Origin of the sequence: Bradyrhizobium sp. HKCCYLR20261, assembly GCF_051168435.1 — a bacterium.
In the GTDB taxonomy this organism is placed as follows: domain Bacteria; phylum Pseudomonadota; class Alphaproteobacteria; order Rhizobiales; family Xanthobacteraceae; genus Bradyrhizobium.
In genome coordinates this window covers 338776-791676 of record NZ_JBNPUZ010000001.1, presented here as the reverse complement: position 1 = coordinate 791676, position 452901 = coordinate 338776, and the positions used below count along the sequence as shown (strand labels likewise).

Genomic DNA, 452901 nt, shown 5'->3' with positions numbered 1-452901 from the left:
CGCAACCTGGCGCGGCTATCGGCGGCCGGCCTGCCGGTCGTCACCGTCACGCACGGCTCGTCGACCGCTGGCGGCGCCTATCAGACCGGACTGTCCGACTACATCGTCATGGTGCGCGGCCGCACCCGCGCCTTCCTCGCCGGGCCGCCGCTGCTGAAGGCCGCGACCGGCGAGATCGCGACCGAGGAGGAGCTCGGCGGCGCCGAGATGCATACGGCGATCTCCGGGCTCGGCGACTATCTTGCCGAGGACGACCGCGATGCTTTGCGTATTGCGAGGGAGATCATGGGCAAGCTGAATTGGGATCGGCCGTCGCACGACGCGCCGGCAGCGAAGCCGCCGCGCTACGACCAGGAAGAGCTGCTCGGCATCATGCCGCTCGATCACAAGCGGCCCGTCGACATGCGCCAGGTGATCGCGCGGATCGTCGACGACAGCGACTTCGTCGAGATGTCGCCGAACTACGGCCCCGCGACGGTGTGCGGCCATGCCCGCATCGAGGGCCAGGCGATCGGCATCGTCACCAACAACGGCCCGCTCGATCCGGCCGGCGCCAACAAGGCGACGCATTTCATCCAGGCCTGCTGCCAGAGCCGCACGCCGATCCTCTATCTCAACAACACCACCGGCTACATGGTCGGCCGCGCCTATGAGGAGGCCGGCATGATCAAGCACGGCTCCAAGATGATCCAGGCGGTGACCTCGGCGACCGTCCCGCAGATCACGATCTATTGCGGCGCCTCGTTCGGTGCCGGCAATTACGGCATGTGCGGCCGCGGCTTCCACCCGCGCTTCTGCTTCTCCTGGCCGAACGCCAAGACCGCCGTGATGGGCGGCGAGCAGGCGGCCGAGACGATGGCGATCGTCACCGAGGCCGCAGCGGCGCGCCGCGGCAAGCCGGTGGAGCGCGAGAAGCTCGATGCCATGAAGGCGCAGATCATCGGCGTGTTCGACAGCCAGATGGACGTGTTCGCGACCTCGGCGCGGGTGCTCGACGACGGCGTCATCGATCCGCGCGACACCCGCGCGGTGCTGTCGGAGGTGCTGTCGATCTGCCGCGAGTCCGAGGCGCGCGAACCGCAGCGCATGCAGTTCTCGGTGGCCAGGCCATGAGCGGAGAGAAGACGATGTCGCGCCGGCCTTTCCACAAGGTGCTGATCGCCAACCGCGGCGAGATCGCGCTGCGCGTGATGCGCACGGCGCGCCGGCTTGGTCATGGCGTGGTCGCCGTCTATTCCGACGCCGACGCCGGCGCGCCGCATGTTCGGCTCGCCGATCAGGCCGTCCGTCTCGGTGCGCCGCCGCCGGCGCAGTCCTATCTGAACATCCCGGCGATCATTGCCGCGGCGAAGGCGACCGGCGCTGATGCGGTCCATCCGGGCTACGGCTTCCTCGCCGAGAACGAGGATTTCGCGCGGGCCTGCAAGGAGGCCGGTCTCGTGTTCATCGGACCATCGCCCGAGGCGATCGAGGCGATGGGCAACAAGGCCGGCGCCAAGACGATCATGCAGTGCGCCGGCGTGCCCTGCGTCCCGGGCTATCAGGGCGAGGACCAGGGCGACGAGGCGATGCTGCGCGAGGCGAAGCGCATCGGCTTCCCCGTCATGATCAAGGCCGTCGCAGGCGGTGGCGGCCGCGGCATGCGACTGGTCAGCGAAGCCGGCGCCTTTGCTGACGCGCTGCGCAGCGCGCGCTCGGAAGCTGCAGCGGCGTTCGGCGACGGTACGGTCATTCTCGAGAAGGCCATCGCCAATCCGCGCCACATCGAGATCCAGGTGTTCGGTGACAGCCATGGCAACGCCGTGCATCTCGGCGAGCGCGACTGCTCGGTGCAGCGGCGCCATCAGAAGCTGATCGAGGAGGCGCCGTCGCCGGCGGTCGGCCCGGAGCTACGTGCACGCATGGGTGCGGTCGCGGTGCAGGCCGTGAAGGCGCTCACTTACGAAGGCGCCGGAACGCTGGAATTCCTGCTCGACGGCGACGGCCAGTTCTACTTCATGGAGATGAACACGCGGCTGCAGGTCGAGCATCCCGTGACCGAGGCGCTGACCGGGCTCGATCTCGTCGAGTGGCAGCTCCGCATCGCCGCCGGTGAGCCGCTGCCGCTGCGTCAGGAGCAGATCAGCTTCACGGGCCACGCCATCGAAGTGCGGCTGTGCTCGGAGGATGCCGCTCAGGACTTCATGCCGCAATCAGGACGGATGGCGCTCTGGGAGGTGCCGGAACAGATCCGCGTCGAGCATGCGCTGGAGACAGGCGCGGAGATTCCACCCTACTACGATTCGATGATCGCCAAGCTGATCAGCCATGGCGCGTCGCGCGAGGAGGCGCGGGCGCGGCTCATCACCGGGCTGGAACAGGCGGTCGCGCTGGGCGTGACGACGAACCAATCCTTCCTGTCGTCTTGTCTGCGGCACCCGGCGTTCGCCGCCGGCAAGGCAACCACGGCATTCATCGCGGCGCATCGTGACGAGCTGCGTGCGCCCGGCGTCGCGGCCGAAGATATGGCGCTGGCCGCCCTGCTGCTCTCCGTCAGCCATCCGCTGGCGCATCCCTTTCGCCAGGGGCGATCGCTGGCCCCTGCCTTCGCGACGCCGCTTCGCTTTGCGCTCGGGGACGATGTCAGCGAATGCGAACTGCTGCGCGACCGTGACGGCAGCTACAGCGTCGTGCACGGCGGCGTCGCGCAGCGCTACGAGATTGTGGCTCTGGACGGCGAGACGATCTGGATTCGCCGCGACGGCATCGTCGACAGCGCCCGCTTCGTGCGCGACGGCGATCGCCTGTTCGTGCAGCATCGCGGCCGGGTGCTGGCACTGCGCGACCTCACGCTGGCCGCGCCGCTGTCGGCGGCCGCGTCCGGCGGCGACGGCAAGGTTCGCGCGGCGCTGAATGGCCGCGTGGTCGCGGTGTTGGTGAAGCCCGGTGATCAGATCGCGGCCGGCCAGCCGGTGCTGACGCTCGAAGCCATGAAGATGGAGCATGTCCATACGGCCGGCATCGCCGGCACGGTGAGCGCGATCGAGGTCGCCGAGGGCGATCAGGTCACGACGGGCCGGATCGTGGTGGAGATCGCGGGGTGATTGCCGGGGGCGAGACGCGCGCTGCCGGGCGCGGTCATTGGGCCCTGGCATAGAGACTTCCCGTGCGGTTGCCCCTCACCCCAACCCTCTCCCCGTGAAGAACGGGGAGCGGTGCTCGCGGCGATGCCTCGTCTCAAACTGACGATCCGGAACTGATCATTGAGGCAATCTCCGTCGGCACGAACGGTGCAACCTCTCCCCGCCCTTTTGCGGGGAGAGGTCGGATTGCGCAGCAATCCGGGTGAGGGGCATGGCACTGAGGTTGCCGGCGGGAGGTCTGTCGGAGTCGCATGTCGGCGCCACACACGCACGAGCCGCCCGCCGCTGTCGCCAAGCCTCAGGACTGCAGCTGCGCTTCACCCCGGCAATTGCCGCCGCAACGTCGCGACCAGCCGCGACGTCTGGAACGGCTTCGACAGCAGCGGCGCGCTGGCGAATTCCTCGGGGCATTGGTCGACCGAATAGCCGGTGACCGCAACGAACGGAACGCCCTGCGCCTGCAGGGCGCGGGCGATCGGGGCCGAGGTCTCGTGTCCGAGATTGACGTCGAGAACGGCGAGGTCGCAGCGGTGCCGCTGCAGCAGGTGCAGCGCCTTTCCCACCGTCGGCGCGACGCCGACCACGGCAAACCCGGCCTCTTCCAGCTCGACCGACAGGTCGAAGCCGATCATGGGATCGTCCTCGACGATCAGGACATTGACCTTGTCAGCAACGGGCATGGAGGCTGCCGCGGCTGATGCGTTGCAAGGGGCAGTTGAGGTGCCAGCGGAGGCCGGACGCCGCGTAATCGATCTCGACCGATGCATCCAGCCCGGCCCGGACCATGTCGGTGATGACGCGGCTGCCGAAGCCGCGTTGTTCCGGCGACGCGACCGCGGGGCCACCGCTCTCGCGCCAGCTCATGTCGAAGTCGTCGCCATCGCATCGCCAGTCGATCGCAACACGTCCGTCGTTGCCCGAGAGCGCGCCATGTCTCGCGGCATTGGTGATCAGCTCGTGGACGGCCAGGCCGATCGCCTGTGCCGCTTCCGGCGTCAATTCGATCTGCGGCCCGTCGATCGCGATGCGATTGCCGATGAGGTCGCGGAAGGCGCTGAGCTGGGCGTGAACGAGATCGCGCAGCGGAATGAAGCGCCAGTCGTTCTGGATCAGCAGATCCTGATTGCTCGCAATCGCCTGCAGGCGCTGCAGGAAGCGATCGAGATCGAGCGGCCGGCCATGGCGCGTCATCTGCCGCGCAATCGCCTGCACCAGCGACAACAGGTTCTTGCTGCGATGGTTGACCTCGGCGAGCAGGGTGTGCAACTGCTCGCGGGTCTGGCGCTTGTCGGTGATGTCGCGCACGATCTTGGAGGCGCCGATGATGCGGCCGGCGGGATCGCGGACTGGTGAGACGGTCACCGAGACGTCGATCAGCGCGCCGTCCTTGCGCAGCCGCACGGTTTCGAAATTGTCGATCATCTCGCCGGAGACGACGGTGGCGAGGATGCGATCCTCCTCGGCCTGGCGCTCCCCGGGGATGATCGTGCGGATCGAGCGGTTGATCATCTCGCCTTCCGAGAACCCGAAGATGCGCTCGGCGCTCTTGTTCCAGCTGGTGACGGTGCCGTCCAGCGTCTTGCTGACGACGCCATCCGATGAGGAGGTGACGATGGCGGCCAGCATCGCGGCGCTGCGCTGCGCCGTCTTGATCGTGGTGACGTCGCGCAGGATGCCCGAGACACCGATGATCTGACCGAGTCCGTCGCGGATCGGCGAATAGGTGATGGCGACCTCGATCGGGCGGCCGTCTTTCGCCAGCCGGACCGTCTCGAAGCTCTCGATCGAAGCGCCGACGCTGACACGGGCGCGGATCGACAGGGCCTCCTGCTTCAGCTCGGGAGGAACGATATTCAGAATCGACTGTCCGATCATCTCGGCGGCGCGATAGCCCAGCATCCGTTCACATGCCGCATTCCAACTGCGGATGATCCCGTCCACGGTGGTGCCGAAGATGGCGTCAGCGGACGCATTCACGATCGCGGCGAGATAGGCTGCGTCGTCGTCGGTCGCGCGGGGGGCGTTGGAGGCGCCGGGCATTCCGTGCACGTCGCGGGCTCCTTGCTAGCAGGCCGGCCAAGAAGGCGCTGCGCACCCGATTACCAACTTGTTTGTGTACGAATGCAAGAGCTATCTCATTCGCTGCTTGGTGTTGGCTTTTCCGGCAACGAGGACAAGGAGAGTCGCGGTCGGCATACCGACTCGGGGACGTGCGACGTGCTCCAGCTCACGGCGGCGAATACACGAAACGCTGACTTGACAGTTTTGTTCCAGCGGATCGGTCCGAAAAAGAAGAAACAGCCCGCGCGTCGAAACAGGCAGCGGGCGCAGCGCATCCCCGTACCGGGTGCAGCGCAATCTGCGTCTGAGCGCAACACACGCCGGCCAGGCCGGTTGCCCATTACTTCCTGAGGCTGAGGATATAGCCGGCGAGATCGTCCGCGTCGGCTGCACCGAGCGGGCTGTTGGCCATCGTGGCGTGCGGAAGCAGCAGGAACCTCACCAGCATCTCCCTGGTCAGGCCCTCCTTGGCGGCGATGGCGACGAACGGCCGGGCGCGCCGGAACCGGGGCGCCTCGGCGCCGACCACATGGCACTCGGCGCACCAGCGTTCCGCAACTTGGCGGCCATGGTCGAGATCCTCTGCCGCCGCCGGCGTCAGGAGCAGCAACAGCAGCATCGGCAGCGCGATGGTGCGGCGCATGGAGCTTTGCTCCTCAGAGCGGCTGGTCGTCATCGGTCGACGGCTGCTCCTGCAGCGAGACGATGTCGCCGCCGCCGAATTCGTCCTCTGGGGGCGGGTAGACCCACATGTGATCGCGCACCTCCCGGACGCCGTCCACGCTCTTGGCCGCCACGATCGCGGTGGCGCGTTCACTCTCGTGACGCACCGCGCCGCTCAGATGCGCGATCCCGTTGCGAACCACGACATTGAAGCGGCAGTGCTTGCAGGCGGCCTGGTCGAGCGCGTCCAGGATCGCAGCGCGGATGGCGTCGTCGTCGGACGTGGGCCCGGGAACCGTGGTGGCGAGATCGGCCAGGGTCTGGACGAAGTCGGTGTGCGTGATCATCCCGACCAGCCGGTCGCCACTGACGACGGGCAGGCGCTTGACGCTGCGCTTCTCCATGATCGCGGCGATCTCGCCGAGAGCGGCGTCCTGGCTGACCGTGACCGGAGGGCGGCTCATGATGTCGCCCACCGTGCGGCCATGGGCGTGGACGAAATCGGCGCTGACGCGGCCGCGGCCGACGAGGAGGTCGAGCCAGCGGCCGTGCCGCCGTTCCGTGCCGAGTTCGGCCCGACGCAGGAAGTCGCCGTCGGTGACCATGCCGACGAGCTGGCCGGAGGCGTCCACCACCGGCAGGCCGCCGATGTGGTTGCGCAGCATGATCCGCGCCGCCTCGGCCACCGGCGTTCCGGGGGTGACCGTGATCACCGATCTCGTCATGATTTGATGAGCGCGCATGTCGTCGTCTCGTGCAATGGCTGCGGCTGCAATCGGTGGAGGATAGGCTCGGCGATGCTGCCTGCGCTTGACAAGGATCAACCCGAGGTCGCGACGGTCTAGACGATCCGCGAGGTCTTGTTGCCCCAATAGCGGTCGCGCAACAGGCGCTTGTAGAGCTTGCCGGTCGGCAGCCGCGGCAGCTCCTTCTCGAAGTCGATCGAGCGCGGCACCTTCTGCCGTGCCAGCGATTGCCGGCAAAAGGCGATCAGCTCCTCCTCCAGCTCAGGACCGGGCGTGATGCCCGACATCGGCTGGATCACCGCCTTCACCTCCTCGCCGAGATCGGCATTGGGCACGCCGAACACGGCGGCATCGGCGACCTTGGGATGGGTGATCAACAGGTTCTCGCATTCCTGCGGATAGATGTTCACGCCGCCGGAGATGATCATGAAGGTGGCGCGGTCGGTGAGATAGAGATAGCCGTCGGCATCGACATAGCCGACGTCGCCGACGGTGCTCATGGTGCCGTCGGCCGAGCGCGCCTCCTTGGTGCGCTCGGGGTCGTTGAAGTACTCGAACGGCGATCCCGTCTTGAACCATACCGTGCCGGCGGTGCCGACAGGGCAGGGCTGCATGTTTTCGTCGAGGATATGCAGGTCACCGAACAGCACCTTGCCGACGGTGCCGCGATGCGCCAGCCACTGCTCGCTGTCGCAGGCGGTGAAGCCGAGGCCCTCTGTGGCGCCGTAATATTCGTGGATGATCGGCCCCCACCATTTGATCATGTCCTCCTTGACCTGTGCGGGGCAGGGTGCGGCGGCGTGAATGGCCACTTCCAGCGAGGACAGGTCGTAGCGGGTGCGGACATCCTCCGGCAGTTTCAGCATGCGCGAGAACATCGTCGGCACCAGCTGAGTATGGGTGATGCCCCACTGCTGGACGAGCTGGAGATAGCGCTCGGGCTCGAAATTCTCCATGATGATGGCGGTGCCGCCTGAGCGGATGGTGAGATTGACGGCGGCCTGCGGCGCGGAATGATAGAGCGGCGCAGGGGAGAGGTAGATCATGCCCTCGCGATAGCGCCACAGCTTCTCCAGGAAGTCGAAGATCGGGAGCTGCTGCACGGGCGGCTGCTCCGGCAGCGGCCGCAGGATGCCCTTCGGCCGGCCCGTCGTACCGGACGAGTACAGCATCGCGGTGCCGACGCCCTCGTCGGCAATCGGCGTCGACGGCAGGCCGGATGTCGCCTCCGCGAGGCCGACGATACGCTCGCTTTCACCGGGGCCATCGGCGACGATGCACAGCTCGATGCCTGGCGCGTCCTTCATCGCCTCGCGCGCGACGTCGAGCTTGGCGACCGACGTGATCAGCAGCCGCGACTGGCTGTTGTTGAGGATGTAGGCGAGCTCGCCAGGCGTCAGGTAGGAGTTCACGCAGGTGAAGTACAGGCCGGAGCGCTCGCCGGCGCCGCACGACTCGAGATAGCGATTGTTGTTCTCCATGAAGATCGAATAATGATCCAGCCGCTTCAGGCCATGACGGCGGAACAGATGCGCAAGGCGATTGCTGCGCGCCTCCAGCTCGCGATAGGTCACGGCTTCGCCGGTGGAGGCCATGATGAAGGCGGGCTGCAAGGGGCGCAGCTTCGCGTGCTTGCCGGTGTACATGTCTGCTCCTCCCATGACCGTCCGGCGGAGGCTTCGGGTGCACGCGGCGTAAGGCAGGGCGGAGCGATGCGGACGACGTCCGCGTCACGCGCTGGGCTGTTTCCGTCCGGGCACACCATCCTCACGGGGACGGCAGCTTGTTGATTGCCCGCCAGTCTAGCGGACGGGTTCCACGTGGATCAACCGCCGTCTCAGCCCTTTGGCTGAGGCGGGAAGGGATGGGCGCGGCCGGGGTTCTGGCCTAACGTGAGGGCGCATTCCGAACGAATGACTTCTCAGAAGCAAGAAACTCCGGGAGAGACGATATGAATTCGCGTTGGTTGGCCTTTGCGGCCATCGGTGCGCTGCTGATCGCGGCGCCAGCCTCGGCCCAGGTCAAGATCGGCATCCTCAACGACCAGTCCGGCGTCTATGCCGATTACGGCGGCAAATATTCCGTCGAGGCCGCCAGGATGGCGATCGAGGATTTCGGCGGCGAAGTGCTCGGGCAGAAGGTCGAGATGGTGACGGCCGACCACCAGAACAAACCTGATCTCGCCTCGTCCATCGCCCGGCGCTGGTACGACACCGAAGGTGTCGACATGATCACCGAGCTGACGACCTCCTCGGTCGCGCTGGCGATCCAGGATCTGTCGAAGGAGAAGAAGAAGATCGACATCGTCGTCGGCGCCGCGACCTCGCGCATCACTGGCGATGCCTGCACGCCCTACGGCTTCCACTGGGCCTATGACACCCGCGCGCTCGCGGTCGGCACCGGCGGCGCGCTGGTCGAATCCGGGGGCGACACCTGGTTCTTCATGACCGCCGACTACGCCTTCGGCTATGCGCTGGAAAAGGACACCAGCGACATCGTGACGTCCAAGGGCGGCAAGGTGCTGGGCTCGGTGCGCATCCCGCTGAACTCCTCGGACTTCTCGTCCTTCCTGCTGCAGGCGCAGAGCTCGAAGGCCAAGATCATCGGGCTCGCCAATGCCGGCCTCGACACCACCAACTCGATCAAGCAGGCGGCCGAGTTCGGCATCGTCAAGGGGGGCCAGAAGCTCGCCGGCCTGCTGATGACCTTGTCCGAGGTGCATGGCCTCGGGCTGGAGGCGGCGCAGGGGCTGGTGCTCACCGAGGGCTTCTACTGGGATCATGACGACAAGGCCCGCGCGTTCAGCGAGCGCTTCATGAAGCGGACGGGGCGCATGCCGAGCATGATCCATGCCGGCACCTATTCGGCGACGCTGTCCTATCTGAAGGCGGTGAAGGCCGCGGGCACCAAGGACTCCGACGCCGTGGCGGCGAAGCTCAAGGAACTGCCGGTCGACGATGCCTTCGCGCAGGGCAAGGTGCTCGCCAACGGCCGCATGGTCCACGACATGTATCTGTTCGAGGTCAAGAAGCCGTCGGAATCGAAGAAGCCCTGGGACTACTACAAGCTGCTCGCCACGGTGCCCGGCGACAAGGCGTTCTTCACGCCCAAGGAGAGCGGCTGCCCGCTGACGAAGTAATCTCAAAAAAAACAGGTGTCGTCCCGGCCTTGAGCCGGGACGACGGCGGAGGGTTGAGCGGTCAGCCGTGCAGCATCCGCCACAGGATGGCGACGAGCGCGCCGACGAGCAGGGTGGAGGCTGCCAGCGCCTGGATGCCGAAGCCGGGGCCGCGCTTCTCGGCGGCCTTGGCGTAGGACACCATGTACATCGCGCGGCCGGCGATCCAGACGATGCCGATCAACGCCGCAATCGCATCGCTGACATAGATTGCGAACAGCCACAGCGCCGGCAGGAAGATCGGCAGCCATTCCAGCGTATTGACCTGCACCCGATAGGTGCGCTCGAAATCGAGATTTCCCGTCACCGCCGGCGCCTTCACACCGAAGCGGGCCCGCGCCTGCGCGACGCGGACCGCCATGTAGAAATACAGCATGAGCGCGAGCACGGTGACGAGTGCGGTGAAGTGATACATGCGTGGTCCCCCCTCTTGTAAGCGCCTTTAATATCCGGTCAGCTCAAGATAGCCCACCCCGCTATGGCTGCCCTTGAAGCTGATCGGCCCCTCCCAATAGGGCACGCGCGTGCCCATCCAGGCGTTCGGATTGAGCGGCGTGCTGTCGATGGCGATGCCAAGCGCTGATATTTCGACGCGCCAGCCGACCGGGAGCTTGCGCTCGCCGATGCCGACGATGTCCATAGGTCGCATCGCGATGTCGCCGGGGCCGAGCGGTCGCGACGCGCCGTCGGCGGTGATCCAGGTGCCGGACGTGTAGTCGCCGTTGCCCTGGCGCATCCGGTACAGCATCAGCTTTTCGCCGCCGGAAAAATGCAGCGCGAACCAGTCCCAGCCGCTCTGGTCGGAGGCCAGCGGCTGGCTGCTCCATTCGCGGTCGAGCCAGGCCATCCCGGTGACCTCGACAGGCTTGTCGTCGAAGCTGAGGCGGCCGCGCGCGCGATAGAATGGCTGGCTGTAGTAGTAGGAGGCCTGGCCGCGCTCCGACTTGCGGCTGTAGCCGCCGATGCCCTGCAGAACGACGGGACGGTCCGCCTCCAGATGCAGCGCGTAGGAGAAATCGGCCGCGCTCGCGCTCATGTCGAGCGGCGCCAGCGACGGGTCGTCGGTCGCCGCCGTGCCGCGCAATTGCCAGTCGTCGATCCAGGCCTGGAACGGTTTTGCTTCCACGCCGGCCTGCCCGACGCCGCCGCGTGCAAACTTCTCGGTCGAGCGATGGCTGTCGGCGCGCGTCACCGCGGCATGCGCCATCCAGAGCTGCTGGTTGTCGAATCCTTGCGCTTGCGCTCCGGGCAGCGAGGCCGAGCGGAACAGCGTCCACTGCAGGCCATAGGCCTTGCCGTTGGCGTCGCTGAGATTGGCCGTGATGTACCACCACTCGATGCGGAAATCGTCGTGCGGCCCGTGGTCGGCCGGGAAGCTGAATGTCTTGCCCGGCGTCACCGGCGCAAAGCCCTCGGCGCTGTCGGCGAGGCCGGCAAAGCCCTGCGCGCGGGCGAGGCGCGGCAGCGCCAGCAGGCCGAGCCCGCCGATCAGGCCGCGCCGCGTGATCATGGCTCTAGCGCTCAATGGTGAAGGTCCTCACGAGATGGGCCGGCTGCATCCGCGCCAGCCGCAGCACCGGCAGCAGCGAGGCGATCAGGGCCGCGACGAGGGTGACGATCAGCAACCGCACCAGCTGCAGCGGAAACACGTCGAACGGCAGCCGCCAGCCGAAGGCTTTGACGTTGACGATCGCGATCAGGCACCACGCCACCACCAGCCCGAGCGGCAGCGCCAGCAGTGCGGTGAGGCCGGCGAGTGACAATGTCTTCAGCAACTCGACCTCGGCGAGCCGGCGCCGCGTCAGCCCGATCGCCCAGAGCGGCGCGAGCTGCGGCAGGCGCGAATTGGCGAGCGTCAGCAGGCTCGTCAGCAGCGCGATGGCGGCGACGCCGAGCGTGAAGGTGTTGAGCGCGCCGGTCACCGCAAAGGTGCGGTTGAAGATCTGCTTGGACTCCTGCTTCACGGTGGCCTGGTCGACGACGTTGCGGCCGTCGAGTCCGAACTTGTCGGTCAGCGCGCTGATCAGCCCCGGCACGTCGGCGGGCGCCGCGCGCACCGCCATGCGCGTGATCGGCGTCGCCGGGAAACGGCGCGTCAGCGCGGCGACGTTGACGGTGACCTGGCCCTTCGGGTTGCCGTAGTCGGCATAGATGCCGGCCACAATGATGCGCCAGTCGCCGGTCGGGGCGGGGATGTCGATGCTGTCGCCGAGCGAGAGATTGAGCCGTCGCGACAGCTGCTCGCTGACGAAGCCGGCATCGCCGCGCACCAGCTGCTTCCAGCCCTCGGGGCCGGCCTGCAGCAACGGCCAATGTGCGCGATAAGTGTCGTGATCGGGCAGGCCGAGCACATCGATCGGCGCGCCTGCGAGCTGCGTCTCGGCGCGGCCGCCCGGCAGCACCGCCCGCACCTCGGGCCGCGTGCGCAGCCAGCCTTGAATCTCGCGCGCCTGCGCTTCGTCGGTCGCGCTGATGTAGACATCGGCGGCGAGCCGGCCGTCGAGCCAGACCAGGAAGGTGCGGCTGAAGGTCTCGACCATCGTCGCCACGCCGACGTTGACGGCGAGCGCCATCAGCAGCGCCATCAGCGCCAGCGACAGCCCTGAGATCTGTTGCCGACTGTCGGCCCAGAACCATTGCGCCAGCGCCGCGCGTGCGCCGCGTTCGCCCAGCCGCAGCACCAGCTCCAGGATCGCCGGCAGCAGCAGCGCGGCGCCGAGCATCATTGCGGCGAGCACGCCGAAGCCGGCGAGCAGCGATTGGCCGAGCCACAGCAGCAGGCCGGCCGTGACGAAGAAGGCGAGCGCGACGGCGCTCTGCAAGCGCAGCCAGCGCCGCTGCGCCTCCTGCCACGCGTAAGGCTGCGCCGCCGACAGGATCGGCAGCCGCATCGACTTGATCAGGCTCGTGGTCGCCGCCGCCAGCGCGCCGGCGACGCTGATGACGAGGCCGGCGAGCCACCATGCCGGCTGCAGGCTCAGCTCGCCCGGCACCTGCGCGCCATAGAGCCCGCGCAGCGACGCCGCCACATTCGGCAACAGCGACGCTGCGATGATGTAGCCGCAGACGAGTCCGACGAGACCTGCAACGAGTGCGAAGGCGATGAGCTCGCCGATCAGCACCGCGTTGAGCTGGCGAGCGGACACGCCGCAGGCGCGCAACGTGCGCAATACCGGCAATCGTTGCTCGAAGGCAAGGCCGATCGCGGAGTTGACGATGAACAGCCCGACGACGAAGGACAGCAGGCCGAAGGCGGTGAGATTGAGATGGAAGCTGTCGGTCAGCCGCTCCAGGTCGGTCTCGGCCTCGGGCTGGACCAGTTGCAGCCGGCCGCCGGCGAAGCTCTGCAACGGCGGGCGTTGGCCGATCGTCTTGCCGACCAGTAGCCGCGAGATCTGGCCGGGCTTGTCGAGCAGCCGCTGCGCGTCGCTGATGTCGACAACGAGCACGCCGGGTGCGAGCTGCTGTTGCGCCATCAGCGGCGGCATCACGGCGTCATTGCTGAGCCGCGGCGCCGCGCCGTCCTTCAGTCCGAGTTCGGCCAGCGTTTCCGGCGAGATCAGCGTGCGGTGCGGCGGCGTCAGGAACGCCTCGAGCTCGCTGCGTCCGACCATCGGCGCATCGCCGACCTCGCGGGGAATGCTGAACGGCTCGATGCCGAGCAGCCGGATCGAACGGCCGTCGATCTGCACCCGCCCTTCGACCACCGGCGACACCGCCCAGCCGGCGCGGCGCAGCTCGGCGAATACGCTTTGCGGCAGCATCTTGCCGTCGGTCGCGACCAGCATCGGTGTGCGTGCGCCGCCGAAGATCGCGGCCGCGCGGTCATAGGAGTTGCGCGCCTGCTGGTTCAGCGCCTGCACGCCGCTCCACAGCGCGGTCGCCGAGATCAGCCCGATCAGCAGGGTCGCGAGCTGCATCGGATGCCGCCGCCAATGGCTGAGCAGCACGGCGAGAATCCACAGCGCGCGCCTCATGCGACGCGGCCTGCATGCAGATGCACGTGGCGGTCGAGCATCGCGGCGAGCCGCGCGCTGTGGGTCACCATCAGGAAGCCGCAGCCGGTGCGCGCGACGAGATCGCGCGTCAGCGCCATCACCTCGTCGGCGGTGTCCTCGTCGAGATTGCCGGTCGGCTCGTCCGCGAGCAGAAGCGCCGGCTTGATCGCCAGCGCGCGGCCGATCGCGACGCGCTGCTGTTGTCCGCCGGACAATTGTTCGGGATAGCGCTTCAGCAGCGGCTTCAATCCGAGCCGCTCCACGAGTTCGGTGTGCCACGCCGCATCGTGCCGCCCCGCGAGCCGTGCCTGAAAGGCGAGATTGTCGGCCACCGAGAGGCTCGGCACCAGGTTGAACTGCTGGAACACAAGCCCCAGACGCTCGCGCCTCAGCGCAGCGCGGCCGGCATCGTCGAGCCCGCTGACCGGCGTGTTCTCCAGCAGGATGTCGCCGCGATCGGCGGCATCGAGGCCCGCGATCAGGTGCAGCAACGTGCTCTTGCCGGAGCCGGATTCACCGGTGAGCGCGACACGCTCGCCGCTGAAGACGTCGAGATCGACGCCGCGGAGAACATTCACGGTCTCGCCGGCGGAGGGATAGGTCTTGAACAGGTTTCTGACGCTCAACACGGGATCAACTGCCTTGCTGCACGACGGCATATAGCAAGGCCGCAGCGCGATATCACGGGTGTCTTGGTCGCGCCGCGTCCTTCGCCGGTATTGCTGTCATGCAGCCGCAGACGTCGGTTGCGTACGATGCGCGGGCGTGGCTAGCATGAGGAAAACCCGCATTGACGGGGATCAAGAGAAACGACGGGGAACGACCATGGCCGCGCCGGCGACGACTGCGTCGACATCGATCAAAACGCCGAAGGGCGCCTGGAGGATCACGCTTCTCCTGTTTCTCTTCATGCTCGTGAACTTCGCCGACAAGATCGTGGTCGGGCTCGCGGGCGTCCCGATCATGACCGATCTCAAGCTCTCGCCGGAACAATTCGGCCTGCTCGGCTCCTCCTTCTTCTTCCTGTTCTCGATCTCGGCCATCGCCGTGGGCTTCGTGGTCAACCGCATCGAGACGCGTTGGGTCCTGCTCGCGCTGGCCGTGATCTGGTCGATTGCCCAGTTTCCGATGGTCGGCGACGTCGGCTTCACGACGCTTCTGATCTGCCGCGTCATTCTCGGCGCCGGCGAGGGCCCGGCCGCGTCGGTGGCCCTTCACGCGATGTACAAATGGTTCCCCGACGAAAGGCGCGGCCTGCCGACCGCGCTGCTGTCGCAGGGCGCGGCCTTCGGCGTCATCGTGGCGGTGCCGGCGCTGAACGCCATCATCGTCAGCTTCGGCTGGCATTATGCCTTCGGCGCCCTCGGCCTGGTCGGATTGCTGTGGGGCGCCGCCTGGATCGCGCTCGGCCGCGAGGGGCCCCTGGCCGATACCGAGACGACGGCGACCAAGGAGACGCCGGTGCCCTATACGCAGCTGTTGCTGTCGCGCACCTTCATCGGCTGCGTCGCCGCCAGCTTCAGCGCCTATTGGGCGCTGTCGCTCGGCCTCACCTGGTTCACGCCGTTTCTGATCAAGGGGCTCGGCCTCAGTCAGCAGCAGGCCGGCCTCGTCTCGGTGCTGCCCTGGATCTTCGGCGCGGTGGTGGTGCTGGCGACCGGGCTGCTGTCACAGGTGCTGATGGCGCGCGGACTCTCGACTCGTCTGGCCCGCGGAGTGCTCGGCTCGGTGCCGCTGGTGGCCGGAGGTCTCGTCATGGCCATGCTGCCGTATGGCGGCAGTCCCGCGATGCAGATCGCGTTGATCGTGATCGGCTCGGGCCTGTCCGGTGCGATCTACGTCGTCTGCCCGCTGATGATCGGCGAGTTCACGCCCGTCCGCCAGCGCGGCGCTGTCATGGCGATTTATGGCGCCGGCTACACGCTCGCCGGCATCGTCGCGCCGATCGTCATGGGCAAGGTGGTGCAGAACGCCGCAACGGCGCTCGACGGCTATGTGCAGGGCTTCGTCATCAACGCTGTCGTGCTGGTGGTCTCAGGCCTGGTCGGCCTGGCGCTGCTGTGGCCGGAGAGCGAACGCGCGCGCCTGGCGGCGTACCGGGCGGCGATGCCGAAATTCGCGTGAGCTATTATAGTGAGCGCTCGCGCCCGCCATCTGCAAGTCTGAGCCGCACGTGACGCTGCAGCCATGACCATCCGCTGTCGTCCCGGACAAGCGCGCGGCACGCGCGCGCAGATCCGGGACCCATAACCCCAGGGAGATGTTTGAGGCAGGCTGGTCGATCAATCTCGCCTGGCCACGTAAGCCACGGAGTATGGGTCCCGGGTCGGCGTCCGCCAACGCTTGCGCGTTGCCGGACTTGCCCGGGACGACACGTCAGGTGGGGCGCAGTCCCTGGTACGCCTCAGCTATGCGTGTCGGCTACGAGTGTCGACGGCCCGGTCGGGAGCACCGTCCGTCATTGCCGATTGGAACGCGCTCCCCTGACCAGCCGTCCCGGACGCGCGCCGGTGGCCTGGCCCTGGCGGCGTGTCACCACGCCTGAGACGATCGTCGCGTCGTAGCCGTCCACGTCCTGCATCAGCCGGCGGCCGCCGACCGGCAGGTCGTAGTGCACCTTGGGCGGATGCAGATGCAACCGGTCGTAGTCGATGACGTTGACGTCGGCCTTGTAGCCCGGTGCGATCAGGCCGCGGTCCTCGAGGCCGACCGACAACGCGGTCTTGCGCGCCTGCGCGGCGACCACGAACGGGATCGACAGCTTCTCGCCACGCTTGCGGTCGCGCGTCCAGTGCGTCAGCAGGTAGGTCGGAAAATTGGCGTCGCAGATGATGCCGCAATGCGCTCCGCCGTCGCTCAAGCCTGGCACGCTTCTGGGATCGCGCAGCATCTCATAGGTCGCATCGAGATTGCCGTCGGAATAATTCAGGAAAGGCACGTAGAGCATGCCGCGCCCGCCATCCGTCAGCATCGCGTCGTAGGCCAGTTCCTCCGGCCGGCAGCCCTTCGCGCGCGCTTGCGCACCGAGCGACCGCTCCGGCGGCTGTTCGTAGTCCGGCGGATCGCCGAGCAGGTACATCTTGTCGTAGTTGGGCTTGAAGAACAGCGGATCGTCGGTGGCGGTGGCCTGCTCGCTCAGGATCGCCGCGCGGAGCTGCGGATCGCGCATCCGCGCGACGCGCTCGTCGAGCGGCAGGTGCGCGATCGCCTGGTAGGTCGGATGCGTCTGCAGCGGGTTGCGCGACAGTTCGAGCCCCAGCAGCAGTCCCACGGGGCGCGCCGCGATCTGCGCCGTCACCGACAGGCCGCGCGCGGCGGCGGCATTGATTTCGGCCAGGGTCTGCCGCCAGCGCTGCGGCGCGCGGTCGTTCTGGGTGACCGAGAACGAGATCGGGCACTTCGTGGCGTCGGCGATGCGCAGCATCATCGGCAGGTCTTCGTGGATGGTCGAGATGTCCAGCACGAATTGCAGCACGCTGCGGCCGGCGCCGTGCATCGCCTGCGCAATCGTGGTCAGCTCGTCCTCGCCGGCCTTCAGGGTCGGCGTGTAGTCGCCGGTCGACGTCCGATGGTTGAGCGTGCGCGAAGTCGAGAAGCCGAGCGCGCCGGCCTTCACCGCGTCGCGCGCCAGCGCCGCCATGGCGCGGTTGTCGTCGGCCGTGGCGGGATCACGCCGCGCGCCGCGCTCGCCCATCACATAGACGCGCAGCGCCGCATGCGGCAGCTGCGCGCCGATGTCGAGGTCGAATGAGCGCCTGGACAACCAGTCCATGTAGTCCGGAAAACTTTCCCACTCCCAGGGAATGCCGGCCTCGAGCACCGGCTCGGGAATGTCCTCGACGCCCTCCATCAACTGGATCAGGCGCTGATGATCGGCCGGCCGGCACGGCGCGAAACCGACGCCGCAATTGCCCATGATCGCGGTCGTGACGCCGTTCTGCGAGGACGGCGAGATGTCGTGGCTCCAGGTGACCTGGCCGTCGTAATGGGTGTGGACGTCGACGAAGCCGGGCGTGACCAGCTTGCCGCGCGCATCGATCTCCTCGCGGCCGGATGCCGCGATCTTGCCGACCGCGGCGATGCGGCCATCCGCGATCGCGACATCGGCTTCGTACAGGTCGCCGCCCGAGCCATCGGCAATGGTTCCGCCGCGGATCACGAGATCAGGCTGCGTCATGGCGTGTCTTCCCCGGATGTTTGTTGTTGTGGTCATCATCGGCGGACGAGGGATGATGTCAACCTGCGAGGAAGCGGGTGTGTCTCGATGCCTATGCGCTGCGGATATGAGTCAGTGGCTCAGCACGAGCGATAGCTTCAGGACTTCTGAGTGGAAGTCGAGCTGCCTCCACGACGGAGGTACGCCCCCCTCCCCCTTGCGGGCAGGGGAATCGCATGTGAAATTACGCTGTAAGGCATTGTGATCCGGTCAAAAATCGATTCTGAAGGCGGCTCCTGAGCTGGAAGGAGCTGCCGATGGACCGATTCTCGGAATGCTTCGAAGACCTGCCCGACCCGCGCGCGGACAATGCGCTGCACGATCTGACGGAGATTTTGTTCATTGCGCTGATGGCGACGTTGTGCGGGGCGACCAGTTGTACCGACATGGCGCTGTTTGCGCGGTCGAAGGCCTATCTCTGGAAAGATGTGCTGGTGCTCAAGCATGGATTTCCGAGCCACGACACGTTCAGCCGTGTGTTCCGCATGCTCGACCCGAAGGCGTTCGAGACGGCATTCCGGCGTTTCATGGAAGCCTTCGCCGAAGGCGCGAAGATCGCACAGCCGCAGGGCGTGATCGCCCTGGATGGAAAGGCGCTCCGGCGAGGTTATGAACGCGGCAAGAGCCACATGCCGCCGGTCATGGTGACGGCGTGGGCGGCGCAGACGCGCATGGCGCTGGCCAATGTTCTGGCGCCAGACAACAACGAAGTGGCCGGCGCTTTGCAATTGCTGCAGCTTCTGCAGCTCAAGGGGTGCGTTGTGACAGCCGACGCGCTGCACTGCCATCGCGAGATGGCCAAGCAGATCGTGGCGCGAGGTGGCGACTACGTCCTGGCGGTGAAGGAGAACCAGCCCGCTCTGCTGGCCGACGCACGAGCGGCGATCGCCGCAGCGGCGCGCAAGGGCAGCAAAGCGGTCGCCATGACCGATGCAGACCATGGCCGCAAGGAAAAGCGCAGTGCGCTCGTGGTGCCCGTCAAGGACATGGCGACGAAACACAACTTTCCAGGTCTCAAAGCCGTCGCGCGGATCAAGAGCAAGCGCGGCAAGGACAAAACCGTCGAGCGCTACTTTCTGATGAGCCAGAATTTCAGCCGCACGGAGGTTCTGCGCATCGTTCGCACCCATTGGAGCATCGAAAACGGCCTGCACTGGCCGCTCGATGTCGTTCTCGATGAGGATCTCGCTCGCAACCGCAAGGACAACGGCCCCGCCAATCTTGCCGTGCTCAGGCGACTGGCCCTCAACGTCGCCAGAGCCCACCCCGACACATCCATCTCGTTGCGTCTCAAGCTTAAGCGCGCCGGTTGGAACGATGAATTCTTTTTCGAACTCCTCGGTCACATGCGATAGCCCTGCCCTTGCGGGGAGGGGTCGGGGGTGGGGGGCTCCGGGCGACGCTCGAAGTGATGAGAGGCGGGAAAAGACTTAGAACCAATCGGCTTGCAGCGATTAGGTGCGCATCACGGACTTCAGCACCCGTGGACCCCCACCCCCGACCCCTCCCCGCAAGGGGGAGGGGAGTGGACCCTTTGCGGGGTGAGAGCTTCGTGCATCGCGAAGATGCGCGACATCAGCAGCGTCACGCCGCCTTCTTCTTCGGTTCGGTGAAGAACGCCAGCACGATGGTCAGCAGCATGAATACGACTGATGCGCCGAACACCCAGCGCGGGGCGTTCATGTCCATGATCCAGCCGAACAGCAGCGGGCTGACGACGCCGGCGAAGTTGAAGCCGGTGGAGACGATGCCGAAGGCACGGCCGGCAGCACCGGGAGGCGCGGCGCTGCGCACCATCATGTCGCGCGACGGCGCGATCACGCCCGCCATGAAGCCGGCGGTCAGCATGATCGCGACCAGCAGCACCGCCGGCAGATTGACGAAGGTGATGATCAGCACCAGCACGGCATTGATCGCATAGGCGACCGCCGCGACCAGGTTGTGGTGGCGGATGCGGTCGGCGAGCTGGCCGCCGGCGAGCACGCCCACGGCGCTGGCGCCGAGGAACGCGGTCAGCGCGATGTTGGCGGTCGAAAACGAGATGCCATAGCCGTTCATGAAGGCGACCACGCCGAAGCTGGAGATGCCGGCGTTGGACAGGCTGAGCAGCATGAAGAACACGGTGAGCAGCATCAGCATCGGCGTCAGCAGGTTCGGCTGCTTGGCCTTGGTCCCGTCGGCCTTGGTGGCATGCGGATGCGGCGGCACCTCCGGGACATTGCCGACGAGCAGCAACAGCGCGGCGAGCGGGCCCACGAGGCCGGCCGCCATCAGCGCGCCGGAGCCGCCGACGGTGGTGACCAGCGCTGCCATGACGGCGGGCGCGACCGCGCCGCCGAGATAGCCGGCAAAGGTATGCACGCCGAACGCGCGGCCCATCCGGCTCTCTTCCATATGGGCGGAGAGCAGCGCGTAATCCGAGGGGTGATAGACCGCGTTGGCGAGGCCGAGCAGCACGGCCGCGACGACGAGGCTCGTATAGGTGAGGTAGACGCCGAGCATCGCCAGCGACAGGCCGCCGAGCGTGAGGCCCAGCAGCAGAATGCGGCGGGCGCCGGCGCGGTCGACGAGATAGCCGACGGGGGCCTGGGTGAGCGCCGACACCACCGCGAACACCGTGAGCGGAAAGCCGAGTTCGACATAGCCGACGCCGAGCTTCTCCTTGAGGTACGGGAACAGCATCGGCAGCACCAGCATGTGCAAATGGCTGACCCAATGCGCCAGCGAGATCAGTGCCAGCGCGCGCAGCGAGGAGGCGGCGCGGATCGGAGCAGAGGTATGTTGCGATGCGGCGAGAACGTCAGCCATGGCGGATCCGTGCGACTCCGGGCGAAAACGATGGGCTGGAGGGGCGCGTTGCCGGTCAAAGCCATGGGCTCCCGCGGAGGGCGCGCGACACAACGCCACACTATCGGATTGCGGTTCATTGTCCATGAACGGCCGCGCATGGCACCTGCGCGCGCCGGCGGCGCCGCGTTGGCCCACGGAGGCCGGCCGGAGTACGCCTGCTACGGGACCACCGGCCCGCCGGCCTTCTTCCACGCATCCAGCCCGCCCTCGATATGCGCGGAATTGGCCAGCCCCGACGCTTGCGCCGTCTGCACCGCCATCGCCGAGCGTTCGCCATAGGCGCAGAAGAACACGATGCGGCGGCCGGTGGCGGCGGCGACCTCGCGCAGCATGCCGCCGGGCTTGAGATTGTCGGCGATCCCGGGATAGGGCGCGTGCAGCGCGCCGGACAGCGTGCCGTGCTTGGCGCGCTCCGAGGCCTCGCGCAGGTCGACCAGCAGCACGTCCGGCCGCCCCAGGCATTCGATCGCCTCGCGCGCCGACAGCGACAGTCCCTGCTTGGCGAGCTCCTCCTGGTGCAGGCCGACGCGCATGTTGGCGGGCACCGCGACGTCCATCATCTTCGGATTCGGCAGCTTCAGATTGGCCATCAGCGTGACGTAGTCGTCGATCGACGTCACCTGCAGGCGCGGATTGTAGCGGCGCTCCTCGCCGATGGTAGAGACGGTGTCGCCTTTGTAGTCGTGGGCGGGATAGACCAGCGTGTCGTCGGGCAGCCGCAGCAGCTTGTTGAAGATCGAGTCGTATTGCTGCCGCGCGTCGCCGTTCTGGAAGTCGGTGCGGCCGGTGCCGCGGATCAAGAGCGTGTCGCCGGTGAAGACGCGGTCGCCCATCAGGAAGCTGTAGGAATCGTCGGTGTGCCCCGGCGTGTACATCACGTCGAGGCTGATGCCTTCGATGGCGATCCGGTCGCCCTCGCTGACGCGCATCGCCACCACGTCGGCCTTGGTCTGCTCGCCCATGATCGTGACGCAATGGGTGCGGTCGCGCAGCGCACCGAGCCCGGTGACGTGATCGGCATGCAGATGGGTGTCGACGGCCTTGACGAGGCGCAGGTCCAGCTCGCGCAGCAACTGGCAATAGCGGTCGACCTTCTCGATCACGGGATCGATGATGACAGCCTCGCCGCCGCTGCGGCTGGCGAGAATGTAGCTGTAGGTGCCGGAGACGCTGTCGAACAATTGGCGGAAGATCATCGGCGTGTCCTCCCGATTCGGATCGCCGCCGGTTTAGACCACGATGGGCTCGCGGTCATCCATGCGCCGCAGAACGCCGCGCTGCATCGCGCCATGCCGTTCAGGATTGCGATGCGTATCCGGGATTGCCGTCGACGCCTGACAGCGTGACCTTGTTGGTTCCCACCAGCACCAGCTGGCCGTCGCGCAGATGGTTGGCGACGAGATCCCACACCGGCTCGCCGTCCTGCGCGTTCATCGAGGCCCAGCCGGCGACCTTGTAGCTCTTGTGCGCCTCCAGGCGGTGGCCATTGGCGAGCGTGAGATCGGAGATACGGCGGCCGATCGCCTCCGACGGCGAGCAGCGGTACGACAGGCCCCCGACGCGCACCATGTCGCCGCCCTGCTGCAGATAGGGATCGGCGTTGAAGAGATTGTCGCAGACGTCCTCGAGCACGTCCTTGATCTGCGCACCTGTCATCCGCTGCACATAGGTCTCGGGATAGGTGATCGCGGTCTGGGCCAGCACGTCCTCCATCACGACGGATTGGCCGGCCAGCACCGTCGGCCCCCATCGGAACCCCGGCGACAGCGCGATCTCGGCATCGAGGCCGCGACGCAGCGCCGCGCAGATCAGGTCGTCGGTCGGGCCTTCGAAATTGCCGCGGCGGTACAAGAGCCGGTCGGACGTCGCGAGCTTTTCGCTCCAGGCGGCGACCTGCGGCTGCTGCATCTGGTCGATCAGCGCCTGCATCGCCGGGTCGGGCTTCAGCAGTTCCGAATATACCGGCAGCAGCCGATAGCGGGCATCGGCCACGTGTCCCTTGCCGATGTCCAGATCCAGCACCGCGAGGAATTTGCCGTTGGAGCCGGCATTGGTGACGAGCGTCGCGCCCTTGGCGTTGCGGACCGCGACCGGTTGCGGAATCGCATCGTGGGTGTGGCCGCCCAGGATGACGTCGATGCCGGTCACGCGGCTCGCGAGCTTGAGATCGACATCCATGCCGTTGTGCGACAGCAGGATCACGGCGTCGACCTTGTCGGCGCCGCGCAAGGCATCGACCAGCTTCTGCAGCTCTTCCTCGCGGATCCCGAAGGTCCAGTCCGCGGTGAAGCGGCGCGGATGCGCGATCGGCACATAAGGGAAGGCCTGGCCGATGATTGCGACACGCGCGCCGCCGACCTCCTTGATGACGGCCGGCTTGAACACGCGACCGGAGCCCGGATCGAACGCCTTGGCGTCGTTGAAGGCGGCCTCCTCGGTGAGGAACACGTTCTGCGCCAGGAACTCGCCCTTGAAGCGCGCGAGATTGGCGCGCAGCGCCGCCTCGCCATAGGTGAATTCCCAATGTCCGGTCATCGCATCGATGCCGAGCAGATTGGCCGCGCTGACCATGTCGGCGCCGCGCATCGCATGGGCGAGCCCGCTGCCCTGCCAGAGATCGCCGCCGTCGAGCAGCAGCGAGCGATGATCGCCGGCGTCGCTGCGCAGCTTGTCGATCAGCGTCTTCAGATGCGCGAAGCCGCCCATCTTGCCGAACCGGCCGGCATATTTCTCGAACTCGAACGAGGTGAAGGCGTAGGATTCGGCGCTGTCGGGACGGATGCCGTAGCGATCGAGAAAGGCGCGCTCGACCAGATGCGGCGGCTTTCCCCACATCTCGCCGATGCCGAGATTGACGCTCGGCTCGCGGAAGAACACCGGCCGCAGCTGCGCATGCGTGTCCGTGATGTGCAGGATGCGCGCGTTGCCGAACTTCTCGATGTCGTAGAGACTGACGGTCTCGGCAGCGCGGGCGTTGCGCAGCAGCGCTGGCGCGGCGAGCGCAGCGGCACCTGACCATCTCAGAAAATCCCGGCGCCGAATCATGGCTCGCGTCCTAGCTCATGATGCGATTCCACGGAATCGCGTCATGATCCATCGTTTTTGTTCGAGCGTGAGGCTTCGGAAAACCGCTGGCCCAATTTTCCGGATCATGCTCTAGCGGATCTCCAAGTCTCTCCAGCGCTGCTTCTCGCTGGTGGCCTGGACGATCGAGGCCTTGGCGAGCGCCTCGGCCTCCTGCGCGGATTTCAGCGCCTGGTCGAAATTGCCGGACTCCGCCGCCTTCTTTGCAGCATTCAGTGCGGCCTGGGTCACGGTCCATTGGTTGCGCAGACGTCCGGCTTCCTTGTTGGCGCTCTCGGCCGCCGCGAATGCCGTGAGGTAATCGGCTTCCGACGCGGCCCGCGCGGAGCCGGCGCAGACCGCGGACACCATCATGGCGAACACGATCTTTTTCATGACGTTTGCCGCCGAGATATTTCTCATGGCCGCGCTCCCGGACCTGAAACCGGCAGGCCGTTCGATACGTAGGACAGATAGTATTCGAGGTTGCGATACTCGTCCGACTGCGGCTCCAGCGGCACGGCGCGGGTCTGGCTGTTGCACGTCACGATGCGGCGGCTGATCGTGCCCATGCCGCTCCATTCGGAGCGGTAGATCGGCATCGCGTTGAGAATGCCGAGCGCCGGCGCCAGGATCTCGGCGCGGATGCGCTCGCCCGGGCTCTGCACATGGCAGCTCGCGCAGGAGAAGTTCAACTGGCCGCGGCGGGTGTAGAAGTACTCCTTGCCCTTCTCGAAGGCCTCCAGCGCGCGGGGATCGTCGGGGATCCTGATGTCGAAGCGTTTGCCGCGCGAGGTGTAGGCCATGTAGGCGGTGAGCGAGGCCATCTCGTCCTTGACGTAGGAATAGGGCGGTTCGCCATTGGCCTCGCGGCAGCGGTTCAGCGCCAGCTCGAGCGTGACGACCTTGCCTTCCTTGTCGTCGAAATACGGATAGGTCTGGCGGATGCCGATGCCGCCGTTGGGGAAGCAGTCGGCGTAGGTCTTGCCGTTCTTGAACGGCTTGGCGAACATCTCCTTGCCGGCCTCGAGCGCGAACTCGTAAGGAGGAAACTGCTCCTTCTCCTCCCACTGCTTCCGCATGTCCTCGTTCATCGAATACGGCCCGTTGACGAAATCGTCGAACGCCACCTTCGGGAACTTCTTGATGAAGAACTGCTGGAACGCCTTGGCGTCCGCCGCCGGGTCGGGCTTGTCGGCGGCAACGGCCGGTGCGCCGAGGCCGATCAGCGCGGCGAGGGCGAGAAGCGGGCGCAGGCGCATCATTGGATCGTCGCTGACAGGCTGTCGGTCGCGCCCTTGTTGTCGACCCAGCTCACCTTGAGCTCGTCACCCTTGGCCGCGCCCTTGAAGGCGAATTTGACGTAAGGGTCCTTGGAGACCGCAGTGCCCCAGTCGGCCAGGAACACGGTCTTGTCCTTGTGCGTGAAGGTCAGCTGCTGGATGTAGTGCGCCGGAATCACTTCACCCTTGGAATCCTTCACCAGGCCCGTATCCATCGGGTGCTGGATCAGGGTCTGAACCTCGGTGATCTCACCATTCAGGATCGCGCGGACGCGAATGCTCGCTGCCATGATCGTTCTCCCCCTTAGCCGCCGCAGCCGCCGACGGTGACCTTCACTTCCTTGGTGGCGCTGTAGAGCTTGCCGCCGGATTCGACGAGCGCGATGACGCTGGAGGTCTTGGCCATCTTCAGCCGGTTCGCCACCGCGGGCACGGTGCCCTCGGGGATCTTGTAGGTCGCGGCCAGCGCGTTCGGGTTCTCGGCGACGATGAACGCGATCGAGGTGACGTTCGGCAATGTCGTCGATACCGCGATCGGCACCACGCCGCCGTTCTCGGCAATCTCCGGCGCATCCAGCTTGATCTTGTCGGAGGCCTCGTGATCCCGGCCGTACAGCGCCTTGATCGCGTCGCCCGCGTTCTTCTGCTTGAAGGCGTCCTCCGGATATTTGTTGTCGTTGGTGGCGGCGAAAGCCGGCGTCGCGTGCAGCACGGCGTTGCCGAGGCCGATCAGCGCGACGAGGCCGGCGCCCTTCAGGAACAGGCGGCGATGGGCCAGCGGGCCGGACGAGGCGGACATGTGTATCTCCAGGCGGAAAGTCAGAGGGTCTGCAGGAAATCGACGATGGCGCTGATTTCCTGCTCGGTCAGGATGCGGTTGCGGCCGAACGGCGGCATCACGGTCAGCGGATTGCGAACGGTCTCGTCGTTGAGGATCGCGATCAGCTCGGTACGGTCGTACTTCGCTTTGAGGTTCTCGAGCTTCGGCCCGATCGAGCCCGGCAGGTCGCCGCCCTTGATCTCATGGCAGGTCAGGCAGTTGCCCTTGCTGCGGTCGAAGGCCAGCTTCTGGCCCTCGGTGGCGCCGGACTGGGCGTAGGCGGCCGCGGCAAACGAAGACATGGCGAGCGAAAGCCCCAGCGCCAGGGCGGTACGCATGACGGATGTGATCAAGATGGAGTTCCGACGGCTCGGTGATGTCAGCAATATAGCGGCTGCAAAGCATAAAGACCATCGGCTGACAATGCGGGTATGCTGGCCGCCGCAACGCGGTTAACGAGAGCCGTTCATCTGGACGGCCGGGGAGTTCGGAATGGCGGAGTATGTCGTGGAGTTCGGCCGGGACGGCCGGCGGGTGGAACCGGATGGACGGCTGGATGCAGCCGCGTTTCACCGCAACCACCAGCCGATCTGGGCCGTGCTGGCACGGCTGCTCGACGGCCGCTCCGGCGACGTGCTGGAGGCCGGCAGCGGCACTGGCCAGCATGTCGTGCATTTTGCCTCAGAGCGGCCGGACCTGACATGGTGGCCGAGCGACCTGAACGACAATCATCTCGCCAGCATCGCGGCGTGGCGCAGGCACGCGGGGCTGTCCAACATCCGCGACGCGCAGCGCATCGATCTGTCCGATACCGGCTGGGTCGGCGCATTCCGCGCCGCCGGCGGCCCTGCGCAGCTGACCGCGATGTTCTGCGCCAACGTCATCCATATCGCGCCGTGGGCGGTGGCGGAGGGCCTGTTCGCGGGTGCGGGGCAGGTGTTGTCGCCGAACGGACTGCTGGTGCTCTACGGCCCGTTCAAGCGCGACAGCAAGCACACGGCCGTCAGCAACGCCGTGTTCGATACGTCGTTGCGCGAGGGCAATCCGGACTGGGGCGTCCGCGACATCACCGATCTCGAAGCGCTCGCCGCGCGCAACGGCTTGGTCTTGCGCGAGACGGTCGAGATGCCGGCCAACAACATGATCCTGGTGTTCGGGCGGGCTGCGTGAGTTGTCGACGGCGCATCGTCGACCCCCGTCATTGCGAGCGCAGCGAAGCAATCCAGGGGCCGGGTCGGGACTCTGGATTGCTTCGTCGCTTCGCTCCTCGCAATGACGCTGAGAGGTCGGCTCACCCCATCTCCAATCCCACATGCCGCGCCAGGAACCGCGTGCCCAGCGTGATGAAGCTGGCGCGTTCGCGGTTGTCGGTGCCGTAGCCATGGCCGCCTGCGGCGGGCTCGTAGAACCAGGTGTCGTAGCCCATGGCCTGCAGCTTGGCGGTCATCTTGCGCGCGTGGCCCGGATGGACGCGGTCGTCGCGGCGCGTGGTGGCGATCAGGATCGGCGGATAGGGCTGGCCGGGCTTGGCGGTGTGATAGGCCGAGTAGGTTTGCAGCCAGCCCCACTCCTCGTCCTTGTCCGGATCGCCATATTCGGCGATCCAGCTCGCGCCGGCGAGCAGCTTGGTGTAGCGGCGCATGTCGATCAGAGGGATGGTGCAGAACAGCGCGCCGAAGCGCTCGGGGTAGCGCACCAGCATGTTGGTGATCAGGATGCCGCCATTCGAGCCGCCTTGCGCGGCGATGCGCTTCGGCACGGTGACGCCGCGCCGGACGAGGTCGGCGGCGACGGCCGCGAAATCATCATGCGCGAGCCGCTTGCCGGCATAGCGGCCGGCATCGTGCCAGGCGGTGCCGAACTCGCCGCCGCCGCGGATGTTGGCCTCGACGAGCGTCCCGCCGCGCTCCAGCCACAGCTTGCCAAGCGCGGCATTATAGGCGGGCAGCAGCGTATGGCCGAAGCCGCCATAGGCATTCATATGCACCGGCGCATCGCCGGTCGGCTCGGCGGGGCCGGTCTGCGTGTAGGGAATCTTCACGCCGTCCACCGAGACCGCCTCGTGCCGCGTGACGACGTGTCCGTCGGCGGTGAACGTCCGTGGCGCCTGCTTCAGGACCACCGGCGCGCCGAGGTTTTCGATCAGTTGCAGCGACGGGGGAGTCAGCGGATCCTGGATGCTGGCCAACAGATCGCCATTTCCGGTCAATTCGTCGGAATCGAGCGGCCAGACATTGACGGTGGCGAGCGTGGGCAGTCCCGGCAGCGGTTGAGAACTCCAGCCCTCCGCCGACGGCGTCCACACCTCGAATTGCGGCCGCAGTTCGTCCAGGATCGATAGCACCAGGCGGCCGCCGGCCCAGGACAGGCCCTGCAGCGCGCGCCGCGCGCTTGGCTCGAACAGGCGGATGAATTCGCGCGAGCCGGCGAGAAACGCCGACAGCCTGATGCCCAGCACGACGTCGGCCGGATGCGTGACCGCATCGATGGTCCAGGGCTGGCGCAGCTTGATTGCGATCCAGTCGCCATCCGGTGTGACCCAGCTGTCGCTCGGCACGTCCAGCCGCGTGACCGCGCCGCTGGCATCGCCGAGCCAGAGCTGATGGTTGAAGAAATCGAGCCCTTCCGAAAACCACACCCGCGCCGGCGTCACGCTGCGGTCGACACCGGCGCGGACCCAGACCGACTGGCCGTTCTCGGCCGCGAAGATCTGCTTCGCCGCGGCGACGGGCTCCCCGCGCCGCCACAATCGCACCGTGCGCGCATAGCCGGACGGCGTCGCCATGCCCTCGCCGAACGCGCTCGACAGCAGCAGCGTATCGCAGTCGAGCCAGTCGACGCTGCCCTTGGCCTCGGCCAAGGCGAAGCCGCCGTCGACGAAGCGCTTGGCCGTCAGATCGAACTCGCGCAGCACCACGGCATCGCTGCCGCCGCGCGACAGCGACAGCATCGCGCGCTCATGCTTGGGCGGCAGGCTGGAGACCCAGTTCAGCGCCCAGTCCTCGCCCTCGTCAGTCGCGAGGCGGTCGATGTCGAGCAGCACCTCCCATCGCGGTTGCGCTGTCCGGAACTCGTCCAAGGTCGTGCGCCGCCACAGGCCGCGCGGATGCACCGCGTCCTTCCATTGATTGTACAGCAGCCCGCCGCGCCTGGAGACGAACGGGATGTTGTCGGGCCGGTCGAAGATCGCGGCCAGCGCGTCGCGGTCGCGTTCGAAACCGGCATCCCCGAACGCGGCCAGCGTGCGCTGGTTTTGCGCCGCGACGAAGGCCAGCGCGCGGTCGCCCTCGATGTCCTCGAGCCACAGATACGGATCGTCATCGGGGGCCGCGAGCGTCGGACGATCGTCGATTGAATCATCGATTGACATGGCTCAAGCTCCGCAGTCGCTGTGACCCGATAATACCGCTTGGCTTGATTAGCCGCGCCCACCGAGGCTGTCGAATCACGCCTCGCGATGCTGCAGGTCTTGTGGCTGCAAGTCTTGTGGCTGAAGGTCCTGTGGCTGCATGGCTTGCCTCCGCTGCGGCCGGTTGCCTCGGGCGCAGGCTTCCCGCAATAGTGCGGCGAGAACAGAGAGCAATCAGGGAGCGCGGGCCCGCGCGCCTCCGGACACCCCATGATCGACGTAACCGTGACTGAAGACACTTCCGATGATGCCCGCGCGCGCCGCAACGTCACCCGCCTCGCCGCCGCCCAGGCGCTGACCGGCGCCAACTCGGCCGTGATCTTCGCCACCGGCGCGATCGTCGGCGTGACCATCGCACCGGACATCGGGCTCGCGACGGTGCCGATCTCGATGTACGTGGTCGGGCTTGCCGCCGGCACCTTGCCGACCGGCGCGATCTCGCGCCGCTACGGCCGCCGTGTCGCGTTCCTGATCGGCACCGGCTGTGGCGCGGTGACCGGCGTGCTCGGCTGCCTTGCCATTCTCCGCGGTTCGTTCGCGCTGTTCTGCCTCGCGACCTTCCTGGGCGGTCTCTACGGCGCCGTCGCACAATCCTATCGCTTCGCCGCCGCCGATGGCGCCAGCGCCGCGTTCAGGCCCAAGGCGGTGTCGTGGGTGATGGCGGGCGGCATCTTCGCCGGCCTGCTCGGTCCGCAGCTCGTGCAATGGACCATGGATGTCTGGCAGCCTTATCTGTTCGCCTTCAGCTATCTGATCCAGGCCGCGGTGGCGCTGATCGCGATGGGCATCGTCTTTGGCGTCGATCTGCCGAAGCCTGCGGCCGCCGATCTGCACGGCGGCCGGCCGCTGTTGGAGATCGTGCGCCAGCCGCGCTTCATCGCCGCCGCGCTGTGCGGCACCATCGCCTATCCGGTGATGAACCTGGTGATGACCTCGGCGCCGCTCGCGATGCAGATGTGCGGTCTCACGGTGTCGGATTCCAATTTCGGCCTGCAATGGCACATCGTGGCGATGTACGGCCCGAGCTTCTTCACGGGCTCGCTGATCGCCCGCTTCGGCGCGCCGGTCATCGTCGCGCTCGGGCTGGCGCTGGAAGCGGTCGCCGCGATCATCGGGCTGTCCGGCCTGACCGCGATGCACTTCTGGGCCACGCTGGTGGCGCTCGGCGTGGGCTGGAATTTCGGCTTCGTCGGCGCCTCCGCGCTGGTGCTGGAGACGCATACGTCCGCCGAACGCAACAAGGTGCAGGCGTTCAACGATTTCCTGATCTTCGGCCTGATGGCGCTGGGCTCGTTCTCATCGGGGCAATTGCTGGCGCATTTCGGCTGGTCGGCGGTGAACCTGGTGGTCTTCCCGCCGGTGCTGCTGGGCCTGTGCGTGCTGGCGCTGGTGTGGTCGTCGAAGCGGCGGTTGGCGGCTCGTATCGTGGAGCGGTGAGGGTCGCCGCGAACTCGGTGCGCTCCCCTCCCCCTTGCGGGGAGGGGTCGGGGGTGGGGGTCCACGAACCGTGCTCTCCCGATAGACAAAGAGTGAAATCTGCCGATCGGTGGCGGTGTCTCCAGACCGAGCGCTCGTCTGTATCGTTGCGGGGCGCGCCTCACTGAGTTCAGCGCCCGGAGACCCCCACCCCCGACCCCTCCCCGCAAGGGGGAGGGGAGTGCACCGTCTTCGCGGTGACAGCGACGGATCGCAGCTCACAGCTGATCACTTCAACTCGGACACCTCGCCCTCGGGCAGATCGAACTCGAACGTATTCAGCGTCATCGACACCATCGTGTAGTAGCCGCACAGGCCGATGATTTCGACCAGGCCGCGTTCGCCGAGCAGGGCGATCGCTTCGGCGTACAGCGCGTCCGTCAGGCCATGTCCCTCATGCAGCGACTTGGCGACGTCGTAGATCATCTGCGCCTTGGGATCAGAAAAGTCAGGGGTGCGGCGGTCGCGGATGTCCTCGATGATCTTGATGTCCAATCCGCCGGCCAGCGCCAGGCGCTTATGCGCGTACCATTCGTAATGCGCGGTCCAGTGCCGCGCCGTGACCAGGATGGCGATCTCCGAGAGCGCTGCCGGAAACACCGTATCGTAGCGCAGGAAGGCGCCGAGCCGGGTCGCGTGCCGCGCCATTTCCGGGCTGTTGAGCCAGGCCATCATCGGCGGCGGCGGCGAGCCGCGCTTGCTGGCGATCGACTCGTCATAGGTCTGGCGCTGGTCAGCGCTCATTTCGCCAGGCGAAAGAAGTTTCAGGCGCATGGTCGTTTCCTCGTATTTTCACGCGGCGGCATCATGATCATAGATCGCCGGACAAGGCGAGGGCGCCCGCGGCGACATCGATGTTGAATTCCCGGACGCGCTGAGGTTAGGTCGTTCCAACGACAGCAAACATGGAAACGCGCGAGGATCAGATATGGCCGATCTCGACACATTCCGCCGCGAAACGCGCTCCTGGCTCGAGGCCAATTGCCCGCCGGAGATGCGCCGGCCGATGACCTCCGACGAGGACACGTTCTGGGGCGGCCGCAACGCGAAATTCTCCTCCGAGCCGCAGCGCATCTGGTTCGAGCGCATGCGCGACAAGGGCTGGACGGTGCCGCATTGGCCAAAAGAATACGGCGGCGGCGGCCTCGACGGCGAGGAGGCCAAGATCGTGCGCCAGGAGATGGCCGCGATCGGGGCGCGCGCCCCGATCACCTCGTTCGGCATCTCGATGCTCGGACCGGCGCTGCTGAAATACGGCACCGAGGCGCAGAAGCGCGAGCACCTGCCGAAGATCACCGCCGGTCTCATTCGCTGGTGCCAGGGCTATTCCGAGCCGAACGCCGGCTCCGATCTCGCCTCGCTGCAGACGCGTGCCGAGAGCGACGGCGACGACTACATCATCAACGGCCAGAAGATCTGGACCTCCTACGCCAACTACGCCGACTGGATCTTCTGCCTGGTGCGCACCGATCCCACGGCGAAGAAGCATGACGGCATCAGCTTCATCCTGTTCGACATGACCTCGAAGGGCGTGTCGACCAAGCCGATCCTGCTGATCTCCGGCCGCTCGCCGTTCTGCGAGACCTTCTTCGACAATGTCCGCGTGCCCAAGGCGAATGTGCTCGGCACCGTCAATCGCGGCTGGGACGTCGCGAAGTATCTCTTGCAGCACGAGCGCGCGATGATCTCCGGCATGGGCGAGCGCGGCGGCAGCCGGCCGCTGGGTCAGGTCGCGGCCGACTCGGTCGGCAGCGATGCGCAAGGCAGGCTCGACGATGCGCTGCTGCGCGCTGACATCGCCACATTCGATGTCGACGAGGCCGCGCTTGCGGCCGCCGCGGAGCGCATGGTCGATCTCGCCAAGGCGGGGCAGGGCCATCCGGCATTCTCGTCGGCGATGAAGTATTACGGCACCGAGCTCAACAAGCGCCGCCACGAGATACTGATGTCATCAGGCGGCATCGATGCGCTGGAATGGGAGAGCGAGCGCTCGCACGAAGGCGCCCGTCCGCGCGCCTGGCTGCGTACGAAAGCGAACTCCATCGAAGGCGGCACCTCCGAGGTCATGCTCGGCATTGTCGCCAAGCGCATCCTCGATCTGCCGGGGGCGTAGTTCGCCCCCACACTCCGTCATGCCCGGGCTTGACCCGGGCATCCACGTCCATCCGTGCATGAAGGACGACGTGGATGGCCGGGACAAGCCCGGCCATGACGAGCTGAAAGAGCTTCGCTTCCAAACGAACACCGACACTGGACAGCCGCCATGCCCCTCCTCCTCACCGAAGAACAATCCATGCTGCGCGACAGCGCGCGCGGCCTGATCTCCGATCACGCGCCGGTCGCTCACTTGCGCAAGCTGCGCGATACGCGCGACGAGACCGGCTTCTCGCGCGAGCTCTGGGCGACCTTCGCCGAGATGGGTTTTGCGGGCCTCCTGGTTCCCGAGGAGCACGGCGGCTCCGGACTCGGCGCGGTCGAGGCCGGCGTTGTCATGGAGGAGATCGGACGCACCTTGATGCCCTCGCCGTTCCTGGCGACGTCGGTGCTGTCGGCATCGGCGCTGACCCGCGCCGGCTCGGCCGCTCAGAAATCCGAGTATTTGCCGAAGATCGCAAGCGGCAAGCTGCTCGCCGCGCTCGCGCTCGATGAAGGCGCCAAGCATCGGCCGCTGCACACGGTGCTGCAAGCGGTGCGCTCCGGCAACGGCTTCAGGCTCAATGGCGCCAAGGCGATGGTGGTCGATGGCCATGTCGCCGATCTCCTGCTCGTCGTCGCGCGCAGCGCCGGCGCGCCGGGCGAGCGGGACGGCCTCACGCTGTTCCTGGTCGATCCCAGGGCCAAGGGCGTCGCGATCGAGCGCACCATCATGGTCGACGCGCACAACGCCGCGCGCATCACTTTCGACAATGTCGAGGTCAACGCGGATTACGTGCTGGGCGAGGTCGACGGCGGCGCCGCCGTGCTCGGCGGCGTGCTCGATCTCGGCCGTGGCGCGGTCGCCTCCGAGATGGTGGGCCTGAGCGAGGAGGTGTTCGGCCGCACGGTGGCGTACCTCAAGGAGCGCAAGCAGTTCGGCAAGGCGATCGGCGAATTCCAGGCGCTGCAGCACCGCGCCGCCCATCTCTACATCGAGATCGAGATCACCCGCGCCGCCGTGCTCAAGGCGCTGCAGGCGCTCGATGCGGATACCAGTACTGCAACGGCCGCCGTCGCCGTGGCCAAGGCCCGCGCCGGCGCCACCGCGACGCGCGCGGTGCAGGAGGGCGTGCAGATGCATGGCGGCATGGGGATGACCGACCAGTTCGACATCGGCCTCTTCATGAAACGCGCCCGGGTCTGCGAGGAGCTGCTGGGGGATGCGAACTACCACGCGGCGCAGTTGGCGCAACTCAGAGGGTATTGAGTGGGGCAGCTCCTGCGAATCGTTATGCTCTTCGCAGGATGTCGAGGTTGCGCCACAGCCACCGCTGTCGTCCCGGCGAACGCCGGGACCCATAACCACAGGGCGATGTGGCGACGCGCGCTGGTAGCTCCAGCGGTCGCCAAATTCCAGGCGGTGGTTATGGGTCCCGGCTCAAAGGCCGGGACGACACCGTTGTTGTTGCGACCGTATCGGCCCTCATAGGACAGTTGCGTCCCCGCGATCTTGAACGTCGCGACGTCGGAGCTCACGAACAAAGAGCGCGACGTCATCGACGGCGCGCTCTCGTTTCAATCAATGTTCTCGCCGGATCAGTGATGCATCGCGGTCTTGGCCGGCGGCAGCAGCACCTTGTCGATGACATGGATGACGCCGTTCGAGGCGACGATATCGGCCTGGACGACATGGGCGTCGTTGACCTGCACGCCGAAGAAGGTGCCGTCGACGGCCACCGGCTGGCCCTGCGCGGTCTTGACGCTGAGCTTCTTGCCGGCGACGTCGCCCGCCTTCACCGCACCCGGAATGACGTGATACTTGAGGATCGCGGCGAGCTTGCCCTTGTTCTTCGGCTTGAGCAGGTCCTCGACGGTGCCCGGCGGGAGTGCCGCGAACGCCGCATCGGTCGGCGCGAACACGGTGAACGGGCCCTTGCTCTTCAGCACCGGCACGACGCCCGCGGCCTTGGCGGCGGCGACCAGCGTCTTGAACTGGCCTGCGCCGACGGCGGTGTCGACGATGTCAGCAGCGCGAGCAGCCGTGGCGGAGATGGAGAGCGCGCCGAGCATCAACGCGCCGGCCACGAACGAACGGAATCCCAGCGTCATTCGAGTGTTTCCCTGTCAACTGAACTGATGAGTTGGCTGATGCGCAAAAGGGATTTGCAGCCCCTGTTCGCCCTGTCCTCCAGGTCGCACCAGCCTGACCGGATTGGTCGAGTTCGTTACGACCGATGCGATCGGATGGATTTGAGAGCGCGTTCACGAACTCGTGAGCGCGTTGCAGAGCCTCGGTAGCGGAGTGCGCGAGACTCATGATTCTGCGGGAAGACTTACGCCATATCAGCAGGCGCTTCGCCCGTCGTGCCAATTTGTCGCAATCCGACGGGCGTTGTGTCGTCGGGCAAATCAGCTGCACAGTCTGCCGGTCTTGGCCCACAAGAGGGACGCTTCGCGATCGTCACGAGTGTCGGGCTGATGATGCGATGGCCGCATCGGGTCGCAGTGCGCGTGAGCGCGCCGACGAACGATTCCGATGCGGACGTGAAAGTGCGTGGTCCTGGCGCCCCGAGGCTGGCGTCAAGCTCGCGACGATGCTGGCGCATCGCGCGGGCGACGGTGGCTAACAAGCCGGACACCGGGGAGAGCGCGCCATAAGCGTTAACACCATCGCGCAGGGAAGGCCGGGTTGTCCCGGCTGAGCCTGTGGTTCCTGCCGCCTGCAATTTTTTTCGCAGGCGGGCCGCAGGTGCCAGTCGGCACCTGGCCTTCCCTGCGCCCTCGATTTGGAAGAGGGCGGAGAAATGAGCAAAGCTCGGACGCGGAGAAGCGTCGCGAGGATGAGTTTGCTTATGCGATGTCGTTTGTCGGATTTAGCTCTCGTTGCGCGGGCGGTACGCTCCCTCTCCCCGTTCTTACGGGGAGAGGGTTGGGGTGAGGGGCAGACGCACGGGTGGTGTGAGCGGAGAGACCTGTACCCCCTCACCCGGATGTCATCTTGCGATGCCATCCGACCTCTCCCCGCAAGCGGGGCGAGGTACACCGAGCGAGCCGCTCATGATGTGGACTCACGTCCGCGACTTCGGCAAATGCCGGCGTCCGTCGGCCCTACCTGATCGGCGGCGCGTATTGCACGCCGCCCGCGTTCCACAGCTGGTTCATGCCGCGCGGGATCTTCAGCTTCGACTCGCTGCCGACGTTGCGCTCATAGACCTCGCCGTAATTGCCGACGTGGCGGATGATGCGGGCGGCCCAGTCCTTGGTGAGGCCGAGGTCCTGGCCGTAGGTGCCTTCATTGCCGACCAGCCGCATCACGTCCGGCTTCTTCGACTTCAGCGCCTCGTCGATGTTCTTGGAGGTGACGCCGAGTTCCTCGGCGTTGATCATCGCATACAGCGTCCACTTTACGATCATCATCCAGTCGTCGTCGCGCTGGCGGACCACCGGCGCGAGCGGCTCCTTGGAGATGACGTCGGGCAGGATGTCATGATCGTTCGGCTTCGACAGCGTCAGCCGCAGCGCATAGAGCTGCGAGACGTCGGCGGTGAAGGTGTCGCACTTGCCGCTGTCATAGGCCTTGAGGACGTCCTCGAGCTTGGGCAGCTTGACCTCCTCGTACTTCATGTTGTTGGCGCGGAAGTAGTCGGAGACATTGAGCGCGTTCGTCGTCGAGTCCTGCACGCAGACCTTGCTGCCGCTCAGGTCCAGCGCGGTCTCGAGCTTGCGCGAGCGCGGCACCATGAAGCCCTGGCCGTCGTAATAGGCGACCGCCGGGAAATACAGGTCGAAATTCTGCTCGCGCGCCATCGACCAGGTGGTGTTGCGCGAGAGGATGTCGACCTTGCGGCTCTGCAGCTCCTTGAAGCGCTCGTTGGCGTCGAGCGGCACGAACTTCGCCTTCTTCGGATCGTCAAAGATGGCGGCCGCGACCGCGCGGCAGAAATCGACGTCGAACCCGGTCCAGTTGCCCTTGTCATCGGGGATCGAGAAGCCGGGCAGGCCGGCATTGACTCCGCACAGCACCTCGCCGCGGCGGATCGTCCGCTTCAGGGTGCGGGTGTCGTACATTTCGTAGGTGACGGCGAAGGCCGCGACGAGGACAGCGACGGCGAGCCCGATCAGCAGGCCGCCTCGGAAAGTGCGCATGATGAATCTCTTTCGAAAAATGTCAGGACAAAGCGATGGCTGAATGTCCGGCGGCAGGCGCCGCCGTCACAGTTCCGGCTTCTGCCGCACCACGACCTTGGTGCCGACGGGCACGCGGTCGTAGAGATCGGCGACATCGGCATTCACCAGGCGGAAGCAGCCGGAGGAAATCTTGCTGCCGATGGTCCAGGGCTGGTTGGTGCCGTGGATGCGATACACGGTGGTGCCCAGATACATCGCGCGGGCGCCCAGCGGATTGCCGGGACCGCCGGCCATGAAGCGCGGCAGATAGGGCTGGCGCTGGATCATCTCCGGCGGCGGCGTCCAGTCCGGCCACTCGGCCTTCTTGGTGATGCTCAGCAGGCCCTGCCACTGGAAGCCGTCACGGCCGACGCCGATTCCGTAGCGGATGGCGCGGCCGCCCGGCTGCACCAGATAGAGGTGACGCTCGGCGGTGGAGACGATGATCGTGCCCGGCGGCTCGTTGGTGCGGAAGTAGACGACCTGCTTGCGCCACTCGGGATCGAGCTCGTAGCCGTCATCGGCGACCAGGCCGGGCTGATCCCCGGGATCGTCGGACTGGGCAAAGCTGTGCGATGTGGACAGCGCCAGCGCGATGATGGCGCTGGTGGCACACAGCAGGCGACGGAAACTCGGCATTCAAAGCTCTCCTCAACGGACCCCTGCGAAGCTTGCCCGATCAAATCCACCCGCCAAATTTCAGGGGCAAATTTGCAGCAAAGTCAAGGTGAGCGAGCGTGGCCGACCGTCATCCAAGCTTCATCCAGAGTCGCAGTAGAAATGCGACCGCGCCGACGGTGGCCACGCCGGCGAGCCACAGCGCGACGAACCAGGCGAGGCGCTTGGCGAGCGGGGCGGGAGGTGGTGACGGCGGCATCAATGGTAGCCGGCGTCATGGCCGACCTTGCCGCGAAACACCCAATAGGCCCAGCCGGTGTAGCCCAGGATCAGCGGCACCAGCACCAGCACGCCGGGCAGCATCATCAACTGGCTGCGCTCGGGCGCGGCGGCCTGCCAGATCGTGACGCTCTGCGGCACGATGTAGGGATACATGCTGATGCCGAGGCCGGCATAGGACAGGAAGAACAAAGCGAGAGCCAGAAAGAACGGCCAGCCGTCGTGCTTCTGGGCGAGGTTCTTCATCAGCAGCACGGTGACGCCGATGACGGCGAGCGGCACCGGCGCGGTCAGCACGATCGCCGGCCAGCTGAACCAGCGCTGGGCATATTGGATGGTCAGCAGCGGCGTCGCCAGGCTCACGGCGGCGATGGCGAGCAGCATCATGAACAGGAGCACCCAGCTGATGCGATAGGCCTTGTCGCGCAGGTCGCCCTCGGTCTTCAGGATCAGCCAGGTGGCGCCGAGCAGCGCGTAGCCTGCGACCAGCGACACGCCGGTGAGGATGGAAAACGGCGTCAGCCAGTCCCACCAGCCGCCGGCATAGTGCCGGCCGTCGACATGCACGCCCTGCAGGATCGCGCCGAGCGCGATGCCCTGCGCCAGCGCCGCGACCCAGGAGCCGCCGGCGAAGGCGATGTCCCAGAGATTGCGTGTGCTGCGCGTGCGCCAGCGGAATTCGAAGGCGACGCCGCGGAAGATCAGCCCGACCAGCATCGCGATCAGCGGCGCATAGAGCGCCGGCAGCAGGATGGAGTAGGCGAGTGGAAACGCCGCCATCAGCCCGCCGCCGCCGAGCACCAGCCAGGTCTCGTTGCCGTCCCATACCGGCGCGACGGTGTTGGTGATGATGTCGCGGTCATGCTTGCCCGGAAACAGCGGGAAGAGGATGCCGAGGCCGAGGTCGAAGCCGTCCATCACGACATAGATGAAGACCGCGAGCGCGATGATGAAGGCCCAGAGCGTGGCGAGATCGACGGCGACGCTCATGATCCCGCTCCCTGCACGACGCCGGCGGCCGGTGTGATGCCGGCTGATCGCACCGGCTCCGTGCCGCTCGGGCCGGGCTCGCCGGGATGCGGCGGGTCAGCCATCAGGCGCAGGATGTACGCAACGCCAGCGGCGAAGATGATGAAATACACGACGATGAAGGCGATGAGCGAGGCGCCCACGGCCGGTGCGGCCAGAGGCGAAACGGAGTCCGCCGTGCGCAGCAGCCCGTACACGGTGAACGGCTGGCGGCCGGTCTCGGTGGTGACCCAGCCGGCGATCACGGCGATGAAGCCGGCGGGACCCATCGCAATCGCGAAGCGATGCAGGCCGCGATTGATGTACAGGCGGCCGCGCCAGCGCTCCCACAGGCTGAATAGGCCGAGCGCCAGCATCAGCATCCCCAGCCCGACCATGATGCGGAACGACCAGAAGGTGATCGGCACCGGCGGCCAGTCCTTGCGGGGCACGGTGTCGAGCCCGGCCATCGGCGCGTCGATCTGGTGCTTGAGGATCAGCGAGCCGAATTTGGGAATGCCGAGCGCATATTTCAGCTCGCCCTTTTCCTGGTCGGGCCAGCCGAACAGATACAGCGGCGCGCCGTCCTTGTGGCTCTCGAAATGGCCCTCCATGGCCATGATCTTCACCGGCTGGTGCTCGAGCGTGTTCAGGCCATGCTGATCACCGACGAAGATCTGGAGCGGCGCCACCAGCGCCGCCATCCACATCGCCATCGAGAACATCACGCGCGGGCCCGGCAGATGCGGATTGCGCAGCAGATGCCAGGCGCCGACCGCGCCGACCACCAGCGAGGTCGTGAGATAGGCCGCCAGCACCATGTGGACGAGCCGATACGGGAAGGACGGATTGAAGATCACCTTGAGCCAGTCGACCGAGACGAACTGGCCCTCGGCGTTCACGGCGTAGCCGGCCGGCGTCTGCATCCAGGAATTGGCCGAGAGGATCCAGAACGCCGAGATCAACGTGCCCACGGCGACCATCAGGGTGGCGAGGAAATGCAGCTTCGGCCCGACGCGCTTGAGCCCGAACAGCATGACGCCGAGGAACCCGGCCTCGAGGAAGAACGCGGTCAGCACCTCATAGGCCATCAGCGGGCCGATCACCGGTCCGACCTTGTCGGAATAGACCGACCAGTTGGTGCCGAACTGGTAGGACATCACGATGCCGGAGACAACGCCCATCGCGAACGCGATGGCGAAGATCTTGAGCCAGTAGTTGAAGACGTTGAGGAAGACGTCCCGCCCCGTCCACAGCCACAGCGCTTCCAGCACCGCAAGGTAGGAGGCGAGCCCGATCGAGAAGGCAGGGAAGATGATGTGGAAGGTGACCGTGAAGGCGAACTGCGCGCGCGCGAGCTCCACCGCATCCAAACCGAACATCCGCGACCGTCCGTCATTGCAGGGCGCGCCCGGCCCTTCTCGCGCGGACCATTGCATCGGGACAAGGCGATATCAAATGGTCAAATCGCCCTATACCGACCCCACAAAAGACGAAGACCCGGCGGGGGCATCCGCCGGGTCTTCGGAGCAACCTTGGAGGTGGAATTTGCTCGCTCAAAACCGGGATCAGCTGGGGGACTGACGTCCGGTTGATGGGTCACGTTCTAGCGGTCGAACTTTTCCGAGTGATTGCGCCGAATGTTTCAATTGTTTCGTTCGGCGATTTTCTTGGTGTCGCCACGGGAACCCGCCGGGACACCGGTCCCGACGAGAAGGAAGCGCGATCAGGCCGCTAGGCTATGAACGCCGGCGCCGCGCAGGAGTTCCGCGAGGTGCTTGCGGGCGTAGAACATGCGGGTCTTCACCGTCGACTGCGGGATGCCGATGATCTGGCCGACCTCCTCCACGGACTTCTCATGGTAGTAGATCAGGGTGATGATCTCGCGATGCGCCGGCGACAGCTTGGCGACGCAGGCGCGCAGGATGGCGCTGGTGGTGGAGCGCTCGAGCGAGGTCTCCGGCGTGTCGCTGTCGTCGGCGATCTCGCGCACCTCGTCCTGGTCGATGTCCTCGAAGCGGCGCTGGCGCAGCGCGGTCAGCGCCTTGAAGCGGGCGATCGAGAGCAGCCAGGTCGAGACCTGCGAGCGGCCTTCGAACTGCTTGGCGGTGCGCCAGACGTCCAGGAACACCTGGCTGACGAGGTCCTCGGCAATCGTGGTGTCGCGGACGATGCGCAGGATGAAACGATAGACCCGCACATTATGGCGCGCATAAAGCGTGTGCATCGCGGTGCGGTCACCATCGGCAATGCTCTCCAGGAGCATGTCGTCCGTGGTCGCCTGGGCCGCGATGATGCCCCGGCTGGCGGCGGAATTGATGGCAACGACGTTCTGCATGTCACTCTCCCGTTCCGCCGCCCCCTTGCGGCGTTTCGACGGGTGGGATTGTTACGGGGGCCCCGTTTCGGGACGTCTGCACCAAAGCAGGAAAATGGTTTCGTCGACCGGCAGAAATGTTTCGTCGCGCCGCACATCGCGAAACAGTCGTGGCGGAATTGTGCCTTATTCCAAAATGCGGAACGGAATCAGCGCCCAAGCCGGCTGCTGATGTCGCGCAAGCCCCCGCGCAGGGCCGATTCAGGCCTTGTCGCCGGCCGGAGAAAACAGATAGCCGCCGCCACGGATGGTGCGGATCACCGCCGGCTTCGCGGGATCCGGCTCGATCTTGCGGCGAATCCGCATGATGCGCAGGTCCACGGCACGGTCGAATGCCTCGGCGTCGCGGGCATTGGCGAGCTCCAGCAGCCGTTCGCGGGACAGTACCCGCTTCGGATTGGCCGCGAATACCTTGAGCAGGCCGAATTCAGAGGCGGTCAGCGGATGCTCGTTGCCCTCATCGTCGCGCAACGCCTGGGCATCGAGATCGAGCCATTTGGTCCCGAACCGCACCAGCTGCGGGTCCGGGGCCTTGGCCGGGGCGGGCTCCGCGACAGCCGCCACGGCGGCGGCTTTGGCCGGGACACTGCGACGCAGCACGGAGCGGATGCGGGCCATCAATTCGCGCAGCTCGCAGGGCTTGGCGACATAATCGTCGGCGCCGAGTTCGAGGCCGACCACGCGGTCGATCGGACTGGCTGTCGCGGTCAGCATGATGACCGGGATGTTGGTGCGGCCCTTGAGATCGCGGATGATGGAGAGGCCATCCTCCTCGGGCATGTTGAGGTCGAGCACGACGAGATCGGCTGGCCCGGTCTCGATGGCGCTGCGCAGACTCTTGCCACCGTCGCACAAGGTCACGGTGAAACCGTGCATCTTGAGGTAATCACCCACCATCTCGCGGGCGGGCGCCTCGTCGTCGACGATGATGATGTGCTGGCTCTGACTCATGACAACTCGGCCGCCGGCAGTGTGATGGTGAAGGTTGACCCCGCTCCCGGCCCATCGCTCTTGGCCGTCACCTCGCCACCATGCATGTCGACGATGCGTTTGACAATCGACAGGCCGAGCCCGGTCGAGCTCTCGCCCGCGGTCGGCTTGGCCGACAGCCGCTGGAATCGCCCGAACAGCCGTCCGAGGTCCTCCGGCGACAGGCCGGCGCCCTGGTCGGTGATGCCGATGCTCGTGTTGTCCCCATCGCCGCTGACGTCGACGCTGATTCGGCCGCCGATCGGGCTGTATTTGATGGCGTTGCTCAGGAGATTGTCGATCGCCTCGCGAACGCGGTCGATGTCGCACATCGTCGACAGCTGCGGCGGCGCGGAGACCGCGATGACCTGCTGCTTGTTCAGCGCCAGGGGCTGGTTGGCCTCGACCACCTCATGGACCAGCGCGGCGATATCGACCGGCTCACGGCGGATGGTGATGTCGAACGCATCGGCCATCGCGTCCGAGATCAGATGGTCGACCATCGAGGTCAGCCGCTTGGCCGCGTCCCGAATGTGGCCGATCTGGCTGGTGATGCCCTCGGCCGAGGCGCCGGTCGCGATCAGCTCGGTCAGCATCTCGGTGCGGCCGAGGATCACGCCGAGCGGATTCTTCAGATCGTGCGCGACAGTGCCCAGGATCTCGTTCTTGAAGCCGTTGGCACGCTGCAGCCGCAGCCATTGCGCCGACAGCCGCCGGTTGGCCTGCATCAGCGCGCGGGTGCGCTGGGCGACGCGGTCTTCGAGCTGGGTGTTGGCCTCATGCAGCTGCTGATAGAGGATCACGTTGTCGAAGGCGATCGACAGGCGGCTGGAGAAGATCTCCACCAGCGAGCGATCCGTCTCCGACAGCGGCCGCTCCGCCTGCAGCAGCACCACCACCTCGCGCCCCGAGCCGGTGCGGACATAGAGCACGGTGCGGTGATCGGCGAATTCGTTGCTGCGCTGCCGGAACGCGGCCTCGACCATGTCGCGGAGATCGGGGTCGAGCGAGCGCGAGGTGACGGCGCCGGAGAACCGACTGTAGCAGCCGGAGCCGGCCAGCACCGAGAAATCCTCGGTCTGGCTGCCGTCGTCGCGCAGCACGAGGATTCCGGCGCAGTCGACGTTGAGCAGGGAGGCTATCTGCGTGAGCACGCCCTCGGCCAGCCGCTGCATCGACTTGAAGTCGTACAGGGTCGAGGCGGCGTCGATGATGATCTCGAGGCCGCGCCTTGTCTGTACCATGCGCTCGAGCTGCTGGTAGCTGCGCAGCGCCGCGGTCAGCGAGGTGAACAGCTTGTCGGCCGTCAGCTCGGTCTTGGCCTTGTAGTCGTTGATGTCGTATTGGACGATGACGCGCCGCTCAGGCGCCTGGCCGGGCTGTCCCGTGCGCAGGATGATGCGGACGGTCTCGTTCTTGATTTCGTTGCGGATGTATTCGACGAGCTCGAGGCCGGCGACGTCGGTCTCCATGATGACGTCGAGCAGCACCGCGGCGATGTCGCTGTGCTCCCGCATCAGGGCGCGCCCCTCGGCGGCCGAATAGGCGGAGAGGATCTCGAGGCCCTGGCCGTTCAGGCTGTAGTCCGACAGCGCAAACCGCGTGCCCTCGTGCACGGCATGGTCGTCGTCGATGACGGCAATTTTCCACTTCCGGGCCGAACGGTCGTCCTCGTCGAAACCGGCATCCTCGATCAGCTGGAGGACATCGTCCTGTTCGGCCATTGCGTCGTTCCGTCACCCATTGCCGTCTCGGCGCCGCCCTTGGCGACCCGCGGCATGATAATCCGAAAGGTGGTGCCTTGTCCCTCGCGGGATTCCAGCATCATGCGGCCGCCGAGCTGCTGCGTCACGAGGTTGTAGACGATATGCAGCCCGAGGCCGGTGCCCCCTTCGTTGCGGCGGGTCGTGAAGAACGGGTCGAACGCCTGCCGCTGCACGTCGGGGGTCATGCCGGCGCCGTTATCGGCGAAAATGATCTCGATGTCATCCGTCCCGCGCGGCCGCGCCGTGATCGAGATCGTTCCCGAGCGGCCGTCGGCGAAGGCATGGTTGACGGCATTGAGGAAGAGGTTGGTCAGGATCTGGCCATAGAAGCCGGGATAGCCGTCGATGAAGAGGCCCTCGGGGACATCGACCTCGAGCGTGATCGGGGCGCGCTTGAGCACCGGCTTGAGGCTGGTGATGATCTGATCGGTGGCCTCGCCGAGCAGGAACGTCCGCCGCTCCGCATGGGAACGGTCGACCGCGACCTGCTTGAACGACTGGATCAGTTCGCCGGCGCGCTGCAGATTGGCGACCAGTTGCACCGAAGCGTCGCGCGAGGAGCGCACGAATTCCTCCAGCTGCGACCGGCGCAGGCCGCCTTCCGGCGAGCGCAGCGCCGCCTCGAACATCTCGACCCGGCGCGCAAAGCTCGAGGCCACAGTCAGGCTGATGCCGATCGGGTTGTTGACCTCATGGGCCACGCCAGCGACCAGGCCGCCGAGCGCGGCGAGCCGTTCGGCATCGATCAGATTCCGCTGCGCGGCATTCAGCTCCAGCAGGGCGCTTTCGGCCTTCTCCTTGGCGGTGCGCAACTCGTCCTCGGTCTTGCGCTTGGCGATCGCGTTCTCGCGGAAGGTTTCCACCGCGCGGGCCATCGCGCCGACCTCGTCGCGCGCTTCGGTGCCCTGGACCTTGCGGTCGTAATCGCCGAGCATGATCGCGCGCATCGAGGCCATGATCTGCTGCAGCGGCAGGCGGATCGACAGGGCGATCAGCACGCCCGCTGACAGGATGATGCCGAGGAAGATCACCGCGATCGACAGCACGCGGCGCGAGATGTCCTTCAGCGTCTTGTCGAAGGTCGCCTGCGCCTTCTGCTCGTGCTGGCGCATCTTCACCGAGAGGTCATCGATCGCGCCGATGGTCTCGGCCTGGCTCGCATCGATGGTGTTGCGCAGGAGCTCGGTGCGGTTCGTCAGTTGGTCGGTGAGCTTGGAAAAGCCGGCGCGCAACGCCGCGGTCCGAGCCGACAGCCGCTGCAGCGCGAGCCGCTGCAGATCGTTGTCGGCCAGGCTGGACATCACCGGAATGGTCTTCTCGATGGTTTCCGTGTTGCGGCGGGCATCGTCGGCGGAGGCGGGCGCGAGCGACAGATAATAGGAGTTTGCGGCCACCAGCATGGCCGTGAAGGCCTCGCGAGACTTGCCGAGCGACGGCCAGATCTCGGCGTCGCGATGGCCGGTCGCGCCCTCGATCACCGAATAGAGGCCGGCAATGTCGCGGGCGGGGCCGAGCACTTCCTCCTCATAGGTCTTGGAGATCGTCGCCTGCAGTGCGCGCAGTTCGCCGAAGCCATCGAGAAAGCGCACCGTGACCCGCTCCAACTCCTCCACCGAGCCCGACAGCATCGGATCGGTCGAGGCGCGCGTGGTGAGCGTGCCGAGCACGGCCTCGCGCAGCAGCAGGATCTCGGCAAACAGCTCCGGGCTCGGCTGATTGATGTAGCGGTGGATCAGGTTCTGCAGCCGGCTGGTTTCGCTTTCCAGCAGAGCCAGCACCTTGTCGGATTCGCGGACCTGGCGGACATCGTCCCAGGCGGTGCCCAGCACTGTGGCACCGTTCCAGATCAGCGCCGCCAGCACGATCACGACCGCCGAGTTGAGGGCGGCGATCGACAGGATACGCCAGCGGATCGGAACGGCCCGCAGCACGCGAACGATCCGCGCCCGGCCCAGCACCGCCAGGCTCAACGGCCGCTTGACGGATCCCGGTTGCTCGGACCGCGCCACGATCGCTACCTCAGGCCGCGCGAGCGGAACCCGGCCGCACGCCAGCTTCCGCGCGTCGACCGGCTCGAATGCTGCGCCGCAGCCAATTGCGGCGACGGGCGGCGGCGCGCGCCTGCCAAAGGCCGCGCGAACACCGGCGCGGCGTCCACTCTCGAGATCGACGAAAGACGGGCGCAGTACACAGGCAACACTTTCCCCTTGATGATGAGGTCGGCCTGGAAACGAAAAGGTTCAACGGGGGTCCCGAGCAGGTGCTATAAGGCCATTCTGACGCCAAAGCGATACCCGTTCAATGGGTTACTCAAAAGTTGTTGCAGCCAAGGGTTGTTGGTTGGCCATATTGGTTCCGATTGCGATTTCAGTCACGCGCGCATTCATCAAACGAGTTGGAGATCAATCCGGTGAGGTTTCTGTCCCGTTGTCTTTCGATCGGATTGCTTCTCTGCGCCGTCGGCTCTGCCGCCGAGGTTCACGCCGCGACCGAGATTGCGTGGTGGCATGCGATGTCGGGCGAGCTCGGCAGGCAGGTCGACCGGCTGGCCGCCGAGTTCAACGCGTCGCAGGCCGACTATCGCATCGTGCCGACCTACAAGGGGAGCTACACCGAAACCGTCACGGCCGCGATCTTCGCGTTTCGCTCGCGCAGCCAGCCGGCGATCGTGCAGGTCAATGAGATCGCGACCGCGACGATGACCGCGGCCAAGGGCGCGATCTATCCCGTGTACGAGTTGATGCGCGACGAGCAGGAGGGCTTTTCGCCGGCCGCCTATCTGCCTGCCGTCGCCGGCTATTATGCGGATGCCGACGGCAACATGCTGTCATTTCCGTTCAACGCGTCGACGCCGATCCTGTACTACAACAAGGACCAGTTTCGGGCCGCCGGGCTCGATCCGTCTGCGCCTCCGAAGACATGGCCGGAGCTCGGCCAGGCGGCCAAGCGGCTGCGCGACCATGGCATGGCCTGCGGCTTCACGACCTCCTGGCCGTCCTGGATCAACATCGAGAACTTTTCCGCCTTCCACAACCTGCCGGTCGCCAGCCGCGCCAACGGCTTCGGCGGACTGGATGCCGTGCTGAGCTTCAACAATCCGCAGGTCGCGCGGCACGTCGGCCAACTGGCGGAATGGCAGAAGAGCAAGGTCTTCGACTACGGAGGCCGCGGGCAGGCGGCAGAGCCGCGCTTCCAGAAGGGCGAGTGCGGCATTTTCATCGGCTCGTCGGCGACGCGCGCCGATATCAAGGCGAATTCGAAATTCGAGGTCGGCTATGGCATGCTGCCGTATTGGCCCGACATTGCCGGGGCGCCGCAGAACTCGATCATCGGCGGCGCGACGCTGTGGGTGCTGCGCGACCGTCCCAGGGCCGAATACAAGGGCGTCGCCAAATTCTTTGCCTATCTGTCGCGGCCGGACATCCAGGCGGCCTGGCACCAGAACACCGGCTATCTGCCGATCACCCGGGCCGCCTTCGATCTCACCCGTGCGCAAGGGTTCTACGACCGCAATCCGGGGGCGGCGATCTCGATCGAGCAGGTGACGCTGCATCCGCCGACGGAGAATTCGCGCGGCCTGCGGCTCGGCTCCTTCGTGCTGATCCGCGATGCGATCGAGGACGAAATGGAGCAGGCGTTCAGCGGCCGCAAGCCGGCGCAGGCGGCGCTGGATTCCGCCGTCGAGCGCGGCAACAAGCTGCTGCGCCAGTTCGAGCGTGCGAGCCCGGACCGTTGACGCCGACGCTGCCGCCGGTTGCGGATAGCGCCGAGCTCCGGCGGCTGCGGGCCGACACAGCGCGCTGGCTGCCCGTTGCACGCGACATCGTCCGCGGCCATGGCTATGGCGAAGCGCCCCTGGCGCCCTTCGCGGCGGGTACCAATCTGGTCGCAGCGATTGGCGACGGTGCGATCCTGAAGATCTTCCCCGCCATCCTGCACGGACGGTTTCGGTCGGAGCAGGCCACGCTGCGTCTGCTCGGCGGGCGCGTCGGGGCCGTCGACACGCCGGAGCTCCAGCACGCGGGCGAGCGTGACGGCTGGTCCTACCTGATCATGACACGGCTCCACGGCATCCCCGCCGCGCAGGTGTGGCCGCAACTGCCGGAAGACGGCAAGCAGCATCTGCTGCGGCAGCTCGGCCGGTTGATCGCCGCCATGCACCGCGTCCCGCCCGGCGATCTGCTCGCGCTCGAGCCGCGCTGGCCGGATTTCCTGCAGGCGCAGATCGCCGGATGCCATGCGCGTCACACGCGGCTCGGCTTGCCCGAGCGGCTTCTTGCCGAACTCGACGATCTCCTGCGCGACGCGGCGGCATGGCTTCGGACTGATACGCCGCCGGTCATTCTCACCGGCGAATACATTCCGGAGAACTTCCTCGTCGCGCGCGATGGCGATGGCTGGCGCGTCAGCGGCCTGTTCGACTTCGGCGACGTCATGACCGGTCGCGGGGAGTACGATCTGCTCGGGCCCAGCGCGTTCATGGCTGCGGGTCATGCGGGCCGCGTGCGGGCGCTGTTCGAGGGCTATGGTCTCGCGCCGTCCGCGATTGACTGGCGGCTCAAGCGACGGCTGCTCGTGCTCATGATGCTGCACCGGGCCAGCGATCCCGTTCGGCACATCGCCATTCCGGATTGGCCTGCCAAGGTCAGCAGCTTCGATCAGCTGCAGGCGTTGATCTGGCCGGACGGATCCTGAGGGGAGCGCTGCGTAAATCGGTCGCATGCTGGTTGCGTAGGCTACAATTTGTGCAATTTCGCCCTTCTGTATGCAATGAGGTTCTGCCCAAGCTGCCGTTCATGTGCTCGCCTGTAGCGAATTCAACGGCTTAGCTGGTTCCTGGGCTTGGCACGAAGCTTGCGATCAATGTTCCCGCCGGTCGTTGTTCTCGGGAGCATTTGATGAAGCGTCGTGATTTTCTGAAGTCCGTGTCCGGTCTGGCCGCAGGTGCCGCGCTGCCGATGGCGCCGGCGGTGATCTCCTCCGCCAGGGCCGATGCGCGGTCCGAGACGCTGCTCATCGTGTCCGAGGGCGGCCCCAACAATCTCGACATCCACGGCGTCGGCACCAACGTGCCGGGCTACGAAGTGTCGTGGAATTGCTACGACCGCCTCATCAGCCACGAGATGAAGAGCGGCCCGGGCGGCGTGCCCTATTACGACCGCGACAAGTTCAAGCCCGAGCTCGCCGAGGACATGACCATCGGTGACATGTCCGCCACCTTCAAACTGCGCAAGAACGCGAAATTTCACGACGGGACCCCGGTCACGGCCAAGGACGTGAAATGGTCGCTCGACCGTGCCGTCAGCGTCGGCGGCTTTCCGACCTTTCAGATGAGCGCGGGCTCGCTCACCAAGCCGGAGCAGTTCGTCATCGTCGACGACCATACCGTGCGCGTCGACTTCCTGAAGAAGGACCGGCTGACGATCCCCGATCTCGCGGTCATCGTGCCCTGCGTGGTCAATTCCGAGCTGGTGAAGAAGAACGCCACGGAAAAGGACCCCTGGGGCCTCGAATACACCAAGCAGCAGACCGCGGGCTCCGGCGCCTACAAGGTGACGAAGTGGACCGCCGGCACCGAAGTCATCATGGAGCGCAACGACGACTGGGTGTGTGGCCCGCTGCCCAAGATCAAGCGCGTGATCTGGCGGATGGTGCCGCAGGCCGGCAACCGCCGGGCGCTGCTCGAGCGTGGCGACGCTGACATTTCCTACGAGCTGCCGTTCAAGGACTTCCAGGAGATGAAGACGAACGGCAAGCTCAGCGTCGTGTCGCTGCCGTTCTCCAACGGCATCCAGTATATCGGCATGAACGTCACCAAGCCGCCGTTCGACAATCCGAAGGTGCGGCAGGCGATGGCCTATGCCATGCCTTACCAGAAGATCATGGACGCGGTGCTGTTCGGCCTCGCCAATCCGATGTTCGGTGCGCCGGCCGACAAGGCGACCGACGTCGCCTGGCCGCAGCCGACCAAGTACTTCACCGACATGGACAAGGCGAAGGCCTTGCTCGCGGAAGCCGGTTATCCCAATGGCTTCGAGACCACGATCTCGTTCGACCTCAACTTCGCGCAAGTGAACGAGCCCCTGTGCGTGCTGGTGCAGGAGAGCCTCGCCCAGCTCGGCATCAAGACCACGATCAACAAGGTGCCTGGCGCCAACTGGCGCACCGAGCTGAACAAGAAGGAAATGCCGCTCTACACCAACGTGTTCTCGGGCTGGCTCGATTATCCCGAGTATTTCTTCTACTGGTGCTATCACGGCAACAATTCCGTGTTCAACACGATGAGCTACAAGTCGCCGGTGATGGACAAGTTCATCGACGGCGCCCGCGACGCCGCCGCGATCGGCGACAAGGCCAAGTACGACGCCGACGTGAAGGGCTTCGTCGATCTCGCCTTCGCCGAGGTGCCGCGCATTCCGCTGTACCAGCCATTCGTCAACGTCGCGATGCAGAAGAACATCTCCGGCTATCAGTACTGGTTCCACCGCCGCCTTGACTATCGCGCGCTGGTGAAGGGATGAGCGTCGTGATCAGGGCAAGTGAGGTGAGCCGCGCTCTTTCCCTCCCTCCCCCCTTGTGGGGGAGGGGCGGGGAGGGGGGTAGCCACAGCCACCGCCGTTGCGGCTTACCCCCCTCCCCAGCCCTCCCCCACAAGGGGGGAGGGAGCGCACCGGGCCGTGCTGCCAAATCGTGCCTCGTTCCGGCGAGGCAGTGCCCATGCTGAGCCTGATCGCCAAGCGCCTCGCCTTCGCCATCCCCTCGCTGATCGGCGTCGTGATCGTCACCTTCCTGCTGACCCGAGCACTGCCGGGCGATCCCGCCGCCTACTTCGCCGGTCCCGCCGCGACCAAGGAAGCGGTCGAGCAGATCCGCAAGAAGCTCGGCTTCGACAAGCCGCTGGTCGAGCAATTCTTCCGCTACACCGTCGATCTCGCCCATGGCGATCTCGGCAGCTCGCTGACGACGGGCCAGCCGGTCGCCACCGAGATCCGTAATCGCCTGCCGGCCTCGGCGGAGCTGACGCTGCTCGGTCTGCTGGTATCGGTCGCGATCGCGCTGCCGCTCGGCGTGCTCGCTGCGACCCGGCCGGGATCGTGGATCGATCACACCTGCCGCGTCGTCACCACGGCCGGCGTGTCGCTGCCGGTGTTCTTCACCGGCCTCGTGCTGGTCTACGTGTTCTATTTCCGGCTCGGCTGGTCGCCGGCGCCGCTCGGCCGGCTCGACGTGTTCTACAGCGCGCCGAACAATGTGACCGGTTTCTATCTGATCGACACGCTGATCGCCCGCGACGGCGAGGCGTTCCGTTCGGCCTTGAGCCAGCTGATCCTGCCCGCCGCGACGCTCGCGATCTTTTCGCTGGCGCCGATCGCGCGCATGACGCGCGCCTCGATGCTGGCGATCCTGTCGTCGGAGTTCGTGCGCACCGCGCGCGCCTCGGGCCTGTCGCCCTCGACGGTCACCGTCACCTATGCGTTCCGCAACGCCATGCTGCCGGTCATCACCACGCTGTCGATGGTGTTCTCGTTCCTGCTCGGCGCCAACGTGCTGGTCGAGAAGGTGTTCGCCTGGCCGGGCATCGGCTCCTACGCGGTCGAGGCGCTGATCGCCTCCGACTTCGCGCCGGTGCAGGGCTTCGTGCTGACGATGGCGGTCATGTACGTGATCCTCAACCTCGTCATCGACATTCTCTATGGCGTCATCGATCCCCGTGTGAGGCTGGAAGGATGAGCACTGTCGCGCCGACCCTCGAACCTGCCGCCGCCAACAGCACGTCCGGCCTCATGGCCCTGATCGGGCATGCGCGCTATGTGCTCGCCGAGAACAAGGTGACGGGCTTTGCCTTCGGGCTGCTGGTCATCATCCTGTTCGCGGCGATCTTCGGGCCGTGGATCGTGCCGTATGATCCGCTCGCCAGCGACACCGCGTCCGCGCTGAAGCCGCCATCGGCGGCGCATTGGTTCGGCACCGATCAGCTCGGCCGCGACATCTTCAGCCGCGTCGTGGTCGCGACCCGGCTCGATACGTTCATCGCGGTCGCTTCCGTCGCGCTGGTGTTCTTCATGGGCGGCCTCGCCGGCGTCGCCGCCGGCTTCTTCGGCGGCTGGACCGACCGCATCGTCGGCCGCATCGCCGATACCATCATGGCGTTCCCGCTGTTCGTGCTGGCCATGGGCATCGTCGCAGCGCTCGGCAACACCGTGCAGAACATCATCATCGCGACCGCGATCGTGAACTTCCCGCTCTATGCCCGCGTCGCGCGCGCGGAAGCCAATGTCCGCCGCAACGCCGGCTTCGTGCAGGCCGCGCGCCTCTCCGGCAACAGCGAGCTGCGAATCCTGCTCGGCCATATCCTGCCCAACATCATGCCGATCATGATCGTGCAGATGTCGCTGACCATGGGCTACGCCATCCTCAATGCCGCAGGCCTGTCCTTCATCGGCCTCGGCGTCCGGCCGCCGACGGCGGAGTGGGGGATCATGGTCGCCGAGGGCGCGTCCTTCATGGTCTCGGGCGAATGGTGGATCGCGCTGTTCCCCGGCCTCGCGCTGATGATCGCCGTGTTCTGCTTCAACCTGCTCGGCGACGGCCTGCGCGACATCGTCGATCCCCAGCGCAGGACGTGAGGCGATGGGCGCGCCACACCAAAACTCCGTCATTGCCGGGCTTGACCCGGCAATCCATCAACTGACCACGAATCTGTTGGCTTGGATGGATGCGCGGATCAAGTCCGCGCATGACGGTCTGAGAGTCTGGAGAGCAACATGACCGCCCAGCCGCTGCTCGACGTTCGCGATCTCACGGTCGAATTCTCCACCCGTCGCGGCATCGTCAAGGCGGTGCAGCATGTCGACATCTCCGTCGCCAAGGGCGAGACGCTGGCCATTGTCGGCGAGTCCGGCTCCGGCAAGTCCGTGACCTCCTATGCCGTCATGCGCATCCTCGACCGCGCCGGCCGTATCGCCGAGGGCTCGGTGATGTTCTCCGGCGTCGACGTCAAGGCGGCCGCCGAGACCGAGATGCGCGACCTGCGCGGACGCGAGATCTCGATGATCTTCCAGAACCCGCGCGCGGCGCTCAACCCGATCCGCAAAGTGGGCCAGCAGATCGAGGACGTGCTGAAGCAGCACGCCCAGGCCGCGGCCAGCGACCGCGCCGAGAAGGCGATCGCCGCACTCGAGCAGGTTAAGATCGCCCGCCCGCGCGAGCGCTACCACGCCTATCCGTTCGAACTGTCCGGCGGCATGTGCCAGCGCGTGGTCATCGCATTGGCGCTGGCCTGCAATCCGCAGCTCCTGATCGCCGACGAGCCGACGACGGGCCTCGACGTCACCACGCAGAAGGCGGTGATGGACCTCGTCGTCGAGCTGACCAAGAGCCGCGGCATGTCGACGATCCTGATCACGCATGATCTCGGCCTCGCCGCGGCCTATTGCGACCGCGTCGTCGTGATGGAGAAGGGCCGCGTGGTCGAGACCGCAAAGGCCTCCGACATCTTCGCCAATCCGCAGCATCCCTACACCCGCAAGCTGATGCGCGCCACGCCGCGGCTCGGCGTGTCCTTGCGCGATCTCCTTCCGGAGGAGGAGGCGTCGGCCGCGCCGCACACACCCTCCGTCATGGCCGGGCTTGACCCGGCCATACATCCTTCTGCGCAAGAGTCGCGCAGGACGATGGACCCCCGGGTCAAGCCCGGGGGTGACGAGCGGAGGGCGGGTGACGAGCGGAGCAGGGAAGGTGAGCAGGGCACGGGTAGCAGCAAGCCGCTCCTCCTGGTCGACAAGCTGGTCAAAGAATATCCCCGCCAGGGTGCGTCCGCGACGTTATCAAAACTGTTCGGCCGCAAGCCGGCGATCGAACCGGAGGTGTTCCGCGCCGTCGACGGCATCAGCTTCACGGTCGGCCACGGCGAGAGCGTTGGGCTGGTCGGCGAGTCCGGCTGCGGCAAGTCGACGACGTCGATGATGGTGATGCGGCTGCTCGACCAGACCTCGGGCCGCATCAGCTTCGACGGCGAGGAGATCGGCAACATCCTGCCGCAGGCCTTCGCGCGGCTGCCGCAGCGCAGCCATATCCAGATGGTGTTCCAGGATCCGACCGACAGCCTCAATCCGCGCTTCACCGCGGCGCGCGCCATCGCCGATCCGATTTTGCAGCTCGGTGACATCAAGGGGCGCAACGCGCTGCGTGCGCGCTGTGAGGAGCTCGCGACCATGGTCGGGCTGCCGCTGAACCTGCTCGACCGTTTTCCGCACCAATTGTCGGGCGGCCAGAAGGCTCGCGTCGGCATCGCGCGCGCGATCGCACTGCACCCGAAGCTCGTCATCCTCGATGAGCCGACGGCGGCGCTCGACGTCTCCGTGCAGGCCGTCGTGCTCAATCTGCTGCAGGATCTCAAGCAGAAGCTGGGCATGAGCTATCTGTTCGTCTCGCATGATTTGAACGTGGTGCGACTGTTGTGTGATCGTGTGATCGTGATGCGGTCGGGCCGAATCGTCGAGGAAGGCACGTCCGAACGTGTGCTAGGTGATCCGCAGGATGCCTATACGCGCGAATTGCTGACCGCGATTCCGCATCCGCCGTTGCCGGCGCATTGAGGGGGAGAGCTGCATGGCCGAGCCATCGGATCGGGACTGGGATGACTACATCGACGCCGTCGGGCGCGCGCTCGGCCTGCCGATCGAGGATGCCTGGCGCCCGGCCATCCGCGCCAATCTCGCGGTCTCGCTGAAGATGGCCAAGCTGGTCGACGAATTCTCCCTCACTGACGAAGCCGAGCCCGCCAGTGTCTTCACCGCTTGATTCCGCCGACATGACCGCGGGCGCCATCGCCGCCGCGGTCGCCACCCGCAAGCTGACCGCCGTCGAGGCCACCGACGCCGCCTTGGCGCGGATCGCGGCTCGCGACGGCGTGCTCAATTCCTTCACCGACGTGACCGCCGAGCGGGCGCGTGCGAAGGCGCGCGCGGTCGATGCCGACATTGCTGCCGGCAAGCCGGTCGGCCCGCTCGCCGGCGTGCCCTTCGCGGTGAAGAACTTGTTCGACGTCGCGGGCCTGCCGACGCGGGCCGGCTCCAAGATCAATCGCGATCGTGCGCCGGCGACCGGCGACGCGACGCTGATCGCGCGCATGGAAGCCGCCGGCGCCGTCCTCGTCGGCGCGCTCAACATGGGCGAATACGCCTACGACTTCACCGGCGAGAATGTGCACGACGGTCCGTCGCGCAATCCGCATGATCCCTCGCGGATGAGCGGCGGCTCGTCGGGCGGTTCGGGCAGCGCCGTCGGCGGCGGCCTGGTGCCGATCGCGCTCGGCTCCGATACCAACGGCTCGATCCGCGTGCCCTCGTCGTTCTGCGGCATCTTCGGCCTGAAGCCGACCTATGGCCGGCTGTCGCGTGCGCGCTCGTTCCCGTTCGTGATGAGCCTCGATCATCTCGGCCCGTTCGCGCGCTCGGTCGAGGATCTCGCGCTTGCCTATGACGTGATGCAGGGGCCTGACGCCGAGGATGCGGCATGTACCACGCGCGCGCCGGAGCCCGTCTCAGCTCTGCTTGCGCACGGGCTCGATGGTCTGCGCATCGCGCTTGCGGGCGGTCACTTCCAGAAGAACCTGTTTCCCGAAGCCGCCGAGGCTGTCAGTCGCGTCGCCGCCGCACTGAAAGTAACCCAGGTTATCGATGTGCCCGAAGCCGCGCGCGCGCGCGCCGCGGCCTATGTCATCAGCACGACCGAAGGCGCCTCGCTGCATCTCGACCGCCTGCGTAAGCAGCCGCAGGATTTCGATCCGGCGGTGCGCGATCGCCTGATTGCGGGCGCGATGATTCCGGCGCCGATGGTCGACCGCGCGCAGAAATTCCGCCGCTGGTATCGCGCCAAGGTGCTGGAGCTGTTCAAGTCGGTCGACGTGCTGATCGCGCCGGCGACGCCGTGCATTGCGCCGAAGCTCGGGCAGGCGACCTTCGTGCTGGATGGCGTCGAGCTGCCCGTGCGCGCCAATATCGGCATCCACACCCAGCCGATCTCGTTCATCGGACTTCCCGTCGTCGCCATTCCCATTCCGCTGGCGCCGATGCCCATCGGCGTGCAGATCATCGCCGCCCCCTGGTGCGAGCACGTCGCATTGCGTGTGGCCCACGCCTTGCAACAGCTGGGCGTCGCCGCTGCGCCGGCCCCGAGAGGAGTTCTGGAGAATGGAAGTCGATCTGCCTGATGTCGTTGCGGAGGTCACAGCGCAGTTCCAGCGTTACGAACAGGCGCTGGTCAGCAACGACGTTGCCGTGCTCGACGAACTGTTCAAGAACGACACCCGCACCTTGCGCTATGGCATCGGCGAGAACCTCTACGGCTATGGCGAGATCGCGGCCTTTCGCTCCGCGCGCTCGCCTGTCGGATTGATGCGTCGCACCGCGCGCACCGTGATCACTGCCTATGGCCGCGACACCGCGGTCGCCTCGACGTTGTTCTATCGCGACAGTGTGCCCGGCAAGGTCGGGCGCCAGATGCAGACCTGGATCCGGTTTCCCGAGGGCTGGAGAATCGTGGCCGCCCATGTCAGCATCATCGACGAAGCAAAAGGCGCCTGAGGCATGAGCCTGGACGATCTTCCGCCGCGGACGCGTGCGCGGGTCATCCGTGAAGCCGACGTGCAGCGCAGCGAGCGGGCGCCGCCGGCGGTCGCGAAGATCACGCGCGCCGAGGAGCTGCGTCTGCAACTCGCCGATGACATCGTTCGCGGCATGCTGGCGCCGGGCGCGCCGCTCGACGAGACCGAGATCGCCAAGCGTTTCAACGTCTCGCGCACGCCGGTGCGCGAGGCGCTGCGCCAGCTCGCGGCGTCCGGCCTGATCGAGGCGCGTGCGCATCGCGGCGCCGTGGTGGCCCGCCCGTCGGTCGACCGCCTCACCGGCATGTTCGAGGCGATGGCCGAGCTGGAAGGCATGTGTGCGGGCCTCGCCGCGCAGCGCATGACGCCGGTCGAGCGGCAGCGGCTGGAAGCGATTCACGACGAGCTGCGCAATCTCAGCCATGCCGGCAATCCCGAGCGCTTTCACGAGGTCAATGAGCGTTTCCACAACGCGATCTATGCCGGCGCGCACAACGCCTATATCGCCGAGATCACGCTGGCGACGCGCGTGCGCGTGCAGCCGTTCCGCCGCGCCCAATTCCGCAATCTCGGCCGTCTCGCCAAGTCGCATGCCGAGCACGACCGCGTCGTCGTCGCCATCCTGCGCGGCGACAAGGCGGGCGCCGCGAGCGCCATGAAAGCCCATATCGAGCTGGTGCGCGGCGAGTACGAGATCTACGCGGTGTCGGTGTAGGCCGCCGATCGTCTTCGCTAGGAACCGCGGAGAGTAGGACTCCTGGACAAGCAGGATGCTCTCCCCCCGGCGGTGGTGCGCCCCCTCTCCCGCGTGCGGGGGAGGGATGGGGTGGGGGCGCCACAGCGGCAGTCTTTCCGGAGCGGCCCCCACCCGCATCGCATCTGACGATGCGATGCGACCTCCCCCGCACGCGGGGGAGGCGCAGATCGAGCTTGCCGCGTGCGTAGGACTCTTGGACGAGCAGGATGCTCTCACCCCGGCGGCAGTGTGCCGCTTATGCCATGTGGCGAGAGGGCGCATTCATGAGCACCGCGCTGATCTTCCGGCGATCGAACGGGTGTGATGAGCCGATTGGCTGCAACGGCCGCGCCGTGCTCGTCACGACGGAAGTCCTCAATCCTTCTGCGCCATGTAGGCGCGCCAGCTGCCGAATTCCGAGATGTCGCGCGCGCCGTCCAGCGCAACCGGCTCGACGAGGAATCCCTTGGCGGTGCGGCCGTCCTGCAGCCGGATCGTGCCGATCGACAGCGGCGGCGGAATGAGGTTGATGAACTTTCCGAAGCTTGCGGCCGACAGCGCCCAGAGCTCGACCGCCATCGCGGTGCCCTTGCCTTCCTCGATGCGCAGCATTCCAGGCTTGGGCGGCGTGGTCGACAGCGCATAGAGCTTGTAATCCGGTGCGGTCGCTGTCGCTTCCAGCAGCCGACCTCCCAGACCTGTCAGTTCGTGATTGAGCGCCATTCCGGAGAGATGCGCACCGACGACGACGATCGCGATCTCGTCGCCATGCAGCGACGGTGACGGCGGGGCCAGCGGCGGCTGCGGCACAGCCTTGGCGCCGACCGGCAGCGCCGTGTCGGCATGAAAGGCGCGGCCCAGGCTCGCCAGCGCCGCGTCCTGCCCGGCCGGTGCAAGCAGCGTGACGCCGAATGGAATCCCGTCGCCGCGCATCGCGGCCGGCACGGCGAGGCCGCAGAGATCGAGCAAATTGACGAAATTGGTGTAGGTGCCGAGGCGGCTGTTGAGCAGGATCGGATCCGCGAGGACCTCCGCGGTCGTGTAGGCGGTGGGTGCCGTCGGCAGCACCATCGCATCGATCGCGCCGAAGGTGCGCTCGGCGACCTTGCGCAGCACCTGCAGGCGATACAGCGCCGCAAACGTGTCGGCCGCGCTGCCGCGCGCGCCGCCGATGGTGATCTCGCGCGTCACGGGATGGATGGCGTCGGGATCGGAGGCGAGCAGGTCACGGATCACGAGATAGCGCTCGGCCACCCACGGGCCTTCATAGAGCAGCCGCGCCGTCTCGTAGAACGGCTCGAGGTCGAACTCGACGAGCTCGGCGCCGAGCTTGACGAAACGCGCGACGGCCGCGCTGTAGGCCGCTTCCGCGGCCTTGTCGCCGAAGAAGATCAGTTGTCCGGGGCGGGGAATGCCGAGCTTCACGCCTTGCGGAAACGCGGTCACGGCCGCGAGCGGCCGGTCGCGCGAGAACGGATCGAGCGGATCCGGCGCCGCCATCACGGACAATGCCGCCACGGCATCGTCGACGGTGAGCGAGAACACCGAGATGCAGTCGAGCGTCCGGCACGCCGGCACGAGACCCGCCGTCGAAATCATGCCGAGGCTCGGCTTCAGCCCGACGATGTTGTTGAGCATGGCCGGCACGCGGCCCGAGCCTGCGGTATCCGTTCCGAGCGACAGCGGCACCAGGCCCGCTGACACCGCGACCGCCGAGCCGGAGCTCGAACCGCCCGGCACGAGGTCACCGTGAACTGGATTCTTCGGGATGCCATAGGGCGAGCGCACGCCGACGAGGCCGGTGGCGAACTGGTCGAGATTGGTCTTGCCGATGATGATCGCGCCGGCGGCGCGCAGCCGCGCGACTGCGGTGGAATCCCGGGCCGGCGTATAGGCGAAGGCCGGGCAGGCGGCCGTTGTCGGCAATCCCGCGACGTCGATGTTGTCCTTCACCGCAACCGGCACGCCATACAGCGGCAGCGCCGCAGGGTCCTTCCCCGAAAGCGCCCCGGCTTCTGCGAGCGCATCCGCCTCGTCGCGCAGGCTGATGAAAATGGCGGGGTCGTTGTGCGCGCGGATCCGGTCGAACGTCCGGGCGACCGTCTGCTGCGGCGTCGTCAGGCCGGCGCGATGCGCGGCCACGATCTCGGCGACGGTCTCGGTCACGCGGCGCCCCGGATCTGTCCGGAATCTGATGTCTGGGTTGCCATTTGCTTGCGCTCCGCTTCGCCGATGCTGCTGCTGATGTAGCAAGCCACATGCCATTGTGTACATGGCCGGGGATGCGGCGTTGGAAGCGAAAAATATTGCAATTCAGAGGGTTGATGTGATGGCTCCGGCCGACGTTGGGCCGGTCGAGCGGCGATCCCCTCGCATTCTGCTTAGAAAATGAGCAATGTGGGTTGGCTGTCCTAGTAGCTGCGCCGGCCGGCGTCGCCGCCGGTGATGCGTGCGAGCCGGGCATCCGTGGCCGAACCGGAGCTGCGGGCGCTTCGGAACGTCGCCGCCGGCGCGGTGCTCACGGACCTGCCGCCGGAAGACGATGCATCGTCGGCGCCGCTGGGGAAGAACAGCAGCGCGGCGCTGAGGCCGAGATTGACCAGGCTGCCGACCCACGTCCCATGCTGGGCGGACGTCGCGGCATATTCGGGAAATCGGCCGGCGATGACGTAGTCCAGCGCCATGACGGCGATCCAGGCCGGGATCACGCACACCGGGTCCCAGCCGATGTCGCGGAAGCGCATCGACTGCAGCATGGCGTTCGCGATTAGGAACAGGCCGATCCAGACCATGAGAGGTCCGGTCAGCGCGAGACCCGCCTTTTGCGAGGTCCCTGCCGCGAGGCCCATGGCGAGAACGATGCCGAGGACGATGAAGGCGACCACGAGCGCCAGCGAGGCCAGGAAGTACTGCAGCCGCCCGAGGCGCATATTGAATCCGAAGATGAATCCCAGCATCCGTCTCTCCCGCAGGCTGCGCCGCGACTGCGGGTTCGCCGATACAATCTGGATAGCAGGGCGAAATTGCCGTGCCGCTGCATGGATCATTAAAATTGTAAGCATCGGGACCCGCGCCGCCCGCGCCGGGCGAGGAGCAAATTTATCGTTGCCAAAGCAACTAATCCGTGGAACGATTGTGCTCGTAGATTGAGTGAGGCGCAGCGCAAAGCCGCGCCGCCAACGAGGGATGGAAACGCCATGCGCAGCCTGCTCGCAGCAGGCGCGGCCGCTTGCGCGCGCGCGAATGCAAGGTCTGGGCAGGGCGCTCAGGACTGGAGCGATCGATCTCGGCCGGGGTCAGCTCGCGCCGGTGACGGCGTCGAGATTGTCGTGGATGCGGCGGAGCAGGGCGATCAACGTTTCCTGCTCGCTCTCGTCGAGGCACGCCAGCAGCCGCCGCTCGCGCTCCAGCGCGGCGATGATGACCTTGTCGTGCGTGGCGCGGCCCTTGGCCGTCAGCGAGATCGAGTGGCTGCGGCCGTCCTGCGGATCGTCGCGGATCGCGATCAGGCCGCGGCCCTTCATCAGCGCCAGGGTGCGGCTGACCGGGCCCTTGTCGAAGCCGATCACGCTGCAGATGCGCGAGGCCGGGATGCCCGGCTCGATCGCCAGCAGCGACATGATCCGCCATTCCGTGACGTTGACGCCGAAATTGCGCTGGTAGAACGCGGTCGCGCTGTTCGACAGCTTGTTGGCGATGAAGGTGATGAAGGCCGGCACATAGCGGTCGAGATCGAGCGTGAGGCCGTGGGTCCGATCTTGACCCTCAGTCTCGCGTGGCGGCGCTTCGGGCGGCTTTCTCTGTTTCCCGCTCATGATCTCCAGCGTCCATGCATTCCCACTCATAGGGATACGAAAAGCCGCATGACAAGGCCAAACTTCGGGAGAGCAGCATGAACCCAACAGGTCTTTCCTCGGACACCGGCGTGGCGCCTGATATCCCGCATCTTGCGATCGATCCGTTCTCCTACGACTTCTTCGACGATCCCTATCCCGCGCATGAGGAGATGCGCGAGGCCGGTCCCGTCGTCTATCTCGATCAGTGGAACGTCTACGGCGTCGCCCGCTATGCTGAAGTCTACGCGGTGTTCAACGATCCGCAGACCTTCTGTTCCAGCCGCGGCGTGGGATTGAGCGATTTCGCCAAGGAGAAGCCGTGGCGGCCGCCCAGCCTGATCCTGGAGGCGGATCCGCCGGCGCATACGCGGACCCGCGCGGTGCTGAGCAAGGTGCTGTCGCCTTCGGTGATGAAGCGGCTGCGCGACGGCTTCCTGGCCGCGGCCGAGGCCAAGGTTGACGAACTCCTGGCGCGCGGCACGTTCGATGCGATCCCCGATCTCGCCGAAGCCTATCCGCTCTCGGTGTTCCCCGACGCACTTGGTCTGAAGGCCGAAGGGCGCGACCATCTCATCCCCTATGCAAGTCTTGTGTTCAACGCGTTCGGTCCGCCGAACGAATTGCGCCAGCAGGCGATCGAGCGCTCGGCGCCACATCAGGCCTATGTCACCGAGCAATGTCAGCGCGACAATCTCGCGCCCGGCGGTTTCGGCGCCTGCATCCATGCCTTCAGCGACAGCGGCGAGATCACGCCGGCCGAGGCGCCCTTGCTGGTGCGCTCGCTGCTGTCGGCCGGGCTCGACACCACCGTCTATGGCATCGGCGCGGCGGTGTCCTGCCTGGCGCGCTTTCCGGATCAGTTTGCACGGCTGCGCGCCGATCCGTCGCTGGCGCGCAACGCGTTCGAGGAGGCGGTGCGGTTCGAGAGCCCGGTGCAGACCTTCTTCCGCACCACGACGCGTGATGTCGAGCTCGGCGGCGTCGTCATTCCCGAAGGCGAGAAGGTGCTGATGTTCTTGGGCGCAGCCAATCGCGATCCGCGCCGCTGGGAGCACCCGGATGCTTACGACATCACGCGCAAAGTCTCCGGCCACGTCGGCTTCGGCTCGGGCATCCACATGTGCGTCGGCCAGCTCGTCGCGAGGCTCGAAGGCGAGGCGGTGCTGACTGCGCTCGCGCGCAAGGTCGGCAGCATCACGATGAGCGGCGCGCCGAAGCGCCGCTACAACAACACGCTGCGCGGGCTGGAGAGCCTGCCGGTCACCTTCACTCCAGCCTGAGCGACGTCATGACCACCATCACCTTCATCCATCCCGACAACCGCAGCCAGACCGTGGACGCCGCCGACGGCGACAGCCTCATGCTCGCCGCACTCACCCATGGCGTCGACGGCATCACCGCCGAATGCGGCGGCAACGCCGTCTGCGCCACCTGCCATGTCTATGTCGACGACGCCTGGACGGCGAAGCTCGACCCGGTGTCCGACGACGAGGACGCCCTGCTCGACGGCACCGCCGCCGAGCGGCTGCCGAACAGCCGGCTGTCGTGCCAGATCAAGGTGCAGCCGGCGCTCGCGGGCCTCGTGGTGCGCATTCCGGACCGGCAGAGCTGACGGTTTCGACAACAATCAAAACAAGCAATCCAAGGGGAGGACCATCATGAAGCAACTCAGGACCTGCGCGCTTGCGCTGGCGGCGTCGTTCGGCGTCTCGGCCACGGCAACCGCGGGCGAGATCTCCGACAATGTCGTGCGCGTCGGCGTGCTCAACGACATCTCCGGCATCTTCCAGGACACCAACGGCATGGGCTCGGTCGAGGCCGCACGCATGGCGGCGGAGGATTTCAACGGCGGCGGCAAAGGCATCAAGGTCGAGATCGTCTATGCCGACCACCAGAACAAGGCCGATGTCGGCTCGGCGATCGCGCGCAAATGGCTCGATGTCGACAAGGTCGACGCCATCGTCGACGTGCCCAACTCCGCCGTCGGCCTCACGATCAACGAGCTCTTGCGCAACAGCCGCATGACGTTCTTGGCCTCGTCGACGGCGAGCTCCGATCTCACCGGCAAGGCTTGCTCGCCGAACACCATTCAATGGGTCAACGACGCCTGGGCGACCGGCAACACCACGGCGGCCGCGATGATGGGCCGCGGCGGCAAGGACTGGTACTTCATCACGGTCAACTACGCGCTGGGACAGGGCATCGAGGCAGAGGCCACCAATTACATTGAAAAGAACGGCGGCAAGGTGCTCGGCTCGGCCAAGCATCCGCTCGGCACCACGGACTTCGCCTCGTTCCTTCTTCAGGCGCAGGGCTCCAAGGCCAAGGTGATCGGGCTGGCCAATGCCGGCGGCGACACCATCAACGCCGTCAAGCAGGCCGCGGAGTTCGGCATCCAGCAGGGCGGGCAGTCGCTGGTCGCGTTCCTGCTGTTCATCAATGACATCCACGGCATGGGCCTGAAGGCCGCGCAGGGCCTGCGGCTGCTCGAAGCCTTCTATTGGGACATGGACGACGACACCCGCGCCTTCGCCAAGCGCTTTGCGGCGCGCCCCGGCATGAACGGCAAGATGCCGAGCGGCAACCAGGCCGGCGTCTATGCCTCGACGCTCGCTTATCTCAACGCGGTCGCAGCGACCGCCAGCGACGACGCCAAGGATGTCGTGCCGCAGATGAAGACGGTGAAGGGCAAGGACAAATTGTTCGGCGATGTCACCATCCGCGCCGACGGCCGCGTGGTGCATCCGATGTATCTGTTCGAGGTGAAGAAGCCCGAGGAGTCGAAGTACCCCTACGACTACTATCGCCTGGTCTCCACGATTCCGGCCGAGCAGGCGTTTCGCCCGCTGGCCGAGGGTGGTTGCGCCCTGATGAAGTGACGCTCGTTGCGAGTGACACGAGGAGAACCGCAGCGGGCCGTGTCACATTGACCCGGCCCGTTTCTGCTGTGCTGCAGTATCCTTAACAGGCACTATAGTTCTTGCCTTTGCCCGTTTGCGGGAATTATGGTGCATGGACCGACGGTGCGCAGAATAAAATCCGCGCGGCGGCCTGCTGCGGCGAAACGCCGCCACTCGCCGTGCTGCTGCGTGCCGGTGAAACAACGATAAGAACTGACCGTGATCAGGGGAGGGACGACCATGAAGACGAGCTTCTGGCTGGCTGGCGCGGCGGCGCTGCTGTTTTCGAGCACGGCCTTTGCCGGCGACACCATCAAGATCGGCTTCGTCTCGACGTTCAGCGGCCCCACCGCCGTGATCGGCAACGACATGCGCAACTCGTTCGAGCTGGCGCTCGACCATCTCGGCCGCAAGATGGACGGCAAGCCGGTCGAGGTGATCTACGAGGACGACCAGCAGAAGCCGGATGTCGGCAAGCAGAAGACCGAGAAGCTGGTGCAGTCCGACAAGGTCGACTTCATCGTCGGCTACATCTGGTCGAACGTGCTCCTGGCCTCGCTCAAGACCGCTGTGGATTCCCAGACCTTCCTGATATCAGCCAATGCCGGCCCGTCGCAGCTCGCCGGCGAATTGTGCTCGCCCTACGTGTTCTCGACCTCCTGGCAGAACGATCAGACGCCCGCCGCGATGGGCCTCTACATGAACCAGAAGGGCGTGAAGTCGGTGTTCCTGATCGGACCGAATTATGCGGCCGGCAAGGACATGCTCGCGGGCGTGAAGAGCACCTTCAAGGGCCAGGTGGTCGGTGAGGAATATACGGTGTGGCCGAGCCAGCTCGACTTCTCCGCCGAGCTCTCCAAGGCGCGCGCCTCGGGCGCCGAGTCGATCTTCGTGTTCTATCCCGGCGCTGCCGGCGTGCAGTTCCTCAATCAATACGCGCAGGCCGGCCTCAAGGAGAAGATGCCGCTCTACACGGCCTTCACCGTGGACGAATTGTCGCTGCCGCTGCAGAAGGACAACGCGATCGGCGTACCCGGCGCCCAGGAGTGGGTCAACGACCTGCCGAACGAGCAGAACAAGAAATTCGTCGAGGATTACCGCAAGAAGTACACCGGTCTGCGCCCGACCTATTACGGCGCCCAGGCCTATGACGCCGCGCAGCTGATCAACAGCGCTGTCGTCGCGGTCAAGGGCGACACCTCCAAGAAGGCCGAGATGAAGGCGGAAATGGAGAAGGCCAACTTCAAGTCGCTGCGCGGCAACTTCAAGTTCGGCAAAAACCATATTCCGATCCAGAACTTCTACCTGCAGGACGTGGTCAAGGACGCCGACGGCCAGCTCTCCTTGAAGACTGTGGCGACCATCGTCGAGAACGACCAGGACCGCTTCCACGAGAAGTGCCCGATGAAATGAGCCAAAAGAATTTCGGGCCGGGGTCGAGACCGGCCTGGAATTTGCTTGAAGCTTAAAACATCTCCGGCCTAAGATCGGGACGGACATGGCGGCAGCGCCTGCAATGGTTCTGCCGCCGTCTTTTTGAGCGTGAAGTGAGGGGCATGCTTCTCGTCGTCGAACAATTCCTGAACGGGCTGCAGTTCGGACTGCTGCTCTTCCTGCTGGCTGCCGGCCTGACGCTGGTGTTCGGCATCATGGACCTCGTCAATCTCGCGCACGGGTCGCTGTACATGATGGGCGCCTATTTCGCGGCGACCTTCGTGGCCTGGACCGGCAGCTTCGTGCTCGGCGGCGTCATGGCGCTCGGTGCCACGCTTCTGCTCGGCATCGTGCTCGAATTCACGGCACTGCGCCATCTCTATGGGCGCGACCATCTCGACCACGTGCTCGCGACCTTTGGCCTGATCCTGTTCTTCAACGAGGCCGTCCGGCTGATCTGGGGTCCCGCGGGCCTTGCGCTGTCGCTGCCATCCTGGCTCGCCTTCCCGGTCACGATCCTGCCCGGCATTCAATATCCGGCCTATCGCCTCGCAATCATCGTCGTGGCGCTGCTGGTGGCGCTGCTGCTCTATCTTGGCGTGATGCGCACCCGGATCGGCATGCTGATCCGCGCCGGCGCCTCCAACCGCGAGATGATCGGCGCGCTCGGCATCAACATCAAGCTGCTCTACACCTTGGTGTTCGGCCTCGGCGCCGCGCTCGCCGGTCTCGCCGGCCTGATGCAGGCGCCGATCCTCACCGTGCAGATCGGCATGGGCGAGAACATCCTCATCCTCGCCTTCGTCGTGATCGTGATCGGCGGCATCGGCTCGATCCGCGGCGCCTTCATCGCCGCGATCATGATCGGCCTGATCGACACGATGGGCCGCGCCTTCCTGCCCAATCTGCTGCGCCAGGTGCTGAACTCGGCGGCAGCCTCCACGGCGGCGCCGGCGATGTCGTCGATGCTGATCTATCTCCTGATGGCGATCGTGCTGGTGGCGCGGCCTGAAGGTCTGTTTCCGGCCAACCGCAGATGACATCCAAGCTCAACGTCTCGACAATCGTGGCCGCGCTCGTCGTGGCCGGCCTCGTGCTGCTGCCGGTCTATTCGAACCTGACCGGCAACATCTTCATCCTCACGCTGTTCACCCGCATCGTGATCCTGGCGCTCGCGGCCGTCAGCTTGAACCTGCTGATGGGCTATGGCGGCATGATGAGTTTTGGCCATGCCGCCTATCTCGGCATCGGCGGCTACGCTGTCGGCATCCTGGCACAGGAGGGCGTCGGCTCCGGCTGGGCGCAGTTCGCGGTGGCGATCGCCGTGTCCGCGCTCTATGCGCTGGTCATCGGCGCGCTCTCCTTACGCACCCGCGGCGTCTACTTCATCATGATCACGCTCGCCTTCGCGCAGATGGCCTATTATGTCGCCTCGGGCCTCGCGCGCTACGGCGGCGATGACGGGCTCACCGTGTACAAGCGCAGCGATTTCGGCGGCCTGCTCAATCTCGGCAACCGCGTCCAGTTCTATTATCTCTGCCTGGCCTGCCTGCTGGCCGTCGTCGCGCTGGTCTGGCGCATCGTCAATTCGCGCTTCGGCCTGGTGTTGCAGGGCCTGCGCTCCAACGAGCAGCGCATGCAGGCGATCGGTTTCCCCTCCAAGCGCTACAAGCTCGCCTGCTTCGTCATCGCGGGCATGCTGTGCGGGCTGTCGGGCGCGCTGCTCGCCAACAACACCGATTTCGTCAGCCCGGCCGTGATGTATTGGACCCGCTCCGGCGATCTCATGGTGATGGTCATCCTCGGCGGCATGGGTACCTTGATGGGGCCGGTCGTCGGCTCCGTGGTGTTCCTGGTGCTGGAGGAGGTGCTGTCGCAGCTCACCGAATATTGGGCGCTGATCATGGGGCCGCTGCTGCTCCTGATCGTGCTGTTCGGCCGCGGCGGCATCATGGGCATGCTCGGGAGGTTGAACCGTGGCTGAACCGCTGCTCCGCGTCGACAATCTGGTGCGCCGCTTCGGCGGCATCATCGCCACCGATCACGTCTGTCTCGACGTGTCCAAGGGCGAGATCCACGCCATCATCGGACCCAACGGCGCCGGCAAGACCACCTTGATCAGTCAGCTCACGGGTCATCTCGCGCCGCATGCCGGCCGCATCTTTTTGGGCGGCCGCGACATCTCGCATTTCCCGGCCTACAAGCGCAGCGCGCTCGGACTGGCGCGCTCGTTCCAGATCACGTCTCTGCTGACCGACTTCACCGCCGCCGACAACGTCGCGCTCGCGGCGCAGGCGCATGACGGCAGGCATTCGTTCCGCTTCTTCGCCAATGCGCGCAAGGAGAAGCCGCTGCGCGACGCCGCGCGCGCCGCGCTGGAGCGCGTCGGCCTCGGTCATCGCGCCGACGTGCTGGTGTCGAAGCTCAGCCATGGCGAGCAGCGCGAGCTCGAGCTCGCCGTCGCGCTCGCGACCAAGCCGCAGATCATGCTGTTGGACGAACCAATGGCCGGCCTCGGCGTCACGGAATCGCAGCGCATGGTGAAGCTGCTGGCCGAGCTGCGCAAGGAAGTGTCGATCGTGCTGGTCGAGCACGATATGGAGGCGGTGTTCGCGCTCGCCGACCGCATCTCCGTGCTGGTCTATGGCCGCATCATCGCCTCGGGCAAGCCGGACGAGATCCGGCAGAACGAGGAGGTCAAGCGCGCCTATCTCGGCGATCAGCATGTGGTGGTCGGCCATGGTTGATCAGAAAATGGGTGATCAGAAAGACAACGGCATGCTGCTCGACGTCGACGGCATCGAGACCTGCTACGGCCTCAGTCAGGTCCTGTTCGGACTGTCGTTGGCAATCCGTCCCGGCGAGATGGTCTCGCTGATGGGCCGCAACGGCATGGGCAAGACGACCACGATCCGCTCGATCATGGGCCTGACCCAGGCGCGCGCCGGCCAGATCCGCTTCAGCGGCCATGAGACGCGCAAGCTGCCGTCCTACCGGATCGCGCAGCTCGGCATCGGCCTGGTGCCGGAGGGGCGGCAGATCTTCCCGAACCTGACCGTGACAGAGAATCTCGTGGCGGCCTCGACCAACCGGCTCGGCGCGTCCGATCCGTGGACGCTCGACAAGATCCACGCGCTGTTTCCGCGGCTCGCCGAGCGCGGCAGCAACATGGGCAACCAGCTCTCCGGCGGCGAGCAGCAGATGCTCGCGATCGGCCGCGCGCTGATGACCAATCCGAAGCTGCTCATCCTTGACGAGGCGACCGAAGGCCTGGCGCCGCTGATCCGCGAGGAGATCTGGAACTGCCTGTCGCTGTTGAAGTCGCGCGGGCAGTCGATCCTGGTGATCGACAAGAACGTCGAGCACCTCACCCGCATCTGCGACCGCCACTACATCATCGAGCGCGGCCGCACGGTGTGGAGCGGCACGTCGGAGCAGCTGATGGCGGAGCCGGAGCTGCAGCATCGCTATCTCGGGATCTGACCAGCCTCGCTCTCCCGGCAATCTCGGTCAGCACCTCCCCCGCGTGCGGGGGAGGTCGTAGCGCATCGCCAGATGCGCTGCGGGTGGGGGCCGCTCCGGAACGACTGCCGCCGTGGCGCCCCCACCCCAGCCCTCCCCCGCAAGCGGGAGAGGGGGCGCGCTGCCGCCGGGGTGAGAGCATCCTGCTCGTCTAAGAGTTCTGCTCTCCCAGCAAGCTCGGTCAGCGCCTCCCCCGCGAGCGGGGGAGGTCGTAGCGCATCGCCAGATGCGCTGCGGGTGGGGGCCGCTCCGGAAACACTGCCGCCGTGGCGCCCCCACCCCAGCCCTCCCCCGCAAGCGGGAGAGGGGGCGCGCTGCCGCCGGGGTGAGGTGGTCGGCCAACGAACTGGCCTTGGTCGCCGTATCAGTCAGTCCTGCTGACGTGAGCCGAATTTCCGCATTGAGGGGCGGCGTGGAGAGGACTATTCTTTCAAGTGGTAGTTTGTCTTGCCTTTTATCGAAGGTTGAGCAAATGCGTACGCCCCACCGAAAAGTCCAAGCAACGCAAAAAGCAGCATCGGCACTGCGCGGCTTCTGGTCCGATCATTCCGATCTCGAGACGGCGCTGTGTCTCGCGTTCATGCTGATCGTCGGCGTCATCGTGAAGCTGACGCCGCCGGCCTAGGTGCCGTCGATCACCGCACCCGCGCTCAGCGTTCGAACGGGATGTACTTCTGGTATTCCTTGGGCACTCGGCTGCGGTAGCGCGACGGCACCGTGCCGCTGCGCAAGGAGTCTTCGACTTCCTGCCGGGTGGTCTTCGTCCGCTTCTTCTTTTTCGGAGCGGCGGCGTCGGCGGCGGGCTTCGTTTCACCCGGCTTCGTCTCAGCAGGCTTGGTCTCAGCCGGCTTGTCGCTCGCGGGTGCCGCTGCCGCAGGCGACGGATTCGGGGTGGGGGAGGGAGTTGCGGCTGGCGCGTCCGCGGTCGGCGCACTTTGCGCGATGGCCGCTCCGGACATCAGACCCGCAGCCAGCAGGCCTGCCACTGCGATCCCGGATAATCTGATCATGACAACGAGACTCCCAACCACGGCACCGGATGTGCCGACTTGATGAGGTCGTTCGCGCGCGATGACCGGTTCATGCCGCGGGTGCATGGCCATCGTCGCCAACGATCCTCACCGCCCAAGATGAATTCGTGATGCCGTCTTTTTGAGCACATGCTGCGGTCCGTTCCGTTGAATCGCAAGCATTTTCCTCTGGCATGCGGATTGCTGATCTCAGTGCTTAGAGTTGGCTGCTAGGGTTCCGGTTCTCCACGCGAGAACGCTGGTCCGAGAGCAGCCGCCAGGGGAGAGCCCTGGTGCACGGCGGGATAAAAACCCGGGAGACCTCAGTGGCCGCGCTTGGCAGGCTCGAGGTTGTGTTTGCCAGTCCGCAGGTCAAAAAACCGATGAGGGACTGGATATGTTCAACGCGCGAAATCTGTTTGTTGCACTGCTCGCGGCATCGACGCTGGCGACCGCATCGCTGTCGCCCGCTTACGCCGAGAAGAAGAAGGAATTCAACATCGCCTGGACCATCTATGTCGGCTGGATGCCGTGGCCCTATGCGGCGGAGTCCGGGATCGTCAAGAAATGGGCCGACAAATACGGCATCTCGATCAAGGTCGCCCAGATCAACGATTACGTCGAGTCGATCAACCAGTACACGGCCGGCAAGTTCGACGGCGTGACCGTCACCAACATGGATGCGCTGACGATCCCGGCCGCCGGCGGCGTCGACACCTCTGCCATCATCCTGGGCGACTACTCCAACGGCAATGACGGTGTCGTCCTGAAGAAGGGCAAGACCTTGGCCGACATCAAGGGCCAGAAGGTCAATCTGGTCGAGCTGTCAGTGTCGCATTATCTGCTGGCGCGCGGCCTCGAGACCGTCAAGCTCTCCGAGAAGAACATCAAGACGGTCAACACCTCGGACGCCGACATCGTCGCCGCGGCGAAGTCGCCGGATACGACCGCGATCGTCACCTGGAATCCGCAACTGCTCGAAGTGAAGGCCGAGCCCGGCGCGACCTTGGTGTTCGACTCCAGCAAGATCCCGGGCGAGATCGAGGACCTCCTCGTCGTCAATACGCAGACGCTGAAGGATAACCCCGACCTCGGCAAGGCGCTGACCGGCATCTGGTACGAGACCATCGCGCTGATGAAGGACCAGAGCGAGAAGGGCAAGGCCGCGCGCGAGGCGATGGCGAAGCTCTCGGGCACCGATCTCGCGGGCTTCGAGACTCAGCTCAAGACCACGTTCATGTACTACGAGCCGAAAGACGCGCTCGCCTTCATGACCGGTCCGGAGCTGCCGAAGATCATGGATCACGTCCGCACCTTCTGCTTCGACCACAACCTGCTCGGCGAGAACGTCAAGTCGAAGGACGCGGTCGGCATCTCCACGCCGTCGAAGGCGCTGGGCTCGACCACGAACGTCAAGCTGCGATTCGATCCGACCTACATGAAGATGGCGGCGGACGGGAAGCTCTGATCATCTTTCGTCGGCCTACCAGCCTCTCCCCTCACCCTGAGGAGCCCGCCTTAGGCGGGCGTCTCGAAGGGCGAGGCCCGTGACGTGGCCTCATGGTTCGAGACGGCGCTACGCGCGAGGCTTACTTTAGATCGGTGCTGCAAGTTGATCGTGGCCAGAGTGCTGATGGAGAGAGACGAATATCGGCGCGGCGCTGTCGGTGCGCTCCCTCTCCCCGTCCTTCACGGGGAGAGGGTTGGGGTGAGGGGCAGCCACGCGCACCGGCCGTGCGGAGAGCCCCCCTCACCCGGATTGCATCTCGCGATGCAATCCAGCCTCTCCCCGCACGCGGGGAGAGGCTGGCAGCCCGCTTCGGGCTCGACTGTACGGACAATTGACCACGAACAGCGCGCTCGTGGAGAGGATTGAGGGAGCTTGGCGATGCCGCGTGCCATGAACGTCGTTCCGAACCGCGGCAGCCGGCTGCTGCTGGCGTTGCTGCCGTTCCTGCTGATCGCGCTGATCTATGTGATCGGCTCGGCGCAGCGGCGCGCCGACAATCCAGACGACAAGCTGCTGCCGCCGGTGTCGGAAATGGTCGCGACCTCGAAGCGGCTCGCGACCGAGCCGGACCGGCGCTCCGGCGACTACGTGCTGTGGGCGGATACGGCGGCAAGCCTGCAGCGCCTCGCGCTCGGGCTCGGCATCTCGGCCGCCATCGGTCTCACGCTCGGCCTCGCCATCGGCCTGCTCCCCATCGCGGGCGCCGGCTTCGGCACCCTCGTCGCTGTGCTGTCGATGATCCCGCCGATGGCGGTGCTGCCGGTGCTGTTCATCGTGTTCGGCCTCGGCGAGCTCTCCAAGGTGGTGCTGATCATCATTGGCGTCACGCCGACCCTGGTCCGCGATCTCTCGCTGGAAGTGCAGAACATGCCGCGCGAGCAGCTGATCAAGGCGCAGACGTTGGGTGCCTCGACTTGGCAGGTCGCGATCCGCGTGGTGCTGCCGCAGATCATGCCGCGGCTGATCCAGGGTCTCAGGCTGATGATCGGCCCGGCCTTCCTGTTCCTGATTTCGGCGGAAGCCATCGCCTCCGACGTCGGCCTCGGCTATCGTATCTTCCTCGTTCGCCGCTATCTGTCGATGGACGTGATCCTGCCCTACGTCGTCTGGATCACACTGCTTGCCTACGTGTTCGACTACGCCCTGGTGTGGTTCGGCCGGCGCGCCTTTCCCTGGGCCTATGCGCAAGGGAGCCGCTGATGAGCACGCTGTCCTTCCGCAACGTCTGGGTCGAATACGGCAACCAGGTCGTGCTCGAGCGCATCAATCTCGAGATCACCTCCGGCACGTTCCTCTCGATCGTTGGTCCCTCCGGTGCCGGCAAGAGCACGTTCCTGCGTCTGATCCTTGGCCAGGAACGGCCGAGCCAGGGCGCGGTGCTGCTCGATGGCCAGCCGTTCCCGGCCGAGCCTGGCCCCGACCGCGGCATCGTGTTCCAGCGCTACTCCGTGTTTCCGCATCTCACCGTGCTCGGCAACGTGCTGCTCGGTTATGAGCTCGCGGCGAGCCCGTTCACGGCGCGGCTGTTCGGCTCGGCACGCAAGGAGGCGGCGGAGAAGAGCCGCGCGCTGATCGAGGCGGTCGGCCTCGGACCTCACGCCGACAAATATCCGAGCGCGCTGTCCGGCGGCATGCAGCAGCGGCTCGCGATCGCGCAGGCGCTCGCCAAGCAGCCACGCGTGCTGCTGCTCGACGAGCCCTTCGGCGCGCTCGATCCCGGCACCCGCGCGCAGATGCATGCGCTGATCAAGCCGCTGTGGCGCGAGCACAACATGACCATCGTAATGGTCACCCACGACATCAAGGAGGCGTTCGGCCTCGCGACGCGGCTGATCGCGCTCGACCGCCCGCGCAAGGATCCGCAGGCGCCCGAACGCTTCGGCGCGCGTATCACCTACGACCTCGATCTCACCCGCGACAGCGCGGTGCCCGTGCTCGGCTTCATCCGCGCCAGCGTCCAGGCGGCGCAATAACACCCAGAAGAAACGAAGGAGAACTCCATGTCATTCCCAGCCATGCGGCGCACGCGCCGTGCCGGCCTGCAGCCACAGCGCCAGGGCCTGCGCCGTCACCATCCGGACTTCGACAAGATGGCCACGCAGGGCTGGCAGGCGCTGGAGGCCGAGGGCAAGCTGCCGACGAACGGCTGGCGCAAGGAGCGGCAATGGGCGCTCGACATGGGCCTGCCCGGCGCCGACACGCTGACGGATCGCGACATCCCGACCTTCGCGCGCGGCGAACTGCCGCATTTCGCGGGCATCAACACCTTCATGAAGGCGCCCTATGTCGAGAACGTCCGCGACGTCGGCAAATACGACGCGGCCGTGATCGGCATCCCCTTCGATTCCGGCACCACCTATCGCCCCGGCACCCGCTTCGGGCCGCAGGGCATCCGCCGCATCTCGGCGCTGTATACGCCTTATAACTACGAGCTCGGCGTTGACCTCCGCGAGCAGATGACCCTGTGCGATGCCGGCGACGTTTTCACCATCCCCGCCAATCTGGAAAAGAGCTTTGACCAGATCAGCCGCGGCGTCGCGCATGTCGCCTCGTCCGGCGCGCTGCCGATCATGCTCGGCGGCGACCACTCGATCGGCTTTCCCTGCGTCCGCGGCATCGCGCAATGCACGGACAAGCGCATCGGCATCATCCATTTCGATCGCCACATCGATATCCAGGAGAAGGATCTCGACGAGCGCATGCACACCACGCCCTGGTACTGGGCGACCAACCTGCCGAACGTGTCGCCGACCAATCTGGTGCAGCTCGGCATCGGCGGCTGGCAGGTGCCGCGCGAGGGCGTCGAGGTCGCGCGCAAGCGCAACACCAACGTGCTGACCATCGCCGACATCGAGAAGATCGGCCTGGAGAAGACCGCCGAGATCGCGCTGGAGCTGGCCTGGAAGGATGCCGACGCCGTCTACATCTCGTTCGACGTCGACTCCATCGATTGCGGCTTCGTGCCCGGCACCGGCTGGCCGGAGCCCGGCGGCTTCCTGCCGCGCGAGGCGCTGAAGCTGCTCGGCCTCGTCGCTGCCGAGGGTCTGTGCGGGCTCGAAGTCGTGGAGGTCTCGCCGCCTTACGACACCTCGGACATCACAGCACTGATCGGCGTCCGCGTCGTCGTCGAGGCGCTGGGCTCGATGGTTGCCCACGGCAAGCTCGGCAGCCACAAGCATATCATCAACAAGCCGGTCAGCTATTGAGGTCCGCGATGCGCCATCATCATCACCATCACGGTCATTCTCATGATCATGGTCATTCCCACGATCATGATCATCACCATGACCACGACCATCCGCCGCATGGCCCCGGCCATAACCATCCGCATGGCGGGCGCTCGCCGGTGCAATGGCAGACGCCGCATCAGCCCGAGGGCGCCAAGCCCGCGCCCGTGGTCGAGCCGGATCTCGACAAGGTCGAGGCCGCCTTCGTCGACGGCTTCATCGCCGCCCCCGATCCGACCAGCTTCCTGCGGCTCGCCCGTGTCCCGTTCGAGATCCTGCGCGACGGCGAGAGCCTGAAGCTCTTGCGCGTCGAGATCGACGCGCTGACCGACGTCGGCAGCCTGACCCCGCATCTCGGCGGCAGCAGCTTCCGCTACGATCCCTTGCCGTCGAACTTCATCTCCCGCCGCCGCCGCCTGCGCTTCATCTATTTCGATGGCGCCGGCCTGACGCCGCTGACCTACGCGGAGCTGCGGGAGATCGAAACGCGGTAGTCTCGGCCGGACTCGTCCGCGCGTCTGCCCGTCCAACCGGGCAGGCGCGCCTCACCCCCGCGCGAACATCCGCGCCTCGTTGGCGATGACCGGCTTCACAGCCTCGCCGAGCCGTGCGGCGGCTGCGTCCACCGTCAGCCCTGCCGTATCCACCACCGCATTGGCCCGCGCATACAGCGGCTCGCGGCTGGCGAGGATGTTGCGCAGCTCGGCCATCGCCGAGCGGTCGTCGGCCATTGGCCGCAAATCGCCCTGCTTGCGCACGCGGGCCATGTGCTCCTCCGGCTCGGCCTTGAGCCAGATTGTGTAGAACGAGGTCAGGATCAGGTCGAACGTGACAGGCTCGGAGACGATGCCGCCGCCGGTTGCCAGCACCATCGGCTCCTTGCGGGCCAGCAGTTGCACCAGCGCCGTCTGCTCCATGCGGCGGAAGCCTTCCTGGCCGTAGAGCGCGATGATCTCGGCAGCCGACAGGCCGTTCTGCCGCTCGATTTCCTTGTTGAGCTCGACAAAACTCCAGCCGATCCGCTCCGCCAGCATCCGCCCGAGCGTCGACTTGCCCGCGCCGCGCAGGCCAATGAGCGCAATGCCGGAGAACGTCCGCCGCAGCGGCGCCGAGGCGCCGCCGGCGAGCAGCTCCTTGACCTGCGCGATCTGGCTCGGGCTCGCCTTCTTCAGGAGATCACGGATGACCGGCCAGTCGGGCGAGGGCTCGCCGCCGGGAATGATGTCGTCGAGCGGCGCGTTGATGGCGTTGGCGATGCGGCGCAGCAGTACGATCGAGACGTTGCCTTTGCCGCTTTCGAGCTGGGCGATGTAGCGCTCGGAAATGCCGGACACCTCAGCGAGCACCTTGCGCGACATGCCGGCGACGCCGCGCATCCGCCGCACCCGCTGGCCCAGCTGGTCGAGGAAGTCGGTCTCGGCCGCGGACTGGCCGTCGTCGCGCGGGGCGTCGCTGTGTGGCGTCATATCCCTGAGGTACTCTTGTGATCAGGAAACATAGTGCCGGAGAGGATTGACAGCAAGCGATGTTGGTGGCCTTCTATGAATTATAATTCAAAAATCGGGGGAGGAACGCCGTGAAGTCGTACAATGCGGTGTCGTGGCTGCTTGACCGCAATGTCGAGGCCGGCCGCGGCGACAAGCTCGCCTACACCGACACGGTCTCCGAGCTGACCTATCGCGGCCTGCAGCAGCAGTCTTGCCGCGTCGCCAATTTGCTGCGCCGCCTCGGCGTCCGCCGCGAGGAGCGCGTGGCGATGATCATGCTCGACACGGTGGATTTCCCCGCGGTGTTCCTGGGCAGCATGCGCGCCGGCGTCGTCCCGGTGCCGCTCAACACGCTGCTGACCTCGGAGCAATACGCCTATGTGCTGGCGGACTGCCGCGCCCGCGTGCTGTTCGTCTCGGAGGCGCTGTATCCGGTCGTGAAGGACATCGTCGGGCGCATGCCGGACCTCAACTGCGTGGTCGTCTCCGGCAGCAACGCGTTCGGCCACAAGCTGCTGTCCGAAGAACTCGCGCGCGAGAGCGATCAGTTCGACACCGTCGCCACCCACGAGGATGAACCGGCGTTCTGGCTGTATTCCTCCGGCTCGACCGGCATGCCCAAGGGCGTCCGCCATCTCCACGGCAATCTCGCCGCGACCGCCGAGACCTACGCCAAGCAGGTGCTCGGCATTCGCGAGAGCGACGTCTGCCTGTCCGCCGCGAAACTGTTCTTCGCCTACGGCCTCGGCAACGCGCTGACCTTCCCGCTCTCGGTCGGCGCCACCACGATCCTGAATTCCGAGCGCCCGACGCCGGGTTTGATGTTCAAGCTGATGAACCGCTACAACCCGACCATCTTCTACGGCGTGCCGACCTTGTTCGCGGCGATGCTGCATGACGAGTCGTTGCGTCACGAGAAGGCGGGCAGCGCCTTGCGCATCTGCACCTCGGCCGGCGAAGCGTTGCCGGAATCCGTCGGCAATGCGTGGCGCGCGCGCTTCGGCGTCGACATTCTCGACGGTGTCGGCTCGACCGAGCTGTTGCACATCTTTCTGTCGAATGCGCCCGGCGACATCAAATACGGCTCCTCCGGCCGCCCGGTGCCGGGCTATCAGGTCCGCCTCGTCAACGAGGCGGGACAAGACGTCCCCGACGGCGAGGTCGGCGAAATGCTGGTGCATGCGCCCTCGGCCGGCGAGGGCTATTGGAATCAGCGCCACAAGACGCGCTCGACCTTCGAGGGCTATTGGACGCGCACCGGCGACAAATATGTCCGCGACGCCGACGGCCGCTACACCTTCTGCGGCCGCTCCGACGACATGTTCAAGGTCTCCGGCATCTGGGTGTCGCCGTTCGAGGTCGAGAGCGCGCTGATCACGCATCCCTCCGTGCTGGAGGCGGCCGTCGTGCCGGAGGCCGATCCGGAAGGTCTGTTGAAGCCGAAAGCCTATGTCGTGCTGCGCCCGAGCGTCGACCGCGAGACGCTGCACGAGGCATTGAAAGAGCACGTCAAGCAGAAGATCGGCCCGTGGAAGTATCCACGCTGGATCGAGGTGGTGGACGCGTTGCCAAAGACCGCCACCGGCAAGATCCAGCGCTTCAAGCTGCGCGAGGGGGCGAGTCAGTAGTTGGTCTTCCTGCCCGTGAGTTGGCCCTGCTGTTAGTTGTCGTCATGGCCGGGCTTGACCCGGCCATCCATCTCTCTGCGAGAAGGAAAGACGTGGATGCCCGGGCCTTCGCCGCGCCGAAGCGGCTTCGGCCGCGCAGGCGGGTCAAGCCCGGGCATGACGAAGGAGAGAATAGCGTGCACATGGTGACGCAACTCATCGCCGCTAACTCCGCTCGGCTCTCTCCCCCCTTGTGGGGGCTAATTTCAGCACAGATCTTTTGGCGCTTTTTCAAGTATTTAGACTTGAAGCGAGGGAATCGACTGTGATTCTTTTTCTGCCGTCGCGATTCGCGCAAGCAAGCGGTGGCAGAAAATGAGTCTCGGATATTTTGGCGACGCGCGCCTTAAAAAAACGGCGCGCGCCTGTTGCAGCGCGTCTCCGATCGGCAGACGATCTGTCTGCGTCAGCTCGGCGACACGCGAGCGGAGCAGGTCGCGTTTCGACGCTTTGTGAGCAACGATCGGGTCACGGTCTCGAAGATGGTGGTGCACCAGAGGACACGGGTGGCCAAGGCATGCGCCGGCCGCCACGTGCTGGTGATCCAGGACACCAGCGAGATCAACTACGAGAGCCAACGAGGCCGCAAGCGTGGCCTCGGCACCGTCGGCAACGGCCGCGATGTCGGGCTGTTCGTGCATCCGATGCTGGCCCTTGATGCCGAACGCGGATATTGCCTGGGCCTGCTCGACGTCCAGGTCTGGCGACGCACGAAGGCCAAAAGCAAGAACTATCGTTGCCAGCCGATCGAGGAGAAGGAGTCCATACGCTGGCTCAAGGGTCCCCAGCGTGCCAAGGCGGCGCTGGGGCAAGCCGCGATGGTCACGGTGATCGATGACCGCGAAGGCGACATCTATGAGAAGTGGGACCGTCTGCCGGACCGACGGACACACCTTCTGACCCGTGCGTCGCGTGACCGCGCCGTGGTGGGCGGTGGGACGCTGTTCGCGGCCATGGAGCAGCTTCCCCACATGCACAGCTACCAACTCGATCTGCCGGCCCGGCCAGGCAAGCGCCAAGCGCGGCAGGCCAACCTGATCGTGCGGTTCGGGCGGATCCGGATCCGCCGTCCCGGATCCTGTTCCGACCGAGACGCCCAGGCGGAGATCGAGCTGTCCGCCATCGAGGTGATCGAACAGAACCCGCCGGACGGCGAGGCGCCGGTTCATTGGCGCCTGCTGACGACCCATGCGGTCGACACGGTCGCCCAGGCCATGACGGTGATCGGCTGGTATCGGCAACGCTGGCACATCGAGCAATTGTTCCGGACCGTGAAGACCCAGGGCCTGGGAATCGAAGAGAGCGTCGTCGAGGATGGCGACGTGCTGGAAAAGCTCGTCGTCATCGCCTTGATCGGCGCAACGATCAGCATGCAATTGGTGCTCGCGAGGGCTTCCCCCCATCACGACCAGCCAGCCAGTCACGTCTTCGACGACAGACAGATCGAGGTCCTCACCGCGCTACAGGCCAAGCTTCAGGGCAAGACCGTCAAACAGCAGAACCCCTTTGCGCCCCAAAGCCTCGCCTGGGCGGCCTGGTCGATTGCGCGCCTCGGCGGATGGACCGGCTATGAAAGCGAGCGATCCACCGGGCCAATCACCATGTCCCGCGGACTGACCCGCTTCAACGCAATCGCCGAAGGTTACTTCCTCGCAGATGTGTGCTCAGACTAGCCTTGTGGGGGAGAGGTGGAGAGGGGGGTACCACGAGCGCCGGTGCTTGTGGCTCACCCCCCTCCCTAGCCCTCCCCCACAAGGGGGGAGGGAACGTCGGAGTTCACCGGGCGAGCATTTTTCGTCCGTGGTATGATTGGAGAACGCGATGAGTTTGGCTGCATCCGGCTTCCTCACCATCGACTCCGCGCAGCTCGAATATCGCCTGATCGGCCCGCAGCCCTCCGCGGCGCCGTGCATCGTGCTGCTGCATGAAGGCCTCGGCTCGGTCGGCCTGTGGGGCGATTTTCCCGACAAACTGCAGGCCGCCACCGGCGCCTCCGTGTTCGCCTATTCCCGTGCCGGCTACGGCGCCTCCACCCCGGTGAACCTGCCGCGCCCGCTCGACTACATGCAGCGCGAGGCGCGCGAGGTGCTGCCGAAACTGCTCGACCTCATTGGCTTCCAGCGCGGTCTGCTCGTCGGCCATTCCGACGGCGCCTCGATCGCTGCGATCTACGCCGGCAGTCATGCCGACCACCGCCTCGACGGTATCGTGCTGATCGCGCCGCATGTCATTGTCGAGGATGTTTCGGTGTCGTCGATCGCCGCGATCAAGACCGCCTATGAGACCACCGAGCTGCGCGCCAAGCTCGCGCGCTGGCACAAGGACGTCGACAACGCGTTCCATGGCTGGAACGGCGCCTGGCTCGATCCTGCCTTCCGCGCCTGGGACATCACCGCCGACCTCGCCTACATCCGCGTCCCCGTGGCGGTGATCCAGGGCGCCGACGACCAGTACGGCACGGTCCGCCAAGTCGAGATCATCCATGACGAATGCTACTGCCCGGTCGAGGTGACCATGCTGCCCCAGACCGGCCATTCCCCGCACCGCGAGGCGCCGGACGCCACCCTGCGGGTCATTGCCGAGTTCGCCGCGGCCACCCTGCCGCTCGCCCAATCACAAACATGAAATAAAATGCATGTTTCGGCATTTCCTCGTAGACGGCAGCAAGAACATGCATTATTTTACATCTCAACGATAAGCACTCCAACGAAGGGTGACTCATGGCCGGGGAAGACCGCGTACTCGCGGGAGGCAAGACGTTCATCGATTTTCAGACCGATCCCTCCCGCTACAAGCATTGGAAGCTCTCGATCGACGGAGAGGTGGCGACGCTCGCCATGGACGTCGACGAGAATGGCGGCCTGTTCGAGGGCTACCAGCTCAAGCTCAATTCCTATGACCTCGGCGTCGACATCGAGCTCGCCGATGCCGTGCAGCGGCTGCGCTTCGAGCATCCCGAGGTGAAGGTCGTCGTGTTGCGCTCGGCCAAGCCGCGCGTGTTCTGCGCCGGCGCCAACATCCGCATGCTCGCGGGCGCCACCCACGCCCACAAGGTGAACTTCTGCAAGTTCACCAACGAGACCCGCAACGGCTTCGAGGACTCGTCCGAGAATTCCGGCCAGCGCTTCATCACCGTCGTGAACGGCACCGCGGCCGGCGGCGGCTATGAGCTCGCGCTCGCCACCGACCACATCATCCTCGCCGATGACGGCTCGTCCTCGGTGTCGCTGCCGGAGGTGCCGCTGCTGGCGGTGCTGCCGGGCACCGGCGGTCTCACCCGCGTCGTCGACAAGCGCAAGGTGCGCCGCGACCGCGCGGACGCGTTCTGCACCACGGAAGAGGGCGTCAAGGGCAAGCGCGCCGTACAATGGCGGCTGGTCGATGAGATCGCGCCGAACTCCAAGGTCGACGCCAAGGTCGCCGAGCGCGCCAAGGAGTTCGCCGCCGCGTCGAAGCGGAACGGCAGCGGCAAGGGTGTCGAGTTGACGCCGTTGAAGCGGGTCATCGACGCATCGAGCGTGCGCTACGGCTTCGTAAATGTCGACATCGACCGCACGGCTCGCATCGCCACGATCACCATCTCGGCGCCGGAAGCGGCGCCGCCGGCCGATATCGACGGCATGATCGGGCAGGGCGCGTCCTTCTGGCCGCTGCAGGTCGCGCGCGAGCTCGATGACGCCATCCTGCATCTGCGCATCAACGAACTCGGCATCGCCATGCTGGTGTTCAAGTCGCATGGCGACCGCGCCCATGTCCTGGCCCATGACGCGTTCCTCGAAGCCAACAAGGCGCATTGGCTGGTCAACGAAATCAGGCACTATTGGAAGCGCGTGCTGAAGCGCATCGACGTCACGTCGCGCACGCTGGTCACGCTGGTCGAGCCCGGCTCCTGCTTCGCCGGCACCCTGGCCGAGCTCGTGTTCGCTTCCGACCGCTCCTACATGCTGATCGGCACCATCCAGGGCGACAACCGCCCGGCGCCGGCGATCGAATTGTCGGCGATGAATTTCGGCCCCTATCCGATGAGCCACGGCCTGACCCGGCTGCAGTCGCGCTTCCTCGATGATCCCAACGGGCTCGAGCGCGTGCACGAGCATATCGGCAAGCCGCTCGAAGCCGATGACGCCGAGGAGCTTGGCCTCGTCACCTTCGCGCTCGATGACATCGACTGGGAGGACGAGATCCGCGTCTTCCTCGAGGAGCGCGCCAGCTTCTCGCCGGACAGCCTCACCGGCCTCGAGGCCAATCTGCGCTTCGCCGGTCCGGAGACGATGGAGTCGAAGATCTTCGCCCGCCTCACCGCCTGGCAGAACTGGATCTTCCAGCGCCCCAACGCGGTCGGCGAGGACGGCGCACTCCGGCGCTACGGCACCGGCGAGCGGCCGCAATACGACATGACGCGCGTATAGTTCTCATCCGTCATGGCCGGGCTTGACCCGGCCATCCACGAGCCAAGCAGCTCGAACGAATTCAGGGAGGCACGCCATGAACATGAACATCATGAACGTCGACTACTCGACCAAGATTCCGAACAACGTGAATCTCGCCGAGGACCGCCAGGTCCTGAAGGCGCTCGAAGGCTGGCATCCCGGTTATGTCGACTGGTGGAATGACATGGGCCCGGAGGGCTTCCAGCAGTCGCTGGTCTACCTGCGCACGGCCTATTCGGTCGACCCGCGCGGCTGGGCCAAGTTCGACTACGTCAAGATGCCCGACTATCGCTGGGGCATCCTGCTGGCTCCGCAGGAAGAGAACCGCAAGATCCCGTTCGGCGAGCATTATGGCGAGCCGGCGTGGCAGGAGGTCCCCGGCGAATACCGCGCGCTGATGCGCCGCCTGATCGTGATCCAGGGCGACACCGAGCCGGCCTCGGTCGAGCAGCAGCGCCATCTCGGCAAGACCGCGCCCTCGCTCTACGACATGCGCAACCTGTTCCAGGTCAATGTCGAGGAGGGCCGTCACCTCTGGGCGATGGTCTACCTGCTGCAGAAATATTTCGGCCGCGACGGCCGCGAAGAGGCGGATGATCTGCTGCGCCGCCGCTCGGGCGATGCGGATTCTCCGCGCATGCTCGGCGCCTTCAACGAGAAGACGCCGGACTGGCTGTCCTTCTTCATGTTCACCTATTTCACCGACCGCGACGGCAAGATGCAGTTGCACTCGCTCGCGCAGTCCGGCTTCGATCCGCTGTCGCGCACCTGCCGCTTCATGCTGACCGAAGAGGCGCACCACATGTTCGTCGGCGAGACCGGCGTCGGCCGCGTCATCCAGCGCACCGTCGATGCGATGCGCGCCGCCGGCATCGACGATCCCACCGATATCGCCAAGGTGCGCGCGCTCGGCGTCATCGATCTGCCGACCATCCAGAAGAAGCTGAACCTGCACTACACGCTGTCGCTCGACCTGTTCGGCTCGGAGGTCTCGACCAACGCGGCGAACGCCTTCAATGCCGGCATCAAGGGCCGCTACCACGAGACCCAGATCCAGGACGATCACCAGCTCAAGAACTCGACCTATCCGGTGCTGAAGCTGGTCGACGGCGAGATCAAGCGCGTCGACGAGCCGGCCTTGACTGCACTCAACATGCGCCTGCGCGACGACTACTCGCAGGACTGCATCAAGGGCCTGCTGCGCTGGAACAAGATCATCACCACGGCCGGCTACGACTTCGAGCTGAAGCTGCCGCACACCGCCTTCCACCGCGCCATCGGCGAGTTCAAGGACGTCCATGCGACACCTGACGGCATCCTGATCGACGAGGGCACCTGGCAGAAGCGCAAGGGCGACTGGCTGCCGTCTTCCGACGACGGCGCCTACATCTCCTCGCTGATGAAGCCGGTGACCGAGATCGGCGAATACGCCTCCTGGATCGCCCCGCCGAAGGTCGGCATCGACAACAAGCCGGGCGACTTCGAGTACGTGAAGATCGAGACCTGATGAGAGGCGAATAGGGAGCGGCGAGTAGGAAGCTGCCCGCCATCCCATCTCGCGAAGCCACTGTCAGCGCCTGATCTCGAACCGCTGAAGTCGAGATCGATGACCGGAACTCGCTCTATTCCCTCCCCCCTTGTGGGGGAGGGCTAGGGAGGGGGGTAGCCACGGAGACGGTCGTTCGTGGCTACCCCGCTCTCCACCTCTCCCCCACAAGGGGGGAGAGAGCCGACCTCCCGCGGAGTGAGAGCGTTGCCTCAGCTATCCCAGCCCGCGCCCGGAATGCCGGGGTTGGCGTACACGATCCCGCCATCCACCGCGATCGTATTCCCCACCACATAGTCGCCCGCGCGTGACGCCAGGAAGATCGCGGTGCCTGCCATGTCCTCGTCGGTGCCGATGCGCCCCGCGGGCACGCGGGTGGCGACCTCGTCGGCATGGTCGCGGGCGGCCTTGTTCATGTCGGACTTGAACGGGCCCGGCGCGATCGCGGTGACCACGATATGGTCCTTGATCAGCTTCGCCGCCATGCGCCGCGTCAGGTGGATCAGGCCGGACTTGCTCGCCGCATAGGAATACGTCTCCAGCGGGTTGACGAAGATGCCGTCGATCGAGGCGATGTTGATCACCTTGGCCGGCCGCTCGGCGCTCGCAGCCGCGCGCAAGGGCGCGGCCAGCGCCTTGGTCAGGAAGAACGGCGTCTTGACGTTGAGGTTCATCACCTTGTCCCAGCCGCTCTCCGGGAATTCGTCGAAGTCGGCGCCCCAGGCCGCGCCGGCATTGTTGACGAGGATGTCGAGCCTGGGCTCGCGTGTCTTGATCTCGCCGGCGAGCATGTCGATCCCTGCCATGGTCGAGATGTCGATCGGCAGCGCGATGCATTCACCGCCATACTCGGCCGACAGCTGCTTCGCCGTCTCCTCGCACGGGCCCGCCTTGCGGGCCGTGATGTAGACACGCGCCGCGCCCTGCGCGAGCAGGCCGGCCGCGATCATCTTACCGATGCCGCGCGAGCCGCCGGTGACTAGCGCGATGCGGCCGTCGAGCGAGAACAGATTTTTCAGCATGTGGTTTCCTCCTGTCGTTGTTACCCGTTCTGGGTGGCCCGATCGTTCGAGTCAAGCGATGGAACGAAGCTGCGGGCGGCATATGAAGCGTGAGCTTGCGCGACCCGCTTTGTCACCACAACCGCCGCCGTGATATCGTCGGTGCCGTTGCGTGATGAGTCGGTGACTTGATGTTCGAGTGGATCAAGAAGCGTTTTGTTCGGGAGCAGGCGGAAGATCTCACGACCGAGTTCGTGCGGACGTTGATTGCAGAGTGCCGTCGGCAAGGTCTCGTTGTGCAAAGCTTCGATCCGTCCGCCCGCAGCTTCGTCGCCGCTCTGCAGGATGGCTCGCAGGTCACCGCCTTCATCGACAACACCTTCACCGAATGGCAGGCGCGGCTGCCATCCCGCCGGGAGGAATTGGTCGCCCGTTTCGTGCGCTCGCTGGTCGAAGCGCGCAGTCACGGCACGCTCTCGCTGGAGAGTCTTGCGGATGAGCTGATGCCGGGAATTCGCTCCCGCGTGCTGGTCAGCGAGCTGATGCTCCGCGATTGGATCGGCGGCGGTCCGGCCGATGACAGCCGTGTGACGGCGTCACTGCCATTCGCAGCGGACCTTGTCGTCTGCGCCATTCGTGATCGGCCCGACAGCATGTCGCTCCTGAAGGTGGATGAGCTTGCGGCGGCCGAAATGCCGCTGGACCGTGCGCTTCGCCAGGCCATGGTGAACTTTCGCGCAAGAATGCCGCAGCCGGTGTTCGAGCCGCTGGGGCAGGGGCTGTTCGGCTGTGCCAACCTCGGGGACTATCAATCGTCACTGCTGCTGCTGGCGCCGGGCGAGGACTACGCGCTGCCGCCGCTCGACGGCGCACCGGTGGCCGCCGTTCCCGGGCGCAACGTCTTCTACGTTGCCGGATCCAACGACCCCGCGGGGCTGGTGCGGCTGCTCGAGATTTCCGCCAGCGCCGCTGAGACGCCGCATTTCTGCACGGCGTCGCTGCTGCAGTGGAACGGAGAGCGGTGGGGCGGGGCCACGCTGGCCAATGCTGCGCTCGAGGCCCGCCACCGCGACATCCGCCAGCAGCGGCTTGTGGCCGACTATGACCGGCAGAAGCAGCTGCTCGATCACTACCACCAGCTCCATGGACAGGACGTGTTCGTGGCCAGCCTGCAACTGTATCGTGCCAAGGACGAGCCGGTGTCGTTCAGCGTGACCACGCTGGCCTCCGGCACTCATGGAACGTTGTTGCCGCGGGCCGATCGGCTGGCCCTCGTCTGGCAGGTGATCGATCCCGGCACCGGACTGGCAGCGTCGAAGCCCGGCGATGTGCTGCACGTGACCTGGCCGGATGCAATGACCATTGTCGGCGGTTTGTTCGCGCCCGTGCCGCATCTGTACCCGCCGCGGTTTCGCGCTCTCGGTTTCCCCGATCGCGACGCCTGGGCCCGGCTGGAAGCGATGGCGCGCTGATCAGTTGTTCACGCCGCGTCGATGCGGCGGAAACCGTTCCACATCGCGGTGGCCGCGCCGGAGGTCAGCACGGGCAGCACGCGCGCCTCCTGATAGTGGCCGTTCAGCGAGACGCGCGACAGCGCGGTGAGATGGTCGGCGCTCTCGGCGAAGATCATGCCGGGGCGGGTGGTGACAGCCGTCTTGTACCCGCTCGCGGCCGCCAGCACGAACTCCCGCTGCGCGGCGGCGGCGCGGTCGCCATAGGGGTAGGCCATGTGCAGGACCTCCCGCTGCAACTCGGCCTCGATCCGGGCCCGGCTTTCGGTGATCTCGATCCGCGCCGTGTCCTCGGTCTGCTTGGCGAGATTGCAATGGCTGATCGAATGCGCGCCGATCGAGATCAGCGGCTCGGCCGCGAGCGCGCGGAGCTCGTCCCAGGACATGCAGAGCTCGCGGCTGATGACGGTCTCATCGATGCCGTGGCGCGTGCACAGCGCGCTGATCTCGCGCCGGACGTCGTGGTCGCCGGGCAGGGCGCGCAGCCAGTCGTGCAGGCGCTGGAAGGTCACGCATTTGGCCGACGGCGTCGATGCATCGAGCCGCACGGGCAGGCCGCCGATCTCGACCTCGATCGCCTGCGCCTTTGCGACCAGCCGTTCCAGCGCTACCCACCACAGCCGGCCCTGCCCCGAGGCGAAGTCGCTGGTGACGTAGATCGTGAACGGCGCATCGAACTCGCGCATCACAGGCAGGGCGAAGTCGCGGTTGTCGCGGTAGCCGTCGTCGAAGGTGAAGCAGGCGAAGCGGCGGCTGAAATTCCGTGCCACCAGCCGCTGATGCATGTCGTCGAGGGTGATGATGTCGATGTCATGCGCGCGCAGGTGCGACAACATTTCGCGCAGGAAATCCGGCGTGACTTCGAGATGACAATTGGGCTGAAAAGCGGCGTCGCGCGCCGGCCGGACGTGGTGCAGCGTATAGATCGCGCCGACCCCGGAGAAGATCGGGCGCAGCCAGACATGCGCGCCGCTCAGATACAGCGCTTCCAGGCCGGCGCGGATAAAGGTTTTGCGAAATCGCCTCATCTGAAATAAGCGGCCCGGTGAGTGTCGGGACGAGATTACCGACAAACCGCTGAAGAAAACCTTAGTCCTGACGTTGCAAGATACCGGAAAGCTCGCCTCATTTCCGGTTTGACAGGCATGCAAGGGTTTGTTTTCTCTCTGCTTCCTCGATGCGACGGATGACGAATGCGCGGACTTTTCAGGTGGAGCGGCAAATGGTGGCCCGGCGTCATCCCGCTGATCGTGCTCTGGGGCTTTGCGGCCTGGACGAGCACCGTTCCCCTGGAAAATGACCTCGCCAGCCGCAGTTCGGCCGCACTTCGTGGCGCCGTGCTCGACCGCACCAGCATCACCGTCGACGGCCGCGATGTCGAGCTGCGCGCCAATGCATTTTCGGAGGCGGGACGCCGCGACGCCGTTGCCGCCGTCGACAATGTCGCCGGCGTGCGGCTGGTCAACGACGAGACGCGGCTGGTCCCCGAGGCCAGGCCGTTCGTGTGGTCGGCCGAGCGCGACGTCGTTCGCGTGACGCTCGGCGGCAGCGCGCCGCTGCCGGCCTTGAAGGGCAAGCTCGTGGAAGCGACACGGGCGGCGCTGCCCGGCGTCGAGGTCGCGGACCAGATGGGCCTGGCGCGCGGCGCGCCGGCGCGCTTCGAGGACGCGGCGCTGCTTCTGATCGGCCAGATCGGCAAGCTCAAGGACGGCAAGTTCACGATCTCCGACGGCGACGTCACGCTGACCGGCATGGCCCGCGAGCTCGGTGGTCGCGAAGCGATCGCAACTGCGCTCGGCAAGCTGCCGGATGGCTTCAAGGTCGCGAGCAACGAGGTCAAGGCGCCGCCCTATATCTTCCAGGCCTACAAGGATCCGGTCGCCGTCACCGTGACGCTCGCGGGCAACGTGCCCGATGAGAACATTCATGCCGTGGTCGTCGGCTCGTCGTCGCGCAAATTCTTCAGCGAGAAGGTCGTCGACAATCTCAAGAACAGCGTCGGCGCGCCCGCCAATTTCGTCAATGCGGTGGTGCCGGCCCTGGGCGCGCTGTCGCGGCTGTCGACGGGGACGCTGGTCGTCTCCGACCGCGACATCAAGATCTCCGGTGACGCGCTCTATGACGCCGCGGCGGCCCAGATCCGCACCGGGCTCGCCAAGGAGGTGCCGCAGGGCTGGCAGGTCAAGGCCGAGATCACCGTCAAGCCGCCCGCCGCCCCGGTCGATCCGACGGTCTGCCAGCAGCTGTTCTCGGACGTGCTGGGCAAGGCGAAGATCCGCTTCGAGACCGGCCGCAGCGACCTCGATCGCGACTCCACCGGGCTGCTCGACCGCCTCGTCGAGATCGCGTTCCGCTGCCCCGCGGCCAATGTCGAGATCATCGGCCACACCGATGCCGACGGCGACTCCGCGGCCAACCAGGTGCTGTCGCAGAAGCGCGCCCAGGCGGTGGCCGACTATCTGGTCAAGGCCGGACTGCCGGCCGACCGCTTCAGCCCGATCGGCTATGGCAGCACCCAGCCGGTCGCGGCCAACGACACCGCCGACGGCCGCGCGCAGAACCGGCGCATCGAATTCGTGGTGAGGTGAGCATGGCCTATCTCGTTGCCTTCCACTGGGGCTGGCTGGCCGGCGCCTTCGCCATCGGGCTGGCCATGGGCTGGGTCGCCGTGGTGCATCGCGCCCCGCGCGTCTCGGGCTGGCTGACCTGGCTGCTGGCGGCGCTGGCGGCCGGCCTGGTCGCGGCTGCCGTGACCAGCCTCGTCCCCGGCCGGGCCGGCTATTGGCTCGAACTGCTGCTGGTGATGTTCGTGCCCTATCTGGCCGGCTGTGCGATCGGCACCTGGCTGCGGGCCCTGGTGGTCACCCGCAGCATGCGGCAGCGCTCGGCAGCCTGAGGCCCTGCGGCCGCGTTCGGTGGCCGGCCCGGGTCCTGTCGCAGATGCGAGACACGAAGGTTTGACGGCCTCGGCGCCTTTCAACCGCGCATCCGGTGCTTATCGTCATGGGCGGTGATCGACCGCCATCGAGGACCCCCTGGAAAGCCCGGGGGCGGGTGTCCCTCACCGAAGTTTAACCCGGAAATCGCAGGCTGAACGGCGGCGAGGCAGTTGCCTGCTCGTCTTGCCTCAAGTGCGGCAAAACGGTGCATCGCATTTCCGTAAAGCCTGCTAAGTATATCCATGTGTACGCTTTTGTTCGCACGCTCCGTGTTCCCCAATGCGCCGAAACGCGCTACCACGGCGTTGTATGCGCACATGACGAGGCGCCTTCAGGACGCCCCGTCGACGGCCGTCGTGATGGGATCGCGGTGAGAGGTGTCGATGCTTGAAGCCATACGCAGAGCGGCCGCGTTCCTGCGCGAGAAGCAAGTCCTGCACAAGCTCGGCGTGCTGATCAGCATCGCGGTCATCGCGGTCGCCTGCTACGTCCTCTACCACATGCTGCGCGGCATCGACACCTACGAGGTGCTGGAAGCGATCAAGAGTACCGAGCCGCACCAGATCGCGCTCGCCGCTCTGTTCGTCGCCGCCGGCTATTTCACGCTGACCTTCTACGATCTGTTCGCGGTGCGCGCGATCGGCCACGACCATGTGCCGTACCGCATCAATGCGCTGGCCGCCTTCACCAGCTATTCGATCGGCCACAATGTCGGCGCCAGCGTCTTCACCGGCGGCGCGGTGCGCTACCGCGTCTATTCCGCCTATGGGCTGAACGCGATCGACGTCGCGAAGATCTGCTTTCTCGCCGGCCTGACCTTCTGGCTCGGCAACGCCGCCGTGCTCGGGATGGGCATCTGCTATCATCCGGAAGCCGCGGCCTCGATCGACCAGCTGCCGCCCTGGGTCAACCGCCTGGCCGCGATCGCCATCCTGGCCGGCCTCACGGGCTATGTCGCCTGGGTCTGGACCAAGCCGCGCGTGGTCGGCCGCGGCCCCTGGAGCGTCACGCTGCCGGGCGGGCCGCTGACCCTGCTGCAGATCGCGATCGGCATCATCGACCTCGGTTTCTGCGCGCTGGCGATGTACGTGCTGGTGCCGGACGAGCCCAACCTCGGCTTCGTCGTCGTCGCCGTCATCTTCGTCTCGGCCACCTTGCTCGGCTTCGCCAGCCACTCCCCCGGCGGGCTCGGCGTGTTCGATGCCGCCATGCTGGTCGGCCTCTGGCAGATGGACCGCGAGGAGCTGCTGGCGGGAATGCTGCTGTTCCGGATGCTGTATTATTTGGCGCCGTTCCTCATTTCTGTAATCTTGCTGACGTTTCGCGAGGTCATTATCAGCGCGAGGTCGAAACGGCTGCGCCAGGCCGCGCTCAGCCTCGACCCCTCTCCCCCGCCTGAGGCCGCCTTTGCAAGGAAGCGCAGCGATTCCGGTGCCTGACGCGACCTCCAGGGAACAGTAGGACGCAATGGCCCTCGACGCTCCCTCCGATCCGGTGCTCTCGATCTTCTCCCCCTGGCCTGACCGGCTGCGCCATTCCGCGATCATCCTGCTGGCCGCCGCGATCGCGCTGACCGGTCTGGTGCTGCTCGACGAATTGCTGCCGCTGCGGGCGCTGGCGGTATTCCTGTGCATCTCGGCGGCCGCCCTGGTGCCGTGGCGGCTGCACAGCGCGGTGGCCAAGCGCGAGGAGGAGCAGCGCCACGCCAACCCGGTCGAGGCGCCCGCCGTCAGTGCCCTGGTGGACGGCATTCCCGATCCCGCCGTGCTGCTCGACCGCGCCGGCCGCGTCATCCACCTCAATGCCGCCGCCGCCCAGCTCGCGCCCGCTCTGCGCAAGGGCGAGCTCGCGCAATTTGCGCTGCGTACGCCGGAGATCATCACCGCGTTGCGCGAGGCCATCGCCACCACCGAGATCCGCCGCGCCACCTATCACGACCACGTGCCCGTGGATCGCTGGATGGAGCTGATCATCACGCCGGTGCCGGTGCCGACCGCGTTCGGCGGCACCGACAAATGCATGCTGATGACCTTCCACGATCTGACGCCGCTGCGCCGGGTCGAGGAGATGCGCGCCGATTTCGTCGCCAATGCCAGCCACGAGCTGCGCACGCCGCTCGCCGCGCTCTCCGGCTTCATCGACACGCTGCAGGGCCCTGCCAAGGACGATCCGAAGGCGCGCGAGCGCTTCCTCGGCATCATGCACACCCAGGCCACGCGCATGGCGCGGCTGATCGACGACCTCTTGTCGCTGTCGCGCGTGGAGCTGTCGGCGCATGTCCGCCCCGACACGCTGGTCGACGTCGTGCCGATCATTCGCCAGGTCACCGACGGGCTCGAGCCGCTGGCCAGGGAGCGTCAGGTGGTGATCGAGACCTCGGTGCCGGAGACGCCGGTGACCATCGCGGGCGACCGCGAGGAGTTGCTGCGCGTGTTCGAGAACCTGATCGAGAACGCGCTGAAATACGGCGCCTCCGGCGGCCGCGTGATCGTGTCGCTGGAGCAGGCGGTGTCCGCCGAGAATGCGCCGGAGATCCGCGTCAAGGTGCGCGATTTCGGCCCCGGCATCGCGCCGGAGCATCTGCCGCGGCTCACCGAGCGGTTCTATCGCGTCGATGTCGGCGACAGCCGCGCGCAGGGCGGCACCGGCCTCGGCCTGTCATTGGTGAAGCACATCCTCAATCGCCATCGCGGCCGGCTGCTGATCGAAAGCGTGCCGCGCAACGGCGCCGCGTTCACGGCGTGCTTCCCGCAGTCCCGCTCCGCGCGCGCATCCTGATCTGCCAGAAAGCAAAAGGCCCGGCGCAGGCCGGGCCATCATCCTCGGTCATCAGTTGCGGCTGCTCAGCGCGACGTCGACTTCGCCGGCTGGCGGCGCCGGTCGGCCGCGGGCTGATAGGCGACGCGCGAATGCTGCGCGCAATAGGGCAGGCCGGCGAGCGCCTTGCCGCCGCAGAAGAAGAAGTCCGGGCTCGAGGGATCGCCGACCGGCCAGTGGCAGGTCGCCTCGTTCAGTTCCAGCAGCGACAGCCGCTGGTTCATCGGCACGACGTTGTCGAATGCAACCGGATCGGGCTCCGCCTCGACCTCGAAAACCTGTGCGAGCGCGGTGTTGCCGCGCGCCACCGGGCGCGCCACCCGCATCATCGGTTGAGCAGGACGGGCCGCCTTGCGCTGGCGTGGCGCCGCGGTGGCCGGGCTCTTGGCGCGGCCGGACAAGCCCAGCCGGTGCACCTTGCCGATCACGGCGTTGCGCGTCACGTTTCCGAGTTCCGCGGCGATCTGGCTGGCCGACAGTCCGGCTTCCCAGAGTTTCTTTAGCTGCTCGACGCGATCGTCGGACCAGGTCAATACCGTCATCGAACCTTTCCCTTCGCGTATGCCGGCCAATTCTGGGACGGCGCTGCGATATCTGTCTCAAAAACCCCTGCCGGCAGAATCCCTTATCCCTCGCCGGGAGCGCGTGAAGCACCCGGACGTTACGCGAACTCAAGAACTCCTAGAGGGATCGGTTACTGCCGCACGAGATGTCGTACTCGACGCTGAAAACGCTACAATATGGCGTGACTCTCGCGCAAGAGTCGGTGGTCACCGTCCACACATTCCGCGGTTCCGTGTTGCATGTTTTGAGCTATGTCATGCGCCCGCAATGTCACGGGCCTGCGCCCATCGATCAGACGACGCGTAGTTGACTCCCACCGCCGCGCGCATACAATAGGTGCACGTGCCGCCTTGAAAAGGCGGCACATTTTGTTTTCCAGGGTGGGGTCCCTGATGCGCGATGGCATCGCATGGCGCGTGTCTCGGCCACCCGTCAGCTCATGTGATCGCCATGACAAGTGTTGCTGCTACGCATCTGCTCCCCGTATTCGCCCGGGTCGATCTGTCGTTCGAGCGCGGCGAAGGCGCGTGGCTGATCGCGACCAATGGTGATCGCTATCTCGACTTCACCTCCGGCGTCGCCGTCAATTCGCTCGGCCATGCGCATCCGCATCTGGTGAAGGCGCTGCAGGAGCAGGCGACGAAACTCTGGCACATGTCGAACCTGTTCAAGAGCCCGGACGGCGAACGTCTCGCCGCACGGCTGTGCGAGCAGAGCTTTGCCGACTACGTGTTCTTTGCCAATTCCGGCGCCGAGGCGATGGAAGGCGCGATCAAGATCACGCGCAAATATCACGCGGCGAAAGGCCATCCTGAACGTTACCGTATCATTACGTTCGAAGGCGCGTTCCACGGCCGCACCTTGGCGACGCTCGCCGCCACTGGTTCCGCGAAATATCTCGACGGCTTCGGCCCGCCGATGGATGGCTTCGACCAGGTTCCATTCGGCGACATCGAGGCGGTGAAGAAGGCGATCGGCCCGCACACGGCCGGCATCCTGGTCGAGCCGGTGCAGGGTGAAGGCGGCGTGCGCACCGCGCCGCTGTCCTTCTACAAGGCGCTGCGCCAGCTCTGCGACGACAACGGCTTGCTGCTCGTCATCGACGAGGTGCAAACCGGCATGGGCCGGACCGGCGACCTGTTCGCGCATCGCTGGCTCGGCGTCACGCCGGACGTGATGTCGCTCGCCAAGGCGTTGGGTGGTGGCTTCCCGATTGGCGCGGTGCTCGCGACCGCCGAGGCGGCTTCGGGCATGACGCCGGGCTCGCACGGCTCGACCTTCGGCGGCAATCCGCTGGCGGTGTCGGCGGCCAATGCGGTGCTCGACGTGATGCTCGCGCCCGGCTTCTTCGATCACGTCCGCAAGATGTCGCTGCTGTTGAAGCAGAAGCTCGCGGCGGTGAAAGACCGTCATCCCGACATCATCGCCGAAATCCGCGGCGAGGGTCTTTTGATCGGCGTCAAGGCGGTGGTGCCGTCGGGTGATCTTGTTGCCGCGTTGCGCGATCAGAAGCTCTTGACGGTCGGCGCCGGCGACAACGTCGTGCGCTTCCTGCCGCCGCTGATCGTCAATGAATCCGAAATCGAACAATCGGTCGACATGCTCGATCGCGCCTGCACGGCGCTGTCGGGCGGTCCTGCCAGGCAGGCGGCCGCATCATGAGCAAGGCCATGGGCAACACGCCGCGTCACTTCCTCGATCTCACCGAGATGCCGGTCGAGGAGCTGCGCAACATGCTGGCGCTGTCCAGCCGGATGAAGCAGACGCTGAAGTCCAACGAGCCGGCGAAGAAGCCGCTCGAGGGCAAGGTGCTGGCGATGATCTTCGACAAGCCGTCGACCCGCACCCGCGTGTCGTTCGACGTCGGCATGCGCCAGCTCGGCGGCGAGGCGATCATGCTGACCGGCGCCGAGATGCAGCTCGGCCGCGGCGAGACCATCGCCGACACCGCGCGCGTGCTGTCGCGCTATGTCGACGCGATCATGATCCGCATCCTCAGCCACGAGGCGCTGCTCGAGCTCGCGGCGCATGCCACCGTGCCGGTCATCAACGGCCTGACGCGGCGCTCGCATCCCTGCCAGGTGATGGCCGACGTCATGACCTTCGAGGAGCATCGCGGTTCGATCGAGGGCCGCACCGTGGCCTGGACCGGCGACGACAACAACGTGCTGGCCTCCTGGGCGCATGCCGCCGAGCGCTTCAAGTTCCGCCTCAACGTGGCGACGCCGCCGCAGCTGTCGCCCGGCAAGCCGATGAAGGATTTCATCCGCGCCACCAAGGCCGACATCCATCTCGGGCATGATCCGGATGTCGCGGTGAAGAACGCCGATTGCGTCATCACCGACACCTGGGTGTCGATGGGCGACAAGGACGGCGAGCACCGCCACAATTTGCTCAAGCCGTATCAGGTCAACTCCAAGCTGATGTCCTTGGCCAAGCCCGAGGCCCTGTTCATGCACTGCCTGCCCGCCCACCGCGGCGAGGAAGTCACCGACGAGGTCATCGACGGCCCGCAGTCGGTCGTGTTCGACGAAGCCGAAAACCGCCTGCACGCGCAGAAGGGCATCCTGGCCTGGTGTTTTGGCGAGCGGGCGTAGAGTATTGAGGATGCGTCGGCGTCTGCGCGTAGCCTCTGGCGCGGATATCTAATCAGTTCACGTTTGGCTCGGTGAGCCCAGCTCTCGCAGCGCCGACGGTGCGCTCCCTCTCCCCGTTCTTACGGGGAGAGGGGTGGGGTGAGGGGCAGCCGCGCGGGAAGTGGACGTGGTGAGACCTGTACCCCCTCACCCGGATTGCATCTGACGATGCAATCCGACCTCTCCCCGCAAGCGGGGAGAGGTCAGCAAGCCGCGGCATTGTCGCCTGTCACCGTCTTCCTTTTCGGTCAACCATCCCCAAATACGCCCCATGACAGCCAATCCCCCCGACACCAACATCAACCTCGACACCAGCCGCGCCCCGTCGGCCGTGCCGGTCGATGACGCCGTGCTGCCGTTCGAGGTCGCCGCGCTCGATCTGCGCGGGCGGCTGACCCGGATGGGGCCGGCGCTCGACGACATTCTCACCAAGCACGCTTATCCTGCGCCGGTCGGCAAGCTGCTCGGCGAGGCCATCGTGCTGACGACCCTGCTCGGCTCCGCGCTGAAGTTCGACGGCCGCTTCATCCTGCAGACCCAGACCGACGGCCCGGTGTCGTTCCTGGTGGTCGACTTCCAGGCCCCCGATCGTCTCCGCGCCTATGCGCGCTATGACGAGGCGCGGCTGCAGGAGCTGAAGGAGCAGGCCAAGGACTCCGGCACTCTGCTCGGCAAGGGCCATCTGGCGATGACCATCGACCAGGGTCCCGACATGAGCCGCTACCAGGGCCTCGTCGCGCTCACCGGCGGCAGCCTCGAGGAGGCCGCCCACGAATACTTCCTGCGCTCCGAGCAGATCCCGACGCGCGTGCGCCTCGCCGTCGGCGAGGAGTGGAGCGGCGGCAAGCACCGCTGGCGCGCCGGCGGCCTGCTGACTCAATTCCTGCCGCAAGCGCCCGAGCGCCTGCGCCAAGCCGACCTGCCTCCCGGCGACGCGCCCGAGGGCACCGAGCTGCACGCGGTCGAAGAGGACGAGGCCTGGGTCGAGGGCCAGTCGCTGGTTGCCACCGTCGAGGACGTCGAGCTGATCGATCCCGCACTGTCCGGCGAGCGGCTGCTGTACCGTCTCTTCCACGAGCGCGGCGTCCGCGTGTTCGACCTCGTGCCGCTGCAGGCGCGCTGCTCCTGCTCGCGCGACGCGGTCGCCAACATGCTGAAGAGCTTCTCCCCCGAGGACCGCGCCGACATGGTCAAGGACGACAAGGTCGTCGTCACCTGCGAGTTCTGCTCCTCGGTCTATCAGTTCACGCCGCACGAAGCGGGCGTGACGGAGAACTGAGAGCGCAAGCCTGGCTCTGCAAGTCAGGGCGAAGTGGCGGAGCGAGCTATCTCCCCACGTCATCGCGAGCGCAGCGAAGCGATCCAGAGTGGTTTCCGCAGCTCTGGATCGCGTCGTCGCTTCGCTCCTCGCGATGACAGCAGTGTGAAACTCCTGCGTGGGCGCGCGCATGAATTCTGGCGGAGGAGCCGGACATCGCAAGCCTGCAACACGCCTGATCGTTCTCCCTTGCGCATCTCGACGTCTGCAATTCGCGCAGCTAAGGTTCCGGCGGGTTCAGGTGCTGGGGGCACTCGCATGCGTGCGCTGTTTGTTGTCGTCTCGCTTCTTCTGTCCGTCGTGGCGGCGCGCGCCGAGCGGGTGATCCCGTCCGGCAAGCCGCTGATCCTGTTCAACGCGACATCGGTCAATCCCGATTGCAGCGCGCTCGGCAATGTCGAGGTGCGGGTCGTGCAAGGCCCGGAGCACGGCAGGGTCTCGGTCAGCAGAACGCGCGTGTTTCCGAACTATGCGGCGGGCAATCTGCGCAGCACTTGCAACGCGCGCCGCGTGCCCGGCGTGCTGGTGACCTATGTCTCGCAGCGCGGCTATGTCGGCGACGATCTCGTCGTCATCGAGGTGTTCTTCCCGAACGGCCGCGCCCAGCGCGCCACCGTTGCCATCCGCGTGGTCTGATCGATCGGCTGCTCCGAGAAAGGCGCGACATCGCGCGGATCGTTCGTCTGTCGAACTGGATGTTTGGGCATCCGAACGCTCTCGACGTTCGCAACCTCCGCGGCTAAGTTCCACTCGAAAGTCGTTGCCGGGGGCGTTGCATGCGTATGCTGTTGGTCGTGATCGGTCTGCTCGTGTCGATGGGGGCGGCGCAGGCCGCCACGAAATTCGTCCTGTCGGGCAGGCCGGTGATCCTCTATCAGGCCGGCGCCACCAATCCGGATTGCACCGCCGCCGGCGAGGTCGTGCTGCGCGTCATTCAGGAGCCCGAGCATGGCAAGGTCACCATCCGCCGCGCCGGTTTCTATCCCACCTTTCCTGACGGCAATGTACGCAGCGCCTGCAATCGCCGTCGGGTGCCCGGCGTGCAAGCCGTCTATACGTCTCAGCGCGGCTATATCGGGATGGACACCGTCGTGATCGAAGCGTTCTGGCCGGCCGGCCGCGCCGTCCGCTTCACTGCGCCGATCCGGGTCATGTGAAACGTATCCGCTGCGACAGGCGGACGTTGTGAGTTCGTTGTCTTCGGAGGCCGGTCCTGCGCCGGCGCGCCAACGAGCTGCCCGTCGCGCTATTCTGCCGCAGCAACAAACAACTTGTTCCGTCGGGCAAATCAGGCGCACATTTCCGCGCGTCCCTGCTGCCGCATGAGGGGCGTGTCGCGACCGTCACGAGACGTTGGCAGTGGGATGCGATGGGCGTGTGTCGGCGCAGCGTGGCTTGGTTCGCGCGGACGAACGGCGAGGCACGCACGGTCAAGTCGCGCGGTCCTGATATCCCGATGCTGATATCAACTCGCGTTGGAGCGTTGCTTCACGTGGGGATGGTGGCCAACAAGCCCGGCGCACCAGGGAGAACGCGAAGCAGCCGTTAAAACCGATCGCGCAGGGAGGGCCGGGTCGTTCCGGCTGAACCTGTGGTACCTGCCGCCTGCATTTTTTCTCGCAGGCGGGCCGCAGGCCTCAGCCGAGGCCTGGCTCTCCCTGCGCCCTCTGTTGGAGGGCGGACGAAGAGGACAAAGCTCGGGCGCGATAGCGTCGCGATGACGATGATGCTCGGCTTGATCGTGGATTCTCAATTTATGCGCCTGCCAGGGGGGACGCACTCTGTTTCGACACCCACGGTGTCGTCCCGGGCTTGAGCCGGGACCCATAACCACCGGCGGTCATGGTGAGACAGGATCGCCGTTCCAGCCGTCGCTAAACCGGATCCTGTGGTTATGGATCCCGGGTCGGCGCTTACGCCAACGCTGGCGCGTTGCCGGACGCTTGCCCGGGATGACAGCGGTGAATGTGGCGGCAGGCCCGGCAGGTCGATCGAGGGCGAACGATTGTACTTCGAGAACTGCATCCACCGAACTGAACGAACGCCTGGCCGTCAACCGAACCCGAGGCCCATCAGACTAATTCAGCACCCGCTTGCCGCCATCGGGGCCGTCGAGCGAAAACGCCGGCACCGCGATGTCGAACTGCTCGCCGCTCTCGCTCTCCATCTGGTAGGAGCCGGACATGAAGCCGGAGGCGGTCGTCAGCGGCACGCCGGAGGTGTATTCGAACCGCTCGCCCGGCGCGAGCACCGGCTGCTCGCCGACCACGCCCTCGCCGCGGACCTCCTGCTGCCGGCCGACGCCGTCGGTGATGATCCAGTGACGGCTGCGCAGCCGCACCGTCTCCTCACCGGTATTGGTGATGACGACTGTATAGGACCAGAACCAGCGGCCATCCGTGACCGAGGATTTCTCGGGCAGGAAGTTGGGCTCGACGGTCACTTCGATGTGGCGAGTCACGGCGCGATACATGACGGCATTGTAGCGGAAACCGATGTCGGAACCAATCGTAACGCCATCGTGCTTTCAACACAGTTCCGCCTTATGGCACCAGAATCTCGGACTCTGCCGCCGGGTATCCTCCGATCCGTCAGTCGGGATCGGAGCCCCGGCGGAGCCGGCCGTCGTCGCCCCTGTGATGCGTTGCGATCGCTGCCGTTGGTCCGCGCGGCCGAAAAACTGGGCACGGCCCAGCCGACAAGTCCTTCATCGCTTGCGCAAAAATTGCGCAGCCCTACATTCGCCCTGCCGGGCCTTCCAGGCTGGCAGCCTTGACGTGGTGCCTGATGACGTCGATTGCCGATCGCCTTTCCGGACCATCCGCGCCCGCCGCTGCCGCGCCGACGTCGCTCGCGGAAACGGCTGCAGCTGCGAGCGTGGCCGCGCCCGCCATCACGGCTGCCCCGGCAGCGGCGCCGCCGGCGAAGGCTGCTTCACCCGCAATCACATTCCCGGCAGTCGGTGAGCGCGAGCTGCGGCTCGATCTGTTCCGCGGGCTGGCACTGTGGCTGATCTTCATCGATCATTTGCCGCCGAACCTGCTGACCTGGTTCACGATCCGCAACTACGGCTTCTCCGACGCCACCGAGATCTTCATCTTCATCTCCGGCTACACCGCCGCGTTCGTCTACGGCCGCGCGATGCAGGACGCCGGCTTCATCGTCGCCACCGCGCGCATCCTGCGCCGGGTCTGGCAGATCTACGTCGCCCACGTCTTCCTGTTCACGATCTTCCTCGCCGAGATCTCCTACGTCGCGACCAGCTTCGAGAACCCGCTCTACACCGAAGAGATGGGGATCATGGACTTCCTGAAGCAGCCGGACGTGACGATCGTGCAGGCGCTGATCCTGCGCTTCCGGCCTGTCAACATGGACGTGCTGCCGCTCTACATCGTGCTGATGCTGTTCCTGCCGTTGATCCTGTGGCTGATGCGCTGGCGTCCCGATGTCACCCTCGGTCTGTCGGTCGTTCTCTACGCGGTCACCTGGGAGCTCGATCTCTATCTCACCGCCTATCCGAACGGCTTCTGGGCCTTCAATCCGTTCGCCTGGCAATTGCTGTTCGTGTTCGGCGCATGGTGCGCGCTCGGCGGCGCACAGCGCATGTCACGCATCATCAATTCCCCGATCACGCTCGGGCTCTGCGTCGCCTATCTGGTCGCGGCCTTCTGCGTCACCCTGACCTGGTACATCCCGCAGCTCGGTCATCTGATGCCGCGCCGAATCGAGCAATGGATGTATCCGATCGACAAGACCGATCTTGACGTGTTGCGTTTCGCGCATTTCCTCGCACTCGCAGCACTCACCGTGCACTATCTGCGCAAGGATTGGCCGCTGCTGAAGTCACGCTGGCTGCGGCCGCTGATTGTTTGCGGGCAACACTCGCTGGAGATCTTCTGCCTCGGCGTGTTTCTGGCGTTCGCGGGTCATTTCGTGCTTGCCGAAGTGTCGGGCGGCGCCATGATGCATGCGGTGATCAGCCTGTGCGGCATCCTCATCATGTGGGGGGTGGCGTCGCTGATTTCGTGGTACAAGCGTGAGGCCGATAAGGGCGCGGCGCGAAAAGGTGCGCGCAGCAACGCCGATCTGGCGGGAGGGGGCTGATGAAGTCCGTCTCGTGGTTAAGGTTTGGTATCGCAGCGCTGGCGGTGACGCTGGCAGCGTCTGCGCGCGCGGAAGACGCGCCGCAGAATTGCGAGGTGCCGGCCTACCTGCTGACGACCGAGAGCCCGCTCCCGAAAGTTGCAGACGCCGTCAAGACCGCCCGCACGCTGGATATTCTCGTCGTCGGAAGCCGCTCATCCTCCATTGTCAGCACGGCGGATGCCGCCGCGTATCCTCACCGGCTGCAGGCGGCCCTGAAGGACAAGCTTCCGGCCGTCACCATCAACCTGACCGTCGAGCTGCAGCCGAAAAAGACGGCGGAGGAAATCGCCGGAAATCTTGTTAAACTGGTGGAAGGAAAAAGGCCTAATTTGGTCATCTGGCAGACCGGAACGGTCGACGCCATGCGGTCGATCGATCCTGATGAGTTCCGGCAGGCGGTCGACGACGGTGTGGCGACGCTGCAGAAAGCGGGAGCTGATGTCGTTTTGATGAACCTGCAATACAGCCCGCGGACGGAAACGCTGATTTCCGTGCCGCCCTATGTCGACAACATGCGGGTGGTGGCGCAGCAGCGCGACATCCCGCTGTTCGATCGCTTCGCGATCATGCGGCAATGGAACGAGCAGGGCGATTTCGACCTGTTCAATCCGACGCACGGGGTCGAGCTGGCCAAGCAGGTTCATGATTGCCTCGGACGGGCGCTGTCGAAGTTCATCATCGACGCGGCGCATGTCGGTCCGGCGCAGCAGAACTAGGGTCATGTTGTCTATGTGTTCGAATAAATTGTGCCGCGTATCTGGGACATGGGAGACGCTTTCGGCTGCCGTGGTCCTGGTGACGGCTCTCTCGATCAGCCCGCAGCTCGCACGCGCGCAGGGCGCCGAGGTGGCTGCCGAGTTTGCGGTCAGCGAATTGCGTCCGACCATCGGCCACGTCATGGTGGCTCAGGCCGGCAATCCGGCGCCCGGTCCGATCGCCGCCGTCAATCCTGCGGCCAAGACGTCGCCGCCGGCAAATGCGCCAGCCATGACGGACGCGCAGTCGCCCGCGAGTGCGGCGGTCATGGCCGCCACCCCGCCGCAGTCGCGCAGCATCACCGAGCGCGCGATCGACAAGGTCAAGCAGGTCGCGAAGTCCGCGAGCGACATCTTCAACCGCGTGCCCTGCCTGCCGCCGAAGGGCGTGGCGAAGAAGAATTTCATCTCCCTGCCGCATGTCGCGAACAAATTGGCCTCCGGCCTGCCGGTCGTCATCGTCGCCTTCGGCTCGTCATCGACGCAGGGCTATGGCGCGAGCACGCCCGACTACAACTATCCGAACCGGCTCGCAGCGCAGCTGCGCCGGCAATATCCGATGGCCGACATCACCGTGATCAATGCCGGCGTCGGCGGCGAGGATGCGCCGGAGATGATGAAGCGGCTGGAGACGTCGGTGATCGACCGCCATCCGGATCTCGTGATCTGGCAGGTCGGCACCAATGCGGTGCTGCGCGACCTCGATCCGACCGAGACCGCCAAGCTGGTCGAGGACGGCGTCGCCAAGATCCAGGCGGCGGCATCCGACGTCGTGCTGGTCGATCTGCAATATTCGCCGAGGGTCAACGAGCGTTCGGAGAACGCCAGCCGCATGAACAAGCTGCTCGGCCGCATCGCCGAGCTGCATCACGCCGGCATCTTCCCGCGCTTCGAGGTGATGCGCGACTGGCATGAGCGCCAGGCGATCCCGATGAATGAGTTCGTGATCTCGGACGGCCTGCACATGAGCGACTGGGGCTACGCCTGCTTCGCCCAGCTGCTCGGCGACGACATCATCCGCTCGGTCGGCCAGGTCAAGCTCGGCATCAACCAGCCTGCGGAAGTGCTGACCTATCGGCCGATGTGACGAGGGCGGGTAGCAAAGCTATCGCATATGAAAATTCGGGGCTGTCGCGACCGACCGCTCCCCGCAGTTAGTTACTCCGTCATGCCCGGGCTTGTCCCGGGCATCCACGTCGTTCTCAGCGTGCCGAACGGCGTGGATGACGCTGTTGAGACGGACGAGCGCACCACTGCGATCGTCAAATGAGATTCGCTACGCGGACTTCAGGGCCGCGTCGAGATCCTCGATCAGATCTTCGGCATGCTCGAGGCCGGCGGAGAAGCGGATGAAGCCCTCGCTGATCCCAAGCTCGGCGCGCGCCTCCGGCGTCAGCCGCTGATGCGTGGTCGTTGCGGGATGCGTGACCAGCGTCTTGGAGTCGCCGAGATTGTTGGAGATGCGCGCGAGCTTGAGCCCGTTGAGCGTGCGGAACGCCGCGGGCTTGCCGCCCTTGACCTCGAAGCCGACCAAGGTCGAGCCGGCGCGCATCTGCTTCCTGACCGTCGCCGCCTGCGGATGGTCCTCGCGGCCCGGATAGATCAGCCGCGAGATCTTCGGATGCGCGGCGAGGAAGTCCGCCACCTTCGCCGCCGTGTCGGTCTGCGCGCGCACGCGCACGGCCAGCGTCTCGAGGCCCTTCAGCAGCACCCAGGCATTGAACGGCGAGATCGACGGGCCGGTCTGGCGCATGAAATTGTGGATGTGCTCGGCGATGAACGCCTCCGACGACAGGATCACGCCGCCGAGGCAGCGGCCCTGGCCGTCGATATGCTTGGTCGCGGAGTACACGACGACATCGGCGCCCAGCGCCAGCGGGCTCTGCCAGATCGGGGTGGCGAAGACGTTGTCGACGATCAGCCGCGCGCCATGGGCATGCGCGATCTCGGCGATCGCCGGAATGTCCATCACGTCGAGCGTCGGATTGGTCGGGCTCTCCAGGAAGAACGATTTGGTGTTCGGCCGGACCGCCTTCTGCCACTGGTCGAGGTCAAGCCCGTCGACCAGGGTCGACTCGATGCCGTAGCGCGGCAGCAGGTCCTCGACGACGTAGCGGCAGGAGCCGAACAGCGCCTTGGCCGCGACGACATGGTCGCCGGCGCGCAGGGGCGCCAGGATCGCGGTGGTGACGGCGGCCATGCCGGTGGCGGCCGAGCGGCAGGCCTCGGCGCCTTCGAGCTCGATCATGCGGCGCTCGAACATCGCCGTGGTCGGGTTGGAGAAGCGCGAATAGATGAAGCCGGGATCCTCGCCCTTGAAGCGCGCCTCGCACTCCTCGGCGGTGGCGTAGACGAAACCCTGCGTGAGATAGAGCGCCTCGGCGGTCTCGCCGAATTCGGAGCGCAGGCCGCCGGAATGCACCAGCCGGGTTTCGGGACGGTAGTGGGCGAACGACGCCGGCGCCTTCGCGGGGGACTTCGACATGTGACCTCCATCGTGACCACCGCGCCTGGCGATGGGCACAAAAAAACCGGCCTGGGAAAACTCCTCACGGCCGGGATCACAATCGTCCCCGGCCTGTTTAGCGACTTATTTAACGTGGCTGCAAGCCGGCCGGCTCAAATCACCACGGGATAAGTCGTGCTCATAGTCCCACCTGGCCTTTCCGTCAAGCCAGCCATCGGATAACCGGTCAAAAGACCCTATATAGGCTCGCATAGCCGCCATTCCGGCAAAGGATCAGGTCTTGCCGTTTTCGCTTCCCGCCGACGCCCATGGCATCCTGCCCGACCGCATGATCGTGGCGATGGCCGAGGCTGGCCTGATCATCCCGGAATACGATTTCGTCGAGAGCCAGATCCAGCCGGCGAGCCTCGACCTGCGGCTGGGCGACGTGGCGTATCGGGTGCGGGCGAGCTTCCTGCCGGGGCCGGGCTCCACGGTGGCCGAGCGCATCGACGAGCTGAAGCTGCACGAGATCGCGCTGGCCGATGGCGCGGTGCTGGAGACCAACTGCGTCTACATCGTGCCGCTGCTGGAGAGCCTGGCGCTGCCGAAGGACATCGTCGCCGCCGCCAATCCGAAGAGCTCGACAGGGCGGCTCGACGTGTTCACCCGCGTGATCGCCGACGGCACCCGCCGCTTCGACATGATCGGCGCCGGCTATCACGGTCCGCTCTATGCCGAGATCAGCCCGAAGACGTTTCCCGTCTTGTTGCGCGAGGGCTCCCGCCTCTCCCAGGTCCGCTTCCGCTACCGCGATGCCGTCTTGTCCGAGGATGAGCTCATCGCGCTGCACGAGGCCGAGCGGCTGGTCGATCGCGACGATGCCGATCTCACCGGCGGCGTGGCGCTGTCCGTCGACCTCTCCGGCAGCAATGCCAACGGCTATGTCGGCTACCGCGCCAAGCGCCATACGGGGGTCGTCGATGTCGACCGCCGCGGCGGCTATCCGGTGGAGGAATTCTGGGAGCCGATCAAGGCGCGGCCCGACGGCAGCCTGATCCTCGATCCCGGCGAGTTCTACATTTTGGCCTCCAAGGAAGCCGTGCAGGTGCCGCCGGACTACGCCGCCGAGATGGTGCCGTTCGATCCGCTGGTCGGTGAATTCCGCGTGCACTATGCCGGCTTCTTCGATCCCGGCTTTGGCTATGCCGGCGCCGGCGGGCAGGGCTCCCGCGCCGTGCTCGAGGTGCGCTCGCGCGAGGTGCCGTTCATCCTCGAGCACGGCCAGATCGTTGGCCGGCTCGTCTACGAGAAGATGCTGGCGCGGCCGAACGCGATGTATGGCAGCCGCATCGGCTCCAACTACCAGGCGCAGGGCTTGAAGCTCTCCAAGCACTTCCGCCTGTAGCGCGCTGCGCGCGCACCCCCAATGCATCCGGCGCACGCCGCGATGTGCTAGAGACGACCGATAATTGCGCTGCGACACCAACCGCAGCCACGCGGGGAGCGAACATGTCCGAGATCGGCCTAGCCGACACTCCGGTCGGCGAGGGGCGGCCCGTGCCGCCCGTCAAGCCGTCGCGGAACGCGGTGGCCGACGGGCCGATCCTCAAGACGCTGCTGTCGCTGGCCTGGCCCAACATCATCGCCAACACTGCCGGCACCTGTGTGGTCATCGCCGAGACCTCCTATATCGGCCGCCTCGGCATCGAGGCGCTGGCCGCGATGGCCCTGGTGTTCCCCCTGGTGATCCTGACCATGACGATGTCTGGCGGCGCGATGGGCGGCGGCGTCGCCTCTGCGATCGCGCGCGCGCTCGGCGCCGGCGACACCGACCGCGCCTCCACGCTCGCCTCGCATGCGCTGCTGATCGCACTGTCGTTCGGCGCGACCTTCATGGTCGGCATGCTCGTGTTCGGCCCCGGCCTGCTGGAGACGCTCGGCGGCCGCGGCACGGTGCTGAGCCACGCCGTGGCCTATCTGCAGATCTTCTTCGGCGGCGCCATGCTGCCCTGGCTGATGAACTCGATGGCCGGCATTCTGCGCGGCACCGGCAACATGAAGCTGCCGTCGTTCATGATTTTGAGCTCGGCGCTGCTGCAGATCGTGCTCGGGGGAACGCTGAGCCTGGGCCTCGGCTTGGGCATGCGCGGCGTCGCCGCCGGCGCGCTGCTCGCCTTCAGCGTCAGCATCTCGGTGATGGGCTGGTATCTGTTCTCCGGCCGCGCCCGCGTGAGACCGAAGCTGCGCGGCCTGAAGATCAGCGGCGCGATGTTCGCCGACATCCTCAAGGTCGGTGCGGTCGCTTGCTTCTCGCCGCTGCAATCGGTGCTGTCGATCGCGATCTTCACCCACATGCTGGCAGGCTTCGGCACCGCCGTGCTTGCCGGCTACGGCATCGGTGCCCGGCTCGAATTCATGATGACGACGGTGGCGTTCTCGGTGGGCATGGCGTCGGTGCCGATGGTCGGCATGGCGATCGGCGCCGAGCGTGTCGCGCGTGCTCGTCGCATCGCCTGGACGGCCGGCTTCGTCTCGTTCACGTCAGTCGGCGCGCTCGCCACCTTGATTGCGTTCGTCCCGCAAGTGTGGGTCGATATCTTCACGCAGGATCCGAGCGCGCGCGCCGCCGGCGCGCACTACCTGCACATCGCCGCGCCGATGTATGCGTTCATCGGTCTTGCGATCTCGATGTATTTCTCATCGCAGGGCGCGGCCAAGGTGCTCGGACCGGTGCTCGCGCAGACGGTTCGGCTCGTCTTCATTGCCGTTGGCGGCAGCTATCTGCTGCAGCATGCCGCGACAGAAGGCGAGTTCTTCATGCTGGCGGCGACCTCGATGGTGCTGCTCGGCGTGCTCACACTCGCCAGTGTCATGCTGACCCGTTGGGGACCGAAGCCGGCCACGGTCGAGCTCAGCCCGGCCGTGGTCACGGCCGAGCTTGCTTCCGTTGCGGAGGCTCCGCCGGTGCGGCGCGCGGGCTAGGCGGCGAGCCTCCCCAGCGTGTCCTGCATCGTGCGCGCGCCGATCTCCATCTGCTGCGCGATGTAAGGCCCGATGGCGTGCGGCAGCACGTCGGTAATCCAGATCATTCGGCAGCGAGTTTCGCCGTCCGGGATGATCTGCATCGAGGCGCTGTGCCGGGTCATGCGTGGATCGTCGATCGCATAGACGATGCGCCGCCGCGCATCGTCGCAATCGATGAGTTGCTCGCGCACGACGTTGCCGTTGGCGAAGCTGACGATGCGGACATCGTCCTCGAGCCTGGTATCGACCACGAAGCCGGGCGCCAGCCTGGTATGGACCGCGCCGAAATCGCGCACCACGGCCCACACCGCGTCTGCAGGCAGTGCAATGGAAACATCCTTGTAGATCGATGCCATGACGTTGCTCTCACGGACACACGGCTTCGATGTTGTTGCCGTCGGGATCGAGCAGGAACGCCGCGTAGTAGGTCGGGCTGTAATCCAACCGCGGCCCGGCGCCGCCATTGTCGCTGCCGCCCGCCCTCAGCCCCTCGCTGTGGAATTTTGCGACCGCCGCATGGTCCTTGGCGCGGAAGGCGACATGCGCCGCGCCGCTATGTCCGGTCCTGTCGAGATAGAGCCACAGCGCCGGCTCGCCCTTCGGGCCGATGCCGGCGGAGGTCTCATCCTTCGAGCAGAGAATGTGGCCGAGCGGCGCGAGCGCAGACGTGTAGAACCGCACGCTCGCGTCGAGATCGCTGACCTTCAGGCCGATATGATCGTACATCGATGATCTCCCAAGTGCCGCACGCGGGGCCGCGTGCATTGGGATCATCCAATCAGTGCCGGCTCATCCGTTCTTGGAAAATCTTGCGCTCGCCGCGCGAAGCCTTGCGGAACTTGGCGGGCGAGATGCCGGCGGCGCGCGTGAAGGTGCGGGTGAAGTTGGAGAGATCGGCGAAGCCCGTGTCGTAGGCGATGGTGGTGACCGGGGTGTCCTCCTCGCTCAGACGCCGCGCCGCGCGCCGCAGTCGCGCCCGGATCAGATATTGATGCGGCGTGACGCCGAGCGTCGCCGCGAACAGCCGCAGGAAATGAAACGGACTGACGCCGGCTTCGCGTGCGGCGCCGGCAAGATCGATGGTTTCATGCGCATTGTCGTCGAGCCATAGCGCAGTCTCGACCGCGCGCCGGCGATCGCGCAAGCTCGGCTTGATCGAACGCTTGTGACGGCCGGTGACCGCCGCAACGAAGCGGCCGACAAGGAGATGTCCGACCTCGTCGAGGCCCAGCGTCTGCTCGCGCGCAGCGACAGCCTGTGCGAGTTCGCCGAGCACCATGAGCTCCGGCAGCGGCGGCATCGCGCCCGTCTGCCACGCCTGTCTGTTGCCGCCGATCTCGTCGACGAGCTCGTCAGCAAAAAAGAACGACAGGCACTCGTCGCCGCAGACGTGGTCGTGCGTGCACATGAACTCGTCGCGGGGGTGGCCGACCAGCAGAGCGCCGGTGACGAGTTCGTGGAAGCGGCCGCGGTGATGGCAGCCGAAGCTGCCCTTGCGCACATAGGACAGCGAGTAGCCGCCGAATTGCTCGACATAGGGACGCTCGCCCGGGACCGCTGCGCAGCGGAACTCGGACACGGTGACGTCTCGGCTTTCGAACAGGATCGTCGCGGTCATTCCGCAAATCTAATTCATGGTCCGCAAAAGGCGAGTGGCTTGCTGAAAAGAAGGGGCGCGCGAGCGTTGCGCGCCCCGATCTCAGCGTGCGCGCGACGCAGTGCGCGGCCGTTCCGCGGCCAGCAAGGCGTCGAACAGCGTGAAGCCCGCAGGCGTCTTGGCGCCTTCGAGCGCCAGCAGCCGCCTTTTGGAGATGAGGCCGCTGTTGGGCGACGGCTTGTCCAGGCCATTGCCGATTTCTCGTACGCGATGACAGGGAACGATCAGCACGAACGCATTTTTCGACAGCGCCTGCACGATCGAATGCAGCGCGCCGGGAACGTGCAACTCATTCGCGAGCTCTTCGGCGCTACGCGTCTCTCCACGCGGAATCGCGCGAATGGCGTCATAGACGCGCTGATTGAACGGCGTCACGCCGCCGAGGTCGAGGACGACGTCGGAGAAGTCGACATCCTGCCCGCGCAGCATGGCGCTGATGGTCTTGATCGCAAGTTCAGTATTTGAACACGGGCGCTCCTCCCGTGCTTCGGGAAACTGCCGGAACATGCGCCGGCGCGTCTCGATTTCGCGTGCTTCCGGCAGTTGCACGCCGGTGATTCCCGCATCGCTCCACGCAATGCCGCAACGGCCGAGGGCCGTATCAAAGATCGTATACCCACGCCCCATGACGCCACCCCAACCCCACACCACAAGCATAACATCGTCGCGGTCGCCCGCATCAATTTTGTTAACAGCGTGTTAACAGCGCGGCGCGACCGGGGCGGGGTTTGCCCTGATTTGGGTCATGCTTGTCAAGCGCCGCGTCGTGACGGCCGCAACGGTATCGCGATGGCGGGATGCAACGCAGCGGACCGGCCCTCGAGGTGGAGACGCCATGTCGTTAGATGCGCTCCGTCACCGTGATCGGTCGCCTGCAAAATCAGGATCATGCGCGAGCCACAGTTCGAGCAGGCTCAGGAACGTGACGGCGACGCCGATGATGATGCTGACATGCATCGCCGAGGTGTGCGCAAAGCCGAGCATCCAAGGCGCCGCAATCAGCCAAACGCCCAATGCGACTTTGAGCCACTCCTCCCAATCCGCAAATGCCAGCAGACCGCCGACCGACAGCGCGACGACCGCCGTGCCGACCACTGCGGCATCGATCCGGCCAGCGGCGCGAGCAAAGCCGAACAGCCAGGGCGCGACCGTGAGGAACAGGCCGCATGCGAGTGTGTAGATATCGAGCGCCGAGGGACGCGAGAGAATCGCGAGCGCTGCCGAAGCCGAGGAGGCGCGGTGATGGCTGTTCATGTGGTCAGCTTCCATGGGCCTGACGGCGAGGCGAGGAGGTGCCGCCTGATCAGCACAAGCACCGGCTTTTCGGCCCGTTCCCAGGCCGGCTGCCCCGGGCCGATCACGATTGGGCGAGCCCGCCGCGGCGCCCGCAGATCGCCTCGGTGTCCGGCTCGCGGCAACAAGCCGCTTGGCGAAACGCCTCCTCTCGGCTAAGCATGGACCAGCGCGGGCGTAGTTCAATGGTAGAACGGCAGCTTCCCAAGCTGCATACGAGGGTTCGATTCCCTTCGCCCGCTCCAATCTCGCCCTGGCTTTTTCAGCGTCAACGGCTCATTGCGCTGCCGCCGGCCGCTTCGCGTAGATGGCGTCGATCTCCTTCGCAAACGCTCGCTCGATCGCCGGACGCTTGTTCTTCAACGTCGGTGTGATCAGGCCCTGCTGCACCGTCCACGGCTCCAAGGTCCAGTGCACCGCCTTTGGCGTCGCGTAGGACGGATAGGCCTTTACGGTGCGAGCGATGTGGCGCAGCAGCGAAGCGGCTTCAGCCTCGGGGCCGCGCTGCCCGTGCGCGGCTAATCTGGCCTGCTGCTCGGCCCAGCCCTTGGCGTTGAGCACGACGATCGCCGTCAGGAACGGCCGGTTCTCGCCGATCACGATGGCCTGCTCGAACAGCGGATCGGTCAGGATCGCGGTTTCGAGATCGGCCGGTGCGATCTTCTCGCCGGTGGAGGTCACCAGGATGTCCTTGATCCGCCCGGTGATGGTGATGCGGCCGTCGTCGATGCGGGCCTGGTCGCCGGTGTGCAGCCAGCCGTCGGCCTCCTTGACGCGCGCGGTCTCTTCCGGCTTGTGCCAGTAGCCGAGCATCACGCTCGGTCCGCGCACCATCAACTCGTCATTGGCGCCGATGCGGACCTCGACGCCGGGCAGGGCACGGCCGACCGTGCGCGGGTCATTGTCATCAGGCGTGTTGACGCTGACGACCGGCGAGGTCTCGGTCATGCCGTAGCCCTGCAGCACCTCGAGCCCGAGTGACAGGAACAGACGGACCACCGGCTCGGCGATCGGCGCGCCGCCGCTGACCGCGACCTTCAGCCGCCCGCCGAACCGCGCCAGCACCTTTTGCGCGACGAGGCGCTGCAGCAGCGGCCAGGCGGGGCGGTCGAACGTGGAGAGAGGCGTGCCGCGCCCGTGCTGCGCATCGAAGCGGCGGCCGCCGATCGCGATCGTCAGGTCGACCAGTGCGCGTTCGAGCGGATTGGCCATGGCGCGGTGATGCATCACCAGCGAATAGATCCGCTCATAGATGCGGGGAACGGAGACGAGGATCGTCGGGCGCACCTGGACGAGATCGTCCGACAGCTGCTTCACCGAGCGCGCATAGGCGACGCAGGCGCCGATCGCGATCGGGTAGTAATAGCCGGCTGTCCGTTCGAACGTATGCGACAGCGGCAGGAATGACAGGAATAAATCGTCGATGCCGGCCGTGAGCCGCTGGTGGATGGCCTTCACGTTGGCGACGACGTTGCCGTGCGACAGCATCACGCCTTTCGGCCGGCCGGTGGTGCCGGAGGTGTAGACGATGGCGGCGAGGTCGTGCGGCGCGACCGTGACCGGGGCCTCGGGTGGTGCCGCGTCGGCTGCGCCCAGCCACGCCTCCAGCGATACGAGGCGATCGTCGGCGGAGCGGGCGGGACCATGATGGTTCGGTCCGGCGGAGATGATGCGCTTGAGCTCGGGAAGGGCCTGGCCGACCGCGGCAATCTCATCCCAGCGCTCGTCCGAATCGACCAGCAGCAGCCGCGCGGCGGAATCCGCGAGGATGTAGGCGATGCTGTCGGCATTGTCGACGGCGTGCATCGGGACCGGCACCAGCCCCCGCGCAAGCGTCGCCTGATCCATCGCGAGATGCGCGAGGCCGTTCGGCATCAGGATCGCGATGCGTTCGCCCGGGGCCAGGTCTTCCGCCGCGAGGGCGCGTCGCCAGCGCGCAACGACGGCATCGATCTCGCGCCAGGAGAAGCGCGTCCATCGGCCGGTATCCGGGTCGCAGTGACGATAGGCGTCGTGGTCGGGACTCTGCGCGACGCGCCAGCGCCACAACTCGGGCAAGGTCGCAATGGCAGCCAGCGGGCCGGCCGCCATTGCGGGATCATCGATGGGACTTGATTGCTGCACGCCTGTCTCCGGCGATCCTGAATGCGTCGCGCCGGCAGCGTCTTGCCGGCACGGTTCAGGGTCGACGTTGACGTAGCGCAATCACACGGCGCTTGCTCTGCCACGGCGACATGGGAGCCCCGGTGCAGGCGGCAGGCTGCGTGGAGGCGTCAGGCGGCTGGCGGCACCTTGTCGAGAAATCCGGTCACGCGCCGGATGCGGCCGCCGGCCAGTTCGACGTAATCGGTCCCTTCGATCGGAGCTTCGGCATCGTCGGGGCCGAGCGACCAGGAGAAGCGGACGTGGTCGCCGTGGCCATCGGGGGTGCCGCGCAGGCGAAAGCGAAAGTCGGGAAAGCGCTGCTGGACGCCGGTCACGAGGGCGTCGATTCCGTCATGGCCGTCACCGCGCATCAGCGGGTCGGCATAGCTGGCCTCGGTGCTCCAGTGCCGTGCGAGCAGGGCTTGGCGTTGCGCGGCATCGCGCGCGTTCCACAGTGCAATGTAACCGTCGGCGACGATCTGAGTGTCGGTCATCGGTGCTCTCCATGTTGTGAACGATGGCATGCCGATGATCGCGCCGTTCGCGCGACGAATCGATTACGTCCAACGTCAACTCAACCCTCATGACCAAACTGTAAGTTGCCGCCCGTCGGCGCGAGACCTAGGTCTTTGCGCGGAGGCGGTGCGGGGAATGCGTCTCATGTTGTCCGACACTTGGAAGCTGATTGCCGTTGCGATCTGCCTGGTGCTGTTCACGGCGGATACCGTGCTCAAGCCGCAGGACAAGCCCAATCGCATGGTGTTCTTCGAGCTGCATCGGGGCGAAAGCCCGTCGATGATCGGCATGATGCGCGACGATCTGCTCAAGCTGCCCGGCCGCGGCGCCAGTCGCATCCGCAACGCGCTCGCGCGCGGCGAGACGTTAACGGTCTGGCAATATGAATTAAGAAAAACTGAAGACGGCCGCTATCAGGAAGTGCCGTCGCGCCAGATCGAGCTCGGCGCGGCCGATGCGCCGCTCGTCACGTTCGGTGCAAGCGTTCGCCTGCCCGACGGTTAGTTCGACCCCACGCTCCGACGAGAGCCGCCTACGCCGACGTCCTTCGTTTGAACGCGCGATCCGAGCAGGACGGTCGGCTCCGGCGGCCGATCCGCGTGCGCGCGGCCTGCGGTGGTCCGTGGCGCGAATGTGGCGAAATCGCCATAAAACCTCTGATTGCATCAGCGCAGTGCAACCCTGACCCGAGGCTGTCGCGCGCCGCAGATCATCTGCAAGCATCGTCCGTCATCCATGTGCAACGCCGTGTGCGCAAGGTGACCGAACACCGCCGCCTTGCGTATCGTCGTGCCGTGCTTGCGCGGCTTCCGCGCGGCCCGTGATTCTGCGGGGATTTTGCGCCGCCGTGGCGCGAATGCCGTCGTGCCCGGCGAATCACGCCGAGCCTTCGCCAAGCTCGTGGCGCGGCTGCCATGTCCGGAACCAGGGTTGGACCGGTTTCGCGTGATCGCGACTCATTGGTGCAGCGGGCCTGCAACACTCGCGCTGAATTTGGCGTCGGTCGCTGCGCTCTCCTGGACAAAAACACGATCTCGAAACACGCTGCATTTGCGATTTGGATTTGGCCTTCGCGTTCCGGTTCTGCGGATGGGCTCGTGATTGCAAAGGTCCGCCGCAGTCCAAGTATCGCAAGGCGTGCATCACAAGACGTGCATCACACGAAGTGTACCAAAGTCGGTCAGATCGGTTTCGCCGGGTTGAACTGGGGCTCGACATGAAATTCTGGACGGGGTTGCTCGCGGTCGTTCTCTTGCTGTCGGGGGTCAGTGCGAGCCAGGCCGTGGTCCGCATTGCCGATGACCGCGGCGGTCGGATCGGGACCTATGTCGACAAATACCAGGGCCTGCGGTCGTCCGGTGAGTATGTGATCATCGACGGGCTGTGCGCGTCCGCCTGCACGATCGTTCTCGGCGCCATTCCCCACGACAAGATCTGCGTCACCTCGCACGCCAATCTCGGCTTCCACGCCGCCTGGGATTTCGGCACCAACGGCCGGGCCGTCACCAATCCGGAGGCGACCCAGATGCTGTACTCGATGTACCCGTCGCAGATCCGCCGCTGGATCACCCAGCGCGGCGGCCTGACCCCCCGGATGATCTTCCTGAAGGGTAAGGAGCTGCAGGCGATGTACAAGCCCTGCTACATGGACGCCCAGGCCGCTTCACCGCCCAATCCTCAGGTCGCGCCCAACGCTCCGGCGATGTCGCCGGGAGCCGCCAAGGCGTCTGCTTCGCATTAGGACGTCTGCTTCGCATTGACGTGTACCGCGCTCCGCCCGGAGCGCATGATCCGCGGTCGGGCAAGCCGCGCTTGCCTCAGCCGTCCGCGGGGCTTATCTCAGGCGTTACGGGGTGGGATGGGCCGTTCGGCCGGCGCCCGCCGGGTGAGTACGCCATCATGCAGCCTCTTTCCGCGCCGCAAGAGATACCGGCCGCAACGGTCGCGCGCCGTCCTGTCGCGGCCATCGCGGCTGTCGTCGCGGCACTGGGGCTCGCTGCCGGCGCGGCGATCCTCTGGCTGCAGTACGGGACCGCGGTCTTCTTCGACATGATCGCCGCCGGCTGGCAGGCCTGCTTCTGAGAGAAGGAACCTTGGCATGAAGTCCAATGTCACCCGTCCGCTGGTGATCATCGGCGCCTTCGCCGCCAGCCTGGTGGTTGGGCTGTCGCTGATGTTCCTGCTCATGGGCGGCGGCCGCAACATCGCAGCCCCTGCCGCGATCGGCGGACCGTTCCAACTGACCGACCAGAGCGGGGCCACGGTCACCGAGAAGAGCCTGCAAGGCCGGCCGACACTGATCTTCTTCGGCTTTACCCATTGCCCGGACGTCTGTCCGACGTCGCTGTTCGAGATCTCCGAGGTGCTGCGCGCGATGGGCAAGGATGCCGATGCCGTGAACGCCTACTTCATCTCCGTCGATCCAGAGCGCGACAATCCGGCGACGATGAAGGAATACCTCTCGAGCTTCGACCCCCACCTCAAGGGGCTGACCGGAGATCCAGAGGTTCTGGCCAAGGTGCTGACCGAGTACCGCGTCTATGCCAAGAAGGTCCCGCTGAAGGATGGCGACTACACCATGGACCATACCGCGCTGGTCTATCTGATGGACCGCAACGGCCGGTTCGTTGCGCCGTTCAACCTGAAACGGACCCCCGAGGAAGCGGCGGCGGATCTGAAGAAATACCTCTGAGCGGCGTTAACGCTCCGGTCGCGCGGCCGCGCCTGACCGGAATCCAGCCTCGAATTCGCGCCTGGATGGTCTATAAGGCGCGTTGACCCTCGGGACCGCTGATGCCGACCGTCTTGTCACGACCCTCGACCTCCGTTTCGCGCACCGGCGCCGTCGTCGCCGCGGCGTTGCTCTGCCTTGGCCTGGGCGCCGCCGGCTCGGACGCCCATGCGCAGGCACCGGTCCGGCCCGCCGTCGAAGCGGCGCCGCAGGCCGTGCCGGGATTCTGGGATCCGCGCCGCCGGCCGGAGCGGCCGGAGCTGTCACGCCTCACCGTGATCCGCTTCCTCACCGAGACCGACTATCCGCCGTTCAACTTCACCGGCCCGGACGGCAACCCAGCCGGCTTCAACGTCGATCTCGCTCGCGCGATCTGCGACGAGATCAAGGTCACCTGCACCATCCAGATGCGCCGCTTCGAGACCCTGCTCGACGCGCTGTCCTCCAATCGCGGCGATGCGATCATCGCCTCGATCGCGGTGACGCCGCAGATGCGGGCGCGGGCCGATTTCTCCGATCCGTATTACCGGGCGCCGGCGCGCTTCGTGTCCCGTCGCGACGCCGTGATGACCGAGATCCGCCCCGAGTTCCTTGAGGGCAAGAAGATCGGGGCCGTCGCCGGCTCCGCGCATGAGGCCTACCTCAAGGCGATGTTCACCGACGCCGAGATCAAGACCTATCCGAACGACGAGGCGCTGCGGCAGGCGCTGCGCCGCTCCGAGGTCGACCTGATCTTCGGCGACGGCATCTCGCTGGCGTTCTGGGTCAACGGCACTGATTCCGGCGATTGCTGCGCCTTTTCCGGTGGACCTTTCGTCGAAAGCCGCTATTTCGGCGAGGGCGTCGGCATTGCCGTGCGCAAGGGCAACGACCTCCTGCGCCAGGCCTTGAACTGGGCGCTGTTCCGGGTCTGGGAAAAAGGCCGCTACACCGACCTGTGGCTGCGCTATTTCTCGATCAGCCCGTTCTAGAGTTAAACCTGCCGGTGGATACGGCGCATCGCGCCGAACCCACCATCGCTGCGCATCCACCGTCATTGCGAGGAGCGGAGCGACGAAGCAATCCAGAGCCGCGTGTGAGACACTGGATCGCTTCGCTTCGCTCGCGATGACGCCTAGTGTTAATTCTGCTGCTTTGAACCGGTACTGTCAGATGTCCACGATCGATCTCGCCCTTCCCAGCCCGAGCGACCTGCGTGCGCTCGCCGAGAACTCCAACGCCTGGCCGTTCGAGCAGGCGAAGGCGATCGTGAACCGGCTGAAAAAGACTCCGAAGGACGAGGTGCTGTTCGAGACCGGCTATGGCCCCTCCGGCCTGCCGCATATCGGCACCTTCGGCGAGGTCGCGCGCACCACCATGGTGCGCCACGCCTTCCGCGTGCTCACCGAGGACAAGATCAAGACCCGGCTCATCGCGTTCTCCGACGACATGGACGGCCTGCGCAAGGTGCCGGACAACGTGCCGAACAAGGAGATGCTTGCCTCGCATCTCGGCAAGCCGCTGTCGCGCATCCCCGATCCGTTCTCGAACGAATATCCGTCCTTCGCCGCGCACAACAACGCCCGGCTGCGCGCCTTCCTCGACAAGTTTGGCTTCGAATACGAGTTCGCCTCCTCGACCGACTACTACACCTCGGGCAAGTTCGATGCGGCGCTGCTGCGCATGCTGGAGCGGCTGGAGAAGGTGATGGCGATCATGCTGCCGTCGTTGCGCGAGGAGCGCGCGGCAAGCTATTCGCCGTTCCTGCCCATCTGCCCGCGCACCGGCCTCGTGCTGTATGTGCCGATCGTCGAGCACGACGCCAAGGCCGGAACGATCTCCTATGACGATCCGGAGACCAAGGAGCGCATGACCGTTCCGGTCACCGGCGGCCATTGCAAGCTGCAATGGAAGCCGGACTGGGCGATGCGCTGGCATGCGCTCGGCGTCGACTATGAAATGGCCGGCAAGGACCTGATCGATTCGGTGAAGCTGTCGGGCAAGATCTGCGCGGCGCTCGGCGGCACGCCGCCGGAGGGCTTCAACTACGAGCTGTTCCTCGACGAGAAGGGCCAGAAGATCTCGAAGTCGAAGGGCAACGGCCTGACCATCGACGAGTGGCTGCGCTACGCCTCGCCGGAATCGCTGTCGCTGTTCATGTATCGCGAGCCCAAGGCGGCGAAGCGGCTGTATTTCGACGTCATCCCGCGCAATGTCGACGACTACCAGCAGTTCCTCGAGGGCTTCCCGAAGCAGGACGCCAAGCAGCAGCTCGGCAATCCCGTCTGGCACATCCATTCCGGGACGCCGCCGAAGGCCGACATGCCGGTGACGTTCCAGCTGCTGCTGACCTTGGTGTCGTCGTCGAATGCCGAAAACGCCGAAACGCTGTGGGGCTTCATCGGCCGCTACCGTCCGGGAGTGACGCCGCAGACCCATCCCAAGCTCGACGCGATGGTCGGCTACGCCATCAACTACTATCGCGACTTCGTGGCACCGACCAAGACGTTCCGCGAGCCGACCGAGGGCGAGCGTGTGGCGCTGCAGGATTTGCGCGACGCGTTGTCGAACCTGCCCGCTGAGGCGACGGCGGAGGAGATCCAGAACGTGGTCTACGAGATCGGCCGCCGCGAGCCGTTCCTCGATCACGCCAAGAAGGGCAAGGATGGCCGGCCCGGCGTCTCGCTGGACTGGTTCAACATGCTCTACCAGGTGCTGCTCGGCCAGGAGAAGGGCCCGCGCTTCGGTTCCTTCGTCGCGGTCTACGGCATCAACAACGCGGTGGCGATGATCGACGGCGCGCTGGCGCGCTCGGCGTGAGAGCCACGCTGCTCGCCACACAAACGGTGTCGTCCCGGCCTTGAGCCGGGACCCATAACCACCGGCTTGAGTTTGGCGGAGAATCTCCGCCTCCTTCTAATCCAATCAGCATCCCGCGGTATGGGTCCCGGCTCGGAGGCCGGGACGACAGCGGAATGCGGGGGCTGCCTCACCTCGAAGCAGCCGTAGCAGATCGACCTACACCCCCTGCAGCACGAAGCGGCGGTCGAGCTTCTGCACCGGGCGGGCGTTCATCGGATACAGCTTCGCGAACTTCGCCACATCGGCTTCGGCGACCTGGATCGGTTCGGCCAGCAGCAGCCATTCGACGACCTCCGAGCAGGGCGGCGTCGTCAGCGAGCCGGCGTAGCGATAGTGGATGCGGCGGTTGGGCAGCATCATGTTGGGATTGATGCGCGGATCGGCCTTGACCGCGGGGCCTTCCTTCTCCGGCATCGTCGCCACGATGTGAGAGAATGCAGGATTCGGGCGGCCGGTGGTCATCAGCACGCCGAGCACGGCGAGTCCGCCGGAGGCGGCGCGGTGCACGAAATGTGCCTCCATCGGAAAATTCTTGCCGCCGATATGATGCTCGCTCGGCCGGTGGAAGTGCACCTGCAGGAGCTTGTAGGTGGTGCCGCCGAGCTTCAGCGTGCCGCTGCCGTCGGCGAAGTTGAGCTGGATGGTATGGCCGTTGTTGACGATGGTGTCGGCGGTGTTGGCCCAGGACAGCTTGAAGTCCGGCAGCCGCGCCCTGGTCGGGTTCTCGATGTCGATCGGCGATTGCTGCGTGCCGACGCTGCAGACCTTGTTGGCGGCGTCGAGATCGCCCCATTTGGCGGGGCCGGTCGCGCCCTCATAGCTCCAATGCGGCGCGCCTTCGGCGGCGAAGCCAGGCTGGGCGCAGACCGGGCATAGAGCGAGCCCGGCGAGAGCCTTCAAAGCGTTGCGGCGGTTCATGGAAATCTCCAAAGCTAAGCTGTGATGCAGGCAATCGGTGCGGCCCGTCAGGGCCTCGGCGCGACGGCGAATCGCACCGGCTGAAGAGAGCCGAATCGGGTTAATCCTTACTGAGGAACCGTCCTACATCCAGGCTTATCCGTGTTGCCACGGGGACAACTTATGCGGGCCGTGGCCGGCGACCGCGGGACAATCGATGCTTGAGTTCGAAGGTGCCTGCCGATACGGTCGGCCGCATCCCGAAAACCGCAGCAAACTCAAGATCAAGCCAGGACGCGTCAACGTGCCCAAAATCTACAAAATCTGCTCAGCTTCGGCCTGGCGCGAGGCAGAGCGGCAGGGTGTCTATCGCGGCAGTGCCGACGATCTGCGCGACGGTTTCATCCATTTTTCGACCGCGTCGCAGGTCCCGGAGACCGCCCGCAAGCACTTTTTCGGGCAGAGCGCGCTGTTCCTGGTCGAGGTCGAAGCGGATGTGCTCGGCCCCGGCTTGCGCTGGGAGCGCTCGCGCAATGACGAATTGTTCCCGCATCTTTATGGCGAGCTCGACGTCGGCGCCGTGACCGCCGTTCACCAGATGCACAGCCGTGCCGACGGCGGCCACGACATCCCGGAACTTCAGCCGTGATCCGCGCCTTCGACCAGCTCTCGCTGCCGCTGCTCCGCTGGCTCGACGCCGAGGATGCGCACCGGCTCGCCATCCAGGGCCTGAAGCTGCTGCCGGCGATCAAGCCGCGGCCGGATGATGCCAAGCTGGCGGTGCGCGCCTTCGGGCTCAACTTCCCGAATCCAGTCGGCATGGCCGCGGGCTTCGACAAGAATGCCGAGGTGCCCGACGCGCTGCTGCGGCTCGGCTTCGGCTTCGTCGAGATCGGCTCGGTCACCCCGCGGCCGCAAAGCGGCAATCCGCGGCCGCGGCTGTTCCGGCTGGAGCGCGACGAGGCGGTGATCAACCGCATGGGCTTCAACAATGACGGTGCCGAAGCCGTGCTGCGCCGGCTGGCCGGCCGCGCCAGCCAGGGCGGCATCGTCGGCGTCAATGTCGGGGCGAACAAGGATTCCACCGACCGCGTCGCCGACTATGTCCGGCTGATCGAGACCTTCGCGCCGGTGGCGAGCTATTTCACCGTCAACATCTCCTCGCCGAACACGCCGGGCCTGCGCAACCTGCAGCAGGCCTCGCAGCTCGACGAGCTGCTGTCCAAGGTGCTGGAGGCCCGCGACCGCGTCCGCCGCAAGGCCGGCGACACCCCGGTGCTGCTCAAGATCGCGCCCGATCTCAGCCTCGCCGAGCTCGACGATGTCGTTCACGTCGCGCGCTCGCGCGGCGTCGACGGCATGATCGTGTCGAACACGACGCTCGCCCGGCCGAACTCCTTGCGCGAGCAGCTGCGCGCCAAGGAGCAGGGCGGTCTCTCCGGCCGGCCGCTGTTCCGGCTGTCGACCCGCATGGTCGCGGAAACCTTCGTCCGCGTCGAGGGTGCCTTCCCGCTGATCGGCGTCGGCGGCATCGACACCGGCGGCGCCGCGCTGACCAAGATCCGCGCCGGCGCCAGCCTGATCCAGCTCTACTCCTCACTGGTCTACAAGGGTCTCGGCCTGGTCGAGAGCATCAAGGCGGATTTGACATCGACGTTGCTGCGGACGGGGCGAGATTCGCTGTCGGAGATCGTCGGCGCCGATGCCGCGACGATCACGGCGGAGGACTGGCCGGTTTAGTGCAGCCGAGCTGTCGCCTCACCGACCGCTGTCATCCCCGCGCAGGCGGGGATCCAGTACGCCGCGGCGGCTGTCGTTGAATCGAGACGGCACGGCGTACTGGATCATCCGCCTTCGCGGATGATGACAGCTCATATTGTCGGACGAGCTGGGCTCTTCCCGAACGACATCCTCAACAGCGCCGGATAGCGTGCCGCCTGGAAGCCGCCGCGCGCCGCGTAGAAGCTCAGCATCGCGATCCACAATCCCGTGTTGCCGAAGCCGCGCAGCGCGAGCCAGGTGCCGAAGAACACGATCAGCGCCGCGATCATGAGGTTGCGCATGTCGCGTGCCCAGGTCGCGCCGATATAGACGCCGTCGAACGCGAAGGCGAACACCGACAGCAGCGGCGACGCCACGACATAGGGCAGATAGTCGCGCGCGGCGCTGCGCACGGCGTCGCTCGACGTCATCACGTCGATCAGCACGGGTCCGAACAGCACGAAGATGACGGCCACCGCGAGCGCGAAGCCGAAGCCCCAGGCCAGCACCAGCCGCGTGGCGCCGGCGAAGGCGCCGCGGTTGCGCGCACCATAGGCATGGCCGCAAAGCTGCTCGGCGGCGTTGGCGAGGCCGTCGAGGAAGAACGCCGCCACCAGCAGGAAATTGTTCAGCACCGCGTTGGCGGCGAGCGTGGTGTCGCCGGCGCGCGCGCCCTGCGAGGTGAAGAACAGGAAGGCCACGATCATCGCCGCGGTGCGGATCATGATGTCGCGATTGACCGCCATCATGTGCATCAGCTTGGCGCGGTCGAGCAGCGACGGCAGCGACAGTCCGCTCGCCGTCGAAGCCAATCGCCGCGCCAGCACGAGGCCGATCACGACGCCGACGGCCTCGGCGATGACGGCGGCGATCGCGGCACCGGCGATGCCGGCCTCCCACACCTGCACCAGCAGGATGGTGGCGGCCATGTTGATCAGGTTGATCGCGACCTGGACACCGAGCGCCAGACGCGCGCGCGCCAGTCCGACCAGCCAGCCGAGCAGCACGTAGTTGGCGAGCGCGAGCGGCGCCGACCAGATCCGGACCACGAAATAGATTCGGGCGGCGCCGAGAACGGCGTCGCTACCGCCCATGATGTCGAAGATGATTGCGGCGAGCGGCACCTGCAGCATGATCAGTCCGAGGCCAATCACCGCGGCCAGTGCCAGGCCGCGAATCAGCACCATCAGGATCTCGTCCCGTTCGCCGGCGCCGAGCGACTGCGCGGTGAAGGCCAGCGTGCTGGCGCGCAGAAAGGCGAACAGCCAGAACAGGCAATCGAAGATCACCGAGGCCATCGCGACGCCGCCGAGCATCGCGGCCTCGCCGAGCCGGCCGATCGCCGTGGTCGAGACGATGCCGATCAGCGGCGTCGTCAAATTGGCGATCATCGCGGGGCCTGCGATGTCGAACACCTGCGCGCTGGTGACGGTCGATCGGTGGGGCGCGGGAGAATGCAACGGAATGCTCGCTCACCATGCCGGCCCATCCGCCGCGCTGCTGCGGCGGATTTCAGCCCTGGTCTGTGCTGAGCATAGTCGCTGCGCCCGGTATGAAGCTATAGATCAATCGTCATACCGTCATGCGCCGCCGTGTGAGTGAGGCTCGCCACCCGCCGCAGCATGTCGTCGCTCATATGGGTGAGCACCAGCCGTTTCGGCCTGATCTCCGCGAGATGCGCCTCCAGTGCCGCGAGGCTGAGATGGTTCTTCACGGGTTTGTCGAACGTATAGGCCTCGGCGATGAGCAGGTCGGCGTCGCGGCCGAGCGGGACCAGGCTGTCCGTCCATTCGGTGTCGGCCGTGTAGGCGACGATCCGGCCTTCCGCCTCGACGCGGTAGCCGAGAAACGGACCGCCGGAGTTGCCGTGCACGACCGCGAACGGCGTCACGCCGACCTCGCCGAACCGCACGGGCTGCCCGGGCGCCAGCTCGATCACCGACAGCTCGAACTTGCGCGGCGTGCGCGACGAATGCTCGAACATCGTTTCCATCGCCTGCGTCAGCCGTGTCGCGATGCCGGCAGGGCCTGCGATCACCAGCGGCTGCATCCGCCGCGAGAACTGCGCGTCGAGCAGCAGGAAGGGCAGACCGGCGAAATGATCGCCGTGGAAATGCGTGATCAGGATCAGCCCGACATCGTTGCAGGCGATGCCGAGCCGCTTCAGTGCCGGCAGCGCCGAGGCACCGCAATCGATCAGCAGGTCGGTCGCCGCGCCCGTCAGATGGAAGCAGGTGTTGGACCTGCCGCCCGAGCCGAACGCGTCCCCGCAGCCGACGAAGCGAAGTTGCATCGGCTGCGTCCGCTCACCGTCCGCGCGGCGCGAAAATGCGCGACAGGAACCAGATCGGGATCACGATCACGGCGCCGAGCAGGAAGTAGCGCCACAGCCAGTTGAAGGCGTCGAAGCCGAGCTCGTAGAGCCGGATGAACAGCAACTGGATGCTATGCAGAATGTTGAGCGGATCGAAGCCGATCGCCGACAGCACCACGCCGACCAGGATCGACAGCAGCACCAGCCGGAACGCCACCCCCACGGGAGAGCCGCCGAGAAACCGATACAGGCCATCCGAGCTGCGGGCGCGGCCGGGATAATCCCTGATGTCGTTCGACATGTCATCGTCTCCAAGCCAGTGCGAAGGCCGGGTCACCGGCGGATTCGTGCCCGATCATAAAGCACGGCAGGGCAGGTGGGGAACTGGTCTCAGCGGCGCAAGCCGCTTACCGGCATTTAATGTTCAGCGCTATGATCTTCGCCACGATGGTCGTGGTTTAAAAGATCGTCATGGCCGGGCTTGACCCGGCCATCCATCTTCCTCCGATAAGAGGATGGATGCCCGGGTCAAGCCCGGGCATGACGAGTCTCAGATTCGTCATGCACCTGGGGTCGAACAAGCGAGCGCTCGTCACCCCGCCGCCTCGCTCTTCAACATCCGCTCCAGCGTCTCCAGCCGGTCGGCGTCGCGGGGCGGCTTGTCCCAGCGCAGGCGGTTGATGCGGGGGAAGCGCATCGCGACGCCGGATTTGTGTCGCGGTGATCTCTGCAGGCCCTCGAACGCGACCTCCAGCACCAGGCCCTGCTCGGGCTCGTGCACGACGTGGCGCACGGGGCCGAACTTCTCGGTGGTGTTGCGGCGGACGAAGCGGTCGATCTGCAGCAGCTCCTCGTCGGTGAAGCCGAAATAGGCCTTGCCGACAGGCACCAGCTGATCGCCGGCCTCACCGGCCGTCCACACACCGAACGTGTAGTCGGAGTAATAGGACGAGCGCTTGCCATGGCCGCGCTGCGCATACATCAGCACGGCGTCGATGATGTGCGGATCGCGCTTCCACTTCCACCACTGCCCCTTCGGCCGGCCCGGCAGATAGACCGCATCCCGCCGCTTCAGCATCACGCCCTCGACCGCCTCGGCATCGTCGCCGGCGCCGGCCGATGCGGGATCGGCGCGCGCAGCCGTCAGCTCGTCCCAGGTGGAGAACGCGACCGTCGGTGACAGATCGACGCGCGGCTCGTCGAGCCGCTTGATGAAGGCTTCGAGCCGCTCGCGCCGCTGCTCGAACGGCAACTCGCGCAGATCATTCTCTTCATCGCCGAGCAAATCGTAGGCGCGCAGGTGGATCGGATATTCCTTCATCAGCTTCGGCGACACCGTCTTGCGGTTCAGCCGCTGCTGCAGCACGTTGAAGCTCTGCACGCGCTTGTCGCGCACCACGAGCAGCTCGCCGTCGATCGCGCCCGGCAGGTGCAGAGACGGCAGCAGATCCGGGAAGCTCGCGGTGATGTCCTCGCCGCTGCGCGAATACAGCCGGGTCACCATCCGGCCATCGCTCTCGCGGCCGCTCACGGCCTGCACGCGGATGCCGTCCCATTTCCATTCCGCGATGTAGTCGCTCGCAGTCATGCTGGCGAAGTCGCCGTCCTCGACAGCATGGGCCAGCATCACGGGCCGGAACGGCGCGGGATCACGATTGACCGGCTTGTCGCCGCGGCCTTCGAGCCAGGCGAACAGATCGAGATAAGGCGGCGCGAGACCGGGCCAGACCAGCTCGACGTCATGCGGGTCCTTGTCGCCAAGGGCTGCCGCGGCCGTCTTGGCCAGTCGCGCAGAGATGCCGATGCGAAGTGCGCCGGTGACCAGCTTCAGCAACGCCCAGCGCCCGGTCTCGTCGAGCTCGTCCAGCCACTGCGCGAGCTGCTTCGGCATCTCGGTTTTCCCGAGCGTGCGCAGTGTGGTGACGACCTCGGTCAGCGTCGGCGGCGGTCGGTTGTTGTGCCCGGCTGCATGCGGCTCAACACCTCCCCCGCTTGCGGGGGAGGTCGGATCGCCGGGCGCGCCTGGCGATCCGGGTGGGGGCATGTCCACGGAAGGTCCGTCCCCGGAGCGCCCCCACCCCGGCCCTCCCCCGCAAGCGGGGGAGGGGGAAGACCGAGCTTGCGGAGGGCGCTTCGGCCACATCAGCGCGACCGTCTCCGACAGATCCCCCACATAGTCATACGACAGCGCGAACAGCACCGGATCGGTGCGCGCCGCGATGAGGTCGCGGATCAGCGCCGGCTTGGCGTGCTTGAACGACAGCGCGCCGGTCAGCGCCGCCAAGGCATAGCCGCGGTCGGGATCCTCGACCTCGCGGAAATACGATGTCAGCAGCCGCAGCTTGTTGTTGCGGCCGGGTTCATAGGCGAGGCGGTCGAGCAGCTCGGCGAAGCGGTTCATGCCTCGGCCTCCTCCGCAGCCACCACCTCGCTCTCCTCCTCGTCGCCATAGCCGACGAGGTCGAGCGGCCGCGCCGCGAGCCCCTTGCTTCGGCACCAATGCACCAGCGCGTCCTCCTGGCCATGCGTGACCCAGACTTCACCCGCGCCCGTCGCCGCGATCGTCGCGGTCAACCCGTCCCAGTCGGCATGGTCGGAGATCACCAGCGGCAGCTCTACGCCGCGCTGCCGCGCGCGGGCGCGCACCCGCATCCAGCCCGAGGCGAACGCGGTGACGGGATCCGGAAAGCGCCGCGTCCACAGATCGGACGTCGCGCTCGGCGGTGCGAGCGTGATGGTGCCCGCAAGCTCCGCCTTCTTGACGCCCTTCACCGGCCGGAGCTCGCCGAGCGGAATGCCCTTGTCCTGATAGTAGCGCGTGATCTTCTCCATCGCGCCATGCAAATAGATCGGTGCGTCGTAGCCGGCCTCGCGGATCAGCGCGAGCACCCGCTGCGCCTTGCCCAGGGAATACGCCCCGACCAGATGCGCGCGCTCCGGAAACAGCGCCACCGAGGCCAGCAGCTTATCGACCTCCAGCGCCGTATCGCCGTGCCGGAACACGGGAAGACCGAACGTCGCCTCGGTGATGAAGACGTCGCATTGCACCAGCTCGAACGGCGCGCAGGTCGGATCACGCGCATCCTTGTAGTCGCCGGACGCCACGATGCAGGTGCCGCCGGCGGACACCTTGATCTGCGCCGAGCCGAGCACGTGGCCCGCCGGGTGGAAGCTGACGGTGACGTCGCCGAGCCGAATTTCCTCGCCATAGCCGATCGCCTGCGTCGAGCCCGCAAAATTCTCGCCATAGCGCAGCCGCATGATATCGAGCGTTTCCTGCGTCGCCAGCACCGCGCCGTGGCCGGCCCGGGCGTGATCGGAGTGGCCATGCGTGATCAGCGCCCGCTCGACCGGGCGCACGGGATCGATGTGGAAGCCGCCGGCCTTGCAGCACAGGCCGGAGGGAACGGGCAGCAGGATGTCTTGCGGACGCATGGTGCTCATATAGGTCCCGGTTGGAGAAATTCAGCCGGTCCGACATTCCGGCTGGTCATGCGCGGGCTTGACCCGCGCATCCATCTCCTGGAATGACAGCGCCGCCCACACCATGGTTCCCCGATGCCCCACCGCCTGTTCCTCTCCTCCGGCGACCTGATCGCCGACCGCCGCTACGAATTCGCCCGCGACCTGCAGATCAAGGGCGATCTCGCCGCCGCCGCCGAGGTGATGGAGCAGGCCATCGAGGTCGCGCCGAACTTCGCCTCGGCGTGGTTCGAACTCGGCAAGATCCGCGTCGACCTCGGCGAAACCGACAAGGCGATATCAGCCTTCCAGAACGCTGTGGCGGCCGATCCGGATGACCGCCACGGCGCCGCCGTGCGGCTGATGCAGCTCGGCGCCACGCCGCTCACGGACATGCCGAAGGCCTATGTGCAGTCGCTGTTCGACCAATACGCGCCGCGCTTCGAGAGCGAGCTGATCGAGCGGCTGCACTATCGCGCGCCGGCGATCCTGTTCAAGGCGGTGCTCGCGGTGCGCGCCGCGGAGAAGAAGCCGGCCTACTTCAAGCGCGCCATCGATCTCGGCTGCGGCACCGGCCTCGGCGCTGCCGCCTTCGCCAGCAACGTCGACAGCTTCATCGGCATCGATCTCTCCGCCGGCATGATCGCGCAGGCGCGCGACACCGGGCTCTATGCCGCGCTCGATGTCGACGACATGACGGCCGGCCTCGCGCGGCAGGCGGATGCATCGGCCGATCTCGTGCTTGCGGCGGACGCGATGGTCTATGTCGGCGATCTCGGTCCCGTGCTGCGCGAAGCCAGGCGCGTGCTGATGCCCGGCGGCCTCTTGGCCTTCACCGTCGAGACTCATGAGGGTGACGGCGTGATCATGGGCAAGGGACTGCGCTATGCCCATGGTGCGGAATATATCCGTGGCATCATCACGAAGGTCGGATTGAAGCTCGCGCATCTCGAACCGGCCTCGCCGCGGACCGAAGATCAGGCGCCGGTGCGCGGGCTTTCGGTGGTCGCGATGAGGACTTGAGTCTACACGCTACTGAATGCGCTGCACGCAGTGCGCGATGCGGCAACTTCGCTCTTGCCGCGGCTCTCCCGATGCCAAAAAATGCCGGCAGTCTAGGGAGAGACAACAATGAAAAAACATCTGACCCGGCGCGATTTCTGCGCCACCGCGCTCGCGACCATCGGCGCCTCCACCATCGCCTCGCCTTACGTCTGGGCGGCCGAGAAGAAATACGACGCCGGCGCCAGCGATACCGAGATCAAGATCGGCCAGACCATCCCGCATTCCGGCCCCGGCTCGCTGTATGGCGTGCTCGGTCGTATCGGCGAGGCCTATTTCCAGATGCTCAACGAACAGGGCGGCATCAACGGCCGCAAGGTCAAGTTCCTCACCATGGACGACGCCTACAGCGCGCCGAAATGCGTCGAGGCGACGCGCCGCCTCGTCGAGCAGGAGGAGGTGCTGGCGCTGTATGGCTCGCTCGGCACCGCGCCGCAGACGGCCGTGCACAAATATCTCAACTCGAAGGGCGTGCCGCAGTTGCTGCTCAACACCGGCGCCTCCAAATGGAACGATCCGAAGAACTTCAAATGGACCATGGCCGGCCTGCCGCTGTATCCGACGGAGGCGCGCATCCTCGCCAAGCACGTGCTGAGCGTGAAGCCGGATGCCAAGATCGGCATCCTCTACCAGAACGACGATTTCGGCCGCGACTTCCTGGGGCCGTTCAAGAAGGTGCTGGCGGATGCCGGCGGCAAGGCCCAGGTGATCATGGAGCAGACCTATGATCTCACCGAGCCGACGGTCGACTCGCAGCTGATCAATCTGTCGAAGTCGGGCGCCGACGTATTCTACAACATCTCCACCGGCAAGGCGACGTCGCAGTCGATCCGCAAGGTCGCCGAGCTCGGCTGGAAGCCGCTGCAGCTATTGTCGGCGGGCTCGACCGGCCGCTCGATCCTCTCGGCCGCGGGGCTGGAAAACGCCAAGGACATTGTCGCCATCCGCTATTCCAAGGATGCCGGCGTGCCGCAATGGAAGGACGATCCCTACGTCAAGGCGTTCGAGGCGCTGCGCGCGAAATATGTCCCGAACATCGACCCGGACAACAGCATCGCCTATGCCGGCTATGGCCAGGCCGCGTCGATGGCCGAGATCCTGCGCCGCTGCGGCGACACCCTGACCCGCGAGAACGTGCTGAAGCAGGCCACCACGCTTGCCGGCTTCCACTCGCCCTACTTCCTCGACGGCGTCAACTACGCCTACACGCCCGACGACTACACGCCGATGAAGACGCTCTACATCTCGATCTTCGACGGCAAGGACTGGAACATCTCCGAGAAGCCGATGACGGAGTAGGCGACGCGGCTCGCGCTTCATCGTGAGCCGTCATCGCGAGCGAAGCGACGCGATCCAGAGTCCCTCCACAGACGCAGTCTGGATTGCTTCGTCGCGGAGCCTGTCATCGGGCCGCGCGTTGCGCGGACCCGTTGGCTCCTCGCAATGACGATGTGGCACGGTCATCGCCTCACGCTCGGTGTCATTCCGGGACGGGCCGCGCAGCGGCACGAGCCCGGAATCCATACTCCCGTCGGTGGTTATGGATTCCGGGCTCGCCCTGCGGGCGCCCCGGAATGACGCGTGGAGAGATGGGCGCGGTTGTCATCCTGCTGAAGTCTGCGCCGCCGGCATTCCGATTGAATTACAAAAAAAATAATTCGGTTGCGTCTTTACAGAAATCATGATCATATCCCGCCATCCCGTCCCAAGCCGAGGGGCGTAGCGCGCGATCGTCACGACACGCGGGGCGGGGAGCGGTGGCCGCTGCGATGCTGCAGCGTGAGCGACAGCTTGCGCGGACGAACGGCGTTCGGCGGACGTGAAGTCGTGTGGTCCTGGCCTCCCGGTGCCGAGGTCAAGTGGATGCCGGCGCGGAAGCGCTGCTGACATGACGGGGTCAATCAGCCGGTCCCCGAGGAGAGCACGAAGTAAGCGTGAAAACCATCGCGCAGGGAAGGCCGGGCGTTTTCCGGCTGCACCTGTGGTACCTGCCGCCTGCATTCTTTTCAGCAGGCGGGCCGCAGGCGTCAGCCGACGCCTGGCCTTCCCTGCGCCCTCTGCAATCAAGAGGGACAGCTCATCATCAATCTCGGGCGCCATTCGCCGCGAGGATGCATCCGCATGTCCCGGCTGTTCCATGGAGTGAGTGCGGTGCGAACCTCGGATGGTTGCCGCGCTGCGGACCCGACCCTCGACGAAGCCCGCATGACTGCCTACCTTCTCCCGGTGCCGCCTCGCGTCTCACCAGCCCCCCAAGACGACAGCGCCGCGCTGCCTGACCATTTCCTGAAATGGTTCGCGGCGCGCGGCTGGTCGCCCCGCGCGCACCAGCTGGCGTTGCTGGACAAAGCCCGCGCGCAGCGTTCCGCACTGCTGATCGCCCCAACTGGCGCCGGCAAGACCCTCGCGGGGTTCCTCCCGACCCTGGTCGAGCTCGGCTCCGCTGCAAGGACAAACACCCGAGCCGCTCTCGCCAAGCATTCCGCGCTCTCCACTCCCTCCCCCCTTGTGGGGGAGGGGCGGGGAGGGGGGCCTCCGGCGGCGGTGCCGATAGCGGGCCCGTCGTCGCAACCTCCCGCGATGGCAGAGAGCTCCATCAAAGTCACCACGACCGGCCGCAATCTGCCGCGTCCCGCCGGGCTGCACACGCTCTACATCTCGCCCCTCAAAGCGCTCGCCGTCGACATCGCCCGTAATCTCGAATCCCCGATCTCCGAGATGGGGCTGCCGATCAAGGTCGAGACCCGCACCGGAGACACGCCGGCGTCGCGCAAGCAGCGCCAGCGCCGCTATCCGCCTGATATCCTGCTGACGACGCCGGAGCAGCTCGCGCTGCTGCTGTCCTCCGATGACGCGCCGTTCCTGTTTTCCTCGCTGAAGCGCGTCGTGCTCGACGAGCTGCATGCGCTGGTCACCTCCAAGCGCGGCGACCTCCTGTCGCTCGGGCTGGCGCGGCTGTGGCGGCTCGCGCCCGAGATGCGCATGATCGGGCTGTCGGCCACGGTGGCCGAGCCCGAACAGCTCGCGCGCTTCCTGGTCCCGCAGCCAATCGGTGCCGAGGCGGCCGCGGATGTCGTCGTCGCCGGCGGCGCCGCGCAGCCGGTCGTCGAGATGCTCGACACGCGCGAACGCCTGCCCTGGGCCGGCCACACCGCGCGTCACGCGATGGCCGAGATGTATGAGCTGATCAAGGCCAACAAGACCACGCTCGTCTTCGTCAACACCCGCAGCCAAGCCGAGATGCTGTTCCAGGAGTTCTGGCGCATCAACGACGACAATCTCGCCATCGCGCTTCACCATGGTTCGCTCGACGTCGCCCAACGCCGCAAGGTCGAGGACGCGATGGCCGCTGGAAAACTGCGCGGCGTGGTTTGCACCTCCTCGCTCGATCTCGGCGTAGACTGGGGTGACGTCGATCTCGTTATCAATGTCGGCGCGCCCAAGGGCTGCTCGCGGCTGATGCAGCGCATCGGCCGCGCCAATCACCGGCTCGACGAGGCCTCGCGCGCGGTGCTGGTGCCGGCCAATCGCTTCGAGGTGCTGGAATGCTCGGTCGCGATCGATGCCGTCGCCGACAATGCGCAGGACACACCGCCCTTGCGCACCGGCGCGCTGGATGTGCTGGCGCAGCACGTGCTCGGCTGCGCCTGCGGCGAGCCGTTCGCGAGCGACGAGCTCTATGCTGAAGTGATCGCGGCTGCGCCCTATGCGATGCTGTCACGCGCCGACTTCGACGATGTCGTCGATTTCGTCGCGTCCGGCGGCTACGCGCTGAAGACCTATGAGCGCTTCGCGCGCATCAAGCAGGATACGAAAGGGCGCTGGCGTGTCGCCAATCCGAAGGTGCGGCAGAGCTATCGGCTGAATGTCGGCACCATCGTCGAGGAGGCGATGCTCAAGGTGCGGCTGGTGCGCTCGCGCGCCGGGGCCAAGGGGGGCACCACAGGCGCGATCGCGCGCGGCGGCCGGCTGCTCGGCGAGATCGAGGAGTATTTCATCGAGGGCCTGACGCCGGGCGACACCTTCGTGTTCGGCGGCGAGATCGTGCGCTACGAGACGCTCGCCGAAGACCAGGTTTACGTCTCTCGCGCGAACGATGCCGACCCGAAGGTGCCGTCCTACATGGGCGGCAAGTTTCCGCTCTCGACCTATCTGGCCGAGCGCGTCCGCGGCCTCCTCGATGATCGCCGGGCCTGGATGCAGCTCCCGGAGCAGGTGCGCGACTGGCTGTCGTTGCAGACCGACGTGTCGCGCATCCCAGCGCGGCGCGAGCTGCTGGTCGAGACATTCCCGCGTTCCAGCAAGAACTATCTCGTCTGCTATCCGTTCGAGGGCCGGCTCGCGCACCAGACGCTCGGCATGCTGCTGACGCGGCGGCTGGAGCGCGCGCGCGCCCGGCCGCTCGGCTTCGTCGCCAATGAATATGCGCTGGCGGTGTGGGGGCTCGGCGACATGTCGCTGATGGTAGCCCAAGGCCGGCTCGATCTCGCGGCGCTGTTCGATCCGGACATGCTGGGCGATGATCTCGAAGCGTGGCTCGATGAATCTGCGCTGATGAAGCGCACCTTCCGCTCATGTGCCATCATCTCCGGCCTGATCGCGCGGCGCTCGACGACGGAAGAAAAGACGCGCCGCCAGGTGCTGTTCTCGACCGATCTCGTCTACGATGTGCTGCGCCGCCATCAGCCCGATCACATGCTGTTGCGCGCCGCGCGCGCCGATGCCGCCACCGGCCTGCTCGATCTGCGCCGTCTGGGTGATATGCTCGCGCGAATCGAGGGCCGAATCACCCATCGCCCGCTCGATCGCGTGTCGCCGCTGGCGGTGCCGGTGATGCTGGAAATCGGCCGCGAATCCGTCTATGGCGAGGCCGCCGACGAGCTCCTGGCGGAAGCCGCCGAGGAACTCGTCAAGGAGGCGATGGGGTAGGTATCAGTCTGGGGCACGCAATGCGCCGCGCGGAAGGTCTGCTCCCTCCCCCCTTGTGGGGGAGGGCCGGGGAGGGGGGTAGCTCCGGGGAACGGCGCTCGTGAGTCGCTCGGTCGGCATCTCTTCATCTCATCATCACATCGAGCCGTCTCGATGCGCGACGCTCGAGCTGGCCGGTGTCTCGCTTCGTGTCGATCTCTCCGGCGCACTCGTCTGGGACGAGCAGCGCCTGCTCGTCGTCTCCGACCTGCACCTCGAAAAAGGCTCGAGCTACGCGTCGCGCGGAACCCTGCTGCCGCCGTTCGACACGGTGGCCACCTTGCGCCGGCTCGAAGCGGTCATCGCGCACTACGATCCGCGCACCGTGATCGCGCTCGGCGACAGCTTTCACGACCGCGACGCGCATACCCGCCTGACCGGCGACGACCGCGCCTGCATTGCGAATCTTCAGGTCGGCCGCGACTGGATCTGGATCACCGGCAATCATGATCCGGCGCCGCATGGCATCGGCGGCGAGGTCGCCGACGAGATCACGATCAGTGCCGTCACGTTCCGCCACGAGCCGACCGGCGCGCACGGCGAGATCGCCGGCCATCTGCATCCCAAGGCGCGCGTGGCGACCCGCGCCCGCACCCTGGAACGCCGCTGCTTCGTGTCCGACGGCGCCCGCGCCGTGATGCCCGCCTTCGGCGCCTATGCCGGCGGCCTCAGCGTGCGCGATGCGGCGTTTGCAAAGCTGTTCCCGAAGCGCGCGTTCATCGCGCATGTGCTGGGTGATACGAGGCTGCACAGCATCGCTGCGGCGAGGTGTTATTAGTTGGACTAATGGCGTTATGAGTGAGGTGGAATGGTCACTTTCGATCATTCAAGCTTCGAAGCGATGAGGCCCGCCGCGCACTCCGCTGCGCCCTCTCCCCCGCTTGCGGGGGAGAGTTGGAGAGGGGGCGCCACGTGCACCGCCGCCGGAGTGGCCCCCTCCCTAGCCCTCCCCCGCAAGCGGGAGAGGGAACACACTGCCCGCGTGGCGATAGCTACGCCGCCTTCGCCTGCACCTTCTCGCAGAACTCCGCCAGCCGGTCAGCGAGCCGCAACGTCGCCGGGCTCGCATTCGGCGACGCCAGCAGCGCGACTTCGGTGCGGTCGATCGGCGCAAAACCTTCCCGCGTCGTTAGCACGCGATGCTCGGCCTGCACCGACATCTCGGACAGGATGCTCAAGCCCATGCCAGCGGCCACCGCGGCCTGGATCGCGGCGAGGCTCGATGACGTGTAGGCCATGTGCCAGGCGAGCCCCCGGCTCTCCAGCGCGTGGATCGCGCGGGTCCGGTAGATGCAGCCGAGCGGGAAGCCGATCAGCGGCACCGAGCGGGCATCGAGGTTGACCGGATGGCTCCTGCTGGTCACCCAATAGACCTGCTCGGGCCACGCCGCGACCGCCGCACGGGTATCGTCGACGCCCCGCTTCAACAGCGCAAGGTCGAGATCGCCGCGCTCGATGTCGCGCTTGAGGTTGAGGCTCTGATCGGCGCGGACATCGAGCCTGAGATCAGGGTGGGCACGGGAGAACGAAGCGAGCAGTTTGGCCAGCCGGTAGGCGGCGAAATCCTCGGGGATGCCGAGTTTCACCGCGCCGTCAGGGCCGGGACGCGCGACGACGTCGCGGGCCTCCTCGGCCAAAGCAAGCAGGCGGCGGGCGTAGGACAGCAGCCGCTCGCCGGCCTCGGTCGGCGTCACCTCGCGGCCGTCGCGGTTGAGCAGGGTCTGGCCGAGATCCTCCTCCAGCCGCCGGATCTGCTGGCTGACGGTCGATTGCGTGCGGTGGACGCGTTCGCCGGCCCGGGTAAAGCCGCCGGCCTCGACCACCGAGACGAAGCTGCGCAACAGCTCCAGATCGAGCATCGGGAACCTCCATTCGAAATTCCACTGAGTTTCAGTCTATCATTTAATTTCCAAATGCGGAAGAACGGCCCTACACCGGCGGCAAAGGAGCCCGCCGATGTCGTCCGTATCCTCTCCGGCTGCCGTGACCCCGATGAAGTCGAACCTGCTGCCGCTCGAGATCGGCCTGTTCTGCCTGCTGTGGAGCTTCGCCTTCGTCGCCGGCAAGATCGGCGTCACCTATTGCCCGCCGCTGCTGCTGCTCGCCGCGCGGTTTTCGCTGGCGGGTGTGATGATCCTGGCGGTCTCGCTCATCCGCGGCGAGCTGCGCATGGGCTGGCGCGATGCGGCGGTGTTCGCGGTCCTCGGCATCGCCAACAACGCGCTCTATCTCGGCCTCGGCTACATGGGCCTCCAGACAGTATCGGCCGGCCTCGGCGGGCTGATCGTCTCGGCCAATCCGGTGTTCACCGCTGTGTTCGCCGCACTGCTGCTCGGCGAGCCGCTGACCCTGCGCAAGATCGCCGGGCTGGCGCTCGGCACGCTGGGCGTTGCGATGATCGTCTGGCACCGCATGTCGGTCGGCACCGATCATCTCGAGGGCATTCTCTACACGCTGGCGGCGCTCGCCTCGATCGTCACCGGCACCATCCTGTTCAAGCAGCTCGCCCCGAAGGGCAGCCTGTGGGTCGGCAACGGCATTCAGAATCTCTCGGCTGGACTCGTGCTCTGGCCGGTCGCGCTCGGCATCTCCAGCGTTCACGACGTCACGCCGAATGCGCAGCTGCTCGGCGCCTTCGCCTTCCTCGTGCTCGGCGGCTCGATCCTCGCCTATGTGCTGTGGTTCCACCTGCTGAAGGTGTGCGGCGCGACGGCGGCCAGCGCCTACCACTTCGTGATGCCGCCGCTGGCGATGATCTTCGCCTTCCTGGTGCTGGGCGAGCACGTAGCGCTGCAGGACCTGCTCGGCGTCGTTCCCGTGGCGATCGGCATCTATCTGGTCACGCGCGCGCCGGCGCGCGCCGCCGCGGCCTAATCCCGCCGGAACACGATCGACGCCATCCATCCGGTCATCAGCGCCATGGCCGTCGTGACGAGGCCGTAGGCAAAACCGTTCTGGCGCGCGGAGCTGGCGACGAACTGCTCGAAGCCGACCTTGACGATCTCGAACGCGGTTTCCGTCTTTGTGATCATCGCGCCCTGCGCCAGCAGCTTGATCTCGACCTCATAGGTGCCGATCGGAACGGCTGCGGGCAGCGGGATGCCGGTGCGGAACAGGGTCGGCGTCAGGAACGTCACCGCGGAGGTGTCCTCGCGATACAGCCCATGCTGCGACTGCAGCCGCACGAAGGCGCTGCGGAACACGTCGTTCGGCACGACGTCGGCATAATCTGGTCCCACCCGCTGGGTCAGCAGCACGTTGTTGAGGCCGAGTTGCTGGCGCCGCTGCACTTCCGCCGCGGCCATCGCATCGAATGGCCGGTTGGCGAACAGGGCGAGATAGCCGGGGACCTTCAGGAATTGCCGCGAATCGGTGTTGATCCAGATGCCGAATTTGCGCTCCTTGCGCCGGGTCACCATGTCGGCCCGCGGCCCGCGCACGGTGACCACGAGATCGTAAGCCGTTCGATCCGGCGGTGTCTGCGCGTCCCTCTCGACCGAGCCGAACAGCACCAGCTCCTCGCCGGCATAGTTCGGCGTCACCGTGACGCGGTGGTTGGAGACCGAGACGATCAGCCGCTCGGCGTGACCCGATGCCGCGCTCGCAAGCAGGATCGTCAGTGCGAGCCCGGCGCGGCGGAGCTGCGTCATGAGCTGCCTCCGGTCTCGCGAATCGTGAACAGGTCCTCGGGCCGGATCACCAGCTCGATCGCGAAGCGGATGCCGACGGCCAGGATCAACAAGCCCAGCAGAAGCCGCAACTGCTCGCCGCGGATCATCTGCCCGGCGCGGGCGCCGAACTGCGCGCCGGTGACCCCGCCGATCATCAGGATCAGCGCCAGCACGGCATCGACCAGATGATTGCTCATCGCATGCAGCATGGTCGCAATCATCATGGTGGCCAAGGTCAGCACCATCGAGGTGCCGATGACAGTGGAGGTCGGCACGCGCAGCAGGTAGATGAGAAGAGGCACCAGGATGAAGCCGCCGCCGATCCCCATCACGGCGCCGAGGAAGCCGATGATAAGGCCGATGCCGATCACCGGGATCACGGAGACGTAGATCTTGGAGCGCTTGAAGCGCATCTTCAGCGGCAGGCCGTGGATCCAGACATGGCTGCCAGGACGGCGCACTGTCGGCATTCCGCCCTGCCGCGCCCGCATCATCGCGCGCAGGCCTTCCCAGAACATCATGCCGCCGACGGTCGTCAGCAGCGCGACATAGGACAGGGCGATCATCAGATCGAGCTGGCCGAGCGCGCGCAGCAGCGTGAACGTGGACACCCCGAGCGCCGTGCCGAGCGCGCCGCCGATCATCAGCACCGCAGCTAGCAACGGATCGATCGCGCGCCTGCGCCAATAGGACAGCGCCCCGGAGAAGGACGAGGCGGCGATATGGCTGGAGACGGAGGCCACCGCCACGGCCGGGGTGATGCCGACGAAGATCAACAGCGGCGTCATCAGGAAGCCGCCGCCGATGCCGAACATGCCGGAGACGAAGCCGACGGCCGCGCCCATCGCCAGCAGCAGGAAGATGTTGACCGGGATGTCGGCGATGGGAAGGTAGATCTGCATCCGCGCAGTCCTGCGAGCGTTCGACCGGAGCATCCCGCGCGTGCGAAGCAGGTGCCGTGGTCTTGCATAGCCGAAAAAGCCGCTGAAGGGATCAGGCATTGCCGCGCAAAGTCGGGGGACCCGGAGCCCGAACGATCGGCCCTAAAGCGCCTTGATCGGCGTCGTGACCAGCTTCATGGCCTCGGCCTCGTTGGGCTCAAGCCACCGGATGTCGCGGGTCTGCGACATCGCCTCGATGACCTGCGGCGAGATGCCCATCCGCGTGACATAGCCGAGGATCGCCCCGGTGACCCGCTGGGTGTCGGCGACCGCATCGTCGCCGCGGGCCGCCGAGGTAAACCGGTGCACGCCGAGCGCCGAGCCATCGAGGCCATATCTCGTCTGGCCGCCGGCGAAGGTGAAGACGCAGGCGCTCGCGCAGGAGGCGGGACGGATGCGGCCGCTCTTGTCGACGGCGCCCACCGCGGTCGACAGGCCGCGCGCGCGGATGACCTCGCCCATCAGCACACCCTGGTCGAGATTGCCCCCGGGCGAGGACAACAGCACGACATCGCCGGGCTTCAGATGAGCCTCGTCGAGGCGCTCGCGCAGCCAGATCGCCGCCGCTGGCCCGATTTCGCCGCGGACCGCGAGGACGGCACGGTCGCCGTTGATCGCGGTGTTGGCAACCAGCGCAGAGGAGAGGCTCGAGGAGACGTATTGATCCTTCCAGAACGACCAGGCGTCGGGACGCGACATGTCGCGATAGGCGCGAATGCCGGCGCTGAGCAGGATCGCCACGATGAAGATGGCCGATGCGAGGCGGCGCCACGGGAACCTCGGCGGAGAGTCATCGGTCACATGCGCTTGCCGCGGCCGTTGAACGGCGGGACGATCCGGCTGGGGGCGCGGAGCCACGCGCGGGCCGGTCGGTGAGTGCCGGAAGGCATTGTGGTTCGGCTGGCCGTCGTCGGTTGTCACGTCACTCCACTCCCACCTCAGCGCGGGCCGCTGCGCCTCGTGCCTGACCTACACCGTGGCGCGGCGCGAGACTATGGCCGGCGAAGGGTCGCCGTAAGGGTGGCGTGCGGCGGGGGGAGAGCAACCGTTGCGGCCCGCCGGCCCGAGAGCCGACGAGGCGTGAGGTTTCGCGAATCAACGCGCTGGAGTGGCTGCGGCGCGTTTCGCGAGTGCGGCCTTGGCCGCGGCAGCCTTGGCGATCGCCTGGTTGCCGTCCCAGCCGCCGGCCGGCGCCGGAACGTTGACCGCGTCGTCCGGCTGCGGCTCGACCGTGAAGGTCTGGATCGCCAGCTTGGCTGCGGCGAGCGACTGCGCATCCAGCCGCTTGGCGACGTCGTCGCGCTTGCGGCCGGCGTCGGCGTCGCCCTGCGAGGCCGCGAGGCTGAACCATTTGTAGGACTCGGCGAGGTTCTGCTCGACGCCGATGCCGCGCGCATAGAGGATGCCGAGGTTGAACTGGCTGTCGGCGACGCCGCGCTCGGCGGCCTTGCGGAACCAGAGCGAGGCGCTCTTGTAGTTGGCGCCCCTGCCGCCGCCGTCGGCGTCGAGCACCGCCAGATTGTGCATCGCCTTGGCGTTGCCGCGCTCGGCGGCCACGACGTAGTAGCGGCGCGCGATGTCCGGGTCCTTCTTCACACCGAGGCCCTTCTCGTAGAAGGTGCCGAGGCGGAACACGGCTGGAATGAGTCCGGCCTGCGCGGCGCGGTCATACCATTTCGCGGCCTCCTCGTAGTTCGCACCGACGCCCTTGCCCTCGGCGAAGCGGACGCCGACCTCGTAGGCCGCCGTCGGATCGCCCTTGAGGGCTGCGCCGCGCAGCGCGAGGCCGCCGATGGCATCGGGCAGCTTCTCGGATGCCGGCACCTGCACCAGGCCGAGCTTCTGGCCGTTGGCTGCGGTCGGAACCGTGCCGGTGATGTCGGACGTTGCAGCAGCCGGAACGGTCGCCGGCTTCTCGATGTCCTGGGGGATCGCGAGCATCGCGATCGTCTCCGCCTCGCTCGGCATCGCCCGGTTATAGGACTGGCGATCGATCGGCGTCGGCGAGGTCAGCGACGGCCCATTCTGGTCGGGCGTCGTCGGACGCGGCGACAGGCTCGGCGAGGCCGATGGCATCTGCGCGCGCGGCGCCTCGCCCTGGGTCTCCATCGGGGAGACGGGCGGCGGCGTGCTGCCGCTGTCGAGCAGCGACATCGCGAATTTGAAGGTGCCGAGCACGATCACGACCACGCTGGCGCCGACCAGCAGGGAGCGGATCTTCGAGCCGATCGTCGAGACCTCCTCGTCGCCTTCGGCCGTGAGTGCGACCGTTGGCTTCTCCTTGGTCTTCTCCTTGACCTTGGCCTTGGCCGGTTCCTTGACGACCTCTTTCGGCGGCTCCTTGGCCTTTTCCTTTTCCTTCGGCTTGTCCTTTTTCGCCTTCTTGGCGTCGACCGGCTGCGCGGCAGCCGCCGCCTGGGCAGCGCGGCGCGCGGCGGCGATGAAGCTCGACGTCGAGACGGGTTCGCGCTTGCCGGCCGGCAACTCGCTCAGCGCATCTTCGGACGCGGCGATGCGTTCAGCGGGCGAGGCGGTCCGGCCGGGCGGGCGCGTGCCCGGCTCGAGTGGGTGATCCGGCGGCAACTCGGGAATGATCGCGGCAGGGCGGGCCGCCGCCTGAGCGGCCTGCGCGGCATGCGGTTCGAGGATGTCGGCGATCGCCTTGGGCGGGATCGGCGGCGGCATCGGAGCCGGCGATGGGGCCGCTGCCGCATGGAAGTCGCGCGGCGCAGCCGCGTAGGTCTGCTGGCCCTGCGCCGCGTTGACGATGTGAGCGGCGGGCTGGGCGGCTGCCGGATTCGGCAGCTCCGGCCGGTAGGCCGGTTCGGGCTTGGGCGGCTCGGCGAAGGCCTGCGGCGCGGGCGCCCGTGGCGCGGGCATCTGCGGCTCGATCGCGGGGACCAGCGGCGGGGCAGGCGGGATCGCGGTCGTGCGCACGTTGCGAAGATCGCCTTCGATCATCGCGAGGCGGTCGACGACATGGCCGAGCGTGTTGTGAACGGCTTCCAGCGAGTCCTGTGTGTTGCGATCGGTCTCGGTCTGGCTGAACCGGATATCCGACAGCTCGCGCTTGACCATGTCGATCAGGCTGCCGTCCTGCGACGTCTCGCGCTGCGAGCGGCTCTCGGCCAGCGCCGCGAAGGTCGCCTGCTGGCGTTCGAGATAGCGCAGGATGTCCTGCAGCCCGTCCTCGACGCGGGACATGTTGCCGCCGCGCGGGTCGTTGGCGGCCTCGAGGCGCTCCAGCAGGTAGCTGATGCGCTGTTCGAGATGCGCGATCGCGGACGATCCGTCATTGCCGACCTGCAGGCGGTCGATGCGATCGGACAGGCCGCGCAGCGCATCCTCGATCTGGGCGCTGTGATCGTGCGCCGCGGCCGGCGGCTCGCGATTTTCAAGAGTCGAGGTCAGCGCCGCGATGCGTTGTTCGAGCGCGGCAAACGAATTCTGGAAGGAGTCCTGGTTGTCGCGTGCCTGGGTGACCTGATCGACCTTCGACGACAATTGGCGCAGATCGTCGGACAGCCGCTCCAGCGCATCGTTCGAGGCGACATTGGCGACGATCGCGCGCAGCGCGGCGATGGCGCTTTCGAGCTGCTGTACCGTGCCGGGGTCGTCATTGCTGCGCAGGATCAGGTCGAGCTTGGCGCCGAGATTGCGGATCGCCTCGTCATAGACGGCGAGCTGCTCGGCGGGCTTGAGCGAGCCGACGACCTCGCGGATGTCGGTCAGCGCGCGTTCGATGCCGGCCAGTGCCTGGCCGTCGACGCCGCTCTGGCGGTTCTCATCGATGCGACGCGACAGCGAACGGATCTCGTTCTCGATCGACTCGATCGCACGCCGCGGCATCGCCTCGGTGATGGCGAGACGGATCTCGGAGAGCTCGGTTCGGAAGCCGGCGATCGACTGCTCGATCCCATCCTCGGGACGATGCAGCGCCTCGATCTGGCTCGTGATCTTCAGCAGATGCCGTTCGAGCAGGGAAAAGTCGCTGCTGGGCGCGGTGCTGGCCGACGCGGCTTGCGGCGCGCTGGCCGGCGTCATCAAGGGGGCGGACGCCGGTGCCATCGCGGGCGCCGTGGGCGGCGCCTGATGCGGCGGCAGCGGGCGCGCATTGTCGAGTTCGCTCTGGCGGGCGCTGATCTCGGCCACGGCCACATCGAACGAACCGGCACTCAGCGGTTGTGCGGGACGATAAAGCTGTGCCGCGGCGCGCTCGACGCCATCGGGACCGCGAAAGCGGTCCTCGGTGTGAGCTGCGCGCAGCGGCGTCGAGATTTGCGACAAGCGTGCGTCGAGCCGGGAGATGGCGTCATTGAGCTGGCGCGCCACGCCCTGTTCGTCGCGCGGTGCGTCCTTGCGGGGGCCCGGACGCGACATCTGCTCGATCTGGCGAGCGATCGAATCCAGCCGCTGATGAATGTCGGCAACCTCACGGGCGTCGCGGCTGACCGGCGGCGCGCTGCGCGGTGCGTGGCTGCCGCGGAAATCCGGCGGAGCAGAAGCGCCGAGCGTGGAGTTGATCCAGTCGGCCAGCGTCATGCCGGCGCGTTGCGCCGCGGCCTCGGCCCTCTCGCGGACGGACGGGTCGATGCCTTCATTACTCCACGGTACGCGCGAATTCATGTCTCGTCCGGTTCCGCTTCCAGCGCTCCACCCAGCGCCTCCAGCCTCCCCACGCGTCCCGGACGTGAACATGAACGGGTCCGCGCAGATCGTCTGCTTCAGGTCCCGACTTTTGACTTTTACGGTAAATAACGAGTTAAGTTTACCGCGAGCGCGGTCAGAACTTTTGCGACGGCGCTCGCAAGACGCGGATTATCCGGCGCTTTCACGGGAGGAGTCGAGCGGCCGCACGCCGCCGGTGGTGGAGAGAGCCGACAGCGCGGTGATCGCTTCCTCGCACCATTCCGCCACCATGCGCTCGTGGCGCAGGCCGAGCCGCAGGTTGAGCAGCTTGCCCATGTCGGCCGGCGCGACGCTGCCGTCCGCATAGTGCTTCTTGAGAATGCGATCATAGCGCTCGGCGCGGTCGCGGTGATGCTCGAGCCGCGCCATCAGGTCGGCCCGGATCGGTGCAATGTCGGCGGCTCCCAGCGCATACAGCCGGACGAGCAGATCGTCCTTGGTCGAGGCCGGCGTGCTTGGCCGTGCCGCCCAGGCGCGGAACGCCGCGCGGCCCTCGGGCGTGAGCGTATAGACCAGCTTGTTCGGCTTGCCCGTCTGCACCACCTCGCGGCCCTGGATGTAGCCGCGGTCGCGCAGCCGGGAGAGCTCGCGGTAGATCTGCTGATGGTCCGTCTTCCAGAAGAAGCCGATCGAGGAATCGAACGTCTTGGCGAGCTCGTAGCCCGTCATCGGATGTTCAGTAAGGCAGGCGAGGATGGCGTCGCCGAGGGCCATGGCCGGAAACTGCTCCCGTTTTTCTGATCGTTGTCCGCCCCGTTCCACGCTTGACATTATGCACATCGGCGCATATGCGTCAATGTGCATATGGGGTGGTTGTGGTGCTGGCCTGTTCCGCCCCGAGGAGACGCCCAATGACAAAGACCGGCCTCGACGGATGGTACGGCTATATGAGGTCTCACGATCTCGGTGCGTTGCGGGAGCTGCTGCATCCGGACGCCGTGTTCGAAAGTCCCGTCGTGCACACGCCGCAGCGCGGCCGCGACATCACGTTCAAATATCTCGCAAGTGCTGAGAAAGTGTTGGGTGGTCCCGGATTCAAGTATGTCGGGGAGTGGCGTAACGCCACGGGCGCCGTGCTCGAATTCGAGAACGAGATCGAAGGCATCAAGCTCAACGGCGTCGATATCATCACATTCGACGAGGCCGGCCTGATTACTCACTTCAAGGTGATGGTGCGCCCGCTCAAGGCGATCAATTTGCTGCACCGCCTCATGGGTGAGCAATTGGCGGCGATGACCAAACCCTCCTGACACACACTCGTGACGCGACCGACAGCCGCAAATCAACGGCTGCCGCAAGTCCCTCGAAATCGCTACAGTCCGCGGCCTGCATTATCCGCCGCGTCCGCAAACTCAGTCTGAAACTTCAGCCTTCCTGCCGGAGACGCCGATGCCGATCTACAAAGCCCCCGTGGAAGATGTGACCTTCCTGCTCAACGACGTGTTCCAGATCGATCGCTATGACAATCTGCCGGGCTTCTCCGATGCCTCGGCCGATGTCCGCGAGGCGATCCTCGGCGAGGCCGCCAAACTTGCAGAGGAAGTGCTGCACCCGCTGAATCGCACAGGCGACCTCGAAGGCTGCAAGCGGCATGACGACGGCAGCGTCACCACGCCGAAGGGCTTCAAGGACGCCTACAAGCAGATCAAGGACGGCGGCTGGCTCGGCCTGTCGGCGCCGACGGAATATGGCGGGCAGGGCCTGCCGGTGACGCTGAGCCAGACCGTCAACGAATTCCAGTGCTCCGCCAACATGGCGTTCTCGATGTATGGCGGCCTCACCATGGGCGCGACCGCCGCGCTGATCGTGCATGGCAGCGAGGAGCAGAAGAAGACCTACGTGCCGAAGATGATCGCCGGCGAATGGACCGGCACCATGAACCTGACCGAGCCGCATTGTGGCACCGATCTCGGCCTGCTGCGCACCAAGGCGGTGCGCCAGGACGACGGCAGCTTCAAGATCTCCGGCACCAAGATCTTCATCTCCGCCGGTGAGCACGATCTCGCTGACAACATCATCCATCTCGTGCTCGCCCGCATCGAGGGCGCGCCGGCCGGCATCAAGGGCGTGTCGCTGTTCGTCGTGCCGAAGTTCCTGGTCAATCCGGACGGAACGGTTGGCGCCCGCAACGGCGTGATGTGCGGCTCGATCGAGCACAAGATGGGCATCCACGGCAACTCGACTTGTGTGATGAACTACGACAACGCCACGGGATGGCTGATCGGCGAAGAGAACAAGGGCATGCAGGGCATGTTCGTGATGATGAACGAGGCCCGGCTCGGCGTCGCCGTTCAGGGTCTCGCGCAGTCCGAGGTCGCCTATCAGAACGCGGTCGCCTATGCGCGCGAGCGCATCCAGGGCCGCTCGCTGACCGGCCCGAAGGCGCCGGACAAGACCGCCGATCCGATCATCGTGCATCCGGACGTGCGCCGCACCTTGCTGTCGATCCGCGCCTTCAATGAGGCCGCGCGCGCGATGGTGGTGTGGACCTCGCTGAAGAGCGACGTCGCGCATCGCTCGCAGGATCCGAAGGACCGCCAAGCGGCCGATGATCATATGGGTCTGATGACCCCTGTCATGAAGGGCTACATGACCGACATGGGCTTCGCCAACGCGGTCCAGGCGCAGCAGATGTATGGCGGTCACGGCTACATCGCCGAATGGGGCATGGAGCAGTTCGTGCGCGATGCGCGTATTGCGATGATCTATGAGGGCGCCAACGGCATCCAGGCGCTGGACCTCGTCGGCCGCAAGCTGCCGCGCGACGGCGGCCGCGCGGTCATGGCGTTCTTCGGTGAGGTCGGCTCGTTTGCCAAGGAGCACGGCGGCAACGACGCGATGAAGCCGTTCATCACCCCGCTGTCGATGGCGCTCGGCCATCTGCAGCAGGCCACGACCTGGCTGATGCAGAACGCCATGACCAAGCCGGACAATGCCGGTGCGGCGGCGACCGACTACATGCATCTCTTCGCGCTGGTCACCTTCGGCTACATGTGGGCGAAGATGGCCAAGGTGGCACAGGACAAGATCGCCGCCGGCGACAGCTCGACCTATCTCACCACCAAGCTGGTGACGGGCCGCTTCTTCATGGAGCGCGTGCTGCCCGAGACGGCGGCGCATCTCGCCCGCCTGCAGGCCGGCTGCGCGACCGTGATGGAATTGCCGGCGGAAGCCTTCTGATTTCGGAGAAGGCCGGTGCGCGGTGCGTGCCGGCCTTCGCCTTATGCTGACAACGACAAACTGGACCAGATGAGGAGGGCGTGATGCCTGAGGCCTTTATCTACGACCACGTGCGTACTCCCCGCGGCCGCGGCAAGTCCGACGGCGCCCTGCATGAGGTGACCGCGCTCGCGCTCGCCACCGTGCCGCTGAAGGCGCTCAAGGACCGCAACAACATTCCCGAGGACGCCGTGGATGACGTCGTGCTCGGCGTGGTCGATCCCGTCGGCGAGGCCGGCTCGGACATCGCGCGCTTCGCCGCGCTGAACGCCGGCCTCGGCGAGGCCGTGCCGGGCGTGCAGATCAGCCGCTTCTGCGCCTCCGGCCTCGACGCCGTGAACTTCGCCGCCGCTCAGATCATGAGCGGCCAGCATGAGCTCGTCATCGGCGGTGGCGCGGAATCGATGAGCCGCGTCGGCATCGGCGCCTCCGGCGGCGCCTGGCCGATGGATCCGTCGATGGCGGTGCCGTCCTACTTCATGCCGCAGGGCATCTCGGCCGACCTGATCGCCACCAAATACGGATTCTCGCGCGACGACGTCGATGCCTATGCGGTTCAGAGCCAGCAGCGCGCGGCGAAGTCCTGGGAAGAGGGCCGCTTCAGCAAGTCGGTCGTGCCGGTCAAGGACATCAACGGCCTGACCATCCTCGCCAAGGACGAGCACATGCGTCCGTCGACGACGATGCAGTCGCTGGCGCAACTGCAGCCGTCGTTCGCGGCGATGGCGCAGATGGGCGGCTTCGATGCGGTCGCGGTGCAGTCGCATCCGGAGATCGAGCGCGTCAACTACGTGCATCACGCCGGCAATTCGTCAGGCATCGTCGACGGCGCCGGCGCGGTGCTGCTCGGCAGCAAGGAAGCCGGCGAGAAGTACGGCATGAAGCCGCGCGCGAAGATCCGTGCCTTCGCCAACATCGGCTCGGAGCCGGCGATGATGCTGACCGGTCCGGTCGACGTGACCGAGAAGCTGTTCGAGCGTTCCGGCATGACAAAGTCCGACATCGACCTGTTCGAGCTCAACGAGGCGTTCGCGTCCGTCGTGCTGCGCTACATGCAGGCGTTCGAGATCGACAAGGACAAGATCAACGTCAATGGCGGCGCGATCGCGCTCGGCCATCCCTTGGGCGCCACCGGCGCGATGATCCTGGGCACCGTGCTCGACGAGCTCGAGCGCACCGGCAAGGCCACGGCGCTGGTCACGCTGTGCATCGGCGGCGGCATGGGCACCGCGACCATCATCGAGCGGGTGTGACGGTGGGCTCCCTCCCCCTTGCGGGGGAGGGTCGGGGAGGGGGGTGCCACGCGCTCCAGTCCCCGTGAGGACCCCCACCCCCAACCCCTCCCCGCAAGGGGGAGGGGGGCAGAATTCCCCCCGGGGCTGATGCTGGATCAGCACACCCCCTTCGTATCTGGGAGCACCACATGGCCTTCAAGAACTTCAAACTCGAAACCGATGCCGACGGCATTGCGCTGATCACCTGGGACATTCCGGGCCGTTCGATGAACGTGCTCGACGAGACCTCGGCGATCGAGCTCGAGACGCTGGTCAAGGACACCACTGCTGACCCCGCGATCAAGGGCGTGGTCATCACGTCGGCCAAGGAGGCGTTCTGCGCCGGCGCCGATCTCTCGATGCTCGAGGGCATGAACCGCACCTATCTCGAGGTGCTGAAGAGCAAGGGCGAGGAAGCCGCCAACCAGATGCTGTTCGACAACAGCCGGCGCTTCTCGCAGATCTACCGCGCGATGGAGACCTCCGGCAAGCCGTGGGTCGCCGCCATCAATGGCCTCGCGCTCGGCGGAGGCTTCGAGCTGACCTTGGCCTGCCACCATCGTGTCGCGGCCGAGAACCCGAAGACCCGCCTCGGTCTGCCCGAGATCAAGGTCGGCCTGTTCCCCGGCGCCGGCGGCACTCAGCGCGTGCCGCGCATCGTGCAGCCGCAGGACGCGATGAACCTCTTGTTGAAGGGCGAGGCGCTGACGCTCGACAAGGCCAAGGCGCTTAAGCTGGTCGATGCGATCGTGCCCGCGGCGGATCTCATCAAGGCCGCCAAGGATTGGATCAAGGGCGGCGGCAAGGCCGTCGCGCCGTGGGACGAGAAGGGCTTCAAGCTGCCCGGCGGCCCGGTGTTCTCCAAGAACGGCATGATGATGTTCCCGGCGGGCAACGCCATCTACCGCCGCGAGACCTACGACAACTATCCGGCCGCGCGCGCCATCATGAGCTGCGTCTATGAAGGCCTGCAGTTGCCGATCGACGCCGCGCTGCGCGTCGAATCGCGTTACTTCAGCTACATCCTGCGCTCGAAGGAAGCGGCGGCGATGATCCGCAGCCTGTTCCTGTCGATGCAGGAACTGAACAAGGGCGCTCGCCGTCCGGCCGACGTGCCGGCGACCAAGATCAAGAAGATCGCCGTGATCGGCGCCGGCTTCATGGGCGCGAGCGTGGGCTACGTATCCGCGCGTGGCGGCCTTGAGGTCGTGCTGATCGACCGCGACCAGGAGAGCGCCGACAAGGGCCGCGCGCACGCGCAGAGCGTGATCGACGGTCTCGTCAAGAAGGGCCGCGCCAAGCCCGGCGAGGCCGAGGCGATCATGGGCCGCATCACCGCGACCGCCGACTATGCCGCGTTGAAGGATTGCGACCTCGTCATCGAGGCCGTGTTCGAGGACCGCAAGGTCAAGGCCGAGACCTACGCCAAGGCGCAACAGCATCTGAAGGACGGCGCGATCTTCGCCTCGAACACCTCGACCCTGCCGATCACCTCGCTGGCCGAGGAGTTCAAGGACCAGGGCCGCTTCATCGGCATCCATTTCTTCTCGCCGGTCGAGAAGATGATGCTGGTCGAGATCATCATGGGCAAGGCGACCGGCGACGTCGCGCTGGCGACTGCGCTCGACTACGTCCGCACCATCGGCAAGACGCCGATCGTGGTCAACGATTCCCGCGGCTTCTTCGCCAATCGCTGCGTGATGCGCTACATCGCCGAGGGCAACGAGATGTTCCTCGAAGGCGTGCCGCCCGCGATGATCGAGAACGCCGCCAAGATGGCCGGCATGCCGGTCGGCCCGCTGTCGCTGTCCGACGAGGTCGCGCTCGACCTCGGCCTGAAGATTATGAAGGCGACCGAGCACGATCTCGGCGCCAACGCGATCAACCAGGACCACAAGAAGCTGATGGTCGAGCTGGTCGAGAAGCAGGGCCGCTTCGGCCGCAAGAACGGCAAGGGTTTTTACGACTATCCCGAGAAGGGCAAGGGTCAGAAGAGCCTGTGGCCGGATCTGGCGAAGCTGCAGCCCAAGCATCTCGATCCGGATACGCTCGATGTCGAGGAGCTGAAGCAACGTTTCCTGGTGGTGCAGGCGGTGGAAGCCGCGCGCACGGTCGAGGACCACGTCATCACCGACGTGCGCGAGGCCGATGTCGGCTCCATCCTCGGCTTCGGCTTTGCCCCGTTCACCGGCGGCACGCTGTCCTACATCGACTTCATGGGGACGAAAAAGTTCGTCGAGCTGTGCCACAAATACACGGCGAAATACGGCTCCCGCTTCGCCCCGCCGAAGCTGCTGGAGGAGATGGCCGCCAAGAACGAAACCTTCTATGGCCGCTTCCCGCCGAAGAAGGCGGCGGCTTGACGGCGATCAGCTGCCTGTAACGAGAACTCCCATCCGCGCCAGATCGACGGTGCGCTCCCCTCCCCCTTGCGGGGAGGGGTCGGGGGTGGGGGTCTCAGGAAAAGGTCTCAGTTGACTAAAACCGCCTTCACCTCGAAGTCTCAGCACGAGCTTTGCTCGTAAACTCGCGCTCTATATCCTCCCACGGCACGGCGTTTCGTGCATCCGCATTGAAGCTAGTCATGCGGTTTGCCAATTCGGCTGCTTGAGCCGAAGTCAGTTGCACGTCTTCAGCCGTCAGGCTGTCCCACAACAGCTCGATGAGATCGAGACGTTGTTTCACGGTCAGCTGAGAAACGTCGAACGGAAGAGACATTAGGTCAGCCTCAACGTAGGGACCGAAGGTCCATGGACACGGTTAGAGTCCCCGTGTGGACCCCCACCCCCAACCCCTCCCCGCAAGGGGGAGGGGAGCTCACCGGCTTTGGAGCGGCACCGTCGTTTCCTCAAAGGCGATCGCTCACCCCGCCTTCATCAACCCTTCCTTCGTCAGCGCCTCCTGCACCTTCGGCCGGGCCGCGACGCGGTTCTTGTAGGCCACCAGGTTCGGCATCCCCGACAGATCGAACTTCATCCGCTCCGCCCAGGTCAGGATCGTGAACAGGTAGCCGTCCGCCACCGTGAACTGGCTGCCCATCAGATAGTCGCGGCCGGCGAGCTGGCTGTCGATATATTTGAACTTGCCCATCACGCGGTCCTTGAAGAACGCCTTGGCGTCGTCGGCGAGCACCGGCGAGAACATCGGGCCGAAATTCTTGTGCAGCTCCGAGGTGATGAAGTTGAGCCACTCCAGCAGCTTGTACCGCTCGCCGCTGTCGCGCGCCGGTGCCAGGCCCTTGTCCGTGGCCTAGTCGGCGATCATTTGCACGATCACCGGTCCCTCGGTGACGACATCGCCGCTCGGCAGACCCAGGGCCGGCACCTGGCCCTTCGGATTGATCTTGAGATAATCATCGCCATTTTCCAGGGTCTTGGCGCGCAAATCGACCTTGACCAGATCATAGGGGAGGCCGGCTTAGAGCAGGGCGATGTGGGGCGAGAGCGAGCAGGCGCCGGGTGAATAATAAAGTTTCATCCTGTATTCCTCCTTGAGGCCGTTCTTGATGGAACCGACGGGCAGTGATCGGCCCTTAAATGCATTTGCATCCAATCGTCAAGATTGATGCAGCTGCATCGAATGCGCTAGAACGGGACCCAGAGGATACGAGCCGGCCCATGAAACGCAAACCATCGACCGAGGCGACCGCCGCCTGGATCCGCCTGATGCGGGTCCAGAGCCGGGTGCTCGACTGCGTCGAGCAGGAGCTGAAAAAGGCCGGTTTCCCGCCGCTCGCCTGGTATGATGCGCTTCTCGAGCTGTCGCGGGCCCCCTCGGGCGAGCTGCGCCCGGTCGAGCTCGAGCGACAGATGCTGATTCCGCAATACTCGACCTCGCGGCTGATCGACCGTCTCGTCGACGAAGGTCTGGTGGTCAGGCGCGAATGCAAGATGGACAAGCGCGGCCAATTCGTCGAGATCACCGAGGCCGGCCGCGAGCTGCGAACGCGGATGTGGTCGGCCTATTCGGCCGCGATCGAGAAGCATGTCGGCTCGAAGCTGTCGGATGCCGACGCGGCCAAGCTGTGCACCTTGCTCGACCGTCTCGGCTGTTCCTGCGGCCAAGCCGCGCAACTCTCTGCCGCAGAAGGCGCGTCGCCCCGATGAGCCATCCGATGCCATCCACATCCGCGGTCCCCTCGGGGCCGCGGCCGTTCCTGTCACCCCGCGCGATCCTCGACGCGCGCTTCCACCGAGACTCCCATGGCGCGTGACCAGATCGATATGACCCCGCTGCAGTCGCGCGACGAACTCGTGGCGTGGCTGGAAGCGGGCGTGAAGCCGCCGTCCGCCTTCCGCATCGGAACCGAGCACGAGAAGACGCCGTTCACGCTGGAGGGGCATCGCCCCGTGCCTTACGAGGGCGCGCGCGGCATCGGCGCGCTGCTCGAAGGCATGAAGCTCCTGCTCGGCTGGGAGCCGATCATGGAGCGCGGCAACATCATCGGGCTCTACGACGTCACCGGCGGCGGCGCGATTTCGCTGGAGCCGGGCGGCCAGTTCGAACTGTCAGGCGCGCCGGTCGAGACCGTGCATCAGACCCAGAGCGAGCTGATGGCGCATCTGGCGCAGGTGCGCGAGATCGCGACCCCGCTCGGCATCGGCTTCCTCGGCCTCGGCATGACGCCGTCCTGGTCGCGTGACGAAATCCCGGTGATGCCGAAAGGCCGCTACAAGATCATGCGCGGCTACATGCCGAAGGTCGGCAGCTACGGCCTCGACATGATGTTCCGGACCTGCACGGTGCAGACCAATCTCGACTTCTCCTCCGAAGCCGACATGATCAAGAAGCTGCGCGTGTCGGTGGCGCTGCAACCGATCGCGACCGCGCTGTTCGCCAATTCGCCGTTTACCGAAGGCAAGCCGAACGGCTTCCTGTCATTCCGTTCCGAGATCTGGCGTGACACCGACAATCAGCGTTCGGGCATGATTCCCTGGGCGTTCGAGGACGGCATGGGCTTCGAGCGCTGGGTCGACTACGCGCTCGACGTGCCCATGTATTTCGTCAAGCGCGAGGAAGACTATATCGACGTCTCCGGCACCTCGTTCCGCGATTTCTTCGAGGGCAAGAACCCGGCGATGCCGGGCGAGCGCCCGACCTTGTCGGACTGGGCCAATCATCTCTCCACGGCGTTTCCCGAAGTGCGGCTGAAGCGCTATCTGGAGATGCGCGGCGCCGACGGCGTGCCGTGGGGCCGTCTGCCAGCGCTGCCGGCGTTCTGGGTCGGCCTGCTCTACGACGATGAGAGCCTCGATGCGGCCTGGGAGCTGGTCAAGAACTGGACCGCCTTCGAGCGCCAGAACCTGCGCGACGACGTTCCCCGCCTCGGCTTCAAGGCGCGCATCCGCAACCGCTATGTGTTCGAGGTCGCCAAGGAGTGCCTGACCCTGGCGCATCTCGGCCTGCGCCGCCGCAACCGCGTCGATCATCTCGGCCGCGACGAAAGCCGCTATCTCGAGCCGCTCGACCAGATCATCGATTGCGGCCGCTCGCCGGCCGAGGAGATGCTGGAGAAGTTCAACGGTCCCTGGCACGGTTCGGTCGAGCCGGCCTATGACGAATATGCGTTCTGACCAGACGCGGTTGCGCTGAGCATCTTGGCGCACGCGGCCTCCGCGGCTGCGTGCGCTAAACCGGTTCCGCCACGCGAAGAACGTGGCATCTGCATTGTTTTTTGTTTCGTTGTGTATCGTGAAGGCCGTCAGGCCGTTCTTTGCCTCTGCTTTGCCTCCGGCTGTTCTGACCCGTCGCTCCCGTTCATCGGCCATACAGGTTCGTGGCCATCAAATGACGGTCCAAGAATACGTCAGAAAAACTCGAACGTTAACAATGGGTCCAATGGTTCAGCGGTGGCGCGCGGGGCGCCTGATCGGGGCATGGAGGCAGGCATTCGTTTGCCTGCTTGCCGTCGCTTGCCTGACGTCCGCCGAAGCCCAGACCTATTCCGACCGCCCCGGTGGCGACTACATGAGCGCGCCGATCGCCTCGGGCGATCCGGCCGATTGCGCGCTGCTGTGCGAGCACGACCGGCGTTGCCGCGCCTGGAGCTTCAACTATCCGACCGTGATGGAAGCGGGCGCGGTGTGCTGGCTGAAGAACAGCGTCCCGGCCCGGGTGCCTGATAATTGCTGCGTCTCCGGTGTGCGCGGCGCCGGCGTCGTCGAGGTCCGCAACGATGCGGTGGAAACCTCGATCGATCGGCCCGGCGGCGACTATCGCAGCTTCGACATCAAGACCACCGACCTGAAGGGCGGCGACAAGGCCGAGAAGGCCGCCGACAAGGGTGGGGAGAAGGCGGCCGACAAGAAGGATGAGAAGGCCGCCGACGCCGAGGAGATCTGCAAGGCGGCCTGCACCGGCGACAACAAATGCCGCGCCTGGACCTTCGCCCGCCCCGGCTATGCCGGCAAGGAAGCGCACTGCTTCCTGAAGAAGGAGATCAAGCCGCCGCGGCGGCGGGCCGGGTTTACCTCCGGCGTGGTGCGCTGACGCATCGCCCCCTTAGCCGCCGAAAATTCGTCCATCGAGGCGTAACGTCGCATCGGTCCCGTCCGTAGTGAATGGCGGCGCCGGAGTTCTCTTGCTGCCGGCTGCCTGTCGCAACGCTGGGATCGGGATGAGCCATGATGTTTTCGCGCAGAATCTTCGCCACCGCAGCGGTCGCTGCCATCGTTGCCGCTGTAGGCATGGGGGCGGCCTTCGCGGTCGACACCACCCCCTATTCTGACGCGGCTTTCAAGGCGGCACAGACGGCCGGCCAGCCGATCCTGATCGAGATCCATGCCGGCTGGTGTCCGACCTGCAAGGCGCAGAAGCCGATCATCGACAGGCTCGCGGCCGAGCCGAAGTTCAAGGACCTGAAGATCTTCCGCGTCGATTTCGACGACCAGAAGCCGGTCGTGAAAGGCTTTGGCGCTCAGATGCAGTCGACCCTGATCGTCTTCAAGGGCGCGAGCGAGGCCGGTCGCTCGGTCGGCGACACCAAGGAAGCCTCGATCGCGGCGCTGCTCGACAAGAGCCTGTGACGCGCCATGATCGCGCTGGCGCTGGCCTTTGTGGCGGGCCTGCTCTCGATCCTGTCGCCCTGCGTGCTGCCGCTCGTGCCGATCGTGCTCGGCGCCGCGGCATCAGTGCATCCGCGCGGCGCGCTGGCGCTCGCGGGCGGACTGGCGCTGTCGTTCACGGGTATCGGCCTGTTCATTGCGGTGGCGGGCAGCAGCCTCGGCCTTGATGCCGGCGTGTTCCGCGTCGTCGCGGCGATTCTCATGCTTGCGATCGGCATTGTTCTGCTGGTGCCGTCCTGGCAGGCGCAACTCGCGGTCGCCGGCGGACCGGTGCAGCGCTGGGCCGACCAGCATTCCCAAGGCTTCGCGGCCTCGGGCGCAGGCGGCCAGTTCGTGATCGGGCTGCTGCTGGGTGCGGTCTGGTCGCCCTGTGTCGGGCCGACTCTCGGAGCCGCGTCGCTGCTGGCGTCGCAAGGGCGGGACCTCGTCCGCGCGACGCTGACGATGCTGGCGTTCGGGCTCGGCGCCGGCCTGCCGCTGGTCGTGCTCGGACTGCTCTCGCGCACGACCATCATGCGCCTGCGGACGCGGCTGCTGTCGGCAGGCCAACTCGGCAAGATGCTGATGGGCGCGGCGTTTGTGATCGTAGCTGTTGCGATTCTCAGCGGCGCCGACAAGCAACTCGAGGCCTGGCTGGTCGAGAACTCGCCGGCGTGGCTGACGGCGCTGACGACGTCGATCTAGCAAGTGGGATACGCCGACAGCGCCACACACTCGCTGTCATTCCGGGGCGGGCCGCGCAGCGGCACGAGCCCGGAATCCATCTGACCGCGCGCCCTGACGAGAAATGGATTCCGGGCTCGCGCTGCGCGCGCCCCGGAATGACGCGTGGATAGAGCTGTTGCGATCCCGCCGGATTATTCCTCGGCGGCGATGACCGTGATCTCCGGCCACAGCGCCTTCCAACGTGCCGCCTTCGCTGCGTAGTTCGCCGCCGTAAAATTGGCCGTGTAGTTCGGCCGCACGATCATCGCCTCGATATCATCCAGGCCCTTGGGCGCATAGAGCTGATATCCATCCGCTGTTGGCCGGAGGCCGACCTGCGTGTTGACGGTGAGAAAGCGGTCGATGCCGTCGGTCGAGCGCGCCAAGGCGGGGTAGGGGCGGCCGTGCTTGATGGGGTACCACAAATGCACACGCGCCTGGTTGCGCACCTCGACCTTGGCATCGAGGTGTTGAAGAAGCGATGCGACGCGTTGGATGACGGCGTCCTCGGCATCCCATGACGTGTCAGGATCGAAGTAGAAGATATCGTAGTCGTTGATGCCATGAAAGATCGGACGTCCGCTCCGCGCGTTCCACACTGTCTGGATCAGGCAGCCGGCAACGATCCACGCGTCGGGCAAAGCCGTCGCACGCAGCAGATCCATCAGCGCGGCGTTGACGGGATTGCGGAGCGCTGCTGTGACGAAGTCATCCTCGGTCATGCCGCTTGATAGCACGCAAATACCGTCCGCTCACGCGGACATCACCATACGCCTCGCAATGGATGTCGGAAAATGGCAGCGCTCAGCCGCCATCGAACGCCGCAAGCGCCTTCTTCGACGCCAGCGTCCGCCACTGCCGCTGCAACAGCGGCTCGACGTCAGCGATCGTCGCCTTGGACAGCCGCAGCAGCACGATCGGATAGTCGCGATAGTGATCGGTGAAATAGAACAGTCTTGGCCGGCTCTCGACCAGCGTCGCGCGCTCGTCGGAGGGCACGCCGGGGAGGACGAGGCTGTCGCCATCCTCCTTCAGCCGCGCCAGCAGCTTCTTGCGCACCTTCAGCGCCGCCGTTCCGTAGGACGTGCCGTCCTCGACCTCCGGCCATGCCAGCGCGAGCGCCCTGACATCGTCGAAGGTCACGAGCGCCGTCCGCTCAGCGAACGGCGGTGAAGAAGCGATCGAGACGGAAGCCCGACAGCCAGGCCCAGACCGGCTGGTTCTTGAAGCCGAGGTCCCAGGAGCCGACCACCGCGTCGGCGCGGCCGACCAGATTGTCGATCGGCAACAGGCCGACCCCGCCGTCGCGCAAGGAGACGCGGCTATCGGCGGAGTTGTCTCTGTTGTCGCCGAGCACGAACAGCTTGCCCGGCGGCACGGTCACTTCCGGCGTGTTGTCGAGCCGGCCGTTATCACGCATCTTGAAGATCAAGTGCGACACGCCGTTCGGCAGCGTCTCGACGTAGCGATAGGCCGGCTCGTTGCGGCCGCTGTCGTCCTCGGCATCGCCGATGCCGTCCGGCTTGAGCGCCGCGGCCTCGCCGTTGATGTAGAGCTGGCCCTGGCGCATCTGGATGCGGTCGCCGGGCAGGCCGACGACGCGCTTCACCCAGGCCTGCGAATTGTCGCCCGGCCAGCGGAACACGACGACATCGCCGCGCTTCGGCGTTTCGCCGAACAGCCGTCCGGTCTCCGGCAGGGTGATCTGCATCGGCAGCGACGAGGTGCCGTAGCCGTAGGGAAACTTCGACGCCAGCAGGGCATCGCCGATCAGGAGTGTCGGCTCCATCGAGCCCGACGGCACGTAGAACGGCTCGGCGATCGCGCCCTTGGCGACGAACACGATCATGACGACGGCGGCGAGCTGCGCGATCTGTCCGCCCCAGGTCGTCGTATCCTTGCGCGGCGCCTTGGTGGCGGTCTTGCCCGTGGACATCTTGTCGAGGCTCATCGTCCGGTGCCTCCGACCGTGATGCGATCCATGCGCAAGGTCGGCTGGCCGACGCCGACCGGCACGCCCTGGCCCTGTTTGCCGCAGGTGCCGATGCCGGTGTCGAGCGCGAGGTCGTTGCCGATCATGCTGATGCGGTTGAGGTCGGTCGGGCCATTGCCGATCAGCATCGCGCCCTTGACCGGCGCGCCGACCTTGCCGTTCTCGATCTTGTAGGCCTCGGTGCACTGGAAGACGTATTTGCCCGAGGTGATGTCGACCTGGCCGCCGCCGAAATTGACCGCGTAGATGCCGTTCTTGACGGAGGCGATGATCTCGGCCGGATCGCGCTCGCCGGCCAGCATGTAGGTGTTGGTCATGCGCGGCATCGGCACATGCGCGTAGCCCTGGCGGCGGCCGTTGCCGGTCGGCGCCATGTTCATCAGCCGCGCGTTCTGGCGGTCCTGCATGTAGCCCACGAGAATGCCGTCCTCGATCAGCACGGTGCGGCTGGTCGGCGTGCCCTCGTCGTCGATCGACAGCGAGCCGCGGCGCGAGGCCATGGTGCCGTCGTCGACCACCGTGACGCCCTTGGCGGCGACCGGCTTGCCCAGCAGCCCGGCGAAGGCCGAGGTCTTCTTGCGGTTGAAGTCGCCCTCGAGGCCGTGGCCGACGGCTTCATGCAGCATCACGCCGGGCCAGCCGGCTCCTAACACGACGTCCATCTCGCCGGCGGGGGCAGGCACGGATTCCAGGTTGACCAGCGCCTCGCGCAGCGCGCCGTCGGCCGCCTCGCGCCACGCCTTGGTCTCGATGAAGCGCGCGTACGGCTCGCGGCCGCCATAGCCCTTGCTGCCGCTCTCCTGGCGGTCACCCTGGCCGGCGACGACGGAGACGTTGACGCGCACCAGCGGGCGAATGTCGCGATAGCTCTCGCCGTCGGGTCGCAGGATCTCGACCACCTGCCAGGTCGCGCCCAGGCTGACCGTCACCTGGCGCACGCGCGGATCCTTGTCGCGCAGATAAGCGTCGATCTCGCCGAGCAGCTTGACCTTGCTTTCGAACCCGGGGGCGTCGAGCGGATTGTCATCGGCATAGAGCCGAACATTGGTGTGCGGCGGCGCGCTCGCGAAGGTGCCGGAATAGCCGCCGCGCACGGCGCTGACGGCATCGGCCGCTCGCATCAGCGCCGGCAGCGAGACGTCGGAGGAATGGGCGTAGCCGACCGCATCGTCCTTGACCGCGCGCAGGCCGAATCCCTGGCTGGTGTCATAGGTCGCCTGCTTGAGCCGGCCATTGTCGAACATCAGCGCCTCGGTCTGGCTGTATTCGAAGAACAATTCGCCGTCATCGGCGCCGGAAAGGCCGCGCGCGACCTCGTTCCGGACCGCATCACGATCCAGATTGGCGCGCTCGAGCAGAGAGGTGGTGGGAGCTGTCATGGGTCAATCCGTTGTCGGAGCGTTCATTCCAAGATAGTTGTTTTGACGTCGGGGCGCGAGGGGCTGGATGATTACCGAACTGACATGGTTGAGATCGTTCCCATCACTGCCACCCATATCGAGAGCTTCCATCGCACGCTCGATTTTGTCGCGCGCGAGCGGCGCTATCTGTCGTTCGTGCAGGCGCCGCCGCTGGAGTCCACGCGCGCCTTCATTCTGAACAACATTCACGAGGGATACCCGCAATTCGTCGCGCTCTCGGCCGGCGAGGTCGTCGGCTGGTGCGATGTGACGCCCAAATCAGGGCCAATCGATGCCCGGGTCGGGGTGCTCGGCATGGGCCTATTGCCGCAGTTCCGGCATCAGGGCTTGGGGCGGCGGCTGATGGCGGCCACGCTGGAGGCCGCGCGGGCGGCGGGCTTCTCGCGCGTCGAGCTCACGGTTTACCGCAGCAACACCAATGCCATCCGGCTGTACCAGAAGGCCGGCTTCCTGCTGAAGGCGGTGCAGCCGCGCGAAGCCGGCGACGACGGCTTCGACAAGACGCTGCTGGTGATGGCCCTGGCGCTGGACACCACGGGGTGAGGCGCGCGATTACGTTCGTGATCACGTCAATGTGTCAAAGCGGGCGGACGTGCCGCCCCGTCACGGCAGCTTGTCGAAGCCGTCGGCGAGGCCGTTCAGGCTGAGCGGGAAGCCGATGCCTTCCTCCGGCGTCTCGAAGATGATGAAGGTCGCGGTCTTCGCGGTCTTGAGCTGGCCGAGCAGCTTGTCCTCGAGCACCACCTCGGCGACACAGCCGTTCGGCAGGCAGCGCACGAAGCCGGCGCGGCCGACATCCTGGTTGTCGAGCTTCAGGCCGAGGCCGGACGGCAGCAGCACGCCGAGCGGCGCGACGACGCGCATCAGCCGGCTCTTCTGGTCCGCCGTCTTCAGCATGATCACGGTGAGCCCGGCATTGGAGCGGTCCTCGGCGACGACGCTCTGGATCAGCGCGCACTGCTCGTTCTGCGCGCCCGGCGGCGTATCGCAGCGGATCTGCCAGTCGCCATGCACCGAGCGCACGGCGCCCTGCGCGTGTGCGGACTGAGGCATGCCGATTGCAGTCGCAGCGAGCATGGCGATTACTGAGGTTATTGCCGCAAGGCGCGCGCGCGTGGAGCTGAATCGGCACGAACGGCGCGAGTCATTCGCAGCTGGGATCGGCATGTCAGCTGTCCTGTCCGTTGAAACCCTGATCCGGGTCGGTGCCATGACAATTTCCTGTGGGTGGTCTGCGCATCCGACGCCATGATACGGCAATGATGGCGTCATGAGGACAGTGTCGTCAGCCTACGGCGCGAAACGATACGAAATATGGCCGCACCCGGGACACTGCCGCTGCGCCTCGCCGAATCAGCCTCGCAAACGGCCTTTGTTCCGTTGCCTACATCGCGCTGCACGGCTGTCAAGCGCCCGTTGTCCGGGAAACCACGGCGTGCGGCAATTTCTCGGAAAAACTGACCTATGTCGATGTCGCGCGTCGCACGCGATATCCGGCTTAAGACTGCATTGCGATAGGTCAAGAATTATGGTTTGAGAAGAAAGATTTCGTCATTCCAGTGAACTGGCCGAGGTGCTTTTCTCAAGCATCCGCCCGAAGGCCAATCGTCAGGAGAGCGGATCGACGGCGCGCTGCGTAAAACCGCGGTGCGCCGAGGGGGAAAGTTCTGAAGGGAGCGCGACGACATGAAGATGTCGAAAGGCCAATTGAGCGCCTTGCTGGGGTTGGCCGTAGCGGGCATGACGCTCGTGTCGGGTGGGCAGGCGTTTGCCGAGACGGGGCAGCCGGCCCCGTGGGAATACAAGCTGCAGGAAGCGGCCACGCCGGTGATGGAGAACATCACCTGGTTTCACGGGCTGCTGCTGACGATCATCACCATCATCACGCTGTTCGTGCTGGCGCTGCTGGTTGCGGTCGTCGTGAAGTTCAATGCACGCGCCAATCCGGTGCCGTCGCGCACCACGCACAACACGCTGCTCGAAGTGGCGTGGACGCTGATCCCGGTGCTGATCCTCGTCACCATCGCGGTGCCGTCGTTCCGCCTGCTCTTCCTCGAACTCGACGTGCCGAAGGCCGACCTGACCATCAAGGCGACCGGCAAGCAGTGGTACTGGAGCTACGCCTATCCCGACAACGGCAAGTTCGAGTTCGACTCGCTGATGGCGCAGGATAAGAAGCCGCGTCTGCTGGCGGTCGACAATGAGATGGTCGTGCCGGTCAACAAGGTGATTCGCGTCCAGACCACCGGCGCCGACGTCATCCACTCCTTCGCGGTGCCGTCCTTCGGCATCAAGATCGACGCTATTCCCGGCCGCCTCAACGAGACCTGGTTCAAGGCGACCAAGGTCGGCATGTATTACGGCCAGTGCTCCGAGCTCTGCGGCAAGGATCACGCCTTCATGCCGATCGCCGTGCGCGTCGTGAGCGACCAGGAGTTCGCGGCCTGGATCGAGGACGCCAAGAAGAAGTACGCCAGCGCGCCGGCCGCGACCTACGCGTCCGCCGCGGGCGTGTCGCAGTAAGTCGCGGGGACGAACGCAAGACATTGAGGGCCGCCGCGCGCGGCCCACGGGGACACTGAGGATTGGACAATGGCGACGAACGTAGCGACGCACACCGGCCATGACGATCACGCGCACGACCATCCGACCGGATGGCGGCGCTGGCTGTATTCGACCAACCACAAAGACATCGGCACGATGTACCTGATCTTCGCCGTGTTCGCCGGCCTGATCGGCGGCGCGATGTCGGTCGCGATCCGCATCGAGCTGATGTATCCGGGCGTGCAGCTCTTCCACGAGAGCCACACCTACAACGTGTTCGTGACCTCGCACGGCCTGATCATGATCTTCTTCATGGTCATGCCCGCGATGATCGGCGGCTTCGGCAACTGGATGGTGCCGCTGATGATCGGTGCGCCGGACATGGCGTTCCCGCGCATGAACAACATCTCGTTCTGGCTGCTGCCGGCCTCGTTCGCGCTGCTCTTGATGTCGACCTTCGTCGAGGGCGAGCCTGGCGCCAACGGCGTCGGTGCGGGCTGGACGATGTATGTGCCGTTGTCGACGTCGGGCCATCCCGGTCCCGCGGTCGACTTCGCGATCCTGTCGCTGCATCTTGCCGGCGCGTCGTCGATCCTGGGCTCGATCAACTTCATCACCACCATCTTCAACATGCGCGCGCCGGGCATGACCCTGCACAAGATGCCGCTGTTCGTCTGGTCGGTGCTGGTGACGGTGTTCCTACTGTTGCTGTCGCTGCCGGTGCTCGCCGGCGCCATCACGATGATGCTGACCGACCGCAATTTCGGCACCACCTTCTTCGCTCCCGATGGCGGCGGTGACCCGCTGCTGTTCCAGCATCTGTTCTGGTTCTTCGGTCACCCCGAAGTGTACATCCTGATCCTGCCCGGCTTCGGCATGATCAGCCAGATCGTCTCGACCTTCTCGCGCAAGCCCGTGTTCGGCTATCTCGGCATGGCCTACGCCATGGTCGCGATCGGCGGCATCGGCTTCGTGGTCTGGGCGCACCACATGTACACGGTCGGCATGTCCTCGGCGACGCAGGCTTATTTCGTCGCCGCCACCATGGTGATCGCGGTGCCGACCGGCGTGAAGATCTTCTCCTGGATCGCCACGATGTGGGGCGGCTCGATCGAGTTCCGCGCGCCGATGCTGTGGGCCGTGGGCTTCATCTTCCTGTTCACGGTCGGCGGCGTCACCGGCGTCGTGCTGGCGAATGCCGGCGTCGACCGCGTGCTGCAGGACACCTACTACGTCGTCGCGCACTTCCACTACGTGCTGTCGCTCGGCGCCGTGTTCGCCATCTTCGCCGGCTGGTACTACTGGTTCCCGAAGATGTTCGGCTACATGTACAATGAGGGCATCGCGAAGGCGCACTTCTGGGTCACCTTCGTCGGCGTGAACCTGGTGTTCTTCCCGCAGCACTTCCTCGGCCTGTCGGGCATGCCGCGCCGCTACGTCGACTATCCCGATGCCTATGCCGGCTGGAACCTGGTGTCGTCGATCGGCTCCTACATCTCGGCCTTCGGCGTCCTGATCTTCATCTACGGCGTGGTCGAAGCCTTCATGCGCAAGCAGCAGGCGGCGGCCAATCCGTGGGGACCGGGCGCGACCACCCTGGAATGGACCCTGTCGTCGCCGCCGCCGTTCCACCAGTTCGAGGTCCTGCCGAAGGTGCAGTGATCCCCGTTCTCCGACGCGGCGCCCTCCGGCGCCGCGTCGATCTCTCCGGCCGCTGCGCCGTTGCTGGCCTCGACCGGATCTCTGAAGCGACGTGCTGAAGTCTCTCGTTCAGCGCCTTTGAATTGAAGTCTGGATTCATCGTGTCGGTCATCGATCAGAACGCCATCGCCGTCGGCCCGCGGATTTCCGAGGCCGATGTCGGCGACTATCTCGCGCTCCTCAAGCCGCGGGTGATGTCGCTCGTGATCTTCACGGCGCTGATCGGCCTCCTGATCGCTCCCGGCCATTTCCACCCGGTGCTGGCGATCACCTCGCTGCTGTGCATCGCCGTCGGCGCGGGCGCCTCCGGCGCGTTGAACATGGCGCTGGAAGGCGACATCGACTCGCTGATGTCGCGCACCGCCAACCGCCCGATCCCGCGCGGACGCGTCACCCGCCAGGAGGCGCTGGCCTTCGGCATCACCCTGTCGTTCTTCTCGGTGCTGACGCTCGGCATCCTCGTCAACTGGTTCGCCGGCGCGCTGCTCGCCTTCACGATCTTCTTCTACGTCGTGATCTACACGCTGTGGCTGAAGCGCTGGACCGCGCAGAACATCGTCATCGGCGGCGCCGCCGGCGCGCTGCCGCCGGTCGTGGCCTGGGCTGCGGCCACCGGCGGAATCGCGCCGGAGCCGCTCTGGCTGTTCCTGATCATCTTCTTCTGGACCCCGCCGCATTTCTGGGCCCTGGCGCTGTTCCGCACCGACGACTATGCCCGCGCCGGCGTGCCGATGCTCCCAGTGGTCGCAGGTCCCGACGCCACCCGGCTGCAGATCCTGCTCTACACCATCGTGCTGGTGGCGGTCGCCGCCGCGCCCTGGCCGCTCGGCTATTTCGATGCCGTCTACGGCGTCGTGTCGCTGGCGCTCGGCGCCGGCATGCTGTGGCTCGCCATCGAGGTGTTCCGCAAGCGTGAGCGCCTCACCTCGCTGCGCGCCAACCGCAAGCTGTTCGCCTTCTCGATCCTGTATCTGTTCGCGCTGTTCGCGACGCTCGGCCTCGAGGCGATCGCGCGCATGATCGCACCGCTGATCTGGTGAGGGAGCGCGGGGCAGGAAAGCATGGCGACCGCGATGGCAGATCCGAATGAGCCCGAGGGCATCGTCCTCACCGAGGCGCAGCTGCGCAGCCGCCGCCGCCGCTCGATCGCCATTGCGCTCGCGCTCGGCGTGCTCGTGGTGCTGTTCTTCGCCGTCACCATGGTGAAGGGCCCGATCGTGCTGAAACGGCCGATGTAGAGGTTCGCGATGGACACGACCGACCAGGGCCAATCGACCAACGCGCCGGCCGCACCGCCATCGGCGCCGCGCGGCATCGGCCGCGACGCGCTGGTCGGCGGCATCTGCGGCGCGGTCGTGGTGCTGATGGTCGGCGCCTCCTATGCGGCCGTGCCGTTCTACAACTGGTTCTGCCGCGCCACCGGCTTCAACGGCACCACCCAGGTCGCGACCTCGGCGCCGTCTTCCGCGCCGCTGGCGCGCCGCATCAGCGTGCGCTTCGACGCCAATGTCGCCGGCGGGCTGCCCTGGAAATTCGAGCCGGAGAAGACCGAGATCGAGGTCGCGATCGGCGAGGTGGTGACGGTGTACTACACCGTCACCAACCAGGCGGCGCGCACCACCATGGCGCAGGCCGCCTACAACGTGACGCCGCTGACCTCGGGCGCCTATTTCCAGAAGATCAACTGCTTCTGCTTCACCGAGCAGACCATGGCGCCGGGCGAGACCCGCGAGATGCCGGTCGTGTTCTACGTCGATCCGGCGATCACGGCCGACCACGAGAACGATTCGCTGAAGACGATCACGCTGTCCTACACTTTCTATCCCGTCCGCGATGCCGCGCCGAAGCCGGTCGCCGCGGGCGAGCCGGACAAGCCGCGGGGCAACCTATGACCACGCGGCTGTCCGATATCCGGGGACCAATCTTGAACGACTGCGTGCCGGGGCGACCGGCATCGATCTGGGGAGAGACTTGCCATGGCTGAGGCGCACGCCAAGCATCACGACTACCATCTGGTTGATCCGAGCCCGTGGCCGTTCGTCGGCTCGGTGTCGGCCTTCATCATGGCGTTCGGCGCGATCGCCTGGATGCACAAGATGTTCGGCGCCGCGCCGATCGTGTTCGGCATCGGCACCATCGGCGTGCTCTACACCATGGCGAGCTGGTGGGGCGACGTCATCAAGGAAGCCCAGTACAAGGGCGACCACACCCGCGTCGTGCAGCTGCACCACCGCTACGGCATGATCCTGTTCATCGCCTCTGAGGTGATGTTCTTCGTCGCCTGGTTCTGGGCCTATTTCAACGTCGCGCTGTTCCCGAATTTCGAGGTGCAGGCCACCCGCGACGCGCTGATCGGCGGCGTCTGGCCGCCCAAGGGCATCGAGACCTTCGATCCCTGGCACCTGCCGCTGCTCAACACGCTGATCCTGCTGACCTCGGGCACCACCGTGACCTGGGCGCATCACGCGCTGCTCGAGGGCGACCGCAAGGGCCTGAAATACGGCCTGATCCTCACCGTGCTGCTGGGCGCGACCTTCACATGCGTGCAGGCCTATGAGTACAGCCACGCGACGTTCTCGTTCGCCGGCCACATCTACGGCGCCACCTTCTTCATGGCGACCGGCTTCCACGGCTTCCACGTGCTGGTCGGCACGGTGTTCCTGATCGTCTGCCTGATCCGCGCCTATGCCGGTCACTTCACGCCCAAGCAGCATCTCGGCTTCGAGTTCGCCGCCTGGTACTGGCACTTCGTCGACGTGGTGTGGCTGTTCCTGTTCCTCTGCATCTACGTCTGGGGCCACGGCGCCGAGTCGATGGCGCACGGCGCGCACTGACGCGAACGGCGCATCGGTTACGCCGAACGTGATATGGAAGGGCGGCCGTCGGGCCGCCCTTTTCGTTGGGCGGCTCCCGCCGCTTGATCCAAAAGTGATCCGCGTTCGCGGCCGCCGGCTGTATCACCGAGAGGCGCGCCGCGTCCGCCACCCCTGGGGCAAGACACCATGACCGCTCATCCTCCCGTCACCTTGGCCCAGACCATCCTGCGCGGCCTCGCCTGCCGCTGCCCGCGCTGCGGCCAGGGCAAGCTGTTCGACGGCTTCCTCAACCTGCGCAAGCGTTGCGAGGTCTGCGACCTCGACAACGCCTTCATCGACACCGGCGACGGTCCGGCGATCTTCATCATGATGCTGGCCGGCGCCATCGTGGTCGGTGCCGCCCTGATCGTCGAGGTGAAGTACCAGCCGCCGTTCTGGGTTCATGCCGCGCTGTGGGGCCCGCTGATCCTGGTGACGACCCTGCTGCCGCTGCGCGCAATGAAATCGCTGCTGATCGCCCTGCAATTCCACCACAAGGCCGCCCCCGGCCGCCTGGTCGACAAGACCCCGCAATGAGGGACCGGAAGCAGGCGAAGAGCCAATCTGCTTGGGAGTGAAGATATCAACCGCGCCGAAGGTGCGCCCCCTCTCCCCGTTCTTACGGGGAGAGGGTTGGGGTGAGGGGCCGCCACACGGGAAGTGTTCGCGGTGAGACCTGTACCCCCTCACCCGGATTGCATCTGGCGATGCAATCCGACCTCTCCCCGCAGGCGGCAGGGCTATCGCATATGGCGATCGATGTTTTGCGCCCATCTCCCTCCGCGTCGTCATGGCCGGGCTTGTCCCGGCCATCCACGTCGTCCAGCATGCTGAGAACGACGTGGATGCCCGGGACAAGCCCGGGCATGACGATGTGGAGACGGTTTCGCGACACACTCAGATTGACCATATGCGATAGCCCTGCCGCAGGCGGAGAGAGGTGAGGACCGAGCCCGCCGCTCATCTGCCGGGTCATCCACTCCGAAAGACGCTCGACTCCACCAACCCAGCGACCTCATGACCTCTCCCCGTCCCAAAACCTCCGCCCGCGCCTTCGCCGCGTTCACCGTCGTGATGGTCGCGCTGTTCATTGGCCTCGGCGTCTGGCAGCTCCAGCGCCGCTCAGCCAAGCACGCGCTGATCGCAGCCCTCACCGAACGCGTGGCCGCTGCCCCCGCGCCCCTGCCGCCACCAAACGATTGGCCAAAGCTTGCGCCCGAGCGCGACGAATTCCGGCGCGTCAACTTCATCGCGACTTACGCCAAGCTCCCCGACGCCATGGTCTACAGCGCCGGCTCCGCCGTGCGCGAGGACGTCTCCGGCCCCGGCACGTGGGCCTTCCTGCCGGCCCGCCTCGCGTCCGGCGAAACCATCGTGATCGACGCCGGCTTCGTCGCCAACACCATGCAGGAGCGCAGCATCCAGGACCGCCAGGTCGGCAAGCTCGTCACCGGCGCGCCGGTGACGCTGACCGGCTACCTGCGCTTCCCCGAAGCCGCCGGCCTGCTGACCGCCGCCGAAAATCGCGACAAGCGCCTGTGGTTCACCCGCGACCACCTCGCCATGGCCCGCGCGCTCGGCTGGGGCGAGGTCGCGCCGTTCTACATCGATCTTGAATCGCCCGTGCCGGACAACGGCATTCCCAAGCCCGGCCCGCTGTCGCCGCACCTGCGCGACGAGCACATGCAATATGCCATCACCTGGTTCTCGCTTGCCGCCGCGCTGATCGCCGCCTTCGCGATCTGGGCCAGGGGACGGCGCAGGGCCGATCGATGACCCCCGTAGCCCGCATGAGCGAAGCGACATGCGGGATCACCTCGACCGCCTTGCTGGTCCCCGCATGTCGCTACGCTCATGCGGGCTACGCTACGATCGCGCCGGCAAAACGCCGCTTGACTTAGAGTGCGCTCGAACCCGTAGCCTGTCGGGCGTCGTGAATGGAGATCGAGCGCGCATGAAGATCGGCGAACTGGCCAGGCAGTCGGGGCTGACCGCCCACACGATCCGCTACTACGAGCGGATCGGACTGCTGCCCAGGGCCGATCGCGATCATGCCCGCCAGCGGGACTACGACGCATCGATCCTGACCTGGATCGAATTCCTCGGCCGTCTCAAGGCCACGGGAATGCCGATCCGGGACATGCTCCGTTATGCGGAGTTGCGCGCGGGCGGCGCCGCCACCGAGCCGGAGCGACGCCGGCTGCTGGAGCGGCATCGCGAGGCGGTTCGGGCGCAGGTCGCCACGTTGCAGGATTGCCTTCTCGTTCTCGACGGCAAGATCGCCGGCTATGCCGGCAGCAGCGAGAGGACTGATGAGCATGACGCAATCCATCCCGAACCGATCCGCAACCGCGAGCAAGACGTCCTCCAGCGCCGACACCGATCAGGACCGGCTGGCGCGCGGCCGGCGCGCGCTCGATAGGATCGACGGCGAGGCCGGGCACAACGTGATCGCCGCGCTCGCCGACATCGCGCCTGACTTCGCCACCTACGTGATCGAGTTTCCGTTCGGCGACATCTATTCGCGTCCCGGTCTCGATCTGCGCAGCCGCGAGATCGCGACCATTGCGGCCCTGACCGCGCTCGGCAATGCCAGCCCGCAATTGAAGGTGCATATTCACGCTGGCCTCAATGTCGGCCTCAGCCGCGACGAGATCACCGAGGTGATCATGCAGATGGCGGTCTATGCCGGCTTTCCCGCCGCGCTCAACGGGCTGTTCGCGGCCAAGGCGGTGTTCGCGGAGGCCGATGCGAAGGCGAGTGAGGCCGCATCGGTCTGAGCGACGACCGCCGAGCTCGTCGCCCGCATGAGCGAAGCAAGATGCGGGACCAATGCCGCCCCGCATCGCTGCAGCGCAAGCGGGCGACCGCTATGTCTCGATCGCCCGCACGCTGCCGGCCACCTTCACCGGCGCACCTGCCGCTCCGTCCAGGTCGACCTGCAGCCCGCACGGCACGCCCATGTCCTCGCCCTGGCGGATCATGATCGGCCCTTGCGCCGGCCAGGCCAGCTCACGCAGATAGCCGGCGAGTGCCGCGGCGGCAGCACCCGTCGCGGGATCCTCATAGACGCCGCCGAACGGGAACGGATTGCGGGCGTGGATGAGCTGCGGCGTCTCGACATGGATGAGGGCAAAGGTGCAGAAGCGCTCGCGTTGCGCCAGCTCTTGGCCCCGGCTGAAATCATAACTCATCGCAGCGAGGCGGCCGCGCTCGCGCAGCGCGATCACCGGGTGATCCATGCCGGCGTGAGCCAGGACCGGCGGAATCCGCGGATCGAGATCGTCATGCGTCAGGCCGAACAGCGCCAGGATCTCCTCGACCGCCAGCGCGGAGAGCGCGCGCGTGCGCGTCGGCGGCGAGCTGAACGCCGCGCTCCATTCCGTTGCCGAATGCACGCCTTCAACGGTGATCTCGGCATGGTTGAGCCGCAACGCAAAGAGGCCGGAGCCCTGCTGCCTGGCCAGCGCCGCGCCCAGCGCAATCGTCGCATGGCCGCAGAAATCGACCTCGGCCTCGGGTGCGAAATAGCGCACCCGCCATGTGTCTCCATCAGGCGCCGCGAACGCCGTCTCGGAATAGCCGATCTCCGCCGCCATCGCCTGCATCACGGCAGCTTCGGGCAAGGAGTCGCCGATGACGACGCCGGCCGGATTGCCGCCGCGTGAGCCGTCCGTGAAGGCTGCGATACGCTGGATGATCATGACGGGACTCGCGCTCGATCGTTGTCTCGGAATCCTAGGCGGCCGGCGCCCGCAAGTGAAGAGGGGCCGAAGGACCGGTCGCCGCGCGGCTCCGCTTCACCTCGTCGAAAACGCGTGCTCCCATCACAGCGTGACTTCACCGTGCGGATGGTGGTTATGGACGACACCGAAAGCCGGCAGACTGGGCCGGCCCACAAAGCGTGCCGGCCTGATCTCGTCGGACCTGAGTCGCCCGACGGGCAGTCAGGACCGCCGCCGGGCGGTCACACGAACTGATAAGTTCGGCTGTGCGTGAAATCCGTTTTTCTCAGCGAATCCAGCGCGGTCAACGTATTCAGCCCGGCTCGCTCGAGAATTTCACTTTCATATTTTCCGAAATCGTGGTTGTATCGCTCCGTCCCGCCTCGTTGCGAGGGGCGTACGCGTCGTCACGGACGTGAGGTGGGATGCGATGGACGGGCGGGCAGCAACTGACGAGTGCGGCCTGAACGGACGGCGAAGTCGCGTGGTCCTGACACCCCGACGCTGGTGTCCTGCGGGAGCGCTTAGGCGCTGTCGCTCACGGTGGCCAGAAAGCCCGGTGCACCGAGGAGAGCGCGTATAATACGTAACCCATCGCGCAGGGAAGGCCGGGTCGCTCTGGCTGAACCTGTGGTTCCTGCCCCGTGCATTCTTGTTCGCACGGGGGCCGCGGGTGCCAGCCGGCATCCGGTCTTCCCTGCGCCCTCTGCTTCATGGAGGGAGAAGTTTCCGCAGAGCTCGGGCGCTGATGGCGTCGCGAGGAGTTAAAGCTGCGCGTGCCAGGATCAGACGGTTCCGCGGGCGGGCTGTTTGGGAAATCGCTGGCTCTCTCCACGTCATTGCGAGGAGCGCAGCGACGAAGCAATCCAGAGTCCCGCCCACCACCCTGGATTGCTTCGCTGCGCTCGCAATGACGGAGGAACGACCGATGTTTTCGTCGAGCAGTCGCGAATGCGGCCCGGTTGATCGCCACCACCACCGTCGTCATCCCCGCGCAGGCGGGGATCCAGTACGCCGCGGCGGCGCGCTCGATCACGGGCGGCGCGGCGTACTGGATCGCCCCGGCTTGAACCGGGCGATGACAGCTTTCGGGGAGGCGAGACCGAGCGTCGAGGCCGGAGGAGATGGGTGTGCGCGACCTAGCTCTTGCCCGCCCCGTAACCCCGCCGTAACCCGCCGTCGTGACCATTCCCGGCCCAACAACCGGTTTCGCAGCCTCCCCAAAACCATTATGGTGCCGGACCATGTTGCCGCCAGGCGGTTCCGATATCGAGTTCAATCAACAGGTTATGGCCTGGTGACGCAGGTCAGGAGAGCGGTTTGACGCGCTATGTTTCGACCCGCGGGGAAGCCCCCGCGCTCACCTTCTGCGACGTGATGCTGACCGGGCTCGCCCGCGACGGCGGCCTGTACGTGCCCGAGACCTGGCCGCAGCTGTCGGCGGAGACCATCGCGGGATTCTTCGGCCGGCCCTATTGGGAGGTCGCGGTCGAGGTCATCAAGCCGTTCGTCGCCGGCGAGATTTCTGACGCCGAGCTCGGCCGCATGGCCAACGAAGCCTACGCCACGTTCCGCCATCCTGCGGTGGTGCCGCTCGACCAGATCGCCCCGCACCAGTTCGTGCTCGAGCTGTTCCACGGCCCGACCCTGGCGTTCAAGGACGTCGCGATGCAGCTGATCTCGCGGCTGATGGACCACGTGCTGGCCAAGCGCGGCGAGCGCACCACGATCGTGGTCGCGACCTCCGGCGACACCGGCGGCGCCGCGGTCGAGGCCTTCGCCGGCCGGGACAATGCCGATCTCATCGTGCTGTTCCCGAACGGCCGCATCTCCGAGGTGCAGCGCCGCATGATGACGACGTCAGGCGCGTCGAACGTGCATGCGCTGGCGATCGAAGGCCATTTCGACGACTGCCAGGCGATCGTGAAGGGCCTGTTCAACAATCACGGCTTCCGCGATTCGGTTTCGCTGTCCGGCGTCAACTCGATCAACTGGGCCCGTGTCGTCGCCCAGGTCGTCTATTACTTCACGTCAGCGGTCGCCGTCGGCGCGCCGCATCGCGCCGTCGACTTCACCGTGCCCACCGGCAATTTCGGCGACATCTTCGCTGGCTACGTCGCCAAGCGCATGGGGCTGCCGGTGCGCACGCTCCGCGTGGCCACCAACGTCAACGATATCCTCGCCCGCACGCTGGCCACCGGAATCTACGAGGTGCGCGAGGTGCATGAGACGACCACGCCGTCGATGGACATCCAGGTGTCGTCGAACTTCGAGCGGCTGTTGTTCGAGGCCGGCGGCCGCGACGCCGGCACCGTGCGGCGGCTGATGGAGGGTCTGAAGCAGTCCGGCCGCTTCGTTCTTCCCGATGCGATGCTGGCGGCGATCCGCGCCGATTTCGATGCCGGTCGTGCCGACGAGACCGAGACGGCGGCGGCGATTCGCGCTGCCTTCCGCGAGGCGGGCGATCTCGTCGATCCGCACACCGCGGTCGCGCTCGCCGTGGCCGATCGCGACGGCACGGATCTGTCCGTCCCGAACATCGTTCTCGCGACAGCGCATCCCGCCAAATTCCCCGACGCGGTGGAGGCCGCCTGCGGACAGCGTCCGCATCTGCCGGTCTGGCTGGAGGGGCTGATGAGCAAGCGCGAGGATTCAAGGATCATGCGGAACGATCAGGCCGAGGTGGAGACATTCATCCGCTCGGTCAGCCGGGCCGCCAAGCAGGGAATGGCATGATGGGCGTGGAAGTCACCAAGCTGCCGACGGGGCTGACGGTCGTCACCGACACGATGCCGCATCTGGAGACGGCGGCGCTCGGCGTCTGGGCCGGGGTCGGCGGCCGCGACGAGAAGCCGGATGAGCACGGCATCTCGCATCTCCTCGAACATATGGCGTTCAAGGGCACCACGACCCGCAGTGCGCGCGAGATCGTCGAGGCGATCGAGGCGGTCGGCGGCGACCTCAATGCCGGCACCTCGACCGAGACCACCGCCTACTACGCGCGCGTGCTGAAGGCCGACGTGCCGCTGGCGCTCGACGTGCTCTCCGACATCCTCGCCAATCCGTCCTTCGTGCCCGAGGAGCTGGAGCGCGAGAAGAACGTGATCGTGCAGGAGATCGGCGCGGCGCAGGACACGCCCGACGACGTCGTGTTCGAGCATCTCAACGAGCTCTGTTTCCCGGATCAGCCGATGGGCCGCTCGCTGCTCGGCACCGCCAAGACGCTCGAGGCGTTCGACCGCGACAAGCTGCACGGCTATCTCTCGACGCATTATCGCGGGCCTGACATGGTGGTCGCCGCGGCCGGCGCCGTCGATCATCAGCGCGTGGTCGAGGACGTGACCAAGCGGTTCGCCAGCTTCAATGGCGGTCCCGCGCCGAAGCCGCAGCCGGCGGCGTTCGGCAAGGGCGGCTCGCGCGTGGTGCATCGCGACCTCGAGCAGGCGCATCTGACGCTCGCGCTCGAAGGCGTGCCGCAGGCCGATCCGTCGCTGTTCTCGCTGCAGGTGTTCACCAACATCCTCGGCGGCGGCATGTCGTCCCGGCTGTTCCAGGAGGTCCGCGAGAACCGGGGGCTCTGCTACTCGGTCTATACGTTCCACGCGCCCTACAGCGACACCGGCTTCTTCGGCCTCTACACCGGCACCGATCCTGCCGACGCGCCGGAAATGATGGAGGTCGTGGTCGACATCATCGGCAATGCGGTGGAGACGCTGAGCGAGGCCGAGGTCGCCCGCGCCAAGGCGCAGATGAAGGCCGGGCTTCTGATGGCGCTGGAAAGCTGCAGCGCCCGCGCCGAACAGCTCGCGCGTCACATCCTCGCCTATGGCAGGCCGCAGACGCTGCAGGAGATGGTCGCCAAGATCGAGGCCGTGAGCGTCGAAAGCACCCGCGATGCCGCGCGTGCGCTCCTCGCACGCAGCAAGCCGGCCGTGGTTGCGCTCGGGACCGGCAGGGGTCTGGACACGGCGGTGAGTTTCGCCGAAGGTCTGACCGGGCCGAAGTCGAAGGCCCAACTGCATTGAGCATGGGTCCTCACACGCAAGGCATCGGGCGGGTCGTCCCCGCCGGGCGCTGCGACGGTGGATTCGGGAGCTGAAACGCAGGGGGAGCATCACCGATGGCCCTGTTCCGTCTACCGTCCAGTGGACCGGCTGCGCTCGCTCCGCGCGGCAACGGCCTGCTGCTGCGTTCGCCGCAGATGGCCGATTACGCGCAATGGGCGCGGCTGCGCGAGATCAGCCGCGAATATCTGACGCCGTGGGAGCCGATCTGGCCGTCCGACGACCTGACGCGCTCCGGCTTCCGCCGCCGGCTTCGCCGTTATGCCGAGGACATCTCGGCCGACCGCTCCTATCCGTTCATCGTCTTCCGCGAGCAGGATGGCGCCATGCTGGGCGGCATCACGCTGGCCAATGTCCGCCGCGGCATCGTGCAGGCCGGCACCATCGGCTATTGGATGGGGCAGCCGCATGCCCATCGCGGCTACATGACCACGGCGCTCAAGCTGCTGCTGCCGACCTTGTTCGGCGAGCTCAATCTGCACCGGGTCGAGGCCGCCTGCATTCCGACCAATACGCCCTCCATCCGTGTGCTCGAGAAGTGCGGTTTCACCCGGGAAGGGCTGGCGCGGCGCTATCTCTGCATCAACGGGGTCTGGCAGGACCACTACCTCTATGGCCTGCTGCAGGAGGATTTCAGGGGCTGAATTGTGATCGGGCGGGCGTCGGGAGGTCGCGGATCGGGGCTGGTCCGGCGCTCTGAAATGGGTATAGACGGCCAGTGCGGCTGCCCCATGTTCCGCTAGGATCGCCAGTGCGCGTGGGGGGCCGGACGACCGAGATGCCGGGGATTTCGAGAATGCGACAGACATGTGTGATTCGGGTTGGGACACTGGCCGCCCTGCTTCTGGCCCTGGGCGCGACGGGCGCCGCGCCGCCGGCCGCGGCGCAATCGCTGACCGACCGGTTCAAGAGCCTGTTCGGCGGCGGTTCGGATGACAAGGGCCAGTCCAATCTGCCGGCCAGCGGCGGGCCGCCGGACGATCCCACGGATGGGCTGACCTGCCCGCCCGTGAACATCCGCGCGGGAGCTTCGACCTATTCGGTGGCCGCGCCCGGCAAGCAGGCGGTCGGCAATGACGTCAGATTTCAGGCGTCGATCACCAAGACCGCGCGCGAGTGCAACCTCAACGGCGCCGAGATCATCGGCAAGATCGGCATCCAGGGCCGTGTCGTGGCCGGCCCGGCCGGCGCGCCCGCGACGGTCGATATCCCCATGCGCATCGCGGTGGTGCAGGGCGGCATCGGCGAGAAGGTGATCGCCACCAAGGCTTACCGGACCACGGTGCAGATGACCGCCGACGGCAGCGTGCCGTTCACGATCGTGGCCGAGGACATGGTCTATCCGGTGCCGCCGCCCGGCTCCAACGCCGACAATTACGTCTTCTACATCGGCTTCGATCCGCAGGCGCTGGCGCCGGAGCGCGGCAAGAAGCGGAAGTGATGACCTCCACGGGTGCGGGGGCGACGGCGGAGAGAGGTTTGGAAAAGCAAAAGGCCGGTGCGGAGCACCGGCCTCTTGAAAGATGTTGAATGTTTGGGGCGCCGCTCAGTTCAGCTTGCGGCTGACTTCGGCGATGCCCTTGGCGACGAGGTCTTCGCCGAGAGCGCCCTTGACCGATTGCGACAGCACGGTCGCGGCGGCCTGGACGGCGGCGTCTGCCGCGGCGGCCCGGACATCGGCCAGAGCCTGAGCCTCTGCAAGGGCGATCTTGCTCTCGGCGGCCTTGGTGCGACGGGCGACGAAGTCTTCCATCTTGGCCTTGGCGTCCGCCGCGATGCGCTCGGCTTCCGCCTTGGCGCTGGTGACGATCTCCTCGGCCTCACGCTCGGCGCTGGCGCGGCGGGTCTTGTAGTCGGCGAGCACCTTGGCCGCCTCGTCCTTGAGCCGCTTGGCCTCGTCCAGCTCGTTCTTGATGCGCTCGGCACGGTGGTCGAGCGCCTTCAGGACCATGCGGTGGACGCCGAGATAGGCGAACAGGCCCATCAGGATCACGAAAGCGATCGCAACCCAGGTTTCCGGATCAGCGAGCAAATGCATCAGGCTGTTCCCTTCAACGATGCATCGACCGCAGCTTCCACCGTCTTGGCCGCGGGGGCCTTGCCGGTGAGCTGCTGCACGATCGCGCTGGCGGCATCCGAGGCGATACCACGGACATTGCTCATTGCGGTCGCACGGGTCGTGGCGATGGACGTCTCGGCCGCCGCGAGCTTGGCGGCGAGGCTGTCTTCCAGCGCCTTGCGCTCGGCATCCGAGGAGGCCGCGAGCTTGTCGCGGGTCTCGGCACCGATCGCCTGGGCGCGGGCACGAGCCGTCGCCAGCTCGGTCTCATACGCCTTCATTGCGGCTTCGGATTCATCCTTCAGCCGCTGCGCTTCGGCCAGGTCGCCGTCGATCGCTTTCTGTCGGGCGTCGATGACAGCCCCGACCTTCGGAAGCGCCACACGCGAGACGATCACGTACAGCGCCACGAAGGCGATCACCAGAGAGACGATCTGGGAGGGAAAGGTTTCCTTCGAGAACGGAGGAAACCCATGTCCGCCATCGGCCTCGGTATGGGCGCTTGCGCCGCCCTTGGCCGCGCCGCCCTTGGCCTCACCATGACTTTCAGCCACGGGCTTCTCCTGTCCGGCTCAGGCCGTCTTAGACGGCGTACAGCAGGAGCAGGGCGATCAGCAGCGAGAAGATGCCGAGCGCTTCGGTCACCGCGAAGCCGAAAATCAGGTTGCCGAACTGGCCCTGGGCGGCCGACGGGTTGCGCAGAGCAGCCGACAGGTAGTTGCCGAAGATGATGCCGATGCCGGCACCCGCGCCACCCATGCCGATGCAGGCAATGCCCGCGCCAATGTACTTCGCTGCGACCGGATCCATGACGAACTCCTTTGAGAGGTTAGGTAGAGAGGGCCGGATCAGTGGCCCGGATGGATAGCATCGTTGAGATAGATGCAGGTGAGGATCGTGAAGACGTAGGCCTGGAGGAACGCGACCATCAGCTCGAGGCCGGTCAGGGCGACCGTGAGACCGAGCGGCAGCAGCGCGCCGACCTTGCCGACGAAGCCGAGCGCGCCGAGCATGGTCACGAAGCTCGCGAACACCTTCAAGGTGACGTGGCCGGCCAGCATGTTGGCGAACAGACGGACGCTGTGCGAGATCGGGCGGGAGAAGAAGGAGATGATTTCGATCACGACCACCAGCGGCAGGATCACCGCAGGGATGCCGGAGGGCACGAACAGCTTAAAGAACTTCAGGCCGTTCTTGTAGAAGCCGTAGATGATGACCGTCAGGAACACCAGGAGCGCCAGCGCGAAGGTGACGATGATGTGGCTGGAGACGGTGAAGGTGTAGGGAATGATGCCGACGATGTTCGAGACGAAGATGAACATGAACAGCGAGAACACCAGCGGGAAGAACGTCATGCCGTGCGAGCCGGCGCTGGTTCTGATGGTGTTGGCCACGAACTCGTAGGACAGCTCGACCATCGACTGGAACCGGCCCGGGACGAGCGCGCGTCCGGCGGCCATCATCATGACGGCGATGAGCACGACCGCGAGCAGCATGTACGCGGACGAATTGGTGAAGGCGATCTCCTGATTGCCGATATGGCCGATCGTGAAGATCTTGTTAAGCTGGAATTGATGGATCGGATCGATCATCCGCGTGGCGTCTCAGTTGTTCACCGGCCACGCCGGCGCTTTGCAATTCACTCGTTGGTCTTCCGCCCTGAGGTCTTCCGCACGGATCTCATTGGCGGGGCCTGTCGGGGGCGACGCCTGCAGATCTGACCACGTTCAACACGCCGGCGGCGAAGCCGAGCAGGAAAAACACGATAAATCCGAAGGGCGATGTCGACAGCAAGCGGTCGAAGCCCCAGCCAAGCACCGCGCCGACGAGGACACCGGCGATCAACTCGGAGGACAGTCGCAGGCCACGCGCCATGGCCGAAGCCCGGGCTGCAGTGTCACCGCCGCTGTTTCCAGGTTGATCAGCCCCTACCTTTCGGCCGTCGCGAAATTCGGACAACCGTTGGTCGAGACTTCCGAGCCTTGCGGAAAGCGCAACCTCATCGGGCGACTTGTCGCGATCTCCGTGTCCGCTGCGCTCGTTCGTGCCATCCGCCATGTGCTTGTCCGCCATGTGTGGAGACCCGAGCCGTTGCTGCGAGTTTCAGGAAATAGCGCCCCATCGCCCTTTAAAGCCGCGCGGACCATACTGACCGCATCCCCCCAAGTCAAGATTGCGTGTTGAACTGTTAGATGCCTGAATTTGCTCGTTTTCTCGGCTTTTTCGTCAGATCGGGCCGACGTGTCACCGCGCCGCATCAACAGTGTTCTGTGCAGTTGCAATGCTGCTCCGATCGGCGCGGTCACCACCGCGCCTGCGCGACGCGCGCGCATGACGTTGGTTCCAGGCCTGCGCCGCCTGCACCACCCGCCGCCGCGTTGAAATCCGCATGCGTCACGCCTACGTCGGGAACGGCGGTTCGGCCTGTGGCAGCTCATCGCACGGAGCGGAATGTCATGGCGTCGACACAATGCAGGCGTGCATGGCCGCCGTCCTGAATCGCGCGTCGTGGCGCCTTGGAGGCTCGGCCAGTCATGAATCTCATGCAACCCTATCGGCAGCCTCTCCTGGTTCCCTTGGTCCTCTTCTTGGTCCTTTTGGCGTTCGGTGGCCTGGGCGGGCCCGCATGGGCCGATGACGCCGCGCCAGACGGCGACAAGGGCCGCTACACGATGTCGACGACGCCCGATGGCGTGGTCCGGCTCGACACCCGGACCGGCGCGGTCTCGACCTGCAACAACAATTCCGGCTCCGGCTGGGCTTGCTACGCCGTCCCCGACGAACGCGCGGCGCTGGATGCCGAGATCGGTCGGCTGCAGGCGGAGAATGAGAAGCTGAAGGCTCAACTCGCCTCGCGCGACCAGAGCATCTCCGGCAAGATCGACGAGCCGCTGCCGAAGGACCAGGCGCTGCCCAAGTCGGATCAGTTGAAGAAGGCCGAGCCCAAAGCGTCGGATTCCAAATCGGATTCCAAGTCTGCCGATGGAACGCGCAAGCTCGAGATCCCGTTGCCGAGCGACCAGGACATGGACCGCATGATGGGTTTTCTGGAGCAGGCCTGGCGCCGGCTGCTCGACATGGCCAACCGGGTGCAGAAGGACGTCTCGGGCAGGATCTGAGCTTGGACAGGTGAGGCAAAACGTATGGCTGCAGGATCGATCACGCGGGCGACGCCGTCGCGCGTCGCCATCAACAGCGTCGTGACATCGAGCTTGATAGTGCAGACCGCCGGCCGCGGCTTCACCGACCTCACGCGCGACGTCCAGGCCTTCCTGCGCGAGATCGTTGCGGCCGAAGGCGCGGTCACGGTCTTCATCCGCCACACGTCGGCGTCGCTGACGATCCAGGAGAACGCCGATCCGACCGTGCTGCGCGATCTCACCACCGCGCTGTCGCGGCTCGCGCCGGAGGATGCCGGCTGGGTGCATGACACCGAAGGCCCCGACGACATGCCCGCCCACGTCAAGACGATGCTGAGCTCGGTGTCGCTGCAGGTGCCGGTGCGGGACGGCCGCATGCTGCTCGGCACCTGGCAGGCGATCTATCTGATCGAGCATCGCGCGCGGCCGCACGCCCGCGAGGTGGTGCTGCAGTTCGTCGGCGCGGTTTGACCTCAAAAGAGAAAACCCCTCGGCTGAAATGCGGAACGGCCGCGGAGCGATCCGCGGCCGTTCGTTCGACTGAGAAAGCGAGGCGAGCGGGGATGCCGCTCGCCTGACTGATTACTTCGCCTGGATGTCGACGTCCTTGGTCTCCGGCAGGAACAGGAAGCCGACCACCGCCGTGATCACTGCGAACGTGATCGGGTACCACAGGCCGGCATAGATATCGCCGGTCGAGGCCACGATCGCGAAGGCGGTGGCCGGCAGCAGGCCGCCGAACCAGCCGTTGCCGATGTGATAGGGCAGCGACATCGAGGTGTAGCGGATCTTGGTCGGGAACAGTTCGACCAGCATCGCCGCGATCGGGCCGTAGACCATGGTGACGAAGATCACCAGGATCAGCAGCAGGCCGATGATCGCTGCGACCTGCGGACGGAAGATGTCGAACGGATGCGCCATCTTCACGATCGCCGGGTTGCCCGCCTTCGGATAGCCAGCCTCGCCGATCGCCGCGGTGAGCGCCGGGTTACCCGTCTTGGCGTCGGTGTAGGGCACTTCCTTGCCGTTGAAGGTGACCTTCACGCCGGAGCCGGCCGGGCCAGGAACGGTCGAGTACTTGACCGAGGACTGGGCGAGGAAGGCGCGGGCGGTGTCGCAAGGCGCGGTGAAGACGCGGGTGCCGACCGGGTTGAACAGGTCGCCGCAACCAGCGGGATCGGCCACCACTTCCACCTTCGTCGCCTCGATCGCCTTCTCCAGCGCCGGGTTGGCGTTGGTGGTGATCATCTTGAAGATCGGGAAGAAGGTGAGCGCCGCGATCAGGCAGCCGCCCATGATGATCGGCTTGCGGCCGATCTTGTCCGACAGCACGCCGAAGAAGACGAAGAAGCCGGTGCCGAGCAGCAGCGACCAGGCGATCAGCAGGTTGGCGGTGTAGCCGTCGACCTTCAGGATCGATTGCAGGAAGAACAGCGCGTAGAACTGCCCGGTGTACCAGACCACGCCCTGGCCCATGGTGCCGCCGATCAGGGCCAGCAGCACGATCTTGGCATTGCTCCAGTTGGCGAAGGACTCCGTCAGCGGCGCCTTTGAGCTCTTGCCCTCTTCCTTCATCTTCTGGAACACCGGCGACTCGTTCAGGCGCAGACGGATCCAGACGGAGATGCCGAGCAGCAGCACGGACACCAGGAACGGCACGCGCCAGCCCCATTTGGCGAAGTCCGCCTCGCCGATGATCGTGCGGGTGGCCAGGATGACCAGCAGCGACAGGAACAGGCCCATCGTCGCGGTGGTCTGAATGAACGATGTGTAGTAGCCGCGCTTGCCCATCGGAGCGTGCTCGGCGACGTAGGTCGCGGCGCCGCCATATTCACCGCCGAGCGCGAGGCCCTGCAGCAGGCGCAGACCGATCAGGATCACCGGCGCCGCGAACCCGATGGTCTCGGCGTTCGGCAGGATGCCGACGACGAAGGTCGACAAGCCCATGATCAGGATGGTGACGAGGAAGGTGTATTTGCGGCCGACGATGTCGCCGATGCGGCCGAACACGATGGCGCCGAACGGGCGGACCAGGAAGCCGGCGGCGAAGGCCAGCAGGGCGAAGATGTCGCGGGTGGCCGGCGGATAGGCGGAGAAGAACTGCGCGCCGATGATCGAGGCCAGGGACCCGTACAGGTAGAAGTCGTACCACTCGAAGACAGTACCGAGCGAGGAAGCCAGAATGACGAAGCGTTCGTCCTTCGTCATGCCTCCCGTTCTCGCTGGTGTGGCGACCATTGTTGACATTGGCATTCGCTCCCCAAGATCGTTGTGATGATGGCTTCGTCTCCGCATGCCGGACTTGGACGGCTGACGTCGCGGAGGCCTTACGCCTTCAGTAACATTGCAGTGAAACCCGCCCCAATACGACTTTCGGCCCTGCCTGCGGCGCGCGATCGGAAAGATGGGGACATTGCGGCGGATCAAGTTCGTTGTGCGGTCGCCATGCTAGTGATGTTGCGTTGCACAAGGCGTGGATTAACTGCCTTCTCCGCAAGTGGAATTGCATGCTTGCATGCAACCGGTGGCCGGGCGAGTATTTCCGCAAGAGGTCGGCGAGCGTGCAGATGCAGCATGGCGTCGCCAGCGAGAAATCAGGTCAGGATTGCTCAAGTCAGGATTGGTCAAGTCAGGATTCATGGCGACTGCCACCACCCATCTCGTCATTGCCGATGATCATCCGCTGTTCCGCAACGCGCTGCGGCAAGCCGTTGCGAGCGTGCTCAGCGAGGCCGTGATCGACGAAGCCGGCTCGTTCGACGACCTGACCGCGCTGCTGGAGAAGGATTCCGAGGTCGACCTCGTCCTGCTCGACCTGACGATGCCCGGCATCTCCGGCTTTTCCGGCCTGATCTACCTGCGCGCGCAATATCCGGCGATTCCGGTGGTGATCGTGTCGGCCAGCGACGACGGCGCGACGATCCGGCGCTCGCTCGATTTCGGCGCCTCCGGCTTCATTCCGAAGCGCTTCGGCGTGGACGTCCTGCGCGACGCCATCATGAAGGTGATGGACGGCGAAATCTGGTTGCCGCCCGACACTGATCTCGCCGCCGGCGCCGATCCGGAGATGACCAAGCTGCGCGACCGCCTGGTGACGCTGACGCCGCAGCAGGTGCGCGTGCTGATGATGCTGTCGCAGGGGCTGCTCAACAAGCAGATCGCCTATGAGCTCGGCGTCTCCGAGGCGACCATCAAGGCGCATGTCTCGGCCATCCTGCAGAAGCTCGGCGTCGAGAGCCGCACGCAGGCGGTGATTGCGGCCGCGAAGATCGCGGGAAGTGCCTGGCGGCAGGATGTCCCGACCGGGAAGTGAGGGGCTGATCGTCTCAATAAGCACGCTGGGCATGACCATCTGCGGCGCCGCACTCCGCGCTAAATCCTCATGGTGAGGAGCGCCGCGCCGCACGCATCTTGACGTATGACGACACTGTCTCTGGCGCGGCGCGTCTCGAACCATGAGGCCCGACCGAGGCCTCGCCCTTCGAGACGCGCGCCTCGGGCGCGCTCCTCAGGGTGAGGAGCGGCATTTTCGGCGCGGGAGCCAAGGATCGAGTTGAGCAGGAAGCCAGGGTCTTTGTTAGATCCATCGCGACACACCTCCTCAGTCTCGCGGCGCCATCAGCGTCCGAGCTTTGAGCTTTACTCGCCCTCCTCAAGATAGAGGGCGCAGGGAAGGCCGGGCGCTGGCCGCGCCCGTGGCCCGCCTGCAACAAAAAAAGCAGGCGGCAGTCACCACAGGTCTGGCCGAACACACCCGGCCCTCCCTGCGCGATGGTTTTGACGGCTGCTCCGAGCTCTCCCCGGGGACCGGCGTTCTTGCCCCCGTCGTCCGTAACATCGTCGCTACGGACTTGGCATCAGCACCGGGATGCCAGGACCACACGGCTTGACCGTGCGCGCCGGATCGTTCGTCCGCGAGCCCTAAGCCCGCTGCAACCCGACGCGCCCACCGCATCCCGCACCCCACGTTCGTGACGATCGCGAAGCGCCCCTCATGGCGGGCACGGGACGACTCAAGGGATAGCATGATTTCTGGGAAAAAGAAATGAAAATCTTGGTTGTTCGGGCCGAATGATGGGCAGATCGGAGCCGGTCTCGCCCTCGACAGTCTCGATGAATGCGATTGACGGCCGGCACATCGTGCCAACTCAATCCTGTGCTAATGAGGCGCGAGGTTCGGCCGTGGCATTGGCTGGGGAAGGGCAAGTCCGGTGACACAGAAAGATCCCCGCTTGTTGTCGATCGGTGCCGTTACCGAGGCGGCGCTTGCACGAATAACGCGGCGCGAGCATTGTGCTTGCTTGGTGGTGAGGAAGAAAAAGGGAACGCCGCTTGTCCCGAACATGCATGTGGAAGCGCAGGATCGGCGTGCGGCGGGTTGGGAGCGGGTCACGGATCTGATCGATCGGATCGCGCGAACCTGTGCGCCCATTTTCGAGCCCTCCGCGGACATGCCCTGGGAAGACTGGATGCGTGTCATCACGCTGCCGCCCCAAATCGCGTCGCTCACTGAGGTGACCGACGTCCGCCTGTATGGCAGCCATCTGCGGCGGCTTCCGCCCGAGATCGCCCAGATGACATCGCTGCGAAATCTGGACGTCTACACATCATATTCGCTGCATTGGCTGCCTTACGAAGTGACGCGATGCAGCCAGCTTGTCGACAGCCGGATGAGCACGCGCGCGCTTTATGGCAATCGACGGACGAGGCTGCCATTCCCGCCCCTGTCTCGTCCAATCGAATCTCTGCTTCCTTCGACTTGCAGCGTTTGTGATCGGCCGTTCGGCGAGAGTGCCCCGCAACTGTTCTGGACGACGCAGCGCGTGGGCACGGATGTCGTTCCACTCCTGATCCACGGCTGCTCGAAGACTTGCATCGACTCCGTCCCGTCCGCGCCGCCCGGCTTCTTCGAGCGTCCGCACCGGGGTGGCGGAGGCGTTGGAATGCCGGTCTTGGATCGCTTTTAGGCAATCGCGAGCATCTCATGTTCAGGTTGACGTCGCGGAGACAATGCTCAGGGCTGGTGATTGGATGTGCCGCCCTTTGGATGGTGCAAATATCGCCAGGGATTGCCTGCTCCTCCATGTCGCTCGCGACCGAGGAGGAATGGTTTTCGCGCGCCTCCGCGGTCCTTGTCGTGCACCTCACGTCGGTCCAAGAGAGTCCTGCGCCAGGCGATATGAAGGGAGGCTACAAGCAGATCATCGAAGCGTCGGTCCAAACGATCGAGGTCATCAAGGGAAGGCCGCCGGAGGACGGAAGGGTGAGGAGCGCACCATTTGGATATGGCAATTGCACGCTCCCTCTGCTGGCGGGAGCTGATTACATCTTCTTTCTGCGAGATGGCGAGCCAAACATCACAGTCCTCACCGGCTCTGCTGGACCCATCTTGAACCTAGACGGGATCGAGGTTCGTGAGAGGCTGGAGAAGTTGCGGTCGCTGGCGAGATAGCGATGTGAAGCCTGCTGCCGATCGACCCGGATTCACGGCGGCTAACCGGCCCTTGCGCGTGTCGGCAATTTCTTCACAACTTCGCCCACCTCCCGCTGCGCAAGCCGAAGTTCGTAGATCTTCTGCAGGTTGAGCCAGAATTCGGGGCTGCTGCCGAACCAGTGGCCGAGTCGCAGCGCCGTATCCGCCGTGATCCCTCGCTGGCCGTTGATGATCGCGGTGATCCGATTGACGGGCACGTCGAGCTGACGCGATAACTCCGCAGCTGACATGCCGAGTTCGTCGAGCTCTTCGGCGAGATGAACTCCCGGATGGATGGGGGCGCGTGCCATGGTGTGCCTCCTAGTGATAATCGACGATTTCGACATTGACAGGGCCGGGCGAGCCGGGCGGCCATTCGAAACATATCCGCCATTGATAGTTGATGCGGATGCTGTACTGGCCTTGGCGATTGCCTTTGAGCGCCTCCAGCCGATTTCCCGGTAGCGAGCCGAGATCCTTCAAACTCGTCGCAGCTTCAAGCCGGTCGAGCCGTATCTCAGCCTGCTTGGCAAAACCAGAAAATTCCCTAACGGCTTCGCCATTGGCAAAGCGCTCGGTCCTTTTATCCCGGTAGCCGACAATCATGGAGATAGGTTAACAGAAATTATGAGTTACGTAAAGCATAAATATCCTAAGTTGGGCTCCGTTGCCCGAGTGTCCTCCGACCACGCCGCCGACACCCGCTACACAAAGCGCCTCACGAACCTCAACGTCGTCTCCGCCACCTCGCGCCAGCCGTTGTCGATGGTCAGCGAGTGGCCGCGTTGTGGAAGCTGGGCGAACTCGGTGACGGCGTGCGGGTTGCGTTTCTGCACCTCATAGGCCGCGTGGGCGACGGAAGGCGGCACGGTGTGGTCCTGTTCGCCGGAGATGATCAGCAGCGGTCCGCGGTTCGCGGCCTCGCTGTCGACGCGGGCCTCGGTCCAGGGGTTGAGGTTGGCGCTCGCGGCCTGGAAGATCGGGCGGCCGGGGGCCGGCGCCTGATACGCGGCGTAGAGGTCGTCGCTCTCGGTCTCGGGCACCGCGTTGGCGAAGGCGTAGCGGAATTCCTCGGGCGTGAGACTGACGTTGCGGCCGGCATTGGCCGGGTTCTGCAGCACCGGCCAGGCCGAACGCAGCGCCGGGATCGGCAGCGGCAGCACGCCGCGGAACGGCGCCGGATCGATCGCGACGGTCGCGGCTGATAGTCCACGGCCGGCGAGAATTTGCGCGATCAGGCCGCCGAAGGAATGGCCGATCAGGGCCGGCCGCTGGTCGAGCCTGCCTGCGATCGCGGCGAAGTGGGCGGCCACTTCGCCAATGGTCTCGGGGGCGGCGGCGCCGCCAATCTCCGCGGGCCAGCCGGGCGCCAGCGCGGCATAGCCCGCCGCGCTGAACAGCTCGGCCCAGCGGTCCCACGAACTGGGCTTCAGCCACAGGCCATGAATGAAGATGACCGTGGGCTTGTGCGAGGCGTTGGCCTCTCCAATCGCCTCGTCGAGGGACTGCGTCGTCATGCTCGGCGTCCTCTTGCATGGGATTGGAGAGGCCCTGTGAGATCAGCGCGACGACGGCGCGTTGAGGAAGGCGTCGATCGCGGCGACCGTTGCTGCCGGCTGTTCTTCCATCAGCCAGTGGCCGGAGCCGTCGATGACCAGCCCCTGCACGTTGTCGGCGCCGGCCCTTGTTACCGCGGCCATCGTGGCGCCGAACGATGCGCCGCCGCCGATCGCCAGAACCGGCATCGTCAGCTTGCCGTGCGCCGCGAGCCAGGCGCGGTTGTCGATCGCGTCCTGGTCGAACGCGGCGAACTGGCCGAAGCCGGCATGCATCCGGCCCGGGCCGGCGTAGAGCTGCGCGTAGTGGACCCGCGCGGCTTCCGGGAAGTTCTTCGGATTTGCCGAGAACTCGTTCCAGAAGCGGTCGAGATAGATGCGCTCGCGGCCCTCGACCAGGCGCTCCATGTCCGGGCCGCCGAAGCGGAAGTGCCACAGCAGAGGGTTCTTCAAAATTTCTTCCCACGGGCCGATGCCCGGCACCGGCGCATCCATCAGCACCAGCTTTGTCACCCGGTCGGAGTGCCGCGCGGCCAGCGCGTAGGCGACCATGTTGCCGATGTCGTGCGCCACGACCTCGGCGGTGCGGGCGCCCAGCGCGTCCATCACGCCGGCGATGTCCTCGGCCTGGTTGGCCTTCTCGAACCCTTTGTCGGCGCGGGCGGAGAGGCCGAGGCCGCGCAGATCGGGCACGATCACGGTGTGGTTGGCGGAGAGCTTGGCGGCGAGCGGCACCCACATGTCGCCGGTGTCGCCATAGCCGTGCAGCAGCACCACGGCCGGCCCGGTGCCGCCGACGCGGACGTGGATCGTGGTGCCGTTGGTCGGGATCTCCTGGGTGCGGAAGCTCGCCGGAAATTGGCCGGGCGCCTCGGTGGCGTCGGCCAGGGCTGCGCCGGCCAGCGCGATGAGCGCGGTGGCGGCGAGGGCGGTTCGTTGCAGCAGGCGGGGCAGGGTCATGGTGGTCTCCTTTGGGGTCTGTCGATGCAGGCAAAGCTAGACTGGAGCGGTTCGCGGTATTAGAGGGGTGTCACACCAAGGATTTTTGATCTGGACGCAAAGATGATGCTGGCCAGCGCCGATCGTGCCCGCGATCTCGAGGTGTTCTGCGCCGTCGCCGACAGCGGCAGCTTCTCGGCTGCGGGGCGTGCCCTCAGCCTGACGCCATCGGCGGTCAGCCGCACGCTCGACCGCATCGAGATCAGGCTCGGCGCGCGGCTGCTGTTGCGGTCGACGCGCGCGCTGACGCTGACGGCCGAGGGGCAGGCCTATCTCGCCGCCGCGCGACGCATCCTCGCCGACCTCGACGAGGCCGAGCAGGCGATCGCCGACCAGGGCGCGCCGCGCGGGCGCATCCGGGTCAGCGCGGCGATCTCGCACGGCCGCCTCTGCATCGTGCCGCTGCTCGGCGAGTTCGTGCGGCGCTATCCGAACATCCTGGTCGACATCCATCTCGGCGACGGCCTCGTCGACATCGCGGCGGGGCAAGCGGACGTGGCGATCCGTGGCGGCCCGCTGGCCGACAGCGCGCTCACGGCGCGCCGTCTCAGCGACAACGGCCGCAGCATCGTGGCTTCGCCGGATTATCTCGCGCGCTGGGGCGTGCCGCAGACGCCCGAAGATCTGCACAACCACAACTGCCTGAATTTCAGCTTCCGACGCGCCGAGCCGGTGTGGCCGTTCCGGCGCGACAGCGTCGACTACGCGCTGAAGCTGCGCGGCGCCATCGAAGCCAACAGCGGCGACACGCTGACCGAGCTCGCGCGCGATGGCGTCGGCATCGCCCGCGTCGGCGATTTCAGCCTGGGCAACGCGATTGCTGAGGGCCGACTGGTGCGGCTGCTCGAGGCATACAATCCCGGCGACCGGGAGGTCTTCCACGCGGTGTTCGTCGGCGGCGCCAACACGCCGGCGCGGGTGCGCGTGTTCGTGGACTATCTGGTGGAGCGGATGAGCGCGCGGACAGCATAGCGGCGGCCGTGGTCCGCTCGTCTGCTCTGGCCATCGAGTCTCCCAACGCGTGAGGACGCGCGATCATGCGGCCAATGGCGCGCGTGCCGGCCTGCACGCCGGCTTCCCGCCAAGCCCCAACCTTGTCATGGCGCCGCTACCTGTCATAAATCTGTACCTTGTAACGCAAGGTACCTCGTGATATCTATTCATCCATGACCGAACAGATGCAGGTGCAGCTCAAGAAGGGAGCGCTCGAATTGTGCGTTCTGGCGCTGTTGGCGCGGGGGGAGAGCTATGCCTATGAGATCGCCAGCTCGCTCTCCGCTGGCGTGGGCATGGGCGAGGGAACGATCTATCCCCTGATGCGGCGCATGCAGGATGACAAGCTGGTTGAAACGCGCCTTGCGGAATCCAACAGCGGTCCGCCGCGCAAATACTATCGGCTGACGCCGGCCGGACGCGCCGCTTTCACGGCGCAGAAGCGCGAGTGGCGCTCGTTTGCCGACGCCGTCAACAAACTGCTGGGAGACCGCTGATGGATCGCGTCACGTTCCTCTCTCTCCTGAGAGACGGTCTCGCCGGGTTGCCTGCGCGCGAGGTCGACGAGATCGTCGCCGACTACATGTCCTATTTCGACGAAGCCGCCGCGTCCGGACGCGACGAGGTGGAGGTCGCAGCGGCGTTGGGCGATCCGCGCCGGCTGGCGCGGGAGCTGCGCGCCGAGACTGGGCTGCGTCTCTGGGAAAATCACCGCACCCTCGGCAACTCCGCCACCGTGCTGCTCGCGCTCGGCGGATTGGCGACGGTCGACATCCTGCTGCTGCTGCCGCTGCTGTTCGCGGTGCTGCTCTTCACGGTCGCCGTCGCTCTCGTCGTGTTCGTGCTCGGCGTCGTTGGCCTCGGACTGCTGCTCAGTCTCTTCAAGGCCGGGCACTTCGCCTCGATGGCCGCGATGGCCTTGCGCGCGGTGGCCGGCATCGGCCTCGTCGCCGGCAGCGTCGGCTGCGGCGCGCTGCTGCTGCTCGCGCTCAACGCCGCGGTGAGGATGCTCGGCAACTATGCCCGGCTGCACTACCGGCTGCTCAAGCCGGAACATGATTTGGCCTAGTCACGGATCTGAGGTGCGCGATGGGTGGACGGCTTGGACGGATTGCGGCGGTGTCGCTGAGCATCGCGGTCGTGTGCGGCACCATTACAGCGCTGGCGTCGGCGCAGGACTGGGTCGATGGCGGTGATCTGCCATGGACACGCATCAACTGGTCGGGACGGTCGTGGGCAGGGACGCCGCGCCATTGCGCCGGGATGCCCTCGTCGACCACGGCCGACTCGCGCGAGCGCCGCACGGTCGATCTGGGCTGGTCGGGCAGCAGCGCCGTCGTGATCAGGATTCCGGCGCAGGTGCATTTCAAGCCAGGGCCGTCGCCGCAGGCGAGCGTCGCGGGCGATCCCGGGATCGTCGAGCACGTGCGGCTGAACAACGGCCAGCTTGAATGGGATCCGGTCGCGTGGGGCAACACGCTCGATTGCCTCAGGGCAGACGATCTCGTCGTCCAGCTCTCCGGCCCCGCGGTGTCATCCTGGACCGTGAGCGGATCGGCCAGCCTCGATCTCGCCGACCTCCAGCAGGATGCGGTGCAGATCGCGGCGCGCGGCAGCGGCATTGTGACGGCCAGCGGCCGCGTCCGCGAGGCGAGCGTCGAGGCGGCCGGCTCCGGCGAGGTCGATCTCGGCCGCCTCGCGATCGGGACGACCACAGCCGACCTGCATGGCAGCGGCCATCTTAAGCTCGCCGACAGCAGGCAGGACTCGCTCCGCCCTACGCTGCGCGGCAGCGGGACCGTCACTGCGAGCGGAACGGCGCAGACCATTTCGTTGGAGGCGGCGGGCTCCGGGCGCGCCGATCTTGGCCGGCTGGTCGCCGATCGCGCCAATGTGACGGTTCGCGGCAGCGGCGATGTCGACCTCGCGCCGCGCCAGGACGCCGACATCTCGGTTTCCGGCAGCGCGGTGGTGCGGCTGCACGGCGCGGTGGCGCGGCTCAACTCGCATGTCTCGGGCTCAGCCCGGGTCAAGCAGGTGCCCTAGGTCATTGCTGGCCCGGCTACTCCGCCGCCACCATCTGCTGGATGCGCCACTGCCCGAGCAGCGCGCGCAACGACGCCGGCTTCAGCGGCTTGTTGAGCACGGCGATGTTCTCGTCGCGGGCGGCGGCGCGGACGTGGGGGCTGCGGTCGGCGGTGATCAGGATCGCGGGCAGCGCCTCGTTGAAGCGGCGGCGGATGTCGCGGATCGCGGCGATGCCGTTGCCGCGGTCGAGGTGGTAGTCGACCAAGAGGCCGGTGACGGCGCCGTTGCGGGCGGCGATGGCCTCTTCCGCGGATTCAGGATCGGGGACAGCGATGACCTCGGCGTCCCAGGCGGTGAGCAGAGTGCGCATGCCGTCGAGGATCGCCGGATCGTTCTCGATGCACACGATCAGCGCGCCCGCGATCGGCGTCTTGGCGAGCGGCGTGGCACTGGTGACGGCGGCGGTGTGGTTGATGGCTTTTGCGATCGGCACGGTGACGGAGAACACCGAGCCGCGGCCGGGCCGCGAGTCCAGCGCGATGCCGTGATTGAGCACGCGGGCGATGCGCTCGACGATGGAAAGGCCGAGGCCGAGGCCGCGGGCGATGCGCGCGCCCTGTTCGAGGCGGTGGAATTCCTTGAAGATCTCGCCGCGCTTGACCGGGGGAATGCCGACGCCGGTGTCGTAGACGCCGATCTGCAGCGAGGTGCCGTGGCGGCGGCAGCCGACCAGCACGCGGCCATTGGGGGTGTATTTGATGGCGTTGGAGATGAAGTTCTGCAGCAGACGGCGCAGCAGCAGGCGGTCGGATTCGACCGGGAGTGAGCACGGCACGAAGATCAGATCGAGGCCCTTGGCGCGCGCGGCCGGCGCGAACTCGATCTCCAGCGAGCGCATCAGATCGGCCATCTTGAAGCTCGACACCGACGGGGTCATCGCGCCGGCATCGAGCCGAGAGATGTCGAGCAGGGCGCCGAGGATCTCCTCGATCGCTTCGAGAGAGTCGTCGATGTTCTCGACCAGGCGCGAGTCCTCGCCCGGGGTCTGGCGCTCGACCAGGCTCGTGACGTAGAGCCGCGCCGCGTTTAGCGGCTGCAGGATGTCGTGGCTGGCGGCGGCGAGGAAGCGGGTCTTGGAAATGTTGGCATCTTCCGCAGCGCTCTTGGCGACCGCGAGCTCCGAGTTCAGCCGTGTCAATTCCTCGGTGCGGTCGCGCACGCGTTTTTCGAGCGTGGCGTTGGCGCGCTCCAGCGCCTCGGCCGCCTCGAACGATGGCGTGACGTCGGTGAAGGTGATGACGAGGCCGCCGTCCGGCATTTTGTTGGTGCGGACCTCGATCACCATGTGGCGGTCGGCGAGGCGCTCCAGATACGGCTCGCCCTCGGTGGTGTAGGCGGCGAGCCGGCGCGCCAGCAGCGCCTCGCTGTCCTCATAGGTCGGCGCGCCGATCGTGCCCATGAATTCGAGAATCTCGCGCAAGGGACTGCCGATCTGCACCAGATGCGGCGGCAGGCCGAGCAGATCGACGAACTGGCCGTTGGAGCAGATCAGCTGCAGGTCGGCGTCGAACACCGCGATGCCCTGGCGGACGTGGTTGAGCGCGGTCTGCAGGATCTCGCGGTTGAAATGCAGCGCGGCGTGGGAATCGTCGAGCAGCTTCAGCGCTGCCTTGGCGGAGACCGTGCGCTTGCGCAGCAGCAGCGACATCACGAGGCGCGACGACGCCGCGCCGATCGAGGAGGCGATCAGGTGCTCGGCATGGCGCAGCAGCTCGAAATCGGCGGGCGCCGCCGGGTCCAGCGACATGTTGCGCTGGAGCGCGAAGGCCTCGAACGAGGCGCGGGCGCGGTCGGGGCCGAGATATTGGCCGACCGTGCTCTGGATGTCCTGCACGGTGACGGTGGAGCGCCAGCGGCGGAAGCTCGGCGCGCTCGGCGTCAGCTCCGCCGGCACGAACAGATCGGCCTGCAGCAGCTCGATCGACGACGGTTGCCGCGCCAAGGACAGCACGATGTAGGTCAGCAAATTGAGCGACAGGCTCCACAGCACGCCATGCAGCAGCGGCGGCAAATCGGTGCCGAGCAGCGCCTGCGGCCTGAGCGCCTCGAGTCCGAACGGGCCGTGCTGCAGGAACAGGATGCCGGCGGTGGAGGTGTCGAGGAAGCTCGGGATGAACAGCGTGTAGAGCCACACCGCGAAGCCGACCAGCATGCCGCCCATCGCGCCGCGCGCGGTGGCGCGCCGCCACAACAGGCCGCCGAAGAAGCTCGGCGCGAGCTGCGCGATCGCCGCGAACGACAGCAGGCCGATCGCGGCGAGCTGCGCGGTGCCGAGCGCGCGGTAGTAGAAATAGGCCATCACCATGATGGCGAAGATCGCGATGCGGCGGGTGCCGAGCAGGAACCCGGCGAAGTCGCGGCCGATCTCGCGCTGCGCCTCCTGGCGCTGCAGCACCAGCGGCACGACGATGTCGTTGCACACCATGATCGACAGCGCGACGCATTCGACGATCACCATCGCGGTCGCCGCCGACAGGCCGCCGACGAACACCAGGATCGACAGCCATTGCGAGCCCGCCTCGATCGGCAGCGCCAGCACGTACATGTCGCTGTCGACGGCGCCGAATGGGAAGGTGACGAGGCCGGCGAGCGCGATCGGGATCACGAACAGATTGATCGCGACGAGATACAGCGGGAACAGCCAGCGCGCGCGCGACACTTCGGCGTCGCTGGCGTTCTCGACCACGCTGACATGGAACTGGCGCGGCAGCAGCATCGCGGCGCAGAACGACAGCAGCGTCATGGTGAGGAAATTGCCGATGCCTGGCACATATTCCAGCGCGCGCTCGGCCTCCGGCGATTTCATCGCGCGCTCGATCAACTCGACCGGCGAGAACATCACGAAGGTCACGAAGGCGCCGGCGGCGATGAAGGCGACCAGCTTGATGATCGATTCGGTCGCGACCGCCAGCATCAGGCCGTGCTGATGCTCGGTGGCGTCGGTCTGCCGCGTGCCGAACAGCACCGCGAACACAGCCATCGCGAGCGTCACCATCAGCGCCATGTCGCCGACGATCGGGATATGGGCGAAGGCGCGGTCGTCGATCAGGATGGTCTGCAGCGAGGAGGCGACGGCCTTGAGCTGCAGGGCGATGTAGGGCACGGAGCCGATGATCGCGATCAGCGCCACGGTGGCCGCCACCGCCTGGCTCTTGCCGTAGCGCGCGCCGACGAGGTCGGCCACCGAGGTGATGTTCTGCGTCTTGGCGAGATGGATCACGCGGCGGAGCAGCGGCGTGCAGGCGCCGACCATCAGGATCGGGCCGAGATAGATCGCGAGGAAATCGACGCTGGTGCGCGAGGCGAAGCCGACCGAGCCGAAGAACGTCCAGGAGGTGCAGTAGATCGCGAGCGACAGCGGGTAGATCAGCCCGGCCAGCCGCGACGGCCGCCGCCCCCCGGCCCGGTTGCCGCGGCTCGCGACCAGGAACAGGAACCCGATATAGCCGAACGCGGCCAGGATCACGCCCCAGTCGTGCAGCATGTGTCGCGCGAACTCCTCGATCGCTCCGCCCTAGGGATTGGACGGCGAGCTTAGCGCGTTGGGGGAGGTGGGGCGATAGCGATGTGGCAGGGGCGGGGGGAATGCAGCGGCGTCGTTAAGGGCGGGCGTTCGCCTCATGAACATGAGAGCCGACGTCGTCGCAGCGGGGTCGGTCTGCTCCCCTCCCCCTTGCGGGGAGGGGTCGGGGGTGGGGGTCTCCGGGCGCTGAATTCAATGAGGCGCGCGTCGTCCCATTTGAAGTTGACTTCGATAGTTGCAGGCTTGTGAGCCCGGGCCCTCACGACCAGCGGGACTCGTGGACCCCCACCCCCGACCCCTCCCCGCAAGGGGGAGGGGAGCGCACCGCCGTCGCGTTGACGTGTGCGGGCTCACCACAACAAGTCGAATCTACTCCGCCGCGAGCGGCTTCTTGTGCAGCGCCAATCCCAGCCGTTCCCACACCTGCAGCAAGGCCTCCGCCAGGCGATCGATCAGGCCGTCGTCGTGATAGGGCGAGGGCGTGATGCGCAGGCGCTCGGTGCCCTTGGCGACGGTGGGATAGTTGATCGGCTGGATGTAGATGCCGTGCTCTTCCAGCAGCAGGTCGGAGGCCTGCTTGCACTTCTCGGGATCGCCGACGAACAGCGGCACGATGTGGGTGTCGTTGTCCATGACAGGCAGGCCGGCGGCGTTGAGGATCGCCTTGACGCGCGCGGCCCGGTCCTGATGGCGCTCGCGCTCCCAGCTCGACGACTTCAGATGCTTGATCGCGGCCGTCGCGGCCGAGCAGATCGGCGGCGGCAACGCGGTCGTGAAGATGAAGCCCGGCGCGTAGGAGCGCACGGCGTCGATGATCTCGCCCTTGGCGGCGATGTAGCCGCCGAGGCAGCCGAACGCTTTCGCCAAGGTGCCTTCGAGAATGTCGATGCGATGCATGACGCCGTCGCGCTCGGCGATGCCGCCGCCGCGCGGGCCGTACATGCCGACGGCATGCACCTCGTCGACATAGGTCATCGCGTTGTAGCGCTCGGCGAGATCGCAGATCGCGGCCAAAGGTGCGACGTCGCCGTCCATCGAATACAGGCTCTCGCAGGCGATCAGCTTCGGCCGGTTCGGGCCGGCGGCGATCAGCAGCTGCTCGAGATGGGCGAGATCGTTGTGGCGCCAGATCTGGCGCTCGCAGCCGGACTGGCGCACGCCCTCGATCATCGAATTGTGGTTCAGCGCGTCCGACAGGATCAGGCAGTCCGGGATCAGCTTGGCGAGCGTCGCGATGCCGGTCTGGTTGGAGACGTAGCCGGAGGTGAACAACAGCGCCGCTTCCTTGCCGTGGAGGTCGGCGAGCTCGGCTTCCAGTTGCACCAGGGGATGATGCGTGCCGGCGATGTTGCGGGTGCCGCCGGCGCCGGTGCCGACGCGGGTCGCGGTCTCGACCATCGCGCCGACCACCTTCGGGTGCTGGCCCATGCCGAGATAATCGTTGGAGCACCAGATCACGACATTGCGCGGACCGCTCGGCGAGTGCCAGGTCGCATGCGGGAACCGGCCGGCGATGCGTTCGAGATCGGCGAAGACCCGGTAGCGGCGCTCATCATGCAGACGACCGAGGGCGGCACTGAAGTACTGGCTGTAGTCCATCGCGAGACCTGACGTGCTGCGCTGCAGCGCAGCGCCTGGAACGGACCCTCTAAGCAGCGGGGGCTTAAGGCCTTCTTAGAGCTTTTCCAGAGCGGCTGTCGAGCCGGAATCCCACGGCAGGAGTTGGGCGTTTTGTCCAAGGTTCACACAGGGATCGCCCGATCTGGACAGCACCACGCTCGCATTGCGGCGAGCGCGCGGCAGCCTCAGGTGGTGCGATAGTGCAGCACGCCGTCGACCTCGCGGGCGGTCAGGCGGCCCTCGACCAGCATGTAGTTGACGTGCGCGATCAGCTCGCCGGCGGCAAAGCCCATCTGGTGCGGGTCGAGCACGTGCTTGTGGAACACGACCGGCACCAGCTGCGCGGAGGTCTTGGTCTCGTCGCGGCAGGCGTCCGCGATCATCCGGCAGCGCTCCTCGTGATGATCGGCGAGCTGCTTGATGCGGGTCTTGAGGCCGTAGAACGGCACGCCATGGCCGGGCAGCACCAGGAGATCATAGGGCAGTGTGGTGGTCAGGCTCGCCAGCGACGCCAGATATTCGCCGAGCGAGTTCTGGTCCGGCTCGACCGCCCAGACGCTGACATTCGGCGAGATCTTGCTCAGCACCTGGTCGGCGGACAGGAACAGCTTGTCGGCGGCGCAATACAGCATCACTTGGTCGAGCGCGTGGCCGCCGCCGGTGATCACCTTGAAGCGGCGGCTGCCGATCTGGATCTCGTCGCCATGCGAGATGCGCTTGTAGGAGGCCGGCAGCACCGAGACACGCTTGAGATAATCCTGGCCGCGGCCGAGCAGCTTGTCGGTCAGGGTCTCGTCCATGCCGTGGCGGCGGAAGAACAGATGCTGCGCGGTGCGCCGCTCCTCGGCGTGGCGGCTCTGATGATAGACCGATTGCAGGTATTCGACCTGCGACATCAGCAGCGGGCAGGCGAAGCGCTCGACGATCCAGCCGGCGAGCCCGACATGGTCGGGATGCGAATGGGTGACGATCAGCCGGCTGATCTTCACATGCTTGAGAGGGCCGTCGAGCAGTTGCGTCCAGGCGGCGATCGACTCCTCATTGCCGAAGCCGGAATCCACCGCGACCCAGCCATCGCCGTCGGCGAGCAGATAGATGTTCACATGGTTGAGCCGGAACGGCAGCTTCAGCCGCAGCCACAGCACGCCGGGCGCGACCTCGACGACCTGGTCCTCACCGGGATGCTGCTCCCAGGGGTAGCGCAGGGCTTCGGCGGAGGAAGTGGCGGTGTCGGTCTTGGTCATGTCTCATCGATTAACGGCCGCCGCGGGCGAGCGCCAGCCGAAAAAACACGCCGGAGACACATGGCTGCGTGGCATTCCGGGGCGCGGCAGGCGGGGGCCTCATGGTTCGAGACGCGCCGCGAGCGACTTTCCCGCCTCATGCTGGCACGATCGGCGCGGCGCTCCTCACCATGAGGCTCTGGCACCGAAGCGGGTCGTGCACACCGACCATGAAGAGCGAGGTTTCGTTTCGATCTTTTCTCCGGTTTCCCTGTGCCGACTTCAAACCCTCACCCTGAGGGCCCGCCGGAAGGCGGGCGTCTCGAAGGGCAAGGCCCGGGCTGCAACTACGCCGCCCTGATGTTGGTCAGGAACGCATCGACCTCGGCGCGCAAGGTCTCCGCCTCGCGGCGCAGCGCGTCGGAGGCGCTGAGCACCTCGTTCGCGGACGTGCCGGCCTGCGCCGAGGCGCTGGAGACGCCGGTGATGTTGTGCGACACCTCGCTGGTGCCCGAGGCCGCCTGCTGGATGTTGCGGGCGATCTCATGCGTGGCGGTGCCCTGCTGCTCCACGGCGGCGGCGATCGCGGTGGTGACGTTGTCGATCTCGGCGATGGTGCCGCCGATGTTGCGGATCGCGGCCACGGCCGACGTGGCCACCTGCTGCATCCCCGCGATCTGGGTGCGGATCTCGTCGGTGGCCTTGGCGGTCTGGCTGGCGAGGCTCTTCACCTCCTGGGCGACGACTGCGAAGCCGCGGCCCGCTTCGCCGGCGCGCGCGGCCTCGATGGTGGCGTTGAGCGCCAGCAAATTGGTCTGCGAGGCGATCGCCTGGATCAGGTCGACCACGACGCTCACGCGGCTCGCATTCTCCGCGAGACCCTGCATCGTCGAGTCGGTGGCGCCGGCTTCCTCGACCGCCTTCTTGGCAATCTGCGCCGAGGTCACGACCTGGCGGCCGATCTCGGCGATCGAGGACGACAATTGCTCGGTGCCGGCCGACACGGTCTGCACGTTGACCGAGGTCTCCTCGGCCGCGGCGGCGACCGCGCTGACCAGCGAGTTGGACTGATCCGCGGTCTGCGACATGCTCTGCGCGGTGCTCTGCATCGCGGTCGCGGAATTCTGCAGATTGCCAAGCGCGCTGCGCACGGTGGCCTCGAACTCGGCGATCCGCGCTTCCATGCGCGTGGCGCGTTCGGCCTTCGCGGCACTCTCGCGCTCCTGAGCAGCAGCCAGCGTGCGGGCCTGGATCATGTTGTCACGGAACACCTGCAAGGTGTCGACCATGGCGCCGATTTCGTCGCGCTGCTTGGACGCGGCAATCTCGCTGTCGAGGTCGCCGCTCGACAAGGTCTGCATCGCCTGCTGCAGCCGCTTGATGCGGCGCAGGATGTTGCCGCCGACATAGAGCCAGACGAACAGCACTGAGCCGAGCAGGGTGGCCGCGCCCGCGCCGATCATGCCGAGCGTCGCGAGCTCGATCTTCTGGCCCGCCGCGCTGGTCGATCCTTCCGTGGACTTGCGGACGCCTTCGACGAGCTGCTGCACGCTGATGTCGAGGCCGACATTGAGCTTCCGCGTCTCCTCCAGCACCGTCTGGCCGTAGTCGTTGGCGTCGAGCTCCTTCTCGCGGGTCTTGAACACGCGCTCCTTGCCTTCGCCGAGCGCGGCGAGCTTCATCGCGGCGTCGTGGATCGCCTTGGTGCTGCGGCCGCTCGGCAGCAGCTCGAGGTTGGATTTCAACTGCGCTGCAGAGTCCTTGAACTGCCGCTCGACGGTGTCCAGCGTGTCGCTGTCATTGGCGGACAACGCGGCCGCCATCTGCGCCACGATCAGGTTGCCGGATGCGATGACGTTGCCGAGCTGCTCGACGAAGCGCGCCGCCGCGGTGGCGTCGTCGGCGGAGACCTCGGCGGCGCCGAGCACGGCGTTGAGCTGGGTCTGCGCATCCAGCATCGGCTCGTTGGCCGCCTTGGTGAACTCGTCCTGCGCCTTGCGCAGCGAATCGTACTGCTTGTTGTGCGTGGCCGCGACGGCCAGCCGTTCGCGGGCCGCCGACACCAGGCTCTGATTGGCTTCGTTGATGTTCTTGATGGTCTCCGCGAGCGGGGCGATCACGCTCTTCTCGGCGCCAAGCGCGCTGATCTCGCCGAGGCGCTGTTGGGCGGCCTTCTGGATCTCCTGCATCTTCTTCAGGCGATCGTTGAGTGCGTCCTCGCTCTGCGATCCCAGCAGGGCCGGACCGAGGCTTGCGAGGCTCGCGCTCTGCGCCAGCAGTTGCAGGCTGGAGGTGAGGCGCGGAATGTCGCGGCCGGACAGCTCGACCATGGTGCCGCCGATCTGGCGCAGCATCAGTCCCGCCGCGACGCTGATCGCGATCGCCATGCCGGCGATCACCGCAAAGGCCGCGAACAGACTGCCGCGGACGCCCCATCTGGGCCGCAGGAATCCGAACACCCTGCCTACGCTGAACCGAATCGCCATCTTTGTTCCCCCGAACGCACGCTACTTAGAGCTGAAGCTTGCGAGGAGTATCGCCGTCGGCGGTTAACAAATCCGAGGAATTAGCTCGTCGATGCTGATTTTTTGCGCAGAACCACTTTTCACGGCGCGGGATTTAAGGGTTTGGCCATGTTTATGAGTTCCGCGCGGTGAACTGTTCGAACACAACGGGCAAACAAAAAGGCCGGCATCGCTGCCGGCCTTCCCGTCGTTTGTTGTCGTTGACGCCTTGCAGATCAGTAGCGGGCCGCCACCGGCATGCCCCAGTTGAAGCGGTAGTTCACACCGGCCTTGAAGGTGTGGTCGTCGGTGGTGAAGCTGCCGGTCGGAACCAGCGCGGCGGGCGCCGCGAAGGTGGCGCTGCCGAAATTGTAATACTGATACTCGGCCTTGGCCGACCAGTTCGGCGCGAACATGTATTCGAGGCCGCCGCCGACGGTCCAGCCGTTGCGGTGGTCGCCCGAGGTGGCGAAGCCGATCGGATTGCCGGCCAGCGTCACCTTCTCGTTGTTGTCGGAATAGGCGTAGCCGCCCTTCACATAGACCAGGCCGGGACCCCAGGTGTAGCCGAAGCGGCCGGTGATCGAGCCGAGACCGCGCTGGCTGTTGGTGTAGGTGTAGCCGCCGGGGAACGCCGCGCCGACGCTGCCGCTCAGCCAGCTGTACTGGCCTTCGGCGCCGATCACCCAGGTCGGCGCGAACTGCCAGTCGGCACCGACTTGCAAGCCGCCCAGGAAGCGGCCGTTCGAATTGTTGCCGGTGGCAAGGCCGGAATAGTTGTTGTCGCTGGAGAACGCGCCGCCGAGATGGGCGCCGAGATAGAAGCCGGTCCAGTTGTAGATCGGCGCGGCATAGGCCGGGGCCTTGGTCGCATACGGATAGTTGCGGGCGCCGAGATCGGCGGCGAGGGCGGAGGTAGCCGAAGCGGCGAGCGCGGCGAGGGCTGCGGTTGCGAACAGGATCTTCTTCATGGCGGGTCTCCAACACCTGACTAACAAGGCTCGCGCAATGGCGCGCCGTCGATGGATCGGAGATAGATCGCTTTCGAGTCAAATGCTGTCACTCGCGCAGCACAGTGCTTTCGAACCCAGCCTGTGAGCGGGCAAAGGTCTCGACGTAGTTAGCAAAGTGATAACGAAGCGTGAATGTCGGGTAGACCGGGGCGATCGCTGTGTCGCCTTGGCACAACTGGTTAACGCGCGTTGAGAGCTGCATGGAGCGTGGCAACGGAGTCGCGCAACTGGTCGCGATGCAGGAGGTCGTCCGTCGGCAGCGAATCGATATTCGCCGCGATGTCGCCGAGCACCGCGGCAAGCAGCCCCCAGTTCAAATGGATGTGGATCGACTTGCGGACGTCCTCCGGGCCGGGCCGCTCCAGGGTCAGCGCCAGGCCACTTGGTTCGAGGCGGGCCTCGAAGCGGGAGGAATGCTCGAACGTGCCGACGTAGAACTTGTCGGGATATTCGAGCGCGACTTCGGCCTTGTCCGGAACGGGTTTCGACATGGGCTCCTCGGGGATCAGACGATTCCGCCATTCTGGCCGGCTCGTCGCGCGGCGCCTTGCGCCAGGTCAGAGACGGCGCAGCAGATCGGCAAGAGTTAGGAATCCCGTGCTCCACCCGCACCTTCGTCCCGGACAGGCCAGGGCGCGCGTCAGCGCGGCATGGCGCCGATCCGGGAGCCATAGGCAGCAGCGGCGCGAGGCGCGATAAAGCCAATGACCAGCCTGCTCCAAACCGCTCCCTGGGGGCAGGGGTCCCGGCTTTCGCCGGGACGACAGCGGGAGTTGTGGTTCAAGACGAGCTCGGCCCGAAGCTGTGGGTCCCGTAGTATTGCGAGTTCGTATGGAACCTGAAATTTACCATAAATTATCGTGCCTTAATTAACCATGCGTCCGCTCGGCGTGACGTTCGCGCGGGTGGGCCGGCGCGCGTCGTGGCTCGGGCCGGCCTCGTGGCGGCGATGACCGCATTGCTGAAAAAGGATGTTTTGCATGAAGATGCGGCTGTCGATCTCCGCCCTGATCCTGGCCTTTGGCCTGGTCGTCATCGTGGGGCTCGGCGCGGTGGTCGCGACCGCCATCTATGCCGTGCGCGAGCTCAAGGTCGGAGGGCCGATCTATCACAGCATCAAGCTCGGCAATGATCTCATCGCCGACATCCTGCCGCCGCCCGAATACATCATCGAATCCTATCTGGAAGCGACGCTGGCGGTGCTCGATCCCGCCAGCCTGGAGGCCCGTGTCGCGCGACTGGCCAGGCTCAGGAAGGACTATGATGACCGGCGTACGTTCTGGGTCGGCTCGGCGCTGCAGCCGCAGTTGAAGGCGGAACTGGTCGAGCGATCCGATGCCGAGGTGCGACGGTTCTGGCAGGCGCTCGATGGTGATCTGGTGCCGGCGCTGCGCGGCGGCGACGCGGCCAAGGCGAAGCTCGCCTATCAGCGGCTGACCGACGCCTATGCCGGCCATCGCGCCGTGGTCGACGGCATCGTCGAGCATGCCAACAAGATGATCGGTGACATGGAGGCCGTCGCTGCGCGCAGTGACAGCTCGATCACCTGGTTCGGCGCGGCGCTGGCCGCACTGGTGTTCGCGGTCGTCGTCGCCGGCCTGTATGGTCTCGTTCATGGCGTCGTCCGGCCGCTGGCGCGCATGACACGGCTGATGCGGCAACTGTCTGGCGGCGAGCTGGCGGTGGACATCCCGTTCGCCGAACGCGGCGATGAGATCGGCGCCATGGCCCGGGCGCTGACCGTGTTCAAGACCAACGCCGTGGAGAAGGATCGGCTGCAGCAGCAGGACATCGATCGTGGCGCCGCCGATCAGGAGAAGCAGCGCGCGGTGCTGGCCATGGCCGAGGTGATCGAGCGCGAGACCACCAGTTCGGTGGGTGCCGCAGCCGGGGCGTCGCGGGATGTCGAGGCGGCGGCGGGCGGGCTGGCCAGCCTGGCTCACGACCTCTCTGCCGATGCGCGGGCGGTGGCGTCCGCGTCGGAGCTGTCGCTGTCGAGCGCGCATGTCGTGACCTCTGCGGCCGACCAGCTCAGCGCGGCGATCACCGGCATCGCCGGCCAGGTGGCGCGCGCGACCGCCATCACCAAGACCGCGGTGACAGGGCGCGAAAGGGCCACCAGCACCATCCACTCGCTCTCGGAAGCGGTCGGCAAGATCGCCGAGGTGTCGAATCTGATCCGCGGCATTGCGCAGCAGACCAACCTGCTGGCCCTCAATGCCACGATCGAGGCGGCACGCGCCGGCGAGGCCGGACGCGGGTTCGCGGTCGTTGCCGCCGAGGTCAAGTCGCTGTCGGATCAGACCGCCAAGTCGACGGAGGAAATCTCGCGCCTGATCTCGGAGGTGCAGAGCGCGACCAACGCGACCGTCGAAGCGGTCGAGGGCATCGGCGGGCAGATTTCCGAGATCGACACGGTGGCCGCCTCGGTGGCAGCCGCCATGGAGCAGCAGCGGGCCGCCACCGGCGAGATCAGCCGATCCGTCGCCGCGTCCGCCGCGGCCGCCAAGGATGTCTCGGCCAAGATCGCGAACGTGGGACGCGGCGCCGAGGCGGTGAATGACCGTGCGGCCCAAGTCCGCACCGCGATCGCGCAGGTCGGGTCCACGATGGCGTCGCTGCAATCCGTGCTGACCAATACGGTCCGGAACACCACCTCTGGTGGGGCCGCCCCGCGGTCGGCCGGCGCACGCTGACGCCGATCGAGTCAGTAATCCTACGGAGGACGAAATTTACATTCCTTGAAGAATGGTTGTCGAACCTCTCGGCATTTGAATTCAGTGCCGGTGTTCGGCCGAATGGCGATCTCGTCAATGACGACGAGGTGAGGCTGCCCAGCCTTGCCGCGATCGCTATTCTCTCATCAGGAATGTGCGTCCGACATGAAGATGCGTCTGTCCATCGCCGCGGTGATTGCCGCGTTCGGTCTCGTGCTCGCTTTGGGTTTTGGAGCCGTGGTGCTCACCAGCGCCTATGCGCTGCGCGAGCTGAAGGTCGGCGGGCCGCTCTACAGCAAGATCAAGCTTGGCAATGATCTGGTCGCGGACATCCTGCCGCCGCCGGAATACGTCATCGAGGCCTATCTCGAAGCGACGTTGGCTTTGCGTGAGCCCAAGAATCTGGATGCCCATGTGGGCAAGCTGGCGCAGCTCAAAAAGGACTATGAGGACCGCAAGGCGTTCTGGACCACTTCCCCGCTCGAATCTGAACTGAAGTCGCTGCTGGTCGAACGGTCCGATGCCGAGGTGGGCAAGTTCTGGCGGGCTGCCGAAGGCGAGCTGATCCCAGCGCTTCGCACCGGCGACACGGCGAAAGCCGACGCCGCCTACGCCCGGCTCAGCGCCGCCTATGCCGCCCACCGCGCTGTCATCGATGCGCTGGTGGAGAAGGCGAACAAGCTGAACTCGGACATGGAGGGCACGGCAGCCGATCAGGACAGCCGCATCTCCATCGTGGTCTGGACCGTCGCCGGCATCGTGCTGGCGCTGGTCGTCGCGGGCATGTCGGGTCTCGTCATCGGCGTGGTGCGGCCGCTGTCGCGCATGACCGGCTTGATGCGGCGGATTGCCGAGGGCGAGTTGGCGACGGAGATTCCTTATGCCGGGCGCGGCGACGAGATCGGCGCGATGGCGCGCGCGCTCGACGTGTTCAAGACCAACGCGCTCGAGAACAATGAACTACGCGACAAGCAGGATCGCGACCGGACCGAGGCCGAGCAGACCAAGAAGCGGGCCATGCTGAACATGGCCGATGTCATCGAGCGCGAGACCGGCACTTCGGTCGACGCTGCGGCCAGCGCTTCGCGCCAGGTCGAGGCGGTCGCAAGCGGTCTGTCCGACCTCGCGCACGAACTCTCCGCCGATGCCCAGTCCGTCGCGGCCGCCTCGGAGCAGTCGCTCGCGAACGCCCAGACCGTCTCGTCGGCGGCCGAGCAGTTGAGCTCGGCGATCCGCGAGATCTCGAGCCAGGTTGCCCGCGCCAGCACCCTGACCCGGTCTGCCGTGGGCGGGCGCGAGAAGGCGAAGACGACGATGATGTCGCTGACCCAGGCGGTCGACAAGATCGCCGAGGTGTCGAACCTGATCGGCGGCATCGCCGGCCAGACCAATCTGCTGGCGCTCAACGCCACCATCGAGGCGGCGCGCGCGGGCGACGCCGGCCGCGGCTTCGCGGTGGTGGCCTCGGAGGTCAAGTCGCTGTCGGATCAGACCGCCAAGTCCACGGAGGAGATCTCGCGTCTGATCGGCGAGGTCCAGGCCACGACGCGGGCGACCATCGACGTCGTCGAAGGCATCGGCAGCCAGATTTCCGAGATCGACGAGGTGGCGGCCTCGATCGCCGCCGCGATGGAGGAGCAGCACGCCGCGACGCAGGAGATCAGCCGTTCGGTTCACTCCTCGGCGAGCGCCGCGCGCGACGTGTCGTCCAAGATCGGCAATGTCGGCAAGGACGCAGGCATGGTGAACGACCGCGCCGCGGAGGTGAGGGGCGCGATCGGCGAGGTCGCCTCCAGCCTGACCTCGCTGCGCGAGACCCTGGTGAAGGTGGTCAGGACGACGACCGCCGAGGCGGACCGCCGGCACGCCCCGCGATTCAGGTCGAGCCTGCCGATCAAGGTGATCGACAACACCAAGGGGCCGGTGAAGGCCGAACTGGTGGACATCTCCGAGGGCGGCGCCTGGTTCCGCTTCGAGCCGGAGCCGGGCATCGGCGATCGCGGGGTTCTGCAGTTCGCAGGCTTCGGCCACGATGTGCCCTATCTGGTTCGCGCCCGCGACCGCGACGCGTTGCGGGTCGAGTTCGATCTTGGCGCTGGGCGGGAGGCCTTCGCGACCTGGTTCAGGTCGTCCTTCATGCGCGAGGCGGCCTGAGCCGCTGCTCAACGAAAAAGCCTCCGCCTGACCAGGCGGAGGCTTTTCTTTTTGTCGGGCGTGTTGTCGCTTAATCCCGTCGCACGAGGTCGCTGATCCGCACCGGAAAGCGCCGGACACGAATGCCGGTGGCATGTGCCACCGCGTTGGCGACCGCGCCGGCGGAGCCGGTGATGCCGATCTCGCCGACGCCCTTGATGCCGAGCGGGTTCACGAACGGATCGTGCTCCTCGACCGTGAACGCCTCGATCGCCGGCACGTCGGCATTCACCGGCACATGGTACTCGCCGAGGTTGGCGTTCATGATGCGCCCACTGCGGCGATCGGTGACGGCCTCCTCATGCAGCGCCAGCGAGATGCCCCAGATCATGCCGCCGGCGAGCTGGCTCTTCACCAGCTTCGGATTGATGATCCGCCCGGCCGCGAAGGCGCCGACCATGCGGGTGACGCGGACCTGGCCGAGATCCGGATCGACCTTCACCTCGGCGAACACGGCGCCATGCGAATGCATCGCGTACTGCTCGTTGGCGGCCGGATCCGGCAGGCCTGAGCCTGCGCCGTCGACCTCGTCGAGGCCGGCGCGGGCGAGGATGTCGGCATAGCTCTCGCCGCGGCCCTCGTCGTCGCGCCGGATGAGTCGGCCGTTGCGGGCGATGACGCCGGCATTGCCGGCTCCGAACAGCGGCGAGCGCTGGTCTGAGGTGGCGAGCTCGGCGAGCTTGGCGATGACGGCGGCGCCCGCATTGTGGATCGCGGTGCCCACAGTGGCCGTATGCGCCGAGCCGCCGGCGATGCCGGCATCCGGCAGGTCGGAGGTGCCGGCCTTGAACGTCACCTGGTCGAGCTCGAGCGCCAGCGAATCAGCCGCGATCTGCGCGAACGCGGTCCACGCGCCCTGGCCCATGTCGTGGGAGCCGCTCTCCACCACGCCGGAGCCGTCGCGCCGGATCACGGCACGCGCCTGGCCCGCGAACATCAGCGCGTGGAACGTCGCCGTGCCCATGCCCCAGCCGACCAGGAAGCCGTCCTTGTCGCGCATCATGCGCGGCTTCAGCGGCCGCTCCCACCAGCCGAAGCGTTCGGCACCCTGCGTGTAGCACTCGCGCAGCGCCTTCGATGAGAACCGCTTGCCCGTCGAAGGCTCGACCTCGGCGTAGTTCTTGACGCGGAAGGCGAGCGGATCGAGGCCGCAGGCCTCCGCCATCTCGTCGACCGCGCTCTCCAGCGCGATCGAGCCCGGCGCGATGCCGGGGGCGCGCACGAACAGCGGCGTGCCGGTGTCCATGCGCACGGCGTCATAGGTGGTCGCGATCGCCGGGGCGGCGTAGAGCGTGTGCGTCACGTGGGCCGCCGATTCGTAGAAGTCCTCGAAGCTCGAGGTCGCGATCCGGGCGTGGTGATGGATGCCGGCGAGCTGGCCCGACGCGCTGGCGCCGAGGCGCAAGGTCTGCTTCGTCGGCGAACGGTGGCCGAACGGACCGTAGAGCTGCTCGCGCCGCGCCACGAGCTTCACCGGCCGGCCGACCAGCTTGGCGGCGAGAATGCCGAGCACCTGCGGCCCCGCCATCAGGCCCTTGCCGCCGAAGCCGCCGCCGAGAAACGGGCTGCGGATCAGGATGTTCTCCGGCGCGATGCCGAACAGCTCGGCGAGGCGCGCGCGCATCAGCACGAGGCCCTGCGTCGGCGTGTCGATGACGAGGCGGTCGCCCTGCCATTCCGCGACAACAGCATGCGGCTCCATCGCGTTGTGATAATGCGGCGGGGTCTCGTAGATCGCAGTGATCTGCTTGTCGCTCCCAGCCAGCGCGGACTCGACATCGCCGTGGCGCTCTTCAGCGGGGAAGCCCATGCCGACGACCGGCGGCACATAGGCCGCTTCAGCATCGAGGCCGATACGCGCCGGCTCCGCCTCGTAGCGCGGCGCGAGCAGGGCGGCGCCTTCGGTCGCGGCTTCCAGCGACTCGGCAATGACGACCGCGATCGGCTGGTTGGCATAGCGCACGTGATCGTTCTGCAGCGCCTCGAAGCGGAACGAGAACGGATTGGGCTTGCCGTCGGGGTCGGAATACAGCGGCGGCCGGTTGGCGGAGGTCATCACCTCCACCACGCCGGCATGCGCCTTGGCGGCGTCGACGTCGAGTGACGCAACGCGGCCGCGCGCGATGCTGCTGACAGCCAACACCGCATAGAGCAGGCCGGGCGGGTTGTTGTCGGCCGCGTAGGTCGCGCGGCCCGTGACCTTGGCGAGGCCATCGACGCGCGACAGCGGCTGGCCGACATTGGAGCCGTGGCGGAGATGGGCGGGATCGCGGGAGAGATTGAGCTCAGGCGTCATGAAGCGCTCCTGGAACGGCGGAGAAGGGAGAGGCCGGCAGCGCCGGCATGCGCGACGGCGTGCCGGCGGCTGCGGCCTGCAGGGCGCGCACGATCAACTGTCGTGCGAGCGGGATCTTGTAGGCGTTGTCGCCGGATGGCTTGGCCTCGCGCAGCGCCGCATCGGCGGCGCGTTCGAACGAGCCGTGCTCGGCCGGCTGGCCGGCGAGCAGCGCCTCGGCGTCATGCGCGCGCCATGGCTTGGCGGCGACGCCGCCGAGCGCGAGACGCGCCTGCTTGATGCGGCCGTTCTCGATGACGAGGCCGGCCGCAGCCGAGACGACGGCGAAGGCGTAGGAGTTACGCTCGCGCACTTTCAGATAGCGCGCGTGGCTGGCGAAGCCGCGCGCGGCAGCGGGTAGCCGCACCGCGACGATCATCTCGCCGGGAGCGAGCACGGTCTCACGGTCCGGCGTGGTGCCGGGCAACAGATGCAATGCCTCCAGCGCGACCTCGCGACGGCCAGCTGCGCCTTCGATCTCGACGATCGCATCGAACGCCGCGAGCGGCACGCAGAAGTCCGACGGGTTGGTGGCGATGCAGGCATCGCTCCAGCCGAGCACGGCGTGCTGGCTGTTCTCGCCGTCACGGGCATCGCAGCCCGATCCCGGCGTGCGCTTGTTGCAGGCCGAGGCGGTGTCGTAGAAATACGCGCAGCGCGTCCGCTGCAGCAAATTGCCGCCGACGGTCGCAGCGTTGCGCAGCTGCGCCGACGCGCCTGAGAGCAGCGCTTCCGCCACGGCGGGGAAATCGCGCGCGAAGGATGCGTCGTAGGCGAGGTCGGCGTTGCGCACGAGCGCGCCGATCCTGACGTCGCCATTGGCAAGCCGCTCGATCCGCGTGAGCTCCTTGATCTGGGTGATGTCCACCAGCCGCGCCGGCCGGACGACATTGCCCTTCATCAGGTCGAGCAGATTGGTGCCCGAAGCGAGATACGCCGCGCCGGGCGCGCCGGCCGCCGCGATCGCCTCGGCGACCGTCGCCGGCTTCACATAGTCGAACCGGTTCATGCCACGCGCTCCTTCGTGTTCGTGAGCGTCGCCTGGGCGTCGAGCACCGCCTCGACGATCCCGACATATGCACCGCAGCGGCAGAGATTGCCGCTCATGCCCTCGCGCACGCGCTCGGGATCATCGCCGGCATGGCCTTCATGGATGAGGCCGACCGCGCTCATGATCTGGCCCGGCGTGCAAAAGCCGCATTGCAGCGCGTCGTGAGCAATGAAGGCCTCCTGCACGGGATGCAGCTGGTCGCCCGTGGCGAGCCCTTCGATGGTGGTGATGGCGGCGCCGTCGAGGCTGAGCGCAAGCGTCAGGCAGGAATTGATGCGGCGCCCGTCGACGAGGACGGTGCAGGCGCCGCATTGGCCGCGGTCGCAGCCCTTCTTCGTGCCGGTGAGGTGGAGGCGCTCGCGCAGGAGGTCGAGCAGGGTGATGCGGGGATCGTCGAGCGCAAGGGTGCGCGGCTCACCGTTGACGGTGAGTCTGACAGTCATATTCATGCGTTGTTCCGATCGAAGCGATGGCCTAATCGGATCGCAGCGGGCACCGCCTTACGGGCGTATGTCCGTCCAGATCCAGCGACCGCGGGACGACGAGCTGAGGAAAAGTTGGCTGTCCCGGGTGGCAGGTCTAGTTATACGGAGGACTCCTCCGTTTAGCAAGGGCACATGAACGGTCCGTCATCAAGAGCTGGTGAGATGGAGACGAAACCACAAGAGCGCCACCGCAAGCCGCGCGCGGATGCGCAGCGTAATCGGGAGCGCGTGCTGGAGGCCGCCAAGGCGGTGTTCAGCGTCGGCGGCGCCGAGGCGAGCCTCGAAGCGGTGGCGCGCCAGGCCGGCGTCGGCATCGGCACGCTGTATCGTCATTTCCCCACCCGCGAGGATCTGTTCGAGGCGGTGTATCGCCGCGAGGTCGAGCAGCTTGCGGAACTGGCCGAGGAGCTGAAGAGCGAGCCGTCGCCGGTCGATGCGCTCCGCCGCTGGCTGCGCTCGACGGTGCAGTTCGTCGCCACCAAGAAGGGCATGATGGCCGCGCTCGCGATCGTCATGACCGCGAACTCCGAGCTGGCCGCCTTCTCGCACGCCCATCTCACCCGCTCGATCGGCGCGCTGCTCACCCGCGCCGTCGATGCCGGCGAGATCCGCGCCGACATCACCGCCGACGACGTCCTCCGCGCGCTAATCGGCATGTGCTACATGCACGACCAGACCGGCTGGCAGCAAAGCGTGCTGCGGCTGCTGGATGTATTCGTGGATGGTTTGCGGGTAAGCAACGGGCGAGTCGGGAACACGTAGCCATGTCCCGCTCAGCGCGGCGGGAAGAGCAACAAAGTCAGCAACGTCAGGAACGCGTCCTGGTTTTGTGTGCGGGCGGCTTCGAACCTCGTCAGCGCAGCCCGCGCCATTCTGATGGCGACCTGCGCGTCCAGGCTTTTGACGCGGATCATCGGATTATAATCGGCTTCATGCCGCTTCTCTTGCAGCTCCAGAACACCGAATGCGAAAGCTTGGAGGTTTGCTCCAAAGCCTCCAGCAGGCGCAAACGGGAGGTATTTCGCGGAAAGTTTCGACTTCTTGACCTCTTCGCAAAGTAGTCGGAGGTCGCGATGATCTACGGATCTGTAGACGAGAGCGTATGAAGACGTCCCTTGTTTCGTCTTGCCGACGAATTGATCTGCAGCAGCGATCAACGTCGCATGAAACAGTCCGTAGTAGGCAGCAGAGATTGCGCGACGAATGTTCACCTGCCGTGGCGGTCCAGCGGCCGGCGGAACGATCAACTGTTCTGCCTGCTGGAAAAGATGCTCCGGATTAAGTATCGCCAAAGACTTCGTTCTCCGCCTCGTATTCGATCAGCGGGAAACGGTCCTCTCCTGCGGCCTGGAGCTGCTCTTGGATCTGGACTAACGTGTCCAGCACGGCCTCTCCACCAATGTCGGTTCCTTCAATGGGGCTCACCACGATCGTGATCCGCAGCGCGTCACGACCTTCAGAATCCGCGTAAGGCGCCGTCGTGACGTTAGTGACTGCGGCCGAGCTGCTCAAATTTGCAGTGGCAATCTCGCGAGCGATCTCGGCGATCTTGGCGTTGTCCAGCATGGTCGAATTATACGCTTCATCTGGGAAAGTTGCCACCGGTGATCGTTCTGATCCTTGATCGGCGCAGCGGCAGGGTTACCCCCGCAGCCACTCCATCAACGCCTGCGCCGTCTCCTCCGGCTGCTCGGGCTGCGGCAGGTGGCCGCAATTCTCCAGCACGACCAGCCAGCTGCCGTCGATGCCGTCGGCCATCTCCTTCGACAGGCTGTTCGGAATGGTGTTGTCGGTGTCGCCGGTCAGCACCAGGGTCGGGCAGCGGATCGCAGTCAGCGTCGGCCGCGAATCCGGGCGGGCCATGATCGCAGTGAGCTGCCGGACGAAACCCTCGATGCCGACCTCGTCGGCCATGTCGTGGACCATCTGGCGCAGCCGCGGATCGTCCTGGCGCGACGGATGCACGAAGCCCGCGAACAGCTCGTCGACCACAGCGTGATACTCGCCCTCTTTTGCGCGCGTGATCATGGTGCGGCGGCGGGCGCTGGCCTCGGGCGTATCGGGCCGGGCCTGGGTGTTGATCAATGCCAGCCGGCCGACGCGCTCCGGCGCCTGGCGCATGATCTCGAAGGCGATGTAGCCCCCCATCGAATGGCCCGCGAGCGCGAAGCGCGGCGGCGCCTCGGCGAGGATGCGGCGCGCGATCGCGGCCATGCTGTCATCGCGGATGTGGTTGGCAACCATGACCGGCCCGGCGCGCCACAGCGCCGGGATGATCGGCGCGTAGATCCTGGGCGACGAGATCAGCCCTGGCACCAGCACGAGCGGCAGCGTTTCAGCCATGGCTTTTCCCCCTGGAGCGGCATTCATCGTCCTGCTCGGGTGTCATTCGCCCGATGTGCCATCTTTGCGCGACACGCCGCCGATGTCCAACGAAGTCCTCCGCTTCGAGCGGCGTCGCCGGAGCGACGATCTCGGCGAGGTCGGCCGAACGATCGTATCGGCTGCAATCGCGCCGCTTGGGATCATTGGATCTGCCGGAAGCCCGAGCGGGGCCGGGGACTGAGCGTAACCCTCGCAGTCCGGCGCGGCCGGCGGCGGAACGTGGTGCCGGGGAACAGGGCGCGGCGCCGTCGGAGGAGGGTTGAGCCAGTCGCAAATGCACGAGGTCCTGCGTCCATGCCCTCGTCCCTCTCGCCCGCTGACCGCGCGCCGGCGGCGGAGCGACAAGCCCTTGCAGGACCGTTCGCGGCAAATGGATGGCCTTGACCAAGGTGCGCCTCTTTGTGCCCGATCTAATTACTTCCGTTCCGCACCGGATCACCGCTGTCAGTAGCGTGATGATACCTGGAGGCATTGGCAATCATGGCAGGCGCGCCGATGGCCACGATAATATCACGTAATTGGCAGGAGACGCTCGAACATGCAGGGCTGCGACTACAACGATTAGTTCGAAAGCCGCGTAACCTCACGTCGCCGCGCCAGCGACTGCAATCGGCGCGCCAAGCCGGTTCTCGCTGCGATGACGCAGGCGGCGATGATGCGGAGGATTGGTTGTCCGACGGCGCGGGAGCGCATGCGCGAGCGTCTCGGATCAGGCGCAGGCCGCACGTGAGCCCGCGTGCGAAGTCACGAAACGCCGGTCGCGCGCACGGCGCCGGGGCGCCGCCCATGCAGACGGCGCCCTGATCTTGCTGGCGGCTTGAGGACAATGGACGAAGGATCAGACCAGCAGTGGCTGGACCGTCGCGGCCAGCTGCTTCAGCAGCGGCAGAAAGCGTTCTTTCATCTCGTCGACCGTGATCCGGTCGACGTGGCCGCCGATATTCGCCGCGGCGACGATGGCGCCGTCGTAGCGGCGGATCGGGACGGAGATCGAGCGGAAGCCGTGCTCGGCTTCGCCGTCGACCAGCGAATAGCCGTCGCTGCGGACGGCGACGATCGATTCGATCAGCGCCTCCTGGTCGGTGATGGTCTGCGGCGTCATCGGCGCGAGCGTCATCCGCTCGATGGCCTGCCGCAACTGGTCGTCCGGCATCCGGCTGAGCAGCGCGCGTCCGACCGAGGTGCAATAGGCAGGTAGCCGATGGCCGATTTCGATTCCGGCGGAGAACATCCGTGTCGGCGTCGCGCGCGCGATGAACACCACCTGCTCGCCATCGAGGACCGCCAGAGAGCAGACCTCATGCGCCGCCGTGGCCGCGACATCCATCGATGGCTGTACCACGGTGTTGATCTGGTTCGACGCGAGGTAGCTGGATGCTAACAGCAGCACCCGCGGCGTCAGCGAGAACAGCCGGTCGTCACCATGGACGAAACCGGAGGCCTTGAGCGTGAGCAGGATGCGCCGCACCGTCGCTCTCGCGAGCCCCGTCAGTTCGGCGGCCTTGCTCAATGTCATCGGCCGGCCCTCGCGACTGAAGGCTTGGATCACCCGCAGTCCCCGATCGAGCGCTTCGACGAACTCAGGCCCGTCTCCACGCGCCTGTTTCTTCTCCTCATCAGTCCGCTTCAGTTTAGGCATCGGCCTGACACGATCCGCTGTTGTTGTTGTTTTGGCACGCGGTGAAGCTGCTGCCCGTTTGCCTCTCGGCTTCGGTTGTAGCTTTTTCACTTGCGCTTCTCCCCACTTAAAGCGAATCTAATCTTGGCGAACATGTGTTCGTCTAGCGAACATTATTGGATGATCGCGTGACGTCAACGCCCGACTTGAGACGCAACAGGAGGAACGGCCATCATGATGAGCCAGGAGCAGAACGACCTCATCACGCGCATCGGACCGGGCAGGCCTGCCGGTAAACTGATGAGGATGTACTGGCAGCCGGCGGCGCTGGTGGACGAGCTCGCGGGCGAGCGGCCGGTGCGCGCGGTGAAGCTGCTCGGGCAGGACTTCGTGCTCTTCAAGGATGAGCAAGGCCGCTACGGACTCCTTGACCGCGATTGCCCGCACCGCGGCGCCGATCTCGCCTTCGGCCGGCGCGAGAATGGCGGCCTGCGCTGCGCCTTCCATGGCTGGCTGTTCGACGTCGAGGGCAACTGCCTGGAGACCCCGGCAGAGCCGGCCGGCTCGCCGCTGTGCAAGAACGTCAAGCAGCGCTCCTATCCCGTCGTCGAGAAGGGCGGCATCCTCTGGGCCTGGCTCGGGGAGGGCGAGGCGCCGGCGTTTCCGGATCTCGACTGTTTCACCGCGCCGGATACCTACACTTTCGCCTTCAAGGGCTTGATCGAATGCAACTGGCTGCAGGCGCTTGAGGTCGGCATCGATCCGGCGCACGCCTCGTTCCTGCACCGTTTCTTCGAGGACGAGGACACCTCGACCGCCTACGGCAAGCAGTTCCGCGGCGCTTCCGCCGACAGCGAACTGCCGATGACCAAGGTGCTGCGCGAATATGATCGCCCGATCATCAATGTCGAGCGCACCGAATACGGCCTGCGCATCATCGCGCTGCGCGAGATCGACGCCGAGCGCACCCACGTCCGTGTCACCAACCAGTTGTTCCCGCATGCCTTCGTGATTCCGATGAGCACGGAGATGACGATCACGCAGTGGCACGTGCCGGTCGATGACGAGACCTGCTACTGGTACGCGATCTTCACCAGCTATGGCGCGCCGGTCGACAAGGCCAAGATGCGGGCGCAACGCCTCGAGCTTTATGAATTGCCGGACTATCGCTCGCGCAAGAACAAGAGCAACGATTACGGCTTCGATCCGCGGGAGCAGGCGACCGAGACCTACACCGGCATGGGCAACGACATCAACGTGCACGACCAATGGGCGGTGGAGTCGATGGGCCGCATCCAGGACCGCACCCGCGAGCATCTGGGACAATCGGACAAGGCGATCATCCAGTATCGCCGGCTGCTGCGCGAGCAGATCGAAGCGGCCGCCGGCGGCGAGAAGCCGATGCTGTTTCTCGACGCGGCCGAGGCGCGCAGCGTACAGGGGCCGGCGACGATGGACGGCATCGGCCCGACCCGCGGCTGGGAAACCTACTGGATGGAAGTCGACGTCCGCCGCCGCCGCAACGCCCCCTGGGCCGCGCCAGTGCCGGCGGATATCATCCGCCTCGCCCCGCATCTGAGTGCTGCCGAGTAACCAGCGCGGTCGTGACATCATTTTCGTTGATGTGCCCGTGCTCTCGCCCCGCAAGTGGTGCGCTCCCTCTCCCCGTTCTTCACGGGGAGAGGGTTGGGGTGAGGGGCAGCCACACCCACCGACCGTGCGAAGAGCCCCCTCACCCGGATTGCATCTAACGATGCAATCCGACCTCTCAGCGCGAGCGAAGCTCGTCGCGACCCCGCAAGCGGGGAGAGGTAAGGACAGTGCCCGCTTGCGGGCAGGAAATTGATCATGCAAGTTGCCACTCCACTCAGGAGCCATCGTTGAGTTTCGTCGCCAAGCATCAGTTGTGGACCGCCGAGCAGGCCGAGGCCGCAACGCGCATGCGCCGGATCGCCGAGGAGCAGGGGCTCACCACGATCCGTCTCTCCTTTCCCGACCAGCACGGCATCCTCCGTGGCAAGACGCTGGCCGTCGATGCCGCGCTGTCCTCGCTCGAGTCCGGCTGCGCGATCACCACGACTCTGCTCGCCAAGGATACCTCGCATCGCACAGTGTTTCCGGTGTTCACCGCCGGCGGCGGCTTCGGCATGACGGAGATGCAGGGCGGCAGCGATGCGCTGATGGTCGCCGATCCCACCACGTTTCGCGTGCTGCCCTGGTCGCCGGGCACCGGCTGGGTGCTGTGCGACCTGTATTTCGCCAATGGCACGCCGGTGCCGTTCGCGACGCGCAACCTGCTGCGCTCCGCGCTGGCGGCGCTCGATGCGCGCGGGCTTCAGTTCAAGGCCGGCCTCGAGGTCGAGTGCCACATCTTCAAGGTCGAGGACCCGCGTCTCGCTCCCGGTGATGCCGGCTCGCCCGGACAGCCCGGCGTGCCGCCGTCGGTCAGCCTGCTGACCCAGGGCTACCAATATCTCACCGAGCAGCGCTTCGATCAGATGGAGCCCGCGCTCGAGATCATCAGGGCCAATCTCACCGCGCTCGGCCTGCCCTTGCGCTCGATCGAGCTGGAGTATGGCCCAAGCCAGTGCGAGTTCGTGCTGCAGCCCGGCATCGGTCTCGAACCTGCCGACACCATGGTGCTGTTCCGCAGCGCCGTGAAGCAGATCGCGCAGCGCCATGGCTATCACGCCACCTTCATGTGTCGGCCGCGCATTCCCAACGTGATGTCGTCGGGCTGGCACCTGCACCAGTCGCTGGTGGCGCGCGACGGCGGCAACGCGTTCATGACGGAGGAGACCGAGGGACTTTCCGCGCTCGGCCGCCACTACATGGCCGGCCTGCTCGCGCATGCGCGCGCAGCCGCCGTGTTTTCGGCGCCCACGATCAACGGGTACCGGCGCTACCGCTCCTATTCGCTGGCGCCGGACCGCGCCATCTGGGGCCGCGATAACCGCGGCGTCATGATCCGCGTGCTCGGCGGCGCCGGTGATCCCGCCACGCGGTTGGAGAACCGTATCGGCGAGCCCGCCGCCAATCCCTATCTCTACATGGCCTCCCAGATCACAGCCGGCCTCGACGGCGTCGACCGCAAGCTCGATCCCGGCCCGTCAGCCGACGTGCCCTACGAGACCAAAGCGAGCCTGCTGCCGAAATCGCTGCGCGAGGCCGTCGACGCGCTGAAGGACGATGCCTTCTTCCGCAACGTCTTCGGCGCCACCTTCATCGACTACTACACCTTCATCAAGAACGCGGAGATCGAGCGCTTCAACGCCGAAGTGTCCGACTGGGAGCAGCGCGAATATTTCGAGATGTTTTGACGAGCGATGCTTGTGCGGGAAGCAGGAGTGATGTGGCGGGGCCAAGGCGAAGCTTCTTAGATATCAACTCTCGCCACGCGCGACCATGATAACCCTCACCCTGAGGAGCCCGCCTTGAGGCGGGCGTCTCGAAGGGCGAGGCCCCACTGCGGCCTCATGGTTCGAGACGCGCCGCGGGCGACGATCTTGCCTCGCATCGCCCAGGTCGGCGCGGCGCTCCTCACCATGAGGTTCTGGTACCCCAAGCGGGTCCTGCACACCAATCATCAACACGCCGAGAGGCGTGTAGATGGAGAGGGTCCAACGCTGTGATCGGAGCTGTGTCCGTGGGGGCGCCGCGCCCTCACACGCTGCGCGTCAACCCGCCGTCCACCCGGATGTTCTGGCCGGTGATGTAGGCCGCTCCCTCTGAGGCCAGGAATGCGATGGTCGCGGCGATCTCCTCGGATTTGCCGTAGCGACGCATCGGCACGGTCTGGCGGCGCTCCTCGGTGGCCGGCAGGCTGTCGATCCAGCCTGGCAGCACGTTGTTCATTCTGACGTTGTCGGCCGCATAGGTGTCGGTGAAGATCTTGGTGAACGCGGCGAGCCCTGCGCGGAACACCGCCGAGGTCGGGAACATCGCCGAGGGCTCGAACGTCCAGGCGGTCGAGATGTTGATGATCGCACCATTCTTCTGCGCCTGCATGATCGGCGTGACGAAGCGCGCGGGGCGGATGACGTTGAGCAGGTAGGTATCCATCCCCGTGTGCCACTGCTCGTCGGTCAGCTCCAGGATCGGCGCGCGCGGGCCGTGGCCGGCGCTGTTGACGAGCACGTCGATGCGGCCCCATCGGTTCATCGCGCCATCCACGACGCGCTTGAGATCGTCGTTGGACTTGTTGGAGCCGGTGATGCCAAGGCCGCGCAGCTCCCCCGCCAGCGCCTCGCCCTTGCCCGACGAGGACAGGATCGCGACGTGAAATCCGTCCGCGGCAAGACGGCGCGCGGCCGCTGCGCCCATGCCGCTGCCGCCCGCCGTCACGAGCGCCACCTTGTGTTCTGCCATGGCCGTTTCTCCTGCCCATCTCCGATGATCGGAGCGGTGATGTAGCGCGCCGGATCGGAACCGTCGAGCGTAACGGGAGATACGCGAACGGTGCTCCAAGGCGTTCCCCAAATGGTTCCCGCGGCGGGTTGTCGCTTTCGCGTGAGCGCCCATCGCCGGATTCAGCACAGGCAAGTGAGGCGGGAACCCGTTCCCACTCAGCGGCATATCAAGGGTGCATCGCGGCCGCCTGTGCGTCGTCGGGCGCAGAGACACAAGGCAGTCGGAGCTGGGAAGACAATGTCAGAAGAGAAGCCGCAGCGCGTCCGCGCGGTCGTCGACAGCGGCGACGCATCCGATCTGTCGTCGGAGCGCCACGACATCTTCTTCGCGGCCGTGGAAACGACGCGGATGCCGATGATCGTCACCGATCCGCGCCAGCCCGACAATCCGATCCTGTTCGCCAACCGCGCCTTCCTGGAGATGACGGGTTACGAGTCCGGCGAGATCGTCGGCACCAATTGCCGCTTCCTGCAGGGGCCGGATACCGACCAGGAAACGATCGCCGCGATCCGCAGCGCGATCGCGGCCCGCCGCGACATCGCGGTCGAGATCCTGAACTATCGCAAGAACGGCGCGGCGTTCTGGAATGCGCTGTTCATCAGCCCGGTCTACAACCGTGACGGCGAGCTGGTGTATTTCTTCGGCTCGCAGCTCGACGTCTCGCGCCGGCGCGACGCCGAGAGCGCGCTGGTGCAGTCGCAGAAGATGGAGGCCATCGGCCAGCTCACCGGCGGCATCGCGCATGACTTCAACAACATCCTGCAGGTGATCATCGGCTATACCGAGACCCTGCAGGGCGCCGTCGGCGAGCTCGGGCCGCGGCATCGCCGCGCGGTCGAGAACATCCGCACTGCCGCCAATCGCGCCGCGACCCTGACGCAGCAGCTGTTGTCGTTCGCGCGCAAGCAGCGGCTCGACAGCCGGCCGATCAACCTCAATAACATGATCGAGAGCCTGGTGCAGATGGCGCGGCATACGCTCGGCGAGAGCGTGCGCATCGTCGTCAAGGCGCAGCCGGGCCTGTGGAACAGCCGCATCGACCAGACCCAGGCCGAGGTCGCGCTGCTCAACCTGTTCGTCAACGCGCGCGATGCGATGCCCGATGGCGGCACGCTGACGATCCGCACCGAGAACAAGGAGATTTCGGAAGAAGACGTCGTGCAGTTCGGCGTGCCCAAGGGCGGCCGCTACGTCGCGCTGAAAGTGTCCGACGACGGTGTCGGCATCCCGCCGCACATCCTCGCCCGCGTCGCCGAGCCGTTCTTCACGACCAAGGAGGAGGGCAAGGGCACGGGGCTTGGCCTTGCCATGGTCTATGGCTTCACCCGTCAGTCCGGCGGCAGCACCTATATCTACAGCGAGGTCGGCTATGGCACGACGGTGCAGCTCTTGTTTCCGGCGACCGAGCAGGAGATCGCTGCGCCCTCGATCCGTCCGCAGATGGCGATGGACCGCACCGGCAGCGAGCGCATCCTGATCGTCGAGGATCGCGCCGACGTGGCCGAGCTGGCGCGCTCGATCCTGGAGGATTTCGGCTATCGCACCGAGCTCGCCGCCAATGCGCAAGCCGCGCTGGAGCTGTTGGATTCGGAGGTCCGCTTCGACCTGCTGTTCACCGACCTCGTGATGCCCGGCGGCATGAACGGCACGGTGCTGGCGCGCGAGGCGCGCAAGCGGCAGCCGAAGCTGAAGGTGTTGCTCACGACCGGCTATTCCGACGCCGCGGTTGAGCGCGCCGACGCCAATATCGGCGAGTTCGAGATCATCAACAAGCCGTATCGCCGCACCGACCTCGTCCGCCGCGTCAGGCAGTTGCTCGACGGCCCGACCGGCGTCACCTGATGCGCCGCTTGACCCAGCGAGTCCTCGCGTCGAAAGTAGGTCTCGAGAGCGGAGAACCGGGGATGCGCCACGTCGCGATTCAGCCATCGGGCCAAGGGCCGCGCGAGCCCGGCGTGGTCGCGGCCGGCGTCTATGCCGATGGCCGCCGCGTCGCCGACATCCCGATCGAGGATGCCGGCGCCTGGAGCAGGCGGCCGGGCCATGTGGTGTGGATCGGGCTGCACGAGCCGGACGCTGCGCTGCTGCAGCGGGTGGCCTATCAGTTCGGGCTGCATGAGCTCGCGATCGAGGATGCCTCGAAGGCGCACCAGCAGCCGAAGGTCGAGCGCTATGGCGACGCGCTGTTCATCGTCGCCCGCACCGCGCAACTCGTGAAGGATCACATCGTCTTCGGCGAGACCCACATCTTCGTCGGCCCCGGCTTCGTCGTCTCGGTGCGCCACGGCGCCTCGACCTCCTATGGCGCGGTGCGCGAGCGCTGCGAGAGCTGTCCCGGATCTCTCGCCAAGGGCGAGGACTACATCCTCTATGCGATCCTTGATTTCATCGTCGACAACTACCGCCCGGTGACCGAGAGCATCATGGCCGAGGTCGAGACGCTGGAGGAGGTCGTGCTGCAGCGGCCGCTGGCGCGCCACGAGGTCGACCGGCTCTATCGGCTCAGGCGCGACCTGCTGCGGCTGCGCCGCGCCGTGGGTCCCGTGGTCGACGTCTGCAAGCGGCTGGAGCATGTCGACAATGTCGCCATCGACGCCGAGATGGCGCCGCTGTTCCGCGACGTGCTCGACCACGCCAAGCGCGCCGAGGAGGACGCGGATTCGCTGCGCGAGATCCTCGCCTTCGTGTTCGAGGCGAGCATGATGGCCGGCCAGGCGCAGCAGACCGACATCGCCCGCCGGCTCGCGGCCTGGGCCGCAATCCTCGCGGTGCCCACGGCGGTCGCCGGCATCTACGGCATGAATTTCGAGCACATGCCGGAGCTGAAATGGCAGTACGGCTATTACGCCGTCCTCGGCTTCATCGCCGTGGTGTGCAGCGTACTGTATTGGCAATTCCGCAGGCGGGGCTGGCTGTAGCGGTTGCCGGTCGCGTTGCGGCGTCATTCCGGTGAGAAGCGCAGTGGCTGCACCTTGACCTCGCGCGCCTGATCCGCTTGCTTGTCCGCCCAATTCGCAACCATCCTGCCGGGAAGAAACACCCATGTCCTTCGTGCTAGCCATCGATCAGGGCACCACGTCCTCGCGCGCGATCGTCTTCCGTTCCGACATTTCCATCGCCGCCGTGGCGCAGCAGGAGTTTCCGCAGCATTTCCCGGCCTCCGGCTGGGTCGAGCATGAGCCCGAGGACATCTGGACCTCGACCGTGATGACCTGCCGCGACGCGCTGGAGAAGGCGGGCCTGGGGCCCGCGGACATCGCCGCGATCGGCATCACCAACCAGCGCGAGACCACCGTGGTGTGGGACCGCGCCACCGGCCAGGCGGTGCACCGCGCCATCGTCTGGCAGGACCGCCGCACCGCCGACATCTGCGCGCGGCTCAAGGCAGAAGGCCATGAGCCCGACGTCAGCGCGAAAACGGGCCTGATCATCGATCCCTATTTCTCCGGCACCAAGGTGGCCTGGATCCTCGATCACGTGCCGGGCGCGCGCGAGCGCGCCGAGCGCGGTGAGCTCCTGTTCGGCACCGTCGACTGCTACCTGCTGTGGCGGCTCACCGGGGGCCGGGTGCATGCAACCGACGCCACCAATGCCTCGCGCACCCTGCTGTTCAACATCCACACCGGGCAGTGGGACGACACGCTGCTGAAGCTCTTGCGCGTGCCGCGCTCGATGCTGCCCGAGGTGAAGGATTCCTCCGCCGATTTCGGCACCACCACGCCGGACCTGTTCGGCGGCCCGATCAAGGTGGCCGGCATCGCCGGCGACCAGCAGGCCGCGACCATCGGCCAGGCCTGCTTCACACCGGGCATGATGAAGTCGACCTACGGCACCGGCTGCTTCGCGCTGCTCAACACCGGCGCGACGCCGGTGAAGTCGAACAACAAGCTGCTGACGACGATCGCCTATCAGCTCAACGGCGTCAGGACCTACGCGCTCGAAGGCTCGATCTTCGTCGCCGGCTCCGCGGTGCAATGGCTCCGTGACGGTCTCGGGATCATCAAGCACGCCGCCGAGACCGGCCCGCTCGCCGACAAGTCGGACTCGATGCAGTCGGTCTATCTCGTTCCGGCTTTCGTCGGCCTGGGCGCTCCCTATTGGAATCCGCGCGTCCGCGGCGCGCTGTTCGGCCTCACCCGCAACACCGGTCCGGCCGAGCTCGCGCATGCGACCCTGGAAAGCGTCTGCTACCAGACCTACGATCTCTGGGCGGCGATGCGCGCCGACTGGCCGGATGCGTCCGCTGCGACCATCGTGCTGCGCGTCGACGGTGGCATGACCGCCTCGGACTGGACCATGCAGCGGCTCGCCGATCTGCTGGACGCGCCGGTCGATCGCCCGATGATCCAGGAGACGACGGCACTGGGCGCGGCCTATCTCGCCGGCCTCAACGCCGGCGTCTATCCCGAGCCGGAAAAATTCGCCGACAATTGGCGGCTGGAGCACCGCTTCAGGCCGGCGATGAGCGCGGCCACCCGCCAGCGCAAGCTCGCCGGCTGGGCCCGCGCGGTGAAGGGCGTGCTGGCCAGCGACGAGGGCGAGTAGGGGCGTGGCTGCAGGTCTCGACGGCATCTTCGACATCCCGGCCGGCAGGATCGCCGCGGTGGTGACCTCGCTCGACATGCAGGCCCCGCCGGTGATCCCGCCCGATCCCGTCGGCGACTGGAGCATCCGGCGCGTCGCGCAGCCGGATCTCGACTGGTACCGCGATCTCTATGCGCGCGTCGGGCGGGAGTGGCTCTGGTCGCTGCGGCTGCGGATGAGCGATGCCGAACTGGCGGCGGTCATTCGCGCAGCCGGAGTCGAGATCTATACGCTCGCGCATGACGGCGGCGACGAAGGCCTGCTGGAGCTCGACTTCCGCAAGACCAACGAATGCGAGCTGGCGCTGTTCGGCGTCACTTCGAAGCTGATCGGCACCGGTGCCGGACGCCTGTTGATGAACCACGCGCTGCGCCGCGCCTGGGCGCAGCCGCTCACGCGGCTCTGGGTTCACACCTGCAGCTTCGATCACCCGCGCGCGCTGACCTTCTATCAGCGCGCCGGCTTCCGGCCCTATCGCCGCCAGATCGAGATCGCACCGGATCCCCGCCTCGACGGCACGCTGCCGCGGGAAGTCGCAGGCCATGTGCCGCTGCTGGGCTGAAGTTGGCAGCTGACAATCGGGCCGAATGACGCTTCAATACCGGGAGCAGGAGGATGCCGCATGTTCCTGATCGGCCAATACGACTCGCCCTTCGTCCGGCGCACGGCCATTGCGCTGAGGCTCTACGACATACCCTTCGAGCACAAGCCGTGGTCGACCTTCGGCGACGCCGACAAGATCGCGCCGTATAATCCGCTGCTGCGCGTCCCGGTGCTGGTGCTCGACAATGGCGAGGCGCTGATCGATTCCGCGGCGATCCTCGATCATCTCGACGAGACCGTCGGCCCCAGGCGCGCCATGCTGGCGCCGAGCGGCGCGTTGCGCCGTCAGCAGTTGCACACCATCGCGTTCGCCACCGGGCTTGCCGACAAGGCCGTCAGCCTGATCTACGAGCGCGTGCTGCGCAAGGATCGGCTTGCGCTGTGGGTGGAGCGTTGCGAAACGCAGATCGCCGGCGTGCTGGCCATGCTGGAGGCGGAGCGCACGGATGGTACGACGGACTACTGGTATGGCGAGGGTATCGGCCACGCCGACATCGCCGTCGCCTGCGCGCTACGCTTCACCTCGGAGGCGCATCCGCATCTGTTCGACGCAAAGCGTTATCCGGTGTTGGCGGCCCACGCCGCGAGATGCGAAGCCCTCCCTCCGTTCCAGGAGATCGTCCAGCCGCTCGCGCCGCCGAGCGGGGATTAGTTCAACCGATTCTGTCGCCGCCACGGCGGCGGTGCGCTCCCTCTCCCCGTCTTTCACGGGGAGAGGGTCGGGGTGAGGGGCCGCCACACGGGAGGTGTTAGGAAGGGGCACACGCGCCGGGCGTGTTCGTGGATGGACCTGTACCCCCTCACCCGGATTGCATCTTTCGATGCAATCCGACCTCTCCCCGCCCTAGCGAAGCTTCGCTTCGCCCTGGCGGGGCGAGGTGCAGCGCGCCAGCGGCGGCAGATCGGCTCAATTTAACCGGACGCAGCTCGATGCGCGTGAAGTGCGTCGGTCGTGGAAGCACACCAGCCCTCACGGCTTGAAATACACATCCACCTTCATCCCCACCGCGAACGGCCCCGGCTCGGCCAAGTCCACCAGCACCTCGACCACATCGACGTCCGTCATGTTGCGCTGGCTGAGCGCAGCCGTGCGGCTGCTCTCGACCAGCGGCGCGACCGCTGCGACCTTGCCGGCGACGTCGCGGCCGCGGAACGCGTCGGAGCGGACCACGGCCTGCTGGCCCGGCTTGATCTTGTCGAGATCGCGCTGGTCGAGCTCGGCGCGCACCCGCAGCGACGACATGTCGCCGAGCAGCACCAGCGGCGGTGTCGATTGCGGCGAGGCAATCTCGCCGGCGCGCGCGTTCACTTGCAGCACGGTGCCGTCGAGCGGCGCGCGGAGGGTGAGCTTCTCCAAGCCGGCGCGCGCCGCCTGCAGTTCGCTGCGCGCGACGTTGAGCTGGCCCTCGGCGCTGACCGGCAGCGGCGCGTCGGCGGTGACCTTGCGCAGGTCATCGGTCTGCTGATCCAGCTTGGCCTGAGCAGTCGTCAGTTGCGTGCGCGCTGCATCGACGTCGCTGTCCGCGCCGCGGTCCGCACGTCGCTCGGCCACGGCCTTGTCGAGCGCAATGCGTGCGTCGAACACAGCCGCCTGCGCATCCGCGACGCCATCCTCGGCGCGTCGCCGAGGCCCTGCGCCCGACGGCGTGGATTCCTTGTTGCGGACGCGCTTGCGCATCGCGGCCTGCGCCTCGGCGCTGGCGAGTTGCGCGCGCGCCTCGGCGTCGGTGAGTCGCACCAATGCCTGGCCGGCGAACACGGCGTCGCCGGGTTTGACCAGCACCTCCTGGATCGCGCCGACCACGGGCGCGCCGAGCTTGATCAGGCCGGAGGCCGGCTCGACGCGGCCGGGCGCGACCGCGAGCCAGCGCTCCTCCTGGGCGTTCGCGGCGCGCGCCTCCAGGATGATCCCGCGCGGCGCGACCGCGAGCGCGGTGGACGCCGCCAGCAGCAGCGCGATAGCCTGGTGGGTTCGGCCGGGCTTGTTCATGCGTTCGAGACCTTCTTCATCGAGTCTGCCACGGCCTCCTCGCGAACGATGCGGCCATCCTCGATATGAATCACGCGGCTGGCGAACGGGAGAATGCGCGGATCGTGTGTCACCACCAGCACGGCGCGCGACGGATCCTTGGCGATGTCGGCGAGCAGCGTCATGATCGCCTGCCCATTGGCGGTGTCGAGCGCGCCGGTGGGCTCGTCGGCGAGGATGAGCTGCGTCTTGCCGACGATGGCGCGCGCGATCGCGACGCGCTGCTGCTCCCCGCCGGAGAGCTCGCGCGGCAGCGATTTGCGCTTGTGGCCGAGACCGACGGTGGCCAGTACGTCGCGCGAAGCAAGTTTCGCCGCCCGCGCGCGCTCGCCGCGGACGTCCAGCGCGAGCCGCACATTGTCCTCGGCGTTCAGCGTCGGGAACAGGTGATACGACTGGAAGATGAAGCCGATGCGCTCGCGCCGGAGTTTTGCCAGCGCCTCCGCATCGAGCCCGGCGACAGCGTGGCCGCCGATATGCACCGTCCCGGCGTCCGGCGTCATCAGGCAGCCCAGGATCGACAGCAGCGTGGTCTTGCCGCTGCCGGAGGGGCCCATCAGCAGCACCAGCTCGCCGCCCTTCAACGCCAAGCTCACGCCCTTCAGCGCCTGCACCCGGCCGGCGCCCTGGCCAAGGTGATGGACGAGATCGGTGGCCGCGAGCACGACGTCGGTCATCGCGAGAACACCATGGCGGGATCGATGCGCATCACCTTGACGATCGCAGCGACCGCCGAGCCCACGCACATCGTCACCGTCAGCAGGAACAGCGCCACGGTCAGCATCGGCGTCATGATCACGGGCAGGGCTGATTCCGCTGTCGCGGCCGCGACGATCTTGCCGATGCCGGCCGCGCCAGCAAAGCCGACGATGGCGCTGAGCAGCGCCTGCCAGATGATGACCGTGTAGATGTAGCGGCTGGACGAGCCGATCGCGCGCAGGGTGGCGAATTCGTTGATGTGGTCCTTGGTGCTCGAATACAGCGTCTGTGCCACGATCACAGTGCCGACGATGACCCCGAGCAGCGCGCCGGCGAACAGCGCCGCGCCTGCGCCGGTGCCGAACAGCCAGAACGAGCGGCTGCGGTTGCGAAACTCGGCCGCGGTCAGCACCTCGACATTGCCGATGCTGTCGCGCAGCGCCTGCTGGGTCTTCCAGAGATCGGCATCGGGCGCCAGCCGCACCAGCAGATAGGACGCCTTGCTCGGCGTCGTCCCCGTGTAGCTGCGCGCGCGCTCGACGTCGGTGAAGACGTAAGGCGTCGTCGTGAACGAGCGGATGCCCTTGCTCACCGCCATCACTTGCACCTTGCGGTCGCGCAGCTCGGCGGTCTGCTCAACGCCCGTGATGCCGAGCCGCTCGAAATAGGTCTGGTCGATCGCGACCGCGCCAGGCACCGAGAGATCGTCGAGCCGGCCCTCGACCACGTTCCAGGGATGCAGGCCGAGCCCGCGCAGCTCCGAGCCGACCACGAAGACCGGCGTCGTGGTGCCCTGCGGCAGCCGCCATTGCGCATAGCCGATGACGAGCGGCGTCGCCTCGGCGACGCCCGGAACCGCCAGCGCCCGGAACCGCTGCCGCTCGTCGAGCAGCGAGGGATCCTCGAAGCATTTGGTGCCGACCGGCATGATCCAGAGTTGCGCCGGGGAATGGTCGATCATGGTCGTCACCATGCGGCGGAAGCCGACATAGAGGCCCATCTGCACGGTCACCAGCACGATCGAGAAGATGATGCCGATCACGGTCGCGACGAAGCGCAGCCTGTCATGGAACAGGTTTCGCGACGCAAGCCTGAACTGCAACGACATGAACCAAAACCACCCGGCGCCCCCCAGGGCATTTCAGCCGGTTACGGGGGCGATGTCCACGCCGGATCGGGGGCGATCAGCTGTGGCGCTTTGTCATTCGGGGCAGCCGTGGCGCGGGGGACACGGGATTAGGGCAGCGCTCAGGCCCGCGGGTAAGCCGACCAGGATGCGTCAAAATCAATGTCGCCCCGGCCTTGAGGCCGGGACCCATAATTGACAGCCAGCAGTGATGCGCTCGATCTCAGCCACCGTGTGCCACAGATGCATCATGCGTGATGGGTCCTGGCGCCGCGGGGGGAATTGCGAACGAGGGCAGGACGACGGTTGTGGGTGGGTGAGGCCGCGCCAACTCTTCGCGCCGAGGGCGGTCTTGCCGTCAGGCGAGATGCCTGGCCCCGGGTACAATCTGAAACAGGACAGGAATCTCATTACAACTTGAGCGATCCGCGGTGCAAAGTCTTAGAGGGGACGGATGTAAAGCTTGCCGAAAAATCGCGTCTCGGGGGTATTTCATGTCTTCCTTTTCAGTCGAAAACTTTCTCCAGGCCATCGATTTCTCCGGGCGCGTGACCCGCGCCGCCAACGTCGCGCTGGACTATTGGTGGGCCTGGCTGCTCGCCGGCGCGGTGCTCTGGCTGTTGCTCAAGATCCGCGCGCAGCACGCGCTGCTGGGCCAGCTTGACGAGCGGGCGGATGCGGCGTTCGGCGACGTCGACGCGCTCCTGATCGAGCGGCACGCGCTGATCGGCAACCTCGTCGAGGTGGTCCGCGCCTTCGCGACCAAGGAGCACGACGTGATCCGCGACGTGCTGGAGGCCCGCGTCGATGCGTTGGAGGCGCTCACCGGCGGCGGCGGATCGGTGATCCAGGCCGACACGCAGATCGCCAATGTCCTGCAGAACCTGTTCTCGGTCAGCGAAAGCTATCCGGCGCTGGCCAGCGCCGCGCATTACAGCACGCTGCGCAGCGATCTGATCCGGATCGAGGAGCGCATCACGGCGGCGCGGAAATTCTACAATCTGGCGGTGGAGGAACTGAACTCGGTCCGCCGCGCCTTCCCCAGCAACGTCATCGCCTGGTTGTGCGGGAGCGCCGCGCGCGAGAAGTTCACGCTTGGCGAGCGCCGCTCCGAATTCGCCGGTCCGGTCAAGATCAGCCTGTGATCACCTGAGGAGCGGGCGCCATGGCCGTCCACGGCTACGTCACGCACGCCGCCTACAACCGGCGCTGCACGGCCCTGCTGATGCTGGCCTATGTCGTGTCGTTCGAGGTGATCGGCACCTTCGCGCTGACGATCTATCTGCTCGTCGCCGACCATGAGCACACCATCCTGTCCAACCCGGCCGGCTATGCCGTCCGCTACGCACTGCCGATCGCGCTCGCCACTGGCCTGATGTTCTGGTGGATGTATCGCGGCCATGCGAAGGCCGTGATGGAGACGCTCGGCGTGCGGCTGGTCTCGCGCCAGGAGGAACCGCGCTTCGTCGCCATTGCCGAGGAGCAGTGCACCGCGCTCGGAGTCCGCCTGCCGCGCTTCGGCGTCATCGAGGCGAGCGAGCCCAACGCCGTCACCGTGGGCGAGGGGCCGAAGGCCGGCCTGATCGCGGTGACGCGCGGCCTACTCGATCAGCTCGACGACGACGAACTGGCGGCGGTGCTCGCGCATGAGGCGTCGCATATCCGCCATGGCGACACCAGGCTGCTCGCCGCGAATCACGCGTTGATGCGGACCGCTGTCATCCTGCAGATGAACAATCCGCTGCGGTTCGAGCACTGGCGCCAGATCCTGGTCGCCGTGCTGGTGCCGCCGATGCTGCCGCTGTTGCTCGCCAGCAGCATCGCGACCGTGACCTCGCTGCGGCTCGCGCGCGCCGCGCGGCGCAGCCTGAAGCTCGGGCGTGACCATATCGCCGATGGCGAGGCGATCAGGGTCACGCATTTTCCCGAAGCGCTGCTCAGCGCCATCCGCAAGATCGGCGGCCGCGGCATGTTCCACGGCAGCGCGCGGGTCGAGGGCCTCCTGTTCGACGGACCTGCGGATCACGCCGGCGGCAGCCATCCCAGCATCGCCGAGCGGCTTGACGCCATCGCCGCGCTCGGCCGCGAGCTGATGAGTCCGGCACGGCGGCGGCGCGACAGCCGTGTGCCGTCGGCGCCGCGCTTCGGACGCCGTCCACGCTCGGCCCTGTCGCTCTATCCGCTCGACGCTTCGGGCCGGCCGTTGGAGAAGCCGGCGCAGCCCGAGACCAACCTCCTGATGCTGTATCTGTTCGACCGCGAGACGTTTCGCGCCTGGCACAATGCCTCGATCGCCTGGGAGGAGCGGAAGCTCGACGAGCGCCGCAACGTGATCGGCGTGGCGCCCCTGGTCTTCGTCATGCTCGTCATCGGCAGTTTCGGCGCGGTCTATTCCTATTGGCCGAAGGACGGCAACCTCTCCACGCTGGTCAATCTGTACAGTCCGGCCAGCCTGGTCGAGATGGCCCGCATCACGCAGTCCGGTCCGTTCTGCATCGGCTCGTCCTATCGCGACGGAAAATGCCCGGCCAGGACCGCCCCGGCGGTTCCGTCCGAAGCGAGCCAGCCGGCGAGCCGCGGCGGCGACTTGTCCGGTACGTTCGGTGCTCCCCGGACAGCCGGTGCATCCGATCAGCCGTCTGCGGCAGTCGAGAGCCGCAAGTCGAACTCGACGCCGCTTTGGGCATGGCTGTTCGTCCTTGTCGCCATCTGCGTGACGAACCCTAGTCTCATCCCGCGCATCATCGCCCAGCTGGCCGCCCATGCCCGGCTGATCTTGCGCTTCGTCGCGGCCTCCTCGGCGAAGGCCGATCGCTTCGAAGGCACTGACCCGGCGAGCGTGGCGTGGCCACAGCACGATGCTCCCACGTCCAGGACGTTCGGACGACGCAAGATCTGACGTGCGCCAGGGCGGGGATCCATAACCCCAGGAAGAAGCTGTCGCGCGCCGTATCGACCACCGCAGACGACGGGTAGATCACGCGGTATGGGTCCCCGCGTTCGCGGGGACGACAGGTGTTGTATCGAGACAGTGCGGGCTACTTCGCGCCAACCGCCTTCTTGCGCCAGGCCAGATGAACCGCGCAGGTGCAGTCCACGGGGTGGCTGGCCAGCTCGGCAGGGGCCGCATCGTTGGCGGGGGCGGGCGAGGCGACCGGGCGGGGCGTCTCGGTCGGCTGTACGCCGCGCGCCGGGATGTAGTTCAGGATCGGCGCCAGCCAGCGCTCGACCTCGGCCACCGTCATGCCCTTGCGTGCGGCGTAGTCCTCGACCTGGTCGCGCTCGATCTTGCCGACGCCGAAATAGAAGCTCTCCGGCGAGGCGAAGTAGAGGCCCGAGACCGACGAGCCCGGCCACATCGCAAAACTCTCGGTGAGCCGCACGCCGGCGTTTTTTTCCGCATCGAGCAGCTCGAACAAGGTCGCCTTCTCGGTATGGTCAGGCTGCGCCGGATAGCCGGGGGCGGGGCGGATGCCCTCATACTTCTCCAGGATCAAATCGTCGGCGGAGAGCGTCTCGTCCGGGGCATATGCCCAGAACTCGCGGCGCACGCGGGCGTGCAGGCGCTCGGCGAAGGCCTCGGCGAGGCGGTCGGCCAGCGCCTTGACCAGGATCGAGGAGTAGTCGTCATTGGCGTTCTTGAAGCGGTCGGCGACCGCGTCCTCGCCGAGCCCCGTCGTGACGACGAAGCCGCCGACATAGTCCGGCACGCCGGAGCCGGCAGGGGCGACGAAGTCGGACAGCGCGGTGTTGAAGCGGCCCTCGCGCTTCTCGAGCTGCTGGCGCAGCGTGTGCAATGTTGCGATCGTCTTGGTGCGGCTGTCATCGGCATACAGCACGATGTCGTCGCCGACAGCGTTGGCCGGCCAGAAGCCGATCGCGGCGCGCGCGGTGAACCACTTCTCGTCGACGATCTGCTTCAGCATCTTCTGCGCGTCGTCGTACAGCGCCCGCGCGGCCTCGCCGACCTTGGCATCGTCGAGGATGGCCGGGAAGCGGCCGGCCAGCTCCCAGGTCTGGAAGAACGGCGTCCAGTCGATATAGGGCACGAGCTCGGCGAGGTCGTAGTCCACGAAAGTCTTGGTGCCGAGGAAGGTCGGCTTCACCGGCCTGGCCTTGGTGAAGTCGACCTTCGGCGCGTTCGCGCGGGCGTCCTTGAGCGACAGCCGCTTCTTGTCGGCCTGGCCGCGCAGATGCGCGGCCGCGATCTTCTGATACTCGGTGCGGATCTCGGCCGCATAGGCGTCCTTGCGCTCCGCCGACAGCAGCGAGGAGGCCACGCCGACGGCGCGGCTGGCGTCGTTGACATGCACCACCGGCCCGCTTTGGTAGTTCGGGTCGATCTTCACGGCGGTGTGGACGCGGCTGGTGGTCGCGCCGCCGATCAAGAGCGGCACGTTCAGCCCCTGGCGCTCCATCTCGGAGGCGAGATACGCCATCTCGTCGAGCGACGGCGTGATCAGGCCAGAGAGGCCGATGATGTCGGCATTCTCCGCCTTGGCGGTGTCGATGATCTTCGCGGCCGGCACCATCACGCCGAGGTCGATGACCTCGAAATTATTGCACTGGAGCACGATGCCGACGATGTTCTTGCCGATGTCGTGGACGTCGCCCTTGACGGTGGCGAGCACGATCTTGCCGGCATTGGAGCGCTCGTTGGCGCGGCCCTTGTTGGCGGCCTTCTCGGCCTCCATGAACGGCATCAGATAGGCGACCGCCTGCTTCATCACGCGCGCCGACTTTACGACCTGCGGCAGGAACATCTTGCCGTCGCCGAAGAGGTCGCCGACCACGTTCATGCCGGCCATCAGCGGACCTTCGATGACGTCGAGCGGACGCGTCGATGCGGCGCGCGCCTCCTCGGTATCCAGCTCGATGAATTCGGTGATGCCGTGCACCAGCGCGTGAGAGAGGCGCTTGTCGACCGGCCATTCGCGCCAGGCGAGATCGGCCTCCTTGGTCTGCTTGCCCTGGCCGCGGAATTTCTCGGCCAGCGCCAGCAGCCGCTCGGACGCGCCGGGATCGCGGTTGAGCACGACGTCCTCGCACACCTGGCGCAGCTCGGGATCGATGTCGTCATAGACGATCATCTGGCCGGCATTGACGATACCCATGTCCATGCCCGCCTTGATGGCGTGATACAGGAACACCGAGTGCATCGCCTCGCGCACCGGCTCATTGCCGCGGAACGAGAACGACAGGTTGGAGACGCCGCCGGAAATGTGGGCATGCGGCAGGTTCTGGCGGATCCAGCGCGTCGCCTCGATGAAGTCGACGCCGTAGTTGTTGTGCTCCTCGAGACCGGTGGCGATCGCAAAGATATTGGGATCGAAGATGATGTCCTCGGGCGGGAAGCCGACCGTCTCGACCAGGATCTTGTAGGCGCGGGCGCAGATCTCGGTCTTGCGCTGATAGGTGTCGGCCTGACCGGTCTCGTCGAACGCCATCACGACGACCGCGGCGCCGTGGCGGCGCGCGATCTTCGCCTCGTGGATGAACTTCTCCTCGCCTTCCTTCAGCGAAATCGAGTTCACCACCGGCTTGCCCTGCACGCATTTCAGGCCGGCCTCGATGACGTGGAATTTCGAGGAGTCGACCATCACTGGGACGCGCGCGATATCAGGCTCGGCGGCGACCAGGTTGAGGAAGGTCCGCATCGCGGCTTCCGAATCTAGGAGGCCCTCGTCCATGTTGACGTCGATGACCTGGGCTCCGTTCTCGACCTGGTCGCGCGCGACCTGCAGCGCCGCGGTGTAGTCGCCGGCGGTGATCAGCTTGCGGAATTTGGCCGAGCCGGTGACGTTGGTACGCTCGCCGACATTGACGAACGGGATCGCGGGCGTCAGCTCGAACGGCTCCAGGCCCGACAGCCGCAGCCGCGGCGCGATGTCAGGGACGACGCGCGGCCTGTGCGGAGCGACAGCGGCGGCGATCGCCGCGATATGGTCCGGCGTGGTGCCGCAGCAGCCGCCGACGATGTTGACGAGGCCGGACGCAGCGAACTCGCCGATCAGCCGCGCCATATAGGCCGGAGTCTCGTCATATTGGCCGAACTCGTTGGGCAGGCCGGCATTGGGGTAGGCGCAGACCAAGGTATCCGCGACGCGGCCGATATCGGCGACGTGGGCGCGCAGGTCCTCGGCTCCGAGCGCGCAGTTGAAGCCGATCGTCAGCGGCTGGGCGTGACGCACCGAATTCCAGAACGCCTCCGGCATCTGACCCGACAGCAGGCGGCCTGACTTGTCGGTGATGGTGCCAGAGATCATCACGGGCACGTCGATGCCGCGCTCCTCGCACAGCTCCGCGATCGCATACAGCGCCGCCTTGGCGTTGAGCGTGTCGAAGATGGTCTCGACCAGCAGGATGTCGGCGCCGCCGTCCAGCAGTCCGCGCGCCTGCTCGCCATAGGCGATGCGCAAATCGTCGAAGGTGACCGCGCGATAGCCGGGGTTGGAAACGTCGGGCGAGATCGAGGCGGTGCGGTTGGTCGGGCCCATCGCTCCGGCGACGAAGCGCGGCTTGCCGTCCTCGGCCGCAACACGCGTGGCCGCATTGCGCGCCAGGCGCGCGCCTTCACGGTTGAGCTCGTAGATGATGTCGGAGAGATCGTAGTCGGCTTGCGCGATCGACGTCGCCGAGAAGGTGTTGGTGGCGACGATGTCGGCGCCGGCGCGCAGATACTGCGCGTGGATGTCCTCGATTGCCTCGGGTTGCGTCAGGATCAGCAGGTCGTTATTGCCGCGGAGGTCGCGATGAAAATCCTTGAAGCGTTCGCTGCGGAACGCAGCCTCATCGAACTGCAGCGCCTGGATCATCGTGCCCATGGCGCCGTCGAGGATCAGGATGCGCTGGCGCGCGGCGGCGAGGAAGGCGGTACGCGCATTGGAAACAGGAGGGGACATCAGGCGGCGACCTTGTTGACGGACTTCGGCCGGATGCCAAGCAGATGGCTGATCGCGAACACGAGGTCGGCGCGGTTCATAGTGTAGAAATGGAAGGTGTCGACGCCATGCTTGGCGAGCTTGTGCACCTGGCCGGCGGCGACGGTGGCCGCAATCAGCTTGCGGGTCTCCGGATCATCGTCGAGACCCTCGAACTTCTCGGCCAGCCACTCCGGCACGCTGGTGCCGTTGCGGGTCACGAAGCCGCGCGCCTGCTTGAAATTGTGCATCGGCATGATGCCGGGCACGATCGGAATGTCGATGCCGCGGGCGCGGACGCGGTCGAGGTAGCGGAAGTAGACGTCGTTGTCGAAGAACACCTGGGTGATCGCGCGGGTCGCGCCGGCATCGACCTTCGCTTTCAGCATATCGATGTCGGCGTCGAAGTCGCGGCTCTCCGGATGCTTCTCGGGATAGGCCGAGACCGAAACCTCGATGTCCGGGTGGCGCTTCTTGATGCCGGCGACCAGATCGGGCGAGCTCTGATAACCCTCGGCATGGGCCTGGTAGGGCGTGCCGATGCCGCCGGGCGGATCGCCGCGCAAGGCGACGATGTGGCGGACGCCGACCTCGTGATAGCGGTCGACGACCTCATCGATCTCCCCGCGGGAGGCGCCGACGCAGGTGAGATGCGCCGCCGGCAGCAGCGCGGTCTCCTTGAGGAGGCGTGCGATGGTGGCGTGGGTGCGCTCGCGGGTCGAGCCGCCGGCGCCATAGGTCACCGAGACGAAGCTCGGCTCCAGCGGCGCCAGGCGCTCGATCGAGGTCCACAGCGTCCGGTCCATCTCCTCGGTCTTCGGCGGGAAGAACTCGAACGAGATCTTGGGCCTGATGATCGCGGAATGTCCGTCAGTGATGGCGGTGGCGAGGTCGGTCATGGCGGCGCAGGTTCCCGATGGCGCGTAAATTTCAACTTGAGAGCGGATCGCCCGCTGGATGAGCCAAGATAAGGGAAGTGAGTCGCAAGCGACAGCCCACCAGAAATGGGATTTAGCCCACAATCATTCGAATATCGCTCGATTCTCTGGAGTTCGTGGATCGTAAAGTGGGCGAAGAAAACTTAGCAAAATCAGTCTTTCGGAGCTTCAATTGGCGAATTCATGAGTCGATTGTGGGTGGGACAGTGTTATTCTATGGCTGTATACAGCTTATTCATCCCACTATTTGTCAGGCCGTCATCCCTGCGTTTCCGGCAGGTCACCGACGCAGTTCGGCCATTGTGGGCCGGCGCGCAGTCACTAGGTTGAAGCCATGATCCCGATTTCAGTCCTCGACCTCTCTGTCACGACGACGGCCACGCCCGCCTCAGCGGCGCTGCGCAACAGCATCGATCTGGCCCGCCATGTCGACCAGCTCGGCTATGTCCGCTATTGGCTCGCCGAGCATCACAGCCTTGTTTCGGTGGCGAGCCCGTCGCCCGACATCATGATCGGGCAGATCGCTGCCGTCACCAAGCACATCCGCGTCGGCTCCGGCGGCGTCATGCTGCCCAACCACGCGCCGCTGGTGGTCGCCGAACGCTTCAAGATGCTGGAGGCGCTGTTTCCCGGCCGGATCGATCTCGGCCTCGGCCGCGCGCCGGGCACCGACGGCACCACGGCCTATGCGTTGAGGAGCCGGCTCGATCGCCGCGAAGGCGACGATTTCCTGGAGCGGCTGCACGAGCTGACCTTGTGGGAGACACGCGAGTTTCCCGCCGGCCATCCCTACAACAACGTCATCGCCATGCCCGACGATGCGCCGTTGCCGCCGATCTGGCTGCTCGGCTCCAGCGACTATTCCAGCGAGCTCTCGGCGCAGATGGGCATGGGTTTTGGCTTCGCGCATCATTTCGCCAATCACGATGCGATCGACGCGATGCGCACCTATCGCGCGCATTTCACGCCGTCGCGCTGGCGCTCGCAGCCGCATGCGGTGCTGGCGGTCGCGGTCGTGACGGCGGAGACCGATGCGGAGGCCGAGCGGCTGGCGTCGTCGATGGACCTCAACCGTCTCCGTCGCGACCGCGGCCAGTTCCTGCCGCTGCCGAGCCCGGAGGAAGCGGCGGCCTATCCGTATACGGACTCCGACCGCGCCTCGATCGCCCGCAACCGCTCGCGGCTGTTCGTCGGCTCACCGGCGACCGTGCGCGCCAAGCTCGATCCGATGATCGCGGCGAGCCAGGCCGACGAGCTGATGGTGATCACCGCGATCTTCGACCACGAGGCCCGCAAGCGCTCCTACACCCTGCTCGCCGACGCCTTCGGCCTGCAGCGGCAGGCGGCGGCGTAAGCCCTGCATCCTCTCGGCGTCATTCCGGGGCAAGGCCGCAGGCCTTGAACCCGGAATCCCGAGTTAAGTTTTGCCACTCGAGATTCCGGTCGGGTCCGTCGGACCATCCCGGATTGACGGCCTAGCCTTCCAGCCGCTCGCTGAACGTCGCCCGGAACGGATGGGCCGGATAGACGCCGACGATGCGCAGCTCGCGCGAGAAGAACTTCAGCTCCTCCAGCGCGAAGGCCAGTCCCTTGTCCTCGGGATGGCCGTCGACATCGGCGTAGAATTGCGTGGCGAAGAAATTGCCGTCGACCATGTAGCTTTCGAGCTTGGTCATGTTGACGCCGTTGGTCGCGAAGCCGCCGAGCGCCTTGTACAGCGCGGCCGGCAGGTTGCGGACGCGGAACACGAAGCTCGTCACCAGCGGGCCGGAGTTCTGCTCCGCCCATTGCGGCTCGCGCGCCAGCACGACGAAGCGGGTGGTGTTGTGGGCCTCGTCCTCGATGTCCTCGGCGAGGATATCGAGGCCATAGATGTCAGCGGCGAGCCGCGAGGCGATCGCGGCAACGCTCTTGTCGCCCCGCTGCGACACGTCGCGCGCGCTTCCGGCAGTGTCGCCGGCGACGATCGGCCGGACGCCGAGCTGGCGGATGATGCGGCGGCACTGGCCGAGCGCGTGGACGTGGCTCTCGACGGTCTTGATGTCGGCGAGCCTAGTCCCCTTCAGCGCCATCAGCTGGTGGCGGATCGGCAGGAACCACTCGCCGATGATGTACAGGCCCGACCCCGGCAGCAGATGGTGGATGTCGGCGACGCGCCCCGCCACCGAGTTCTCGATCGGGATCATGCCGAGATCGGCCTCCCCGGACGAGATCGCGCTGAGCGCGTCCTCGAAGGTCGGGCAGGGCATGGCCTCGGCGGTCGGATAGGCCTCGGAGATGGCGATATGGGAATTGGCTCCCGGCTCGCCCTGGAATGCGATTTTCAAGATCTTGCTCATGTGGGGCCTTGTAGCAGCTTAGGTCTGTGACAGCAGCCGGCGGGCGGTCTCGAGGTCGGCCGGGGTGTCGACGCCGCGCGGGACGGCATCGACCACCATGACGTCGATGCGCATGCCGGCCTCCAGCGCGCGGAGCTGTTCCAGCTTCTCCTGCTGCTCCAGCGGCGACGGCGGCAGGCGGACGAAGCGCTCCAGCGCCGCGCGGCGGTAGGCGTAGAGGCCGATGTGATGGTAGCGCGGTCCGTCGCCATGCGGCGCCGTAGCCCGGGTGAAATATAGCGCGCGCATGCGCCGGCCCGACAGAGGCGAGCCGACCGCCTTGACGACGTTCGGGTTGAGGCTCTCCTCCTCGGTGTGGATCTCGGCCGCCAGCGTCGCGATGTCGACGGCGGGGTCGTCGAGCGGCGGCAGCACGTCGCTGATGCTGCGGGGGTCGATGGTCGGGAAGTCGCCCTGCAGATTGACCACGATCTCCGTCTCACCGGCCGGATCGAGCTTGCACATCGCCTCATAGATGCGGTCGGACCCGGAGGGATGATCCGCCCTGGTCATGACCACCTCGCCGCCCGCCGCCGTCACGGCCGCGGCAATCTCGGGCGTGTCGGTGGCCACCGCCACGCGGCCGATCGCCGCTTCTTCCGCGCGTCGCAGAACCTGGACGATCATCGGCACGCCGGCGATGTCGAGCAGCGGCTTGCCGGGCAAGCGGGTCGAGGCCATGCGGGCGGGAATCAGGACGAGAATCTTGGAGCGGGACATCCGGGAAAGCGCATTCGGAGCCGGTCGCAACAGCGCGTCCGGACGAGGGTGGGGACAGCAAAAACCGCCCGCTTATACGGGTTGCCAGAGCACGGGCAAACCGATATCTCACTTCTGCCGCAGGGGGAGGCGCGACGGCTCGATTCTGCTCGATGCCTTCTCGAAATCCTGGGGCGATTCACGGCCGCGGCCACGCGGCCTCAAAGCAATGAAATCCGCCCTCGGAGCCTGATTCCAAAATGGACTCCTTCGAACTGAACAAAATCCTCGGCGCCGTGCTGGCCGCCTGTCTCGTCGTGCTGGTCACGAGCTTCTCTGCGGGCGCGATCTTCGCGCCGAAGATGCCGGAGAAGCCGGGCTTCGAGATTGTCGTGAAGGAGGCCGAGAGCGCCGGCAAGCCGGGCGCCGCGCCGGCCGCCGCCGAGCCGATCGAGAAGCTGTTGCAGACAGCCTCGGTCGAGAAGGGCGCCGTCGCCGCCAAGAAGTGCGCCTCCTGCCACACCTTCGACAAGGGCGGCAAGAATGCCGTCGGCCCCAACCTCTACGGCATCGTCGGCGACCACGTCGGCGAAGGCCGCGGCTTCAATTTCTCCGCGGCGCTCAAGGCCAAGGGCGGCACCTGGACGATCGATGCACTGAACCAGTTCATCGCCAACCCGAAGGGCTATGTCCCGGGCACCGCGATGGGCTTTGCCGGCATCCAGAAGGACTCCGAGCGCGCCGACGTGCTGGCCTATCTGAACTCGCTGTCGGACAACCCGGCGCCGCTGCCGACCGCAGCCAAGTAACCCGCGACTTATCTCGCATTGCAAACGGCCGGGCCTTGCCCGGCCGTTTTGCTTGTGGGGGAAGCGAATTTCGCCGCATTTGGGACCTTTGGTCGCATGCCGGTCGTTCACAACCCGGTATCATGAGGAAAAAGCAAGGTTATCGGTCGAAACCTTGCCGTATATTGGTCCCCTGAATGGAACGGGTTCGGACGGTCCGGAGCGCCCCGCTTCGGCCGGCGCAACCTGTCCCGTCCGGATTGGGTTACGATCAGACGTTGGATCGGGAGCAGCCGCGGGCGACGCCGCCGAGCTGTTTCCAGGCGGTCTTACTCAGAGGAAGTCTCATTTGACGATTACCCGACGACAGCTCCTGCAGAGCAGCGCCTTCGCTGCGATGACCCCGGCGCTCGGCGCCGCCGCCAGCCTCGCCCCGCTCGACGCCGCGAAGGCGCAGGCGGGCGAGCAGATGGTCTGGCGCCACGGCCTGTCGCTGTTCGGCGAGGTGAAGTACCCGGCCGACTTCAAGCGCTTCGACTACGTCAATCCCGACGCGCCGAAGGGCGGCACCGCGCGGATGATCTCGCTCGGCACCTTCGACAATTTCAACATCGTCGTGATGTATGTGAAGGGCAACATCGCCGCGGCCGCGATGCTCCCCTACGAGACCCTGATGACGCGGTCGCAGGACGAGATCTCGACCGAGTACGGTCTGCTCGCCGAGGCCGCCTCCTATCCTGACGACTATTCCTGGGTGATCTATCGCCTGCGCAAGGAGGCACGCTGGCACGACGGCAAGCCGGTGACGCCCGAGGACGTCATCTTCTCGCTGGACGTGCTGAAGAAGAACAGCCCGTTCTACTCGTCCTACTATCGTCACGTCGTCAAGACCGAGAAGACCGGCGATCTCGAGGTCAAGTTCACCTTCGACGGCCCCGGCAATCGCGAGCTGCCGCACATCGTCGGCGAATTGGTCGTGCTGCCCAAGCATTATTGGGAGGGCACGGATTCGCAGGGCCGCAAGCGCGACGTCACTGCGACCACGCTGGAGCCGCCGCTCGGGTCGAGCCCCTACCGCATCAAGGACTTCGTGCCGGGCCGTTCGATCAAGGTCGAGCGCGTCAAGGATTATTGGGGCGCCAACCTGCCGGTCCGGATCGGCCAGCACAATTTCGACGAGCTGCAATACGAATATTTCCGCGACAACCAGGTCGCGCTCGAGGCCTTCAAGGCCGACCAGGCCGATTGGATCACCGAGAACTCGGCCAAGCAGTGGGCCACGGCCTACGAATTCCCGGCGATCACTGAGAAGCGCGCGGTCAAGGAGGAATTCCCGGTCCGCGATTCCGGCCGCATGCAGGGCTTCATCTTCAACCTGCGCCGTCCGCAATTCCAGGACGCCCGGCTGCGCCGCGCCTTCAACTACGCGTTCGACTTCGAGGAGATGAACAAGCAGCTGTTCTTCGGCCAGTACAAGCGGATCAACAGCTATTTCGAAGGCACCGATCTCGCCTGCTCGGGCCTGCCGCAGGGGCAGGAGCTCGAACTGCTCGAGGCGCTGCGCGACAAGGTGCCGCCGGAGGTGTTCACCACGCCGTATCAGAATCCGGTCGGCGGCAATCCTGAGAATGTCCGCGCCAATCTGCGCGAGGCGACAAAGCTCCTCAAGGAGGCCGGCTACGACATCAAGGACCGCAAGCTGGTCGATCCCGCCGGCAAGCAGGTGGCGGTCGAGCTGCTGGTGCAGGACCCATCCTCCGAGCGTATCGTGCTGTTCTACAAGCCCTCGCTGGAGCGGCTCGGCGTCACCGTGACGGTGCGCCAGGTCGACAACGTCCAGTACGAGCAGCGGGTGCGCACCTTCGACTACGACATGATCACCGACGTCTGGGGCCAGTCGCTGTCGCCCGGCAACGAGCAGCGCGACTTCTGGGGCTCCAAGGCGGCCGATGAGCCGGGCTCGAAGAACACCGTCGGCATCAAGAACCCGGCGATCGATGCGCTGATCGAGAAGATCATCTTCGCCAAGGATCGTAAGAGCCTCGAGGCGGCCACGCACGCGCTGGACCGCGTTCTGCTGTGGAATTTCTACGTCGTACCGCAGTTCACCTATCCGTTCCTGCGCAGCGCCCGCTGGGACCGCTTCAGCCATTTCGAGCCGTTCCCGAAATATGCCAGCACCGGCTGGCCGTCGCTGTGGTGGTACGACGCCGACAAGGCTGCCAAGGTGAAGCGCTCTTGAGCACGCTGTTGCATCTGTCGCGCCGTGGCGTGCTCGGCCTCGGGCTCGGCGCGCTCACGGCTCCGCTCGTCAGGCCGGCTGTCGCCGCGGAGTACGGCCCGGAGTCGCACGGCGCCTCGGCGTTCGGCGACCTGAAATATCCGGCCGACTTCCGCCACTTCGACTACGTCAATGTCGACGCGCCGAAGGGCGGGATGTTCTCGCTGATCCCCTCGGTGCGCGCCTACAACCAGTCCTACTATACCTTCAACTCGTTCAATGCCTACATCCTCAAGGGCGAGGGCGCTCAGGGCATGAGCATGACGTTCGCGTCGTTGATGGTGCCGTCGGGCGACGAGCCGGATGCGGTGTACGGGCTGGTCGCCAAGTCGGTCGCGATCTCGGCCGACAAATCGTCCTACCGCTTCACTCTGCGGCCCGAAGCGCGCTTCCACGATGGCAGCAAGATCACCGCGCAGGACGTCGCCTGGACGCTGAATACGCTGAAGGAGAAAGGCCATCCGCTGATCGTCGTGCAGCTGCGCGACTTCGTGAAGGCCGAGGCCCTCGACGATGCCACGGTGGTCTTGAGCTTCGCAGAGAAGCGCGCGCGCGACGTGCCGCTCTATGTCATGACCCTGCCGATCTTCTCGAAGACCTATTACGCCAGCCGGCCGTTCGACGAATCCACGCTCGAGGTGCCGCTCGGCTCCGGGCCGTACAAGGTCGGCAAATACGAGGTGAACCGCTACGTCGAGTTCGAGCGGGTCAAGGACTGGTGGGCGGCCGACCTGCCGGTCAGCCGCGGCTTCTACAATTTCGACACCGTGCGCTACGAGTTCTATCGCGACCGCGACGTCGCCTTCGAGGGCTTTACCGCGAAGAGCTATCTGTTCCGCGAGGAGTTCACCTCGCGCATCTGGGCCACGCGCTACGATTTCCCCGCCATCAAGGACGGCCGCGTCAAGCGCGAGCTGCTGCCGGACGAGACGCCGTCGGGCGGGCAGGGCTGGTTCATCAACACCCGCCGCAACAAGTTCTCCGATCCGCGCGTCCGCCAAGCACTGACCTATGCTTTCGACTTCGAGTGGACCAACAAGACCATCATGTACGGCGCCTATGCGCGCACGGTGTCGCCGTTCCAGAACTCCGACATGGTCGCGGTCGGGCCGCCGTCGCCGGAGGAGCTGAAGTTGCTGGAGCCGTTCCGCGGCCAGATTCCTGACGAGGTGTTCGGCGAGCCGTTCGTGCCGCCGGCCTCGGATGGGTCGGGCCAGGATCGCGCGCTGCTGCGCAAGGCCACGCAACTGTTGCAGCAGGCCGGCCTGCCGGTGAAGGACGGCAAGCGGATGCTGCCGTCCGGCGAAGTGTTCTCGATCGAGTTCCTGATCGACGAGGTCTCGTTCAAGCCGCACCACGGCACCTTGATCAAAAACCTGCAGACCCTCGGCATCGATGCCGATCTGCGCATCGTCGACGCCGTGCAGTACCGCGCCCGGGTCGAGGATTTCGATTTCGACATCACGGTGCAGCGGCTGTCGATGTCGCCGACCCCCGGCGACGGTCTGCGCTCCTATTTCACCTCGGACACAGCCAAGACCAAGGGCTCCTACAATCTCGCCGGGATCAGCAATCCCGCTGTCGATGCGCTGGTGGCCAAGGTGATCGCCGCGGAAACCCGGAGCGATCTGACCTTCGCCTGCCGCGCGCTGGATCGCGTGTTCCGCGCCGGGCACTATTGGATCCCGCAATGGTATCGGCAGACCCATCCGATCGCCTATTGGGATCAGTTCAGCCACCCGCCGAAGCCGCCGAAATACGGCTCCGGCGTCGGCGCCCCTGACATCTGGTGGTACGATGCCGCCAAGGCCGCAAAGCTGGAGCAGGCGAAGTAGTTCATGGCTGCCTATATCGCTCGCCGCATGTTTCTGATGCTCCCGACCCTGCTCGGGATCCTCTTCATCTCCTTCGTCGTGGTGCAGTTCGCGCCGGGCGGCCCGGTCGAACGCGTCATTGCGCAACTGACCGGCGCCGACACCGGCGGCACCTCGCGCATTTCAGGCGGCAGCGGCTCGGATTTCGGCGCAAGGCCGCCGGGCCAGGTCGGCTCCGGTGATACCAACTCCAAATATCGCGGCGCGCAGGGCCTCGATCCCGCCTTCATCAAGCAGCTCGAAAAGCAGTTCGGCTTCGACAAGCCGGCGCCGGAGCGCTTCGCGCTGATGGTCTGGAACTTCGCCCGCTTCGATTTCGGCAAGAGCTACTTCCGCGACACCACCGTGCTGCAGCTGATCAAGGAGAAGCTGCCGGTCTCGATGTCGCTCGGCATCTGGATGACCCTGCTGACCTATCTGATCTCGATCCCCTTGGGCATCCGCAAGGCTGTCGCAGACGGCTCGCGCTTCGACGTCTGGACGTCAGCGGTCATCATCATCGGCTATGCCATTCCCGGCTTCCTGTTCGCGATCCTGCTGATCATCCTGTTCGCCGGCGGCTCGTTCCTCAACATCTTCCCGCTGCGCGGCCTGACCTCGGACGGCTGGGCCAACTTCCCCTGGTACTGGAAGATCATCGACTATTTCTGGCACCTGACCTTGCCGCTGGTGTCGATGGCGCTCGGCGCCTTCGCGACCATGACCTTGCTCACCAAGAACTCGTTCCTCGACGAGATCCGCAAGCAATATGTCATGACCGCGCGCGCCAAGGGCTGCAGCGAGACCCAGGTGCTGTACGGCCACGTCTTCCGCAATGCCATGCTGATCGTGATCGCCGGTTTCCCCGGCACCTTCATCCACGCCTTCTTCTCCGGCTCGCTGCTGATCGAGACCATCTTCTCGCTCGACGGCCTTGGCCTGTTGTCGTTCGAGAGCATCCTCAACCGCGACTATCCGGTCGTGTTCGGCAATCTCTTCATCTTCTCGCTGCTCGGCCTCGCCATCAACCTGATCTCGGATCTGACCTACATGTGGATCGATCCGCGGATCGACTTCGACGCGCGGGAGGTCTGACGATGCTGAAGACCGCACCGATCGAAACCACGACCCAGGCGCCGCTCGGCGAGGCCGTGCCGCCGACGCGGCACCGCTTCAAGCCGTCGCCGCTCAACCAGCGCCGCTGGCAGAATTTCAAGGCCAACCGCCGCGGCTACTGGTCGCTGTGGATTTTCCTGTTTCTGTTCATCGTCTCGATGTTCGCCGAGCTGATCGCCAACGACCGGCCGTTCCTGATCAAGTTCGACGGCCACCTGTATTTTCCCGCCTTCGTCTCCTATCCGGAGACCGCGTTCGGTGGCGACTTCGAGACCGCCGCCGACTATCGCGATCCGTATTTGCAGAAGCTGATCGCCGACAAGGGCGGCACCGTGATCTGGCCGCTGATCCGCTACTCCTACGCCACCCACAATCTCGACCTGCCGACGCCGGCGCCGTCGCCGCCGACCTGGATGCTGAAGGAATCGCAGTGCAAGGCGGTGGTCGAGAAGAAGGGGCTGAAGAGCTGCCGGGATCTCGAATACAATTGGCTCGGCACCGATGATCAGGGGCGCGACGTCGTCGCGCGTCTGATCTACGGCTTCCGCATCTCCGTGCTGTTCGGCCTGTTGCTGACGTTCTTCTCGTCGATCATCGGCATCGCCGCCGGCGGCGTGCAGGGCTATTTCGGCGGCTGGGTCGATCTCTTGTTCCAGCGCTTCATCGAGATCTGGAACGCGATCCCCTATCTCTATCTGCTCTTGATCCTGTCCGCGGTGCTGGTGCCCGGCTTCTTCACTTTGCTCGGCATCATGCTGCTGTTCTCGTGGGTGTCACTGGTCGGCCTCGTCCGCGCCGAATTCCTGCGCGGCCGCAATTTCGAATATATCCAGGCCGCCCGTGCGCTCGGCGTCTCCAACGTCGTCATCATGTGGCGGCATCTGCTGCCGAACGCGATGGTCGCGACCATGACGTTCCTGCCGTTCATCGTCTCCAGCTCGGTAATGACGCTCACCGCGCTCGACTTCCTCGGCTTCGGCCTGCCGCCGGGATCGCCGTCGCTGGGCGAGATGCTGTCGCAGGCCAAGGCCAACGTGCAGGCGCCGTGGCTCGGCCTCACCGGCTTCTTCTCGGTCGCGATCATGCTGTCGCTCCTGATCTTCATCGGCGAGGCCGTGCGCGACGCCTTCGATCCGCGCAAGACGTTCAGGTGAGCGCCAGGGATGCGATGACATGGACACGATGACATGGATGCGATGACCCAGCCGCTTTTGTCGGTCAGCGATCTCTCGGTGGCGTTCCACCAGGGCGGCCGCGCGTCGACCGCTGTCGACCACGTCTCCTTCGACATCAAGCGCGGCGAATGCGTCGCGCTGGTCGGCGAGTCCGGCTCGGGCAAGTCGGTCAGCGCGCTCTCGGTGCTGAAGCTGTTGCCCTACCCGGTGGCCTCGCATCCCTCGGGCAGCATCCGCTTCAAGGGCCGCGATCTGCTGCCGCTGTCCGAAGGCGACATGCGCGAGATCCGTGGCAGCGACATCTCGATCATCTTCCAGGAGCCGATGACGTCGCTCAATCCGCTGCACACGATCGAGCGGCAGATCAGCGAGATCCTGCAACTGCATCAGCCGATCTCGAACAGTGCGGCGCGCAAGCGCGTGCTGGAGCTGCTGACGCAGGTCGGCATCCCCGAGCCGGAGACGCGGCTCGGCAGCTATCCGCATCAGCTCTCCGGTGGCCAGCGCCAGCGCGTGATGATCGCGATGGCGCTCGCCAACGAGCCGGACCTGCTGATCGCCGATGAGCCGACCACGGCACTCGACGTCACCGTGCAGGCGCAGATCCTGGCGCTGCTCGCCGACATCCGCGCGCGGCTCGGCATGAGCCTGCTGTTCATCACCCATGATCTCGGCATCGTCCGCCGCATCGCCGATCGCGTCTGCGTCATGAATGGCGGCAAGATCGTCGAGCAGGGACCGGTCGAGCAGGTCTTCACCGCGCCACAGCATCCCTACACCAAGGCGCTGCTCGCCGCCGAGCCGAAGCCCGACCCGGCGCCGCCGCGGCCCGATCAGCCGGTGGTGATGCAGGCGAAGGACCTCAAGGTCTGGTTTCCGATCAAGCGCGGCCTGTTCCGCTCCACCGTCGGTCACATCAAGGCGGTCGACGGCGTCAGCGTCGCCGTGCGCAAGGGCGAGACGCTCGGCGTCGTCGGCGAGTCCGGCTCGGGCAAGACGACCTTGGGCCTGGCGCTGTTGCGGCTGATCTCCTCCGACGGCCCGATCGTGTTTCTCGGCAAGGAGATCCAGGGGCTGTCGTTCAAGGACGTCCGCCCGTTCCGCCGGGACATGCAGATCGTCTTCCAGGACCCGTTCGGCGCGCTCAGCCCGCGCATGTCGGTCGGCGACATCATCGCCGAAGGCCTGACCGTGCATCAGCCGGATTTGTCCGAGGACGGGCGCGAGGCCAAGGTCGTGAAGGCTCTGAAAGACGTCGGCCTCGATCCCGCGACCCGCTTCCGCTACCCGCACGAGTTCTCCGGAGGTCAGCGCCAGCGCATCTCGGTCGCCCGCGCCGTCGTGCTGGAGCCGAGCTTCGTCGTGCTCGACGAGCCGACCTCCGCGCTCGACATGCTGTTCCAGGCCCAGATGGTCGAGCTGCTGCGCGAGCTGCAGCGCAAGCGCGAGCTGACCTACATGTTCATCTCGCACGATTTGCGCGTCGTGGCGGCGCTCGCCAGCCATCTGATCGTGATGCGTCACGGCAAGGTGGTCGAGGAAGGGCCGGCCGCGCAGCTGTTCAAGGCGCCGCAGACCGACTACACGCGCGCGCTGTTCGCGGCGGCGTTCCGGAACGAGACGGCGGGGAACGGGGCGGCGGCGCCGTAAAAGATCACAGACATCCGCACCCGGACCACCGCGAGACAATGTCGTCCAAGCTGGATCTCATCAGAACTCTTTTGCGGTCCGAATGGGACCCGATCGGCGTCTCCGGTCGGGGGGCGCCCGAAGACGAATATGATCGTTACGCTCTCCAGGTCTTCGCCATGCTTCAAGACGGTGCCGATGTTGCGTCGATCGCGAGCTATCTCACTGGTGTCGTCACGGACAGAATGTCACTCACGGGGCGTCCTGAAGTCGATCGTCTGATCGCTGAGAGGGCTCTGATGATCTATCAAAGTTAGAGCATGAGGCGATGACGCGGAAATGCATCATGCTCTTTTGCCCAACTTGCCGATGACGGCGAGGGAAGGCACGGCGGTCGCGGTCTCACCCTCCGCTGGAGGGGGAGGGTCGGCTCACAGGCGCGAAGCGCGTGTGAGCCGGGGTGGGGTGATCTCTCCACTTGCACCGGTGTCCGCGGTTTCACCCCACCCCGCTCGCCCGCTTCGCGCGCGATCGACCCTCCCCCTCCAGGGGAGGGTGACAGCGGGGCTGACCTCGAAGTTGCCCGCTACGGCCTCAGACTCGAGCGCGAGGCGGCGATGATGCGATTTGGTGAGAACGTAACACGCTCCAGGCGCCAAAGCGGGCGGATCGTGCCGAAACAAATGGAAGCACAAGGATGTCCGGCAGGGACACGGTTCATTGGACCAAGGGCTATACGCAATCTGAGCTCGACAGGGCGCAACGCCGATTCGGGCTGGTCTTTCCCCCCGATCTGATCGCGCTCCTGACGCGGAGACGTCCGGTTGATGGCCATGACTGGACCGACGAGCGCGCGATCAGGCGCGCGCTCGAGTGGCCGTTCGAGAGCCTTCGCCACGCTGTCGAAACCGGGCAGTTGTGGTGGTCGGAGTGGGGAAGGCTGCCCTCGACTGCACGCGCCCGGGAAGAGGCGCTCCGGGACATCGTGTCCCGGGCCCCCAAACTCATCCCGCTCATTGCTCATCGCTATCTGCCTGAGCAGCCACACGAGGCGGGCAATCCGGTCTTTTCAATCTATGGTGTCGACGCGATTTACTACGGCGCCAATCTGAACGACTATTTCGAGCGGGAGTTTTTGGGCTGGAGCAGCAGGCCCTGGCCTGCAAAGATCAAGCGCATTCCGTTCTGGTCCGACCTCGTCGAGCGATTTGCTGATGACACGAACACGTCCTGATCCCGTCGATGTCGCCCGGCAGCCCAACCGAGAGGGTTCATCTTGTCGTTCTTTCACAGATGCCGCTCCTGTCTGCAGACCTTTCCAGCGTTCAGCAGCGACGTGACAATCTGCGCGTTGTGCGGAAGCCCTGACATCGAGGAGGCGGCCGAGATCGGAATGGGTGAGCGCCTGGAGCGTGGCGCCATTTACAGGGTGGATCTGACCAGCGGACGGCTCGCCAAGTTAGGCGGCTCCTTTCCAGAGACGGCATGACCGCACTGAGGCGGCGCCGTCTCCCGCGCTGTCATGCTCCGCGAAAGCGGGGCATCCAGTAATCCGCGGCGGAAGAGATTCACCGAGGCGTCCCGGTGTACTGGATCGTCCGCCTTCGATTCGGCCTGGGCGAGATCTTCTTAGATCAATTCCGCAGCAAGCCCTGTCCGCATGAGAAATTCACTCTGACTCGCGCGGTGACAGCCGACTCTGAGCTCTTACAACACCTTGCTCAGGCCAACCCGCAAGCCCGCCTCGATGTCCTCAATCACCAAAGACAAGAGGTGCATTCGAGCCATGAGAATCACCTCGAGCTCATCGAGCGATGCGAAGCTTCGGTAAAGCAGATCGAAGTGACGAATCAACTTCGTGAACTCGATGATGAGCGACTGATCCCACTTGGCATGGGCCGCCGGCCTGCGATGACGTCGGGCCTGGAGGCTGAGAATGGTTTCCGCCTTCCCATCCTGTCGTCCCGGAAACCAGGCCAGCGGCTCCGGTGACAGGCAGAGGTCCCACCCGTCGATCAACTCCTTCGACAACACGGGGCGGTCTCTCGCCGATCTCTCGGCGTCGGCGCTGAAGCCCAACGGCTTCGACTCACGCTCCATCACGGCTTGGTAGAACCGTGCAGGTTGATCGAGTTCCCCGCCGAACTGCTTTGCCAATCCGGACGCATGTCGAGCGGTTTCGCGAACGCGCCGTTGCTTCTCTTCCGCCTCCACGCACGCGAAGCGGCGATCGTAAACAGCCCGATCCTCATACCGAAGCCGTTCCATCCGGCGGAGGCAGCGATCGAGTTGCTTCATCCATAACGGCCCGCCGGAAGCCCGGTGAGTCCCGAACTGCTCCTCGTGACGACGACGCAGATCGTCCATGTATGCGGTCGAACACGGCTCGCCTTCGGGGAGGCGGAAGCGAATGTTGGGATTTCCCAGGCTTATTTTCGCGTGTTCGACGACGTAGCGCCTAAATTCGGATTGCTCCTCGTCGCTCTCGGCGAACGAAGCCTCGAAATCGAGCCGCGGCTTCACGACGTCCCAGCCCGCCTGTTCCAGGATCGAGACAAATTCCCAGTGGCGTTCAGCGAGAGCGAACAATTCGGCAAGAACACGACGCTGCGCATCAATGTCGAGCGATTGTGTCCTCTGTTTTGTCATTCACGAACTCCGCGCGCCCAGAATAGCTCGCTCCAATGAGGACACAACATGCCAATTTTCAAGCATCCAACGGGGTGATTTGCCCGACGGGCGTCGTCCTCGAAGACTTGTCCAGCCCCTCCGCGGAAAATATTCCTGTTTCTTATTTTCGGAATTTGTGCATACTGCGCCCGTCCTGCCCGCGAGAGGGGCGTACGCGTCGTCACGGACGTCGGTGCGGGATGCGATGGCCGCTGTGATGCTGCGTGTGCAGGTGCGCACGGACGAACGGCATTAGGCGGGCGACGAAGTCGTGTGGTCCTGGCGCCCCGATGCTGGCGTCAAGGTCGCGAGCGCTGATGAGGCCCGCGGCCGACAGGGGCAAGACAGCCGGTCCCTGGGGAGAGCACGTATAAGACGCAGCCCATCGCGCAGGGAAGGCCGGATGTTCGGCCCGTACCTGTGGTGACTACCGCGTGCTTTCTTGCACGCAACCACGGGTGCGCTCGGCACCCGGCCTTCCCTGCGTCCTCTCATCGTTCGAGGGCGGATGACTATCGCAGAGCTCGGGCCAATGAGGTCGCGAGAGTACGGACGCTCGCCGCCATGCTGTTTGATAGGTATATCGGACTCTTGCGCTGCTCTTTCTCCGCGTCATTGCGAGCGTAGCGAAGCAATCCAGGATGGTGGGCGGGACTCTGGATTGCTTCGCTACGCTCGCAATGACGGAGGAGGGAGCTTGCGCCTCTCAATCTCATCGAGAGACGCGTCAGCGCGATGAGGCGAGTCAATCCAGCCGCTTGATCGCGAGCACATCGCTTCCGCTCGCCTTGATGCGCACGATGGCTTCCGCGATCGGCTCGAACTGCGTGGCCATGTGGAACGCGTTGGCGTGCACGATCGTATCGGCGTCGCGCACAATCGCGACGTGGCCCTTCCAGAAGATCAGGTCGCCGCGGCGCGGCGGCTCAGCCTCATCAAGCGCCCGTCCGAGCGACGCCAGCTGCATGTCGCTGTCGCGCGGGCATGCCACGCCGGCAGCATTCAACGACACCTGCACCAGCCCGGAGCAGTCGATGCCGAGGCTGCTCTTGCCGCCCCAGAGATAGGGCGTGCCGACGAAGCGCTCGGCGACGGCGACGTAGTCCGGCTCGGCATGATCAAGTCCAGCGACGTGCCGCTTCGGCACGAACCAGCCGTCCGCCGTGACCACGAAGCTCGCCTCGTCGCGGACAACAGCCACAGCCGCTCCCATCAGCAGCGTCTCGACCGGCGGCAGCTTGATCGACGGCCCGGGAAACGCGAAGCTGCGCAGCGCGCTGATCTTGTGCGTCGGCGCCGCAGTGGGTGTAGCGAGAGCAGCCTCAGGCAGCCAGCCGACATAGAAGTCGCGTTCGAGCTGGCCCCAGGCCCAGCCCTCGCCGTTGCGATCATAGATCGTGACGCGCTCGCCCTTCAGCGCCTGGGTCGCCAGCTCGGCGCCGGACTGCGGCTGCAGGCGCAGCGGCGCGATCGGATCGATCACCACGCGCGGCTCGCCGTCGACGAAACGCTCGGCGGTGACCTGTCCCTCGAGATGCCTCGCCGCGATGTCGCCGCGCGCCGGCGTGATGCGCGGATCAGCCATAGCGCTCGCTCAGCAGCTTGTAGAGCGCACGCGCCGCCTGGCACTCGCCGCCTTCGGGGCGGCCCGGCTTGGCCGACGGCGTCCAGGCGAAGATGTCGAGGTGCAGCCATGTCGTCGTCGGCTCGACGAAGCGCTGCAGGAACAGCGCGCAGGTGATCGAGCCGGCGAAGCCGCCGGACGGTGCGTTGATGATGGTCGCGACCTTGGAGTCGAGCCAGCTGTCATACGGCGCCCACAGCGGCATCCGCCACAGCGGATCGTTTTCGGTCGCAGCACAGCGCGCGACGTCGGCGGCGAGCGCCTCGTCATTGGTGTAGAACGGCGGCAGCTCGGGACCGAGCGCGACGCGCGCAGCTCCGGTCAGCGTGCCCATGTCGATCAAGAGATCCGGCTTGTCCTCGCAGGCGAGCGACAGCGCATCGGCCAGGATCAGCCGGCCCTCGGCGTCGGTGTTGCCGATCTCGACCGTGATCCCCTTGCGCGATGGAAACACGTCCATCGGCCGGAACGCGTTGCCGGCGACAGAATTCTCGACCGCGGGGATCAGCACGCGCAGCCGCAGCTTGAGCTTGGCGTCCATCACCATCTGCGCCAGCGCCAGCACGTTGGCCGCGCCGCCCATGTCCTTTTTCATCAGCAGCATGCTGCTGGACGGCTTGAGATCGAGCCCGCCGGTGTCGAAGCAGACGCCCTTGCCGACCAGCGTCACCTTCGGATGCGATGCGTCGCCCCATTTGAGCTCGATCAGCCGCGGCGCCCGCGTCGAGGCACGGCCGACAGCGTGGATGAGCGGGTAGTTGTGCTGCAGCAGGTCGTCGCCGACGATGCTGCTGAAGCGCGCGCCAAAACGCTCGGCGACCTGCTTGGCGGCGGCCTCGAGCTCCTCCGGCCCCATGTCGTTGGACGGCGTGTTGACGAGATCGCGCGCCAATGTCGCGGCAGCGGCGAGACGGTCGAGCTCGGCGGCGTCGACGCCCTCGGGCGGCACGAGGCGGACCTCCGGCGGCTCCGACTTGCGGTAGCGGCCGAAGCGATAGCTGCCGAGCGCGAAGGCCAGCGCAGCGAGCCTGCTATCATGCGGCGCATTGGCGAAGCGGTAGGTGCCGGCGGGCAGCAGGCCGGGCAGGGTGCCGGGGCGGAACAGATCGCGGTGCCTGGCGTCGGCGTCCTCGATGCCGAACAGCACCTGCGCGATACGGCCGTCCGCGCCGGGGAGAATCAGGCAGCTGCCGGGCTTGGCCGCGTAGACATTGGCCTCGGCGAAGGTGCGGGCCTCGGCCGGCAGGCTCTCGCGGATCTCGGGCCAGCGTGCCTTCGTCACGAAGGTGATCGGAATGGCGGAGGAGGCCGGAGCGGTTTCAAAGATCGAGGGCATGCCTAATGGTTCCTGAACGGACGCGCTGCTCACGCAGACTTCGCAGAGTTTGAGGATCGCTGCAATCTTGCCGGCCGCATCGCCCGCAAACCGGCGCAGAGCAGCCATCCATGCCCGCATTCGGTCATTAACCGGCTGTTAGCGTTAACAGTTTATTGCTGGCGCGTTCATTTCGCACGTCCCTCGAGTCCAGTGACAATGCGTCAGCAGCCTGCCATGAGCCGCATCCTCGCGTCGGTCGCCTTCGCCGCGCTTCTCGCCGCCGGCCTCGGCGGTTGCCAGACCGTGTCCGACGTCACGGGCTCGCTGGGCAGAAGCGCCGAGCCGCCGCCGCCCGCGACGCCGCAGCGCGCGGTCGAGGTCTATGGCGAGCGCTATCGCGCCAATCCGAAGGATGCGGCGATGGCCGTTGCCTACGGCCAGGCGCTGCGCACCAACGGCCAGCGCGAGCAGGCGGTCGCTGTGCTCGAGCAGGCGACTCTCGCCAATCCCGGCAACAAGACCGTGCTCGCGGCCTATGGCCGGGCGCTCGCCGACAACGGCAACTTCAAGCTGGCCTTCGACGTGCTGTCGCGCGCGCACTCGCCCGACAATCCCGATTGGAAGCTGCTGTCGGTGCAGGGCACCGCACTGGACCAGATGGGCCGCCACGACGAGGCGCGGCGCTACTATGAGAGCGCGCTGAAGATCGTGCCCGGCGAGCCGTCGGTGCTGTCCAATCTCGGCCTGTCCTACATGCTGACGCGCGACCTGCCGAACGCCGAGCAGGCGCTGCGCCAGGCCTATGGCTCGCAGCGGGCGGATGCGCGGGTGCGGCAGAATCTCGCGCTCGTCGTCGGCCTGCAAGGCCGCTTCGCCGAGGCCGAGCAGATCGCGCGCGCCGACCTGCCGCCGGACGAGGCCGCGGCGAACGTCGCGTACCTGAAGCAGATGATCCAGGGCCAGCGCGAAGGCCAGGGCAAAAGCAAGGCGCGGAACGCCGCGCCGATGGCCTCGCTCAGCCAGCCGGACTGAGGCTCGTCACGCGCCTGCCAGCAGGCGCCGGCAGGTCTCGACGAACACGTCGGCGCCGGTGACGATATCCGTGTCGGAGGTGTTCTCGGTCCAGTGATGGCTGATGCCGCCGATCGACGGTACGAACAGCATTCCCGCGGGCATGATGGTCGCCAGCACCTGGGCGTCATGGCCGGCGCCGCTCGGCATCCGCAGCGACTTGCCGCCGGCCAGCGCGGCGCTCGCCGCCTCGATCGCATCCTGGAAGCCGCCGTCCATCATCGCCGGCGCGCCGGTGCGGATGCGCTCGACGGCGACCTGACACGGGCCGGCCGCGGAGACCTGCGCGGCCATCTCGCGCAGCAATGCTTCGAGCCGGTCGATCACGGCGGCATTGTCGTCGCGGATCTGGAACAGCATCTCGGCCTGGCCGGGGATGATGCTCGGCGCACCCGGATCGAGCGTGATGCGGCCGGTGGTCCATACGGTGCGTGGGCCGCAGGCGGAGGGAAACCGCGTATCGATGTCGACGCAGAATTTGGCGAGCGCGAGGCCCGCGTCCTTGCGCACCGCCATTCGCGTCGTGCCGGCGTGGTTCTGCTCGCCGGTGAAGACGATGCGGTACTGCCAGATGCCGACGATCGAGGTGACGACGCCGACCTTGAGCTCGCCTTTTTCCAGCGTATCGCCCTGCTCGATATGAGCTTCGAGATAGCCGATGTGGCGGCCGCGCTCGGCCTGCAGGCGAGGACGCCCCGCGAGGCCCATTTCGGCGAGCGCCTCGCGCATCGTGCGCGGGCTGCTGCGGTCGCGGGCGGCGTCGATGTCGGCCTCGCTGACATCGCCGACATAGGAGCGGCTGCCGAGGAAGGCGCCGAAATGGCCCTCCTCGTCACACCAGGAGGCGACCTCGACGGCACCTGCGATGGAGGGATCGGGATTGAGCACGCGCGCCGCTTCCAGCGCGTAGATCACGCCGAGCGGGCCATCGAGCCAGCCGGCATAATTCTGGCTCTCCAGATGCGAGCCCGCCAGCAGCTTCGGTCCCGGCTTCGCGCTCACCCCGAGCACGTTGCCGATGCCGTCGATCTCAGCCGAAAGCTGCGCGTCGGGCAGGCGCGCGGCGAGCCAGTCCAGCGACTGCCGGTGCGCCTCGGAAAAGGTCGGGCGGTGCACGCCGGTCTTGTAGGTGCCGTAGGCGCGCAGCGCGTTCAGATCGGCGAGGACGCGGGCGCCATCGGCGCGGCGGAGAGTGTCGGACATCAGGCGGAGACCTCGATCAATGCTCCGCCTCCCTCTCAAAGTGGCGCCGCCTCCGCAAGCGATATTTCGCCGTGCGGGCCGTCGGCTACTGCATGGCCGCGACCTTGATGCCGGTCGGTCCCAGAATGACCACGAACAACACCGGCAGGAAGAACAGGATCATCGGCACCGTCAGCTTCGGCGGCAGCGCGGCGGCCTTTTTCTCGGCCTCGTTCATGCGCATGTCGCGATTTTCCTGCGCCATCACGCGCAGCGATTGGCCAAGCGGCGTGCCGTAGCGCTCGGATTGCTGGAGCGCGAGACAGACCGACTTGACGCCTTCGAGGCCGGTGCGGCGGGCGAGGTTCTCATAGGCGACCTTGCGGTCCTGCAAATAGGAGAGCTCGGCCGTGGTCAGCGTGAACTCCTCCGACAGCGCGATCGACTGGCTGGAGATTTCCATCGCCACCCGGCGGAACGCGGCCTCGATCGACATGCCGGACTCGATGCAGATCAGCAGCAGATCGAGCGCATCCGGGAAGGCGCGCTTGATCGAGAGCTGGCGCTTCGAGATCGCGTTGCTGAGGAACAGCATCGGCGCCTGCAGGCCGAGATAGGCCATGCCGACGCAGATGCCGATCTTGACCGGCATCGATTTCTCCAGATGCGCGATCACGAACACGTAGAGTACGGAGCCGACGAACAGCACCAGCGGCGTCACGAGTCGCGCGAACAGGAAGGTGATGTAGGGCGCCTGGCCGCGATAGCCGGCCATGATCAGCTTCTCGCGCGCGGCTTCCTGCGCCAGCCATTTCGTGAGGTTGAAATCCTCGACGACCCTGGAGACCAGCTGTTTGGGCGTCTGCCGCAGCGAGACCTTCTCGCCGGCATTGAGGCGCTCGCGCTCGCGCTGCTTGATCCGCTCGCGCTCGCTAGCAACGGCCTTCATGCGCTTGTTCAGGTTCTCGCCCGCGAACAGCGGCATGACCAGCGTGTAGACGGTCAAACTCGCCGCGATGGCGGCGAAGAACATCGTCATGAAGTGCGGATCGTGCAGCTTGGAGACCAGAAAGTCGACCATGGTCCACCCCTCAGAAATCGAAATTGATCATCTTCTTCATGACCAGGATGCCCATCGACATCCAGATCACGCAGCCGACGAGCATGAGCTGGCCGGTCGGGTGGGTCCAGAGCAGCGAGATGTAGTCGGGCGTGCTCAGATAGACCAGCAGCATCACGATCGGCGGCAGCGATCCGATGATGCCGGCGGAGGCCTTGGCTTCCATCGACATCGCCTGGATCTTCTCGGCCATCTTCTTGCGGTCGCGCAGCACCTTCGACAGGTTACCCAGCGCCTCGGAGAGGTTGCCGCCGGACTTCTGCTGGATCGCGACCACGATGCCGAAGAAGTTGGCTTCCGGCAGCGGCATGCGCTCATAAAGCCGGGCGCAGGCTTCGCCGAGCGGCATGCCGATCGCCTGTGTCTCGATGATCGCGAGAAACTCGCTGCGCAGCGGCTCCGGCGCGTCGGCGGCGACGACCTTGATCGACTCGAACAGCGGCAGGCCGGCCTTGATGCCGCGCACGATGACGTCGACCGCGTCCGGCAGTGCGGCCAGGAATTTCTTCTCGCGACGCTTCTTGAGATAGCCCAGGATCCAGCGCGGCAGGCCAAACCCCGCCGCGAAGCCCATGCCGAGCGCGCCGAGCGCGCCACCGCCTGAGAAGAACGTGATCGCGCAGACGAAGAAGCCGAGCACGCCGGAGATGATCCAGAACTTCTGAACGGTCCAGTCGAGTCCGGCCTGCGAGATGCGCATGTTGAGCGGCACCTTGCTCTGCTTCTGCGCCTTGGCCTCGAGGTCCTTCAGCGAGGTTTCGACCTGTTCGCGGCGCGAGCGCTGATTGCGCTCGGCCTGGCGAACCACCGGCTCGGCCTTGGCGACCGTGCTGCGCCGCTGCTCGGCCTTTCGTTCGCCTGACAGCATCGGATAAAGAAACACCCAGGCCATGCCGCCGATGGCGGTAGCGGCAAGGAAGGCGAGAGCCAGAGCCTGGAACTTCATCGGTTCTCTCCTCACTCCTTGCTGGCGATTTCGGCCGCATCGAGCGCCGCCGCCAGGCGCTTCTCTTCGCCATAATAGCGCGCGCGCTCCCAGAAGCGCGGCCGGCCGATGCCGGTCGAGCGATGGCGGCCGATGATCTTGCCGTTCGCGTCCTCGCCGACCATGTCGTAGAGGAAGATGTCCTGGGTGATGATGGTGTCACCTTCCATGCCCATCACCTCGGTGATGTGCGTGATGCGGCGGGAGCCGTCGCGCAGGCGGGCGGCCTGCACGATGACGTCGATCGAGGCGCAGATCATCTCGCGGATGGTGCGCGACGGCAGCGAGAAGCCGCCCATCGTGATCATGGATTCGCAGCGCGACAGAGCTTCGCGCGGGTTGTTGGCGTGCAGCGTGCCCATCGAGCCGTCGTGACCGGTGTTCATGGCCTGAAGCAGGTCGAACGCTTCAGGTCCGCGGACTTCGCCGACGATGATGCGTTCAGGACGCATACGCAGACAGTTTCTGACCAGCTCGCGCATGGTGACCTGGCCTTCGCCCTCGATATTGGGCGGCCGGGTTTCGAGACGCACCACATGCGGCTGCTGCAGCTGAAGCTCGGCCGCGTCCTCGCAGGTGATGACACGCTCGTCGTGATCGATGTAGTTGGTCAGGCAGTTCAGCAGCGTGGTCTTGCCCGAGCCGGTACCGCCGGAGATCAGCACGTTGCAGCGGACGCGGCCGATGATCTGCAGGATCTCGGCGCCCTCCGGCGAGATCGCGCCGAACTTGACCAGCTGATCGAGCGTCAGCTTGTCCTTCTTGAACTTACGAATGGTGAGCGCGGGACCGTCGATCGCCAGCGGCGGCACGATGGCGTTGACGCGGGAGCCGTCGGCGAGACGGGCGTCGCAGATCGGCGAGGATTCGTCGACGCGGCGGCCGACCTGGCTGACGATGCGCTGACAGATGTTCAGCAATTGCTGATTGTCGCGAAAGCGGATGCCGGTGCGCTGGATCTTGCCGTTGACTTCGATGAAGACCGTGCCGGCGCCGTTGACCATGATGTCGGCGATGTCGTCGCGCGACAGCAGCGGCTCGAGCGGGCCGTAGCCGAGGACGTCGTTGCAGATGTCGTCGAGCAGTTCCTCCTGCTCGGCGATCGACATCACGATGTTCTTGATCGCGATGATCTCGTTGACGATGTCGCGGATTTCCTCGCGCGCGGATTCGCCGTCGAGCTTGGCGAGCTGCGCCAGGTCGATCGCCTCGATCAGCGCGCCGAAGATCGTCGCCTTGACCTGGTAGTAATTGTCCGAGCGCCTGGTCTCGACGGCCGGCGGCGGGGGAGGAGGCGCGGCCCGTGTCGGTGCCAGGGGAGGCGACGCGACGGCCGGAGAGGCTGCGCGTGGCGCAGCCGGCGCCGGCTCAGGGGCCGGCGCGGCCGGCCTGAGCGTCCTTGTATTATCGTCCAATCCGCTACGCTTACCAAACACGACCTAGAACTCCACGCGTGCTTACTTCCTCAGCTTCTCCAGCAGAGGCGACAGGAAGGAGCCTTTCGGCTTCTTGGTCTCGCTGCGGCCGGTCAGCCGCTGGGCGATCTGTAGAAACATCTCGGTGGTCCGATGGTTGGGGGACATTTCCGCAATCATCTGACCGTTGTTGGCAGCCGCGCCGAAGATCTGCGGCTCGAACGGGATCGTCGCGATCGGCGGGCTTTCGATCGCCTTGGCGAACTCGCTGGCGTTGATCTCCGGCCGCTTGGGCACGCCGACCTGGTTCAGGCAGTACAGCGGCATGCGATCGTTGGGCCGCGCGGCCTTGAGCAGGTCGAACATGTTCTTGGTGTTGCGGAGCGAGGCGAGATCCGGCGCCGCCACGATCAGGATGTCGTCGGCGCTGATCAGGGCCCGCTTGGTCCAGCCCGCCCATTGATGCGGTACGTCGAGCACGATGCACGGCATCGACGCGCGCAGTGTGTCGAAGATCGCGTCGAACGCCTCCGCGCCGAAGTCATAGACGCGGTCGAGCGTCGCAGGCGCGGCCAGCAGGCTGAGATGATCGGTGCATTTCGACAGCAGCCGGTCCATGAAGGCGATGTCGATGCGGTCCGGCGAGAACACTGCGTCGGCGATCCCCTGGGCGGGGTCCTGATTGTAGTCGAGACCGGCCGTGCCGAAGGCGAGATCGAGATCCGCCACAACGGAGTCCATCGACAGATCCCGCGCGATGGCCCAGGCGATATTGTGGGCGAGCGTGGACGCGCCGACGCCGCCCTTGGCGCCGACGACGGCGATGATCCGGCCCACCGCCTTGGCCTCCGGCGCCGAAAACAGGTTGCAGATCGACCGCACCACGTCGATCGGGGTCACCGGCGACAACACGTAGTCGCTGACGCCGCGGCGCACGAGCTCACGATACAGCGTCACGTCGTTGACGCGGCCGATCACGACGACGCGGGTGCCGGGATCGCACACCGTGGCGAGCTGGTCGAGGCCGGCCAGGATGTCCGTGCGGGTGTCCGTCTCCAGGATGATGACGTTGGGCGTCGGCGCGGACTTGTAGGCCTCGATGGCGGCCGCCATGCCGCCCATCTGGACCTTCAGGTGCGCCTTGCCGAGCCGCCGGTCCTCGCCGGCGGCCTGAACCGTGGCAGCCGTCTCCACGGTCTCGCAGAACGCCTGCACCGAGACACGCGGCGCGGGCGCGATGTGATCGTCGGCCGGCGGCGGCACGACGTCGGGCTGCTCCTCTGGAGTCTGTCGGGCGTAGCTGATCATTTGCCTGTGTCGCTCAGTTTGGCCTTGTCCGCCTCGGGATACGCGATCGCGGTTGACGCTCCCTTGCGGTATTTCTCGAAGAACGCGGTCCGCCGGGTGGTATAGGACGGTGTCTCGGAGCGCGGCTGCACCAGATCGGCGGGGTTGGCGACCATCGCCGCCATGTTGCGCTGATAGGCGCAGCCGAAGTTCCAATCGGGCTTGTTGTCGTACCAGTTCTTGTTCTTGATCGACGGCCCGAGATCGTCGGGCCAGAGGCCGCACGGACCGGCCGTGGCCGACAATTTGGGATAGCTGAGGCGGATCGCTGCCATCTGGCGCGGGTCCTTCGGCTGGTAATTGCGCACGGTGAGGCCGTGCGGCGGCATGCCGGCGGCTGCGAACAGCGACTGGATCTCGCGCATGGAATCGGCGGCCGCCCGGGCGTTCGGCGTCCCGCTCGGCACGTCGGCGCTGATCGCGCCGGTGCCCTGGCGCATCCAGCTGTTCGCCAGTCCCATCACCTCGGCGCGCTGCTCGGCCGTCAGGCCGCCGCGGCCCTGGCCGACGAACACGACCAGGGAATCCGGGGCTTCCTGGACCGCAATCGGGTGACGCAGCCGGTAGTCATCGGGAATGCTGGCGGTGACCGCAGGGTCTCTGCGGAAATTGCAGGCGCCGAGCAGGACCGCGGTCCCGGCAAGCGCGACGGCAAGCTGCAATCTGCGGTATCGAGCTGGGCTGGATTTCATCGTCATGGGTGCAAGTCCTTAGGTCCCGGCTCAGTCCGTGATGAAGCCATAGGCGCCGCGCAAGCCGCGACCGGTTTCGGTCCGGCCGGGCACGCCATAGATGCGGTTGATGCTGCCGAGCAGATCGGCCTGCGGGTCGGAGGCGGCGGCGAAGCCGTCGTCCGGTCGCGAGAGATCCTTCTGCGAGACGGCGCGCACCACGAACGGGGTCACCAGCACCATCAGCTCGGTCTGGTTGTTGACGTAGTCGCGGCTGCGGAACAGGGCGCCGAGCACCGGCAGTTGCATCAGGCCGGGCATTCCGCTGATCGCCTGCTTGGTCTGCTGCTGGATCAGGCCGGCCATCGCCATGGCGCCGCCGGAGGGAATCTCGAGCGTGGTTTCGGCGCGGCGGGTCTTGATCGACGGGACGGTCAGCGAGTTCGTGGTCGTCGAACTCACCGCCTGCGACAGGGTGATCGAGTTCTCGTTGGAGAGCTCCGAGACCTCGGTCATCACGCGCATCGAGATCTTGCCCTCGCTGAGCACGACCGGCGTGAAGTTGAGCGAGATGCCGAACTTCTTGAAGCTGATCTGGGTGGTACAGACATGTGTCGTCGGATCGCAGGAGTAGCCGGCGGGCACCGGAAACTCGCCACCGGCGATGAAGGTCGCGGATTCACCGGAAATCGCGGTCAGGTTCGGCTCGGCCAGGGTCCGGATCACGCCCGCATTTTCCATCGCGCGCAGCGTGGCCTGGACCGACGGCGTCGAGCCGAAGGCGGCACTGACGGCGTTGTTGGAGACCAGGTTGCTGCCATAGGCCGTGAACGGATTGGAGTTGGCGAACTTGACCACGGCGGTGCCGTAGTTGAGCTGGCCTGAGAGGTCGATGCCGAGCTGCTTGACCACCGAGCGCTGCACCTCGGCGACCGTCACCTTCAGCATGACCTGGTCGCGGCCGCGCACGGTGATGGAGTTGACGACCTTGTCGGCGCCGCCCGCGAGCCGGGCCGCGAGTTCACCGGCCTGCTGCGCCTCCATCTGGCTCGCCACCGACCCGGTCAGCACCACGCCGTCGCCGAGGCCGTCGATCTGGATCTCGGCGTTGGGCAGCATCTGCTTGAGGGCGGCGCGGGCGCCGTTCAGGTCGCGCTTGACCGCGATGTCATAGGCCGCGATCTGCTGCCCATTGGCGTCGAAGAAGACGATGTTGGTCTGGCCCACCGTGGCGCCGATGATGTAGGCGCGCTGCGACGAGCGCACCACGGCATTGGCGATCTTCGGATCGGCGACGAGCACGTCCTTGATGTCGCGCGGCAGGTCGATGACGACGGACTTGCCGATGCCGAGCGACAGGAAGCGCGCGTTGATCTGGCCCTCGGGGGCGGCCGAGGCCGTCGCCGCCGTGGCGGCGGCCGGGCGGTAGTCAGCCGCGATCACCGGCGCCAGCGCCGGATTGAGGGTCAGCGCAGCGGCGGCCGAAAACGACAGCGCGCGAACCATCATGGTCCGCAGTTTCCGCTGATTTTCGCTGCAAGTCATCGTGGTGGTCCTCTTGCTCACTTCTGCGTCGTCATCGTGCTGGGAATACCGAAGCGGATGACGGCAACACTGTCGCCGCGCCTGCGGCTGGTCTCGTCGGTGCGGTTGTCGGCAACGTTGACGTCGGCGATGCTGCGCAGCGCCAGCGACAGCGTTCCGGTCTGGCGGGCGCGGGCGAGCGTCTCGGCCTGCTCCGGCTTCAGCTCGAGCGTGACCGTCTTGCCGACCACCGTGGTCTGGCCGTCCTTTTCCTTGGGCGCCTGGTCGATCGCCAGCACCCGGATGTTGGACAGGATGATCTCGGAGCTGATGACATCTCCGGCATTGGGCTGATCGTTGTTGCGCTCACGCTTCGACAGGATCACGTCGACGCGGTCGTTGGGCAGGATGAAGCCGCCAGCGCCGGTCTCCGGCGAGATCTCCGTCGAGACCGCGCGCATGCCTGCGGGCAGGATCGCGGCCATGAAGCCGGAGCCGTCGGCCTTGACCAGCTTCTGTTCGCGGATCGGTTCGCCAGCGATGAAGGGGGCGCGCGCGATCGCGCCGGTGACCTCGTTCTGACCTTCGGGCCGCTCGTTGCGCCGGATGAAGCTGGAACTCGTTGTGGCGGCTGGCCAGCTCTGCCACTGCAGGTTTTCCGGCTTGATCGACTGACCGAGGTTGATGTCTGCTTTGGCGACAAGGACGTCGACGGTGGGCACCTGAGGCGCCGGTGCGGCGACTTCAGCTGGCCGATCGGACCCGCTCGCGAGATATGCGGCCACGCCGCCAGCGCCGACAGCGATGGTCAGAACCACGATGCGTGCGGTATTCATACGCTTCACTTTCCACATTACGCCGCGACGCTTCCGCCGCCGTAATGGGAGTTGAGCAGTTATTCGTCAAAGCATGGTTAATGAGGCGTATCTAAATCGCCTTAACACCGTGTTGACACGGTGCCTTCAGAGCAATGCGAGACGCGCGGCGTCGATCGCCTTCACCCATTCGGTCTCCGGATAGACCATCAGCGCGCCCAGCGCGAGCGCGATGCCGTAGGGAACGCCGCTCTCCCTGGCGTGCAGACGCGCAAGCCAGGGTTGCCCAGCGAGCATGTAGGGCAGGGGCCATTGCCGGAACTGCATGATGACGAGCGTCAGCACACCGCCGAAGATCGAGGCGTAGAGCAGATAGTTCATCAGATGCGCGAAGCCGAACCACAGGGCTGCGGCGGAAGCCACCTTGGCATCTCCGCCACCGATCCAGCCGAATGCGAAGCACGCGAAAGCAATCACCAGCAGCGTTGCGCCGGCACCGAGGTGCAACAGCATGTCGGTCATGCCCATGCCGCTGAGCGGCGCCAGCACCAGGAAACCCGCGATCAGTGCGAAAGAGACCCGGTTCGAAATCGTCATCGTGAACAGGTCGCTCGCGGCGGCAAACGCCATCAGGGCCGGGAACAGCAGAAGGCGTGCGAGATCGAGGGTCATGGGCTCACAGCGGCATCGAGGCGGCACGGAATGCGCGGCTGCGACAAGCTAGCCGGAAGAGATAAATGATCGGGAAATGGCCGGACAAGCGGCGGGCTTCACCAGACGCTGAGGACGCGGAGTGCGAGCGCGACGATGGAGAGACCGAGGGCCAGACAGACCCAGCCGATCGCGGCTTCGCTCTGCGCGAACGCACGCCGGGGAGCGGCAGTGGACAAAACGTGGTTACGCATCACTGAACGCCGCGGAGCTGAAGGTCGAAATGATAAAGGCCCCGGGAGTGCCGGGGCCTTCTTTGCTCGGTCGTGATGACCGCTTACTTCAGCGAGGTATTGATCGACGAGAACTTGGAGCTCAGGCTGGAGCCGAGACCGTTCACCGCCGCAATGATCGCGAGCGAGATGCCGGCGGCGATCAGGCCGTATTCGATCGCGGTGGCGCCGGACTCATCCTTCACGAAACGAGCAAGAAGATTCTTCATAGGGTAACTCCATGTACACGTGGCTGGTCGAACAAATTCTGGTCGTTGCGGCGTTCTCAGCACCGTGACCATGCGGACACCCTAGGGGGCAGGAATTTCGGCGTAGTTAATTCGATCGGCGAAACACGGCGACAAATGGCTGTTCTTGTGCACAGTAAACGTTGATTTAAGCGCGCCGCTCAGTTTCGAAACAATTCCCCGAGGCGACAAATTCACACCTATTGAGTGCAGCGGACAGCCGCGCGCGCCTGGTCGGCTGACGCTCCCGAGGCCGCTTCCATATGAAGAAGAGTCCTGTGCCGTCACACGCGTGAGATCCTGTCGCGCGTGCTGACATGCCACTGCGATACGCGAAGCTGCTGCCCCGGCGGGGCCATGGAGGTTCACGGCTCCTTAAGCGCCAAGGAGTACCCCTCGGAACAGATCTTGTGATGAGGGATGTGATGTCTGGTCTGCCATGGGAAGTCGCGTTGATGCTCGGCCAGACCATCGAAAAGGTGCTGCCGATCACGTTGGTGCTGGCGGCGGTCTTCTCGGTGCTCAGCTATTTCTGGGCCTGCAACCCGGGAAAGCCGTGGTGGCAGAAGCGCGAGCTCGTCACCGACGTCGTTTACTGGTTCTTCGTGCCGGTGTTCGCGCGGGTGCTGCGCATCGGCCTGCTGGTTCTCGGCGCCGGCGTGATCTTCAAGATCCACGATGCCGATGAGCTGATCGCCTTCTATGAGAACGGCCATGGCCCGTTGGCGCAGTTGCCCGAATGGCTGCAGGGGCTGCTGTTCCTCGTGCTCTCCGACTTCATGCTGTATTGGACCCACCGCCTGTTCCACGGTGGCGAGTTCTGGAAGTACCACGCGGTCCACCATTCCTCGGAGGATCTGGAGTGGATTTCGGCAGCGCGCTTCCATCCGGTCAATCTGATCCTCGGCACCATCGCCGTCGACGTCATCCTGCTGACGGCCGGCATTTCGCCGAATGTGATGATCTGGGTCGGTCCGTTCACGACCTTCCATTCGGCCTTCGTGCACGCCAATCTCAACTGGACGCTCGGCCCGTTCAAATATGTCCTGGCCACGCCCGTCTTCCACCGGTGGCATCACACCCCGATGGAAGAGGGCGGCAACACCAATTTCGCCGGCACGTTCCCGATCTGGGATATCCTGTTCGGCACCTTCCGGATGCCGGAGGGGCAGTTGCCCGAGACCTACGGCAAGGACGAGGCGACGATGCCCGGAGAGTTCGGTGGCCAGTTGGCATTCCCGTTCCGCCGCTGACGGCGTCGATCCGGACGGCTGCCATCAGGTGGCGGCGTTTGCGGATCGTTCACCAATTGAGCGCAGATTTGCCGCGTCGGGCGCCGTCACCGCTGCGTATCGCTTGAGACGGCTCGTCAATGCCCCGGGGTTGAGTATGTCGATGAGTGTGTCGTGTCGTCCTGTTGTTTCCCTCGCGCTGCGGGCCGCCGTCGCCGCGATGCTGCTGTGGCCGGCCGCCGCCTCGGCGGATCCTGATCCGGCCATCGCCGTGAACGTCGACCAGGCCAAGCTGGTCAAGCTGCCCGACCGGGTCGCCACGCTCGTCGTCGGAAATCCGATGATCGCCGACGTGACCCTGCAGAGCGGCGGCATCATCGTGGTCACCGGCAAGAGCTACGGCGCCACCAATTTCATCGCGATGGATCGCGGTGGACAGGTGCTGATCGACCGGCAGATCCAGGTCGCCGGGCCGACCGATCGGCTCGTCACCGTGTATCGCGGCGTCGATCGCGAGACCTATAGCTGCATGCCGATCTGCCAGCGCCGGGTGACCCTGGGCGACGGTGACAACTACTTCAAGTCGGTGCTCGATCAGGCCGGCACGATGTCGAGCACGGCCAGCGGCAGCGCCGCGGCGGCCAAGACCAACTGAGCAAATACACCTGCTTTCGACGCGCCGATCGGGCCCCGGCCTGATCGACGCGTGCTGCCTGCCAAGGCCGGACGCCGGTACGCGAGGGCCGGTCGGGATGGCTGCAATTTCCGTTGTAGCTGTATTGGGTTACGCCCGCCATGGAGCATGGTTAGTGAGCGGTTGATCATCGCGGCCATCCTGTCCGGATGATAGGAAACCCTTTCCCAAGAAGTTTGCATTATTTCTTTCACCCAGGTTGATGTGCCTTTCCAATCTGGATGACCCCATGCAAGCCAACGTTTCCTCGACCGCATCGATGCGCCGGCTGCTGCGCCGGTTTCGACGCAACCGGCGAGCATCGGCCGCGCTGGAATTCGCGCTGGTCGCCCCGATCTTCTTTGCGCTGCTGTTCGCGATCATCGAGACGGCGCTGATGTTCTTTGCCGGGCAGGTCCTCGAGACCATCACGCAGGACTCCGCCCGCATGATCCTGACCGGGCAGGCCCAGCAGGGGTCGTACACCCAGTCGCAGTTCGCGAGCTATGTCTGCACCCAGGTGCCCGCGCTGTTCGACTGCAACAAGATCTATATCGACGTGAAGAGCTACTCCTCGTTCGGGAACGTCACGATCGCCAACCAGATCGACAACACCGGCAACTTCATCAACAACATGACGTACAGCCCGGGCGCGGCCGGAGATATCGTCGTCGTCAGGCTGTTCTACCAGTGGCCGATCTACGTGACCGGCCTCGGCTACAACATCGCCAATCTGTCCGGCAGCAAGCGGCTGCTGGTCGGCACGGCAGCGTTCAAGAACGAGCCTTATTCATGACGTTCGCGAGCGACTCCCGAGTGCGCAATCGGATCTCAGGACTTCATCTGCTGTTTGGAAGAGTGCCGGCCATGTCTTTGAGCCTTGCCTTGCGGCGTCGCCTCGATGTTTTCACGGCGGATTGTCGCGGTGTCGCGGCCACGGAGTTCGCCTTCATCGTGCCGCTCATGCTGGTGATGTTCTTCGGCACGGTCGAGTTCTGCTCGGCTATCGCGGTCGACCGAAAGGTCACCCTGATGGCGCGCACGCTGTCCGACCTGACCTCGCAATCGACCTCGGTCGGCGACAGCGACATGTCGAACTTCTTCGCCGCCTCCACCGGCATCATGTATCCGTATTCGACGACGCCGGTGAACGCGACCATCACCGAGCTCTATGTCGACCCGACATCGAAGCAGGCGACCGTGAAGTGGAGCAAGGGATCGGCGCCGCGCACCGCCGGCACCACCGTCGGCATCCCCGCCGATCTGCTGGTCAGCGGCACCTATCTGATCTTCAGCGAGGTCAACTACCAATACGTCCCCACCGTGGGCTACGTGATGGGCAAGACCGGCATCAATCTCAGCGACGTCGCCTACACCCGCCCGCGGCAGTCGACCTGCGTCTATTACAGCCCGGCGACGTCCTGCTGAGGCGAGGCGGGGCGCTCGTCGGGAAGCGTCAATGGTTGTCTCGGAGCATGTGGCTCAGCGCAGACGACCGCGTGGGTGCGGGACCGATTGCCTCAACAGAGAACAATAAAGCAGCGGACAATAAAAAAGGCCGCACGAGGCGGCCTTTCGTCAGTCGTGGGCGATCGTGAGATCGCCCTGGCGCGGTTCGCTCAGTTGGCGGCGCGGAGATTGTCGGCCGACGACTTGCCCGAGCGACGGTCAGCGACGATCTCGTAGGAGATCTTCTGGCCTTCGCGCAGCGTGCCGAGACCAGCGCGCTCGACGGCGCTGATGTGCACGAACACGTCGTTGCCGCCGTCGTCCGGCTGAATGAAGCCATAGCCCTTGGTTGCGTTAAACCACTTCACGGTTCCCATGCTCACGGGGTAGTTCCCTTCTCAGATATCAAATGCGTAACCCAGATTCCTGGGCTGGTTAGATCGAATTTTTGGAAGGGTCGTCAGCGTCTGAACCGGCTGTACCGGTAATAGCTAATCTCGTCCGGCCGAAAATCGATTGCGGGATATATTATTGGAATTGGCCCCGCAAAACAATCCTGAGCTGCGCGAGGGCGCAGGATTTTTTGACGCGCCGGCTTGAGGCCGGCACGCTGAATTGCGGCTGATTGCGCAAGAGTTCATCAAGCTGGAGACGGGGCGGAACGGCGTTCCGCCCCAAGCCTCAGCGCCGGCGGAACTGGCCGCCACGCTGCGGTGCGCCGCGCGGGGGGCCGCCCGGCGTGCTCGGCCGCTCGTCCTTGTGGCGGAAGATCAGCCGGCCCTTTTCCAGGTCATAGGGCGACATCTCGACGGTCACGCGGTCGCCCGCCAGCGTCTTGATGCGATTCTTTTTCATCTTGCCCGCTGTGTAGGCGACGATCTCGTGCCCCGCGTCGAGTTGTACCCGATAGCGTGCGTCGGGAAGGATTTCGGTGACCAGCCCTTCGAACTGGATCAGCTCTTCCTTAGCCATGTCTTTCTCCAGATCGATAGACGTCTAGTTTGGCCGTTGGTTGCGATTGTGAGCGTGGTTTTTGGGTCTGCCTTCGCGATGCAGGAATGCAACGCCTTGAATCGACCCGGCCTTGCCGCCGCCTTGCGGCGGACGCTGGGGCTCCTGACGATTGCCTGGCAGAGAGGCCACCTTAGCATTGGAACGACGACGTCGGCGAGGGCCTTTTGCGGCGTTGCCCCCATCGTTGGTCCGCGCATTCTGCATGCCAGGACGGCCGCCGCCGGGGCTTCCCTGATGATTGCCTTGACGGGCGCCTTGGCGCTGCGGCTGGCCGGCCGGAGCCGCCTCGCGATGGCCAGGAGTGCGGCGGTCTTCGCGCGGCAGCGAGGTCTTGGTCAGCCGCTCGATGTCGCGGAGATAGGACATCTCGTCCGGCCCGGCGACCAGCGAGATCGCGACGCCATCGGCGCCGGCGCGCGCGGTGCGGCCGATGCGGTGGACATAGGTCTCGGGCACGTTCGGCAGGTCGAAATTCACCACATGGCTGACGCCGTCGACGTCGATGCCGCGCGCGGCGATGTCAGTGGCGACCAGGGTGCGGATCTCGCCGGTGCGAAACGCCGCCAGCGTGCGCTCGCGGTGGTTCTGCGACTTGTTGCCATGAATGGCCTGGGCCGGGATGCCGGCCTTCTCCAGGCCCTTCACGACCTTGTCGGCGCCGTGCTTGGTGCGGGTGAACACCAGGGCGCGGTTGACCGGCTCCTCCTTGAGCAATTGGGCCAGCAGGCCCGGCTTGGCGGAGTGATCGACCTGGATCACACGCTGGGCGATGCGCTCGACCGTCGAGGACACCGGGGTCACCGCGACCCGCGCCGGATCCCGCAGCATGGCATCGGCGAGCTCGGCGATGTCCTTCGGCATGGTCGCGGAGAAGAACAGCGTTTGCCGCTTGATCGGCAGCTTCGCCACGATCTTCCGGATGTCGTTGATGAAGCCCATGTCGAGCATGCGGTCGGCTTCGTCGAGCACCAGGAACTCGACATGCGACAGTTTCAGGGCGTTGCCCTGGACGAGGTCGAGCAGGCGGCCCGGGGTGGCGACCAGCACGTCGACGCCCGGCATCACCGCGCGCACCTGGCGTCCCATCGGGACGCCGCCGATGGCCAGCGTGGAGCTGAGGCGGATGTGGCGGCCATAGGTGTTGAAGCTGTCGAGGATCTGGCCCGAGAGCTCGCGGGTCGGGCTCAGCACCAGCACGCGCGCGGTCTTCGGCTGCGGCTTGATGCGGTTCTCCAGCAGCCGATGCAGGATCGGCAGCGCGAACGAGGCGGTCTTGCCGGTTCCGGTCTGCGCGATGCCGATCACATCGCGGCCTTGCAGCGCGATCGGGATGGTCTGGGCCTGGATCGGGGTGGGGGTGGTGTAGTTCTCTTCCTTCAGCGCGCGCGTCAGCGCGTCGGCGAGGTTGAAGTCCTGAAAGGAGGTCAAAAGATGGGGCTTTCCATAAGAGGATATGCCCTCGTCGGCATGCGTGCCGGACGCGGGCGGGTGATTGGAGACACCCGCGTGTTTGGAGCGCCTATTGTGGAGTGCTGAGAATGCGGAGCCAGAAGCTCTGTCAGAGCTAAAGAACACGCGGCTCGCAAAGATCCGGCCGATTCGCCTCGATCTATCAGTTATATGGAACAGATGGAGGCGCGTTTCAAGGCCGCTGCTCTCCGGTATGCTGCCGAAAGCGGTAATGGGCTGCTTCAAAATTAGCCATTTCAAACATCGTGCATAAATTTAGTGCTGTCTGATGGCTGATTGGTCAGTTTGCATGCCCAAAATGGCGGCAGATGGATGCGACCCTTCGCCGCGAATTCGCCGAGTTCCACATTTCGCTCAATGGCTTACGAGATGTGAACGGTATGGCACGCTTCTTGCGATTCTTCCGCCGCAGACCGCCGGCCGATTTGGCTGCGAAGCACGTCTGCGTCAGGGAGATATTATCGCATGCTTACTCGACTCACTCAGGAATTAACGGCGCCGTTCAGCCGCCGTCGCTGGCTGGCTGCTGCTGCCGGCCTGGCTCTCGGCGCTGCCGGCTTCGGCCCGGCGATGGCCGCTGACGACACCATCAAGGTCGGCGTCCTGCATTCTCTGTCCGGCACCATGGCCATCAGCGAGACCACGCTGAAGGACACGATCCTGTTCCTGATCGACGAACAGAACAAGAAGGGCGGCGTGCTCGGCAAGAAGCTCGAGGCCGTCGTGGTCGACCCCGCCTCGAACTGGCCGCTGTTCGCCGAGAAGGCGCGTGAGCTGATCACCAAGAACAAGGTCTCGGTCGTGTTCGGCTGCTGGACCTCGGTGTCGCGCAAGTCGGTGCTCCCTGTGTTCAAGGAGCTCAACAGCATCCTGTTCTATCCCGTCCAGTACGAGGGCGAGGAGAGCGAGCGCAACGTGTTCTACACCGGTGCGGCGCCGAACCAGCAGGCGATCCCGGCGGTCGACTACCTGATGAAGGAAGAGAAGGTGAAGCGCTGGGTGCTGGCCGGCACCGACTACGTCTATCCGCGCACCACCAACAAGATCCTGGAAGCCTACCTGAAGTCGAAGGGCGTGGCTCAGGAAGACATCATGATCAACTACACGCCGTTCGGTCACTCCGACTGGCAGACGATCGTTGCCGACATCAAGAAGTTCGGCTCAGCCGGCAAGAAGACCGCCGTGGTCTCGACCATCAATGGCGACGCCAACGTTCCGTTCTACAAGGAGCTCGGCAACCAGGGCATCAAGGCGAAGGACATTCCGGTCGTCGCGTTCTCGGTGGGTGAGGAAGAGCTCGCCGGCATCGACACCAAGCCACTGGTCGGCCATCTCGCCGCCTGGAACTACTTCCAGTCGATCAAGACTCCGGCGAACGAGAAGTTCATCAAGGAGTGGCAGGCCTACACCAAGAATCCGAAGCGCGTGACCAACGACCCGATGGAAGCGCATGTGATCGGCTTCAACATGTGGGTGAAGGCGGTCGAGAAGGTGAAGTCGACCGATGCCGACAAGGTCATCGACGCGCTCCCGGGCACCGAGGCGCCGAACCTGACCGGCGGCGTGTCGAAGATGCTGCCGAACCACCACATCACCAAGCCGGTGTTCATCGGCGAGATCAAGGGCGATGGCCAGTTCAGCGTCGTCTACAAGACCAAGGATCTCGTCCCGGGCGACGCCTGGTCGAAGGAGCTCGATGGCTCCAAGGACCTGATCGGCGACTGGGTCGGCAAGAAGTGCGGCAACTACAACACCAAGACCAACAAGTGCCTGGGCTCGGGCACCTGATCTGAGCCTTGCGACGTCATCAAGACCGGAGAAGGCGGCGACCTCCGCCGCCTTCTCTCTTCCTCCTGCCGGGGTGGTCCAGTGCCTGCCATTGTTCTCGCGCTTGTGCGCGGCCTTCTTCTGTCCATTGCCTTGATCGTCGCGACCGCTCCGGCTTTTGCCGCCAGCTTCGAAGAATCGGTCGCCAAATTCGCCAATGACGACTTCTCCGACACCGACGACGCCGTGGGCGAGATCGCGGTGTCCGGCAACCCGCTGGCCTTTCCGATCATCAGCGCGCTGCAGGACGAGCGGCTGATGTTCGATGCCGAGACCAAGAAGGTCTTCATCAAGCAGGCTGACGGCAAGATCATCGATGCCGCGACCGGAGCCGCCGTCGACAAGCTGCCGGACAACGCGGCGGCCGTCAGCCTCAACAACCGGCTGCGCCGCAGCGTCGATGCCGCGCTCGGCGGCCTGACCTTGCTGTCGCCCGACACCAACACCCGGCTGACCGCGGCCAAGTCCGTGTTCAAGTCGCACGAGGAGGCGACGCTGCCGACCGTGGAGTCGGCGCTCGCCAAGGAAACCAATCGTACGGTGAAGCAGGCGCTCGCCGAGGCCCGCGCCGCCATCCTGCTGTTCAAGTCCGATGCCAGCGAGGTCGACAAGCTCGAGGCCGTCGCCACCATCAAGGCGCGCGGCGACCAGGAGGCGCTGGCGCTGCTCACCGAGATCAGCGGCGGCGACCAGCCGGCGAATGTCGCCAAGGCGGCGGCGAGCGCGATCTCCTCGATCCAGGGCACGCTCGCGATCTGGTCGGGCGTGCAGAACGCCTGGTACGGCCTGTCGCTCGGCTCGGTGCTGCTGCTGGCCGCGATCGGGCTTGCCATCACCTTCGGCGTGATGGGCGTCATCAACATGGCCCATGGCGAGATGGTGATGCTCGGCGCCTACACCACCTTCGTGGTGCAGGAAGTGATCCGCACGCGCTACCCGGCGCTGTTCGATTATTCGCTGCTGATCGCGGTGCCGCTCGCCTTCCTGGTGGCCGGCGCGATCGGCGTCGTGATCGAGCGCACCATCATCCGCTTTCTCTACGGACGTCCGCTCGAGACCCTGCTCGCCACCTGGGGCCTGTCGCTGATCCTGCAGCAGGCGGTGCGCTCCGCGTTCGGCCCGACCAATCGCGAGGTCGGCAATCCCTCCTGGATGAGCGGCGCCTTCGAGCTCGGGCAGATCACGATCACCTACAACCGGCTCTGGATCCTCTGCTTCACGATGGCCGTGTTCGCGATCCTTCTGGCCATGTTGCGCTACACCGCGCTGGGCCTGGAGATGCGTGCCGTCACGCAGAATCGGCGCATGGCGGCGTCGATGGGCATCGCAACCTCGCGCGTCGACGCCCTCACCTTCGGCCTCGGCTCGGGCATCGCGGGCATCGCCGGCGTGGCGCTGTCGCAGATCGACAACGTGAGCCCGAATCTCGGCCAGAGCTACATCATCGACTCCTTCATGGTCGTGGTGTTCGGCGGCGTCGGCAATCTCTGGGGCACCTTGGTCGGCGCCTTCACGCTCGGTATCGCCAACAAGTTCCTGGAGCCGGTTGCGGGCGCCGTGCTCGGCAAGATCGCGATCCTGGTGCTGATCATCCTGTTCATTCAGAAGCGCCCGCGCGGGTTGTTTGCGCTCAAGGGCCGGGCGGTGGAAGCATGATGGCGCATGTGCTGACGAGGTCGCTGGACCGCGGAGCGTCGATCTTTCTTCTGATCGTTACCGCCTGCGGCATCCTCATCCCGCTGTCGAACCTGCTGCTGCCGGAGGGGTCCGCGCTACAAGTGCCGACCTATCTGGTGGCGCTGTGGGGCAAATATGTCTGCTACGCGATCCTGGCGCTCTCGATCGACCTGATCTGGGGTTATTGCGGCATCCTTTCGCTCGGCCACGGCGCGTTCTTCGCGCTCGGCGGCTACGCGATGGGCATGTATCTGATGCGCCAGATCGGCACCCGCGGTGTCTACGGCAATCCGATCCTGCCGGACTTCATGGTGTTCCTGAACTATTCCAAGCTGCCCTGGTACTGGCACGGCTTCGACATGTTCTGGTTCGCCGCGCTGATGGTGCTGGTCGTGCCCGGCCTGCTGGCCTTCGGCTTCGGCTGGCTCGCCTTCCGGTCGCGCGTCACCGGCGTGTACCTCTCGATCATCACGCAGGCGATGACCTATGCGTTGCTGCTCGCCTTCTTCCGCAACGATTTCGGCTTCGGCGGCAACAACGGCCTGACCGACTTCAAGGACATTCTCGGCTTCAACGTGCAGGCGGAGGGTACGCGCGCGGCCCTGTTCGCGCTGAGCTGCCTGGCGTTGATCCTGGCATTCCTGATCTGCCGTGCCGTCGTGTCGTCGAAGCTCGGCAAGGTGCTGATCGCGATCCGTGACGCCGAGTCGCGCACGCGCTTCCTCGGCTATCGCGTCGAGTCCTACAAGCTGTTCGTGTTCACGCTGTCGGCCTGCATGGCCGGCGTCGCCGGCGCGCTGTATGTGCCGCAGGTCGGCATCATCAACCCCTCGGAGTTTGCTCCCGGCAACTCGATCGAGGCGGTGATCTGGGTGGCCGTCGGCGGCCGCGGCACGCTGGTCGGTGCGGCGCTCGGCGCCGTCGTCGTGAACTATGCCAAGACGTTCTTCACCTCGGGCGTGCTGGCCCCGTATTGGCTGTTCATGCTCGGCGCGCTGTTCGTGCTGGTGACGCTGCTGCTGCCGAAGGGCATCGTGGGCACCTTCAACAGCTGGTGGGATCAGCTCGGCACCAAGCGGCCGAATGCCGACAGCGCCGCCCGCGAGGATGGCGTCACCGAACCCAAGATGGCGGAGTGAGCGGCATGAACGTGATGGATACCAGATCGACCTCCGCGCTGCTCTATCTCGACGGAGTGCACGTCTCCTTCGACGGCTTCCACGCCATCAACAATCTCTCGCTCACGCTCGAGCCCGGCGAGATGCGCGCCATCATCGGCCCGAACGGCGCCGGCAAGACCACGATGATGGACATCATCACCGGCAAGACCAAGCCCGACGAGGGCACGGTGCTGTTCGACGGCAAGACGGATCTCACGCGCCTGGACGAGACCCGCATCGCCGAGCTCGGCATCGGCCGCAAATTTCAGAAGCCGACGGTGTTCGAGAGCCAGTCGGTGGAGGACAATCTGCTGCTGGCGCTCAATGTCGATCACAGCGTCAAAGGCACCTTGTTCTGGCGCGGCTCCAAGGGCGAGGCGGAGCAAATCGACAAGGTGCTGGAGACGGTTCGGCTCAAGGATGTCCGGCGCAAGCTTGCCGGCAGCCTCTCGCACGGCCAGAAGCAGTGGCTGGAGATCGGCATGCTGCTGGCGCAGGACCCGAAGCTGCTGCTGGTCGACGAGCCCGTGGCCGGCATGACCGATGTCGAGACGCATCAGACGGCTGAGCTGCTCAAGGAAATCAATCGGGATCACACCGTCATGGTCGTCGAGCACGACATGACCTTCGTGCGCGAGCTCGGCGTCAAGGTCACCTGCCTGCATGAAGGCACGGTCCTGGCCGAGGGCACCATCGACCAGGTGTCGTCGAACGACCGCGTGATCGAAGTGTATCTGGGGCGCTAGGCGATGTTGGACGTCAAGGACATCAATCTCTATTACGGCGCCGCCCAGGCGCTGCGCGGCGTCTCGATCGCGGCGGAGCCCGGCAAAGTCACCTGCGTGCTCGGCCGCAACGGCGTCGGCAAGACCTCGCTGCTGCGGGCGCTGGTCGGGCAATATCCGCTGGCGTCGGGCAGCATCACCTTCGACGGCGCCGACATCACGCACCTGAAGCCCTATGAGCGGGCGCGCAAGGGCATCGGGTTCGTGCCGCAAGGCCGCGAGATCTTCCCGCTGCTGACGGTCGAGGAGAACCTCAAGACCGGCTTCGGCCCGCTGAAGCGGGCCGACCGCAGTATCCCGGACGACGTGTTCTCGCTGTTTCCGGTGCTGCAGTCGATGCTCGGCCGCCGCGGCGGCGATCTCTCCGGCGGCCAGCAGCAGCAGCTCGCGATCGGGCGGGCCATGGTGATGCGGCCGAAGGTCCTGCTGCTGGACGAGCCCACCGAGGGCATCCAGCCCTCGATCATCAAGGACATCGGCCGGGCCATCTCCTATCTGCGCAATCTCGGCAATATCGCCATCGTGCTGGTCGAGCAGTATCTCGACTTTGCCTGCGAACTCGGCGACAACTTCGCCGTGATGGATCGCGGCGCGGTGAAGTTCACCTGCACCCGCGCCAACCTCGATCCGGCCGAGATCAGCCGCCAGATGGCGCTGTGATCGTCATCTAGCTCTCAGGGCGCGGCCTTGCCGCGTCCGGTCCCAGGGGAGGGGATCGATGCGGGCCGATCCCGCCGGCGCCGCCGCCGACATCTTCGAGGCCAACCGCGCCCGTGGCGCGGTGCGCTTCGACGTGCGACTGCAGGACGGCGTGACGCGGCGTCACCATCTGCATGAGTCCGGCTCGCTGCGCGTCCGCTTTCCCTCGCCGGAGGATGATGGCCTCTCGGCGATGTTCGTCAATACGGCCGGCGGCATCGCCGGCGGCGACCGCTTCGCGATCGAGGTTGCGGCGGGCGAGGGCAGCCGCGTCACGCTGTCGAGCGCCGCCGCCGAGAAGGTCTATCGCGCTCCGGGGACGCCGGCCGAGCTGGACATTGCGCTGAAGGCCGAAGCCGGCGCGCACATCTCGTGGCTGCCGCAGGAGACCATCCTGTTCGACCGCGCCCGCATCCACCGCCGCATCGACATCGAGCTTGCCGAGACCGCTTCGCTGCTCCTGTGTGAGATCGTCGTGTTCGGCCGCACCGCGATGGGCGAGCGCATGCGTGAGGGCGAGTTCGTCGACCGCTGGCGGCTCAAGCGCGGCGGCAAGCTGGTGTTCGCGGAGACCGTCCGCCTCGACGGCGATATCGGCGACAAGCTGGCGCAGCCCGCGATCGCCAAGGGCGCGGCGGCCATCGGGACGGCGCTGATCGTGCCGGGCGATGCCGCGCTGATCGAGCGCATCCGGGAGAGCCTGCCGGCCTTCCGGGGCGAGGCCGGGCTGTCGGCCTGGAATGGATTTGCAATGGCGCGCTTCTGTGCCCAAGATGCCGCGAGCCTGCGCGCCGACATGATGTCGGTGCTGGGCTGTGCTTCGGCCGTGCCGCTCCCGCGGCTGTGGCTCAATTAGACGTTTACCAACCCGCGATTATCCAGAAGACGATCACCAGAGAAGCCGCATGAACCTGTCTCCCCGCGAAAAGGACAAGCTCCTGATCTCGATGGCCGCCATCGTGGCCCGCCGCAGGCTCGAGCGCGGCGTCAAGCTGAACCATCCCGAGGCGATCGCGATCATTTCCGATTTCATCCTGGAAGGCGCGCGCGACGGCCGCACCGTGGCCGAGCTGATGCAGTCAGGCGCCCAGGTGCTGACCCGCGACCAGGTGATGCCCGGCATCCCCGAGATGATCCACGACATCCAGGTCGAAGCGACGTTTCCGGACGGCACCAAGCTGGTCACGGTGCACGAGCCGATCCGGTGAGGCGAGCCCAACTCTTTCGGTCGTCATGCCCGGGCTTGACCCGCCTGCGCGGCCGTAGCCGCTTCGGCGCGGCGAAGGCCCGGGCATCTACGCTCTTCGATCTCAATGGAAAGACGTGGATGGCCGGGTCAAGCCCGGCCATGAGGCAGTGGAAACCTGCGAGGTAACACATGATCCCCGGCGAACTCTTCATCCAGGACGGCGAGATCGAGCTCAATGCCGGCCGCAAGACCGTGACGCTCTCGGTCGCCAACACCGGCGACCGGCCGATCCAGGTCGGCTCGCACTACCATTTCTTCGAGACCAACCCGGCGCTGAAGTTCGATCGCAAGAAGGCACGGGGAATGCGGCTCGACATCGCCGCCGGCACCGCGGTGCGCTTCGAACCCGGTCAGACCCGCGACGTCCAGCTGGTGGCGCTCGCCGGCAAGCGCATGGTCTATGGCTTCCGCGGCGACGTGATGGGCAAGCTGTAGACCGATGCTGACCGGACTGCGCCTCGTCTCCGAAGCGGCCGAGCTGGCGGCGCGCCGCCATGCCGGCCAGCAGCGCAAGGGGCGCGACGAGGAGCCGTACGTCAATCATCTTGCCGAGGTCGCGAACATCCTGGCTGCAACAACTGATGGCGCGGATGCCGAGCTCGTCGCGGCCGGCTGGCTGCACGACACGATCGAGGACACCGACACCACGCGCGACGAACTGGCGCAGCGATTCGGCACGCGCGTCGCAGGCTTCGTCGAGGAAGTCACCGACGACATGACCTTGCCCAAGAGCGAGCGGCGCGCCGTCCAGGTCATCGCGGCGCCGGCCAAGTCCGCGGGCGCCAAGCAGATCAAGATCGCCGACAAGATCAGCAACATCCGCGCCCGCATCGTCTTCGAGCCCGACTTGGAGCAGCAGCTCGAACTGATGGAATATGTCGGCTGGGCCGAACAGGTCGTCGCCGGTTGCCGCGGCGTCAATGCGCGGCTGGACGCGCTGTTCGACGAGACTGTCACGAATGCACGAGGGACGCTGTGAGCGCATCGCCGGTGTCTCGACAACACGACAAACCGAACTGATTGGGGGCCAACGATGTCCGTCAAGATCAAGCGTTCCGTCTATGCCGACATGTTCGGCCCGACCACCGGTGACAAGGTCCGGCTGGCCGACACCGATCTCATCATCGAGGTCGAGAAGGACTTCACCACCTATGGCGAGGAGGTGAAGTTCGGCGGCGGCAAGGTGATCCGCGACGGCATGGGCCAGTCGCAGGCGACGAGCAAACAGGGCGCTGCCGACACCGTCATCACCAATGCGCTGATCGTCGATCACTGGGGCGTGGTGAAGGCCGACGTCGCGATCAAGGACGGGATGATCAGTGCGATCGGCAAGGCCGGCAATCCCGACATCCAGCCGGGCGTGACCATCGTCATCGGTCCCGGTACCGACGTGATCGCGGGCGAGGGCAAGATCCTCACCGCCGGCGGCTTCGACAGCCACATCCACTTCATCTGCCCGCAGCAGATCGAGCACGCGCTGATGTCGGGCGTGACCTCGCTGCTCGGCGGCGGCACCGGGCCGTCGCACGGCACTTTCGCGACCACCTGTACGCCGGGCCCGTGGCACATCGGCCGGATGATGCAGTCGTTCGACGCCTTCCCGGTCAATCTCGGCATCTCCGGCAAGGGCAATGCGTCGCGCCCGGCCGCGCTGGTCGAGATGATCAAGGCCGGCGCTTGCGCGCTGAAGCTGCACGAGGACTGGGGCACTACGCCCGCCGCCATCGACAACTGTCTCTCGGTCGCCGACGATCACGACATCCAGGTGATGCTGCACTCGGATACGCTGAACGAGTCCGGCTTCGTCGAGGACACCATCAAGGCCTTCAAGGGCCGCACCATCCACGCCTTCCACACCGAGGGCGCCGGCGGCGGTCACGCGCCGGATATCATCAAGGTCGCCGGCCTGAAGAACGTGCTGCCGTCGTCGACCAACCCGACGCGGCCGTTCACGCGCAACACCATCGACGAGCATCTGGACATGCTGATGGTGTGTCACCATCTCGATCCGTCGATCGCCGAGGACCTCGCCTTTGCCGAGAGCCGCATTCGCAAGGAGACGATCGCGGCCGAGGACATCCTGCACGATCTCGGCGCGCTCTCGATGATGTCGTCGGACTCGCAGGCCATGGGCCGGCTCGGCGAGGTCATCATCCGGACCTGGCAGACCGCCGACAAGATGAAGAAGCAGCGCGGCGCCTTGCCGCAAGACAAGGGCAAGGACAACGATAATTTCCGCGTCAAGCGCTACATCGCCAAATACACGATCAACCCGGCCATCGCGCATGGCGTGTCGAAGCTGATCGGCTCGGTCGAGAAGGGCAAGCTCGCCGACCTCGTGCTGTGGTCGCCGGCGTTCTTCGGCGTCAAGCCGGACTGCGTGATCAAGGGCGGCACCATCGTGGCGGCGCCGATGGGCGATCCGAACGCCTCGATCCCGACGCCGCAGCCGGTGCATTACCAGCCGATGTTCGGCGCTTTCGGCAAGTCATTGACGGCCTCGTCGGTGATCTTCACCTCGAAGGCGGCGGTTGCCGGCGGTCTTGGGCGCAAGCTCGGCCTGTCCAAGAAGCTCTACGCTGTGCAGAACACCCGCGGCAAGATCTCGAAGAAGAGCATGATCCACAACGATGCGACGCCGAACATCGAGGTCGATCCGGAGACCTATGAGGTGCGCGCGGATGGCGAATTGCTGACCTGCGAACCCGCCGAGGTGCTGCCCATGGCGCAGCGCTACTTCATGTTCTAAACTTGCTCCCGGTACCCAGAAACAGAAACGTACCGGGAGGACTGCTTCGTGATCTACGTCGTCGCCACTTTGACCATCAAGCCTGAAACGCGTGCCGAGTTTATTGCCGCTGCCACTGCCTGCATCGAAGGGACCCGCAAGGAACCCGGCAATATCGCCTATGATCTGCACGAAAGCGTCACCGACCCGAGCCGGATGGTGTTCGTCGAGCAGTGGGAGAACGCCGAGGCGCTGGTGCCGCATCGCGCGACCGAGCACATGAAGACGTTCGGGCGCGTCGCCGTGAAATGCATGGCGGCGCCGCCGAAGATCGAGATCATCACGCCTGAGAAAGTCGATGTCCGCTGAGCGGAATTGATCGGGCGAAAGAGAGAATGAGGATGTCAGTATGATCCGCGCCACCCGCGTGCTCGGGCAGCATCGTTGGAAAGAGGCGGCCGCCGATTCCGTCCTGCTCGATTTCGACGATCGCCACCGCCGCCGCATGGCGATGACCGGCACGCGCGGGCTCGAATTCCTGCTCGACCTCGAGCACGCCACCGCGCTGCGCGGTGGCGATGCGCTCGTGCTCGAGGATGGCCGGCTGATCGAGGTCGTTGCGGCGGCCGAGCCACTGCTCGAGATCCGCGCCAGCGATCCGCAGCATCTGGTGAGGCTCGCCTGGCATCTCGGCAACCGGCATCTGCCGACCCAGCTCATGGCCAAGAGCCTGCGCATCCGCCGCGACCATGTGATCGAGGCGATGGTGAAGGGCCTCGGCGCGCGCGTCATCGAGATCGAGGCGCCGTTCGATCCCGAGGGCGGCGCTTATGCCGAGCCCAGCCATGCTCATGCCCATGATGATCACGACCATCACGGGCACGGTCATCATCACGATCACGGGGCGCATGATCATGGGCATCATGGCCATGATCACGGCCATGCGCATCACCATGATGACCATCATGTCCATGATGAGCATTGCGGTCACGATCATCATCACGGGCATTCCCATGCTCATGACCACAAGTGAGCAGGCGAGCGCCTTGACGGAGATGCGCGAGCTGGATTCGGCCGCGCTTTATCGCCTGCTGACCTGGCTGTCGCCGGCGTTTCCGATCGGCGGCTTCTCCTATTCCAGCGGCATCGAATGGGCTGTCGAGGCCGGCGACATCGCCGATGCCGCGTCGTTTCGCGACTGGCTGTCGACCATGCTCACCCATGGCGGCGGCTTCTGTGACGCCGTGTTTCTCGCACACACGCATCGCGCGGTGGAGCAGGGAAACATGGAGGTGCTCGGCGAGATTGCCGAACTCGCCGCCGCCTTCGTACCGTCACGCGAGCGTCAACTCGAGACGGCGTCGCAGGGACGGGCCTTCATCGAGATCGCCCGCTCGGCATGGAGCAGCCCGGATCTCGACGATGCGGTCGCACGTTGTGAGACGGTGGTTTATCCCGTTGCCGTCGGGCTTGTTGGCGCCTTGCACGATGTGCCACTGATGCCCTTGCTGCACGGGTTTCTGCACGCTGTGACCTCGAACTGGATTTCCGCCGGCAGCCGGCTCGTTCCGTTGGGGCAGACCGACAGCCAGCGCGTGCTGGCTGCGCTCGAGCCGGTGGTCGCGGCGACCGCGGACCGTGCGCTGGTGGCGTCGCTCGATGATCTCGGCAGCGCCACCTTCCGCGCCGACCTCGCCAGCCTGCGCCACGAGACGCAATATACGAGGTTGTTCCGCTCGTGAGCCGTTCGTATTTGTCGACACCGGTGCAGCCGATGGGCGCCATCGCGCCGGCCGCGCGAACGATCGGGTCGCAGCGGGCGACATCCACGATTTTTTGGTGTTATCGATCCTCGCTCGCGCGGGGACGGCAGAAGGACAATTGACATGGCATCGTCTCACGGTCCGCTCCGCGTCGGAGTCGGCGGTCCCGTCGGATCCGGCAAGACCGCATTGATGGACCTGCTCTGCAAATCGATGCGGGAGCGTTACGACATCGCAGCGATCACCAACGACATCTACACCAAGTGGGATGCCGAGTTTCTGGTTCGCTCGGGCTCGCTGACGCCGGATCGCATCGCAGGCGTCGAGACCGGCGGCTGTCCGCACACGGCGATCCGCGAGGACGCCTCGATGAACCTGGCCGCGGTGGCCGATATGCGGGCCAAGTTCCCGGGCCTTGATCTGGTGCTGATCGAATCCGGCGGCGATAATCTCGCCGCGACCTTCTCGCCGGAGCTCGCCGACATCACGATCTACGTCATCGACGTCGCGGCCGGCGACAAGATCCCCTCCAAGGGCGGCCCGGGCATCACCCGCTCCGACCTGCTGGTCATCAACAAGATCGACCTCGCACCCCATGTCGGGGCCTCGCTGGAGAAGATGGAGACGGATGCCAAGCGCATGCGGGGGGAGCGCCCGTTCGTCATGACCAACCTGAAGAAGAGCCAGGGGCTCGACCGGATCATCGGCTTCATCGAGGCCAAGGGCGGGCTCCAGCCGTCCGCCTGACGGGGTGATCCTGCCGACTTGCTGCGGCGTTGCTGCTCATGGGGGAGGGCCGGCAGACGCAAAAAAGCCGTACCCGACCGGAACAACTTTCGAGGCCGGCTGTTGCTTCCACCCCGGGGTGCGCCTTACCCGAAGGCGCCCAGGCGGCTGGTGGACGGCCGGTACCCTGGGATTGCTTTCGCGATCGCTCCGATCACGTCCGCTCGCCCGAGGTGCGTCTTGAGTTGCAGGTCAGGTTATTGGATGACTGGTCTCCTTCGCCAACCCTCGACCTCAGAGTAGACGAGTGCTCCGGCTGGGTATCATCATTGCCGTGATTGCGTTGGTCGGGACGGCGCTGTCCGGCTTGGCCGCGTATCGCGTTCATGATCAGGAATTGGCCATCGACCGGATCGCGCTCGCGCGCGCCATCGACGTTCACGCCAGCCTGGTCCAGGACCGCCTGACGGAGCGCGAGCTGCTGGCGCGGGTGGCCTCCGGGCTGTTTCGGGCGCCGTCCGTGATCAAGGCCAACATGCTGGAGCCGCTGCGCTCGTCGATCTACGCCTTCAAGACCGATTTCGTGGTTGCATCCTGGATCGCGCGCCTCCGCCCCAACGAATTTCCGGTCGCTCAGGCCGAGCTGCGGCAGGCGGGCTTCCCGAACCCGACCATTCGCAGCTACGACGACACGCCGTTGGCGCCGAATGTCGACCAGCCGGTCGACGTGCTGATGGACCTGGAGCCGCGCAACGCGGAAACGAGCAGACTTCCCGGCCGGGCGCTCGACCGCCAGCCCATCGTCGGGCCGATGCTGGCGCGGGCGATGGCGGAGGGCAAGCCGATCGCCTCGGATCCCACCCCGTTGTTGCGGAGCGATGGTCCCATGGGCATCGTGCTGGCCGCCCCGGTCGTCCCGCAGGGAGCCACCAGCCCGGCAGGCTTCGTGACATTTTCCTACGAGATCGGGCCGCTGCTGCTCACCAACGATGATCTCTCATTGTTCTCGGTCGCGTTGAAGGACCCTCGCAACGCGTCCGACGAACTGGTCGCTAACGATCAGGGCGCCGTCACGATGAGAACGCGCGGAATGGACGATCCAGCGCCGTCCTCCACCCGCACCGTGGCGTTCGGCAATCACGATTGGTCGCTGGTCTACTACGCCAAGAGCAACGCAGTCCGGCGCGCGCAACAGACCGCGGCGATCGTCGGCGTGATCGGGCTTGCATTGACCGGCATCATCTGCGGCCTGTTCGGCTACGTCGCGTACAACAATCTGCGGCTGAGCCGAGAAATCCAGGTGCGGATCGGCTTCGAGCGCCGGTTGACGGCGGTCATCGACGAGCTGAATCATCGGGTCAAGAACATCCTGGCGGTGATCCAATCCATCGTGACGCGCACGCTGCGCCATGGCAGCGACATCGACGTCGCGCGCGAGCTACTGATCGGGCGGATCCACGCGATGTCGAACGTGGTGACATTGCTCAGCGAAAGCCAGTGGCAGGGCGTTCAGCTGCGCGGCCTGTTCGAAGCGCGCGCGATCCCACATGCCGAGCGCATCGCGGTCAGCGGGCCGGATATCACCGTGAGCGCCCGCGCCGCCCAGAGCCTCTCTCTGTTGTTCTTCGAGCTCGCTTCGCACTCCGACGAAGGCTTGTCGCTGGTCGGCAAGCACCCGCACATCACGGCGAAATGGGAGGTGACGGGCGAGGAGCCGAACGCCGTCTTCAACTTCCGCTGGGAAGAGCTGAACACCAGTGAAGCGACGCGACGTCCGGACAGCGATTTCGGATTGATCCTGCTCGATCGCGTGGCGCCTGAAGCCCTTGGCGGAACGTCGAAGCGCTTCTTCACCGAAGCGAGCTACGTGTATGAGCTGACCGCTCCGATGGAGACCGTCATCGACATGACGGAGCGCGACCGTACCGAACAATTCTCGGCGCCAGTACGTCCGCCCAAATAGTCGGACTGACAAGTCTCGCCATCAATGCAAAGAGGCGGCTCCCGGAAACGGGGCCGCCTCTTTAACCGTTCTGTCGGGCTGCGAGCGGCGTCAGCCGCCGCTGCCACCGATCACGGCCCGCACGGTTTCGTCCGGACCGAAATCCTCGGCTCCCTCGACGTAGAGCAGAGCCGCGAGTTTCGAGCGCGCCCGGTTGACGCGGCTCTTGATCGTGCCGACGGCGCAGCCGCAGATCGCGGCGGCATCCTCGTAGGAGAAGCCGGATGCACCGACCAGGATCAAGGCTTCGCGCTGGTCCTGCGGAAGCTTCTCCAGGGCGGCACGGAACTCCTCGAACTCGAGATGCGCGCCTTGCGAGGGATGCGTCTTGAGCGTCTTGGCGTAGTTGCCCTCGGCATCTTCAACCTCGCGCCGGCGTTTGCGATAGTCGGAGCGGAACAGGTTGCGCAAAATGGTGAACAGCCAAGCCGGCAGATTGGAACCGGGTTGAAACGAGTCGATGTTGGCCAGCGCCCGAAGCAGGGTTTCCTGCACCAGGTCGTCAGCGCGATCGCTATTACCGCTCAAGGAAATCGCAAATGCGCGGAGGCTGGGGACGGCCGCGAGGATATCGTCCCTCAAGGAATCAGTGAGAGGCATTCACTCCCTCCCGTCGTTCTGGTCGGTGGATCCCCCGCCGTTCTCCACGTGGGACTTTGCTGCCGGTCCATCAAGCTTGCGAACCAAATCCGCAAACCGATCAGGCACCCCCTGGCGGACGACATCGTCGTACATCGCGCGGAGTTGATGACCGATCCTCGACTGGATCTCTGCGTTGAGTCCGCCGGGCTTGCGCGGTGCCGCATTCTTGCTGGCTTGAGACTTTACATCTTTCATGACCTTTTCCACGTTTCCCCGAGAGTTAAGTCCCTGAAGCTTCAAGAATTATTCTCGCCACCGAGAGGGTCTGTCGGGAACTAATGCAACGGGCCGCGAAAAGTTCCACGCGTTTGGGGAACTTTTCTTAATGTCGGGCGTAATCAGCACATCATGGAACTCGGGCCGACCGCCCGGAATACCAAATGGAGTGGGGATGAGCCGATCACAGCTAGTTGCTGAACATTTGCCGCTGTTGCGCCGGTATGCACGTGCTCTCACCGGTAGCCAGGGGTCCGGGGACGCCTATGTCGGCGCCATGCTGGAGGCTCTGATCCAGGATCCGGCGCTGCTGGACGAGCGGTATGGCGCGCGCGCCGGTCTTTTCAGGCTGTTTACCCAGATCTGGAATTCGGTCGCGCTCAACGACGATGCCGAGGTCGCGACCTTGCCGATGCCGCCCGAGCGGCGCCTCTCCAACATTACTCCCTTGCCGCGGCAAGCCTTCCTCCTGCTCTCCCTCGAAGGTTTCCCGGAGGAGGAGGTGTCGTTCATCCTGGATATCGACGTGGCGGAGACCCGCCGTCTCGCCGATGCGGCCGGTCGCGAGCTCGCGGCTGAGATTGCGACCGACGTGCTGATCATCGAGGACGAGACCTTCATCGCGATGGATCTCGAGAGCCTCGTCAAGAATCTCGGCCACAACGTCATCGGTGTGGCGCGCACGCATGCGGATGCTGTCGCGCTTGCGAAGAACAAGAAGCCCGGCCTCATCCTGGCCGACATTCAGCTCGCTGACGGCTCTTCCGGTCTCGATGCCGTCAACGAACTGCTGCGGACATTCGAGGTTCCCGTGGTGTTCATCACCGCCTATCCCGAGCGCTTCCTGACCGGCGAGCGGCCGGAGCCGGCGTTCCTGATCTCCAAGCCGTTCCAGCCGGCGATGGTGTCGGCGGTGGCGAGCCAGGCGCTGTTCTTCCAGCGCAACTCGCGCAATCGGATGCCGAAGCCGGCGGCCTGACGCGAAGCGAGCTTGGTCCCAACCCACGGCGCGCCACGCAAGGGCGCGCCGTGACCGTTGTGTAGGTCTTGCTCAGCAGCCCCGGCAGATGGTGTTGAGCTTCGCCTTGAGGGCTTTATCGTTTGCGGCGATTTCGTCAGACAGGACGCCGGAGGGCCGCAGCGGCACAAACACGACGGGCAAAGTGAATCTCAGCTCCTCATCGGGCCATTCGCGCGGTGGAGGGGCGAACGGCTGTGAGCGTTCGACCATGGCCAGCGCCTCCTGGTCCAGCGCCGGCTCGCCCGTGCTTTCGAGCAAGGCTGCAAACCGCAAGCGTCCGTCTCGGTCGATCTCGAATACGACCTTGGCCTTGCCGCCCTTGTCCTTTGCCTCCGGAGGGACGCGGCGATGCATTTTCAGCTGCAAGACGAGATCTCTGACCCACTCGTCCCTGGTGCCGCCGAACGCCTCTGCCGGTCCCAGGAGCGCAAGCGCCAATGCCACGCGAGCCGACGCCCAAGGCAGCCAACCTGATCGCATCCCAGCCCCCGTGCCGGCTACCGCCGCGAAATCCTCGGTCAATCCATACCGCCAAGGGCCGTTGGCAGCAAAGAGCGGGGCAAACGGGGAGATCAAAAAGATGCGGGGCACCGCCGGCATCACCACGGCGGTGCCCCGCGTCGCCGGTCAATGGGGCAGGGGGAATAACCGGCTGCCGAGATGACGCGCCACCCCGAAAGTCGTTCCCACCGCGATACAGATTTTTTCGATCAGCTGTCGAGGATCACGGAAGTGTTGACACACGGTTAAGTGATTTGCCCGTCCGCGAACCCAGCTCCTGCGACCCACGTTGGTATGCCGATCGCCTGACGGCGAGGGGAGCAGAGATATGTCGCAGACCGCGAAAGTTGTCGTTCTGAGTTCGCTGGCCGCCTCGGTTATGCTCGTTGGCGCCATGCAACTTGCGTCGGGGCACGATCTCGCCTCTCTGGCGACCGACGCCGCGGCCAGGGTCTCCGCCAGCGACAGGAGCGTCGTCGCGACGTCAAGTCACGTCAATCGGAGCGCAAAGTCCGACCGGGCTGCGACGGCTGCGGAAGCTGCGCCGACGCAGACCGTATCGATCAAGCTCGCCGCCTTCGCCGACACAACGTTCCTGATGCGCCTTCCCGTAGCCCCGCCTGCTGCGAGCGTCGCTCCTTCGGTGCCCCAGGGATCGCAGCTGATCACTACGGACGGCCGGCAGCAGGCGACGAAGCATCCAGTCGCGTGTGAGCCGTCGGTGTCCGTCCTGACCGAAATTGCCAAGCGACTTCAGCCCGGCCGCTGCTTGACTTGATCACGCTCTCCGCCAGCGCGAGACTGTCGCCGAGCGGCCTGTGAGTCCGGATCGTTTTGGACGATCCGTGGAATGTCACTCGGCCGGTGATTGGTTCTCTCCTGCTTGCCGGCTGACGAAGATTCCAAGCGCGAGGCCGCCTACGGCCAGAATTGGGACCAGCCGCTTGACGCCGATCATTCGGACGATCTGCAGCCCGCTGGCGAGCAGCATCGGGTCAGCTAGGACGGACTGGGCGGCTGAGCGCGCCGTGTCGGCCGTGCGCGAGGCGTGCCTGTTGATGGCACGTTTGCGCACCATGTAGCTGATCGCTGCGATCAAGGTGACCACGAAGAAGATGGCTGCTCCCGTGAGGCACGCGGCGACCAGCCCGTAACGCTGGAAAACGGCGACGAAGGCGGCTGCACATAGAAAGCTCGTGGTGACGAACAATCCCGCCGCTGTGGCCATGGCCAGCGACGTCAGCCGAACGGCATGTCCGGTCGATTCCTGGACGTCCGCGATCAGGCGCTGAAGCATGTCATCAATCTCCGTGTTCGCTCATTCCTGTGGCCCTAAACTGAATCGGCGCCGATGCCGGCGCCGAAAGACGGGTCGTTGCTTCGCCGCGCTTCACTGAGCTAGCGACGCCAGGCCGCGCCAATCAGGAATCCGAGGCCCAGCGCGAGGCCGACAGTTGCGAGCGGCCGCTGCGCGATCACGTCCTCCAGCCGCTCTTCGAGCGAGTTTGCCGCGTCCTGCGCTGCGCCGAACATGGCACTGCCACGCTCGGACATATCGTCGAAGGTCTGATCCACGTTTTCGCGGGCCTGACGATAGCCGCTCCGGGCTTGCTTGCCGGCCTGTCCGGCAAAGGCGTTCAAGGCATCGGTGATCTGTTCGGTGAGGGCTGCTATATCGTTCTTCACGGCGTGAACATCCTTCTGCAAGCGGTCATAGTTCGCTTTGTCGGTGAGATCTTTCAGGCTGATTTCACCATCGGGCGGTGGCATGGAAAGCTCCCGGGGCCAGGCTCATATGTGTCAGCTGCAGAAACGCCGCGTGCCGGCCGAAGTTCCTGCCTTGAAACCAATTAGTCAGACGGCAGTTGCGGCGAATTGTCAGGCAGCAGGTGCTCTTTCATGATGATCCCGACAATCAGCAGCGGCGACGCCAGGAAGGCGCCCATCGGGCCCCACAGCCACGTCCAGAACGCCAGCGCGATGAACACGGCGAGAGCATTGAGCGCGAGCCGCCGGCCGATGATGGTCGGGGTGACGAAGTGCCCTTCCATGAAGGTGATGACGGCGAAGATCAGAGGGCCGACCATGCCGGCGCCCAGAGTCGGGAAAGCGATGGCGCCGACCACGACGAGCACCACGAACATCGCGATCGGTCCGATGATCGGGATGAAGTTCAGCGTTGCGGCCAGTGCTCCGAGGCCGGCCGGGTTCGGCATTCCTGCCAGCGCGCAGGCTAGGCCGGTGGCGATGCCGACGCCGGTGTTGATGAAGGTGACGGTCAGCAGGTAGTTGCCGAGGTGCAGCTCGAGCTCATTGAGGATACGCAAGGTCCGCAGCCGCGCCTCGTGATCGCCGAAGGTCATGATCAGCGTCCGCCGCAGATCGCGCCAGCTTGCGATGAACAGCACCAGCGTTGCGAAGAACAGCAGGAATTCGGTGAAGGTCGGGGAGAGAAATTCGATCGTCGGCTGCACCCAGTCAAACTTTGGAAGCTCCAGGCTGGCCGGCGCCGCCGTGCTTCCGCCCCCGATCGCCGCCTGCATCTCGTGCCACAGCGCGAGCGGCCGATCGAACACGTGCAGCTTCGCCTTCATCTGCGTCGCAAGTTCGGGAAGCCGGTTCGTCCAGTCCAGCACCGGCGCCGAGATCAGGCCGATGATGAAGGCCAGCCCCGCGGCCACGGCGATGACGATCAGCACGGCGCCGACACTCCGGGGAATATGGTGGCGCTCGAGAAAGTTGGCTGCGGGCGACAGCATCGTGCCGACGACGAAGGCCATCACGATGGGAAGAAAGAACGCCTTGGCGACATAGAGTACGCCCGTTACGCAGATCGCCGCCAGAATGACCAGTGCGATCGCGACGACCTCGGCACGCTTGATGACCGGAGGTACTTCCTGGCTGCTTTCCGTGACGGCTGCGGCCTCGTGCCCGCTCGCCAGGAGTCGCTCGGTGGGAAGGACACGCACCATGGTTTCCCCGGCGAATGGAGCGCAAAGCTCGCAATGTCATGTTCTGAATTGAAATGGATAACAGCTGGTCCCGCGGCCGGTTCCCTCGCGAGAACGTGAGCATCATTGCGCTTGACTGACGCAGGTCGACCACATCGCCGGGGGAACTACGGCGACCTATGTGACGTTTGAGGAGGCAATCACGCATCGCACGGCGATGCTCGTCTGACAGGGGCATTCCATGACACAGATCTCTTCCGGCAGCCGGTTCAGCCTGCGCAGGACTGCAACGCTCGTGCTCGGCGCGGCTGCGCTCGTGCTCCTGCCCGGTTCGGCTTCGCATGCCCAGAGCCTTGGCTACGCGCCGGTCGAGCAGCAGGCATTCCCGCCGGATGATACTGACGCGGCGGCAGTGACGCAGGACGAGGACAGCCAGCTGCCGGACCGCCTGCGTCGCACGGTCGTCAATCTCGATACCCGCGAGGCGCCGGGCACCATCATCATCGATACCGGCAACACCTATCTCTACTACGTGCTCGGCGGCGGCCGTGCGCTGCGCTATGGCGTCGGGGTCGGCCGCGAGGGCTTCACCTGGTCGGGCGTGCAGACGGTGACGCGCAAGGCGGAGTGGCCGGATTGGCATCCGCCGGCGCAGATGATCGCCCGCCAGCCCTATTTGCCGCGGTTCATGGCGGGCGGCCCCGGCAACCCGCTGGGGGCGCGCGCGATGTATCTCGGCTCCAGCGAGTATCGCATCCACGGCACCAATGATCCGACCACGATCGGGAAATTCGTGTCGTCGGGCTGCATCCGCCTCACCAATGAGGACGTCTCGGATCTGTTCAGCCGCGTCCAGGTCGGCACCAAGGTCGTGGTGCTGCCGAAGAACGGCTCGCTCCAGGCCCGCACCGGCGCGCCCCGCGTGACGTCGTTGTCCTCGGGACGGCAGGCGATGTCTTTGCCTGTTGCCAGCATCAACTAAGCGAGGACCGCGATCATGACCCATCGACGGATCTTCGCTGCCATCGCGGTCGCAACCCTGGCCGGCGCAGGCGCATTGGCCGGTCCCACCAGCGCGGGCGCGCAGGACTTCTTCTCGCAGCTGTTCGGCGGCTTCAACGCGCCGCCGCGGCCGCAGCCCTACATTCGGATGCCGTTCGCCGACGAGGCGCCCGTACAGCGTCCGGCGCCGCGCGGCGATGTCACCTATCGCAGCGGCGGCAGCAGCAGCGTCGCCTGGTGCGTCCGCACCTGCGACGGCCGCTACTTCCCGCTCGGCGCCACCGGCGACCAGAGCAAGGAGGCGGCGTGCAACAGCTTCTGCCCGGCGTCCAAGACCGAGGTGGTCTATGGCAGCGCGATCGACAATGCCGAGACCGACGGCGGCAAGTCGTATTCGGCCCTGCCCAACGCCTTCAAGTACCGCACCGAGATCGTCGACGGCTGCACCTGCAACGGCAAGGACCATTTCGGCCTCGCCAAGGTGTCGATCGACAACGACCCGACTCTGCGCAAGGGCGACGTCGTCGCCAGCGACGATGGCCTCAAGGTCGCCAATCGCACCGGCTCCGGCAAGCGCGCCGAGCTGAACTTCTCGCCAGCGCCGGCCGCGCTGCGCGCGAAGTACGAGCGCGCGCCGGTGATGGCGTCGGACTGAGCCCGCGTAGCCGTCAGGCCGTGCGGATCTTGCCGAGGAAGTCCGTGACCTGATGGCCGAGGCTCCTGCTCTGGTGTTCGAGGGTCTCCGAGGCGCGCCGCACATTGTCCGCCGCCGCCGCCGCAGCGTCGGCGTCCGACTTCACGCCGGCGATGTTGTCGGAGACGTTCCTGGTGCCGTCTGCGGCGAACTGCGTGCTGCGCGAAATCTCCTGCGTCGCCGCGCCTTGCTCCTGCACGGCGGCGGCGATGGCGGTGGCGACCTCGTTTACCTCTCCGATGATGCCGCCGATGCGCTGGATCGCATCGATCGCGTCATTGGCGACGCGCTGGATGTCGGCGATCTGCTCGGAAATCTCGTCGGTCGCCTTCGCCGTCTGGCTTGCCAGGGTCTTGACCTCCGAGGCGACGACGGCGAAGCCCTTGCCGGCCTCGCCGGCGCGCGCAGCCTCGATGGTCGCGTTCAGCGCCAGGAGATTGGTCTGCGAGGCGATGCTGTTGATCAGGCCGACGACCTCGCCGATCCGGTTGGCCGACTGCGACAGGCCCTGAACGGTGCCGTCGGTCATGCGGGCCTGGTCGACGGCGCGGCTGGCAATGCCGGCGGCATGCGAGGCCTGCTTGCTGATATCGGCGATCGAGGCGTTCAGCTCCTCGGCGGCCGACGCCACCGTCTGCACGCTCATCGAGGCATCGCTCGAGGCCTTTTCGGCGACCTCGGCGCGGTCGTTGGTCTGCCGGGAGACGTTGGTCAGGCCGGCCGACGTCGCCTGCATGTCGGTCGAGGCGCGGCCGAGCTGCTCCAGGGATTGGCGCACCTGCCCTTCGAAAGCGGCGACATGGGCTTCGATCGTCCGCTGGCGCGTGGCGGTGGCGGCATTGCGCTCGCGCTCCTGGGCCTCGATCGCAAGCTTGTCCTGAGCCTGCTGCTTGAAGGTTTCGAGCGCGTGGGCCAAGGCGCCGATCTCGTCCTGCCGCTGCGTATAGCCGGTGTTGACGGCGAGATCGCCGGACGCCACCTTCAGCATCGCGTCGCGCATGGTGTGGAGAGGAATGATCACGTGCCGGCTGATGGCCATGTCGGCGGCAGCCGCGGCGATCATGGCCAGGATCAGCAGCGAAGATTGCAGCAGCAGCGAGCGCAGAGCTGCGGCATTCTGAGTGCTGGCCTGCTGTCTGGCCGCATCGAGGGCGGCTTCCGCGACCGTGATCGCGGTGGCCATGCGGCCGACCGCCAAGGGGCTCCATTGCGTGGTGGTGATCTCCGGCTTCTCACCCTTGGCGACGGCTGCAACGAGCCGGTCAGCGAGCCCGACATATTGCGGCTCGAAATAGGCGGTCTGCGCGGCCTGAAGGGCCGTCGAGAGGGCCGGCGGCAGCTCCATGCCGGTCGTCGAGAGCTGCAACGCGGTCCAGCTCGCCTCGGCGCCCCCCATGAGCTTCCGGTAAGCGAGCTGGTTCTCCGGCGAGATGCTTCCGCTGTTGATCGCATTGCCGACGATCGACGATGCCTCGCCCGCGACGCTGCGCAACAGCCAGGCAAACTGCTTGATCGAGAGCAGCTGATCGATGGCGGCGTCCTGGTGATTGACGCTCGTGACCAGCGCCGTGCTGATCTTGTCGAGCGTGGTCAGCAGCGTGGTGACCGTTTGCACGTAGTTGTCGGCCAGCGCCAGCCGGCGGGAGGATTTCGGCTTGGCGACCTCGCTCCAGAATTCGGTCTGATAGGCCAGGAGGGCCTTTTCGAGCCGTTCGAGCTCCGGAATGAGCGACTGGCTCTGTGCGAATTCGATCGCCGGCAGCAGTTCGCGGGCGCGCGCCAGCGCAGGCATTTCGGTGTCGCGCAGCGAGCGCACATATTTCTCGGCCGCCGGCTCCATCGCCTGGTCGGCATTGATCGCGCGCGGCGTGGTCGATCGGTCGCTGCGCAGATTGGTCATCGCGGTGAACAGGAACGCGGAAGCCTCCGTGACCTTGACGATGTTGCCGGTGACCTGCAGCCGCCGCCATGATTCCCAGGAATTCCAGGCGAAGGTGCCGATGACGATCAGGGCAGAAAATATGATCACCGTTTTGAGAACCGCGGCGACGGTGAAGCGACTAAGCATGGAATCCTCGAGTCTCTAGGGCGTTTCGCGTGTTCGTCTGCAGGATCGTCATCCCGATGGTCTCCTCAAGCCGCGCGAATCTTGCGGAGAAAATCCGTGACCTGATGGCCCAGGCTGCTGCTCTGGTGCTCCAGCGTCTCCGAGGCGTGGCGCACGTTCTCGGCCGCGGCGGCCGCAGCGTCGGCGTCCGACTTCACGCCGGCGATATTGTCGGAGACGTTCCTGGTGCCGTCGGCCGCGAACTGCGTGCTGCGCGAAATCTCCTGCGTCGCCGAGCCTTGCTGCTGCACGGCGGCGGCAATCGCGGTGGCGACCTCGTTGACCTCGCCGATGATGCCGCCGATGCGCTGGATGGCATCGATCGCGTCGTTCGCGACGCGCTGGATGTCGGCGATCTGCTCGGAAATTTCGTCGGTTGCCTTGGCGGTCTGGCTGGCGAGCGTCTTCACTTCGGAGGCGACGACGGCAAACCCCTTGCCGGCCTCGCCGGCCCGGGCAGCTTCGATGGTTGCATTCAGCGCCAGCAGGTTGGTCTGCGAGGCGATGTTGTTGATGAGCCCGACGACCTCGCCGATCCTGGTCGCGGATTGCGACAGTCCCTGCACCGTGCCGTCGGTCATGCGCGCCTGTTCGACGGCGCGGCTGGCGATTCCCGCGGCATGCGAGGCTTGCTTACTGATGTCGGCGATCGAGGCGTTCAGTTCCTCGGCCGCCGAGGCGACGGTCTGCACGCTCATCGACGCATCGTTCGAAGCCTTCTCGGCCACCTCGGCGCGGGCATTCGTCTGCCGCGAGACGTTGGTCAGCCCCGCCGACGTCGCCTGCATGTCGGTCGAGGCCCGCCCGAGCTGTTCCAAGGACCCGCGCACGAGCCCCTCGAACTCGGCGACATAGCTCTCGATCGTGCGCTGGCGCGCGGCAGTGGCGGCATTGCGCTCACGCTCCTGGGCCTCGATCGCGAGCTTGTCCTGAGCCTGCTGCTTGAACGTCTCCAATGCATTCGCCAGTGCGCCGATCTCGTCCTGCCGCTCGGTGTACCCGGTATCGACGCTGAGATCTCCGCCGGCGACTGCGAGCATCGCATCGCGCATCCGGCGCAGCGGCCGGATCACGCGGCGGTTGACGGCGGCAATCGCTGCGCCGCCCGCGATGATGGACACCAGCAGTATCGTGAGCTGCAGGATCAGCGCCTCCATCGCGGCGCCATGTTGCGCGCCGGAATATTCTCGCGCCGCCTCGAGCGCCGCCTCGGCGAGCGTGACCGCGCTGCTCATCTTGCCGACCGAGAACGGACTCCACTGATAGGGCGTCATCTCAGGCTTCTCGCCCTTCTGCAGTGCTCCCAGCAGGCGTTCGCGCAATCCGGTGTATTCGGCGGTGAAGTAGGCCTTCTCGGTATTCGTCATCGCCGCGGACAGCGCGGGCGACAGCTCCATGCCTGAGGCCGCGAGCTGAACGGCCTTCCAGCCTGCATCGATGCCGCCGACGAGCTTGTTGTAGGCCAGCATTGACTCCAGCGACACTTTGCCGGCCGTCAGGCCGTTGCTGACGATCAACGACGCCTCGCCGGCGGTGTTGCGCATCAGCCAGGCCATCTGCTTGATGATCAGCAACTGATCGACGGTCGCGCTCTGGTGATTGACGCTGGCCGCGGCACTCGTCGCGGTCTTGTCGAGCAGGATCAGCAGAGCGTCGAACGTCTCGCCATACTCCTTGGCCAGGCCGGCGCGGCGTGCCGGCTTCGGCTTGACGATCTCGGTCCAGAATTCGGAATGCTGGTTGGTCAGCGTCTTGTTGAGGCGCTCGAGCTCGGAAGCGAGGCTCGGCGCCCCGGTGAAGCTCATGCCCTGCAGCAGCTCCAGGCCATGGCTCAGGGCCGGCACATAGATCTCCCGGCCCGCGCGGAGAAACTTCTCGGTATCGGCATCCATGGCCTGATCCGCGTTCAAGACGCGGATCGTGGTCGAGCGGTCGCTGCGCATGCTGTTCATGGCCTTGAACATCACGGCGGAGAGATCAACGACGCGCGCAATCCGCTGAGCCGCTTGCAGCCTGTTCCAGGACGCCCATGCATTCAGTGAGAACACCACGATCACGGCGAGCGCGGCCATCACGATCACGGTCTTCAGCAGCGACGAAATAGTCAGGCGGTTCAGCATGTTCAGCTCCGATTCACCGCATCTGATCGTAAAGCGGTAAAGATCCGCATGACTGTTCGGTCCGTGAAACTACGGGGGTTGAATGCGCGGTCAGAGGTTCCGGACACGGAACCTCGCGCCTCCGAGCGGGTTGGGTCCCCAGCGCCAGCGCGTCCACCACTTGTCAGGGGCCCTTCATGCTCGTCAGTGCTCTCGTCACCTTTCTCGTCGTCATCCTCATTCTCTATCTAATCAACCTGTTGCCGCTCGACGGCCGGGCCAAGCAGATCTGCCGCGTCGTGGTCATCGTTCTCGGCGTGATCTCGCTGCTGAGGTACATCGCGGTGATATGATCCGGATCATGATACCGTCATTGGAACAAAAAAAGCCCCGGCCGATCGCCGGGGCTTTTCGTTGTCAGGCCTTTGCCTTCTCGCCTGCCTTGGCCTCGCGCCGCCGCGCGGTCAGGATGTATTCGGTGTAGCCGTTCGGCTGGGTCCGGCCTTCGAACACGAGATCGCACGCCGCCTTGAACGCGACGCCATCGAATGACGGCGCCATCGGCTGATACAGCGGATCGCCGGCGTTCTGCTTGTCGACGACGACGGCCATGCGCTTCAGCGAGTCCATGACCTGGTCCTTGCTGACCACGCCGTGATGCAGCCAGTTGGCGAGATGCTGGCTGGAGATGCGCAAGGTCGCGCGGTCTTCCATCAGGCCGACATCGTGGATGTCGGGCACCTTGGAGCAGCCGACGCCCTGGTCGATCCAGCGCACGACATAGCCGAGAATGCCCTGGCAGTTGTTGTCGATCTCCTGGCGGACGTCATCCGGCGCCCAGTTGGAGTTCGACACGGGGATGGTGAGGATGTCGCCGAGCTTGGCGCGCGGCCCGCCCTTCGTGAGCTCGTCCTGGCGAGCCTTCACGTTGACTTGGTGATAGTGCAGGGCATGCAAGGTCGCTGCGGTCGGCGAGGGCACCCAGGCCGTGGTGGCGCCCGCCTGCGGGTGGCCGATCTTCTGCGCCAGCATGTCCGCCATCTTGTCCGGCGCGGCCCACATGCCCTTGCCGATCTGCGCATGGCCGGGCAGGCCGTCGATCAGGCCCATGTCGACGTTCCAGTCTTCGTAGGCCTTTATCCAGGGCTGCGCCTTCATCTCGTTCTTGCGGATCATCGGACCCGCTTCCATCGAGGTGTGGATCTCGTCGCCGGTGCGGTCGAGGAAGCCGGTGTTGATGAAGACGATGCGCTTGGACGCCTGCTGGATGCAGGCCTTGAGGTTGACCGTGGTGCGGCGCTCCTCGTCCATGATGCCGACCTTCATGGAATTCTCGGGCAGGCCGAGCAGCTTCTCGACGCGCGCGAACAACTCGACCGTCAGCGCGACCTCGTCCGGGCCGTGCATCTTCGGCTTGACGATGTAGATTGAGCCGGTGCGGCTGTTCTTGACCTTGGAGTTGCCCTTGAGGTCGTGGATCGCCAGCAGGCCGGTGACGGCGGCATCGAGGATGCCTTCCGGAATCTCCTCGCCGTCGGCGCCGAGCACGGCGTCGGTGAACATGTGGTGTCCGCAGTTGCGGATCAGCAGCAGGCTGCGGCCGTGCAAAGTGAGCGTGCCGCCGGACGGCGTCGTGTAGCTGCGGTCGCTGTTCAAGGCGCGGGTCAGCGTCTTGCCACTCTTCTCGAAATCGGCCGACAGCGTGCCGTTCATCAGGCCGAGCGTGTTGCGATAGACCAGAACCTTGTCCTCGGCGTCGACGGCGGCGACCGAGTCCTCCATGTCGAGGATGGTCGAGACCGCGGCCTCGAGGATCATGTCGGAGACGCCGGCCGCATCGTCCTTGCCGATGACGTGGCTGCGGTCGATCACGACCTCGATGTGCAGGCCGTTGTTGGCGAGCAGGATCACCCTCGGTGCGTCGGCCGAGCCCTGGTAGCCGGCGAACTGGTCGGCATTCTTCAGCGCGGTGGCATTGCCGCTCTTCAGCTTCGCTGCGAGCTGGCCGGCGATGACGCTGTAGGCGGTGACGTCGGTGTGGCTGCCGGTGGCGAGCGGCGCGGCGGCGTCGAGGAACGCCTTCGCCTTGGCGATCACCTTGTCGCCCCTGGCCTTGTTGTAGCCGCGGCCGCCCTCGCTCGGATCATGCGGGATGGCGTCGGTGCCGTAGAAGGCGTCGTACAGCGAGCCCCAGCGCGCATTGGCGGCGTTCAGCGCATAGCGGGCATTGGTCAGCGGCACCACCAGCTGCGGGCCGCAGATCTTGCCGATCTCTTCGTCGACATTGGCGGTCTCGACCTTGTGGGTCGCGGGCTCGGGCAGGAGGTAGCCGATCTCCTTCAGGAACGCCGTGTAGGCGCCGAGGTCGAACGCCTTGCCCTTGTTGGCGAGGTGCCAGGCGTCGATCTTGTCCTGCAGCGCGTCGCGGACTTTGAGCAGCTCGCGGTTTTTGGGGCCGAGATCGCGCAGGAGCGCGGCCAGCCCGGCCCAGAACGCGTCCGGATCAATTCCCGTCTTGGGGGCCGCCTCCTTGGCGATGAAGTCGAACAGAACCGGGGCGATCTTCAGTCCATGGGCGTCGATACGGGTCATGATGAGACGTTTCTCTCGGGTCAAAGCGACGTTGCGCGTGTTCTGGCATGCTGAAATGGCCGCCTGCGACGGGCGGCGTGTGCAGTGCATTTAACGCCAAAGCGGGGGCCAAGGAAGGGGGGAGGGGGGTATCGCCGTTGGTCGGGGGAGGGGCGCGGCGGGGTCGGTCTGGGCGCTTCCGGAACAACCCGCGCCTGCCGCATGCGATCCTGCCGCCGCCTCCACGGCTGTCATCCCGGGTCCGCCGCCACGCCGGAACTGTCGCCATTATCTCCGCTGTCATCACCCGCGAAAGCGGGTGATCCAGTACGCCGCGACCTCTCGTGGGCCTCACTGCCGACTCTGGAATACTGGATCGCCCGGTCAAGCCGGGCGATGACGGCTGTGGGTGGGGATGCGGCGGCGCACTCACGGGGATGGTCGCTCATCGAAATCATAACTCATGCGAACCCATCCTCGCGGCGCCAGATCGCGTCCGAGCTTTGCTTTTGCTCGCCCCTCGATCACGAGAGGCGCAGGGAAGGCCGGGTGCAGGCTGCACCCATGGCCCGCCTGCAGAAAAAAATGCAGGCGGCAGTCACCACAGGTACGAGCCGGACATCCGGCCTTCCCTGCGCGATGGATTGACGGTTGCTCCGTGGTCTCCCCGGTGCGCCGGGCTTTCTGGTCACCGTTGCCCACGCAGCGCGTTGGCGCTTCGCAGACGTGGCATCAGCATCGGGATGCCAGGACCCCACGGCTTGGCCGTGCGCCCCGGGACTGTCCGTCGACATGATTGCTCACGCCGCAGCCCAAAGCGCCCACCGCATCCCGCACCCGACGTCCGTGACGGCCGCGAACTGTCCCTCGTGTGGGACGGGATGGGCAGAGATAAACATGATTTCCGAAAAAAAGAAAGAAGAATATTTTTCGCCACGGGACTGGACAGGGCAAATCAGGTTGATGCGGTTCAGAAATTCTGTTTTGACGCATTGGCTATCGGTGTTGAAAGGTGTAGCACCTAGTGCTACACTAAGGTTGATCTGCTATGCCCGTTTTCAAGACAGCATGGTTCTCGAAAGCAGCGCGCAAGGCGCGCATCAGGGATGATGAGCTTTGTGAGGCCATCCGGGAGGTCATGCTGGGGCAGGCTGACGATCTCGGAGGGGGCGTCTTCAAAAAGCGTCTGAACAAAAATTTGCATCGGAGCATCATCCTGGCAAAGAGTGGCCGCCGGTGGATCTACGCGTACCTCTTTGCGAAGAAGGACAGGGCGAACATCGGGGATGATGAGCTGGAGGACTTCCGAATGCTCGCAAAGGGCTATGCCGCTTTGGACAACATACAACTCGCTCAGCTTCTGGCGGACGGGGACCTGATGGAGATCTGTCGTGAAGAAGAATAGGTTCCGGTCCGACCTCTCGGAGGCGCTGCATTCGTCTGCGGCAGCGCTGCACAAGGTTGGCGCGCTCGACAAGGCGACGATGAGAGACTTCGATGCCCGACATTTGGTTGTCGCCGACGAGCTGAAGCCTGCCCAGATCAAGAAGATCCGCGAGGCGAACAAGGTCAGCCAGCCCGTATTCGCCCGCTACCTCAATACGAGCGAAAGCACCGTCGAGAAATGGGAGAGCGGTGCCAAGCGACCGAGCGGCATGGCGCTAAAGTTGCTCACTGTTGTTCAAAAGCACGGATTGAAGATCCTGGGTTGAGTAAGGTCGTTCTACAGACCTGACCAGTGCTCAGGGTGAGCCAAGCGAAGGCGCATCGCGAATCAGCGGCATGCCTAACATGGGCTCTCGCGACGAGAAGCTGCCCGTCTGACATCGTATTCGGAGCGTACATCGATGGCTCGTCTGACTGACCGAGATCAATTTGATCTTCTGCTGCCGGAAGATGCGTATCGTGCCGAGCTATTGGGCCAGCTCGACCGCGTCTGCCCGAGCGGATCGATCTATCATGTGTTGAAATTGATCCCCGAGCAGTGCGAAGACGTCTACACGATCCTCGTCGACGACCACACCGTCGCAAGCTTCGACGTGCCCCGTGGGGGGACGGCCGATGGCTTTGACGGCGGTAGAGATTCAGAGCTTCGCGGACTATCGAAACCAGATCGGCCAAGGTAAGGAGCGCATCAAGCTGCAACGCGCAGCCCAGCACGCCCGAGAGATGATCGACAAAGGGAGAGCGTAGGGTGGGCAAAGCCGGGCCTGCGCGTCGCGCGGGAGCGGCGTGCCCACCGCATGCTTTCTCGGCGTGAAACGGTGGCCACGCGCTGCCTCCGGCGTCGCTTTGCCCACCCTACGGCACGGTTGCATGCGCATCGGCGGACCACGCTTCCGTCTTCCGCATCAACTGCCCGTCACCGCCGCCACCCGCCTTCGCTCATTGGCATGCTCGTTGTCGTATTTGACGCGGGCGCGCTGCTCGGGGGTGACGCAGACGATGTCGCCGGCATAGGCCTCGCGCCAGACATAGCCGGGGATGCAGGCCTTGGGGCCGTTGCTGCGGTCGGCGTAGTTGATGCGGTTAGGCGCCTGGCGATTGTCGTTCGCGGCGCGGCTGCGCTGATCATAGGTCACGCAGGTGCGGTCGCCGGGATAGGCCTGGCGCCAGACGAAGCCGGCCTTGCAGCCGTCCGGCGGATAGAGGCGGCCCGCCTGGGTGTGGGTCATCCCGCTCAGCACGGACATCGACAGCAGCATGACAACCAAGACGATGTTGGTGGTGCCGAAACGTCCCATGGGTCCCTCCGTGAGTACAACGCATGCGGCCGGTGATTGCCGCTCAGCCGGGGCTGTCGCTGCGCGCGGCTCGACAGCGCCGCCGTCAGCGATACGCTCACGTTTAGAAATCGCGGGCTGCGCCGACCGTGACGCGGATCACGCAATGGGGTGAGGCCGCGTTTGATCCCTCGAGCGCCGGAGCCAACAACAGCAACTCATGCGGGGCGAGGCACGGCGGTTGTGCGGCGGCCGGCGCACCCGCGCCGATTCAATGCCGCCGCGCAGTCCTACTTCGGACTTAAAAAATTTCGATAACGACTCGCATCTGGTGGGGTGCGGGGAGTGGTGTCATGGCGTTCACTGGGCTGCGGTCGGTCGTCCTGTGTCTCGGACTACTCACCTTGCCCGCGCTCGCGGCCGACAAGTCGGTGACGCCGTATCTCTCCGTGGTGCCGGAGCAGCCGAGCCTGCTGCAGCGGCTGGCGTCGGTGCTGCGACCCAAGCCGGTGCGGGCGGCCGAGCCCGCACACAAGGCCGCGCCTCGTCATGTCGCCAGCGTGGCCAAGAAGAGCAAGGCTCCGCCTGCCGCTGCGGCGACGGAGACGCCGGCGTTGTCCACGACCGTCGGCGCGGCGATGACCTCTCCAGCGCAACTCTCCGAGGCCGACCTCGCCGCCAAGGGCCTCGCGCTGTTCAACGATGCGAGCCTGTCGGGCGGCAGCAAGGCGTCCTGCGCCACCTGTCACTTCTCGACCGGCCACACCAACAACAAGACCTATGTCGGCCTCGATGTGGTTGCGGACGGCGATCCCAACGGCCGCAACACGCCGACCCTGTGGGGAGTCGGCGAACGCTCGGTGTTCGGCTGGCAGGGCCAGGCCGCGACGCTCGAGGACAGCATCCGCGGCATCATCGTCAACCGCATGAAGGGGCCGGAGCCGTCGAAGGAAACCCTGGCGGCGCTCATCGCCTATGTGAAGACGCTGAACTATCCGGCGAACTGGCAGGTCAGGGAGGACGGCACGCCGCGCGAGGATGCCAGCCCAGCGGTGAAGCGCGGCTTCGAGCTCTATGTCGGCGACGGCGGCTGCGGCACCTGCCATCAGCTCCCGAGCTTCGACAAGAAGAGCAAGGACGACATCGGCACCGGCGGCAAGTTCAAGGTGCCGACCCTGCACGCGGCCGCATCGACCGCGCCGTATTTCCATGACGGCCGCACGGCCTCGCTGCGCGACGCGGTCAAGCTGATGTGGGAGTTCTACGCCAAGAAGATGGAATCGCGGCTGCCGACGGAGGCCGAGCTCGATGATCTCACGGCGTATGTGGGGGCGCTGTGACGCGCGTTAGAGCAGTCTCATTCGCAACTCGACCCGCGCGAACCCTCAACCCTCTCCCTGAGGAGCCCGCCCTGAGGCGGGCGTCTCGAAGGGCGAGGCCCCGATGCGGGCCTCATGGTTCTCAAGGCGATGCGAGAGCATCGCCTGAACGCGCCGCCTTGGGCAGCTGTCGCGGAGAGGCTGCGGAGTAAGGCGCTCCTCACCATGAGGGGCAACAGCGGCCTTCGCCTCAGATATTCGCGCCGAGATCGGCGATGTCGTCGAACAGCACGCCAGTCCGGGAGAGCAGCGCTTCGAGCTCGTCGGTGGCGTCGGCGATGCCGCGGGTGGCGGTGTCGAGCACGAGCTCGGCGTCCAGCGGCGGCTCGTAGTCGTTGCCGATGCCGGTGAAGTTCGACAGCGCGCCGGCGCGGGCCTTGGCATAGTGGCCCTTGGGATCGCGGCTCTCGCAGATCTCCGCCGCCGTGGCGACGTAGACCTCGCGGAACAGGTCGCCGGCGATGCGGCGGGCGGCGGCGCGGTCCTCGCGCGCGGGCGACACCGCGGCGACGATCGCGATGTGGCCGTTGCGGGCGAGATGCGTCGCGACCTCGGCGAGGCGGCGGATGTTCTCGGCGCGATCCTCCGGCGTGAAGCCGAGATCCTTGTTCAGGCCGGCGCGCACGGTGTCGCCGTCGAGCAGCACGGGCGCGCCGCCGCGGCCGAACAGCCGCCGCTCCAGCGCGCGCGCCAAGGTCGACTTGCCGGCGCCCGGCAGGCCAGTCATCCAGACCACCGCGCCCTTGTGGCGGTAGCGGTCGGCACGCTCCTGCGGCTGCAGCGCCGATTCCACCGGAATGATGTCGACGGGCGCGGCGCGCTTGCCCGCGGCGATCGACAGCACGAGACCACCGCCGGCGATCCGGCCCTGCACCTCGATGACGAGGCGGCCGGTGCGCGCGTTCTCGGTATAGGGATCGACGGCGACCGGCTGGGTCAGCGCGATCTCGATCTCGCCGACATGGTTGCGCGCGATCGCATTGTTTTCCTCGTTCGAGAGCGAGCCGGGATCGACGGCCTTCTCGATCGCGACCACGCTGCCGCGCGCCTCGCGAGTGCCGAGCCGCACCAAAATGTTGTCGCCCTTGGCGAGCGGCTGGTCGTGCAGCCAGAAGATGCGGGCATGCAGCCGGCGCGCCGCCTGGGGCTCGCGGCCGACATGGGCGATGATGTCGCCGCGCTCGATGAACAGCTCGCGGTCGAGCGTGATGCCGACCGAGCGACCGGCGCCTTGCGCTGATGTGACCGGCGTCTGCGGCCAGCCCTCGACGGTCTTGATCTTCGCGATCTTGCCGGCCGGCATGATCACGATCTCGTCGCCGGAGCGCAATTCGCCCGCCTCGACGCGGCCGGCGACGATGCGGCGGTCGTCGAACTTGTAGATCGCCTGCACCGGCAGGCGCAGCGGCAGGCTCGACAGCGGCTTCGCCGGCTCCAGGCCGTCAAGCGCCTCGACCACGGTCGGGCCGTTGTACCAGCCGATCCGCGAGGTCAGCTCGGCGACGCCGTCGCCGTCGCGCGCGGAGATCGGGATGACCGCGACCGGCCTGACGCCGAGGCCCTGGAGATGCGCCGAGATCTCGGCCTTGATGTCGTTGAAACGCGCCTCGCCGAAATCGACGCGGTCCATCTTGTTGACGACGACCGCGACTTGGCGAACGCCGAGCAGATGCAAGAGATAGCCGTGGCGGCGGGTCTGGTCGCGGACGCCTTCGAGCGCGTCGATGATCAGCACCGCGCCGTCGGCCTGCGAGGCGCCGGTGATCATGTTGCGCAGGAACTCGGCGTGGCCGGGCGCGTCGATCAGCACGACCTCGCGCGCATTGGTGCGGAAGCGGATCTGCGTGGTGTCAATGGTGATGCCCTGGTCGCGCTCGGTCTGCAGCGCGTCGAGCAGGAACGACCATTCGAACGGCATGCCGCGGCGGGCCGAGACGGCCTGCAGCATGTCAAGCTTGCCGTCGGGCAGGCTGCCGGTCTCATGCAAGAGGCGGCCGACCAGGGTCGACTTGCCGTGATCGACATGGCCGACGATGACGATTGAGACCTGCGGACGGCTGGTGCCGTTCGGCGTGGCGGGAGCTGCGGCCGGGACTCTCATGTTCATGATCCTCGCGCCCCGCTTCAGAGATAGCCGGCGACGCGCAGACGCTCGAAGGCGTCCTCGGTCTCATGGTCGAGCGCGCGGCCGGCGCGCTCCGGCACCTTGGTGCTTTCGAGCTCGGCGAGAATTTCCGCGATGTTCGACGCATTCGACGCGACGGGGAAGGTGATGTCCTGGTCGCCGAGCGAGCGATAGCGCTTGCCGTTCTTGGACAGATACAGCGGGATGATCGGAATGTTCTCGCGCGCGGTGTAGGCCCAGATGTCGGCCTCGGTCCAATGCAGGATCGGATGGATGCGCAAATGCGCGCCCTGCGGCGGCGAGGCGTTGAAATGATCCCAGAACTCCGGCGGCTGGTCGCGCACGTCCCAATTGCCCTCGGCGCCGCGCGGCGAGAAGACGCGCTCCTTGGCGCGCGTCGCCTCCTCGTCACGGCGGATGCCGGCGATCAGGCCGTCAAAACCGTGCTTGGCGAGGGCCATCTTCAGGCCCTCGGTCTTGCGCGCGGCGGAGCGCGCGGCCGGCGGCAGGGTCGGATCGACGGCATCGATCGGCGGGCACGGCTCGACGCGGAGATCGAGGCCCCATTCCTGCGCGTAGGTGTCGCGGAAGGCGTACATCTCCGGAAACTTCTTGCCGGTATCGACATGCATGGCCGGGAACGGCACGCGGCCGAAGAAGGCCTTGCGCGCCAGCCAGATCATCACGTTGGAATCTTTTCCCAGCGACCACAGCAGCGCGAGCTTCTTCAGCCGTGCAAAGGCCTCGCGGAGAATGTAAATGCTCTGCGCCTCCAGCTGGTCGAGATGATCCATGGTCGGCGCGGCACCGAGGACACGCGGCATGGAAGATGCTTGATCCAGCTCGGAAGAGGGCAACCGGTCTCTGGAAACGTCGTTGGTGAGAATGTGCATGCTGTCAGCCATCGCCTGCTTGGGAGAAAATTCTATGGCGAAGCCAAGAAATAATTTTCTCTTTACGTCCGCGCCGTGACACTTATATAGAAAATAATTCCAGTCAACCCCGAAGAGTCGAAGCCGAAGAACGCAATGCAATATCTGCCGGTGTTTCTCGATCTGAAGACCGGCCCCGTGCTGCTGATCGGCGCGGGCGAGCTCGTGCGCGCCAAGCTGAGAGTCTTGCTGTCCGCGGGGGCCCGCATCCGCTGGTTCGCGACCGATGGCGACTTCGATCTCGGGGGGTTGCACGACGATCATGGCCAGATCACGCGCGCCGAGGGCGACCCGCTGACGACGGATCTCTCGGGTGTGATTGCCGTGCTGTGCGCCGGCGCGGGCGACGTCGGCGTGGCGATGTCGGCGCGGGCGCGCAGCGTCGGCCTGCCCGTCAACGTGATGGACGACCTCGCGCATTCCAGCTTCATATTTCCGGCGATCGTCGATCGCGGCGACGTCGTGGTGGCGATCGGCACCGGCGGCTCGTCGCCGGTGGTCGCGCGCCGCGTGCGCGAGCGCATCGAGGCGCTGCTGCCGGCGCGGATCGGCGAGCTCGCGGGCTTCATCGGCGACTTCCGCAAGATCATCAATCCGCTGATCGCCGAGATGCCGCTGCGCCGCCGGTTCTGGGAGCGCGTCGTCGACGGCCCGATCGGCGCGCTGGTGCTGGCGGGGCGCAAGCAGGAAGCCGAGGCGGCGCTGAACGGCATCGCCGATCTCACCGCGTTCGCGGGGGCCGATCATGCCGGCCGCAGCGAGGGGCATGTGACCCTGGTCGGCGCCGGTCCCGGCGATCCCGATCTTCTGACCATCAAGGCGCTGCGCGCGCTGCAGGACGCCGACGTCGTGTTCTACGACGAACTGGTGACGCCGGAGATTCTCGACCGCATTCGCCGCGACGCCTCGCGCGTGCCGGTCGGTCGCCGCGTCGGCAAGCCCGGCATCGGCCAGGACGCGGTCAACAAGCTGCTGATCGACGCCGCGCGTGAAGGCAAGCGTGCCGTGCGCCTGAAGGGCGGCGACGCCTACGTGTTCGGCCGCGGCGGCGAGGAGGTCGACGCGCTGCGCAACGCCGGCGTGTCCTACACCATCGTGCCCGGCATCACCGCCGGCATCGGCGCCGCCGCGCAGTTCGAGGTGCCCCTGACGTTCCGCAGCAAGGCGCTGCGCATCACCTTCCTCACCGCGCACAAGGAGCGCGATGCCGAGGCGGTCGACTGGTCGGTGCTGACCGACACCAAGATGACCGTCGTCGTCTACATGGGCATGACCGCAGCACCGGCGGTGCGCTCCGGCCTGCTCGCCGCGGGCCGTTCGCCGCAGACGCCGGTCGGCGTGTTCGCGCGCGTGACCCGCCCCGATGCGCAGGCCGCGGTCGGCACGCTCGATCAGTTGCCGGATCTCGTCGCCAAGATCGATGGCGGTCCGGCCATTCTCATCATCGGTGACGTCGTGGCGCATTCGGCGCCGTGGCGTCAGCAGAATCTCAGTGGCGTGATTGCAAAACTCCTGGAACCCGTCTGAATGACCTCCCCGCTGCAACAGAAGATCAAGATCACCGGTCCCTCGATCGTCACCGCGAACCGCACGTGGGACGGCGCCGTCATCTACCGCACTGGCGCCAAAAGCTGGTCGGACGAGCTCAAGGACGCTGCCATCGTGCGCACCGCCGACGAGGCGCGCGCGCTGCTGACGGAGGCGGTCGCCGATGATCTCAATGCGATCGGGTCCTATATCGCACCTGTCGAGATCGCCGCCGACGGCGCGGTCAAGCCCGGCAACATGCGCGAACACATCCGGCTGACGGGCGCCACCATCGCGCTCCCGGCTCAAGCCTGAAGGCCTTCTCATGTATGCTTATGACGAAATCGACCGCACTTTGGTCAACGAGCGCGTTGCAGAATTCCGCGACCAGGTGAAGCGGCGGCTCTCGGGCGAATTGTCCGAGGACGAGTTCAAGATGCTGCGGCTGCAGAACGGCGTGTATCTCCAGCTGCACGCCTATATGTACCGCATCGCGATTCCTTACGGCACGCTGTCGTCGGAGCAGCTGCGCCGGCTGGCGCATGTCGCGCGGCGTTACGACCGCGGCTATGGCCACTTCACGACCCGGCAGAACATCCAGTTCAACTGGATCAAGCTCGCCGAGCTGCCGGATGCGATGGCCGATCTCGCCGAAGTCGGCATCCAGTCGATGCAGACCTCCGGCAACAACATGCGCAACGTCACCTCGGACCAGTGGGCCGGCGTCGCGCCGGGCGAGGTCGAGGATCCCCGCATCTGGGCCGAGCTGCTGCGCCAGTTCACGACGCTTCACCCGGAATTCTCGTTCCTGCCGCGCAAGTTCAAGATCGCGATCACCGCGTCCGAGCATGATCGCGCCGCGATCAAGATCCACGACATCGGCCTGCGTCTGAAGAAGAACGAGCAGGGCGAGACCGGCTTCGAGGTGCTGGTCGGCGGCGGCCTGGGACGCTCGCCCTTCATTGCCAAGACCATCAAGCCGTTCGTGCACGGCCATGACATTCTCAGCTATGTCGAGGCGATCCTGCGCGTCTACAATCAGTACGGCCGCCGCGACAACATCTACAAGGCGCGCATCAAGATCCTGGTGCACGAGCTCGGCATCGAGAAGTTCGCCGCCGAGGTCGAGGAGGAATGGCAGCAGATCCGCGACGGCGTGCTCAAGCTCGATGAGGGGATCATCGAGGACATCCGTTCGCGCTTCTTCTATCCGGCCTACGAGTCGCTGCCGCACATGCCGGACGAGCTCAAGCAGGCCGCGGCCGATCCGAAGTTCGAGGCCTGGCGCAAGAACTCGGTGTTTCCGCACAAGGTGCAGGGCTATGCCATCGCCGTTGTGTCGCTGAAGCCTATCGGTAAGCCGCCGGGCGATGCGACCGCCGACCAGATGGATGCGCTCGCCGCCATCGCCGACAAATATTCGTTCGGCGAGATCCGCGTCGGCCATGAGCAGAATTTGGCGCTGCCGCATGTTCGCAAGCGCGATCTGCCGGCGGTGTGGAAGGCGCTCGAGGATGCCGGTCTGGCGATCCCGAACGTCAATCTCGTCTCCGACATCATCGCCTGCCCGGGCCTGGACTATTGCTCGCTGGCGAATGCGCGCTCGATTCCGATCGCGCAGGAGATCACGCGCCGTTTCGCCAACCACGACACCGCCAACCTGATCGGCCGGCTGCACATCAACATCTCCGGCTGCATCAATGCCTGCGGCCATCATCATGTGGGTCACATCGGCATCCTCGGCGTCGAGAAGAACAACGAGGAATTTTACCAGATCACGATCGGCGGCCGCGCCGACGAGGGCGCCGAGCTCGGCACCCTGATCGGTCCCGCGGTGCCCTACGCCGAAGTGGCCGATGTCGTCGAGGACATCGTCGAAGCCTATCTTGCGCTACGCGCGCGCCCTGAGGAGCTGTTCGTCGACACGGTGAAGCGACTCGGGGTCGAACCATTCAGGGAGCGGGTTTATGCCACTCGTTAAAGGCGGACACATCGTTGCGGACGAGTTCGTCCGCGTCACCGAGGACGCCGAGTTGCCGGCAGAGGGCGCAATCCTCGTCTCCGAGACGCGCTTTCTCGCCGGCCCCGATGCGCTCGTGAGCCGCGCCGGCGGCAAGCTCGGCGTGATCTGGCCGAACAATCGCGACGTCGACGACCTCGTGCCCTATCTCGACCGGCTCGCGCTGGTCGCGCTGGTGTTCCCGAGTTTTCGCGATGGCCGCGCCTATACCCAGGCGCGTCTCTTGCGCGAGCGCTACGGCTATCGCGGCGAGCTGCGCGCCACGGGGCAGGTGCTACGCGACCAGTTCGTGTTCATGCTGCGCGCCGGCTTCGACGCCTTCGACGTCAAGAAGCAGGCGGATGCCGAGGCCTTCACCGAGACCGTGAAGCGCTATTCGGTGTTCTATCAGCCGGCTGGCGACGGGCGGATCTCCGCGCTGCATCAGCGCCTGCAACTGCGTCATTCGGAGCGCGCCGGGCTGTGAGCACGCTGGCCGCATCACCTTCGAACGGAGAGACGTCGGTTGCGGCGCTCGACGCCGCGTTGCGCAACGCGACGCCGCAAGAGGTGATCGCCGCCGCGCTGCAGGAGATCGGCCGCGAGCGGCTTGCGGTGGTCTCCTCCTTCGGCTCGGAGTCGGCGGCCCTGCTGAAAGTGACCGCTGATGTCGATCCGGCCATTCCCGTCATCTTCCTCGATACCGGGCACATGTTCGCCGAGACGCTGGCCTATCGCGACCAGCTGATCGAGATCCTTGGCCTCCGTGACGTCCGCTCGATCAAGCCCGATGCGGCCGCGCTGGCGCGCGAGGATGCCGACAACGATCTGTGGTTCTCCGATCCCGATGCCTGCTGCCGCATCCGCAAAGTCGAGCCGCTGGCGCGCGCGCTGGCGCCGTTCGCGGCCTGGATCAATGGCCGCAAGCGTTTCCAGGGCGGCCTGCGCGCCGCGATTCCCGTCGTCGAGCAGGACGGCGCGCGGGTGAAGTTCAACCCGTTCGCCAACGCCAGCCGCGAGGACATCGCGGCGATCTATCAATCTGCCAACCTGCCGCAGCATCCCCTGGTCGCCGCCGGCTTCCGCTCGATCGGCTGCATGCCCTGCACCAGCCGTTCGGACACCGGCGAGGACGAGCGCGCCGGACGCTGGCGCGGCCGCGGCAAGACCGAATGCGGCATCCACACGGTCGCGACGTCGGCGGTCTCGTAGCAATCGTTGCCCCTTGTTCGGCTGCGAGGACGACATTGTGTCACGGCGAAGAACGTCTATGCCAATGCCGGGCGCATCGTAAGCAAAATGCTGATGCTCGGCCGGAAACAAGAAAATCCGGTTCCGTTGACTCTGACGTACACATCCGGCGATCTGAGGTGCGTGCGCCTGCAACATCGCGGGCCTGGAAATGGAGAGCTTGGATGATGCGGCGTGTTCTGGCTGTGGTCGCGGGCCTCGCATGGGCGGGATCGGCCTATGCGGCTGACGTGAACCTGCTCAACGTGTCCTACGATCCGACGCGTGAGCTCTATGTCGAATTCAACAAGGCGTTTGCCGCGAGCTATCAGAAGGAAACCGGCAAGTCGGTCGAGATCAAGCAGTCGCATGGCGGCTCGGGCGCGCAGGCGCGCAGCGTGATCGATGGCCTGCAGGCCGACGTCGTCACTTTGGCGCTGGCCTACGACATCGACGCCATCGCCAACAAGGGACTGCTCGACAAGGAGTGGCAGAAGCGGCTGCCGCAGAACGCCTCGCCCTACACCTCGACCATCGTGTTCCTGGTGCGCAAGGGCAACCCGAAGGGCATCAAGGACTGGGACGATCTCCTGAAGTCCGGCGTCGACGTCATCACCCCGAACCCGAAGACCTCCGGCGGCGCGCGCTGGAACTATCTGGCCGCCTGGGGCTATGCGCTGAAGAAGACCGGCTCGGCCGACAAGGCCAAGCAGTTCGTGGCCGACCTCTATAAGCACGTTCCCGTGCTCGACACCGGTGCCCGGGGCGCCACCGTCACCTTCGTGGAACGCGGCGTCGGCGACGTGCTGCTGGCCTGGGAGAACGAAGCTTATCTGGCGCTGAAAGAGTTCGGTAAGGAAAAGTTCGAGATCATCTCGCCGTCGCTGTCGATCCTGGCAGAACCGCCAGTTGCCGTCGTCGACACGGTCGTGGCCAAGAAGGGCACGCAGGCGGCCGCCGAAGCCTATCTGAAGTACTGGTATACGAAGGACGGCCAGGAAATCGCCGCACGCAACTTCTATCGTCCGCGTGATTCCGACGTCGCCAAGAAGTACGCCGAGTCGTTTGCCAAGGTCGACCTGTTCACGATCGATGATGTGTTCGGCGGCTGGACCAAGGCTCAGAAGGAGCATTTCGGCGAAGGCGGGATTTTCGATCAGATCTACAAGAACTGATTGTCCGGTCGGACGTCAGAGCTGGAATGAGCCGGGTGGCTAATTGAGCGTACTTGCACCACGACGCAGCACCTTGCCGGGCTTCGGTCTCACCATGGGACTGACGCTGACCTGGCTGTCCCTGATCGTCCTCATTCCCCTCGCCGGGCTGTTCGTGCGCTCGACGGATCTCAGCCTGGCGCAGTTCTGGGACATCGTCACCAGCCGGCGCACGCTCAGCGCGCTGAAGATCTCGTTCGGGCTGTCGTTCGCGGCGGCCTGCGTCAATCTCGTGATGGGCACGATCGTGGTCTGGGCGCTGGTGCGCTACCGCTTCCCCGGCCGGCGGCTGTTCGACGCCATCGTCGACGTGCCGTTCGCGCTGCCGACGGCGGTCGCCGGCGTGGCGCTCACGGCGCTGTTCGCGCAGAAGGGCTGGCTCGGCGCGCCGCTGGCCGAGCTCGGCATCAAGGTGGCGTTCACGCCGCTCGGCATCTTCATCGCGATGATCTTCATCGGCATCCCCTTCGTGGTCCGCACCGTGCAGCCGGTGCTGATCGATCTGGATCCGGAGATCGAGGAGGCGGCGGCGAGCCTCGGCGCCAGCCGCTGGCACATCGTCACCAAGGTCATCCTGCCGAGCCTGACGCCGGCCTTGCTGACCGGATTCGCGCTCGCCTTCGCCCGCGCGGTCGGCGAGTACGGTTCCGTGATCTTCATCGCCGGCAACCTGCCGAACGTGTCCGAGATCGCGCCGCTTCTCATCGTCATCCGCCTGTCGGAGTTCCGCTATGCCGACGCCACGGCCATTGCAGTGGTCATGCTTGTGGTAGCATTCGTGATCATCTTTGCGGTGAATCGCCTGCAGCGCTGGGCCCAGGCCCAGGCGCCGTCAACGTGAGGGCCGCGGCATGAGCATCGAAATGACCCTGCAACAGACGCGCGACGCCACGGCAGCGCACAGCCATGCCGCAACGGCCGCCCGGCGCGATCCGCGCGCCGAGCCGCGCTTCGTGCGCATCGCGATCATCACGCTTGCTATCGGGTTCCTGTCGATCTTCGTCGTGCTGCCGCTGGTCGTCGTGTTCGTCGAGGCGTTCGGCAAGGGTATTACGGCCTATTTTTCCGCCCTGGCCGACCCCGAGGCCTGGTCCGCCATTCGCCTGACGCTGGGTGTCGCTGCGGTGTCGGTGGGCACCAACCTGGTGTTCGGCCTCGCTGCCGCCTGGGCGATCGCGAAGTTCGAGTTTCCCGGCAAGACCTTCCTGATCACCTTGATCGACCTGCCGTTCTCGGTCAGCCCCGTCATCTCCGGCCTGGTCTTCGTGCTGCTGTTCGGCGCGCAGGGCTTCTTCGGCCCCTGGCTGCAGAGCCATGGCCTGCAGATCCTGTTCGCCTTCCCCGGCATCACGCTCGCCACCATCTTTGTGACCTTCCCGTTCGTGGCGCGCGCGCTGATCCCGCTGATGCAGGAGCAGGGCACGCAGGAGGAGGAGGCCGCGATCTCGCTCGGCGCCTCGGGCCTGCAGACCTTCTTCCGCGTCACCCTGCCCAACATCAAATGGGGCGTGTTGTACGGCGTCCTGCTCTGCAATGCGCGCGCGATGGGCGAGTTCGGCGCGGTGTCGGTGGTGTCGGGCCACATCCGCGGCGAAACCAACACGATGCCGCTCTTGGTCGAGATTCTCTACAACGAGTACCAGATGGTGGCCTCGTTCGCGATCGCCTCGCTGCTCGCGATGCTCGCGCTGATCACGCTGATCGCCAAGACCATTCTCGAACGCAACATCGACGAGGACATGCCTCATGACCATTGAAGCGAGGGGCGTCGTCAAGACCTTCGGCGCATTCAAGGCGCTCGACGGCGTCGATCTCAAGGTCGCCAATGGCGAGCTGCTGGCGCTGCTCGGTCCGTCCGGCTCGGGCAAGACGACCTTGCTGCGCATCATCGCCGGCCTCGAATGGCCCGATGCCGGCGAGATCCTGTTCGACGGCGAGAACGCGCTGGATCGCGGCGCGCGCGAGCGCCATGTCGGCTTCGTGTTCCAGCACTACGCGCTGTTCCGCCACATGAGCGTGTTCGAGAACGTCGCCTTCGGCCTGCGCGTGCAGCCGCGCAGCATCCGCAAGAGCGAAGCGCAGATCCGCGCGCGTGTGAAGGAGCTGCTCGATCTCGTGCAGCTCGACTGGCTCGCGGACCGCTATCCGAGCCAGCTCTCCGGCGGCCAGCGACAGCGTATTGCGCTGGCGCGTGCGCTCGCCATCGAGCCGCGCATCCTGCTGCTCGACGAGCCGTTCGGCGCGCTCGACGCCAAGGTGCGCAAGGAGCTGCGGCAATGGCTGCGCACCCTGCATCATTCGATCAACGTCACCTCGATCTTCGTCACCCACGATCAGGAGGAGGCGCTCGAGGTCGCGCATCGCGTCGTGGTGATGGACAAGGGCCGCATCGAGCAGGTCGGCTCGCCGAACGACGTCTATGACAGCCCCGCGACGGCCTTCGTGCACGGCTTCATCGGCGAGTCGATCATGCTGCCGGTCGAGGTCACCGGGGGCGCGGTGCATCTCAACGGCCGGCCGCTCGACATTGCCGCGGAGGGCGCCGCCGCGGGCGCCTCCACCTTGTTCGTGCGGCGTCACGACATGCTGATCGGCCCGGCGGACAGCGGCACCCTGCATGGCGCGGTGACCCACGTCCGCAGCTTCGGCCCGGTGCAACGCGCCGAGATCGCGCTGACCGAAGGCTCCACCATCGAGATCGATGCCCCCCGCGACCGCGAACTCCGCATCGGCGACCGCATCGGGCTCAAGCCGCGGCATTATCGGATTTTTGCGGGCGGGTAGGGCCGGTCGAGCTCGGCTTCTACCGGCAGGTCGTTAGTCCAAGTCTGCGAGAAAAACATTCGCTGTCGTCCCGGACAAACCCGGCAACGCGTCAGCGTTGGCGGGCGCCGATCCGGGACCCATACTCCGTGCAGCTTGTTTGGGGCAGGCTGGAGCGGCATCGCGTCTCGCCACATCCGCCGCGGCGTATGGGTCCCGGCTCGGAGGCCGGGACGACAGCGGGAATGTGGCGTCGTCTTTGGCTTGACCGAAGCGTGCTTATGGTTGACCAACCCTTACCCGGCCGACTCGGCTCCAATTGTACCGATGGAACTTACCGTCGATTCACCTTTCAGCCACGGTTGATGTGCAACAACCCGCCTCTCGTCTTCGCATAGGGACCGGTTCATTGACGCGTCTGGCTATCGCTCTTCCTATCGCTCTCCTGCTCGCTGGCTGCGCGGCTGATACGCCGGCTGTCGTGCAGGCGCCGACCATGTACGCCGACATGGCGGTCGCGGGGGCGAGGCTCGATGCGGTCGCCGCGGCGACGATGATCTCACAATATCGTCAGAACAACGGGCTCGGCACCGTCGAGGTCGATCCCGAGCTGATGCGGCTTGCGGAGTCGCAGTCGCAGGCGATGGCCGACAAGAACAAGCTCGATCACGACGTGCGCGCGCCACTGGCTAAGCGCCTGACCGGCGCGGGCTATGATGCCGTCGTCGCGGTCGAGAACGTGTCGGCGGGCTATCATACCCTGGCGGAAGCCTTTTCTGGCTGGCGCGATTCGCCGCCTCACCGCGCCAACATGCTGAAGAACGGTGTCACAAAAATAGGCATCGCCGCGAGCTATGCTCCGAATACGAAATACAAGGTCTTCTGGACCATGATCCTCGCCGCTCCCGACGGCAAGAAGCCGTCCTGACAGGCACGCCGCTGCTCCCTGCATGGGCGGTGACCTGTCCGGTTTGGCCCCATGGCTGGCCGGAGGCGACCTATGCCGGAGGTTGATTTGACGTTATCAGCAAGTCACGCCACGCTGGCGCCACTGCTGATAACCGATCGATTGACATGAATCATCATTCGCTGCCGGCTCCGCCGACAACTCCCTCTGATGCCAAGCGCGTGCTCGTCCTGCAGGGCGGCGGCGCGCTCGGCTCCTATCAGGCCGGTGCCTATCAGGCGCTGTGCCATTTCGATTTCGAGCCCGAATGGGTCGCCGGCATCTCGATCGGCGCGATCAATTCCGCGATCATCGCCGGCAACGAGCGCGAGAAGCGCATCGAGCGCCTCAAGGAATTCTGGCACATGGTGTCCTCGCCGGTGCCGTGGAAGCCGCTGCTCAACGGCGATCATCACCGCTCGGCCTTCAACGAGGCGAGCGCCGCGCTGATCGCGGCGTTCGGCGTGCCCGGCTTCTTCACGCCGCGTTTCCCACCGGCACCGCTGTGGCCGGCCGGCACGCCGCAATCGGTGAGCTATTACGACACCGCGCCGCTGAAGAAGACGCTGGAGCGGCTGGTCGATTTCGATCGCATCAACGATTGCAGGACGCGGCTGTCGGTCGGCGCCGTCGGCGTCACCACCGGCAACTTCACCTATTTCGACAATGTCGAATTCAAGAAGCAGGGCAAGCGCATCGGCCCGGAGCACATCATGGCCTCGGGCGCGCTGCCGCCGGGCTTCCCGCCGGTCGAGATCGACGGCGAGCACTACTGGGACGGCGGCATCGCCTCCAACACGCCGCTCGACTACGTGCTCGACATCGGGGCCGATCGTGATCTCCTGATCTTCCAGGTCGATCTGTTCTCCGCGCGCGGTGACCTGCCGCGCACCTTGTTGGAGGCCGCCGAACGCGAAAAGGACATCCGCTATTCCAGCCGGACGCGGATGAACACCGACAAGAACCGCATGATCCACAACACCCGCAAGGCGTTCCGCGAGCTCTATGCCAAGCTGCCTGACGAGCTGCGCAACGATCCGTCGCTGGAGATCCTGTGCAAGGCGGCGCAGGAGAACACGGTCACGGTCGTGCATCTGATCTATCGCAGCAAGAACTACGAGACGTCCTCCAAGGACTACGATTTTTCCCATGTCGCGATGGTCGAGCATTGGGAGGCGGGCGTGCGCGACGTGCACTCGTCGATGCGCCACAAGGACTGGCTGGAACGGCCGCAGTCCGGCGAAACCATGGTGACCTACGATCTCACGCAGGACGGCAACCTTGCCGCCGCCAAGAAGGAGTGAAGTTATGACGACGAATTTGAAGGGCAAGACCGCGGTGGTCACCGGTTCGACCAGCGGCATCGGGCTTGCGATCGCGCGCGGTTTCGCCTCGGCCGGTGCCAACATCGTGCTCAACGGCTTCGGCGCTGCCGCCGATATCGAGAAGGAGCGCGCGGCGATCGAGAGCGAGTTCAAGGTGAAGGCCGTGCATTCGCCGGCCGACATGAGCAAGCCGGCCGAGATCGCCGGCATGATCGCGCTCGGCGAGAGCACGTTCGGCTCGGTCGACATCCTCATCAACAATGCCGGCATCCAGTTCGTCTCGCCGGTCGAGGAGTTTCCGCCGGAGAAGTGGGAGCAGATCATCGCGATCAACCTGTCCTCGGCGTTCTACGGCATTCACGCCGCCGTGCCCGGCATGAAGAAGCGCGGCTGGGGCCGCATCATCAACACGGCGTCCGCGCACTCGCTGGTCGCCTCGCCGTTCAAGTCGGCCTATGTCTCGGCCAAGCATGGCATCGCCGGTCTCACCAAGACGGTGGCGCTGGAGCTTGCGACCCACAAGATCACCTGCAACTGCATCTCGCCGGGCTATGTCTGGACGCCGCTGGTCGAGAAGCAGATCCCCGACACCATGAAGGCGCGCAACCTCACCAAGGAGCAGGTCATCAACGACGTGCTGCTGGCCGCGCAGCCGACCAAGGAGTTCGTCACCGTCGACCAGGTCGCCGCCCTCGCGCTGTTCCTGTGCAGCGACGAAGCCGCGCAGATCACCGGCACCAACCTGTCGATCGACGGCGGTTGGACCGCGGCGTAGCTTTGTTTGATGGGAGCGGAGCCTGCTTCACCCACACCGTCATCGTCCGCGCAGGCGGACGATCCAGTATTCCAGAGACGGCAGTGATCGATCGAGGGGCCGCGGCGTACTGGATTCCCCGCCTTCGCGGGGAATGACCGAGGGTGTTGGTGGGGGTCACCGCCTCACGCTCAGCAAGCAATTTCGCGCCGGAGCGGGTTTCGCTTCGGCGCGGGTCATTCTACAAGCGTGCGTTTCCACGACCAGCGCACGGACTTTTCATCTTGCTGACCACGATCATCGGCCTCGGCGCCGCCACTTGCACCACATGCTCGTTCCTGCCCCAGGTCATCAAGGCCTGGCGCTCGCGCTCGACCCATGACATCTCGATGGGCATGTTCGTGCTGCAGACCACCGGCAATTCGATGTGGCTGCTCTACGGCGCGCTGATCAGCGACCTGCCGCTGGTCGTCGCCAACGCCATCACGCTGGGCCTGGTCGCGGCGATCCTCGGCCTGAAGCTGCGCTACGGCTAGGGTCTCTCATCATGGCGTTCGATCCTGTTCGATTGAGCAAGTTCCTGAGCCTGGTCTTGCGGCATCAGCCGGAGGCGATCGGTCTCGCGCTGGATGCGCAGGGCTGGGCCGCCATCGACGACCTGATTGCACGCGCCACCGCGGCGGGAACGGCGTTCACCCGCGCCGAGCTGGACCGGGTGGTCGCGACCAGCGACAAGAAGCGCTTCACGATCTCGGAAGATGGGCTGCGTATCCGCGCGGCGCAGGGACATTCGGTGTCGGTCGAGCTTGGACTTGCGCCGAGCGAGCCGCCGGCCGTGCTGTTTCATGGGACTGCGACGCGCTTCGTCGAGTCGATCATGGCTCAGGGATTGAAGCCCCAGTCGCGCCAGCACGTGCATCTGTCGCTGGATGAGGCCACCGCGCTCAATGTCGGCCGCCGTCACGGCAAGCCGGCCATCTTTCGCATCGATGCCGCGGCCATGCATCGCGCCGGCATCGCGTTCTATGTCGCCGACAATGGTGTCTGGCTTACTGACCACGTCCCGCCGGACTACCTGACCCTCAGCGCGCGGCCCTGAACGCGAGACGGCACAGCCTTCAGCTGCGGCGCGCGAACACGTTTGTGGCCGATGATGCGACGCTTTGCCCGGGCGGCAGCACGACCACGGTCGATCCGAGCTGCACGCGATTGTAGAGATCGGCGACGTCGATGTTGGTCATGCGGATGCAGCCGGACGAGATCGCCTGGCCGATATATTCGGGCTGGTTGGTGCCGTGGATGCGGTACAGCGTGTCCTTGTTGCCCTCGTAGAGATAGATCGCGCGGGCACCGAGCGGATTGGCCGGGCCGCCGGCGACGCGCTTCGGATAGGGACCGAGCCGCGCCTGGATGTCGGCGGTCGGAACCCAGTCCGGCCATTCCGCGAGCTTGCCGACGGTGGCGACGCCGGAAAAGGCCTGCGCCTCCTCGCCGACGGCGACGCCGTAGCGCACCGCCTTGCGGTCGGGCAGCACGTAATAGAGGAAGCGCGCATCGGTATCGACGACGATCGTGCCCGGCTGTTCCTGCCGCGTGTATTCGACGATGTGGCGCTGGAACTGGTCGGGAATCTTCGCCTCGGCGTAGGGCGCACGCGCCAGCAGTTGCCGGTCGCGCGGCGTCAAGGCGGCATCGGTGGTCGGCGACAGCGTCGCCTCCATGCAGCCTGCCAACAGCAACGGTGCAGCCAGCACCATCGCGAGCCCCAGTCTCGACATCTCGATCTCCCCCAACGCGCGGTCGAATGATCTGCCCGGAACATCGCGCCAATATCAAGGCGTTGCATTCAACACTTGCGTGATTACCGCGTGAGGGCCGGGTGCTGATAACGCTCTTAGTTCTGCCGGAGAAGGGACAAGATGACGCAACGATCGTGCCAGCTGAGTTCCCTCACGCCGCCTTGCCGAAGGCAAGAACGTGCAGGCCGAGGCGCTGCTTGACGATGCGGAACAACAGCACTGTCTCGAAGGCGAGGGAGAGCGAGGTGGCGGCGGCGGCACCATGGCCGCCGAACTGCGGCACCAGCAGGATGCACAGCACGAGATTCATGACGAAGGCCGCCGCATAGGCCATCGCGCAGGCGCGCTGCTGGCCCAGCATGTTCAGCAGCCGCTCGACCGGACCGATCGCCGCGCGCACGACGAGGCCGATCGCGGCGATGAACATGATGTCGTAGCCCGCGGTGAACTGCGCGCCGAACAGATAGAGCAGCGGCTTGCCGAGCGCGAGCAGCACCAGGGTCGCGGCCAGCGACGGCCAGAACGTCCATTTGATGGCGTAGGCGACATAGGCCGACAGCCGCGCCTTGTCGCCGAGCGCGTGGTATTCGGCGAAGCGGTGCGCCGTTGTCGCCGACATCGCATAGTGGATGAACGACACCAGTGCGAGCGTCTTGACGACCGCGAAATAGATGCCGACCTCCTCGGAGGAGCGGAACTGCTGCAGCACCAGAACGTCGGTGTAGGACAGCAGCAGATAGAAGCTCTCGACCAGGAGGATGGGCAGCGAGATCGCGAGCCAGCCTCTGAGGTCGTACTGCTTCGGTCCGCGTTCGATATGGCGATCGAGCCTGCGGTTCAGCACCCACATCTGGCCGAACATCGCGATCCACACCGCGGCGGCGCTCGCGGCCATCGCAGCGGTGGCGCCGAGGTCGAAGCCGAGCACGAAGGCGCCCGCGGTGAAGCCGATGATCAGGGTCTGGCGGATGATGAACTGGGGCATCAGCCCGAGCGTCATCCAGTCATGCGAGCGTGCGATGCCATCCTGGGTGTTGGCGACGACGAAGGCGGGCAGGGTCAAGCAGCCGATATAAAGCGGCATGCGCTCGCTCGGATCGATCCACGGCGACAGCAGCGCGACGAGGCCGGCGAGCAGCAGCGCGGCGGCGGTCGAGGTCGCCAAGGTCAGCCAGCGGCCGCCGGCGAGGAAGCCGCGCAGCAGCGCCTGCTGGTTCGACGTGCGGTAGTCGGGAATGATCTTCTGCGCGGAGGAGGCGATGCCGAAATCGAGCATGCTGCCGAGCAGCAGCACCCAGGTCCAGACATAGACATAGGTGCCGTAGTCGGAGCCGCCCATCCAGCGCGCCAGCAGGATCTGGCTGAGATAGGCAAGGCCGGCGCTGAGTACGCGAATGATGAAGATGGTGCCGGCCAGCCGCCGCGTCAGCGACGCGTCGCCACTGCCGCCGAGCGCGGCCAGGCGCGCCTTCAGGCGGGCGACGAGGCCGGTCGATACGCGTTCGTTGCGGGCGTCCATCACGGCCATGGCAGGATCAGGCTCCACGTCCGCACCGATGGCGGCGATGGTGACCTTCCTATCAACGCATCGTTAAGAATCGGTTGGGCCCTCGGGCCAACGCGATGCGCCGCGGCGGCGCCGTCAGGGCAGGTTGAAGTTGAATTCGTAGGCCTTGTCGGGACCGACCAGCGTGAATTTCAGCGCGGCACCATCCGGCTTGACGCCCGGCGGGACGCCGTCGAGTTCGAACGCGAAGCGCTTGATGCCCGGTGCGCCGCTGTCGCGGGCGACCGGGATCGGCAGCGCCCAGTCCGGAGTGGGGCCCTCGACATAGAGCTGAACGCCGCGTGGGTCGGGCACGGCGACGTCGACGATGACGTCCTTCTTGCCGTCGCGCTTGACGTCGCGGATCGTCAGCGGAATGGGATCGCCGATATTGGCCGGCTTCGGCACGGTATCGAGGGCCGCAGACAACGAGGCATCCTCGGTGCTGGCGACGCTGGTGAAGGCGAGCTCCGCCTTGGCCTCCACCGGAATGCAGATCTTCTCGCAGACCGCGTAGCTGATGTCGGCGCGCAACGTCATCGGCTTGTCCGCGCTCTTGGCGACGATGCGCAGCGGCAGCACGACCTGGTCGTGATAGCCGAGCGAATGGCCGCCCGCGCCGTCATCGAACTTGGTCGGCGCCGGCCACAGAACCGTCACCGCCTCGACGTTGTCCGACTTGGAAAAGTCGAACCGCGGCGGCACACCGGAATCGCCGGGTGTGCGCCAGTATGTCTTCCATCCGGGCTGCAGTTGGATGGCGATGCCGCCGAGCATGACAGGGCCGCTGCGTGAGCCCGCAAGCAGGCGGACGGCGGAGTGGGTGTCGCGCTGCCAGGGCGAGGAGTCCTGCGCCTGCGCGCCGAACGCCAGGCAGGACGACAGGACGGAGACGATGAACAGTGTGGCGGAGTGGTGAGGAACCAAGGCGGACATGAGACGTCTTTAGAGTGAGCTTCAGGCGCAAACCATTGAATTGCTTGTGAGGTCGATTTCGTCGCGGTGCCCTGAACCTTGATTGACAGATGCGCATCCCAATATCAGGATATCAACGATCATGAGAGTCCTTGCGGATGAATCCTGAGGCAAAAAGGCTGGGCGACATTCGCCGCAAAGTGACCGGGATCGGGGATCACGCCTCGCAAGGTGGATATCTCGATGGCCAGCTGCTGGTCGCGATGCCCGTGATGGGCGATTCCCGCTTCGAGCGCTCGGTGATTTATCTTTGCGCGCACTCGGCCGAAGGCGCCATGGGTATCATGGTGAACCGGCCGGCGGGCAGCATCGATTTCCCGCAGCTCCTGATGCAACTCAATATCATCGAGAAGAGCGACCAGATCCATCTGCCGGACAGCGCCGAAACGATGAAGGTGCTGAGCGGTGGTCCGGTCGATACCGGACGCGGCTTCGTGCTGCATTCCAGCGACTACTTCATCGCCAACGCCACCTTGAAGATCAATGACGGCGTCTGCCTGACGACCACGATCGATATCCTCAAGGCGATCGCCAAGGGCAACGGCCCGAAGCACGCCATCCTCGCGCTCGGTTACGCCGGCTGGCGGGCCGGCCAGCTCGAGGAAGAGATCCAGGACAATGGCTGGCTGCATTGCGATGCCGATCCCGAGCTGATCTTCGGCGACAATGTCGAGGACAAATACGGTCTGGCATTGCGTAAGATCGGCATCGACCCGGGGATGCTGTCCAACGCCGCGGGACATGCTTAGGCGTTTCGATCGGCGCGATCGGATCTTGGACCCTGTTGCGCTCCAAGGATGCAACACGGTTTTGCTAAAACTCGCTCGCTCTCCGAGGTCGTCCCGGCCTCCGAGCCGGGACCGATACGCCGCGGCGGGTGTGGTGACGCACGGTGCCGATCGAGCGGACCTAACAATAGATGTCACGGAGTATGGGTCCCGGATCGGCGTCCGACAACGCTTGCGCGTTGCCGGACTTGTCCGGGACGACACCGGTGTTGTTGAGGCTCTGCGAACATCTATCCATGACGTTAAGGCAGAGCTCCCGCGACGAGCTACTCCGCAGCCTGCTGCGCGATCGTCGGCTCGGTGCCGGCCACCGTCGCGCGGCGCATGTCGCGGGGCTGGGACTGGTCGTAGCGGCGGACGCGGTGCATGGTCTGGCGATTGTCCCACATGATCAGATCGTGCAGCCGCCATGTATGGACATAGACGAACTCCGGCTGCGTGGCGTGCTCGGTGAGATCGCGCAGCAGCAGCCGGCCCTCGGGCATGCTCATGCCGATGACGGCGCCGGCATGCGATGACAGATACAGCGACTTGCGGCCATGCGCCGGATGCGTGCGCACCAGCCGCTGCTTGACCGGCTTGAACATCTCCTTCTCCTCCTCGGTGTAGTCGAGGAAGCCGAGCGAGCCGCGCGAATACATCAGCGAATGTTCGCAGACGAGATCCTCGATCTCCGCCTTGGTCTCCTGATCGAGCGCATCATAGGCCGCGCGCATGTCGGCGAACTCGGTGTTGCCGCCCTTCGGATTCACGACGCGCGCCGACAGGATGGAGTACTTCGCCGGGATCGGCCGGAACGAGCTGTCGGAATGCCACAGGCAGTTGCCGAGATTGAACAGATGCGTGCGATGATCCCGCGGCAGCGGCTTGCCGTCCTTGCCGAGATTGGAGACGTCGTTGAGGCCGGTCGAGAGTCGGTAGTCCTCCTTCTTCGTCACCGTGCCGCCGCGCGCCTGCTCGCGTTCGCCAAAGCTGAGCGCAAAGCGGAGCTGCTGTTCGTCGGTGATGTCCTGGTCATGGAGCACCAGCACCGCGTAGTGATCGATCGCGGCCTGCAACTGCGCGATCTCGTCGAGAGTGAGCGGCTGGCGCAGGTCGACGCCGGAGACCTCGCCGACGAAATGCGGATGCAGTTGCCGGATGGCGATGGCCATGGCGTCCTCCTTGCGTGTCCTCATGATGGCGAACTGACGTTCGCTTCTGATGCCTGAGGCTACGCCCGCGAGGTGCGAAGTCAATTCATCGGCCGCGCGCCGCCGCGCACGGCTGACATGCCGGACGGTCAGGGTCAGGCGTTGCGCGCCATCAGCCCGCCGTCGACCGGAATGACGGCGCCGGTGATGAACGAGGCGGCCGGCAGGCACAGGCTCAACGTCATGTGCGCGACTTCCTCGGGATCGCCATAGCGTCCGAGGGCGGTGCGGCGCCGCGCATAGATCGCCTTCTGCTCGTCGGGGATGCGCGCGGTCATCGCCGTCGTGATCGGTCCCGGGCAGACGCAATTCACGGTGATGCCGTCGCGCCCGAGCTCGACGGCGAGCGAGCGCGTCAACCCGGTCACGCCGGCCTTGGCGGCGGAATAGGCGCTGTGCATGGCGGTCGCGCCAAGCGCCTCGGTCGAGGCGATGTTGACGATGCGCGGGCTCGTCGAGCGGCGCAGATGCGGCAGCGCGGCACGAATGATGCGCTGCTGCGCGGTCAGCATCACCGCAAGGCCCCTGGCCCAGGCCTCGTCATAGCCGTCGTCGTCGATCGCGACGCGCACGGAAATGCCGGCATTGTTGATGATGATGTCGAGGCCGCCGAAATGCGCCGCGGCCTGGCCGACGACGGTCGTGATGGCCGTGGGATCGCTGAGATCGAGCCGCCAGACCTGCGCTGTTCCGCCCGATGTCGTGATGGCCTCGGCCACGGCGCGGGCGCCGTCCGCATCGACATCGGTGACGGCGACTTTCGCGCCCTCGTCGGCGAACACGCGCGCGGTCGCGCGGCCCATGCCCGAGGCCGCGCCTGTGATCAGCACGGTCAATTCCGCCACCGAGCGGCTGAGTTGCTTGTGGTCCTGCATATTTGCGGCTCACGGAAATATGCGCATCGCTTGCGCGTTCTCGGCATTATCACTGATCGGGCGCATTCGGTAGGCACCGATCCGGCATGGCCGAATGCACGTTGCATCCGATCGGGATCGACACACTGGAGTGATCATGGCGTTCTCCAAGACATTCGCATGCATGGCTTTTGTGGTGGGACTCGTTGCGGGCACCACCGCGCATGCCGACAGCATCAATGCCGGCGGCCGCAAGCCGAGCGCGGTGCGGCCGTTCGACGCCAAGAGCATCGCCGAGTTCGACACACCCTGGGCGATCGCGTTTCTGCCCGATGGCCGCATGCTGATCACGGAGAAGCCGGGCCGGATGTTCCTGGTCACGCAGAGCGGCCAGAAGCGCGACATCGGCAACGTGCCCGCGGTCGCGGCGCGTGGTCAGAACGGGCTGCTGGACGTCGCCATCTCGCCAGGCTTCGCGACAAATTCGCAGGTCTACATCACCTACACCGAGCCGAGCGCCGAGGGTAGCCGGCTCGTCCTCACCCGTGCCGAGCTGTCGCTCGCGAATGATCGCGTGACGCTGAACGACCCCAAGGTCATCTGGCGTCAGACGCCGTCCGGCGGCGGCGGCCAGCCCGGCGGCATCATCGCATTCGATCCGCAAGGCACGCATCTGTTCCTGACCGTCGGCGACCGCATGCAGCCCACCAGCGCCCAGGACCCGCGCCAGGCGCGCGGCAAGGTGCTGCGGCTCAATCTCGACGGCTCGACGCCGTCGGACAATCCGCAGGCGGAGGACAAGGGTGTGCCGGCACAGACCTGGACAACCGGCCATCGCAATCCCTATGGCCTGGCCTTCGCGTCCGACGGGCGGCTCTGGCTGCACGAGATGGGGCCGCGCGGCGGCGACGAGCTCAACCTGATCGTGCCGGGCAAGAACTATGGCTGGCCGCTGGTTTCGAACGGCGACAATTACGACGGCACGCCGATCCCGCGTCACGCGACGCGGCCGAATCTCGAGGCGCCACTGCTGTACTGGGATCCCGTGATCGCGCCGGCCGGGCTCGCCTTCTATGAGGGCACGATGTTTCCGCACTGGAAAGGCTCGGCCTTGATTGGCGGTTTGCGGGCCCAGGCGCTGGTGCGCGTCGCATTCCGACCCGACGGCCAGCCGGATGAGGCGGAGCGCTGGGACATGGGCAATCGCATTCGCGATGTCGCGGTGGCTCCCGATGGTGCGGTCTGGATCATCGAGGATGATTCACCGGGACGTCTGCTGCGCCTGACGCCGATGAAGTGACGAGCTGCCGCCCGCCGGAATTCGGAAGGGGCGTGGCATGTCCTCAAGACGTTGACAGCCTCAAGGCCTGTCCCCACACAGGCAGATCAACAACAACAAGCGGAGCAGGGAGATGAACGCGCTCGATTTCACGGGACGCTCGGTGCTGGTGGTCGGCGGCTCCAGCGGCATCGGCAACGGCATCGCGCAGGCTTTTCGCGCGCAGGGGGCGCAGGTCAATATTTGCGGCACGCGCGCGAGCGCGGCGGATTATTCCGCGGAGGAGGGCTCCGATCTCCAGGGTCTGACCTATCATCAGCTCGATGTGAGTTCGCCGAGCGCGATCGAGGCGTTCGCGCCGAAACTCGACCGTCTCGACGTGCTGGTCCTGGCGCAGGGCGCGGTGCTCTACCGGCGCGGCGAATTCGCGATGGACGGCTTCCGCAAGGTCGTCGAGGTCAACCTCATGAGCCTGATGGCGTGTGCGACGAAGTTTCACGGAGCGCTGCGCGACGCCAAGGGATCGCTGATCATCGTGTCGTCGACGGCGGCCTATCACTCGACCATGGGCAACCCGGCCTACAATGCCTCCAAGACCGGCGCGGTCGGACTGACGCGGACGCTGGCCGAGGCCTGGGCCGAGGACGGCATTCGCGTCAACGGCATCGCGCCCGGCCTGGTGGATACCAAGATGACGAAGGTGACGACTGCCAATCCGCAGCGCCTGACCGGCGCGCTGCAGCGCATCCCGCTGCGGCGGCTGGGCACGCCGCAGGACATGGCCGGCGCCGCCCTGTTCCTGGCCTCGCCGCTGGCGTCCTACATCGTCGGCCAGACTATCGTCGTGGATGGCGGGTTGATTTTGTAGTCGTCCGGAACCTGCGCCGTGCTGGCCGGTTAGCAGGCCAGCAATCCCGCACAGCGCAGAGAAGGAGAGCGGCAATGGATCAGGATCGGCTGACCGGTACGGCCAAGGATGTCGCAGGCAAGGTTGAGGGCGGCATCGGCGAAATGCTGGGTGACAAGAGCACGCAGGCCTCAGGGCGGGCTCGTGAGGCGTCCGGCGTCGTGCAGAACATGTACGGCCAGGCCAAGGACGCCGCGCGCGAGGCCAGCGACGCCGCGATGGATTTCGCCAAGGACACCTTCGGCAACAGCACCGAGTCGTTGCGTGACGGCACCCAGGCGCTCACCAAGCGGGTTCAGGACAACCCGATGGGCGCGCTCCTGGTCGCCGGCGGCATCGGCTTCCTGCTGGCCATGCTGATGCGGCCGTCGAGCCGTCCGCAGCCCCAGCGCTGGCGCTACTGAGTTTCCGTAGAACCTTCAGGCGACGACAACCACATTGGCCCGCATTCGATCGCGAATGCGGGCCGATCCGTTATGTCCGGTCCGTTATGTCATGGCCTGCGGATCGTGCCGTCGCCGCCGCCGGAGCTTGACGGACTCGCATCCCATTTCAGACTTCGACAACCACCGGCCTATCCGTTCCCTCCCCCCTTGTGGGGGAGGGGCAGGGAGGGGGGTAGCTCAGGATGACGCACCCAGCGGTCGGCACCACCAGCGCAACGGATGCCGCCAGCCGCAAGCAACGGAGCGCGACGCAGTCCTTGCGACGCATGAATTTGAAGTCCTTCGGGGGGGGGGGGGAGGGCGTGTTGAATCTGTCTGCCAAGCTCTCGTCGATCGCGCCCGCGGCGCCCCCCTCCCCAACCCTCCCCCACAAGGGGGGAGGGAGCGGAAAGACCGGTGCAAGCGGGCAAAGATCGCTGAGGCAAAGGTCGTGCAGACTGCGCAATCAGGATCGGCCGCGTCGCCGCCAGCTTCAGATCGATACGATGCGGCTATATCGCTGCACCGTCATGCGTCTCACCTGAATTGCATCGTCGCTACCGCGGCGCCGCCTCAAGCACCGCTGCCGCACGGCCGACTGAGCCTGGCGGCCTTGGCGGCGCGTTCGGATTGCGCGCGGCCGGGGGCCTCGCCGGCTGCTGTTGAGGCTGGGGCGCACCGAAGCCGAAGAAGTCGCGGATGCCGGGGTTGGGCTGCTGGGCCTGAGAGGGCTGCTGCTGGGCGGGCGGGGCCGGTGTCGTCATGCGCTTCTGCCGTTGCTGTGCTGGAAGCTGGCCCGGGGCTGCCGGGGCGGCCTCGGTCGGGGACGTCGCGGCGACCGGCGTATCCGGCTTGGTGAGCTCCTTCGGCGGTTCCTTGGCCTGTTCGCGGCCGACCTCGCGGCGCGGCCAGACAAAATCGTCGGCGCGACCGGCCGGCGGGCTCAGCGCCTCGCCCTTGACCAGAGTCCGCGCAGCCAGGGCATCGACATTGGCCGGACGCGACCCGGGGCCGCCGAGCAACTGGTCGGTGCCGACCGAGGAGGCGACCAGGGGCAGGATCGGGCCGGCGACCGGCCGCGGCGCAGGCTGGCCCGGGACCGCATTGGCATCCGGCGTCGCCGGCTCGCTCGGCAATTCCAGCGGCGCGGAACGGGTAGCGAGCAGACGGTTGATCTCTCGCTCGGCATAGTGGGCGAGCTTGCGGGCGCCCGGCCTGGTGAAATAGACGCCATCATAGGAGCGCAGCTGGCGGATCTGGCCCTCGAAATCGGGGCCCTTCTGCAGGAAGCGGCCAGCCTCGTCGACGAAGCCGTCCCAGACGTCGACATAGGTGATGCCGGCCTTGCCGGCGGCATCGCGATAGAGCGAGTCGAGATAGAGCGTGTCGGCGGTGCCCTTGGGGCCGCGCACCGCGGGCAGACCGACCCAGAGCACCGGCACGCCCTTGCTCTTGGCGACCGCGATCATCTCCTCGATCTTCTTGGTGTAGAGTTCGGCCCAGCGCTCGTCGCGGAATTCGTACAGGCCGCCCGGCGCGCGCGCGGCCTTCTCCGGCGCGGCGACGGCCGGCGTGTCGTTGTCGGCCTCGTCCTGCGGCAGGTCGCTGTCAGCCGGCTTGTCGTCGGGCTTGGCGGCCGTGTCTGTCTTGCCGTCCGGTTTGGCCTCGCCGGGCTTGGTCTCGCCTGGCTTGCCTTTCGCGTCCTTCTTGGCCTTGTCGGCCGCCTTCTTGTCGTCGGGCTTGTCAGTCTTCTCCACCACCGGCTCGCGCAGCGAGATGCGGTCGTTGAGGCCGAGCATGATGACGATGGCGTCGGCGCGCTCGGTCGCCAGGATGCCCTTGGCGGCGGCGGCCCAGTCGGCGGGGTCACCCTTCGGCTGGTATTTGATCAGGCCGGAATTGGTCTTGATCTTGCGCGTGACACCCATGTCAGGCTGCTCGGAATAGGCGTCTTCGAGGCCGTAGGCGAGCCAGTCGGCCATGCCGTCGCCAAGCACCAGGACGTAGCGCTCCGGAGCGCTGTCGCGCTTCTCGGGTGGAGGCGCCTTGGAATAATCCTGCGTCACCTTCTTCGGCTGCTGCTGCGGGTAGGGCGCGAAGAAGTCGTTGCCGAACCAGCCACCGCCGCCCCCGCCACCGCGGGGCGCCGGCCGCGGCGAGGCGAACGGGTTGAAATTGAAGAACTGGGCCGAGGCCGGACCGGCAATGCCGACGAGCATGGCAATGACGACCGCCAGCACCACCAGCGGGCCGGGCTCGTTCAACAGCTTGAGGAAGGACTTCAGCTTTGACATGCGCACCCGTCGCGCGGCGAAATCGTCGTAACCTTATAATAGGAGCCGAATCAGGCCGCAAACGGGCATTCACCGGATGGTGTTGATCGGCCCCGCGATTGCCCCGAAAGGTTACCGCTCAGGCCGAAAATGCGGGCTTTCAGCGCCCGCGCAGCCGGTCCAGCACCTCGGAGGTCGCAAAACCGTCCGCCGGGGCGCCGATCGAAGCCTGGAAGTTCCGCAGCGCTTCCCGGGTCTGGCCACCGAACTGGCCGTCTGGGGTTCCGCGGTAATATCCGCGGTCGGCCAGCAGCTGCTGCAGTTCCAGCCGCTCCGCCCGCGACAGCGTGCGTTCCTCGCGCGGCCAGGCCTGGACGAAGGCCGGCGCGCCGCGCAGCCGGTCGGCGAAATGGCCGATCGCCAGCGCATAGGCCTCGGCCGGGTTGTATTTCATGATGACGCGGAAGTTCTGCAGCATCAGGAAGCCGGGGCCCTGAGCGCCCGCCGGGGCCAGCAGGTAGGCCTTCTCGTTGGTCGCCGGGAACGGCTGGCCATTGGCGCGCTTGAGTCCGAGCTGCTCCCACTGGCCAAAACTCATGCTCTTGGCGCGGTCGGCGAGCATGTAGTTGAAACCCTGGGGAACCACGACCTCGTAGCCCCAGCTTTGGCCGCTCTGCCAGCCGTCCTTCTTGAGGTTGTTGGCGGTCGAGGCGATCAGGTCGGCGGGATTGTCGACGACGTCGCGGCGGCCGTCGCCATCGGCATCGACGGCGAAGCGCTTGAACGCGGTCGGCATGAACTGGGTCGGGCCGAAGGCGCCGGCCCAGGAGCCGCGCAACTGTTCGGGGCGGAGGTCGCCACGGTTGAGGATCTCCAGCGCCGAGAGGAACTCGTCCTTGAAATAGGCCTGGCGGCGGCCGATGCAGGCGAGCGTCGCGGTCGACTGCAGCACGCTGCGATCGCCGATCTGCGTCGAGTAGTTGGATTCGATGCCCCAGATCGAGGCGATGATGTAGCGGTCGACGCCATAGGCGCGCTCGGTGGCGTCGAACTGCGCCTTGTACTTCGCCAGCACCTCGCGGCCCTTGGCCAGGCGATTGTCGTTCACCAGGATGTCGAGATAGTCCCAGATCGACTTGGTGAATTCGGGCTGGGCGTCGAGCAGGTCCATGATGCGCAGGTCCGGCGACAGCCCTGCGGTGAAGCGCTGGAAATTGTCCTGGGTGATGTTGCGTCTTGCGGCATCTGGCCACATGCCGGCGACGCAGGCGTCGAAATTGCCGGCGGCGTCGCGGATCGCGGCCGCCGTCATCAGCGGATGGCCGGAGGCGCCGTCCTCGCCGCTCCAGGGCAGCGGGCCGTTGCCCGACGGTGTTTGGGCCGGCTGATTCGGGGCCGGATTGCCTTTGCTCAGCGTGCCCGTGAACAGGCTGTCGAGAAAGTTCAGCGGACCCCCGCTCGACTGCGCCGATGCGGAACCGGACACCGCCGCCAGCATGCCTGCCAGCACACCGGCTCTCATGATTCTCGCCATTTCGGCCCGTTCTGCCATGCGTCGATCCGTGCAGCGTCTGAAACAAGGCCTCCCAGGAGGCGCGTTGCTTCTTAACAGGAGATTAACAAGGTTGATGATTTCCGCAGCGAAATTTAGCCGTCGCACGCGGGTCGGCCGGAACCCTCGACCAACATCCGCCTTTGTTCTCGGCTGCAAACGAGCTACCAAGATGCGATCGATTTCGCATTCATATCGTCACAAGGTTTAATCTGTCGCCATGAAGATCCGCAAAGCCGTTTTTCCGGTCGCCGGCCTCGGTACCCGCGTCCTTCCCGCCACCAAGGCGATGCCGAAGGAGATGCTGACGATCGTCGACAAGCCGCTCATCCAGTATGTCTTCGACGAGGCCAAGGAAGCCGGCATCGAGCATTTCGTGTTCGTGACCGGACGCAACAAGACCTCGATCGAAGATCATTTCGACCGGATGTACGAGCTCGACGCGACGCTCGCGGCGCGCGGCAAGAAAACCGAAATCGATATCCTGGCGCGCGACCAGCCGGAGGCGGGCGCCGTCAGCTTCACCCGCCAGCAGGCGCCGCTCGGCCTCGGTCATGCCGTGTGGTGCGCGCGCGACATCGTCGGCGACGAGCCGTTCGCGGTGGTACTGCCAGACGAGCTGGTGCTCAACTCGCCCGGGTGCCTGGCTCAGATGATTGCTGCCGCCAGCAAGCTGCCCGAGAAGAGCAACGTGCTCGCCGTGCAGGAGGTGCCGGCCGACCAGACCCATCAATACGGCATCTGCGGCGTCGGCCCGCGCGACGGCAAGATCTTCGAGGTCGACGGCATGGTCGAGAAGCCGGCCAAGGGCACCGCGCCGTCGAACTTCTCGATCACCGGGCGCTACATCCTGCAGCCGGAGATCTTCAAGATCCTGGCGACGCAGGAGCGCGGCGCCGGCGGCGAGATCCAGCTGACCGACGCGATGATCGGCCTGTCGAAGACGCAGAAGTTCTACGGCGTCGATTTCGACGGCGAGCGGCATGATTGCGGTTCGAAGTCCGGCTTCCTGAAGGCCAACATCGCCTTCGCCATGGCGCGTTCCGACCTGCGCGACGGCCTGCGCGCCGACATGAAGAAGTATCTCGAAGGATAGCGCTAAGAGCTGGCGGCCTCACGCCGCCAGCGATGGCGGGACGGGCGTCGTCGCGAGTTGCGGCACGCTCGCCGTGGCGCAGCAGTTGCGGCCGGCCGCCTTGGCGGCATAGAGCGCGGTATCGGCGGCATGCAGCAGGCCGGTCCAGTGCGTCGTGCGAGACGGCGTGACGCTGGCGACGCCGATGCTGATCGACGTGTTGCAGGCATCGCCCGCCCACAGCGCGACCTTGCAGCGGATCGTCTCGGCGACATGCAGCGCATCGGCTTCCGCGGTCCCCGGCAGCAGCACCGCGAATTCCTCGCCGCCATAGCGCGCGGCGCAATCGCCGGCGCGACGCACCGAGTCGGAGATGCACACGGCGATGCCGACCAGGATCTGGTCGCCGGCTTGATGCCCGTGCGTGTCGTTGTAGCACTTGAAGTGATCGGCATCGATCATCAGAAGGGCCAGCGGCGCGCCGGCGCGATGGGCCCGCCGCCATTCGATCTCGATGGTCTCGTCGAACTTGCGCCGGTTCTTCAGCCCGGTCAGCGGGTCCGTGGTCGCGAGCTGCTCCAGCCGCCGCTCGACCTTGGCTCGGAGCTGGATTTCGCGCGCGGCGACCTGGGTTGCGGCGAGCACGAACACGATCAGCGCCAGCATCAGCGCGCCGATCTGGGCGGCCTCGTTGCGCCACACCGCGTAGACGCTGTCCCATGACCTCGAGGCGATCACCACCAGCGGCTCGGTGCCGTTGCGCCAGACCAAGAGCCGGGGCACGTCGTCCAAGGCCCCGGTGCTGCTGAGCCAGCCGGCCGGCTCGGTGAGCGCACGGGTCACCGCGGGCGCCCGGGCCAGGTTGCGGCCGATCGCGCCGGCGTCGAGCGGGGCCGTCACGATGACGGTGCCGTCGCGTCCGAGCACGGTCAGGCTGACGCCCGGCGCGAGCGACAGGCGGCTGAACAGGTCGCGGAAATAAGTGAGGCGAATGGTGCCGGCGACGACGCCGAGAAAGCGCCCGTCGGGCGCGGAGATGCGCCGGCTCAGCACGATGGAATATTGCCCGCGGTCCTCGGCGGGCCGGCTGACCTGAAGGCCGGCGTCGTTGCGATCGCGGTGGACCTGGAAGAAGTCGGCGTCGCTGCGATCGTCAGGCGCCGGATCGAGCGTCGACGAGTCGATGGTCAGGCGTCCCTTGGCGTCGAATACCTTGATGGCCCCGAAATTCTTCGCGGAGGAGGCGCGGTCGAACAGGATGAGCTGGCGGACCGGCTTGCTGACCTCGTTGATTTCGGGCAGCAACATGTTGGCGGCAACAGCGCGCAGCGAGAGATCGTAGAGCTCGATGTTGCGGCTGATGTCGGCGCCGATGCCGGCGGCGAGATTCTCCAGCGATTGCCGGGCGCGCACCGCCTCGCCGCGGCGAAGGTCGATCATGACGCTGGCGCAGATGGCGGAGAAGCCGATGATGGTCGAGATGGAGCAGGTGATGAGCGTGCGCGCCGATAGCCGCCACGGCTGCTTTGCCCGGCCTGTTCGGCGCTGCAGTGGCATCGGTCCCACCCCCGTGGAGTCCCGTCCGTAGAGTAACGGGTCACCCGGGAGTAACGCATGTTAGGTTAACGAGGGGTTGCGACGGTCGCGCGGCCGCCGCGCCCGCTTCGGATGAAGATGGAATCGATAAGAATGGCGTCGAGAAGCATGGAGTCGAGACTTGCCGGACTATGATGCGCTGCGCGACTATCTCAAGCGGCAGACCCGCCCCGAGCTCGTGCTCAGCGTCGAGGAGATCGAGGAGCTGATCGGCGACAGTTTGCCGCGCGCGGCGCAGCGGGCGTCGTGGTGGGATAGTCTGCGCAGCCCGCAGGAGAAGATGCCACAGCGCGAAGCGTGTCTGGCGGCCGGCTATGTCGCCACCCGTATGCCTGACGGCAAGGGTGTCCGATTCCGCAGGCTGAAGGCCGAGCGCTAAGGAGATACCTTTTCTCGGTAACGTTTGGTCCCTATCGTGCGCGGGAACCGGCGACGCTGCGTCGGTTGAGCCGTCCGGCGCGATCGAGCGCCGGTGCTGTCGACGATCTGGAGAGACTGAAATGAACGAACAGGACCTGCGCCACGAGATTGCTGCGGTGAAGGCGGGGCGGCTGTCGCGCCGCGACTTCGTGCAGCGGATGCTCGCGCTCGGGCTGACCGCGCCGCTGGCCGGCATGATGCTGGCCCATTCGGGAGTGGCGATGGCGGCGCAGGAATTTCCCTACAAGCCGACCAAGGCCGGCGGCGGCGGGCCGCTGAAGATCCTGTTCTGGCAGGCACCCACGCTGTTGAACCCGCATTTCGCCATCGGCGCCAAGGATCAGGAAGCGGCGCGGGCGTTCTACGAGCCGCTGGCCGGATGGGATGCCGACGGCAATCTCGTGCCCGTTCTCGCGGCCGAGATCCCCAGCGTCGCGAAAGGCACGGTGGCCACGGACGGGACCTGGGTGATCTGGAAGCTCAAGTCCGGCGTCAAATGGCACGACGGCCAGCCGTTCACCGCCGACGACGTGATCTTCAACTGGCAGTTCGCCACCAATCCGGACACGTCGGCGGTCACCATCGCTGACTACAAGGAGATCAAGGAGATCGAGCGGATCGACGACCACACGGTTCGCCTCGTGTTCGCCAAGCCGACACCGCTATGGTTCACCGCCTTCGTCGGCGGCCGCGGCGCGATCATTCCGAAGCATCTGTTCGTCGACTATGTCGGCGCCAAGTCGCGCGAGGCGCCGAACAATCTCAAGCCCGTCGGCACCGGCGCCTATCTGTTCGTCGACTTCAAGCCGGGCGACATGCTGACCGCCAAGCTCAACCCGAACTATCACGTCGCCAACCGCCCGTACTTCGATACGCTGGAGATCAAGGGCGGCGGCGACGCCGTGTCGGCGGCCCGTGCGGTGCTGCAGACCGGGGAATACGACTACGCCTGGAATCTGCAGGTCGAGGACGAGATCCTGGTCAAGCTGGAGGCCGGCGGCACCGGCGTGGCCGAGATCGTGGCGACCGGCAATCTCGAATTCATCATGCTCAACGCCACCGACCCCAATGTCGAGGTCGACGGCGAGCGCGCGAGCCTCAAGACCAAGCATCCGCTGTTCTCCGATCCCGCGGTGCGCGAGGCGATCAACCTCTTGATCGACCGCGCCTCGATCCAGAAGTTCATCTACGGGCGCGGCGGCATCGCCACGGCGAACTGCGTCAACAATCCCGAGCGCTACCGTTCCAAGAACACCAGCTTCGAGTTCAACATCGAGAAGGCCAACCAGATCCTGGAGAACGCCGGCTGGAAGAAGGGCGCGAGCGGGCTGCGCGAGAAGGACGGCAAACAGCTCAAATTCGTGTTCCAGACCTCGACCAACGGGCCGCGGCAGAAGAACCAGGCGATCATCAAGCAGGCCTGCCAGAAGGCCGGCATCGAGATCGAGCTGAAATCGGTGGTTGGCTCGGTGTTCTTCTCCTCTGACGTCGCAAATCCCGACACCTACTCGCATTTCTATTGCGACATGGAGATGCTGATGATGACGATGTCGTCGCCGGAGCCGCAATCGTTCCTGAGCCAGTACGTCTCCTGGGAAGCGGCGAGCAAGGCCAACAAATGGCAGGGCCGCAACGTCTCGCGCTGGCAGAACAAGGAGTATGACGACCTCTACAACGAGCTGCTGCGTGAGCTCGACCCGGTGAAGCGCGCGGCGCTCTATATCAAGCTCAACGATCTGGTCTGCGCGGGCCGTCACGTGCTGCCTGAGCTCAACCGTCCGCGCGTCAGCGGCATCCGCAAGGGTCTGCAGACCCACTCCTCGGGCTGGGACAACGATCTCTGGCAGCTGCCGAACTGGTATCGCGAGAGCTGAGCACACGCGGCGATTGCAGCATTTGGCCTCGCTGGTGCAGGGCTACAGTTCCGCCGCGTAGTTCCATTTTCCGGGTGCTGTGCAGCGCAGATTGTCGCACCGCAAAGGTGCGACAATCGATCCTTTCCATCTTGCGAAATTGGCCCGGATTCTGCTTTGACAGTCGCTTCGAAGGCTGATCCAATTTTGTGCAGCTCCGCGCCGATGCATCGCGGGGCGCGTTTTTTTGGGCATCAGCACCAGCTTGGAGCCGATTGAATGAACGAGCGTGACCTCCGTAACCAGATCGCTGATGTCAAAGCGGGACGCCTGTCGCGGCGCGAATTTGTGCAGCGGATGATTGCCGTGGGGCTGACCGCGCCGATGGCCGGCGCCATGCTCTCCTATTCCGGCATCGCGGTGGCCGCCGACGCCATTCCCTACAAGCCGACCAAGGCCGGCGGCGGCGGTCCGCTCAAGCTTCTGCTGTGGCAGGCGCCGACCCTGCTCAATCCGCATTTCGCCATCGGCACCAAGGACCAGGAGGCCTGCCGCCTGTTCTACGAGCCGCTGGCGGGCTGGGACAAGGAAGGCAATCTCGTTCCGATTCTGGCGGCCGAAATCCCGAGCAAGGAGAACGGCGGTCTTGCCGCGGACGGCCTGTCCGTCACCTGGAAGCTGAAGCCTGGCGTGAAGTGGCACGACGGCAAGCCGTTCACGGCCGACGACGTGATCTTCAACTGGGAATACGCCAACAATCCCGAGACCTCGGCGGTCTCGATCGGCAGCTACAAGAACATCAAGGCGATCGAGAAGATCGACGACCTCACGGTGAAGCTGATCTTCCCGCAGCCGACTCCGTTCTGGGCCGACGGCTTCGTGGCGTCGTTCGGCTGCATCATTCCCAAGCACCATTTTGCGGACTACATCGGCAGCAAGTCGCGCGAGGCGCCGGCGAACCTGAAGCCGATCGGCACCGGCCCCTATATGTTCGTGGACTTCAAGCCGGGCGACACCGTCGCCGGCAAGCGCTTCCCGGACTATCACGTTCCGACGCAGCCTTATTTCGACACGGTCGAGATCAAGGGCGGCGGCGACGCGGTGTCGGCGGCGCGCGCGGTGCTGCAGACCGGCGAGTATGACTACGCCTACAATCTGCAGGTCGAGGACGAGATCCTTCAGAAGCTCGAGGCCGGCGGCCAGGGCAAGGCCGATCTCACGCTGACGGGCCACATCGAATATATCGGCCTCAACGTCACCGATCCCAACACCGAGGTGGACGGCGAGCGCGCCAGTCTCAAGACCAAGCACCCGCTGTTCTCCGATCCCGAGGTGCGCAAGGCGCTCAACCTGCTGATCGACCGCGCCTCGGTGCAGAAGTTCATCTATGGCCGCGCCGGCGTCGCGACGCCGAACTTCCTCAATAATCCCGAGCGCTTCCGCTCGAAGAACAATACGTTCGAGTTCTCGATCGAGAAGGCCAACCAGATCCTCGACGCCGCCGGCTGGAAGAAGGGCTCCTCCGGCATTCGTGAGAAGGACGGCAAGCCGCTCAAATTCGTGTTCCAGACCTCGATCAACGGCCCGCGCCAGAAGAACCAGGCGATCATCAAGCAGGCCTGTCAGAAGGCCGGCATCGATGTCGAGCTGAAGTCGGTCGTGGCCTCCGTGTTCTTCTCCTCTGATGTCGCCAACCCCGACACCTACTCGCATTTCTACTGCGACATGCAGATGTACCAGACGACGATGCCGCAGGCCGATCCGCAGTTCTTCATGAACCAGTTCACCTCGTGGGAGTGCGCCACCAAGGAGAACAAGTGGCAGGGCCGCAACGTCTGCCGCTGGCAGAACAAGGACTATGACGAGACCTACAAGCTGGCCCAGAGCGAGCTGGATCCCGTCAAGCGCGCCGCGCACTTCATCAAGCTCAACGACCTCGTCGTGCGCGACAACTACGTGCTGCCGGAGATCAACCGGCTCAACGTCATCGGCGTCAAGAACGGCATGGTGCTGTACAAGAGCGGCTGGGACAACGACCTCGCGTTCATCGCGACCTGGCATCGGGCGAGCTGACGCGCGGCCCGCATGACCAGCCAGACATCGTAGGGGTGGAGCGATGGGAAACTACCTTCTCAGGCGCCTCATCGTCGCTTTGCCGAGCCTGCTCGGCATCAGCCTCATCCTGTTCGTGCTGCTCGCGCTGGCGCCGGGCGACCCGTTCGGCGAGCTCGCGAGCAATCCGAACGTGCCGCCCGAGGTGCGCGAGGCCTTGCGCATCAAGTTCGGGATGAACGATCCCGTGCTGGTGCGCTACGTGCGCTGGCTGCTCGCCATGTTCCAGGGCGATTGGGGCTTCTCCTTCGCCAGCCGTGTCAATGTCGACACCCTGATCCTCCAGCGGATTCCGACCACGCTCTATGTGGTCGGCACCGCGCAGATCCTCGCGCTCGCGGTGGCGCTGCCGGTCGGCGTGCTGGCGGCGCGACGGCCCTATTCGATCTTCGACCAGATCGCCAACACCTTCGCCTTCATCGGTTTCTCGCTGCCGACCTTCTTCACCGGCCTGCTGCTGATCCTGATCTTCAGCGTCAATCTCGGCTGGCTGCCGTTCGTCTATCGCGCCGATCTGCAGGCCACGGGATGGCAATGGTGGTGGGAGAGCATCAAGCAGGCGATCATGCCGATCACGGTGCTCGGCCTCTATCAGGCGGCGTCCTACACCCGCTATGTCCGCTCGGCCGTGCTCGACGTGATCAAGCTCGACTACGTCACGACCGCGCGCTCCAAGGGCCTCGACGAGCGCAAGGTCATCGTCAAGCACGTCGTGCGCAACGCGCTGATCCCGGTGGTCACGCTGGTGGCGCTGCAGATGCCGACGGTGTTCGGCGGAGCCATCGTCACCGAGCAGATCTTCCGCATTCCCGGCATCGGCTCGCTCCTGATCAGCGCGATCCTTGCGAATGATACGCCGGTCATCATGGCCGTGACCTTCGTGTTCGCCTGCCTCGTCGTCCTCTTCAACCTCATCGCAGACATCCTGTATGGCTGGCTTGACCCACGCATCTCCTTCCGTTGAGACGGCGCCGGTCGCCGCATCGCCCAAACGGCGGTTCTCGCCGGGCCGCGACGCGCTCCGCCGCTTCCTCCGTCACCGCCTCGCGGCGGCCAGCATTGTCGTGCTGCTGCTGCTCGCGCTGTCGATCGTGCTCGGCCCGTTCCTGTGGCGGATTCCGATCAACGAGATCGATTTCACCGCGCGCCTCGCACCGCCGTCCTGGGAGCATCCGTTCGGCACAGACGATCTCGGCCAGGATCTCCTGGCGCGCATGATCTATGGCGGCCGCATCTCGCTCGCCGTCGGCTTCGCGGCGATGGGCGTGGCGCTGCTGGTCGGCATCGTCGTCGGCGCACTCGCCGGCACCGCGAAGGGGCCGGTTGATGCCGCGCTGATGTGGCTGACAGACCTGTTCCTGTCGCTGCCGCAACTGCCGCTGCTGCTGCTGATCATCTATCTGTTCCGCGACTTCCTCAAAGGCTGGCTTGGCCCTGAAGGCGGCGTGTTCGTGCTGATCGTGCTCGTCATCGGCGGCTTCCGCTGGATGCCGGTGGCGCGCCTGGTACGCGCGCAGTTTCTGTCGCTGCGCGAGAAGGAGTTCGTCGAGGCGGCGCGCGCGCTCGGCGCGTCGAATCTGCGTCTCATCGTCCGCCACATCCTGCCGAACGCGCTCGGGCCGGTGATCGTGGCCGGCACGATCGACGTGGCCGCCGCGATCATCGCGGAATCGACCTTGTCGTTCCTCGGCCTCGGCTTCCCGCCGGACATTCCGACCTGGGGCCGGCTGCTGTTCGACGCCAAGGATTATCTCGACATCGCGCCGCATTGGGCGCTGTTCGCCGGCGGCGCGATCTTCCTCACGGTCATCGCGATCAACTTCATCGGCGACGGCCTGCGCGATGCGCTCGATCCGCGGAAGGTGATGTGATGGATGCTCGTGTCACGCCCCTCCTTGAGATCAAGGGGCTCAAGACCTATTTCAACTCCGACGAAGGTCAGGTTCAGGCCGTCGACGGCGTCGACATCACCATCAATCGCGGTGAGACCTTGTGCGTCGTCGGCGAGTCCGGCTCCGGCAAGACCGTCACCGCGATGTCGGTGCTGAAGCTGATCGCGATGCCGCCCGGCCGCATCGCCGGCGGTCAGATACTGTGGCAGGGGCGGGACCTCGTCCCGCTGCCGACCTCCGAGCTCAATCGCATCCGTGCCAGCGAGATCGCGATCGTGTTCCAGGAGCCGATGACCTCGCTCAACCCGGTTTACACGGTCGGTGACCAGATCGCCGAGGTGATCCGGCTGCATCAGGGGCTCTCGAAGAAGGCGGCGATGGACCGTGCGGCGGAGATGCTGGCGCTGGTGCAGATTCCCAATCCGCAGCGCCGCGTGCACGACTATCCGCATCATTTCTCCGGCGGCATGCGCCAGCGCGTGATGATCGCGATGGCGCTGTCGTGCAATCCAAAACTCCTGATCGCCGACGAGCCGACCACCGCGCTCGACGTGACGATCCAGGCGCAGATCCTCGACCTGCTGCTCGACATGAAGGAGCGGCTCGGCATGTCGATCATGCTGATCACGCACGCCATGGGCGTCGTGGCCGAGGTCGCCGAGCGCGTGGTCGTGATGTATGCGGGCCGCGTGGCCGAGGAGGCGCCGGTCGACAGGCTGTTCGCAAATCCCCGCCATCCCTACACCCAGGGCTTGATCCGTTCGATCCCGCGCATCGATCTCGCGGCGGTCAAGAAGAGCCGGCTGGAGAGCATTCCCGGCAGCGTGCCGAAGCTGGTTAATCCGCCGCAAGGCTGCCGCTTCGCCTCGCGCTGCCGCTTCGTCATCCCCGAGTGCAAGCTTGCGCAGCCGCCGCTGCGCGAGATCGAGCCCGGCCACAAGGTGGCGTGTATCCGCGCCGAAGAGACGTTGTCGTGATGACCGAAGCTGTCACTGCTCCCGTTGCCGCATCGGCGCCGCTGCTCACGGTGCGCAACCTGACCAAGGCGTTCCCGATCAAGGGCGGGCTCTTGAAACGCCAGATCGGCAGCGTCCGCGCGGTCGACGGCGTCAACTTCCATATCGAGCCGAGCGAGACATTCGGCCTGGTCGGCGAATCCGGCTGCGGCAAGTCGACCACGGGCCGCTGCGTGCTCAGGTTGATCGAGCCGAGCTCGGGCGAGTTGACCTTCGAGGGCAAGGACGTGATCTCGCTCTCGGGCGAGAGCCTGCGGGCGCTGCGCCGCGACATCCAGATCATCTTCCAGGACCCTTACGCCTCGCTCAACCCGCGCATGACCATCGGCGCCATCATCGGCGAAGCGCTGACGATCCACGGGCTGGCGTCCTCGCGCCAGCAATACGAAGAGCGCATCGTTCATCTGCTGGAGACCGTCGGCCTGCAGGCCGATCACATGACGCGCTATCCGCACGAATTCTCCGGCGGCCAGCGCCAGCGCATCGGCATCGCGCGCGCCATCGCGGTCGAGCCGAAGCTGATCATCTGCGACGAGCCGGTGTCGGCGCTCGACGTCTCGATCCAGGCCCAGGTCATCAATCTGCTCGAGGATTTGCAGCAGAAGTTCGGCATCGCCTATCTGTTCGTCGCGCACGACCTCTCGGTCGTCGAGCACATCAGCCGCCGTGTCGCCGTGATGTATCTCGGCCGCATCGTCGAGACCGCGCCGTCACGCCAGCTCTATTCGACGCCGAAGCATCCCTACACCGAGGCGCTGCTGTCGGCGGTCCCGATCCCCGACCCGAGCGTGAAGCGCAAGCGCGTCCGTTTGAAGGGCGAGGTGCCGAGCCCGATCAATCCGCCGTCCGGCTGCCACTTCCATACCCGCTGCCCGATCGCCAAGGACGTCTGCAGCAAGGAAGTACCGCCGCTCAAGGCCAGCGACGAGGGCCATCTCGTCGCCTGCCATTTTCGCTAACTGCGGGACGAAGCGCGCCACGGGTTTCGCATGCTCTTTCCACGCCGTCGTGGCCGGGCTTGTCCCGGCCATCCACGTCGGCCGGCATGCTGAGAACGACGTGGATGCCCGGGACAAGCCCGGGCATGACGGGGTAACTAACTGGCAGGACCGCTCGTTGGGAGAGCTCCGCATCTCAAACGCGATCGCGTTGCCTGTTGAGTCTCCGCGGATCACGCCGCCTGGCGTTCGGAAATGATGCCCGTCAGGCGCGCCGACTGCTCGGCGTTGAGCGTGAACTGCACCAGCGCGGTGCGATCGCCGACGCGGGTCACCGTGCCCGGCAGATCCGACACCATGCCCGTGATCGCAAGCGTCACCGGCGTGTTGACCGACAGCCGCACCGGGATCTGCTCGAGCAGCGCGCCGCCGAGCGACAGGTTCCGCACTGTGATGCCGATCGCCTCGCCATTCACCTGAAGCGTGCCGGGACGGTTGATGTTGAGCCGCGTCGACAGGCGGCGGTCGACATCGGAGGTCGAGGTCCGGATCACCCGGACCAGCTCGGTGCGGAGGCGCTGGACCTTTTCGGCGACGGTGCTCGATCCGTCGCGAATGTCGGTCGAACGACGGCCGGCTTCGCTGGCTTCGCGCGAGACCTCGGCGATCTGGCTGGCCACCTCGCGGGCCGCCGCCGAGGTCTCCTCGACGGTGCGCGAGATCTCCATGGTCACGCTGTTCTGCGCCTGGATCGCGTCGGCGATCCCGGACGACACCGCCTCGACGTTGCGGATGACCTCACCGATCGCGCCGATCGAGGTCACCGACGCGCGTGTCGACTCCTGGATCTCGGCGATCTGCTGCGCGATCTCGCTGGTGGCCTTTGCGGTCTGCTCGGCGAGCGACTTCACTTCGGAGGCGACCACCGCGAAGCCACGGCCGGCGTCACCGGCGCGCGCCGCTTCGATCGTCGCGTTCAGCGCGAGCAGGTTGGTCTGCCCCGCGATCTCGCTGATCAGGCTGGTGACGGCTCCCACCTTGTCGGCGGCTTCCGACAGTTTGGCGATCGTCGCCTGCGCCTCGGACGATGTCGCGACCGCCTTGCGGGTCAGCTCACGCGAGGAACTGACCTGGGCCGAGATCTGCGAGATCGAGGCCGCGAGTTGCGAGGACGCCTTGGCGACGGTCTGCGTGGTCGCGAGCGCCTGTTCGGCGGCAGCGGCGACGCTGCTCGAATTGCGCTCCAGCGTCAGCGCGCTATCCGTCATCGATTTCGCGTTCTTGGCCATGTGGCCGGTGCCGTCGGCAACCTCGCCGACCGCCGTGCTCGCCGCCTGCTCGACCGCTTCGGCCATTTCCTGCAGCGCCTTGCTCTTGACGCGCTCGGCGACTTGGCGCTGCTCGTCCTCGAGCATCGCGGTCTGCCGTGCCTTTTCCTCCGTCTTCAGCCGGAACTGTTCGATCGAACGCGCCATGTCGCCGAGCTCATCGCTGCGATTGAGGCCCGGCAGCTTGATATCGAAATTGCCGTGACCCAGCTCGTTCAACGCAGCGCCCATCGAGGCCAATGCCGCGGACATCCGGCGGGCGATGATCAGCGTGATCGACCCGATGACCAGCATCACCAGCAAGGCCGTGATGAAGACGCCGCGCTTGCTCTCCCACATCTGAGCTTCGAGATCGTCGACATAGACACCGGTGCCGATGATCCAGCCCCACGGCTCGAAGCCGGCGACATAGGACATCTTCGGCTGCGGCGCGTCCTTGCCGGGCTTCGGCCACATGTAGTCGACGACGCCGGCGCCCTGGCGCTTGACGACATCGACCATCTCCATGAACAGCCGCTTGCCGGTCGGATCCTTGTTGTCGGCAAGGCTCTGCCCGTTCAGCTCCGGCTTGATCGGATGCATGACCATCTTCGGAGCCATGTCGTTGATCCAGAAGTAGTCGCCGCTGCCGTAGCGCAGCTTGCCGATCCGCTCCGCCGCCTTTTTCTGCGCGAGCTCGGGCGCCACCTTGTCGCGCGCGATCGCATCATGTTCCTCGCGGGCGATGCTGAGGGCCGTCTGCGTCAGATGGACCAGCTCGCTCTGCCGCTGCTCCTTCAGGGAGCTTTCGAGATTCTGCGTCTGCGTGGCCGCGAGCCCGAGGAGTCCACAAAAGGACAGGCCGATGATCGCGTAGATGCGAAGCGCAAGAGAGAAACGCGGCTGAGCCATGGAGATACCGGGGCGCGAGAGGAGGGCTGATTGCGAACGACTTTAAGGAATCGCGGTTGATGCCCGGTTAAGTGCGCATGGTAGCATCATGCCGAATGGAGGTTGTCCGGCACGTAGTTCTACGGAATTTCAGGCCGACCCGACGGGTTGCTGGATGGATGCGTGATGCGGCCCCGTTCTATCAATTGCGCGTTGGCCTGATGACTTCGGGCGCGGCGTCGTCCTGCAGCCTTGCCACGAGATGAGCGCGGCGCGTCAGCACGGCGCGCTGATTGATATAACCCTTGTCGGTGATCTCGCCGGCATCGAGCGAGGGTGGTTCGGCCATCAGCAGCGCACGCGCGGCGTAGCGTGACGAGCCGACTGCCTCGGCGCGTAGTTTGGCAAGCCCCTGTGCGACGGCCTCGCGCACCGACGCGTGTCCCAGGATGTCGCCGGCTGTCGCGCTGTCTGTAAGGCCGGCGTGGGTACGACAGGCGGCGATGTTGGGCACGATCAGGAAATGGACTTCGTCGGTGCCGTGTCCGGCGATGACGATGTCCTGCGCCAGCGGCGCCAGTGCCGCGATGCCGGCGACACGCAGCGCGCCGACATTGACCCAGGTGCCGGAGCTGAGCTTGAAATCCTCGGTGATGCGGCCGTCGAAGAACAGGCCGCGCTCGGGGTGATCGGGATCGGCGAGCTTCACGGCATCGCCGATCTTGTAGAAGCCCTCTTCGTCGAAGGCGGCGGCGGTGATGTCCGGCGCCTTCCAATAGCCCGGCATGACGTTCGATCCGCGTATGCGCACCTCGAGCTTCTCGCCCGCTGGCACCAGCTTGAGCTCCGTGCCGGGGATCGGCACGCCGATATTGCCAGCGCGCTCGGCGAAGAAGTGGCAGTCGGTCGCCAGCGGCGAGGTCTCGGTGGCGCCCCAGGCCGAGACCAGCGGGGCGGGACGGCCGATCGTGGCCCGGCTCATCTCGTTGAGCGCGTCCCAAAGATTCTGCGGCAGCGCCGCCGCGGCATAGAGGATGCAGCGCACGCCCGAGAAGAATTTCTGCCGCAGCGTGTCGTCCGCCCTGAGCGCCGTGACCAGCATGTCGAAGCCGCGCGGAACGTTGAAGTAGATCGTCGGCACGATACTGCGCAGATTCGCAAGCGAGGTCTCGAACAGGCCGGGCGCGGGCTTGCCGCCGTCGATGTAGATCGAGCCGCCGTGGGCGAGCACCAGGTTGAAGTTGTGGTTGGCGCCGAAGGTGTGGCTCCAGGGCAGCCAGTCGACGATGACAGGGCCGCCTTCGACCTCGCGCAGAAAGGTCCAGAGCTGGCCCTTGGCCTGCTGGCTCATCGTCAGCATCCGATGCGTGTTGATCACGGCTTTGGGCTGTCCGGTCGAACCCGAGGTGAACAGCAGCTTTGCGATCGTGTCGGGCGTCACCGCGGCAAAGGCGCTCTCCACCTCGGGGCCCGGCTTCGTCGCAAGCACGCTCTGCAACGCGACAGCGCTCGTCCCGCCGCCGTCGCCGGCGATGATCGTCGCGTGATGCAGGCCCTCGATGGCCGCCAGCGCCCGGGCAAACGGCTCGCGCTGCGCGACGAAGATGGCGCCGGGATCGAGCAGCCGGATCATCGCGCGCAGCTTCTCGTGATCCGTCGACATCAGCGAATAGGCCGGCGAGATCGCGCAGACGGGAATGCCGACATGCTGCGCGGCGAGCGCCAGCACGGCATGCGCGATGCTGTTGTCGGAGAGGATCGCGAGCGGACGGTCGGGGCCGAGCCCCTGCGTCAGCATCCAGGACGCGGCCGCGCGCACCTGCGCGAGCGTCTCGCCATAGGTGATCCAGGTCCAGCTGTCGCCGCGGCGCTCGGCCAGGAAGGTGCGGTCGGGATAATGGCGGCCCCAATGCTCCAGCCACTCGCCGGTGCAGCGCACCGTCGGCAGCAGCGGCATGCGCGAGCGCAGGATGATCGCGCCGTCGTCGCGTTTCAACGCCTCGATCGATGGCGCCGCGAACATCGCCGGTGCGGCGGCGCGGCGCGCTTCGGCTTCAGCCATGGCGCACCTCCGCGCGGTGGTCGGTCATCCATGGAGAGCGCGCGACGGCAAGGGGAGATGCGGCGCGGCCCCTGCCGCGATCAGCTGCATTGCGCCGCCGCATTGCCGTCGCAATGCAGGCAGCCGTCGCCATCGATGCCGGCATGACCGTTCCCCTCCCATCTGTATTTGTTGGACGCGAGACTAACAGAATAGTTGTGGTTTGCAATTATTGTGGATGTGACCAATTGCGGCGGCTTGTGCGCAAGAGTGCAGCGGTCTACGCAGGAATGCCCCATGTCAGCGAGCCCCTGATGTCCAAGAGCGCGAGTGCCGGAGCGCACAAAGATGGAGCCAGGCAGGACGCCGAAATCCGTCTCGGTGAGCTCGAGAAACATCTCGGCTATTTCGTCCGCCGCCTGCAGCACTGGATCTTCCGCGACGTCAATGCCGCGCTGGCGGCAATCGACCTCGATGTCATCGGCTATTCGATCCTGGAGACGATCGCCGCCAACCGAGGCGCCACGCAGATCGCGATCGCGGGGGCGCTCGGTATCGAGCGCGCGCGCATGGTCGGGCTGCTCGACGGCCTGCAGCGGGCCGGACTGATCGTGCGCGAGCGCGCCGAGCACGACCGCCGGGCCCACGCGCTCGGCCTGACGCCGCACGGCCGCATGATGCTGAAGAAGGCCAATGCGGCCGTTGCCGCGCATGAGAAGCGGGTGGCGCGGCGGCTCGGCGCGGAGAACTACCGCCGCGCGCTCGCGGCGCTGTCGCGGTTCGAATCCGACTAGACTCGTCGCGGATGGCACTGCCGTGAGCCTCCTGTCGCACCAGGACGCATCGGCCACACGCAGCCGGCACGCGAACGCGGTACTGCGGTAAGTCTACCTCAAGCAATCGAAAAGAAAAGATACATCCTGGGGATGTCGGGCGGCCGGACCTGTCTCGCGCCGGCCGCGGCCGATGAGCGGATCAGCTCGCCGCTTCCAGCCGCTCTTCCGTCAGCAGCCGCATGGCGGCGTCGGCGTCCATCGGCTCGCCGAAGGCGTAGCCCTGGGCGTATTCGCAACCGAGCTGGTAGAGCTCGACGGCATCGGAGTCCGACTCCGCGCCTTCCGCCACGACGTCCATGCCGAGATCGTGCGCCAGCGCGATGATCGACTTCAGAATCACCGGCCGAGTGCCGCGCGCGGTGGTGCGGACGAAGGACTGGTCGATCTTCAAGGTGTCGAACGGGAAACGCTGCAGATAGGCGAGCGACGAGTGGCCGGTGCCGAAATCGTCGATCGAGAGGCCGACGCCGAGCTCGCGGATGCGCGCCAGCATCTGCGCGGCGTGCTCGGGGTTCTCCATCACCAGTGACTCCGTCAGCTCGATCTTGAGCGAGCCGCGCGCCACCGATGAGCGCGCCAGCACCGAGCGGATGTCGTGGATCAGGTCGTGGCGGAGCAGCTGGCGCGACGAGACGTTGACGCTGGCAAAAATCGGTTCGCGCAGCCGCGTCGCGCGCTGCCATACCGAGAGCTGCCGCGCGGTCTGGTCGAGCACGAAGGTGCCGAGATCGACGATCAGGCCGATCTCCTCGGCGATGGTGATGAACTCGATCGGCGACATCCGGCCGAGCTTCGGATGATCCCAGCGCGCCAAAGCCTCGAAGCCGGCGATCGAGCGATCCTCGAGCCGCACGATCGGCTGGTAGAGGATCGTGATCTCCTGGCGCTCGATCGAACGGCGCAGCTCGCTCTCGAGCGTCAGCCGGTCGTTCTTGCGCGCGCGCATCGCCGGCTTGTAGACGTCGATGCGGTCGCCGCCGATGCGCTTGGAGTGATACATCGCAAGCTCGGCATCCTTGATGATGTCCTCCGACAGTTGCGTCTGTGGATCGGACAGAGCGAGCCCGATCGACGCCGTCAGGAAGATCTCGCGCTCGTTGAAGGCGATCGGCGCGCGGATGGTCTTGCGGATGGTCTCGGCGAAGGCGGTGATGCGGGCGGGGTCCTGCTCCGACAGCAGGATCAGGCCGAACTGATCGCCGGCGAGCCGCGCCAGCGTGTCCTGGGGCTTGAGGATGCGCGACAGCCGCCGCGCCAAGGTCAGCAGGATGGAGTCGCCGACCGCGATGCCGACGGAATCGTTGACCTGCTTGAAGCGGTCGAGATCGATCACCATCAGGGTCGGCCGCAGGGTCGGCATCGTCTTGGCGAAATTGGCCACCGCGGCGAGACGGTCGATGAACAGCTTGCGGTTGGGCAGGCCGGTCAGATTGTCATGCACGCTGTCGTGGAGCAGGCGCTCCTCGGCATTCTTGAACTCGGTCACATCGGTGAGGGTGCCGACGACGCGCGACACCTCGCCGTCGGAGCCGACCACCGGGCGCGCCTTCAGCGCGAACCACATGAAATGCCCATCGGGCGTGCGCAGGCGAAAATCCTGGACGAGGCGGCCGCGGCGCTGGTCGAGCACGCTGTCGAGCGCGGCGCGGAAGCGGTCCTGGTCGAGCGGATGCAGCACCTCGAGCCATTTCGCGGCGGGCCCTTCGAGCGTACCGCGCTTCAGCCCGAGCAGGCTCTCGGTCTCCGGGCTGGTGAACACCTTGTCGGCGGAGACGTCCCAGTCCCAGATCAAATCGCCGGAACCGGCCAGCGCCAGCGCGCGGCGCTCGACGTCGGAGACGATGCCGGTGGTGGCGCCGCCGCCGGCGAAGGCGTGCTGCATCACGGTGAAGCCGATCAGCATCACGATGAGCACGAGGCCGCCGAGCAAAGCGGGGCCGACGATGTCGTTTGTGACCTGGCCCGCGACCGTCATGCCGGCGGCCGCAACCCAGACCGTCAGCAGGAACCAGGTCGGGATCAGCAGCACCGCGCGATCGAAGCCGTGGCTGGAGAGATAGACGATCAGCGCGAAGCCGAGCACGGCGATCAGGAGCAGCGACATCCGCGCGATGCCCGAGGCCACCGCCGGATCGAACAGCGCGACCGCGACCAGCGACCCTAAGAAGAACAGCCAGCCCAGCGTGATGTGCGAGTAGCGAACGTGCCAGCGCGAGAGGTTCAAATAGGCGAACAAAAACACCAGCAAGGTCGCGGCGAGGATCGCCTCGCCGGCCGCGCGCCACACGCGCTCGGCATTGTTCGACATGTCCAGGACCTTGCCCCAGAAGCCGAAGTCGACGCCGATATACACCAGCACCGCCCAGGCCAGCGCCGCGGCGGCCGGAAACATGATGCTGCCCTTGACCACGAACAGGATCGTGAGCACGAGGGCGAGAAGGCCGGAGATGCCGATCACGATGCCCTGGTACAAGGTGAACGAGTTCACCTTGTCCTTGTAGGCCTCGGGCTCCCACAGATAGAGCTGCGGCAGCTTGTCGGTGCGTAATTCGGCCACGAAGGTGACGACCGAGCCGGGATCGAGCGTGACGCGGAAGACGTCGGCGGTCGGGCTCTCCTGCCGCTCCGGCAGGTCGCCGATCGAGGGCGTGATGGTGGCGATGCGCGACAGGCCGAGATCAGGCCAGAACACGCCGGAGCCGACCACGCGGTAATGCGGCGCCACGATCAGGCGGTCGAGCTGGTCGTCGGTATTGTTGGCGAGCGCGAACACGATCCAGTGCTGGCCGCCCTCGCGGGCGCGCACCTCGATGCGGCGGACGATGCCGTCGGTACCCGGCGCGGTCGAGACCTGGATGCGGTCGTTTTCGCTGCGCTGATGATCGAGGATGCCGGTGAGGTCGATGGCAGGCGCGTCGCTGCGAACGCTGACGGCGTCAACGGCCCGCGCGGCGGTAACGGCACCACACATCACGAGACCCAGCGCCAGTGACGCAAGGCACCTGATCAGACGCAATGTCAAATCTCCGCGTTCGACACCAACTCAGAGCGCAACAAGCCAATTCGAAAGACGTCGTCGCAGGCGAATGGAGCCGTTCCAGGCACGGTTCAGATGTGCGCGATCATTGGCACGAAAGCGAGGAAAATCAAAGAGTTTCCAAACACGCTCTGTTTAGACCGCGCCTAGATTTCCAACACAATTTTGCCAATATGTTGGCTCGTCTCCATGCGTGCATGCGCTTTTGCTGCATCCACCAGTGGAAAGGTCGAGTCCATCAGCGGCTTGATGCGGCCTTCACGCAGGAACGGCATCACCTTGGCCTCGATCGCGGCCACCATTGCCGCCTTATCGGCATTGCTGCGCGGCCGCAGGGTCGAGCCGGTGTGGGTGAGACGTTTCACCATCAACTTGACGAAGTTGACGGTCGCCTTGGGACTGCCCAGGAAGGCGATCTGCACGATCCGGCCATCGGTCGCGGCCACGTCGTAGTTGCGCTCGATGTAGTCGCCGCCGACCATATCGAGGATGACGTTGGCGCCCTTGCCACCGGTGGCTTCCTTCACCACGGCGACGAAGTCTTCCGTCTTGTAGTTGATGGCGCGGTCGGCGCCGAGCTTGACGCAGGCGTCCGCCTTGTCCTGCGAGCCGACGGTGACCAGCACCTTGGCGCCGAACGCCTTGGCGAGCTGGATCGCCATCGTGCCGATGCCGGAGGAGCCGCCATGCACGAGCAGGGTCTCGCCGTCCTTCAGGGCGCCGCGCTCGAACACGTTGTGCCAGACCGTCATCAGGGTCTCGGGCAGGGCTCCGGCCTCCAGAATCGACAGCGCGGGTGGTACCGCCATGGCCTGAGCGTCCTGCGCGATGCAATATTCAGCGTAGCCGCCGCCGGCGACCAGCGACATCACGGTGTCGCCGAGCTTGTGCCGGACAGCGCCTTCGCCGAGCGCCACGACTTCGCCGGCGACCTCCAGGCCCGGCAGGTCGCTGGCACCGGGCGGCGGCGGGTAGCTGCCGGAGCGCTGCGCGACGTCGGGCCGGTTCACACCTGCGGCTTTGACCTTGATCAGGATCTCGCCGGGGCCGGGCTTCGGAACCGGCCGCGTCTCCGGCTTCAGCACCTCGGGTCCGCCGGGCTGGCTGATGGCGACCACGGTCATTTGCGCAGGCAGCTGTTCCATGAGAAATCCTCGGAAGGCGATGAAGCGTGTGCTGCGGCGTGCTTAAGCCAGCCGGGGCATGGCTGGCAACCGGGAGAGGACCAGATGGCAAATGACGATGACGACCGGCCGAAAAAGGCCGTTTCGCACGAGATCGGGCAGGATCTGTCGATGCTCTCGGTCGAGGAGCTGACCAGCCGGGTGGCGCTGCTGCGCGGGGAGATCGAACGGATCGAGCAGGCGGTCGCCAGGAAGCGTGCCTCGCGCGACGCAGCCGCCAGCATCTTCAAATCGTAAGGCAGTCGCCACGTAGAAACACGGTCGGCCAGTGGCCGACATGGCTAACGAAGTTTGAAAAATTTTCGCCATTTACGGTTGATTAAGCTTTCGGGTTTACAACCGGAACTGTCCTCGTTTGGACACCGAGTGGCTCCTGTCCACTCTGTTTGACGCCTCCCTGTTATCAACTTCAAAGCCGCCGGCAACGGCGGCTCTTTTTTTGCGCGCTCGCGATCGGCCCGTCGCGGATGCTCGGCCGGCGCGCCTGGAACGATGCCCAGACGCCGTGCTTGAAGAACGTCGCTTGCGCGAGCAGCGGCAGGACCGAGCTAACAATCCTGTGCAGCGCAATGTGGATGATGAGGATCGTCCGGTTACCGCAAACTATTGCCGCGATCATGTCTGCTAATAGCGCAAGCGCAGCAAATCGGCCTGATCAGCCGCATCACAGCTGCAAGTGGTACGAGGGCACGGCATGTCCCACGCCGTGGAAACCATAAACGGCGTTGCTGCTGGACTCTCGAAAGCGGCCGCGCAATGATTTGTTCATCATACCGGCGCGGTTGCCGGATTGCGTAACCAGTCGCGTTTAAGAGGCGTTAACCATGTCGGACCGTTTGCTGGGCGATGGCGCTCTTGTTCAGTTCAATGAGCGGCTCACCAACTCAGCTGCATTCGGCGCGCTGTTCCGGGAAGGCATGGATCTGGTCGAGGAGACCGCTGCCTATCTCGACGGTGACGGCCGCAACGAGGCCAAGGCGCTCGACCGCGCCGTCAGCCTGACCTACGCGACGGAGAGCATGCGGCTCACCACGCGGCTGATGCAACTCGCTTCATGGCTGCTTCTTCACCGCGCGGTGAAGGAGGGCGAGATGACCCTGAGCCAGGCCAACCGCGAAAAGACCAAGGTCAAGCTGACCGCCGCCGATCCGGGCCCGGACGATATGCTGGAGAAGCTGCCGCAGCAGCTGCAGGACCTGATCGCTCGCTCGATGAGCCTGCAGACCCGGGTCCGCCGCCTGGACTCGACCATCCATTCGCCGCCGCCGGACCAGAGCGCGATCGGCAATCCGCTGGTGCCGCATCTGAACCGGCTGAAGGCCGCTTTCGAGCAGTAAGCCCGGCTCCGGGCGGCTTGGTCGATCCGGGCCGCTCCTCCCGATCCGCCAGCGGACCAGAAACAAAAACGCCCCCGTTTCCGGGGGCGTTTTGCTGTCTGCCATCCGTCGGGCGGGGGCCAAAGGCCGGCGCCACGGCGCAAGGATCAATCCTTCTTGAGGAAGCCCTGGAACTTCTTCTGGAAGCGCGAGACGCGGCCGCCGCGGTCCATGATCTGCTGGGTGCCGCCGGTCCAGGCCGGGTGCGACTTCGGGTCGATGTCGAGGTTGAGCTTGTCGCCCTCTTTGCCCCAGGTCGAGCGGGTCTGGTACTCGGTGCCGTCGGTCATCACGACCGTAATCGTATGATAATTCGGGTGAATGTCGGCTTTCATGGCTTCATCCTAGGGCAATGCGAAGACATGACCTCGCGCGGCCGCGCCTGATCCTGTCGTCACTGAAGGGGGACAATTGGCGCGCTCTATAGCCCAAGGTCCCGCCCAAAACAAGCCAAGCTCATGGATGAGCACCTTGGTACGTTTCCGGATTTGCAAACTCCGGCCCGGAAGGCCTATCTGGACGAAGAACCGGTATTTGGAAGAATTCTCAGGTGGCCCATGAGCGCAGTGGAACGGCTTGACGAACGGCATAATGCTGCCGGGCAGGATCCGGTCGGAGATGCCGTCGCGGCCGTCGAGGCGCTGGCCGAACCGGCAAGCCCGGTCCGTCGCTCCAAGCTGCGACCGCTGCTCGCGCTCGCCCCCTATATCATGCGCTATCGGGGCCGCGCCGTGCTGGCGCTGATCGCGCTGACGGTTGCCGCGCTGACCACGCTCCTGGTGCCGGTCGCCGTCCGCCGTATGATCGACTTCGGGTTCACGCCGAAGGGCATCGAGCTGATCAACAGCTACTTCAGCGTCATGATCGCTGTGGTGGCCGTGCTCGCGGTGGCGAGTGCCGCCCGCTACTACCTCGTGATGACGATCGGCGAGCGCATCGTCGCCGACATCCGCCGGGACGTGTTCGCGCATCTGATGTCGCTGTCGCCGTCCTTCTTCGATTCCGCGCGCTCCGGCGAGCTGGTCTCGCGCCTGACGGCCGACACCACGCAGATCAAATCGGCGGCCGGCGCGTCGGTGTCGATCGCGCTGCGCAATCTGCTGCTGTTTCTCGGTGCGACCGGGATGATGGTGTTCACCAGCCCGAAATTGTCACTGTTCGTGCTGCTGGCGATCCCGCTGATCGTGCTGCCGCTGGTCGCTTTCGGCCGCTGGGTGCGTCGGCTGTCGCGCAACGCGCAGGACACGCTCGCCGATGCCTCGGCCTATGCCTCGGAGCTGGTCGGCGCGATCAGGACGGTGCAGGCCTATACCAGCGAGAAGCTCGCGGCGGGGCGTTTCGGCGGTGAGGTCGAGCAGGCCTATGAGGCCGCCCGCGTCTCGACCCAGGCGCGCGGCGTGCTGACCGCGATCATCATCTTCATCGTGTTCTCCAGCGTCGTCGCGATCCTCTGGGTCGGCTCGCACGACGTGCTGACCGGCAATATCAGCGCCGGCCGGCTCGGCCAGTTCGTGCTGTACGCGGCGTTCGCTGCCGCCGGCCTCGGCCAGCTCTCGGAAGTCTGGGGCGAGGTTTCCGCCGCTTCGGGCGCGGCCGAGCGCCTGTTCGAGTTGCTGCACGTGCAGCCCGAGATCAAGCCGCCGGCGCGCCCGCTCGCGCTGCCGGAGCCGGCGCGCGGCGACATCGGCTTCGACCATGTCAGTTTCGCCTATCCGAGCCGTCCCGACGTCCGCGTGCTCGAGGAGGTCTCGTTCTCCATCCGCGCCGGCGAGAAGGTCGCGATCGTCGGTCCGTCCGGCGCCGGCAAGAGCACGCTGTTTCATCTGCTGCTGCGGTTCTACGATCCGGCCTCGGGCTCGATCTCCGTCGACGGTGTGCCGGTGCGCGCCGCCGACCCGCGCAAGGTGCGCGAGCGCATGGCGCTGGTGCCGCAGGAGTCCGTCGTGTTCGCGGCGAGCGCGCGCGAGAACATCCGCTTCGGCCGGCCCGAGGCGAGCGACGCCGAGGTCGAGCGCGCCGCCGATCTGGCTCATGCCAGCGAGTTCATCCGCCGCCTGCCGGAAGGCTTCGACACCCCGCTCGGCGAACGTGGCGTGACGCTGTCGGGCGGCCAGCGTCAGCGTATCGCGATCGCGCGCGCGATCCTGCGCGATGCGCCGCTGCTGCTGCTGGACGAGGCGACCTCGGCACTCGACGCCGAAAGCGAGACCCTGGTGCAGACCGCGCTCGAAGGCCTGATGAAGGACCGCACCACGCTGGTGATCGCGCATCGCCTCGCGACCGTCCTGTCCTGCGATCGCATCCTGGTCATGGACCGCGGCCGCATCGTCGAGCAGGGCACGCATACGTCGCTGGTGGCGGCGAACGGACTCTACGCGCGTCTGGCGCGGCTGCAATTCGAGGGCGTGTAGTTTCGGCCACATTGTGGGCGGCCGGCAACACTGCGAATTTGCGTCGCAGACCCTGCAACTTTTCTTCGGCCTTGTACGTTCCCTGCGCGAAACTTCACGGCGCCATTCATGCTGTGGCGCCTACCGCACAGGATGAATGACCATGCCCTATCGCCGCGGCAGCTTTGCCCTCACGCCCCCGTCGTTCGTGATCTTCGCCATCGCACTGGTGCTCGCGCTCGTCGCGATGCTCGCGCACTACATGCACGCCTCGGTGCCGCTGCTGTCGGCAGCCCACGCCTTCGACGCGCTCGCGATCGCGTTCGTGGTGCTGACGGTGGGCGTGCTGTTTCGGGGCGTGTAGTTGCCGGTAGCTGCACTCTCGGTGTCGTCCCGGCGAACGCCGGGACCCATCACCCCGGTCGAATTGTTTGGTAGGAGAACCTCGCCACATCGTTCTCCGCAACAACTCTGCTGCGGAGTATGGGTCCCGGATCTGCCCTCGCTACGCTCGGTTGTCCGGGACGACAGCTGTGGGTGTTGCTGCGTCCCGGGCTAACGAGCCTCCGGCGTCCACGCCATGCACAGTACGGGCCGGCCGGAGGTCGGATTAACGTCCTCCCCGGCCTCGACGAAGCCGCTGCGCTTGTAGAAGCGGATGGCGCGGGTGTTGTCCTTGTTCACCAGCAGGGTGATTCCGCCAGGGGATCGCTGCTTGGCGGCGTCAACAAGCTGCGTCGCCAGCGGCGAGCCCCAATGCTGCGGTGACACCACGAGCTGATCCAGATATCCCATCGCGTCGATCGTGACGAAGCCGGCGAGCGTGCCCGCCGCCTCGGCGACGATCACCTCGGCCTTCGGCACCAGCTCGCTCCGCCAGCGCTCGCGCCACCACGGCACCCGCGCGGCGAAGTCGATCGCGGGGTAGGCGAGCTGCCACGTCTGCTGCCACAGCGCGATCGCCGCGTCCTCGTCCTCGGCGCGATAAGCCCGCAGGGTGAAGCTCGACGTCACCGCTCCGTCAGCTTCAGTTCGATGCGGCGGTTGCGGCGGAAGGCATCCTCGGTGTTCGCCGCATCCAGCGGCTGGAATTCGGCGAAGCCGGCGGCGACGAGGCGCTGGGCGGGGACGCCGAGCGAGATCATATATTGCACCACGGAGATCGCGCGCGCCGAGGACAGCTCCCAGTTCGACTTGAACACCGGGCTGTTAATCGGCCTGACGTCGGTGTGACCGTCGACGCGCAGCACCCAGGAGATCTCGGCGGGGATCTGCTTGTCGAGATCGATCAGCGCCGTCGCCACCGAGTTCAGCTCCTGCTGGCCCTCGGGCAAGAGCGTTGCCTGTCCGGTGTCGAAGAACACCTCGGACTGGAACACGAAGCGGTCGCCGACGACGCGGATATCGGGACGGTTGCCGAGGATGGCGCGCAGCCGGCCGAAGAACTCGGAACGGTAGCGCGTCAGCTCCTGCACGCGCTGCGCCAGCGCGACGTTGAGCCGCGAGCCGAGATCGGCGATGCGGTTCTGCGATTCCTTGTCGCGCTTCTCGGAGGCGTCGAGTGCGTCCTCCAGCGCGGCGAGCTGGCGGCGCAGCGCGCTGATCTGCTGGTTCAGCACCTCGATCTGCGCCAGCGCCCGCGCCGTGACCTGCTTCTCGGAGTCGAGCGCGCGGTTGAGCTCGTTGGCGCGGCCGGTCGCATTGCTGCCTGCGTTGGCAAGGCCGTCGTACAGGCTCTTGACCCGGTCGCGCTCGGCCTCGGCGCTGGACAGCCCGGCGCGCAGCTGTGCGACCTGGTCGTCCAGCGACAGCTTGCCGAGCTTCTCCAGCGAGAGCATCTCGTTGAGCTGGGCGATCTTGGCGTTGAGCTGCTCCAGGGCCTTGTCCTTGCCGGTGACCTCCTGCGACAGGAAGAACTGCACCACCAGGAAGACGGTCAGCAGGAACACGATCGACAGCACGAGCGTCGACAGCGCGTCGACGAAGCCCGGCCAGTAGTTCAGGCCGGAGTCGCCCCGGCGGGTACGGGCAAGCGCCATTCAGCGTCTCCTCAAGTCACTCGAAGCCAGCGCGGCGGACGCGCTAGCTCTTCTCCGTCTGCCGGGCCAGCCGCTCCAAGAGCCGCTTGATCTCGCGGTTCTGCTCGCCCTGGCCGTCGGCCCATTCGCGGATCATCTGCTGCTCGGTGCGCATATGCGCGACCAGGCCCTGGATCGCCTCGGCGAGGTTGGCCATGGCGGCGGTGGCGCCGCGGTTGGAGCCTTCCTCCATCGCCGTGCGCAGCCGCTCGATCGCCACCGAGAGGTCGGCGCCGGTGTCGCCGGTGCCGCCATATTCCCGCACCGTGCCGGCGAGCCAGTCCTCCAGGTCGGTATAGAATCGGTTCTGCGCCTGGCTGGACTGCAAATCGAGGAAGCCCAGGATCAGCGATCCGGCGAGGCCGAACAGCGAGGACGAGAACGAAATGCCCATGCCGCTGAGCGGCGCGGCGAGGCCGCCCTTCAGCGTGTCGAACAGCGCGCCGGCATCGCCGCCGACCTTGAGCCCGTCAATGACCTTGCCGACCGAGCCCACGGTCTCGATCAGGCCCCAGAAGGTGCCGAGCAGGCCGAGAAACACCAGCAGTCCGGTCATGTAGCGGGAGATGTCGCGGGCCTCGTCGAGGCGGGTGGCGATGGAGTCGAGCAGATGCCGCATGGTCTGCTGCGAGATCGACATCCGCCCGGTGCGCTCGCGGCCGAGGATGGCGGCCATGGGGGCCAGCAGGGTCGGGTGGCGGTGCACCGCCAGGCCGGGATCGGCAATGCGGAAATTATTCACCCAGGAGACTTCCGGATAGAGCCGGATCACCTGGCGGAACGCCAGGATGACGCCGATCAGCAGCACCGCTCCGATCAGCGCGTTCAGCCCGGGATTGGCGAAGAACGCCATGATGATCTGCTTGTAGAGCACGACGCCGACCAGGGCGCACAGCACCAGGAAGACCAGCATCCGCACCAGGAAGATCCGGGGCGTGGACAGTTTGGTCGGTTCGACGTCCATCGCGGAGCGGGAAGGGGAGCCTTGAGGCATTGTCGATGACATCCGTTGCGGGGGGACCGGTCCCGAAAATCCACTATGGCACAGCAGCGGCGGGAGAAAAGCCGCGATCGGCGCAATCCCCGTCCCCTGCGCGGAACTTTGGCTGAAACCGGCGGGCGTCCGCGGCGTAGTTAGTCCCGTGGTTCATATCTAGCGGGAACGCCCTGGCTTTGTCATGACCGTCGTTGATTATCTGCTGGCGCTCCTGGCCATGGCCGTGGCGATGTCGGTGCTGATGAGCCTGGCCTGGGTGGTGCAGCAGCGCACCGGGAATTCCGGCTGGGTTGACACGATCTGGACATTTTCCGTCGGATTGGTGGGCGCCGTCGGCGCCATCTGGCCGGCGGGCGGGGCGACACCCCACGCGCGGCAATGGCTGGTCGCGATCCTGGTGGCGGTCTGGTCGCTGCGGCTGGGTGGCCATGTCGCGGTGCGCAGCCGCGGCATCACCGACGATCCGCGCTACGCGGAGTTCGCCCGGCAATGGGGCGAGGCGGCGCCGCGGCGGATGTTCGTGTTCCTGCAGCAGCAGGCCTGGGGCGCGATTCCCCTGGTGTTCGCGATGTTCGTCGCCGCCCATGCCCCGGCCCCCGAGCTGCGCTTGCAAGACTATCTCGGCATCCTCGTGCTGTTCACCGGCATCGCCGGCGAGGGGCTGGCCGACGCCCAATTGAAGGCGTTCCGCACCGATCCGGCCAACAAGGGCAAGGTCTGCGATGCCGGCCTGTGGCGCTGGTCGCGCCATCCCAACTACTTTTTCGAGTGGGTGTGCTGGCTCGCTTACCCCGTCATTGCGTTGTCACCTGACAACCCCTGGGGGCTCGCCAGCCTGCTGGCCCCGCTGCTGATGTACTACATCCTGGTCCACGTCACCGGCATCCCGCCGCTGGAGGAACAGATGCTGCGCTCGCGCGGCGACCGCTACCGGGCCTATCAGGCGCGCACCAGCGCCTTCTTTCCTCTCCCGCCGAACCCCGCCGGCAAGTAACGGAGCCACCGCATGAGCTTCATCTCGACCATCATCGGCGCTGCCGAGCGCGTGCCGCTCCCCGACGCCGTGATCCGCGCCGCGATCTACGAACTCTGCGCGCGCACGGCCACACGGCTCGCAGGGCCGCAGGCGATGGGCGATGCGGAGTTCGCCCGCCTGCTGACGACGCGCCCGGTCGCCGAGCATACGGATGCGGCGAATGCCCAGCACTACGAGGTGCCGGCGGCGTTCTTCGCCCGCGTGCTCGGTCCCAACCGCAAATACTCCTGCTGCTTCTACAAGGAGCCGGTCTCAACTCTCCAGGAGGCCGAGGAGGAGGCGCTGCGGCAGACGGTGGCCAATGCCGATCTGCAGGACGGCCAGAGCATTCTCGAGCTCGGCTGCGGCTGGGGCTCGCTGTCGCTGTTCATGGCCCGCCAGTTCCCGCATGCGAAGATCACGGCGGTGTCGAACTCGCACTCGCAGCGCCGCGCGATCGAGGAGATGGCGCAGGCTCGCGGTCTGCTCAATCTGCGCGTCATCACCGCCGACATGAACCAATTCGCGCCCGACGGGCGCTTCGACCGTGTCGTCTCGGTCGAGATGTTCGAGCACATGATGAACTGGCGCGAGCTGCTGTCGCGGGTCAGGTCATGGCTGGTTCCGGACGGTCGGCTGTTCATGCACATCTTTACCCATCGCTCCGGCTCCTATCTGTTCGATCGCAACGATCGCGAGGATTGGATCGCACAGCACTTCTTCACCGGCGGCATCATGCCGAGCCACACCTTGATCCGGCAGTTCGACGATCTGTTCGCGGTCGAGAAGGAGTGGTGCTGGAGCGGCACGCATTATCAGCGCACGGCCAGGGACTGGCTCGCCAATTTCGACGCCGACCGCGATCGCATCTTCGAGGTGCTGCAGCCGGTCTATGGCGACGACACCGCCTTGTGGATGCGCCGCTGGCGCTGGTTCTTTCTCGCTACCGCGGGCCTGTTCGGTCACGACGAAGGCCGCGAATGGGGCATCAGCCATTACCGCCTGCAGCCGGTGACCTGATCCGGGAACCAGCGGCCCCCGCGCGGGATTCGCGTTTCGCTGTGCGGAACCTGTGGAACTCTCACGCCACAATGCGCTCACAATTGAGTGAGTCGTCAAAACACGTAGTTAATCAGTCCCTTAGTGGATGTGACATACAGCCGCCCGACTGCTGCATTGCGTCGCAGCAGCGCGCTTTTATGGTGCGGCCACGCTCGGCACCAGAATGGCGCCATCACCCGGTCATCCGGTCGACTGTTTTCAAACATGATCGAGGGGGCACCACCGTCCATGTCTCGTTTTCGCGCGCCGCTGCTCGGCACTGCATTGATCCTCGTCGCGGCCATGCCGCTCGCCGGCTGCAACGAAACCACGCCCGCTCAGGCGTCCACCAACGAACAGGTCACCGTTCCCGACGTCGGCATCATCACCGTTGAGCAGAAGGCGCGCGCGATCGTGCGCGAGCTGCCGGGCCGCATCGCGCCGACCCGCGTCTCCGACGTGCGGCCGCGCGTCTCCGGCATCATCGTCGAGCGGCTGTTCCGCCAGGGCAGCGAGGTCAAGGCCGGCGATCCGCTGTATCGCCTCGATCAAAAGCCGTTCGAGGTCGAGATCATGTCGAGCCGCGCCGCGCTCGCCAAGGCCGAGGCGGTGCACGAGCGCGCGGTGCAGCAGGCCAACCGCATCGCGCAGCTGTTCAAGGAGCGCGCCGCGCCCGCGGTCGAGAACGAGAAGGCGATTTCTTCGGAACGCGAGGCCGCGGCCGACATCGAAGCGCGCAAGGCGGATCTCGCCCGCGCCCAGCTCAATCTCGACTACGCGACCGTCCGCGCGCCGATCGACGGCATCGTCGGCGCGGCCCAACTCAGCGAGGGTGCGATTGCCGTTCAGAACGAGACCTCGCTGGTGACAATCCAGCAGCTCGATCCGATCTATGCCGACTTCACCCAGTCGGTCAGCGAGCTCAACCGCCTGCGCCGCGCCTTCGAGTCCGGCGATCTCGACCAGATCGCGCCCGACGCGATCAAAGTGAGGCTCGTGCTCGACGACGGCACACCGTATTCGATCCCCGGCAAGCTGCTGTTCTCCGATGCCAAGGTCGATGCCGCGACCGGGCAGGTGACCTTGCGCGGCGAGTTCGCCAATCCCAAGCGCGAGCTGTTGCCGGGCATGTATGTCCGCGTCCGCATCGAGCAGGGCATCGACAGCGATTCCGTCGGCGTGCCGCAGCAGGCGGTGCAGCGCAACGCTGCCGGCGGCTCCGAGGTCTACGTCATTCGCGACGACAACCGTGCGATCGCGCGTCCGATCCGCACCGGCCCGGTGCAGGACGGCCTGGTGTTGATCACCGACGGCCTGCGTGCCGGCGACAAGGTCGTGGTCGACGGCTTCCAGAAGTTCGCAGCCGGCGACAAGGTCGCACCACAGGCCTGGACAGAGGTCAGCACGGCGACGCAGCTCGAAACCAAATCAGCGTCGCGGTAAGTCCCGATGCCGAGTTTCTTCATCGACAGGCCGATCTTCGCCTGGGTCGTCGCGCTGTTCATCTGCCTGATCGGCGCGATCGCGATCCCGCTGCTGGCGGTGGCGCAATATCCGATCATCGCGCCGCCCTCGATCTCGATCTCGACCAGCTATCCCGGCGCCTCGCCTGAAAATCTCTACAACAGCGTGACGCGGCTGATCGAGGAGGAGCTCAACGGCGCCTCCGGCATCCTCAACTTCGAATCGACCAGCGACTCGCTGGGGCAGGTCGAGATCACCGCCAACTTCGTCCCGGGCACGTCCACCAACGATGCCTCGGTCGAGGTGCAGAACCGCCTCAAGCGCGTCGAGGCGCGGCTGCCGCGCGCGGTCATCCAGCAGGGTATCCTGGTCGAGGAGGCCTCGGCCGCCGTGCTGCAGATCATTACCCTGCAATCGACCGACGGCAGCCTCGACGAGGTCGGCCTCGGCGACTTCATGATCCGCAACGTGCTTGGTGAAATCCGCCGTATCCCCGGCGTCGGCCGCGCCACGCTGTATTCGACCGAGCGCTCGCTGCGCGTCTGGCTCGACCCGGCCAAGCTGATCGGCTACGGCCTGACCGCCGACGACGTCACCAAGGCGATCGGCGCGCAGAACGCGCAGGTCGCCTCCGGCAGCATCGGCGCCGAGCCGGCCACGACCGTGCAGCGCACCTCGGCGCTGGTGCTGGTCAAGGGCCAGCTCGATTCGCCGGACGAGTTCGGCGCGATCATCCTGCGCGCCAATGCCGACGGCTCCACCGTGCGGCTGCGCGACGTCGCGCGCATCGAGATCGGCGGCCTCAGCTATCAGTTCAACACCCGCCTCAATGGCAAGCCGACCGCGGGTCTCTCGGTGCTGCTGTCGCCGACCGGCAACGCGCTGGCGACCGCGAGTGCGGTCGAGGCCAAGATGAAGGAGCTGTCGCGCTTCTTCCCCTCGAACATCGCCTATGAGATCCCCTACGACATCACGCCCGTCGTGAAGGCCTCGATCAAGCGCGTGCTGATGACCCTGGTCGAAGCGGTCGTGCTGGTGTTCGTCGTGATGTTCCTGTTCCTGCAGAACATCCGTTACACCATCATTCCAACCATCGTCGTGCCCGTGGCGCTGCTCGGCACCTGCGCGACGCTGATGCTGGTCGGCTACTCCATCAACATGCTGACGATGTTCGGCATGGTGCTCGCGGTCGGTATCCTCGTCGACGACGCCATCGTCGTGGTCGAGAACGTCGAGCGCATCATGACCGAGGAGGGGCTGTCGCCAAAGGAGGCGACGCGCAAGGCGATGGGCCAGATCACCGGCGCCATCATCGGCATCACCCTGGTGCTGATGGCGGTGTTCGTGCCGATGGCGTTCTTCCCCGGCTCGGTCGGCATCATCTACCGGCAGTTCTCGGTGACCATGGTGGCGGCGATCGGCTTCTCCGCGCTGCTCGCGCTGTCGCTGACCCCGGCGCTGTGCGCGACGCTTCTCAAGCCGGTCCAGGCCGGGCACGGTCATGCGAAGAGGGGCGTGTTCGGCTGGTTCAACCGCTTCATGGACGGCAGCCGCAACCGCTATGTCGGCGTCGTGCGCGGCGGCCTGCGCCGGACCGGGCGGCTGATGCTGATCTACGCGATCTTCCTGGCCGGTCTCAGCTACGCCTTCATCCAGTTGCCCGGCGGCTTCCTGCCGGTCGACGACCAGGGCTTCATCACCACCGACGTGCAGACGCCGGCGGATTCGTCCTATGCGCGGACTCAAGCTGCCGTCGAGGCGGTTGAGAAGTACTTGGCCAAGCGCGACGGCATCGAGGACGTCACCTTCCTCACCGGCTTCAGCTATGCCGGCCAGGGCGTCAACACCGCGCAGGCGTTCATCTCGCTGAAGGACTGGTCCGAGCGCGGCAAGCACGACAGCGCCGCGGCGCTGGTCGCCGACATCAACCGCGATCTCGCCTCGCTCCGCGACGCCAAGATCACCGCGCTGCAGCCGCCGCCGATCGATAATCTCGGCAACTCCTCCGGCTTCAGCTTCCGCCTGCAGGACCGCGGCCAGAAGGGCTACACCGCACTCGTTGCGGCCGCTGACCAGCTGATCGCGGAAGCCAATGCCAGCCCGGTGCTGCAGAAGGTCTATGTCGAGGGCCTGCCGCAAGGACCTCAGGTCAACCTGATGATCGACCGCGAGAAGGCCGGCGCCTTCGGCGTCACCTTCGAGGACATCAACAACACGATTTCGACCAATCTCGGTTCGAACTACGTGAACGATTTCCCCAATCGTGGCCGCATGCAGCGCGTCGTGGTGCAGGCCGACCGCATCAGCCGCATGAATGCGGACGACATCCTCAACTACAGCGTCAAGAACGCCAAGGGGCAGCTGGTGCCGTTCTCGTCGTTCGCCACCATTCAGTGGGCGAAGGGACCGACCCAGATCGCGGGCTTCAACTATTACCCCGCGATCCGCATCTCCGGCGAGGCCAAGCCGGGCTTCACCTCGGGCGATGCGCTCAACGAGATGGAGCGCCTGGCGGCCAAGCTGCCGCGCGGCTTTGGCTATGAGTGGACCGGGCAGTCGCTGCAGGAGAAGCTGTCCGGCTCGCAGGCGCCGCTGCTATTGGGATTGTCGGCGCTGGTCGTGTTCCTCTGCCTCGCCGCGCTGTACGAGAGCTGGACGATCCCGCTCGCGGTGCTGCTGACGGTGCCGCTCGGCATCCTCGGCGCGGTGGTCGCGGCCAATCTGCGCGGGCTGTCCAACGACGTCTACTTCACGGTGGCGCTGATCACGATCATCGGCCTCGCGGCCAAGGACGCGATCCTGATCATCGAGTTCGCCAAGGATCTGCGCGCCCATGGCAAGCCGCTGGTCGAGGCGACCGTCGAGGCGTGCTCGCTGCGCTTCCGTCCGATCATCATGACCGGCCTCGCCTTCGTCTGCGGCGTGCTGCCGATGTCGATGGCCACAGGCGCCGGCGGCGCCAGCCAGCAGGCGCTCGGCACCAACGTGATGGGCGGCATGATCGCGGTGGTGATCCTGGCGCTCTTGATGGTGCCGGTGTTCTTCGTCTCGGTGCAGCGCGTGCTGGCGGGCGATCGGGAGAAGGCGCCAGCGGCAGAGCGCGAGGCATATGGGCCGCCGGCGCCGGTGAAGTCGTAGACGGCCACGATCGCAATAGCTCACTCGGCCGATTGAGCCACGATCTCGCCATGCGATCGGTGCGCTCCCCTCCCCCTTGCGGGGAGGGGTCGGGGGTGGGGGTCTCCGAATTCCGCTCGATGTGATGAAATCCATTTCCATCACACGGGCACTCGATCCGGGTGAGCGAGAACGGACCCGTCTGCTCTTCCATTGGCGCACGAAGATGTGTGCCTTCCACGACATTCGGGGTTCGCGGACCCCCACCCCCGACCCCTCCCCGCAAGGGGGAGGGGAGCGCACCGCGGGTGCCGCGACATGGTGCTTCAATCCGCGTCACTGGAGTTCCCGACGCGACGCATGTATGCTCCGCCGACATGTAACGGGTACGGCATGTCGATGGTCTCTCGCAAATCTGCTCTTGCCTTCGCGCTCGCTGGCCTCTGCTTCGGCGGCCATGCGGCTCTCGCCCAATCCGGTCCTGTCAAATACTGGCTGCCAAGCTGGCCGATCGGCTTCAGCACCGATCCCGGCGTCGTGCAGAGCCTCGATTCCTACGGCAATGTTCCAGGCTTCACGACGAACGGCAGCAATAGCGGCTTCTTTGCGCGGTCCTACAGCGTGACGAACAATTGGGCGGCGCTGGCCGGCGTCGGGCTGGGCTCCAACATCGCCAACCGCTACGGCGGGCTGGGGTCTTACACCACCGAAGGCGCGCAATACGGCTACACCTTCAAGAGCGGCGTCAGCTTCTACGGCGGCTTCGACACCTTGAAATACAATCCCGGTCTCGGCGGCCCGTTCGCGACCTTCGATGGCCGCTCGAGCTCGACGCCCGCTTACGCCATCAATGGCGGTGTCGAATTCAAGCCGACGTCCAACATCAGCCTGTCGCTCGGCTTCAGCTATGCCGGCCAGTCGTCCGACCGCGTCGACAGCGACATCAACTCGCCGGCCTTGCCCGGCGCGACGCCGCAGGCGTTCATCAGCGGGCGCAGGTAGCTATACGACATTCATCGTAGCGCGGCTTTTCGCGCCTCGGATTTGGCCCGCTCCCGGGCGTCGCGGTACCAGCGTTGCTTTTCCTCCGGGCAATATAAGGCCTGCCAAGCCGGGGCAGTAAACTTGCCGTCGAGAGTCTTGCGAACCGACAATGTGTTTGTGTCGATCCTCTTCAGCAGCATGACTTCCCTGAATTTGCGTTCGTAAGGATGAGGATCGCCAAGCGAGATAGCCAGATTGTAGTCGTCACAGATGAGGCTCAATCGGATCGCGCCGGGCGCCGTATCCGTGAGCTTGGCGATCTTGCAAATTCGCTCATTGCTCAAGATGGCCTTTTTGGAGAGTTCGAGGATGAAATCTCCGAACTCGCCACATATCTCGTCGAAATTGTTGCCAGGGGCGGCATAGGTGCCGTCCGGCGGGCGCCAAGTTTCGGTCGATCTTTGAAGAATATCCTGACCTTGAGCGAGTGCCGAGCCAAGGAAGCAGAAAGCGGCCGCAATGCTCGCGGACACCACCGAACTGGCGACTCCATGCACCATCTTGTGGGATCCCTCACCGGCGCAGCATTTCGTCCGCGGATCGATTCCAGGCCGATCCTGGCCGTCGCCGAATCGAGCTAACCCGCGGCCTTCAGCACCTTCACCATCTCGCGGTGAATGATCTCATTGCCGCACACGACGTGCCCCGTCGCCAGCGCATCTTCCTTGCCGTCGATGCCCGACACGGTGCCGCCGGCCTCGCGCACCATGATCATGCCGGCGGCGATGTCCCAGGGCTGCAGGTCGCGTTCCCAATAGGCGTCGAAGCGGCCGGCGGCGACGAAGGCGAGGTCGAGCGAGGCGGCGCCGAAGCGGCGCAGGCCTGCGACCTTGACCTGCAGCGAGGTCATCTCGCGCAGGAACAGCTGGTGGTCGCCGCGGCCGATATGCGGCAGGCCGCAGGCGATGACGCATTCATGCAGCTGCTTGCGCGCGGCGACGCGCAGCCGCTGGTCGTTGAGGAACGCGCCCTTGCCGCGTTCCGCAATGTACAGCTCGTCATTGGCCGGATTGTAGATCACGCCGGCGATCACGGTGTCCTCGCGCTGGAGCGCGATCGAGATCGCGAATTGCGGGATGCCGTGCAGGAAGTTGGTGGTGCCGTCGAGCGGATCGACGATCCAGGTGTGCGACTTGTCGCTGCCTTCGCGCTTGCCGCCTTCCTCGCCGAGAAAACCATAGCCGGGACGCGCCTTGGAGAGGTCCTCGTACAGCATCTCCTCGGCCTTCTTGTCGGCGCGCGAGACGAAATTGGCGGGTCCCTTCAGCGACACCTGGAGGTGCTCGATCTCGCCGAGGTCGCGCTTGAGGTTGCGGCCGGCGCGGCGCGCGGCCTTGACCATGACATTGATGAGGGCGGAATGAATCATGTGCTCGATGCGCTGGTCTGGTCGCACCTTGCGGTGCGCGCCTTGCCGGTAGCGGGGGGCGGAGGCGGATGAAAATGGGGTGGCTGTGGGTGCCCTGAAGGGGCGGCCGCGTCAAGGCCGGAAGCGGCGGATCACTTGATGGTGCCGAGCCAGCGCTTGGCGGCCTGCTCGCCCTTGGCGCGGTCCTCGGGCGGCATGTCGGCGAACTTCTCGTCCAGCTTGGGGTCGCCCTTGCCGGCGGTCTTGGCCACCAGGTGCCATTTGTAGGCCTCGACCTTGTCCATCTGGGTCGCGATTCCATACAGCAGCACCCAGGCCAGCCGGTTCTGGGCCACCGGGCTGTTCTGACGGGCCGCCCGGCGCAGCAGCGAGATGGCCGCCGGCTGGTTCTTCGGGACGCCGGTGCCGTTGAACAGCGCGATGGCATATTCGACCTCGGCATCGACATTGTCGGCGATCGCCGCCGCCTGCAGCAGCCGGGCGGCCTTTTCGAGATCCTTTGGTACGCCGGTTCCTTCCTTGTAAAAGGTCGCCAGGGCGTATTGCGCCTCGGGGTTGCCGGCGTCGGCGGCCATACGCAGCAGCTCGGCCGAGCGCTCGAGGTTCTGCGGGAAGGTCTGGCCGTCGAGATAAAGCAGCGCCAGGTTATACGCCGCCTTGGGCTCGCCAAGCTTCGCTGCGGACGCCAGCAGCTTGACCGCCTCCGGCTTGTCGACCGGGCCGCCGCGTCCCGCCAGCCGCATCATCGCCAGCGCGAACATCGCCTCGCGGTCACCGGCCTCGGCGGCGCGCTTGTACCAGATCGCCGCCTTCTCATAGTCGCGGCGGATGCCCTGGGCGTTCTCATAGAGCTGGCCGAGCATCGCCATCGCCTTAGGATCGCCGGCTTGCGCGCGCGGCGTGGCGAGGTCGAAGGCGGTCTTGTACTGGCCGCGCTGATAGGCGCCATAGACGACATCGACGTTCGGGTCATTGGCGGCTGGCTGCGCCGTGGCGGCCGGCGCAGGCGCGGCCGGCTTGGCCGACGGGGCAGGGGCGGGGCTCGCCTTTTTCGCGGCAGGGGCCGGCGCCGGCGGCTTCGGCTTCTCCGCGGCCTTGTCGGCGGGTCGCTCGGCCGGCTTGGGCTTTTCGGCGGGCTGCTGAACCGCGGGAGGCGTCAGCGAGATCTGCGCATGTGCGCCCGTCGTCGCCACCGCGAACGCAGCAACAAGACATGTCAGGCGCAGCTTCGTCATGGGCGGCGTCAGCTCTGCCCGGCCACGGCGACCGGTGCGGCCGCATGGGCGTTCCGGATCACGGTGCCGATCTCGGCCAGCGCCGCGGCAGGCCCGCGGGCGTCGTTCCAGACGAGGTCGTCGACCAGCACGAAGTCCGCTCCGGCCGCGACGAAATCGGCGGCTTCCTTCAGCGAGATCGCGTAGCCGACGCAGGGCGGCTCGAACAGTTCGGCCCACCAGGCCAGCCGCTCGTTGACCGCATCCGGCGACGGCCGCCGGCCCTGCGCATCGCGCTCGCCGAACAGCACGTAATCGGCGCCAAGCTCGCCCGCGCGCATCGAATCATGCCGCGTTGACAGGCCGCCGCCGCCGGCGATGCGGTCCGGCTTCAGACCAGGCAAGGCCTCCTCCAGGGCGGCGATGCCGGTCAGATGTGCCCCATCCGCCCCGGCGCGGGCGACAATGTCGGGATGGCCGTCGATCAGCAGGGCAGCGCCGGTGCCCTGGATCGCGGGCGCCAGCGCCTTGACCGTCGTGATCATGCTGCGGGGGTCACTCTCCTTCAGCCGCACCAGCACCGCGGCCACGTCGGCGCTGGCGAGGATCGCCGTCAGGCTGGCGGCAAGGGCCGCCGCGTCGGTGACGACGGGCGTCGCGAGATAGAGGCGCGGCTCGGGCCGCGCGGATGTGGTCTTGGCGGTCACTTATGCAGCCTCGTGCTCGAGCGCCGGCGTCCATTGGCCGAGGCTCGCCTTCGCGTTCATGCGGGCGCGGTGGGTGAAGGCGCGCTGGCCCGCGGAGGCATTCTCGGCCTTGCCCGACCAGGCGCGCTGAGGCGCGGCCTGCAGCGCGCGGCCATAGGAGAAGGTGAGCTTCCACGGCAACGGATCCCGCCGGTTCATCGCATCGAGATGGGCCGTGGCCTGCGCCTCGGTCTGTCCACCGGACAGGAAGGCGATCCCGGGCACCGCTGTGGGCACGCACTCCTTGAGCAGCCGGATGGTCTTTTCCGCCACTTCTGCCACGTCGGCCTGCTCGGGGCATTTCTGGCCGGAGACCACCATGTTGGGCTTCAGGATCATGCCTTCCAGCGCGACCCTTTGCAGGCGCAGTTCACCGAACACCTCGTTCAGAACGCGGCGCGAGACATCGAAGCAGCGATCGACGGTGTGATCGCCGTCCATTAGCACCTCGGGCTCGACGATCGGCACGAGACCGGCGGCCTGGCACAGCGCCGCGTAGCGGCCGAGCGCATGTGCATTGACATGAACGGCGGTCATCGAAGGCAGCGTGTCCTTGTCGATCTCGATCACGGCCCGCCATTTGGCGAAGCGCGCGCCTAGCGCGTAGTACGCCTGCAGGCGATCCGCAAGCCGGTCGAGGCCGACCGTGACGCTCTCGCCGGGGCAGGCCGGCAGGGGTTGGGTGCCCTCGTCGACCTTGATGCCGGGAATGCTGCCGGCGCGCTTGATCAGCTCGACCAGCGGCGTGCCGTCGGCGGCCTCCTGGCGGATCGTCTCGTCATAGAGAATGACGCCGGAGATCGAGGCCATGCCCTCGCTGCGAAACAGCATCTCGCGATAGTCGCGACGGCTCTGCTCGGTCGACTCGACGTGGATGGCATCGAAGCGCTTCCTGATCGTCCCCGTCGATTCATCGGCGGCGAGGATCCCCTTGCCGGGCGCGACCATGGCAAGGGCGGTGGTGTTCAGTGCGGAGAGATTCATGCGTGGCTCCAGACACCTGCCCTGCCCATCAAAATAGACGGTTCTCGGGCGGTTGCCGAGCAAACATTGGCCGCAGGTAAGGCAGCCTCTCGGAGAGGTGAAGGAGAGGTTGCTGATTGAGGCAATCTCTCACGTCAGCGGCGGTCTGCTCCCCTCCCCCTTGCGGGGAGGGGTCGGGGGTGGGGGTCTCCGGGCGCTGAATTCAGCGAGATGCGACCGGAATCCTCAACGATCAACTGTCGAATGTTTGCGAGGACGATCGCGCGTCCACGCTGCTCGTCATCGAGTTCGCCGATGCGCGGTATCGAGTGGATCATTGATAGCTCGACTCGGGGACCCCCACCCCCGACCCCTCCCCGCAAGGGGGAGGGGAGCTCACTGCCGCTGTTGCGACGATTGCGGTTCTTAACGAAGCGCTGCGAAGCGAGTAGTCGCTCACGCCACCTTCGGATCGAGCTCGCCCTTGGCGTAGCGCTTGGCCATTTCCGCGGTGGTCAATACGCGCTTGATCTTGCCGGCTTGGCCCGCGGTGTTGAACTCCTCGAAGCGCTGCTTGCAGAGCTTGGTCATCGCTTCCATCGCCGGCTTCAGGTACTTGCGCGGATCGAACTCTTCCGGGTGCTGCGACAGCACCTTGCGGATCTGGCCGGTCATCGCCATGCGGTTGTCGGTGTCGATGTTGATCTTGCGCACACCGTTCTTGATGCCGCGCTGGATCTCGGCGACCGGCACGCCCCAGGTCGGCTTCATCTTGCCGCCGAAGGAGTTGATGATCTCCTGCAGGTCCTGCGGCACCGACGATGAGCCGTGCATCACGAGATGCGTGTTCGGCAGCTTGCGGTGGATCTCCTCGATCACGTTCATGGCGAGGATGTCGCCGTCCGGCTTGCGCGTGAACTTGTAGGCGCCATGCGAGGTGCCCATGGCGATCGCGAGCGCGTCGACCTTGGTCTCCTGAACGAACTTCACGGCCTCGTCGGGATTGGTCAGCAGCTGGTCGTGCGACAGCTTGCCCTCGGCGCCGTGGCCGTCTTCCTTGTCGCCCATGCCGGTCTCGAGCGAGCCGAGCACGCCGAGCTCGCCCTCGACCGAGATGCCGCCGAGATGCGCCATCGTCGTCACGGTCCTGGTGACGCCGACATTGTACTCCCAGTCGCCGGGGGTCTTGCCGTCGGCCTTCAGCGAGCCGTCCATCATCACCGAGGTGAAGCCGGACTGGATCGCGGTCATGCAGGTCGCCGGCTCGTTGCCGTGGTCGAGATGCACGCAAATCGGGATCTGCGGATAGATCTCGGTCAGCGCGTCCATCATGTGCTTGAGCATGACGTCGTTGGCATAGGCGCGGGCGCCGCGCGAGGCCTGGATGATGACCGGCGACTCCGTCGAGCTCGCCGCTTCCATGATGGCCAGCGCCTGTTCCATGTTGTTGATGTTGAAGGCCGGGACGCCGTAATCGTGCTCCGCCGCGTGATCGAGCAATTGACGCAACGTAATACGGGCCATGTCTGGAACTCCCTGGGATAAGAATTGGACCGTGCGGCTGACGCACGCGTCGAAACGGCTGCACCGTGCATAACGCGGTGGTGAACGGAATCCAAGGGTGGCGGAGACGCAGGCCGAAGGAGAGGGCGTCAGGCGGTGCCTAAAGGTTAGTACCGACGCGAGCGCCGCAAGCCGACAACGCCGGATCAGCTCTTCCTGGCTTCAAGAGCGGCGATACGCTCCTCAACCTCGGTGACACGCTCGTCGAAGTCGCTGGCGGCTGCGCGCATCATGACCAGCATGCCGGCGGAATCGCGCCGCTGCTTGCGGATCAAACCTTCCATCCGGTCGTGCTCGGCGCGATTGTCCTGCCGGAATTGTCCGATCTCTGATCGGAGCGCAGCAATGCTCTCCTCAATCTTGATCAGGATCGAGTGGACAGCATCTGTCGGGGTCTCGGCCATGAATGGAACATAACAGAAACATCCATGGCCGACAAGCTCGGAGGTTCAGGCCTTCAGCACTTCGACGCCCGGCAGCGGCTTGCCTTCCATCCATTCGAGGAAGGCGCCGCCTGCGGTCGAGACGTAGCTGAAATCGCCGGCCACGCCGGCTTGGTTGAGGGCCGCGACGGTGTCGCCGCCGCCGGCCACCGAGATCAGCTTCTTGGCCTTGGTGCGCTCGGCCGCATGCTTGGCGGCGACCATGGTGCCGCGGTCGAACGGCGTGAGCTCGAAGGCGCCGACCGGGCCGTTCCAGACCAGGGTCGCGGCGTCATCGATCGCGGCATGGATGCGCGCGGTCGATTGCGGGCCGACGTCGAGGATCATGCTGTCAGGCGGGATCGCGTCGAGGCCATAGGCGAACGACGGCGAGTTGGCCGCGAAGTGGAACGACACGGTGGCGTCGACGGGCAGGATGATGGCGCAGTTCGACGCCTCCGCCTTCTCCATGATCCGCAGCGCGGTCGCGGCGAGATCCTTCTCGGCCAGCGACTTGCCGATCTGCACGCCCTGGGCATGCAGGAAGGTGTTGGCCATGCCGCCGCCGATGACGAGCGCGTCCACCTTGGTGACGAGGTTTTCCAAGAGGTCGATCTTGGTCGAGACCTTGGCGCCGCCGACGATCGCGATGACGGGCTTGGCAGGACGGCCCAGCGCCTTGTCGAGCGCATCGAGCTCGGCCTGCATGGTGCGGCCTGCGTAAGCCGGGAGCTTGTGGCCGAGGCCCTCAGTCGAGGCGTGGGCACGGTGCGCGGCCGAGAACGCGTCGTTGACCCAGATGTCACCGAGCTTGGCGAGCTCGGCGACGAAGGCCGGATCGTTCTTCTCTTCCTCTTTGTGGAAGCGGGTGTTCTCAAGGCACAGCACGTCGCCGTCCGTCATCGCCGCGATGGCCTTCGCCGCCGGCTCGCCGATGCAGTCGTCGGCGAACGCGACGGGACGCTTGATCACCTGAGACAGCGCCGCCGCGACCGGCTTCAGGGAGTCCTTGGCGTCGCGCCCCTTCGGCCGGCCGAAATGCGCGAGCAGGATGACCTTGCCGCCCTTGCTCGCGATCTCGTTGATGGTCGGCGCGACGCGCTCGAGGCGCGTGGCATCGCTGACGTGGCCATTCTCCATGGGCACGTTGAGATCGACGCGCAGCAGCACGCGCTTTCCCTTGGGATCGACGTCATCGAGGGTGCGGAAGTTTCCTGCCATGTTTCACCATGCGTTGTGGTGGGCGTTATCCGTGATGGTCGGTCGGAGACGAGTCCGAGGGTGGCGAGAAGCCACCGCTGTCCATTCCATCGCGGTTCGGAGTCTTGAGCTTGCCGCCCTGGCGGAAGCCGTAAGCAATGATGCCGATCAGCAGAACGACGCCGGGAATTCCGATCCAGTGCGGAAGGGCCATGGCGCTCTCCTGAGCCGTCATTCCGGGGCGATGCAAAGCATCGAACCCGGAATCTCGAGATTCCGGGTTCGCCTCTGCGAGGCGCCCCGGAATGACTGGGAGAATTACAGCAGCTTGCCCATCGCGACGGCCGTGTCGGCCATGCGGTTCGAGAAGCCCCACTCGTTGTCGTACCAGGACATCACGCGCACGAGGTTGCCGTTCATGACCTTGGTCTGGTCCATGTGGAACGTCGAGGAGTGCGGGTCGTGGTTGAAGTCGATCGAGACGTTCGGCGCGGTGGTGTAGCCGAGCACGCCCTTGAGCTCCTGCTCGGCGGCGCGCTTGATCGCCTCGTTGATCTCCTTAGGCTCGGTGTTGCGCTTGGCGACGATCTTGAGGTCGACCACCGAGACGTTCGGCGTCGGCACGCGGATCGCGACGCCGTCGAGCTTGCCCTTCAGCTCGGGGAGCACCAGGCCGATCGCCTTGGCGGCGCCGGTCGAGGTCGGGATCATCGACATCGCCGCCGCGCGGCCGCGATAGAGATCCTTGTGCATCGTGTCGAGCGTCGGCTGGTCGCCGGTGTAGGCATGGATCGTGGTCATGAAGCCGGTCTCGATGCCGACGGTGTCGTTCAGCACCTTGGCGACCGGCGCCAGGCAGTTGGTGGTGCACGAGCCGTTGGAGACGACGAGATGGTCCTTCGTCAGCGTCGTGTGGTTGACGCCGTAGACGATGGTGGCGTCGGCGCCGTCGGCCGGGGCCGAGACCAGCACGCGCTTGGCGCCGGCGGTGAGATGCGCGGAGGCCTTGTCCTTGGAGGTGAAGATGCCGGTGCATTCCAGCGCGATGTCGACGCCGAGGTCCTTCCACGGCAGCTTCGACGGATCACGCTCGGCGGTGACCTTGATCTTGCCGCTGCCGATATCGATGCTGTCGCCGTCGACCGTCACGGTATGGGGGAAACGGCCGTGCACGCTGTCGAAGCGCAGCAGGTGGGCATTGGTCTCGACCGGGCCGAGATCGTTGATGCCGACCACCACGATGTCCTTGCGACCCGATTCCGCGATGGCGCGCAGAACGTTGCGGCCGATGCGGCCAAACCCGTTGATCCCGACCCGGACTGCCATGTTCGTCTCCTTCAATGACGTTTCTCGTCCCCCGCAGCCGCCCCTGGCGAAGGGCTCTACGAGGGTTTGGACCTGGTGACGCCCGGTTCTGCCGGGCGGGAGCGGACGATATGCGCCTTTGGTAGTCCTTTTTTTGCGTCCGCTCAACCGTCGCGAATCAGTTGGACGCGCGGGGCTCTCGCTGTGGTGAACCGCCGCGCGATGTCTGGGATGCTTTACGCCAGCCGCTGCACCGCCGCCTCGACGGCCGCCTCGGCGGTGATGCCGAAATGCTTGTAGAGCTCCTTGGCGGGACCGCTCTCGCCGAACGAATGCATGCCGATGAAGACGCCGTCCTGGCCGATCACGGCGTCCCAACCCCAGCGCACCGCGGCTTCGATCGCGATCTTGACCGGCGCGTTGCCGATGATCTTGGCCTTCGCCTCGGCCGGCTGCTCCAAGAGCAGCTCCAGAGACGGCACCGACACGACGCGGGCGGGGATGCCGCGCTCGGCGAGCTGCTTCTGCGCGGCCACCGCGATCTCGACCTCGGAGCCGGTGGCGAACAGCGACACCTTGGCCTCGCCCTGCGCTGCGACCAGCTCATAGCCGCCATGACCGCAGGGATTGTCTGATGGCGCCGATGTGCGCAGCTGCGGCAGGTTCTGCCGCGTCAGCGCCAGCACGGTTGGGCCGTTGGTGCGGTTGAGCGCCAGCTCCCAGCACTCGGCGGTCTCGACCGCGTCGGCCGGGCGGAACACGCGCATGTTCGGGATCGCGCGCAAGGCGGCGAGATGCTCGACCGGCTGGTGCGTCGGGCCGTCCTCGCCGAGACCGATGGAATCGTGCGTCAGCACGTAGACGACGCCGGCGCCCATCAATGCCGACAGCCTGATAGCGCCGCGGGCGTAGTCGGAGAACACCAGGAAGGTGGCGCCGTTCGGCGCAAAGCCGCCATGCAGGAAGATGCCGTTCATGGCCGCGGCCATGCCGTGCTCGCGGATGCCGTAATGGATGAAGCGGCCCTTCGGCGTCTTGGCCGAGAACGAGGTGGCCGATTTCGCCTTGTTGTTGTTGGAGCCGGTGAGGTCGGCGGAGCCGGCCACGAATTCGAACGGCATCGCCGCGGCGATCACTTCGATCGCCGCTTCCGACGATTTGCGGGTGGCGATGTTGAGCGGATTTTCCAGCAGCGCCTTCTTGTGGTCCTTCAGCGCCTTTGCCAGCGCGGCGGGACGCTCGTGGCGCAGCCGGCGTTCGAACTCGGAGCGCTTGCGCGGGCCCATCTCGCCGAGCCGGGTCTCCCACTCGGTGCGGGCAGCCGCGCCGCGGCGGCCGGCCTCACGCCAGGCGGCGAGCACGTCGTCGGGCACGGAGAACGGCTCCTGCGAAATGCCGAGCTTCTCCTTGGCGCCCTTCAGCTCCTCGGCGCCGAGCGCCTCGCCATGCACCTTGGAGGTGCCGGCCTTGGTCGGCGCGCCGTAGCCGATTGTGGTCTTGCAGGCGATCAGCGACGGCTTCGAGGACTTCTGTGCCCGAGCGATCGCGGCGGCAATCGCCTCCGGGTCATGGCCGTCGATCAGCTCGGCGGCCCAGCCGCAGGCCTTGAAGCGCTTCACCTGGTCGACCGAGTCGGCGATCGACAGCGGGCCGTCGATCGAGATGCCGTTGTCATCCCACAGCACGATCAGCTTGTTGAGCTTCCAGTGCCCGGCCATCGCAATCGCTTCCTGGGAGATGCCCTCCATCAGGTCGCCGTCCGAGGCCAGCACGTAGGTGTGATGGTCGACGATCTTCTTGCCGTACTCCGCCTGCAGCATCTTCTCGGCCAGCGCCATGCCGACCGCGGTGGAAATGCCCTGGCCGAGCGGGCCGGTGGTGGTCTCGATGCCCTTGGTGCGGAAATTCTCCGGATGGCCCGGCGTGAGCGAATCGACCTGGCGGAAGCGCTTGATCTGGTCGAGCGTCATCTCCTCGTTGCCGGTCAGATACAGCAGCGCGTACAGCAGCATCGACCCGTGGCCGGCCGACAATACAAAGCGGTCGCGGTCCGGCCAGGCGGGCGCGGCCGCATCATATTTCAGCACGCGGGTGAACAGCACGGTGGCGACGTCGGCGGCGCCCATCGGCAGGCCGGGATGACCCGATTTCGCCTTTTCGACGGCGTCCATTGCGAGCGCGCGGATGGCATTGGCCATGCGGGAGTGATCGACCTGCGTCATGCTGGAATCCGTCCAAACGTGAAATGCTGATGACAGGAGAGCCGCCGGTATCGCTGGCGGGCCGGGATTTTGCGGCTGATTAGCACCTCAGTTCCGGGAATCAAAGGCAATGCAACGTCCCGGGCGTCCCAAAAGTTGCTTAGTAGTGCATAGTTTCGGCCGAGCGTTGCGCTTGGCTCGCCCAGCACGTAAGATTCTCCCCCTAAGCGCTTGCCGGACAGCGGCTTTTGTCGCAATCCGGGCGTGGTGGAAGGGCCTCGCATCCGTGTCATGAACGATCACCCTGCCAATCTTGCCGGCCAGGTGGAACCCGGCGCTGCCGATCTGGAGGCGGCGACGCGGCGCCTCATGACGGCGCTCGACGCGCTGGAGAGCGCGGTCGAGCGGCGTCGCGAGGCCGATCGCGACGAGGACGAGCTGGCGACGCGCATCCAGGCGCTCGGCGCCGACCGCTCGCGCCTCGCCGACGAGCTCGACGGTTCCCTGATGAAGACGCGCCGGCTGGAGCGCACCAACCGCGAGATCGCCGAGCGCCTCGACACCGCGATCGGCACCATCCGCGCGGTGCTCAATGGCGCCGGCCAGGACGGCGCCGAAGACGACGAGGATGACGAATGAGCCACATCAACGTCACCATCAACGGCCGCCAATACCGCATGGCCTGCGAGGAGGGCCAGGAGCTGCGGCTGCTCAAGCTCGCCGAGAGTCTCGAGACTCGCATCACCAATCTGCGCGGCAAGTTCGGCGAGATCGGCGACGCGCGGTTGACGGTGATGGCCGCGCTCACCGTCTGCGACGAACTGATCGACGCCAATCAGCGCGTGCAGACATTGGAGCAGGAGCTCGAAAGCCTGCGCAACGTCCGCAGCCAGTCCGCCGACCGCGCCCGCGCCACGCAGGTCGCGGTGGCGAAGGCCCTGAACGCCGCGGCCGAGCGCATCGAGCGTACGACGCAGGTGCTCAACCGCACCATCGGCGGTGGGGTGGCGATCGGGTAGGGCAGGCGAACTAATAAATTTTGGTTTTGCGCGATCTCTGTCGACTTGCTCCGTCATTGCGAGCGCAGCGAAGCAATCCAGGGCCGAGCAAGGACTCTGGATTACTTCGCTGCGCTCGCAATGACGATCGTAGTCAGAGCTGCGCCTCGATCGCTGCCTTGTCGATGACCGACCACACTTGCGCGATCCTGCCATCGCGGAATTCGTAGAACACGTTCTCGCTGAAGGCGACGCGCCGGCCGTTCACGGGCAGGCCGAGGAATTCGCCCTTCGGCGTGCAGTCGAAGTCCAGCCGGCTCGCGATGCGCGGCGGGTCGGACAGCAGCAGGCCGATGTTGAAGCGGAGATCGGGAATGTCGGCGAAGTTGCCGATCAGCATGTCGCGATAGCCGGTCAGTCCGAGCTCTCGGCCATTGTGGATGACGCGCTCATGCACGAAATCGCCAAGCGCCGGCCAGGCCTGCGCATTCAGGCAGACGATATAGGCGCGATAGTGATTGGCGAGCTCGGTTGCGGTCATCGGCTGCGCTTCATTCGGAACGAGAATGGGCCAACCTCTCGCAAGGGCAACGGTTCCGGGGACGTGATCAGAGACCTTCCAGGATCAGTGCGATCAGCTCCAACGGAAATGCTGCGGCCAGCGCGCCGATGACCAGGCCGACAAGGCCCAGCACCACCGCGCCGATCCGGCCGTCGGAGTGAAGGCCAGCGGCGACGCCCACCAATGCTCCGGTGGCCACCGCACAGACAGCCCAGATCGCGTGAACGACCCGTCCGATCGCCTTCAGCATGCGTGACCTCGCGCAACAGCGGGCCTCACCCGTCCCCAATCATTCGTCTTGCCACGCGGCGATTGTGCAGCAGCGAACGCGATTACATCGCCGCGATGCGCTGTGTTGCGAGCGCTTGTCGTTCGCTGCGTGCTGCCCTACTCCTGAGGCAGGCGGACATCGTCGAATCCCGTGACCACAAGCGGGATCGTGTCCGCCTCAGGGAGGTGCTCTTGAACAGACTGATCCTCGCGGCGGCCGCCGCGGCCTTCACCGCGCTCGCTGCTCCGCTCGCCGCAGCGCCGCTGCCCGAAGCCAAACCCGACGAGGTCGGCTTTTCGCAATCCGGCCTTGCCCGCATGGACGATTTCTTCGCCCGCGAGATCGCGGCCAAGCGTGTGCCCGGCGCGGTCGTCGCGATCGCCCGTGACGGCAGACTGGTGCACTACAAGGCCTATGGCCAGCTCGATCCGGTCAAGGGCACGCCGATGCCGCTGGACGCGATCTTCGCGCTGGCGTCGATGACCAAGCCGATGGCGGCGGTGGCGGGGCTCACCCTGATGGAGCAGGGCAGGCTGCCGCTGCAGGCGAAGCTCGCCGACTACTATCCCGCGTTCGCCGACATGAAGGTCGGCGTGGTGCAGGAGAACGGCGCGCTGCAAATGGTGCCGCAGGCGAGGCCGATCCTGATCCACGATCTCTATCGCCACACCTCGGGCCTGATGTATGGCGGCCGGCCCGACAGCGCGAGCCCCGTGGCGCGGCTCTATCCAGACGGCATCGCGCCGGCGATCGAGGGCGACACCCAGGCCTTCATCGAGCGCCTGACCAAACTGCCGCTGGCGCATCAGCCGGGGACGCAGTTCGAATATGGCTTCTCGATCGACGTGCTCGGCGCCGTCGTCGAGAAGGTCAGCGAGCAGCGGCTCGGCGAATATCTGTCGAACAACGTCTGGAAGCCGCTCGGCATGCAGGACGCGACGTTCGCGCCGACAGACGCCCAGCGGCCGCGTCTGGCGCGGCCGTTCCCGAACGATCCGCTGACCGGCAAACCGCAGGCGATCAGGCTTCTGGACGTCACGACCAAGTCGGACTGCGGCGGCGCCTGCTCGTTCGCCACCATCGGCGACTACATCCGCTTCGGCCAGATGCTGCTCAATGGCGGCGAGCTCGATGGCGCGCGCATCCTGAGCCCGAAGACGGTGCACCACATGACCTCGAACCATCTCGGGCCCGAGATCAAGAACACGGTGGCCAACATCGAGCCGCATCGCGCCGGCTTCGGCTTTGGACTGAGCGTCGCCGTGCGGACCAGCGAAGGCCTGTCGGCGGTGCCCGGCAATCCCGGCGAGTTCAGCTGGAATGGCGCCTTCGGCACGCAGTTCTTCTGCGATCCCAAGGAGCGGCTCGTTGTGGTGGTCGGCACGGCCGCTCCCGGCGACCTGCGCAAATATTATCGGGAGCAGGTGCAGGACATCGTCTACGGCGCCATGGTAAAGTAGCCCATGCTCACCGTACATCATCTCGGCAAGTCCCAATCCGAACGCATCGTCTGGCTCTGCGAGGAGCTGGAGATTCCCTACGAGTTGAAATGCTACACGCGCGACGCCAGGACCATCCTGGCGCCGGCGGAGTACAAGGCGCTGCATCCGATCGGCGCCGCGCCCGTCATCACCGACGGCGAGCTGGTGCTCGCCGAATCCGGCGCGGTGGTCGAGTACATCCTCGCGAAATACGGCCAGGGCCGGCTGCGGCCGGGGCCCGAGGATGCGAACTTCGCGGCGTATCTCTATTGGTTCCACTTCGCCAACGGCACGTTGCAGGCCGCGATGGGGCGCGTGATGATCCTCAACCGGCTCAACCTGCCGGACGACAATCCGCTGCTCGGCGCCATGCGCGCACGGCTCGGTCTCGCCTTCGCCGCCGTCGAGACCCGCTGTGGCGAGGCCGACTATCTCGCAGGCGACGCGCTCACGGCCGCCGACATCATGTCGGTGTTCTCACTGACCACCATGCGCTACTTCCTGCCCTACGATCTCGGACCCTATCCCAACATCCGCGCCTACCTGTCGCGGATCGCCGCCCGCCCGGCCTATCAGCGGGCGATGGCGAAGGGTGACCCGGGGATGGCGTTGCTGTTGAGCTGATCGAGCACGGCCGCACCTCGCTTCTGCACGGCGACTATCTGTGACTCTTTCTTGCAGGGCGACGCAGAGCGCGGCACGACCGGTGAGCTCCCTCTCCCCGTTCTTCACGGGGAGAGGGAGCTGACTGCCCGAGCCGCTGTCACGGTTGCTCCCTCACTTCTGCCGCTTGCGGCTCCATTCCAGGAACGAGCGGTACAGCTCCTCCTTCTCGGCCTTTGAGGTCGGCGCCTTCGCCTGCGACGCCAGAAACGCCTCGAAGCGCTCCTGCTGCGCGAGGCTGCCGGGCGCGGCCGGGGTGAGGCCGACATCGGCTTCCTTCCGCATCCGCTCCAGCACGGTGTCGACGTAAGGGTAGCGCTGCCAGCCCGGCACCTGCGCCTCGAGATTGAGGTCCTTCCAGCCGGGATGGAACGGCGGCTGCTGCAGCCGCGCGAGGTTGGTGAACAGCGTGTCGACGAAGCGGTTGACGCGGTCGGCGCGGTCGCTGCCGGGCTTCCAATTGTACACCGCCAGCACCGAGGGGACGGCGATGGTCTCCACCGCGGTGTCCGGCGCCACCAGCCCGGGATAAGTCTCCGCCTTGATACTGGTCGGATAGTAGAAGTCCGCGAACTGCTGCGTATACGGCACCGGCACGAAGTGGAATCCCGGATCGGACTTCTTGCCGCTGAACAGCTCGCCGGGCTTGGAGGCGACATACACCATCGCGGCGATCTCGCCCTTGTGCAGCTTTTCCAGCGCGACCGGACCGCCGACGGGCACGGTCTCGATGTCGATGCCGAGCCGCCGGAAGATCAGCGGTCCGGTGTGCGCGGCGGCCACCCCCGAGGTGCCGACCGCGATCTTCTGGCCCTTGAGATCCTGCAGCGTCTTGAACTCCTCGCGCGCATAGATGTGCACGTCGGAGATGAAGAAGCGCAGCACGTAGCGGATGCGGTCGTTGATGTTCGAGAGCCCGGCCTGCTTGGCATAGAAGTCGAAGGCGTCGGCATAGGTGATGCCGACATCGACGCCGCGCAGATACAGGAGGTCAGCGATGTTCGACGTCGTCCCGCGCGTCACCATCGGGATCAGGCGCATGTTGTCGCCGTCATCCATCGTCCGCGCCATTTCGCTGGCGAAGCGGACGAAGCCGCCGTCCGGCAGGCCGGCGGCGAGTCCCACGGTCCATTGATTCATCCGCGCCTTGATCGCGACCTCGTCCGACGCGCTGCGCGGCTCGGCCGCGCGGGCCTCGATGATCCGCGGCTCGACGGCACGCCGGTCCGGCGCGCGCGCGGGCTTCAGCGACAGTGGCGCCGCAGGCTGGTCCTGCGCGAGCGCGACGGTCTGGGCGGTGAACAGGACAGCAGAGGTCATTGCCAGCGCCATCAGCGCTGGGCCAGCGAACGTTCGACGCATGATGTTAGTCCCCGATCGCGTCTGCCCCCGCGAGCAGACTTGCATTAGAATTTCAATCTAAGGTCGTATATCTGTGTGACATAAACCTGGCGGATTTGGGGCGACAACTACCTAGGGTTTCAGGTAGCTCCAGCCGCTCTCCTGCAGCTCCATCAATCGCACGGCGCCGGACGGCACCAGGCTCGCCTCAGAGACGATCGCGATCGGATGCCCCTCGCGCTTCTCCATGCCGCGCTTGGTGATGTTGCAGGCGGAGAACCTGATCTTGGCGGGAAAGCTGAGCTCGGCGATCTGCTTGACCCGGTCTTTCACCGGCGACGTGTCTTCGCGCAGCATGTTCAGGCCGGGTCCGTAGGTGACGAGCTCGATCTCGACCTCCTCGCCCTTCTCCTTGAACGTCTCCATGATGTTGGTGGCGTTGTTGAGCGCCAGATTCATCACCGCGGGATCGTTCTGATCGACCTGAATCGCGACGCGGTGAATCTTGACGTCGGCAGCGGGGCTCGCTCCCGCCGATGCGATCAGCAGCACGCAGGCCGCCGTGAGAGCTTTGAGTTCGAAGCGCATGCCAGGACTCCAGTGTACGCAACAGGAATGCACGATAACAGGCATTGGATGTAGTTATGATTTTCTACAACCTCCGCTGCCAACCGATGAGCCCCAATCATGGCGAGACTATGCGCAATCGACGCGGCGTTGCCGCGTGGGCGCCGCGATGATGCTGGCGGGTGATCACGCGCGATTGCCCGGGGCTGGGGAATGTCGTGTGTGCCACCGCCCTCGCCATGCACACGCTGTCGTCAAGGTGGGCGCAGGGACCCATATCCACCGTTATTAGTTGGCTGCACTCAACGACTGCCATCGTGCCATTATGGATGGATTCCGCGGTGATCCGGCGTTCGCCGGGATGACGGCGGAGTGTTGGAATCCGTCATGGACGATCAATGCACGCAGCTCATCTCCCGACGGCCCGTCGGGCCATCTGCGCATGTCGGTCATGCGCCAACTGCCCGTCGCGTTACGATGTCGCAGCCGGCCTCACTTGTCGTGTCGGGCAAATCAGGTCGATGCTCTCGCTCGTCCTGCTGTCGCATGAGGGGCGTGTCGCGACCGTCACGAGACGTTGGCAGTGGGATGCGATGGGCGTGTGTCGACGCAGCGTGAAGCGATTTGCGCGGACGAACGGCGAGGCACGACCGGTCAAGTCGCGTGGTCCTGACACCCCGATGCTGGTGTCCAGCATGATGCGCGTGAGCGCGTCGTGCGACATGGTGGCCAACAAGCCCGGCGCACCAGGGAGATCGCGAAGCAGCCGTTCAACCATCGCGCAGGGGAGGCCGGGCTAAACCGGCTGCACCTGTGGTACCTGCCGCCTGCATTTTTTTCTCGCAGGCGGGCCATGGGCGTCAGCCGACGCCCGGCCTTCCCTGCGCCCTCTATTCGAAGAGGGCGATCTCGATGACCCACTCGGACGCAAAGCGCCGCGAGAGTGCGAGCCCATGCCTGAAGCGGTCATTGGGATGTGCCCGTGGGAGGACGCGGAGATGATGAGGTCGAACGGTTTCGCCCAGTCCAGTGCCCGCGCCAGCGGGGCCTCATGGTTCGAGACGCGCCGCCGCGGGCACCTGTCGCGAGGCGGGCTACGGAGCACGGCGCTCCTCACCATGAGGGTCTGGCACCCAGCGGCGTCCTGCACACCGATCATGAACATGCCGAGAGAGGCGTTCGTGGACAGCCGCGTTATTCGGTCTCATGCTCCTTCGTCCCGCACGTTCTTGACCCTCACCCTGAGGAGCCCGCCGGAGGCGGGCGTCTCGAAGGGCGAGGCCCACGTCGTGGCCTCATGGTTCGAGACGCGCCGCAAGGCCGGCGCTCTTCGCCATCACGGGCAAGCGGTGAGGGCGGCTGGCGCCCCTCCATCCCGTCCCGTGGCTTCACAGAAGCTGGCAAAATCACCGCACCATGGTTACATTGCCCCGGCGAGGCTGCGACGCGCGTCCGGAACCAACATATCCCCGGGGCCTTATCGATCCTTAAGGGAACTGTCCCTGGCCAGGTCCGTGGACCTGGACATATGGTGCCCACCTACTTTCGTAGGGAACTCCGGGATCGAGCGTTTCAACGGCGATTGCGGCTTCGCTCTCTGTGTTTCTCCCAGTGTCTATCCTTCATCGTCTGTCCCCATCGGTTGCCGATCCCCAGCGTTTCTGAGAACGTTCGATCGCCCGCGGACCGCGGGCCTCTCCGGAGGTCACGTCGCATGCCGATGAAGGCCGCTCAGCATACCAAGCAGCAGCTGCGTGCCGCCGCACTCGCCGCGCGTGACGCGCTCAGCGAGGAGGCCAGGTCCGCCGCCGCGGAGGCCATCGCCGCTCGCGGCCTGCCGTTCGCGCTCAAGCCGGGTGCGGTGGTCTCGGGCTATGCGCCGATTCGCAACGAGCTCGATCCGATGCCGCTGATGCGCGCGCTGGCCGGGCAGGGCGCGCGGCTGGCGCTGCCGGTGGTGCTGGCGCGGGGCCATTCGCTGTCGTTTCGTGCCTACGCGCCGGGTGACCGGCTGACGCTCGGCGCGCTCGGCATCCCCGAGCCGTCACCCGTCGCGGCCGAGTTGGTGCCCGACATCATGCTGGTGCCGCTCGCCGCCTTCGACCGCACCGGTCATCGCATCGGCTATGGCGGTGGCTATTACGATTACACCTTCTCGCACCTGCGGAAATCGCATCACGTCGTCGGCGTCGGCCTTGGCTTCGCCGTGCAGGAAACCGAGGAAGTCCCGGCCCTGGCCCACGACGCAGCGCTGGATTATGTGCTAACCGAGCGCGAGACCTTGGATTTCCGGAGCATTTGAGTTGCGCATTCTCTTCGTCGGCGACGTTGTCGGCCGGTCCGGCCGCAGCGCCGTCACAGACCATCTTCCTGGCCTGATCCGCGACTGGCGGCTCGATCTCGTCATCGTCAATGGCGAGAACGCGGCCGGCGGATTCGGGATCACCGAGGCGATCTATCAGGAGTTGCTCGACGCCGGCGCCGACGCGGTCACGCTCGGCAATCATTCCTGGGACCAGCGCGAGGCGCTGGTGTTCATCGAGCGCGCACCACGTCTGATTCGCCCTGCGAACTATCCGCCGGGAACGCCCGGACGCGGCGCCGCGCTGGTCGAGGCCAAGACCGGCGCCCGCGCGCTGGTGGTCAACGTGCTCGGCCGCGTGTTCATGACGCCGTTCGACGATCCGTTCGCGGCCATCGCGCGCGAGATCGGCGCCTGTCCGCTGCGCGAGGCGGCCGATGCCATCGTGGTCGATGTGCATTGCGAGGCCACCAGCGAGAAGCAGGGCTTTGGCCATTTCTGCGACGGCCGCGTCAGCCTCGTCGTCGGGACGCACACGCATGTGCCCACGGCCGACCACCAGATCCTGCCGGGTGGCACGGCCTACATGACCGACGCCGGCATGACCGGCGACTATGACTCCATCATCGGCATGCAGAAGGACGAGCCGCTGCGCCGCTTCCAGTCTGGCATCCCGTCGGCACGGTTCGAGCCGGCGATGGGCGAGGCGACCTTGAGCGGCGTCGCGGTCGAGACCGACGACAGGACGGGCCTGGCGGAGAGGATCGCGCCGGTGCGCATCGGCGGCCGGCTGTCACAGACCAAGCCGGCGTTCTGGGGCGCCTGAGGCAGTGCGAGCGAGGCGTGGGACCGATGCTTCGCCTCGTCTCACAATTTGTAGGCGGTGCGGAAGCCGCCCCAATGCCGTCCGCGGATGCGAATGGGGACATCGATCTCGCGCATCATGACCGTGTTGCCGTTGCCCATGTCGCGCGCGTAGCTCTGGATCAGATAGGGCCGCTGGTTGCGGCCCGCCGCAAGGCCCGCGGGATCGTTGAAGATGCGCCGGTTGCGGCTGTTGGCGGTGTTGAAGGCGACATCGCCCGGCCGCTGCGGATGCGAGTAGATTTTGTTGTGCACCGGCAGATAGCCGTTGCGGTCGATCGCGACGCAGAACGCCATGCGCTGATCCCGGGCCAGGAACGCCTCCTGGAAGGCGGGCAGCGCGCGCTCGGCCCAGTCGAGGATGCGGCTGCGGTGCTGCTGCGGATTGGTGCCGGCGATTTCGACATAGTTGGTGTCGAACATGTCCTCGAGCGTGATCTCGCCGCGCGCGACGGCGCTCTCGAAGATGCGGTTGAGCTCGGTGCCGGCCTCCATGGCGCGGGCGACGAACTCGTTGTTCTCCTCGTGCAGCGCCCAGAGCTTGTCCTCGATCTTCTCGCGCAGCTCCGCGCCCGGCGCATCGAACCGCGCCTGGGCGCCGGCCTTGACCTGCTCGGTGATAACAAGCCGGCACGGGCCGACATCCTCCAGCACGGCGTCGAAGCGTTCGTTCACGGGCAGGCGGCTCGCCTCGGGCCCGGTGATCAGCACGCCGTCATTGGAGATCTCGTAGACCGGCGCGGTGATCGTGCGCCCGCCCGACTTGATCTCGAGCTTGAGATGGCAGGGCAGGCGCTCGCTGCCGCTGCGCGCGGTGCGGTCGCCCTGGCGCAGCAGCACGGCGCAGCGCGCCTTCAGCTTCTGGGCGTACATGGTCACCGCGCGGCCGGCGCTGGTGACGCGCTCGCCGTAACTCTCGGCCTGTTTCGTCGCGCTGCCGATATCGGCCGCGCTGTCGACGACAGAGGAGATGAATTGCGAGGCCTGCGCGGCATTCTGCGACATCTCGCCGGTGGTCTGGTTCTGCTCGGCCACCGCGCCGTTGACATTGGTGAAGACCGGCCGGATTGCCTCGATCGCCTGCGCAATGCGATGCACCGCATCGGCGGAGCCGGCCGCGTCCCTCTGCAGCGCCTCGATCTTGCGGGTGATCTCCTCGGTGGCGTTCTGGGTCTGCACCGCCAGCGCCTTGACCTCGGTCGCGACCACCGCGAAGCCGCGGCCGGCCTCGCCGGCCCGGGCGGCCTCGATCGTCGAGTTGAGCGCAAGAAGCGTGGTCTGGCGGGCAATCTGCGAGATCAGATTGACGACATTGCCGATCGCGGCCGAGGATTCGCGCAGCCGGTCGACGTTGTCGCGCGCCTCGCGGGCGGCGGCGCTGGCCTGGTCGGCGAGCTGGCCGGCGTCCTGGACCTGGGCGCGGATGCCATGGGCGGATTGGGTCACCTTCTCGGCGGCCTGGGCGAAGGTCGTGGCCGTGCCCTGCGCGGCGCTGCTGCGCCCGCTCAGCGCGTCGGCGCGCTGGCGGATGTCGGTCAGCGTGCCCGCGGTCGCCTCGGCGCCGCTGGCGACCGCATTGGCGGCGCGCTCAAGCTGGCGGATCATGCCACCGAGCTCGAGTTCCAGGAGGTCGAGAATGGCCTTGGCCGAATCGTCCGGCGCTGCCGCCGGCTCGGGCGCGGCGACCGGTTTCGGCTCGACCACCTGCACGGGGGCAGGGGCACGTCTTGCAAGGAAAGCAAACGCCATTGGGGTGGACCCCTGGTCGCGCGTGAAAAGGTGCGGATGCGCGGTATCCTTGCACTTGACAGTGAAGCCATGGTTAACAATTGGCTTATGGGGCAAGGTGGCGCAGGGATCCCCCGGGGGACCGCTCACCCCCCTTGAAACCACCCCAAATCTTTGATTTTGACGATTCCCCGGCCTATAAGGCCGCGCTTTCCCACTGACCTCCAGACGATTGCAAGAGATCTCGCATGGCCGGCCATTCCCAATTCAAGAACATCATGCATCGCAAGGGTCGGCAGGATGCGATGAAGTCCAAGCTGTTCGGCAAGCTGGCGCGCGAAATCACCGTCGCCGCCAAGCTGGGCACGCCGGACCCGGCGATGAACCCGCGGCTGCGTGCCGCCGTGGTCGCCGCCCGCGCCGAGAACATGCCGAAGGACAACATCGAGCGCGCCATCAAGAAGGCGCTCGGCGGCGAGGGCGAGAACTACGCCGAGATCCGCTACGAGGGCTACGGCCCGGGCGGCGTCGCCGTGATCGTCGAAGCGCTGACCGACAACCGCAACCGCGCCGCCTCCGACATCCGCTCCTTCTTCACCAAATCCGGCGGCAATCTCGGCGAAACCGGCTCGGTCTCGTTCATGTTCGACCGCGTCGGCATCATCGAGTTCGAGCGCAGCGTCGCCTCCGACGACGCCGTGCTGGACGCCGCGATCGAGGCCGGCGCCGACGACGTCATCTCGGGCGAAGGCGGCCACGAGGTCTATGCCTCGCCGGACAGTTTCCACGAGGTCGCCAAGAACCTCGAGGCCAAGTTCGGCGAGCCGCGCAAGGCGGCGCTGACCTGGAAGCCGCAGAACACGGTGGCGGTCGACGACGAGACCGGCGAGAAGCTGGTGAAGCTGATGGACCTCTTGAACGAGCACGACGACGTCCAGAACGTCTATGCCAATTTCGAGATTTCCGACGCGCTGATGGCGAAGATGGGCGGTTGACGGACGGTTAACCACGACGCTCCGGCCGTTCCGTTTATGTTTCCACCAGGGCGGCGCGAGGCTATCTCTAACCCATGAAAGCCCAGCCGATTCGCGCAGCCATCCGCATCATCGGGATCGATCCCGGCCTCCGCCGCACCGGCTGGGGCGTGATCGAGAGCGAGGGCAACCGGCTGATTTATGTCGGCTGCGGCTCGGTCGAGCCGCCCGACGACCTGCCGCTGGCGAACCGGCTGCTGGCGATCCACGAGGGGCTCGCCAAGGTCCTGAACGACTTCCAGCCGCTGGAGGCTGCCGTCGAGCAGACCTTCGTCAACAAGGACGGCGTCGCCACACTGAAATTGGGCCAGGCCCGCGGCATCGCGATGCTGGCGCCGGCGATGTTCGGAATCTCGGTGGCTGAATACGCCCCCAACCAGGTCAAGAAGACCGTGGTGGGAGCAGGGCATGCCGACAAGGGCCAGATCGCGGTCATGCTGAAGATCCTCCTGCCCAAGGCCGAGCCGCGCTCGGCCGACGCGGCGGACGCGCTGGCGATCGCCATCACCCACGCTCACCACCGCCAGGGCCAGACGCTGCGCATGAGGGTAGCCGGCCTATGATAGGCAAGCTCAAGGGCCTGATCGACTCCTATGCCGAGGATTTCGTGATCCTCGACGTCGGCGGCGTCGGCTATCAGGTGCACTGCTCGGCGCGCACGTTGCAGGCCTTGCCGTCCCCCGGCGAAGCCGCCACATTATCGATCGAGACCTATGTGCGCGAGGACCAGATCAAGCTGTTCGGTTTTCGCTCGGATGTCGAACGGGAATGGTTTCGTCTTTTGCAGACCGTGCAGGGCGTCGGCGCCAAGGTCGCTCTTGCCGTCCTCGGCACTTTGCCGCCCGCCGATCTCGCCAACGCGATCGCGCTGCGCGACAAGGCCGCGGTGGCGCGCACGCCGGGCGTTGGCCCGAAGGTCGCCGAGCGCATCGTGACCGAGCTGAAGGACAAGGCGCCGGCGTTCGCCGATGTCGATCCCGGCGTGGTCAGGCTGTCCGGCGCGATCGAGGAGTCCCGCGCGCCGCAGCCGATCGCGGATGCGATCTCCGCGCTCATCAATCTCGGCTATGGCCAGCCGCAGGCCGCCGCCGCGATCGCCGCAGCCTCGCGTGCCGCCGGCGACAAGGCCGAGACCGCGCAACTCATCCGCCTCGGCCTCAAGGAGCTGGCGAAATAGCCGCGCGCCGCTGTGACGGGCGCGCAGAAGGACAATCATCTCGACCATGGTGAGCAAGAAGGACAAGGAGCTGATCGAGGCGGCGAAGTCGGCGGTAAAGAGCCGCTACCGCAACGATTGGCAGGAGGTCGGCGCGGCGATGCGCACCCGCGACGGCCGTATCATCACCGGCGTCAACATCGACGCCTATCTCGGCCGCAACGCCGTCTGCGCCGAAGCCATCGCCATCGGCCGCGCCATCACCGAGTTCGGCGACCATGGCATCGAGACCATCGTCGCGGTGCGTCATCCCAAGCCCGGCGAGCCTGGCGAGGTCGCCGTGGTCTCGCCCTGCGGCACCTGCCGCGAGCTGATCCATGACTACGACGCCAAGGCGCGCGTCATCGTGCCGTCCAACGGCAAGGGGCCTGCGACGGTGACCATCGGCGAGCTGCTGCCGAACAAATACCGGCGCGGCAACGAATGAAGCCGCCTGCGCGCATGGTGAGCCCGGAGCGGCGCTCCGACGATGTCGGCGACACCGCGCTGCGGCCGCAGCAGCTGTCGGAGTTCGTCGGCCAGCAGCAGGCGCGCGCCAATCTGTCGATCTTCATCGAAGCGGCGCGCAAGCGCGGCGAGGCGCTCGACCACGTGCTGTTCGTCGGCCCGCCCGGGCTCGGCAAGACGACGTTGGCGCAGATCGTGGCGCGCGAGCTCGGCGTCGGATTTCGCGCGACATCCGGCCCCGTGATTGCCAAGGCCGGTGATCTCGCCGCGCTGCTCACCAATCTCGAAGAGCGCGACGTGTTGTTCATCGACGAGATCCATCGCCTCAGCCCGGCGGTCGAGGAGGTGCTCTATCCGGCGATGGAGGACTTCCAGCTCGATCTCATCATCGGCGAGGGCCCGGCGGCGCGGTCGGTGAAGATCGATCTTTCGAAGTTCACGCTGGTGGGCGCGACGACGCGCGCGGGCTTGCTCACCAATCCGCTGCGCGACCGTTTCGGCATTCCGATTCGGCTGAACTTCTACACGGTGGAAGAACTGGAAGGCATCGTCACCCGCGGCGCCCGCGTGCTCGGCGTCGGCATGACGCCTGATGGCGCCAACGAGATCGCCCGCCGCGCCCGCGGCACCCCGCGCATCGCCGGAAGACTGCTGCGGCGCGTGCGCGACTTCGCCTCGGCCGCCAATGCCAGCGCGATCGATCGCGCCATTGCCGATCACGCGCTGAGCGCGCTGGAGGTGGACGCCGCCGGGCTCGACGCGATGGACCGGCGCTATCTTTCGACCATCGCGCTGAACTACGGCGGCGGGCCGGTCGGCGTCGAGACCATGGCGGCGGCGCTCTCCGAGCCGCGCGACGCCATCGAGGACATCATCGAACCTTACCTCATTCAATGCGGCTATCTGCAGCGCACCCCGCGCGGCCGGCTGCTGACCTCGCATGCCTTCAAGCATCTCGGCATGGCCGAGCCCGCGAACCGCGATCCCAGCCAGATCGGCCTGTTCGGGAATGACGACGATGATTAACGAATCTGCTGACAATCTGCACAGACGCACCCGAAATCGGTTGCAATGAACGAGGAAAAGGATTGCGTGCGAGGAGTTCGTCCATGCTGTCACGCCGCCGCTTTCTGAAATTCTCGGGCGCTTTCGCCGCCACCGGTTTTTCCACCGCGACCTACGGAGTCGGTATCGAGCCGCTCCGCCTCGGCGTGACCGACTACCACGTTCGCCCGCGCAACTGGCCGGCCGGCTTCAAGCTGAAGATCGCGGCGATCGCGGACATCCACGCCTGCGATCCCTGGATGTCGCTGATGCATATCGACGGCATCGTCCAGCGAACCAATGCGCTGAAGCCGGACCTGATCGTCCTGCTCGGCGACTACGTGGCCGGTCATCGGCATCATCTCGGCCGGATCGACGCCGCGGCGTGGGCTCCGGTGCTCGGCGGCCTCAAGGCGCCGCTCGGCGTCCACGCCATTCTTGGCAATCACGACTACTGGGACGACAAGACCGTCCAGCGCGACGGGCATGGCAAGCCATACGCCCAGAGAGCGCTCGAGGCCGCCGGCATTCCGGTCTACGAGAACGAGGTCGTCCGACTCACCAAGGATGGCCATGCCTTCTGGCTGGCCGGCCTCGGCGATCAACTCGCCTACATGGCCGCGCGGCGGTTTCGCCCGGTGCCGCGGATCGGCATTGATGATCTTGCTGGCACGCTACGCAAGGTCACGGACGGTGCGCCGGTCATCTTGCTGGCGCATGAGCCTGACGTCGCATTGCGTGTCCCGTCGCGGGTCTCGCTGCAACTGTCCGGTCATACGCATGGTGGCCAGGTGCGCGTGCTCGGCTGGTCGCCCGCCGTGCCGGCCCGCAACGGAGTCGACCTTGCTTATGGCCACATCCGCACGCAGTGCGACGTGATCGTCTCCGGTGGTCTCGGCTGCAGCCTGATGCCCGTGCGGATCGGGATGCCGCCTGAGATCGTGCAGGTCACCGTCGGCGGGGAACCGATGGAGGTGACCTCTTGAGCTTGCGCTCGCGGCTCACTTGCGCGAAACGATCGCATTTCCGGCGATCGAGGATTTCCAGTGACCCAACCCCATCTCGACGGCGAGATCCGCGACGGCCGCCACCACATGCAGGTGCGCGTCTACTACGAGGACACCGATTTTTCAGGCATCGTCTACCACGCCAACTACCTCCGCTTCATGGAGCGCGGCCGCACCAACCATCTGCGGCTGATGGGGGCCGAGCAGCACGCCCTCTTTGCGGAGGCCGCCAGCGAAGTCCCGGGCTTCGCCTTCGTCGTGCGCTCGATGACCTTGGACTTCCTGCGGCCGGCGCGGATGGACGACGTGCTCGATGTCGTGACATGGCCGATCGCGGTCAAGGGCGCGTCGATCACGCTGGCGCAAGAGGTGCGGCGGGCTGAGGAGGTGCTCGTCAAGGCCGACGTCCGCGCCGCCTTCATCAGCGGCGGCAAGGCGCAGCCGATCCCGAAGGCGCTGCGCGACCTGATGAAGGCGGACCTCGCTTAGCGGATCACGCCGGTGAGGCGGGCGAGGCCTCCGGCTTGGTGAGCAGATCTCCCTCGCGCCGCAGGCGCCCCGATTGAAGCAGATCCTCGAGGCTGCCCTGCACCGCCTCGCGCAACTGGGCGCTGGTCGCGCCGAAGCCGAACAGGCGAGCCACCGCCTGGATCAGCTGGTCCTCCTCAGCGCCAAAGTTCTGCTCGACGACCTGCAGGATGGCCGCCTTGATCTCCTCCGGCGGCAGCATCTCGGGCTTGCGCAAGGTCGTCGACTGCACGTCCTCGCGGTTGCGCACGACGATCGTCTGACCGGGCAGATGATAGAACGGACCACCCGCGATCTGTCCCTTCGCCACCGCCGCGTTCAGCGCCGCTTTCACCGCATCGCGAATGCGGTTGCCGGCGCGGGCGAGGCCCCAGGCCGATCTGATGCGGACGATGACTTCCGATTCATGCACCGGCCCTTCGACGGCGACGATTTCGACGACGTGGCGCGTCATGCTGGCAAGCGACGTCTCATGCGGCTCGGTCTCCCGGCGCACCCGCAGCTTGGCTTCCTCATAGGGCACGATCGCCGGGGCGGGGGCGACGAGCTCCGCCGGGCGCTCCTCGGCCCGATCTGCCGCCGGTACATCGGGTGTTGCCGGCGGCTCGGACTGCGTCTCGGCAGTCCCTTCGTCGATCTCCCGCCAATGCGCCTTCGCGGCGTCGATCGCGCGCAGCACCTTCTCGGTTTCCTCCTTGGGGCGGAGAAACCAGTCCGTCGACCAGATCCGATGCAGGACCCAGCCATGTGCTTCCAGCACGTTCTGCCGCAGGCGATCGCGATCCCGCGCCGAGCGCGAGGCGTGATATTGCGCGCCGTCGCATTCGATGCCGAGCAGGAAGCGGCCTGGCTTCTCAGGATCGACGATCGCGAGATCGACGAAGAAGCCTGCGGTGCCGATCTGCGTCTTCACATCATGGCCGAGCGCCCGCAGCCTGGCGGCGACCTGCTCCTCGAAGACCGAGTCGGGATCGCGGCCGCTCTCCTGCGCGATCCCGAGTTGGCCGGTCTGCGCGAAGGTCAGGAACGTCTTCAGCGCCGCGATGCCATGGCCCTTGGCGCGCGACAGGTCGATGTCGTCGCCGGTGATCGAGGAGAACACCTCGCACCGCAGCTTGGCGCGGGAGATCAGCACATTGAGGCGGCGTTCGCCGCCGTCCGAGTTCAGCGGGCCGAAGCTCATCGAGACGAAACCTTCCTTCGTCCGGCCGTAGCCCATCGAAATGAAGATGACGTCGCGCTCGTCGCCCTGGATGTTCTCGAGATTCTTGACGAAGAACGGTTCGCTCGATCCGCGAGAGAAGAACTCCTCGGTGTCGGGGCTCTCCTTGCGCAGGATTTCGAGCTGGTCCTGAATGGCCTGGCGCTGCGCCACCGAGAAGGTCGCGACTCCCAGGCTTTGCTCCGGAGTCTCACGCGCGTGGCGCATGACGGCCTCGGCCACGAGTCGCGCCTCGCGGGGATTGGTCCTGCTGCTGCCGCGCTCGTAATGCGCTTCGGGGTTGTAGTTGAACTTCAGCCCCATGCCCGCCACGGCGTCATAGGGGCTCGGCACGATGAACAGCCGGTTGTCATAGAACTGCTTGTTCGACACCGCGATCAGCGACTGGTGCTTGCTGCGGTAGTGCCAGTTCAGCATGCGATGCGACAAGCCCTTGGCGAGGCAGAGGTCGAGGATACTTTCGGCGTCCTTCACCTGGAAGGTCGGCTGATCCTCGTCGTCGGCATCCTCGTCATCGTTCCCAGTCAACTTCGCGAAGAAGCGCGTCGGCGGCAATTGCCGCTCGTCGCCGACCACTACCATCTGCCGGCAGCGCGCGACCGCGCCGAGCGCGTCGACCGGCTCGATCTGTGAGGCCTCGTCGACGACGAGCAGGTCGAATGCGATCGCGCCGGGCTTCAGGAACTGGGCCACCGACAGCGGGCTCATCAGGAAGATCGGCTTGATCTGCTGAATGACCGGACCCGCGCGCTCCAGCAATTGGCGGATCGGCAAATGATTGCGCTTCTTGGCGAGCTCGCCATTGAGCACGCCGAGCGGGCCGATGCCGCCGGCATTGCGCGGCAGCGCCGCGGCATGCTCATAGGCGATCTGGTCGCGGGCCAGCTGCATGCGCTCGACGTCGAGCTTGCGGAAGCCATCGACCAGCCGGTCATGAGATTCGCCGTCGAAGCGTTTGAGCTGCGGATGCTGGGCGAAGATCACGCTGCGCATGGCGTCGTAATAAGAAGTGTCGAAGGTCTGCTGCAGGGAATCGCCAGGAAGCGAGCCATCCAGCGCGCGATCGACCAGCGCCGCGAGGCCGTCGGCACGGGCGAGGCGGACCCGCTCCATGAACGCGATCCAGCGGGTCAGGCGCTCGGTGGAGTTCTGCCACTCGGCCATCATCTGCGACAGCTCGCCGAGCCGAAACTGGTCGGCTGCGTCGAGCGGGATGCGCTCGGGCTCCAACTGCAGGAATGCGATCAATTGCCGAAGGCCCGAGCTCAGACGCGCGAGATCGCTCCTGAATTGATCGATCGCTTGCTTGTCGTCAGAGGACAGTGTGAGATGCGCCAGGCGCTGACGCATGCCTTCGCTCGCAAATGCTTTGGGAAAGGCGTTCCACCAGGCCGTCAGTTTTGCGAGGGCATCCCAGTCCGACTGCTCTTTCTGCCACGCGGTTCCAAAGGCCGCGCGGCCGGCACTCTCCACCTCCTCGAAGGATTTGCGCGCGGCTTGGGCTGCGATGAGGCCGTCGATCAGCAGAAGCCGCTGATCGAGCGACTTCGGCATCGGCACCTTCAGGTACGAAGCCAGCAGCGCCATCTGTCCGCGATAGCGTGCGCTGAGAAAGCGCAGCCAGGAACCGCCTTTCTCCGCGATCACCTTGCGGCAATCTACCATCGAGGCCTCCCAGGCGGACTCGACGAAGGCCGATTCGAATGCGGCCTTCAGCTTGGCGTAGCGGAGTCCCTTGTCGACGATATCGGCAACGTCCTGCGGCCGGCTCCAGATCGGATCGCAGAAGGCAGTCTTGTCGCATTCGGGCATTGCGGCTGTGGCTTCGGCGAAGGCCAGCAGTCCCGCAGCGTCGGCGAACGTGACCGGTGGCGGCTCCTCGAGCCGAGTACTCACGCGCGCGGCACCTGCCGTCACTTGGCCGAGACCGCTTGCGACATCGTCCAGCGATTTTCGCAGCTGCGCCATCTCGGCCGGATCGAGCGCGTCACGGCCGACACCCCGCCAGGGGTGCAGATGAGGTGCCCCGTCGGCTGCAATCCGCTCGGCGAGCTCTGCGATCAGCTCGCGCCGCCGCTCCAGGTTCAGCGGCGTCCAGGAGGGCGCGCCTTGCAATGGAAGCGCCGGCTGTGCGGCGGTCTCGCCGCAACGTACGAGATGGCCGAGCAACCGAAACGGCGTGAGCTCGCTCGGCTGATGCGGCTGGTGCATCATGTCGGCGTGCTGGTTGAGACTGTCGCGGCTGTCGGTCAGGCGCTGCACCAAGGTTGCCTCGGCACGCGGCGCTTGAGCCGAAGCCGATTTGCAGCGCTTCAGCTCCTCGAGCAGGACGCGCTTGTTCGCCTTGTTGGAGTGCAGTTCGAGCGCGAGGGACCCGAGGCCTACGGCTTTCAGCCGCCGATGCACGACGTCGAGCGCCGCCATCTTCTCGGCCACGAACAGCACCGTCTTCCCCTCGGCCGCAGCTGAGGCGATGATGTTGGTGATGGTCTGCGACTTGCCTGTACCCGGCGGGCCCTTGACGACGAGATCGCGGCCGCGGACCACTTCCTCGATCACCACGGCCTGCGACGAATCCGCGTCGACGACGTGGTTCATGGCGATCGGCTGGATCACGGGATCGATCTTGCCGTTCTCGGCGACGATCGGCGCGGACGCTTCGAAGCCGTTCTGCAGCAGTGCCGTGATCAGCGGATGGCGGTCCAGCGCGCCGTCTGACGGCCAATTGTCCGGATCGAGGTCGCGATACATCAGGAACTTGGAGAAGGAGAAGAAACCAAGGACGACTGCGTCCGTCTTCACCTCCCATCTCTTCTTGTTCGCGACCGTCTCGGCGACGCCGGCCAGATATCCCGCGATGTCGACATCGTCCTCGTCGCCGAAATCCGCGAGCTTCAATCCGAACTCGGCGTCGAGCTTGGCCTGCAGGGACAGATTCGGCGAGGGTGGCTCGGCGCGCGAGACCAGATGAAACCGATCAGCCGCGCTGCTGCGTTCGAGTCGGACGGGAAGAAGGACGAGCGGCGCGAAGCGCTCGGTGTCGGACTTGTCGTCCTCGAACCATTTCAGCAGTCCGAAGGCGAGATAGAGGATGTTGACGCCCTGTTCCTCTTCCAGCGTGCGCGCGTCGTACCAGATGTCGAGCAGGCGTTTCTGCAAAGCCTCGGATGACAGGCGGGTCTGAAGGCGCGTGTCGGCTGGCCGAGGCTGTGTCTCCGAAACGTTCTCGGTCTGCCTCGTGGTCGTTGTCGGCGCGCTGGGCGGGGGCAGCGGGAGAGCCGGAGCGGTGTCCGGCGTTTCGGCAGGCCGTTCCACCTTGTCTGCAGGCATCTCCGCCTTCGTCGGCAGGAACGTGAAGCGCTTGCCTTCCCCGAGCAGCTCGAACAGTACAGCAGAGCGTGCGCCGACGATGTCGATCGTGCGGGTGGTCTTGGTCTTCAGCGGGATGTGCACGAGCCGGTTGCGCGTGCCTAGATCGAGCAGCGCGCGCCGGTCCGCCAACAATCGTTCTCGTACGGATGGGCCTGCCACGTGCAATCCTCCTGCGATTCGAGGATTGCAACTCGGCATGACCGCGGTCAAGCATCGCGGCTAGGCAGCCGCCTTGTGTCGCGAGAGTTCCGCCTTGTAGAGCTCGAACTCCTCGGCGATTGCGCGTGCAATCGACGGCCGCGCACGCAGGCGCTCGTAGTAGGCTTTCACGGCGGGCCATTTGGCGAGCTCGATCGGCGGTGTGGCCATTGTCCAGTTGATCACGGTGACGAGATAGGCGTCCGCAACGGTGAAATGATCGAGCAGGAACGCGCGATCACGAAGATGGTTGTCGAGATAGTCGAGCCGCGTCAGGTTCTTCTTCAGAACATGGACCTTCATCTCCTCGGGCGCGGTTCTGTCGAGGATCGGGATGAAGAGACCCTTGTGCAATTCGGTGCCGATGAAGCAGAGCCATTGATGCAGCCGGCTGCGGTCCATGCCGGGGCTCGTGCCGAGCTTCGCGTCGGGAAAGCGGTCCGCGACGTACTGAAGGATGGCCGCATTCTCGGTGAGCAAGTCGCCGTCATCGGTGCGCATTGTCGGGACGAGGCCGAGCGGGTTCACGGTGCGGAAATCCGAGCCGTCTTTGAGGACGATCTTCGTCTTCGGGTCGACCTCGAGATAGGTCGCGGCCGCGCCGGCCTCGTAAAGCGCGATGCGGGTGGCGAGCGAGCAGGCGAGCGGTGAGAAATAGAGATCCATGGACGTTCTCCCTGGAGGCTCCGGACCGGAGCGTTGATTGATTTTTATACTGTCTCGCATAATATATGGCGGGTCAAGGAATTTAGTGCGAAATGGTACAAAAAAAGAAAGGGCCGCCGCATGGCGACCCACCGGCCGAAAAACCCGCGGCGCCGGCCGAGCCGAAGCGGCGCGGACGGCCGCGGGCCTATGAGCCGGAGGTCGCGCTCGGCAAGGCGCTCGATCTGTTCCGGACGACGGGTTTTGCGGCGACCTCGCTCGACGATCTCAGCGCCGCAACCGGCATGAACCGGCCGAGCCTCTATGGCGCGTTCGGCGACAAGCGTGAGCTCTACATCAAGAGCTATCAGCGCTACCGCGACAATGCCCGCGCGCTGATGGGCGACATCTTCCGCCACGATTGGCCGGTGCGCCGACAGCTGGAGCAGATCTTCGCCACCGCGCTCGACATCTATCTCTCCGGAGAAGAAGGGCCGCGCGGCTGCTTCACGGTGATGACGGCCGGCTCCGAGGCGGTGGCCGACCCGGACATCCGCGCCATGGTGCAAAACGCGCTGACCGAGCTCGACAAGGCGTTCGCGCATTGCTTTCGCCGCGCCAAGGAGAAGGGCGAGCTGCCGGAGCATGCCGACCCCATGGTGCTGGCGCAAATGGCGTCGGCGACGATCCACTCGATTGCGGTCCGCGCCCGGGCGCGGGAGCCGCGTGAGAAGCTGGAGGCGATCGTCGCCGGCGCGATCGATGTGATGCTGGGCGGCAAGTAACGTCTCAATACCCCCTGACGCGGTCGACCAGATTGCGCAGCGTGCCGCCGGCCTCGAACGTCGCGATCTGTTCGCCAACATAGCGCGAGATCGCGTCGGCATCGGTGTCGGCGGCGTTGTGCGGCGTCAGCACCACCTTCGGATGGGTCCAGAACGGGCTGTCCGTCGGCAGCGGCTCCTGGCCGAACACGTCGAGCGACAGCGCCCCCAGCGTGCCGTCATCGAGGCAAGCCAGAATGTCGGCCTCGTTCTGCAGGCCGCCGCGGCCGGCATTGATCATGATGGGCGCGCCGAGCGGCGAGGAGCGCCGCAGACCAGCGAACATCTTGCGATCGAGAATGCCGCGCGTGTCCGGCGTCAACGGCAGCAGCGACACCAAAATGTCGGTCCGGGCCAGGAACGCGCCGAGCTGCGCTGCACCGTGGAAGGTCTCGATGCCATCCACCTGCTTGTCGCTGCGGCTCCAGCCGGCGACCTGGAAGCCGATCCGCTTGAGCACCTCGGCGGCGTCGATCCCCAGCGTGCCCAATCCGAGAACGCCGACGTTGATCGCCGCCGCGGGCCATTGATATTTCGGCGCCCAGCGCTTCACCCGCTGCGACTCGCGCAGATAGAGCTCCTGGCGATGGTGCATCAGAACATGCAGCACGACCCATTCGGTCATCCGCTGCGTGAGGTCGTCAACGGCGACGCGCACCAGCGGCACGCTCGGCAGGGTCTTGTCGGCCATCAGCGCATCGACGCCGGCGCCGAGATTGAAGATCACGCGCAGGTTCGGAAAGCCGGCGAGCTCGCCGGGCACCGGTTTCCACACCGCCGCGTAGTGCACGTCAGCCGGATCGAGCCCGGCATCGGGCAGCAGCACCACCGGACGGTCGGCGCAGACATCGTTGAAGCGCGCCTTCCAGCGCTGCGGCGACCAGTTATCGGTGCCGCCATGGATCAGGAGCGCCAGCGCGCCTTTGGTCATCGGATCGTCCTCGAAGCGTGAGTGATCTGTTCCACATACCAGATCGCGCGCGGCCGCCAATCTCCGGCCATCATCAAGGAGACATCCCCATGCGCAAACTGCTTCTCGCCGCCGCTTTTCTGGTGACCGCCACCGCGTCCCAGGCCCAGACCGTCGACGTCGGGTCGATCCTGTCGTCCAATGGCATTTCGATCGGCAAGGGCGGCCAGCCGCAGGCCGGCCAAGGCCAGGGCGGGATGTCGCAGGCCGCCAACAGCCAGGGAGCCGCGGGCCCGGGACAGTCGCAGCGTCGCGCCGGGCGCGCCAAACAGCCGCGCGAAAGCGCCGCGGAGACGCGTGCGCGCAACATCGCGGGCAAGTACGGCATCTCCTGGTAGGCGGTCGTTCCGATCGCCGGAACCGGTGAAAATTCTTCGCCGGCCTGTCGGCTGCGGGCATACTCCCCCGTCTTGATAAACGAAGGGAGAGGTTCGCCGATGCTGTACGCGCTGCTTTGCTATCACGACGAGGATGTCGTCTGCGCCTGGAGCAAGGACCAGGATGCCGCCGTCATGGCCAAGCTGGCAGTGATCCAGGAAAAGCTCGCCAAGCAGGGGCGGCTCGGGCCGGTGGCCCGGCTGCTGCCGACCACGGCGGCGACGACGCTGCGCAAGGAAGATCCGCCGCTGGTGCTCGATGGTCCCTACGCGGAGACCAAGGAGCAGCTGCTCGGCTTCTATCTCGTCGACTGCGCCAATCTCGACGAGGCGCTGGAGGTTGCGCGCGAGCTCGGCGAGGCCAATCCCGGCGGCTCCTATGAGATCCGTCCCGTCGGCACGTTCAGGCCGGGCGGAGCGCTGGCATGAGCGACGCGGCCTGGATCGATGCGACCCTGACATCAGCACGCCCCCAGGCCGTCGGCGCGCTCCTGCGCTATTTTCGCGATCTCGATACCGCGGAGGAGGCGTTTCAGAACGCCTGCCTGCGCGCGCTGAAGAGCTGGCCGCAGAACGGACCGCCGCGCGATCCCGCGGCGTGGCTGATCATGGTCGGCCGAAATGCGGGAATCGATGACGTCAGGCGCACCAGGCGCGAACAGCCGCTGCCGGAGGACGAAGCGATCTCTGATCTCGGCGACGCCGAGAGCGCGATCGCCGATCGGCTCGACGGCTCGCATTATCGCGACGACATTCTCCGCCTGCTGTTCATCTGCTGCCACAAGGAGCTGCCGGCGACGCAACAGATCGCACTGGCGCTGCGCGTGGTGTCCGGCCTGACGGTGAAGCAGATCGCCCGCGCCTTCCTGGTCAGCGAGGCTGCCATGGAGCAGCGCATCACCCGCGCCAAGGCGCGCGTCGCGCAGGCGAACGTGCCGTTCGAGACGCCGGGCGCGGTCGAGCGTTCCGAGCGGCTGCTGGCCGTCGCGGCGATGATCTACCTCATCTTCAACGAGGGCTATTCCGCCAGCGGCGAGACGGCCGCGCTGCGTCAGCCGCTCTCCGAGGAGGCGATCCGCCTGGCGCGGCTGCTGCTGCGGCTGTTTCCGGGCGAGCCGGAGATCATGGGGCTGACGGCCTTGCTTCTGCTGCAGCACGCCCGCAGCGCGGCCCGCTTCGATGCGGAGGGAATGCCGATCCTGCTCGACGACCAGGACCGCAGCTTGTGGAATCAGCCGCTGATCGCCGAAGGCCTGGCGCTGATCGACAAGGCGATGCGGCATCGCCGCAGCGGGCCTTACCAGATCCAGGCGGCGATCGCGGCGCTGCATGCGCGCGCGGCGCGGCCCGAGGACACCGACTGGACCCAGATCGATCTGCTCTACGGCGCGCTCGAAGTGGTGCAGCCCTCGCCGGTGGTCACGCTGAATCGCGCAGTGGCGGTTTCCAAGGTGCGCGGCGCGCAGGCCGCGCTCGACCTGATCGCGCCGCTCGAGACCCGGCTCGGCAATTACTTCTATTTCTTCGGCGTGCGCGGCGCATTGCTGATGCAGCTCGGGCGCAATGACGAGGCGCGGACCGCGTTCGATCGCGCCATCGCGCTGGCGCACAGCTCGGCGGAAGCGGCCCATATCCGCATGCAGTTGGATCGGCTGATGCGCGACAGCGCGACCGCGCAGGTCCGAGCAGGGCAATGACATCGGACTGAGATCGGATCGAAAATGATCTGCTTCAGTGTCGGCGGAGCGATGCCTCCGGCGTCCTTGGAACGGCCTGATGGGGAGGAGCTTGGAATGTCGACGATCACCTTGGAGCAGCCGGTCTCGCGCGCCGAATTGTGGGGCGGCCGCATCCTGAGCGGACTGGTGATCCTGTTCCTGCTGTTCGACGGCGCGATCAAGCTCGTGCCGCTCGCTGCGGTCACGCAGACGATGGATCAGATGGGCTATGGCGGCAGCGACGGCTTGGCGCGCGCGCTCGGGCTGATCACGCTGTTCTGCACCGTGCTCTATGCGCTGCCGGCGACCTCGCTGCTCGGCGCGATCCTGCTCACCGGCTATCTCGGCGGGGCCATCGCCTCGCATGTCCGCATCGGCAGCCCGCTGTTCAGCCACGTGCTGTTCGGCCTCTATCTCGGGCTGATGGTGTGGGGCGGCTTGTGGCTGCGCGACCGCCGGTTGCGCGCGCTGCTGCCGCTGCGCTGATCTTCTCAACCAAGGAGGATGTCGATGATCTGTCCCTATCTCACCTTCAACGGCGATTGCGAGCAGGCGCTCAAGCATTATGGCGAGGTGCTCGGCGCCAAGGTCGACATGATGATGCGCTATGGCGAGGCTCCGCCGGAGATGCCGTCGGCGCCGGAGCACAAGGACAGGATCATGCATGTCCGCTTCTCGATCGCCGGCGATGTCATCATGGCCTCGGACTCGCCGCCCGAATATTATCAAGGCAAGCCGAACGGCATCTCGGTGTCGCTCCAGATCAAGGACCCGGCCGAGGCCGAGCGCAAGTTCAACGCGCTGATCGCGGGCGGCGCCGTCACCATGCCGTTCGGCCGGACGTTCTGGTCGAAGGGTTTCGGCATGGGCGTCGATCGCTTCGGCATTCCCTGGATGATCAACTCCCCGGCTGACGGCTACGAGGCCTGACTTCGCTAAAGCGCGATGAGATCTGGATGAATCGTCATCGCGCTTTAGATCTTTGTTTGCGCATGATCTTTTCGGAAAACCGCTGCGCACTTTTCCGGATCATGCTTCAGCGGCAGGAGGCGTACATCGCCTTCAGCTCGCGCCCGCGCAGCACCAGGAGCCGCGACGTCAGTCCGCCGCGGCGCTCGATCCAGCTGCGCACCGGCGCAGGATAGGTGCGCAGCACGATCTGCGAAGCCTCCGGCTCGGCATAGACGCGCCCGCGGCGGTCGACCGAGCGCGCTGCGTGGAAGCCGAGCGTGGCGCGGCGCGTCACGCAGATGCGCTCCTCCGGCACGATGCTCAACACCAGCGTGCAGGCCGAGAGACAAGGACCGTCGATCACGACGCGCTCGCCGGAGGCGCGCACCTTCTCGAACAATTCCAGGAACGGGCCGACTTCGCCGCCGGGCGAGGAGATGATGCGGACATCGGCGCGCGCCAGCATGGTCGCGATCCCCCAGAGGACCACCGCGAGCAGTAAAGTCAGAATGATGCGCACCCGGCTCGGCATCGTCGCCTCACGCGTTTCTCGTCATGCGTCCTCGTCAAGCGTTCCTGCGCTGCCCTCGCAAGGTCGGCAGCCCGATTCCGGCAGCGTCGAAGCCACCGTCGACGGCCAGCACCTGACCCGTGATGTAGCTCGAGCGCTCCGAGCAGAGGAAGAAGATGGCTTCCGCCAGCTCCTCTTCAAGGCCGTAGCGGTTCAGCGGAATGGCATCGTGATAGTCGGCGCGGATCTCCGGCGTGTGCACCGCCTTGGCCATCGCGGTTTCGACCGGCCCCGGCGCCACGGCGTTGACGCGGATGCCGGCGGAGGCGAGCTCGACGGCGAGCTGCTTGGTGAGATGCGCCAGCGCCGCCTTGCTGGTGCCGTAGGCGGAGCGCAAGGTCGAGGCGCGCACGGCTGAGATCGAGGTGATGTTGACGATCGCGCCGCCATGCTCGCGCATCAGCGGCACGGCCGCGCGCGTGCACAGGAACGGGCCGGTCAGGTTGACGTCGAGGATGCGCTGCCAGTCGGTCTCGCTGGTCTCCATGATCGGCGCGAAGCGCGCGACACCGGCATTGTTCACGAGCGCGTCGAGCCTGCCGAACCTCTTGGCAATGTGCGACAGCGCGTCGGCGACCATCGCCGCATCCGAGACGTCGCAATGCAATGCCAGCGTTCGTTCAGGCGATTTGAGCGCCACGGTCGCATCGTCGAGCAGCTTCGTCTCGATGTCGAGCAGCGCGACGCGCCAGCCCTCCAACAGGAATCTCTTGGCGGTCGCCAGCCCGATGCCGCGCGCGGCCCCTGTGATCAGGGCGACCTTGTCGTCCGGCGTCGTCCTCAGTGATTCCGTCACGGCGATCGGCTCCTCCGGCCGGCGGCCCGGCTCTTGCTCGTTGTGAGTCCTATCACGCGCTGCGCAGGGTAGCTGTGAAGACCGTCACAATCCCTCACGTGCGTTAAATCCAACTTATGGAATACAGACAGGGCACCTAAGTTCGCGTGCGTTGTCAAACAGCCAACGGTAGTAATGGGCGCGGCAGTTCGCGTTCCCGCGGCACCGAAGCGCCCGAGTGTTACTGGTATCCTCGTCCCTCACCAACCGGAGGGCGCAGGGAAGACCGGGAGCTCGCCGCCCCCATGGCCCCCGTGCGGACAAGAATGCACGGGGCAGGAACCACAGGTTTGGCTGGGACATCCCGGCCTTCCCTGCACGATGGTCTGACGGCTTATACGTGATCTCCCCGGGGACCGGCTGTCTTGCCCCCGTTTCCGCCACAATGCATTCACGCACTGGACACGACATCAGCATCGGGATGCCAGGACCACACGATTTCGCCGTACGCGCCGCGTTGTTCGTCTGCGTGTCTACTTCTGAGCATGATCTCGTCAGAAAGCTGTGGCGCAATGAGCGTCAACAGTCTCCCGGTTCCGAATCATGCTCCACGCTGCAACATCGTCGCGTCCACCGCATCCCGCTCCCCACGTTCGTGACGACCGCGAAACGTCCCTCTCGATCGGGAACAGGACGGGTATAAAAGAGCATGAATTCTGGAAAAAAGAAAGAAGAGTTTTTAACGGGAAGGACTGGACAAGGGTGATCGACTTGAAAGTCTTCACGAAAAAAGATCCTCCGCGCGATGGTTCGGTCCGTGCGCCGAAGCGGTCAAGGGTGGCTTCCACGCCGCGCGCGAGCCGTTCCCCGGCGGCTGATTCGCCCGTCGGGCCGCGTGGTCGTGTCCCGTCTTGGACGACTCCTGTCCTGGTAGCGTAAAGTCTCAGAGCCTCGGTAGAATCGATATGCGCGGTCACGTCATCAGCCAGCGAATCACATCCTTCTCGTTGAACACGGCGCTGCCGCGCGGCGTGCTGCGCGCGCGCCGCGCGTTGCTGCTGTCCTGCGTCGTTCTCGGGCTCGCAACGAATGCTCGTGTGCTGGCCGCCGAGGGCACGGAGACGAAGTCCCCCGCGGCGGAACCGGCCGCGCGCGACGTCGCGCCGCCGTCACCATCGCCGCAGGCGCAAAAGCCGGAGGTGCCGAAGACGGAGGTTCAGAAGGCGGAGCCGCAGAAGGTCGAGCCGCAGAAGGCCGAAACCGGGACGGTCGGACGTCCGGCGGAGCCGCAGGCGCCCGCTCCGAAGGTTGTCATCGCCCCGGCCGAGCCTCAGAAGCAGGGCAGCAAGGGCGATGCGCGAGCTGCCAAGGACGCGAAGAATCTCACCGTGCCGCAACGCGTGTTGCCGGCCGATGTCGCGCAGATGATCGGGCGCAAGATCTGGCTCAACGAGGCCGGCGGTCGGCGCGATGCGATCACGTCGTGGAACGCCGGCGAGGAATTTGCCTCATTGGGCATCGGGCACTTCATTTGGTACCCGACCACCGCGAAGCCGCCCTATGAAGAAGGCTTCCCCGGGCTGGTCGCGTTCCTGCGCAAGGGCAAGACGCCGCTGCCGGCATGGCTGGACAAGACTCCGATCCCGGCCTGTCCGTGGACCAGCCGTGCGGACTTCAAGCGCAATTTCAATTCGCCGCAAATGAAGCAGTTGCGTCAGTTCCTGCTCGACACGATGGCCGAGCAGACGCAGTTCCTGGTGGCGCGTGCGCAGGGCGCGATGGACAAGATCCTGGCCAATACGCCCGACAGCGCCGAGCGCGAGCACATCGTCGCGCAATATTCGCGCGTCGTGCGCGCGTCCGAGGATCTCTATCCGCTGATCGACTACATCAACTTCAAGGGCGAGGGCACCAATCCCTCCGAGACCGCCGTCGACAAGGAGACGGGCCAGCGCCAGGGCTGGGGCCTGAAACAGGTGCTGCTGAAGATGAACGGCTCCACCACCGAGCCGAAGGCCGTACTCGCCGAATATTCCGAAGCCGTGCAGGTCGTGCTGCAGCAGCGCGTGCGCAACCTGCCGTCCAACCGCATCTGGGAGGCGGGCTGGCTGCGCCGCGCTGAAACCTACCGCCGGCCGATCGCACAACTGGAGCCGATGCCCGAACGTGCGCCGCGCAAGTCGTCTCGCTACAGAGCGGACAATTCGGCGTATTGACGGTTGTGGCGCGCGCGTCCGGGCGACGCTGTTTCAACAACTGCCGGGAGTTGAGCTGCAGCTTCCGCGCTGTCATCCCGAATCTCGAGATTGCTGAAATGAACGCGAGACCAGATCGAGATTCCGGGTTCAAGGCCTGCGGCCTTGCCCCGGAATGACGGTGTCTGTGGCGCCGGCGAGGACACACGGGGATCAACGAGCAGGGATCACTTGCCCGCTGCAGCTTTCCTCTCGGCAACCACCTTCTGATAAGCCGCCTGCAGCCTCTCGCCGACACTCGGGCCCGGCTTCCTTCGCTTCTTCACGCCGAGATGGATCTCGCGCAGCTCGTCCATGAATTCGGCCCACATTTTCGGCCCGCCCTCCGTCAGCAGCCTGGCGCGAATGCCGAGCTCTTCCGAGACCGGCAGATATTTGTAACCCCAGCCGGCCATCTGCGCGAGGATCGGCAGCAGCTCGATGCCCTGCTCGGTGAGAGAATAGATTCCCTTCTGCTTGTGACTCGGATCGTCCACGCGGCTGACGATGCCGGCGGCAAGCAATGTCTTCAGCCGGTCGGCCAGAATGTTGGAGGAGATGCCTTCCTCGGATCCGCCGAGCAGCTCGCGATAATGGCGACGGTTGCCGAACATGATGTCGCGGATGACGAGGAGACTCCATTTGTCGCCGACAACCTCGAGCGTGAGGTTGATCGGGCAGCCGGAGCGCTGAAGGTCTGACATCGAAAAATTCCCGTAACCGTCGTCACGAATAACCGCTTGCAATATTGCACCAGTAGCGGCATCCTCAAACTGCTTGCAAAACAAGAGCAGTCAGGGAGGCGCGTGCATGGCACGGCTGGTGTTGTGGAACATGATGACGCTCGACGGCATGGTCGCGGGCGCCAACGGCGAGCTGTCCTGGCATGAGGAGGTCTGGGGGCCTGAGCTCGAGCAGTTCTCGGAAGCTCAACTGAAGGAGGCCGGAGGGCTGCTGTTCGGGCGGGTGACCTACGACCTGATGGCCGGCTATTGGCCGGCGCAGCAGGGCGTGATCGCCGAATTCATGAACGCGATCCCGAAGCATGTCGCCTCGCGCAAACTGTCGGAACTGGCCTGGTCGAATGCGCATCTGCTGGGCCAGCAGATTGCGACCGAGGTCGAGACGCTCAAGCAGGACAGCGCCAAGGATCTGTTCCTGTTCGGCAGCGCGGACTTCGCCGCGACGCTGATGGCGCATGATCTGATCGACGAATACCGGATCGCGATCAATCCGCGGGTGCTCGGCAACGGCGCGCCACTGTTCAAGCCGGGGCAGGCGATGAAGCTGCGACTGATCGATAGCCGGGCGTTGTCCACGGGAGTCGTGATCCTGCGCTATGTGCCGGTGCGGGATGCGTGAGCGGACGGCCGCGTGCTCCGCCTTTGGCTTGTGAGGAGGCGCACGATTGTACAGCGTGCTCGGTGTACCTCGCCCCGCTTGCGGGGAGAGGTCGGATTGCATCGCCAGATGCAATCCGGGGGAGGGGGTACAGGTCCATCCACGAACACTCCCCGTGCGGCTGCCCCTCACCCCAACCCTCTCCCCGTGAAGAACGGGGAGAGGGAACGCACCGGCGCCGTCGCGCTGGCATCGATTCGAACTAACTCTCTTCACGTCAGCCCTGAGGAGCGACCCATGTCTCTCACCCTCTACTATCACCCTCTCTCGTCGTTCTGCTGGAAGGTGCTGATCGCACTTTACGAGAACGACATTCCGTTCACGCCGAAGCTGATCAATCTGGGTGACGCCGACGATCGTGCCGCATTTCTGAAGCTGTGGCCGGTCGGCAAGTTTCCGGTGCTGCGCGACGAGCAGCGGCAGCGCACGATCCCGGAGTCGAGCATCATCATCGAATATCTCGATCAGCACTTTCCCGGTACGACGCGCTTCATTCCGGACGAGCCGGATCTCGGCTTGCGGACACGCCTGCGTGATCGGTTTCTCGATTTCTATCTGCACATGCCGACGCAGGCCGTGGTGTTCGACCGGCTGCGGCCGAGCGATGCGCGCGATCCGTTCGGTGTGACCGAGGCGAGGGCGCGGCTGCAGACGTCGTACGCGATGCTCGAGGCGGAGCTGCCGTCCGCGGGCTGGGCGATGGGCGAGCCATTCACGCTGGCGGATTGCGCCGCGCTACCGGCGCTGTTCTACGCGCAAAAAGTGGAGCCGTTCGGTGCCGAACTGAAAACGGTTCCAGCCTATCTCGAGCGTCTCAAGGCGCGACCGTCCGTCGCGCGCGTTCTCGCCGAGGCCGAGCCCTATTTCCACATGTTCCCGGGCGAGCCTGGCTGAGCGGGCCTTTCCGCGAAAATAATCGCACAGCCGTGTCGGATTGCATGGTTGCCGATCGTCTTTCTGAAGAGAGCAGGGAGACCTGCCGCAGGATCAGGGAGAGGGACCATGCGGTTCATGGTGATCGTGAAGGCAACGCAGGACTCGGAAGCGGGCGTGCTGCCGACCTCCGAGGAATTCGCCAAGATGGGCCGGTTCAACGAGGGACTGATCAAAGCCGGCATGATGGAGACGGGGGAGGGCCTGCATCCGACCGCCCGGGGCGCGCGGATCGATTTCTCGGACGGCGAGCCTCGCGTGGCGCGCGGCCCGTTCGAGAACAGCGGCGATCTCGTCGGAGGCTTCTGGATCGTCAAGGCGGATTCGCTCGATCAGGTGATCGAGGCCATGAAACGCGCGCCGTTTCCGAGCGGCCAGGTGGAGATCCGGCGCATCTATGCCGCGGAGGATTTCGGCGAGGCCCTCGCGCCTGAACTGCGCGCGCAGGAAGATCGCCTGCATGCGCTGGCGGCGAAGAGCTGACATCTCAGCCCATCAGACCGGGAGCAGACACGATGCGATTCATGATGCTGATGATTCCGCTCGGCTATGAGAGCGCCCCGCCGGACGTGAAGCTCGATCCCGAACGGGTCGCGGCGATGATGCGCTACAACGAAGCGCTCAAGGAGGCCGGCGTGCTGATCACGCTGGAGGGGCTGCATCCGCCGTCGATGGGTGCGCGGGTGTCGTTCCCCGGCGGCAAGCCTGTCGTCACCGATGGTCCCTTCGCCGAGGCCAAGGAGGTGCTCGGCGGCTTCTGGATGATCGAGGTCGGATCGCGCGACGAGGCGATCGCCTGGGCCAAGCAATGCCCGGCCTCTGAGAATGAGATCATCGAAATCCGCCAGGTGCAGGAGATGGCCGATTTCTCCGACGATGTGCGCGAGGCGCTGGCCGGCTTCGGCGAGCTGCCGCATGCCGGCCGTGCCTGAGCCATTCAATTCATCAGGGAGGAAGTGCAATGAGCGACAACAGCAACACCTATCTCGCCGTGTTCCTCGGCAGCAGGACGAGCCCGGCCTGGAAGGAATGGGAGGCGCTGCCGGAAGCCGAACGCAACGCCAGGGGACGGCAGGGCATGACGGCGTGGCAAGGCTGGGTCGAGACGCACAAGGACGCGATCGTCGCGATGGGCGGGCCGCTCGGCAAGACCAAGCGGGTCGACAAGACCGGCATCAACGACATCGCCAACGAGATGGGCGCGTTCACGGTGGTCCGCGCGGCCTCGCACGAGGACGCGGCGAAGATGTTCGAGAACCACCCGCATTTTGCGATCTTCCCCGGCGAGCGGGTCGAGATCATGCCGGTGTTGCCGATCCCGGGTGGTTAGCGCCCGTACCTAGCGGCGAGCCGCGGTGCCACCCTCCCCTGAAGGGGGAGGGTCGGCTCGAATCCGCGCAGCGGATGCGAGCCGGGGTGGGGTGACAGACTGTCGGCGTGTGCGATGCCGACGTTCGGCTGGGCACCTTGTGCACTCGTCCGTTGACCCCGCGCTGACCTCGCCCGGGGCTCACCCCACCCCGCTTGCCCGCTGCGCGGGCGATCGACCCTCCCCCTCAAGGGGAGGGTGGCAGCCGTGGCTGCTGGTCGAGCGCTCAAAAGTCTCTGGTGTGTTTCACCCCCGCTCATGTAAAAGCCCTTCACATGAGCTGGCGCAAGGAGCAGCGCCGCGCTGAGCGCGGCTATCATCACGGCAACCTCAAGGAGGCGCTGCTGCAGGCGGCGCTCGACCTGATCGCGCAGAAGGGAGCTGCCGGGTTCACCTTCGCCGATGCTGCGCGCATGGCCGGCGTCAGCCCGGCCGCACCCTACCGCCACTTCCGCGATCGTGATGAGCTTCTGTCCAGCATCGCGCAGCGCGGCTTCGAGCAGTTCGAGGCGCGGCTTTCGGCCGCGTGGGACGACGGCCGGCCGGAGACCGTCACGGCATTCGAACGTGTCGGCAAGGCCTATCTCGCCTTCGCCCGCGAGGAGCCCGCGTTCTACTCGGCAATGTTCGAATCCGGCGTGCCGGCCGACTCGACCCCAGGTCTGCTCGCCGCTGGCGAGCGTGCGTTCGGCGTGATCCGCGCCGCCGCGGAGCGGCTCGCCGCGCTGGCTCCTCCTGGTGTGCCGCGGCCGCCGGCGATGATGATGGCACTGCACATCTGGTCAATGGCGCACGGCATCGCGTCCTTGTTCGCGCGCGGCGACGCAGCCCGGCGCAAGCTGCCGATGTCGCCGGAGGAACTGCTGGAAGCCGAGGTGCTGATCTATCTGCGCGGTCTCGGGTTCAGCACCGATCGTGCACCGACCGCCAAGCCCGGCGGCGAGCCACCGCCATTGCCCGACGACAAGCCGGCTGGGACGCCAGCGGGGCCCTGGGGCCGGCCGAAGTAAAGGTTCAACGCCGGACGAAAAATATTCCGGGCGGCGCGTCAGGCGGCCGCCTTGACAAAATCACGGGTTGAGCTAGCTATGTAAATGTTATTTACATTCACACGGCATGGCGCCGCGAATGGAGAGGGAGATGGCCTACACCGCAGATGTCAATCGATGGCGCGGTTCGGAGGAGGAGCGCAGGTACCGGCCCCACATGATGGAGTCGCCCTGGCATCCCGGCTGGATCGCGGTGACCGTGCTCGGCTTCATCATCTGGTGGCCGATCGGACTTGCCCTTCTCTTTTTCACACTCGGGAGCAGAAAGATGGCGTGCTGGAACGGTAGCGATCGCTGGTCGAACAAGATGGAACGGATGCAGTGGAAGATGGACCGCATGCGCGACAGGATGGAGCGCCGCGGCTTTGGTTTCGGCTTCTCGCAGCCGTCGTCGAGCGGCAACCGCGCCTTCGATGAGTACCGCATGGAGACGCTGCGCCGGCTCGAGGAGGAGCAGCAGGAGTTCCGCGACTTCCTGAGCCGCCTGCGTCACGCCAAGGACAAGGAAGAGTTCGACGCCTTCATGGCGCAGCACAAGCAGCGGCCGCCGACGCCGCCGAACGACCAGCCCCAGAGCTGATCGCGAGGCAGGTCGACGAACTGATCGACCGATCCTGACGCCGCAGGGCTTTCAGCCCCCGCCCTGACGGCACAAGACGCCCGCCCGCGGTTCCCCGCCGGCGGGCGTTTTGCGTTCCTAATTACCTTTCCCCTGCGGCGCCTCGCCGCTGGCTGCAGGCGGCCAGAACGGCCGCGACGTCACAATGGCCTGATCACAAAGGCTCTATCTGGCTGTCCCGGCAGGGCCTTTGACCTCCGCAAAACTCCGCGGTAACCCCGCCTTAACCCCGGAGGGGGTTTGGTTAAGGGGCGCTTACGGGCGCCGAGCCCTTGTTTTGACACGTTGGCGGAGGAAGCAGGCCACTTATGGCTTCGGCGGGCCTCTTAAAGCGATCAGTTCAGGGCTTTGTTGCGTAGGCGCTTTGCGCCGCGATGGCATCCGGCGTGGAACGGCGGATGCATGGACCCGGGTGTCCCGGGCTGTTGGTTGAGAGGATACTTCGGATGGAAGGCGACTTCTCCCTGATCGCGCTGTTCTGGCAGGCGCATTGGGTCGTGAAGGGCGTGATGCTCGGCCTCATCACCTGTTCGGTCTGGGTGTGGGCGATCGCGATCGACAAGCTGTTCCTGTATTCCCGGACGCGCCGCTCGATGGACCGGTTCGAGCAGGCGTTCTGGTCCGGCGAGTCGATCGAGGAGCTCTATCGGGTGCTGTCGGCCAAGCCGACGCAGTCGATGGCGGCGTGCTTCGTGGCGGCGATGCGCGAGTGGAAACGCTCCTTCGAGGGCCATGCGCGGTCGTTCGCCGGCCTGCAGATGCGGATCGAGAAGGTGATGAACGTCTCGATCGCGCGCGAGGTCGAGCGGCTGGAACGCCGGCTGCTCGTGCTGGCCACGGTCGGTTCCGCCGGCCCCTTCGTCGGCCTGTTCGGCACCGTCTGGGGCATCATGACGAGCTTCCAGGCGATTGCAGGCTCGAAGAACACCTCGCTCGCGGTGGTCGCGCCCGGCATCGCGGAAGCGCTGTTCGCCACCGCCATCGGCCTGATCGCGGCCATTCCGGCGACGATTTTCTACAACAAGTTCTCCTCGGAGGTGAACCGGCAGGCCCAGCGCCTGGAGGGCTTCGCAGATGAATTTTCGGCCATCCTGTCCCGTCAGATCGACGAGCGGGGATGAGGGCGGGTATAATGGCGACCGGATCGTGAGTATCGCAGCATGGGCATGAGCATGGGTAGCGCGTCCGGCGGCGGTGGTCGCCGCGGTCGGCGCAAGGCACCGGTGATGTCGGAGATCAACGTCACGCCGATGGTCGACGTCATGCTGGTGCTGCTGATCATCTTCATGGTCGCAGCGCCACTGCTCACTGTGAACATCCAGGTCGACCTGCCGCAGGCACAGGGCGGCTCGGCCTCGACTGCCGACGCCAAGCCGCCGCTCGAGGTGACCGTGAAGAAAACCGGCGGCGGCTGTGCGTCGAAGGTCGATGTCTACATCGGTGACTCCCCGATCGGGATCAACGAGCTCGGGCCGAAGATCAAGGCGATGAAGGAGGCGGGTGCCGGCGGCGGCGACAACGTCGTCAAGATCCGCGGCGATCGCGACGCCTGCTACTCCGACATGATGAAGGTGCTGGGCATGGCACGTGACGCCGGCTATCGCGCCAGCATCGTCGTGCTGCCGGAACAGGGCTCATGACGGCAAAGGACCTCATCCAGTTCGCACGTCAGCGCAAAGGCACGGTGCTCTCCGTGGCTCTGCACGTGCTCGTGCTGGGCTGGGGTCTGTTCAGCTTCTCCGCCCGCTCGATGGTGGCGCCGCCGGAGGACCTGGTGCCGGTCGACGTGATCTCGGAGGACAATACCTCGAAGGCCAAGGCCGGCGCGCTCGCCGGCAAGAAGGAGTCGCAGAAGCTGCTCGCCGACAAGATCGGCGAGAAGAAGCCGACCGAGGACATCGTCGGCAAGGTCGACACCAAGCAGGTCACCGAGACCGACGCCGCGCCGGAGCCGAAGCCCAAGCCGGAGAAGCCGCTCGAGAAGAAGCCCGACCCGCCCAAGCCGGTCGAGAAGCAGCCCGATACGCCCAAGCCCGTGGCCGAGAAGAAGCCGGATCCGCCGAAGCCTCTGCCTGCTGAAAAGCCGAAGCCGGAGGAGAAGAAGCCCGATCCGTTCAATCCGGACCAGATCGCGAGCGTGCTCAACAAGGACAAGCCGAAGCAGCCGCCCAAGCCGCAGCAGACCGCGGCCGCCACGCCCGAGCCGCCGAAGCACAAGAGCGAGCGCAAGTTCGACGCCGAAAAGATGGCGAGCCTGATCAATCAGAAGGATCCGACGCGGCAGGCCGTGACGGGAGCGGAGCTGAACGCGAATGCGGCGCTCGGCACGGTCCAGGGAACAGCCGAGGCCAACGTGGCGAGTTGGCAGGGCGCGTTCCAGGAGGCTGTGACGCGCTGCTTCAACGCGCCCTACAGTGGTGTCGACGAAGACAAGATCTCGGTCGACCTCGACATTCAGTTGCGTTCCGACGGCTCCCTGCTCGCAACGCCCGTCGTCTCCGGCGTGACGGGCCCGAATCGGGCGGTCAGCCTCGCCGTGGCGGAGAACGCGAAGCGGGCGGTCGAGAACTGTGCGCCTTATGCGTTTCTACCGAAGAATCGTTACAACGAGTGGAAGCTCATCCTGACGCGATTCAATCTCAAAACGATGAATTCGATGCGAGGCCGAACTTGACGAATCCTCCCGACCGCACGACCGGATCTTTCACGCGGCGCCAGCTGTTGGCGACGGGAGGCGCTGCCGTCGCGGCGCTGGGCGCCGGTCCCGCGTTGGCCCAGCAGAAAGACCGCCTGGAGATCGTGCCGACGAGCTTCAAGCCGCTCCCGATCGCGATTCCGCCGTTCGTTCCGGGGGGCGCCGGCGATGCCGATGTCGGCAACGGCATCTCGCAGGTGATCACCAACAATGTGAAGCGGAGCGGCTTGTTCGCGCCCGTCGACCCCGCTGCATTTCCCGAGCGCATCAGCAATTTCGAGGCGCCGCCGCAATTCGCAAGCTGGAAGCCGTTCGATCTGCGCGGCATCGTCACCGGCCGCGCCACGCGCCAGCCCGACGGCCGCCTGAAGGCCGAGTTCCGGCTGTGGGAGCCGAATACGGGCCAGCAGCTCGCCGGCCAGCAATATGTGACGGCGCCGGAATATTGGCGGCGCATCGCCCACATCATCTCGGACCAGATCTATACGAAGCTCACGGGCGAGAAGGGCTATTTCGACAGCCGCGTCGTGTTCGTCGACGAGAGCGGGCCATCGGAGCGCCGCGTCAAGCGGCTCGCGCTGATGGACCAGGACGGCGCCAATGTCCGCTATCTCACCCGCGGCGCCGACCTCGTGCTGACGCCGCGGTTCTCGCCGTCGAGCCAGGAAATCACCTACATGGAGTTCGGGCAGGGCGACCCGAAGGTCTATCTGTTCAATATCGAGACCGGCCAGCGCGAGATCGTCGGCAACTTTCCGGGCATGTCGTTCTCGCCGCGCTTCTCGCCCGACGGCCAGCGTATCATCCTGAGCCTGCAGCAGGGCGGCAACTCCAATCTGTTCGTGATGGATCTGCGCTCGCGCGCGACCACGCGGCTGACCGACACGCCGGCGATCGATACCTCGCCGTGCTACTCGCCGGACGGCAGCCAGATCTGCTTCGAGAGCGATCGCGGCGGCAAGCCGCAGATCTACGTGATGTCGGCGAGCGGCGGCGCCGCGCAGCGCATCTCGTTCGGCGAGGGCAGCTACTCGACGCCGGTGTGGTCGCCGCGCGGCGACTACATCGCCTTCACCAAGCAGGGCGGCGGCCAGTTCGCGATCGGCATCATGAAGACCGACGGCTCCGGCGAGCGCATCCTCACCTCCGGCTTCCACAACGAAGGCCCGACCTTCGCTCCGAACGGCCGCGTGCTGATGTTCTTCCGCGATCCCGGCGGCAATGCCGGTCCTTCGCTCTATACGATCGACGTCTCCGGCCGCTTCGAGCAGAAGGTGCAAACGCCGGGCTTCGCCTCGGACCCGGCCTGGTCGCCGCTGCTGTCGTGAGGAGTAGATGGCCCGTCGATGCTCGCTCACACTTGAGTGGACGCGTCGCCGGCGGGTCGCGCAATGCGTGTTTTCGGTCGAAATGGAACCATTCGTTGCAAGGTCGGAGTAGTGTTTCCCTAGTTTGCTGAAATCTCGGGGAAATCCGCCCGTTTCGCGGCTGCGGCAACGCTCCGCTAACGATGTTCGCTCAGAAAGACTTCACTTGCGAACGGTATTGTTGCGCACTGAACAGGACGCGTGCGCACGAATGCAGCTTGCCAGCCAAAGCGGAGAAGACGATCGAAAGCTGTCGCCCGGTATCCAGGCGGCGCTCGTCGACTCCCTCTTCCAGGATCCCGGCCCGATGTTTGCCGGCGCACTCTGCGCCGCCGTCGCGGCCGTCATGACCGCGATCAAGAGCGGCGACACCAGTCTCTGGCCCTGCGCGATCCTGCTGATCGTGGCCGGCGCGTTTCGCTCGCTCGACATGCGCTACTACCGGCATCTCCGTGACGGCGGGCGCTTGACCCCCGAGGCGGTGGCGCGCTGGGAGATCCGCTACCAGGTCGGCGCGATGATCTACGCGCTGGTGCTCGGCATCTGGTGCGTCGTCGCCGTGTCCGGCAACAGCGATCCGGTCGTGCACCTGATCGCGATCACGGTGACGCTCTGCTACATGTCGGCGGGCGCCGGGCGCACCTATGGACGCCCCTGGATCTTCCACGTCCAGATCCTGCTCGCCTGCGGGCCGCTCGCACTCTCGCTCGCGCTGAATGGCAGTCCCTATTACATGGGGATGGCGGCGTTCTGCGTGCTGTTCTTCATGTCGTTGAAGCACATCTCGACGAACCTGCAGCGGATCTTCGTCCAGGCCTTCGTGGCGCGCGAAGGCGAGTCGGCGCTGGCCAAGCAGTTCGATACGGCGCTCAACAACATGCCGCACGGCCTGTGCATGTTCCGCGCCGACGGGCGCCTGGCGGTGATGAACCACCGCTTCGGCGAGATGATGAGCCTGCCGGAGGATATCCTGCAGCGCGGCGGCAAGGCCGCCGACATCATCAATGCCTGTGTGGTCGCCGGGTCGATCTCGGCGGCGAGCGGCCGGCTGATCCTGGCGGAGATCGAGCACACCAAGACCCACAACGTGATCACCAGCGATCCCGACGTGGTGCGCGACCGCTCGCTGTCCTGGACGTTCCAGCCGATGGCCGATGGCGGTGCCGTGGTCCTGCTCGAGGACATCACCGAGCGGCGCCATGCGGAGGCGCGCATCTCGCATCTGGCGCGTTACGACGAACTCACGACCTTGCCGAACCGCGTCAGCTTCCGGGACGAGATCGAGCGGCTGCTCAGGATCCCGCAACGAAACGGCGAATTGTCCGCGCTGCTGTTCGTCGATCTCGACCGCTTCAAGCAGGTCAACGACACCCTCGGCCACCCCTGCGGCGACCAGTTGCTCTGCGCCGTGTCCGAGCGGCTGCGCGACATGCTGCGGCCGGAGGATTTCGTCGCCCGCTTCGGCGGCGACGAGTTCGTCGTGTTCCAGCGCAACATTCGCTCCAACGACGACGCTGCCGTGCTCGCGCGCCGGATCGTCGATCAGCTGAGCGAACGCTACAAGATCGACAATCATCTGGTCGAGATCGGCGCCAGCGTCGGAATCGCGATGACCGCGCCGGGCATCAGCGCCGACACGCTGCTGAAGAATGCCGACATGGCATTGTATCGCGCCAAGGCCGAGGGCAGGGGTACCTTCTGCTTCTTCCGCGACGAGCTTGCCCAGACCGTGGAGGCGCGGCGCATCCTCGAGCTCGATCTGCGCAAGGCGCTTGCCAACGAGGAATTCGAGCTGTTCTACCAGCCGCTGGTCAATCTGAAGTCCGGCAAGATCTCGACCTGCGAGGCCTTGCTGCGCTGGAACCATCCGGTGCGCGGCACCGTCTCGCCGGTGGACATCATCCCCGTCGCCGAGGACATGGGCCTGATCGTCGATCTCGGCCGCTGGATCCTGCGCAAGGCCTGCCTCGAATGCATGAAGTGGCCGGAGGCGGTGAGCGTCGCCGTCAACTTCTCGCCGCAGCAGTTCCACCAGCGCGACGTGCTGAGCGAGGTGCGCTACGCCCTCGAAGTCTCCGGCCTGCCGCCGCACCGGCTCGAGATCGAAATCACCGAATCCTCGCTGTTGCGCAACACGCAGCTGACGCACGACGTTCTTTCGCAGCTCCATATGCTCGGGGTCCGCATCTCGCTGGACGATTTCGGCACCGGCTATTCGAGCCTCAGCTACCTGCACAATTTCCCGCTCGAGAAGGTCAAGATCGACCGCTCCTTCCTGGAGGGCATCGACAGCGACCGGCCGCTGACATTGCTGCGCGGCGTCGCGCGGCTGTCGGCCGATCTCGGCATGTCGGTGGTCGTCGAGGGCATCGAGACCAACGAGCAGCTGGAGCTGGTCAGTGCCGATGGCACGGTCACCGAAGCCCAGGGCTATCTGTTCAGCCGACCGGTCCCCGCCGTGCGCATCCGTCAGCTTCTGAATGCCTCGCACGGCCGACGGCCGGCGGAAGAGGCGATTGCGGTCGCCGGAGGCAATCGGTCGATCGCCTGATCGCCGTCTCGCCCGCGTCTCCGACGGTCCGGCAGCATCGCTGGGGCTCGTGCGGACACGCACGCCCATGTGAACGCTAAAGTGACAACCCCACGTCGCATCATCCGGGCTGAGAACACGCGTATGCCACGCGCACAGGTTTCGGATAGGCACGGAAGTGATCCGTAGCGATACCTGAGTCACTCCGTTTCATTTCTGTAAGTCGCAGTCATGACGCCCGATTTCCCGCACCGTTAACTCTGTACCGCCGAAAGCTTTGCGTCTGAATTAACGCACTGTTAAGCTCATTAGGTACTCGTAAGGGTTGTGTGTGAAAAGGGGTTGCGAATGAAGTCGGCGGCTCGAGTTACTGCCGTTGCTGACCAGAAGTCGGATGCGCTCGAAAATGTCGATTATCGGCTGGCGCTGACTGCGGAAGACAAGGACGAGATTTACCGGCTGCGCTACCGCGCCTATCTGCGCGAAGGAGCCATCCTCCCCTCGGCGAGCGAACGCGTCACCGACGAGTATGACGATCTTCCCAACAGTTTCATCTTCGGCGTCTATGTGCATGGCGAACTGTACAGCTCGATCCGCATCAGCGTGCTGAACTCGCAATGGCGGCGGTCGCTGTCGGCGGACATGTTTTCCGATCTGCTGCATCCCGAGCTCGACCGCGGCCAGGTGATCGTCGATCCGACGCGTTTCGTGGCCGATTACGAGAAAGCCCGGCTGTTTCCAGCGCTTCCCTACGTCACCGTCCGGCTCGGCTATGTTGCCTGCGCGCATTTCAACGCCAATATTGGCCTTGCCAACGTCCGGCCGGAACACCGCGCTTTCTACAAGAAGGTCTTCCTCCAGGAGCCGTGGGGCGAGCCGCGGCTCTACTCCGGCCTGACCAAGCCGGTCGGCCTCGTCGCCGCGCATTACCCCAAGATCCGCGAGCGGGTGTTCCAGCGCTTCCCCTTCATGCGCTCGAGCGCCTTCGAGCGGCGGATGCTGTTCGACCGTCGCGCGCCCGACGCCTTCTCTGATTCGTTTCGGCTTCAGCCTGTCGCGAAGGCCGGCTGAGCAAAGTCGGTCTTGTTCCCGGATTCAAGCCGGCGCAGCCCCCTGCGCCGGCTCAATTTCGTGGCCTTGGCGCAAATATCGGCGAAAAGCGCCGTGCTCCCGGCGGGCCGCCGCTTGCCTTCACCCTGGCGCCACATTTACAACCCATTAACCATCGCGGTCGCTTTTTCGGGTTTCGTTAGCATTTGACGGGGTTCGGCAAGACCCCATCAAGGTTGACGGAACGTTCGCTTAACCATCGACCTGTAGACCGGATGGCAGTCTAAGAACGTGAGCGTGGAGGCTCCGGGAATGAAATATCACATGCGTATCCTCCAGGGATTGAAGTTGGCTGCCGTGCTCTCGGTCGCGCTGTCGATGGGCGCCTGCGCCAACAAGAATCTCACCGGGGCCGACGGAGCGATGGCGAGCGCTGCAACTCCAGGCAGCCAGCAGGACTTCGTGGTCAATGTCGGCGATCGCGTCTTCTTCGAGAGCGACCAGACCGATCTGACGCCGCAGGCGATCGCGACGTTGGAAAAGCAGGCGCAGTGGCTGCAGACCTATCCGCGCTATCAGTTCACCATCGAGGGCCACGCCGACGAGCGCGGCACCCGCGAGTACAACATCGCGCTCGGCGCCCGCCGCGCCCAGTCGGTCCGAAACTTCCTGGCCTCGCGCGGCATCGACCAGAGCCGCATGCGCACCATCTCCTACGGCAAGGAGCGCCCCGTCGCGGTGTGTAACGACATCTCGTGCTGGTCGCAGAACCGCCGCGCGGTCACCGTGCTGAACGCCAGTTCATGAAGCTGAACGACGTCGTCTCATGACGGGTCGTTGATGAATCCGGCGTCGCCATCGACGCCGGCTTCATCATTTCGTCTTCGCTTGAACGTCATTTGTCTCCATCTCAATTCTACTTTACAGCCTCGCTCATCAGGCTTTTTCAACCTCTCGCCGATCCGGTCGTCAGGGCAGCATGTCGTTCATGTCTCTTCCTCGGAGCGCCGCAGCGATGCTCGCAGCGCTCGTCGTTTTGTCGTGCCAGTCAATGTCGTCGCGGGCGTTCGCCCAGGTCGACGAGGATCCCGAGATCAGGATCGAGCGGCTGGAGAATCAGCTGCGACAACTGACCGGGCAGAACGAGGAGCTGCAGTACCGCAATCGCCAGCTCCAGGAGCAGCTGAGGCAGTTGCAGAGCGGGGCGCAGACGGCCGCGCCGGCTGCCCAGCCGGGCGTTTCGCCGGCACCGGCGCAGGTCAATCCGGGTTACGCCCAGCCCGCACAGCCCGCCTATGGCCAGCAGCCCTATGGACAGCCCCAGCAGCAGGCCTATCCCACGCCGCAGCAGCCTCCCGTCTACGCCCAGCCGCAGGCCGGCGCACCCGCCCCGATCGCGCTGGATCCGCCGGCCCCGGGCGGGCGGACCCGTCGCGGCGACGCCTTCGATCCGAGCCAGAACCCGACCGCGCCCGGCGCGCCGCAGGCGCTCGGCGGAGGGCCGCTGCCGATCCAGCCCGGTGGCGGCCAGCCGGTGGCCCGTGCGCCGGATCCCGTCAATCCCGCGAGCCCGCCGCCCGGCCGCTATCCCCAGGCGGCGGCCCCTGCCGCCGCCGGCGGGCTGGATACGGCGCCGCCGCGGCAGACGCCGCGCGATGAATACGACCTCGGCATCGGCTACATGCAGCGGCGCGACTATGCGCTGGCCGAGCAGACAATGCGCAACTTCACCCAGAAATATCCCAACGATCCGATGATCGGCGATGCGCAATACTGGCTCGGCGAAAGCCTGTACCAGCGCCAGCAATACCGCGATGCCGCCGAAATTTTCCTGGCGGTGACCACCAAGCACGACAAATCGTCGAAGGCGGCCGACGCGCTGCTGCGGCTCGGCCAGTCGCTGGCGGCCTTGAAGGAGAAGGAGGCGGCCTGCGCCGCGTTCGGCGAGGTGACGCGGAAGTATCCGCGCGCCTCCGCGGGTGTGAAGGCGACGGTCGACAAAGAGCAGAAGCGGGTGAAGTGCTGAGCCGCGCGGCGTGAGATCGTAGGGCTCTCGCCCCCGGGCAGCGAGGCGGGTAGGCTGCCGCGCCATGGCGAACGCACGCTCCGAAGCCGATCTCCCGGTGTCCGCCGCCGAGGCCGAGCGCCTGTTCGCGCCGCTCGCGGCGGTGCCGGCGCTCGTGATCGCGGTCTCCGGCGGTCCGGACTCCATGGCGCTGATGTGGCTGGTGGCGCAGTGGCGGGCGTCTCTCGTGACGGGCCCGCGGCTGCTTGCCGTGACCGTCGATCATGGTCTCAGGCGTACCTCGGCGGGCGAAGCCCGGTTGGTCAAGCAGATCGCGCGCAGCCTGGGTGTTCAGCACCGCACCTTGCGCTGGACCGACGACAAACCGGGGGCCGGAATTCCCGAAGCGGCGCGGCTGGCGCGCTACCGGCTGCTGACGCGCGCGGCGCGGCAGCTGCGTGCCGGCCATATCCTCACCGCTCATACGCGGGATGACCAGGCCGAGACGGTGCTGATGCGGCTGCTGCGCGGCAGCGGCATCGCCGGGCTTGCGGCCATGACGCCGGTCAGTTCGCGAGATGGGCTGCTGCTGGCGCGGCCGCTGCTCGACATCCCCAAGGCCAGGCTGCTGGCGACGCTGCGCGCCGCGGGGCTTCCTCACGCCGATGATCCGACCAATCGCGATCCGTCCTTCACCCGGCCGCGCCTGCGCGCGCTGATGCCGGCGCTGGCGGAGGAGGGCGGCGATGCGCGCACGCTGGCGACGTTGGCGCGCCGGCTTGGACGGGCCAATGCCGCGATCGAGCGCATGGTGGACGGTGCCGAGCGCTATCTCGCCCTCCAGGCCGACGGCGGCAGTGGCGAACAGCCGGCCCAGGGCCACAGCTTCGACCCGCGCGCGTTTGTCGCACTTCCAGCAGAAATCAGGCTGCGGCTGTTGATGCGCGCCATCGATCGCGTGGGAACCGAAGGGCCCGTGGAACTTGGCAAGGCCGAAGCGCTGCTCGACCGGCTGGACCGGACTCTTGCGGGGATCGTAGATAGTGGTAGGTCTGCTCCAGGCAGGCTAAAACAAACCCTGGCTGGTGCGCTGGTAAGCATGACGAAAGAGTCGATCCGCATCACGCCCGCGCCGCCACGGCGATCGCGCGGGACTTGAGCGGGCGGCAGCTTCGCGGACGCTTAACCACCTGCATGGTCGGCGCTTTCCCGCGCCATTTTTTAAGCGGGAATCGGGCTAGGATGCGTTAAATAGTCCTGTCTGGTTCCCTTGGCATTGCGGCGAGTGGTACCTAGATTACGAGACGGTCGACCGGGGGATTCCCTCGTGGCTACCCAGGGATAAGTCTGAGGACAGACGGCCGCGATCCGCGCGACCACGAAGGAAAATCGATGAACGCCAATCTGCGCAATTTCGCCCTTTGGGTCATTATTGTCCTATTGCTGTTGGCACTGTTCACCCTCTTCCAAAATCCCGGGCAACGCGCGTCGTCGCAAGACATCACCTTCTCGCAGCTGCTGACGGAGGTCGATCAGGGCAATGTGCGCGACGTCGTGATCCAGGGCCCCGAGATTCACGGCACCTTCAAGAACGGCTCCTCGTTCCAGACCTACGCGCCGAGCGATCCGACGCTCGTGACTCGTCTGTACAACGGCAAGGTCTCGATCACCGCGAAGCCGCCGGGTGACAACGTGCCGTGGTTCGTGTCGCTCCTCGTCTCCTGGTTGCCGTTCATCGCGCTGATCGGCGTCTGGATCTTCCTGTCGCGACAGATGCAGGGCGGCGCCGGCAAGGCGATGGGCTTCGGCAAGTCGCGTGCGAAGATGCTGACGGAAGCGCATGGCCGCGTCACCTTCGAGGATGTCGCCGGCGTCGACGAGGCCAAGCAGGACCTACAGGAGATCGTCGAATTCCTTCGCGACCCCGGCAAATTCCAGCGCCTCGGCGGCCGCATTCCGCGCGGCGTGCTGCTGGTCGGCCCTCCCGGCACCGGCAAGACGCTGATCGCCCGCGCCGTGGCCGGCGAAGCCAACGTGCCGTTCTTCACCATCTCCGGTTCTGACTTCGTCGAGATGTTCGTCGGCGTCGGCGCCAGCCGCGTCCGCGACATGTTCGAGCAGGCCAAGAAGAACGCGCCCTGCATCATCTTCATCGATGAAATCGACGCCGTCGGCCGTCATCGTGGCGCCGGCCTCGGCGGCGGCAATGACGAGCGCGAGCAGACCCTCAACCAGCTGCTGGTCGAGATGGACGGCTTCGAGGCCAATGAGGGCGTGATCCTGATCGCCGCCACCAACCGCCCCGACGTGCTCGATCCCGCCTTGATGCGTCCCGGCCGCTTCGACCGCCAGGTCGTCGTCTCCAACCCCGACATCATCGGCCGCGAGCAGATCCTCAAGGTTCACGTCCGCAAGGTGCCGCTGGCGCCGGACGTCAATCTCAAGACCATCGCCCGCGGTACGCCCGGCTTCTCCGGCGCCGACCTGATGAATCTCGTCAACGAAGCCGCGCTGACCGCCGCCCGCCGCAACAAGCGGATGGTCACGCAGTCCGAGTTCGAAGAGGCCAAGGACAAGGTGCTGATGGGCGCCGAGCGCCGCTCGATGGTGATGACCGAGGAAGAAAAGATGCTGACCGCCTATCACGAGGCGGGCCATGCGATCGTCGGCCTCAATGTCCCGAGCCACGATCCCATCCACAAGGCGACCATCATTCCGCGCGGCCGTGCGCTGGGCATGGTGCAGTCGCTTCCCGAGGCCGACCGTCACTCGCATACCCGCGAATGGTGCGTCTCCAAGCTCGCGATGATGTTTGGCGGCCGCGAGGCCGAGGTGCAGAAGTTCGGTCCGGAGAAGGTGACCAACGGCGCCACCGGCGACATCCAGCAGGCGACCAACCTCGCCCGTGCGATGGTGATGGAGTGGGGCATGTCCGACAAGCTCGGCCGCGTCCGCTACCAGAGCAATGAGCAGGAGGTGTTCCTGGGTCATTCGGTGGCGCGCTCGACCAACATCTCGGACGACACCGCACGCCTGATCGACTCGGAAATTCGCGGACTGATCGAGGCCGGTGAGCAGGAAGCCCGTCGCATCATCACCGAGAAGCGCGAGGACTGGGAGACGATCGCCCAGGCGCTGCTCGAATACGAGACGCTGACCGGCGAGGAGATCCTTGACCTGCTCAAGGGCAAGAAGCCGAACCGCGAATCCGCGATCGAGCCGTCGACGCCGCGCGCCTCGGCGGTGCCGCCTGCCGGCAAGCCGCGTCCGCGGCCCGATCCGGGCCTGGAGCCGCAGCCGCAGGCCTGAGGCCGCAGGGTCCGCGGAGATCAGCTTCTCCGACACGGAACATCAAGAGATTGAGACGACAGGCCCGTTCGCAGCCGGGCTTTTCGTTGCGTGCAAACCTTTGGCTTTGTTAACGAATACCTAAAAGCTGGGTATTCGAATAATGTTCATTTGGTGTGTTGCACGCGCTCGCGCGCGTGGGTTTTTCGTTGCGTCCTTGACGGGTCTGGCGGCGTTCCAGGTGAGCGAGGCGGCCGGTCAAGGCATTTTCGACACCGCTGCGGCGGGTCCGTTCACGTCGAGCTACTTTGGCGAGACGCCCTATTCGACCGGCGGCAGCGACTGCGGCGGGCGCTACTTCCATGGCACTGCCATGAGCGGTGGCGGTCTCGGCGTCGGCAGCGCCGGGAGGCTTTGCGAAACGCCTTATCTGCGCGTCTTCACCACGGAGGTGCCGATCATCTGGGCCCCCAACACCGCAAGCGGTGGATTGGGCTCGGGCACCGTGACAGAGCTCGCGCTGCCGACGGCGCAGCTCACCGATTTCGTCAGCGGCGCGGCGACAGGCGTCGACGCTGCCGGGAAGACGGTGGTCGGCGTGGTGCTCGGCGCCAACGGCAGCCAGAGCAACTACGACATCTATCCCTACATCTGGCAGGCGGCCACCGCTGGCGCCTTCGCGGGTGTTAGCCCGACACGGCTGCCGCTGAATGGTGCCGACACGGATGGTGCGGCCTATAGCGTCAGTCCGAACGCCACCTACGCGACGGGCTGGAGCGGCAGGCTGCAGTTCGATGCCAGTTGGCCGCATGATATTCTGACAAGCACCAGCACGATGCAGGCGGCGCTGTGGAATCTCTCCACCAATTCGGTGCAGCTGCTCGGCGCCACCCCCGATCCGGTGAATTCCCCGGCCAGCTCCGGCAAGGCGGTGGCCGACAACGGCACCGTGGTCGGCTGGTACGGCCTGTTTCCGCGCGGCGCCTTCACCAATGACGTCAACCTGGCGCGCGGCTCGGGCCTGCTGCTGTCCGACACCAGCGGCTTCGGCGACTACGCCACGATCTGGCAGCCCAAGCCGTTCGTATGGACGCTCGCCTCGGGCACAATGACCCAGCTCGGCATGACGCCGCTGAACAATGCCGCCACGACCTACGCCTATGGCGAGGCGCGGGCGCTCAATGCGGGGGGTGGCGGTGTCGCCACCGCCAGCGTCGCAGTCGGCTGGCTCGGTAGTTCGGCGACGAATTTCGAGGCGGTGCGCTGGAGCACGACCGACAATTGGGCGACGCATACGACGCTGCAGCTCGCCAGTGTCGATCCCGCTGGGACCGACAATCTCGGCCGCATCGGCTCCGTCGCCAATGCCGTCGATGCCTCCGGCAACAACATCGTCGGCCGCGTCGAGTATTCCTGCACGGCCGGCAGCAGCGGCCTCTGTTCGCAGGCGGTCTACTGGTCGGTGTCGTCGAACGGCCAGTCATCGTCGGGCGCAACGTTGGCGTCGATCCTGGCGAGCCTCGGCGTCAGCACCAGCAATGTCACGCTCACGGACGCCACCGGCATCGCGGTGTCGAGCACCGGCGCATCGCAGCGCATTCTGGTCTTCGGCAATGGTACCCGCAACGATGCCGACCTGACTCAGGACCTGTTCCTGGTTCAGCTCCGCCGCGGCTCGGACGACACCACGCCGAATGCGGGCAGCATCACCAGCGTGCTGGAGCAGAAGAGTTCGCTCGGCAGCCTCGGCGTGATCGCCAACCGCGGCGCCGCCGCCACGGACGCGGCCATGGGCGCGCTTGCGACAGCGGCGGACTATTATCGCTGTGCCAAAACGCCAGGCGGCGAGGCCTCGCAATGGTGCGGCTTCGCCTACGGCCTGATCGGCGGCAATTCCAGCTTCGGGACCTCCGGCACCGAGCTCGCCGGCACCTTCGGTCTGGCGCGCACGATCGCGCCGTCGACCTCGATCGGCGTCAGTGTCGGCGCCGCCGGCCTGCGCAACGGCCTCGCCTATGGCGGACGGTTCGATGCGGCCGGCGCGACCTTCGGCGCCTATTTCGCGCATCGCCCCGAGACCGGCTTTCAGTTCCTGGCGATGGCAGTGGCCACGCTCTATCCGGACCTGTCGCTGACGCGCGGCTATCTGAACGGCACGGCATTGGCCGGCTCGCAGGGCCAGACCCATGCGAGCTCCGCCGGTGCGATGACGCGGTTCGGCTGGGCGTTCGCGGTCCCCGGCGCCAAGGCGACGATCACCCCGTTCGCGCAGCTCTCCTACGTCAACGCGCGGGTCGGCGGCTTCGTCGAGAGCGAAGGACCGTTCCCGGCAACGATCTCGGCGTTCAACGCCGCGGCCATGACGCTTCGTGTCGGCACACAATGGCGCGGTGCGCTGACCGAGCGCGTCAGCGTGTTCGGCAGCCTGGCGTGGGCGAGCAATCTCAAGGTCGATACGCCGCTGGTGCGCGGCTCGCTGCTGGTGGGCGATTGCAGCGGCGCCGCGCCGATCACGGCGTTCTGCGGTCTGTCGGGGCTGGGCGCAAGCATGAGCCGCAGCTGGGCGGAGGCCAATGCCGGCGTGCGCGTCGAGTTCGCGCCGGGCTCGGCGGCGATGATCAGCGCCAACGTGGCGAGCCAGAACACGCTGACCTATGGGCTGCAGGTCGGCTACAGCCGCGCCTTCTGAGCGCGGCTGCTAGCCGTCGACCGGCTAGGGCTTGTCGAACCAGGTCTTCCACTGCGGCACGGCGGTGGCGAAGGTGCCGCGATGGCTGGTCGGGCCGGTCGAGACGGCTTCCACCTTGGGGTTGCCGGCGCCGATCGCCTGCTGATAGGTCATCGCCAGCCGGCCGAGGCCCGTCGAGATCGCCTCGTCGGTCTCGCCGTAATAATTGCGCACCGGGCTCTTGATGATCCAGCGATAGGCCTGCGTCTGCGCCACCAGGCGGCCGTAGGCCGATGCCGCGAAATATTGCGCGTCGAAATAGTCCGGCTTCAGCAGCTTGTGCAGATCGGTCGGGACGTCGGCGACGTTGAACGGCTCGCGCAGATAGGCCTTGCGCGCGACATCGTAATAGCTGTCGCTGATCACCGAACGCGCCAGCCCGGGCACGCCATAGTAGTTCTCGAACGCGAAGGCGGAGAGGATGAACAGCGAGTTGACCCAGGCCGCGTCGTTCTTGCGCGGGAAGCTGAGGAAGCCGTTCAGAGCCACGAAGACGTCGACCGGCGCGCTGGCAGTCGCCGCGGCGGCCACCGTCTCGCCGGCGCTTTCGAGCTTTTCCAGAAAGGCCATCGTGACGAAGCCGCCCTGCGACCAGCCGGCGATCGACAGCCTGGTCGCGGTGAGATGCAGGTCGTTGAGCACGGCGCGGCTGGCGAGCAGCATGTCATAGGTCGCCTGCTGGTGGCTGGCTTTCACCATGTAGCCTTCCGGCTCGGTCGAAGTCCCCATGCCGAAATAGTCGGCGCCGATCAGCAGATGGCCTTGCCCGGCAAACTGCGCGATCATCAGCTGCGTCTCCGGCGACTGCTCGGGGAACGACGGCACCTCCTGTTTTCCGTAGACGGTGCCGTGCTGATAGGACACCAGCGGCAGGCTGGTCTCGCTGATGTCAGGCACCGCCAGCAGTCCCGTGGCGCGGATCGGTTTGTTGCCGCGCTCGGGGACCACGGAAGAATAGGTCACGCGGTACAGCCGCACGGCGTTCACGGCCGGCGTATAGGTGACCTGGACGCCGGCGAATTTCGGCGTGTCGACGGTCAGGATCTTGTTGAGCCGCTCCACGTCCCAGCGCGCCAGAAATTCATAGGAGACGTCCGACGTGACGCGCACGACGCCCTTGTCCTGAGCGCGGCTCGCTGCGGGCACGATCAGGAGGAGAGCAAGAAGGATGAGACGAATGGCCATGAGGACTCCCGTGGATCGGCCGCCAGTTGCATCGGAGTCCTGTGCTACAGATTGCGTGTAAACATTCGGTGCGATCCGCCGCATCTCGGGGCTGGCGGGGCGCTTAAGCCTTCTTCAAGCCTCCCGGCCTATCTCTCGACCAGGAGTGCGCCCCGCGTGGCGCCGGGCGAGGTCCTGATGGCCGACAATTCCGCTGCCGCGATTCCCTTACAGCGCCGTGGCGTACCGTTCGGCCTGTTCGCCGTCTGCTTCGCGCTCGCCTGCATCAATGCCGCGTTCTTCCCCGCCGGCCTGTTTTCCGGAATCTGGATCTGGGGCGCTGATGGGCTGGGCATCCCGACCGACTTCGTCAACGTCTGGGCCGCCGGCAAGCTCGCGCTGCAGGGCCATCCTGCGCTCGCCTGGGACTGGGACGTGCAGCGGAGGATCGAGCTCGACCTGCTCGGGCAGGATTTTCCCGGCTACTTCGCATGGCACTATCCGCCGCCGTTCCTGTTCGTCGCGGCGTTCCTGGCGCAGTTTCCCTACGTCACGGCCTTCGCCGGCTGGGCCTATGCGAGCTTCATCCCCTATGCGCTCGCGATGCGCGCCATCGTCGGCCGCGGCTTCGGCCTGCTGCTGGCGGCCGGCTTTCCGGCGCTGTTTTCCAACATGCTGGTCGGGCAGAACGGATGCCTGACTGCCGCGCTCGTCGGCGGCACGCTTTATCTGCTGCCGGTGCGGCCGGTGCTGGCCGGAATCTGCCTCGGCCTGCTGACCTACAAGCCGCAATATGGTCTGCTTTTCCCGATCGTGCTGATCGCCACGCAGCGCTGGACGGCCTTCATGTCGGCGAGCGTCACCGCGATCCTGCTCGCGCTCGTCTCCCTGCTGGCGTTCGGCATCGACAGCTGGCAGGCTTTCGTCCACTGGCTGCCGATGTTCTCGCAGGCGTTCCTGACCGAGGGCAAGGCGACCTGGTGGAAGCTGCAGAGCCTGTTCTCGATGGTGCGCTATTTCGGCGGCTCCGAATCGCTCGGCTGGGCCTTCCAATGGGTGCTGACCGCCGGCGTCGCCGTCGTGCTGGTGACGCTGTGGCGCAGCCCGGTGCGCTATTCGCTCAAGGCGGCCGCGCTCGCCGTCGGTCTCCTGCTGACGACGCCTTATCTGTTCATGTACGACATGATGGTTCAGGCCATCGCGGTGGCCTGGCTGGTGCGGATCGGGCTCGCCGAGGGTTTCCGCCGCTACGAACTGCCGGCGCTCGGGGTCATCGCAGCCCTTCAGATCACCTTCATGATGACCGGCATCCCGCTCGGCCTTGCCGCCAATCTGATCATGGCCGCGCTGGTGCTGGCGCGGGCCGGATCGTGGTGGCGGCGGCAGCCGGCCACCGCCGAAATTGCTCTCGCGCCCGCCTGATCAGGTCCGCAGCCGAAGCCGCGGAACCACTTCCCGCTTGCGTTCTTATCTGAACAGGTGTTCAGTTCTTCCGAGCGTTTGCGAGGACTTTCCTCCAAAAACACTGAACCAGCGTTCGCCGGGAGACCTGGACGAGCGCGTCCAGGGACTGGAAACGTCATGGTCTATCGGCGAACCCATCAAGTCGTGAAACGGCTGGCGGCCCGCCGCAGCGCGATTCTGGCGGCCGCGCGCGAAGCCGCAGCCGAAGGCGGCATGTCGGCCGTGCAGATCGCCCCGGTGGCGGTCCGGGCCAATGTCGCAGCCGGAACAGTCTACCGCTACTTTCCCTCCAAGGCCGACCTGATTTCGGAGCTGATCGCCGAAGTATCGCGCGACGAGCTCGCCGCCGTCCGTCGCGCCGCCGATGCCGCGCCGGGGCCGTCTTCGGCACTGGCTGCCGCTGTCTCGACCGTCGCCGTCCACGTCCTGTCCCAGCGCAAGCTCGCCTGGGGCATCCTGGCCGAGCCGGTCGACGTCGATGTCAGCGCCTCGCGGATCGCGAGCCGCCGCGAGATCGTCGGCGAGATCGCCTCCCGGATCGATGCCGCGGTTCGCGCCGGTCATCTCCCGGCGCAGGACACCCAGCTCGCCGCCACGGCTCTGCTCGGCGCGCTGCACGAGGCGCTGGTGGGGCCGCTGGCTCCCGACACTCTCGACGATGCCGCCAAGCTTCGCGACACCGTCCAGGCGGTGACCCTGCTGGCGCTGCGCGCGGTCGGCGTCATGGACGCGCGCGCCCGCGGCCTCGTCGTCCAGGCCGTGCTGCCGGTCAGGAGCCTGGTCGGGGCGTAGAATATGATGTGATTCCGCGGAATCGCATCAAGGCAGCTTCGCGCGTGTCCGATGCCGCAGCGCGCGACTTTGAGATATGACGCGCTGCCACCCTCCCCTGGAGGGGGAGGGTCGGATCATAGGCGCGAAGCGCCTGTGAGCCGGGGTGGGGTGATCTCTCCGCTTGCACCGGTTTCCGCGGCTTCACCCCACCCCGCTCGCCCGCTTCGCGTGCGATCGACCCTTCCCCTCTAGGGCAGGGCTATCGCATGTGGAAATTCCAGGCTGTCGCGACGAACGATCCTGCAAGTTAGTTACTCCGTCATGCCCGGGCTTGTCCCGGGCATCCACGTCGTTCTCAGCATGCCGGCCGACGTGGATGGCCGGGACAGGCCCGGCCATGACGACGTGGAGAGAGACGAGCACAAAACGGCGATCGCCACACGCGGTTGCCCTGCCCTCCAGGGGAGGGTGAGACCGAGATCGCGGCGCTTGCCGTCGGAGCTCGCCTTACTTCCAAACCGAGTTGTCCGCGTCCCAGCGCTTGGCCTTGAAGACCTTGGCCAGCTCGTCGATGGCACCGCCGTCGTCGCGGGTGTCGCCTTCCTCGTCGCCGGAGGATTCATCCGACAGGATCAGCTTGGCCGACGAGTTCTCGTCGATCGTCGTCGTCGTCGGGCTGCTGATCCACAGCATCAGCGCCTCAGTGCTGCCGGGCTTGTCGGTCGAGACCAGGCCGGTGACCTCGATGACGTCGGTCAGTTCGAGCGACGGCATCAGCTGGCTCGGCCGCTTCAAGGTCAGCTTCAGCTTGCCGGTGACCGGATTCCAGACCGCGCCGGTCGGCTTGGCGTTGTAGGTCTTGGCCAGGACGTCGGAGATCGCGCCCGCCAGTTTGTCGCGATTGATCTTGTCGCCGTCGCGCCAGTCGGCGGCGGTAAAGCGGATGGTACGGTCCATCTCGACCGTGCCTGCTGTCCAGCCGGCGGTCACGACACCGGTCGTGGCGCGCGCCTTGGCGATCAGCGCGCCGGCGCGCTCGGGATCGACCGTCATGCTGATGGTCTGCTCGCCCGCGCGCAGCGCGTCGCAGCCGACGATCAGGCTCGACAGCGAGACCTCGACGTTCTCGCCCTTCAGGCTCTTGAGGAAGTCGGCCACCGCGTCGAGCTTGAGGCGAACGGACACGGCCTCGGGCGAGACGTCGGTGAAATCCTTCGGCTGCGCGCTGATGCCGTCGTCGGTCGACTGGCTCTCCTGAAATTCCTTCTCGCTGACATCGGAGTTGTCGGTCGAGGCGACTTCGGTGACGGTCTTGCCGATCGCGATCTGGCCGCGGAATTCGAACGTGTCGCCGGTCGGCTTGCGGTTGAGCTTCACCGTGACCGGCTCCTTGGCGCCGTTGCTCTGGGTCGCGCCGGTCAGGGTCTGGCCGTTGACGGTGAGGGTGACGACGAAGCGGTCCTTGCGGTCCGAATTCTTCGCCACGGGATAGCAGACGTCGAGCGTGGCCGCGGTGACGGTCTTGCCCTGGCGCGTTTCTTTCAGGATCACGTCGGCATTGCCGTCCATCAGGCCATCGATCGCGGTGAAATAGCGTGTCTCGATGGCGGGGGCGGCCTTGGTCCCGCTCTTGCTCTGGGCCCAACCGAGTTCCGGCGCGGCCGCTGCAATCACGGCCAACGCAAGCAAAATAGCGCGCATCTGAAAATCCTTGTGGGAGCGGAATCGGCGCTAGCTGTAGCGCCAATCGGCCATCACTGCACCCCCACTGGGACACTCCGCCAAAAAGAAGGCCGCCCGGAGGCGGCCTTCCTGAAGTCTTGGTGATGGGGCGTTGGGCTCAGAAGCCCATGCCGCCCATGCCACCCATGCCGCCGCCGGCCGGCATCGCCGGGGCCGCGTCCTTCGGCAGCTCGGCAACCATGGCCTCGGTGGTGACCAGCAGGCCGGCGACCGACGAGGCGTCCTGCAGCGCGGTGCGGACGACCTTGGCCGGGTCGATGATGCCCTTGGCGACCATGTCGACATAGTCCTCGGTCTGGGCGTCGAAGCCGAAGGTCTCGGACTTCTCCTCCAGGATCTTGCCGACCACGATCGAGCCTTCGACGCCGGCGTTCTCGGCGATCTGGCGCATCGGAGCCTCGAGCGCCTTCAGCACGATGTTGATGCCGGCCTGGACGTCCGAGTTCGGGTTGGTGATGCGGCCGACCGCCTTCTTGGCGCGCAGCAGGGCTACGCCGCCGCCGGGGACGATGCCTTCCTGCACCGCGGCGCGGGTCGCGTTGAGGGCGTCCTCGACGCGGTCCTTCTTCTCCTTGACCTCGACCTCGGTCGCGCCGCCGACGCGGATCACCGCGACGCCGCCCGCGAGCTTGGCGAGACGCTCCTGCAGCTTCTCACGGTCGTAGTCCGAGGTGGTCTCCTCGATCTGCGCCTTGATCTGGCCGACGCGCGCCTCGATGTCGGCCTTCTTGCCGGCGCCGTTGACGATCGTGGTGTTCTCCTTGTCGATCACGACCTTCTTGGCGCGGCCGAGCATCTTGATCGTGACGTTCTCGAGCTTCATGCCGAGATCGTCCGAGATCAGCTGGCCGCCGGTCAGGATCGCGATATCCTCGAGCATGGCCTTGCGGCGGTCACCGAAGCCCGGCGCCTTGACGGCGGCGACCTTGAGGCCGCCACGCAGGCGGTTGACGACGAGCGTGGCCAGGGCCTCGCCCTCGACGTCCTCGGCGATGATCAGCAGCGGACGGCCCGACTGCACGACGGCTTCGAGCACCGGCAGCATGGCCTGGAGGCCCGACAGCTTCTTCTCGTGCAGCAGCACGTAGACGTCGTCGAGTTCGGCGGTCATCTTCTCGGCGTTGGTGACGAAGTACGGCGAGAGATAGCCGCGGTCGAACTTCATGCCTTCGACGATATCGACCTCGGTCTCGAGCGACTTGTTCTCCTCGACCGTGATCACGCCCTCGTTGCCGACCTTCTGCATCGCCTGAGCGATCATCTTGCCGATCGCGGCATCGCCGTTAGCGGAGATGGTGCCGACCTGGGCGACCTCGGCGGAGGAGGCGACCGGCTTGGCGCGCTTCTCGATGTCCTTGATGACGGCGGCCACCGCGGTGTCGATGCCGCGCTTGAGGTCCATCGGGTTCATGCCGGCGGCAACCGCCTTGGCGCCCTCACGGACGATGGCCTGGGCGAGCACGGTCGCGGTGGTGGTGCCGTCGCCGGCCAGGTCGTTGGTCTTGGATGCGACCTCGCGCAGCATCTGCGCGCCCATGTTCTCGAACTTGTCCTCGAGCTCGATCTCCTTGGCGACGGTGACGCCGTCCTTGGTGATGCGGGGAGCGCCGAAGCTCTTCTCGATAACGACGTTGCGGCCCTTCGGGCCGAGCGTCACCTTGACGGCGTTGGCGAGAATGTCGACGCCGCGCAGCATCCGGTCGCGCGCGTCGCCAGAGAATTTGACGTCCTTGGCTGCCATTTGAAATCTCTCCTGGAGTGGACCCCGACGGCCAGGGGCGTGATCGCCTGCCTGTCGCCTGAACGAGGTTGAACAACGCTAGTTGCCCCGGGCGGCTTGGCGCCGCCCCGGGCGGATCGGGATCAGGCGACGACGCCCATGATGTCGGACTCCTTCATGATGAGGAGCTCCTCGCCGTCCAGCTTGACCTCGGTGCCGGACCACTTGCCGAACAGCACGCGGTCGCCGACCTTGACGTCGAGCGGGGTCAGCTTGCCGTTCTCGTCGCGGCCGCCCGGGCCGACGGCGACGACTTCACCCTGCGAGGGCTTTTCCTTGGCGGAGTCCGGAATGATGATGCCGCCCTTGGTCTTCTCTTCGGCGTCGATGCGCTTAACCACGACGCGGTCGTGCAGGGGACGAAACTTCGATTTGGCCATGACAGGTCCCTTTGCGGGTGCTTTGGTACGGTGATTGTCTGGATTTCTGAATCCGGCCACATTTGGCGCCCAGGTGGGGCCACGTGACTCGGGGCTTTAGCAATCATGCCCTCCGAGTGCTAAAGGCCATCGCCGGAATATGGCTTGGCGCTGTTCCTGTCAAGCAAGGGGCACCGGTTAAGCGCTTGTTCAGGCTGTTAGGGGATGCTGTCGCGGGCCAGACATGTTAGTGGAGCGGCGTCGTCATCCGACGTCATTGCTCTGATGCGCGTTTTGCGCTTGGTTGCCGGACGGGGCAGCCATGATCTTGTTCCTAAGGGGATGCCATGACGAGTTCACGGTGCGCGCGGCCGGTTGCCAATCTCGCAATCGCAGCGGCGCTCACAACGCTTCTGGGAGCATGCGGGGGCGGTTTCAACCTCTCGCCTTCCAGTCCCGCGCCTCCGGAGGTCGCCGTGGAGCCCGAGGTTCCGGCGACGATTCGCGCGGAGGATCTGGTGGGCAAGTGGGGCCTCGCCGCCTACAACAATCCCAACGACCGCGCGCGGACCGAGAAGATGGCGCTGGCTCAGTGCAAGCAGCCCTATGTGATCGGTGCCGGCACGTCGGGCGGTGTCGTGATGCATCTGGCCGACCAGGCGACCCCGCAGGAGCTGCGCCTGAAGGGCTCGGCCGGCGGCAAGAACTACATCGGTCCGGCCGGCCCTCCCGGCGGCGAGCAGGATCGCGAAGTCGTCTCGTTCGACGGACGGGTGCTGATCACCCGCTTCGTCGACAAGGACGCGGCCACCCGCTACCAGACCATGGTCTATGTCCGCTGCGGACCGCGCGCCTGAGTCTTTCAGCGTCATGCAATATCCAAGAAGTGCATGATGCTCCCACTCATGACCGGGCAGAGGCTCACCGGCTGCTCGATCTCAAACTGCAGATGATGACGACGGCGGAGCTGCGATCTCAGTCTCACCCGCCCCTGGAGGGGGAGGGTCGATCGCACGCGGAGCGGGCGAGCGGGGTGGGGTGAAGCCGCGGACACCGGTGTCAGTTGAGAGATCACCCCACCCCGGCTCACATTCCGCTGCGCTCCATGTGAGCCGACCCTCCCCCTCCAGGGGAGGGTGGCAGCTAATCTCCAAGCTGCGCGCGGCGGAATAAGGCGCGTGCCCGAATCTTCCAGATTCGATTCCGCGGAAACACATCACGCCCTTGGGACCGCTTCAGCCGAACGGGACAAACGAAAAACGCCGGCGGGAACGCCGGCGTTTTTGTTTGAGATCTCGTGTTGCAGAGGCCGCGGCGGCTCAGTTGAACAGCGCGTCGATGTCGTCCTGCGAGGCGTGGCCGACATCGCCTTCCGCCTTCGGGCCGTTCAGCAGCCTGGCGTCGCCCTCGCGGGTGTCGACGATCGGCGGCACATGCGCCTTGATGGCGTCGACGCCGCCCCAGATGTCCATCATCACCACGATGTGGTGCTCGATGAACTTCATGGTGGTCATGACCTTGTTGATGCGCTGGCCGGTCAGGTCCTGGAAGTTGCAGGCCTCGAAGATCGAGACCACGCGTTCCTGGATCTCTTCGCTCAGGATCTTCTGCTGGTCGGCCGAGTCAACCTTGCCGAGCGCGCTGGCGGCCTGGTCGATGGCCTCCGCGGCCTCGAGGATCTGCTGCGTCGCCTGCTCGGTGCCGCCGACGACCGCGCCGAGTTCGCCGTTGACCTTGGCCATCTCCTCGCCGTTGAAGCTCTTGGCATGGAGGGTGGCGATCTCGCCCTTGGTGCGGTTGATCGCGTCGTGGATCAGGTCCAGCTCGACCTTGAGCTTCTCGCACTGCTCGATCTGGGCGCGGTAGGTCTCGAGCAGCGCGCGCGCCTCGGCGACCTCGCGTTGAGCCGATTCTTCGATGGCGGCGTTGGCCGTGCTGTTTCCGCCGGTGCGGATGGCGTTGGCCATCTGCGCCCGGATCGCGCGGAGCTCGTCCATGATTTCCTTGTGGTTGGGGCCGATCTCGCCGCCCACGAAGTCGGGCTCCGGCATATGGCCGACGATGGCTTCTTCGATACGGAAACGCTTGCGAACCGGCATGAGAGTGTCCCTGACCTTTTACTGCGAACAGTTCTATGCAGAGGCTATTTAACATCGCGTTCACGGCAGGAACCGCAGGGGCGCAACGTTCGCGTGTCGCTGAAACGCGCGATTAACCATGCGCCTGCGCCTTCACGCAAAAGTAACGCTAGCTGACAAATCCACGGCCATGTCCGCCGATGGTGAATCCCGGCGGCCTCCCTGTTTACCAAAGCGATCGGGTTTTGCTCTTTATTGACGATACGCGGCGGCCTGACCGGCTGTGCGCAACGAACGGCATTCAGACGAAACAGTACAGAGTACGTCGATGTTCAGATCATTCTCCACGGCGCTGCTGGCCGGCGCATGCGTCTTTGCGGCTCTGGATCGTGCCGCGGCCCAGGGATTTCAGCAGCCTGCGGTGGTCTATAACGGGCCGTCGCAGCCGGCGGCGCCGGTGCGTACCGCCTATGTCGACCGCTCGCGCATGGGCGGCGGCTTCATCGAATTCCTGTTCGGCGATCCGCAAGGAGCGCGCGGCGCACTGCCGCCGGGACAGCCGATGTACCAGCAGCAGCCGTCGTACTACGAGCCGCAGCGGCAGGCGCCCGGCCTGGTGCCGCAGCAGGGCGCGCCGGACGAGGAGGCCTATGAGCTGACGCAGCGGCCGCTCGATCCGAAATACGAGAAACAGATCGTTGACTATGACGGCAAAGAACGGCCGGGCACGATCGTCATCGATACACCCAACAAGTTCCTCTATCTGGTGCAGGGCCAGGGCAGGGCGTTGCGCTACGGGATCGGGGTCGGCCGCCCCGGCTTCACCTGGTCGGGTGTGAAGACCATCTCCGCCAAGCGCGAATGGCCGGACTGGACGCCGCCGCCGGAGATGCTGGCGCGCCGGCCCGATTTGCCGCGCCACATGGAGGGCGGTCCGCAGAACCCGCTCGGCGCCCGCGCGATGTATCTGGGCTCCTCGCTCTATCGCATCCACGGCTCCAACGAGCCCTGGACGATCGGCACCAACGTCTCGTCCGGCTGCATCCGGATGCGCAACGAGGACGTCATCGACCTCTATGGCCGGGTGAATGTCGGCGCACGGGTCATCGTGCTCTGACGCCTTCCGGCCGATGACCGGCACCAAAAAGGCCGCCCAAGAGGGCGGCCTTTTCATTGTCCGTGGCGCGGTGGTCAGCGCGCGTTACGCGTAGTTGCTACCGCCGTCGTCATCGCCATAGCCGTCATCGGCGTCGAAATCGGCGGCGTCATTGTCGTTGCCGCTGTCGTCATAGCTCGCCTGGTCGAACAGGCCGGCCCGGCCGCCGTCGCCGCCGGAGCGGCCGATGTCGTTGAGCCCCGCGTCATTCGCCAGCGAGCCGCTGGACTGATCGCCGCCGCCCCACGGGCTGCCGCCGCCGCCACGCTCCTCGATGATGGTGGTGTCGCCGAAGGCCTGATGCTGGCCGCCGCCCATCATCGAGCGGATGCCGCCGAGCAGCAGCGAGCCGCCGACCATGCCGGCCGCCGCCGCCGCCGCCGTGCCGAGGAACGAGCCGCCGCCACCACCGCCGCCGCCGAACAGGCCACCGCGCTGCTGGCCGTAGCCGCCCTGATCATAGGGGCCGGGCTGGCCGGGATAGCCGGGCTGGCCCTGATAGCCGGCCGGCGGCATCGCCTGGCCGCTGTTCCACACCGGGCGGTTCGGCAGCGGCGGAGGAACGTTCGGCACCGAGCCGCGGCTGCCGCCGGAGCCGAAGATGCTGTCGCGCATCGAATCGAGGAAGCCGCCCGACTGCGCCTGCGGCGCCTGGGCGTGCTGCAGCTCCTCGATGCGGGCATTGGCGCGCTTCAGGGCCTCGTCCTGCACCAGCACGGTCTGAACCAGCGCATAGACGGCGTTGGGAGCCCGCTGCAGCGCCTGGGAGATGGCGGCGGCAGCCTCCGGATCGCGCGGCGCACTCTCCAGCTTGGCAAGCCGGTCGAACAGGTCGTCGATGAGTTGGCGTTCTTGCGGTGTCATGTGGTTCTCCTGCCGCTTGCCGGTTCCAGCGAAGCGCGGCCAACATTTGGGGGGACTTTGTGGTTCGGCCAGTCGGGCCGCGCATTAAATTTCCGTATGCGACAAAGCGTCTGCCGGGCTTGCGATCTCCATTGCGGTGAAAACGCTGCCAGTTGGCATTTGTTCGTCGCCGGTCCGCCAAATCCGTTCAGGCGAGCGTCACGCCACGGCGGTCGAGCAGCGCGGGAAAGTGCTCGCCGGCCAGATAAGCGTGTTCATGCTCCCGCTGCCCGGTCAGGGGATCGAGCGCGATCAGCACGTCGTCGACGAAGCCGGGATGGCACATCACGAGGCCATGCTCGGGCAGCGCGTCAAGGAAGCCGTCCATCAACGCGCCGAAATCCGAGCCCTTGGTGAAGTCGTAGGCGCCGGCAAAAGCGGGGTTGAAGGCGATGTCGGCGCGCTGCGCATGCTTGCGGAATTGCGCGCTCAAGACGTCCAGCAGCAGCGCCTTCGGCGCTGCCAGCCGCTGCCTCAGCGGCGCGTTGCGGCCGCCCTGGCGCACCCAGGCTGATGGCGCAGCCTCCTTCACGGCGGCCAGAAAACCGTCGCGCACCTGCGGATAGAGCTGCGCATGCTGGTGACCGTCGACGAAATCGGGCGCGCGCCCGAACAGCTCCCCGAACGCAGTCAGCTGCACCATGACCTCGGCGCGGATCAGTTCGGGATCGAGCCGGCGGGTCAATCCGGCGCGCAGCAGTTTCGGAAACGGCAGGAACATGCCGCCTTCGGACGGACGGAAATGCATCGTCAGCGGCCGGAACGGCGCGGTCAGCGTGACATGCAGGCCGATGGCGCAGCGCGGGCTGTCGGCTGCGACCTTGGTGAGCTCCTTGACCTCGTCGCGCCCGATCGCGGCGCCCACGGTCATTACCGAGGTCGCGTTCAAGCGCCCGCGCGCGATCAGGTCGCGGATGGCGCGGTTGACGCCCGGGCTGATGCCGTAGTCATCGGCGCACAGCCAGATGCGCCGGGGCGGCGCCTCGCTCATTCGGCGGCAGTCCTCTCGCCGTCGCTGCGCGCGTCGAGCGTGGCGCGCTTCTCGCTGTGCTCGGCGACGAAGTAGATCGGCCGCGCCTTCAGCTCGGACAGGATCTTGCCGATGTACTCGCCCATGATGCCGATCATGATCAGCTGCACGCCGCCGATCGTCATCAGGCCGACCATCAGCGAGGGATAGCCGGGCACCGATTTGCCGGTGGTGAAGGTCTCCCAGAGAATCGTCAGGCCGAACAGGAAGGCGGCCGAGGCCAGCAGGATTCCGAGCAGGCTGGCGAAGCGCAGCGGGGCGACCGAGAACGAGGTCAGGCCCTCGATCGACAGGCCGAGCAGGCTGGTGACGTTGAAGGTCGTGACGCCATGCGCGCGCGCCGCGGGTTCGTAGTCGACGCGGATCTGGCGGAAGCCGATCCAGCTCGCCAGGCCCTTGAAGAAGCGGTTGCGCTCAGGGAGCTGGCGAAGTGCTGCGACCGCGCGCGGTGACAGCAGGCGGAAGTCGCCGGCATCCTCGGGGATCTTCTGCCGCGCGCCCCAATTGATCAGCGCGTAGAAGCCGTGCACGGCGACGCGGCGCAGGAACGGCTCGTTGTCGCGATGCGCCTTGGCCGTGTAGACGACGTCGTAGCCGTCCTTGATCCAATGCGTGACGAGCTGCTCGACCAGCGCCGGCGGATGCTGGCCGTCGCCGTCCATGAACAGCACGGCGCCGCGGCGGGCGTGATCGAGGCCGGCCATCAGCGCCGCCTCCTTGCCGAAATTGCGCGACAGCGACACGACCTGCACGTCAAGCGCGTCGGCCTGCAGGGTGCGCGCGATGGCGAGCGTGTTGTCGCGGCTGCCGTCGTCGACATAGACAAGCTCGCAGGCCAGGCCGAAGCGCTGGCGCAAGGTGCGCGCGAGATTGTTCAGCCGCTCGTGCAGCGCCGTCAGTCCCGCGCCCTCGTTGTAGACGGGGATAACGATCGACAGTCCCTGCGATGCGGCGTCGGCCGCGGTCGTGGTCAGGTCGGACACGTCAGTTCCCAGCATCGCTTTGGAGTCCTCGTTCACGGACCAACATATGGTAGCAGCCGCTGCCTGTCGCTACGATGAACGGCGATTTATGATCGCAGGAAGGCCTCGAGGCGGGCAAACAGCGGATTCTCGCGGTCGAGCACGTAGTCGAGCGACGCTACGGACACCGTCTCGGCGCCATGCGCCCGCAGGAAACTGCCGAGCGCGTAGATCTGCGCAGGCGGACAGTGCAGGGTCAGCATGCCCGAAGAGGTCGGGCCGCCGAACGGCGCGACGACGCCGAAGCGGTTATGCGCCTCGGTCAGCATTGCTGCGTCGCACCCTTTGAAGCGCGTGCGGACCTCGCGGTATTTGCTGGCGCGGGCACGGGCGTGGATGTGATCGAGGATGATCCGCGCGCTCTCGCGCGGGCCGTCCGACCAGTCGGCGTCGCGCGAGGCGACGAGATTGGCCTGGCTGCGCAGGATGACGCCGTCGTCCAGCACCTTCAATCCATTCGCGGCCAGTGTCGAGCCGGTGCTGGTGATGTCGACGATCAGCTCGGCGGTGCCAACCGCCGGCGCGCCCTCGGTGGCGCCCGCGCTTTCGACGATGCGGTAATCGACGATGCCGTGATGCGCGAAGAAGCTGCGCGTGAGGTTGATGTATTTGGTCGCGACGCGCATGCGGCGATTGTGCTGGGCGCGGAAGCCGGTGGCGACGTCGTCGAGGTCGGCCATGGTGCGGACGTCGATCCAGGCCTGCGGCACGGCGACCACGACATTGGCGCCGCCGAAGCCGAGCGTGTCGATCAGCAGCACGCGCTTGTCGGCATCGGCGATGCCCTCGCGGACGAGGTCTTCGCCGGTGACGCCGAGATGCACGGTGCCGCGCGCCAGCTGCGAGACGATCTCACTCGCAGAGAGATAGGCGATCTCGACATGGTCGAGTCCCGAGATGGTGCCGCGATAGTCGCGCGCCCCGCCCGGCTTGGAGAGGTTCAATCCGGCGCGGCCGAAGAAGGCCTCTGCATTCTCCTGCAGGCGGCCCTTTGAGGGAACGGCGAGGACGAGGGGGCCGCTCATGATGCTCTCCCGCGCGCGGCCTTCCCCGCGGCGCTGCTCTGGGCCAGGCGCTCGATCCAGATCGAGAAGCCGACGGCCGGAATGGACTGGGGCGCGCCGAGCTGGCTCAGCAGGCCGTCGTACCGCCCGCCCGCGACCAGCGGCTCGTCGCCATTGCCGGGATGGTGCAGCTCGAACTCGAATCCGGTGTAGTAGTCGAGGCCGCGGCCGAACGCCGTGGCAAAACGCACCTTGCCGACATCGAGGCCGCGCTGGGCCATGAAGCCGGTGCGCGCTTCCAGCGCATCGATCGCGGCGGAGATGTCCAGCTTGGCGTCGGCGGCGAGCGCGCGCAGCTGCTGCACCGCCTCTGTCGGCGTGCCGCTGATGGCGAGGAAGCGCTTGATGCGGTCGAGCGCGTCGCGCGGCAGCGCGCCACCCTTGAGCGTGGACTGTTCCAGAAAGCGATCCGCAATCTCCGCCACGGAGCGGCCGCCCAACGCGGTCGCGCCCGCGATCGACATCAGGTCGGTGACGAGCGCCAGCGCCGCCTTGCGGTCGGAGCCGGCCAATGCGGCGAGCACGCCCTCATATTCGTTGCGCGGCGCGACCTCGGCGGTCGCCAGCCGCTCCAGGTCCTGGGCCAAGGTGCGCTTGCGATTGAAGTCCTTGATCAGGCGCCGCCGCCAGACCGGGTAGAGATCGAGCGCGTCGATCAGGGCCGTGAACAGCGCCACGTCGCCGGTGCGGATCTCGACCTCGGCCAGACCTGCGGCCGCGGTCGCCTCGATCGCCAGCGCCAGCATCTCGGCATCGGCGGCGGGGTGATCCTGGCGGCCGAAGGATTCGATGCCGCCCTGCAGGAACTCGCTCGGCCGGCCGCCACGGTAACGAAATACGGGGCCGAGATAGCTGAAGCCGGCCGGCTGGCCGGCGCGTGGCGAGGCGAGATAGTCGCGCGCGACGGGAATGGTCAGGTCCGGCCGCAGGCACAGCTCCTCGCCGCCGAGGTCCGTGGTCAGGTAGAGGCTTTTGCGGATGTCCTCGCCGGAGAGGTCGAGAAACGGCTCGGCCGGCTGCAGGATGGCAGGCGTCGCCCGCGCGTAGCCGGCCTCGGCGAACGACTGCAGCAGCTTGTCCGCCCACGCGGCGGGTCCGGTCGGAGCGGGTCCGGTCATGTCGATCAGGTTCCAAACTGGATGGCGCCCCCTCGCGGGGCGGCGGCTGGCCTTAGCATGGTCATTTGACGGTTTCGACAGGGAAGGGCCGGGTCGGGCCACAATCGGGCCGATGCCTTAACCGCCTGCGCCCCGCCAATCCCCGAGCGTCGCCTGGATCAGGGCCAGCGCGGCCACCGCGGCCGTATCGGCGCGCAGGATGCGCGGGCCGAGCGCCAGCCGGATCACGCGCGGCTGCCGCAGCAGCAGCTCGCGCTCCTCGACGGCAAAGCCGCCTTCCGGGCCGATCAGCAGGTCGATGCCGGCGGGCGCGTCGTCGCGCAGCGCCTGAAGCGGGTCGGCGACATCGGCGGCCTCGTCGCAGAACACCAGCAGGCGTGAGGTCGGCCGCTGGCCGAGGAAGCGCTCCAGCGGCACGGGGTCCCGGACCTCGGCGAGGCTGAGGATGCCGCATTGCTCGGCCGCCTCGATGACGTTGGCGCGCATGCGCTCGCCGTTGACGCGCGACACCTGGGTGTGCCGGGTAATGACGGGCTCCAGCCGCGCCGCGCCCATCTCGACCGCCTTCTGCACGATGTAGTCGAGCCGGGCATGCTTCAACGGTGCGAAGACATAGGCGATGTCGGGCAGGTGGTCCTGCGGCCGGATTCGCTGCCGGGGGATCACGCCCTCGGGCCGTTTGCGGCCGGCGATTTCGCCCTGCCATTCGCCGTCGCGGCCATTGAACACGAGGACGCGATCTCCCGCGCCGAGCCGCAGCACGTTGCCGAGATAGTTGCTCTGGTTGCGATCGAGCGGGACGGCGTTGCCATCCAGCAGAGGTGCATCGACGTACAGGCGCGGGGCGGTGAAGTCGTATTCAGGCATGTCTGTGTCGGTTGCAACGAGGAGCCGGACCGGCGATGGCGCCTTTGCGCCGCGCTGCCGACAGATTTGTCCGCTTCGATAGCTCTGGAAATGGCGGTCGTCCATTCGGGCGGGACTCTGGCGCTGCCGGAAGCCTTCTTGGGGGCTTGCGAGGAGAACAGCCGTGAACTTGAGACAATCGACGTGGGTGATGGGGACCATCGCTGCGGTCATCGTGGTGGTGCTCTCCGGTTCTGTGAGGGCCGACGACAAGGCGGCCGCGGCGCCGCAGCCGGCGGTCCCCGCGGTTCCCGGCAGCCCTGGCGTGGCCGGTTTTCGTCCTCCCGAGAGCTGCCTGAAGGAGTTCACGCCGCTGCGGGACGAGACCGCGCGGCGCGCCAAGCTGCTGAAGGCTGCGACCGAGCGTCGCTTCGCGCCCGGCGAGGCCTGCCAGCTGGTGCATGATTACGAGCTCGCCCAGACCAAGATGATCGATTACGCGGTCGCGCACGCCTCGATGTGCGGCATCCCCGCCAAGATCACCGATCAGCTCAAGGCGAATCACGCCAACACCCTGGCGGTGATGCGCAAGGTCTGTACCGTGACCTGGAACTTCGCTCCCGCTGCCGGCACATCCGCCTCCAGATCCTGAGGAGGGCGTTGAATGAACGGCGTTTGGCACGAGCTGAGACGCGCCGCCACGTTTTCGCCTTGAAATGTCGACTGCGGCCCTCCGCCGCGGCCGTGATCAACTCCGCGGTTGTGCTGGGCGGACGAGAATCGTAAAAGCCCCGGATCGGATCGTGCTTTCATCCGGAAGTGTTGAGGATTCTTGGTCTTACCGGAGAACCAGCCTTGATCGTGCACAAGACGTTGTTGCCGCTCGCCGTCGCCGCCACCGTGCTCTGCACCGGGCCGGCCTTTGCACAGGGCTCCTTTCCGGCGCCGCTTCCCGGCCAGGCTCCGGCCAGCAGCTCGCCATTTCCTCCCATCAACGGCGCCGCGCCGCCGCCGATGCAGGCCGCCGCTCCGTCGAGCGCGTTCCCGGCTCCCGGTGGCGGGGGAGGAGGCTTCGGCGGCGGCGGGTTTGCACCAGCGCCGATGGGCGCTGCCCCGCGTGGCGGCCCGCCCGACAGCTGCATGAAGGAATTCATGCCGCTGCGCGAAGAGGCTGAACGCCGCGGCAAGCTGATCAAGGCCGCCAGCGACCGCAAGGCCTCGCCTGTCGAGGCCTGCAAGCTGATCGGCAACTTCGGCAAGGCCGAAGTGAAGATGATCAAATATGTCGAGCAGAATTCCGCAACCTGCGGCATCCCGCAGCAGATCGCCGATCAGCTGAAGGCCGGCCACAAGAACACCGATGCGCTCGAGAAGAAGGTCTGCGCGGTGGCGGCCCAGATGCAGAAGGGCGGCGGCGGCCCGGCGGCCCCTGGCCTCAGCGACGTACTGGGAACGTCGGCTGCGTTGCCCGAGGCCAACACGATGAAGAAAGGCGGCTCGGCCTTCGATACGCTGACCGGCAACGTTCTCACCCGATGAGCACCACCGCCGTCCGCGTTGCTGACGCGACCGGCAACTGGGTCGATACGCTGGCGCCGCTCTGGAGCCGGCCCTATTTGCGGCTTGCGCGTTTCGATCGACCGATCGGTTCCTGGCTGCTGTTGATGCCGTGCTGGTGGTCGGCCGCATTGGCCGCGGGGATGCTCGGCGATCTGTCCATGCTTCCCGTATGGATCGCGCTGTATTTCGTCGGCGCCTTCGTGATGCGCGGGGCCGGCTGTACCTGGAACGACATCACCGACCGCGATCTCGACGCCAAGGTGGAGCGCACCCGCTCGCGGCCGATTCCGGCCGGGCAGGTCGGCGTGAAGCAGGCGCTGGCTTTCCTGATCGCGCAGGCCCTGGTCGGGCTTCTGGTGCTGCTGCAGTTCAACCGGTTCGCCATCGCCACCGGCATTTCCTCGCTGCTGATCGTGGCGGTCTATCCGTTTATGAAGCGCGTCACCTGGTGGCCGCAGGTCGTGCTCGGCCTCGCCTTCTCCTGGGGCGCGTTGATGGGATTTGCCGTCGCCTTCGGCCGCATCGATGCCACGGCGCTGCTGCTCTATGCCGGGTCGATCTCGTGGGTGATCGCCTACGACACGATCTACGCGCATCAGGACGCGGAGGATGACGCGCTCATCGGCGTCAAGTCGACGGCGCGGCTGTTTGCCGAGCGCACGCATCTGGCGCTGGTGATTTTCTACGGGCTCGCTGTCGTCTTGATCGGAGCCGCGTTCGTGACCGCACATGTGCATGTTGCGGCATGGCTTGGGCTGGCGGCGTTTGCCGCCCATCTCGGCTGGCAGATCCGGCGTCTCGACACTGCTGATCCGGCGCTGTGCCTGCGCATCTTCAAATCGAACCGCGATGCCGGACTGCTGTTGTTCGCCGGCCTGCTGGTCGACGCGGTGCTGCGCGCAACCTGATCAGTTGCGCGCGATGATCTCGCGTTCGCCGCGATGCACCGAGGCCGGATTGGGCTGGTAGCCGACGCGGCGCCGCATCAGGAAGCGCGGACGGCGTGCGCGGATCGCGTTGCGGCGGCGGCGGCGTGGCGTGGCCTCGCGCCGTTTGTCCTGCAACTGCGGCAGCGCGAACGTCTCGCTCCACATCGCCCAGGCCGTCACGATGTCGTCCTGGTCGTCGCTGACGCACAGCGGAATGCTGAGCGAGGGGTCGCGATGGACCAGCACCAGCATCATCTGCGTGTCGTCGACCTCGCGCAGCGCGATGCCGAGAAAGTCGCTGACCCGGAGATTCACGGCCATGCGCATGCCGCTGACGGCACGGCGCAGGACCACCCGCTCCCGGTGCAATTCGATCTGCCGGATCCCGCCATCGGCACGGGTATCGTGCGCGCTGTACGAGACGGGCAGGGAAAGAGGGTCGAGCCGCAGCACGCGGCTCGACCCAGCGGAATTGCTTCCGCCTGTTGCTGTTTGACGCCTCACGGCTTGGTCTCCCCGCCGGGATTATGCTCCCGGTCGATGCGTGAGACCTTGCCACGCACCTCGCCCGTATCAGCTTAAGAAGGCTGGTTAATCAGTCCTCACGCATGATCCTCTTACCGTCATGATTGACAAGCGCTTGCCCCGCATGATTGACGAGACCTTGCCGATTTGCCGACAATCCGACGTGGTGTCTGCCGACCTGCTTGAAGTCGGCGTGATGAGGCCACATTTCGTCTGGATTGAGCCGTGTTCGCCGCCCACCTGACATCGATCGGATCGTGTTCGTGACCTCTCCTTCCTCAGCCGCCGCAACGTCGACCTCCGCCCATTCGGATCTGCTCGATCAGTCCGCCCTGCGAACGCTCGCCGAGCGGCTGGTGGAGGCCGCGAAGAAGGCCGGCGCCGACGCCGCCGATGCGATCGCGGTGCGCGGCATCTCGCAAGGCGTCGAGGTCCGGGACGGCCGCGTCGAGGAATCCGAACGCTCCGAAGGCGATGATGTCGGCTTGCGCGTGCTGGTCGGCAAGCGGCAGGCGGTGGTCTCGACCAATGACGTCAGCGGCGATGGCGTGGCGCGTCTGGCCGAGCGGGCCGTGGCGATGGCGCGGGTGGCGCCCGACGACAAATATGTCGGCCTCGCCGATCCCGCGCTGCTGGCGCGCGACATTCCCGAGCTCGACCTGCTCGATCCGGCGATCCCCGGGACGGCGGAACTCGAGCGGCGGGCGCAGGAGGCGGAGGCCGCCGCGCTCGGCGTGGAGGGCGTCACCAAGTCCGGCGGCGCCTCGGCCTCGGCCGGCATCGGCGGCATGGTGCTGGTCACCAGCGACGGCTTCCACGGTGCCTATCTGCGCTCCAGCCAGAGCATTTCGACCACCGCGATCTCCGGTGAAGGCACCGGCATGGAGCGCGACTACGACTACACGGCGGCGCCGCATGGTGAGGATCTCCTGAGCCCGGCGGCGGTCGGGCGCAGCGCCGGCGAGCGCGCGGTGGCGCGCGCCAATCCGCGCAAGGTTGCGACCTGCCAGGTCCCGGTGGTGTTCGATCCCCGCGCATCCGGCTCGCTGGTCGGCCATCTCGTCGGCGCCATCAACGGCGCCTCGATCGCGCGCAAGACCAGCTTCCTGAAAGACAAGCTCGGCGCTCAACTGTTCGCGAAGGGGATTCGCATCATCGACGATCCATTGCGTCGGCGTGGCCTGCGCTCGCAGCCGTTCGACGCCGAAGGCGTCAAGGTGAAGCAGACGGCGCTGGTCGATAACGGCGTTCTCACGACCTGGCTGCTCGATTCCGCCACGGCGCGCGAGCTCGGCCTGACCACGACCGGCCACGCGCATCGCGGCGTGTCGTCCTCGCCGTCCCCTGGGCCGTTCAACCTGCATCTCGAAGCAGGCGTCGTGACCGCCAAGGAGCTGATCTCGGACATCAAGCAGGGCTTCTACGTGACCGACCTGATCGGCTCGGGCGTGAATGGCGTCACCGGCGACTACAGCCGCGGCGCCTCCGGCTTCTGGATCGAGAATGGCGAGATCACCTATGCGGTCAGCGAGGTGACGATCGCCGGACATCTGTTCGAGATCTTCAAGTCGATGACGCCCGCCAGCGATCTCGAATTCCGCTACGGCGTCAATGCGCCGACCGTGCGCATCGAAGGATTGACGCTTGGCGGACGCTGAGATCGACAGCTCTGACGCGGAGAGCCGTGACACGGAGAGCCTTGCGGCGGACGCCGTACTCCTGAAGGCGGTGGTGCGCGAAGCCGGCGAGCTCGCGCGCGCGATGTTCGGCACCGACCTGCGCAAATGGACCAAGGGCGCCTCGTCGCCCGTCTCCGAAGCCGACATGGCCGTCAACGCGCTGCTGGAGCGCAAGCTGCGACCGGCGACACCGGCGTATGGCTGGCTGTCGGAGGAGAGCGCCGACGATGCGGTGAGGCTGGGCCGGTCCCGGGTCTGGATCGTCGATCCGATCGACGGCACGCGCTCCTATCTCGGCGGCCGTCATGACTGGTGCGTGAGTGTGGCCCTGGTCGAGAACGGTGCGCCCGTGTTGGCGGCCGTCCACGTCCCGATGAGCGAGGAGTTCTTCTTCGCGGCGCGGGGACGCGGTACCACGCTGAACGACGCGCAGGTTCACGCCTCACTGGGCCATGACATCGACTTCTCGCGCGTCGCCGGACCAAAACCGCTGGTTGAGAGGCTGGCACCGGAATCGACACGGATTGAGTTGCATCCGCGAATCGGATCGTTGGCACTCAGGCTGTGTCGTGTCGCGCATGGTGCTCTCGATGCCGCTTTTGCAGGCGGGCAAAGTCGCGATTGGGATCTTGCGGCGGCTCATTTGATCGTGCAGGAAGCGGGTGGTAAAATGAGCGCATTGTCCGGCGAGACGATCCTCTATAATCGTCCCGACGTGGCCCATGGGGTGCTGGTAGCAGCGGGACGCGATCGACATGCTGACATAGTCAGCCATTATCGCCGCCTGCCGCAGAGCTGATCACACCCTTCAGGACCGCGCCGGCCAGGCCGCCCCGCAAGGCGCGTTGATTAGGAAACGATACCGATGACAGATAGCGCCTCGCAGCAGCTCCTTCACCTCGTGATCGGCGGCGAACTCGTCAACCTCGAGAAGAACGAGTTCAAGGATCTCGACAAGGTCGATATCGTCGGCGTCTATCCGAACTACGCGTCGGCCCATGCCGCCTGGCGCGCCAAGGCGCAGATGACGGTCGACAACGCCCACATGCGCTACTTCATCGTGCACCTGCACCGGCTGCTCGATCCCGGCCAGGACGCCAAGGCGTAAGACGAAGCTCACGACTTGAAACATCTGATCCGCAATACGCTGCGTAGCGGCTGGTTCCAGCGCGCCGTCGGGTTCCTCGCGGCCGAATATCTGCGCCTGGTGTGGCTGACCAACCGCTTCACCTTCGAGCCGCCCGAGGTCTACGAGATCGTCGAGCCGCAGATGCCGGCGATCTTCGCGTTCTGGCACGGCCAGCATCTGCTGACGCCGTTCATCAGGAACAAGCCGAGCTATCGGGCCAAGGTGCTGATCTCCAAGCATCGCGACGGCGAGTTCAACGCCATCGCTGCGGAGCGGCTGGGGATCGGAACCATCCGGGGCTCTGGCGACCATGGCGGCTCCTTCCACCGGAAAGGCGGCGTCGGGGCGTTCAGGGAGATGGTGCAGGCGCTCGAAGACAACTATAATGTTGCATCGACTGCCGATGTGCCGAAACGCGCGCGGATTGCGGGTCTCGGCATCATCATGCTCGCGCGTGAGTCAGGACGTCCGATCATGCCCTTCGCAATGGTCACGAGCCGCTTCGTCCGCCTCAAGAACTGGGACAGCACGACCATCAATTTGCCATTCGGCCGCGGCGCATTGGTGGGAATCAAGGAAATCAACGTGCCGCGTAATGCCGACGCTGCCATGATGGAGCAGGCGCGCCTCGACCTCGAGGCCACGCTCAATGAATGCATGCGCCGCGCCTATGAGATCGTCGGCCGTCCCGAGGCCTGTCCGCCGCCGGTGAATTCGCAGGCCGACTCTGTGGGAGCCGCCAGTGGCTAGCCCGCTGCCGATGGCCCTGCGCGTCTACCGCGGGTTGTCCTCGGCGGCGGTGCCGCTTGCGCCGGCCCTGATCCGGCAGCGCCTCAAGAACGGCAAGGAAGATCCTGAGCGGACCGACGAGCGGCGTGGCTTGAGCCACGATACCCGTCCTGAAGGCCCGCTGGTCTGGATTCACGGCGCCAGCGTCGGCGAGGTGCTGGCGGCGGCGGCGCTGATCGAGCGGCTGCGCGCGCTCAACATCCGCATCCTGATCACCTCGGGCACGGTGACGTCGGCGGCGATCGTCGCCAAGCGCTTTCCGCCCGACGTGATCCATCAATATGTGCCCTATGACACGCCGCGCTTCGTCGAGCGCTTTCTCGATCACTGGCGTCCGTCGCTCGGGCTGTTCATCGAATCCGACCTCTGGCCCAATCTCATCCTGGCCGGAGCGTCGCGGCGGGTGCCGATGGTCGTGATCAACGGCCGGATGTCGCCGCGCTCGTTCCCGCGCTGGCGCCGCATGTCCGGCACGATCTCCGCACTGCTCGGACGCTTCGATCTGTTCTTGACGCAGTCGCAGGCCGATGCCGACCGCTTCTCCGCGCTGGGTGCGCGCAACGTGGTCACGACCGGCAATCTGAAGCTCGACGTGCCGGCGCCGCCCGCCGATCCGGCGAAGCTCGACCGGCTCACCGCGATGACGCGGGGCCGGCCGGTGATCGTTGCGGCGTCCACGCATCCCGGCGAAGAGGAGATGCTGATCGCGACCCACAAGGTGCTGTCGACGATCTATCGCTCGCTGCTCACCGTGATCGTGCCGCGCCATCCGCATCGCGGTCCCGCCGTGGCCGAACTGATCGCTGGCGCCGGGTTGCAGCCCGCCTTGCGCTCGCGCGACGAGCAGCCGCTCGCCGGCACCGACATCTACGTCGCCGATACGATGGGCGAACTCGGCCTGTTCTACCGGCTCGCGCCCGTGGTGTTCATGGGCGGCTCGCTGGTCGAGCATGGCGGGCAGAATCCGATCGAAGCCGTGAAGCTCGGCGCCGCCATCGTGCATGGACCGCATGTCTTCAACTTCACCGAGGTCTACGAGGCGCTGGATCGCGCGGCGGGCGCGCGCCTCGCGCGTGACCAGGATGCGTTGATCCGGCAGCTCCGGCAGTTGCTCGGCGACGCCGCGGCCGTCGCCAATCTGGCGGCGGCGGGAACACGGGTGGTCGATCAACTCGGCGGCGCGCTGGACCGGACGGTGTCGGCGCTCGAGCCGTATCTCCTGCAGATCAGGCTGGAGATGGGAGCCGCCGGTGGCGCGTGAGCCGGCCTTCTGGCACCGGCCTCCGTCCTGGCAATCGCGTCTGTTGTCCCCGCTGTCGATGCTCTACGGCACGGTGGCCGCGCGCCGGATGCAGCAGCCGGGGATCGACGCCGGCGTGCCGGTGATCTGCGTCGGCAATTTCCATGTCGGCGGCGCCGGCAAGACGCCGACGGTGCTGGCGCTGACGGATATCCTGCGTGGCCTCGGTGAGACCCCTGTGGTGCTGAGCCGCGGCTATGGCGGGCGGCTGTCTGGCCCCGTGCTCGTCGACCCGGCCGCCCACACGGCCGCCGATGTCGGCGACGAGCCGCTGATGATGGCCGCGTGCGTGCCCGTCGTCGTGTCCCGCGCGCGCGCCGAAGGCGTCGGCCTCGTCAAGGCACAGGGGGCCAGCGTCATCCTGATGGACGACGGGTTTCAAAATCCATCGATCAACAAGGATCTCGCGCTGATCGTGATCGATGGCGCGCGCGGGCTCGGCAACGAACAGGTTTTCCCGGCCGGGCCGTTGCGGGCGCCCTTGCCACCGCAACTGGCGCGGACGGATGCCTTGCTGGTGATCGGCAGCGGTGAGGCCGGCGCCCGGGTCGCCTCGATTGTGTCCGCCACCGGAAAGCCGGTGTTTGCGGCCACGCTGCGGCCCGATCCGCAGGCGGTCGAGGCGTTGCAGGGCGGGCCGCTGCTGGCCTTTGCGGGAATCGGCGATCCCAGCCGCTTCTTTCGCACGCTGCGAGCCGCCAGGCTCGATGTCAGGCGCGAGCGCGCCTTTGCCGACCACCATCCCTATTCGACGGATGAGATCGCCGAACTGGCCGAACAGGCCGGGCGCGAACGGCTGACCATGGTAACGACGGAGAAGGATCTCGCGCGTCTTCGCGGCAGCAAGGCGGCGAGGCTCGACCTCGCCATTGCCGCATTTCCCGTGACGCTGCAGTTCGCTGATCCCGAGGCGCTGCGCGCGCTCGTCGCGCAACGCTTGAACGTGCGGAACGTCTAGCCGTTGGCCTTCAGCGCGCCCGGGTAATGCCGCTGCAGCACCGCGCTCGGCAGTGCATAGGCCTCCTGCAGGTCGACGCTCCAATATTTCAGCTCATCGAGCGGAATCCGCGCGTCGGTGATCGCGCAGCGAACATAGCTTCCGGGCGAAATCACGCGGAAATCGCCATCCAGATACTGTACCTGTGCTTCGCCCTGGCCCGAGGGACCAAACTTGTTGAGCACGTCCGCGATCTCCAATCCCTGCACCCGCCGAGGGGCACACGACACGCCAAATTCGATGATCTGGTAACATAGATAGGCGGACCTGTCCCTCCCGCAAACCCACCGATTTGTGATGCTTTCGCGCGAAACTCCGTGCTAGCTAGGCTGAAATATCCGCCGTCCGGCTGGTTTGATGCGCTCCCTGATCACCGTTGTTGCTGCTCTGCTCTGTGCCACGGCCTCCATCGCCTCGGCGGAGCCTTTGCCGGCGCCGGTGGCTGTCGAAATCCCCTCGGACAACTACGTTCTGCACGCGCAGCTCTACAAGCCGCGCGGGACGGGCCCGTTTCCAGCGGTCGTCGCGCTGCATGGCTGCGGCGGGCTGTCGGGCCGCTCCGAGCCGGTGCTGCCGCGCTATCGCGATTGGGCCGAGGAGCTGGTCAAGGACGGCAAGGCCGTGCTGCTGCCGGACAGCTACGGCTCGCGCGGGCTTGGGCCCCAATGCCGCGTCAAGGATCGCCGCATCAGCGGCCGGCGCGAGCGCGTGGCGGACATCGTCATCGCGCAGAAATGGCTGATCCAGCAGCCCTGGGCGATGCCGGACCGCGTCAGCCTGGTGGGCTGGGCCAGCGGCGCCAGCGCTTTGCTCTGGGCGGTGCGCCCGCAACTGCCCGATCACGTCTCGCCGGATTTCCGCTCGGCCGTCGCGTTCTATCCGGATTGCCGCGCCTCGTCCGGCCTCGGCTGGAGCACGCGAGTCCCGACCCTCGTTCTGATCGGCGGACTGGACGACGTCTATTCGCCGCCGGCGTGCCGGCAGATGATCGACGGTGCGCGCGGCCGCAGCGCGCTGACCCGCATCGTGATCTATCCCGGCGCCTATCATGATTTCGATCGCGTCAATCTGCCGGTGCATCAGGTCGCCGGCGCCGATGCCGCGGCGCCCGAGCGCGGCCATGTTGGCTCCGATCCCGAGGCGCGCGCCGATGCGCAGAAGCTCGTCGCCGAGTGGCTGGCGCGCTGAGGGCCGCTTAGAACAGGCTGCCCTGATCGGCGGGATCGGGCGTGCGCTTCGGCGCAGGCTTGCTGTCGCGCGACGGCTTCGGCGCGGCTGAACTCACCGACGGCTGCGGCCGGTCCGCGCCCGCCGTCGCCGTGACCTTGCCGTCGGCGAACTCGATCGACAGCGCGGCGCCCGGACCGATGCTTGCGGCATGATGCAGCGGGTGGCCGGCCTCGTCGCGCACCAGCGCGAAGCCGCGCGCCAGCACGCTGCGATAGGATAGAGCGGTGAGCAGCTTGTCGCTCTGGCCGACGCGCGCCGACAGCCGCTGCAACTGTGTGACCAGCGCGCGCCTGGCACGTTCGGCCAGACGTTCGGTGCGGTCGCGCTCCCTGGCGATCGCCTGGTGCTTGGCCTGCGCATAGGCCTGGCGTGAGGCCTTGAAGCGCGCATCGAGTGCCTCGAACCGCTCGCGCCGCCGATGCAGCTGGCCACGCGACGACAGCGACAAGCGCTCGGATGACGCGATCAGGCGATGGCGCGAGTGCGCGATCTGCGCGTGCAGCACGCGCAGCGTGAGCTTGGCGCTCGCCGCGGCGAATTGCCGGAAGTGCACATGGGTGTTGGTCTTGAGCGCGCGCGGCAGGCTGGCGGCAGCCGAGTCGAGCCGCTGCTGCGGGATGGCGAGCAGATCGCTCGGGCCGGGCAGGGCGCGCGCTGCCGCGCGCAGCTCGTTGCGCCGGCTCTCCTGGCTGCGCTGCCAGCACACGCTGACGCGGCGGGCGAGGCTCGCAACCTCCTGCATCAGCTCGCTGCGCACCGGCACCGCCATTTCGGCGGCGGCCGTCGGGGTCGGCGCGCGCTTGTCGGCGGCGAAGTCGATCAGGGTCACGTCGGTCTCGTGGCCGACGGCCGAGATCAGCGGAATCATGCTCTCCGCCGCGGCGCGGACCACGATCTCCTCGTTGAACGACCAGAGGTCCTCCAGCGAGCCGCCGCCGCGCGC

The 452901-nt window shown here is 66.0% G+C and carries 415 protein-coding genes, 1 tRNA gene, 1 other RNA gene, 1 pseudogene and 2 riboswitches (2 of these 420 cut by a window edge); of the genes and pseudogenes, 239 read left to right on the top strand and 179 right to left on the bottom strand.

Features of this window, described 5'->3' with window-relative positions:
- Positions 1-1113 carry the 3' portion of an acyl-CoA carboxylase subunit beta gene (locus tag ACQR1L_RS03635; RefSeq protein WP_434856525.1) on the top strand. Its footprint begins 504 nt before the window's first position, so the window shows 1113 of its 1617 coding nt (coding positions 505-1617); its start codon lies beyond the left edge, outside the window; the stop codon is at positions 1111-1113.
- A gap of 14 nt (positions 1114-1127) precedes the next feature.
- Positions 1128-3083 (top strand): acetyl-CoA carboxylase biotin carboxylase subunit, encoded by a 1956-nt coding sequence (locus ACQR1L_RS03630; protein ID WP_434856524.1) that lies wholly within the window; start codon positions 1128-1130, stop codon positions 3081-3083.
- A 356-nt stretch (positions 3084-3439) separates the two neighbouring features.
- Here the strand turns inward: ACQR1L_RS03630 and ACQR1L_RS03625 are convergent, their stop codons facing one another.
- The 5 genes from ACQR1L_RS03625 to ACQR1L_RS03605 all read right to left on the bottom strand — a co-directional run bounded on the left by ACQR1L_RS03625 (position 3440) and on the right by ACQR1L_RS03605 (position 8238).
- On the bottom strand, positions 3440-3802 hold the full coding sequence (locus tag ACQR1L_RS03625) for a response regulator (RefSeq protein ID WP_434856523.1): 363 nt from the start codon (positions 3800-3802) through the stop codon (positions 3440-3442).
- A complete protein-coding gene (locus tag ACQR1L_RS03620; RefSeq protein ID WP_434856522.1) occupies positions 3789-5171 on the bottom strand; it encodes a sensor histidine kinase in 1383 nt (460 codons plus the stop codon). Before ACQR1L_RS03620 ends, ACQR1L_RS03625 begins: the two co-directional genes overlap by 14 nt.
- Before the next feature lie 352 nt (positions 5172-5523).
- A complete protein-coding gene (locus ACQR1L_RS03615) occupies positions 5524-5826 on the bottom strand; it encodes a cytochrome c (RefSeq protein ID WP_434856521.1) in 303 nt (100 codons plus the stop codon).
- A gap of 13 nt (positions 5827-5839) precedes the next feature.
- Positions 5840-6589, bottom strand: a complete 750-nt coding sequence (locus ACQR1L_RS03610) for a CBS domain-containing protein (RefSeq protein WP_434856520.1) — start codon at positions 6587-6589, stop codon at positions 5840-5842.
- A gap of 98 nt (positions 6590-6687) precedes the next feature.
- Positions 6688-8238 carry an AMP-binding protein gene (locus ACQR1L_RS03605; RefSeq protein ID WP_434856519.1) on the bottom strand — a complete coding sequence of 517 codons (1551 nt, stop codon included), beginning with the start codon at positions 8236-8238 and terminating at the stop codon, positions 6688-6690.
- 305 nt (positions 8239-8543) lie between these two features.
- On the opposite strand from ACQR1L_RS03605, the gene ACQR1L_RS03600 reads away from it, so the two are divergent.
- Positions 8544-9731 carry an ABC transporter substrate-binding protein gene (locus ACQR1L_RS03600; protein ID WP_434856518.1) on the top strand — a complete coding sequence of 396 codons (1188 nt, stop codon included), beginning with the start codon at positions 8544-8546 and terminating at the stop codon, positions 9729-9731.
- A gap of 61 nt (positions 9732-9792) precedes the next feature.
- On the opposite strand, the gene ACQR1L_RS03595 is transcribed toward ACQR1L_RS03600, so the two are convergent.
- Genes ACQR1L_RS03595 through ACQR1L_RS03580 form a run of 4 tightly spaced genes read right to left on the bottom strand, consistent with a single transcriptional unit; the run spans position 9793 to position 14397 of the window.
- Positions 9793-10185 carry an MAPEG family protein gene (locus ACQR1L_RS03595; protein WP_434856517.1) on the bottom strand — a complete coding sequence of 131 codons (393 nt, stop codon included), beginning with the start codon at positions 10183-10185 and terminating at the stop codon, positions 9793-9795.
- A gap of 27 nt (positions 10186-10212) precedes the next feature.
- The gene (locus tag ACQR1L_RS03590) at positions 10213-11295 is read right to left on the bottom strand and encodes a lipocalin-like domain-containing protein (RefSeq protein WP_434856516.1); all 1083 of its coding nucleotides are present in this window, start codon (positions 11293-11295) and stop codon (positions 10213-10215) included.
- Positions 11285-13747, bottom strand: coding sequence for an FtsX-like permease family protein (locus ACQR1L_RS03585; RefSeq protein WP_434856515.1), 2463 nt, complete (start codon positions 13745-13747; stop codon positions 11285-11287). The genes ACQR1L_RS03590 and ACQR1L_RS03585 overlap by 11 nt, the downstream gene beginning before the upstream one ends.
- Complete coding sequence (locus tag ACQR1L_RS03580; RefSeq protein ID WP_434856514.1) at positions 13744-14397, bottom strand: ABC transporter ATP-binding protein; 654 nt, start codon at positions 14395-14397, stop codon at positions 13744-13746. Before ACQR1L_RS03580 ends, ACQR1L_RS03585 begins: the two co-directional genes overlap by 4 nt.
- 196 nt (positions 14398-14593) lie before the next feature.
- On the opposite strand from ACQR1L_RS03580, the gene ACQR1L_RS03575 reads away from it, so the two are divergent.
- The gene (locus ACQR1L_RS03575; RefSeq protein WP_434856513.1) at positions 14594-15892 is read left to right on the top strand and encodes an MFS transporter; all 1299 of its coding nucleotides are present in this window, start codon (positions 14594-14596) and stop codon (positions 15890-15892) included.
- A 334-nt stretch (positions 15893-16226) separates the two neighbouring features.
- Here ACQR1L_RS03575 and ACQR1L_RS03570 read toward each other — a convergent pair whose 3' ends face one another.
- The gene (locus ACQR1L_RS03570; RefSeq protein WP_434856512.1) at positions 16227-17945 is read right to left on the bottom strand and encodes an N-acyl-D-amino-acid deacylase family protein; all 1719 of its coding nucleotides are present in this window, start codon (positions 17943-17945) and stop codon (positions 16227-16229) included.
- A gap of 296 nt (positions 17946-18241) precedes the next feature.
- Between ACQR1L_RS03570 and ACQR1L_RS03565 the strand changes: the two genes are divergently transcribed.
- The gene (locus ACQR1L_RS03565) at positions 18242-19339 is read left to right on the top strand and encodes an ISAs1 family transposase (RefSeq protein ID WP_434856511.1); all 1098 of its coding nucleotides are present in this window, start codon (positions 18242-18244) and stop codon (positions 19337-19339) included.
- A 229-nt stretch (positions 19340-19568) separates the two neighbouring features.
- Here the strand turns inward: ACQR1L_RS03565 and ACQR1L_RS03560 are convergent, their stop codons facing one another.
- The 8 genes from ACQR1L_RS03560 to soxX all read right to left on the bottom strand — a co-directional run bounded on the left by ACQR1L_RS03560 (position 19569) and on the right by soxX (position 26338).
- Positions 19569-20792 (bottom strand): MFS transporter, encoded by a 1224-nt coding sequence (locus ACQR1L_RS03560; RefSeq protein ID WP_434856510.1) that lies wholly within the window; start codon positions 20790-20792, stop codon positions 19569-19571.
- A 200-nt stretch (positions 20793-20992) separates the two neighbouring features.
- Entirely contained in the window at positions 20993-22030 is a 1038-nt protein-coding gene (locus ACQR1L_RS03555; protein WP_434856509.1) for an MBL fold metallo-hydrolase, read from the bottom strand.
- A gap of 100 nt (positions 22031-22130) precedes the next feature.
- Positions 22131-23879, bottom strand: a complete 1749-nt coding sequence (gene soxB, locus ACQR1L_RS03550; RefSeq protein WP_434856508.1) for a thiosulfohydrolase SoxB — start codon at positions 23877-23879, stop codon at positions 22131-22133.
- A gap of 111 nt (positions 23880-23990) precedes the next feature.
- Entirely contained in the window at positions 23991-24320 is a 330-nt protein-coding gene (locus ACQR1L_RS03545) for a hypothetical protein (RefSeq protein WP_434856507.1), read from the bottom strand.
- Complete coding sequence (gene soxA / locus ACQR1L_RS03540) at positions 24317-25162, bottom strand: sulfur oxidation c-type cytochrome SoxA (protein WP_434856506.1); 846 nt, start codon at positions 25160-25162, stop codon at positions 24317-24319. The genes ACQR1L_RS03545 and soxA overlap by 4 nt, the downstream gene beginning before the upstream one ends.
- Positions 25159-25470 carry a thiosulfate oxidation carrier complex protein SoxZ gene (gene soxZ / locus ACQR1L_RS03535; RefSeq protein ID WP_434856505.1) on the bottom strand — a complete coding sequence of 104 codons (312 nt, stop codon included), beginning with the start codon at positions 25468-25470 and terminating at the stop codon, positions 25159-25161. The genes soxA and soxZ overlap by 4 nt, the downstream gene beginning before the upstream one ends.
- A 14-nt stretch (positions 25471-25484) precedes the next feature.
- Complete coding sequence (gene soxY, locus ACQR1L_RS03530) at positions 25485-25979, bottom strand: thiosulfate oxidation carrier protein SoxY (RefSeq protein WP_434856504.1); 495 nt, start codon at positions 25977-25979, stop codon at positions 25485-25487.
- Positions 25980-25999: 20 nt separating this feature from the next.
- Positions 26000-26338: a sulfur oxidation c-type cytochrome SoxX gene (soxX, locus tag ACQR1L_RS03525; protein ID WP_434856581.1), complete on the bottom strand. Its 339-nt coding sequence runs from the start codon at positions 26336-26338 to the stop codon at positions 26000-26002.
- Between the two features lie 154 nt (positions 26339-26492).
- Between soxX and ACQR1L_RS03520 the strand changes: the two genes are divergently transcribed.
- Positions 26493-27170: a DUF938 domain-containing protein gene (locus ACQR1L_RS03520; RefSeq protein WP_434856503.1), complete on the top strand. Its 678-nt coding sequence runs from the start codon at positions 26493-26495 to the stop codon at positions 27168-27170.
- Positions 27171-27291: 121 nt separating this feature from the next.
- Here the strand turns inward: ACQR1L_RS03520 and ACQR1L_RS03515 are convergent, their stop codons facing one another.
- Complete coding sequence (locus tag ACQR1L_RS03515) at positions 27292-29370, bottom strand: prolyl oligopeptidase family serine peptidase (protein ID WP_434856502.1); 2079 nt, start codon at positions 29368-29370, stop codon at positions 27292-27294.
- A gap of 249 nt (positions 29371-29619) precedes the next feature.
- Between ACQR1L_RS03515 and ACQR1L_RS03510 the strand changes: the two genes are divergently transcribed.
- Entirely contained in the window at positions 29620-30846 is a 1227-nt protein-coding gene (locus ACQR1L_RS03510) for an MFS transporter (RefSeq protein ID WP_434856501.1), read from the top strand.
- Positions 30847-31113: 267 nt separating this feature from the next.
- Here ACQR1L_RS03510 and ACQR1L_RS03505 read toward each other — a convergent pair whose 3' ends face one another.
- Entirely contained in the window at positions 31114-31659 is a 546-nt protein-coding gene (locus tag ACQR1L_RS03505; RefSeq protein ID WP_434856500.1) for a carboxymuconolactone decarboxylase family protein, read from the bottom strand.
- Positions 31660-31813: 154 nt separating this feature from the next.
- On the opposite strand from ACQR1L_RS03505, the gene ACQR1L_RS03500 reads away from it, so the two are divergent.
- Both ACQR1L_RS03500 and ACQR1L_RS03495 read left to right on the top strand, forming a co-directional pair.
- Positions 31814-32998 carry an acyl-CoA dehydrogenase family protein gene (locus ACQR1L_RS03500; protein WP_434856499.1) on the top strand — a complete coding sequence of 395 codons (1185 nt, stop codon included), beginning with the start codon at positions 31814-31816 and terminating at the stop codon, positions 32996-32998.
- Positions 32999-33148: 150 nt separating this feature from the next.
- Positions 33149-34288 carry an acyl-CoA dehydrogenase family protein gene (locus ACQR1L_RS03495; RefSeq protein WP_434856498.1) on the top strand — a complete coding sequence of 380 codons (1140 nt, stop codon included), beginning with the start codon at positions 33149-33151 and terminating at the stop codon, positions 34286-34288.
- 329 nt (positions 34289-34617) lie between these two features.
- Here ACQR1L_RS03495 and ACQR1L_RS03490 read toward each other — a convergent pair whose 3' ends face one another.
- From ACQR1L_RS03490 to ACQR1L_RS03445, 10 genes are all read right to left on the bottom strand, one after another.
- A complete protein-coding gene (locus ACQR1L_RS03490) occupies positions 34618-35130 on the bottom strand; it encodes a fasciclin domain-containing protein (protein WP_210261909.1) in 513 nt (170 codons plus the stop codon).
- A 999-nt stretch (positions 35131-36129) separates the two neighbouring features.
- Positions 36130-37167: an amino acid ABC transporter substrate-binding protein gene (locus ACQR1L_RS03485; protein WP_434856497.1), complete on the bottom strand. Its 1038-nt coding sequence runs from the start codon at positions 37165-37167 to the stop codon at positions 36130-36132.
- 66 nt (positions 37168-37233) lie between these two features.
- Positions 37234-37827, bottom strand: coding sequence for a L,D-transpeptidase (locus ACQR1L_RS03480; protein ID WP_434856496.1), 594 nt, complete (start codon positions 37825-37827; stop codon positions 37234-37236).
- Positions 37828-37936: 109 nt separating this feature from the next.
- Positions 37937-38065: a DUF2474 family protein gene (locus ACQR1L_RS03475; RefSeq protein ID WP_434856495.1), complete on the bottom strand. Its 129-nt coding sequence runs from the start codon at positions 38063-38065 to the stop codon at positions 37937-37939.
- Entirely contained in the window at positions 38065-39075 is a 1011-nt protein-coding gene (gene cydB, locus ACQR1L_RS03470) for a cytochrome d ubiquinol oxidase subunit II (RefSeq protein ID WP_434856494.1), read from the bottom strand. Before cydB ends, ACQR1L_RS03475 begins: the two co-directional genes overlap by 1 nt.
- A complete protein-coding gene (locus ACQR1L_RS03465) occupies positions 39072-40475 on the bottom strand; it encodes a cytochrome ubiquinol oxidase subunit I (RefSeq protein ID WP_434856493.1) in 1404 nt (467 codons plus the stop codon). Before ACQR1L_RS03465 ends, cydB begins: the two co-directional genes overlap by 4 nt.
- A 344-nt stretch (positions 40476-40819) precedes the next feature.
- On the bottom strand, positions 40820-41431 hold the full coding sequence (locus ACQR1L_RS03460; protein ID WP_434856492.1) for a sigma-70 family RNA polymerase sigma factor: 612 nt from the start codon (positions 41429-41431) through the stop codon (positions 40820-40822).
- A 240-nt stretch (positions 41432-41671) separates the two neighbouring features.
- The gene (locus ACQR1L_RS03455; protein WP_434856491.1) at positions 41672-42421 is read right to left on the bottom strand and encodes a response regulator; all 750 of its coding nucleotides are present in this window, start codon (positions 42419-42421) and stop codon (positions 41672-41674) included.
- Positions 42418-44163 carry an ATP-binding response regulator gene (locus tag ACQR1L_RS03450; RefSeq protein ID WP_434856490.1) on the bottom strand — a complete coding sequence of 582 codons (1746 nt, stop codon included), beginning with the start codon at positions 44161-44163 and terminating at the stop codon, positions 42418-42420. The genes ACQR1L_RS03455 and ACQR1L_RS03450 overlap by 4 nt, the downstream gene beginning before the upstream one ends.
- A complete protein-coding gene (locus ACQR1L_RS03445) occupies positions 44133-46118 on the bottom strand; it encodes an ATP-binding protein (protein ID WP_434856580.1) in 1986 nt (661 codons plus the stop codon). The genes ACQR1L_RS03450 and ACQR1L_RS03445 overlap by 31 nt, the downstream gene beginning before the upstream one ends.
- Positions 46119-46624: 506 nt before the next feature.
- Between ACQR1L_RS03445 and ugpB the strand changes: the two genes are divergently transcribed.
- The 10 genes from ugpB to ACQR1L_RS03395 all read left to right on the top strand — a co-directional run bounded on the left by ugpB (position 46625) and on the right by ACQR1L_RS03395 (position 57527).
- Complete coding sequence (ugpB, locus tag ACQR1L_RS03440; protein WP_434856579.1) at positions 46625-47941, top strand: sn-glycerol-3-phosphate ABC transporter substrate-binding protein UgpB; 1317 nt, start codon at positions 46625-46627, stop codon at positions 47939-47941.
- On the top strand, positions 47938-48900 hold the full coding sequence (locus ACQR1L_RS03435) for a phosphotransferase family protein (RefSeq protein ID WP_434856489.1): 963 nt from the start codon (positions 47938-47940) through the stop codon (positions 48898-48900). The genes ugpB and ACQR1L_RS03435 overlap by 4 nt, the downstream gene beginning before the upstream one ends.
- A gap of 203 nt (positions 48901-49103) precedes the next feature.
- Positions 49104-50726 (top strand): ABC transporter substrate-binding protein, encoded by a 1623-nt coding sequence (locus ACQR1L_RS03430; RefSeq protein ID WP_434856488.1) that lies wholly within the window; start codon positions 49104-49106, stop codon positions 50724-50726.
- 196 nt (positions 50727-50922) lie between these two features.
- A complete protein-coding gene (locus tag ACQR1L_RS03425) occupies positions 50923-51936 on the top strand; it encodes an ABC transporter permease (protein WP_315722552.1) in 1014 nt (337 codons plus the stop codon).
- Positions 51933-52832 (top strand): ABC transporter permease, encoded by a 900-nt coding sequence (locus ACQR1L_RS03420; RefSeq protein WP_434856487.1) that lies wholly within the window; start codon positions 51933-51935, stop codon positions 52830-52832. Before ACQR1L_RS03425 ends, ACQR1L_RS03420 begins: the two co-directional genes overlap by 4 nt.
- A 138-nt stretch (positions 52833-52970) precedes the next feature.
- Entirely contained in the window at positions 52971-54803 is a 1833-nt protein-coding gene (locus ACQR1L_RS03415) for a dipeptide ABC transporter ATP-binding protein (RefSeq protein WP_434856486.1), read from the top strand.
- 13 nt (positions 54804-54816) lie between these two features.
- A complete protein-coding gene (locus tag ACQR1L_RS03410) occupies positions 54817-55008 on the top strand; it encodes a DUF4089 domain-containing protein (protein ID WP_434856485.1) in 192 nt (63 codons plus the stop codon).
- A 10-nt stretch (positions 55009-55018) separates the two neighbouring features.
- On the top strand, positions 55019-56419 hold the full coding sequence (locus tag ACQR1L_RS03405) for an AtzE family amidohydrolase (RefSeq protein WP_434856578.1): 1401 nt from the start codon (positions 55019-55021) through the stop codon (positions 56417-56419).
- Positions 56400-56792: an oxalurate catabolism protein HpxZ gene (gene hpxZ / locus ACQR1L_RS03400; RefSeq protein WP_434856484.1), complete on the top strand. Its 393-nt coding sequence runs from the start codon at positions 56400-56402 to the stop codon at positions 56790-56792. Before ACQR1L_RS03405 ends, hpxZ begins: the two co-directional genes overlap by 20 nt.
- Positions 56793-56795: 3 nt before the next feature.
- Positions 56796-57527, top strand: coding sequence for a GntR family transcriptional regulator (locus ACQR1L_RS03395; RefSeq protein WP_434856483.1), 732 nt, complete (start codon positions 56796-56798; stop codon positions 57525-57527).
- 396 nt (positions 57528-57923) lie between these two features.
- Here the strand turns inward: ACQR1L_RS03395 and atzF are convergent, their stop codons facing one another.
- From atzF to ACQR1L_RS03380, 3 genes are all read right to left on the bottom strand, one after another.
- A complete protein-coding gene (gene atzF, locus ACQR1L_RS03390) occupies positions 57924-59714 on the bottom strand; it encodes an allophanate hydrolase (RefSeq protein ID WP_434856482.1) in 1791 nt (596 codons plus the stop codon).
- A 245-nt stretch (positions 59715-59959) separates the two neighbouring features.
- The gene (locus ACQR1L_RS03385) at positions 59960-60505 is read right to left on the bottom strand and encodes a DUF805 domain-containing protein (protein ID WP_434856481.1); all 546 of its coding nucleotides are present in this window, start codon (positions 60503-60505) and stop codon (positions 59960-59962) included.
- 339 nt (positions 60506-60844) lie between these two features.
- On the bottom strand, positions 60845-61363 hold the full coding sequence (locus ACQR1L_RS03380; protein WP_434856480.1) for a MarR family winged helix-turn-helix transcriptional regulator: 519 nt from the start codon (positions 61361-61363) through the stop codon (positions 60845-60847).
- 77 nt (positions 61364-61440) lie between these two features.
- Between ACQR1L_RS03380 and ACQR1L_RS03375 the strand changes: the two genes are divergently transcribed.
- The 9 genes from ACQR1L_RS03375 to ACQR1L_RS03335 all read left to right on the top strand — a co-directional run bounded on the left by ACQR1L_RS03375 (position 61441) and on the right by ACQR1L_RS03335 (position 69865).
- Positions 61441-62664 carry a cytochrome P450 gene (locus tag ACQR1L_RS03375; protein ID WP_434856479.1) on the top strand — a complete coding sequence of 408 codons (1224 nt, stop codon included), beginning with the start codon at positions 61441-61443 and terminating at the stop codon, positions 62662-62664.
- An 8-nt stretch (positions 62665-62672) separates the two neighbouring features.
- Positions 62673-62996 carry a 2Fe-2S iron-sulfur cluster-binding protein gene (locus ACQR1L_RS03370; protein WP_434856478.1) on the top strand — a complete coding sequence of 108 codons (324 nt, stop codon included), beginning with the start codon at positions 62673-62675 and terminating at the stop codon, positions 62994-62996.
- A gap of 46 nt (positions 62997-63042) precedes the next feature.
- A complete protein-coding gene (locus tag ACQR1L_RS03365) occupies positions 63043-64263 on the top strand; it encodes an ABC transporter substrate-binding protein (protein WP_434856477.1) in 1221 nt (406 codons plus the stop codon).
- Between the two features lie 261 nt (positions 64264-64524).
- On the top strand, positions 64525-65697 hold the full coding sequence (locus ACQR1L_RS03360) for an ABC transporter substrate-binding protein (protein ID WP_434856476.1): 1173 nt from the start codon (positions 64525-64527) through the stop codon (positions 65695-65697).
- A gap of 143 nt (positions 65698-65840) precedes the next feature.
- Positions 65841-66758, top strand: coding sequence for a branched-chain amino acid ABC transporter permease (locus ACQR1L_RS03355; RefSeq protein WP_434856475.1), 918 nt, complete (start codon positions 65841-65843; stop codon positions 66756-66758).
- Positions 66755-67702, top strand: coding sequence for a branched-chain amino acid ABC transporter permease (locus ACQR1L_RS03350; protein ID WP_434856474.1), 948 nt, complete (start codon positions 66755-66757; stop codon positions 67700-67702). Before ACQR1L_RS03355 ends, ACQR1L_RS03350 begins: the two co-directional genes overlap by 4 nt.
- A complete protein-coding gene (locus ACQR1L_RS03345) occupies positions 67695-68465 on the top strand; it encodes an ABC transporter ATP-binding protein (protein WP_434856473.1) in 771 nt (256 codons plus the stop codon). The genes ACQR1L_RS03350 and ACQR1L_RS03345 overlap by 8 nt, the downstream gene beginning before the upstream one ends.
- A gap of 31 nt (positions 68466-68496) precedes the next feature.
- Positions 68497-69201, top strand: coding sequence for an ABC transporter ATP-binding protein (locus ACQR1L_RS03340; RefSeq protein ID WP_434856577.1), 705 nt, complete (start codon positions 68497-68499; stop codon positions 69199-69201).
- Positions 69202-69712: 511 nt separating this feature from the next.
- Positions 69713-69865 (top strand): transporter, encoded by a 153-nt coding sequence (locus ACQR1L_RS03335; RefSeq protein WP_434856472.1) that lies wholly within the window; start codon positions 69713-69715, stop codon positions 69863-69865.
- A 25-nt stretch (positions 69866-69890) separates the two neighbouring features.
- On the opposite strand, the gene ACQR1L_RS03330 is transcribed toward ACQR1L_RS03335, so the two are convergent.
- The gene (locus tag ACQR1L_RS03330; RefSeq protein WP_434856471.1) at positions 69891-70250 is read right to left on the bottom strand and encodes a hypothetical protein; all 360 of its coding nucleotides are present in this window, start codon (positions 70248-70250) and stop codon (positions 69891-69893) included.
- A gap of 219 nt (positions 70251-70469) precedes the next feature.
- Positions 70470-70572, top strand: a riboswitch (guanidine-I (ykkC/yxkD leader).
- 75 nt (positions 70573-70647) lie between these two features.
- Here ACQR1L_RS03330 and ACQR1L_RS03325 point away from each other — a divergent pair.
- From ACQR1L_RS03325 to ACQR1L_RS03305, 5 genes are all read left to right on the top strand, one after another.
- The gene (locus ACQR1L_RS03325; RefSeq protein WP_434856470.1) at positions 70648-71718 is read left to right on the top strand and encodes a putative urea ABC transporter substrate-binding protein; all 1071 of its coding nucleotides are present in this window, start codon (positions 70648-70650) and stop codon (positions 71716-71718) included.
- A gap of 420 nt (positions 71719-72138) precedes the next feature.
- The gene (locus ACQR1L_RS03320; RefSeq protein WP_434856469.1) at positions 72139-72960 is read left to right on the top strand and encodes an ABC transporter permease; all 822 of its coding nucleotides are present in this window, start codon (positions 72139-72141) and stop codon (positions 72958-72960) included.
- The gene (locus tag ACQR1L_RS03315) at positions 72960-73733 is read left to right on the top strand and encodes an ABC transporter ATP-binding protein (RefSeq protein WP_434856468.1); all 774 of its coding nucleotides are present in this window, start codon (positions 72960-72962) and stop codon (positions 73731-73733) included. Before ACQR1L_RS03320 ends, ACQR1L_RS03315 begins: the two co-directional genes overlap by 1 nt.
- Before the next feature lie 27 nt (positions 73734-73760).
- Positions 73761-74966: an agmatinase family protein gene (locus ACQR1L_RS03310; protein WP_434856467.1), complete on the top strand. Its 1206-nt coding sequence runs from the start codon at positions 73761-73763 to the stop codon at positions 74964-74966.
- Positions 74967-75106: 140 nt separating this feature from the next.
- The gene (locus tag ACQR1L_RS03305) at positions 75107-75481 is read left to right on the top strand and encodes a hypothetical protein (RefSeq protein ID WP_434856576.1); all 375 of its coding nucleotides are present in this window, start codon (positions 75107-75109) and stop codon (positions 75479-75481) included.
- A gap of 51 nt (positions 75482-75532) precedes the next feature.
- Here ACQR1L_RS03305 and ACQR1L_RS03300 read toward each other — a convergent pair whose 3' ends face one another.
- On the bottom strand, positions 75533-76453 hold the full coding sequence (locus ACQR1L_RS03300) for a helix-turn-helix transcriptional regulator (protein WP_434856466.1): 921 nt from the start codon (positions 76451-76453) through the stop codon (positions 75533-75535).
- A 128-nt stretch (positions 76454-76581) separates the two neighbouring features.
- Here ACQR1L_RS03300 and ACQR1L_RS03295 point away from each other — a divergent pair, with 128 nt between their 5' ends.
- The 5 genes from ACQR1L_RS03295 (at position 76582) to boxB (ending at position 84078) form a co-directional block, all read left to right on the top strand.
- On the top strand, positions 76582-78102 hold the full coding sequence (locus ACQR1L_RS03295) for a benzoate-CoA ligase family protein (protein WP_434856575.1): 1521 nt from the start codon (positions 76582-76584) through the stop codon (positions 78100-78102).
- 407 nt (positions 78103-78509) lie between these two features.
- Positions 78510-79814, top strand: coding sequence for an IS4 family transposase (locus ACQR1L_RS03290; protein ID WP_434856465.1), 1305 nt, complete (start codon positions 78510-78512; stop codon positions 79812-79814).
- A gap of 148 nt (positions 79815-79962) precedes the next feature.
- Positions 79963-80766, top strand: a complete 804-nt coding sequence (locus ACQR1L_RS03285; RefSeq protein WP_434856464.1) for an alpha/beta fold hydrolase — start codon at positions 79963-79965, stop codon at positions 80764-80766.
- Positions 80767-80861: 95 nt separating this feature from the next.
- Entirely contained in the window at positions 80862-82550 is a 1689-nt protein-coding gene (gene boxC, locus ACQR1L_RS03280; protein ID WP_434856463.1) for a 2,3-epoxybenzoyl-CoA dihydrolase, read from the top strand.
- 76 nt (positions 82551-82626) lie between these two features.
- A complete protein-coding gene (gene boxB, locus ACQR1L_RS03275) occupies positions 82627-84078 on the top strand; it encodes a benzoyl-CoA 2,3-epoxidase subunit BoxB (protein ID WP_434856462.1) in 1452 nt (483 codons plus the stop codon).
- 251 nt (positions 84079-84329) lie between these two features.
- Here boxB and ACQR1L_RS03270 read toward each other — a convergent pair whose 3' ends face one another.
- On the bottom strand, positions 84330-85139 hold the full coding sequence (locus ACQR1L_RS03270; protein WP_434856461.1) for an SDR family oxidoreductase: 810 nt from the start codon (positions 85137-85139) through the stop codon (positions 84330-84332).
- A gap of 170 nt (positions 85140-85309) precedes the next feature.
- Between ACQR1L_RS03270 and ACQR1L_RS03265 the strand changes: the two genes are divergently transcribed.
- Entirely contained in the window at positions 85310-86590 is a 1281-nt protein-coding gene (locus ACQR1L_RS03265; RefSeq protein ID WP_434856460.1) for a hypothetical protein, read from the top strand.
- A gap of 8 nt (positions 86591-86598) precedes the next feature.
- Here ACQR1L_RS03265 and ACQR1L_RS03260 read toward each other — a convergent pair whose 3' ends face one another.
- Positions 86599-87657, bottom strand: a complete 1059-nt coding sequence (locus ACQR1L_RS03260; protein ID WP_434856459.1) for a polysaccharide deacetylase family protein — start codon at positions 87655-87657, stop codon at positions 86599-86601.
- 165 nt (positions 87658-87822) lie between these two features.
- On the opposite strand from ACQR1L_RS03260, the gene ACQR1L_RS03255 reads away from it, so the two are divergent.
- The 4 genes from ACQR1L_RS03255 to ACQR1L_RS03240 all read left to right on the top strand — a co-directional run bounded on the left by ACQR1L_RS03255 (position 87823) and on the right by ACQR1L_RS03240 (position 92346).
- Positions 87823-89217, top strand: a complete 1395-nt coding sequence (locus tag ACQR1L_RS03255) for an OmpA family protein (protein ID WP_434856458.1) — start codon at positions 87823-87825, stop codon at positions 89215-89217.
- Between the two features lie 2 nt (positions 89218-89219).
- On the top strand, positions 89220-89525 hold the full coding sequence (locus ACQR1L_RS03250; protein ID WP_434856457.1) for a hypothetical protein: 306 nt from the start codon (positions 89220-89222) through the stop codon (positions 89523-89525).
- A gap of 426 nt (positions 89526-89951) precedes the next feature.
- The gene (locus ACQR1L_RS03245; protein WP_434856456.1) at positions 89952-91007 is read left to right on the top strand and encodes a lysylphosphatidylglycerol synthase domain-containing protein; all 1056 of its coding nucleotides are present in this window, start codon (positions 89952-89954) and stop codon (positions 91005-91007) included.
- A gap of 28 nt (positions 91008-91035) precedes the next feature.
- Positions 91036-92346, top strand: a complete 1311-nt coding sequence (locus ACQR1L_RS03240; protein WP_434856455.1) for an ATP-binding protein — start codon at positions 91036-91038, stop codon at positions 92344-92346.
- A gap of 65 nt (positions 92347-92411) precedes the next feature.
- On the opposite strand, the gene ACQR1L_RS03235 is transcribed toward ACQR1L_RS03240, so the two are convergent.
- Positions 92412-92927, bottom strand: a complete 516-nt coding sequence (locus ACQR1L_RS03235; RefSeq protein ID WP_257167179.1) for a GcrA family cell cycle regulator — start codon at positions 92925-92927, stop codon at positions 92412-92414.
- Positions 92928-93399: 472 nt separating this feature from the next.
- Here ACQR1L_RS03235 and ACQR1L_RS03230 point away from each other — a divergent pair, with 472 nt between their 5' ends.
- The 5 genes from ACQR1L_RS03230 to ACQR1L_RS03210 all read left to right on the top strand — a co-directional run bounded on the left by ACQR1L_RS03230 (position 93400) and on the right by ACQR1L_RS03210 (position 98060).
- Entirely contained in the window at positions 93400-94611 is a 1212-nt protein-coding gene (locus ACQR1L_RS03230) for an aspartate aminotransferase family protein (RefSeq protein ID WP_434856454.1), read from the top strand.
- A gap of 8 nt (positions 94612-94619) precedes the next feature.
- Positions 94620-95546: an ornithine carbamoyltransferase gene (argF, locus tag ACQR1L_RS03225; protein WP_434856574.1), complete on the top strand. Its 927-nt coding sequence runs from the start codon at positions 94620-94622 to the stop codon at positions 95544-95546.
- A gap of 310 nt (positions 95547-95856) precedes the next feature.
- Positions 95857-96864 carry an Hsp33 family molecular chaperone gene (locus ACQR1L_RS03220; RefSeq protein WP_434856453.1) on the top strand — a complete coding sequence of 336 codons (1008 nt, stop codon included), beginning with the start codon at positions 95857-95859 and terminating at the stop codon, positions 96862-96864.
- Positions 96865-97161: 297 nt separating this feature from the next.
- Positions 97162-97539 (top strand): hypothetical protein, encoded by a 378-nt coding sequence (locus tag ACQR1L_RS03215; RefSeq protein WP_315783032.1) that lies wholly within the window; start codon positions 97162-97164, stop codon positions 97537-97539.
- A gap of 140 nt (positions 97540-97679) precedes the next feature.
- Complete coding sequence (locus ACQR1L_RS03210) at positions 97680-98060, top strand: hypothetical protein (protein ID WP_434856452.1); 381 nt, start codon at positions 97680-97682, stop codon at positions 98058-98060.
- Between the two features lie 920 nt (positions 98061-98980).
- Here the strand turns inward: ACQR1L_RS03210 and apaG are convergent.
- Positions 98981-99376 (bottom strand): Co2+/Mg2+ efflux protein ApaG, encoded by a 396-nt coding sequence (gene apaG, locus ACQR1L_RS03205; RefSeq protein WP_434856451.1) that lies wholly within the window; start codon positions 99374-99376, stop codon positions 98981-98983.
- Between the two features lie 314 nt (positions 99377-99690).
- Between apaG and ACQR1L_RS03200 the strand changes: the two genes are divergently transcribed.
- The 3 genes from ACQR1L_RS03200 to ACQR1L_RS03190 are packed head-to-tail and all read left to right on the top strand — an operon-like array spanning position 99691 to position 102891.
- A complete protein-coding gene (locus ACQR1L_RS03200) occupies positions 99691-101007 on the top strand; it encodes an OpgC domain-containing protein (RefSeq protein WP_434856450.1) in 1317 nt (438 codons plus the stop codon).
- Entirely contained in the window at positions 101007-101765 is a 759-nt protein-coding gene (locus ACQR1L_RS03195) for an SGNH/GDSL hydrolase family protein (protein WP_434856449.1), read from the top strand. Before ACQR1L_RS03200 ends, ACQR1L_RS03195 begins: the two co-directional genes overlap by 1 nt.
- A gap of 13 nt (positions 101766-101778) precedes the next feature.
- The gene (locus ACQR1L_RS03190; RefSeq protein WP_434856448.1) at positions 101779-102891 is read left to right on the top strand and encodes a GDSL-type esterase/lipase family protein; all 1113 of its coding nucleotides are present in this window, start codon (positions 101779-101781) and stop codon (positions 102889-102891) included.
- A 189-nt stretch (positions 102892-103080) separates the two neighbouring features.
- Here the strand turns inward: ACQR1L_RS03190 and ACQR1L_RS03185 are convergent, their stop codons facing one another.
- A complete protein-coding gene (locus ACQR1L_RS03185) occupies positions 103081-104289 on the bottom strand; it encodes an O-succinylhomoserine sulfhydrylase (protein WP_434856447.1) in 1209 nt (402 codons plus the stop codon).
- 76 nt (positions 104290-104365) lie between these two features.
- A riboswitch (SAM riboswitch) is annotated at positions 104366-104445 on the bottom strand.
- Positions 104446-104551: 106 nt separating this feature from the next.
- On the opposite strand from ACQR1L_RS03185, the gene ACQR1L_RS03180 reads away from it, so the two are divergent.
- Positions 104552-105658: a 2'-deoxycytidine 5'-triphosphate deaminase gene (locus tag ACQR1L_RS03180; RefSeq protein WP_434856446.1), complete on the top strand. Its 1107-nt coding sequence runs from the start codon at positions 104552-104554 to the stop codon at positions 105656-105658.
- 104 nt (positions 105659-105762) lie between these two features.
- On the top strand, positions 105763-107235 hold the full coding sequence (locus ACQR1L_RS03175; RefSeq protein WP_434856445.1) for an MATE family efflux transporter: 1473 nt from the start codon (positions 105763-105765) through the stop codon (positions 107233-107235).
- Here the strand turns inward: ACQR1L_RS03175 and ACQR1L_RS03170 are convergent.
- The 5 genes from ACQR1L_RS03170 to ACQR1L_RS03150 form a co-directional block, all read right to left on the bottom strand.
- The gene (locus ACQR1L_RS03170) at positions 107232-107633 is read right to left on the bottom strand and encodes an SRPBCC family protein (RefSeq protein WP_434856444.1); all 402 of its coding nucleotides are present in this window, start codon (positions 107631-107633) and stop codon (positions 107232-107234) included. The genes ACQR1L_RS03175 and ACQR1L_RS03170 overlap by 4 nt on opposite strands.
- A 10-nt stretch (positions 107634-107643) precedes the next feature.
- Positions 107644-108003 (bottom strand): VOC family protein, encoded by a 360-nt coding sequence (locus tag ACQR1L_RS03165; protein ID WP_434856443.1) that lies wholly within the window; start codon positions 108001-108003, stop codon positions 107644-107646.
- A 52-nt stretch (positions 108004-108055) separates the two neighbouring features.
- Complete coding sequence (locus ACQR1L_RS03160) at positions 108056-108895, bottom strand: helix-turn-helix transcriptional regulator (protein ID WP_434856442.1); 840 nt, start codon at positions 108893-108895, stop codon at positions 108056-108058.
- A gap of 81 nt (positions 108896-108976) precedes the next feature.
- Positions 108977-109561 carry a methylated-DNA--[protein]-cysteine S-methyltransferase gene (locus tag ACQR1L_RS03155; protein WP_434856573.1) on the bottom strand — a complete coding sequence of 195 codons (585 nt, stop codon included), beginning with the start codon at positions 109559-109561 and terminating at the stop codon, positions 108977-108979.
- A gap of 228 nt (positions 109562-109789) precedes the next feature.
- A complete protein-coding gene (locus tag ACQR1L_RS03150; RefSeq protein WP_434856441.1) occupies positions 109790-110188 on the bottom strand; it encodes an SPW repeat protein in 399 nt (132 codons plus the stop codon).
- A gap of 210 nt (positions 110189-110398) precedes the next feature.
- Between ACQR1L_RS03150 and ACQR1L_RS03145 the strand changes: the two genes are divergently transcribed.
- A tRNA-Gly gene (locus ACQR1L_RS03145) sits at positions 110399-110472 on the top strand.
- Between the two features lie 31 nt (positions 110473-110503).
- Here the strand turns inward: ACQR1L_RS03145 and ACQR1L_RS03140 are convergent.
- Together ACQR1L_RS03140 and ACQR1L_RS03135 are read right to left on the bottom strand one after the other, a co-directional pair.
- On the bottom strand, positions 110504-112351 hold the full coding sequence (locus ACQR1L_RS03140; RefSeq protein WP_434856440.1) for an AMP-dependent synthetase/ligase: 1848 nt from the start codon (positions 112349-112351) through the stop codon (positions 110504-110506).
- Positions 112352-112500: 149 nt separating this feature from the next.
- A complete protein-coding gene (locus ACQR1L_RS03135; RefSeq protein ID WP_434856439.1) occupies positions 112501-112866 on the bottom strand; it encodes a nuclear transport factor 2 family protein in 366 nt (121 codons plus the stop codon).
- A 28-nt stretch (positions 112867-112894) separates the two neighbouring features.
- On the opposite strand from ACQR1L_RS03135, the gene ACQR1L_RS03130 reads away from it, so the two are divergent.
- The 6 genes from ACQR1L_RS03130 (at position 112895) to ACQR1L_RS03105 (ending at position 118418) form a co-directional block, all read left to right on the top strand.
- Positions 112895-113392 carry a hypothetical protein gene (locus ACQR1L_RS03130; protein WP_434856438.1) on the top strand — a complete coding sequence of 166 codons (498 nt, stop codon included), beginning with the start codon at positions 112895-112897 and terminating at the stop codon, positions 113390-113392.
- Between the two features lie 712 nt (positions 113393-114104).
- Positions 114105-114629, top strand: coding sequence for a hypothetical protein (locus ACQR1L_RS03125; RefSeq protein ID WP_434856437.1), 525 nt, complete (start codon positions 114105-114107; stop codon positions 114627-114629).
- Between the two features lie 158 nt (positions 114630-114787).
- A complete protein-coding gene (locus tag ACQR1L_RS03120; RefSeq protein WP_434856436.1) occupies positions 114788-114970 on the top strand; it encodes a hypothetical protein in 183 nt (60 codons plus the stop codon).
- Positions 114971-114986: 16 nt separating this feature from the next.
- Positions 114987-115580, top strand: a complete 594-nt coding sequence (locus ACQR1L_RS03115; RefSeq protein WP_434856435.1) for an SCO family protein — start codon at positions 114987-114989, stop codon at positions 115578-115580.
- A 101-nt stretch (positions 115581-115681) separates the two neighbouring features.
- Positions 115682-116590, top strand: a complete 909-nt coding sequence (locus ACQR1L_RS03110; RefSeq protein WP_434856434.1) for a transporter substrate-binding domain-containing protein — start codon at positions 115682-115684, stop codon at positions 116588-116590.
- Positions 116591-116771: 181 nt separating this feature from the next.
- A complete protein-coding gene (locus ACQR1L_RS03105) occupies positions 116772-118418 on the top strand; it encodes a lysine--tRNA ligase (RefSeq protein ID WP_434856433.1) in 1647 nt (548 codons plus the stop codon).
- A 198-nt stretch (positions 118419-118616) separates the two neighbouring features.
- Here the strand turns inward: ACQR1L_RS03105 and ACQR1L_RS03100 are convergent, their stop codons facing one another.
- Positions 118617-119378 carry a carbonic anhydrase gene (locus ACQR1L_RS03100; protein ID WP_434856432.1) on the bottom strand — a complete coding sequence of 254 codons (762 nt, stop codon included), beginning with the start codon at positions 119376-119378 and terminating at the stop codon, positions 118617-118619.
- Between the two features lie 283 nt (positions 119379-119661).
- Between ACQR1L_RS03100 and ACQR1L_RS03095 the strand changes: the two genes are divergently transcribed.
- The gene (locus tag ACQR1L_RS03095) at positions 119662-120006 is read left to right on the top strand and encodes a DUF952 domain-containing protein (protein ID WP_434856431.1); all 345 of its coding nucleotides are present in this window, start codon (positions 119662-119664) and stop codon (positions 120004-120006) included.
- Positions 120003-121097: a quinone-dependent dihydroorotate dehydrogenase gene (locus ACQR1L_RS03090; RefSeq protein ID WP_434856430.1), complete on the top strand. Its 1095-nt coding sequence runs from the start codon at positions 120003-120005 to the stop codon at positions 121095-121097. Before ACQR1L_RS03095 ends, ACQR1L_RS03090 begins: the two co-directional genes overlap by 4 nt.
- Positions 121098-121228: 131 nt before the next feature.
- Here ACQR1L_RS03090 and ACQR1L_RS03085 read toward each other — a convergent pair whose 3' ends face one another.
- The 5 genes from ACQR1L_RS03085 to ACQR1L_RS03065 all read right to left on the bottom strand — a co-directional run bounded on the left by ACQR1L_RS03085 (position 121229) and on the right by ACQR1L_RS03065 (position 126876).
- On the bottom strand, positions 121229-122533 hold the full coding sequence (locus ACQR1L_RS03085) for an MATE family efflux transporter (protein ID WP_434856572.1): 1305 nt from the start codon (positions 122531-122533) through the stop codon (positions 121229-121231).
- A gap of 143 nt (positions 122534-122676) precedes the next feature.
- A complete protein-coding gene (locus ACQR1L_RS03080) occupies positions 122677-123411 on the bottom strand; it encodes an MBL fold metallo-hydrolase (protein WP_434856429.1) in 735 nt (244 codons plus the stop codon).
- Positions 123412-123424: 13 nt separating this feature from the next.
- Entirely contained in the window at positions 123425-123733 is a 309-nt protein-coding gene (locus ACQR1L_RS03075; protein WP_434856428.1) for a DUF6460 domain-containing protein, read from the bottom strand.
- Positions 123734-124024: 291 nt separating this feature from the next.
- Positions 124025-125833, bottom strand: coding sequence for an ATP-dependent DNA ligase (locus tag ACQR1L_RS03070; protein WP_434856427.1), 1809 nt, complete (start codon positions 125831-125833; stop codon positions 124025-124027).
- Complete coding sequence (locus ACQR1L_RS03065; RefSeq protein WP_434856426.1) at positions 125830-126876, bottom strand: ligase-associated DNA damage response exonuclease; 1047 nt, start codon at positions 126874-126876, stop codon at positions 125830-125832. Before ACQR1L_RS03065 ends, ACQR1L_RS03070 begins: the two co-directional genes overlap by 4 nt.
- Positions 126877-126990: 114 nt before the next feature.
- Between ACQR1L_RS03065 and ACQR1L_RS03060 the strand changes: the two genes are divergently transcribed.
- The 4 genes from ACQR1L_RS03060 to pdeM all read left to right on the top strand — a co-directional run bounded on the left by ACQR1L_RS03060 (position 126991) and on the right by pdeM (position 133702).
- Complete coding sequence (locus tag ACQR1L_RS03060) at positions 126991-127917, top strand: methyltransferase domain-containing protein (protein WP_434856425.1); 927 nt, start codon at positions 126991-126993, stop codon at positions 127915-127917.
- A gap of 108 nt (positions 127918-128025) precedes the next feature.
- On the top strand, positions 128026-129255 hold the full coding sequence (locus tag ACQR1L_RS03055; protein WP_434856424.1) for an ABC transporter substrate-binding protein: 1230 nt from the start codon (positions 128026-128028) through the stop codon (positions 129253-129255).
- A 906-nt stretch (positions 129256-130161) separates the two neighbouring features.
- The gene (locus tag ACQR1L_RS03050; RefSeq protein WP_434856423.1) at positions 130162-132885 is read left to right on the top strand and encodes a ligase-associated DNA damage response DEXH box helicase; all 2724 of its coding nucleotides are present in this window, start codon (positions 130162-130164) and stop codon (positions 132883-132885) included.
- Positions 132886-133024: 139 nt separating this feature from the next.
- Positions 133025-133702, top strand: coding sequence for a ligase-associated DNA damage response endonuclease PdeM (gene pdeM / locus ACQR1L_RS03045; protein WP_434856571.1), 678 nt, complete (start codon positions 133025-133027; stop codon positions 133700-133702).
- A gap of 214 nt (positions 133703-133916) precedes the next feature.
- On the opposite strand, the gene ACQR1L_RS03040 is transcribed toward pdeM, so the two are convergent.
- A complete protein-coding gene (locus tag ACQR1L_RS03040; protein ID WP_434856422.1) occupies positions 133917-134783 on the bottom strand; it encodes a LysR family transcriptional regulator in 867 nt (288 codons plus the stop codon).
- 97 nt (positions 134784-134880) lie between these two features.
- On the opposite strand from ACQR1L_RS03040, the gene ACQR1L_RS03035 reads away from it, so the two are divergent.
- Positions 134881-135798, top strand: a complete 918-nt coding sequence (locus ACQR1L_RS03035) for a DMT family transporter (RefSeq protein ID WP_434856421.1) — start codon at positions 134881-134883, stop codon at positions 135796-135798.
- Here ACQR1L_RS03035 and ACQR1L_RS03030 read toward each other — a convergent pair.
- From ACQR1L_RS03030 to ACQR1L_RS03010, 5 genes are all read right to left on the bottom strand, one after another.
- Entirely contained in the window at positions 135795-136574 is a 780-nt protein-coding gene (locus ACQR1L_RS03030) for a TIGR02186 family protein (RefSeq protein WP_434856420.1), read from the bottom strand. The two genes, ACQR1L_RS03035 and ACQR1L_RS03030, sit on opposite strands and share 4 nt — an antisense overlap.
- On the bottom strand, positions 136571-137497 hold the full coding sequence (locus tag ACQR1L_RS03025) for a sulfite exporter TauE/SafE family protein (protein ID WP_434856419.1): 927 nt from the start codon (positions 137495-137497) through the stop codon (positions 136571-136573). Before ACQR1L_RS03025 ends, ACQR1L_RS03030 begins: the two co-directional genes overlap by 4 nt.
- A 141-nt stretch (positions 137498-137638) precedes the next feature.
- The gene (locus tag ACQR1L_RS03020; protein WP_434856418.1) at positions 137639-138457 is read right to left on the bottom strand and encodes a hypothetical protein; all 819 of its coding nucleotides are present in this window, start codon (positions 138455-138457) and stop codon (positions 137639-137641) included.
- A gap of 174 nt (positions 138458-138631) precedes the next feature.
- Positions 138632-142162 (bottom strand): hypothetical protein, encoded by a 3531-nt coding sequence (locus ACQR1L_RS03015; RefSeq protein ID WP_434856417.1) that lies wholly within the window; start codon positions 142160-142162, stop codon positions 138632-138634.
- A gap of 192 nt (positions 142163-142354) precedes the next feature.
- Positions 142355-142939 carry a PadR family transcriptional regulator gene (locus ACQR1L_RS03010; protein WP_434856416.1) on the bottom strand — a complete coding sequence of 195 codons (585 nt, stop codon included), beginning with the start codon at positions 142937-142939 and terminating at the stop codon, positions 142355-142357.
- A 137-nt stretch (positions 142940-143076) separates the two neighbouring features.
- Between ACQR1L_RS03010 and ACQR1L_RS03005 the strand changes: the two genes are divergently transcribed.
- The 4 genes from ACQR1L_RS03005 to ACQR1L_RS02990 all read left to right on the top strand — a co-directional run bounded on the left by ACQR1L_RS03005 (position 143077) and on the right by ACQR1L_RS02990 (position 149081).
- The gene (locus ACQR1L_RS03005) at positions 143077-143475 is read left to right on the top strand and encodes a nuclear transport factor 2 family protein (protein WP_434856415.1); all 399 of its coding nucleotides are present in this window, start codon (positions 143077-143079) and stop codon (positions 143473-143475) included.
- 139 nt (positions 143476-143614) lie between these two features.
- Positions 143615-145405, top strand: a complete 1791-nt coding sequence (locus ACQR1L_RS03000) for an acyl-CoA dehydrogenase C-terminal domain-containing protein (protein WP_434856414.1) — start codon at positions 143615-143617, stop codon at positions 145403-145405.
- An 83-nt stretch (positions 145406-145488) separates the two neighbouring features.
- Positions 145489-146697, top strand: coding sequence for an acetyl-CoA C-acetyltransferase (locus ACQR1L_RS02995; RefSeq protein WP_434856413.1), 1209 nt, complete (start codon positions 145489-145491; stop codon positions 146695-146697).
- Positions 146698-146867: 170 nt separating this feature from the next.
- Positions 146868-149081, top strand: a complete 2214-nt coding sequence (locus ACQR1L_RS02990) for a 3-hydroxyacyl-CoA dehydrogenase NAD-binding domain-containing protein (protein ID WP_434856412.1) — start codon at positions 146868-146870, stop codon at positions 149079-149081.
- A gap of 127 nt (positions 149082-149208) precedes the next feature.
- Here ACQR1L_RS02990 and ACQR1L_RS02985 read toward each other — a convergent pair whose 3' ends face one another.
- Both ACQR1L_RS02985 and gstA read right to left on the bottom strand, forming a co-directional pair.
- Positions 149209-149436 (bottom strand): addiction module protein, encoded by a 228-nt coding sequence (locus tag ACQR1L_RS02985; RefSeq protein WP_434856411.1) that lies wholly within the window; start codon positions 149434-149436, stop codon positions 149209-149211.
- A 144-nt stretch (positions 149437-149580) separates the two neighbouring features.
- A pseudogene (gstA, locus tag ACQR1L_RS02980) lies at positions 149581-150195 on the bottom strand (glutathione transferase GstA).
- Positions 150196-150335: 140 nt separating this feature from the next.
- Between gstA and ACQR1L_RS02975 the strand changes: the two are divergent.
- From ACQR1L_RS02975 to ACQR1L_RS02955, 5 genes are all read left to right on the top strand, one after another.
- On the top strand, positions 150336-150824 hold the full coding sequence (locus ACQR1L_RS02975) for a MarR family winged helix-turn-helix transcriptional regulator (RefSeq protein ID WP_434856410.1): 489 nt from the start codon (positions 150336-150338) through the stop codon (positions 150822-150824).
- Positions 150825-150920: 96 nt separating this feature from the next.
- Positions 150921-152291, top strand: coding sequence for a glutamate--cysteine ligase (locus ACQR1L_RS02970; protein WP_434856409.1), 1371 nt, complete (start codon positions 150921-150923; stop codon positions 152289-152291).
- Between the two features lie 265 nt (positions 152292-152556).
- A complete protein-coding gene (locus ACQR1L_RS02965; protein WP_434856408.1) occupies positions 152557-153207 on the top strand; it encodes a PAN domain-containing protein in 651 nt (216 codons plus the stop codon).
- A gap of 134 nt (positions 153208-153341) precedes the next feature.
- On the top strand, positions 153342-153743 hold the full coding sequence (locus ACQR1L_RS02960) for a thioredoxin family protein (protein ID WP_434856407.1): 402 nt from the start codon (positions 153342-153344) through the stop codon (positions 153741-153743).
- Positions 153744-153749: 6 nt separating this feature from the next.
- On the top strand, positions 153750-154466 hold the full coding sequence (locus tag ACQR1L_RS02955) for a cytochrome c biogenesis CcdA family protein (RefSeq protein WP_434856406.1): 717 nt from the start codon (positions 153750-153752) through the stop codon (positions 154464-154466).
- A 173-nt stretch (positions 154467-154639) separates the two neighbouring features.
- Here ACQR1L_RS02955 and ACQR1L_RS02950 read toward each other — a convergent pair whose 3' ends face one another.
- The 4 genes from ACQR1L_RS02950 to tldD all read right to left on the bottom strand — a co-directional run bounded on the left by ACQR1L_RS02950 (position 154640) and on the right by tldD (position 157859).
- Positions 154640-155209, bottom strand: coding sequence for a nucleotidyltransferase family protein (locus ACQR1L_RS02950; protein WP_434856405.1), 570 nt, complete (start codon positions 155207-155209; stop codon positions 154640-154642).
- 82 nt (positions 155210-155291) lie between these two features.
- Positions 155292-155630, bottom strand: a complete 339-nt coding sequence (locus tag ACQR1L_RS02945; protein ID WP_434856404.1) for an MmcQ/YjbR family DNA-binding protein — start codon at positions 155628-155630, stop codon at positions 155292-155294.
- 13 nt (positions 155631-155643) lie between these two features.
- Positions 155644-156438, bottom strand: a complete 795-nt coding sequence (gene lepB / locus ACQR1L_RS02940; RefSeq protein WP_434856403.1) for a signal peptidase I — start codon at positions 156436-156438, stop codon at positions 155644-155646.
- Positions 156435-157859, bottom strand: coding sequence for a metalloprotease TldD (tldD, locus tag ACQR1L_RS02935; protein ID WP_434856402.1), 1425 nt, complete (start codon positions 157857-157859; stop codon positions 156435-156437). The genes lepB and tldD overlap by 4 nt, the downstream gene beginning before the upstream one ends.
- A gap of 84 nt (positions 157860-157943) precedes the next feature.
- On the opposite strand from tldD, the gene ACQR1L_RS02930 reads away from it, so the two are divergent.
- A complete protein-coding gene (locus ACQR1L_RS02930) occupies positions 157944-158444 on the top strand; it encodes a GNAT family N-acetyltransferase (protein WP_434856570.1) in 501 nt (166 codons plus the stop codon).
- 60 nt (positions 158445-158504) lie between these two features.
- Here ACQR1L_RS02930 and ACQR1L_RS02925 read toward each other — a convergent pair whose 3' ends face one another.
- Positions 158505-159113: an invasion associated locus B family protein gene (locus tag ACQR1L_RS02925; protein ID WP_434856401.1), complete on the bottom strand. Its 609-nt coding sequence runs from the start codon at positions 159111-159113 to the stop codon at positions 158505-158507.
- Positions 159114-159587: 474 nt separating this feature from the next.
- On the opposite strand from ACQR1L_RS02925, the gene coxB reads away from it, so the two are divergent.
- From coxB to ACQR1L_RS02875, 10 genes are all read left to right on the top strand, one after another.
- A complete protein-coding gene (gene coxB, locus ACQR1L_RS02920; protein ID WP_434856400.1) occupies positions 159588-160424 on the top strand; it encodes a cytochrome c oxidase subunit II in 837 nt (278 codons plus the stop codon).
- Between the two features lie 69 nt (positions 160425-160493).
- On the top strand, positions 160494-162107 hold the full coding sequence (gene ctaD, locus ACQR1L_RS02915; RefSeq protein WP_434856399.1) for a cytochrome c oxidase subunit I: 1614 nt from the start codon (positions 160494-160496) through the stop codon (positions 162105-162107).
- Positions 162108-162247: 140 nt separating this feature from the next.
- Entirely contained in the window at positions 162248-163186 is a 939-nt protein-coding gene (locus ACQR1L_RS02910; RefSeq protein WP_434856398.1) for a heme o synthase, read from the top strand.
- A gap of 21 nt (positions 163187-163207) precedes the next feature.
- Complete coding sequence (locus ACQR1L_RS02905; protein WP_434856397.1) at positions 163208-163384, top strand: CoxF protein; 177 nt, start codon at positions 163208-163210, stop codon at positions 163382-163384.
- Positions 163385-163393: 9 nt separating this feature from the next.
- Positions 163394-164038, top strand: coding sequence for a cytochrome c oxidase assembly protein (locus ACQR1L_RS02900; RefSeq protein WP_434856396.1), 645 nt, complete (start codon positions 163394-163396; stop codon positions 164036-164038).
- Positions 164039-164122: 84 nt separating this feature from the next.
- Positions 164123-164980 (top strand): cytochrome c oxidase subunit 3, encoded by an 858-nt coding sequence (locus tag ACQR1L_RS02895; RefSeq protein WP_434856395.1) that lies wholly within the window; start codon positions 164123-164125, stop codon positions 164978-164980.
- A 168-nt stretch (positions 164981-165148) separates the two neighbouring features.
- On the top strand, positions 165149-165538 hold the full coding sequence (locus ACQR1L_RS02890) for a DUF983 domain-containing protein (protein ID WP_434856394.1): 390 nt from the start codon (positions 165149-165151) through the stop codon (positions 165536-165538).
- Between the two features lie 480 nt (positions 165539-166018).
- On the top strand, positions 166019-166777 hold the full coding sequence (locus tag ACQR1L_RS02885; RefSeq protein ID WP_434856393.1) for an SURF1 family protein: 759 nt from the start codon (positions 166019-166021) through the stop codon (positions 166775-166777).
- A 178-nt stretch (positions 166778-166955) separates the two neighbouring features.
- Complete coding sequence (locus ACQR1L_RS02880) at positions 166956-167423, top strand: MerR family transcriptional regulator (RefSeq protein WP_434856392.1); 468 nt, start codon at positions 166956-166958, stop codon at positions 167421-167423.
- Positions 167320-167781, top strand: a complete 462-nt coding sequence (locus ACQR1L_RS02875; RefSeq protein WP_434856391.1) for a carboxymuconolactone decarboxylase family protein — start codon at positions 167320-167322, stop codon at positions 167779-167781. The genes ACQR1L_RS02880 and ACQR1L_RS02875 overlap by 104 nt, the downstream gene beginning before the upstream one ends.
- A 90-nt stretch (positions 167782-167871) precedes the next feature.
- Here the strand turns inward: ACQR1L_RS02875 and ACQR1L_RS02870 are convergent, their stop codons facing one another.
- A complete protein-coding gene (locus ACQR1L_RS02870; protein WP_434856390.1) occupies positions 167872-168705 on the bottom strand; it encodes a PhzF family phenazine biosynthesis protein in 834 nt (277 codons plus the stop codon).
- A gap of 1341 nt (positions 168706-170046) precedes the next feature.
- Between ACQR1L_RS02870 and thrC the strand changes: the two genes are divergently transcribed.
- From thrC to ACQR1L_RS02850, 4 genes are all read left to right on the top strand, one after another.
- Positions 170047-171462 carry a threonine synthase gene (thrC, locus tag ACQR1L_RS02865; protein ID WP_434856389.1) on the top strand — a complete coding sequence of 472 codons (1416 nt, stop codon included), beginning with the start codon at positions 170047-170049 and terminating at the stop codon, positions 171460-171462.
- The gene (locus tag ACQR1L_RS02860) at positions 171462-172751 is read left to right on the top strand and encodes a M16 family metallopeptidase (protein ID WP_434856569.1); all 1290 of its coding nucleotides are present in this window, start codon (positions 171462-171464) and stop codon (positions 172749-172751) included. The genes thrC and ACQR1L_RS02860 overlap by 1 nt, the downstream gene beginning before the upstream one ends.
- Before the next feature lie 95 nt (positions 172752-172846).
- The gene (locus ACQR1L_RS02855) at positions 172847-173434 is read left to right on the top strand and encodes a GNAT family N-acetyltransferase (RefSeq protein ID WP_434856388.1); all 588 of its coding nucleotides are present in this window, start codon (positions 172847-172849) and stop codon (positions 173432-173434) included.
- A gap of 185 nt (positions 173435-173619) precedes the next feature.
- Entirely contained in the window at positions 173620-174231 is a 612-nt protein-coding gene (locus ACQR1L_RS02850; RefSeq protein ID WP_434856568.1) for a hypothetical protein, read from the top strand.
- Positions 174232-174336: 105 nt separating this feature from the next.
- Here ACQR1L_RS02850 and ACQR1L_RS02845 read toward each other — a convergent pair whose 3' ends face one another.
- The 5 genes from ACQR1L_RS02845 to ACQR1L_RS02825 all read right to left on the bottom strand — a co-directional run bounded on the left by ACQR1L_RS02845 (position 174337) and on the right by ACQR1L_RS02825 (position 176907).
- The gene (locus tag ACQR1L_RS02845) at positions 174337-174828 is read right to left on the bottom strand and encodes a F0F1 ATP synthase subunit B family protein (protein WP_434856387.1); all 492 of its coding nucleotides are present in this window, start codon (positions 174826-174828) and stop codon (positions 174337-174339) included.
- The gene (locus tag ACQR1L_RS02840) at positions 174828-175403 is read right to left on the bottom strand and encodes a F0F1 ATP synthase subunit B family protein (RefSeq protein ID WP_434856386.1); all 576 of its coding nucleotides are present in this window, start codon (positions 175401-175403) and stop codon (positions 174828-174830) included. Before ACQR1L_RS02840 ends, ACQR1L_RS02845 begins: the two co-directional genes overlap by 1 nt.
- A 28-nt stretch (positions 175404-175431) precedes the next feature.
- The gene (locus ACQR1L_RS02835) at positions 175432-175659 is read right to left on the bottom strand and encodes a F0F1 ATP synthase subunit C (RefSeq protein WP_006615622.1); all 228 of its coding nucleotides are present in this window, start codon (positions 175657-175659) and stop codon (positions 175432-175434) included.
- A 38-nt stretch (positions 175660-175697) separates the two neighbouring features.
- Positions 175698-176441 carry a F0F1 ATP synthase subunit A gene (locus tag ACQR1L_RS02830; RefSeq protein ID WP_434856385.1) on the bottom strand — a complete coding sequence of 248 codons (744 nt, stop codon included), beginning with the start codon at positions 176439-176441 and terminating at the stop codon, positions 175698-175700.
- A gap of 88 nt (positions 176442-176529) precedes the next feature.
- Positions 176530-176907 (bottom strand): AtpZ/AtpI family protein, encoded by a 378-nt coding sequence (locus ACQR1L_RS02825; RefSeq protein ID WP_434856567.1) that lies wholly within the window; start codon positions 176905-176907, stop codon positions 176530-176532.
- A gap of 476 nt (positions 176908-177383) precedes the next feature.
- Here ACQR1L_RS02825 and ACQR1L_RS02820 point away from each other — a divergent pair, with 476 nt between their 5' ends.
- Positions 177384-177968, top strand: a complete 585-nt coding sequence (locus ACQR1L_RS02820; protein ID WP_434856384.1) for a hypothetical protein — start codon at positions 177384-177386, stop codon at positions 177966-177968.
- A 24-nt stretch (positions 177969-177992) separates the two neighbouring features.
- Entirely contained in the window at positions 177993-178460 is a 468-nt protein-coding gene (locus tag ACQR1L_RS02815; protein WP_434856383.1) for a secondary thiamine-phosphate synthase enzyme YjbQ, read from the top strand.
- Positions 178461-178571: 111 nt separating this feature from the next.
- Here the strand turns inward: ACQR1L_RS02815 and ACQR1L_RS02810 are convergent, their stop codons facing one another.
- Positions 178572-180242, bottom strand: coding sequence for an MFS transporter (locus tag ACQR1L_RS02810; RefSeq protein ID WP_434856382.1), 1671 nt, complete (start codon positions 180240-180242; stop codon positions 178572-178574).
- A gap of 385 nt (positions 180243-180627) precedes the next feature.
- Between ACQR1L_RS02810 and ACQR1L_RS02805 the strand changes: the two genes are divergently transcribed.
- The 3 genes from ACQR1L_RS02805 to ACQR1L_RS02795 all read left to right on the top strand — a co-directional run bounded on the left by ACQR1L_RS02805 (position 180628) and on the right by ACQR1L_RS02795 (position 183441).
- A complete protein-coding gene (locus tag ACQR1L_RS02805) occupies positions 180628-181302 on the top strand; it encodes a response regulator (RefSeq protein WP_434856381.1) in 675 nt (224 codons plus the stop codon).
- Positions 181303-182221: 919 nt separating this feature from the next.
- Positions 182222-182956: a hypothetical protein gene (locus ACQR1L_RS02800; RefSeq protein WP_434856380.1), complete on the top strand. Its 735-nt coding sequence runs from the start codon at positions 182222-182224 to the stop codon at positions 182954-182956.
- Between the two features lie 116 nt (positions 182957-183072).
- Positions 183073-183441, top strand: a complete 369-nt coding sequence (locus tag ACQR1L_RS02795) for a hypothetical protein (protein WP_434856379.1) — start codon at positions 183073-183075, stop codon at positions 183439-183441.
- A 41-nt stretch (positions 183442-183482) separates the two neighbouring features.
- Here the strand turns inward: ACQR1L_RS02795 and ACQR1L_RS02790 are convergent, their stop codons facing one another.
- The 4 genes from ACQR1L_RS02790 to ACQR1L_RS02775 all read right to left on the bottom strand — a co-directional run bounded on the left by ACQR1L_RS02790 (position 183483) and on the right by ACQR1L_RS02775 (position 185978).
- Positions 183483-183773 (bottom strand): HigA family addiction module antitoxin, encoded by a 291-nt coding sequence (locus ACQR1L_RS02790; protein WP_434856378.1) that lies wholly within the window; start codon positions 183771-183773, stop codon positions 183483-183485.
- Between the two features lie 10 nt (positions 183774-183783).
- Complete coding sequence (locus tag ACQR1L_RS02785) at positions 183784-184068, bottom strand: type II toxin-antitoxin system RelE/ParE family toxin (protein ID WP_434856377.1); 285 nt, start codon at positions 184066-184068, stop codon at positions 183784-183786.
- 98 nt (positions 184069-184166) lie between these two features.
- Positions 184167-184979 carry an alpha/beta hydrolase gene (locus ACQR1L_RS02780; protein ID WP_434856376.1) on the bottom strand — a complete coding sequence of 271 codons (813 nt, stop codon included), beginning with the start codon at positions 184977-184979 and terminating at the stop codon, positions 184167-184169.
- A gap of 42 nt (positions 184980-185021) precedes the next feature.
- Positions 185022-185978 (bottom strand): alpha/beta fold hydrolase, encoded by a 957-nt coding sequence (locus ACQR1L_RS02775; protein WP_434856375.1) that lies wholly within the window; start codon positions 185976-185978, stop codon positions 185022-185024.
- A 102-nt stretch (positions 185979-186080) separates the two neighbouring features.
- On the opposite strand from ACQR1L_RS02775, the gene ACQR1L_RS02770 reads away from it, so the two are divergent.
- From ACQR1L_RS02770 to ACQR1L_RS02755, 4 genes are all read left to right on the top strand, one after another.
- On the top strand, positions 186081-186989 hold the full coding sequence (locus ACQR1L_RS02770) for a LysR family transcriptional regulator (RefSeq protein ID WP_434856374.1): 909 nt from the start codon (positions 186081-186083) through the stop codon (positions 186987-186989).
- 194 nt (positions 186990-187183) lie between these two features.
- Positions 187184-187507, top strand: coding sequence for a PadR family transcriptional regulator (locus ACQR1L_RS02765; protein WP_434856373.1), 324 nt, complete (start codon positions 187184-187186; stop codon positions 187505-187507).
- On the top strand, positions 187507-188079 hold the full coding sequence (locus tag ACQR1L_RS02760; RefSeq protein WP_434856372.1) for a DUF1700 domain-containing protein: 573 nt from the start codon (positions 187507-187509) through the stop codon (positions 188077-188079). Before ACQR1L_RS02765 ends, ACQR1L_RS02760 begins: the two co-directional genes overlap by 1 nt.
- Positions 188080-188099: 20 nt before the next feature.
- On the top strand, positions 188100-189056 hold the full coding sequence (locus ACQR1L_RS02755) for a GIN domain-containing protein (RefSeq protein WP_434856371.1): 957 nt from the start codon (positions 188100-188102) through the stop codon (positions 189054-189056).
- 16 nt (positions 189057-189072) lie between these two features.
- Here the strand turns inward: ACQR1L_RS02755 and ACQR1L_RS02750 are convergent, their stop codons facing one another.
- The 6 genes from ACQR1L_RS02750 to ACQR1L_RS02725 form a co-directional block, all read right to left on the bottom strand.
- On the bottom strand, positions 189073-192582 hold the full coding sequence (locus ACQR1L_RS02750) for a PAS domain-containing hybrid sensor histidine kinase/response regulator (protein WP_434856370.1): 3510 nt from the start codon (positions 192580-192582) through the stop codon (positions 189073-189075).
- A gap of 408 nt (positions 192583-192990) precedes the next feature.
- A complete protein-coding gene (hemA, locus tag ACQR1L_RS02745; protein ID WP_434856369.1) occupies positions 192991-194220 on the bottom strand; it encodes a 5-aminolevulinate synthase in 1230 nt (409 codons plus the stop codon).
- Between the two features lie 206 nt (positions 194221-194426).
- Positions 194427-195485 carry an MBL fold metallo-hydrolase gene (locus ACQR1L_RS02740; protein ID WP_434856368.1) on the bottom strand — a complete coding sequence of 353 codons (1059 nt, stop codon included), beginning with the start codon at positions 195483-195485 and terminating at the stop codon, positions 194427-194429.
- 326 nt (positions 195486-195811) lie between these two features.
- The gene (locus tag ACQR1L_RS02735; RefSeq protein WP_434856367.1) at positions 195812-197950 is read right to left on the bottom strand and encodes a methyl-accepting chemotaxis protein; all 2139 of its coding nucleotides are present in this window, start codon (positions 197948-197950) and stop codon (positions 195812-195814) included.
- A gap of 254 nt (positions 197951-198204) precedes the next feature.
- Positions 198205-198939: an outer membrane protein gene (locus ACQR1L_RS02730; RefSeq protein ID WP_434856366.1), complete on the bottom strand. Its 735-nt coding sequence runs from the start codon at positions 198937-198939 to the stop codon at positions 198205-198207.
- A gap of 221 nt (positions 198940-199160) precedes the next feature.
- Complete coding sequence (locus ACQR1L_RS02725) at positions 199161-199472, bottom strand: hypothetical protein (protein ID WP_434856365.1); 312 nt, start codon at positions 199470-199472, stop codon at positions 199161-199163.
- A gap of 489 nt (positions 199473-199961) precedes the next feature.
- Here ACQR1L_RS02725 and ACQR1L_RS02720 point away from each other — a divergent pair, with 489 nt between their 5' ends.
- A complete protein-coding gene (locus ACQR1L_RS02720) occupies positions 199962-201677 on the top strand; it encodes a methyl-accepting chemotaxis protein (RefSeq protein ID WP_434856364.1) in 1716 nt (571 codons plus the stop codon).
- 186 nt (positions 201678-201863) lie between these two features.
- Complete coding sequence (locus ACQR1L_RS02715) at positions 201864-203852, top strand: methyl-accepting chemotaxis protein (protein ID WP_434856363.1); 1989 nt, start codon at positions 201864-201866, stop codon at positions 203850-203852.
- A gap of 70 nt (positions 203853-203922) precedes the next feature.
- Here ACQR1L_RS02715 and ACQR1L_RS02710 read toward each other — a convergent pair whose 3' ends face one another.
- The 3 genes from ACQR1L_RS02710 to ACQR1L_RS02700 are packed head-to-tail and all read right to left on the bottom strand — an operon-like array spanning position 203923 to position 207726.
- Entirely contained in the window at positions 203923-206187 is a 2265-nt protein-coding gene (locus ACQR1L_RS02710; RefSeq protein ID WP_434856362.1) for a xanthine dehydrogenase family protein molybdopterin-binding subunit, read from the bottom strand.
- Complete coding sequence (locus ACQR1L_RS02705; protein ID WP_434856361.1) at positions 206177-207235, bottom strand: FAD binding domain-containing protein; 1059 nt, start codon at positions 207233-207235, stop codon at positions 206177-206179. The genes ACQR1L_RS02710 and ACQR1L_RS02705 overlap by 11 nt, the downstream gene beginning before the upstream one ends.
- Positions 207232-207726 carry a (2Fe-2S)-binding protein gene (locus tag ACQR1L_RS02700; RefSeq protein ID WP_434856360.1) on the bottom strand — a complete coding sequence of 165 codons (495 nt, stop codon included), beginning with the start codon at positions 207724-207726 and terminating at the stop codon, positions 207232-207234. The genes ACQR1L_RS02705 and ACQR1L_RS02700 overlap by 4 nt, the downstream gene beginning before the upstream one ends.
- Positions 207727-207924: 198 nt before the next feature.
- Between ACQR1L_RS02700 and ACQR1L_RS02695 the strand changes: the two genes are divergently transcribed.
- Entirely contained in the window at positions 207925-208524 is a 600-nt protein-coding gene (locus ACQR1L_RS02695; protein WP_434856359.1) for a TetR/AcrR family transcriptional regulator, read from the top strand.
- An 11-nt stretch (positions 208525-208535) separates the two neighbouring features.
- On the opposite strand, the gene ACQR1L_RS02690 is transcribed toward ACQR1L_RS02695, so the two are convergent.
- From ACQR1L_RS02690 to ACQR1L_RS02675, 4 genes are all read right to left on the bottom strand, one after another.
- Positions 208536-209054 carry a hypothetical protein gene (locus ACQR1L_RS02690; RefSeq protein WP_434856358.1) on the bottom strand — a complete coding sequence of 173 codons (519 nt, stop codon included), beginning with the start codon at positions 209052-209054 and terminating at the stop codon, positions 208536-208538.
- Positions 209041-209328: a hypothetical protein gene (locus tag ACQR1L_RS02685; protein WP_434856357.1), complete on the bottom strand. Its 288-nt coding sequence runs from the start codon at positions 209326-209328 to the stop codon at positions 209041-209043. Before ACQR1L_RS02685 ends, ACQR1L_RS02690 begins: the two co-directional genes overlap by 14 nt.
- A gap of 75 nt (positions 209329-209403) precedes the next feature.
- Positions 209404-210105, bottom strand: coding sequence for an alpha/beta fold hydrolase (locus ACQR1L_RS02680; protein ID WP_434856356.1), 702 nt, complete (start codon positions 210103-210105; stop codon positions 209404-209406).
- Between the two features lie 880 nt (positions 210106-210985).
- A complete protein-coding gene (locus tag ACQR1L_RS02675; protein WP_434856355.1) occupies positions 210986-211786 on the bottom strand; it encodes an IclR family transcriptional regulator domain-containing protein in 801 nt (266 codons plus the stop codon).
- A 213-nt stretch (positions 211787-211999) separates the two neighbouring features.
- Between ACQR1L_RS02675 and ACQR1L_RS02670 the strand changes: the two genes are divergently transcribed.
- Entirely contained in the window at positions 212000-213358 is a 1359-nt protein-coding gene (locus tag ACQR1L_RS02670) for a Rieske 2Fe-2S domain-containing protein (protein WP_434856354.1), read from the top strand.
- 287 nt (positions 213359-213645) lie between these two features.
- Entirely contained in the window at positions 213646-215085 is a 1440-nt protein-coding gene (locus ACQR1L_RS02665; protein WP_434856353.1) for a glutamine synthetase family protein, read from the top strand.
- Between the two features lie 343 nt (positions 215086-215428).
- Here ACQR1L_RS02665 and ACQR1L_RS02660 read toward each other — a convergent pair whose 3' ends face one another.
- Complete coding sequence (locus ACQR1L_RS02660; RefSeq protein ID WP_434856352.1) at positions 215429-216133, bottom strand: SDR family oxidoreductase; 705 nt, start codon at positions 216131-216133, stop codon at positions 215429-215431.
- 279 nt (positions 216134-216412) lie between these two features.
- Here ACQR1L_RS02660 and ACQR1L_RS02655 point away from each other — a divergent pair, with 279 nt between their 5' ends.
- From ACQR1L_RS02655 to ACQR1L_RS02635, 5 genes are all read left to right on the top strand, one after another.
- A complete protein-coding gene (locus ACQR1L_RS02655) occupies positions 216413-218017 on the top strand; it encodes a hybrid sensor histidine kinase/response regulator (RefSeq protein WP_434856351.1) in 1605 nt (534 codons plus the stop codon).
- Between the two features lie 62 nt (positions 218018-218079).
- Entirely contained in the window at positions 218080-219093 is a 1014-nt protein-coding gene (locus ACQR1L_RS02650) for a magnesium and cobalt transport protein CorA (RefSeq protein ID WP_434856350.1), read from the top strand.
- A 124-nt stretch (positions 219094-219217) separates the two neighbouring features.
- On the top strand, positions 219218-220720 hold the full coding sequence (gene glpK / locus ACQR1L_RS02645) for a glycerol kinase GlpK (protein WP_434856349.1): 1503 nt from the start codon (positions 219218-219220) through the stop codon (positions 220718-220720).
- A gap of 4 nt (positions 220721-220724) precedes the next feature.
- Positions 220725-221321: a GNAT family N-acetyltransferase gene (locus tag ACQR1L_RS02640; RefSeq protein WP_434856348.1), complete on the top strand. Its 597-nt coding sequence runs from the start codon at positions 220725-220727 to the stop codon at positions 221319-221321.
- A 60-nt stretch (positions 221322-221381) separates the two neighbouring features.
- Complete coding sequence (locus tag ACQR1L_RS02635; protein WP_434856347.1) at positions 221382-222014, top strand: glutathione S-transferase family protein; 633 nt, start codon at positions 221382-221384, stop codon at positions 222012-222014.
- Positions 222015-222332: 318 nt separating this feature from the next.
- Here the strand turns inward: ACQR1L_RS02635 and ACQR1L_RS02630 are convergent, their stop codons facing one another.
- From ACQR1L_RS02630 to ACQR1L_RS02620, 3 genes are read right to left on the bottom strand one after another with little or no spacing between them, the layout of a single operon-like run.
- On the bottom strand, positions 222333-223352 hold the full coding sequence (locus ACQR1L_RS02630) for an HlyD family secretion protein (RefSeq protein ID WP_434856346.1): 1020 nt from the start codon (positions 223350-223352) through the stop codon (positions 222333-222335).
- Positions 223349-224068: an ABC transporter ATP-binding protein gene (locus ACQR1L_RS02625; protein ID WP_434856345.1), complete on the bottom strand. Its 720-nt coding sequence runs from the start codon at positions 224066-224068 to the stop codon at positions 223349-223351. The genes ACQR1L_RS02630 and ACQR1L_RS02625 overlap by 4 nt, the downstream gene beginning before the upstream one ends.
- A complete protein-coding gene (locus tag ACQR1L_RS02620; protein WP_434856344.1) occupies positions 224065-225198 on the bottom strand; it encodes an ABC transporter permease in 1134 nt (377 codons plus the stop codon). Before ACQR1L_RS02620 ends, ACQR1L_RS02625 begins: the two co-directional genes overlap by 4 nt.
- Positions 225199-225710: 512 nt before the next feature.
- Between ACQR1L_RS02620 and ACQR1L_RS02615 the strand changes: the two genes are divergently transcribed.
- Both ACQR1L_RS02615 and ACQR1L_RS02610 read left to right on the top strand, forming a co-directional pair.
- A complete protein-coding gene (locus ACQR1L_RS02615; RefSeq protein ID WP_434856343.1) occupies positions 225711-226361 on the top strand; it encodes a LemA family protein in 651 nt (216 codons plus the stop codon).
- A gap of 20 nt (positions 226362-226381) precedes the next feature.
- The gene (locus ACQR1L_RS02610) at positions 226382-228115 is read left to right on the top strand and encodes a M48 family metalloprotease (protein ID WP_434856342.1); all 1734 of its coding nucleotides are present in this window, start codon (positions 226382-226384) and stop codon (positions 228113-228115) included.
- Between the two features lie 139 nt (positions 228116-228254).
- On the opposite strand, the gene metH is transcribed toward ACQR1L_RS02610, so the two are convergent.
- On the bottom strand, positions 228255-232118 hold the full coding sequence (gene metH / locus ACQR1L_RS02605) for a methionine synthase (protein WP_434856341.1): 3864 nt from the start codon (positions 232116-232118) through the stop codon (positions 228255-228257).
- Positions 232118-233035 carry a methylenetetrahydrofolate reductase [NAD(P)H] gene (gene metF / locus ACQR1L_RS02600; RefSeq protein WP_172133741.1) on the bottom strand — a complete coding sequence of 306 codons (918 nt, stop codon included), beginning with the start codon at positions 233033-233035 and terminating at the stop codon, positions 232118-232120. The genes metH and metF overlap by 1 nt, the downstream gene beginning before the upstream one ends.
- Positions 233036-233408: 373 nt before the next feature.
- Between metF and ACQR1L_RS02595 the strand changes: the two genes are divergently transcribed.
- The gene (locus ACQR1L_RS02595) at positions 233409-234428 is read left to right on the top strand and encodes an LLM class flavin-dependent oxidoreductase (RefSeq protein ID WP_434856340.1); all 1020 of its coding nucleotides are present in this window, start codon (positions 233409-233411) and stop codon (positions 234426-234428) included.
- Between the two features lie 121 nt (positions 234429-234549).
- Here ACQR1L_RS02595 and ACQR1L_RS02590 read toward each other — a convergent pair whose 3' ends face one another.
- Both ACQR1L_RS02590 and ACQR1L_RS02585 read right to left on the bottom strand, forming a co-directional pair.
- Entirely contained in the window at positions 234550-235413 is an 864-nt protein-coding gene (locus ACQR1L_RS02590; RefSeq protein ID WP_434856339.1) for a prephenate dehydratase, read from the bottom strand.
- Positions 235414-235431: 18 nt separating this feature from the next.
- Positions 235432-236172, bottom strand: coding sequence for a 3-deoxy-manno-octulosonate cytidylyltransferase (locus ACQR1L_RS02585; RefSeq protein ID WP_434856338.1), 741 nt, complete (start codon positions 236170-236172; stop codon positions 235432-235434).
- 239 nt (positions 236173-236411) lie between these two features.
- Here ACQR1L_RS02585 and ACQR1L_RS02580 point away from each other — a divergent pair, with 239 nt between their 5' ends.
- From ACQR1L_RS02580 to ACQR1L_RS02545, 8 genes are all read left to right on the top strand, one after another.
- On the top strand, positions 236412-236960 hold the full coding sequence (locus ACQR1L_RS02580; RefSeq protein ID WP_434856337.1) for a c-type cytochrome: 549 nt from the start codon (positions 236412-236414) through the stop codon (positions 236958-236960).
- 376 nt (positions 236961-237336) lie between these two features.
- Positions 237337-239181, top strand: a complete 1845-nt coding sequence (locus ACQR1L_RS02575) for an extracellular solute-binding protein (protein WP_434856566.1) — start codon at positions 237337-237339, stop codon at positions 239179-239181.
- Between the two features lie 5 nt (positions 239182-239186).
- On the top strand, positions 239187-241055 hold the full coding sequence (locus ACQR1L_RS02570) for an extracellular solute-binding protein (protein WP_434856565.1): 1869 nt from the start codon (positions 239187-239189) through the stop codon (positions 241053-241055).
- A 3-nt stretch (positions 241056-241058) separates the two neighbouring features.
- Positions 241059-242168 carry a microcin C ABC transporter permease YejB gene (locus ACQR1L_RS02565; RefSeq protein WP_434856336.1) on the top strand — a complete coding sequence of 370 codons (1110 nt, stop codon included), beginning with the start codon at positions 241059-241061 and terminating at the stop codon, positions 242166-242168.
- 2 nt (positions 242169-242170) lie between these two features.
- On the top strand, positions 242171-243343 hold the full coding sequence (locus ACQR1L_RS02560; RefSeq protein ID WP_434856335.1) for an ABC transporter permease: 1173 nt from the start codon (positions 242171-242173) through the stop codon (positions 243341-243343).
- A gap of 33 nt (positions 243344-243376) precedes the next feature.
- On the top strand, positions 243377-245014 hold the full coding sequence (locus ACQR1L_RS02555) for an ABC transporter ATP-binding protein (RefSeq protein WP_434856334.1): 1638 nt from the start codon (positions 243377-243379) through the stop codon (positions 245012-245014).
- 38 nt (positions 245015-245052) lie between these two features.
- Positions 245053-245310: a hypothetical protein gene (locus tag ACQR1L_RS02550; RefSeq protein WP_434856333.1), complete on the top strand. Its 258-nt coding sequence runs from the start codon at positions 245053-245055 to the stop codon at positions 245308-245310.
- Between the two features lie 380 nt (positions 245311-245690).
- Entirely contained in the window at positions 245691-246227 is a 537-nt protein-coding gene (locus ACQR1L_RS02545; protein WP_434856332.1) for a hypothetical protein, read from the top strand.
- 473 nt (positions 246228-246700) lie between these two features.
- Here the strand turns inward: ACQR1L_RS02545 and ACQR1L_RS02540 are convergent, their stop codons facing one another.
- The 3 genes from ACQR1L_RS02540 to ACQR1L_RS02530 form a co-directional block, all read right to left on the bottom strand.
- Positions 246701-247642, bottom strand: a complete 942-nt coding sequence (locus tag ACQR1L_RS02540; RefSeq protein WP_434856331.1) for a hypothetical protein — start codon at positions 247640-247642, stop codon at positions 246701-246703.
- A gap of 766 nt (positions 247643-248408) precedes the next feature.
- A complete protein-coding gene (locus tag ACQR1L_RS02535; RefSeq protein ID WP_434856330.1) occupies positions 248409-249248 on the bottom strand; it encodes an NlpC/P60 family protein in 840 nt (279 codons plus the stop codon).
- A complete protein-coding gene (locus ACQR1L_RS02530) occupies positions 249241-250623 on the bottom strand; it encodes a leucyl aminopeptidase family protein (protein ID WP_434856329.1) in 1383 nt (460 codons plus the stop codon). Before ACQR1L_RS02530 ends, ACQR1L_RS02535 begins: the two co-directional genes overlap by 8 nt.
- Before the next feature lie 198 nt (positions 250624-250821).
- On the opposite strand from ACQR1L_RS02530, the gene ACQR1L_RS02525 reads away from it, so the two are divergent.
- Complete coding sequence (locus tag ACQR1L_RS02525; protein ID WP_434856328.1) at positions 250822-251637, top strand: tetratricopeptide repeat protein; 816 nt, start codon at positions 250822-250824, stop codon at positions 251635-251637.
- Positions 251638-251643: 6 nt separating this feature from the next.
- Here ACQR1L_RS02525 and ACQR1L_RS02520 read toward each other — a convergent pair whose 3' ends face one another.
- From ACQR1L_RS02520 to ACQR1L_RS02475, 10 genes are all read right to left on the bottom strand, one after another.
- Complete coding sequence (locus tag ACQR1L_RS02520; RefSeq protein ID WP_434856327.1) at positions 251644-252879, bottom strand: Zn-dependent hydrolase; 1236 nt, start codon at positions 252877-252879, stop codon at positions 251644-251646.
- An 85-nt stretch (positions 252880-252964) separates the two neighbouring features.
- A complete protein-coding gene (locus tag ACQR1L_RS02515; RefSeq protein WP_434856326.1) occupies positions 252965-253939 on the bottom strand; it encodes a type II secretion system F family protein in 975 nt (324 codons plus the stop codon).
- Between the two features lie 10 nt (positions 253940-253949).
- Positions 253950-254924, bottom strand: coding sequence for a type II secretion system F family protein (locus ACQR1L_RS02510; protein WP_434856325.1), 975 nt, complete (start codon positions 254922-254924; stop codon positions 253950-253952).
- A gap of 11 nt (positions 254925-254935) precedes the next feature.
- A complete protein-coding gene (locus ACQR1L_RS02505; RefSeq protein ID WP_434856324.1) occupies positions 254936-256399 on the bottom strand; it encodes a CpaF family protein in 1464 nt (487 codons plus the stop codon).
- 21 nt (positions 256400-256420) lie between these two features.
- On the bottom strand, positions 256421-257686 hold the full coding sequence (locus tag ACQR1L_RS02500; protein ID WP_434856323.1) for an AAA family ATPase: 1266 nt from the start codon (positions 257684-257686) through the stop codon (positions 256421-256423).
- Complete coding sequence (locus ACQR1L_RS02495; RefSeq protein WP_434856322.1) at positions 257683-258423, bottom strand: CpaD family pilus assembly protein; 741 nt, start codon at positions 258421-258423, stop codon at positions 257683-257685. The genes ACQR1L_RS02500 and ACQR1L_RS02495 overlap by 4 nt, the downstream gene beginning before the upstream one ends.
- Before the next feature lie 24 nt (positions 258424-258447).
- Complete coding sequence (locus tag ACQR1L_RS02490) at positions 258448-259941, bottom strand: type II and III secretion system protein family protein (protein ID WP_434856321.1); 1494 nt, start codon at positions 259939-259941, stop codon at positions 258448-258450.
- Positions 259942-259958: 17 nt separating this feature from the next.
- Positions 259959-260756 carry a Flp pilus assembly protein CpaB gene (gene cpaB, locus ACQR1L_RS02485; RefSeq protein ID WP_434856320.1) on the bottom strand — a complete coding sequence of 266 codons (798 nt, stop codon included), beginning with the start codon at positions 260754-260756 and terminating at the stop codon, positions 259959-259961.
- Positions 260757-260882: 126 nt separating this feature from the next.
- Complete coding sequence (locus ACQR1L_RS02480; RefSeq protein WP_434856319.1) at positions 260883-261407, bottom strand: A24 family peptidase; 525 nt, start codon at positions 261405-261407, stop codon at positions 260883-260885.
- Positions 261408-261723: 316 nt separating this feature from the next.
- Positions 261724-261888 (bottom strand): Flp family type IVb pilin, encoded by a 165-nt coding sequence (locus tag ACQR1L_RS02475; protein ID WP_008970183.1) that lies wholly within the window; start codon positions 261886-261888, stop codon positions 261724-261726.
- 443 nt (positions 261889-262331) lie between these two features.
- Here ACQR1L_RS02475 and ACQR1L_RS02470 point away from each other — a divergent pair, with 443 nt between their 5' ends.
- From ACQR1L_RS02470 to ACQR1L_RS02455, 4 genes are all read left to right on the top strand, one after another.
- Entirely contained in the window at positions 262332-263159 is an 828-nt protein-coding gene (locus ACQR1L_RS02470) for a sterol desaturase family protein (protein ID WP_434856318.1), read from the top strand.
- A gap of 199 nt (positions 263160-263358) precedes the next feature.
- Positions 263359-263793: a pilus assembly protein N-terminal domain-containing protein gene (locus ACQR1L_RS02465; protein ID WP_434856564.1), complete on the top strand. Its 435-nt coding sequence runs from the start codon at positions 263359-263361 to the stop codon at positions 263791-263793.
- Positions 263794-264061: 268 nt separating this feature from the next.
- The gene (locus ACQR1L_RS02460; RefSeq protein WP_434856317.1) at positions 264062-264607 is read left to right on the top strand and encodes a TadE/TadG family type IV pilus assembly protein; all 546 of its coding nucleotides are present in this window, start codon (positions 264062-264064) and stop codon (positions 264605-264607) included.
- A gap of 71 nt (positions 264608-264678) precedes the next feature.
- Positions 264679-265239, top strand: coding sequence for a TadE/TadG family type IV pilus assembly protein (locus tag ACQR1L_RS02455; protein ID WP_434856316.1), 561 nt, complete (start codon positions 264679-264681; stop codon positions 265237-265239).
- 191 nt (positions 265240-265430) lie between these two features.
- Here ACQR1L_RS02455 and ACQR1L_RS02450 read toward each other — a convergent pair whose 3' ends face one another.
- From ACQR1L_RS02450 to ACQR1L_RS02440, 3 genes are all read right to left on the bottom strand, one after another.
- Entirely contained in the window at positions 265431-265643 is a 213-nt protein-coding gene (locus ACQR1L_RS02450; protein WP_006612155.1) for a cold-shock protein, read from the bottom strand.
- Between the two features lie 298 nt (positions 265644-265941).
- Positions 265942-266232, bottom strand: a complete 291-nt coding sequence (infA, locus tag ACQR1L_RS02445) for a translation initiation factor IF-1 (RefSeq protein WP_008964724.1) — start codon at positions 266230-266232, stop codon at positions 265942-265944.
- Positions 266233-266256: 24 nt separating this feature from the next.
- A complete protein-coding gene (locus tag ACQR1L_RS02440) occupies positions 266257-267702 on the bottom strand; it encodes a DEAD/DEAH box helicase (protein ID WP_434856563.1) in 1446 nt (481 codons plus the stop codon).
- A gap of 507 nt (positions 267703-268209) precedes the next feature.
- Between ACQR1L_RS02440 and urtA the strand changes: the two genes are divergently transcribed.
- The 15 genes from urtA to ACQR1L_RS02365 all read left to right on the top strand — a co-directional run bounded on the left by urtA (position 268210) and on the right by ACQR1L_RS02365 (position 282321).
- The gene (gene urtA, locus ACQR1L_RS02435) at positions 268210-269532 is read left to right on the top strand and encodes an urea ABC transporter substrate-binding protein (protein WP_434856315.1); all 1323 of its coding nucleotides are present in this window, start codon (positions 268210-268212) and stop codon (positions 269530-269532) included.
- Positions 269533-269664: 132 nt separating this feature from the next.
- Positions 269665-271227 carry an urea ABC transporter permease subunit UrtB gene (gene urtB / locus ACQR1L_RS02430; protein WP_434856562.1) on the top strand — a complete coding sequence of 521 codons (1563 nt, stop codon included), beginning with the start codon at positions 269665-269667 and terminating at the stop codon, positions 271225-271227.
- Positions 271224-272387, top strand: a complete 1164-nt coding sequence (gene urtC / locus ACQR1L_RS02425) for an urea ABC transporter permease subunit UrtC (protein WP_434856314.1) — start codon at positions 271224-271226, stop codon at positions 272385-272387. Before urtB ends, urtC begins: the two co-directional genes overlap by 4 nt.
- 5 nt (positions 272388-272392) lie before the next feature.
- Positions 272393-273154, top strand: a complete 762-nt coding sequence (gene urtD / locus ACQR1L_RS02420; protein ID WP_434856313.1) for an urea ABC transporter ATP-binding protein UrtD — start codon at positions 272393-272395, stop codon at positions 273152-273154.
- 3 nt (positions 273155-273157) lie between these two features.
- A complete protein-coding gene (gene urtE / locus ACQR1L_RS02415) occupies positions 273158-273853 on the top strand; it encodes an urea ABC transporter ATP-binding subunit UrtE (RefSeq protein ID WP_172110076.1) in 696 nt (231 codons plus the stop codon).
- A gap of 58 nt (positions 273854-273911) precedes the next feature.
- On the top strand, positions 273912-274748 hold the full coding sequence (locus tag ACQR1L_RS02410) for an urease accessory protein UreD (RefSeq protein WP_434856312.1): 837 nt from the start codon (positions 273912-273914) through the stop codon (positions 274746-274748).
- A 49-nt stretch (positions 274749-274797) separates the two neighbouring features.
- Entirely contained in the window at positions 274798-275100 is a 303-nt protein-coding gene (locus tag ACQR1L_RS02405) for an urease subunit gamma (protein WP_425112223.1), read from the top strand.
- Between the two features lie 170 nt (positions 275101-275270).
- Positions 275271-275576 carry an urease subunit beta gene (locus ACQR1L_RS02400; protein ID WP_006612145.1) on the top strand — a complete coding sequence of 102 codons (306 nt, stop codon included), beginning with the start codon at positions 275271-275273 and terminating at the stop codon, positions 275574-275576.
- A 4-nt stretch (positions 275577-275580) separates the two neighbouring features.
- On the top strand, positions 275581-276120 hold the full coding sequence (locus ACQR1L_RS02395) for an HD domain-containing protein (RefSeq protein WP_434856311.1): 540 nt from the start codon (positions 275581-275583) through the stop codon (positions 276118-276120).
- Between the two features lie 54 nt (positions 276121-276174).
- Positions 276175-277890 (top strand): urease subunit alpha, encoded by a 1716-nt coding sequence (gene ureC, locus ACQR1L_RS02390; RefSeq protein WP_434856310.1) that lies wholly within the window; start codon positions 276175-276177, stop codon positions 277888-277890.
- 48 nt (positions 277891-277938) lie between these two features.
- On the top strand, positions 277939-278238 hold the full coding sequence (locus tag ACQR1L_RS02385; protein WP_008964711.1) for a putative quinol monooxygenase: 300 nt from the start codon (positions 277939-277941) through the stop codon (positions 278236-278238).
- Between the two features lie 40 nt (positions 278239-278278).
- Complete coding sequence (ureE, locus tag ACQR1L_RS02380) at positions 278279-278902, top strand: urease accessory protein UreE (RefSeq protein WP_434856309.1); 624 nt, start codon at positions 278279-278281, stop codon at positions 278900-278902.
- Positions 278889-279611 carry an urease accessory protein UreF gene (locus tag ACQR1L_RS02375; RefSeq protein ID WP_434856561.1) on the top strand — a complete coding sequence of 241 codons (723 nt, stop codon included), beginning with the start codon at positions 278889-278891 and terminating at the stop codon, positions 279609-279611. The genes ureE and ACQR1L_RS02375 overlap by 14 nt, the downstream gene beginning before the upstream one ends.
- A gap of 144 nt (positions 279612-279755) precedes the next feature.
- Complete coding sequence (ureG, locus tag ACQR1L_RS02370) at positions 279756-280379, top strand: urease accessory protein UreG (RefSeq protein WP_434856308.1); 624 nt, start codon at positions 279756-279758, stop codon at positions 280377-280379.
- Between the two features lie 286 nt (positions 280380-280665).
- Positions 280666-282321 carry a CHASE domain-containing protein gene (locus ACQR1L_RS02365; protein ID WP_434856307.1) on the top strand — a complete coding sequence of 552 codons (1656 nt, stop codon included), beginning with the start codon at positions 280666-280668 and terminating at the stop codon, positions 282319-282321.
- A 90-nt stretch (positions 282322-282411) separates the two neighbouring features.
- On the opposite strand, the gene ACQR1L_RS02360 is transcribed toward ACQR1L_RS02365, so the two are convergent.
- Together ACQR1L_RS02360 and ACQR1L_RS02355 are read right to left on the bottom strand one after the other, a co-directional pair.
- Complete coding sequence (locus tag ACQR1L_RS02360) at positions 282412-282960, bottom strand: sigma-70 family RNA polymerase sigma factor (protein WP_006612137.1); 549 nt, start codon at positions 282958-282960, stop codon at positions 282412-282414.
- Positions 282961-283197 (bottom strand): NepR family anti-sigma factor, encoded by a 237-nt coding sequence (locus ACQR1L_RS02355; RefSeq protein WP_434856306.1) that lies wholly within the window; start codon positions 283195-283197, stop codon positions 282961-282963.
- A 196-nt stretch (positions 283198-283393) separates the two neighbouring features.
- Between ACQR1L_RS02355 and ACQR1L_RS02350 the strand changes: the two genes are divergently transcribed.
- Positions 283394-284197, top strand: a complete 804-nt coding sequence (locus ACQR1L_RS02350) for a response regulator (protein WP_434856305.1) — start codon at positions 283394-283396, stop codon at positions 284195-284197.
- Positions 284198-284269: 72 nt separating this feature from the next.
- Here ACQR1L_RS02350 and ACQR1L_RS02345 read toward each other — a convergent pair whose 3' ends face one another.
- Complete coding sequence (locus ACQR1L_RS02345; RefSeq protein WP_434856304.1) at positions 284270-284761, bottom strand: energy transducer TonB family protein; 492 nt, start codon at positions 284759-284761, stop codon at positions 284270-284272.
- Between the two features lie 307 nt (positions 284762-285068).
- Here ACQR1L_RS02345 and ACQR1L_RS02340 point away from each other — a divergent pair, with 307 nt between their 5' ends.
- Positions 285069-285518, top strand: coding sequence for a hypothetical protein (locus ACQR1L_RS02340; RefSeq protein WP_434856303.1), 450 nt, complete (start codon positions 285069-285071; stop codon positions 285516-285518).
- A gap of 75 nt (positions 285519-285593) precedes the next feature.
- Here the strand turns inward: ACQR1L_RS02340 and ACQR1L_RS02335 are convergent, their stop codons facing one another.
- From ACQR1L_RS02335 to ACQR1L_RS02325, 3 genes are all read right to left on the bottom strand, one after another.
- Positions 285594-286037 carry a hypothetical protein gene (locus ACQR1L_RS02335; RefSeq protein ID WP_434856302.1) on the bottom strand — a complete coding sequence of 148 codons (444 nt, stop codon included), beginning with the start codon at positions 286035-286037 and terminating at the stop codon, positions 285594-285596.
- Positions 286038-286138: 101 nt separating this feature from the next.
- Entirely contained in the window at positions 286139-286510 is a 372-nt protein-coding gene (locus ACQR1L_RS02330; protein ID WP_434856301.1) for a DUF883 family protein, read from the bottom strand.
- 80 nt (positions 286511-286590) lie between these two features.
- Positions 286591-287709: an AI-2E family transporter gene (locus ACQR1L_RS02325; protein ID WP_434856300.1), complete on the bottom strand. Its 1119-nt coding sequence runs from the start codon at positions 287707-287709 to the stop codon at positions 286591-286593.
- A 223-nt stretch (positions 287710-287932) separates the two neighbouring features.
- Here ACQR1L_RS02325 and ACQR1L_RS02320 point away from each other — a divergent pair, with 223 nt between their 5' ends.
- Positions 287933-288673, top strand: coding sequence for a L,D-transpeptidase (locus ACQR1L_RS02320; protein WP_434856299.1), 741 nt, complete (start codon positions 287933-287935; stop codon positions 288671-288673).
- 15 nt (positions 288674-288688) lie between these two features.
- A complete protein-coding gene (locus tag ACQR1L_RS02315) occupies positions 288689-289348 on the top strand; it encodes a DUF2865 domain-containing protein (RefSeq protein ID WP_434856298.1) in 660 nt (219 codons plus the stop codon).
- A gap of 13 nt (positions 289349-289361) precedes the next feature.
- Here ACQR1L_RS02315 and ACQR1L_RS02310 read toward each other — a convergent pair whose 3' ends face one another.
- Together ACQR1L_RS02310 and ACQR1L_RS02305 are read right to left on the bottom strand one after the other, a co-directional pair.
- Positions 289362-291455, bottom strand: a complete 2094-nt coding sequence (locus tag ACQR1L_RS02310; RefSeq protein WP_434856297.1) for a methyl-accepting chemotaxis protein — start codon at positions 291453-291455, stop codon at positions 289362-289364.
- Between the two features lie 65 nt (positions 291456-291520).
- Entirely contained in the window at positions 291521-293614 is a 2094-nt protein-coding gene (locus ACQR1L_RS02305; RefSeq protein WP_434856296.1) for a methyl-accepting chemotaxis protein, read from the bottom strand.
- Between the two features lie 176 nt (positions 293615-293790).
- On the opposite strand from ACQR1L_RS02305, the gene ACQR1L_RS02300 reads away from it, so the two are divergent.
- Positions 293791-293946 (top strand): Thivi_2564 family membrane protein, encoded by a 156-nt coding sequence (locus tag ACQR1L_RS02300; RefSeq protein WP_434856295.1) that lies wholly within the window; start codon positions 293791-293793, stop codon positions 293944-293946.
- A 64-nt stretch (positions 293947-294010) separates the two neighbouring features.
- On the opposite strand, the gene ACQR1L_RS02295 is transcribed toward ACQR1L_RS02300, so the two are convergent.
- The gene (locus ACQR1L_RS02295) at positions 294011-296185 is read right to left on the bottom strand and encodes a malate synthase G (protein WP_434856294.1); all 2175 of its coding nucleotides are present in this window, start codon (positions 296183-296185) and stop codon (positions 294011-294013) included.
- A 1027-nt stretch (positions 296186-297212) separates the two neighbouring features.
- On the opposite strand from ACQR1L_RS02295, the gene ACQR1L_RS02290 reads away from it, so the two are divergent.
- From ACQR1L_RS02290 to ACQR1L_RS02280, 3 genes are all read left to right on the top strand, one after another.
- A complete protein-coding gene (locus ACQR1L_RS02290) occupies positions 297213-297569 on the top strand; it encodes a type II toxin-antitoxin system RelE/ParE family toxin (protein ID WP_434856293.1) in 357 nt (118 codons plus the stop codon).
- Positions 297556-297876, top strand: a complete 321-nt coding sequence (locus ACQR1L_RS02285) for a helix-turn-helix domain-containing protein (protein ID WP_434856292.1) — start codon at positions 297556-297558, stop codon at positions 297874-297876. The genes ACQR1L_RS02290 and ACQR1L_RS02285 overlap by 14 nt, the downstream gene beginning before the upstream one ends.
- Positions 297877-298011: 135 nt before the next feature.
- Positions 298012-298290 (top strand): hypothetical protein, encoded by a 279-nt coding sequence (locus ACQR1L_RS02280; RefSeq protein ID WP_434856291.1) that lies wholly within the window; start codon positions 298012-298014, stop codon positions 298288-298290.
- A 225-nt stretch (positions 298291-298515) separates the two neighbouring features.
- Here ACQR1L_RS02280 and ACQR1L_RS02275 read toward each other — a convergent pair whose 3' ends face one another.
- A complete protein-coding gene (locus ACQR1L_RS02275; RefSeq protein ID WP_434856290.1) occupies positions 298516-298908 on the bottom strand; it encodes a hypothetical protein in 393 nt (130 codons plus the stop codon).
- 332 nt (positions 298909-299240) lie between these two features.
- On the opposite strand from ACQR1L_RS02275, the gene ACQR1L_RS02270 reads away from it, so the two are divergent.
- Positions 299241-300227 carry a cytochrome-c peroxidase gene (locus tag ACQR1L_RS02270; RefSeq protein ID WP_434856289.1) on the top strand — a complete coding sequence of 329 codons (987 nt, stop codon included), beginning with the start codon at positions 299241-299243 and terminating at the stop codon, positions 300225-300227.
- 229 nt (positions 300228-300456) lie between these two features.
- Here ACQR1L_RS02270 and cysC read toward each other — a convergent pair whose 3' ends face one another.
- Together cysC and cysD are read right to left on the bottom strand one after the other, a co-directional pair.
- On the bottom strand, positions 300457-302373 hold the full coding sequence (cysC, locus tag ACQR1L_RS02265; protein ID WP_434856288.1) for an adenylyl-sulfate kinase: 1917 nt from the start codon (positions 302371-302373) through the stop codon (positions 300457-300459).
- Between the two features lie 17 nt (positions 302374-302390).
- Positions 302391-303185 (bottom strand): sulfate adenylyltransferase subunit CysD, encoded by a 795-nt coding sequence (cysD, locus tag ACQR1L_RS02260; protein ID WP_434856560.1) that lies wholly within the window; start codon positions 303183-303185, stop codon positions 302391-302393.
- A 234-nt stretch (positions 303186-303419) separates the two neighbouring features.
- Between cysD and cysG the strand changes: the two genes are divergently transcribed.
- The 14 genes from cysG to ACQR1L_RS02190 all read left to right on the top strand — a co-directional run bounded on the left by cysG (position 303420) and on the right by ACQR1L_RS02190 (position 316180).
- Positions 303420-304850, top strand: a complete 1431-nt coding sequence (gene cysG / locus ACQR1L_RS02255; protein ID WP_434856287.1) for a siroheme synthase CysG — start codon at positions 303420-303422, stop codon at positions 304848-304850.
- On the top strand, positions 304851-305165 hold the full coding sequence (locus ACQR1L_RS02250) for a DUF2849 domain-containing protein (RefSeq protein WP_434856286.1): 315 nt from the start codon (positions 304851-304853) through the stop codon (positions 305163-305165).
- A 10-nt stretch (positions 305166-305175) separates the two neighbouring features.
- Complete coding sequence (locus tag ACQR1L_RS02245) at positions 305176-306831, top strand: nitrite/sulfite reductase (protein ID WP_434856285.1); 1656 nt, start codon at positions 305176-305178, stop codon at positions 306829-306831.
- Positions 306818-307336, top strand: a complete 519-nt coding sequence (locus tag ACQR1L_RS02240) for a DUF934 domain-containing protein (RefSeq protein WP_434856284.1) — start codon at positions 306818-306820, stop codon at positions 307334-307336. Before ACQR1L_RS02245 ends, ACQR1L_RS02240 begins: the two co-directional genes overlap by 14 nt.
- The gene (locus tag ACQR1L_RS02235) at positions 307333-308061 is read left to right on the top strand and encodes a phosphoadenylyl-sulfate reductase (RefSeq protein WP_434856283.1); all 729 of its coding nucleotides are present in this window, start codon (positions 307333-307335) and stop codon (positions 308059-308061) included. The genes ACQR1L_RS02240 and ACQR1L_RS02235 overlap by 4 nt, the downstream gene beginning before the upstream one ends.
- A gap of 203 nt (positions 308062-308264) precedes the next feature.
- Positions 308265-309254, top strand: a complete 990-nt coding sequence (locus tag ACQR1L_RS02230) for a sulfate ABC transporter substrate-binding protein (protein ID WP_434856282.1) — start codon at positions 308265-308267, stop codon at positions 309252-309254.
- A gap of 43 nt (positions 309255-309297) precedes the next feature.
- Positions 309298-310134, top strand: coding sequence for a sulfate ABC transporter permease subunit CysT (cysT, locus tag ACQR1L_RS02225; RefSeq protein WP_434856281.1), 837 nt, complete (start codon positions 309298-309300; stop codon positions 310132-310134).
- 10 nt (positions 310135-310144) lie between these two features.
- Positions 310145-311050, top strand: coding sequence for a sulfate ABC transporter permease subunit CysW (cysW, locus tag ACQR1L_RS02220; RefSeq protein ID WP_434856280.1), 906 nt, complete (start codon positions 310145-310147; stop codon positions 311048-311050).
- Complete coding sequence (locus ACQR1L_RS02215) at positions 311040-312077, top strand: sulfate/molybdate ABC transporter ATP-binding protein (RefSeq protein ID WP_434856279.1); 1038 nt, start codon at positions 311040-311042, stop codon at positions 312075-312077. The genes cysW and ACQR1L_RS02215 overlap by 11 nt, the downstream gene beginning before the upstream one ends.
- A 388-nt stretch (positions 312078-312465) precedes the next feature.
- Complete coding sequence (locus ACQR1L_RS02210; RefSeq protein WP_434856278.1) at positions 312466-312984, top strand: CAP domain-containing protein; 519 nt, start codon at positions 312466-312468, stop codon at positions 312982-312984.
- A gap of 146 nt (positions 312985-313130) precedes the next feature.
- Positions 313131-314306 (top strand): DUF3734 domain-containing protein, encoded by a 1176-nt coding sequence (locus tag ACQR1L_RS02205; RefSeq protein WP_434856277.1) that lies wholly within the window; start codon positions 313131-313133, stop codon positions 314304-314306.
- A 4-nt stretch (positions 314307-314310) separates the two neighbouring features.
- Positions 314311-315102 (top strand): 3-hydroxybutyrate dehydrogenase, encoded by a 792-nt coding sequence (locus ACQR1L_RS02200; RefSeq protein WP_434856276.1) that lies wholly within the window; start codon positions 314311-314313, stop codon positions 315100-315102.
- 263 nt (positions 315103-315365) lie between these two features.
- Positions 315366-315617, top strand: a complete 252-nt coding sequence (locus ACQR1L_RS02195) for a SemiSWEET transporter (protein WP_006614646.1) — start codon at positions 315366-315368, stop codon at positions 315615-315617.
- Positions 315618-315628: 11 nt separating this feature from the next.
- A complete protein-coding gene (locus tag ACQR1L_RS02190; RefSeq protein ID WP_434856275.1) occupies positions 315629-316180 on the top strand; it encodes an RNA 2'-phosphotransferase in 552 nt (183 codons plus the stop codon).
- Between the two features lie 19 nt (positions 316181-316199).
- Here ACQR1L_RS02190 and ACQR1L_RS02185 read toward each other — a convergent pair whose 3' ends face one another.
- From ACQR1L_RS02185 to ACQR1L_RS02175, 3 genes are all read right to left on the bottom strand, one after another.
- The gene (locus ACQR1L_RS02185; protein ID WP_434856274.1) at positions 316200-316859 is read right to left on the bottom strand and encodes a L,D-transpeptidase; all 660 of its coding nucleotides are present in this window, start codon (positions 316857-316859) and stop codon (positions 316200-316202) included.
- 172 nt (positions 316860-317031) lie between these two features.
- Positions 317032-318408, bottom strand: a complete 1377-nt coding sequence (locus tag ACQR1L_RS02180) for a lipopolysaccharide biosynthesis protein (protein ID WP_434856273.1) — start codon at positions 318406-318408, stop codon at positions 317032-317034.
- A gap of 114 nt (positions 318409-318522) precedes the next feature.
- Complete coding sequence (locus ACQR1L_RS02175; protein WP_434856272.1) at positions 318523-319362, bottom strand: protein-disulfide reductase DsbD domain-containing protein; 840 nt, start codon at positions 319360-319362, stop codon at positions 318523-318525.
- 137 nt (positions 319363-319499) lie between these two features.
- Here ACQR1L_RS02175 and ACQR1L_RS02170 point away from each other — a divergent pair, with 137 nt between their 5' ends.
- Positions 319500-320150, top strand: a complete 651-nt coding sequence (locus tag ACQR1L_RS02170) for a YqgE/AlgH family protein (RefSeq protein ID WP_434856271.1) — start codon at positions 319500-319502, stop codon at positions 320148-320150.
- Positions 320151-320455: 305 nt separating this feature from the next.
- On the opposite strand, the gene ACQR1L_RS02165 is transcribed toward ACQR1L_RS02170, so the two are convergent.
- Together ACQR1L_RS02165 and ACQR1L_RS02160 are read right to left on the bottom strand one after the other, a co-directional pair.
- Positions 320456-321343: a TauD/TfdA dioxygenase family protein gene (locus ACQR1L_RS02165; RefSeq protein WP_434856270.1), complete on the bottom strand. Its 888-nt coding sequence runs from the start codon at positions 321341-321343 to the stop codon at positions 320456-320458.
- 134 nt (positions 321344-321477) lie between these two features.
- A complete protein-coding gene (locus ACQR1L_RS02160) occupies positions 321478-322257 on the bottom strand; it encodes an SDR family NAD(P)-dependent oxidoreductase (RefSeq protein ID WP_434856269.1) in 780 nt (259 codons plus the stop codon).
- Between the two features lie 163 nt (positions 322258-322420).
- Between ACQR1L_RS02160 and ACQR1L_RS02155 the strand changes: the two genes are divergently transcribed.
- From ACQR1L_RS02155 to ACQR1L_RS02145, 3 genes are all read left to right on the top strand, one after another.
- Positions 322421-323536 carry a PQQ-dependent sugar dehydrogenase gene (locus ACQR1L_RS02155; protein ID WP_434856268.1) on the top strand — a complete coding sequence of 372 codons (1116 nt, stop codon included), beginning with the start codon at positions 322421-322423 and terminating at the stop codon, positions 323534-323536.
- Positions 323537-323648: 112 nt separating this feature from the next.
- Positions 323649-324383: an SDR family NAD(P)-dependent oxidoreductase gene (locus ACQR1L_RS02150; RefSeq protein WP_434856267.1), complete on the top strand. Its 735-nt coding sequence runs from the start codon at positions 323649-323651 to the stop codon at positions 324381-324383.
- 74 nt (positions 324384-324457) lie between these two features.
- Entirely contained in the window at positions 324458-324826 is a 369-nt protein-coding gene (locus tag ACQR1L_RS02145; RefSeq protein WP_434856266.1) for a CsbD family protein, read from the top strand.
- A gap of 578 nt (positions 324827-325404) precedes the next feature.
- Here ACQR1L_RS02145 and ACQR1L_RS02140 read toward each other — a convergent pair.
- Together ACQR1L_RS02140 and ACQR1L_RS02135 are read right to left on the bottom strand one after the other, a co-directional pair.
- Positions 325405-327141: an SGNH/GDSL hydrolase family protein gene (locus ACQR1L_RS02140; RefSeq protein ID WP_434856265.1), complete on the bottom strand. Its 1737-nt coding sequence runs from the start codon at positions 327139-327141 to the stop codon at positions 325405-325407.
- Positions 327142-327280: 139 nt separating this feature from the next.
- Complete coding sequence (locus tag ACQR1L_RS02135) at positions 327281-328642, bottom strand: lytic murein transglycosylase (protein ID WP_434856264.1); 1362 nt, start codon at positions 328640-328642, stop codon at positions 327281-327283.
- A gap of 250 nt (positions 328643-328892) precedes the next feature.
- Between ACQR1L_RS02135 and galU the strand changes: the two genes are divergently transcribed.
- A complete protein-coding gene (gene galU / locus ACQR1L_RS02130) occupies positions 328893-329768 on the top strand; it encodes a UTP--glucose-1-phosphate uridylyltransferase GalU (RefSeq protein ID WP_434856263.1) in 876 nt (291 codons plus the stop codon).
- Between the two features lie 18 nt (positions 329769-329786).
- Here galU and ACQR1L_RS02125 read toward each other — a convergent pair whose 3' ends face one another.
- A complete protein-coding gene (locus ACQR1L_RS02125) occupies positions 329787-331304 on the bottom strand; it encodes a sensor domain-containing diguanylate cyclase (protein ID WP_434856262.1) in 1518 nt (505 codons plus the stop codon).
- Between the two features lie 160 nt (positions 331305-331464).
- Between ACQR1L_RS02125 and ACQR1L_RS02120 the strand changes: the two genes are divergently transcribed.
- From ACQR1L_RS02120 to ACQR1L_RS02090, 7 genes are all read left to right on the top strand, one after another.
- Positions 331465-331722 carry a DUF7662 domain-containing protein gene (locus ACQR1L_RS02120; RefSeq protein WP_434856261.1) on the top strand — a complete coding sequence of 86 codons (258 nt, stop codon included), beginning with the start codon at positions 331465-331467 and terminating at the stop codon, positions 331720-331722.
- A gap of 121 nt (positions 331723-331843) precedes the next feature.
- Complete coding sequence (locus ACQR1L_RS02115) at positions 331844-333637, top strand: peptide ABC transporter substrate-binding protein (RefSeq protein WP_434856260.1); 1794 nt, start codon at positions 331844-331846, stop codon at positions 333635-333637.
- A gap of 258 nt (positions 333638-333895) precedes the next feature.
- Positions 333896-335689 carry a peptide ABC transporter substrate-binding protein gene (locus tag ACQR1L_RS02110; RefSeq protein WP_434856259.1) on the top strand — a complete coding sequence of 598 codons (1794 nt, stop codon included), beginning with the start codon at positions 333896-333898 and terminating at the stop codon, positions 335687-335689.
- Between the two features lie 43 nt (positions 335690-335732).
- A complete protein-coding gene (locus ACQR1L_RS02105; RefSeq protein ID WP_434856258.1) occupies positions 335733-336692 on the top strand; it encodes an ABC transporter permease in 960 nt (319 codons plus the stop codon).
- On the top strand, positions 336658-337599 hold the full coding sequence (locus ACQR1L_RS02100) for an ABC transporter permease (protein ID WP_434856257.1): 942 nt from the start codon (positions 336658-336660) through the stop codon (positions 337597-337599). Before ACQR1L_RS02105 ends, ACQR1L_RS02100 begins: the two co-directional genes overlap by 35 nt.
- Complete coding sequence (locus ACQR1L_RS02095) at positions 337599-338597, top strand: ABC transporter ATP-binding protein (protein ID WP_434856256.1); 999 nt, start codon at positions 337599-337601, stop codon at positions 338595-338597. The genes ACQR1L_RS02100 and ACQR1L_RS02095 overlap by 1 nt, the downstream gene beginning before the upstream one ends.
- Positions 338597-339595, top strand: coding sequence for an ABC transporter ATP-binding protein (locus ACQR1L_RS02090; protein ID WP_434856255.1), 999 nt, complete (start codon positions 338597-338599; stop codon positions 339593-339595). Before ACQR1L_RS02095 ends, ACQR1L_RS02090 begins: the two co-directional genes overlap by 1 nt.
- A gap of 212 nt (positions 339596-339807) precedes the next feature.
- On the opposite strand, the gene ACQR1L_RS02085 is transcribed toward ACQR1L_RS02090, so the two are convergent.
- Positions 339808-341793 (bottom strand): cache domain-containing protein, encoded by a 1986-nt coding sequence (locus ACQR1L_RS02085; RefSeq protein ID WP_434856254.1) that lies wholly within the window; start codon positions 341791-341793, stop codon positions 339808-339810.
- Between the two features lie 181 nt (positions 341794-341974).
- A complete protein-coding gene (locus ACQR1L_RS02080; RefSeq protein WP_434856253.1) occupies positions 341975-343834 on the bottom strand; it encodes a feruloyl-CoA synthase in 1860 nt (619 codons plus the stop codon).
- A gap of 293 nt (positions 343835-344127) precedes the next feature.
- Between ACQR1L_RS02080 and ACQR1L_RS02075 the strand changes: the two genes are divergently transcribed.
- The gene (locus ACQR1L_RS02075) at positions 344128-344607 is read left to right on the top strand and encodes a MarR family winged helix-turn-helix transcriptional regulator (RefSeq protein WP_434856252.1); all 480 of its coding nucleotides are present in this window, start codon (positions 344128-344130) and stop codon (positions 344605-344607) included.
- Positions 344608-344788: 181 nt separating this feature from the next.
- On the opposite strand, the gene ACQR1L_RS02070 is transcribed toward ACQR1L_RS02075, so the two are convergent.
- Together ACQR1L_RS02070 and ACQR1L_RS02065 are read right to left on the bottom strand one after the other, a co-directional pair.
- The gene (locus ACQR1L_RS02070; RefSeq protein WP_434856251.1) at positions 344789-347665 is read right to left on the bottom strand and encodes an EAL domain-containing protein; all 2877 of its coding nucleotides are present in this window, start codon (positions 347663-347665) and stop codon (positions 344789-344791) included.
- 167 nt (positions 347666-347832) lie between these two features.
- A complete protein-coding gene (locus ACQR1L_RS02065; protein WP_434856250.1) occupies positions 347833-348831 on the bottom strand; it encodes an NAD(P)H-quinone oxidoreductase in 999 nt (332 codons plus the stop codon).
- A gap of 84 nt (positions 348832-348915) precedes the next feature.
- Between ACQR1L_RS02065 and ACQR1L_RS02060 the strand changes: the two genes are divergently transcribed.
- Positions 348916-349107, top strand: coding sequence for a DUF1192 domain-containing protein (locus ACQR1L_RS02060; protein WP_434856249.1), 192 nt, complete (start codon positions 348916-348918; stop codon positions 349105-349107).
- 172 nt (positions 349108-349279) lie between these two features.
- On the opposite strand, the gene ACQR1L_RS02055 is transcribed toward ACQR1L_RS02060, so the two are convergent.
- Positions 349280-349489, bottom strand: coding sequence for a hypothetical protein (locus tag ACQR1L_RS02055; RefSeq protein ID WP_434856248.1), 210 nt, complete (start codon positions 349487-349489; stop codon positions 349280-349282).
- A 205-nt stretch (positions 349490-349694) separates the two neighbouring features.
- Between ACQR1L_RS02055 and ACQR1L_RS02050 the strand changes: the two genes are divergently transcribed.
- Positions 349695-350207, top strand: a complete 513-nt coding sequence (locus tag ACQR1L_RS02050) for a DUF1465 family protein (protein ID WP_434856247.1) — start codon at positions 349695-349697, stop codon at positions 350205-350207.
- Positions 350208-350353: 146 nt separating this feature from the next.
- Here ACQR1L_RS02050 and rpmE read toward each other — a convergent pair whose 3' ends face one another.
- Entirely contained in the window at positions 350354-350581 is a 228-nt protein-coding gene (gene rpmE / locus ACQR1L_RS02045; RefSeq protein WP_012046762.1) for a 50S ribosomal protein L31, read from the bottom strand.
- 222 nt (positions 350582-350803) lie between these two features.
- On the opposite strand from rpmE, the gene ACQR1L_RS02040 reads away from it, so the two are divergent.
- Both ACQR1L_RS02040 and ACQR1L_RS02035 read left to right on the top strand, forming a co-directional pair.
- A complete protein-coding gene (locus ACQR1L_RS02040) occupies positions 350804-352657 on the top strand; it encodes an ABC transporter ATP-binding protein/permease (RefSeq protein ID WP_434856246.1) in 1854 nt (617 codons plus the stop codon).
- Positions 352658-352799: 142 nt separating this feature from the next.
- Positions 352800-353000, top strand: a complete 201-nt coding sequence (locus ACQR1L_RS02035) for a hypothetical protein (protein WP_172110014.1) — start codon at positions 352800-352802, stop codon at positions 352998-353000.
- Positions 353001-353191: 191 nt separating this feature from the next.
- Here the strand turns inward: ACQR1L_RS02035 and ACQR1L_RS02030 are convergent, their stop codons facing one another.
- From ACQR1L_RS02030 to ACQR1L_RS02020, 3 genes are read right to left on the bottom strand one after another with little or no spacing between them, the layout of a single operon-like run.
- A complete protein-coding gene (locus ACQR1L_RS02030; protein WP_434856245.1) occupies positions 353192-353650 on the bottom strand; it encodes a GNAT family N-acetyltransferase in 459 nt (152 codons plus the stop codon).
- Entirely contained in the window at positions 353647-354675 is a 1029-nt protein-coding gene (locus ACQR1L_RS02025; RefSeq protein ID WP_434856244.1) for a peptidoglycan -binding protein, read from the bottom strand. Before ACQR1L_RS02025 ends, ACQR1L_RS02030 begins: the two co-directional genes overlap by 4 nt.
- 43 nt (positions 354676-354718) lie before the next feature.
- Entirely contained in the window at positions 354719-355708 is a 990-nt protein-coding gene (locus ACQR1L_RS02020) for a flagellar motor protein MotA (RefSeq protein WP_434856243.1), read from the bottom strand.
- Between the two features lie 184 nt (positions 355709-355892).
- Between ACQR1L_RS02020 and ACQR1L_RS02015 the strand changes: the two genes are divergently transcribed.
- The 5 genes from ACQR1L_RS02015 to ACQR1L_RS01995 all read left to right on the top strand — a co-directional run bounded on the left by ACQR1L_RS02015 (position 355893) and on the right by ACQR1L_RS01995 (position 363350).
- A complete protein-coding gene (locus tag ACQR1L_RS02015; protein WP_434856242.1) occupies positions 355893-356705 on the top strand; it encodes a DUF1295 domain-containing protein in 813 nt (270 codons plus the stop codon).
- 12 nt (positions 356706-356717) lie between these two features.
- Entirely contained in the window at positions 356718-357746 is a 1029-nt protein-coding gene (locus ACQR1L_RS02010; RefSeq protein ID WP_434856241.1) for an SAM-dependent methyltransferase, read from the top strand.
- A gap of 270 nt (positions 357747-358016) precedes the next feature.
- The gene (locus tag ACQR1L_RS02005) at positions 358017-359210 is read left to right on the top strand and encodes an efflux RND transporter periplasmic adaptor subunit (RefSeq protein ID WP_434856240.1); all 1194 of its coding nucleotides are present in this window, start codon (positions 358017-358019) and stop codon (positions 359208-359210) included.
- A 6-nt stretch (positions 359211-359216) separates the two neighbouring features.
- Positions 359217-362369 (top strand): multidrug efflux RND transporter permease subunit, encoded by a 3153-nt coding sequence (locus tag ACQR1L_RS02000; protein ID WP_434856239.1) that lies wholly within the window; start codon positions 359217-359219, stop codon positions 362367-362369.
- Positions 362370-362741: 372 nt separating this feature from the next.
- Positions 362742-363350 (top strand): outer membrane protein, encoded by a 609-nt coding sequence (locus tag ACQR1L_RS01995; RefSeq protein ID WP_434856238.1) that lies wholly within the window; start codon positions 362742-362744, stop codon positions 363348-363350.
- 11 nt (positions 363351-363361) lie between these two features.
- On the opposite strand, the gene ACQR1L_RS01990 is transcribed toward ACQR1L_RS01995, so the two are convergent.
- The 11 genes from ACQR1L_RS01990 to tkt all read right to left on the bottom strand — a co-directional run bounded on the left by ACQR1L_RS01990 (position 363362) and on the right by tkt (position 374396).
- Entirely contained in the window at positions 363362-363892 is a 531-nt protein-coding gene (locus ACQR1L_RS01990) for a hypothetical protein (protein ID WP_434856237.1), read from the bottom strand.
- A 77-nt stretch (positions 363893-363969) separates the two neighbouring features.
- Positions 363970-364761 (bottom strand): inositol monophosphatase family protein, encoded by a 792-nt coding sequence (locus ACQR1L_RS01985; RefSeq protein ID WP_434856236.1) that lies wholly within the window; start codon positions 364759-364761, stop codon positions 363970-363972.
- A 131-nt stretch (positions 364762-364892) separates the two neighbouring features.
- The gene (locus ACQR1L_RS01980; protein ID WP_434856235.1) at positions 364893-365996 is read right to left on the bottom strand and encodes a tetratricopeptide repeat protein; all 1104 of its coding nucleotides are present in this window, start codon (positions 365994-365996) and stop codon (positions 364893-364895) included.
- Positions 365997-366004: 8 nt separating this feature from the next.
- Positions 366005-366682, bottom strand: coding sequence for a thiamine phosphate synthase (locus ACQR1L_RS01975; protein ID WP_434856234.1), 678 nt, complete (start codon positions 366680-366682; stop codon positions 366005-366007).
- Entirely contained in the window at positions 366683-367705 is a 1023-nt protein-coding gene (locus ACQR1L_RS01970) for a class I fructose-bisphosphate aldolase (RefSeq protein WP_434856233.1), read from the bottom strand. It lies immediately after the preceding gene.
- Between the two features lie 435 nt (positions 367706-368140).
- Complete coding sequence (fba, locus tag ACQR1L_RS01965) at positions 368141-369208, bottom strand: class II fructose-bisphosphate aldolase (RefSeq protein WP_434856232.1); 1068 nt, start codon at positions 369206-369208, stop codon at positions 368141-368143.
- Positions 369209-369393: 185 nt separating this feature from the next.
- On the bottom strand, positions 369394-369651 hold the full coding sequence (locus ACQR1L_RS01960) for a hypothetical protein (protein WP_434856231.1): 258 nt from the start codon (positions 369649-369651) through the stop codon (positions 369394-369396).
- Positions 369652-369696: 45 nt separating this feature from the next.
- Entirely contained in the window at positions 369697-370890 is a 1194-nt protein-coding gene (locus ACQR1L_RS01955) for a phosphoglycerate kinase (RefSeq protein WP_434856230.1), read from the bottom strand.
- A gap of 25 nt (positions 370891-370915) precedes the next feature.
- A complete protein-coding gene (locus ACQR1L_RS01950; protein ID WP_434856229.1) occupies positions 370916-371083 on the bottom strand; it encodes a hypothetical protein in 168 nt (55 codons plus the stop codon).
- A 104-nt stretch (positions 371084-371187) separates the two neighbouring features.
- Positions 371188-372195 (bottom strand): type I glyceraldehyde-3-phosphate dehydrogenase, encoded by a 1008-nt coding sequence (gene gap, locus ACQR1L_RS01945; protein ID WP_434856228.1) that lies wholly within the window; start codon positions 372193-372195, stop codon positions 371188-371190.
- 215 nt (positions 372196-372410) lie between these two features.
- Positions 372411-374396, bottom strand: a complete 1986-nt coding sequence (gene tkt / locus ACQR1L_RS01940; protein ID WP_434856227.1) for a transketolase — start codon at positions 374394-374396, stop codon at positions 372411-372413.
- A gap of 270 nt (positions 374397-374666) precedes the next feature.
- Between tkt and ACQR1L_RS01935 the strand changes: the two genes are divergently transcribed.
- Both ACQR1L_RS01935 and ACQR1L_RS01930 read left to right on the top strand, forming a co-directional pair.
- Entirely contained in the window at positions 374667-375014 is a 348-nt protein-coding gene (locus tag ACQR1L_RS01935) for a DUF4164 domain-containing protein (protein ID WP_009029343.1), read from the top strand.
- On the top strand, positions 375011-375394 hold the full coding sequence (locus ACQR1L_RS01930; protein WP_434856226.1) for a cell division protein ZapA: 384 nt from the start codon (positions 375011-375013) through the stop codon (positions 375392-375394). Before ACQR1L_RS01935 ends, ACQR1L_RS01930 begins: the two co-directional genes overlap by 4 nt.
- A gap of 133 nt (positions 375395-375527) precedes the next feature.
- On the opposite strand, the gene ACQR1L_RS01925 is transcribed toward ACQR1L_RS01930, so the two are convergent.
- Both ACQR1L_RS01925 and ACQR1L_RS01920 read right to left on the bottom strand, forming a co-directional pair.
- Positions 375528-375914 (bottom strand): ester cyclase, encoded by a 387-nt coding sequence (locus ACQR1L_RS01925; RefSeq protein ID WP_434856225.1) that lies wholly within the window; start codon positions 375912-375914, stop codon positions 375528-375530.
- Positions 375915-375981: 67 nt separating this feature from the next.
- Positions 375982-376185 (bottom strand): hypothetical protein, encoded by a 204-nt coding sequence (locus tag ACQR1L_RS01920; protein WP_434856224.1) that lies wholly within the window; start codon positions 376183-376185, stop codon positions 375982-375984.
- A gap of 206 nt (positions 376186-376391) precedes the next feature.
- On the opposite strand from ACQR1L_RS01920, the gene ACQR1L_RS01915 reads away from it, so the two are divergent.
- Positions 376392-377666: a serine hydrolase domain-containing protein gene (locus ACQR1L_RS01915; RefSeq protein WP_434856223.1), complete on the top strand. Its 1275-nt coding sequence runs from the start codon at positions 376392-376394 to the stop codon at positions 377664-377666.
- 3 nt (positions 377667-377669) lie between these two features.
- On the top strand, positions 377670-378311 hold the full coding sequence (locus ACQR1L_RS01910; RefSeq protein ID WP_434856222.1) for a glutathione S-transferase family protein: 642 nt from the start codon (positions 377670-377672) through the stop codon (positions 378309-378311).
- 153 nt (positions 378312-378464) lie between these two features.
- On the opposite strand, the gene ACQR1L_RS01905 is transcribed toward ACQR1L_RS01910, so the two are convergent.
- Together ACQR1L_RS01905 and ACQR1L_RS01900 are read right to left on the bottom strand one after the other, a co-directional pair.
- On the bottom strand, positions 378465-379712 hold the full coding sequence (locus ACQR1L_RS01905) for a TAXI family TRAP transporter solute-binding subunit (protein WP_434856221.1): 1248 nt from the start codon (positions 379710-379712) through the stop codon (positions 378465-378467).
- A gap of 111 nt (positions 379713-379823) precedes the next feature.
- Positions 379824-380279 carry a DsrE family protein gene (locus ACQR1L_RS01900; protein WP_434856220.1) on the bottom strand — a complete coding sequence of 152 codons (456 nt, stop codon included), beginning with the start codon at positions 380277-380279 and terminating at the stop codon, positions 379824-379826.
- 1412 nt (positions 380280-381691) lie between these two features.
- Here ACQR1L_RS01900 and ssrS point away from each other — a divergent pair.
- From ssrS to ACQR1L_RS01885, 3 genes are all read left to right on the top strand, one after another.
- Positions 381692-381853, top strand: a non-coding RNA gene (ssrS, locus tag ACQR1L_RS01895) — 6S RNA.
- A gap of 125 nt (positions 381854-381978) precedes the next feature.
- Positions 381979-382560 (top strand): 5-formyltetrahydrofolate cyclo-ligase, encoded by a 582-nt coding sequence (locus ACQR1L_RS01890; RefSeq protein WP_434856559.1) that lies wholly within the window; start codon positions 381979-381981, stop codon positions 382558-382560.
- 1 nt (position 382561) lies between these two features.
- Positions 382562-383386, top strand: a complete 825-nt coding sequence (locus ACQR1L_RS01885) for a TIGR00282 family metallophosphoesterase (protein ID WP_434856219.1) — start codon at positions 382562-382564, stop codon at positions 383384-383386.
- A gap of 41 nt (positions 383387-383427) precedes the next feature.
- Here ACQR1L_RS01885 and ACQR1L_RS01880 read toward each other — a convergent pair whose 3' ends face one another.
- Positions 383428-385173, bottom strand: a complete 1746-nt coding sequence (locus ACQR1L_RS01880; RefSeq protein WP_434856218.1) for a methyl-accepting chemotaxis protein — start codon at positions 385171-385173, stop codon at positions 383428-383430.
- Positions 385174-385400: 227 nt separating this feature from the next.
- Between ACQR1L_RS01880 and ACQR1L_RS01875 the strand changes: the two genes are divergently transcribed.
- The 7 genes from ACQR1L_RS01875 (at position 385401) to ybgC (ending at position 390389) form a co-directional block, all read left to right on the top strand.
- Positions 385401-386147: a YebC/PmpR family DNA-binding transcriptional regulator gene (locus ACQR1L_RS01875; RefSeq protein WP_434856217.1), complete on the top strand. Its 747-nt coding sequence runs from the start codon at positions 385401-385403 to the stop codon at positions 386145-386147.
- A gap of 74 nt (positions 386148-386221) precedes the next feature.
- A complete protein-coding gene (ruvC, locus tag ACQR1L_RS01870) occupies positions 386222-386749 on the top strand; it encodes a crossover junction endodeoxyribonuclease RuvC (RefSeq protein ID WP_434856216.1) in 528 nt (175 codons plus the stop codon).
- Positions 386746-387363 (top strand): Holliday junction branch migration protein RuvA, encoded by a 618-nt coding sequence (gene ruvA, locus ACQR1L_RS01865; protein WP_008961684.1) that lies wholly within the window; start codon positions 386746-386748, stop codon positions 387361-387363. The genes ruvC and ruvA overlap by 4 nt, the downstream gene beginning before the upstream one ends.
- A gap of 46 nt (positions 387364-387409) precedes the next feature.
- Positions 387410-387829, top strand: coding sequence for a cytidine deaminase (locus tag ACQR1L_RS01860; RefSeq protein ID WP_434856215.1), 420 nt, complete (start codon positions 387410-387412; stop codon positions 387827-387829).
- Entirely contained in the window at positions 387826-388875 is a 1050-nt protein-coding gene (ruvB, locus tag ACQR1L_RS01855) for a Holliday junction branch migration DNA helicase RuvB (protein ID WP_172109983.1), read from the top strand. The genes ACQR1L_RS01860 and ruvB overlap by 4 nt, the downstream gene beginning before the upstream one ends.
- Positions 388876-388958: 83 nt before the next feature.
- Entirely contained in the window at positions 388959-389879 is a 921-nt protein-coding gene (locus tag ACQR1L_RS01850) for a metallophosphoesterase (protein WP_434856214.1), read from the top strand.
- Positions 389880-389939: 60 nt separating this feature from the next.
- Complete coding sequence (gene ybgC / locus ACQR1L_RS01845; RefSeq protein ID WP_434856213.1) at positions 389940-390389, top strand: tol-pal system-associated acyl-CoA thioesterase; 450 nt, start codon at positions 389940-389942, stop codon at positions 390387-390389.
- A 4-nt stretch (positions 390390-390393) separates the two neighbouring features.
- On the opposite strand, the gene ACQR1L_RS01840 is transcribed toward ybgC, so the two are convergent.
- Both ACQR1L_RS01840 and ACQR1L_RS01835 read right to left on the bottom strand, forming a co-directional pair.
- Positions 390394-395154, bottom strand: coding sequence for a DUF3320 domain-containing protein (locus tag ACQR1L_RS01840; RefSeq protein ID WP_434856558.1), 4761 nt, complete (start codon positions 395152-395154; stop codon positions 390394-390396).
- A gap of 87 nt (positions 395155-395241) precedes the next feature.
- Positions 395242-395886: a glutathione binding-like protein gene (locus tag ACQR1L_RS01835; protein WP_434856212.1), complete on the bottom strand. Its 645-nt coding sequence runs from the start codon at positions 395884-395886 to the stop codon at positions 395242-395244.
- A 92-nt stretch (positions 395887-395978) separates the two neighbouring features.
- On the opposite strand from ACQR1L_RS01835, the gene ACQR1L_RS01830 reads away from it, so the two are divergent.
- Positions 395979-396650, top strand: coding sequence for a TetR/AcrR family transcriptional regulator (locus ACQR1L_RS01830; protein ID WP_434856211.1), 672 nt, complete (start codon positions 395979-395981; stop codon positions 396648-396650).
- A 4-nt stretch (positions 396651-396654) separates the two neighbouring features.
- Here ACQR1L_RS01830 and ACQR1L_RS01825 read toward each other — a convergent pair whose 3' ends face one another.
- A complete protein-coding gene (locus ACQR1L_RS01825; protein WP_434856210.1) occupies positions 396655-397620 on the bottom strand; it encodes a 2-hydroxyacid dehydrogenase in 966 nt (321 codons plus the stop codon).
- Positions 397621-397709: 89 nt separating this feature from the next.
- Here ACQR1L_RS01825 and ACQR1L_RS01820 point away from each other — a divergent pair, with 89 nt between their 5' ends.
- From ACQR1L_RS01820 to ACQR1L_RS01800, 5 genes are all read left to right on the top strand, one after another.
- Entirely contained in the window at positions 397710-397997 is a 288-nt protein-coding gene (locus tag ACQR1L_RS01820) for a hypothetical protein (RefSeq protein ID WP_434856209.1), read from the top strand.
- A 99-nt stretch (positions 397998-398096) separates the two neighbouring features.
- Positions 398097-398465 carry a YciI family protein gene (locus tag ACQR1L_RS01815; protein ID WP_431336946.1) on the top strand — a complete coding sequence of 123 codons (369 nt, stop codon included), beginning with the start codon at positions 398097-398099 and terminating at the stop codon, positions 398463-398465.
- Positions 398462-399733: an RNA polymerase sigma factor gene (locus ACQR1L_RS01810; protein ID WP_434856208.1), complete on the top strand. Its 1272-nt coding sequence runs from the start codon at positions 398462-398464 to the stop codon at positions 399731-399733. The genes ACQR1L_RS01815 and ACQR1L_RS01810 overlap by 4 nt, the downstream gene beginning before the upstream one ends.
- Positions 399734-399871: 138 nt before the next feature.
- Positions 399872-400240 (top strand): DoxX family protein, encoded by a 369-nt coding sequence (locus ACQR1L_RS01805; protein WP_434856557.1) that lies wholly within the window; start codon positions 399872-399874, stop codon positions 400238-400240.
- A 24-nt stretch (positions 400241-400264) separates the two neighbouring features.
- Positions 400265-400684: a VOC family protein gene (locus ACQR1L_RS01800; protein ID WP_434856207.1), complete on the top strand. Its 420-nt coding sequence runs from the start codon at positions 400265-400267 to the stop codon at positions 400682-400684.
- Positions 400685-400790: 106 nt separating this feature from the next.
- Here the strand turns inward: ACQR1L_RS01800 and ACQR1L_RS01795 are convergent, their stop codons facing one another.
- A complete protein-coding gene (locus tag ACQR1L_RS01795) occupies positions 400791-401237 on the bottom strand; it encodes a hypothetical protein (RefSeq protein ID WP_434856206.1) in 447 nt (148 codons plus the stop codon).
- A gap of 34 nt (positions 401238-401271) precedes the next feature.
- Positions 401272-402072 (bottom strand): SDR family NAD(P)-dependent oxidoreductase, encoded by an 801-nt coding sequence (locus tag ACQR1L_RS01790; protein ID WP_434856205.1) that lies wholly within the window; start codon positions 402070-402072, stop codon positions 401272-401274.
- 944 nt (positions 402073-403016) lie between these two features.
- Here ACQR1L_RS01790 and ACQR1L_RS01785 point away from each other — a divergent pair.
- Entirely contained in the window at positions 403017-404267 is a 1251-nt protein-coding gene (locus tag ACQR1L_RS01785) for a hypothetical protein (RefSeq protein ID WP_434856556.1), read from the top strand.
- A gap of 206 nt (positions 404268-404473) precedes the next feature.
- Here ACQR1L_RS01785 and ACQR1L_RS01780 read toward each other — a convergent pair whose 3' ends face one another.
- On the bottom strand, positions 404474-404989 hold the full coding sequence (locus ACQR1L_RS01780) for a winged helix-turn-helix transcriptional regulator (protein WP_434856555.1): 516 nt from the start codon (positions 404987-404989) through the stop codon (positions 404474-404476).
- A gap of 106 nt (positions 404990-405095) precedes the next feature.
- Between ACQR1L_RS01780 and ACQR1L_RS01775 the strand changes: the two genes are divergently transcribed.
- The 18 genes from ACQR1L_RS01775 to ACQR1L_RS01690 all read left to right on the top strand — a co-directional run bounded on the left by ACQR1L_RS01775 (position 405096) and on the right by ACQR1L_RS01690 (position 425280).
- Positions 405096-405647: a dihydrofolate reductase family protein gene (locus tag ACQR1L_RS01775; protein WP_434856204.1), complete on the top strand. Its 552-nt coding sequence runs from the start codon at positions 405096-405098 to the stop codon at positions 405645-405647.
- A gap of 276 nt (positions 405648-405923) precedes the next feature.
- Positions 405924-406580 (top strand): glutathione S-transferase family protein, encoded by a 657-nt coding sequence (locus tag ACQR1L_RS01770; protein ID WP_434856203.1) that lies wholly within the window; start codon positions 405924-405926, stop codon positions 406578-406580.
- A gap of 108 nt (positions 406581-406688) precedes the next feature.
- Entirely contained in the window at positions 406689-407102 is a 414-nt protein-coding gene (locus tag ACQR1L_RS01765; protein WP_434856202.1) for a YciI family protein, read from the top strand.
- A 32-nt stretch (positions 407103-407134) separates the two neighbouring features.
- Entirely contained in the window at positions 407135-407551 is a 417-nt protein-coding gene (locus tag ACQR1L_RS01760) for a YciI family protein (protein ID WP_434856201.1), read from the top strand.
- Between the two features lie 29 nt (positions 407552-407580).
- A complete protein-coding gene (locus ACQR1L_RS01755; protein ID WP_434856200.1) occupies positions 407581-407949 on the top strand; it encodes a hypothetical protein in 369 nt (122 codons plus the stop codon).
- 314 nt (positions 407950-408263) lie between these two features.
- Positions 408264-408998, top strand: coding sequence for a TetR/AcrR family transcriptional regulator (locus ACQR1L_RS01750; RefSeq protein WP_434856199.1), 735 nt, complete (start codon positions 408264-408266; stop codon positions 408996-408998).
- A 130-nt stretch (positions 408999-409128) separates the two neighbouring features.
- Entirely contained in the window at positions 409129-409617 is a 489-nt protein-coding gene (locus ACQR1L_RS01745; RefSeq protein WP_434856198.1) for a DUF2852 domain-containing protein, read from the top strand.
- Positions 409618-410102: 485 nt separating this feature from the next.
- Positions 410103-410777 (top strand): protein TolQ, encoded by a 675-nt coding sequence (tolQ, locus tag ACQR1L_RS01740; RefSeq protein ID WP_050886856.1) that lies wholly within the window; start codon positions 410103-410105, stop codon positions 410775-410777.
- Positions 410778-410816: 39 nt separating this feature from the next.
- Positions 410817-411296, top strand: coding sequence for an ExbD/TolR family protein (locus ACQR1L_RS01735; RefSeq protein WP_434856197.1), 480 nt, complete (start codon positions 410817-410819; stop codon positions 411294-411296).
- On the top strand, positions 411293-412330 hold the full coding sequence (locus tag ACQR1L_RS01730) for a protein TolA (RefSeq protein WP_434856196.1): 1038 nt from the start codon (positions 411293-411295) through the stop codon (positions 412328-412330). Before ACQR1L_RS01735 ends, ACQR1L_RS01730 begins: the two co-directional genes overlap by 4 nt.
- A 44-nt stretch (positions 412331-412374) precedes the next feature.
- A complete protein-coding gene (gene tolB / locus ACQR1L_RS01725; RefSeq protein WP_434856554.1) occupies positions 412375-413679 on the top strand; it encodes a Tol-Pal system beta propeller repeat protein TolB in 1305 nt (434 codons plus the stop codon).
- Between the two features lie 250 nt (positions 413680-413929).
- A complete protein-coding gene (locus ACQR1L_RS01720; RefSeq protein ID WP_434856195.1) occupies positions 413930-416269 on the top strand; it encodes a putative bifunctional diguanylate cyclase/phosphodiesterase in 2340 nt (779 codons plus the stop codon).
- Positions 416270-416596: 327 nt separating this feature from the next.
- On the top strand, positions 416597-417319 hold the full coding sequence (locus ACQR1L_RS01715) for an N-acyl amino acid synthase FeeM domain-containing protein (RefSeq protein WP_434856194.1): 723 nt from the start codon (positions 416597-416599) through the stop codon (positions 417317-417319).
- A 291-nt stretch (positions 417320-417610) separates the two neighbouring features.
- Positions 417611-418105 (top strand): peptidoglycan-associated lipoprotein Pal, encoded by a 495-nt coding sequence (gene pal, locus ACQR1L_RS01710; protein WP_434856193.1) that lies wholly within the window; start codon positions 417611-417613, stop codon positions 418103-418105.
- Positions 418106-418286: 181 nt separating this feature from the next.
- On the top strand, positions 418287-419324 hold the full coding sequence (gene ybgF / locus ACQR1L_RS01705) for a tol-pal system protein YbgF (protein WP_434856192.1): 1038 nt from the start codon (positions 418287-418289) through the stop codon (positions 419322-419324).
- 64 nt (positions 419325-419388) lie between these two features.
- The gene (tilS, locus tag ACQR1L_RS01700; RefSeq protein ID WP_434856191.1) at positions 419389-420462 is read left to right on the top strand and encodes a tRNA lysidine(34) synthetase TilS; all 1074 of its coding nucleotides are present in this window, start codon (positions 419389-419391) and stop codon (positions 420460-420462) included.
- 233 nt (positions 420463-420695) lie between these two features.
- A complete protein-coding gene (ftsH, locus tag ACQR1L_RS01695; RefSeq protein ID WP_434856190.1) occupies positions 420696-422612 on the top strand; it encodes an ATP-dependent zinc metalloprotease FtsH in 1917 nt (638 codons plus the stop codon).
- 196 nt (positions 422613-422808) lie between these two features.
- Positions 422809-425280, top strand: a complete 2472-nt coding sequence (locus tag ACQR1L_RS01690) for an autotransporter domain-containing protein (protein WP_434856189.1) — start codon at positions 422809-422811, stop codon at positions 425278-425280.
- 24 nt (positions 425281-425304) lie between these two features.
- Here ACQR1L_RS01690 and ACQR1L_RS01685 read toward each other — a convergent pair whose 3' ends face one another.
- Positions 425305-426504 (bottom strand): acetylxylan esterase, encoded by a 1200-nt coding sequence (locus ACQR1L_RS01685; protein WP_434856188.1) that lies wholly within the window; start codon positions 426502-426504, stop codon positions 425305-425307.
- A 177-nt stretch (positions 426505-426681) separates the two neighbouring features.
- Here ACQR1L_RS01685 and ACQR1L_RS01680 point away from each other — a divergent pair, with 177 nt between their 5' ends.
- Together ACQR1L_RS01680 and ACQR1L_RS01675 are read left to right on the top strand one after the other, a co-directional pair.
- Positions 426682-427905, top strand: a complete 1224-nt coding sequence (locus tag ACQR1L_RS01680) for a glycosyltransferase family 87 protein (RefSeq protein WP_434856187.1) — start codon at positions 426682-426684, stop codon at positions 427903-427905.
- 159 nt (positions 427906-428064) lie between these two features.
- Positions 428065-428739: a helix-turn-helix domain-containing protein gene (locus ACQR1L_RS01675; RefSeq protein ID WP_434856186.1), complete on the top strand. Its 675-nt coding sequence runs from the start codon at positions 428065-428067 to the stop codon at positions 428737-428739.
- Between the two features lie 489 nt (positions 428740-429228).
- Here the strand turns inward: ACQR1L_RS01675 and ACQR1L_RS01670 are convergent, their stop codons facing one another.
- From ACQR1L_RS01670 to groES, 3 genes are all read right to left on the bottom strand, one after another.
- Positions 429229-430422 (bottom strand): hypothetical protein, encoded by a 1194-nt coding sequence (locus ACQR1L_RS01670; protein WP_434856185.1) that lies wholly within the window; start codon positions 430420-430422, stop codon positions 429229-429231.
- A gap of 139 nt (positions 430423-430561) precedes the next feature.
- Complete coding sequence (gene groL, locus ACQR1L_RS01665) at positions 430562-432205, bottom strand: chaperonin GroEL (protein WP_012029656.1); 1644 nt, start codon at positions 432203-432205, stop codon at positions 430562-430564.
- A gap of 122 nt (positions 432206-432327) precedes the next feature.
- A complete protein-coding gene (groES, locus tag ACQR1L_RS01660; RefSeq protein ID WP_434856184.1) occupies positions 432328-432624 on the bottom strand; it encodes a co-chaperone GroES in 297 nt (98 codons plus the stop codon).
- A 326-nt stretch (positions 432625-432950) separates the two neighbouring features.
- Here groES and ACQR1L_RS01655 point away from each other — a divergent pair, with 326 nt between their 5' ends.
- On the top strand, positions 432951-433460 hold the full coding sequence (locus ACQR1L_RS01655; RefSeq protein ID WP_434856183.1) for a hypothetical protein: 510 nt from the start codon (positions 432951-432953) through the stop codon (positions 433458-433460).
- A 462-nt stretch (positions 433461-433922) separates the two neighbouring features.
- Here the strand turns inward: ACQR1L_RS01655 and ACQR1L_RS01650 are convergent, their stop codons facing one another.
- Positions 433923-434702, bottom strand: coding sequence for a protein phosphatase CheZ (locus ACQR1L_RS01650; RefSeq protein ID WP_434856182.1), 780 nt, complete (start codon positions 434700-434702; stop codon positions 433923-433925).
- 307 nt (positions 434703-435009) lie between these two features.
- Here ACQR1L_RS01650 and ACQR1L_RS01645 point away from each other — a divergent pair, with 307 nt between their 5' ends.
- Complete coding sequence (locus ACQR1L_RS01645; RefSeq protein WP_434856181.1) at positions 435010-435798, top strand: L,D-transpeptidase family protein; 789 nt, start codon at positions 435010-435012, stop codon at positions 435796-435798.
- Between the two features lie 84 nt (positions 435799-435882).
- Here the strand turns inward: ACQR1L_RS01645 and ACQR1L_RS01640 are convergent, their stop codons facing one another.
- The 6 genes from ACQR1L_RS01640 to ACQR1L_RS01615 all read right to left on the bottom strand — a co-directional run bounded on the left by ACQR1L_RS01640 (position 435883) and on the right by ACQR1L_RS01615 (position 441841).
- The gene (locus ACQR1L_RS01640) at positions 435883-436701 is read right to left on the bottom strand and encodes a DUF2076 domain-containing protein (protein ID WP_434856180.1); all 819 of its coding nucleotides are present in this window, start codon (positions 436699-436701) and stop codon (positions 435883-435885) included.
- Between the two features lie 187 nt (positions 436702-436888).
- Positions 436889-437731, bottom strand: a complete 843-nt coding sequence (locus ACQR1L_RS01635; RefSeq protein ID WP_434856179.1) for a ChbG/HpnK family deacetylase — start codon at positions 437729-437731, stop codon at positions 436889-436891.
- Positions 437728-438768 carry a glycosyltransferase family 2 protein gene (locus ACQR1L_RS01630; RefSeq protein ID WP_434856178.1) on the bottom strand — a complete coding sequence of 347 codons (1041 nt, stop codon included), beginning with the start codon at positions 438766-438768 and terminating at the stop codon, positions 437728-437730. The genes ACQR1L_RS01635 and ACQR1L_RS01630 overlap by 4 nt, the downstream gene beginning before the upstream one ends.
- A 71-nt stretch (positions 438769-438839) precedes the next feature.
- Positions 438840-439817: an ATP phosphoribosyltransferase gene (gene hisG / locus ACQR1L_RS01625; protein ID WP_434856177.1), complete on the bottom strand. Its 978-nt coding sequence runs from the start codon at positions 439815-439817 to the stop codon at positions 438840-438842.
- Entirely contained in the window at positions 439814-440974 is a 1161-nt protein-coding gene (locus tag ACQR1L_RS01620; RefSeq protein WP_434856176.1) for an ATP phosphoribosyltransferase regulatory subunit, read from the bottom strand. The genes hisG and ACQR1L_RS01620 overlap by 4 nt, the downstream gene beginning before the upstream one ends.
- 117 nt (positions 440975-441091) lie before the next feature.
- Positions 441092-441841, bottom strand: a complete 750-nt coding sequence (locus ACQR1L_RS01615; RefSeq protein WP_434856175.1) for a 16S rRNA (uracil(1498)-N(3))-methyltransferase — start codon at positions 441839-441841, stop codon at positions 441092-441094.
- A gap of 163 nt (positions 441842-442004) precedes the next feature.
- Here ACQR1L_RS01615 and ACQR1L_RS01610 point away from each other — a divergent pair, with 163 nt between their 5' ends.
- The 3 genes from ACQR1L_RS01610 (at position 442005) to ubiA (ending at position 444288) form a co-directional block, all read left to right on the top strand.
- Positions 442005-442472, top strand: coding sequence for a hypothetical protein (locus ACQR1L_RS01610; protein WP_434856174.1), 468 nt, complete (start codon positions 442005-442007; stop codon positions 442470-442472).
- A 206-nt stretch (positions 442473-442678) separates the two neighbouring features.
- Entirely contained in the window at positions 442679-443359 is a 681-nt protein-coding gene (locus ACQR1L_RS01605) for a hypothetical protein (protein ID WP_434856553.1), read from the top strand.
- Positions 443356-444288: a 4-hydroxybenzoate octaprenyltransferase gene (ubiA, locus tag ACQR1L_RS01600; RefSeq protein WP_434856173.1), complete on the top strand. Its 933-nt coding sequence runs from the start codon at positions 443356-443358 to the stop codon at positions 444286-444288. The genes ACQR1L_RS01605 and ubiA overlap by 4 nt, the downstream gene beginning before the upstream one ends.
- Here the strand turns inward: ubiA and ACQR1L_RS01595 are convergent, their stop codons facing one another.
- A complete protein-coding gene (locus ACQR1L_RS01595; RefSeq protein WP_434856172.1) occupies positions 444289-444813 on the bottom strand; it encodes a DUF6101 family protein in 525 nt (174 codons plus the stop codon).
- A gap of 284 nt (positions 444814-445097) precedes the next feature.
- On the opposite strand from ACQR1L_RS01595, the gene ACQR1L_RS01590 reads away from it, so the two are divergent.
- The 6 genes from ACQR1L_RS01590 to lpxK all read left to right on the top strand — a co-directional run bounded on the left by ACQR1L_RS01590 (position 445098) and on the right by lpxK (position 450689).
- On the top strand, positions 445098-446492 hold the full coding sequence (locus ACQR1L_RS01590; protein WP_434856171.1) for a TldD/PmbA family protein: 1395 nt from the start codon (positions 445098-445100) through the stop codon (positions 446490-446492).
- Between the two features lie 61 nt (positions 446493-446553).
- A complete protein-coding gene (locus tag ACQR1L_RS01585) occupies positions 446554-447312 on the top strand; it encodes a 3'(2'),5'-bisphosphate nucleotidase CysQ (protein WP_434856552.1) in 759 nt (252 codons plus the stop codon).
- 66 nt (positions 447313-447378) lie between these two features.
- Positions 447379-447621, top strand: coding sequence for a DUF4170 domain-containing protein (locus ACQR1L_RS01580; RefSeq protein ID WP_006610384.1), 243 nt, complete (start codon positions 447379-447381; stop codon positions 447619-447621).
- 15 nt (positions 447622-447636) lie between these two features.
- Complete coding sequence (locus ACQR1L_RS01575; protein ID WP_434856170.1) at positions 447637-448392, top strand: lysophospholipid acyltransferase family protein; 756 nt, start codon at positions 447637-447639, stop codon at positions 448390-448392.
- Positions 448385-449692, top strand: a complete 1308-nt coding sequence (locus ACQR1L_RS01570) for a 3-deoxy-D-manno-octulosonic acid transferase (protein ID WP_434856169.1) — start codon at positions 448385-448387, stop codon at positions 449690-449692. The genes ACQR1L_RS01575 and ACQR1L_RS01570 overlap by 8 nt, the downstream gene beginning before the upstream one ends.
- Positions 449682-450689 carry a tetraacyldisaccharide 4'-kinase gene (lpxK, locus tag ACQR1L_RS01565; protein ID WP_434856168.1) on the top strand — a complete coding sequence of 336 codons (1008 nt, stop codon included), beginning with the start codon at positions 449682-449684 and terminating at the stop codon, positions 450687-450689. Before ACQR1L_RS01570 ends, lpxK begins: the two co-directional genes overlap by 11 nt.
- Here lpxK and ACQR1L_RS01560 read toward each other — a convergent pair.
- Positions 450686-450913 carry a DUF2093 domain-containing protein gene (locus ACQR1L_RS01560; protein ID WP_434856167.1) on the bottom strand — a complete coding sequence of 76 codons (228 nt, stop codon included), beginning with the start codon at positions 450911-450913 and terminating at the stop codon, positions 450686-450688. The two genes, lpxK and ACQR1L_RS01560, sit on opposite strands and share 4 nt — an antisense overlap.
- 172 nt (positions 450914-451085) lie before the next feature.
- Between ACQR1L_RS01560 and ACQR1L_RS01555 the strand changes: the two genes are divergently transcribed.
- Complete coding sequence (locus tag ACQR1L_RS01555; protein ID WP_434856166.1) at positions 451086-451916, top strand: dienelactone hydrolase family protein; 831 nt, start codon at positions 451086-451088, stop codon at positions 451914-451916.
- A 7-nt stretch (positions 451917-451923) separates the two neighbouring features.
- Here ACQR1L_RS01555 and xseA read toward each other — a convergent pair whose 3' ends face one another.
- On the bottom strand, positions 451924-452901 hold the 3' portion of the coding sequence (gene xseA / locus ACQR1L_RS01550; protein WP_434856165.1) for an exodeoxyribonuclease VII large subunit. It continues 636 nt past the right edge of the window; 978 of the gene's 1614 nt are visible here — the last part of the coding sequence; its start codon lies beyond the right edge, outside the window; its stop codon occupies positions 451924-451926.

What these genes read in the sequence shown, in the direction of transcription:
- ACQR1L_RS03630 (WP_434856524.1), top strand. Translation starts at nt 1,128, where the DNA reads ATGTCGCGCCGGCCTTTCCACAAGGTGCTGATCGCCAACCGCGGCGAG.
- ACQR1L_RS03625 (WP_434856523.1), bottom strand. Translation starts at nt 3,802, where the DNA reads ATGCCCGTTGCTGACAAGGTCAATGTCCTGATCGTCGAGGACGATCCC.
- ACQR1L_RS03615 (WP_434856521.1), bottom strand. Translation starts at nt 5,826, where the DNA reads ATGCGCCGCACCATCGCGCTGCCGATGCTGCTGTTGCTGCTCCTGACG.
- ACQR1L_RS03610 (WP_434856520.1), bottom strand. Translation starts at nt 6,589, where the DNA reads ATGCGCGCTCATCAAATCATGACGAGATCGGTGATCACGGTCACCCCC.
- ACQR1L_RS03605 (WP_434856519.1), bottom strand. Translation starts at nt 8,238, where the DNA reads ATGTACACCGGCAAGCACGCGAAGCTGCGCCCCTTGCAGCCCGCCTTC.
- ACQR1L_RS03600 (WP_434856518.1), top strand. Translation starts at nt 8,544, where the DNA reads ATGAATTCGCGTTGGTTGGCCTTTGCGGCCATCGGTGCGCTGCTGATC.
- ACQR1L_RS03595 (WP_434856517.1), bottom strand. Translation starts at nt 10,185, where the DNA reads ATGTATCACTTCACCGCACTCGTCACCGTGCTCGCGCTCATGCTGTAT.
- ACQR1L_RS03585 (WP_434856515.1), bottom strand. Translation starts at nt 13,747, where the DNA reads ATGAGGCGCGCGCTGTGGATTCTCGCCGTGCTGCTCAGCCATTGGCGG.
- ACQR1L_RS03575 (WP_434856513.1), top strand. Translation starts at nt 14,594, where the DNA reads ATGGCCGCGCCGGCGACGACTGCGTCGACATCGATCAAAACGCCGAAG.
- ACQR1L_RS03570 (WP_434856512.1), bottom strand. Translation starts at nt 17,945, where the DNA reads ATGACGCAGCCTGATCTCGTGATCCGCGGCGGAACCATTGCCGATGGC.
- ACQR1L_RS03565 (WP_434856511.1), top strand. Translation starts at nt 18,242, where the DNA reads ATGGACCGATTCTCGGAATGCTTCGAAGACCTGCCCGACCCGCGCGCG.
- ACQR1L_RS03560 (WP_434856510.1), bottom strand. Translation starts at nt 20,792, where the DNA reads ATGGCTGACGTTCTCGCCGCATCGCAACATACCTCTGCTCCGATCCGC.
- ACQR1L_RS03555 (WP_434856509.1), bottom strand. Translation starts at nt 22,030, where the DNA reads ATGATCTTCCGCCAATTGTTCGACAGCGTCTCCGGCACCTACAGCTAC.
- soxB (WP_434856508.1), bottom strand. Translation starts at nt 23,879, where the DNA reads ATGATTCGGCGCCGGGATTTTCTGAGATGGTCAGGTGCCGCTGCGCTC.
- ACQR1L_RS03545 (WP_434856507.1), bottom strand. Translation starts at nt 24,320, where the DNA reads ATGAGAAATATCTCGGCGGCAAACGTCATGAAAAAGATCGTGTTCGCC.
- soxA (WP_434856506.1), bottom strand. Translation starts at nt 25,162, where the DNA reads ATGATGCGCCTGCGCCCGCTTCTCGCCCTCGCCGCGCTGATCGGCCTC.
- soxZ (WP_434856505.1), bottom strand. Translation starts at nt 25,470, where the DNA reads ATGGCAGCGAGCATTCGCGTCCGCGCGATCCTGAATGGTGAGATCACC.
- soxY (WP_434856504.1), bottom strand. Translation starts at nt 25,979, where the DNA reads ATGTCCGCCTCGTCCGGCCCGCTGGCCCATCGCCGCCTGTTCCTGAAG.
- soxX (WP_434856581.1), bottom strand. Translation starts at nt 26,338, where the DNA reads ATGCGTACCGCCCTGGCGCTGGGGCTTTCGCTCGCCATGTCTTCGTTT.
- ACQR1L_RS03520 (WP_434856503.1), top strand. Translation starts at nt 26,493, where the DNA reads ATGGCGGAGTATGTCGTGGAGTTCGGCCGGGACGGCCGGCGGGTGGAA.
- ACQR1L_RS03515 (WP_434856502.1), bottom strand. Translation starts at nt 29,370, where the DNA reads ATGTCAATCGATGATTCAATCGACGATCGTCCGACGCTCGCGGCCCCC.
- ACQR1L_RS03510 (WP_434856501.1), top strand. Translation starts at nt 29,620, where the DNA reads ATGATCGACGTAACCGTGACTGAAGACACTTCCGATGATGCCCGCGCG.
- ACQR1L_RS03505 (WP_434856500.1), bottom strand. Translation starts at nt 31,659, where the DNA reads ATGCGCCTGAAACTTCTTTCGCCTGGCGAAATGAGCGCTGACCAGCGC.
- ACQR1L_RS03500 (WP_434856499.1), top strand. Translation starts at nt 31,814, where the DNA reads ATGGCCGATCTCGACACATTCCGCCGCGAAACGCGCTCCTGGCTCGAG.
- ACQR1L_RS03495 (WP_434856498.1), top strand. Translation starts at nt 33,149, where the DNA reads ATGCCCCTCCTCCTCACCGAAGAACAATCCATGCTGCGCGACAGCGCG.
- ACQR1L_RS03490 (WP_210261909.1), bottom strand. Translation starts at nt 35,130, where the DNA reads ATGACGCTGGGATTCCGTTCGTTCGTGGCCGGCGCGTTGATGCTCGGC.
- ACQR1L_RS03485 (WP_434856497.1), bottom strand. Translation starts at nt 37,167, where the DNA reads ATGCGCACTTTCCGAGGCGGCCTGCTGATCGGGCTCGCCGTCGCTGTC.
- ACQR1L_RS03480 (WP_434856496.1), bottom strand. Translation starts at nt 37,827, where the DNA reads ATGCCGAGTTTCCGTCGCCTGCTGTGTGCCACCAGCGCCATCATCGCG.
- ACQR1L_RS03475 (WP_434856495.1), bottom strand. Translation starts at nt 38,065, where the DNA reads ATGCCGCCGTCACCACCTCCCGCCCCGCTCGCCAAGCGCCTCGCCTGG.
- cydB (WP_434856494.1), bottom strand. Translation starts at nt 39,075, where the DNA reads ATGAGCGTCGCCGTCGATCTCGCCACGCTCTGGGCCTTCATCATCGCG.
- ACQR1L_RS03465 (WP_434856493.1), bottom strand. Translation starts at nt 40,475, where the DNA reads ATGTTCGGTTTGGATGCGGTGGAGCTCGCGCGCGCGCAGTTCGCCTTC.
- ACQR1L_RS03460 (WP_434856492.1), bottom strand. Translation starts at nt 41,431, where the DNA reads ATGCAGAACGTCGTTGCCATCAATTCCGCCGCCAGCCGGGGCATCATC.
- ACQR1L_RS03455 (WP_434856491.1), bottom strand. Translation starts at nt 42,421, where the DNA reads ATGAGTCAGAGCCAGCACATCATCATCGTCGACGACGAGGCGCCCGCC.
- ACQR1L_RS03450 (WP_434856490.1), bottom strand. Translation starts at nt 44,163, where the DNA reads ATGGCCGAACAGGACGATGTCCTCCAGCTGATCGAGGATGCCGGTTTC.
- ACQR1L_RS03430 (WP_434856488.1), top strand. Translation starts at nt 49,104, where the DNA reads ATGAAGCGTCGTGATTTTCTGAAGTCCGTGTCCGGTCTGGCCGCAGGT.
- ACQR1L_RS03425 (WP_315722552.1), top strand. Translation starts at nt 50,923, where the DNA reads ATGCTGAGCCTGATCGCCAAGCGCCTCGCCTTCGCCATCCCCTCGCTG.
- ACQR1L_RS03420 (WP_434856487.1), top strand. Translation starts at nt 51,933, where the DNA reads ATGAGCACTGTCGCGCCGACCCTCGAACCTGCCGCCGCCAACAGCACG.
- ACQR1L_RS03415 (WP_434856486.1), top strand. Translation starts at nt 52,971, where the DNA reads ATGACCGCCCAGCCGCTGCTCGACGTTCGCGATCTCACGGTCGAATTC.
- ACQR1L_RS03410 (WP_434856485.1), top strand. Translation starts at nt 54,817, where the DNA reads ATGGCCGAGCCATCGGATCGGGACTGGGATGACTACATCGACGCCGTC.
- ACQR1L_RS03405 (WP_434856578.1), top strand. Translation starts at nt 55,019, where the DNA reads ATGACCGCGGGCGCCATCGCCGCCGCGGTCGCCACCCGCAAGCTGACC.
- hpxZ (WP_434856484.1), top strand. Translation starts at nt 56,400, where the DNA reads ATGGAAGTCGATCTGCCTGATGTCGTTGCGGAGGTCACAGCGCAGTTC.
- ACQR1L_RS03395 (WP_434856483.1), top strand. Translation starts at nt 56,796, where the DNA reads ATGAGCCTGGACGATCTTCCGCCGCGGACGCGTGCGCGGGTCATCCGT.
- ACQR1L_RS03385 (WP_434856481.1), bottom strand. Translation starts at nt 60,505, where the DNA reads ATGCTGGGATTCATCTTCGGATTCAATATGCGCCTCGGGCGGCTGCAG.
- ACQR1L_RS03380 (WP_434856480.1), bottom strand. Translation starts at nt 61,363, where the DNA reads ATGAGCGGGAAACAGAGAAAGCCGCCCGAAGCGCCGCCACGCGAGACT.
- ACQR1L_RS03375 (WP_434856479.1), top strand. Translation starts at nt 61,441, where the DNA reads ATGAACCCAACAGGTCTTTCCTCGGACACCGGCGTGGCGCCTGATATC.
- ACQR1L_RS03370 (WP_434856478.1), top strand. Translation starts at nt 62,673, where the DNA reads ATGACCACCATCACCTTCATCCATCCCGACAACCGCAGCCAGACCGTG.
- ACQR1L_RS03365 (WP_434856477.1), top strand. Translation starts at nt 63,043, where the DNA reads ATGAAGCAACTCAGGACCTGCGCGCTTGCGCTGGCGGCGTCGTTCGGC.
- ACQR1L_RS03360 (WP_434856476.1), top strand. Translation starts at nt 64,525, where the DNA reads ATGAAGACGAGCTTCTGGCTGGCTGGCGCGGCGGCGCTGCTGTTTTCG.
- ACQR1L_RS03355 (WP_434856475.1), top strand. Translation starts at nt 65,841, where the DNA reads ATGCTTCTCGTCGTCGAACAATTCCTGAACGGGCTGCAGTTCGGACTG.
- ACQR1L_RS03350 (WP_434856474.1), top strand. Translation starts at nt 66,755, where the DNA reads ATGACATCCAAGCTCAACGTCTCGACAATCGTGGCCGCGCTCGTCGTG.
- ACQR1L_RS03340 (WP_434856577.1), top strand. Translation starts at nt 68,497, where the DNA reads ATGCTGCTCGACGTCGACGGCATCGAGACCTGCTACGGCCTCAGTCAG.
- ACQR1L_RS03335 (WP_434856472.1), top strand. Translation starts at nt 69,713, where the DNA reads ATGCGTACGCCCCACCGAAAAGTCCAAGCAACGCAAAAAGCAGCATCG.
- ACQR1L_RS03330 (WP_434856471.1), bottom strand. Translation starts at nt 70,250, where the DNA reads ATGATCAGATTATCCGGGATCGCAGTGGCAGGCCTGCTGGCTGCGGGT.
- ACQR1L_RS03325 (WP_434856470.1), top strand. Translation starts at nt 70,648, where the DNA reads ATGTTCAACGCGCGAAATCTGTTTGTTGCACTGCTCGCGGCATCGACG.
- ACQR1L_RS03320 (WP_434856469.1), top strand. Translation starts at nt 72,139, where the DNA reads ATGCCGCGTGCCATGAACGTCGTTCCGAACCGCGGCAGCCGGCTGCTG.
- ACQR1L_RS03315 (WP_434856468.1), top strand. Translation starts at nt 72,960, where the DNA reads ATGAGCACGCTGTCCTTCCGCAACGTCTGGGTCGAATACGGCAACCAG.
- ACQR1L_RS03310 (WP_434856467.1), top strand. Translation starts at nt 73,761, where the DNA reads ATGTCATTCCCAGCCATGCGGCGCACGCGCCGTGCCGGCCTGCAGCCA.
- ACQR1L_RS03300 (WP_434856466.1), bottom strand. Translation starts at nt 76,453, where the DNA reads ATGACGCCACACAGCGACGCCCCGCGCGACGACGGCCAGTCCGCGGCC.
- ACQR1L_RS03285 (WP_434856464.1), top strand. Translation starts at nt 79,963, where the DNA reads ATGAGTTTGGCTGCATCCGGCTTCCTCACCATCGACTCCGCGCAGCTC.
- boxC (WP_434856463.1), top strand. Translation starts at nt 80,862, where the DNA reads ATGGCCGGGGAAGACCGCGTACTCGCGGGAGGCAAGACGTTCATCGAT.
- boxB (WP_434856462.1), top strand. Translation starts at nt 82,627, where the DNA reads ATGAACATGAACATCATGAACGTCGACTACTCGACCAAGATTCCGAAC.
- ACQR1L_RS03270 (WP_434856461.1), bottom strand. Translation starts at nt 85,139, where the DNA reads ATGCTGAAAAATCTGTTCTCGCTCGACGGCCGCATCGCGCTAGTCACC.
- ACQR1L_RS03265 (WP_434856460.1), top strand. Translation starts at nt 85,310, where the DNA reads ATGTTCGAGTGGATCAAGAAGCGTTTTGTTCGGGAGCAGGCGGAAGAT.
- ACQR1L_RS03260 (WP_434856459.1), bottom strand. Translation starts at nt 87,657, where the DNA reads ATGAGGCGATTTCGCAAAACCTTTATCCGCGCCGGCCTGGAAGCGCTG.
- ACQR1L_RS03255 (WP_434856458.1), top strand. Translation starts at nt 87,823, where the DNA reads ATGCGCGGACTTTTCAGGTGGAGCGGCAAATGGTGGCCCGGCGTCATC.
- ACQR1L_RS03250 (WP_434856457.1), top strand. Translation starts at nt 89,220, where the DNA reads ATGGCCTATCTCGTTGCCTTCCACTGGGGCTGGCTGGCCGGCGCCTTC.
- ACQR1L_RS03245 (WP_434856456.1), top strand. Translation starts at nt 89,952, where the DNA reads ATGCTTGAAGCCATACGCAGAGCGGCCGCGTTCCTGCGCGAGAAGCAA.
- ACQR1L_RS03240 (WP_434856455.1), top strand. Translation starts at nt 91,036, where the DNA reads ATGGCCCTCGACGCTCCCTCCGATCCGGTGCTCTCGATCTTCTCCCCC.
- ACQR1L_RS03235 (WP_257167179.1), bottom strand. Translation starts at nt 92,927, where the DNA reads ATGACGGTATTGACCTGGTCCGACGATCGCGTCGAGCAGCTAAAGAAA.
- ACQR1L_RS03230 (WP_434856454.1), top strand. Translation starts at nt 93,400, where the DNA reads ATGACAAGTGTTGCTGCTACGCATCTGCTCCCCGTATTCGCCCGGGTC.
- argF (WP_434856574.1), top strand. Translation starts at nt 94,620, where the DNA reads ATGGGCAACACGCCGCGTCACTTCCTCGATCTCACCGAGATGCCGGTC.
- ACQR1L_RS03220 (WP_434856453.1), top strand. Translation starts at nt 95,857, where the DNA reads ATGACAGCCAATCCCCCCGACACCAACATCAACCTCGACACCAGCCGC.
- ACQR1L_RS03215 (WP_315783032.1), top strand. Translation starts at nt 97,162, where the DNA reads ATGCGTGCGCTGTTTGTTGTCGTCTCGCTTCTTCTGTCCGTCGTGGCG.
- ACQR1L_RS03210 (WP_434856452.1), top strand. Translation starts at nt 97,680, where the DNA reads ATGCGTATGCTGTTGGTCGTGATCGGTCTGCTCGTGTCGATGGGGGCG.
- apaG (WP_434856451.1), bottom strand. Translation starts at nt 99,376, where the DNA reads ATGTATCGCGCCGTGACTCGCCACATCGAAGTGACCGTCGAGCCCAAC.
- ACQR1L_RS03200 (WP_434856450.1), top strand. Translation starts at nt 99,691, where the DNA reads ATGACGTCGATTGCCGATCGCCTTTCCGGACCATCCGCGCCCGCCGCT.
- ACQR1L_RS03195 (WP_434856449.1), top strand. Translation starts at nt 101,007, where the DNA reads ATGAAGTCCGTCTCGTGGTTAAGGTTTGGTATCGCAGCGCTGGCGGTG.
- ACQR1L_RS03190 (WP_434856448.1), top strand. Translation starts at nt 101,779, where the DNA reads ATGTGTTCGAATAAATTGTGCCGCGTATCTGGGACATGGGAGACGCTT.
- ACQR1L_RS03185 (WP_434856447.1), bottom strand. Translation starts at nt 104,289, where the DNA reads ATGTCGAAGTCCCCCGCGAAGGCGCCGGCGTCGTTCGCCCACTACCGT.
- ACQR1L_RS03175 (WP_434856445.1), top strand. Translation starts at nt 105,763, where the DNA reads ATGTCCGAGATCGGCCTAGCCGACACTCCGGTCGGCGAGGGGCGGCCC.
- ACQR1L_RS03170 (WP_434856444.1), bottom strand. Translation starts at nt 107,633, where the DNA reads ATGGCATCGATCTACAAGGATGTTTCCATTGCACTGCCTGCAGACGCG.
- ACQR1L_RS03165 (WP_434856443.1), bottom strand. Translation starts at nt 108,003, where the DNA reads ATGTACGATCATATCGGCCTGAAGGTCAGCGATCTCGACGCGAGCGTG.
- ACQR1L_RS03160 (WP_434856442.1), bottom strand. Translation starts at nt 108,895, where the DNA reads ATGACCGCGACGATCCTGTTCGAAAGCCGAGACGTCACCGTGTCCGAG.
- ACQR1L_RS03155 (WP_434856573.1), bottom strand. Translation starts at nt 109,561, where the DNA reads ATGGGGCGTGGGTATACGATCTTTGATACGGCCCTCGGCCGTTGCGGC.
- ACQR1L_RS03150 (WP_434856441.1), bottom strand. Translation starts at nt 110,188, where the DNA reads ATGAACAGCCATCACCGCGCCTCCTCGGCTTCGGCAGCGCTCGCGATT.
- ACQR1L_RS03135 (WP_434856439.1), bottom strand. Translation starts at nt 112,866, where the DNA reads ATGACCGACACTCAGATCGTCGCCGACGGTTACATTGCACTGTGGAAC.
- ACQR1L_RS03130 (WP_434856438.1), top strand. Translation starts at nt 112,895, where the DNA reads ATGCCGATGATCGCGCCGTTCGCGCGACGAATCGATTACGTCCAACGT.
- ACQR1L_RS03125 (WP_434856437.1), top strand. Translation starts at nt 114,105, where the DNA reads ATGAAATTCTGGACGGGGTTGCTCGCGGTCGTTCTCTTGCTGTCGGGG.
- ACQR1L_RS03120 (WP_434856436.1), top strand. Translation starts at nt 114,788, where the DNA reads ATGCAGCCTCTTTCCGCGCCGCAAGAGATACCGGCCGCAACGGTCGCG.
- ACQR1L_RS03115 (WP_434856435.1), top strand. Translation starts at nt 114,987, where the DNA reads ATGAAGTCCAATGTCACCCGTCCGCTGGTGATCATCGGCGCCTTCGCC.
- ACQR1L_RS03110 (WP_434856434.1), top strand. Translation starts at nt 115,682, where the DNA reads ATGCCGACCGTCTTGTCACGACCCTCGACCTCCGTTTCGCGCACCGGC.
- ACQR1L_RS03105 (WP_434856433.1), top strand. Translation starts at nt 116,772, where the DNA reads ATGTCCACGATCGATCTCGCCCTTCCCAGCCCGAGCGACCTGCGTGCG.
- ACQR1L_RS03100 (WP_434856432.1), bottom strand. Translation starts at nt 119,378, where the DNA reads ATGAACCGCCGCAACGCTTTGAAGGCTCTCGCCGGGCTCGCTCTATGC.
- ACQR1L_RS03080 (WP_434856429.1), bottom strand. Translation starts at nt 123,411, where the DNA reads ATGCAACTTCGCTTCGTCGGCTGCGGGGACGCGTTCGGCTCGGGCGGC.
- ACQR1L_RS03075 (WP_434856428.1), bottom strand. Translation starts at nt 123,733, where the DNA reads ATGTCGAACGACATCAGGGATTATCCCGGCCGCGCCCGCAGCTCGGAT.
- ACQR1L_RS03070 (WP_434856427.1), bottom strand. Translation starts at nt 125,833, where the DNA reads ATGAACCGCTTCGCCGAGCTGCTCGACCGCCTCGCCTATGAACCCGGC.
- ACQR1L_RS03065 (WP_434856426.1), bottom strand. Translation starts at nt 126,876, where the DNA reads ATGAGCACCATGCGTCCGCAAGACATCCTGCTGCCCGTTCCCTCCGGC.
- ACQR1L_RS03060 (WP_434856425.1), top strand. Translation starts at nt 126,991, where the DNA reads ATGCCCCACCGCCTGTTCCTCTCCTCCGGCGACCTGATCGCCGACCGC.
- ACQR1L_RS03055 (WP_434856424.1), top strand. Translation starts at nt 128,026, where the DNA reads ATGAAAAAACATCTGACCCGGCGCGATTTCTGCGCCACCGCGCTCGCG.
- ACQR1L_RS03050 (WP_434856423.1), top strand. Translation starts at nt 130,162, where the DNA reads ATGACTGCCTACCTTCTCCCGGTGCCGCCTCGCGTCTCACCAGCCCCC.
- ACQR1L_RS03040 (WP_434856422.1), bottom strand. Translation starts at nt 134,783, where the DNA reads ATGCTCGATCTGGAGCTGTTGCGCAGCTTCGTCTCGGTGGTCGAGGCC.
- ACQR1L_RS03035 (WP_434856421.1), top strand. Translation starts at nt 134,881, where the DNA reads ATGTCGTCCGTATCCTCTCCGGCTGCCGTGACCCCGATGAAGTCGAAC.
- ACQR1L_RS03030 (WP_434856420.1), bottom strand. Translation starts at nt 136,574, where the DNA reads ATGACGCAGCTCCGCCGCGCCGGGCTCGCACTGACGATCCTGCTTGCG.
- ACQR1L_RS03025 (WP_434856419.1), bottom strand. Translation starts at nt 137,497, where the DNA reads ATGCAGATCTACCTTCCCATCGCCGACATCCCGGTCAACATCTTCCTG.
- ACQR1L_RS03015 (WP_434856417.1), bottom strand. Translation starts at nt 142,162, where the DNA reads ATGAATTCGCGCGTACCGTGGAGTAATGAAGGCATCGACCCGTCCGTC.
- ACQR1L_RS03010 (WP_434856416.1), bottom strand. Translation starts at nt 142,939, where the DNA reads ATGGCCCTCGGCGACGCCATCCTCGCCTGCCTTACTGAACATCCGATG.
- ACQR1L_RS03005 (WP_434856415.1), top strand. Translation starts at nt 143,077, where the DNA reads ATGACAAAGACCGGCCTCGACGGATGGTACGGCTATATGAGGTCTCAC.
- ACQR1L_RS03000 (WP_434856414.1), top strand. Translation starts at nt 143,615, where the DNA reads ATGCCGATCTACAAAGCCCCCGTGGAAGATGTGACCTTCCTGCTCAAC.
- ACQR1L_RS02995 (WP_434856413.1), top strand. Translation starts at nt 145,489, where the DNA reads ATGCCTGAGGCCTTTATCTACGACCACGTGCGTACTCCCCGCGGCCGC.
- ACQR1L_RS02990 (WP_434856412.1), top strand. Translation starts at nt 146,868, where the DNA reads ATGGCCTTCAAGAACTTCAAACTCGAAACCGATGCCGACGGCATTGCG.
- ACQR1L_RS02985 (WP_434856411.1), bottom strand. Translation starts at nt 149,436, where the DNA reads ATGTCTCTTCCGTTCGACGTTTCTCAGCTGACCGTGAAACAACGTCTC.
- ACQR1L_RS02975 (WP_434856410.1), top strand. Translation starts at nt 150,336, where the DNA reads ATGAAACGCAAACCATCGACCGAGGCGACCGCCGCCTGGATCCGCCTG.
- ACQR1L_RS02970 (WP_434856409.1), top strand. Translation starts at nt 150,921, where the DNA reads ATGGCGCGTGACCAGATCGATATGACCCCGCTGCAGTCGCGCGACGAA.
- ACQR1L_RS02965 (WP_434856408.1), top strand. Translation starts at nt 152,557, where the DNA reads ATGGTTCAGCGGTGGCGCGCGGGGCGCCTGATCGGGGCATGGAGGCAG.
- ACQR1L_RS02960 (WP_434856407.1), top strand. Translation starts at nt 153,342, where the DNA reads ATGATGTTTTCGCGCAGAATCTTCGCCACCGCAGCGGTCGCTGCCATC.
- ACQR1L_RS02955 (WP_434856406.1), top strand. Translation starts at nt 153,750, where the DNA reads ATGATCGCGCTGGCGCTGGCCTTTGTGGCGGGCCTGCTCTCGATCCTG.
- ACQR1L_RS02950 (WP_434856405.1), bottom strand. Translation starts at nt 155,209, where the DNA reads ATGACCGAGGATGACTTCGTCACAGCAGCGCTCCGCAATCCCGTCAAC.
- lepB (WP_434856403.1), bottom strand. Translation starts at nt 156,438, where the DNA reads ATGAGCCTCGACAAGATGTCCACGGGCAAGACCGCCACCAAGGCGCCG.
- tldD (WP_434856402.1), bottom strand. Translation starts at nt 157,859, where the DNA reads ATGACAGCTCCCACCACCTCTCTGCTCGAGCGCGCCAATCTGGATCGT.
- ACQR1L_RS02930 (WP_434856570.1), top strand. Translation starts at nt 157,944, where the DNA reads ATGGTTGAGATCGTTCCCATCACTGCCACCCATATCGAGAGCTTCCAT.
- ACQR1L_RS02925 (WP_434856401.1), bottom strand. Translation starts at nt 159,113, where the DNA reads ATGGCACCGACCCGGATCAGGGTTTCAACGGACAGGACAGCTGACATG.
- coxB (WP_434856400.1), top strand. Translation starts at nt 159,588, where the DNA reads ATGAAGATGTCGAAAGGCCAATTGAGCGCCTTGCTGGGGTTGGCCGTA.
- ctaD (WP_434856399.1), top strand. Translation starts at nt 160,494, where the DNA reads ATGGCGACGAACGTAGCGACGCACACCGGCCATGACGATCACGCGCAC.
- ACQR1L_RS02905 (WP_434856397.1), top strand. Translation starts at nt 163,208, where the DNA reads ATGGCGACCGCGATGGCAGATCCGAATGAGCCCGAGGGCATCGTCCTC.
- ACQR1L_RS02900 (WP_434856396.1), top strand. Translation starts at nt 163,394, where the DNA reads ATGGACACGACCGACCAGGGCCAATCGACCAACGCGCCGGCCGCACCG.
- ACQR1L_RS02895 (WP_434856395.1), top strand. Translation starts at nt 164,123, where the DNA reads ATGGCTGAGGCGCACGCCAAGCATCACGACTACCATCTGGTTGATCCG.
- ACQR1L_RS02890 (WP_434856394.1), top strand. Translation starts at nt 165,149, where the DNA reads ATGACCGCTCATCCTCCCGTCACCTTGGCCCAGACCATCCTGCGCGGC.
- ACQR1L_RS02885 (WP_434856393.1), top strand. Translation starts at nt 166,019, where the DNA reads ATGACCTCTCCCCGTCCCAAAACCTCCGCCCGCGCCTTCGCCGCGTTC.
- ACQR1L_RS02880 (WP_434856392.1), top strand. Translation starts at nt 166,956, where the DNA reads ATGAAGATCGGCGAACTGGCCAGGCAGTCGGGGCTGACCGCCCACACG.
- ACQR1L_RS02875 (WP_434856391.1), top strand. Translation starts at nt 167,320, where the DNA reads ATGACGCAATCCATCCCGAACCGATCCGCAACCGCGAGCAAGACGTCC.
- ACQR1L_RS02870 (WP_434856390.1), bottom strand. Translation starts at nt 168,705, where the DNA reads ATGATCATCCAGCGTATCGCAGCCTTCACGGACGGCTCACGCGGCGGC.
- ACQR1L_RS02860 (WP_434856569.1), top strand. Translation starts at nt 171,462, where the DNA reads ATGGGCGTGGAAGTCACCAAGCTGCCGACGGGGCTGACGGTCGTCACC.
- ACQR1L_RS02855 (WP_434856388.1), top strand. Translation starts at nt 172,847, where the DNA reads ATGGCCCTGTTCCGTCTACCGTCCAGTGGACCGGCTGCGCTCGCTCCG.
- ACQR1L_RS02845 (WP_434856387.1), bottom strand. Translation starts at nt 174,828, where the DNA reads ATGCATTTGCTCGCTGATCCGGAAACCTGGGTTGCGATCGCTTTCGTG.
- ACQR1L_RS02835 (WP_006615622.1), bottom strand. Translation starts at nt 175,659, where the DNA reads ATGGATCCGGTCGCAGCGAAGTACATTGGCGCGGGCATTGCCTGCATC.
- ACQR1L_RS02830 (WP_434856385.1), bottom strand. Translation starts at nt 176,441, where the DNA reads ATGATCGATCCGATCCATCAATTCCAGCTTAACAAGATCTTCACGATC.
- ACQR1L_RS02825 (WP_434856567.1), bottom strand. Translation starts at nt 176,907, where the DNA reads ATGGCGGATGGCACGAACGAGCGCAGCGGACACGGAGATCGCGACAAG.
- ACQR1L_RS02820 (WP_434856384.1), top strand. Translation starts at nt 177,384, where the DNA reads ATGAATCTCATGCAACCCTATCGGCAGCCTCTCCTGGTTCCCTTGGTC.
- ACQR1L_RS02815 (WP_434856383.1), top strand. Translation starts at nt 177,993, where the DNA reads ATGGCTGCAGGATCGATCACGCGGGCGACGCCGTCGCGCGTCGCCATC.
- ACQR1L_RS02810 (WP_434856382.1), bottom strand. Translation starts at nt 180,242, where the DNA reads ATGCCAATGTCAACAATGGTCGCCACACCAGCGAGAACGGGAGGCATG.
- ACQR1L_RS02805 (WP_434856381.1), top strand. Translation starts at nt 180,628, where the DNA reads ATGGCGACTGCCACCACCCATCTCGTCATTGCCGATGATCATCCGCTG.
- ACQR1L_RS02795 (WP_434856379.1), top strand. Translation starts at nt 183,073, where the DNA reads ATGTCGCTCGCGACCGAGGAGGAATGGTTTTCGCGCGCCTCCGCGGTC.
- ACQR1L_RS02790 (WP_434856378.1), bottom strand. Translation starts at nt 183,773, where the DNA reads ATGGCACGCGCCCCCATCCATCCGGGAGTTCATCTCGCCGAAGAGCTC.
- ACQR1L_RS02785 (WP_434856377.1), bottom strand. Translation starts at nt 184,068, where the DNA reads ATGATTGTCGGCTACCGGGATAAAAGGACCGAGCGCTTTGCCAATGGC.
- ACQR1L_RS02780 (WP_434856376.1), bottom strand. Translation starts at nt 184,979, where the DNA reads ATGACGACGCAGTCCCTCGACGAGGCGATTGGAGAGGCCAACGCCTCG.
- ACQR1L_RS02775 (WP_434856375.1), bottom strand. Translation starts at nt 185,978, where the DNA reads ATGACCCTGCCCCGCCTGCTGCAACGAACCGCCCTCGCCGCCACCGCG.
- ACQR1L_RS02770 (WP_434856374.1), top strand. Translation starts at nt 186,081, where the DNA reads ATGATGCTGGCCAGCGCCGATCGTGCCCGCGATCTCGAGGTGTTCTGC.
- ACQR1L_RS02765 (WP_434856373.1), top strand. Translation starts at nt 187,184, where the DNA reads ATGACCGAACAGATGCAGGTGCAGCTCAAGAAGGGAGCGCTCGAATTG.
- ACQR1L_RS02760 (WP_434856372.1), top strand. Translation starts at nt 187,507, where the DNA reads ATGGATCGCGTCACGTTCCTCTCTCTCCTGAGAGACGGTCTCGCCGGG.
- ACQR1L_RS02755 (WP_434856371.1), top strand. Translation starts at nt 188,100, where the DNA reads ATGGGTGGACGGCTTGGACGGATTGCGGCGGTGTCGCTGAGCATCGCG.
- ACQR1L_RS02750 (WP_434856370.1), bottom strand. Translation starts at nt 192,582, where the DNA reads ATGCTGCACGACTGGGGCGTGATCCTGGCCGCGTTCGGCTATATCGGG.
- hemA (WP_434856369.1), bottom strand. Translation starts at nt 194,220, where the DNA reads ATGGACTACAGCCAGTACTTCAGTGCCGCCCTCGGTCGTCTGCATGAT.
- ACQR1L_RS02740 (WP_434856368.1), bottom strand. Translation starts at nt 195,485, where the DNA reads ATGACCAAGACCGACACCGCCACTTCCTCCGCCGAAGCCCTGCGCTAC.
- ACQR1L_RS02735 (WP_434856367.1), bottom strand. Translation starts at nt 197,950, where the DNA reads ATGGCGATTCGGTTCAGCGTAGGCAGGGTGTTCGGATTCCTGCGGCCC.
- ACQR1L_RS02730 (WP_434856366.1), bottom strand. Translation starts at nt 198,939, where the DNA reads ATGAAGAAGATCCTGTTCGCAACCGCAGCCCTCGCCGCGCTCGCCGCT.
- ACQR1L_RS02725 (WP_434856365.1), bottom strand. Translation starts at nt 199,472, where the DNA reads ATGTCGAAACCCGTTCCGGACAAGGCCGAAGTCGCGCTCGAATATCCC.
- ACQR1L_RS02720 (WP_434856364.1), top strand. Translation starts at nt 199,962, where the DNA reads ATGAAGATGCGGCTGTCGATCTCCGCCCTGATCCTGGCCTTTGGCCTG.
- ACQR1L_RS02715 (WP_434856363.1), top strand. Translation starts at nt 201,864, where the DNA reads ATGAAGATGCGTCTGTCCATCGCCGCGGTGATTGCCGCGTTCGGTCTC.
- ACQR1L_RS02710 (WP_434856362.1), bottom strand. Translation starts at nt 206,187, where the DNA reads ATGACGCCTGAGCTCAATCTCTCCCGCGATCCCGCCCATCTCCGCCAC.
- ACQR1L_RS02705 (WP_434856361.1), bottom strand. Translation starts at nt 207,235, where the DNA reads ATGAACCGGTTCGACTATGTGAAGCCGGCGACGGTCGCCGAGGCGATC.
- ACQR1L_RS02700 (WP_434856360.1), bottom strand. Translation starts at nt 207,726, where the DNA reads ATGAATATGACTGTCAGACTCACCGTCAACGGTGAGCCGCGCACCCTT.
- ACQR1L_RS02695 (WP_434856359.1), top strand. Translation starts at nt 207,925, where the DNA reads ATGGAGACGAAACCACAAGAGCGCCACCGCAAGCCGCGCGCGGATGCG.
- ACQR1L_RS02685 (WP_434856357.1), bottom strand. Translation starts at nt 209,328, where the DNA reads ATGCTGGACAACGCCAAGATCGCCGAGATCGCTCGCGAGATTGCCACT.
- ACQR1L_RS02680 (WP_434856356.1), bottom strand. Translation starts at nt 210,105, where the DNA reads ATGGCTGAAACGCTGCCGCTCGTGCTGGTGCCAGGGCTGATCTCGTCG.
- ACQR1L_RS02675 (WP_434856355.1), bottom strand. Translation starts at nt 211,786, where the DNA reads ATGCCTAAACTGAAGCGGACTGATGAGGAGAAGAAACAGGCGCGTGGA.
- ACQR1L_RS02670 (WP_434856354.1), top strand. Translation starts at nt 212,000, where the DNA reads ATGATGAGCCAGGAGCAGAACGACCTCATCACGCGCATCGGACCGGGC.
- ACQR1L_RS02660 (WP_434856352.1), bottom strand. Translation starts at nt 216,133, where the DNA reads ATGGCAGAACACAAGGTGGCGCTCGTGACGGCGGGCGGCAGCGGCATG.
- ACQR1L_RS02655 (WP_434856351.1), top strand. Translation starts at nt 216,413, where the DNA reads ATGTCAGAAGAGAAGCCGCAGCGCGTCCGCGCGGTCGTCGACAGCGGC.
- ACQR1L_RS02650 (WP_434856350.1), top strand. Translation starts at nt 218,080, where the DNA reads ATGCGCCACGTCGCGATTCAGCCATCGGGCCAAGGGCCGCGCGAGCCC.
- glpK (WP_434856349.1), top strand. Translation starts at nt 219,218, where the DNA reads ATGTCCTTCGTGCTAGCCATCGATCAGGGCACCACGTCCTCGCGCGCG.
- ACQR1L_RS02635 (WP_434856347.1), top strand. Translation starts at nt 221,382, where the DNA reads ATGTTCCTGATCGGCCAATACGACTCGCCCTTCGTCCGGCGCACGGCC.
- ACQR1L_RS02630 (WP_434856346.1), bottom strand. Translation starts at nt 223,352, where the DNA reads ATGAACAAGCCCGGCCGAACCCACCAGGCTATCGCGCTGCTGCTGGCG.
- ACQR1L_RS02625 (WP_434856345.1), bottom strand. Translation starts at nt 224,068, where the DNA reads ATGACCGACGTCGTGCTCGCGGCCACCGATCTCGTCCATCACCTTGGC.
- ACQR1L_RS02620 (WP_434856344.1), bottom strand. Translation starts at nt 225,198, where the DNA reads ATGTCGTTGCAGTTCAGGCTTGCGTCGCGAAACCTGTTCCATGACAGG.
- ACQR1L_RS02615 (WP_434856343.1), top strand. Translation starts at nt 225,711, where the DNA reads ATGTCTTCCTTTTCAGTCGAAAACTTTCTCCAGGCCATCGATTTCTCC.
- ACQR1L_RS02610 (WP_434856342.1), top strand. Translation starts at nt 226,382, where the DNA reads ATGGCCGTCCACGGCTACGTCACGCACGCCGCCTACAACCGGCGCTGC.
- metH (WP_434856341.1), bottom strand. Translation starts at nt 232,118, where the DNA reads ATGTCCCCTCCTGTTTCCAATGCGCGTACCGCCTTCCTCGCCGCCGCG.
- metF (WP_172133741.1), bottom strand. Translation starts at nt 233,035, where the DNA reads ATGACCGACCTCGCCACCGCCATCACTGACGGACATTCCGCGATCATC.
- ACQR1L_RS02595 (WP_434856340.1), top strand. Translation starts at nt 233,409, where the DNA reads ATGATCCCGATTTCAGTCCTCGACCTCTCTGTCACGACGACGGCCACG.
- ACQR1L_RS02590 (WP_434856339.1), bottom strand. Translation starts at nt 235,413, where the DNA reads ATGAGCAAGATCTTGAAAATCGCATTCCAGGGCGAGCCGGGAGCCAAT.
- ACQR1L_RS02585 (WP_434856338.1), bottom strand. Translation starts at nt 236,172, where the DNA reads ATGTCCCGCTCCAAGATTCTCGTCCTGATTCCCGCCCGCATGGCCTCG.
- ACQR1L_RS02580 (WP_434856337.1), top strand. Translation starts at nt 236,412, where the DNA reads ATGGACTCCTTCGAACTGAACAAAATCCTCGGCGCCGTGCTGGCCGCC.
- ACQR1L_RS02575 (WP_434856566.1), top strand. Translation starts at nt 237,337, where the DNA reads ATGACCCCGGCGCTCGGCGCCGCCGCCAGCCTCGCCCCGCTCGACGCC.
- ACQR1L_RS02565 (WP_434856336.1), top strand. Translation starts at nt 241,059, where the DNA reads ATGGCTGCCTATATCGCTCGCCGCATGTTTCTGATGCTCCCGACCCTG.
- ACQR1L_RS02560 (WP_434856335.1), top strand. Translation starts at nt 242,171, where the DNA reads ATGCTGAAGACCGCACCGATCGAAACCACGACCCAGGCGCCGCTCGGC.
- ACQR1L_RS02555 (WP_434856334.1), top strand. Translation starts at nt 243,377, where the DNA reads ATGGATGCGATGACCCAGCCGCTTTTGTCGGTCAGCGATCTCTCGGTG.
- ACQR1L_RS02550 (WP_434856333.1), top strand. Translation starts at nt 245,053, where the DNA reads ATGTCGTCCAAGCTGGATCTCATCAGAACTCTTTTGCGGTCCGAATGG.
- ACQR1L_RS02545 (WP_434856332.1), top strand. Translation starts at nt 245,691, where the DNA reads ATGTCCGGCAGGGACACGGTTCATTGGACCAAGGGCTATACGCAATCT.
- ACQR1L_RS02540 (WP_434856331.1), bottom strand. Translation starts at nt 247,642, where the DNA reads ATGACAAAACAGAGGACACAATCGCTCGACATTGATGCGCAGCGTCGT.
- ACQR1L_RS02535 (WP_434856330.1), bottom strand. Translation starts at nt 249,248, where the DNA reads ATGGCTGATCCGCGCATCACGCCGGCGCGCGGCGACATCGCGGCGAGG.
- ACQR1L_RS02530 (WP_434856329.1), bottom strand. Translation starts at nt 250,623, where the DNA reads ATGCCCTCGATCTTTGAAACCGCTCCGGCCTCCTCCGCCATTCCGATC.
- ACQR1L_RS02525 (WP_434856328.1), top strand. Translation starts at nt 250,822, where the DNA reads ATGCGTCAGCAGCCTGCCATGAGCCGCATCCTCGCGTCGGTCGCCTTC.
- ACQR1L_RS02520 (WP_434856327.1), bottom strand. Translation starts at nt 252,879, where the DNA reads ATGTCCGACACTCTCCGCCGCGCCGATGGCGCCCGCGTCCTCGCCGAT.
- ACQR1L_RS02515 (WP_434856326.1), bottom strand. Translation starts at nt 253,939, where the DNA reads ATGGTCGACTTTCTGGTCTCCAAGCTGCACGATCCGCACTTCATGACG.
- ACQR1L_RS02510 (WP_434856325.1), bottom strand. Translation starts at nt 254,924, where the DNA reads ATGAAGTTCCAGGCTCTGGCTCTCGCCTTCCTTGCCGCTACCGCCATC.
- ACQR1L_RS02500 (WP_434856323.1), bottom strand. Translation starts at nt 257,686, where the DNA reads ATGATCAGCTACGCCCGACAGACTCCAGAGGAGCAGCCCGACGTCGTG.
- ACQR1L_RS02495 (WP_434856322.1), bottom strand. Translation starts at nt 258,423, where the DNA reads ATGACGATGAAATCCAGCCCAGCTCGATACCGCAGATTGCAGCTTGCC.
- ACQR1L_RS02490 (WP_434856321.1), bottom strand. Translation starts at nt 259,941, where the DNA reads ATGACTTGCAGCGAAAATCAGCGGAAACTGCGGACCATGATGGTTCGC.
- cpaB (WP_434856320.1), bottom strand. Translation starts at nt 260,756, where the DNA reads ATGAATACCGCACGCATCGTGGTTCTGACCATCGCTGTCGGCGCTGGC.
- ACQR1L_RS02480 (WP_434856319.1), bottom strand. Translation starts at nt 261,407, where the DNA reads ATGACCCTCGATCTCGCACGCCTTCTGCTGTTCCCGGCCCTGATGGCG.
- ACQR1L_RS02475 (WP_008970183.1), bottom strand. Translation starts at nt 261,888, where the DNA reads ATGAAGAATCTTCTTGCTCGTTTCGTGAAGGATGAGTCCGGCGCCACC.
- ACQR1L_RS02470 (WP_434856318.1), top strand. Translation starts at nt 262,332, where the DNA reads ATGTCTGGTCTGCCATGGGAAGTCGCGTTGATGCTCGGCCAGACCATC.
- ACQR1L_RS02465 (WP_434856564.1), top strand. Translation starts at nt 263,359, where the DNA reads ATGCTGCTGTGGCCGGCCGCCGCCTCGGCGGATCCTGATCCGGCCATC.
- ACQR1L_RS02460 (WP_434856317.1), top strand. Translation starts at nt 264,062, where the DNA reads ATGCAAGCCAACGTTTCCTCGACCGCATCGATGCGCCGGCTGCTGCGC.
- ACQR1L_RS02455 (WP_434856316.1), top strand. Translation starts at nt 264,679, where the DNA reads ATGTCTTTGAGCCTTGCCTTGCGGCGTCGCCTCGATGTTTTCACGGCG.
- infA (WP_008964724.1), bottom strand. Translation starts at nt 266,232, where the DNA reads ATGGCTAAGGAAGAGCTGATCCAGTTCGAAGGGCTGGTCACCGAAATC.
- urtA (WP_434856315.1), top strand. Translation starts at nt 268,210, where the DNA reads ATGCTTACTCGACTCACTCAGGAATTAACGGCGCCGTTCAGCCGCCGT.
- urtC (WP_434856314.1), top strand. Translation starts at nt 271,224, where the DNA reads ATGATGGCGCATGTGCTGACGAGGTCGCTGGACCGCGGAGCGTCGATC.
- urtD (WP_434856313.1), top strand. Translation starts at nt 272,393, where the DNA reads ATGAACGTGATGGATACCAGATCGACCTCCGCGCTGCTCTATCTCGAC.
- urtE (WP_172110076.1), top strand. Translation starts at nt 273,158, where the DNA reads ATGTTGGACGTCAAGGACATCAATCTCTATTACGGCGCCGCCCAGGCG.
- ACQR1L_RS02410 (WP_434856312.1), top strand. Translation starts at nt 273,912, where the DNA reads ATGCGGGCCGATCCCGCCGGCGCCGCCGCCGACATCTTCGAGGCCAAC.
- ACQR1L_RS02405 (WP_425112223.1), top strand. Translation starts at nt 274,798, where the DNA reads ATGAACCTGTCTCCCCGCGAAAAGGACAAGCTCCTGATCTCGATGGCC.
- ACQR1L_RS02400 (WP_006612145.1), top strand. Translation starts at nt 275,271, where the DNA reads ATGATCCCCGGCGAACTCTTCATCCAGGACGGCGAGATCGAGCTCAAT.
- ACQR1L_RS02395 (WP_434856311.1), top strand. Translation starts at nt 275,581, where the DNA reads ATGCTGACCGGACTGCGCCTCGTCTCCGAAGCGGCCGAGCTGGCGGCG.
- ureC (WP_434856310.1), top strand. Translation starts at nt 276,175, where the DNA reads ATGTCCGTCAAGATCAAGCGTTCCGTCTATGCCGACATGTTCGGCCCG.
- ureE (WP_434856309.1), top strand. Translation starts at nt 278,279, where the DNA reads ATGATCCGCGCCACCCGCGTGCTCGGGCAGCATCGTTGGAAAGAGGCG.
- ACQR1L_RS02375 (WP_434856561.1), top strand. Translation starts at nt 278,889, where the DNA reads ATGACCACAAGTGAGCAGGCGAGCGCCTTGACGGAGATGCGCGAGCTG.
- ureG (WP_434856308.1), top strand. Translation starts at nt 279,756, where the DNA reads ATGGCATCGTCTCACGGTCCGCTCCGCGTCGGAGTCGGCGGTCCCGTC.
- ACQR1L_RS02360 (WP_006612137.1), bottom strand. Translation starts at nt 282,960, where the DNA reads ATGCCTCTCACTGATTCCTTGAGGGACGATATCCTCGCGGCCGTCCCC.
- ACQR1L_RS02355 (WP_434856306.1), bottom strand. Translation starts at nt 283,197, where the DNA reads ATGAAAGATGTAAAGTCTCAAGCCAGCAAGAATGCGGCACCGCGCAAG.
- ACQR1L_RS02350 (WP_434856305.1), top strand. Translation starts at nt 283,394, where the DNA reads ATGAGCCGATCACAGCTAGTTGCTGAACATTTGCCGCTGTTGCGCCGG.
- ACQR1L_RS02340 (WP_434856303.1), top strand. Translation starts at nt 285,069, where the DNA reads ATGTCGCAGACCGCGAAAGTTGTCGTTCTGAGTTCGCTGGCCGCCTCG.
- ACQR1L_RS02335 (WP_434856302.1), bottom strand. Translation starts at nt 286,037, where the DNA reads ATGCTTCAGCGCCTGATCGCGGACGTCCAGGAATCGACCGGACATGCC.
- ACQR1L_RS02330 (WP_434856301.1), bottom strand. Translation starts at nt 286,510, where the DNA reads ATGCCACCGCCCGATGGTGAAATCAGCCTGAAAGATCTCACCGACAAA.
- ACQR1L_RS02320 (WP_434856299.1), top strand. Translation starts at nt 287,933, where the DNA reads ATGACACAGATCTCTTCCGGCAGCCGGTTCAGCCTGCGCAGGACTGCA.
- ACQR1L_RS02315 (WP_434856298.1), top strand. Translation starts at nt 288,689, where the DNA reads ATGACCCATCGACGGATCTTCGCTGCCATCGCGGTCGCAACCCTGGCC.
- ACQR1L_RS02310 (WP_434856297.1), bottom strand. Translation starts at nt 291,455, where the DNA reads ATGCTTAGTCGCTTCACCGTCGCCGCGGTTCTCAAAACGGTGATCATA.
- ACQR1L_RS02305 (WP_434856296.1), bottom strand. Translation starts at nt 293,614, where the DNA reads ATGCTGAACCGCCTGACTATTTCGTCGCTGCTGAAGACCGTGATCGTG.
- ACQR1L_RS02300 (WP_434856295.1), top strand. Translation starts at nt 293,791, where the DNA reads ATGCTCGTCAGTGCTCTCGTCACCTTTCTCGTCGTCATCCTCATTCTC.
- ACQR1L_RS02295 (WP_434856294.1), bottom strand. Translation starts at nt 296,185, where the DNA reads ATGACCCGTATCGACGCCCATGGACTGAAGATCGCCCCGGTTCTGTTC.
- ACQR1L_RS02290 (WP_434856293.1), top strand. Translation starts at nt 297,213, where the DNA reads ATGCCCGTTTTCAAGACAGCATGGTTCTCGAAAGCAGCGCGCAAGGCG.
- ACQR1L_RS02280 (WP_434856291.1), top strand. Translation starts at nt 298,012, where the DNA reads ATGGCTCGTCTGACTGACCGAGATCAATTTGATCTTCTGCTGCCGGAA.
- ACQR1L_RS02275 (WP_434856290.1), bottom strand. Translation starts at nt 298,908, where the DNA reads ATGGGACGTTTCGGCACCACCAACATCGTCTTGGTTGTCATGCTGCTG.
- ACQR1L_RS02270 (WP_434856289.1), top strand. Translation starts at nt 299,241, where the DNA reads ATGGCGTTCACTGGGCTGCGGTCGGTCGTCCTGTGTCTCGGACTACTC.
- cysC (WP_434856288.1), bottom strand. Translation starts at nt 302,373, where the DNA reads ATGAACATGAGAGTCCCGGCCGCAGCTCCCGCCACGCCGAACGGCACC.
- cysD (WP_434856560.1), bottom strand. Translation starts at nt 303,185, where the DNA reads ATGGATCATCTCGACCAGCTGGAGGCGCAGAGCATTTACATTCTCCGC.
- cysG (WP_434856287.1), top strand. Translation starts at nt 303,420, where the DNA reads ATGCAATATCTGCCGGTGTTTCTCGATCTGAAGACCGGCCCCGTGCTG.
- ACQR1L_RS02250 (WP_434856286.1), top strand. Translation starts at nt 304,851, where the DNA reads ATGACCTCCCCGCTGCAACAGAAGATCAAGATCACCGGTCCCTCGATC.
- ACQR1L_RS02245 (WP_434856285.1), top strand. Translation starts at nt 305,176, where the DNA reads ATGTATGCTTATGACGAAATCGACCGCACTTTGGTCAACGAGCGCGTT.
- ACQR1L_RS02240 (WP_434856284.1), top strand. Translation starts at nt 306,818, where the DNA reads ATGCCACTCGTTAAAGGCGGACACATCGTTGCGGACGAGTTCGTCCGC.
- ACQR1L_RS02230 (WP_434856282.1), top strand. Translation starts at nt 308,265, where the DNA reads ATGATGCGGCGTGTTCTGGCTGTGGTCGCGGGCCTCGCATGGGCGGGA.
- cysW (WP_434856280.1), top strand. Translation starts at nt 310,145, where the DNA reads ATGAGCATCGAAATGACCCTGCAACAGACGCGCGACGCCACGGCAGCG.
- ACQR1L_RS02215 (WP_434856279.1), top strand. Translation starts at nt 311,040, where the DNA reads ATGACCATTGAAGCGAGGGGCGTCGTCAAGACCTTCGGCGCATTCAAG.
- ACQR1L_RS02205 (WP_434856277.1), top strand. Translation starts at nt 313,131, where the DNA reads ATGAATCATCATTCGCTGCCGGCTCCGCCGACAACTCCCTCTGATGCC.
- ACQR1L_RS02200 (WP_434856276.1), top strand. Translation starts at nt 314,311, where the DNA reads ATGACGACGAATTTGAAGGGCAAGACCGCGGTGGTCACCGGTTCGACC.
- ACQR1L_RS02190 (WP_434856275.1), top strand. Translation starts at nt 315,629, where the DNA reads ATGGCGTTCGATCCTGTTCGATTGAGCAAGTTCCTGAGCCTGGTCTTG.
- ACQR1L_RS02185 (WP_434856274.1), bottom strand. Translation starts at nt 316,859, where the DNA reads ATGTCGAGACTGGGGCTCGCGATGGTGCTGGCTGCACCGTTGCTGTTG.
- ACQR1L_RS02180 (WP_434856273.1), bottom strand. Translation starts at nt 318,408, where the DNA reads ATGGCCGTGATGGACGCCCGCAACGAACGCGTATCGACCGGCCTCGTC.
- ACQR1L_RS02175 (WP_434856272.1), bottom strand. Translation starts at nt 319,362, where the DNA reads ATGTCCGCCTTGGTTCCTCACCACTCCGCCACACTGTTCATCGTCTCC.
- ACQR1L_RS02170 (WP_434856271.1), top strand. Translation starts at nt 319,500, where the DNA reads ATGAATCCTGAGGCAAAAAGGCTGGGCGACATTCGCCGCAAAGTGACC.
- ACQR1L_RS02165 (WP_434856270.1), bottom strand. Translation starts at nt 321,343, where the DNA reads ATGGCCATCGCCATCCGGCAACTGCATCCGCATTTCGTCGGCGAGGTC.
- ACQR1L_RS02160 (WP_434856269.1), bottom strand. Translation starts at nt 322,257, where the DNA reads ATGCAGGACCACAAGCAACTCAGCCGCTCGGTGGCGGAATTGACCGTG.
- ACQR1L_RS02155 (WP_434856268.1), top strand. Translation starts at nt 322,421, where the DNA reads ATGGCTTTTGTGGTGGGACTCGTTGCGGGCACCACCGCGCATGCCGAC.
- ACQR1L_RS02150 (WP_434856267.1), top strand. Translation starts at nt 323,649, where the DNA reads ATGAACGCGCTCGATTTCACGGGACGCTCGGTGCTGGTGGTCGGCGGC.
- ACQR1L_RS02145 (WP_434856266.1), top strand. Translation starts at nt 324,458, where the DNA reads ATGGATCAGGATCGGCTGACCGGTACGGCCAAGGATGTCGCAGGCAAG.
- ACQR1L_RS02140 (WP_434856265.1), bottom strand. Translation starts at nt 327,141, where the DNA reads ATGTCAAAGCTGAAGTCCTTCCTCAAGCTGTTGAACGAGCCCGGCCCG.
- ACQR1L_RS02135 (WP_434856264.1), bottom strand. Translation starts at nt 328,642, where the DNA reads ATGAGAGCCGGTGTGCTGGCAGGCATGCTGGCGGCGGTGTCCGGTTCC.
- galU (WP_434856263.1), top strand. Translation starts at nt 328,893, where the DNA reads ATGAAGATCCGCAAAGCCGTTTTTCCGGTCGCCGGCCTCGGTACCCGC.
- ACQR1L_RS02125 (WP_434856262.1), bottom strand. Translation starts at nt 331,304, where the DNA reads ATGCCACTGCAGCGCCGAACAGGCCGGGCAAAGCAGCCGTGGCGGCTA.
- ACQR1L_RS02115 (WP_434856260.1), top strand. Translation starts at nt 331,844, where the DNA reads ATGAACGAACAGGACCTGCGCCACGAGATTGCTGCGGTGAAGGCGGGG.
- ACQR1L_RS02110 (WP_434856259.1), top strand. Translation starts at nt 333,896, where the DNA reads ATGAACGAGCGTGACCTCCGTAACCAGATCGCTGATGTCAAAGCGGGA.
- ACQR1L_RS02105 (WP_434856258.1), top strand. Translation starts at nt 335,733, where the DNA reads ATGGGAAACTACCTTCTCAGGCGCCTCATCGTCGCTTTGCCGAGCCTG.
- ACQR1L_RS02100 (WP_434856257.1), top strand. Translation starts at nt 336,658, where the DNA reads ATGGCTGGCTTGACCCACGCATCTCCTTCCGTTGAGACGGCGCCGGTC.
- ACQR1L_RS02095 (WP_434856256.1), top strand. Translation starts at nt 337,599, where the DNA reads ATGGATGCTCGTGTCACGCCCCTCCTTGAGATCAAGGGGCTCAAGACC.
- ACQR1L_RS02090 (WP_434856255.1), top strand. Translation starts at nt 338,597, where the DNA reads ATGACCGAAGCTGTCACTGCTCCCGTTGCCGCATCGGCGCCGCTGCTC.
- ACQR1L_RS02085 (WP_434856254.1), bottom strand. Translation starts at nt 341,793, where the DNA reads ATGGCTCAGCCGCGTTTCTCTCTTGCGCTTCGCATCTACGCGATCATC.
- ACQR1L_RS02080 (WP_434856253.1), bottom strand. Translation starts at nt 343,834, where the DNA reads ATGGCTGAAGCCGAAGCGCGCCGCGCCGCCGCACCGGCGATGTTCGCG.
- ACQR1L_RS02075 (WP_434856252.1), top strand. Translation starts at nt 344,128, where the DNA reads ATGTCCAAGAGCGCGAGTGCCGGAGCGCACAAAGATGGAGCCAGGCAG.
- ACQR1L_RS02065 (WP_434856250.1), bottom strand. Translation starts at nt 348,831, where the DNA reads ATGGAACAGCTGCCTGCGCAAATGACCGTGGTCGCCATCAGCCAGCCC.
- ACQR1L_RS02060 (WP_434856249.1), top strand. Translation starts at nt 348,916, where the DNA reads ATGGCAAATGACGATGACGACCGGCCGAAAAAGGCCGTTTCGCACGAG.
- ACQR1L_RS02055 (WP_434856248.1), bottom strand. Translation starts at nt 349,489, where the DNA reads ATGATCGCGGCAATAGTTTGCGGTAACCGGACGATCCTCATCATCCAC.
- ACQR1L_RS02050 (WP_434856247.1), top strand. Translation starts at nt 349,695, where the DNA reads ATGTCGGACCGTTTGCTGGGCGATGGCGCTCTTGTTCAGTTCAATGAG.
- rpmE (WP_012046762.1), bottom strand. Translation starts at nt 350,581, where the DNA reads ATGAAAGCCGACATTCACCCGAATTATCATACGATTACGGTCGTGATG.
- ACQR1L_RS02040 (WP_434856246.1), top strand. Translation starts at nt 350,804, where the DNA reads ATGAGCGCAGTGGAACGGCTTGACGAACGGCATAATGCTGCCGGGCAG.
- ACQR1L_RS02035 (WP_172110014.1), top strand. Translation starts at nt 352,800, where the DNA reads ATGCCCTATCGCCGCGGCAGCTTTGCCCTCACGCCCCCGTCGTTCGTG.
- ACQR1L_RS02025 (WP_434856244.1), bottom strand. Translation starts at nt 354,675, where the DNA reads ATGGCGCTTGCCCGTACCCGCCGGGGCGACTCCGGCCTGAACTACTGG.
- ACQR1L_RS02020 (WP_434856243.1), bottom strand. Translation starts at nt 355,708, where the DNA reads ATGCCTCAAGGCTCCCCTTCCCGCTCCGCGATGGACGTCGAACCGACC.
- ACQR1L_RS02015 (WP_434856242.1), top strand. Translation starts at nt 355,893, where the DNA reads ATGACCGTCGTTGATTATCTGCTGGCGCTCCTGGCCATGGCCGTGGCG.
- ACQR1L_RS02010 (WP_434856241.1), top strand. Translation starts at nt 356,718, where the DNA reads ATGAGCTTCATCTCGACCATCATCGGCGCTGCCGAGCGCGTGCCGCTC.
- ACQR1L_RS02005 (WP_434856240.1), top strand. Translation starts at nt 358,017, where the DNA reads ATGTCTCGTTTTCGCGCGCCGCTGCTCGGCACTGCATTGATCCTCGTC.
- ACQR1L_RS02000 (WP_434856239.1), top strand. Translation starts at nt 359,217, where the DNA reads ATGCCGAGTTTCTTCATCGACAGGCCGATCTTCGCCTGGGTCGTCGCG.
- ACQR1L_RS01995 (WP_434856238.1), top strand. Translation starts at nt 362,742, where the DNA reads ATGTCGATGGTCTCTCGCAAATCTGCTCTTGCCTTCGCGCTCGCTGGC.
- ACQR1L_RS01990 (WP_434856237.1), bottom strand. Translation starts at nt 363,892, where the DNA reads ATGGTGCATGGAGTCGCCAGTTCGGTGGTGTCCGCGAGCATTGCGGCC.
- ACQR1L_RS01985 (WP_434856236.1), bottom strand. Translation starts at nt 364,761, where the DNA reads ATGATTCATTCCGCCCTCATCAATGTCATGGTCAAGGCCGCGCGCCGC.
- ACQR1L_RS01980 (WP_434856235.1), bottom strand. Translation starts at nt 365,996, where the DNA reads ATGACGAAGCTGCGCCTGACATGTCTTGTTGCTGCGTTCGCGGTGGCG.
- ACQR1L_RS01970 (WP_434856233.1), bottom strand. Translation starts at nt 367,705, where the DNA reads ATGAATCTCTCCGCACTGAACACCACCGCCCTTGCCATGGTCGCGCCC.
- fba (WP_434856232.1), bottom strand. Translation starts at nt 369,208, where the DNA reads ATGGCCCGTATTACGTTGCGTCAATTGCTCGATCACGCGGCGGAGCAC.
- ACQR1L_RS01960 (WP_434856231.1), bottom strand. Translation starts at nt 369,651, where the DNA reads ATGGCCGAGACCCCGACAGATGCTGTCCACTCGATCCTGATCAAGATT.
- ACQR1L_RS01955 (WP_434856230.1), bottom strand. Translation starts at nt 370,890, where the DNA reads ATGGCAGGAAACTTCCGCACCCTCGATGACGTCGATCCCAAGGGAAAG.
- ACQR1L_RS01950 (WP_434856229.1), bottom strand. Translation starts at nt 371,083, where the DNA reads ATGGCCCTTCCGCACTGGATCGGAATTCCCGGCGTCGTTCTGCTGATC.
- gap (WP_434856228.1), bottom strand. Translation starts at nt 372,195, where the DNA reads ATGGCAGTCCGGGTCGGGATCAACGGGTTTGGCCGCATCGGCCGCAAC.
- tkt (WP_434856227.1), bottom strand. Translation starts at nt 374,396, where the DNA reads ATGACGCAGGTCGATCACTCCCGCATGGCCAATGCCATCCGCGCGCTC.
- ACQR1L_RS01935 (WP_009029343.1), top strand. Translation starts at nt 374,667, where the DNA reads ATGAACGATCACCCTGCCAATCTTGCCGGCCAGGTGGAACCCGGCGCT.
- ACQR1L_RS01930 (WP_434856226.1), top strand. Translation starts at nt 375,011, where the DNA reads ATGAGCCACATCAACGTCACCATCAACGGCCGCCAATACCGCATGGCC.
- ACQR1L_RS01925 (WP_434856225.1), bottom strand. Translation starts at nt 375,914, where the DNA reads ATGACCGCAACCGAGCTCGCCAATCACTATCGCGCCTATATCGTCTGC.
- ACQR1L_RS01920 (WP_434856224.1), bottom strand. Translation starts at nt 376,185, where the DNA reads ATGCTGAAGGCGATCGGACGGGTCGTTCACGCGATCTGGGCTGTCTGT.
- ACQR1L_RS01910 (WP_434856222.1), top strand. Translation starts at nt 377,670, where the DNA reads ATGCTCACCGTACATCATCTCGGCAAGTCCCAATCCGAACGCATCGTC.
- ACQR1L_RS01905 (WP_434856221.1), bottom strand. Translation starts at nt 379,712, where the DNA reads ATGCGTCGAACGTTCGCTGGCCCAGCGCTGATGGCGCTGGCAATGACC.
- ACQR1L_RS01900 (WP_434856220.1), bottom strand. Translation starts at nt 380,279, where the DNA reads ATGCGCTTCGAACTCAAAGCTCTCACGGCGGCCTGCGTGCTGCTGATC.
- ACQR1L_RS01890 (WP_434856559.1), top strand. Translation starts at nt 381,979, where the DNA reads ATGAAGGCCGCTCAGCATACCAAGCAGCAGCTGCGTGCCGCCGCACTC.
- ACQR1L_RS01880 (WP_434856218.1), bottom strand. Translation starts at nt 385,173, where the DNA reads ATGGCGTTTGCTTTCCTTGCAAGACGTGCCCCTGCCCCCGTGCAGGTG.
- ACQR1L_RS01875 (WP_434856217.1), top strand. Translation starts at nt 385,401, where the DNA reads ATGGCCGGCCATTCCCAATTCAAGAACATCATGCATCGCAAGGGTCGG.
- ruvC (WP_434856216.1), top strand. Translation starts at nt 386,222, where the DNA reads ATGAAAGCCCAGCCGATTCGCGCAGCCATCCGCATCATCGGGATCGAT.
- ruvA (WP_008961684.1), top strand. Translation starts at nt 386,746, where the DNA reads ATGATAGGCAAGCTCAAGGGCCTGATCGACTCCTATGCCGAGGATTTC.
- ACQR1L_RS01860 (WP_434856215.1), top strand. Translation starts at nt 387,410, where the DNA reads ATGGTGAGCAAGAAGGACAAGGAGCTGATCGAGGCGGCGAAGTCGGCG.
- ruvB (WP_172109983.1), top strand. Translation starts at nt 387,826, where the DNA reads ATGAAGCCGCCTGCGCGCATGGTGAGCCCGGAGCGGCGCTCCGACGAT.
- ACQR1L_RS01850 (WP_434856214.1), top strand. Translation starts at nt 388,959, where the DNA reads ATGCTGTCACGCCGCCGCTTTCTGAAATTCTCGGGCGCTTTCGCCGCC.
- ACQR1L_RS01835 (WP_434856212.1), bottom strand. Translation starts at nt 395,886, where the DNA reads ATGGATCTCTATTTCTCACCGCTCGCCTGCTCGCTCGCCACCCGCATC.
- ACQR1L_RS01830 (WP_434856211.1), top strand. Translation starts at nt 395,979, where the DNA reads ATGGTACAAAAAAAGAAAGGGCCGCCGCATGGCGACCCACCGGCCGAA.
- ACQR1L_RS01825 (WP_434856210.1), bottom strand. Translation starts at nt 397,620, where the DNA reads ATGACCAAAGGCGCGCTGGCGCTCCTGATCCATGGCGGCACCGATAAC.
- ACQR1L_RS01820 (WP_434856209.1), top strand. Translation starts at nt 397,710, where the DNA reads ATGCGCAAACTGCTTCTCGCCGCCGCTTTTCTGGTGACCGCCACCGCG.
- ACQR1L_RS01815 (WP_431336946.1), top strand. Translation starts at nt 398,097, where the DNA reads ATGCTGTACGCGCTGCTTTGCTATCACGACGAGGATGTCGTCTGCGCC.
- ACQR1L_RS01810 (WP_434856208.1), top strand. Translation starts at nt 398,462, where the DNA reads ATGAGCGACGCGGCCTGGATCGATGCGACCCTGACATCAGCACGCCCC.
- ACQR1L_RS01800 (WP_434856207.1), top strand. Translation starts at nt 400,265, where the DNA reads ATGATCTGTCCCTATCTCACCTTCAACGGCGATTGCGAGCAGGCGCTC.
- ACQR1L_RS01795 (WP_434856206.1), bottom strand. Translation starts at nt 401,237, where the DNA reads ATGCCGAGCCGGGTGCGCATCATTCTGACTTTACTGCTCGCGGTGGTC.
- ACQR1L_RS01785 (WP_434856556.1), top strand. Translation starts at nt 403,017, where the DNA reads ATGCGCGGTCACGTCATCAGCCAGCGAATCACATCCTTCTCGTTGAAC.
- ACQR1L_RS01780 (WP_434856555.1), bottom strand. Translation starts at nt 404,989, where the DNA reads ATGTCAGACCTTCAGCGCTCCGGCTGCCCGATCAACCTCACGCTCGAG.
- ACQR1L_RS01775 (WP_434856204.1), top strand. Translation starts at nt 405,096, where the DNA reads ATGGCACGGCTGGTGTTGTGGAACATGATGACGCTCGACGGCATGGTC.
- ACQR1L_RS01770 (WP_434856203.1), top strand. Translation starts at nt 405,924, where the DNA reads ATGTCTCTCACCCTCTACTATCACCCTCTCTCGTCGTTCTGCTGGAAG.
- ACQR1L_RS01765 (WP_434856202.1), top strand. Translation starts at nt 406,689, where the DNA reads ATGCGGTTCATGGTGATCGTGAAGGCAACGCAGGACTCGGAAGCGGGC.
- ACQR1L_RS01760 (WP_434856201.1), top strand. Translation starts at nt 407,135, where the DNA reads ATGCGATTCATGATGCTGATGATTCCGCTCGGCTATGAGAGCGCCCCG.
- ACQR1L_RS01755 (WP_434856200.1), top strand. Translation starts at nt 407,581, where the DNA reads ATGAGCGACAACAGCAACACCTATCTCGCCGTGTTCCTCGGCAGCAGG.
- ACQR1L_RS01750 (WP_434856199.1), top strand. Translation starts at nt 408,264, where the DNA reads ATGAGCTGGCGCAAGGAGCAGCGCCGCGCTGAGCGCGGCTATCATCAC.
- ACQR1L_RS01745 (WP_434856198.1), top strand. Translation starts at nt 409,129, where the DNA reads ATGGCCTACACCGCAGATGTCAATCGATGGCGCGGTTCGGAGGAGGAG.
- tolQ (WP_050886856.1), top strand. Translation starts at nt 410,103, where the DNA reads ATGGAAGGCGACTTCTCCCTGATCGCGCTGTTCTGGCAGGCGCATTGG.
- ACQR1L_RS01735 (WP_434856197.1), top strand. Translation starts at nt 410,817, where the DNA reads ATGGGCATGAGCATGGGTAGCGCGTCCGGCGGCGGTGGTCGCCGCGGT.
- ACQR1L_RS01730 (WP_434856196.1), top strand. Translation starts at nt 411,293, where the DNA reads ATGACGGCAAAGGACCTCATCCAGTTCGCACGTCAGCGCAAAGGCACG.
- ACQR1L_RS01720 (WP_434856195.1), top strand. Translation starts at nt 413,930, where the DNA reads ATGCAGCTTGCCAGCCAAAGCGGAGAAGACGATCGAAAGCTGTCGCCC.
- ACQR1L_RS01715 (WP_434856194.1), top strand. Translation starts at nt 416,597, where the DNA reads ATGAAGTCGGCGGCTCGAGTTACTGCCGTTGCTGACCAGAAGTCGGAT.
- pal (WP_434856193.1), top strand. Translation starts at nt 417,611, where the DNA reads ATGAAATATCACATGCGTATCCTCCAGGGATTGAAGTTGGCTGCCGTG.
- ybgF (WP_434856192.1), top strand. Translation starts at nt 418,287, where the DNA reads ATGTCTCTTCCTCGGAGCGCCGCAGCGATGCTCGCAGCGCTCGTCGTT.
- tilS (WP_434856191.1), top strand. Translation starts at nt 419,389, where the DNA reads ATGGCGAACGCACGCTCCGAAGCCGATCTCCCGGTGTCCGCCGCCGAG.
- ftsH (WP_434856190.1), top strand. Translation starts at nt 420,696, where the DNA reads ATGAACGCCAATCTGCGCAATTTCGCCCTTTGGGTCATTATTGTCCTA.
- ACQR1L_RS01685 (WP_434856188.1), bottom strand. Translation starts at nt 426,504, where the DNA reads ATGGCCATTCGTCTCATCCTTCTTGCTCTCCTCCTGATCGTGCCCGCA.
- ACQR1L_RS01680 (WP_434856187.1), top strand. Translation starts at nt 426,682, where the DNA reads ATGGCCGACAATTCCGCTGCCGCGATTCCCTTACAGCGCCGTGGCGTA.
- ACQR1L_RS01675 (WP_434856186.1), top strand. Translation starts at nt 428,065, where the DNA reads ATGGTCTATCGGCGAACCCATCAAGTCGTGAAACGGCTGGCGGCCCGC.
- ACQR1L_RS01670 (WP_434856185.1), bottom strand. Translation starts at nt 430,422, where the DNA reads ATGCGCGCTATTTTGCTTGCGTTGGCCGTGATTGCAGCGGCCGCGCCG.
- groL (WP_012029656.1), bottom strand. Translation starts at nt 432,205, where the DNA reads ATGGCAGCCAAGGACGTCAAATTCTCTGGCGACGCGCGCGACCGGATG.
- groES (WP_434856184.1), bottom strand. Translation starts at nt 432,624, where the DNA reads ATGGCCAAATCGAAGTTTCGTCCCCTGCACGACCGCGTCGTGGTTAAG.
- ACQR1L_RS01655 (WP_434856183.1), top strand. Translation starts at nt 432,951, where the DNA reads ATGACGAGTTCACGGTGCGCGCGGCCGGTTGCCAATCTCGCAATCGCA.
- ACQR1L_RS01650 (WP_434856182.1), bottom strand. Translation starts at nt 434,702, where the DNA reads ATGCCGGTTCGCAAGCGTTTCCGTATCGAAGAAGCCATCGTCGGCCAT.
- ACQR1L_RS01645 (WP_434856181.1), top strand. Translation starts at nt 435,010, where the DNA reads ATGTTCAGATCATTCTCCACGGCGCTGCTGGCCGGCGCATGCGTCTTT.
- ACQR1L_RS01640 (WP_434856180.1), bottom strand. Translation starts at nt 436,701, where the DNA reads ATGACACCGCAAGAACGCCAACTCATCGACGACCTGTTCGACCGGCTT.
- ACQR1L_RS01635 (WP_434856179.1), bottom strand. Translation starts at nt 437,731, where the DNA reads ATGAGCGAGGCGCCGCCCCGGCGCATCTGGCTGTGCGCCGATGACTAC.
- ACQR1L_RS01630 (WP_434856178.1), bottom strand. Translation starts at nt 438,768, where the DNA reads ATGCTGGGAACTGACGTGTCCGACCTGACCACGACCGCGGCCGACGCC.
- hisG (WP_434856177.1), bottom strand. Translation starts at nt 439,817, where the DNA reads ATGAGCGGCCCCCTCGTCCTCGCCGTTCCCTCAAAGGGCCGCCTGCAG.
- ACQR1L_RS01620 (WP_434856176.1), bottom strand. Translation starts at nt 440,974, where the DNA reads ATGACCGGACCCGCTCCGACCGGACCCGCCGCGTGGGCGGACAAGCTG.
- ACQR1L_RS01615 (WP_434856175.1), bottom strand. Translation starts at nt 441,841, where the DNA reads ATGCCTGAATACGACTTCACCGCCCCGCGCCTGTACGTCGATGCACCT.
- ubiA (WP_434856173.1), top strand. Translation starts at nt 443,356, where the DNA reads ATGAGCACCACCGCCGTCCGCGTTGCTGACGCGACCGGCAACTGGGTC.
- ACQR1L_RS01580 (WP_006610384.1), top strand. Translation starts at nt 447,379, where the DNA reads ATGACAGATAGCGCCTCGCAGCAGCTCCTTCACCTCGTGATCGGCGGC.
- ACQR1L_RS01555 (WP_434856166.1), top strand. Translation starts at nt 451,086, where the DNA reads ATGCGCTCCCTGATCACCGTTGTTGCTGCTCTGCTCTGTGCCACGGCC.